Annotated in this window: 414 protein-coding genes, 4 tRNA genes, 2 other RNA genes, 11 pseudogenes and 4 riboswitches (1 of these 435 cut by a window edge); of the genes and pseudogenes, 332 read left to right on the top strand and 99 right to left on the bottom strand. The window is 41.7% G+C overall.

What is annotated here, in order from left to right; genetic code table 11:
* The 4 genes in view from MP387_RS07975 to MP387_RS07960 are tightly spaced (at most 32 nt apart) and all read left to right on the top strand, a layout consistent with a single transcriptional unit that may run on beyond the window.
* Window positions 1-200: the 3' end of a transporter substrate-binding domain-containing protein gene (locus tag MP387_RS07975; protein WP_000037009.1), read on the top strand. Its footprint begins 679 nt before the window's first position; the window shows 200 of its 879 coding nt (coding positions 680-879); the start codon falls outside the window, past its left edge; the stop codon is at window positions 198-200.
* A gap of 32 nt (window positions 201-232) precedes the next feature.
* The gene (locus MP387_RS07970; RefSeq protein ID WP_242746177.1) at window positions 233-925 is read left to right on the top strand and encodes an amino acid ABC transporter permease; all 693 of its coding nucleotides are present in this window, start codon (window positions 233-235) and stop codon (window positions 923-925) included.
* Between the two features lie 3 nt (window positions 926-928).
* Window positions 929-1,651, top strand: a complete 723-nt coding sequence (locus MP387_RS07965) for an amino acid ABC transporter permease (protein ID WP_000350563.1) — start codon at window positions 929-931, stop codon at window positions 1,649-1,651.
* A gap of 9 nt (window positions 1,652-1,660) precedes the next feature.
* Window positions 1,661-2,425 (top strand): amino acid ABC transporter ATP-binding protein, encoded by a 765-nt coding sequence (locus MP387_RS07960; protein ID WP_000942251.1) that lies wholly within the window; start codon window positions 1,661-1,663, stop codon window positions 2,423-2,425.
* 202 nt (window positions 2,426-2,627) lie between these two features.
* Here the strand turns inward: MP387_RS07960 and MP387_RS07955 are convergent, their stop codons facing one another.
* Entirely contained in the window at window positions 2,628-6,344 is a 3,717-nt protein-coding gene (locus MP387_RS07955; protein ID WP_242746174.1) for a pullulanase, read from the bottom strand.
* Window positions 6,345-6,787: 443 nt separating this feature from the next.
* On the opposite strand from MP387_RS07955, the gene rpoB reads away from it, so the two are divergent.
* The 10 genes from rpoB to MP387_RS07905 all read left to right on the top strand — a co-directional run bounded on the left by rpoB (window position 6,788) and on the right by MP387_RS07905 (window position 20,366).
* Window positions 6,788-10,399 (top strand): DNA-directed RNA polymerase subunit beta, encoded by a 3,612-nt coding sequence (gene rpoB, locus MP387_RS07950; protein WP_242746171.1) that lies wholly within the window; start codon window positions 6,788-6,790, stop codon window positions 10,397-10,399.
* A 32-nt stretch (window positions 10,400-10,431) separates the two neighbouring features.
* Complete coding sequence (rpoC, locus tag MP387_RS07945; RefSeq protein ID WP_242746168.1) at window positions 10,432-14,097, top strand: DNA-directed RNA polymerase subunit beta'; 3,666 nt, start codon at window positions 10,432-10,434, stop codon at window positions 14,095-14,097.
* A gap of 109 nt (window positions 14,098-14,206) precedes the next feature.
* A complete protein-coding gene (ndk, locus tag MP387_RS07940; RefSeq protein ID WP_049489472.1) occupies window positions 14,207-14,626 on the top strand; it encodes a nucleoside-diphosphate kinase in 420 nt (139 codons plus the stop codon).
* A 134-nt stretch (window positions 14,627-14,760) separates the two neighbouring features.
* Complete coding sequence (locus tag MP387_RS07935; RefSeq protein ID WP_242746148.1) at window positions 14,761-15,384, top strand: hypothetical protein; 624 nt, start codon at window positions 14,761-14,763, stop codon at window positions 15,382-15,384.
* Between the two features lie 83 nt (window positions 15,385-15,467).
* The gene (gene tsaE, locus MP387_RS07930) at window positions 15,468-15,911 is read left to right on the top strand and encodes a tRNA (adenosine(37)-N6)-threonylcarbamoyltransferase complex ATPase subunit type 1 TsaE (protein ID WP_061428323.1); all 444 of its coding nucleotides are present in this window, start codon (window positions 15,468-15,470) and stop codon (window positions 15,909-15,911) included.
* Window positions 15,901-16,422, top strand: coding sequence for a GNAT family N-acetyltransferase (locus MP387_RS07925; protein ID WP_242746146.1), 522 nt, complete (start codon window positions 15,901-15,903; stop codon window positions 16,420-16,422). Before tsaE ends, MP387_RS07925 begins: the two co-directional genes overlap by 11 nt.
* Before the next feature lie 4 nt (window positions 16,423-16,426).
* A complete protein-coding gene (lytR, locus tag MP387_RS07920; RefSeq protein ID WP_242746144.1) occupies window positions 16,427-17,467 on the top strand; it encodes a glycopolymer--peptidoglycan transferase LytR in 1,041 nt (346 codons plus the stop codon).
* 72 nt (window positions 17,468-17,539) lie between these two features.
* Window positions 17,540-18,796 (top strand): competence/damage-inducible protein A, encoded by a 1,257-nt coding sequence (locus MP387_RS07915; protein WP_242746142.1) that lies wholly within the window; start codon window positions 17,540-17,542, stop codon window positions 18,794-18,796.
* Between the two features lie 54 nt (window positions 18,797-18,850).
* Window positions 18,851-20,002, top strand: a complete 1,152-nt coding sequence (recA, locus tag MP387_RS07910) for a recombinase RecA (protein WP_001085517.1) — start codon at window positions 18,851-18,853, stop codon at window positions 20,000-20,002.
* A 169-nt stretch (window positions 20,003-20,171) separates the two neighbouring features.
* A complete protein-coding gene (locus MP387_RS07905) occupies window positions 20,172-20,366 on the top strand; it encodes a PspC domain-containing protein (protein WP_000415531.1) in 195 nt (64 codons plus the stop codon).
* Between the two features lie 131 nt (window positions 20,367-20,497).
* Here MP387_RS07905 and MP387_RS07900 read toward each other — a convergent pair whose 3' ends face one another.
* Window positions 20,498-21,052, bottom strand: coding sequence for a GNAT family N-acetyltransferase (locus tag MP387_RS07900; protein ID WP_242746140.1), 555 nt, complete (start codon window positions 21,050-21,052; stop codon window positions 20,498-20,500).
* 109 nt (window positions 21,053-21,161) lie between these two features.
* Here MP387_RS07900 and MP387_RS07895 point away from each other — a divergent pair, with 109 nt between their 5' ends.
* Both MP387_RS07895 and MP387_RS07890 read left to right on the top strand, forming a co-directional pair.
* Window positions 21,162-22,532 (top strand): MATE family efflux transporter, encoded by a 1,371-nt coding sequence (locus MP387_RS07895; protein ID WP_242746137.1) that lies wholly within the window; start codon window positions 21,162-21,164, stop codon window positions 22,530-22,532.
* Window positions 22,533-22,628: 96 nt separating this feature from the next.
* Window positions 22,629-23,345, top strand: a complete 717-nt coding sequence (locus MP387_RS07890; protein WP_000532894.1) for a YebC/PmpR family DNA-binding transcriptional regulator — start codon at window positions 22,629-22,631, stop codon at window positions 23,343-23,345.
* 49 nt (window positions 23,346-23,394) lie between these two features.
* On the opposite strand, the gene MP387_RS07885 is transcribed toward MP387_RS07890, so the two are convergent.
* Entirely contained in the window at window positions 23,395-24,078 is a 684-nt protein-coding gene (locus tag MP387_RS07885; protein WP_242746135.1) for a CD20-like domain-containing protein, read from the bottom strand.
* Between the two features lie 214 nt (window positions 24,079-24,292).
* Here MP387_RS07885 and MP387_RS07880 point away from each other — a divergent pair, with 214 nt between their 5' ends.
* From MP387_RS07880 to MP387_RS07765, 24 genes are all read left to right on the top strand, one after another.
* The gene (locus MP387_RS07880; protein WP_242746133.1) at window positions 24,293-24,754 is read left to right on the top strand and encodes a MarR family winged helix-turn-helix transcriptional regulator; all 462 of its coding nucleotides are present in this window, start codon (window positions 24,293-24,295) and stop codon (window positions 24,752-24,754) included.
* Window positions 24,738-26,507, top strand: a complete 1,770-nt coding sequence (locus MP387_RS07875; protein ID WP_242746131.1) for an ABC transporter ATP-binding protein — start codon at window positions 24,738-24,740, stop codon at window positions 26,505-26,507. The genes MP387_RS07880 and MP387_RS07875 overlap by 17 nt, the downstream gene beginning before the upstream one ends.
* A complete protein-coding gene (locus MP387_RS07870; protein ID WP_242746128.1) occupies window positions 26,497-28,257 on the top strand; it encodes an ABC transporter ATP-binding protein in 1,761 nt (586 codons plus the stop codon). The genes MP387_RS07875 and MP387_RS07870 overlap by 11 nt, the downstream gene beginning before the upstream one ends.
* A gap of 96 nt (window positions 28,258-28,353) precedes the next feature.
* On the top strand, window positions 28,354-28,857 hold the full coding sequence (locus MP387_RS07865; RefSeq protein ID WP_242746126.1) for a phosphatase PAP2 family protein: 504 nt from the start codon (window positions 28,354-28,356) through the stop codon (window positions 28,855-28,857).
* A gap of 113 nt (window positions 28,858-28,970) precedes the next feature.
* Window positions 28,971-29,417, top strand: coding sequence for a LytTR family DNA-binding domain-containing protein (locus tag MP387_RS07860; protein WP_000776592.1), 447 nt, complete (start codon window positions 28,971-28,973; stop codon window positions 29,415-29,417).
* A 4-nt stretch (window positions 29,418-29,421) separates the two neighbouring features.
* On the top strand, window positions 29,422-30,096 hold the full coding sequence (locus MP387_RS07855; RefSeq protein WP_242746123.1) for a LiaF transmembrane domain-containing protein: 675 nt from the start codon (window positions 29,422-29,424) through the stop codon (window positions 30,094-30,096).
* Window positions 30,097-30,200: 104 nt separating this feature from the next.
* Complete coding sequence (gene rpmB / locus MP387_RS07850) at window positions 30,201-30,389, top strand: 50S ribosomal protein L28 (RefSeq protein WP_001140948.1); 189 nt, start codon at window positions 30,201-30,203, stop codon at window positions 30,387-30,389.
* A gap of 152 nt (window positions 30,390-30,541) precedes the next feature.
* Complete coding sequence (locus tag MP387_RS07845; RefSeq protein ID WP_000216434.1) at window positions 30,542-30,907, top strand: Asp23/Gls24 family envelope stress response protein; 366 nt, start codon at window positions 30,542-30,544, stop codon at window positions 30,905-30,907.
* A 2-nt stretch (window positions 30,908-30,909) separates the two neighbouring features.
* Window positions 30,910-32,577: a DAK2 domain-containing protein gene (locus MP387_RS07840; RefSeq protein ID WP_242746121.1), complete on the top strand. Its 1,668-nt coding sequence runs from the start codon at window positions 30,910-30,912 to the stop codon at window positions 32,575-32,577.
* A gap of 123 nt (window positions 32,578-32,700) precedes the next feature.
* Window positions 32,701-32,907: a hypothetical protein gene (locus MP387_RS07835; RefSeq protein ID WP_242746118.1), complete on the top strand. Its 207-nt coding sequence runs from the start codon at window positions 32,701-32,703 to the stop codon at window positions 32,905-32,907.
* Window positions 32,904-33,098, top strand: a complete 195-nt coding sequence (locus MP387_RS07830; RefSeq protein ID WP_000709170.1) for a hypothetical protein — start codon at window positions 32,904-32,906, stop codon at window positions 33,096-33,098. Before MP387_RS07835 ends, MP387_RS07830 begins: the two co-directional genes overlap by 4 nt.
* Window positions 33,085-33,960 carry an ABC transporter ATP-binding protein gene (locus tag MP387_RS07825; protein WP_242746115.1) on the top strand — a complete coding sequence of 292 codons (876 nt, stop codon included), beginning with the start codon at window positions 33,085-33,087 and terminating at the stop codon, window positions 33,958-33,960. Before MP387_RS07830 ends, MP387_RS07825 begins: the two co-directional genes overlap by 14 nt.
* 12 nt (window positions 33,961-33,972) lie before the next feature.
* Complete coding sequence (locus tag MP387_RS07820) at window positions 33,973-34,707, top strand: ABC transporter permease (protein WP_242746113.1); 735 nt, start codon at window positions 33,973-33,975, stop codon at window positions 34,705-34,707.
* Between the two features lie 4 nt (window positions 34,708-34,711).
* Window positions 34,712-35,809 carry a sensor histidine kinase gene (locus MP387_RS07815; RefSeq protein WP_242746110.1) on the top strand — a complete coding sequence of 366 codons (1,098 nt, stop codon included), beginning with the start codon at window positions 34,712-34,714 and terminating at the stop codon, window positions 35,807-35,809.
* A 1-nt stretch (window position 35,810) separates the two neighbouring features.
* Complete coding sequence (locus MP387_RS07810; RefSeq protein ID WP_242746108.1) at window positions 35,811-36,410, top strand: response regulator transcription factor; 600 nt, start codon at window positions 35,811-35,813, stop codon at window positions 36,408-36,410.
* A 318-nt stretch (window positions 36,411-36,728) separates the two neighbouring features.
* Window positions 36,729-37,142, top strand: coding sequence for a 30S ribosomal protein S12 (gene rpsL / locus MP387_RS07805; RefSeq protein ID WP_001142332.1), 414 nt, complete (start codon window positions 36,729-36,731; stop codon window positions 37,140-37,142).
* Between the two features lie 19 nt (window positions 37,143-37,161).
* Window positions 37,162-37,632, top strand: a complete 471-nt coding sequence (gene rpsG / locus MP387_RS07800) for a 30S ribosomal protein S7 (protein WP_000087873.1) — start codon at window positions 37,162-37,164, stop codon at window positions 37,630-37,632.
* Window positions 37,633-37,911: 279 nt separating this feature from the next.
* A complete protein-coding gene (gene fusA, locus MP387_RS07795) occupies window positions 37,912-39,993 on the top strand; it encodes an elongation factor G (RefSeq protein ID WP_000090339.1) in 2,082 nt (693 codons plus the stop codon).
* A gap of 323 nt (window positions 39,994-40,316) precedes the next feature.
* Window positions 40,317-42,017 carry an acetolactate synthase large subunit gene (locus MP387_RS07790; protein ID WP_242746105.1) on the top strand — a complete coding sequence of 567 codons (1,701 nt, stop codon included), beginning with the start codon at window positions 40,317-40,319 and terminating at the stop codon, window positions 42,015-42,017.
* A complete protein-coding gene (gene ilvN / locus MP387_RS07785; RefSeq protein WP_001253813.1) occupies window positions 42,010-42,486 on the top strand; it encodes an acetolactate synthase small subunit in 477 nt (158 codons plus the stop codon). The genes MP387_RS07790 and ilvN overlap by 8 nt, the downstream gene beginning before the upstream one ends.
* Window positions 42,487-42,575: 89 nt before the next feature.
* Window positions 42,576-43,598: a ketol-acid reductoisomerase gene (gene ilvC, locus MP387_RS07780; RefSeq protein ID WP_242746103.1), complete on the top strand. Its 1,023-nt coding sequence runs from the start codon at window positions 42,576-42,578 to the stop codon at window positions 43,596-43,598.
* A 79-nt stretch (window positions 43,599-43,677) separates the two neighbouring features.
* Window positions 43,678-44,928, top strand: a complete 1,251-nt coding sequence (gene ilvA, locus MP387_RS07775; protein ID WP_242746101.1) for a threonine ammonia-lyase IlvA — start codon at window positions 43,678-43,680, stop codon at window positions 44,926-44,928.
* 82 nt (window positions 44,929-45,010) lie between these two features.
* Complete coding sequence (locus MP387_RS07770; RefSeq protein ID WP_000244062.1) at window positions 45,011-45,907, top strand: SPFH domain-containing protein; 897 nt, start codon at window positions 45,011-45,013, stop codon at window positions 45,905-45,907.
* Between the two features lie 106 nt (window positions 45,908-46,013).
* Window positions 46,014-46,229, top strand: a complete 216-nt coding sequence (locus tag MP387_RS07765) for a capsule biosynthesis transcriptional regulator (RefSeq protein ID WP_001130031.1) — start codon at window positions 46,014-46,016, stop codon at window positions 46,227-46,229.
* A gap of 92 nt (window positions 46,230-46,321) precedes the next feature.
* Here the strand turns inward: MP387_RS07765 and MP387_RS07760 are convergent, their stop codons facing one another.
* Together MP387_RS07760 and MP387_RS07755 are read right to left on the bottom strand one after the other, a co-directional pair.
* Entirely contained in the window at window positions 46,322-47,062 is a 741-nt protein-coding gene (locus MP387_RS07760; protein WP_000189490.1) for an amino acid ABC transporter ATP-binding protein, read from the bottom strand.
* Window positions 47,062-48,624, bottom strand: coding sequence for an ABC transporter substrate-binding protein/permease (locus MP387_RS07755; RefSeq protein WP_242746099.1), 1,563 nt, complete (start codon window positions 48,622-48,624; stop codon window positions 47,062-47,064). Before MP387_RS07755 ends, MP387_RS07760 begins: the two co-directional genes overlap by 1 nt.
* Window positions 48,625-48,754: 130 nt before the next feature.
* Here MP387_RS07755 and MP387_RS07750 point away from each other — a divergent pair, with 130 nt between their 5' ends.
* Both MP387_RS07750 and MP387_RS07745 read left to right on the top strand, forming a co-directional pair.
* Window positions 48,755-50,650, top strand: a complete 1,896-nt coding sequence (locus MP387_RS07750) for a DUF2207 domain-containing protein (protein ID WP_242746097.1) — start codon at window positions 48,755-48,757, stop codon at window positions 50,648-50,650.
* Window positions 50,651-50,709: 59 nt separating this feature from the next.
* Window positions 50,710-51,555 carry an undecaprenyl-diphosphate phosphatase gene (locus MP387_RS07745; protein WP_242746095.1) on the top strand — a complete coding sequence of 282 codons (846 nt, stop codon included), beginning with the start codon at window positions 50,710-50,712 and terminating at the stop codon, window positions 51,553-51,555.
* 34 nt (window positions 51,556-51,589) lie between these two features.
* Here the strand turns inward: MP387_RS07745 and dinB are convergent, their stop codons facing one another.
* Window positions 51,590-52,651: a DNA polymerase IV gene (gene dinB, locus MP387_RS07740; protein ID WP_242746092.1), complete on the bottom strand. Its 1,062-nt coding sequence runs from the start codon at window positions 52,649-52,651 to the stop codon at window positions 51,590-51,592.
* 232 nt (window positions 52,652-52,883) lie between these two features.
* On the opposite strand from dinB, the gene pflB reads away from it, so the two are divergent.
* Window positions 52,884-55,199: a formate C-acetyltransferase gene (pflB, locus tag MP387_RS07735; RefSeq protein WP_242746084.1), complete on the top strand. Its 2,316-nt coding sequence runs from the start codon at window positions 52,884-52,886 to the stop codon at window positions 55,197-55,199.
* A gap of 418 nt (window positions 55,200-55,617) precedes the next feature.
* Window positions 55,618-57,723, top strand: a complete 2,106-nt coding sequence (locus MP387_RS07730; protein WP_242746082.1) for an ATP-dependent Clp protease ATP-binding subunit — start codon at window positions 55,618-55,620, stop codon at window positions 57,721-57,723.
* Window positions 57,724-57,783: 60 nt separating this feature from the next.
* Here the strand turns inward: MP387_RS07730 and MP387_RS07725 are convergent, their stop codons facing one another.
* Together MP387_RS07725 and MP387_RS07720 are read right to left on the bottom strand one after the other, a co-directional pair.
* Window positions 57,784-58,266 (bottom strand): S-ribosylhomocysteine lyase, encoded by a 483-nt coding sequence (locus tag MP387_RS07725; RefSeq protein WP_000032556.1) that lies wholly within the window; start codon window positions 58,264-58,266, stop codon window positions 57,784-57,786.
* Between the two features lie 91 nt (window positions 58,267-58,357).
* Complete coding sequence (locus MP387_RS07720) at window positions 58,358-59,842, bottom strand: DUF1846 domain-containing protein (RefSeq protein ID WP_242746080.1); 1,485 nt, start codon at window positions 59,840-59,842, stop codon at window positions 58,358-58,360.
* A 152-nt stretch (window positions 59,843-59,994) separates the two neighbouring features.
* On the opposite strand from MP387_RS07720, the gene MP387_RS07715 reads away from it, so the two are divergent.
* The 19 genes from MP387_RS07715 (at window position 59,995) to rfbB (ending at window position 82,774) form a co-directional block, all read left to right on the top strand.
* Entirely contained in the window at window positions 59,995-61,605 is a 1,611-nt protein-coding gene (locus tag MP387_RS07715) for a glycoside hydrolase family 13 protein (RefSeq protein ID WP_242746078.1), read from the top strand.
* 169 nt (window positions 61,606-61,774) lie between these two features.
* Entirely contained in the window at window positions 61,775-63,742 is a 1,968-nt protein-coding gene (locus MP387_RS07710; RefSeq protein WP_242746076.1) for a peptide ABC transporter substrate-binding protein, read from the top strand.
* Between the two features lie 148 nt (window positions 63,743-63,890).
* Window positions 63,891-65,852, top strand: coding sequence for a peptide ABC transporter substrate-binding protein (locus MP387_RS07705; protein ID WP_242746062.1), 1,962 nt, complete (start codon window positions 63,891-63,893; stop codon window positions 65,850-65,852).
* 184 nt (window positions 65,853-66,036) lie between these two features.
* Entirely contained in the window at window positions 66,037-67,482 is a 1,446-nt protein-coding gene (cpsA, locus tag MP387_RS07700) for an LCP family glycopolymer transferase CpsA (protein WP_000091218.1), read from the top strand.
* 1 nt (window position 67,483) lies between these two features.
* Window positions 67,484-68,215, top strand: coding sequence for a capsular polysaccharide biosynthesis protein Cps4B (cps4B, locus tag MP387_RS07695; protein WP_096753697.1), 732 nt, complete (start codon window positions 67,484-67,486; stop codon window positions 68,213-68,215).
* A gap of 8 nt (window positions 68,216-68,223) precedes the next feature.
* Window positions 68,224-68,916, top strand: coding sequence for a capsular polysaccharide biosynthesis protein CpsC (gene cpsC, locus MP387_RS07690; RefSeq protein ID WP_242746059.1), 693 nt, complete (start codon window positions 68,224-68,226; stop codon window positions 68,914-68,916).
* A 9-nt stretch (window positions 68,917-68,925) separates the two neighbouring features.
* The gene (locus tag MP387_RS07685) at window positions 68,926-69,618 is read left to right on the top strand and encodes a tyrosine-protein kinase (RefSeq protein ID WP_084917687.1); all 693 of its coding nucleotides are present in this window, start codon (window positions 68,926-68,928) and stop codon (window positions 69,616-69,618) included.
* Between the two features lie 22 nt (window positions 69,619-69,640).
* Window positions 69,641-71,008, top strand: coding sequence for a sugar transferase (locus tag MP387_RS07680; protein ID WP_242746055.1), 1,368 nt, complete (start codon window positions 69,641-69,643; stop codon window positions 71,006-71,008).
* A 30-nt stretch (window positions 71,009-71,038) separates the two neighbouring features.
* A complete protein-coding gene (gene cps2T, locus MP387_RS07675; protein ID WP_242746052.1) occupies window positions 71,039-72,211 on the top strand; it encodes a beta 1-4 rhamnosyltransferase Cps2T in 1,173 nt (390 codons plus the stop codon).
* 3 nt (window positions 72,212-72,214) lie between these two features.
* On the top strand, window positions 72,215-73,372 hold the full coding sequence (locus tag MP387_RS07670) for a glycosyltransferase family 4 protein (RefSeq protein ID WP_242746049.1): 1,158 nt from the start codon (window positions 72,215-72,217) through the stop codon (window positions 73,370-73,372).
* Window positions 73,373-73,374: 2 nt separating this feature from the next.
* The gene (locus tag MP387_RS07665) at window positions 73,375-74,373 is read left to right on the top strand and encodes a Stealth CR1 domain-containing protein (protein ID WP_049500998.1); all 999 of its coding nucleotides are present in this window, start codon (window positions 73,375-73,377) and stop codon (window positions 74,371-74,373) included.
* 34 nt (window positions 74,374-74,407) lie between these two features.
* A complete protein-coding gene (locus tag MP387_RS07660; RefSeq protein WP_242746047.1) occupies window positions 74,408-75,373 on the top strand; it encodes a glycosyltransferase family 2 protein in 966 nt (321 codons plus the stop codon).
* Between the two features lie 38 nt (window positions 75,374-75,411).
* Window positions 75,412-76,572 carry a polysaccharide polymerase gene (locus MP387_RS07655; protein ID WP_242746044.1) on the top strand — a complete coding sequence of 387 codons (1,161 nt, stop codon included), beginning with the start codon at window positions 75,412-75,414 and terminating at the stop codon, window positions 76,570-76,572.
* Complete coding sequence (locus MP387_RS07650; protein ID WP_242746041.1) at window positions 76,569-77,981, top strand: flippase; 1,413 nt, start codon at window positions 76,569-76,571, stop codon at window positions 77,979-77,981. Before MP387_RS07655 ends, MP387_RS07650 begins: the two co-directional genes overlap by 4 nt.
* 9 nt (window positions 77,982-77,990) lie before the next feature.
* A complete protein-coding gene (gene glf, locus MP387_RS07645) occupies window positions 77,991-79,094 on the top strand; it encodes a UDP-galactopyranose mutase (RefSeq protein WP_242746037.1) in 1,104 nt (367 codons plus the stop codon).
* Window positions 79,095-79,121: 27 nt separating this feature from the next.
* A complete protein-coding gene (locus MP387_RS07640; RefSeq protein WP_242746034.1) occupies window positions 79,122-80,174 on the top strand; it encodes a glycosyltransferase in 1,053 nt (350 codons plus the stop codon).
* A 71-nt stretch (window positions 80,175-80,245) separates the two neighbouring features.
* Complete coding sequence (rfbA, locus tag MP387_RS07635) at window positions 80,246-81,115, top strand: glucose-1-phosphate thymidylyltransferase RfbA (RefSeq protein ID WP_049519434.1); 870 nt, start codon at window positions 80,246-80,248, stop codon at window positions 81,113-81,115.
* Complete coding sequence (locus MP387_RS07630) at window positions 81,116-81,709, top strand: dTDP-4-dehydrorhamnose 3,5-epimerase family protein (protein ID WP_242746031.1); 594 nt, start codon at window positions 81,116-81,118, stop codon at window positions 81,707-81,709.
* 18 nt (window positions 81,710-81,727) lie between these two features.
* On the top strand, window positions 81,728-82,774 hold the full coding sequence (rfbB, locus tag MP387_RS07625; RefSeq protein ID WP_242746028.1) for a dTDP-glucose 4,6-dehydratase: 1,047 nt from the start codon (window positions 81,728-81,730) through the stop codon (window positions 82,772-82,774).
* Window positions 82,775-82,834: 60 nt separating this feature from the next.
* Here rfbB and rfbD read toward each other — a convergent pair whose 3' ends face one another.
* Window positions 82,835-83,689 (bottom strand): dTDP-4-dehydrorhamnose reductase, encoded by an 855-nt coding sequence (gene rfbD, locus MP387_RS07620; RefSeq protein WP_242746025.1) that lies wholly within the window; start codon window positions 83,687-83,689, stop codon window positions 82,835-82,837.
* 378 nt (window positions 83,690-84,067) lie between these two features.
* On the opposite strand from rfbD, the gene MP387_RS07615 reads away from it, so the two are divergent.
* Together MP387_RS07615 and MP387_RS07610 are read left to right on the top strand one after the other, a co-directional pair.
* Window positions 84,068-90,487: a SpGH101 family endo-alpha-N-acetylgalactosaminidase gene (locus tag MP387_RS07615; protein ID WP_242746023.1), complete on the top strand. Its 6,420-nt coding sequence runs from the start codon at window positions 84,068-84,070 to the stop codon at window positions 90,485-90,487.
* A gap of 140 nt (window positions 90,488-90,627) precedes the next feature.
* Window positions 90,628-98,877 (top strand): SIALI-17 repeat-containing surface protein, encoded by an 8,250-nt coding sequence (locus MP387_RS07610; RefSeq protein ID WP_242746021.1) that lies wholly within the window; start codon window positions 90,628-90,630, stop codon window positions 98,875-98,877.
* Window positions 98,878-99,045: 168 nt separating this feature from the next.
* Here the strand turns inward: MP387_RS07610 and pbp1a are convergent, their stop codons facing one another.
* Together pbp1a and recU are read right to left on the bottom strand one after the other, a co-directional pair.
* A complete protein-coding gene (gene pbp1a, locus MP387_RS07605) occupies window positions 99,046-101,220 on the bottom strand; it encodes a penicillin-binding protein PBP1A (protein WP_242746019.1) in 2,175 nt (724 codons plus the stop codon).
* Window positions 101,217-101,813 carry a Holliday junction resolvase RecU gene (gene recU / locus MP387_RS07600; RefSeq protein ID WP_000248755.1) on the bottom strand — a complete coding sequence of 199 codons (597 nt, stop codon included), beginning with the start codon at window positions 101,811-101,813 and terminating at the stop codon, window positions 101,217-101,219. The genes pbp1a and recU overlap by 4 nt, the downstream gene beginning before the upstream one ends.
* 66 nt (window positions 101,814-101,879) lie before the next feature.
* On the opposite strand from recU, the gene MP387_RS07595 reads away from it, so the two are divergent.
* The 17 genes from MP387_RS07595 (at window position 101,880) to tig (ending at window position 117,655) form a co-directional block, all read left to right on the top strand.
* Complete coding sequence (locus MP387_RS07595) at window positions 101,880-102,407, top strand: SLOG family protein (protein WP_000199583.1); 528 nt, start codon at window positions 101,880-101,882, stop codon at window positions 102,405-102,407.
* A gap of 69 nt (window positions 102,408-102,476) precedes the next feature.
* Window positions 102,477-102,806, top strand: coding sequence for a cell division regulator GpsB (gene gpsB / locus MP387_RS07590; protein ID WP_000146523.1), 330 nt, complete (start codon window positions 102,477-102,479; stop codon window positions 102,804-102,806).
* Between the two features lie 20 nt (window positions 102,807-102,826).
* Window positions 102,827-103,208, top strand: an RNA gene (gene rnpB, locus MP387_RS07585) — RNase P RNA component class B.
* Window positions 103,209-103,291: 83 nt separating this feature from the next.
* A complete protein-coding gene (locus MP387_RS07580) occupies window positions 103,292-104,449 on the top strand; it encodes a THUMP domain-containing class I SAM-dependent RNA methyltransferase (protein WP_242746017.1) in 1,158 nt (385 codons plus the stop codon).
* 12 nt (window positions 104,450-104,461) lie between these two features.
* Window positions 104,462-105,907 (top strand): cell division site-positioning protein MapZ, encoded by a 1,446-nt coding sequence (gene mapZ, locus MP387_RS07575; protein ID WP_242746015.1) that lies wholly within the window; start codon window positions 104,462-104,464, stop codon window positions 105,905-105,907.
* Between the two features lie 75 nt (window positions 105,908-105,982).
* Entirely contained in the window at window positions 105,983-107,407 is a 1,425-nt protein-coding gene (gene gndA / locus MP387_RS07570; RefSeq protein WP_000158778.1) for an NADP-dependent phosphogluconate dehydrogenase, read from the top strand.
* A gap of 11 nt (window positions 107,408-107,418) precedes the next feature.
* Entirely contained in the window at window positions 107,419-108,108 is a 690-nt protein-coding gene (locus tag MP387_RS07565; protein WP_242746013.1) for a response regulator transcription factor, read from the top strand.
* 99 nt (window positions 108,109-108,207) lie between these two features.
* Entirely contained in the window at window positions 108,208-109,212 is a 1,005-nt protein-coding gene (gene cbpJ, locus MP387_RS07560; protein WP_242746009.1) for an N-acetylmuramoyl-L-alanine amidase family protein, read from the top strand.
* Window positions 109,213-109,329: 117 nt separating this feature from the next.
* Window positions 109,330-110,208, top strand: coding sequence for a mevalonate kinase (mvk, locus tag MP387_RS07555; RefSeq protein ID WP_242746001.1), 879 nt, complete (start codon window positions 109,330-109,332; stop codon window positions 110,206-110,208).
* Window positions 110,190-111,143, top strand: a complete 954-nt coding sequence (gene mvaD, locus MP387_RS07550) for a diphosphomevalonate decarboxylase (protein ID WP_242745999.1) — start codon at window positions 110,190-110,192, stop codon at window positions 111,141-111,143. The genes mvk and mvaD overlap by 19 nt, the downstream gene beginning before the upstream one ends.
* A complete protein-coding gene (locus MP387_RS07545; protein WP_242745997.1) occupies window positions 111,130-112,137 on the top strand; it encodes a phosphomevalonate kinase in 1,008 nt (335 codons plus the stop codon). Before mvaD ends, MP387_RS07545 begins: the two co-directional genes overlap by 14 nt.
* A complete protein-coding gene (gene fni, locus MP387_RS07540; RefSeq protein ID WP_242745994.1) occupies window positions 112,121-113,122 on the top strand; it encodes a type 2 isopentenyl-diphosphate Delta-isomerase in 1,002 nt (333 codons plus the stop codon). Before MP387_RS07545 ends, fni begins: the two co-directional genes overlap by 17 nt.
* A 166-nt stretch (window positions 113,123-113,288) precedes the next feature.
* A complete protein-coding gene (gene liaF / locus MP387_RS07535; RefSeq protein WP_242745991.1) occupies window positions 113,289-113,987 on the top strand; it encodes a cell wall-active antibiotics response protein LiaF in 699 nt (232 codons plus the stop codon).
* Window positions 113,984-114,982: an envelope stress sensor histidine kinase LiaS gene (locus MP387_RS07530; protein WP_242745975.1), complete on the top strand. Its 999-nt coding sequence runs from the start codon at window positions 113,984-113,986 to the stop codon at window positions 114,980-114,982. The genes liaF and MP387_RS07530 overlap by 4 nt, the downstream gene beginning before the upstream one ends.
* Window positions 114,983-114,991: 9 nt before the next feature.
* The gene (locus MP387_RS07525) at window positions 114,992-115,624 is read left to right on the top strand and encodes a response regulator transcription factor (protein ID WP_042902850.1); all 633 of its coding nucleotides are present in this window, start codon (window positions 114,992-114,994) and stop codon (window positions 115,622-115,624) included.
* Complete coding sequence (locus MP387_RS07520; RefSeq protein ID WP_242745970.1) at window positions 115,625-116,281, top strand: DNA alkylation repair protein; 657 nt, start codon at window positions 115,625-115,627, stop codon at window positions 116,279-116,281. It begins immediately after the preceding gene.
* Window positions 116,282-116,371: 90 nt separating this feature from the next.
* Window positions 116,372-117,655 carry a trigger factor gene (gene tig / locus MP387_RS07515; protein ID WP_000116506.1) on the top strand — a complete coding sequence of 428 codons (1,284 nt, stop codon included), beginning with the start codon at window positions 116,372-116,374 and terminating at the stop codon, window positions 117,653-117,655.
* A gap of 47 nt (window positions 117,656-117,702) precedes the next feature.
* Here the strand turns inward: tig and recD2 are convergent, their stop codons facing one another.
* From recD2 to rnhC, 3 genes are all read right to left on the bottom strand, one after another.
* Complete coding sequence (gene recD2 / locus MP387_RS07510; protein ID WP_242745968.1) at window positions 117,703-120,072, bottom strand: SF1B family DNA helicase RecD2; 2,370 nt, start codon at window positions 120,070-120,072, stop codon at window positions 117,703-117,705.
* Window positions 120,073-120,199: 127 nt separating this feature from the next.
* Window positions 120,200-120,814, bottom strand: a complete 615-nt coding sequence (gene lepB / locus MP387_RS07505) for a signal peptidase I (RefSeq protein ID WP_001083995.1) — start codon at window positions 120,812-120,814, stop codon at window positions 120,200-120,202.
* Window positions 120,815-120,817: 3 nt separating this feature from the next.
* The gene (rnhC, locus tag MP387_RS07500) at window positions 120,818-121,699 is read right to left on the bottom strand and encodes a ribonuclease HIII (RefSeq protein ID WP_242745966.1); all 882 of its coding nucleotides are present in this window, start codon (window positions 121,697-121,699) and stop codon (window positions 120,818-120,820) included.
* An 86-nt stretch (window positions 121,700-121,785) separates the two neighbouring features.
* Here rnhC and zapA point away from each other — a divergent pair, with 86 nt between their 5' ends.
* The 7 genes from zapA to MP387_RS07465 all read left to right on the top strand — a co-directional run bounded on the left by zapA (window position 121,786) and on the right by MP387_RS07465 (window position 129,519).
* Window positions 121,786-122,088, top strand: a complete 303-nt coding sequence (zapA, locus tag MP387_RS07495; protein WP_000002028.1) for a cell division protein ZapA — start codon at window positions 121,786-121,788, stop codon at window positions 122,086-122,088.
* Window positions 122,085-122,633, top strand: a complete 549-nt coding sequence (locus MP387_RS07490) for a CvpA family protein (protein WP_242745963.1) — start codon at window positions 122,085-122,087, stop codon at window positions 122,631-122,633. The genes zapA and MP387_RS07490 overlap by 4 nt, the downstream gene beginning before the upstream one ends.
* A 113-nt stretch (window positions 122,634-122,746) precedes the next feature.
* The gene (locus MP387_RS07485; protein WP_242745962.1) at window positions 122,747-125,083 is read left to right on the top strand and encodes an endonuclease MutS2; all 2,337 of its coding nucleotides are present in this window, start codon (window positions 122,747-122,749) and stop codon (window positions 125,081-125,083) included.
* Between the two features lie 168 nt (window positions 125,084-125,251).
* Window positions 125,252-125,340: riboswitch (glycine riboswitch) on the top strand.
* 90 nt (window positions 125,341-125,430) lie between these two features.
* Complete coding sequence (locus tag MP387_RS07480) at window positions 125,431-126,753, top strand: alanine/glycine:cation symporter family protein (protein WP_242745960.1); 1,323 nt, start codon at window positions 125,431-125,433, stop codon at window positions 126,751-126,753.
* Window positions 126,754-126,884: 131 nt separating this feature from the next.
* Window positions 126,885-127,433, top strand: a complete 549-nt coding sequence (locus MP387_RS07475; protein WP_025171447.1) for a carboxymuconolactone decarboxylase family protein — start codon at window positions 126,885-126,887, stop codon at window positions 127,431-127,433.
* A gap of 14 nt (window positions 127,434-127,447) precedes the next feature.
* Complete coding sequence (locus tag MP387_RS07470; RefSeq protein WP_242745958.1) at window positions 127,448-128,512, top strand: acyl-CoA dehydrogenase family protein; 1,065 nt, start codon at window positions 127,448-127,450, stop codon at window positions 128,510-128,512.
* Between the two features lie 107 nt (window positions 128,513-128,619).
* Window positions 128,620-129,519 (top strand): TDT family transporter, encoded by a 900-nt coding sequence (locus MP387_RS07465; RefSeq protein ID WP_242745956.1) that lies wholly within the window; start codon window positions 128,620-128,622, stop codon window positions 129,517-129,519.
* A 25-nt stretch (window positions 129,520-129,544) separates the two neighbouring features.
* Here MP387_RS07465 and serS read toward each other — a convergent pair whose 3' ends face one another.
* The 3 genes from serS to MP387_RS07450 form a co-directional block, all read right to left on the bottom strand.
* Entirely contained in the window at window positions 129,545-130,819 is a 1,275-nt protein-coding gene (gene serS / locus MP387_RS07460; RefSeq protein WP_125840349.1) for a serine--tRNA ligase, read from the bottom strand.
* Between the two features lie 213 nt (window positions 130,820-131,032).
* Window positions 131,033-131,404, bottom strand: a complete 372-nt coding sequence (locus tag MP387_RS07455; RefSeq protein WP_242745954.1) for a DUF956 family protein — start codon at window positions 131,402-131,404, stop codon at window positions 131,033-131,035.
* Window positions 131,405-131,406: 2 nt separating this feature from the next.
* Window positions 131,407-132,771, bottom strand: coding sequence for an aspartate kinase (locus tag MP387_RS07450; protein ID WP_242745952.1), 1,365 nt, complete (start codon window positions 132,769-132,771; stop codon window positions 131,407-131,409).
* A 282-nt stretch (window positions 132,772-133,053) separates the two neighbouring features.
* Between MP387_RS07450 and MP387_RS07445 the strand changes: the two genes are divergently transcribed.
* The 16 genes from MP387_RS07445 to MP387_RS07370 all read left to right on the top strand — a co-directional run bounded on the left by MP387_RS07445 (window position 133,054) and on the right by MP387_RS07370 (window position 145,611).
* Entirely contained in the window at window positions 133,054-133,839 is a 786-nt protein-coding gene (locus MP387_RS07445) for an enoyl-CoA hydratase (protein ID WP_242745950.1), read from the top strand.
* 88 nt (window positions 133,840-133,927) lie between these two features.
* Window positions 133,928-134,362 (top strand): fatty acid biosynthesis transcriptional regulator FabT, encoded by a 435-nt coding sequence (gene fabT, locus MP387_RS07440; protein ID WP_000386338.1) that lies wholly within the window; start codon window positions 133,928-133,930, stop codon window positions 134,360-134,362.
* A complete protein-coding gene (locus MP387_RS07435) occupies window positions 134,362-135,336 on the top strand; it encodes a beta-ketoacyl-ACP synthase III (RefSeq protein WP_242745948.1) in 975 nt (324 codons plus the stop codon). The genes fabT and MP387_RS07435 overlap by 1 nt, the downstream gene beginning before the upstream one ends.
* 57 nt (window positions 135,337-135,393) lie before the next feature.
* On the top strand, window positions 135,394-135,618 hold the full coding sequence (locus MP387_RS07430) for an acyl carrier protein (protein ID WP_000257840.1): 225 nt from the start codon (window positions 135,394-135,396) through the stop codon (window positions 135,616-135,618).
* 117 nt (window positions 135,619-135,735) lie between these two features.
* A complete protein-coding gene (gene fabK, locus MP387_RS07425) occupies window positions 135,736-136,710 on the top strand; it encodes an enoyl-[acyl-carrier-protein] reductase FabK (protein WP_000857452.1) in 975 nt (324 codons plus the stop codon).
* Complete coding sequence (gene fabD / locus MP387_RS07420; RefSeq protein ID WP_242745947.1) at window positions 136,703-137,623, top strand: ACP S-malonyltransferase; 921 nt, start codon at window positions 136,703-136,705, stop codon at window positions 137,621-137,623. Before fabK ends, fabD begins: the two co-directional genes overlap by 8 nt.
* Before the next feature lie 45 nt (window positions 137,624-137,668).
* Entirely contained in the window at window positions 137,669-138,400 is a 732-nt protein-coding gene (fabG, locus tag MP387_RS07415; protein ID WP_033583751.1) for a 3-oxoacyl-[acyl-carrier-protein] reductase, read from the top strand.
* Between the two features lie 29 nt (window positions 138,401-138,429).
* Window positions 138,430-139,665 carry a beta-ketoacyl-ACP synthase II gene (gene fabF / locus MP387_RS07410; RefSeq protein ID WP_242745946.1) on the top strand — a complete coding sequence of 412 codons (1,236 nt, stop codon included), beginning with the start codon at window positions 138,430-138,432 and terminating at the stop codon, window positions 139,663-139,665.
* Window positions 139,666-139,667: 2 nt separating this feature from the next.
* The gene (gene accB, locus MP387_RS07405; RefSeq protein ID WP_242745945.1) at window positions 139,668-140,150 is read left to right on the top strand and encodes an acetyl-CoA carboxylase biotin carboxyl carrier protein; all 483 of its coding nucleotides are present in this window, start codon (window positions 139,668-139,670) and stop codon (window positions 140,148-140,150) included.
* Complete coding sequence (gene fabZ, locus MP387_RS07400; RefSeq protein WP_000565515.1) at window positions 140,147-140,569, top strand: 3-hydroxyacyl-ACP dehydratase FabZ; 423 nt, start codon at window positions 140,147-140,149, stop codon at window positions 140,567-140,569. Before accB ends, fabZ begins: the two co-directional genes overlap by 4 nt.
* Before the next feature lie 11 nt (window positions 140,570-140,580).
* On the top strand, window positions 140,581-141,948 hold the full coding sequence (gene accC / locus MP387_RS07395) for an acetyl-CoA carboxylase biotin carboxylase subunit (protein WP_242745944.1): 1,368 nt from the start codon (window positions 140,581-140,583) through the stop codon (window positions 141,946-141,948).
* 35 nt (window positions 141,949-141,983) lie between these two features.
* Complete coding sequence (accD, locus tag MP387_RS07390) at window positions 141,984-142,850, top strand: acetyl-CoA carboxylase, carboxyltransferase subunit beta (protein WP_001173379.1); 867 nt, start codon at window positions 141,984-141,986, stop codon at window positions 142,848-142,850.
* Window positions 142,847-143,614 (top strand): acetyl-CoA carboxylase carboxyl transferase subunit alpha, encoded by a 768-nt coding sequence (locus MP387_RS07385; RefSeq protein ID WP_061417512.1) that lies wholly within the window; start codon window positions 142,847-142,849, stop codon window positions 143,612-143,614. Before accD ends, MP387_RS07385 begins: the two co-directional genes overlap by 4 nt.
* Window positions 143,615-143,763: 149 nt before the next feature.
* Window positions 143,764-144,465 carry a CPBP family intramembrane glutamic endopeptidase gene (locus MP387_RS07380; protein WP_242745943.1) on the top strand — a complete coding sequence of 234 codons (702 nt, stop codon included), beginning with the start codon at window positions 143,764-143,766 and terminating at the stop codon, window positions 144,463-144,465.
* A gap of 126 nt (window positions 144,466-144,591) precedes the next feature.
* A complete protein-coding gene (locus MP387_RS07375) occupies window positions 144,592-144,867 on the top strand; it encodes a hypothetical protein (protein ID WP_242745942.1) in 276 nt (91 codons plus the stop codon).
* A gap of 18 nt (window positions 144,868-144,885) precedes the next feature.
* Window positions 144,886-145,611, top strand: a complete 726-nt coding sequence (locus MP387_RS07370) for a CPBP family intramembrane glutamic endopeptidase (protein WP_242745941.1) — start codon at window positions 144,886-144,888, stop codon at window positions 145,609-145,611.
* A 49-nt stretch (window positions 145,612-145,660) separates the two neighbouring features.
* On the opposite strand, the gene nusB is transcribed toward MP387_RS07370, so the two are convergent.
* The 8 genes from nusB to gatC form a co-directional block, all read right to left on the bottom strand.
* Window positions 145,661-146,083: a transcription antitermination factor NusB gene (gene nusB / locus MP387_RS07365; protein ID WP_000203659.1), complete on the bottom strand. Its 423-nt coding sequence runs from the start codon at window positions 146,081-146,083 to the stop codon at window positions 145,661-145,663.
* Window positions 146,076-146,465 (bottom strand): Asp23/Gls24 family envelope stress response protein, encoded by a 390-nt coding sequence (locus tag MP387_RS07360; protein WP_000510584.1) that lies wholly within the window; start codon window positions 146,463-146,465, stop codon window positions 146,076-146,078. The genes nusB and MP387_RS07360 overlap by 8 nt, the downstream gene beginning before the upstream one ends.
* Window positions 146,466-146,486: 21 nt before the next feature.
* Window positions 146,487-147,047, bottom strand: coding sequence for an elongation factor P (efp, locus tag MP387_RS07355; RefSeq protein WP_198460085.1), 561 nt, complete (start codon window positions 147,045-147,047; stop codon window positions 146,487-146,489).
* 80 nt (window positions 147,048-147,127) lie between these two features.
* Window positions 147,128-148,255: an SPFH domain-containing protein gene (locus tag MP387_RS07350; RefSeq protein WP_070837915.1), complete on the bottom strand. Its 1,128-nt coding sequence runs from the start codon at window positions 148,253-148,255 to the stop codon at window positions 147,128-147,130.
* 8 nt (window positions 148,256-148,263) lie between these two features.
* Window positions 148,264-149,220, bottom strand: coding sequence for a zinc-ribbon domain-containing transport protein (locus tag MP387_RS07345; RefSeq protein ID WP_198460083.1), 957 nt, complete (start codon window positions 149,218-149,220; stop codon window positions 148,264-148,266).
* A gap of 62 nt (window positions 149,221-149,282) precedes the next feature.
* Window positions 149,283-150,728: an Asp-tRNA(Asn)/Glu-tRNA(Gln) amidotransferase subunit GatB gene (gene gatB / locus MP387_RS07340; RefSeq protein WP_242745940.1), complete on the bottom strand. Its 1,446-nt coding sequence runs from the start codon at window positions 150,726-150,728 to the stop codon at window positions 149,283-149,285.
* Window positions 150,728-152,194, bottom strand: a complete 1,467-nt coding sequence (gene gatA, locus MP387_RS07335) for an Asp-tRNA(Asn)/Glu-tRNA(Gln) amidotransferase subunit GatA (protein ID WP_242745939.1) — start codon at window positions 152,192-152,194, stop codon at window positions 150,728-150,730. The genes gatB and gatA overlap by 1 nt, the downstream gene beginning before the upstream one ends.
* Window positions 152,194-152,496: an Asp-tRNA(Asn)/Glu-tRNA(Gln) amidotransferase subunit GatC gene (gene gatC / locus MP387_RS07330; protein WP_198460081.1), complete on the bottom strand. Its 303-nt coding sequence runs from the start codon at window positions 152,494-152,496 to the stop codon at window positions 152,194-152,196. The genes gatA and gatC overlap by 1 nt, the downstream gene beginning before the upstream one ends.
* Before the next feature lie 164 nt (window positions 152,497-152,660).
* Between gatC and MP387_RS07325 the strand changes: the two genes are divergently transcribed.
* The 11 genes and pseudogenes from MP387_RS07325 (at window position 152,661) to MP387_RS07275 (ending at window position 161,372) form a co-directional block, all read left to right on the top strand.
* Complete coding sequence (locus tag MP387_RS07325) at window positions 152,661-153,353, top strand: YwaF family protein (RefSeq protein WP_198460080.1); 693 nt, start codon at window positions 152,661-152,663, stop codon at window positions 153,351-153,353.
* Between the two features lie 145 nt (window positions 153,354-153,498).
* Window positions 153,499-155,043 carry a peptide chain release factor 3 gene (locus MP387_RS07320; RefSeq protein ID WP_198460079.1) on the top strand — a complete coding sequence of 515 codons (1,545 nt, stop codon included), beginning with the start codon at window positions 153,499-153,501 and terminating at the stop codon, window positions 155,041-155,043.
* 525 nt (window positions 155,044-155,568) lie between these two features.
* On the top strand, window positions 155,569-156,054 hold the full coding sequence (locus tag MP387_RS07315) for an immunity protein YezG family protein (RefSeq protein ID WP_242745938.1): 486 nt from the start codon (window positions 155,569-155,571) through the stop codon (window positions 156,052-156,054).
* Between the two features lie 45 nt (window positions 156,055-156,099).
* A complete protein-coding gene (locus MP387_RS07310; RefSeq protein WP_242745937.1) occupies window positions 156,100-156,759 on the top strand; it encodes a hypothetical protein in 660 nt (219 codons plus the stop codon).
* Window positions 156,760-156,813: 54 nt separating this feature from the next.
* On the top strand, window positions 156,814-157,299 hold the full coding sequence (locus MP387_RS07305; RefSeq protein WP_000414812.1) for an immunity protein YezG family protein: 486 nt from the start codon (window positions 156,814-156,816) through the stop codon (window positions 157,297-157,299).
* A 146-nt stretch (window positions 157,300-157,445) separates the two neighbouring features.
* Complete coding sequence (gene imm47, locus MP387_RS07300) at window positions 157,446-158,255, top strand: Imm47 family immunity protein (RefSeq protein ID WP_242745936.1); 810 nt, start codon at window positions 157,446-157,448, stop codon at window positions 158,253-158,255.
* A 233-nt stretch (window positions 158,256-158,488) separates the two neighbouring features.
* A complete protein-coding gene (locus tag MP387_RS07295; RefSeq protein ID WP_049519358.1) occupies window positions 158,489-159,061 on the top strand; it encodes a suppressor of fused domain protein in 573 nt (190 codons plus the stop codon).
* 308 nt (window positions 159,062-159,369) lie between these two features.
* Window positions 159,370-159,579 (top strand): annotated as a pseudogene (locus MP387_RS07290) (beta-carotene 15,15'-monooxygenase); the annotation flags it as partial.
* A 64-nt stretch (window positions 159,580-159,643) separates the two neighbouring features.
* Window positions 159,644-160,123 carry a DUF6985 domain-containing protein gene (locus tag MP387_RS07285; protein WP_242745935.1) on the top strand — a complete coding sequence of 160 codons (480 nt, stop codon included), beginning with the start codon at window positions 159,644-159,646 and terminating at the stop codon, window positions 160,121-160,123.
* Window positions 160,124-160,277: 154 nt separating this feature from the next.
* Complete coding sequence (locus MP387_RS07280; RefSeq protein WP_242745934.1) at window positions 160,278-160,763, top strand: immunity protein YezG family protein; 486 nt, start codon at window positions 160,278-160,280, stop codon at window positions 160,761-160,763.
* 69 nt (window positions 160,764-160,832) lie between these two features.
* Window positions 160,833-161,372: a T6SS immunity protein Tdi1 domain-containing protein gene (locus tag MP387_RS07275; RefSeq protein ID WP_242745933.1), complete on the top strand. Its 540-nt coding sequence runs from the start codon at window positions 160,833-160,835 to the stop codon at window positions 161,370-161,372.
* Window positions 161,373-161,474: 102 nt separating this feature from the next.
* Here MP387_RS07275 and MP387_RS07270 read toward each other — a convergent pair whose 3' ends face one another.
* Both MP387_RS07270 and sstT read right to left on the bottom strand, forming a co-directional pair.
* On the bottom strand, window positions 161,475-162,428 hold the full coding sequence (locus MP387_RS07270; RefSeq protein ID WP_242745932.1) for an aromatic acid exporter family protein: 954 nt from the start codon (window positions 162,426-162,428) through the stop codon (window positions 161,475-161,477).
* Window positions 162,429-162,477: 49 nt separating this feature from the next.
* Window positions 162,478-163,689: a serine/threonine transporter SstT gene (sstT, locus tag MP387_RS07265; RefSeq protein WP_242745931.1), complete on the bottom strand. Its 1,212-nt coding sequence runs from the start codon at window positions 163,687-163,689 to the stop codon at window positions 162,478-162,480.
* Between the two features lie 149 nt (window positions 163,690-163,838).
* Here sstT and MP387_RS07260 point away from each other — a divergent pair, with 149 nt between their 5' ends.
* From MP387_RS07260 to MP387_RS07150, 23 genes are all read left to right on the top strand, one after another.
* Complete coding sequence (locus tag MP387_RS07260; RefSeq protein ID WP_242745930.1) at window positions 163,839-164,399, top strand: mechanosensitive ion channel family protein; 561 nt, start codon at window positions 163,839-163,841, stop codon at window positions 164,397-164,399.
* A gap of 57 nt (window positions 164,400-164,456) precedes the next feature.
* On the top strand, window positions 164,457-165,365 hold the full coding sequence (locus MP387_RS07255; RefSeq protein ID WP_049550257.1) for a magnesium transporter CorA family protein: 909 nt from the start codon (window positions 164,457-164,459) through the stop codon (window positions 165,363-165,365).
* A 17-nt stretch (window positions 165,366-165,382) separates the two neighbouring features.
* Complete coding sequence (locus tag MP387_RS07250) at window positions 165,383-165,910, top strand: YqeG family HAD IIIA-type phosphatase (protein WP_000963744.1); 528 nt, start codon at window positions 165,383-165,385, stop codon at window positions 165,908-165,910.
* A gap of 2 nt (window positions 165,911-165,912) precedes the next feature.
* Window positions 165,913-167,019 (top strand): ribosome biogenesis GTPase YqeH, encoded by a 1,107-nt coding sequence (gene yqeH / locus MP387_RS07245; RefSeq protein WP_242745929.1) that lies wholly within the window; start codon window positions 165,913-165,915, stop codon window positions 167,017-167,019.
* A 211-nt stretch (window positions 167,020-167,230) separates the two neighbouring features.
* On the top strand, window positions 167,231-167,542 hold the full coding sequence (gene yhbY, locus MP387_RS07240) for a ribosome assembly RNA-binding protein YhbY (RefSeq protein ID WP_000060171.1): 312 nt from the start codon (window positions 167,231-167,233) through the stop codon (window positions 167,540-167,542).
* Window positions 167,543-167,592: 50 nt separating this feature from the next.
* Window positions 167,593-168,222, top strand: a complete 630-nt coding sequence (locus tag MP387_RS07235; RefSeq protein ID WP_242745928.1) for a nicotinate-nucleotide adenylyltransferase — start codon at window positions 167,593-167,595, stop codon at window positions 168,220-168,222.
* Window positions 168,222-168,815 (top strand): bis(5'-nucleosyl)-tetraphosphatase (symmetrical) YqeK, encoded by a 594-nt coding sequence (yqeK, locus tag MP387_RS07230; protein ID WP_242745927.1) that lies wholly within the window; start codon window positions 168,222-168,224, stop codon window positions 168,813-168,815. The genes MP387_RS07235 and yqeK overlap by 1 nt, the downstream gene beginning before the upstream one ends.
* Window positions 168,816-169,169 (top strand): ribosome silencing factor, encoded by a 354-nt coding sequence (gene rsfS / locus MP387_RS07225; protein ID WP_242745926.1) that lies wholly within the window; start codon window positions 168,816-168,818, stop codon window positions 169,167-169,169. It abuts the gene before it with no gap.
* Window positions 169,170-169,595: 426 nt separating this feature from the next.
* The gene (locus tag MP387_RS07220) at window positions 169,596-170,336 is read left to right on the top strand and encodes a class I SAM-dependent DNA methyltransferase (protein WP_242745925.1); all 741 of its coding nucleotides are present in this window, start codon (window positions 169,596-169,598) and stop codon (window positions 170,334-170,336) included.
* Window positions 170,337-170,345: 9 nt separating this feature from the next.
* Window positions 170,346-170,738 (top strand): hypothetical protein, encoded by a 393-nt coding sequence (locus MP387_RS07215; RefSeq protein WP_000252453.1) that lies wholly within the window; start codon window positions 170,346-170,348, stop codon window positions 170,736-170,738.
* A 14-nt stretch (window positions 170,739-170,752) separates the two neighbouring features.
* Window positions 170,753-171,850, top strand: coding sequence for a nucleotidyltransferase (locus tag MP387_RS07210; protein WP_242745924.1), 1,098 nt, complete (start codon window positions 170,753-170,755; stop codon window positions 171,848-171,850).
* A 203-nt stretch (window positions 171,851-172,053) separates the two neighbouring features.
* Window positions 172,054-173,667: a ribonuclease Y gene (locus tag MP387_RS07205; protein ID WP_242745923.1), complete on the top strand. Its 1,614-nt coding sequence runs from the start codon at window positions 172,054-172,056 to the stop codon at window positions 173,665-173,667.
* A gap of 134 nt (window positions 173,668-173,801) precedes the next feature.
* Window positions 173,802-174,428 (top strand): guanylate kinase, encoded by a 627-nt coding sequence (gmk, locus tag MP387_RS07200; protein WP_000775041.1) that lies wholly within the window; start codon window positions 173,802-173,804, stop codon window positions 174,426-174,428.
* A 32-nt stretch (window positions 174,429-174,460) separates the two neighbouring features.
* Complete coding sequence (gene rpoZ, locus MP387_RS07195) at window positions 174,461-174,775, top strand: DNA-directed RNA polymerase subunit omega (RefSeq protein ID WP_002875802.1); 315 nt, start codon at window positions 174,461-174,463, stop codon at window positions 174,773-174,775.
* A 65-nt stretch (window positions 174,776-174,840) separates the two neighbouring features.
* The gene (locus MP387_RS07190) at window positions 174,841-177,237 is read left to right on the top strand and encodes a primosomal protein N' (RefSeq protein WP_242745922.1); all 2,397 of its coding nucleotides are present in this window, start codon (window positions 174,841-174,843) and stop codon (window positions 177,235-177,237) included.
* A gap of 12 nt (window positions 177,238-177,249) precedes the next feature.
* Window positions 177,250-178,185 (top strand): methionyl-tRNA formyltransferase, encoded by a 936-nt coding sequence (fmt, locus tag MP387_RS07185; protein ID WP_242745921.1) that lies wholly within the window; start codon window positions 177,250-177,252, stop codon window positions 178,183-178,185.
* Complete coding sequence (gene rsmB / locus MP387_RS07180) at window positions 178,178-179,491, top strand: 16S rRNA (cytosine(967)-C(5))-methyltransferase RsmB (protein ID WP_242745920.1); 1,314 nt, start codon at window positions 178,178-178,180, stop codon at window positions 179,489-179,491. Before fmt ends, rsmB begins: the two co-directional genes overlap by 8 nt.
* A gap of 15 nt (window positions 179,492-179,506) precedes the next feature.
* Entirely contained in the window at window positions 179,507-180,247 is a 741-nt protein-coding gene (locus MP387_RS07175; RefSeq protein WP_000401527.1) for a Stp1/IreP family PP2C-type Ser/Thr phosphatase, read from the top strand.
* Entirely contained in the window at window positions 180,244-182,157 is a 1,914-nt protein-coding gene (gene pknB / locus MP387_RS07170; RefSeq protein ID WP_242745919.1) for a Stk1 family PASTA domain-containing Ser/Thr kinase, read from the top strand. The genes MP387_RS07175 and pknB overlap by 4 nt, the downstream gene beginning before the upstream one ends.
* Before the next feature lie 87 nt (window positions 182,158-182,244).
* Window positions 182,245-183,003, top strand: a complete 759-nt coding sequence (locus MP387_RS07165) for a threonine/serine exporter family protein (RefSeq protein WP_000344542.1) — start codon at window positions 182,245-182,247, stop codon at window positions 183,001-183,003.
* A gap of 1 nt (window position 183,004) precedes the next feature.
* Window positions 183,005-183,460 carry a threonine/serine exporter family protein gene (locus MP387_RS07160; RefSeq protein WP_000176902.1) on the top strand — a complete coding sequence of 152 codons (456 nt, stop codon included), beginning with the start codon at window positions 183,005-183,007 and terminating at the stop codon, window positions 183,458-183,460.
* A 118-nt stretch (window positions 183,461-183,578) separates the two neighbouring features.
* Window positions 183,579-184,751, top strand: coding sequence for a hydroxymethylglutaryl-CoA synthase (locus tag MP387_RS07155; protein WP_242745918.1), 1,173 nt, complete (start codon window positions 183,579-183,581; stop codon window positions 184,749-184,751).
* The gene (locus MP387_RS07150) at window positions 184,751-186,025 is read left to right on the top strand and encodes a hydroxymethylglutaryl-CoA reductase, degradative (protein ID WP_242745917.1); all 1,275 of its coding nucleotides are present in this window, start codon (window positions 184,751-184,753) and stop codon (window positions 186,023-186,025) included. Before MP387_RS07155 ends, MP387_RS07150 begins: the two co-directional genes overlap by 1 nt.
* A 35-nt stretch (window positions 186,026-186,060) precedes the next feature.
* Here the strand turns inward: MP387_RS07150 and MP387_RS07145 are convergent, their stop codons facing one another.
* Window positions 186,061-187,026 (bottom strand): LacI family DNA-binding transcriptional regulator, encoded by a 966-nt coding sequence (locus MP387_RS07145; RefSeq protein ID WP_242745916.1) that lies wholly within the window; start codon window positions 187,024-187,026, stop codon window positions 186,061-186,063.
* Complete coding sequence (locus tag MP387_RS07140; protein ID WP_242745915.1) at window positions 187,007-188,461, bottom strand: sucrose-6-phosphate hydrolase; 1,455 nt, start codon at window positions 188,459-188,461, stop codon at window positions 187,007-187,009. The genes MP387_RS07145 and MP387_RS07140 overlap by 20 nt, the downstream gene beginning before the upstream one ends.
* Window positions 188,462-188,838: 377 nt before the next feature.
* Between MP387_RS07140 and MP387_RS07135 the strand changes: the two genes are divergently transcribed.
* Together MP387_RS07135 and scrK are read left to right on the top strand one after the other, a co-directional pair.
* Window positions 188,839-190,725: a sucrose-specific PTS transporter subunit IIBC gene (locus MP387_RS07135; protein ID WP_242745914.1), complete on the top strand. Its 1,887-nt coding sequence runs from the start codon at window positions 188,839-188,841 to the stop codon at window positions 190,723-190,725.
* Between the two features lie 158 nt (window positions 190,726-190,883).
* Window positions 190,884-191,771, top strand: a complete 888-nt coding sequence (gene scrK / locus MP387_RS07130) for a fructokinase ScrK (protein ID WP_242745913.1) — start codon at window positions 190,884-190,886, stop codon at window positions 191,769-191,771.
* Between the two features lie 46 nt (window positions 191,772-191,817).
* On the opposite strand, the gene MP387_RS07125 is transcribed toward scrK, so the two are convergent.
* Window positions 191,818-192,435, bottom strand: a complete 618-nt coding sequence (locus MP387_RS07125; RefSeq protein ID WP_000076176.1) for a TVP38/TMEM64 family protein — start codon at window positions 192,433-192,435, stop codon at window positions 191,818-191,820.
* A gap of 132 nt (window positions 192,436-192,567) precedes the next feature.
* Between MP387_RS07125 and MP387_RS07120 the strand changes: the two genes are divergently transcribed.
* The 17 genes from MP387_RS07120 to dtd all read left to right on the top strand — a co-directional run bounded on the left by MP387_RS07120 (window position 192,568) and on the right by dtd (window position 212,420).
* On the top strand, window positions 192,568-195,201 hold the full coding sequence (locus MP387_RS07120) for a DEAD/DEAH box helicase family protein (RefSeq protein ID WP_242745912.1): 2,634 nt from the start codon (window positions 192,568-192,570) through the stop codon (window positions 195,199-195,201).
* A gap of 50 nt (window positions 195,202-195,251) precedes the next feature.
* On the top strand, window positions 195,252-196,424 hold the full coding sequence (locus tag MP387_RS07115; RefSeq protein WP_242745911.1) for an AbiH family protein: 1,173 nt from the start codon (window positions 195,252-195,254) through the stop codon (window positions 196,422-196,424).
* 201 nt (window positions 196,425-196,625) lie between these two features.
* A complete protein-coding gene (locus tag MP387_RS07110; protein ID WP_242745910.1) occupies window positions 196,626-197,030 on the top strand; it encodes a YbgA family protein in 405 nt (134 codons plus the stop codon).
* Window positions 197,014-197,376: a TIGR02328 family protein gene (locus tag MP387_RS07105; RefSeq protein WP_242745909.1), complete on the top strand. Its 363-nt coding sequence runs from the start codon at window positions 197,014-197,016 to the stop codon at window positions 197,374-197,376. Before MP387_RS07110 ends, MP387_RS07105 begins: the two co-directional genes overlap by 17 nt.
* 244 nt (window positions 197,377-197,620) lie before the next feature.
* The gene (gene metE / locus MP387_RS07100; protein WP_084880494.1) at window positions 197,621-199,870 is read left to right on the top strand and encodes a 5-methyltetrahydropteroyltriglutamate--homocysteine S-methyltransferase; all 2,250 of its coding nucleotides are present in this window, start codon (window positions 197,621-197,623) and stop codon (window positions 199,868-199,870) included.
* A gap of 94 nt (window positions 199,871-199,964) precedes the next feature.
* Window positions 199,965-200,831 (top strand): methylenetetrahydrofolate reductase [NAD(P)H], encoded by an 867-nt coding sequence (gene metF / locus MP387_RS07095; RefSeq protein ID WP_242745908.1) that lies wholly within the window; start codon window positions 199,965-199,967, stop codon window positions 200,829-200,831.
* A gap of 495 nt (window positions 200,832-201,326) precedes the next feature.
* Window positions 201,327-203,540 (top strand): polyribonucleotide nucleotidyltransferase, encoded by a 2,214-nt coding sequence (gene pnp / locus MP387_RS07090; RefSeq protein WP_242745907.1) that lies wholly within the window; start codon window positions 201,327-201,329, stop codon window positions 203,538-203,540.
* A gap of 15 nt (window positions 203,541-203,555) precedes the next feature.
* Complete coding sequence (cysE, locus tag MP387_RS07085; RefSeq protein WP_070657773.1) at window positions 203,556-204,173, top strand: serine O-acetyltransferase; 618 nt, start codon at window positions 203,556-203,558, stop codon at window positions 204,171-204,173.
* A 49-nt stretch (window positions 204,174-204,222) separates the two neighbouring features.
* A complete protein-coding gene (locus MP387_RS07080; protein WP_008808365.1) occupies window positions 204,223-204,423 on the top strand; it encodes a YdeI/OmpD-associated family protein in 201 nt (66 codons plus the stop codon).
* A gap of 13 nt (window positions 204,424-204,436) precedes the next feature.
* A complete protein-coding gene (locus MP387_RS07075; protein ID WP_242745906.1) occupies window positions 204,437-205,201 on the top strand; it encodes a nucleoside phosphorylase in 765 nt (254 codons plus the stop codon).
* Between the two features lie 8 nt (window positions 205,202-205,209).
* Window positions 205,210-205,731, top strand: a complete 522-nt coding sequence (locus MP387_RS07070; RefSeq protein ID WP_242745905.1) for a dihydrofolate reductase family protein — start codon at window positions 205,210-205,212, stop codon at window positions 205,729-205,731.
* A gap of 17 nt (window positions 205,732-205,748) precedes the next feature.
* A complete protein-coding gene (gene cysS, locus MP387_RS07065; RefSeq protein WP_242745904.1) occupies window positions 205,749-207,092 on the top strand; it encodes a cysteine--tRNA ligase in 1,344 nt (447 codons plus the stop codon).
* Complete coding sequence (locus MP387_RS07060) at window positions 207,085-207,471, top strand: Mini-ribonuclease 3 (RefSeq protein WP_000567909.1); 387 nt, start codon at window positions 207,085-207,087, stop codon at window positions 207,469-207,471. Before cysS ends, MP387_RS07060 begins: the two co-directional genes overlap by 8 nt.
* 3 nt (window positions 207,472-207,474) lie before the next feature.
* Window positions 207,475-208,344, top strand: a complete 870-nt coding sequence (locus MP387_RS07055) for a helix-turn-helix domain-containing protein (protein WP_242745903.1) — start codon at window positions 207,475-207,477, stop codon at window positions 208,342-208,344.
* A 113-nt stretch (window positions 208,345-208,457) separates the two neighbouring features.
* A complete protein-coding gene (locus tag MP387_RS07050; RefSeq protein ID WP_000229944.1) occupies window positions 208,458-209,588 on the top strand; it encodes an ABC transporter ATP-binding protein in 1,131 nt (376 codons plus the stop codon).
* Window positions 209,589-209,730: 142 nt separating this feature from the next.
* Window positions 209,731-211,947 (top strand): RelA/SpoT family protein, encoded by a 2,217-nt coding sequence (locus tag MP387_RS07045; RefSeq protein WP_242745902.1) that lies wholly within the window; start codon window positions 209,731-209,733, stop codon window positions 211,945-211,947.
* Between the two features lie 29 nt (window positions 211,948-211,976).
* Entirely contained in the window at window positions 211,977-212,420 is a 444-nt protein-coding gene (dtd, locus tag MP387_RS07040; RefSeq protein ID WP_242745901.1) for a D-aminoacyl-tRNA deacylase, read from the top strand.
* Window positions 212,421-212,450: 30 nt separating this feature from the next.
* Here the strand turns inward: dtd and MP387_RS07035 are convergent, their stop codons facing one another.
* The 6 genes from MP387_RS07035 to MP387_RS07010 form a co-directional block, all read right to left on the bottom strand.
* Window positions 212,451-212,864, bottom strand: coding sequence for a hypothetical protein (locus MP387_RS07035; RefSeq protein WP_242745900.1), 414 nt, complete (start codon window positions 212,862-212,864; stop codon window positions 212,451-212,453).
* Window positions 212,865-212,972: 108 nt separating this feature from the next.
* Window positions 212,973-213,623: a metal-dependent transcriptional regulator gene (locus MP387_RS07030; RefSeq protein WP_242745899.1), complete on the bottom strand. Its 651-nt coding sequence runs from the start codon at window positions 213,621-213,623 to the stop codon at window positions 212,973-212,975.
* Between the two features lie 83 nt (window positions 213,624-213,706).
* Complete coding sequence (gene tpx, locus MP387_RS07025; RefSeq protein WP_000206539.1) at window positions 213,707-214,201, bottom strand: thiol peroxidase; 495 nt, start codon at window positions 214,199-214,201, stop codon at window positions 213,707-213,709.
* 121 nt (window positions 214,202-214,322) lie between these two features.
* Window positions 214,323-215,255, bottom strand: coding sequence for a metal ABC transporter substrate-binding protein (locus MP387_RS07020; RefSeq protein ID WP_206285526.1), 933 nt, complete (start codon window positions 215,253-215,255; stop codon window positions 214,323-214,325).
* Between the two features lie 25 nt (window positions 215,256-215,280).
* Entirely contained in the window at window positions 215,281-216,129 is an 849-nt protein-coding gene (locus MP387_RS07015) for a metal ABC transporter permease (RefSeq protein WP_000559774.1), read from the bottom strand.
* Entirely contained in the window at window positions 216,126-216,848 is a 723-nt protein-coding gene (locus tag MP387_RS07010; protein WP_242745898.1) for a metal ABC transporter ATP-binding protein, read from the bottom strand. The genes MP387_RS07015 and MP387_RS07010 overlap by 4 nt, the downstream gene beginning before the upstream one ends.
* A gap of 179 nt (window positions 216,849-217,027) precedes the next feature.
* Here MP387_RS07010 and MP387_RS07005 point away from each other — a divergent pair, with 179 nt between their 5' ends.
* Both MP387_RS07005 and MP387_RS07000 read left to right on the top strand, forming a co-directional pair.
* Window positions 217,028-218,920 carry a M13 family metallopeptidase gene (locus MP387_RS07005; RefSeq protein WP_242745897.1) on the top strand — a complete coding sequence of 631 codons (1,893 nt, stop codon included), beginning with the start codon at window positions 217,028-217,030 and terminating at the stop codon, window positions 218,918-218,920.
* An 88-nt stretch (window positions 218,921-219,008) separates the two neighbouring features.
* A complete protein-coding gene (locus tag MP387_RS07000; protein ID WP_242745896.1) occupies window positions 219,009-219,773 on the top strand; it encodes a hypothetical protein in 765 nt (254 codons plus the stop codon).
* A gap of 104 nt (window positions 219,774-219,877) precedes the next feature.
* Here MP387_RS07000 and MP387_RS06995 read toward each other — a convergent pair whose 3' ends face one another.
* The gene (locus tag MP387_RS06995; RefSeq protein ID WP_242745895.1) at window positions 219,878-220,507 is read right to left on the bottom strand and encodes an MBL fold metallo-hydrolase; all 630 of its coding nucleotides are present in this window, start codon (window positions 220,505-220,507) and stop codon (window positions 219,878-219,880) included.
* 101 nt (window positions 220,508-220,608) lie between these two features.
* On the bottom strand, window positions 220,609-221,802 hold the full coding sequence (locus tag MP387_RS06990; RefSeq protein ID WP_242745894.1) for a ferredoxin reductase family protein: 1,194 nt from the start codon (window positions 221,800-221,802) through the stop codon (window positions 220,609-220,611).
* 552 nt (window positions 221,803-222,354) lie between these two features.
* On the opposite strand from MP387_RS06990, the gene MP387_RS06985 reads away from it, so the two are divergent.
* A complete protein-coding gene (locus MP387_RS06985) occupies window positions 222,355-228,762 on the top strand; it encodes a YSIRK-type signal peptide-containing protein (protein ID WP_242745893.1) in 6,408 nt (2,135 codons plus the stop codon).
* A gap of 78 nt (window positions 228,763-228,840) precedes the next feature.
* Here MP387_RS06985 and MP387_RS06980 read toward each other — a convergent pair whose 3' ends face one another.
* The 3 genes from MP387_RS06980 to MP387_RS06970 form a co-directional block, all read right to left on the bottom strand.
* Window positions 228,841-229,917, bottom strand: coding sequence for a DUF2974 domain-containing protein (locus MP387_RS06980; RefSeq protein ID WP_242745892.1), 1,077 nt, complete (start codon window positions 229,915-229,917; stop codon window positions 228,841-228,843).
* Window positions 229,918-230,028: 111 nt separating this feature from the next.
* Entirely contained in the window at window positions 230,029-230,805 is a 777-nt protein-coding gene (locus MP387_RS06975) for a ferredoxin reductase domain-containing protein (protein ID WP_242745891.1), read from the bottom strand.
* Between the two features lie 86 nt (window positions 230,806-230,891).
* Window positions 230,892-231,461: a TetR/AcrR family transcriptional regulator gene (locus MP387_RS06970; RefSeq protein WP_242748058.1), complete on the bottom strand. Its 570-nt coding sequence runs from the start codon at window positions 231,459-231,461 to the stop codon at window positions 230,892-230,894.
* A 410-nt stretch (window positions 231,462-231,871) separates the two neighbouring features.
* Here MP387_RS06970 and MP387_RS06965 point away from each other — a divergent pair, with 410 nt between their 5' ends.
* Both MP387_RS06965 and MP387_RS06960 read left to right on the top strand, forming a co-directional pair.
* On the top strand, window positions 231,872-232,549 hold the full coding sequence (locus tag MP387_RS06965; protein ID WP_242745890.1) for a response regulator transcription factor: 678 nt from the start codon (window positions 231,872-231,874) through the stop codon (window positions 232,547-232,549).
* The gene (locus MP387_RS06960) at window positions 232,542-233,516 is read left to right on the top strand and encodes a sensor histidine kinase (protein ID WP_242745889.1); all 975 of its coding nucleotides are present in this window, start codon (window positions 232,542-232,544) and stop codon (window positions 233,514-233,516) included. Before MP387_RS06965 ends, MP387_RS06960 begins: the two co-directional genes overlap by 8 nt.
* Window positions 233,517-233,563: 47 nt before the next feature.
* On the opposite strand, the gene thrS is transcribed toward MP387_RS06960, so the two are convergent.
* The 5 genes and pseudogenes from thrS to MP387_RS06925 all read right to left on the bottom strand — a co-directional run bounded on the left by thrS (window position 233,564) and on the right by MP387_RS06925 (window position 237,695).
* Window positions 233,564-235,507 (bottom strand): threonine--tRNA ligase, encoded by a 1,944-nt coding sequence (gene thrS / locus MP387_RS06955; protein WP_242745888.1) that lies wholly within the window; start codon window positions 235,505-235,507, stop codon window positions 233,564-233,566.
* 10 nt (window positions 235,508-235,517) lie between these two features.
* Window positions 235,518-236,144: pseudogene (locus MP387_RS06950) on the bottom strand (AAA family ATPase).
* Between the two features lie 267 nt (window positions 236,145-236,411).
* A pseudogene (locus MP387_RS06940) lies at window positions 236,412-236,621 on the bottom strand (hypothetical protein); the annotation flags it as partial.
* Between the two features lie 18 nt (window positions 236,622-236,639).
* Complete coding sequence (locus tag MP387_RS06935; protein WP_242745887.1) at window positions 236,640-237,017, bottom strand: hypothetical protein; 378 nt, start codon at window positions 237,015-237,017, stop codon at window positions 236,640-236,642.
* A gap of 312 nt (window positions 237,018-237,329) precedes the next feature.
* Window positions 237,330-237,695 (bottom strand): hypothetical protein, encoded by a 366-nt coding sequence (locus tag MP387_RS06925; RefSeq protein ID WP_242745886.1) that lies wholly within the window; start codon window positions 237,693-237,695, stop codon window positions 237,330-237,332.
* 193 nt (window positions 237,696-237,888) lie between these two features.
* On the opposite strand from MP387_RS06925, the gene MP387_RS06920 reads away from it, so the two are divergent.
* The 3 genes from MP387_RS06920 (at window position 237,889) to MP387_RS06910 (ending at window position 240,435) form a co-directional block, all read left to right on the top strand.
* The gene (locus MP387_RS06920) at window positions 237,889-238,740 is read left to right on the top strand and encodes a metallophosphoesterase family protein (RefSeq protein ID WP_242745885.1); all 852 of its coding nucleotides are present in this window, start codon (window positions 237,889-237,891) and stop codon (window positions 238,738-238,740) included.
* 151 nt (window positions 238,741-238,891) lie between these two features.
* The gene (locus MP387_RS06915) at window positions 238,892-239,833 is read left to right on the top strand and encodes a hypothetical protein (protein ID WP_242745884.1); all 942 of its coding nucleotides are present in this window, start codon (window positions 238,892-238,894) and stop codon (window positions 239,831-239,833) included.
* A gap of 164 nt (window positions 239,834-239,997) precedes the next feature.
* Window positions 239,998-240,435: an Rrf2 family transcriptional regulator gene (locus tag MP387_RS06910; protein ID WP_242745883.1), complete on the top strand. Its 438-nt coding sequence runs from the start codon at window positions 239,998-240,000 to the stop codon at window positions 240,433-240,435.
* 141 nt (window positions 240,436-240,576) lie between these two features.
* Here MP387_RS06910 and MP387_RS06905 read toward each other — a convergent pair whose 3' ends face one another.
* The 5 genes from MP387_RS06905 to MP387_RS06885 all read right to left on the bottom strand — a co-directional run bounded on the left by MP387_RS06905 (window position 240,577) and on the right by MP387_RS06885 (window position 244,411).
* Window positions 240,577-241,359 (bottom strand): DUF4037 domain-containing protein, encoded by a 783-nt coding sequence (locus MP387_RS06905; protein ID WP_242745882.1) that lies wholly within the window; start codon window positions 241,357-241,359, stop codon window positions 240,577-240,579.
* Window positions 241,360-241,488: 129 nt separating this feature from the next.
* Entirely contained in the window at window positions 241,489-242,148 is a 660-nt protein-coding gene (locus MP387_RS06900; protein WP_000443890.1) for an amino acid ABC transporter permease, read from the bottom strand.
* Between the two features lie 9 nt (window positions 242,149-242,157).
* Window positions 242,158-242,835, bottom strand: coding sequence for an amino acid ABC transporter permease (locus MP387_RS06895; RefSeq protein WP_242745881.1), 678 nt, complete (start codon window positions 242,833-242,835; stop codon window positions 242,158-242,160).
* Between the two features lie 12 nt (window positions 242,836-242,847).
* A complete protein-coding gene (locus MP387_RS06890) occupies window positions 242,848-243,642 on the bottom strand; it encodes a transporter substrate-binding domain-containing protein (protein ID WP_242745880.1) in 795 nt (264 codons plus the stop codon).
* A gap of 10 nt (window positions 243,643-243,652) precedes the next feature.
* Complete coding sequence (locus MP387_RS06885; protein WP_242745879.1) at window positions 243,653-244,411, bottom strand: amino acid ABC transporter ATP-binding protein; 759 nt, start codon at window positions 244,409-244,411, stop codon at window positions 243,653-243,655.
* Window positions 244,412-244,588: 177 nt separating this feature from the next.
* On the opposite strand from MP387_RS06885, the gene recJ reads away from it, so the two are divergent.
* The 8 genes from recJ to MP387_RS06845 all read left to right on the top strand — a co-directional run bounded on the left by recJ (window position 244,589) and on the right by MP387_RS06845 (window position 255,203).
* Window positions 244,589-246,808: a single-stranded-DNA-specific exonuclease RecJ gene (gene recJ / locus MP387_RS06880; RefSeq protein WP_242748056.1), complete on the top strand. Its 2,220-nt coding sequence runs from the start codon at window positions 244,589-244,591 to the stop codon at window positions 246,806-246,808.
* A 282-nt stretch (window positions 246,809-247,090) separates the two neighbouring features.
* Window positions 247,091-247,738, top strand: coding sequence for a COG3942 and LysM peptidoglycan-binding domain-containing protein (locus MP387_RS06875; protein WP_242745878.1), 648 nt, complete (start codon window positions 247,091-247,093; stop codon window positions 247,736-247,738).
* Between the two features lie 501 nt (window positions 247,739-248,239).
* Window positions 248,240-249,901, top strand: a complete 1,662-nt coding sequence (locus MP387_RS06870; protein ID WP_242745877.1) for a ribonuclease J — start codon at window positions 248,240-248,242, stop codon at window positions 249,899-249,901.
* A 68-nt stretch (window positions 249,902-249,969) separates the two neighbouring features.
* Window positions 249,970-250,749 carry an alpha/beta hydrolase gene (locus tag MP387_RS06865; RefSeq protein ID WP_242745876.1) on the top strand — a complete coding sequence of 260 codons (780 nt, stop codon included), beginning with the start codon at window positions 249,970-249,972 and terminating at the stop codon, window positions 250,747-250,749.
* 104 nt (window positions 250,750-250,853) lie between these two features.
* The gene (locus MP387_RS06860; protein ID WP_242745875.1) at window positions 250,854-251,555 is read left to right on the top strand and encodes a M57 family metalloprotease; all 702 of its coding nucleotides are present in this window, start codon (window positions 250,854-250,856) and stop codon (window positions 251,553-251,555) included.
* A 101-nt stretch (window positions 251,556-251,656) separates the two neighbouring features.
* The gene (gene uvrC, locus MP387_RS06855; protein ID WP_242745874.1) at window positions 251,657-253,504 is read left to right on the top strand and encodes an excinuclease ABC subunit UvrC; all 1,848 of its coding nucleotides are present in this window, start codon (window positions 251,657-251,659) and stop codon (window positions 253,502-253,504) included.
* Window positions 253,494-254,327 carry a metallophosphoesterase family protein gene (locus MP387_RS06850; protein ID WP_242745873.1) on the top strand — a complete coding sequence of 278 codons (834 nt, stop codon included), beginning with the start codon at window positions 253,494-253,496 and terminating at the stop codon, window positions 254,325-254,327. The genes uvrC and MP387_RS06850 overlap by 11 nt, the downstream gene beginning before the upstream one ends.
* A gap of 327 nt (window positions 254,328-254,654) precedes the next feature.
* Window positions 254,655-255,203, top strand: coding sequence for a hypothetical protein (locus MP387_RS06845; protein WP_139689391.1), 549 nt, complete (start codon window positions 254,655-254,657; stop codon window positions 255,201-255,203).
* A 179-nt stretch (window positions 255,204-255,382) separates the two neighbouring features.
* Here the strand turns inward: MP387_RS06845 and MP387_RS06840 are convergent, their stop codons facing one another.
* Window positions 255,383-256,183, bottom strand: a complete 801-nt coding sequence (locus MP387_RS06840) for an amino acid ABC transporter substrate-binding protein (protein ID WP_242745872.1) — start codon at window positions 256,181-256,183, stop codon at window positions 255,383-255,385.
* Window positions 256,184-256,353: 170 nt separating this feature from the next.
* Here MP387_RS06840 and MP387_RS06835 point away from each other — a divergent pair.
* The 5 genes and pseudogenes from MP387_RS06835 (at window position 256,354) to brnQ (ending at window position 260,809) form a co-directional block, all read left to right on the top strand.
* Window positions 256,354-256,958, top strand: a pseudogene (locus MP387_RS06835) (nitroreductase family protein).
* Window positions 256,959-256,970: 12 nt separating this feature from the next.
* A complete protein-coding gene (gene pepV, locus MP387_RS06830; RefSeq protein ID WP_242745871.1) occupies window positions 256,971-258,371 on the top strand; it encodes a dipeptidase PepV in 1,401 nt (466 codons plus the stop codon).
* A gap of 53 nt (window positions 258,372-258,424) precedes the next feature.
* Complete coding sequence (locus MP387_RS06825; protein WP_242745870.1) at window positions 258,425-259,015, top strand: uracil-DNA glycosylase family protein; 591 nt, start codon at window positions 258,425-258,427, stop codon at window positions 259,013-259,015.
* The gene (locus MP387_RS06820; protein WP_242745869.1) at window positions 259,012-259,299 is read left to right on the top strand and encodes a rhodanese-like domain-containing protein; all 288 of its coding nucleotides are present in this window, start codon (window positions 259,012-259,014) and stop codon (window positions 259,297-259,299) included. Before MP387_RS06825 ends, MP387_RS06820 begins: the two co-directional genes overlap by 4 nt.
* Before the next feature lie 184 nt (window positions 259,300-259,483).
* Window positions 259,484-260,809, top strand: a complete 1,326-nt coding sequence (gene brnQ, locus MP387_RS06815; protein WP_242745868.1) for a branched-chain amino acid transport system II carrier protein — start codon at window positions 259,484-259,486, stop codon at window positions 260,807-260,809.
* 50 nt (window positions 260,810-260,859) lie between these two features.
* Here brnQ and MP387_RS06810 read toward each other — a convergent pair whose 3' ends face one another.
* Window positions 260,860-261,411, bottom strand: a complete 552-nt coding sequence (locus MP387_RS06810; RefSeq protein WP_242745867.1) for a DUF1307 domain-containing protein — start codon at window positions 261,409-261,411, stop codon at window positions 260,860-260,862.
* Between the two features lie 318 nt (window positions 261,412-261,729).
* The gene (locus MP387_RS06805; protein WP_242745866.1) at window positions 261,730-262,281 is read right to left on the bottom strand and encodes a DUF1307 domain-containing protein; all 552 of its coding nucleotides are present in this window, start codon (window positions 262,279-262,281) and stop codon (window positions 261,730-261,732) included.
* Window positions 262,282-262,420: 139 nt separating this feature from the next.
* On the opposite strand from MP387_RS06805, the gene MP387_RS06800 reads away from it, so the two are divergent.
* The 16 genes from MP387_RS06800 to MP387_RS06725 all read left to right on the top strand — a co-directional run bounded on the left by MP387_RS06800 (window position 262,421) and on the right by MP387_RS06725 (window position 274,552).
* Window positions 262,421-263,458 carry a M42 family metallopeptidase gene (locus MP387_RS06800; RefSeq protein WP_242745865.1) on the top strand — a complete coding sequence of 346 codons (1,038 nt, stop codon included), beginning with the start codon at window positions 262,421-262,423 and terminating at the stop codon, window positions 263,456-263,458.
* Between the two features lies 1 nt (window position 263,459).
* Window positions 263,460-263,921, top strand: a complete 462-nt coding sequence (locus MP387_RS06795) for an HIT family protein (protein WP_242745864.1) — start codon at window positions 263,460-263,462, stop codon at window positions 263,919-263,921.
* Window positions 263,922-263,946: 25 nt separating this feature from the next.
* Window positions 263,947-264,663, top strand: coding sequence for an LD-carboxypeptidase LdcB/DacB (gene ldcB / locus MP387_RS06790; RefSeq protein ID WP_242745863.1), 717 nt, complete (start codon window positions 263,947-263,949; stop codon window positions 264,661-264,663).
* 122 nt (window positions 264,664-264,785) lie between these two features.
* Window positions 264,786-265,211, top strand: a complete 426-nt coding sequence (rplK, locus tag MP387_RS06785) for a 50S ribosomal protein L11 (RefSeq protein WP_001085808.1) — start codon at window positions 264,786-264,788, stop codon at window positions 265,209-265,211.
* Window positions 265,212-265,308: 97 nt separating this feature from the next.
* Window positions 265,309-265,998: a 50S ribosomal protein L1 gene (gene rplA / locus MP387_RS06780; RefSeq protein WP_001085675.1), complete on the top strand. Its 690-nt coding sequence runs from the start codon at window positions 265,309-265,311 to the stop codon at window positions 265,996-265,998.
* A 175-nt stretch (window positions 265,999-266,173) separates the two neighbouring features.
* On the top strand, window positions 266,174-266,686 hold the full coding sequence (locus MP387_RS06775; protein ID WP_001049316.1) for an adenine phosphoribosyltransferase: 513 nt from the start codon (window positions 266,174-266,176) through the stop codon (window positions 266,684-266,686).
* Window positions 266,687-266,872: 186 nt separating this feature from the next.
* On the top strand, window positions 266,873-267,817 hold the full coding sequence (gene metA / locus MP387_RS06770; protein WP_242745862.1) for a homoserine O-acetyltransferase MetA: 945 nt from the start codon (window positions 266,873-266,875) through the stop codon (window positions 267,815-267,817).
* Window positions 267,818-267,825: 8 nt separating this feature from the next.
* Entirely contained in the window at window positions 267,826-268,503 is a 678-nt protein-coding gene (locus tag MP387_RS06765; protein ID WP_242745861.1) for a DnaD domain-containing protein, read from the top strand.
* A 96-nt stretch (window positions 268,504-268,599) separates the two neighbouring features.
* Window positions 268,600-269,358, top strand: a complete 759-nt coding sequence (tpiA, locus tag MP387_RS06760) for a triose-phosphate isomerase (RefSeq protein WP_242745860.1) — start codon at window positions 268,600-268,602, stop codon at window positions 269,356-269,358.
* Window positions 269,359-269,546: 188 nt separating this feature from the next.
* The gene (locus MP387_RS06755; RefSeq protein WP_000229893.1) at window positions 269,547-270,065 is read left to right on the top strand and encodes a Dps family protein; all 519 of its coding nucleotides are present in this window, start codon (window positions 269,547-269,549) and stop codon (window positions 270,063-270,065) included.
* Between the two features lie 209 nt (window positions 270,066-270,274).
* Entirely contained in the window at window positions 270,275-270,613 is a 339-nt protein-coding gene (locus MP387_RS06750) for a zinc ribbon domain-containing protein YjdM (protein ID WP_242745859.1), read from the top strand.
* A 2-nt stretch (window positions 270,614-270,615) separates the two neighbouring features.
* Entirely contained in the window at window positions 270,616-271,239 is a 624-nt protein-coding gene (locus tag MP387_RS06745; protein ID WP_242745858.1) for a Pr6Pr family membrane protein, read from the top strand.
* A 112-nt stretch (window positions 271,240-271,351) separates the two neighbouring features.
* On the top strand, window positions 271,352-272,503 hold the full coding sequence (locus tag MP387_RS06740; protein WP_242745857.1) for an MFS transporter: 1,152 nt from the start codon (window positions 271,352-271,354) through the stop codon (window positions 272,501-272,503).
* 97 nt (window positions 272,504-272,600) lie between these two features.
* Window positions 272,601-273,350: a tRNA pseudouridine(38-40) synthase TruA gene (gene truA / locus MP387_RS06735; protein ID WP_049479582.1), complete on the top strand. Its 750-nt coding sequence runs from the start codon at window positions 272,601-272,603 to the stop codon at window positions 273,348-273,350.
* On the top strand, window positions 273,340-274,113 hold the full coding sequence (locus MP387_RS06730; RefSeq protein WP_242745856.1) for a bifunctional hydroxymethylpyrimidine kinase/phosphomethylpyrimidine kinase: 774 nt from the start codon (window positions 273,340-273,342) through the stop codon (window positions 274,111-274,113). Before truA ends, MP387_RS06730 begins: the two co-directional genes overlap by 11 nt.
* Window positions 274,091-274,552, top strand: a complete 462-nt coding sequence (locus MP387_RS06725; protein WP_084937417.1) for an ECF transporter S component — start codon at window positions 274,091-274,093, stop codon at window positions 274,550-274,552. The genes MP387_RS06730 and MP387_RS06725 overlap by 23 nt, the downstream gene beginning before the upstream one ends.
* A gap of 40 nt (window positions 274,553-274,592) precedes the next feature.
* Here MP387_RS06725 and MP387_RS06720 read toward each other — a convergent pair whose 3' ends face one another.
* The 5 genes from MP387_RS06720 to MP387_RS06700 form a co-directional block, all read right to left on the bottom strand.
* Window positions 274,593-275,675, bottom strand: coding sequence for a M24 family metallopeptidase (locus MP387_RS06720; RefSeq protein WP_242745855.1), 1,083 nt, complete (start codon window positions 275,673-275,675; stop codon window positions 274,593-274,595).
* Window positions 275,676-275,802: 127 nt separating this feature from the next.
* Window positions 275,803-276,585 (bottom strand): lipid II isoglutaminyl synthase subunit GatD, encoded by a 783-nt coding sequence (gene gatD / locus MP387_RS06715; protein WP_000263163.1) that lies wholly within the window; start codon window positions 276,583-276,585, stop codon window positions 275,803-275,805.
* Window positions 276,585-277,928 carry a lipid II isoglutaminyl synthase subunit MurT gene (murT, locus tag MP387_RS06710; RefSeq protein ID WP_242745854.1) on the bottom strand — a complete coding sequence of 448 codons (1,344 nt, stop codon included), beginning with the start codon at window positions 277,926-277,928 and terminating at the stop codon, window positions 276,585-276,587. Before murT ends, gatD begins: the two co-directional genes overlap by 1 nt.
* A 188-nt stretch (window positions 277,929-278,116) precedes the next feature.
* Window positions 278,117-278,644, bottom strand: coding sequence for a hypothetical protein (locus tag MP387_RS06705; protein ID WP_242745853.1), 528 nt, complete (start codon window positions 278,642-278,644; stop codon window positions 278,117-278,119).
* Window positions 278,645-278,737: 93 nt separating this feature from the next.
* Window positions 278,738-280,054 carry an FAD-containing oxidoreductase gene (locus MP387_RS06700; protein WP_242745852.1) on the bottom strand — a complete coding sequence of 439 codons (1,317 nt, stop codon included), beginning with the start codon at window positions 280,052-280,054 and terminating at the stop codon, window positions 278,738-278,740.
* Window positions 280,055-280,403: 349 nt separating this feature from the next.
* Here MP387_RS06700 and cshA point away from each other — a divergent pair, with 349 nt between their 5' ends.
* The 18 genes and pseudogenes from cshA to MP387_RS06610 all read left to right on the top strand — a co-directional run bounded on the left by cshA (window position 280,404) and on the right by MP387_RS06610 (window position 299,118).
* Window positions 280,404-281,981 (top strand): degradosome RNA helicase CshA, encoded by a 1,578-nt coding sequence (gene cshA, locus MP387_RS06695; protein WP_242745851.1) that lies wholly within the window; start codon window positions 280,404-280,406, stop codon window positions 281,979-281,981.
* Between the two features lie 282 nt (window positions 281,982-282,263).
* Complete coding sequence (codY, locus tag MP387_RS06690) at window positions 282,264-283,052, top strand: GTP-sensing pleiotropic transcriptional regulator CodY (RefSeq protein ID WP_000940725.1); 789 nt, start codon at window positions 282,264-282,266, stop codon at window positions 283,050-283,052.
* Complete coding sequence (locus MP387_RS06685; RefSeq protein WP_007520431.1) at window positions 283,052-283,627, top strand: cysteine hydrolase family protein; 576 nt, start codon at window positions 283,052-283,054, stop codon at window positions 283,625-283,627. Before codY ends, MP387_RS06685 begins: the two co-directional genes overlap by 1 nt.
* 80 nt (window positions 283,628-283,707) lie before the next feature.
* A tRNA-Leu gene (locus MP387_RS06680) sits at window positions 283,708-283,793 on the top strand.
* Between the two features lie 392 nt (window positions 283,794-284,185).
* Window positions 284,186-285,463 (top strand): ABC transporter permease, encoded by a 1,278-nt coding sequence (locus MP387_RS06675; RefSeq protein WP_242745850.1) that lies wholly within the window; start codon window positions 284,186-284,188, stop codon window positions 285,461-285,463.
* Between the two features lie 12 nt (window positions 285,464-285,475).
* Window positions 285,476-286,123, top strand: a complete 648-nt coding sequence (gene vex2, locus MP387_RS06670; RefSeq protein ID WP_000173735.1) for an ABC transporter ATP-binding subunit Vex2 — start codon at window positions 285,476-285,478, stop codon at window positions 286,121-286,123.
* 50 nt (window positions 286,124-286,173) lie between these two features.
* Window positions 286,174-287,553 (top strand): ABC transporter permease subunit Vex3, encoded by a 1,380-nt coding sequence (gene vex3 / locus MP387_RS06665; RefSeq protein WP_000903009.1) that lies wholly within the window; start codon window positions 286,174-286,176, stop codon window positions 287,551-287,553.
* Window positions 287,554-287,693: 140 nt separating this feature from the next.
* A complete protein-coding gene (gene vncR, locus MP387_RS06660; RefSeq protein WP_000697942.1) occupies window positions 287,694-288,350 on the top strand; it encodes a response regulator transcription factor VncR in 657 nt (218 codons plus the stop codon).
* Window positions 288,347-289,675: a sensor histidine kinase VncS gene (gene vncS, locus MP387_RS06655; protein ID WP_242745849.1), complete on the top strand. Its 1,329-nt coding sequence runs from the start codon at window positions 288,347-288,349 to the stop codon at window positions 289,673-289,675. The genes vncR and vncS overlap by 4 nt, the downstream gene beginning before the upstream one ends.
* 139 nt (window positions 289,676-289,814) lie before the next feature.
* The gene (locus tag MP387_RS06650; protein ID WP_001018995.1) at window positions 289,815-290,696 is read left to right on the top strand and encodes a class II fructose-bisphosphate aldolase; all 882 of its coding nucleotides are present in this window, start codon (window positions 289,815-289,817) and stop codon (window positions 290,694-290,696) included.
* Window positions 290,697-290,944: 248 nt separating this feature from the next.
* Window positions 290,945-291,431 (top strand): annotated as a pseudogene (locus MP387_RS06645) (IS630 family transposase); the annotation flags it as partial.
* A 367-nt stretch (window positions 291,432-291,798) separates the two neighbouring features.
* Window positions 291,799-293,799: a hypothetical protein gene (locus tag MP387_RS06640; RefSeq protein WP_241500626.1), complete on the top strand. Its 2,001-nt coding sequence runs from the start codon at window positions 291,799-291,801 to the stop codon at window positions 293,797-293,799.
* Window positions 293,800-294,593: 794 nt separating this feature from the next.
* Window positions 294,594-295,586, top strand: a complete 993-nt coding sequence (locus MP387_RS06635; protein ID WP_242745848.1) for an ABC transporter ATP-binding protein — start codon at window positions 294,594-294,596, stop codon at window positions 295,584-295,586.
* 1 nt (window position 295,587) lies between these two features.
* Window positions 295,588-296,406 (top strand): ABC transporter permease, encoded by an 819-nt coding sequence (locus MP387_RS06630; protein WP_242745847.1) that lies wholly within the window; start codon window positions 295,588-295,590, stop codon window positions 296,404-296,406.
* A gap of 1 nt (window position 296,407) precedes the next feature.
* Window positions 296,408-297,193, top strand: coding sequence for an ABC transporter permease (locus MP387_RS06625; protein WP_242745846.1), 786 nt, complete (start codon window positions 296,408-296,410; stop codon window positions 297,191-297,193).
* 99 nt (window positions 297,194-297,292) lie between these two features.
* A tRNA-Thr gene (locus MP387_RS06620) sits at window positions 297,293-297,365 on the top strand.
* A gap of 294 nt (window positions 297,366-297,659) precedes the next feature.
* On the top strand, window positions 297,660-298,574 hold the full coding sequence (locus MP387_RS06615; RefSeq protein WP_242745845.1) for a DUF6287 domain-containing protein: 915 nt from the start codon (window positions 297,660-297,662) through the stop codon (window positions 298,572-298,574).
* Between the two features lie 226 nt (window positions 298,575-298,800).
* On the top strand, window positions 298,801-299,118 hold the full coding sequence (locus MP387_RS06610) for a hypothetical protein (RefSeq protein ID WP_242745844.1): 318 nt from the start codon (window positions 298,801-298,803) through the stop codon (window positions 299,116-299,118).
* A gap of 27 nt (window positions 299,119-299,145) precedes the next feature.
* On the opposite strand, the gene MP387_RS06605 is transcribed toward MP387_RS06610, so the two are convergent.
* Both MP387_RS06605 and MP387_RS06600 read right to left on the bottom strand, forming a co-directional pair.
* Window positions 299,146-300,945: an N-acetylmuramoyl-L-alanine amidase gene (locus MP387_RS06605; RefSeq protein ID WP_242745843.1), complete on the bottom strand. Its 1,800-nt coding sequence runs from the start codon at window positions 300,943-300,945 to the stop codon at window positions 299,146-299,148.
* A 45-nt stretch (window positions 300,946-300,990) separates the two neighbouring features.
* Entirely contained in the window at window positions 300,991-301,899 is a 909-nt protein-coding gene (locus tag MP387_RS06600) for a LysR family transcriptional regulator (RefSeq protein WP_001222578.1), read from the bottom strand.
* A gap of 102 nt (window positions 301,900-302,001) precedes the next feature.
* Here MP387_RS06600 and MP387_RS06595 point away from each other — a divergent pair, with 102 nt between their 5' ends.
* Complete coding sequence (locus MP387_RS06595) at window positions 302,002-302,235, top strand: YqgQ family protein (RefSeq protein WP_044135604.1); 234 nt, start codon at window positions 302,002-302,004, stop codon at window positions 302,233-302,235.
* A complete protein-coding gene (locus MP387_RS06590; protein WP_242745842.1) occupies window positions 302,232-302,615 on the top strand; it encodes a rhodanese-like domain-containing protein in 384 nt (127 codons plus the stop codon). The genes MP387_RS06595 and MP387_RS06590 overlap by 4 nt, the downstream gene beginning before the upstream one ends.
* 33 nt (window positions 302,616-302,648) lie before the next feature.
* On the opposite strand, the gene MP387_RS06585 is transcribed toward MP387_RS06590, so the two are convergent.
* Window positions 302,649-303,374 carry a 16S rRNA pseudouridine(516) synthase gene (locus tag MP387_RS06585; protein ID WP_242745841.1) on the bottom strand — a complete coding sequence of 242 codons (726 nt, stop codon included), beginning with the start codon at window positions 303,372-303,374 and terminating at the stop codon, window positions 302,649-302,651.
* 158 nt (window positions 303,375-303,532) lie between these two features.
* Between MP387_RS06585 and typA the strand changes: the two genes are divergently transcribed.
* From typA to pyrE, 7 genes are all read left to right on the top strand, one after another.
* Window positions 303,533-305,374 carry a translational GTPase TypA gene (gene typA, locus MP387_RS06580; RefSeq protein ID WP_000164111.1) on the top strand — a complete coding sequence of 614 codons (1,842 nt, stop codon included), beginning with the start codon at window positions 303,533-303,535 and terminating at the stop codon, window positions 305,372-305,374.
* 19 nt (window positions 305,375-305,393) lie between these two features.
* Window positions 305,394-305,648 carry a DUF3165 family protein gene (locus MP387_RS06575; protein ID WP_000262665.1) on the top strand — a complete coding sequence of 85 codons (255 nt, stop codon included), beginning with the start codon at window positions 305,394-305,396 and terminating at the stop codon, window positions 305,646-305,648.
* A 117-nt stretch (window positions 305,649-305,765) separates the two neighbouring features.
* Entirely contained in the window at window positions 305,766-307,118 is a 1,353-nt protein-coding gene (gene murD / locus MP387_RS06570) for a UDP-N-acetylmuramoyl-L-alanine--D-glutamate ligase (protein WP_242745840.1), read from the top strand.
* 1 nt (window position 307,119) lies between these two features.
* A complete protein-coding gene (locus MP387_RS06565; RefSeq protein ID WP_242745839.1) occupies window positions 307,120-308,178 on the top strand; it encodes a UDP-N-acetylglucosamine--N-acetylmuramyl-(pentapeptide) pyrophosphoryl-undecaprenol N-acetylglucosamine transferase in 1,059 nt (352 codons plus the stop codon).
* A gap of 9 nt (window positions 308,179-308,187) precedes the next feature.
* Window positions 308,188-309,351, top strand: a complete 1,164-nt coding sequence (locus MP387_RS06560) for a cell division protein FtsQ/DivIB (RefSeq protein ID WP_242745838.1) — start codon at window positions 308,188-308,190, stop codon at window positions 309,349-309,351.
* Window positions 309,352-309,579: 228 nt separating this feature from the next.
* Window positions 309,580-310,275, top strand: coding sequence for an orotidine-5'-phosphate decarboxylase (gene pyrF, locus MP387_RS06555; RefSeq protein WP_242745837.1), 696 nt, complete (start codon window positions 309,580-309,582; stop codon window positions 310,273-310,275).
* 39 nt (window positions 310,276-310,314) lie between these two features.
* The gene (pyrE, locus tag MP387_RS06550; protein ID WP_000170888.1) at window positions 310,315-310,947 is read left to right on the top strand and encodes an orotate phosphoribosyltransferase; all 633 of its coding nucleotides are present in this window, start codon (window positions 310,315-310,317) and stop codon (window positions 310,945-310,947) included.
* Window positions 310,948-311,009: 62 nt separating this feature from the next.
* Here the strand turns inward: pyrE and MP387_RS06545 are convergent, their stop codons facing one another.
* The 4 genes from MP387_RS06545 to MP387_RS06530 are packed head-to-tail and all read right to left on the bottom strand — an operon-like array spanning window position 311,010 to window position 313,964.
* Window positions 311,010-311,876: a cysteine ABC transporter substrate-binding protein gene (locus MP387_RS06545; protein ID WP_242745836.1), complete on the bottom strand. Its 867-nt coding sequence runs from the start codon at window positions 311,874-311,876 to the stop codon at window positions 311,010-311,012.
* An 11-nt stretch (window positions 311,877-311,887) separates the two neighbouring features.
* Window positions 311,888-312,646 carry an amino acid ABC transporter ATP-binding protein gene (locus MP387_RS06540; RefSeq protein ID WP_242745835.1) on the bottom strand — a complete coding sequence of 253 codons (759 nt, stop codon included), beginning with the start codon at window positions 312,644-312,646 and terminating at the stop codon, window positions 311,888-311,890.
* Window positions 312,647-313,324: an amino acid ABC transporter permease gene (locus MP387_RS06535; protein WP_242745834.1), complete on the bottom strand. Its 678-nt coding sequence runs from the start codon at window positions 313,322-313,324 to the stop codon at window positions 312,647-312,649.
* Entirely contained in the window at window positions 313,284-313,964 is a 681-nt protein-coding gene (locus tag MP387_RS06530; protein ID WP_000384102.1) for an amino acid ABC transporter permease, read from the bottom strand. The genes MP387_RS06535 and MP387_RS06530 overlap by 41 nt, the downstream gene beginning before the upstream one ends.
* Before the next feature lie 209 nt (window positions 313,965-314,173).
* On the opposite strand from MP387_RS06530, the gene lctO reads away from it, so the two are divergent.
* From lctO to thiE, 9 genes are all read left to right on the top strand, one after another.
* Window positions 314,174-315,310, top strand: coding sequence for an L-lactate oxidase (gene lctO, locus MP387_RS06525; protein WP_084877879.1), 1,137 nt, complete (start codon window positions 314,174-314,176; stop codon window positions 315,308-315,310).
* A gap of 148 nt (window positions 315,311-315,458) precedes the next feature.
* A riboswitch (TPP riboswitch) is annotated at window positions 315,459-315,547 on the top strand.
* A 218-nt stretch (window positions 315,548-315,765) separates the two neighbouring features.
* Window positions 315,766-316,434: a TenA family protein gene (locus MP387_RS06520; protein WP_242745833.1), complete on the top strand. Its 669-nt coding sequence runs from the start codon at window positions 315,766-315,768 to the stop codon at window positions 316,432-316,434.
* A gap of 123 nt (window positions 316,435-316,557) precedes the next feature.
* A riboswitch (TPP riboswitch) is annotated at window positions 316,558-316,646 on the top strand.
* A 153-nt stretch (window positions 316,647-316,799) separates the two neighbouring features.
* The gene (locus tag MP387_RS06515) at window positions 316,800-317,360 is read left to right on the top strand and encodes an ECF transporter S component (RefSeq protein ID WP_038805710.1); all 561 of its coding nucleotides are present in this window, start codon (window positions 316,800-316,802) and stop codon (window positions 317,358-317,360) included.
* Window positions 317,361-318,746, top strand: coding sequence for an ATP-binding cassette domain-containing protein (locus MP387_RS06510; RefSeq protein ID WP_242745832.1), 1,386 nt, complete (start codon window positions 317,361-317,363; stop codon window positions 318,744-318,746).
* A 1-nt stretch (window position 318,747) separates the two neighbouring features.
* Window positions 318,748-319,398 (top strand): energy-coupling factor transporter transmembrane component T, encoded by a 651-nt coding sequence (locus MP387_RS06505; protein ID WP_242745831.1) that lies wholly within the window; start codon window positions 318,748-318,750, stop codon window positions 319,396-319,398.
* A 10-nt stretch (window positions 319,399-319,408) separates the two neighbouring features.
* On the top strand, window positions 319,409-320,101 hold the full coding sequence (gene tenA / locus MP387_RS06500) for a thiaminase II (protein WP_242745830.1): 693 nt from the start codon (window positions 319,409-319,411) through the stop codon (window positions 320,099-320,101).
* A 3-nt stretch (window positions 320,102-320,104) separates the two neighbouring features.
* Window positions 320,105-320,629 (top strand): energy coupling factor transporter S component ThiW, encoded by a 525-nt coding sequence (thiW, locus tag MP387_RS06495; RefSeq protein WP_242745829.1) that lies wholly within the window; start codon window positions 320,105-320,107, stop codon window positions 320,627-320,629.
* On the top strand, window positions 320,629-321,432 hold the full coding sequence (thiM, locus tag MP387_RS06490; RefSeq protein ID WP_242745828.1) for a hydroxyethylthiazole kinase: 804 nt from the start codon (window positions 320,629-320,631) through the stop codon (window positions 321,430-321,432). Before thiW ends, thiM begins: the two co-directional genes overlap by 1 nt.
* On the top strand, window positions 321,425-322,057 hold the full coding sequence (gene thiE, locus MP387_RS06485; protein ID WP_242745827.1) for a thiamine phosphate synthase: 633 nt from the start codon (window positions 321,425-321,427) through the stop codon (window positions 322,055-322,057). The genes thiM and thiE overlap by 8 nt, the downstream gene beginning before the upstream one ends.
* Before the next feature lie 47 nt (window positions 322,058-322,104).
* Here the strand turns inward: thiE and thiD are convergent, their stop codons facing one another.
* Entirely contained in the window at window positions 322,105-322,896 is a 792-nt protein-coding gene (gene thiD, locus MP387_RS06480; protein WP_242745826.1) for a bifunctional hydroxymethylpyrimidine kinase/phosphomethylpyrimidine kinase, read from the bottom strand.
* A gap of 83 nt (window positions 322,897-322,979) precedes the next feature.
* A riboswitch (TPP riboswitch) is annotated at window positions 322,980-323,078 on the bottom strand.
* A 183-nt stretch (window positions 323,079-323,261) separates the two neighbouring features.
* Here thiD and MP387_RS06475 point away from each other — a divergent pair.
* From MP387_RS06475 to manA, 8 genes are all read left to right on the top strand, one after another.
* Entirely contained in the window at window positions 323,262-323,657 is a 396-nt protein-coding gene (locus MP387_RS06475; protein WP_242745825.1) for a CopY/TcrY family copper transport repressor, read from the top strand.
* Window positions 323,658-323,667: 10 nt separating this feature from the next.
* The gene (locus MP387_RS06470) at window positions 323,668-324,039 is read left to right on the top strand and encodes a cupredoxin domain-containing protein (RefSeq protein ID WP_242745824.1); all 372 of its coding nucleotides are present in this window, start codon (window positions 323,668-323,670) and stop codon (window positions 324,037-324,039) included.
* A gap of 9 nt (window positions 324,040-324,048) precedes the next feature.
* Window positions 324,049-326,271 (top strand): heavy metal translocating P-type ATPase, encoded by a 2,223-nt coding sequence (locus MP387_RS06465; protein ID WP_242745823.1) that lies wholly within the window; start codon window positions 324,049-324,051, stop codon window positions 326,269-326,271.
* Between the two features lie 327 nt (window positions 326,272-326,598).
* The gene (spxB, locus tag MP387_RS06460; RefSeq protein WP_007520383.1) at window positions 326,599-328,374 is read left to right on the top strand and encodes a pyruvate oxidase; all 1,776 of its coding nucleotides are present in this window, start codon (window positions 326,599-326,601) and stop codon (window positions 328,372-328,374) included.
* A 109-nt stretch (window positions 328,375-328,483) separates the two neighbouring features.
* Complete coding sequence (locus MP387_RS06455) at window positions 328,484-328,831, top strand: VOC family protein (RefSeq protein ID WP_242745822.1); 348 nt, start codon at window positions 328,484-328,486, stop codon at window positions 328,829-328,831.
* A 197-nt stretch (window positions 328,832-329,028) separates the two neighbouring features.
* A complete protein-coding gene (locus tag MP387_RS06450) occupies window positions 329,029-329,289 on the top strand; it encodes a SemiSWEET family transporter (protein WP_045772775.1) in 261 nt (86 codons plus the stop codon).
* Window positions 329,290-329,420: 131 nt separating this feature from the next.
* Entirely contained in the window at window positions 329,421-330,860 is a 1,440-nt protein-coding gene (locus MP387_RS06445; RefSeq protein WP_242745821.1) for a 6-phospho-beta-glucosidase, read from the top strand.
* 119 nt (window positions 330,861-330,979) lie between these two features.
* Window positions 330,980-331,924, top strand: coding sequence for a mannose-6-phosphate isomerase, class I (manA, locus tag MP387_RS06440; RefSeq protein WP_242745820.1), 945 nt, complete (start codon window positions 330,980-330,982; stop codon window positions 331,922-331,924).
* Between the two features lie 40 nt (window positions 331,925-331,964).
* Here the strand turns inward: manA and MP387_RS06435 are convergent, their stop codons facing one another.
* Window positions 331,965-333,305: a sodium-dependent transporter gene (locus MP387_RS06435; protein ID WP_242745819.1), complete on the bottom strand. Its 1,341-nt coding sequence runs from the start codon at window positions 333,303-333,305 to the stop codon at window positions 331,965-331,967.
* 253 nt (window positions 333,306-333,558) lie between these two features.
* Here MP387_RS06435 and MP387_RS06430 point away from each other — a divergent pair, with 253 nt between their 5' ends.
* Window positions 333,559-334,299: a MerR family transcriptional regulator gene (locus tag MP387_RS06430; protein WP_242745818.1), complete on the top strand. Its 741-nt coding sequence runs from the start codon at window positions 333,559-333,561 to the stop codon at window positions 334,297-334,299.
* Between the two features lie 44 nt (window positions 334,300-334,343).
* On the opposite strand, the gene MP387_RS06425 is transcribed toward MP387_RS06430, so the two are convergent.
* The 3 genes from MP387_RS06425 to MP387_RS06415 are packed head-to-tail and all read right to left on the bottom strand — an operon-like array spanning window position 334,344 to window position 336,989.
* A complete protein-coding gene (locus MP387_RS06425; protein WP_242745817.1) occupies window positions 334,344-334,865 on the bottom strand; it encodes a DUF1697 domain-containing protein in 522 nt (173 codons plus the stop codon).
* Window positions 334,866-334,913: 48 nt separating this feature from the next.
* Window positions 334,914-336,086 (bottom strand): aminoacetone oxidase, encoded by a 1,173-nt coding sequence (gene aao / locus MP387_RS06420; protein WP_242745816.1) that lies wholly within the window; start codon window positions 336,084-336,086, stop codon window positions 334,914-334,916.
* 57 nt (window positions 336,087-336,143) lie between these two features.
* Window positions 336,144-336,989 carry a DegV family protein gene (locus tag MP387_RS06415; RefSeq protein ID WP_242745815.1) on the bottom strand — a complete coding sequence of 282 codons (846 nt, stop codon included), beginning with the start codon at window positions 336,987-336,989 and terminating at the stop codon, window positions 336,144-336,146.
* A gap of 124 nt (window positions 336,990-337,113) precedes the next feature.
* Between MP387_RS06415 and MP387_RS06410 the strand changes: the two genes are divergently transcribed.
* The 22 genes from MP387_RS06410 to metK all read left to right on the top strand — a co-directional run bounded on the left by MP387_RS06410 (window position 337,114) and on the right by metK (window position 359,932).
* The gene (locus MP387_RS06410; protein ID WP_000003897.1) at window positions 337,114-337,671 is read left to right on the top strand and encodes a TetR/AcrR family transcriptional regulator; all 558 of its coding nucleotides are present in this window, start codon (window positions 337,114-337,116) and stop codon (window positions 337,669-337,671) included.
* Between the two features lie 18 nt (window positions 337,672-337,689).
* Window positions 337,690-338,157, top strand: coding sequence for a deoxycytidylate deaminase (locus MP387_RS06405; protein ID WP_000136994.1), 468 nt, complete (start codon window positions 337,690-337,692; stop codon window positions 338,155-338,157).
* Window positions 338,158-338,245: 88 nt separating this feature from the next.
* On the top strand, window positions 338,246-338,875 hold the full coding sequence (upp, locus tag MP387_RS06400; protein WP_000515974.1) for a uracil phosphoribosyltransferase: 630 nt from the start codon (window positions 338,246-338,248) through the stop codon (window positions 338,873-338,875).
* A 172-nt stretch (window positions 338,876-339,047) separates the two neighbouring features.
* Window positions 339,048-339,638, top strand: coding sequence for an ATP-dependent Clp protease proteolytic subunit ClpP (gene clpP / locus MP387_RS06395; protein WP_000613467.1), 591 nt, complete (start codon window positions 339,048-339,050; stop codon window positions 339,636-339,638).
* 78 nt (window positions 339,639-339,716) lie between these two features.
* Window positions 339,717-339,986, top strand: a complete 270-nt coding sequence (locus tag MP387_RS06390; protein ID WP_049490317.1) for a YlbG family protein — start codon at window positions 339,717-339,719, stop codon at window positions 339,984-339,986.
* 88 nt (window positions 339,987-340,074) lie between these two features.
* Entirely contained in the window at window positions 340,075-341,235 is a 1,161-nt protein-coding gene (locus MP387_RS06385) for an ABC transporter substrate-binding protein (RefSeq protein ID WP_084877904.1), read from the top strand.
* A gap of 119 nt (window positions 341,236-341,354) precedes the next feature.
* Window positions 341,355-342,224, top strand: a complete 870-nt coding sequence (locus MP387_RS06380; RefSeq protein WP_000941413.1) for a branched-chain amino acid ABC transporter permease — start codon at window positions 341,355-341,357, stop codon at window positions 342,222-342,224.
* A gap of 3 nt (window positions 342,225-342,227) precedes the next feature.
* The gene (locus MP387_RS06375) at window positions 342,228-343,184 is read left to right on the top strand and encodes a branched-chain amino acid ABC transporter permease (protein WP_000856262.1); all 957 of its coding nucleotides are present in this window, start codon (window positions 342,228-342,230) and stop codon (window positions 343,182-343,184) included.
* Window positions 343,184-343,948: an ABC transporter ATP-binding protein gene (locus tag MP387_RS06370; RefSeq protein ID WP_242745814.1), complete on the top strand. Its 765-nt coding sequence runs from the start codon at window positions 343,184-343,186 to the stop codon at window positions 343,946-343,948. Before MP387_RS06375 ends, MP387_RS06370 begins: the two co-directional genes overlap by 1 nt.
* The gene (locus MP387_RS06365) at window positions 343,948-344,658 is read left to right on the top strand and encodes an ABC transporter ATP-binding protein (protein WP_242745813.1); all 711 of its coding nucleotides are present in this window, start codon (window positions 343,948-343,950) and stop codon (window positions 344,656-344,658) included. The genes MP387_RS06370 and MP387_RS06365 overlap by 1 nt, the downstream gene beginning before the upstream one ends.
* Window positions 344,659-345,012: 354 nt before the next feature.
* Window positions 345,013-346,791, top strand: a complete 1,779-nt coding sequence (locus MP387_RS06360; protein ID WP_242745812.1) for a phosphotransferase — start codon at window positions 345,013-345,015, stop codon at window positions 346,789-346,791.
* Window position 346,792: 1 nt separating this feature from the next.
* Window positions 346,793-346,978, top strand: a complete 186-nt coding sequence (locus MP387_RS06355; RefSeq protein ID WP_000859100.1) for a hypothetical protein — start codon at window positions 346,793-346,795, stop codon at window positions 346,976-346,978.
* 1 nt (window position 346,979) lies between these two features.
* A complete protein-coding gene (locus MP387_RS06350) occupies window positions 346,980-348,407 on the top strand; it encodes a cytosine permease (protein ID WP_242745811.1) in 1,428 nt (475 codons plus the stop codon).
* Window positions 348,408-348,559: 152 nt separating this feature from the next.
* Window positions 348,560-349,216, top strand: coding sequence for a CBS domain-containing protein (locus MP387_RS06345; RefSeq protein WP_044021082.1), 657 nt, complete (start codon window positions 348,560-348,562; stop codon window positions 349,214-349,216).
* Between the two features lie 110 nt (window positions 349,217-349,326).
* A protein-coding gene (gene prfB / locus MP387_RS06340; protein WP_096753628.1) for a peptide chain release factor 2 occupies window positions 349,327-350,422 on the top strand; the annotation gives its coding sequence in 2 pieces (ribosomal slippage) (window positions 349,327-349,398 and window positions 349,400-350,422; 1,095 coding nt in all).
* 17 nt (window positions 350,423-350,439) lie between these two features.
* Entirely contained in the window at window positions 350,440-351,132 is a 693-nt protein-coding gene (gene ftsE / locus MP387_RS06335; RefSeq protein ID WP_000022275.1) for a cell division ATP-binding protein FtsE, read from the top strand.
* On the top strand, window positions 351,125-352,051 hold the full coding sequence (gene ftsX / locus MP387_RS06330; protein WP_070569217.1) for a permease-like cell division protein FtsX: 927 nt from the start codon (window positions 351,125-351,127) through the stop codon (window positions 352,049-352,051). Before ftsE ends, ftsX begins: the two co-directional genes overlap by 8 nt.
* A 225-nt stretch (window positions 352,052-352,276) precedes the next feature.
* The gene (locus MP387_RS06325; protein WP_242745810.1) at window positions 352,277-354,463 is read left to right on the top strand and encodes a PTS transporter subunit IIBC; all 2,187 of its coding nucleotides are present in this window, start codon (window positions 352,277-352,279) and stop codon (window positions 354,461-354,463) included.
* 51 nt (window positions 354,464-354,514) lie between these two features.
* Window positions 354,515-355,330 carry an endonuclease/exonuclease/phosphatase family protein gene (locus MP387_RS06320; protein ID WP_084849431.1) on the top strand — a complete coding sequence of 272 codons (816 nt, stop codon included), beginning with the start codon at window positions 354,515-354,517 and terminating at the stop codon, window positions 355,328-355,330.
* A gap of 131 nt (window positions 355,331-355,461) precedes the next feature.
* Entirely contained in the window at window positions 355,462-356,805 is a 1,344-nt protein-coding gene (locus MP387_RS06315; protein ID WP_242745809.1) for a DEAD/DEAH box helicase, read from the top strand.
* A gap of 242 nt (window positions 356,806-357,047) precedes the next feature.
* Window positions 357,048-358,427 (top strand): VWA domain-containing protein, encoded by a 1,380-nt coding sequence (locus MP387_RS06310; protein WP_242745808.1) that lies wholly within the window; start codon window positions 357,048-357,050, stop codon window positions 358,425-358,427.
* Between the two features lie 314 nt (window positions 358,428-358,741).
* Complete coding sequence (gene metK, locus MP387_RS06305) at window positions 358,742-359,932, top strand: methionine adenosyltransferase (RefSeq protein WP_049478314.1); 1,191 nt, start codon at window positions 358,742-358,744, stop codon at window positions 359,930-359,932.
* Between the two features lie 70 nt (window positions 359,933-360,002).
* Here metK and MP387_RS06300 read toward each other — a convergent pair whose 3' ends face one another.
* Window positions 360,003-360,302: a DUF1827 family protein gene (locus MP387_RS06300; protein ID WP_000767206.1), complete on the bottom strand. Its 300-nt coding sequence runs from the start codon at window positions 360,300-360,302 to the stop codon at window positions 360,003-360,005.
* A 58-nt stretch (window positions 360,303-360,360) separates the two neighbouring features.
* A complete protein-coding gene (locus MP387_RS06295) occupies window positions 360,361-360,813 on the bottom strand; it encodes an NUDIX hydrolase (RefSeq protein WP_242745807.1) in 453 nt (150 codons plus the stop codon).
* Between the two features lie 176 nt (window positions 360,814-360,989).
* On the opposite strand from MP387_RS06295, the gene MP387_RS06290 reads away from it, so the two are divergent.
* A complete protein-coding gene (locus MP387_RS06290) occupies window positions 360,990-361,892 on the top strand; it encodes a helix-turn-helix transcriptional regulator (RefSeq protein ID WP_242745806.1) in 903 nt (300 codons plus the stop codon).
* Window positions 361,893-361,946: 54 nt separating this feature from the next.
* Window positions 361,947-362,561: a GyrI-like domain-containing protein gene (locus tag MP387_RS06285; protein ID WP_242745805.1), complete on the top strand. Its 615-nt coding sequence runs from the start codon at window positions 361,947-361,949 to the stop codon at window positions 362,559-362,561.
* A 42-nt stretch (window positions 362,562-362,603) separates the two neighbouring features.
* Here MP387_RS06285 and MP387_RS06280 read toward each other — a convergent pair whose 3' ends face one another.
* Together MP387_RS06280 and MP387_RS06275 are read right to left on the bottom strand one after the other, a co-directional pair.
* Complete coding sequence (locus MP387_RS06280; RefSeq protein WP_242745804.1) at window positions 362,604-364,862, bottom strand: ATP-dependent Clp protease ATP-binding subunit; 2,259 nt, start codon at window positions 364,860-364,862, stop codon at window positions 362,604-362,606.
* 237 nt (window positions 364,863-365,099) lie between these two features.
* Window positions 365,100-365,330, bottom strand: coding sequence for a DUF1797 family protein (locus tag MP387_RS06275; RefSeq protein ID WP_000443577.1), 231 nt, complete (start codon window positions 365,328-365,330; stop codon window positions 365,100-365,102).
* A gap of 191 nt (window positions 365,331-365,521) precedes the next feature.
* Between MP387_RS06275 and MP387_RS06270 the strand changes: the two genes are divergently transcribed.
* The 25 genes and pseudogenes from MP387_RS06270 (at window position 365,522) to MP387_RS06150 (ending at window position 399,887) form a co-directional block, all read left to right on the top strand.
* Window positions 365,522-366,205, top strand: a complete 684-nt coding sequence (locus tag MP387_RS06270; protein WP_001011622.1) for an amino acid ABC transporter permease — start codon at window positions 365,522-365,524, stop codon at window positions 366,203-366,205.
* On the top strand, window positions 366,205-366,939 hold the full coding sequence (locus tag MP387_RS06265; RefSeq protein WP_000140925.1) for an amino acid ABC transporter ATP-binding protein: 735 nt from the start codon (window positions 366,205-366,207) through the stop codon (window positions 366,937-366,939). The genes MP387_RS06270 and MP387_RS06265 overlap by 1 nt, the downstream gene beginning before the upstream one ends.
* Before the next feature lie 33 nt (window positions 366,940-366,972).
* Window positions 366,973-367,293, top strand: coding sequence for a TfoX/Sxy family protein (locus MP387_RS06260; protein ID WP_242745803.1), 321 nt, complete (start codon window positions 366,973-366,975; stop codon window positions 367,291-367,293).
* A gap of 148 nt (window positions 367,294-367,441) precedes the next feature.
* Window positions 367,442-368,299, top strand: a complete 858-nt coding sequence (locus tag MP387_RS06255; protein WP_242745802.1) for a bifunctional methylenetetrahydrofolate dehydrogenase/methenyltetrahydrofolate cyclohydrolase — start codon at window positions 367,442-367,444, stop codon at window positions 368,297-368,299.
* A gap of 4 nt (window positions 368,300-368,303) precedes the next feature.
* Window positions 368,304-369,077 carry an HAD hydrolase family protein gene (locus MP387_RS06250; RefSeq protein WP_242745801.1) on the top strand — a complete coding sequence of 258 codons (774 nt, stop codon included), beginning with the start codon at window positions 368,304-368,306 and terminating at the stop codon, window positions 369,075-369,077.
* Between the two features lie 55 nt (window positions 369,078-369,132).
* Window positions 369,133-369,984 carry an NAD(P)H-hydrate dehydratase gene (locus MP387_RS06245; RefSeq protein ID WP_242745800.1) on the top strand — a complete coding sequence of 284 codons (852 nt, stop codon included), beginning with the start codon at window positions 369,133-369,135 and terminating at the stop codon, window positions 369,982-369,984.
* 199 nt (window positions 369,985-370,183) lie between these two features.
* Window positions 370,184-372,673 carry a bifunctional DnaQ family exonuclease/ATP-dependent helicase gene (locus MP387_RS06240; protein WP_423218899.1) on the top strand — a complete coding sequence of 830 codons (2,490 nt, stop codon included), beginning with the start codon at window positions 370,184-370,186 and terminating at the stop codon, window positions 372,671-372,673.
* Window positions 372,674-372,678: 5 nt separating this feature from the next.
* Window positions 372,679-373,902: an FtsW/RodA/SpoVE family cell cycle protein gene (locus tag MP387_RS06235; RefSeq protein WP_242745798.1), complete on the top strand. Its 1,224-nt coding sequence runs from the start codon at window positions 372,679-372,681 to the stop codon at window positions 373,900-373,902.
* Between the two features lie 10 nt (window positions 373,903-373,912).
* Window positions 373,913-374,467: a DJ-1 family glyoxalase III gene (locus tag MP387_RS06230; RefSeq protein WP_242745797.1), complete on the top strand. Its 555-nt coding sequence runs from the start codon at window positions 373,913-373,915 to the stop codon at window positions 374,465-374,467.
* Window positions 374,468-374,839: 372 nt separating this feature from the next.
* Window positions 374,840-375,703, top strand: a complete 864-nt coding sequence (locus MP387_RS06225) for a helix-turn-helix domain-containing protein (RefSeq protein ID WP_242745796.1) — start codon at window positions 374,840-374,842, stop codon at window positions 375,701-375,703.
* 86 nt (window positions 375,704-375,789) lie between these two features.
* A complete protein-coding gene (locus tag MP387_RS06220) occupies window positions 375,790-380,517 on the top strand; it encodes a glycoside hydrolase family 70 protein (protein WP_242745795.1) in 4,728 nt (1,575 codons plus the stop codon).
* Between the two features lie 460 nt (window positions 380,518-380,977).
* Window positions 380,978-381,541 (top strand): HAD-IA family hydrolase, encoded by a 564-nt coding sequence (locus tag MP387_RS06215; RefSeq protein ID WP_061428039.1) that lies wholly within the window; start codon window positions 380,978-380,980, stop codon window positions 381,539-381,541.
* 13 nt (window positions 381,542-381,554) lie between these two features.
* Window positions 381,555-383,501 carry a DNA topoisomerase (ATP-hydrolyzing) subunit B gene (gyrB, locus tag MP387_RS06210; RefSeq protein WP_242745794.1) on the top strand — a complete coding sequence of 649 codons (1,947 nt, stop codon included), beginning with the start codon at window positions 381,555-381,557 and terminating at the stop codon, window positions 383,499-383,501.
* 80 nt (window positions 383,502-383,581) lie between these two features.
* The gene (gene ezrA, locus MP387_RS06205; protein WP_242745793.1) at window positions 383,582-385,309 is read left to right on the top strand and encodes a septation ring formation regulator EzrA; all 1,728 of its coding nucleotides are present in this window, start codon (window positions 383,582-383,584) and stop codon (window positions 385,307-385,309) included.
* Between the two features lie 103 nt (window positions 385,310-385,412).
* Window positions 385,413-386,804 (top strand): peptidoglycan-N-acetylglucosamine deacetylase PgdA, encoded by a 1,392-nt coding sequence (pgdA, locus tag MP387_RS06200; RefSeq protein ID WP_242745792.1) that lies wholly within the window; start codon window positions 385,413-385,415, stop codon window positions 386,802-386,804.
* A gap of 81 nt (window positions 386,805-386,885) precedes the next feature.
* Complete coding sequence (locus MP387_RS06195; protein WP_242745791.1) at window positions 386,886-387,728, top strand: aldo/keto reductase; 843 nt, start codon at window positions 386,886-386,888, stop codon at window positions 387,726-387,728.
* 289 nt (window positions 387,729-388,017) lie between these two features.
* Entirely contained in the window at window positions 388,018-392,529 is a 4,512-nt protein-coding gene (locus MP387_RS06190; RefSeq protein WP_242745790.1) for a S8 family serine peptidase, read from the top strand.
* A 316-nt stretch (window positions 392,530-392,845) separates the two neighbouring features.
* Window positions 392,846-393,217 (top strand): GFA family protein, encoded by a 372-nt coding sequence (locus MP387_RS06185; RefSeq protein WP_215804515.1) that lies wholly within the window; start codon window positions 392,846-392,848, stop codon window positions 393,215-393,217.
* A 208-nt stretch (window positions 393,218-393,425) separates the two neighbouring features.
* Window positions 393,426-394,343 carry a glycine--tRNA ligase subunit alpha gene (gene glyQ / locus MP387_RS06180; protein ID WP_000038733.1) on the top strand — a complete coding sequence of 306 codons (918 nt, stop codon included), beginning with the start codon at window positions 393,426-393,428 and terminating at the stop codon, window positions 394,341-394,343.
* A gap of 263 nt (window positions 394,344-394,606) precedes the next feature.
* Window positions 394,607-396,643 carry a glycine--tRNA ligase subunit beta gene (gene glyS / locus MP387_RS06175; RefSeq protein WP_242745789.1) on the top strand — a complete coding sequence of 679 codons (2,037 nt, stop codon included), beginning with the start codon at window positions 394,607-394,609 and terminating at the stop codon, window positions 396,641-396,643.
* Window positions 396,644-396,684: 41 nt separating this feature from the next.
* Complete coding sequence (locus tag MP387_RS06170; protein ID WP_000371291.1) at window positions 396,685-396,942, top strand: DUF896 family protein; 258 nt, start codon at window positions 396,685-396,687, stop codon at window positions 396,940-396,942.
* A 282-nt stretch (window positions 396,943-397,224) separates the two neighbouring features.
* Window positions 397,225-397,335 (top strand): annotated as a pseudogene (locus MP387_RS06165) (SAM-dependent methyltransferase); the annotation flags it as partial.
* 239 nt (window positions 397,336-397,574) lie between these two features.
* Window positions 397,575-398,171, top strand: coding sequence for a TetR/AcrR family transcriptional regulator (locus MP387_RS06160; protein ID WP_423218895.1), 597 nt, complete (start codon window positions 397,575-397,577; stop codon window positions 398,169-398,171).
* Window positions 398,171-399,124, top strand: coding sequence for an ABC transporter ATP-binding protein (locus tag MP387_RS06155; protein WP_242745788.1), 954 nt, complete (start codon window positions 398,171-398,173; stop codon window positions 399,122-399,124). Before MP387_RS06160 ends, MP387_RS06155 begins: the two co-directional genes overlap by 1 nt.
* The gene (locus MP387_RS06150) at window positions 399,111-399,887 is read left to right on the top strand and encodes an ABC transporter permease (protein WP_242745787.1); all 777 of its coding nucleotides are present in this window, start codon (window positions 399,111-399,113) and stop codon (window positions 399,885-399,887) included. The genes MP387_RS06155 and MP387_RS06150 overlap by 14 nt, the downstream gene beginning before the upstream one ends.
* A gap of 290 nt (window positions 399,888-400,177) precedes the next feature.
* Here MP387_RS06150 and MP387_RS06145 read toward each other — a convergent pair.
* Window positions 400,178-400,381, bottom strand: a pseudogene (locus tag MP387_RS06145) (beta-carotene 15,15'-monooxygenase); the annotation flags it as partial.
* A 50-nt stretch (window positions 400,382-400,431) separates the two neighbouring features.
* Entirely contained in the window at window positions 400,432-401,226 is a 795-nt protein-coding gene (locus MP387_RS06140; protein WP_084849407.1) for an ABC transporter ATP-binding protein, read from the bottom strand.
* A 140-nt stretch (window positions 401,227-401,366) separates the two neighbouring features.
* Between MP387_RS06140 and MP387_RS06135 the strand changes: the two are divergent.
* Window positions 401,367-401,552, top strand: a pseudogene (locus MP387_RS06135) (AI-2E family transporter); the annotation flags it as partial.
* On the opposite strand, the pseudogene MP387_RS06130 reads toward MP387_RS06135, so the two are convergent.
* From MP387_RS06130 to MP387_RS06115, 4 genes and pseudogenes are all read right to left on the bottom strand, one after another.
* A pseudogene (locus tag MP387_RS06130) lies at window positions 401,504-403,043 on the bottom strand (IS1182 family transposase). The pseudogenes MP387_RS06135 and MP387_RS06130 overlap by 49 nt on opposite strands.
* 125 nt (window positions 403,044-403,168) lie before the next feature.
* A complete protein-coding gene (locus MP387_RS06125) occupies window positions 403,169-404,413 on the bottom strand; it encodes an NAD(P)H-dependent oxidoreductase (RefSeq protein WP_000673672.1) in 1,245 nt (414 codons plus the stop codon).
* A 17-nt stretch (window positions 404,414-404,430) separates the two neighbouring features.
* Window positions 404,431-405,036, bottom strand: a complete 606-nt coding sequence (locus MP387_RS06120; RefSeq protein ID WP_000915935.1) for an NADPH-dependent FMN reductase — start codon at window positions 405,034-405,036, stop codon at window positions 404,431-404,433.
* Window positions 405,037-405,054: 18 nt separating this feature from the next.
* Window positions 405,055-405,984: an FAD:protein FMN transferase gene (locus tag MP387_RS06115; RefSeq protein WP_061852974.1), complete on the bottom strand. Its 930-nt coding sequence runs from the start codon at window positions 405,982-405,984 to the stop codon at window positions 405,055-405,057.
* A 307-nt stretch (window positions 405,985-406,291) separates the two neighbouring features.
* Between MP387_RS06115 and nox the strand changes: the two genes are divergently transcribed.
* From nox to pdxT, 3 genes are all read left to right on the top strand, one after another.
* Entirely contained in the window at window positions 406,292-407,671 is a 1,380-nt protein-coding gene (gene nox / locus MP387_RS06110) for a H2O-forming NADH oxidase (RefSeq protein WP_084849405.1), read from the top strand.
* Window positions 407,672-407,824: 153 nt separating this feature from the next.
* Window positions 407,825-408,700 carry a pyridoxal 5'-phosphate synthase lyase subunit PdxS gene (gene pdxS, locus MP387_RS06105; protein ID WP_215804518.1) on the top strand — a complete coding sequence of 292 codons (876 nt, stop codon included), beginning with the start codon at window positions 407,825-407,827 and terminating at the stop codon, window positions 408,698-408,700.
* A complete protein-coding gene (gene pdxT, locus MP387_RS06100; protein WP_242745785.1) occupies window positions 408,701-409,282 on the top strand; it encodes a pyridoxal 5'-phosphate synthase glutaminase subunit PdxT in 582 nt (193 codons plus the stop codon). It begins immediately after the preceding gene.
* A gap of 19 nt (window positions 409,283-409,301) precedes the next feature.
* On the opposite strand, the gene trhA is transcribed toward pdxT, so the two are convergent.
* Together trhA and MP387_RS06090 are read right to left on the bottom strand one after the other, a co-directional pair.
* Entirely contained in the window at window positions 409,302-409,949 is a 648-nt protein-coding gene (trhA, locus tag MP387_RS06095; RefSeq protein ID WP_125413553.1) for a PAQR family membrane homeostasis protein TrhA, read from the bottom strand.
* Window positions 409,946-410,392, bottom strand: coding sequence for a DUF1836 domain-containing protein (locus MP387_RS06090; RefSeq protein WP_242745784.1), 447 nt, complete (start codon window positions 410,390-410,392; stop codon window positions 409,946-409,948). The genes trhA and MP387_RS06090 overlap by 4 nt, the downstream gene beginning before the upstream one ends.
* A 134-nt stretch (window positions 410,393-410,526) precedes the next feature.
* Here MP387_RS06090 and MP387_RS06085 point away from each other — a divergent pair, with 134 nt between their 5' ends.
* From MP387_RS06085 to trxB, 7 genes are all read left to right on the top strand, one after another.
* The gene (locus MP387_RS06085) at window positions 410,527-411,021 is read left to right on the top strand and encodes a GNAT family N-acetyltransferase (RefSeq protein WP_242745783.1); all 495 of its coding nucleotides are present in this window, start codon (window positions 410,527-410,529) and stop codon (window positions 411,019-411,021) included.
* Window positions 411,018-411,533 carry a methylated-DNA--[protein]-cysteine S-methyltransferase gene (locus MP387_RS06080; protein WP_242745782.1) on the top strand — a complete coding sequence of 172 codons (516 nt, stop codon included), beginning with the start codon at window positions 411,018-411,020 and terminating at the stop codon, window positions 411,531-411,533. Before MP387_RS06085 ends, MP387_RS06080 begins: the two co-directional genes overlap by 4 nt.
* Window positions 411,534-411,545: 12 nt before the next feature.
* Complete coding sequence (locus tag MP387_RS06075) at window positions 411,546-411,902, top strand: arsenate reductase family protein (protein WP_007521452.1); 357 nt, start codon at window positions 411,546-411,548, stop codon at window positions 411,900-411,902.
* 156 nt (window positions 411,903-412,058) lie between these two features.
* Window positions 412,059-412,859: an amino acid ABC transporter permease gene (locus tag MP387_RS06070; RefSeq protein WP_000219165.1), complete on the top strand. Its 801-nt coding sequence runs from the start codon at window positions 412,059-412,061 to the stop codon at window positions 412,857-412,859.
* Window positions 412,859-413,602, top strand: a complete 744-nt coding sequence (locus tag MP387_RS06065; RefSeq protein ID WP_242745781.1) for an amino acid ABC transporter ATP-binding protein — start codon at window positions 412,859-412,861, stop codon at window positions 413,600-413,602. The genes MP387_RS06070 and MP387_RS06065 overlap by 1 nt, the downstream gene beginning before the upstream one ends.
* Before the next feature lie 77 nt (window positions 413,603-413,679).
* Window positions 413,680-413,904 carry a DUF4059 family protein gene (locus MP387_RS06060; RefSeq protein WP_000926603.1) on the top strand — a complete coding sequence of 75 codons (225 nt, stop codon included), beginning with the start codon at window positions 413,680-413,682 and terminating at the stop codon, window positions 413,902-413,904.
* Window positions 413,905-413,969: 65 nt separating this feature from the next.
* Window positions 413,970-414,881, top strand: coding sequence for a thioredoxin-disulfide reductase (gene trxB / locus MP387_RS06055; protein ID WP_242745780.1), 912 nt, complete (start codon window positions 413,970-413,972; stop codon window positions 414,879-414,881).
* A gap of 35 nt (window positions 414,882-414,916) precedes the next feature.
* Here trxB and rlmB read toward each other — a convergent pair whose 3' ends face one another.
* On the bottom strand, window positions 414,917-415,645 hold the full coding sequence (gene rlmB, locus MP387_RS06050; protein ID WP_242745779.1) for a 23S rRNA (guanosine(2251)-2'-O)-methyltransferase RlmB: 729 nt from the start codon (window positions 415,643-415,645) through the stop codon (window positions 414,917-414,919).
* 44 nt (window positions 415,646-415,689) lie between these two features.
* Window positions 415,690-416,301, bottom strand: coding sequence for a peptide deformylase (gene def / locus MP387_RS06045; protein WP_042767740.1), 612 nt, complete (start codon window positions 416,299-416,301; stop codon window positions 415,690-415,692).
* A gap of 156 nt (window positions 416,302-416,457) precedes the next feature.
* On the opposite strand from def, the gene MP387_RS06040 reads away from it, so the two are divergent.
* The 6 genes from MP387_RS06040 to MP387_RS06015 all read left to right on the top strand — a co-directional run bounded on the left by MP387_RS06040 (window position 416,458) and on the right by MP387_RS06015 (window position 420,869).
* The gene (locus MP387_RS06040) at window positions 416,458-417,777 is read left to right on the top strand and encodes a CapA family protein (protein WP_242745778.1); all 1,320 of its coding nucleotides are present in this window, start codon (window positions 416,458-416,460) and stop codon (window positions 417,775-417,777) included.
* A gap of 23 nt (window positions 417,778-417,800) precedes the next feature.
* Window positions 417,801-418,628 (top strand): HAD family hydrolase, encoded by an 828-nt coding sequence (locus MP387_RS06035; RefSeq protein ID WP_242745777.1) that lies wholly within the window; start codon window positions 417,801-417,803, stop codon window positions 418,626-418,628.
* A gap of 1 nt (window position 418,629) precedes the next feature.
* A complete protein-coding gene (locus MP387_RS06030) occupies window positions 418,630-419,265 on the top strand; it encodes an SGNH/GDSL hydrolase family protein (protein ID WP_242745776.1) in 636 nt (211 codons plus the stop codon).
* 58 nt (window positions 419,266-419,323) lie between these two features.
* Window positions 419,324-419,671: a transfer-messenger RNA gene (gene ssrA, locus MP387_RS06025) on the top strand.
* A 71-nt stretch (window positions 419,672-419,742) separates the two neighbouring features.
* Window positions 419,743-419,830, top strand: a tRNA-Ser gene (locus MP387_RS06020).
* A 79-nt stretch (window positions 419,831-419,909) separates the two neighbouring features.
* Window positions 419,910-420,869, top strand: coding sequence for a hypothetical protein (locus tag MP387_RS06015; RefSeq protein ID WP_242745775.1), 960 nt, complete (start codon window positions 419,910-419,912; stop codon window positions 420,867-420,869).
* A 169-nt stretch (window positions 420,870-421,038) separates the two neighbouring features.
* Here the strand turns inward: MP387_RS06015 and MP387_RS06010 are convergent.
* A tRNA-Ser gene (locus MP387_RS06010) sits at window positions 421,039-421,126 on the bottom strand.
* 161 nt (window positions 421,127-421,287) lie between these two features.
* On the opposite strand from MP387_RS06010, the gene MP387_RS06005 reads away from it, so the two are divergent.
* From MP387_RS06005 to MP387_RS05990, 4 genes are all read left to right on the top strand, one after another.
* The gene (locus MP387_RS06005) at window positions 421,288-422,028 is read left to right on the top strand and encodes a DeoR/GlpR family DNA-binding transcription regulator (RefSeq protein ID WP_242745774.1); all 741 of its coding nucleotides are present in this window, start codon (window positions 421,288-421,290) and stop codon (window positions 422,026-422,028) included.
* Window positions 422,025-422,936, top strand: a complete 912-nt coding sequence (gene pfkB / locus MP387_RS06000; protein ID WP_242745773.1) for a 1-phosphofructokinase — start codon at window positions 422,025-422,027, stop codon at window positions 422,934-422,936. The genes MP387_RS06005 and pfkB overlap by 4 nt, the downstream gene beginning before the upstream one ends.
* A complete protein-coding gene (locus tag MP387_RS05995; RefSeq protein WP_242745772.1) occupies window positions 422,933-424,885 on the top strand; it encodes a PTS fructose transporter subunit IIABC in 1,953 nt (650 codons plus the stop codon). The genes pfkB and MP387_RS05995 overlap by 4 nt, the downstream gene beginning before the upstream one ends.
* Before the next feature lie 86 nt (window positions 424,886-424,971).
* A complete protein-coding gene (locus MP387_RS05990) occupies window positions 424,972-427,278 on the top strand; it encodes a DNA translocase FtsK (RefSeq protein ID WP_278191885.1) in 2,307 nt (768 codons plus the stop codon).
* 44 nt (window positions 427,279-427,322) lie between these two features.
* On the opposite strand, the gene MP387_RS05985 is transcribed toward MP387_RS05990, so the two are convergent.
* Window positions 427,323-427,748 carry a DUF6556 family protein gene (locus MP387_RS05985; RefSeq protein ID WP_242745770.1) on the bottom strand — a complete coding sequence of 142 codons (426 nt, stop codon included), beginning with the start codon at window positions 427,746-427,748 and terminating at the stop codon, window positions 427,323-427,325.
* A 137-nt stretch (window positions 427,749-427,885) separates the two neighbouring features.
* Here MP387_RS05985 and MP387_RS05980 point away from each other — a divergent pair, with 137 nt between their 5' ends.
* The 9 genes from MP387_RS05980 (at window position 427,886) to MP387_RS05940 (ending at window position 436,897) form a co-directional block, all read left to right on the top strand.
* Window positions 427,886-429,028, top strand: coding sequence for a cysteine desulfurase family protein (locus MP387_RS05980; RefSeq protein WP_242745769.1), 1,143 nt, complete (start codon window positions 427,886-427,888; stop codon window positions 429,026-429,028).
* Between the two features lie 8 nt (window positions 429,029-429,036).
* Entirely contained in the window at window positions 429,037-430,251 is a 1,215-nt protein-coding gene (gene thiI / locus MP387_RS05975) for a tRNA uracil 4-sulfurtransferase ThiI (protein ID WP_198459797.1), read from the top strand.
* Window positions 430,252-430,387: 136 nt separating this feature from the next.
* Window positions 430,388-431,212, top strand: a complete 825-nt coding sequence (locus tag MP387_RS05970; protein WP_001016816.1) for an alpha/beta hydrolase — start codon at window positions 430,388-430,390, stop codon at window positions 431,210-431,212.
* 20 nt (window positions 431,213-431,232) lie between these two features.
* Window positions 431,233-431,973 carry an esterase family protein gene (locus MP387_RS05965; protein WP_000546816.1) on the top strand — a complete coding sequence of 247 codons (741 nt, stop codon included), beginning with the start codon at window positions 431,233-431,235 and terminating at the stop codon, window positions 431,971-431,973.
* Window positions 431,974-431,985: 12 nt separating this feature from the next.
* The gene (locus MP387_RS05960; RefSeq protein WP_242745768.1) at window positions 431,986-433,152 is read left to right on the top strand and encodes an ATP-grasp domain-containing protein; all 1,167 of its coding nucleotides are present in this window, start codon (window positions 431,986-431,988) and stop codon (window positions 433,150-433,152) included.
* A 157-nt stretch (window positions 433,153-433,309) separates the two neighbouring features.
* Window positions 433,310-434,215: an aquaglyceroporin Gla gene (gene gla, locus MP387_RS05955; RefSeq protein WP_000348114.1), complete on the top strand. Its 906-nt coding sequence runs from the start codon at window positions 433,310-433,312 to the stop codon at window positions 434,213-434,215.
* A gap of 110 nt (window positions 434,216-434,325) precedes the next feature.
* Window positions 434,326-435,051, top strand: a complete 726-nt coding sequence (locus MP387_RS05950; protein WP_242745767.1) for a CppA family protein — start codon at window positions 434,326-434,328, stop codon at window positions 435,049-435,051.
* On the top strand, window positions 435,048-435,983 hold the full coding sequence (locus MP387_RS05945) for a serine hydrolase domain-containing protein (RefSeq protein WP_242745766.1): 936 nt from the start codon (window positions 435,048-435,050) through the stop codon (window positions 435,981-435,983). Before MP387_RS05950 ends, MP387_RS05945 begins: the two co-directional genes overlap by 4 nt.
* Window positions 435,984-435,991: 8 nt before the next feature.
* Window positions 435,992-436,897 carry a DMT family transporter gene (locus tag MP387_RS05940; RefSeq protein ID WP_242745765.1) on the top strand — a complete coding sequence of 302 codons (906 nt, stop codon included), beginning with the start codon at window positions 435,992-435,994 and terminating at the stop codon, window positions 436,895-436,897.
* 44 nt (window positions 436,898-436,941) lie between these two features.
* Here the strand turns inward: MP387_RS05940 and MP387_RS05935 are convergent, their stop codons facing one another.
* Both MP387_RS05935 and rsmG read right to left on the bottom strand, forming a co-directional pair.
* Complete coding sequence (locus MP387_RS05935; RefSeq protein ID WP_242745764.1) at window positions 436,942-438,225, bottom strand: uracil-xanthine permease family protein; 1,284 nt, start codon at window positions 438,223-438,225, stop codon at window positions 436,942-436,944.
* Window positions 438,226-438,692: 467 nt separating this feature from the next.
* Window positions 438,693-439,406: a 16S rRNA (guanine(527)-N(7))-methyltransferase RsmG gene (gene rsmG, locus MP387_RS05930; protein ID WP_242745763.1), complete on the bottom strand. Its 714-nt coding sequence runs from the start codon at window positions 439,404-439,406 to the stop codon at window positions 438,693-438,695.
* Between the two features lie 93 nt (window positions 439,407-439,499).
* Here rsmG and MP387_RS05925 point away from each other — a divergent pair, with 93 nt between their 5' ends.
* The 4 genes and pseudogenes from MP387_RS05925 to MP387_RS05910 form a co-directional block, all read left to right on the top strand.
* The gene (locus MP387_RS05925) at window positions 439,500-440,060 is read left to right on the top strand and encodes a LemA family protein (RefSeq protein WP_000219838.1); all 561 of its coding nucleotides are present in this window, start codon (window positions 439,500-439,502) and stop codon (window positions 440,058-440,060) included.
* Window position 440,061: 1 nt separating this feature from the next.
* Window positions 440,062-440,961 carry a zinc metalloprotease HtpX gene (gene htpX / locus MP387_RS05920; protein ID WP_242745762.1) on the top strand — a complete coding sequence of 300 codons (900 nt, stop codon included), beginning with the start codon at window positions 440,062-440,064 and terminating at the stop codon, window positions 440,959-440,961.
* A gap of 107 nt (window positions 440,962-441,068) precedes the next feature.
* Window positions 441,069-441,668 carry a CPBP family intramembrane glutamic endopeptidase gene (locus MP387_RS05915; protein ID WP_242745760.1) on the top strand — a complete coding sequence of 200 codons (600 nt, stop codon included), beginning with the start codon at window positions 441,069-441,071 and terminating at the stop codon, window positions 441,666-441,668.
* An 11-nt stretch (window positions 441,669-441,679) separates the two neighbouring features.
* Window positions 441,680-441,802: pseudogene (locus MP387_RS05910) on the top strand (zinc metalloprotease HtpX); the annotation flags it as partial.
* A 45-nt stretch (window positions 441,803-441,847) separates the two neighbouring features.
* Here MP387_RS05910 and MP387_RS05905 read toward each other — a convergent pair.
* The gene (locus MP387_RS05905; protein WP_242745758.1) at window positions 441,848-443,407 is read right to left on the bottom strand and encodes an ATP-binding cassette domain-containing protein; all 1,560 of its coding nucleotides are present in this window, start codon (window positions 443,405-443,407) and stop codon (window positions 441,848-441,850) included.
* A gap of 331 nt (window positions 443,408-443,738) precedes the next feature.
* On the bottom strand, window positions 443,739-444,068 hold the full coding sequence (locus MP387_RS05900; RefSeq protein WP_242745756.1) for a helicase BlpT: 330 nt from the start codon (window positions 444,066-444,068) through the stop codon (window positions 443,739-443,741).
* A gap of 167 nt (window positions 444,069-444,235) precedes the next feature.
* Here MP387_RS05900 and MP387_RS05895 point away from each other — a divergent pair, with 167 nt between their 5' ends.
* The 7 genes and pseudogenes from MP387_RS05895 to MP387_RS05865 all read left to right on the top strand — a co-directional run bounded on the left by MP387_RS05895 (window position 444,236) and on the right by MP387_RS05865 (window position 453,383).
* Window positions 444,236-444,778 carry a YceD family protein gene (locus MP387_RS05895; RefSeq protein ID WP_000773201.1) on the top strand — a complete coding sequence of 181 codons (543 nt, stop codon included), beginning with the start codon at window positions 444,236-444,238 and terminating at the stop codon, window positions 444,776-444,778.
* Entirely contained in the window at window positions 444,779-445,408 is a 630-nt protein-coding gene (gene nth, locus MP387_RS05890) for an endonuclease III (protein ID WP_242745754.1), read from the top strand.
* A gap of 210 nt (window positions 445,409-445,618) precedes the next feature.
* A complete protein-coding gene (gene pyrR, locus MP387_RS05885) occupies window positions 445,619-446,140 on the top strand; it encodes a bifunctional pyr operon transcriptional regulator/uracil phosphoribosyltransferase PyrR (RefSeq protein ID WP_000850018.1) in 522 nt (173 codons plus the stop codon).
* Window positions 446,141-446,158: 18 nt separating this feature from the next.
* Entirely contained in the window at window positions 446,159-447,082 is a 924-nt protein-coding gene (locus MP387_RS05880) for an aspartate carbamoyltransferase catalytic subunit (protein WP_242745752.1), read from the top strand.
* Window positions 447,083-447,131: 49 nt separating this feature from the next.
* Complete coding sequence (locus MP387_RS05875; protein WP_061852684.1) at window positions 447,132-448,211, top strand: carbamoyl phosphate synthase small subunit; 1,080 nt, start codon at window positions 447,132-447,134, stop codon at window positions 448,209-448,211.
* A gap of 448 nt (window positions 448,212-448,659) precedes the next feature.
* A complete protein-coding gene (gene carB, locus MP387_RS05870) occupies window positions 448,660-451,836 on the top strand; it encodes a carbamoyl-phosphate synthase large subunit (protein WP_242745750.1) in 3,177 nt (1,058 codons plus the stop codon).
* Between the two features lie 213 nt (window positions 451,837-452,049).
* Window positions 452,050-453,383: pseudogene (locus MP387_RS05865) on the top strand (Nramp family divalent metal transporter).
* A 683-nt stretch (window positions 453,384-454,066) separates the two neighbouring features.
* On the opposite strand, the gene MP387_RS05860 reads toward MP387_RS05865, so the two are convergent.
* The 7 genes from MP387_RS05860 to MP387_RS05830 form a co-directional block, all read right to left on the bottom strand.
* Window positions 454,067-454,525 (bottom strand): hypothetical protein, encoded by a 459-nt coding sequence (locus MP387_RS05860; protein WP_242745748.1) that lies wholly within the window; start codon window positions 454,523-454,525, stop codon window positions 454,067-454,069.
* 164 nt (window positions 454,526-454,689) lie between these two features.
* A complete protein-coding gene (gene mobV / locus MP387_RS05855; RefSeq protein ID WP_242745728.1) occupies window positions 454,690-455,889 on the bottom strand; it encodes a MobV family relaxase in 1,200 nt (399 codons plus the stop codon).
* 317 nt (window positions 455,890-456,206) lie between these two features.
* Window positions 456,207-456,608: a hypothetical protein gene (locus MP387_RS05850; RefSeq protein ID WP_242745720.1), complete on the bottom strand. Its 402-nt coding sequence runs from the start codon at window positions 456,606-456,608 to the stop codon at window positions 456,207-456,209.
* Window positions 456,609-456,643: 35 nt separating this feature from the next.
* Window positions 456,644-457,519, bottom strand: a complete 876-nt coding sequence (locus MP387_RS05845) for a replication initiation protein (protein ID WP_125456963.1) — start codon at window positions 457,517-457,519, stop codon at window positions 456,644-456,646.
* Between the two features lie 292 nt (window positions 457,520-457,811).
* Window positions 457,812-458,453, bottom strand: a complete 642-nt coding sequence (locus MP387_RS05840) for a hypothetical protein (protein ID WP_242745718.1) — start codon at window positions 458,451-458,453, stop codon at window positions 457,812-457,814.
* A 2-nt stretch (window positions 458,454-458,455) separates the two neighbouring features.
* A complete protein-coding gene (locus tag MP387_RS05835; RefSeq protein WP_125456961.1) occupies window positions 458,456-458,788 on the bottom strand; it encodes a replication initiator protein A in 333 nt (110 codons plus the stop codon).
* A gap of 5 nt (window positions 458,789-458,793) precedes the next feature.
* The gene (locus tag MP387_RS05830) at window positions 458,794-459,072 is read right to left on the bottom strand and encodes a DNA-binding protein (RefSeq protein ID WP_125456960.1); all 279 of its coding nucleotides are present in this window, start codon (window positions 459,070-459,072) and stop codon (window positions 458,794-458,796) included.
* A 147-nt stretch (window positions 459,073-459,219) separates the two neighbouring features.
* On the opposite strand from MP387_RS05830, the gene MP387_RS05825 reads away from it, so the two are divergent.
* Window positions 459,220-459,789, top strand: coding sequence for a helix-turn-helix transcriptional regulator (locus tag MP387_RS05825; RefSeq protein ID WP_242748052.1), 570 nt, complete (start codon window positions 459,220-459,222; stop codon window positions 459,787-459,789).
* Between the two features lie 64 nt (window positions 459,790-459,853).
* Entirely contained in the window at window positions 459,854-461,011 is a 1,158-nt protein-coding gene (locus MP387_RS05820; protein ID WP_125456958.1) for a tyrosine-type recombinase/integrase, read from the top strand.
* Window positions 461,012-461,115: 104 nt separating this feature from the next.
* Here the strand turns inward: MP387_RS05820 and MP387_RS05815 are convergent, their stop codons facing one another.
* Window positions 461,116-461,358, bottom strand: coding sequence for a type B 50S ribosomal protein L31 (locus MP387_RS05815; RefSeq protein WP_000710762.1), 243 nt, complete (start codon window positions 461,356-461,358; stop codon window positions 461,116-461,118).
* Window positions 461,359-461,373: the final 15 nt, after the last annotated feature.

Here is a 461,373-nt window from a genome sequence, read left to right as displayed (position 1 = left end):
ACCAATATGCGGATAAACTCAGTTGGTTCCCATACAAGGGCATTCCAACTTATCCCTTGATTCACCGTGATGAAAAGGGTGAGAAATTTGCTAAAGAATACGAAAAAGCAATTAAAGAGTTGAAAGAAGATGGCACGCTTGCTAAGCTATCTCAGCAATACTTTAAAGAAGATGTCTTTAGTTACGTAGACAAAGACTAGACCAGAAATTCCAAGACTAGAAAGGGTTTTGCATGGTTTCTTATGATTTTTCCAAGGTCTTTCAGTTTTTTCCGACCTTATGGCAGGCACTTCCTATGACCTTGTCCATTCTCTTTTTTACCACTCTTCTTGGTTCAATTTTTGGAGGTCTCTTGGCCTGGGCGCAAGTAGGAGAAGACAAGAGTTTTGCAGCGATTTCCAAAGGCTATATCTTTACCCTTCGTTGTACACCACCGATTGTCTTGCTTTTTCTAGTTTTTTATGGCTTGCCAGAATTTCTGAAATGGTGGCTTGGTTTGGATATCAACAATTGGTCTAAAACTATTTTTGTTCTCTTGACGATGATTCTCTTGTTTGCGGCTATTGTTGCCGAGGTTTTCAAGGCGGCCTTTCAAGCTATTCCAAAGGGGCAGACAGAGGCCGGGCTTAGTATTGGTTTGACTCCAAGTCAGACTTTTTGGAGAATCATTTTTCCCCAAGCTTTTCAAGTTGCTCTTCCCAATATAACGACCGCTATACTAAATCTCATGCGGGATGCTGCCTTGGCCTATACGATTGGTTTCGTTGATGTTATGGGGGCGGGGAATCTCTTGATTAGTCGCAATTTAGGGAACTACTCTCTGGAAACCTATACGGCAGTTGCGCTTCTTTACTGGGGGATTGCCCTGGTTATTTCTAGCTTGAGTCGTTTGCTTGAGAAGTCTTTGGAAACAAAAGGGAGGTAAGAAATGGATATAGACTATATTGTAAAGACCTTTCTGGAGACCTTGAAGGGTGTGCCAATCACCTTGATTATCATGATTGTGGCTATGGTCTTAAGCTTTTTACCGGCTCTATTTTTAGCCTTGGGGCAGATTTACAAGGTTCGAGGTGTGAGGAGTTTTTCTCTGGTCTATCTGGCATTTATCCGAGCGACTCCTCCGATTTTATTGATTCTCTTCTTTTATAGTTTGTTTCCAAGTTTGCTGAATCAATTTCTCAAAAGCATAGGAAGTGACTTTGATATTTTTAAGCTTGATCCTCTCTACTATGCTTTTATCATTTATAGTTTGATGACAGTCGGGAGTTTGTCGGAGATTTTGCGTTCAGCTATCTTGACGGTGGACAAGGGACAACTAGAGGCGGCGCATGCGATTGGGCTGACTACGACCCAGGCCTATCTAAGGATTGTTTTTCCTCAAGCCTTGCGCTCAGCCTTGCCTAACTTGGCCAATCTGGTGATCAATATCGTCAAAGGGACCTCCCTGGTCTTTGTCATGACCATCAAGGACATCACCGCTATTGCTCGTGTAGAAGCATCCTACGGCTACCAGTATTTCGAGTCTTATTTTGTGATCTTTTTGCAGTATATTTTGATCTGTGGTTTGATTCAGTGGGGCTTCTCCCTACTGGAGAAAGGCTATGTGAAAAAAGAAAAGAGTGCAAAAGCATCTAGCGCGCGTTTTGTATAGGAGGACAGGATGTTACAAGTAGAACATATCGCAAAAACATTTGGAGAGAGGCAGGTCTTGGAGGATGTCAATCTCCAGGTCAACCAAGGGGATGTCGTCGTTATTTTAGGACCATCAGGTTCGGGGAAAACGACCTTTCTCCGTTGTCTCAACCACTTAGAAAAAGCTGACAGTGGCCGTTTGACCTTGGCAGGAAAGACCTATGACTTGGCCAAATTAAGCAAGAAAGACATTCTAGAAATTCGCCAAAAAACAGCCTTTGTTTTCCAACACTACAATCTCTTTGCAAACAAAACTGCTCTGGAAAATATTCTAGAAGGCCTAATCGTAGCTCGTAAAGTTCCCAAGGAAGAAGCGCTCAAACGTGCAGAATCTGCCTTAGAAAAAGTTGGTTTACTGGCCTATAAGGACTACTACCCTTCACAACTATCTGGAGGGCAACAACAACGAATAGGAATTGCGCGTGCCATTGCCGTTAAGCCCGAGGTCATTTTGCTAGATGAACCAACATCGGCACTAGACCCTGAGTTGGTTGGAGATGTTTTGGATGTTCTGAAACAGTTGGCGGGAGAAGGTGTGACCATGGTAGTCGTCACGCATGAGATGGGATTTGCTAGGGATGTCGCCAACCACGTTATTTTCATGGATGGAGGCCGTATCGTAGAGGAGAACAATCCCCACGATTTCTTTAGTCGTCCACAAGAAGAACGAACCAAGCAGTTCCTGGCTCGTATCTTATCAGATGCTAGCTATAGTGTAGAATATATGATTTGATAGATAAGTGTATCATAAAAACAACACCCCATGACTAGAAGATTCTTCTGACCATGGGGTGTTTTCTCTATAGGAGGGCTATGTTATATTCTTTGAAAATCTCTTCAAACCAGGTCAGCTTCGCCTTATCTACAACTTCAAAGCTGTGCTTTGAGCAGCCTGTGGCTAGCTTTCTAGTTTACTCTTTGATTTTCATTGAGTATCAGTTCTCTTTCTTGTTTTTTATCAACCATCCAAGTCCGAGAAGGGCAAGGATACTGAATCCAGCAAGGGCAAGAAGTGATTTGCTCTCAGTTCCTGTGTTTGGAAGGAGGTTCTGAGAGTTAGCCTCTGCAGCGGTTTCTTGAGTTTCAGGATTGGCTGCTAGGCTTTGAGCTTGGCCTTGTTCTGGTTCAACTTCCGAGCTAGAAAGATCAAATTCTGGTTTTTCTTTCACAGCTGGAGCGACAATGGCACCACCTTGAGATAAGCGGAGAACGACAGCAGTGAGAGCGTTCAATTTTAAGCCTTTTTCAGTCCATTCGAGACCTTGAGGTTTAGCGATTCCTACTGGTCCGGCTTGATTTTCATCTGCCAGGACTTCAGCTTTTCTCAAGTGAGCAAATGCAGTTCCTAGAGTAAATTCGCGAGCCTTATCATCCGCATTGACAAAGACAGCGTAGACATCACCATTTGGAGCAGTGATTTGGTAGCCGATGGTCACATCTTCTTTTTCAACGCCATTTTGTCCTGGAACAGTAATGAGGTGGACGCGCTCTTTGATGTCTTGCAGACTCTTGAGTCGGAAGGCATCTGTCGATTGACGAAGGGCGATCAATCCTTTCATGTAGTTACGGCTCTTGACATTTTCAGGATAAGCTTTGCCATCTGTAGCTTTGGTCCAATCAAACTTGTTGACAGCATCACTAGAGTCGTAAGAGTCATGGATAAAGTAAGGATAGACAAATGGCTTGCCGTCCTTGTCGCGCAACAAGTGAGACTTGTTTGGAACCTTATCTTCAGGAACAGGAGTCTTATAGGCTGGATCAAGGAATTGTTTGGTACGTCCATATTCCTGACCAGAGTGGATAAAGGGAGTTCCTTGAGCGGTCAAGACCATGAGGTTTCCAAGTCGCAAACGACGATGGATTTCAGCATAGTTCTCAGCCTTGCTTGGATCTTTTTTGATAGACTGGGCAATGATGTCAAAGAGGGTCAAGTTATCATGGGCTGCGATATACTGGATAACATCTCCAGGATTGTCAGCCTCAAAGTTAGTTGGTTGGGCAATCAGATTTTTAAAGATGGTATTGATATCGCGTTTGCCACCTGTGATAAAGGCAGGTTGACCTTCGTTTGGATAGCCAGACTTGAGGTTGTTGCGGATGTCGTCTGAAAAGACAGCGACAGTATCTGTTTTCTTCATCCAATCTTGGTCAGCAGGTTGTACAGGCGTATTTTCATCACCAGTATAGGTTCTCCAGCCTTCACCTAGCATGATAAGATTTGGATTGAGGGCGCGTGCAGCCTTGTAAGCTTCTTCGATTGAAGCCGCATCGTGGTCACCCATCATATCAAAGCGGAAACCATCTACTTTGTAGGTTTCAACCAGATACTTGATGGAGTCTACCAAGACACGTTTAGACATGTAGTGGGTAGTTCCCAAACGGCCGCCTCCGAAGCTAGTACGTGGAGTTCCGTCTGCATCCATAAAGTGATAGTAGTTTGGCTCAATATCTTCAAAAATATCAACATTTGCAGTATGGTTGTAGACCACGTCCAGGATAGCCCCCATGCCACGTTTGTGGATTTCGTTGATGAGATTTTTGAATTCTGCGATACGTTTTTCTGGATCCTTAGGATCGCTTGAGTACATACCAGTCAAGGAGAAGTAGTTTTGAGGGTCATATCCCCAGTTGTAGTTGCTGTTGCTTGAAGCGTAGGCAGACAAACGTTCTTGGTTTTTCAATTCATTGACAAAGTAGTAAGACAAGACTGGAAGGAGCTGGATGTGGGTCACACCCAAGTCTTTGAGATAGTCCAGTTTTTCGATAAAGGCTTCAAAGGTACCAAATGGCTTGGTCAAGTCTTTTGCGATGGCAGGATCCGAAGTGAAGTCACGTACATGAGCTTCATAGATAACGGCATCTTCACGTGATTTGAAGTTACGAATCTTTCCATAGGTCAAGTCTTGCGGACCTAACTTCGCTGGATCGACAAAGGCAGCTTTAGCGACCTTATGAGCGGCATCTGTTTTTGCTAGGTCACTGTTCCAAGCCGCTAATGATTTGGCATAAGGGTCAAGAACGAGGACAGTTTTACCTTGGCGCTCGATTTGGTAGTGGTAGTAGTAGCCAGTGTAGTTGCTGATACCGAGACCAGAGTTTGCATCCAGAGTTTGTTTCCAGGTTCCTTTTTCTCCTTTTTCAAGGGCGACAGTTCCAACTACTTTTTCAGGGTCTTTCTTGTCATAGACAACAACGGAAACCTTATCAGCACTTGGAGACCAGAGGGTGAGATCAACACGCTTGCCATCTTCTTTTAGAGTTGCGCCGAGTGGACCATCGTAACTGTAGGATTCATCCTTGAGGCGCCAGCTTGAACGTGTGGTAAAGCGGTCTGAATTGTAGCTGACAGTGTAAGGGTGTTGAGTGTCAGAGAAGTCGCCGATATAGGTCACTTTTTTACCTGCCTCATCCACTTCCACGTCTGTGATAGTTACTTTATTCCCTTGGTAATCAGTGATGCTGGAGTGTTTGAGGATGTCGTCTTTCTTAGCTCCAACTAGGGTAGAAAAACTGCTTTCGATACGAGATTTAGCCACGTGTTGGGCACCAGTCATGCGGATATCGTGCACATAGTAGGGGTTGGTGTAGATGGTTTCGTCATCATCCTTGAGGAAAATCTGACTGTGATTTTTTAGATCAGTGAATTTATAATCCTCTTTTCTGATTTTCACATCATCGCCTTTCTTGCTTTCGTCTAGTAATAAAAATCCAAATTCTCTTGCAGCTTCATTGAGTGGGATATCAATGTAGCGTCCATATTTTCCAGTTGCGGTAAAGTCAGTACCGTCAGGCCATTCTCCACTGCTTGGGTTTTTGACATCGCCCCAATACCAAAGAGATTTTTTGTCATAGTTGCCATCTGTGCGGTAATAGTTGACACGGACAGTTCCTGCTGGTTGAGGGCGGTAGTTGTGTACCTTGTAGTTTTCATCTAGCCAAGCCTCATTCATTTTTGGAGAGAGGCGTTCTACAGAACGGTCCCCTGTCAGGTTATCCCCCTTGGTATTGTTGATAAGGAAGCTGACTTTCTTGGCTTGCTCATTTTTGAGTTTGACATCTAGATAATAGCCGTAGTCATCTTGCTTGGCATCCTTGAAGGACTTGGCTCCATTTGGCCAGTTTTCAGACTTCTTTTCAACATCGTCCCAAGTCCAAAGGCCTTGAGAATCTTTGTTTTCTTCAGGGAGTTTCTTTACATGGATGCGGAAGTAGTTGTCTGCGATGGGTTCTTCAGAAGATGTGTCTGCTTGTGATTTTTGATCAGAACTTGGCGTTGAAGTCGGAGTATCTACCTTTTCTTCTTTGCTGTTAGGCTGGTTTGTAGTAGTGTCTTCTGTTTTTGGGGGTTCTGGTGCTGCAGTAGTTTCCACAGCTGGGGCTTCCTTTTTAGTTTCAAGGGAAGCGTTTGCATTATTTTGTTCAGAAATGGGCGTTTTCTTTTGAGTTTGACTCGTTTCAGTCTCAGTAGGGGCCTTGGTCACAGCGCTAGTATTTTCCTGAGTTTGAGGAAGGTTTTCGTTAGCTGAAATAGTTGGCATTGCAGCAGAAAGGAAGACAATGCTGGCACCAATAAGGACAGAACCAGTTCCGTTCTTCAAGGAACGGATACCATAAATCATTTTTTTCTCAGTTTGAGATGGGATCTTTTTCATCACAATTCTCCTTGTGTAGTTGTTCCCTAACAGTATAGCACGAGGTAAACATTAGTGCAAGCGTTTTCCTAGTTTTTGAGAGAAAATATAATGCTTCATTCTCTTGAAATTTTTAAATAATATATAGGAAAAGATTGTTTAAAAAGTAGTAAAAAAACCTTGAAAAATCTGGCTAGATAAGGTATAATATGAGTAATCATTTGTCGTAGGTTTTGTCTGAAATATTGTCCAGACAAGGCTCACAGCAGTTAAATCTTCTGAAAAAGTCAGATTTAGCTGCTCTTTTTGTGCTTTTTTTCAGGTTTTTGAGTGCTTGTAACAAAGATTTAAAGATTCTGAAAATTTGTCAAAGGGACACGGTGATAGGGGTTTTTAAAAACCATATGACGATTAGAAAAGCCTGATTGACAAGGCTTGAAATTTATTTACAAAGGAGAATCATCTTGGCAGGACATGACGTTCAATACGGGAAACATCGTACCCGTCGTAGTTTTTCAAGAATCAAAGAAGTTCTTGACTTACCAAATTTGATTGAAATTCAAACTGATTCATTCAAAGATTTCCTAGACCACGGTCTTAAGGAAGTATTTGAAGATGTATTGCCAATTTCAAACTTCACAGAAACTATGGAGTTGGAATTTGTTGGATATGAAATCAAGGAACCAAAATACACGCTCGAAGAAGCACGTATCCACGATGCTAGCTACTCAGCACCAATTTTTGTAACCTTCCGCTTGATCAATAAAGAAACAGGCGAAATCAAGACCCAAGAAGTCTTCTTTGGAGATTTCCCAATCATGACCGAAATGGGTACTTTCATCATCAACGGTGGTGAACGTATTATCGTTTCTCAGTTGGTCCGCTCACCAGGTGTTTACTTTAATGATAAAGTAGACAAGAACGGTAAAGTAGGCTACGGCTCAACTGTTATCCCTAACCGTGGAGCTTGGTTAGAACTTGAAAGCGACTCAAAAGACATCGCTTATACTCGTATCGACCGTACTCGTAAGATTCCATTTACGACCTTGGTTCGTGCACTTGGTTTCTCAGGTGATGATGAAATCTTTGATATCTTCGGTGACAGCGAATTGGTTCGCAATACTGTTGAAAAAGATATCCACAAGAATCCAATGGACTCTCGTACAGACGAAGCTTTGAAAGAAATTTATGAACGCCTTCGTCCAGGTGAGCCTAAGACTGCTGAAAGCTCACGTAGCTTGCTTGTGGCACGTTTCTTCGACCCACGCCGCTACGATTTGGCAGCAGTTGGTCGTTACAAGATCAATAAAAAACTCAACGTTAAAACACGCTTGCTCAACCAAACCATTGCGGAGCCATTGGTAGACCCTGAAACTGGTGAAATCTTGGTAGAAGCTGGTACCGTTATGACTCGTAGCGTGATTGAAAGTATCGAGAGTCACTTGGATGGCGACTTGAACAAGATCGTTTATATTCCAAACGATGCAGCTGTTTTGACAGAACCAGTTGTCCTTCAAAAATTCAAGGTTGTTGCTCCAACGGACCCAGACCGTGTTGTAACCATCATCGGAAATGCCAATCCAGACGACAAGGTTCGTGTTGTAACTCCTGCGGATATCCTTGCAGAGATGAGCTACTTCCTCAACTTGGCGGAAGGTATCGGACGTGTGGATGATATCGACCACCTTGGGAACCGTCGTATCCGTGCAGTTGGTGAATTGCTTGCCAACCAAGTACGTCTTGGACTTTCTCGTATGGAACGTAACGTCCGTGAACGTATGTCTGTTCAAGACAATGAAGTTTTAACACCACAACAAATCATCAATATCCGTCCTGTAACAGCTGCGGTTAAAGAATTCTTTGGTTCATCACAGTTGTCACTGTTCATGGACCAACACAACCCGCTTTCTGAGTTGTCTCACAAACGCCGTTTGTCAGCCTTGGGACCTGGTGGTTTGACTCGTGACCGTGCTGGATATGAAGTTCGTGACGTGCACTACACTCACTATGGTCGTATGTGTCCAATCGAGACACCTGAAGGACCTAACATCGGTTTGATCAATAACTTGTCATCTTACGGGCACTTGAACAAGTATGGATTTGTTCAAACACCATACCGTAAGGTTGATCGTGAAACAGGTGTAGTCACAAACGAAATTGTTTGGTTGACAGCCGATGAAGAAGATGAATTTACTGTAGCGCAGGCTAACTCTCGCCTCAACGAAGACGGTACTTTTGCTGAGAAGGTTGTCATGGGACGTCACCAAGGGGTCAACCAAGAGTATCCAGCAGAAGTGGTTGACTACATGGACGTGTCACCAAAACAGGTAGTTGCCGTTGCGACAGCATGTATTCCTTTCTTGGAAAACGATGACTCCAACCGAGCCCTCATGGGTGCCAACATGCAACGTCAGGCTGTGCCATTGATTGATCCAAAAGCACCTTACGTTGGTACTGGTATGGAATACCAAGCAGCTCATGATTCTGGAGCGGCTGTTATTGCTCAGTATGGAGGTAAAGTTACTTACGCAGATGCTGACAAGGTAGAAGTTCGTCGTGAAGATGGTTCACTAGATGTTTACCACATCCAAAAATTCCGTCGTTCAAACTCAGGTACTGCCTACAACCAACGCACTCTCGTTAAAGTTGGTGATGTCGTTGAAAAAGGAGACTTCATCGCTGATGGACCTTCTATGGAAAAAGGGGAAATGGCGCTTGGACAAAACCCAATCGTTGCCTACATGACATGGGAAGGTTACAACTTCGAGGATGCTGTTATCATGAGCGAACGCTTGGTCAAAGACGATGTCTATACATCTGTCCACCTCGAGGAATACGAATCAGAAACCCGCGATACAAAGCTTGGGCCTGAAGAAATTACTCGTGAAATTCCAAACGTTGGTGAAGATGCTCTTAAAGACCTTGACGAAATGGGGATTATCCGTATCGGTGCTGAGGTTAAAGAAGGGGACATCCTTGTAGGTAAAGTCACACCTAAGGGAGAGAAAGACCTTTCAGCTGAAGAGCGTCTCTTGCACGCTATCTTCGGAGACAAGTCTCGTGAAGTGCGTGACACTTCTCTCCGTGTACCTCACGGTGCCGATGGTGTCGTTCGTGATGTTAAGATTTTTACACGTGCAAATGGAGATGAGTTGCAATCAGGCGTTAACATGCTGGTTCGCGTCTACATTGCTCAAAAACGTAAGATCAAGGTCGGAGATAAGATGGCCGGACGTCACGGAAACAAAGGGGTTGTCTCTCGTATCGTTCCTGTAGAAGACATGCCTTACCTTCCAGACGGAACTCCCGTTGATATCATGTTGAACCCGCTTGGGGTACCATCACGTATGAATATCGGTCAGGTTATGGAGCTTCACCTTGGTATGGCAGCACGTACTCTTGGTATCCATATCGCAACACCAGTCTTTGACGGAGCAAGTTCTGAAGATCTTTGGGACACTGTTAAAGAAGCAGGTATGGATAGCGATGCAAAGACAATCCTTTACGATGGACGTACTGGTGAGCCGTTTGACAACCGTGTATCAGTTGGTGTCATGTACATGATCAAACTCCACCACATGGTTGATGATAAATTGCACGCTCGTTCAGTCGGACCATACTCAACCGTTACCCAACAACCACTCGGAGGTAAAGCTCAGTTTGGTGGACAACGTTTCGGTGAGATGGAAGTTTGGGCTCTTGAAGCCTACGGTGCGTCAAATGTCCTTCAAGAAATCTTGACTTACAAGTCTGACGATATCAACGGACGTTTGAAAGCTTATGAAGCCATTACAAAAGGAAAACCAATTCCAAAACCAGGTGTTCCAGAATCCTTCCGAGTTCTTGTTAAAGAATTGCAATCTCTTGGTCTTGACATGCGTGTTCTTGACGAAGATGACCAAGAAGTGGAACTTCGCGACTTGGATGAAGGAATGGACGAAGATGTCATCCACGTAGATGATCTTGAAAAAGCCCGCGAAAAAGCAGCCCAAGAGGCTAAAGCAGCCTTTGAAGCTGAAGAAGCAGAGAAAGCAACAAAAGCGGAAGCAACAGAAGAAGCTGCTGAACAAGAATAAGCAGTTCACTTAGAATAGAAAGGGAAGAAATAGTGGTTGATGTAAATCGTTTTAAAAGTATGCAAATCACCCTAGCTTCTCCAAGCAAAGTCCGTTCATGGTCTTATGGAGAAGTCAAAAAACCTGAAACAATCAATTACCGTACCTTGAAACCAGAACGTGAAGGACTCTTTGACGAAGTCATCTTTGGTCCTACAAAGGACTGGGAATGTGCTTGTGGGAAGTACAAACGCATTCGCTACAGAGGAATTGTTTGTGACCGCTGTGGGGTTGAAGTAACGCGTACAAAAGTTCGTCGTGAGCGTATGGGGCACATCGAGTTGAAAGCTCCTGTATCTCACATCTGGTATTTCAAGGGGATTCCAAGCCGTATGGGCTTGACCCTTGATATGAGCCCTCGTGCCCTCGAGGAAGTGATCTACTTTGCGGCTTACGTGGTGATTGATCCTAAGGATACACCGCTTGAGCACAAGTCTATCATGACAGAGCGCGAATACCGTGAGCGCTTGCGTGAGTATGGCTATGGATCATTCATTGCCAAGATGGGTGCCGAAGCCATCCAAGACCTCTTGAAACAAGTAGATCTTGAAAAAGAAATTACTGAACTCAAAGAAGAGTTGAAAACAGCTACTGGACAAAAACGTGTCAAAGCCATCCGTCGTTTGGATGTTTTGGATGCCTTTTACAAGTCTGGAAACAAGCCTGAATGGATGATTCTCAACATCCTTCCAGTTATTCCACCAGACCTTCGTCCAATGTTGCAGTTGGATGGTGGCCGTTTTGCCTCATCTGACTTGAACGACCTTTACCGCCGTGTTATCAACCGTAACAACCGCTTGGCTCGTTTGCTTGAGTTGAATGCACCAGGTATCATCGTTCAAAATGAGAAGCGTATGCTTCAAGAAGCGGTTGACGCTTTGATTGATAATGGCCGTCGTGGTCGTCCGATTACAGGACCAGGTAGCCGTCCACTGAAATCATTGAGCCACATGCTTAAAGGGAAACAAGGACGCTTCCGTCAAAACTTGCTCGGTAAACGTGTTGACTTCTCAGGACGTTCCGTTATCGCCGTTGGTCCAACTCTTAAGATGTACCAATGTGGTGTGCCACGTGAAATGGCGATTGAGCTCTTTAAACCATTCGTCATGCGTGAAATCGTTGCCCGTGACATCGTGCAAAACGTTAAGGCAGCTAAACGCTTGGTGGAACGTGGAGACGAACGCATCTGGGATATCCTTGAAGAAGTAATCAAAGAACACCCAGTTCTTTTGAACCGCGCACCGACCCTTCACCGTTTGGGTATCCAAGCCTTCGAGCCAGTCTTGATTGATGGTAAGGCCCTTCGCTTGCACCCGCTTGTCTGTGAAGCCTACAATGCCGACTTTGACGGGGACCAAATGGCCATCCACGTACCGCTTTCAGAAGAAGCTCAAGCAGAAGCTCGTATCTTGATGTTGGCTGCTGAGCATATCTTGAATCCGAAAGATGGTAAACCAGTTGTTACTCCTTCTCAGGACATGGTTTTGGGTAACTACTACTTGACCATGGAAGAAGCTGGTCGTGAGGGTGAAGGAATGGTCTTCAAAGACCGTGACGAAGCGGTTATGGCTTACCGTAATGGTTATGTTCACCTCCACTCACGTGTTGGTATCGCGACAGACAGCCTCAACAAACCTTGGACTGAAGAGCAAAAACACAAGGTCTTGCTTACAACAGTTGGTAAAATCCTCTTCAACGACATCATGCCAGAGGGTCTGCCTTACTTGCAAGAACCAACAAATGCCAACTTAACAGAAGGTGTTCCAGCTAAATACTTCTTGCCACTAGGTGGAGATATCAAGGAAGCTATTCGCAATCTTGAACTCAACCCTCCATTCAAGAAGAAAAATCTTGGGAATATCATCGCTGAAATCTTCAAACGTTTCCGTACGACAGAAACTTCTGCCCTACTTGACCGCATGAAGAATCTCGGATACCACCACTCAACTCTTGCAGGTTTGACAGTGGGTATTGCCGATATCCCAGTTGTTGAAGACAAGGCTGAAATCATCGAAGAATCACACAAACGTGTAGAACAAATCACCAAACAATTCCGTCGTGGTATGATCACAGACGACGAGCGCTACAACGCTGTTACAGCTGAATGGCGTGCAGCCCGTGAAAAATTGGAGAAACGTTTGGTTGCCAACCAAGATCCTAAGAACCCAATCGTTATGATGATGGACTCTGGGGCCCGTGGTAACATCTCAAACTTCTCACAGCTTGCCGGTATGCGTGGTCTGATGGCCGCTCCGAATGGACGTATCATGGAATTGCCAATCCTTTCAAACTTCCGCGAAGGTTTGTCAGTACTCGAAATGTTCTTCTCAACTCACGGTGCCCGTAAAGGTATGACCGATACGGCCCTTAAGACAGCCGACTCAGGTTATTTGACTCGTCGTTTGGTTGACGTTGCCCAAGACGTTATCATCCGTGAGGACGACTGTGGAACAGACCGTGGTCTCTTGATCCGTTCTATCGCAGAAGGAAAAGAGATGATCGAGTCTCTCGAAGAACGCCTCAACGGTCGTTACACTAAGAAAACTGTTAAACATCCAGAAACTGGTGCAGTGATCATCGGTCCAAATGAGTTGATTACAGAAGACAAGGCGCGTGAAATTGTCAATGCTGGTGTGGAAGAAGTGACTATCCGCTCTGTATTTACATGTAACACCCGTCATGGTGTCTGCCGTCACTGTTACGGTATCAACTTGGCGACTGGTGATGCGGTTGAAGTTGGTGAAGCAGTTGGTACAATCGCTGCCCAATCTATCGGGGAACCTGGTACACAGCTTACAATGCGTACCTTCCACACGGGTGGGGTTGCCTCAAATACCGATATCACTCAGGGTCTTCCTCGTGTCCAAGAAATCTTTGAAGCCCGCAATCCTAAAGGGGAAGCGGTCATCACAGAGGTCAAAGGACAAGTTACTGCTATCGAAGAAGACGCGTCAACTCGTACCAAGAAAGTCTTCGTTAAGGGTGAAACTGGAGAAGGCGAATACGTGGTACCATTTACAGCCCGTATGCGTGTCGAAGTTGGAGACCGAGTCTCTCGCGGTGCGGCATTGACAGAAGGTTCTATCCAACCAAAACGTCTCCTTGCTGTTCGTGATGTCTTGTCAGTTGAAACTTATCTTCTCGGTGAAGTACAAAAAGTTTACCGTAGCCAAGGGGTAGAAATCGGTGACAAACACATCGAGGTAATGGTTCGTCAAATGATCCGTAAAGTTCGTGTCATGGATCCAGGTGACACAGACCTTCTTATGGGTACTCTCATGGACATCAACGACTTTACAGATGCCAACAAGGATGTTCTTATCGCAGGTGGAGTTCCAGCGACTGGTCGCCCAGTTCTTATGGGAATCACCAAAGCCTCACTTGAAACCAACAGTTTCTTGTCAGCGGCTTCCTTCCAGGAAACAACTCGTGTCCTTACAGATGCAGCCATCCGTGGTAAGAAAGATCATCTCCTTGGACTCAAGGAAAATGTTATCATCGGTAAGATTATCCCAGCAGGTACTGGTATGGCTCGCTACCGTAACCTTGAACCACAAGCCGTCAATGAAGCAGAATATCTGGCTCCAGAACAAGAAGAGGCAGAACTTGCTCCTGTAGAGGAAGTTGTGGAAATCCAAGTTGAAGAAACAGTAGAATAAAGCAAACAAGAGAACCTTTGGGTTCTCTTTGTTTTATTTCAGAAAATTTTCCAAATTTTTCATAAAGTATGGTAGAATAGAAGAACTAAAATGCCAGGGAGGTGTCCATATGGAACAAACATTCTTTATCATTAAGCCAGATGGTGTGAAAAGAGGGCTGGTTGGTCAGGTTCTGAAAAGAATTGAGGAGCGTGGTTTCAAAATCGAAAAATTAGAGTTGCGTTCAGCAGTTTCAGAAGATTTGATTGACCAGCACTATCAAGACTTGGTTGAAAAAAGTTTTTATCCTCCTATCCGTCAGTTTATGACCTCAGGACCAGTAGTGGTGGGCATTCTATCAGGTCCGAAAGTGATTGAAACTTGGCGGACCATGATGGGTGCTACTCGTCCAGAAGAAGCTCTGCCAGGAACTATCCGAGGAGATTTTGCCAAGGCTGCAGGAGACAATCAAGCCATTCAAAATGTAGTTCACGGCTCCGATTCGGAAGCTTCTGCAAAACGTGAAATTGCTCTCTGGTTTAAGGATTAGACTGGTAAAAAAACAGTTCTGTGTACAACAGAACTGTTTTTTGGTCAGTTGAGCACAAAAAATGGACACTTGAGGCGGAAACAATCATTTCAAACTCCTCACAAGGTATAATCCCATATAGGGAGGGAGAAGAAATGGTAAAATCAATTCGCCTATTGTTGTTGATTGCAGTCATCCAGATTAGTTTTTCTAGTTGCCTATTATGGAAAGAATCCTTTTTATCTTTAAAACAGACCAATGCTTATTTTTTGATTTTGATAGTAGGAATTTCTGTTTTGTGCGCTGGGATAAATTATTTCCATACAGCAGACCAGTCTAGACATAGTATTTTGCATGTTCAAAAGAAAGTGAGTCTTGTTTATTGCCTCCTTTTAGTAGTCAATCTTCTGGCAACCTGTCTGGTTCTCTCAGAAAGCATCCAAACCACTAGCAAATTGCAGCAGGAATTGGTTGACCTCTTTTTGCCCTCCTTTTTTTTCTTGCTAGGAGTAGATCTATTGATTTTCTTACCTTTTGATAAAATTTTTCGCGATATAGAAAATCACCTAAATAAAAAGAAAACAGTCGTCATTTCCGTTCTAGCTACGATGGTTTTCTTGAGGAATCCCTTAGTGATTTCCTCGATTCTCATTTATATCAGTGTTGGTTTTCTATGCGCACGTTTCCTTTTTCCCAAATGTATCCAAAGGGAAATCTCCTTTTATGGACACCTGATTCGGGATATCCTGTTTGTTTTTTCAGTAGTTGTATTCTTTTAAGTGGAGGAGAATCTTTCAAAATTGTTATAGTAAGTCCATAAAGAAAATTCACACAAAAGAAAACTTTTTGGTATAATAGTAGCATGCACACAAAAAATGAAGAAGAGCTTCTAGCTCTCGGAGAAAGATTAGGCCATTTGCTTCAAAAAGACGATGTTCTGATCTTGACTGGAGAGTTGGGTGCGGGTAAAACAACCTTTACAAAGGGCCTTGCTAAGGGCTTGGATATCCATCAGATGATTAAAAGTCCAACCTATACCATTGTCAGAGAGTACGAAGGGCGTTTGCCACTTTACCACTTGGATGTCTACCGTATCGAAGGTGATGCTGATTCTATTGACTTGGATGAGTTTCTCTTTGGAGGTGGTGTGACTGTTATTGAGTGGGGGCATCTTTTGGGTGAAGATTTACCAGATTCTTACTTGGAGTTGGAAATTTTGAAAGAAGCTGAGGGTCGTTGTCTTCATTTTACGGCTCATGGCTCTCGGGCTGAACAACTCATCAAGGAGCTTCAAGATGGAGTATGAGTTGTGTATTCGTGAGGCAGAGATTTTAGATGCTACAGCCTTAATTGCATTTTTAGATTGTGTTGGTCAAGAGACAGATTTTACCAGCTTGGATGAAAATGGTATCATGATGACAGCTTCTGAAATGGCTCTTTTTATCGAAAAACAAGCTACATCAGAGAATCAAATTACTCTCCTCGCCTTACTGAATGCTGAGATTGCAGGAGTCTTAAATATCACAGCAGACCAACATTTAAGAGTTCGACATATCGGTGATGTTTTTCTAGCAGTTCGCAAGAAATTCTGGAACCAAGGCTTGGCGACTATACTTCTAGAAGAAGGCATCGAGTGGGCTAAATCCAGTGGTGTCTTGCGCCGTTTGCAACTCAGTGTACAAAAACGAAACGAGGCCGCTATCCACCTCTACTCAAAAATGGGATTTATCACAGAAGGCTTACAAGAAAGAGGAGCCTATTTAGCAGAAGGGATATTTTTAGATGTTTGTCTTATGGGCAAGCTGATAAATGAATAACGAGATGATTAAAAAATTAATTGGAATGGTGCTAGGTTTCCTAGCAGTAACAGTTTTAGGTGTAGCGGTTTATGGCTATACCATCTACCAACAGGGAACAGAAACCCTAAGTAAAAAGACTTACAAAAAAATCGGGGAAGAAACCAACGTTATCGAAGCGACTGAGCCTCTGACTATCCTCTTGATGGGGGTAGATACGGGAAATGTGGAACGTACAGACCCGTGGGCGGGGAATAGTGATTCCATGATTCTCCTGACGGTTAATCCCAAAACAAAGAAAACCACAATGATGAGTTTGGAACGGGATATTTTGACCAAGATTGAGACTGGAAACGGTCAAGTTCAGGAAGCTAAACTCAATGCCGCCTATGCTAATGGTGGTGCGGAACTTGCAATTTCTACTATTCAAAAGATGATGAATATCCACATTGACCGCTATGTGATGGTTAACATGCAGGGACTTCAACAATTGGTGGATGCAGTTGGTGGGATCACCGTCAACAATACACTCGGTTTCCCAATTTCGATTGCTGACCAAGAAGAGTTTAATAAGATTTCTATCGGTGTTGGAGAACAAACCTTGAATGGTGAGGAAGCTCTGGTGTATTCACGAATGCGTTACCAAGACCCAGAAGGAGACTATGGTCGTCAAAAACGTCAGCGTGAAGTCATTCAAAAGATCGTTGAGAAGGTTTTGAGCCTAAACAGTGTGAGTCATTATCAAGGCATCCTCAAAGCTTTGAGTGATAACATGCAGACCAATGTGGACTTATCAGCTAAGAGCATTCCACAATTGCTCGGCTATCAAGATTCTTTCAAGAATATCGAAACGCATCAATTGCGTGGGGAAGATGCTGAGCTACAGGGAATTTCTTATCAGATTGTCACTTCAGAACATATGCTCGAGATGCAAAATCTCTTGCGTCGTTCACTAGGTAAAGAGCCAGTGACAGAATTGGAAACCAATGCGGTACTGTACGAAACAGCCTTTGGTCGGACAGCACCTTCAACCAGTACTAACACTTCAAACGAAGAAGCAGAATAAGAAAAGAATCAAATCGTGGGAAATTTCCTGCGATTTTTTCAAAAAAATTCGAATAGATAAGTAGGAGGAAACATGAAAGCAGAAATTATTGCTGTCGGAACAGAAATTTTAACGGGGCAGATTGTCAATACCAATGCTCAGTTTTTATCAGAGAAACTAGCCGAAATCGGGGTAGATGTCTACTTCCAAACAGCTGTTGGAGATAATGAAGCTCGTCTTTTGTCCTTGCTTGAGATTGCGAGTCAACGTAGTAATCTTGTGATTTTGACAGGGGGCTTGGGACCAACTGAGGATGATTTGACCAAACAAACTCTGGCAAAATTTTTAGGAAAAGATCTGGTGTTTGACCCTCAAGCACAAGAGAAACTGGATATTTTCTTTGATCATAGACCTGACTATGCTCGGACACCGAATAATGAGCGTCAAGCCCAAATTGTAGAAGGGGCGACTCCACTGCCAAATGAGACAGGTTTAGCAGTAGGAGGGGTTTCGGAAGTGGATGGCGTGACCTACGTGGTCCTTCCAGGACCACCTAGTGAATTGAAACCTATGGTCTTAAATCAACTCTTGCCCAAGCTGATGACAGGCACCAAGTTATACTCACGAGTGCTCCGTTTCTTTGGAATTGGGGAGAGTCAGTTGGTGACCATTTTGGCGGATTTGATTGACCATCAAACCGATCCGACTTTGGCGCCGTATGCCAAGACGGGAGAAGTGACCTTGCGCTTGTCTACAAAAGCAGTCAGTCAAGAAAAGGCTGATCAAGCACTGGATATCTTAGAAAATCAAATCTTGAGTCGCCAAACTTTCGAGGGAATTTCTCTACGAGACATCTGTTATGGATATGGGGAAGAAACCAGTCTCGCAAGTGTCGTTGTAGAAGAGCTAAAGAAGAGACAGAAAAGCATTACTGCGGCAGAAAGCTTGACGGCAGGTCTTTTTCAAGCGACATTAGCAGACTTTTCGGGCGTTTCAGCAATCTTTAATGGCGGTTTTGTCACTTACAGCCTAGAAGAAAAGTCCAAGATGTTGGATATTTCCGAGCAAGAGCTAAAAGAGCACGGGGTCGTTTCTGAGTTTACGGCTCGAAAAATGGCAGAGCAGGCTCGACTCAAGACTCTGTCTGACTACGGAGTTAGTTTGACGGGTGTGGCAGGACCAGATAGCTTAGAGGGGCATCCAGCTGGTACAGTTTTTATTGGACTGGCACATGCAAAAGGGACAGAGGTGATCAAGGCTAATATCGCAGGACGGAGTCGAGCAGATGTTCGACAGATTGCGGTCATGCATGCCTTTAACCTAGTTCGCAAGGCTTTATTAAGTGACTAAATTTTGGTATAATGAAAGATAGGTCTAAGGACCAGTAGAATATAGGAGAACAAAATGGCGAAAAAACCAACAAAAAAATTAGATGAAATTGGGAAAAAATTTGGAGCAGACCGTGAAAAGGCATTGAACGATGCTCTTAAATTGATTGAGAAAGACTTTGGTAAAGGCTCAATCATGCGCTTGGGTGAGCGCGCGGAGCAAAAAGTTCAAGTGATGAGCTCAGGCTCATTGGCTCTTGACATTGCCCTTGGTTCAGGTGGTTATCCTAAAGGACGTATCATCGAAATCTATGGACCAGAATCATCTGGTAAGACAACGGTTGCCCTTCACGCTGTTGCGCAAGCACAGAAAGAAGGTGGTATTGCAGCCTTTATCGATGCGGAACATGCTCTTGACCCAGCCTATGCTGCAGCCCTTGGTGTGAACATTGACGAATTGCTCTTGTCACAACCAGACTCAGGTGAACAAGGTCTTGAAATTGCTGGAAAATTGATTGACTCAGGTGCAGTTGACCTTGTCGTTATCGACTCGGTTGCGGCCCTTGTACCTCGTGCAGAAATTGATGGGGATATTGGTGACAGCCACGTTGGTTTGCAAGCTCGTATGATGAGCCAGGCCATGCGTAAACTCGGAGCTTCTATCAATAAAACCAAAACAATTGCCATCTTTATCAACCAATTGCGTGAAAAAGTTGGAGTAATGTTTGGAAATCCAGAAACAACACCTGGTGGACGTGCTCTGAAATTCTACGCTTCAGTCCGATTGGATGTTCGTGGAAGCACGCAAATCAAGGGAACTGGTGACCAAAAAGATACCAATGTCGGTAAGGAAACCAAGATCAAGGTCGTGAAAAACAAGGTGGCTCCACCATTTAAGGAAGCCTTTGTTGAAATCATGTACGGAGAAGGAATTTCTAAGACTGGTGAGCTCTTGAAGATTGCAAGTGATCTCGATATCATCCAAAAAGCGGGAGCATGGTACTCTTACAAGGGTGAAAAAATCGGACAAGGATCTGAAAATGCTAAGAAATACTTGGCGGATCACCCAGAAATCTTTGATGCCATTGACCACCAAGTCCGTGTTCAATATGGCTTGATTGAAGATGAAGAAGGGACAACTCCTACCTCTGTCGCAGAAGATCTAGCACCTAACCAAGAAGTAACACTTGACCTAGGCGACGGACTTGAAATCGAAATTGAAGATTAAAAATAAAAGCGGAGAAGTCCTTCTCTGCTTTTTATGTTAAATTATTAAGTCTCCATAAGCTTCAAAAGCGTAAAAAAAGAGTATTTAATCAAAAAAATTAAAAAAACTATTGCAATTTTTTTAATTTGATGATAAAATTAAATCATTCTATAAAAAGGAGACTACTATAATGGAAAAACGCCTTGTTCGTAACGTACAAGACAAAAAGATTGCTGGTGTTTGTGCTGGTGTCGCTGACTACTTTAACATGGACCACACACTTGTTCGTGCACTTTGGATCATCTTCACCCTACTTGGTGGTTCTGGAATCTTGGCTTATGCTGTTCTCTACTTCCTTCTTCCAGAAGGCAATGCAGAAGCTTAAGCCATAGAGAGAATAAAAGTTTATTCTGATCAGTTGAAAATAAAAAATGCATGTAATCGTAGATTGCATGCATTTTTATATGTAGCTTCTATCGAAAAAGAGAGGTTTTTCACCAGAAGAATAAGTCTTGTTTAATGGTCGCTAAAACGACGATACTCTATATGAAAGTCAAAATAATGTTCATTCTGTAACTTTTGGAAGATGTCGCGATAGGCTTCTTCGTCAAAATAGTCGCCACGGTAGAGAATTTCAAAACTCAAACCATCGTACTCTAGAAAAGCGTTGGCTGTTTTGAAACCATTTTGGTGATAGAAATCCATGCGGGCCTTTCTCTGCTCCAAGTTATCGCATTCTTCGTCCAATCGCTCGACTTCCAATAACATGGTTCGCTGGTAAAAATCAGTCAACTTTTCGATGATTTCTTTTCCATATCCGTGGCTTCTCAAGTGGGGCATGATGGCAAAAAAACTGATATAGAAGGCCTTTGGATTGGAGATGGCAAAAGCAAAGCCGACAAACTCTTCTTGGTTATAAAAAGCAAAAAAGTGGGCGTCTTCTCGGTCTTGATAGCGTAAAAACTCAGACAGAGGAACTCGTTCTTCCTCGGGGAATGCTTCCTTGTTTAGCTTTTTAACCTTATCCAGATCGGGAAATACATCGGTAATTAATTGACTGGTCAAACTCATAAATGACCTCCTTTTCTTGATTATAGCAAATTGTCTCTCTGTAAGCAATTGATTGCAAACTTAGTGATAGAGCCTTGTCGCTCCTTTAGAAAGCTGATATAATAGCTTTATGAATAAGAAACGATCCGTGGACTTGATACATGGTCCTATTCTTCCTGCGCTGTTAAGCTTTGCCTTTCCAATCTTGCTGTCAAATATTTTCCAACAGCTTTATAATACAGCTGACGTCTTGATTGTTGGACGATTTCTTGGTCAAGATTCCTTGGCAGCAGTAGGGGCGACAACTGCCATTTTTGACTTGATTATAGGCTTTACGCTTGGTGTTGGCAATGGGATGGGGATTGTCATTGCCCGCTATTATGGGGCTCGTAATTTCACTAAAATTAAAGAAGCAGTAGCAGCCACTTGGATTTTAGGTGCTCTTTTGAGCATTGTGGTTATGCTGATGGGCTTTGTCGGTTTGTATCCACTCTTGCAATATTTAGATACCCCTGCAGAAATCCTTCCTCAGTCCTATCAATATATTTCTATGATTGTGACCTGTGTCGGTGTCAGCTTTGCCTATAATCTTTTTGCGGGTTTGTTGCGGTCCATTGGAGACAGTCTCGCAGCTCTTGGCTTCCTGATTTTCTCTGCCTTGATCAATGTGGTTCTGGATTTGTATTTCATTACGCAACTGCATCTGGGAGTTCAATCTGCGGGGCTTGCTACCATTATCTCGCAAGGCTTATCAGCGGTTCTCTGCTTTTATTATATCCGCAAGAGTGTTCCAGAACTGCTCCCTCAACTCAAGCATTTTAAATGGGACAAGGCCTTGTACGCGGATCTTTTAGAGCAAGGTTTGGCTATGGGGCTGATGAGTTCGATTGTGTCCATAGGTAGTGTGATTTTACAGTCTTCAGTCAATACCTTTGGAGCTGTGATTATTAGTGCTCAAACAGCAGCTAGACGCATTATGGCCTTTGCCCTCCTTCCGATGACGGCTATTTCTTCTGCTATGACGACCTTTGCCTCTCAAAATCTCGGGACCAAGCGACCAGACCGCATTGTTCAAGGTCTTGGTATTGGGAGTCGCCTGAGCATGTCCTGGGCAGGTTTTATTTGTATCGCCCTCTTTTTTGCCAGTCCGAGCTTGGTTTCCTTCTTGGCCAGTTCAACAGATACTTACTTGGTAGAAAACGGTAGTCTCTACCTGCAAATCAGTTCAGTCTTTTATCCGATTTTGAGCCTTTTGCTGATTTATCGGAATTGCTTGCAGGGATTGGGGCAGAAAGTCCTTCCTCTAGTTTCCAGCTTTATAGAACTAATCGGGAAAATCGTTTTTGTGGTTTTGATTATCCCTTGGGCAGGCTATAGGGGAGTCATCCTTTGCGAACCCCTTATCTGGGTTGCCATGACTACCCAACTGTACTTTTCACTTTTCCGCCATCCCCTGATAAAAGAAGGCAAGGCAATCTTGGCTGCTAAAGGACACTCCTAGCTGGATTTGCTGAATAAAATCCATTTCCTCTAGTGAAAATCGAAAAAACTTGTGTTATAATAAGAAAGATTAAAATGTGAAAAAAGGAGATTCCTAATGGGACGTAAATGGGCCAATATCGTAGCCAAGAAAACGGCTAAAGATGGAGCTAACTCTAAAGTATATGCAAAATTTGGTGTAGAAATCTATGTAGCAGCTAAAAAAGGGGATCCAGACCCAGAATCAAACACTGCTTTGAAATTCGTTATCGACCGTGCTAAACAAGCCCAAGTGCCAAAACACGTTATCGATAAAGCGATTGATAAAGCAAAAGGAAACACAGACGAAACCTTTACAGAAGGACGTTACGAAGGTTTTGGACCAAATGGTTCTATGTTGATTGTGGATACCTTGACTTCAAACGTCAACCGTACCGCAGCTAATGTCCGTGCTGCCTTTGGTAAAAACGGCGGAAACATGGGTGCTTCAGGTTCGGTTTCATACCTCTTTGACAACAAGGGTGTGATTGTATTTGCAGGTGAGGACGCTGATGCAGTCTTTGAGCAATTGCTAGAAGCAGATGTGGATGTGGACGATGTAGAAGCAGAAGAAGGAACAATCACGGTTTACACAGCTCCAACAGATCTCCACAAGGCTATCGTTGCCCTTCGTGAGTCTGGCATCGAAGAATTCCAAGTGACTGAATTGGAAATGATTCCTCAGTCTGAAGTGGAATTGTCAGGCGAAGACCTTGAAACCTTTGAAAAACTTTACAGCGTTCTTGAGGACGATGAAGACGTACAAAAGATCTACACAAACGTAGATGGATTTTAATAGAAAAACGAACAGTTTTACTAGCTGTTCGTTTTTTTGATATTTGAACTTAGACTCTTGTTTCAGAATCGTTTTGTTTCTTGCTTTTTTCAAGACCTAGACCGACTGCATGTTTTTGAACGAGCAAGAGCTGTCCATTGTCCTGTTTTGCAAAAGTTAAGGTAACGGTCTTGATCTTGTCTCCAATGGAGATATAGGTGATTTTTCTCGTATCGTACCCTCCGATAGTGGAGTCAAATTCGGAGTCTGGTAGTCCGTGTTTTTTGATAATATCCTTGTAGTTGGTACCACCTTTTCCTTTGTTGTCAAGGTCACCTTCGATTAAGGCGTCGAACTGTTCTTGGGTCCAGGTGAAGGTATCGTTTTCTTCCTCCTCTGGGATGGAATAGGCGCTATCATCTGTCAAGTCGCTTTCTTCTTCGCGCTCCATTGAGGCACTTGCCTCGCTGTAGGAACGGTTAAACTCCCTGATAAACTCTTTGTAGACATTAGCGTACAGTACTTGGGTCGTAAAGAAAAGTACAACAGAAGCAACTGCGAGGGATGTTCCGATAATGGCCATGGTTTTCCGTTTTTTGAGATTGACGATAAGGCCGATAATCCCCAAGATAAATGCGACAATGGCGATGAAAAATGATAGATAGTTAATAAATGGAATCCAGGACCCTAAAAGTGCGATGGCTCCAAAAATGGTTGCCAAAATCCCTAAAACTTTCTGTTCCTCTGGTTTCATTTGAAAGCTCTCTCCTTTCCTTTTGTGAATGGCTATCAATCCACAGTAGTTAGTGTTTATTATAGAGAAAATAGCTGCTAATGTCAATTCAGAGCAAGATAGTTCCCAAGTAAACTTTTTTCTTGACATCTCCTCCGAAAGTGATAAAATAGTTCTCATGGAAACTGAATTAGTTCTCCAGAGAACTAAATGTGATGGTTAGAAAGGAGCAATCATGGACAAGCCGATGTTGGTTTTTAAGCGTTTTGGTCATCAGGTACATCTGATGGTACAAAAGGAAGCCAAGCGTAGTGGTATTGAATTTATGGGTGGACCTCAAGGTCAGGTTGTACGTTTTTTGAATAGTCGTGAGGAAAATCAAGATTTGGTCTTGATTAAGGATATCGAACAGGAACTCAATATTACCAAATCTGTTGCGAGTAATCTAGTCAAGCGCATGGTACAAAATGGTTTGGTCGAGTTAGAGGCGAGCCCGAGCGATAAGCGGGCAAAATTTGTTCGCCTGACGGAGAAATCGCGTTCGCAGATGCAAAAAGTTAAAGCTTTTTTTGATCGGATTGATCAGAGTCTGCTAGAGGGGGTTTCAAAGTCAGACTTAGCAATCTTTGAAAAGGTATTCGGGCAGTTGCAAGAAAATGTTGAGAAGATAGGAGGAGAGAATGAAGAAACTCGCTAAACGTATTACAGGAAAAGAGTGGGGAATGATCGTCCTTACGATTCTGTTCACTTGTTTCTCGGTCTATCTCGAGTTAGAGGTGCCGACTTATATTTCGCAAATTACAGAATTACTAGGAACGTCTGGAACGCAGTTGGGTGAACTCTGGTCACCAGCTACGAAGATGATTGGTTTGTCTTTATTGGCTTTCTTTTCATCTGTTATGGTTGGTTTCTTTGCCGCTCGCGTTGCAGCATCCTATACAACTCATCTACGCACTGACGTATTTCATCGTGTTTTAGATTTTTCGCAGACAGAGATCAAGCGCTTTTCAATCCCAAGTCTTTTGACTCGGACGACCAATGATATTACCCAGGTACAGATGCTCTTTACCATGGGCTTACAAGTGGTTACTCGTGGGCCGATTATGGCTATCTGGGCCATTGGAAAAATCCTTGGAAAATCAGAATACTGGCTCTGGGCGGTCGTTGTGGCTGTTATTGTCAATGTCTTGATGACCACCGTTCTCATGACTCTGGCCTTTCCAAAACAATCGGTCATCCAAAAATTGACAGATAAGCTCAATAGCATCACTCGTGAAAGTTTGACAGGGATTCGGGTTGTTCGTGCTTATAATGCTGAGAATTACCAAGATGAAAAATTTGAAGCAGCCAACGATGAGGTGACACGTCTCAACCTTTTTGTCAACCGTTTGATGGCGATTATGAATCCTATTATGATGGCGATTTCCAGCGGTTTGACCTTAGCTATTTATTGGATTGGAGCCTATCTGATCAACGATGCTAGTTTGACCGACCGTTTGCCACTCTTTAGTGATATGGTGGTCTTTATGTCCTATGCCATGCAGGTCGTGATGGGATTCCTACTCATGGGGGCACTCTTTATCGTTCTTCCTCGTACCTTGGTTTCTGCAGGACGTATCAACCAAGTTTTGGATTTGCATCCTTCTATTGAGAATCCGAGTCATGCACAGACAGCGGATCCTTCAGTTCAAGGACAAGTTGAATTCCGTGACGTAACCTTCCGCTACTCTCAAAACTCAGAAGCAGTTGTGGAACATGTTACTTTTAAAGCCGAAGCAGGTCAAACAGTTGCTTTTATCGGATCAACTGGATCTGGGAAATCTACTCTAGTCAACCTAATACCTCGTTTTTATGATGTCTCATCTGGTCAAATCCTAGTAGATGGTGTCGATGTGCAAGATTACAACTTGGAAGAGCTGCGTAATAAGGTCGGCTATATTCCACAAAAAGCTGTGCTCTTTTCTGGAGATGTTAAGGGAAACTTAGACTTTGGTAAGAGTCAAGAAAGTCCTCTCAGTGAACCTGCTATGTGGCAAGCTCTTGAATTGGCCCAGTCTAGAAGCTTCATCGAGGACAAGGAAGCAGGTCTTGCATCAGAAGTGGCTCAAGGTGGAACCAACTTCTCAGGAGGTCAAAGACAACGCTTGGCTATTGCCCGGGCCTTGGCTCGTAAGCCAGAGATTCTCATCTTTGATGACTCTTTCTCAGCCTTGGACTACAAGACAGACCGGATCTTGCGCCAAGAACTTGCTCAAAAAACACAATCCATGACCAAACTCATCGTAGCGCAACGGATTTCTACCATCATGGATGCCGACCTGATCTTGGTTTTGGATCAAGGAAAAGTCGTGGGACAAGGCACCCACAAGGAACTTCTAGCTACCAACGAAGTCTACCAAGAAATTGCCTACTCACAACTATCGAAGGAGGAATTGGAACATGGAAAATAAAAAAGTTTCGGTCTGGAAACAGTGCAAACCTTATATGGCAGGCCTCCAACTTCCCCTACTCGTAGCGGTTATCGCAGCTGTATGTTCTAGTATCATTACGGTTTATGGGCCGACCAAGAGTAAGGAAATTACCAACTTGATTTCAGATGGTTTGATGACGGGAATTGATCTAGAGGCTGTTTCAAGTATTGCTAGCTTTTTAGTGATTCTCTACGTACTTGGGGCTATCCTTAACTATACACAGGCCTATATCTTTTCAACAAGTATCCAACATTTTTCAAAACGCTTGCGGACAGCAATCGCTGAAAAGATCAATCGTTTGCCCCTTGGCTATTTTGACTGTCATTCGCAAGGGGACACTCTATCTCGTGTGACCAATGATGTGGATACAGCAGCGCAATCTCTCAACCAAAGTCTAGGGACAGTTCTTTCAGCTAGTTTCTTGTTGATTGCTGTCTTGGTGACCATGTTTGGGATGAACTGGATTTTGGCATTGGTAACAGTTGTATCAACCCTTGTTGGTTTTGCGGCGGTTTCCGTAATCATGGCTAAGTCACAGGGTTATTTTAAAGCCCAACAAAGTAATCTAGCAGCCGTCAATGGTTATGTAGAAGAAATGTATTCGGGACACAATGTTGTAACGAGCTACAACGCAGTAGACACCTCTAAAGCGAAATTTGCAGGTTTGAATCAGAACTTGCACGACAGCATCTGGAAATCTCAGTTTATCTCTGGTATCATGATGCCAGCCATGTTCTTTGTTGGGAATTTTAGCTATGTTTTGGTCATCATCGTTGGGGCCGCGCTTGCTCTAGAAGGGCATATCACGATAGGGATTATTGTAGCCTTTATGGTTTACGTACGGACCTTCTCCCAACCTCTGTCACAGATTGCCCAAGGGATTACGAGCCTGCAACAAGCGAGTGCAGCCATGACTCGTGTATTAGAATTTTTGGCTGAAGCAGAGATGCAAGATGAATCTCATAAGGACAGACAATTGAACAACATGAAAGGGGAAGTGGTTTTTGATCACGTGTCCTTTGGCTATACACCAGAGCGCACCATCATCCATGACTTTTCTGCGACAGCTCATGCAGGTCAGAAGGTCGCGATTGTTGGACCGACTGGGGCTGGTAAGACAACCATTGTCAATCTTTTGATGAAGTTCTATGAGATAGATAAGGGAAGTATCCGCATCGATGGTGTGGATACCAAGGATATGAAGCGTTCGGAAGTACACGATGCCTTTTCAATGGTCTTGCAGGATACCTGGCTCTTTGAAGGAACGATTCGAGAGAATTTGATCTATAATCAGACAGGTATCAGCGATGAGCGAATGATGGAAGCTAGTAAGGCTGTGGGAATCCATCATTTTATCATGACCTTACCAGACGGCTACGATACCGTCTTGGACGATACAGTTACCCTGTCTGTCGGACAAAAACAACTCTTAACCATTGCTCGTGCTCTGCTGAAGGATGCACCGCTCTTGATTTTGGATGAAGCGACATCCTCAGTTGACACACGTACAGAGGAGTTGATTCAAAAAGCCATGGACCGTTTGATGGAGGGTAGAACCTCCTTTGTCATCGCCCACCGCTTGTCAACTATTCGTAATGCCGACTTGATTCTTGTCATGAAAGATGGCAATATCATCGAACAAGGCAATCATGAGGAATTGATGAACCAAGCTGGCTTCTATGCAGATCTCTACAATAGTCAATTTACAGAAGACCAAGCAGAAGAATAAATCAAAAGAAGGCTTGACGGCCTTCTTTTTCTGCACTATACTAGAAGACAAACGTCTCACCTGTAGACGAAAACAAGGTAATGAATGAGAAATTTAATGAAAAATTATCAAGAATGGTATCGAAATATCAGTTCCAGGCTCACCAGCCATCCCACCCTTCTATTTCTGTTACGCAGTTTTAATCGCTTGATGACAGTCGCCATGCCCTTGGTCTATCTGATCTTGCTAGTCACCACTTACCTGCAACTAGGATTGGGTCAGCAGGTTGGGGTTTATGTGCTTATTCCTGCATCAGGTTTTGTGATTTTGTCCCTGTTTCGTAAGAAAATCAACCACCCGCGGCCTTATGAAACTTGGGATATCTGTCCCCTGCTTGAAAAGGATAGTTCGGGACAGTCGATGCCCAGTCGCCATGTTTTTTCGGCAACTATGATCTCCATGGCCTGTCTGCATGCTAGTCTACCTGTTGGCTTAGTATGTTTGCTCTTCTCAGCTTTGCTGGGCTTGGTGAGGGTTTTAGGGGGTGTACATTATCCCAAGGATGTCATCGCTGGCTATGCTTGTGGTCTGGTGTGGGGATTCCTTTTCTTCCTATTCTGATATGTAAGTTAAGCTAGTCCTACAACCACTTACTGCTTCATATTGACCACTTGCTTTTTTGCCCTTGTATTCCTAACTTAGCTTTGATATAGTAGAGTCAGAAAGGAGATGTGATGAAGTTACGAATTGAGATTGACGGCAATTTAGAGGAAACTGAAATTGTCATCAAGACCCCCACTTTGACAGATGAAATTGCAGATTTGCAACGACTCTTGCAAGAGTCAAAGGCTCCGAGGTTGACTTTTTACAAGGGGACAGGTGAATATTATCTAGACCTATCGGAAATCCTCTTCTTTGAGACAGAAGGGAGCAAGATTTACGCTCATACCCAGAAGGAAGCCTATGAAGTTCGCCTCAAGCTCTATGAGTTGGAGTCCATCTTACCCCGCTATTTTAGTCGAGTTTCCAAGTCAACAATCGCAAACATCCGTCAGATTTACTCAGTGGACAAGTCCTTTTCAGGAACGGGCACCATTTCCTTTTATCAGACGCACAAGGAGGTTCATGTCTCACGGCATTACCAATCCCTCCTAAAAGAAAATCTAAGAAATATGAGGTAAGAACATGAAAAAGAAAGCATTTGGTATTGTTTTATTGGTTTTAGCAGCCTGGATCTTGCTGCAAGGGAATTTTGGAATTCCTTCTTTGGATGGCAAGATATGGCCTTTACTAGGTATTGTTTTTTTTGCTTATAAGTCCATTGAGTCCATCCTTAGACGCCATCTCACTTCGGCAGTTTTTACAGGGTTACTAGCGCTCATCATTGCAAATTACGCTTATGACTTGTTACCAGTTACCAATCATTCTCTCATCTGGGCTAGCATCTTAGCAGTGCTAGGTGTTGGTTATCTGACGCACTCAAGTAAGTTCTGGAATGAAAAAAAATGGTGGTACGATGGGAAAAAAACAGTCGTCACGGATAAGGAAGTCGCTTTTGGTAGCGGAACCTTTTATAAACAAGATCAAGATCTTGTAGATGACCAAGTGGAAGTCGCTTTTGGGGATGCTAAAATCTACTATGATAATGCAGAGATGTTAGGTGATTTTGCAACTTTAAATATTGAAGTGGCCTTCGGGAATGCAACTGTCTATGTTCCACAACACTGGCGTGTCGATTTGAAAGTAGAAACCTCCTTTGGTGCAGCTAAGGCAGATGCTCCTGTAGCGCCAACAAACAAAACCTTGGTTATCCGTGGGGAAGTTGCTTTTGGTAAACTTGGAGTTGTTTACGTTAAATAAAAAAATAGTTTAGACCCTTGATAAATTCAAGAAAGTGTGATAACATAGTACGGTATGTGGTGCTAGCACATCCGCTATATTAGATCTAATAGGAGGAAAACACAATGGCTAAAGTATGTTACTTTACAGGTCGTAAGACTGTATCAGGAAACAACCGTTCACACGCGATGAACCAAACAAAACGTGCCGTAAAACCAAACCTTCAAAAAGTTACTGTTCTTATCGATGGTAAACCTAAAAAAGTTTGGGCTTCAGCTCGTGCTTTGAAATCAGGTAAAGTTGAACGCGTTTAATAAAAATGAAAAGACCGCTTAGGTCTTTTTCTTTTGCTCTAAGGATAAAACCATTTGAAAAATAGAGTAAATATCCGCCGATACAGCATTCTGCTTTTACACTTGGGCTGAAATATGATAAAATAGAGTATCAACTAGTTGAGGTAAAAAAAATGACTGTAAAGATTAATACAAAAGATGGTCAAATCGAACTGACTGATGAAGTGATTGCAACCGTAGTAGGTGGTGCCGCAACTGAGATTTTTGGTGTGGTTGGTATGGCTAGTAAAAATGCCCTCAAAGACAATTTCCAAGCCCTTCTTGGTAAGGAAAATTATTCTAAGGGTGTTGTTATAAAAGCAGCCGAAGATGGTAGCATTGCAGTTGATGTTTATACCGTATTGAGCTACGGAGTAAAGATAAGCGAAGTGTCAAAAAACATTCAAGAGCGTGTTCGTTTTAGTTTAGAAAATCAACTAGGAATTACTGCTCAGACTGTGAATGTCTACATTCAAAATATCAAAGTTGTAGGAGAATAATCGTGTCAAAAATTACTACCAGTTTATTCCAAGAGATGGTGCAAGCTGCATCAACTCGTTTGAATAAGCAAGCAGAATATGTCAATTCATTGAACGTCTTTCCAGTTCCAGATGGAGATACTGGGACAAACATGGGAATGACCATTGAAAATGGTGCCAAAGAAGTAGCAGACAAGCCTGCTTCTACAGTTGGAGAAGTAGCGAGCATTCTTGCTAAAGGTCTTTTGATGGGCGCGCGTGGGAACTCAGGGGTTATCACTTCTCAGCTCTTCCGTGGCTTCTCTCAGGCTATCAAGGAAAAAGATGAATTAACTGGTCAAGACTTGGCTCTTGCCTTCCAATCCGGTGTCGAAGTAGCTTATAAAGCGGTTATGAAACCAGTTGAAGGAACTATTTTGACTGTTTCTCGTGGAGCGGCTATTGGGGCTAAGAAAAAAGCGGAGCAAACAGATGATGCTGTTGAGGTCATGCGTGCAGCCTTGGAAGGAGCGAAAGCAGCTTTGGCTAAGACACCAGAAATGCTTCCAGTCCTTAAGGAAGTTGGTGTGGTAGACTCAGGTGGTCAAGGTTTGGTCTTCATCTATGAAGGATTCCTCTCAGCCCTTACTGGTGAATACAGTGCTTCTGAAGACTTTGTAGCGACTCCTGCCAACATGAGCGAAATGATCAATGCAGAGCACCACAAGTCTGTAGCAGGGCATGTGGCAACTGAAGACATTACCTTCGGTTACTGTACAGAGATCATGGTAGCCCTTAAACAAGGTCCAACTTATTCTAAGGACTTTGACTACGATGAATTCCGTAACTACTTGAATGACTTAGGCGACTCACTCCTTGTTGTCAATGATGATGAAATCGTCAAAGTTCACGTCCATACAGAAGATCCAGGTCTTGTTATGCAAGAAGGTCTCAAATATGGTAGCTTGATCAAGGTAAAAGTGGACAACATGCGTAACCAACACGAGGCGCAAGTTGAAAAAGAAGCAACTCAAGGCAACAAGCCTGCTGAAATAAAAGAGTATGCCCTTATCGCAGTAGTAGCTGGTCAAGGTTTAGCAGATATCTTCCGTGCCCAAGGTGTGGATTATGTCATCGAAGGTGGTCAGACAATGAACCCTTCAACAGAAGACTTTATCAAGGCTGTTGAACAGGTCAATGCTCGCAACATTATCTTCTTGCCAAACAACAAAAATATCTTTATGGCAGCTCAGTCTGCGGCTGAAGTGCTTGAACAACCTGCTGTTGTGGTAGAAGCACGTACAATTCCTCAAGGTTTGACCAGCCTTCTTGCCTTTGATCCAAGCAAATCAATCGAAGAAAACAAAGAGCGCATGACTGCGGCCCTTGGTGATGTCATCAGCGGTAGTGTAACAACAGCCGTTCGTGATACAACTATCGATGGATTAGCAATTCATGAAAATGATAATCTTGGTATGGTCGATGGAAAAATCCTCGTGTCAAATCCTGACATGCACCAAACCTTGACTGAAACTTTGAAACATATGTTGGATGAAGATAGTGAAATCGTGACTTTCTATGTCGGTGAAGACGGAAGCGAAGAACTTGCCAATGAAATTGCCCAAGAAATCGCAGAAGAATTTGAAGATGTTGAAGTAGAGATTCACCAAGGTCAACAACCTGTATATCCATATCTTTTCAGTGTGGAATAAAATTTAACCGATTAAAAAGAAAGTTGATTTTACAGCTTTCTTTTTTTATGACATTTGTCATATTTCCTAGTGACAGAAGCATCTAGCTCCGCTAACTTCAAAGGACTATAATTGAAGTATGAAATGGAGGAAGAAGTAATGAAAAATAAAATGATTGTCGCAGTGAGTTTAGTAGCAGCAGGAGTTATGACCTATCTCATGTTTTCAGGATTGGACGAGGGTTTCTACCATTTTCCTTGGGAGCTCTTTGCTGGCTTTGGAATGATGTCTTGGCTTGTCAGAGAAGGTTTGAAATTGGTCAGAGATGTGAAAAAGGAGTTTGAGGAATGAAAAAAGCAATCATCTATTTCTTTATCAGCCTATCACTCTTGGTATGGTTAGTGGAAATGTTTACTGGTTGGTTTGACCAAACCGTGCTTCGCCAATTTATTCGTGGTGCTTGGGGTTTTGGGTTTATGATTTTCGTCGTTTTCCCTATGGGAATGAAGTGGTTGAAAGGAGAATCTCATGACTGTGATTAAAGTTGAGAAATTGAGTAAGAAAATAAAAGACAAGGAGATCTTGCGGAACATCTCCTTTGAAATCAACGATGGTGAATGTGTCGCCTTGATCGGTCCTAACGGAGCAGGTAAGACGACCTTGATTGATTGCCTCTTGGGCGACAAGTTCGTGAGCTCAGGTCAGATAGCTATTCAAGGCTTTGCACCAACAGATCCTCGATTAAAGCAGCTTATTTCTATCTTACCTCAAGAAAATACGGTGGTTCAAGACTTGAAAGTGAAAGAACTCTTATCCTTCTTTCAATCAATCTATCCAAACAGTCTCTCCAATCAAGAAATTGATGACTTGCTGAGATTTTCGGACAAACAGAAAAATCAGCTAGCGGGCAAGTTGTCTGGTGGGCAAAAACGTTTGTTCTCTTTCGTGTTGGCACTAATAGGTCGTCCGAAAATTCTATTTTTGGACGAACCAACTGCTGCCATGGATACCTCGACACGTCAGCATTTTTGGGAAATTGTCAATCAGTTAAAGAAAAATGGTGTCACCATTGTCTACTCTTCTCACTATATCGAAGAGGTAGAACATACGGCTGACCGCATTTTGGTCCTCCACAAGGGAGAATTGATTCGCGATACGACGCCTTATGCTATGCGTGGTGAAGAACAAGAAAAACATTTTACGGTACCACTAACTTATCAGGAAGTTATCAGCACTTTGGACCAGATTCAAGAGCTTGAAATCAAGCAAAATGCTCTTTCCTTCACCACCAAAGAAGCCAGCCAGGTATGGAAAGTCTTGCAAGAGCAGGGCTGCACGATCGAAGAAATTGAAGTTCGCAATCGAACTCTCTTAGACAGTATCTTCGAAACGACTCAAGACTAAAGGAGATTGACGATGAAAAATATGACAAGTCTCATGAAAGTAGAAATCATTCTGATGAAACGGCAAGCAGTCTACTACTTGCTATCCATCGGACTTCCAAGTGTATTTTACCTTATTTTCTCTGGTATGATGTCAGGATCAGACATTCCAGAAATCGCTCTTCAAGCCTATCTCTTTGCCATGACGCTCTTTAGTATCATGTCAAGCGCCTTTTTCAGTATCCCTAGCACACTCGAGTCTGATAAGACAAACAACTGGCAAAAATTGATTCAACATTCTCCTGTATCTATGGTAGAATATTATGTATCAAAACTGTTCAGCACCCTACTGACTTTCTTGTTATCAATTGTAGTTGTCTTTTCGGTTGGTCATTTTGTCCGTGGAGTGACTCTGCCTTGGCTTGATTGGTTGGTAATCGGAGTTATGTTACTGGTCGGAAGCGTGGTCTTTATCAGTATGGGTGTCTTGGTGAGCTTGCTACCCAGTGCTCAACTGATGACGGTTGTTGGAAATATTGCCTATATTGCTTTGGCTGTCCTAGGTGGACTCTGGTTCCCCTTGGATTCCTTCCCAGAATGGCTTCAATCTATTGGAAAGCTGACTCCAACCTATCAACTGATGCAGGTCGTCTCTACTTATTTGGAACACCATGAATTTAATATTCTTTCTGCCTTGGTTGTGCTAGGCTATACAGTTTTCTTTGGTGTACTGGTAATCCAGCTGAAAAAAAGGATTGAGGTAAAATAAATCTATGTTGGAAAAATTTAAAAACATTCATTATATGTTTCATATTTCAATTGTGTTTATCATCTTTCCTATAGCGGGTGTCATCGTTGGAGATTACCCGCTTTTAACCTTGCTATGGACCCTACTATTTGTACTTGCCTTCTATTCGGTTTTAATCAGTCAGAATCGCACCGTGCAGTGGCTAGCATGGTGGTCCATGCTTGTCTACATTTTTTATACATCTGTTTGGCTAAGTTCAGGTTTCACATGGTTTATCTTTTATTTATCCAATCTCCTTATTTATGAGCTGGATGAGATTTCTTTTCACTCTTGGCGTTTTGTCAGTTTTATTGTCTTGCAACCCTTGATTTTGACAGGGATTTATATGGTTGATCAAGTTAGTCCTTGGCAACTGCTCTTTTTCTTGGTGACTTTTGTCTTTTCTGATGCCTTGACTTTTGGTCTCTATCGAATTCGGATAACAGAAGAGCTAAAAGAAGAAAAGATGAAACAAAATGCCAAGCTCAATCTTTTCTTGGCTGAAAACGAACGCAGTCGTATCGGTCAGGATCTTCATGACAGCCTAGGTCATACCTTTGCCATGTTGAGTGTGAAGACGGACCTTGCCCTCCAGCTTCTTCAAATGCAGGCCTATCCTCAAGTGGAAAAAGAATTAAAAGAAATTCATCAAATCAGTAAAGAATCCATGAATGAAGTCCGTACAATTATCGAAAATCTTAAAACAAGAACCCTTGCTTCCGAGTTTGCGACTGTTAAAAAAATGCTGGAAATTGCAGGAATTGAAACGGAAATCAATCACCAACTAGATACAGCTAGCCTAACTCAGGAATTAGAATCAACGGCCTCCATGATTTTGCTTGAGTTAGTGACCAACATCATCAAGCATGCTAAAGCATCGAAAGCTTACTTGAAATTAGAACGAACTGAGAAAGAACTCATCCTAACAGTGAGAGATGATGGCTGTGGCTTTGCTTCTTTAAAAGGAGATGAGCTCCATACCGTTCGAGACCGTGTCCTTCCTTTTTCAGGAGAAGTAAAGGTGATCAGTCAGAAACATCCGACTGAAGTGCAGGTTCGACTACCTTATAAGGAGAGAAACTAAGATGAAACTACTTGTTGCAGAAGATCAAAGTATGTTGCGAGATGCGATGTGCCAGTTGCTTACCTTTCAACCAGATGTAGAGTCTGTCCTACAAGCCAAGGATGGCCAAGAAGCAATCCAACTTTTAGAAAAAGAGTCTGTGGATATCGCCATTCTTGACGTAGAAATGCCTGTTAAGACAGGCCTCGAAGTCTTGGAATGGATACGAGCAGAAAAGCCAGAAACAAAGGTGGTTGTGGTGACGACCTTTAAGCGCCCCGGATATTTTGAACGTGCGGTCAAGGCTGGAGTGGATGCTTATGTCTTAAAAGAAAGAAGCATCGCAGACCTCATGCAGACCTTGCACACTGTTCTCGAAGGGCGCAAGGAATATTCGCCTGAATTGATGGAAGTGGTGATGACGCACCCCAATCCGTTAACAGAGCAAGAAATCGCTGTTTTAAAGGGAATTGCTCAGGGCTTGTCTAACCAAGAAATCGCAGACCAACTCTATCTATCAAATGGGACCGTCCGAAACTATGTCACCAATATTCTTTCGAAACTAGATGCTGGTAATCGAACAGAGGCAGCCAACATTGCAAAAGAATCTGGTTGGCTTTGATAAGAAGGGTTAAAAAATTCCGAAATGACAACTTGAATCAAAGGGAAACCATACTAGAAAGGAGGAGGCAAATTGCCTCCTTTTCTGGTTTAGAAAAGCGGTGAAAGCTAGTGTCAAAGAGTGAAAAGATCAGAATAAAAATGAAAAATATCTTGACAATGAAGGAAAAATTGTGTTACAATAATAGACGGTACTTTTTACTTTTGGTCTCTCAAAAGTGTACAGGGACGTGCTGACAAATGTTGCAAAAGTACACACAGATGGTAGCTGTCACCAAGTGTATCATCACCAAAAATAAAAAAACACAGGAGAATGTAGATGCCTACAATTAACCAATTGGTTCGCAAACCGCGTAAATCAAAAGTAGAAAAATCTAAATCACCAGCTTTGAACGTTGGTTACAACAGTCATAAAAAAGTTCAAACAAACGTTTCTTCACCACAAAAACGTGGTGTTGCAACTCGTGTGGGAACAATGACGCCTAAAAAACCTAACTCTGCCCTTCGTAAATTCGCTCGTGTACGTTTGAGCAACCTTATCGAAGTTACTGCCTACATCCCAGGTATCGGACACAACTTGCAAGAGCACAGCGTGGTGCTTCTTCGTGGTGGACGTGTAAAAGACCTTCCAGGGGTACGTTACCATATCGTCCGTGGTGCACTTGATACTGCAGGTGTTAACGATCGTAAACAAGGCCGTTCTAAATACGGTACTAAACGTCCAAAAGCATAAGGAAAGGGGATAAAGAGAAATGAGTCGTAAAAATAGAGCTCCAAAACGTGACGTATTGCCAGATCCGCTTTACAATTCACAACTAGTTACTCGTCTTATCAACCGCGTTATGCTTGATGGTAAACGTGGTACAGCTGCTTCAATCGTTTACGGTGCTTTTGAGCAAATCAAAGAAGCTACTGGTAACGATGCACTTGAAGTATTTGAAACAGCTATGGAAAACATCATGCCTGTACTTGAAGTACGTGCACGTCGTGTTGGTGGTTCTAACTACCAAGTCCCAGTTGAAGTTCGTCCAGAACGCCGTACAACACTTGGACTTCGTTGGTTGGTAACCATCGCTCGCCTTCGTGGTGAACACACAATGCAAGACCGTCTTGCAAAAGAAATCTTGGATGCTGCGAACAACACTGGTGCAGCAGTTAAGAAACGTGAAGACACTCACCGTATGGCTGAAGCTAACCGTGCCTTCGCACACTTCCGTTGGTAATAAAATGATACTAAGAGCGGCAAAGGCCCAAGGCAAAAATAGGAAACTGATGCAGTGTTCCGTGAACACAAAGCAGTTTATCTTTTTTGCACCGGGCCTCGCTCGAGTTCAACTCAGCTAACTTGAGCTTTTAGCCCTAGTTCAATTCAACTTGTCTACAAGTTGAAACCAACAAAAACAAGATAAACATTGAGAACGGGTAGGTCCTGCCTATCCGTTTTTATTAAAATCGTGTTATAATAGAATAGAAATTAAAAATAAATAGGAGAAACAAACCTCATGGCACGCGAATTTTCACTTGAAAAAACTCGTAATATCGGTATCATGGCTCACGTCGATGCCGGTAAAACAACAACTACTGAGCGTATCCTTTACTACACTGGTAAAATCCACAAAATCGGTGAAACTCACGAAGGTGCGTCACAAATGGACTGGATGGAGCAAGAGCAAGAACGTGGTATCACTATCACATCTGCTGCGACAACAGCTCAATGGAATAACCACCGCGTAAACATCATCGACACACCAGGACACGTGGACTTCACAATCGAAGTACAACGTTCTCTTCGTGTATTGGACGGTGCTGTTACTGTTCTTGACTCACAATCAGGTGTTGAGCCTCAAACTGAAACAGTTTGGCGTCAAGCAACTGAGTACGGAGTTCCACGTATCGTATTTGCCAACAAAATGGACAAAATCGGTGCTGACTTCCTTTACTCAGTAAGCACACTTCACGACCGTCTTCAAGCAAACGCACACCCAATCCAATTGCCAATCGGTGCTGAAGATGACTTCCGCGGTATCATCGACTTGATCAAGATGAAAGCTGAAATCTATACTAACGACCTTGGTACAGATATCCTTGAAGAAGATATTCCAGCTGAATACCTTGACCAAGCTCAAGAATACCGTGAAAAATTGGTGGAAGCAGTCGCTGAAACTGATGAAGACTTGATGATGAAATACCTCGAAGGTGAAGAAATCACTAACGAAGAATTGAAAGCTGCTATCCGTAAAGCAACTATCAACGTTGAATTCTTCCCAGTATTGTGTGGTTCTGCCTTCAAGAACAAGGGTGTTCAATTGATGCTTGATGCGGTTATCGACTACCTTCCAAGCCCACTTGATATCCCAGCAATCAAAGGTATCAACCCAGATACAGATGAAGAAGAAACTCGTCCAGCATCTGACGAAGAGCCATTCGCAGCTCTTGCCTTCAAGATCATGACGGACCCATTCGTAGGTCGTTTGACATTCTTCCGTGTATACTCAGGTGTTCTTCAATCAGGTTCTTACGTATTGAACACTTCTAAAGGTAAACGTGAACGTATCGGACGTATCCTTCAAATGCACGCTAACAGCCGTCAAGAAATTGACACTGTTTACTCAGGTGATATCGCTGCTGCCGTTGGTTTGAAAGATACTACAACTGGTGACTCATTGACAGATGAAAAAGCTAAAATCATCCTTGAGTCAATCAACGTTCCAGAACCAGTTATCCAATTGATGGTTGAGCCAAAATCTAAAGCGGACCAAGACAAGATGGGTATCGCCCTTCAAAAATTGGCTGAAGAAGATCCAACATTCCGCGTTGAAACAAACGTTGAAACTGGTGAAACAGTTATCTCAGGTATGGGTGAGCTTCACCTTGACGTCCTTGTTGACCGTATGCGTCGTGAGTTCAAAGTGGAAGCGAACGTAGGTGCTCCTCAAGTATCTTACCGTGAAACATTCCGCGCTTCTACTCAAGCACGTGGATTCTTCAAACGTCAGTCTGGTGGTAAAGGTCAATTCGGTGATGTATGGATTGAATTTACTCCAAACGAAGAAGGTAAAGGATTCGAATTCGAAAACGCAATTGTCGGTGGTGTGGTTCCTCGTGAATTTATCCCAGCGGTTGAAAAAGGTTTGGTAGAATCTATGGCTAACGGTGTTCTTGCAGGTTACCCAATGGTTGACGTTAAAGCTAAGCTTTACGATGGTTCATACCACGATGTCGACTCATCTGAAACTGCCTTCAAGATCGCGGCTTCACTTGCCCTTAAAGAAGCTGCTAAATCAGCACAACCAGCTATCCTTGAGCCAATGATGCTTGTAACCATCACTGTTCCAGAAGAAAACCTTGGTGATGTTATGGGTCACGTAACTGCTCGTCGTGGACGTGTAGATGGTATGGAAGCTCACGGTAACAGCCAAATCGTTCGTGCTTACGTTCCACTTGCTGAAATGTTCGGTTACGCAACAGTTCTTCGTTCTGCATCTCAAGGACGTGGTACATTCATGATGGTATTTGACCACTACGAAGATGTACCTAAGTCAGTACAAGAAGAAATCATTAAGAAAAATAAAGGTGAAGACTAATCAGTCCTCACTCTAGAAGGAAGTCACTTAGTGGCTTCCTTTTTTTGTCTTTAACTATTCATTTTTGCTGAATATAGTATACAGATTTGGTCGCTAAGTGAGAAAAATACTAATTCTATCCAGAAAGAAAATATTCTAATTTGCTAAATTAAAGTAAATAAAGGTTCCTAATTCCGTAGAAAAGTTAATAAAAATGAGGAAAAGATTCATAAATACACTTTTAGATAGAAAATTCAGAAAATTGACTCTTTTGCCTTGAAAATTTTTGAAAAAATGGTATGATAGTAACAAGCTATTTTTTTAAGAGAAGAGAAAGGGGAATAATGGAGAAAATCAGTTTAGAATCTCCTAAGACAGGGTCGGACCTAGTTTTGGAAACACTTCGGGACTTAGGGATTGATACCATTTTTGGTTATCCTGGTGGAGCGGTCTTACCTTTGTATGATGCGATATACAATTTTAAAGGCATTCGCCACATCTTGGGACGCCATGAACAAGGTTGTTTGCACGAAGCTGAAGGATATGCCAAATCAACTGGAAAGTTGGGCGTTGCCGTTGTCACGAGTGGGCCGGGAGCAACAAATGCCATTACAGGGATTGCAGATGCCATGAGCGATAGCGTTCCCCTTTTGGTCTTTACAGGTCAGGTTGCGCGAGCTGGAATTGGGAAAGATGCTTTTCAGGAGGCGGACATCGTGGGTATTACCATGCCCATTACTAAGTACAATTACCAAGTCCGTGAAACGGCAGATATTCCCCGTATCATTACGGAAGCTGTCCATATCGCAACGACCGGTCGTCCAGGTCCTGTTGTGATTGACTTGCCAAAGGATGTATCAGCTCTAGAGACAGATTTCATCTATTCACCAGAAGTTAATTTACCAAGTTACCAACCGACACTTAATCCAAATGACATGCAAATCAAGAAAATCTTGAAGCAATTGTCAAAAGCCAAGAAACCTGTTTTGTTAGCAGGCGGTGGTATCAGCTATGCGGAAGCTTCTAAGGAGCTCAATGAATTTGCTGAACGTTACCAAATTCCAGTAGTAACTAGTCTTTTGGGGCAAGGAACCATTGCAACGAGTCATCCGCTCTTCCTTGGGATGGGGGGAATGCACGGGTCTTTTGCAGCCAACATTGCAATGACGGAAGCGGACTTTATGATTAGTATTGGTTGCCGTTTCGATGACCGCTTGACTGGGAACCCTAAGACCTTCGCGAAGAATGCTAAGGTTGCCCATATCGACGTTGACCCAGCTGAGATTGGTAAGATTATCAGTGCAGATATTCCTGTAGTGGGGGATGCTAAGAAAGCCTTGCAGATGCTACTGGCAGAACCAACTGTTCATAACAATACTGAAAAGTGGATTGAAAAAGTCACCAAGGACAAGAATCGAGTTCGTTCTTATGATAAGAAAGAACGTGTGGTTCAACCTCAGGCCGTTATTGAACGCATCGGTGAGTTGACGAATGGAGATGCCATTGTTGTCACAGACGTAGGGCAACACCAAATGTGGACAGCTCAGTATTATCCTTACCAAAATGAGCGTCAGTTAGTCACTTCAGGTGGTTTGGGTACCATGGGATTCGGAGTTCCTGCAGCTATCGGAGCCAAGATTGCCAATCCAGAAAAAGAAGTCATCCTTTTTGTCGGTGATGGTGGCTTCCAAATGACCAACCAAGAGCTAGCGATCCTAAACATCTACAAGGTGCCGATTAAGGTTGTCATGTTGAATAACCACTCACTAGGAATGGTTCGTCAGTGGCAGGAATCCTTCTATGAGGGTAGAACTTCCGAGTCAGTCTTTGATACCCTTCCTGACTTCCAGTTGATGGCACAGGCTTATGGCATCAAAAACTATAAATTTGATAATCCAGAGACGATAGAGAAGGATCTAGAAGTCATTCTGGAGGATGTGCCCATGTTTATCGAGGTGGATATTTCTCGTAAGGAACAGGTCTTACCGATGGTACCAGCTGGTAAGAGCAATCATGAGATGTTGGGGGTGAAGTTCCATGCGTAGAATGTTAACAGCTAGATTGCAAAACCGTTCAGGAGTTTTGAATCGTTTTACAGGTGTCCTTTCTCGTCGTCAAGTCAATATTGAGAGTATCTCAGTTGGTGCGACAGAGAATCCCAATGTATCTCGCATCACCATCATTATTGATGTAGCATCTCATGATGAAGTAGAGCAAATCATTAAACAGCTCAATCGTCAGATTGATGTGATTCGCATTCGAGATATCACAGATAAACCACACTTGGAAAGAGAAGTTATCTTGGTAAAAGTATCTGCTCCTGCTGAGAAGCGTGCAGAAATCTTGGCCATTATCCAACCTTTCCGAGCAACGGTAGTAGATGTGGCTCCAAGCTCAATTACCATCCAGATGACGGGAAATGCTGAAAAGAGTGAAGCTTTATTACGAGTGATTCGACCATATGGTATTAAAAATATCGCTCGTACGGGTGCAACTGGATTTACCCGCGACTAATACTCTTTGATTTTCAATGAGTATAAAATCCAGCATAAATTTGTTTAACCAGCCTATAAGGCAATAAAAATAGAAAAGAGAGAAAAACTATGGCAGTTCAAATGGAATACGAAAAAGATGTTAAAGTAGCAGCGCTTGACGGTAAAAAAATCGCTGTAATCGGTTATGGTTCACAAGGACATGCGCATGCGCAAAACTTGCGTGATTCAGGTCGTGATGTCATCATCGGTGTGCGTCCAGGTAAATCTTTTGACAAAGCAAAAGAAGATGGTTTTGACACTTACACAGTAGCAGAAGCAACTAAATTGGCTGACGTTATTATGATTTTGGCACCAGACGAAATCCAACAAGAATTGTACGAAGAAGAAATCGCTCCAAACTTGGAAGCTGGAAATGCAGTTGGATTTGCTCATGGTTTCAATATCCACTTTGAATTTATCAAAGTTCCTGCAGATGTAGATGTTTTCATGTGTGCTCCTAAAGGACCAGGACACTTGGTACGTCGTACTTACGAAGAAGGATTTGGTGTGCCAGCTCTTTATGCAGTCTACCAAGACGCTACAGGAAATGCTAAAAACATTGCTATGGACTGGTGTAAAGGTGTTGGTTCAGCTCGTGTTGGTTTGCTTGAAACAACTTACAAAGAAGAAACTGAAGAAGATTTGTTTGGTGAACAAGCCGTACTTTGTGGTGGTTTGACTGCCCTTATCGAAGCAGGTTTTGAAGTCTTGACAGAAGCAGGCTATGCCCCAGAATTGGCTTACTTTGAAGTTCTTCATGAAATGAAGTTGATCGTTGACTTGATCTATGAAGGTGGATTCAAGAAAATGCGTCAATCTATTTCAAACACTGCTGAATACGGTGACTATGTATCAGGTCCACGTGTGATTACTGAGCAAGTTAAAGAAAACATGAAAGCTGTTTTGGCAGATATCCAAAATGGTAAGTTTGCAAATGACTTTGTAAATGACTACAAGGCTGGTCGTCCAAAATTAACTGCTTACCGTGAACAAGCAGCTAACCTTGAAATTGAAAAAGTTGGTGCAGAATTGCGTAAAGCAATGCCTTTCGTTGGTAAAAACGACGACGACGCATTCAAAATCTACAATTAATTCTTGTAAAGAGAGACAGAAGGCGAGTTGGGGGTACCTAACTCGTTTTTTATCTTGAAAAGTATTTGAGGAGGAGACAATGCTAAGTGCAAAAGATGTGGTGAAAGCCCACAAAGTTTTAAGTGGTGTAGTAGTTGATACACCACTAGAATATGATCATTATTTATCAGAAAAATACCAAGCAAAGATTTATCTCAAAAAGGAGAATGCGCAACGAGTTCGCTCTTTTAAAATTCGTGGAGCCTATTATGCCATTTCTCAACTATCAAAAGAAGAACGTGAGCGTGGTGTAGTCTGTGCCTCTGCGGGAAATCACGCTCAAGGTGTCGCCTATACTTGCAATGAGATGAAGATTCCTGCAACGATTTTTATGCCTATTACAACACCACAACAAAAGATTGGGCAGGTTCGCTTTTTCGGTGGAGAGTTCGTGACAATCAAGTTGGTAGGGGATACCTTTGATGCTTCTGCTAAGGCAGCACAAAAATTTACACTGACAGAAAACCGCACCTTCATTGATCCTTTTGATGATGCGCATGTTCAGGCTGGTCAAGGGACTGTAGCCTATGAAATTCTTGAAGAAGCCCGTAAAGAGTCTATTGATTTTGATACAGTACTTGTACCAGTAGGTGGTGGCGGATTGATTGCCGGTGTTTCTACTTATATTAAGGAAACCAATCCGACTATTGAAGTGATTGGGGTAGAAGCCAATGGAGCCCGCTCTATGAAAGCTGCCTTTGAGGCTGGGGGACCAGTTAAACTCAAAGAAATTGATAAGTTTGCTGATGGGATAGCTGTACAGAAAGTTGGACAGTTGACCTACGAAGCGACCCGTAAGAATGTTGAAACGCTGATTGGGGTAGACGAGGGATTGATTTCTGAAACCTTGATTGATCTTTATTCCAAGCAAGGAATTGTAGCGGAACCAGCAGGGGCTGCTAGTGTTGCAGCCTTGGAAGTTTTATCAGACTATATCAAAGGCAAGACGATTTGTTGTATTATTTCTGGAGGAAATAACGATATCAACCGCATGCCAGAGATGGAAGAACGTGCCTTGATTTACGATGGAATCAAGCATTACTTTGTAGTGAATTTCCCACAACGTCCAGGAGCTCTACGAGAGTTTGTAAATGACATTTTGGGACCAAATGATGACATCACTCGTTTTGAATATATCAAACGAGCAAGCAAGGGGACAGGCCCTGTCTTGATTGGGGTAGCTCTTGCCAATAAGCATGACTATGCTGGATTGATTCATCGAATGGAAAAGTTTGACCCATCTTATATTAATTTGAATGGGAACGAAACGTTGTATAATATGCTAGTTTAAGCTAAAATAAAATTATTATCATATTATTTGCGTAATAATGATGATGGTGCTATAATGATGGTGACGAAAGGGGGAGATTCCCATGGTTTTACAAATTTTACTTGTTTTATTGTTTTTAGTGGTGATTGCATCAGTGATTATGGTTAGTTCTGTGTATGTGGTTCGACAACAATCTGTCGCTATCATAGAACGCTTTGGTAAATACCAAAAGTTGAGTAATAGTGGTATTCATTTACGAGCTCCTTTTGGGATTGATAGGATTGCTGCAAGAGTTCAACTACGCTTGTTGCAAAGTGAGATTGTTGTAGAGACAAAGACGCAAGATAATGTATTTGTAACGATGAATGTGGCAACTCAGTATCGAGTAAATGAAAACAATGTCACAGATGCTTATTATAAATTGATGCGTCCAGAAGCCCAAATTAAATCCTATATTGAAGATGCTTTGCGTTCATCTGTACCAAAGCTAACCCTAGATGAGTTGTTTGAGAAGAAGGATGAAATCGCCTTAGAAGTTCAAAAACAAGTGGCGGAAGAAATGTCTACGTATGGGTATATCATTGTCAAAACGCTGATTACTAAGGTTGAACCTGATGCTGAAGTAAAACAATCAATGAATGAAATTAACGCGGCTCAACGTAAGAGAGTTGCGGCGCAAGAGCTTGCTGAAGCAGATAAGATTAAAATCGTGACCGCAGCAGAAGCAGAAGCAGAAAAAGATCGCCTACATGGTGTAGGGATTGCAGAGCAGCGTAAAGCAATTGTTGACGGACTAGCTGATTCTATCCAAGAGTTAAAAGGAGCCAATGTTGAGCTAACTGAAGAACAAATCATGTCTATCCTATTAACGAACCAGTATTTAGATACATTGAATAATTTTGCAGATAAAGAGGGTAATAATACAATCTTCCTACCAGCAAATCCTAATGGAGTTGAGGATATAAGAACTCATATATTATCGGCTTTAAAAGCCAAATAAAAATATGCAGAATAATATAGTTGCGACGAATATATGTTTTTTTATTGACAAACGAAATAAAAACGTATACAATTAAGTATTGTAAAGAATAATTTAGGAGAAGAACATGGCTAAGTCGAACTTTGAAAAAGTGGAAGCAGTTGTTGGCTGGGTTCGTGATAAGAAAATCACAGGCTACCGTATCTCTAAAGAAACGAATGCGCGTGAAATGTCTATCATTGCTCTAGCACAAGGACGCGCAAAAGTTAAAAATATTTCATTTGAAACAGCTCTTGGTTTAATCGATTTCTATGAAAAAAATCATGAAAAATTTGAAGATTAAACTGTGGTCACAGGCAGATTCCTGAGTCGAGTCTGCCTTTTCTTTACAATTACAAATTAAAAAGACTGCATTCTTTATGCAGTCTTTGTTTATTAGCTGAGATAACGTTGAAGAAACTCTTTTGTCCGTTCTTCTTTAGGGTTCGTGAAGAGTTCTTCTGGTTTGCCTTCTTCAGCAATGACGCCCTTATCCATAAAGATGACACGGTGAGAGACATCGCGGGCGAATTCCATTTCGTGGGTTACGACGATCATGGTCAAGCCTTCTTGAGCCAAATCCTGCATAATTTTGAGGACTTCTCCAACCATTTCAGGGTCAAGAGCAGATGTTGGTTCGTCGAAGAGAATGGCATCAGGATTCATGGAGAGAGCGCGGGCGATAGCCACGCGTTGTTTTTGTCCCCCTGAGAGTTGTTTCGGCTTGGCTTGCCAGTAACGTTCTCCCATGCCAACTTTTTCGAGATTCTCTTTGGCAATTTTTTCAGCTTCAGAGTGGTCGCGTTTGAGTACAGTCGTTTGGGCAACGATCGTATTTTCAAGGACATTCAGATTTTCAAAGAGATTGAAAGATTGGAAAACCATACCGAGTTTTTCACGATAATGGGTGAGGTTATAGCCTTTTTCTAAGACATTTTCTCCTCGATAGAGAATCTCTCCCTCTGTAGGTGTTTCTAGTAAATTAATCGAACGAAGGAAGGTTGATTTTCCGCTTCCTGAGCTCCCGATGATGGAAATAACCTCTCCTTTATGGACGGTGAGAGAAATGTCTTTTAGCACTTCGTTTTGCCCATAGGATTTTTTGAGGTGTTTGATTTCAAGGATTGCTTGTGTCATTATTTCAAATCCTCCGTTTGCATTTGGTTAGCACCTGTAGTGTAAGTATCCATGTCCATACGACGTTCGATGAAGCGTAGGATACGGGTCACGGTAAAGGTGAGGACAAAGTAGATCACGGCGATGATGGTAAAGGTCTGGAAGTATTGATAGGTTTGTGTTGCTACAGTATTTCCTGAGAAATAAAGCTCAACAACTGAAATAACGTTCAATACAGAGGTATCTTTGATATTGATGACAAACTCATTACCAGTAGCGGGTAGAATATTACGGATAACCTGAGGTAGGACAATCTTACGCATGGTTTGATTGTGGGTCATACCAAGAGCAGTTGCGGCTTCAAACTGTCCTTTGTCAACTGCTAGGATACCACCACGAACGATCTCTGTCATGTAGGCACCCGTATTGATTGAGACGATGAAGATAGCGGCTAGTGTGCGGTCAAGGTTGATACCGAAAGCTTGGGCAGTTCCATAGTAGATAACCATAGATTGAACAATCATCGGTGTACCACGGAAGATCTCAATATAGACATTGAGAATCCAACCGACTAGTTTCTGTAAGGCATACATTGCCTTGTTCTCAGATAGTGGAGCGGTACGGAAGACCCCGATTGCAAGTCCGATAAGGAGACCTGTGATGGTTCCGATAATGGAGATTAAGAGTGTGATACCAGCACCACGCAAGAGTTGTTGCCAGTTTTCAGAAAGTATCTTAGCGACTTGACTAAAGAAACTACTTTCTTCCTCTGTTGTTGTAGACTCCACAGGTTGCTCTTTGATCATACGATCCATGAGGGCTACTTGTTCATCCTTAGAGATGGTTTCGATGCTCGCATTGATTTGGCTGATGCGGCTGTCATCTTTACGAAGTCCAATGGCAATAGCTGTATCTTCTTCGCCAGTTTTGAAACCTGGTTGAGGTTGGATCATTTTGAACTTAGCGTTAGCAGACTCAGCGGTCATTGCTTCAGGTCGTTCAGAAACATAGGCATCAATAACACCGGCCTCCAAAGCTTGACGCATCTGAGCGAAGTCACCCATAGCAGTTTCTTTTTTGGCACCTGGAATTTGGGAAATCAAATCATAGAGGTAAACACCTTGTTGAGAAGTGATTTTTGCTCCGCTAAAGTCCTCCAAAGATTTGGCATTGGCATAGGCAGAGTCCTTTTTGACCAATAGAACAGGTTCACTAGTATAGTAACTGCTTGAAAAGGCAATTTCTTGTTTGCGTTCAGCTGTTGGGCTCATACCTGCAATGATCATATCGATCTTGCCAGAAGTAAGGGCTGGAACAAGTCCTTCCCACTTGGTTTTAACGACCAAAGGTTCCTTGCCTAGGTCTTTAGCAATCTTTTTAGCGATTTGGACATCGTAGCCATTGGCATATTGGTTGGTACCGTCAATTTTGACAGCGCCGTTACTATCATCGTCTTGGGTCCAGTTGAAGGGGGCGTACGCTGCCTCCATCCCAATGCGTAAATATTCGTCGGCTTGGACCTGGCTAACTAGTCCCAGTGTAAGGGCTAGGCTAGCAAGGATAGATAAGCATAATTTTTTCATGTTTTCTCCTATTTCTAGTCTAAAAATGACTTCTCTCTATTGTATCTAAAAATAGTGAGATTTTCAATACAAGTAAGCCTTTACTTATAAAAAATGATATAATGGTAAAAAGATTGAAAGGGAACCGATCATGAAAAAAAGATGGCTGTTGGCTTTGGTATTTACTTATTTATTATTTATACCGAGCCTGGTTTTTGCAGTAGACTTTGATATCTTATCCTATCAGGGTGATTTGAATATTCATGCAGATAATACTGCAATTTTTAAGGAAACAATTACCTACCGCTTTGGAGACGATTATAATGGTCAGTTGGTTGGACTAGGGAAAGCTGGGAAAATGCCGGAAGGATTTGACATTGATCCCGACCCGACCGTTCAGGTCTCTAAAAATGGAAGAATTGTTCAAAATGTTTCCTTCTATACTATGGAGGAAGAGGACGGCTACAAGGTGAAAATTTACAATGCTGGATATGCCGGAGATACTGTTCGGGTAACGGTTACCTGGAAACTAACAAACCCTCTCTTCTTATATAAGGACATCGCAGAGCTAAATTGGCAACCCTTGACCGATAGTACTGGGGACATCAAAGAGATTGAGTTTAAGGTCAGCTCAGATACTCCAGCAGAGAAACTCTATTTTCATGCAGGCCAACTCCTAAGGGACTCTAGTGTTGAAAAAGCAAATAATCTCTATCATGTCAAGATGAAAGATCTTCCTAGAAAGCGACAGATCGAATTACATGCCTACTGGCCTAGAAGTGCTTTTGCAGGAGCTCCAGATCAAGGATTAGAGGAAGAACGTTTAACCGATTTTAACCGGATTGAAACCAATATAGCGACAGAAAAAGCGCAAAGTGAGATTTTGATGAAATGGATGTTTCCCGTCATTTTTATGAGTCTCTTACTTTTAGTTCCTCTCTTCTATAGGATGTTTCGTCAGAGTACAAGCATTAAAAAGGTCTTTCCAAAAGATCATCGACTCTACGAACCACCGATGGATTTGCCTCCAATGGTTTTAGCAGAAGCAGTGTATTCAACTTCCTTAGAGGAAGTCAATCCCCTAAACAAGTCAGGGTTTGGTAAATTTACTTTTGAACGATTGATTCAGGCAACCTTGTTGGATCTAGTAGATCGAGGCCATTTATCTATTTTCCAAGGGGATGAGGAACCTTATGTGCGCATTATCAGTGAAAAGGGTTTGTCCAATTTTGAGAAGGAATGTCTGCGCATGACTTTGTCAAATAAGAAAGAATTGGCTATTTCAGAGCTCTTCCCTGATTACCAAGTTTCATCTTCCCTTTACCGTGGTGCCAAAGAGTCAGATGAAAAACATATCCGAGAAACAGGCTCGCGTCTCAAACGCTCCTTTGAAGGAAGACTTCAACGCATTCAGTCCTGTGTTACGGATAAGGTCCATGTACTTCGTATTCCAAGCTATTATCGTCCCTTGACAAGTGAGGAACGCCGTCTTGCTCTTGGGATGCGGGTCTGTTCAGCTATAACGGCTCTAGGTGGTCTGCTTTTCTTTTACTATAGTTGGCAGACTCACGGTTTCTTCTCAATTCCTTTCCTTCTCTTGGGGTTGACAGGGCTGGCAGCAAGTTTCTGGGTTCATTTTGAAATGCGAGGAGCCTATCGTGATGGAGTTCTAACAGAGGAAGGGGCGGAGATTTTCTATCTTTGGACTAGTTTTGAAAATATGCTTCGTGATATTGCTCATCTGGATCAGGCCGAGCTAGAGAGCATCGTCCTTTGGAACCGTCTACTGGTCTATGCGACTCTCTTTGGTTATGCCAAGAAGGTGAGCAAGTTAATGAAAGTTCGCCATATTCAGCTTGAAAATCCAGATTTGAATCTTTATGTAGCCTATGGTTGGCACTCACAGTTCTACACCTCAACTGCACAAATCAAGCAATATACTGCTGTCGCAAATACAGCTAGCAATTACTCTGTATCTTCTGGAAGTGGTTCTTCAGGTGGAGGATTCTCAGGAGGCGGAGGCGGTGGTAGTATCGGCGCCTTCTAAAAAATCTATCGCAACATCCGAAATTATGCTATAATAGAGGACAGAAAAAGGAGTAATGTATGTATTTTATTGAAATTTTGAAGTCAATCTTTTTTGGGATTGTTGAAGGAATTACAGAATGGTTGCCCATTTCAAGTACTGGCCACTTGATCTTGGTTGAAGAATTTGTCCAATACAAGGACCAAAATGAAGCCTTCATGTCCATGTTTAATGTTGTCATTCAGCTCGGCGCTATCTTAGCGGTTATGGTCATTTACTTTAACAAGCTTAATCCTTTCAAACCTGGTAAAAATAAGGTAGAAGTCCGTCGAACTTGGCAATTGTGGTCAAAAGTCTTGGTTGCAACCTTGCCTTTGCTCTTGGTTTTTAAACTAGATGATTGGTTTGATGCCAACTTCCATAACATGGTTTCAGTTGCAATCATGCTGATTATCTATGGTGTTGCCTTTATCTACCTTGAAAAACGAAATAAGGCGCAAGCCATTGAACCAACAGTAACAGAGCTTGACAAGCTGCCTTATAAAACAGCCCTTTACATTGGGCTCTTCCAAGTCCTCGCCCTCTTCCCGGGAACGAGCCGTTCAGGTGCGACGATTGTTGGTGGTTTGTTAAATGGAACGAGCCGCTCTGTCGTAACAGAGTTTACCTTCTATCTCGGAATTCCTGTTATGTTCGGAGCCAGCGCTTTAAAGATTTTCAAATTTATTAAAGCAGGTCAACTCTTGAGTTTTGGACAACTGTTCTTGCTCTTGGTTGCTATGGGTGTTGCCTTTGCAGTCAGCATGGTTGCTATTCGTTTCTTGACCAGCTATGTGAAGAAACACGACTTTACACTCTTTGGTAAATACCGTATTGTACTCGGTAGTGTCTTGTTGCTCTATAGTTTTGTGCGTTTGTTTGTATAAGAAAAAAGCTTGAGGGAATTTTCCTTCAAGCTTTTTAAAATCCTGTCACCGTAATTCCTAGTAAACGGATACCTTTTTCTTTTTCAGCTAGTTCTTCGTAGAGTTGAAGGGCAGTTTGAGAAATCTGACTAGCATCCTGTGTTGCTTTCGGAAGGCTTTTTCGTCTAGTTAGAGTAGAGAAGTCAGCATATCGTATTTTTAGGATAATGATTTTTCCAGCTTTTTCCTGCTTGCTGAGATTGAGAGCTACTTTTTCAGAGAGGAGAGTCAGCTCTTTTTTAATGTCTTCTTCTACTTGTAGGATCTTTCCATAGGTTTTTTCCTTGCCAATGGACTTGCGAATGCGATTGGACTTGACCGGTGAGTTATGAATGCCCCTGGCCTTTCGATAAAGGTCAAAACCGAGTCTGCCGAACCGATCGATTAAAGTGACTTCTGAGACCTCCAATAAGTCCGCACCAGTATAAATGCCCATTTCATGAAGACGTTCAACTGTTTTTTTGCCCACACCATGAAATTTAGCAATGTCCATTTGTTTGAGAAAGTCTTGGGCCTGATCTGGGAGGATAACTGTCAAACCATGTGGTTTTTGATAGTCACTAGCCATCTTAGCCAAGAATTTGTTATAAGAGACGCCTGCAGAAGCAGTCAGATGTAGTTCCTGCCAGATATCCTCTTGGATGAGACGAGCTATTTTGACGGCAGACTTGATACCGAGTTTATTTTCTGTCACATCTAAGTATGCCTCGTCAATACTCATAGGTTCAATCAAATCAGTGTAGCGTTTAAAAATAGCACGAATCTCAAGTCCCACAGTCTTGTATTTTTCATAATTTCCAGAGATAAAGATAGCTTGGGGACAGCGCTCATAAGCTTCTTTAGAGCTCATGGCCGAATGAACACCAAAAGCCCGCGCCTCATAGCTACAGGTAGAAACGACACCACGCCCACCTGTTTGTCTGGGATCGCTTCCGATAATGACAGGTTTGCCCTTTAACTTGGGATTATCTCTGATTTCCACCGCAGCAAAAAAGGCATCCATGTCAATATGGATGATTTTTCTGGACAGATCATTTATCAATGGAAATATGAGCATTCCAATCCCTTTCTAGTGTCATTTTCTATTTATTATACCCTTTTTTCTGAAAAAATGGGAAAGTTCAACCTGACTTTCAAAAATATAATACAGATAAGAGCAAAAAAGAGACTGTATTATAAAAGAAAGCGTCTAAAATGCCGATTTTCTCTTGTTGAAATCGGTTACTGTATGGTATACTTGACTCAAGAATGTAACAGATGACTGTTACTAGAAAAAAGAGGACATTAACATGGTTGTTAGGACAGTTGTTGAAGCACAAGATATTTTTGATAAAGCTTGGGAAGGCTTCAAAGGCGTAGATTGGAAAGAAAAAGCAAGTATTTCTCGCTTTGTTCAAGCTAACTACACACCTTATGATGGAGATGAAAGTTTCCTTGCTGGACCAACAGAACGTTCACTTCACATCAAAAAAATCGTAGAAGAAACAAAAGCACACTACGAAGAAACTCGTTTCCCAATGGACACTCGCCCAACATCTATTGCTGATATTCCAGCAGGATTTATCGATAAAGAAAACGAATTGATCTTCGGTATTCAAAATGATGAACTCTTCAAATTGAACTTCATGCCAAAAGGTGGTATCCGTATGGCTGAAACTACTTTGAAAGAAAATGGATACGAACCAGATCCAGCTGTTCACGAAATCTTCACTAAATACGTAACAACAGTTAACGACGGTATCTTCCGTGCCTATACTTCAAATATCCGTCGCGCTCGTCATGCTCACACTGTAACTGGTCTTCCAGATGCCTACTCACGTGGACGTATCATCGGTGTTTACGCACGTCTTGCTCTTTACGGTGCAGACTACTTGATGCAAGAAAAAGTAAACGACTGGAATGCGATCAAAGAAATTGATGAAGAAACAATCCGTCTTCGTGAAGAAGTAAACCTTCAATACCAAGCATTGCAACAAGTTGTTCGCTTGGGTGACCTTTACGGAGTTGATGTCCGCAAACCAGCGATGAACACGAAAGAAGCTATCCAATGGGTTAACATCGCCTTCATGGCTGTCTGCCGTGTTATCAATGGTGCTGCTACATCTCTAGGACGTGTGCCAATCGTATTGGATATCTTTGCAGAACGTGACCTTGCTCGTGGTACATTTACTGAATCAGAAATCCAAGAGTTCGTTGATGATTTCGTTATGAAACTTCGTACAGTTAAATTTGCTCGTACAAAAGCTTATGACCAATTGTACTCAGGTGACCCAACATTCATCACAACTTCTATGGCTGGTATGGGTAACGACGGTCGTCACCGTGTTACTAAGATGGACTACCGTTTCTTGAACACTCTTGACAACATCGGTAACTCTCCAGAGCCAAACTTGACAGTTCTTTGGACTGACAAATTGCCATACAACTTCCGTCGCTACTGTATGCACATGAGCCACAAACACTCTTCTATCCAATACGAAGGTGTAACAACAATGGCTAAAGACGGATACGGAGAAATGAGCTGTATCTCATGCTGTGTGTCACCACTTGACCCAGAAAACGAAGATCAACGCCACAACATCCAGTACTTCGGTGCTCGTGTAAACGTTTTGAAAGCCCTTCTTACTGGTTTGAATGGTGGTTACGACGATGTTCACAAAGACTACAAAGTATTTGACATCGATCCTATCCGTGACGAAGTTCTTGAATTCGAATCAGTTAAAGCCAACTTTGAAAAATCTCTTGACTGGTTGACTGACACTTACGTAGATGCTTTGAACATCATCCACTACATGACTGACAAGTACAACTACGAAGCTGTTCAAATGGCCTTCTTGCCAACTAAACAACGTGCTAACATGGGATTCGGTATCTGTGGATTCGCTAACACTGTTGATACATTGTCAGCTATCAAGTACGCTACAGTTAAACCAATCCGTGATGAAAATGGCTACATCTACGATTATGAAACAATCGGTGAATACCCACGTTGGGGTGAAGATGACCCTCGTTCAAACGAATTGGCTGAATGGTTGATCGAAGCTTACACAACCCGTCTACGTAGCCACAAACTTTACAAAGACGCTGAAGCTACGGTATCACTCTTGACTATCACATCTAACGTTGCTTACTCTAAACAAACTGGTAACTCACCAGTCCACAAAGGTGTATACCTCAACGAAGATGGTTCTGTGAACTTGTCTAAACTTGAATTCTTCTCACCAGGTGCGAACCCATCTAACAAAGCTAAAGGTGGATGGTTGCAAAACTTGAACTCACTTGCTAGCCTTGACTTTGGTTACGCAGCTGACGGTATTTCATTGACAACTCAAGTTTCACCTCGTGCTCTTGGTAAGACTCGTGACGAACAAGTGGATAACTTGGTAACAATCCTTGATGGTTACTTCGAAAACGGTGGACAACACGTTAACTTGAACGTTATGGACTTGAACGATGTTTACGAAAAGATCATGTCAGGTGAAGACGTTATCGTACGTATCTCTGGATACTGTGTAAACACTAAATACCTCACTCCAGAACAAAAAACTGAATTGACACAACGTGTCTTCCACGAAGTTCTTTCAATGGATGACGCATTGAGCTAAGATTCAATTAGAATGGAAAGAAAGCTAGTCTATAGGACTGGCTTTTTTGTGTACTTACATTATCTATTCAAGACTTCAAAAAATTTTTAAAAAAATAGTCAAATTTGGTCAAAAAACTATTGACTTTTACTGACCAATGTGATATAGTAGAAACATAAGGAAAATGAATTCCTTAGAAAACTTCATTTTCAATGATTCTATTTATTGAAAATGTATGATAGATACCCTAGAAAGGGGTGAGGCTTGTGTTAAATCTAACAGATTTTGAAAAGAAGATGATAAAAGGCTTATTTAAGAAAGAAAAACCAGAAATTATACGTAGGGTAGCTAGTTAGCTAGTCTAAAATTTTTAAAACAAAGGTCAAAGATAGTCAATATCAGAGATCGCATATAATTAAGAATAAACGAGGTAAAGAATATGAACAACAACTTTAATAACTTTAACAACATGGATGATTTATTTAACCAATTGATGGGTGGTATGCGAGGATACAGTTCTGAAAACCGTTGCTACTTGATTAATGGACGTGAAGTGACACCTGAGGAATTTGCTCACTATCGTGCAACTGGTCAATTGCCAGGAAATGCAGAATCTGATATGCAAATGCAACAACACGCTTCAGGTATGAAACAAGACGGTGTCCTTGCTAAACTAGGTCGTAACTTGACCGCAGAAGCTCGTGAGGGCAAGTTGGATCCTGTTATCGGACGAAACAAGGAAATTCAAGAAACATCTGAAATCCTCTCACGTCGTACGAAAAATAATCCTGTTCTGGTCGGAGATGCAGGTGTTGGTAAGACCGCAGTTGTCGAAGGCCTAGCACAAGCAATTGTGAACGGAGATGTTCCAGCTGCTATTAAGAACAAGGAAATCATTTCCATTGATATTTCAGGTCTTGAGGCTGGTACTCAATACCGTGGTAGCTTTGAAGAAAACGTTCAAAACCTAGTCAATGAAGTGAAAGAAGCAGGGAATATTATCCTCTTCTTTGATGAAATTCACCAAATCCTTGGCGCTGGCTCAATCGGAGGAGACAGTGGTTCTAAAGGGCTTGCGGACATTCTCAAGCCAGCTCTCTCTCGTGGTGAATTGACCGTTATTGGAGCGACAACTCAAGACGAATACCGTAACACCATCTTGAAAAATGCAGCTCTTGCTCGTCGTTTCAACGAAGTGAAGGTCAATGCTCCTTCAGCAGAGGATACCTTTGAAATCCTTCAAGGGATTCGTGACCTCTATCAACAACACCACAATGTTATCTTGCCAGATGAAGTCTTGAAAGCAGCAGTGGATTATTCTATCCAATACATTCCACAACGCAGCTTGCCAGATAAGGCTATTGACCTTGTAGACGTAACGGCTGCTCACTTGGCAGCTCAACATCCTGTAACAGATGTGCATGCTGTTGAACGGGAAATTGAGGCAGAAAAAGACAAGCAAGAAAAAGCAGTTGAGGCAGAAGATTTTGAAGCAGCTCTCAATGCCAAAACACGTATTGCAGAATTAGAGAAAAAAGTCGAAAACCACACAGAAGACATGAAAGTGACTGCAAGCATCAACGATGTGGCTGAATCTGTGGAACGAATGACAGGTATCCCAGTTTCACAAATGGGAGCATCAGATATCGAACGTTTGAAAGATATGGCTCATCGCTTGGAACACAAGGTTATCGGCCAAGACAAGGCGGTTGAAGCTGTAGCTCGTGCTATCCGTCGTAACCGTGCTGGTTTTGATGAAGGCAATCGCCCAATCGGTAGCTTCCTCTTTGTAGGTCCAACTGGGGTTGGTAAGACAGAACTTGCTAAGCAATTAGCGCTCGATATGTTTGGTACTAAAGATGCGATCATCCGCTTGGATATGTCTGAATACAGTGACCGCACAGCCGTATCTAAATTAATCGGTACAACAGCAGGTTATGTTGGGTATGATGACAATAGCAATACCTTGACAGAACGTGTTCGCCGCAATCCTTATTCTATCATTCTCTTGGACGAAATTGAAAAGGCTGATCCTCAAGTAATCACCCTTCTCCTCCAAGTATTGGATGACGGTCGTTTGACTGATGGTCAAGGAAATACAGTGAACTTCAAGAACACGGTCATTATCGCGACATCAAATGCTGGATTTGGTTATGAAGCCAACTTGACAGAAGATGCGGACAAACCAGAGTTGATGGATCGTTTGAAACCATTCTTCCGTCCAGAATTCCTCAACCGCTTTAACGCAGTTATCGAGTTTTCACACTTGAACAAGGAAGATCTTTCTAAGATTGTGGACTTGATGTTGGCGGAAGTCAACCAAACTTTGGCTAAGAAAGACATTGATTTGGAAGTCAGCCAAGCAGCTAAGGACTTTATCACAGAAGAAGGCTATGACGAAGTCATGGGTGTTCGTCCTCTCCGTCGCGTGGTTGAACAACAAATTCGTGATAAGGTGACAGACTTCCACTTGGATCATCTAGATGCTAAACATTTGGAAGCAGATATGGAAGATGGCGTTTTGGTTATTCGTGAAAAAGCCTAACTCAAGATTTTGAGAATAAAAAAAGAAGGAACTAGCTAAAAAGCTGGTTCCTTTTTGTGTTTAGATGATATGGCGCTCAAAGGCATCATCTGAGATTCCTTGTTCCAGGATGAGTTTTGCCCATTCTTTAGCAGAAAAGAGGCTGTGGTCCTTGTAGTTTCCGCAAGATTCGATGGTTGTTCCAGGGACATCTTCCCAAGTAGTAGTCTCAGCGATTTCCTTGAGCGAATCTTTGATAACAGCTGCAATTTCGGCGCTAGTATGGCGTCCCCACATAATCATGTGAAAACCTGTACGGCAGCCAAACGGAGAACAGTCAATCATACCGTCAATGCGGGTACGGATGAGTTTGGCTAAGAGGTGCTCAATGGTGTGAAGGCCAGCGGTAGGGATAGAGTCCTCATTTGGCTGTACCAAGCGAATATCAAAGTTGGAGATGACATCTCCCTTTGGTCCGGTTTCTTCCCCAATCAAGCGAACATAAGGTGCTTTGACAATGGTGTGGTCAAGTTCAAAACTTTCAACAATAACTTCTTTTGACATGGTAAATCCTTTCAGTTTTCTTCTTTCATTATATCATAAAGGGTGCTGTTGAGATAGAGAGAAAACCTCTCCGATGAAGGAGAGGTTTGAATTATTTCCGATACAAGCGATCGTATTGGTAGAATGGGTCAAAGGTTACGTTGATGCCTAGTTTGCGAAGGACATTCTTGTCTTCATCGGTCAAGATGATGGTTGAGTGGGCTTCGCTACCTTTTAGATTACCCAGTTCCTTCATTGCACGCGCAGCATCAGGATTTTCCATAGCTGTGATTGCAAGTGCAATCAGGATTTCATTTGAGTGGAGGCGAGGATTGCGGCTACCGAGATGATTGATTTTAAGGCCTTGAATTGGTTTGACGACTTCAGGTTCGATTAATTTTACTTCCTTAGCGATGTTAGCTGATTTTTTGATGGCATTGATCAAGGCTGCAGCTGTAGGACCAAAGAGTTCAGAGTTCTTGCCAGTGACGATTTCCCCATTTGGCAATTCGAGAGCAAGGGCAGGCCCACCAGTTTCTTCTGCTTTTTGGCGTGCAGCGACAGCAACCTTACGGTCTGCAGGTGTGATGCCGAGGTCGTTCATGAGAAGTTCAATCTTCTTGACAGCAGTTTCTCCGACTTTTTCAGCTTTAAAATCAAGAACAGTCTGATAGTAGCGACGGATGATTTCTTGTTTTGAAGCTTCGATAGCAGCCTCATTATCTGTAATAGCGAAGCCAACCATATTGACACCCATGTCTGTTGGTGAAGCGTATGGAGATTCACCGAGAATGCGTTCCAACATACGTTTGAGCACTGGGAAGATTTCGATATCACGGTTGTAGTTGACAGTGGTTTCTCCGTAGGTTTGGAGATGGAAGGGGTCAATCATATTGACATCATCAAGGTCCGCGGTTGCAGCCTCGTAGGCCAAATTGACTGGATGATGAAGGGGCAGGTTCCAAACTGGGAAGGTTTCAAACTTAGCGTAACCAGACTTGATGCCATTAAGTTGGTCGTGGTACATATTGGACATACAAGTTGCCAATTTTCCAGAACCAGGTCCAGGAGCTGTTACGACGATCAAGTTGCGACTGGTTTTGATGTAGTCGTTTTTCCCCATGCCTTCGGGAGAAATGATGTGATCCATATCCGTCGGGTATCCTTTGATTGGATAATGAAGATAGGAATCAATCCCGTTTTTATCTAACTGGTTGCGGAAGGCATCTGCAGCAGGTTGTCCAGCGTACTGTGTGATGACAACTGAGCCAACAAAAATTCCCAGCTCATTGAATTTGTCAATCAAACGAAGAACTTCTTGGTCATAAGAAATGCCTAGGTCGCCACGCGCTTTAGAATGTTCGATGTTGCTAGCGTTAATGGCAATCACAACCTCAACCTGCTCTTTCAATTCTTGCAAGAGCTTGATTTTATTGTCAGGCTCATAACCAGGCAGTACACGAGCAGCGTGGAAATCTTCTAACATTTTGCCACCAAACTCCAGGTAAAGCTTGCCGTCAAATTGGTTAATGCGCTCCAAGATATGGTCGCGTTGTAGATTTAAATATTGTTCAGAACTAAAAGCTTGTTTTTTCATTTTTTTACCTCTGACCTCTATTATATAAAAAAATTGGGAGTTAGGAAACTACGGAGTCAAAAAAGAAATTAAAAAGATTAGGCAAACGCTTGCACTAAGTTTTAAAAAGCGCTATCATAGACTGTAGAATATTAAAATAATGAGGTAAACAGATGCAAGAAAAATGGTGGCACAATGCCGTAGTCTATCAAGTCTATCCAAAGAGTTTTATGGATAGCAACGGAGATGGGATTGGTGATTTGCCAGGAATTACGAGTAAGTTGGACTATCTAGCTAAGTTAGGAATCACAGCGATTTGGCTTTCTCCTGTTTATGACAGTCCGATGGATGATAATGGCTATGATATTGCTGATTATCAAGCGATTGCAGCTATTTTTGGAACCATGGAGGACATGGAGCAACTCATCGCAGAAGCTAAGAAGCGTGATATTCGAATTATCATGGACTTGGTAGTCAATCATACCTCGGATGAACACGCCTGGTTTGTTGAGGCTTGTGAAAATCCTGATAGCCCTGAGCGAGACTACTATATCTGGCGGGATGAGCCCAATGATTTGGAGTCTATCTTTAGTGGATCCGCCTGGGAATACGATGAAAAGTCGGGTCAATACTATCTCCACTTTTTCAGTAAGAAACAGCCTGATCTCAACTGGGAAAATGAAAAACTGCGCCAGAAAATCTATGAGATGATGAACTTCTGGATTGATAAGGGCATTGGCGGTTTCCGTATGGATGTTATTGACATGATTGGGAAAATTCCTGATGAGAAGGTAGTCAATAACGGTCCTATGCTCCATCCCTATCTCAAGGAGATGAACCAAGCCACCTTTGGTGACAAAGATCTCTTGACGGTAGGAGAGACCTGGGGTGCAACGCCAGAGATTGCTAAGCTCTACTCGGATCCAAAGGGACAAGAATTGTCTATGGTCTTCCAGTTTGAACACATCTGTCTTCAGTATCAGGAAGGGCAACCTAAGTGGCACTACCAAAAAGAGTTAAATGTAGGGAAGTTAAAAGAGATTTTCAACAAATGGCAGACAGAGCTGGGAGTTGAGGACGGCTGGAATTCCCTCTTCTGGAACAACCATGACCTTCCTCGCATCGTCTCTATCTGGGGAAATGACCAAGAATACCGTGAGAAATCTGCCAAAGCCTTTGCAATCTTGCTTCATCTCATGAGAGGGACTCCCTATATCTACCAAGGTGAGGAGATTGGGATGACCAACTATCCGTTTGAAACACTGGAGCAAGTAGAAGATATTGAATCCCTCAACTATGCGCGTGAAGCTCTTGAAAAAGGCGTTCCGATAGAAGAAATCATGGACAGCATCCGTGTCATCGGTCGTGACAATGCCCGTACTCCGATGCAATGGGATGAGAGTAAAAACGCTGGCTTCTCAACAGGTCAACCTTGGTTGGCAGTTAATTCAAACTACGAAAAAATCAACGTTCAAGAAGCTCTGGCAAATCCAGATTCTATTTTCTATACTTATCAAAAACTCGTTCAAATCCGTAAGGAGAACAGCTGGCTGATTCGAGCTGACTTTGAATTGCTTGATACGGCTGACAAGATCTTTGCTTATATCCGTAAGGACGGTGAGCACCGCTTCTTAGTTGTAGCTAACTTGTCCAATGAAAAACAAAACTTTTCAGTAGAAGGAAGAGTTAAGTCAATCTTGATTGAAAACACTACTGCTAAAGAAGCAGTTGAAAAACAAACCTTGGCACCATGGGATGCTTTCTGTGTGGAACTAACGGATTAAAATAAGTGAACCTCAAGCCTTTGATGCTTGGGGTTCTTTTGTTGAAAAATATATAGAAAAGCCTTTAAAAAATATTTGTTAGAATTTTCTAAAAAATCTGGCGAAAGTCCTTGCTTTTATGAAAAAATAGGGTATAATGGTGAAAACACTATCTTTAAGGAGATTACTTATGAAATCGAAAAAGTGGCTCTTAGGAGCAGGTGCTGTTTTGAGTGCAGCCCTACTGTTAACTGCTTGTGGGCAAAGTGAAAAGAAAGCGGATGCTCCCAAAACATTCTCTTATGTCTACGCTATGGATCCATCTTCTTTGGACTATAGTGTGACGAGCAAGAGCTCAACCTCTGACGTTATAGCAAACGTTGTTGATGGTCTTTTGGAAAATGATAAGTATGGGAACTTAATTCCATCACTTGCAGAAGACTGGTCTGTTTCAAAGGATGGTTTGACTTACACCTACAAACTTCGTAAGGGTGTAAAATGGTATACTTCTGATGGAGAAGAATACGCTGAAGTTAAAGCTAAAGACTTTGTTACTGGGCTTAAACATGCTGCTGACGGAAAATCAGATGGTCTTTCTTTGATTCAAGATTCTATCAAAGGTTTGGCAGAGTATGTTAGTGGTGAGAGCAATGATTTCTCTGCCGTAGGAGTTAAGGCTGTTGATGATTACACGGTAGAATACACGCTCAACAAACCAGAAAGTTTCTGGAACTCTAAGGTCACAACTGCAACCATGCTCCCAGTTAATGAAGAATTTTTGAATTCTAAAGGGAGCGACTACGGTGCACCAACCCCATCAGGTATCCTATATAATGGTCCTTATTTCTTGAAATCATTGACTTCAAAATCAGTCATTGAATATGAAAAGAATCCAAACTACTGGGATAAGGACAATGTCAAGATTGACAATATTAAACTAACTTTCTACGATGGATCAGACCAAGAATCTTTGATTCGTAGCTTTACACAAGGAGCTTATACAACAGCCCGTCTCTTCCCAACAAGCTCAAACTTTGAGTCAACTAAACAAGAGTACGGCGATAAGATTGTCTACAGTCCACAAGAAGCGACTAGCTACTACCTCACTGTTAATGTAAACCGCCAATCTTACAATAAAACAGCCAAAACAGACGAAGCTCAAAAAACATCAACGAAAGAAGCTCTTCTCAACAAGAACTTCCGTCAGGCGCTGAACTTTGCCCTTGACCGTCATTCTTATACTGCTCAGTTGAATGGTGAAGAAGGTGCGAACAAGATTATCCGTAACAGCCTAGTGCCACATGACTACGTTCAAGTTGGTGAAAAAACCTTTGGAGAGTTGGCGCAGGCAGAGCTTGTTTCATATGGAGACCAGTGGAAAGATGTAGCCCTTACAGATGGAAAGGATACGATTTACAGTCCTGAAAAAGCTAAGGCTGCCTTTGCTAAAGCCAAGGAAGAATTGCAGGGCAAGGGAGTTACCTTCCCAATCCATTTGGATATCCCGGTTGAACAAACAGATGTAATCGCAGTTCAACAAACCAACTCACTCAAGCAGTCAATCGAATCATCGCTTGGTACTGAAAATGTCATTGTCGATGTCCTTCAAATGACAGATAATGAAAAAATTAGCATTACGTCTCAAGCCAAGGTGCCATCTCAAAAAGACTATGACTTGAACGGAACTGGTTGGGGACCAGACTATCAAGACCCAGCTACCTACTTAAACATTCTTGATGCTAAGAAGGGTTCTGCCCTTAAACACTTGGGTATCACTCGTGGAAAAGATCCAGAAGTGATGGCTCAAGTCGGTCTAGACGAATACAAGAAACTCTTGGATGATGCCGCAGCTGAAACAAGCGACCTCAATAAGCGTTACGAAAAATATGCCAAAGCTCAAGCTTGGGTGTCAGACAGCTCGCTCTTAATCCCAGTTGCTTCTTCAGGTGGTTCTCCAACTGTTAGCCGTACTGTACCATTCACAAAAGCATACTCTCAAGTCGGAATCAAGGGCGACCCATTTGTGTTCAAAGGTTTGGAGTTGCAAAATGATGTTGTGACTGCAAAAGAATACGAAGAAGCCTTCAAGAAATGGCAACAAGAAAAAATCGAGACAAATGCCAAATACCAAAAAGAACTTGAAAAACACGTCAAGTAATCTATAAATAGAAAAGGAAGTTGCAGGAAACTGTGCTTCCTTTTTTTGTTTTGAGACACCAGTTGTCATAAAAGTAGTAACTTTACATTTTTGAATAAATTTGATAAAATATGGTTATGTTATAAAAAGTGACATAAAGGAGTGAATGATGATCAAAATGAAAAAAAGACTGATTGGGACAGGTCTTGTCTTAGCGACAGGGATTTTGCTCTCTGCATGTGGACAGTCCAATACAGATACTAGCACTTATTCATCAACATTTAGTGCGAATCCAACAACTTTTAACTATCTCCTAGATTATTATGCAGATAACACTGCCGTTATTACCAATCTTGTAGATGGTTTGCTAGAAAATGACAGCTACGGGAACCTCGTGCCTGCTCTTGCAGAGGATTGGTCAGTTTCAGCAGATGGTTTGACCTATACCTACAAGCTTAGAAAAGATGCCAAGTGGTATACAGCTGATGGTGAGGAATATGCTTCAGTCAAAGCTCAGGATTTTGTCACTGGGATCAAATATGCTGCGGACAACAAGGGGCAAGCCATGGATCTGATTCAAAATTCAATCAAGGGATTGAATGACTATGTGACGGGTGTGACCAATGACTTTTCAACTGTTGGTGTCAAAGCCTTGGATGACTATACGGTTGAGTACACTTTGACACGACCAGAACCTTATTGGAACTCTAAGACAACCAATAGTATTCTTTTCCCAGTCAACGAAGAGTTTTTGAAATCAAAAGATAAAGACTTTGGTACCTTGACACCAGACAGCATCCTTTATAACGGTCCATATCTGTTAAAAGATTTCACATCAAAATCTTCGATCGAATATGTGAAGAATCCACACTATTATGACCATGATAAAGTAACCATTGAAAAAGTTAAGTTAGCCTACTTTGATGGGTCAGATCAGGAGATGACCATTCGAAACTTTGAAAGTGGTGCTTACTCGATTGCAGGAGTCTATCCAAATAGTTCGAATTATGCTAAGACAAAAGAAAAATACCAAGACAATATCGTCTATAGCTTACAAGACAAGACATCTTGGTACTTTAACTTTAACGTCAACCGCAAAACCTATAATCATACCGCTAAAACAACGGACGAACAAAAGAAATCAGCTCAAACAGCTATCTTAAATAAAAATTTCCGTCAGGCTATCAACTTTGGAATTGATCGAACAGCCTACTCTGCTCAATCTAACGGTGAAGAAGCAGCTAGCAAAACCCTTCGTAATACTCTGGTTCCCCCAACATTTGTCCAGGTGGGAGATAAGACCTTTGGAGAAGTAACAGCTTCTAAGCTTGTGAACTACGGAACTGAGTGGTCAGGTATCAATTTGGCAGACGCTCAAGATGCATACTTCAACAGGGAAAAGGCCCAAGCAAAATTTGCGGAAGCTAAAAAGGAATTGGAAGCCCAAGGCGTGACTTTCCCAATCCATTTGGATGTCCCTGTTGATCAGACAAATAAAAATGCGGTCTCTGGTATGAATTCGGTTAAACAAACCCTTGAAACAGTACTAGGTTCTGACAATATCGTCATTGATGTTCAACAGCTTTCTACAGATGACTTTGGAAATGTTGCCTTCCTAGCACCAAATCCAGCAGCTCGTGACTACGACCTAAACTTTGATGGTTGGGTTGGTGATTACCAGGATCCATCAACTTACCTAGATCCCTTCAATGCTGAAACTGGCTTCTATCTCAAGATTTTTGGTCTTGATGCCAAGGAAGACCAAGAGCTCATTAAGAGTTTGGGGCTCGATACCTATACACAACTCCTGAAAGAAGCAGATGCTGAGAACAAAGATGTTGCTAAGCGTTATGAAAAATACGCTGAAGCTCAAGCTTGGATGATTGACAATTCTCTAGTCATGTCTGCTATGTCAAATGGTGGTACAGCCTCTGTAACCAAAGTAACTCCGTTTACACGTGCCTACTCCCTAGTAGGTATCAAGGGTGACGGAAATAATTATAAGTACATGAAATTACAAAAAGACCCTGTTACCAAGAAACAATTTGACGAAGCCAAGGCTAAGTGGGAAGCAGAAAGTAAAAAAGCTATCGAAAAGAGCCAAAAAGAGTTTGAAAACCACGTAAAATAAGATGAGAACAAGGTTTCCTATTCAGGAGCCTTGTTTTTGTATCCGTTAAACTAAAAACGAGTAAAAGACCTAAATTTTTTTGGAAAAAAGGTATAAATAAAAACGCTTAACTATAATGAATGAATGGCATTTATTGTTGGTTTATGATATAATGGTTTTAATTATGAAGGTTTAGGAGATTATTATGAGTAGACGCTCAAAGAGAGCTCGTTTAGGGAATGCGAAGCGAAATATTAATATATTCTTATTAGCCATTTATTTTTTATTGAGTGGTTTTTTGTTGTTCTTGATTTTTAAACATAATATCCTGGCCTTTAGATATCTCAATATTCTGGCTACGATTTTAATTCTAATTTCTATTGTAATTGCAACCCTACTGATAGTTTATAAAAAAGCCGAGAAATTCACGGTTTTCTTTTTGACGCTTGCTGTACTAGTCAGTTCTGTCTCACTATTTGCACTTCATCAGTTTGTAGGGTTGACCAATCACATCAATGCGACATCAAACTATTCAGAGTATTCGATGAGTGTGGTCGTTTTAAAAGATAGTGAAATCAATAATGTGACCCAGTTGGATAGTGTAACAGGTCCGACTGAAACAGATAATGATAATATCCAAAAGTTGGTGGCGGATATTAAGACGACACAGAGTAAAGACTTGACAGTTGAACAGAGTACTTCTTATCTAGCAGCTTATAAGAGTCTGCTTTCTGGCGAAACGAAAGCAATTGTCTTAAATAGTGTTTTTGAAAACATCATCGAAGCAGAGTATCCAGATTATGCTTCGAAAATTAAGAAAATCTATACAAAAAAACTAACCAAGGATGTTGCGGCACCAAAGGTATCTAAAAATCAGACGTTTAATATTTATGTCAGTGGAATTGATACCTACGGACCGATTAGTTCAGTATCTCGTTCTGATGTGAATATTCTAATGACTGTGAATCGAGATACCAAGAAAATTCTTCTGACTACAACGCCTCGAGATTCCTATGTTCCGATTGCGGATGGAGGAAACAATCAAAAGGATAAATTGACCCACGCTGGAATCTATGGAGTGGACTCGTCAATTCATACTTTGGAAAACCTATACGGGGTTGATATCAATTACTATGTTCGTTTGAACTTCACTTCTTTCTTGAAATTGATTGACCTTTTAGGTGGCGTTGATGTCTATAATGATCAGGATTTCACTTCTTTGCATGGTAAGTACCATTTTCCTGTAGGAAATGTTCATCTAGATTCGGAACAAGCCCTTGGCTTTGTCCGCGAACGCTACTCTTTAGCAGATGGAGACCGTGACCGTGGTCGGAACCAGCAAAAGGTCATTGTTGCTATTATTCAGAAGTTGACGTCAACTGAGGCTTTAAAAAACTACGATAACATCATCAAAGGATTACAAGACTCTTTGCAAACCAATATGCCACTAGAAACCATGATGGATTTGGTCAATACCCAGCTGGATAGTGGTGGTAAGTATAAGGTTAATTCTCAAGACTTGAAAGGAACTGGTAGAACAGATCTTCCATCCTATGCTATGCCAGATAGTAACCTCTACATGATGGAAATTGACGATAGCAGTTTAGCTGCTGCTAAAGCTGCTATCAATGATGTGATGGAGGGCAAGTAGCATGATAGATATCCATTCGCACATCGTTTTTGATGTGGATGATGGTCCAAAGTCAATAGAGGAGAGTAAAAAACTACTTAGAGAGGCGTATAGTCAAGGAGTGAGAACAATTGTTTCCACTTCGCATAGACGAAAAGGGATGTTCGAAACTCCTGAAGAAAAAATCGCAACCAACTTTCTGAAGGTGCGAGAAATGGCTAAGGAAGTTGCGGATGACTTAATCATTGCCTATGGGGCAGAAATTTACTATACGCCGGATGTTGTTGAGAAGTTAGAAAAGAAATTAATCCCAACCCTTAACGATAGTCGCTATGCTTTAATTGAATTTAGTATGAATACAGCCTATCGAGATATGCATAAGGGATTGAGTGATATTCTAATGTTAGGCATTACACCCGTCATTGCCCACATTGAACGTTACGATGCTTTAGAAAACAATGAAAAGCGCGTGCGAGAACTGATTGATATGGGATGTTATACTCAGGTTAATAGTTCTCATGTTTTGAAGCCTAAACTCTTCGGAGAAACCTATAAATTCATGAAAAAGAGAGCCCAGTATTTCTTGGAACGAGATCTGGTTCACGTGATAGCAAGTGATATGCACAACTTGGATCACAGACCTCCTCATATGGAGGAAGCCTATGATATCATTGCCAAAAAATACAGTGAAGATAAGGCTAAGGAACTTTTTAAGGATAATCCCCGAAAAATAATAATGGATCAATTGATTTAGGAGAAAAAATGAAAGAACAAAATATGATGGAAATCGACGTATTTCACTTGCTTAAAATCCTTTGGAAACGAAAATTTTTAATTGCTTTGGTGGCATTCGTGACAGGGACAGTAGCATTTGCCTACAGTAGTTTTATTGTGAAGCCGGAGTTTACGAGTACGACCCGAATTTATGTGGTCAATCGTAATCAGGGAGATAAGCCTGGCTTGACTAACCAAGACTTGCAAGCAGGATCTTACTTGGTAAAAGACTATCGTGAAATCATTCTCTCGCAAGACGTTTTAGAGAAGGTTGCGACTGATTTGAAACTAGAACTCCCTCCAAAAGGTCTTGCTAGTAAAATTAAAGTGACAGTTCCTATTGATACACGTATTGTCTCTATCTCTGTTACTGATCGCGTACCGGAAGAAGCAAGTCGGATTGCCAACTCTTTGAGAGAGGTTGCTGCTCAAAAGATTATCAGCGTCACTCGCGTTTCGGATGTGACAACGCTGGAAGAAGCACGCCCTGCAACATCGCCATCTTCACCAAATATTCGTCGCAATACCCTGGTTGGATTCCTTGCGGGAGCGGTTGTAATGGTTGTCACAGTTCTCCTAGTTGAGCTCTTGGATACACGAGTTAAACGCCCAGAAGATATTGAGGACGTGATGCAAATTGCACTATTGGGAGTAGTTCCAAACTTGGATAAATTGAAATAGGAGAGAAACATGCCAACGTTAGAGATTGCACATAAAAAACTGGATCAGGCAAGAAAAGCAGAAGAGTACTACAATGCCCTTCGCACCAATATTCAATTGAGTGGGAATAACTTGAAAGTGATTTCCATTACCTCTGTCAAACCAGGAGAAGGAAAATCAACAACTTCTACCAATATTGCTTGGGCTTTCGCGCGTGCGGGATATAAGACACTGTTAATCGATGCGGATATTCGTAATTCTGTCATGTCGGGTGTTTTTAAATCACGTGAAAAGATTACAGGGTTAACAGAATATTTATCAGGGACAACAGACTTATCGCAAGGTTTATGCGAAACAAATGTTGAAAATTTATTTGTTATCCAGGCAGGTTCTGTATCCCCAAACCCTACAGCTCTGCTACAAAGTGAAAATTTTGCAACTATGATTGATACTCTGCATAAATATTTTGATTATATCATTGTTGATACCGCACCAATAGGAGTTGTTATTGATGCTGCAATCATCACTCAGAAATGTGATGCTTCTGTTTTGGTGACTGCGGCTGGTGAAACAAATCGTCGCGATGTCCAAAAAGCTAAAGAACAACTCGAACAAACAAGCAAACCATTTCTAGGAGTAGTTCTAAATAAATTTAATACTTCAGTCGAGAAATATGGCTCCTATGGAGCATATGGAAACTATGGGAATTATGGCAAAAAATAATAAATAGCCTAGGGAAGATATTATGGAAGAAAAGGGATTGAAGATTTCTTTGGCAGTATTCCAGAGTTTTCTTGTCATTATTTTAGCTTATTTACTCAGTTTTGTTAAAGAAACAGAGATTGTATACACTTCAATGGTTATCCTATACATTCTCCATTATCTTGTCTTTTATATTAGTGATTATGGACAAGATTTTTTCAAAAGAGGGTACTTGGCTGAGTTTATCAAAATAGCGAAGTATATTATTTTCTTTGCATTGGCAATAAGTATTTCTAATTTTTTCTTGAAGGAACGCTTTAGTATTTCAAGACGAGGAATGATCTACTTTTTAACAATGCATTCCGTGTTACTATATCTATTGAATCTATGTATTAAACGCTATTGGAAACTTCTATTACCAAATTTTAAAGGGAGAAAAAAAGTTTTCTTGATTACGGCTACGTCTAGAGTAGAGAGGGTAATAGACAAACTGTTAGAATCAAGTGATTTTTTATGGGAATTAGAAGCTGTTAGTGTTCTAGATCAGCCTAATTTTCAACATGAGCACTTAAAAGTAGTACCAGTTGAAGATGTTTTAAATTTTGCAACTCATGAAGTTGTTGATGAGGTTTTTATCAATCTGCCTAGTGAGGAGTATAATATTGAAGATTATATCTCTCTTTTTGAAACAATGGGAATAGATGTGACAGTTAACCTAAATGCTTTTAACGACTATTTGGGTAGTGATAAAAAAATTCGTGAAATGGCAGGTTTGAATGTTGTAACCTTTTCAACAAAATTTTACAAGCCTAGTCATGTAGTTGCCAAACGAATTGTAGATATTTGCGGAGCTATTGTTGGACTTATTCTGTTTGCTGTAGTTGGTTTAGTATTGGTACCACTGATTCGAAGAGATGGTGGGTCGGCCATTTTTTCTCAAACGCGTATTGGAAAAAATGGTCGTCGCTTTACTTTTTATAAGTTTCGTTCTATGCGTGTAGATGCGGAAGAGATTAAACAACAGCTGATGAATCAGAATACGATGCAGGGCGGGATGTTCAAAATGGATAATGACCCACGTGTTACACCAATTGGACGGTTCATTCGTAAGACAAGTTTGGATGAGTTGCCACAGTTTTGGAATGTACTAATTGGGGATATGAGTTTAGTAGGGACTCGTCCTCCAACTATTGATGAGTATGAAAAGTATACGCCAGAACAGAAACGTCGTCTCAGTTTTAAGCCTGGGATTACAGGTTTATGGCAGGTTAGTGGACGAAGTGAAATCAAAAATTTCGATGAAGTTGTCAAATTAGATGTAGCTTACATTGATGACTGGACAATCTGGAAAGATATTGAAATATTGTTAAAGACCGTTAAAGTGGTCTTTATGAGGGAAGGGGCGAAGTAATTTCTGCCCTTCAGTCTTGTTAGGAGAGAAATGAAACAGTCAGTTTATATTATTGGTTCAAAGGGGATTCCTGCTAAGTATGGAGGATTTGAAACCTTTGTTGAAAAATTAACCGAATATCAAAAAGACAGCAACATACAATACTATGTTGCTTGTATGCGTGAAAATTCAGCCAAGTCTGGTATTACGGAAGATCAGTTTGAGCACAATGGAGCCATTTGCTTCAACATCGATGTACCCAATATCGGACCAGCTCGTGCTATTGCTTACGATATCGCAGCGATCAACAAGGCTATTGAATTGGCTAAGAAAAACAAGGACGAGGCTCCCATTTTTTATATTCTAGCTTGTCGCATCGGTCCTTTTATTTCTGGACTTAAGAAAAAAATTCGTGCCATTGGTGGCTCTTTGCTAGTAAATCCAGATGGCCATGAATGGCTGCGAGCAAAGTGGAGCCTGCCAGTTCGTAAGTATTGGAAATTTTCAGAGCAGCTCATGGTCAAACATGCAGATTTACTGGTCTGTGACAGCAAAAATATCGAACAATATATCCAAGAGGATTATAAGCAGTACCAACCAAAGACCACTTATATTGCCTATGGGACAGATACAGCTCCTTCAATCCTGAAAGCAGAAGATGCCAAAGTTCGGAATTGGTATCAGGAAAAAGGAGTTAGCGAAAATGGCTATTATCTAGTAGTGGGACGATTTGTTCCTGAAAATAACTACGAAGCCATGATTCGTGAATTTATCAAGTCCAAGTCCAAAAAGGACTTTGTTCTCATCACAAATGTGGAGCAGAATAAATTTTACGATCAGTTGTTACAAGATACTGGTTTTGATAAAGATCCTAGGGTCAAATTTGTCGGGACTGTCTATGACCAAGAGTTGCTCAAGTACATTCGCGAAAATGCCTTTGCCTATTTCCATGGGCATGAGGTTGGAGGGACCAACCCTTCTCTACTGGAAGCCCTAGCATCCACAAAACTAAATTTGTTGCTAGATGTTGGCTTTAACCGTGAGGTTGGTGAAGACGGGGCCATTTATTGGAAAAAAGATGAGTTGACTCGTGTCATTGAGGAAGTAGAAGGATTTGATCAGGCAGCAATAACTGACTTGGATTTCAAGTCAAGTCAAAGAATCCTCTCAGCTTTCACATGGGAAAAGATTGTGTCAGATTATGAAGAAGTGTTTAAAGGATAGGGAATGAAACGGATTTTATACTTGCATGCTGGTGCAGAAATGTATGGAGCAGATAAGGTCTTATTGGAATTGATCAAAGGATTGGATTCCAAAGAATTTGAAGCTCATGTCATCCTGCCAAATGATGGTGTTTTAGTCGAGGCCTTGCGTCAAGTTGGGGCTCAGGTCAGTGTGTTGGATTATCCGATTTTACGTAGAAAATACTTTAATCCTAAAGGCATTGCCGACTATATTCGCTCTTATAATTTCTATGCTAAGCAAATCGCCCTCTATGCTCGACAACACAATATAGATATGGTTCACAATAATACAGCGGCTGTTTTGGAGGGCATCTATTTGAAACGCAAGCTCAAGCTGCCTTTGATTTGGCATGTTCATGAGATTATCGTCAAACCCAAAGCTATTTCTGACTTTATCAATATGCTCATGGGACGATATGCAGACAAGATTGTGACGGTGTCCCAAGCGGTCGCTAATCATATCAAGCAGTCTCCTTTTATCAAAGATAGCCAAGTGGAAGTGATTTATAACGGTGTCGACAATACTGTCTATTATCCAATGGATGCGTCTTCTATTCGTGAAAAATTTGACATTGCGCAAGATGCACTTGTGATTGGCATGATTGGTCGGGTCAATGCTATCAAAGGACAAAATGATTTCATAGAAGCAGTCGAGCCACTTTTGGAAAAGAATGAGCAAGCGGTGGCTTTCCTAGCTGGAGGTGTTTTTCCTGGTGAAGAATGGCGCTTAGAAGAACTAGATAAGAGAATAGCTTCTTCATCTGTTGTGTCACAAATTCATCGTATTGATTACTACGATAAGACTTCTGAACTTTATAATATGTTTGATATCTTTGTCTTACCAAGTATAAAACCTGATTCCCTACCTACAGTAGTCCTAGAAGCCATGGCTTGTTCAAAACCAGTTGTTGGTTATAACAATGGGGGAATAGCTGAAATGGTAGTAGATGACAAAAGTGGTTGCTTAGTCAAACCAAACCGTCCTCAAGAACTTTCTAATGCCATTTCTCTCTTACTAGATAGTTCTGAAAAAAGAGAAAAATTTGGGCAAGTAGGATATCAGAGACAAAAAGAGCTGTTTTCTTTGGAGAGTTACATCAAGAACTTTTCGGAGTTGTATAAAACAGATAGAAAAGATTAGTTATGAATAAAATAGATTTTGTTGTTACTTGGGTTGATGGGAATGATCCTGTGTGGCAAGAAAAAAAATCAAGCTATGATGGATCGGTTAATACTTCTAAACAGAGTATGAATTCAGTCAAGGCTTACCGAGAATGGGGGACCTTTAAATATTGGTTTAGAGGAGTTGAAAAATTTGCTCCTTGGGTTAATAAGGTCTACCTCGTGACCGACCAGCAAAAGCCAAGCTGGTTAGAGTTAAACAGTGATAAATTGGTGTTGGTAGATCATACAGAGATTATCTGTAATGACTACCTACCAGTTTTTTCTGCCAATCCTATCGAAAGTAACATCCATCGAATCCCTGGTCTCTCAGAGCATTTTGTTTTTTTTAATGACGATATGTATTTGACAGCTCCAGTCGAGCCGACAGATTTTTTCTCAGAGGATGGTTTACCCAAATATAATACGGCTCTTTCACCGATTATTCCTGAGCGATATGGAACGGGGAATTTTCAGATAAATGACATGGAGATTGTCACTAGCTATTTCAGTCGAAATGAAATTTTGAAGAATGGCCAATTCTTTGATCCAAAGCAGGGATTAAAAAGTATCGTTAAGTCGCTACTATACAGAAATAGTCAGTTTATCTGTGGTTTCTGGGAGAGTCATCTGCCCTATCCTCTACTAAGATCAACGATGAACTTGGTATGGGAAAAGGAAAAAGCTGTCTTGGAAAGAACCTCGGCTAGTCGCTTTAGAAATCCTTCTGATACCAATGTTTGGCTCTTTAAGTATTGGCAGATTGCCAGTGGTCAATACGCTGTCGGAAATCCTAAGTTGGGGGGACTCTTTTCTTTGGATAATGCCGGACCAGATTTTTGGAAGATACTAAATTCTGGCAAATACCAAATTATGTGTATCAATGATGGATTTAACATTCAAGACGAGGAGCAGGTGATGACAGACTTTATCAAGGCTATGGATCAACTGCTTCCAGATAGAAGCTCATTTGAGATTTAAACTGTAAAACTAAGTAAGAGAAAGAAAAGAAAATATGATTTCGGTAATTGTGCCTGTTTATAATGTGGAGGACTACCTTCATTATGCCATGGAGAGTTTGGAACATCAGACTTACAAGGATATGGAAGTCCTCTTGATTGATGACGGCTCGAGTGATGGCTCAGGACACTTGTGTGACCAGTATGCCCAGCAATATGATTGGGTGACTAGCTACCATAAGGTCAACGGTGGTTTGTCTGATGCTCGGAACTATGGGGTCTTGAAAGCCAAGGGCGACTGGATTACTTTCCTAGATCCAGACGACTATCTGGAACCCTGCGCCTTGGAACTGCTAGCAGAGCTACAAAGTCGTACCCAAGCAGATATGGTAAGTGGCAAAGTAGAGCCAACAGCTCACTATCATCGTTTTCAAAATTTTCACTTGGGTCAGCTTGATTTAGACCAAGTTAAGGTCTATGACAAGGCAAAGGCTCTGACTGAGATGCTTTATGGAGACCTTGTAACGGTCTCTGCTTGTGGGAAACTCTATCGGAAAGAACTTCTTGAGAAAGCTCCCTTTCCCAAGGGACGCATCTACGAAGACCTCTATGTCATCAGTGAGCATCTCAACCATGCCCAATCCGTGGCCTTGTTTCATCTTCCGATTTACCATTATTACCACAGACCTGGTAGCATTACTGCTTCGGCTTTCACACCTAAACAATACGAGTTTTATGAAGCGATCGATCATTTAAAAGAGGTTGTCAATGCAACCTATCCTGAGAGTTCAGAACTCCAAGAAGCCATCATTTCACGCTTCTTTACAGGAAGTCTTCTTATTTTTACCATGATTCAGGATGGAAATCCAGCAGAATTCAAGAGACTTCAGGAGAAAACCAGGCCTTATTTGCCACTTGTTTTGAAGAATTCTAGAGTTAGCAAGAAACGTAGGATCCTCTATGTTTTAATTACTAAGTATCCGCGGCTCTATTATCAATTTAAAAAGTTAAAAAAATCCTAAGTAAGAGTTAGGGATGAAAGAAGAAAAGGAAAAAGAAAATGTTAAAGTTAGAACGTGATAAATTGCTAATTGCAGCAGTTTTAATAGTGGTTGTCTCCATAGATATGATCAATACGTCTATGATAGCTCCTGTTTTACCTAATATTCCTAATGTAGTTCCTTTTTTTGCGGTCCTGTTACTTGCTATGCGATTTGCTTATATTTATCACTACTCTATAAGCTATCTCATCTTTGCACCAATTCTTCTTTTTGCTGGGGGCATGGTTTACTATAAGACTGGGAACCTTAATGCATTGATGTATATGTTTCTGCTTGTCTTTCTTTACAAGGCTGAGATGGAAAGTGTACTTAAAATATACTCTGTTGTAGCCTTGTTTTTTATTGTATTGATAGTGCTCTTGGCCGTGATTGGTGCTATTCCAAACTTGCAATTTGTCCAATCACGATCTGCGGGAGTCGTTGTTCGAAATTCATTTGGCTTTATTTATCCAACTGATTTTGCTTCTCACTGTTTTTATCTATATACAGCTATATCGTATATCTTTAGAAAGAAATTCATTATTTTACGGACTGCCTTAGGATTTGGTCTGGCTTATTTCATTATTCGATATTGCGATGCGAGGCTTAATGCCGCTTCTATTACTGTAATGGCGCTCATTTTTCTGTACTTTTATTTCCGAAATGATAAAAAGCGACGGCTTTTTGCTTTACTTCCTTTATCGGCTGGTATAGCGTCTTCAGTAATGATTTATCTCTCTTCTAAATTTACCTGGTCTCATCCAATGTATGTGGCTCTAAACAATTTTTTTAGTATGAGATTACACCTAGGACATGAGGCACTAAAAAAATATGCAGTGCAGTGGTTTGGGACTCGGGGCATATCATTTGTCGGTTATGGGGGGCGTACAGAATCCGTTTTGAGCTACGACTATGTAGACTCTTCCTACGTTCAGATGCTCTTTACCTATGGGATGATTCCAGTTCTCTTATTGGTCGTGTTATACATAGTTAGGTCTTGGTCACTTTATCGCAAAAAGAATTATTTGCTATTGACGGCCTTATCCTTAATAGCAGTCAACTGTATGTTTGAGGCCTTCTGGGTTCGCCCGTCTTATAATATTTTTATGTTTACTCTATTTGCAACCTTGCCAGTTATTGAATTTGAATCGAAGAAATCTACAACGAGGAACTCCTTGTGAAAGTATTAAAAAATTATTTATATAATCTTTCTTATCAGCTGTTAGTAATCGTTTTACCAGTCATTACTACACCCTATATTACTCGGGTTTTCTCATCCAATGACTTAGGTTCCTATGGGTACTACAACTCAATAGTAACTTACTTTATACTCTTAGCGACACTTGGGGTGGCCAATTATGGGACAAAGGAAATTTCCGGCCATCGTAAGGAAATCGAAAAGACCTTCTGGGGTATTTACAGTTTACAAGTCCTTTCAACCTGTTTAGCGGTTACGCTTTATATAGTTGTCTGCTTGCTTGTGCCGTTGATGAACAATCCAATTGCCTATATACTTGGCTTTAGTTTGCTGTCTCGTGGTTTTGATATTTCTTGGCTTTTTCAAGGGTTAGAAGATTTCAAAAAAATCACAGCTCGTAACACAATGGTCAAACTTCTAGGGGTTGTTTCGATTTTCCTATTTGTTAAGAAACCATCCGACTTGTACTTGTATATCATCCTCTTGGTTGCCTATGATCTACTAGGTCAGTTGAGTATGTGGCTTCCTGCTCGGGAGCACATTCGCAAGCCGCATTTGGATATAGCCTATGCCAAAGAGCATATCAAACCAGTCATTCTCTTGTTTCTGCCACAGATTGCCATTTCACTCTACATCACGCTAGATCGCACCATGTTGGGTGCCTTGTCTTCGACCAAGGATGTCGGGATCTATGATCAAGCCTTGAAATTATTGAATATTTTATTGACCTTGGTAACGTCGCTTGGTAGTGTCATGTTGCCTCGGGTCTCCAACCTCCTATCATCAGGCAATCAAAAGGCGGTTAACAAGCTACATGAAATGTCATTTCTGGTTTATAACTTGGTTATCTTCCCGATGATTGCGGGGATTTTAATTGTTAACAAAGATTTTGTCAATTTTTTCCTGGGGCAAGACTTCCAAGATGCTCGCTATGCGATTGCCATCATGGTCTTTAGAATGTTCTTTATTGGCTGGACCAATATCATGGGAATTCAAATCTTGATTCCTCACAATAAGAATCGTGAATTTATGCTGTCAACAACTATTCCAGCTATTTTCAGTGTAGGCTTGAATCTCCTCTTAATCCCGCCTCTGGGCTATATTGGGGCGTCGATCGTATCTGTTGCGACAGAAGGTTTGGTCTGGCTGATCCAACTCTACTTTACACGTTCGTATCTAAAAGAGGTCAAGATTCTACAGTCTATGCTAAAAATACTTCTAGCGTCACTCCTGATGTACGGCGCCTTGTATTCTGTACAAGCTTTCATCCACTTCTCATCTGTTGTGAATGTCTTGATCTATTCTCTGCTTGGCTTCCTAGTCTACGGTGGCTTGGTTTTGGTCTTACGTGTCTTGGATTTTCAAGAACTAAAAAGTGTTTTAAAGAAATAAGGAGATTTTATGTACGATTATTTGATTGTCGGTGCTGGCTTGTCAGGTGCAATCTTTGCCTACGAAGCTAACAAACGTGGCAAGAAGGTGAAGGTGATTGATAAACGAGAACATATTGGTGGGAATATCTATTGCCAATCTGTTGAAGGAATCAATGTCCACAAGTATGGGGCTCATATCTTCCATACATCTAATAAAAAGGTATGGGAATATGTCAATCAGTTTGCGGAGTTTAACAATTATATCAATTCTCCTATTGCCAACTATCAAGGACATCTTTACAATCTGCCTTTCAATATGAACACTTTCTATGCTTTGTGGGGGACAAAGACACCCCAAGAAGTCAAGGACAAGATTGCTGAGCAGACGACACACATGCAAGATGTTGAGCCTAAAAACTTAGAGGAACAAGCCATTAAGTTGATTGGTATGGATGTCTATGAAAAGCTAATCAAGGGCTACACCGAAAAGCAATGGGGGCGTTCTGCTACTGAACTACCACCCTTTATCATCAAGCGTTTACCTGTTCGATTGACCTATGATAACAATTATTTCAATGACCGTTACCAAGGAATTCCGATTGGTGGTTACAATGTCATCATCGAAAAGTTGTTGGAAGGAATCGAAGTAGAGCTTAATACAGATTTCTTTGCTGATCGGGAGAACTTGGAGGCTTCAGCAACTAAGATTGTCTTCACAGGGATGATTGATCAGTTCTTTGACTACAAGTTTGGTGAACTAGAGTATCGTAGTCTCCGTTTTGAGCATGAGATTTTGGATCAAGAAAATTATCAAGGAAATGCTGTAGTCAACTATACTGAACGTGATATTCCCTATACGCGAATCATCGAACACAAACATTTTGAGTTTGGGACTCAAGCCAAGACCGTTATTACTCGTGAATATCCAGCAGATTGGAAAAGAGGAGATGAACCTTACTATCCAATCAATGATGCCAAAAACAATGCTATTTATGAGCAGTATCTAGCAGAAGCTGAGAAAAATGGGCGCGTTATTTTCTGTGGGCGCTTGGCAGATTATAAATACTATGATATGCACGTGACTGTTGAACGTGCATTGGATGTGGTAGAAGAAGAACTAGGGAGTATCTAAGAACATCACGGATAAAGGGGAGAAAAGGTGAAATATTATCTGAAAGATTCATTTCTGCATAATGCACACGAAAAGAATGCAGGGAGTAAGGCACGAAATGACGTGGAAGCTATTCTAATCTCAGAGGGTTATGAGGGCTTGGAGCTCAAGGTTGAGAATTGGTATAAGATGAATTTCTTTAAAGCTCAACAACACAAATATCGTGCGACCAAGTCTGTGTTTGATCAGTTGGGAGTTGGAGATGAATTGGTGATTCAGTTCCCTATTATCCACCATACATTTTTTATCTCACAACTCATCAAGCAGGCGCAAAAAAGAGGAGCAAAATTCTATCTTTTGATCCATGATATTGAAACCTTGCGTCATGCAGCAGGTTCGGAAGTGAAATTCCGTCATAAAGTGCGCAATTACTTCCAGGAAAAGAAAGCTTTGATGTCAGTGGATGGCATTATCGTTCATAACGATATCATGAAGAAAGTTCTGGTAGGTCAAGGAGTGCCAGCAGATAAAATGGTTAGCTTGGAAATTTTTGACTACCTGATTCCAAACTTTGCTGAAAAACCAAATCTCCAAAAAGACCAGCCTATTATCGTAGCTGGAAATTTGAACCCTGCAAAGTCAGGCTATCTTTATAACTTGCCAGACCAGCCAGCCTATAACTTGTATGGAGTGGGCTATGATGAAAGTCGTGCATTGAAAAACACCACCTACTTTGGTTCCTTTATGCCGGATGACCTCCCAGCTGCTCTTGAAGGTAGTTTTGGTTTGGTCTGGGACGGAGACAGCTCAGAAACCTGCCAAGGTTCTTACGGAAACTATCTACGCTTTAACAATTCGCACAAGGCCTCTCTTTATTTGGCTTCGGGCTTTCCTCTAGTGGTTTGGAGAGAGTCTGCCCTTGCGCATTTTGTTCTGGATAAAGAGTGTGGTCTAGCAGTTGACTCTCTACACGACCTCCAAAGAGTACTAGATGATTTGACACTTCAAGATTACAAGGAACTTTCAGAACAGGCTAGGAAAGTTGGAGCTGCTCTTCGAGATGGAGCCTACTTAAAAGCTGCCTTATCCAAATTGAAGTAAATTCCTTAGGGAATTTGGGACAAAATGAAATATAATATAGGATAGGTAATTAGCCAGAAAGGAAACCTATTATGAAAGGTATTATTCTTGCGGGTGGTTCGGGAACGCGCCTGTACCCACTTACTCGAGCTGCGTCAAAACAGCTGATGCCGGTTTATGATAAACCCATGATTTACTATCCTTTGTCAACCTTGATGTTGGCTGGGATTAAGGACATTTTGATCATCTCAACACCACAGGATTTACCCCGTTTTAAGGACCTGCTCTTGGATGGCTCCGAATTTGGGATCAAGCTTTCCTATGCGGAACAGCCTAGTCCCGATGGACTTGCTCAGGCTTTTCTTATCGGTGAAGAATTTATCGGTGACGATAGTGTTGCATTGATCTTGGGGGATAATATCTATCATGGACCTGGTTTGAGCAGAATGCTTCAAAAGGCAGCTAAGAAAGAGAAGGGTGCGACTGTTTTTGGCTACCAAGTGAAGGATCCAGAGCGTTTTGGTGTGGTCGAGTTTGATACAGACATGAATGCTATTTCCATAGAAGAAAAACCGGAGAATCCTCGCTCTAACTATGCAGTGACAGGTCTTTATTTCTATGACAATGATGTTGTGGAGATTGCCAAACAGATAAAACCGAGTGCTCGTGGAGAGTTGGAAATCACAGATGTTAACAATGCTTATTTGAAGCGTGGGGATTTGTCAGTTGAAGTTATGGGACGTGGTTTTGCCTGGTTGGATACTGGGACACATGAGAGTCTGTTAGAAGCATCCCAATATATCGAAACGGTTCAAAGGATGCAAAATGTTCAGGTTGCCAACCTAGAAGAAATTGCCTACCGAATGGGTTATATCAGCCGCGAAGATGTGCTGAAGTTGGCGCAACCTCTCAAGAAGAATGAATACGGGCAATACTTGCTCCGTTTGATTGGAGAAATCTAGATGACAGATAATTTTTTCGGCAAAACACTTGCAGTGCACAAGATTGATGCCATTCCAGGTTTGTTAGAGTTCGATATTCCGGTTCATGGTGACAATCGTGGCTGGTTTAAGGAAAATTTTCAGAAAGAAAAGATGCTACCGCTTGGTTTCCCTGAAAGCTTCTTTGCTGAAGGAAAACTGCAAAACAATGTCAGCTTTTCTCGCAAAAATGTTCTTCGAGGTCTCCATGCTGAACCTTGGGACAAGTATATCTCAGTAGCAGATGGTGGCAAGGTTCTGGGTTCTTGGGTTGACCTACGTGAAGGTGAGACTTTTGGAAATGTTTATCAGACCGAGATTGATGCAAGTAAGGGAATCTTTGTCCCTCGTGGCGTAGCCAATGGTTTCCAAGTCCTCTCGGATACAGTTTCTTATAGCTATCTGGTCAATGACTACTGGTCACTTGAACTCAAGCCTAAATATGCTTTTGTCAACTATGCAGACCCAGCTTTGGGCATCCAGTGGGAAAACCTAGCAGAAGCAGAAGTTTCGGAAGCAGATAAACATCATCCACTGCTTAAGGATGTCAAACCACTAAGAAAAGAAGATTTGTAAAAAAATTAGGGAATAAAAATGACTGAATACAGAAATATCATCGTGACAGGTGGGGCTGGTTTTATCGGTTCTAACTTTGTTCATTATGTCTATAACAACTTCCCAGATGTCCATGTGACAGTGCTGGACAAGCTGACTTATGCGGGTAATCGTGCCAATATTGAAGCAATTTTAGGTGATCGTGTTGAGTTGGTTGTTGGAGATATTGCAGATGCAACCTTGGTCGATAAGCTAGCTGCTCAAGCAGATGCCATTGTTCACTATGCGGCAGAAAGCCATAATGACAACTCGCTCAATGATCCGAGTCCATTTATCCACACCAACTTCATTGGGACTTACACTCTTTTGGAAGCAGCTCGTAAATACGACCTTCGTTTCCACCATGTGTCAACTGACGAAGTCTATGGTGACCTACCTCTGCGTGAAGATTTGCCAGGTCATGGAGAAGGTCCAGGTGAGAAATTTACGGCTGAAACCAAGTACAATCCCAGCTCGCCTTACTCATCAACTAAAGCAGCTTCAGATCTGATTGTCAAAGCTTGGGTGCGCTCATTTGGTGTCAAAGCGACTATTTCGAACTGTTCAAACAACTATGGTCCTTACCAACATATCGAGAAGTTTATTCCGCGCCAGATCACCAATATCTTGAGTGGTATCAAGCCAAAACTCTATGGTGAAGGTAAGAATGTCCGTGACTGGATTCACACCAATGACCATTCATCAGGTGTTTGGACGATTCTAACCAAAGGTCAAATCGGAGAAACCTACTTGATTGGTGCGGATGGTGAGAAGAACAATAAGGAAGTCCTGGAACTCATTCTCAAGGAAATGGGGCAACCAGCTGATGCTTATGACCATGTGACGGACCGAGCTGGTCATGACCTTCGTTATGCTATCGACGCTAGCAAGCTTCGTGATGAACTAGGGTGGAAGCCAGAGTTTACCAACTTTAAAGCAGGCCTCAAAGAGACCATCAAATGGTATACAGACAACCAAGACTGGTGGAAATCTGAAAAAGAAGCGGTAGAGGCTAACTATGCTAAAACGCAACAAGTGATTAAATAATCAGATACTAAAAAGCAAGAGACCCCATGGGCTCTTGCTTTTTATGTATGTCTTAATCTTTTATTTTCTTACTTCTTGTTTATAAAATTCTTTAAGGGCATCTTGCCAGATTGGAATGACGAAACCTGTCGCCTTTGCTTTTGTCAAGCTCATAGTTGAGTTGAGAGGTCGTTTGGCCTTGGCAGGAAACTTGCTGGAGTCTACTGGTACTACTTCGACATCACTGTCTTTAAGAATCTCAACAGCAAAGTCATACCAAGTGGTGTCTTCAGCTGCGTCATTTGATAAGTGGTAGTAGCCAAACTCTTTTTGATTATCAGTCAAGTAGGTCATAAACTCAGCCAAGGTACGTGTCCAAGTTGGACGGCCGTGTTGGTCGTTGACTACTGTGAGCGTTTTATGGGTTTTGGCTAGATTTTGCATGGTAAAGACAAAGTTTTTTCCATAATTTCCAAAGACCCAAGCAGTGCGGATGATATAATGCTGTGACGTAAGGTTTTCAACAAGTTCCTCACCCATTCGCTTGGTACGCCCGTACTCTGTTTGCGGATCAGGTAGGTCATCGACTTCCCACTCTTGTCCGACGGGTTTCTTTCCATCAAAGACATAGTCTGTCGAGATATAGACCAGAGTAGATCCGTATTTCTCAGAGGCTTTGGCTACATTTTCAGTTCCAGTTACGTTTATGGCAAAATCCAGTTCTTTCCCCTCGTCTTCTGCAGCATCAACAGCAGTGTAGGCTGCACAATGATAGACCAGAGTTGGTTTAACCTCAGCAAATACCTTCTCAACCATTTCAGAATTAGTGATATCCATTTCGGCCACATCCACTGCAACATAGTCCACATTTCGTTCATCTAGTAAATAACGTAGTTCAGTACCGAGTTGACCATTCGCACCTGTAATTAATATCATTGTCTTCTCCTTAACTTTTCTTCTATCTAATCATAGCAAAAAATTGATAAAAAATCTGATTTTCGGTCCTTATTTTGATGGTTTCTATCCGATAAGAATCTGTTTTTGAAATGAAACTGTTTATTAGATTCTTTGAGATAGAATTTTTTTATAGCTGTAAAGCTATTCTTAAAATTCTAAGCGTTAGCACTGTTCAGAAAAGAGAAAATTTTAGTGAATTTTACCTGTTTCCTATTGCTTTCTTGTCTTTTATTTGTTATATTAAAAGTACAATTATTTTTTATTTATAGCAGTTAAGCAGAGCACTTTCAGAGAAAGGAGTATTTTTTAAAAAAGAAATGTAAACGCTTACTGGAAAATGAAAGGATTTAGGAGTTCATGGATAAACGATTTTTTGAAAAACGCTGTAAGTTCAGTATTCGTAAGTTTACGCTTGGAGTAGCTTCGGTGATGATTGGAGCGACTTTCTTCGCAGCTAGCCCAGTATTAGCTGATCAAGCAAGAGTTGGTTCAACAGATAATTTGCCGAGTGAACTAGCTGATTTGGATAAAAAGGCTAGTGATGAGGGGCACGATTTTGACAAGGAAGCTGCCGCTCAGAATCCTGGTTCAGCTGAAACTACTGAAGGCCCTCAAACAGAAGAAGAGTTGTTGGCTCAAGAAAAAGAAAAGTCTGAAAAGCCAAGCAATTTGCCAAAAGAATTAGAAGGTAAGTTGGAGAAAGCTGAAGATAATGGGCGTGAAGTTGACAAGGATCAATTGGCTCAAGATACTGGGAAGCTCGTCCCAGAAGATGTGGCTAAGACTACCAATGGGGAATTAAACTACGGCGCGACTGTTAAGATTAAGACGCCATCAGGAGAAGGCAGCGGTATTGTCGTTGCTAAAGACCTTGTCTTGACGGTTTCTCATAACTTTATCAAGGACAGCCAAGACGGCAATATCCGTAAGGTTGTGGATAATGACCAAGGGGATGGAGATATCTATAGCATCTCATATCCAGGATTGCCAGATGTCAAGTTTAGTAAGAAAGATATTATTCATTGGGATCGTGAAGGCTACCTGAAGGGCTTCAAAAATGATTTGGCTCTTGTGAGATTGCGTACAGTTCTCGAAAATACGCCTGTTGAAGTAACCAAAAAGCCAGTAGTTAAGAAAATCGGAGATAAACTCCATGTCTTTGGTTATCCAGAAGGGAAATTGAATCCGATTGTCAATACTACAGTTGATTTTGCGGAACCATACGGAGAAGGTGTCCAAGGGATTGGTTACCAAGGAGGAAAACCGGGTGCTAGTGGTGGCGGTATCTTTGATACAGAAGGCAAACTAGTCGGAGTTCACCAAAATGGTGTAGTTGGAAAACGGAGCGGTGGCATTCTCTTTTCACCAGCTCAACTAAAATGGATTCAAGACCACATACAGGGAATTTCAAGTGTGAAACCAGCAGACTTGGAAGAGAAAGAAAAACCGGCTGAAGAAAAACCAAAAGAGGATAAACCTGCAGCTGCTAAACCTGAAACACCTAAGACAGTGACTCCTGAATGGCAAACGGTAGCGAATAAAGAGCAACAAGGAACAGTCACTATTCGTGAAGAAAAGGGTGTTCGCTACAATCAATTGTCTTCAACGGCCCAGAATGACAATGATGGCAAACCAGCCTTGTTTGAAAAACAAGGATTGACAGTTGACGCTAATGGAAATGCGACGGTTGATTTAACCTTCAAAGATGATTCTGAAAAGGGAAAATCACGCTTTGGTGTCTTCTTGAAATTTAAAGATACCAAGAACAATGTTTTTGTTGGATATGACCAAGGTGGCTGGTTCTGGGAATACAAAACTCCAGGTAACAGCACATGGTATAAAGGCAACCGTGTAGCAGCACCAGAACCGGGTTCTGTAAACCGTCTTTCAATCACTCTCAAGTCAGATGGACAACTCAATGCCAGCAACAATGATGTAAATCTCTTTGACACAGTGACCCTACCTGGGGCGGTCAATGAGAATCTTAAAAATGAGAAGAAAATCCTTCTCAAGGCAGGAACTTATAGCAATGACCGAACGGTTGTTAGCGTTAAAACAGACAATCAAGAAGGTGTAAAAGCGGATGATACTCCTGCCCAGAAAGAAACAGGTCCTGCCGTTGACGATAGCAAGGTGACTTATGATACGATCCAGTCTAAGGTTCTCAAGGCAGTGATTGACCAAGCCTTTCCTCGTGTCAAAGAATACACTTTGAATGGCCATACTTTACCAGGACAGGTGCAACAGTTCAACCAAGTCTTTATCAATAACCATCGAATAACCCCTGAAGTCACTTATAAGAAAATCAATGAAACAACAGCAGAGTACGTGATGAAGCTTCGTGATGATGCTCACTTAATCAATGCGGAAATGACAGTACGCTTGCAAGTTGTGGATAATCAATTGCACTTTGATGTGACCAAGATTGTCAACCACAATCAAGTCACTCCAGGTCAAAAGATTGATGATGAAAGAAAATTGCTTTCTACGATTAGTTTCCTAGGTAATGCTTTAGTCTCTGTTTCGAGTGACCAAGCTGGTGCTAAGTTTGATGGGGCAACCATGTCAAACAATACCCATGTCAGCGGGGATGATCATATCGATGTAACCAATCCAATGAAGGATTTGGCTAAGGGTTACATGTATGGATTTGTTTCTACAGATAAGCTTGCTGCAGGTGTTTGGAGCAATTCTCAAAACAGCTACGGTGGTGGTTCGAATGACTGGACTCGTTTGACAGCCTATAAAGAAACAGTTGGGAATGCCAACTATGTCGGAATTCATAGCTCTGAATGGCAATGGGAAAAAGCTTATAAGGGCATTGTTTTCCCAGAGTACACCAAAGAACTTCCAAGTGCCAAGGTTGTTATCACAGAAGATGCCAATGCTGACAACAAAGTCGACTGGCAAGATGGTGCCATTGCTTATCGTAGCATTATGAACAACCCTCAAGGTTGGGAAAAAGTTAAGGATATCACAGCTTATCGTATCGCGATGAACTTTGGTTCTCAAGCGCAAAACCCATTCCTTATGACCTTGGATGGTATCAAGAAAATCAATCTCCACACAGATGGTCTTGGGCAAGGTGTTCTCCTTAAAGGATATGGTAGTGAAGGTCACGACTCTGGTCACTTGAACTATGCTGATATTGGTAAACGTATTGGTGGTGTTGAAGACTTCAAGACCTTGATTGAAAAAGCGAAGAAATATGGAGCTCATCTTGGTATCCACGTGAACGCTTCTGAGACTTATCCTGAGTCTAAATACTTTAATGAAAATATTCTTCGTAAGAATCCAGATGGAAGCTACAGCTATGGTTGGAACTGGCTAGACCAAGGTATCAACATTGATGCTGCTTATGACTTGGCGCATGGACGTTTGGCTCGCTGGGAAGACTTGAAGAAAAAACTTGGTGATGGTCTCGACTTTATCTATGTGGACGTTTGGGGCAATGGCCAATCAGGTGATAACGGTGCCTGGGCTACCCACGTTCTTGCCAAAGAAATCAACAAACAAGGCTGGCGTTTTGCGATTGAGTGGGGGCATGGTGGTGAATACGACTCTACCTTCCAACACTGGGCAGCTGACTTGACCTATGGTGGCTACACTAATAAAGGTATCAACAGTGCCATCACACGCTTTATCCGCAACCACCAAAAAGATTCTTGGGTTGGGGACTACAGAAGTTACGGTGGTGCAGCCAACTACCCACTTCTAGGTGGATACAGCATGAAAGACTTTGAAGGCTGGCAAGGACGAAGCGACTACAATGGCTACGTGACTAACCTCTTTGCCCATGATGTCATGACCAAGTACTTCCAACACTTCACTGTAAGTAAATGGGAAAATGGTACACCAGTTACCATGACCGATAATGGTAGCACCTATAAATGGACTCCAGAAATGAAAGTTGAGCTAGTCGATGCAGCAGGTAACAAGGTTGTTGTGACGCGTAAGTCAAATGATGTCAATAGCCCACAATACCGTGAACGTACAGTAACGCTTAACGGACGTGTCATCCAAGATGGTTCAGCTTACTTGACTCCTTGGAACTGGGATGCGAATGGAAAGAAACTTCCTACTGATAAGGAAAAAATGTACTACTTCAATACGCAAGCTGGTGCAACAACTTGGACACTTCCAAGCGATTGGGCAAATAGCAAGGTTTACCTTTACAAGCTAACTGACCAAGGTAAGACAGAAGAGCAGGAACTAACTGTAAAAGATGGCAAGATTACCCTAGACCTTCTAGCAAATCAACCATACGTTCTTTACCGTTCAAAACAAACCAATCCTGAAATGTCATGGAGCGAAGGCATGCACATCTATGACCAAGGATTTAACAGTGGAACCTTGAAACATTGGACCATTTCTGGTGATGCTTCTAAGGCAGAAATTGTCAAATCACAGGGTGCAAATGAAATGCTTCGTATCCAAGGTAATAAGAGCAAGGTCAGCCTTACTCAGAAACTGACTGGCTTGAAACCAAATACCAAGTATGCGGTTTATGTTGGTGTCGATAACCGTAGTAATGCTAAGGCAAGTATCACAGTGAATACTGGCGAAAAAGAAGTGACTACTTACACCAATAAGTCACTCGCTCTCAACTATATCAAAGCTTATGCTCATAACAATCGCCGTGAAAATGCTACAGTTGATGATACAAGTTACTTCCAAAATATGTACGCCTTCTTTACAACTGGATCTGATGTATCAAATGTCACTCTGACATTGAGTCGTGAAGCTGGTGATGAAGCAACTTACTTTGATGAAATTCGTACCTTTGAAAACAATTCAAGCATGTACGGAGACAAGCATGATACAGGTCAAGGAACCTTCAAACAAGACTTTGAAAATGTTGCTCAAGGAATCTTCCCATTTGTAGTAGGTGGTGTCGAAGGTGTCGAAGACAACCGCACTCACCTGTCTGAAAAACACGATCCATATACACAGCGTGGTTGGAACGGTAAGAAAGTCGATGATGTTATTGATGGAAATTGGTCATTGAAGACAAATGGACTAGTGAGCCGTCGTAACTTGGTTTACCAAACTATTCCGCAAAACTTCCGCTTTGAAGCTGGTAAGACTTACCGTGTAACCTTTGAATACGAAGCAGGATCAGACAATACCTATGCCTTTGTAGTTGGTAAGGGAGAATTCCAGTCAGGTCGTCGTGGTACTCAAGCAAGCAACTTGGAAATGCATGAATTGCCAAATACTTGGACAGATTCTAAGAAAGCTAAGAAGGCAACCTTCCTCGTGACAGGTGCAGAAACAGGCGATACTTGGGTAGGTATCTACTCAACTGGAAACGCAAGCAATACTCGTGGTGATTCTGGTGGAAATGCCAACTTCCGTGGTTACAACGACTTCATGATGGACAATCTTCACATCGAAGAAATTACCCTAACAGGTAAGATGTTGACAGAAAATGCTCTGAAGAACTACTTGCCAACGGTTGCCATGACCAACTATACGAAAGAGTCTATGGATGCTTTGAAAGAGGCGGTCTTTAACCTCAGTCAGGCAGATGATGATATTAGCGTGGAAGAGGCGCGTGCAGAGATTGCCAAGATTGAAGCTTTGAAGAATGCTTTGGTTCAGAAGAAGACAGCTTTGGTAGCAGAAGACTTTGAAAGTTTAGATGCGCCTGCCCAACCAGGTGAAGGTCTAGAGAATGCCTTTGATGGAAATGTGTCTAGTCTATGGCATACATCTTGGAATGGTGGAGATGTAGGCAAGCCTGCAACCATGGTCTTGAAAGAACCAACTGAAATCACTGGACTTCGTTATGTTCCACGTGCCTCTGATTCAAATGGAAACTTGCGAGATGTGAAACTGGTTGTCACAGATGAGTCTGGTAAAGAACATACCTTCACAGTGACAGATTGGCCAAATAACAACAAGCCAAAAGACATTGACTTTGGCAAGACAATCAAGGCTAAGAAAATTGTCCTTACTGGTACCAAGACTTACGGAGATGGTGGCGATAAATACCAATCTGCAGCGGAACTCATCTTTACCCGTCCACAGGTAGCAGAAACACCACTTGACATGTCTGGTTATGAAGCAGCTTTGGCTAAGGCGCAGAAATTAACAGACAAAGACAATCAAGAGGAAGTAGCTGGAGTTCAGGCGAGCATGAATTATGCGACGGATAACCATCTCTTGACGGAAAGAATGGTTGCCTACTTCGCAGACTATCTCAACCAATTAAAAGATTCTGCTACGAAACCAGACGCTCCAACAAGTAGCAAGGGTGAAGAACAACCACCAGTTTTTGATGTACCTGAGTTCAAAGGCGGCGTCAATGCAGCAGAAGCAGCTGTACATGAAGTCCCTGAGTTCAAAGGTGGCGTCAATGCAACAGAAGCAGCTGTACATGAAGTCCCTGAGTTCAAGGGCGGCGTTAATGCGGTCCAAGCCTTGGTTCACGAATTACCAGAATACAAAGGTGGAGCCAATGCGGTCCTAGCGGCTGCAAATGAAGTTCCAGAGTATAGAGGTGGAGTCAATGCAGTTGAGGCCTTGGTAAATGAAAAGCCAGCCTACACAGGCGTATTGGCTACAGCTGGAGATCAAGCAGCTCCAACAGTTGAAAAACCTGAGTACCCGCTCACTCCAAGTCCAGTAGCTGAGACCAAAACTCTGGGAGCGAAAGATGAAGAAAAACTACCTGCTACAGGGGAGCACAGCTCAGAAGTAGCCCTCTTCTTAGCAAGTGTGAGTATCGCTTTATCTGCTGCTGTTCTTACGACAAAACGAAAAGAAGACTAAACAGATTTGGTTTTAGAAATCCAAAAGATCTCGAATCAAATAGGATCAAACAGCCGGAGAGGACCTCTTGGTTCTCTCCTTTTTCAAAGGAGAAATAATACCGCTTACTCATGTATGCGGATGAAAGGAATAGGAGAAAGATGGATAGACATTTTTTTGAGAAACGCTGTCACTATAGTATAAGAAAATTTGCAATCGGTGTAGCCTCCGTTATGATTGGTGCTAGTATCTTTGGCGCCAATATGGTTCAGGCGGCAGAAACAGCAACACCTTCAGAGACAGAGGGAAGTATCACTCATGTTCAAGCCTTGGATAAGTTACCAGATGATTTAGCCGCTGCGCTTGAAAAGGCAGATGCAGAAGCTGCAACAGAAGCAAGTCATGAAGAAACTCCAGCGACTGATGAGGGAACCAATCCTGCAGCAAGTGAAGAGACAAAACCAGAGACAAGTCCTGCAAGTCCCAAGCCAGTTGAAACGCCGAAACCGGTTGAAACACCAAAGGCAGAAAATCGACCTGCGGAAACTACTACACCAGCAGTAAAACCAGCTGAAAAGACAATCGAAGATAGAGAGGATATCAATCATCTCGAAGGTGCTACTGCCCAAGCAAACAACCATGAGACTGGTACCAACTTTACTGCGGATAAGGCTATCGACGGAGATGACAATACTCGTTGGGCTACAGATAGAGATGCAGTAAAACCAACTTTTGAATTAACTCTTCCAAAAACTACCCTCATCAAACATGTGGAAATAGACTGGGATCGTCGTCTTCGTAATGGGCAAAATGATCCAAATATCAAATCTTGGAGTCTCTATTACGCAGGCCAAGAAGATGTGGGGGCTAATGGAGAAAAACAATGGAAACTAGCTCATACCAAAACTGGAGAACCTGTTTTAGATGAGAAAGTTGACCTAGCTGAAAGTATTCAAGCTAAATATCTTAAGTTAGAAATTAACGACTATCAAGCGGGCACAATGGGTTGGAGAAACGTTGGCATCCAAGAAATTCGAGCTTATTCAAACGTTCCGGACCATAGTAGGGTAACGGATATCCGCCAAGTAACCGAACTAACAGTAGCAGAAGACGGACAGTCTCTTGTCTTACCAACTTTGCCAGGGAAAGTTAGCCTTATCGGAAGCAACAAGCAAGGTGTGATTGACCTTCAAAATCACATCTATAAGCCTTTGACAGACCAACGCGTCAAGGTCATGGTGCAACAAATCAGAGACAGTCATACCTTTACAAAAGAGTTTGAAGTAGTCATCAAGGGGCTACATCAGGACGAAGGTGTGGGTATGAAGCCAAAAGTAGCACCAGCTGTTCAACAATGGTATGGGAAAGAAGGCCAATCTGCTATCACTTCAGATACAGTTCTTGCGACGGGTGATTCTGGCTTTGATCAGGCTGCAACCTTCTATCAGTCAGACCTTGCCAGCCGTGGATTGGAACTAGCAACAGGTGACAAGCAGGCTCAAAAACGAATCGAATTTAAAAAGGTTGAAAACAAGGGTTATGGTAAAGAAGGGTATGGCATCACTATCCAAAATGATGTGATTACCATCGAAGCTGCCACAAACACAGGAGCCTTCTACGCCACTCGTACTCTTCTTCAAATGGGAGAAACAGACCTACAAAATGGTGAAATTCGTGATTTCCCAAGTTTCAGCCATCGTGGCTTTATGCTAGATACAGGTCGTAAATTTATCCCTTATGACACTCTTGTAGACATCATGCTCAACATGGCTTACTACAAGATGAACGACTTGCAGTTGCACCTTAATGATAACTATATCTTCCTTAAGGAACACTTGGCAGGTAAGAATTTAAGTCCAGAAGAACAACTCAAGTATGTACTTGAACACGCTAAGACTGGTTTCCGTGTGGAGACAGATATTGTTGGTAAGAATGGTCAAAAATTGACATCAGATGAGCATTATACCAAGGAAGAAATGCAAAATCTGATCAAACTTGCCAAGGCCTTGCATATCAATCTAGTGCCAGAAATTGACACACCAGGTCATGCTCTATCATTTGTCAAAGTTCGCCCAGACCTTATGTATCAAGGTAGTTTGAGAGATTATGCAGGCAAGCACAATGTTGAACGAGTTGCCATGCTGGACTTGGATACTAAGTATGAAGAAACTCTTAAATTTGTTAAATCCGTTTATGACAAACTCCTCGATGGTCCAGATGCACCACTTCATGGGGTATCAACTGTTCATATCGGAACGGATGAATACTATGGCAGCAGAGAAAGCTATCGTCGCTATGTCAATGACCTTATCAAATACATTAAAGGAAAAGGCTATACCCCTCGTATCTGGGGCTCGCTCAGTGCGAAACGTGGGAACACTCCTGTTGATTGGAACGGAGTAGAGGTTGATATCTGGAGTATCGGATGGCAACGACCAAATGAGGCCATTGCTCAGGGAGCTAAGATTATCAATATCACGGATGTACCGACCTATAGTGTGCCAAGTGGAAGCAATAGTCAAGCAGCCTACGGGGACTATGCTAACTACGAACGTCAGTACAATAGCTGGACACCGAATGATTTTAGAACAGGTGGAGGTCCACTTCTACCAGCTTCTCATCCAAGTATCCTTGGTGGTGGTCACGCAGTTTGGAATGACAATATCGACCTTCATGAGACCGGTTTGACCTCTTATGATATCTTTAAACGCTTCTTCAAGAGCATGCAAACCACTGCAGAGCGCACTTGGGGATCTGACCGTGCAGCTGCGACCTTTGCAGAACGCACCCTACCAACGAGTCCTTATGCGCCACAGTCAAATCCTGATAAAGAGATTGATCAAAGCGACTTGTTTACCATCAATCCTGAAACAGTCAAGAACTATGCAAGCAAGAAAGTGAAGACAAGCGAGCAGGGATTGGCTTTTGAGAAAGACAGCAGTATCGAAGGCTTGGCAGGTGATGTTGGTCCAAGTCATGTCTTGAAGTTTGATGTGACTGTCACTGGAGACGGGGAACAAACCTTCTCAACAAGTGGGGACAACCGTATCTATCTAGCTGATAAAGACGGCTATCTTGCTTATCAATTTGAACAGTTCCATATCCAATTCAAGAAAAAACTTGAAAAGAACAAACGTTATCAAATCTCTATTGTGACCAAACCACAATCTACAGAAGTCTATGTAGATGGTGAAAAGATTGAGCGTATTGCAAATCCAGCCCACCCTCGTTTTGCCCACAATAGCTTGGTTCTACCGCTTGAAAGCATTGGTGGTTTCAAAGGAATCTTGCATAGTGCTGAGTTGTCGGATAAACCATTTGTAAATCCTCGTTTGATTTCAAATGATAAGATTACAGCAACCGCAAGCAGTCAGCAACTTCCAGGAAACGCGACTGAAGGCGCTGTTGAAAAGGCCTTTGACAATGATCCAAATACCTTCTGGCATACTAAGTGGACTGGTGACACTGCGCCATACACCCTTACTATGACCTTGAAAGAAGCAGAAAAAGTCAATGGCTTGACGTATCTCCCACGTCCAGGTGGTGGAAATGGTGTCGTGACGCGCTACGAAATCTACGCACAAAAAGATGGCCAAATGGTCAAGGTTTCAGAAGGAAGCTGGGACAACAACGCCCAAGAAAAAACAGTCAACTTTGCGGCGGTAGATACCAACAAGATTGAGTTGAAAGTATTGGAAGGCGTTGGTGGTTTTGCAAGTGCAGCTGAAGTTCATCTATTAAAACCTGTCAAAGAAGAGCAAGAAATGCCTGCACCAAGTCAACCAGAAAAACCAACTACACCTGAAAAGCCAAAAGTAGACCAAACCGGTGATGGAACAGTTGAATTGGCAGATCAATTCACTGCAAGTAAACCAGCTAGCGAAGATAGTATTGTAGCTGCCAGCAAGAGCGCAGACTATCTCAAGAAAGAGTACAAGGTTTTCCCAACTCCACAAAAAGTGACTTATGGAGAAGGTGTCACAGCTCTTCGCAAGCAAGTCAATCTGGTCATGGGCGATCAACTCGATATCTATACTCGCAATCGCTTGAAGAGTGTTTTGCAGGACAATCAAGTATCTTATACAACTGGTAAGGCGGCAATCGCTGGCGCAACCAATATCTATCTTGGAGTGCATGGACAAGGTTCACAAGCAGAGCAAAACTTGTCCAAGGTTTCAGCAGGTCTCTTTGACAAGATTGACGCCTATGTCTTGAGCATCAAGGATAATTCGATTTCCATCGTCGGAAAAGACACTGATGCAGTTTTCTATGGTTTGACAACCTTGAAACACATGCTCAAGGAAAGCCAAGTGCCAGTCCTTCGCAATGTGACAGTAGAAGATTACGCAGAGCTCAAGAACCGTGGTTTCATCGAAGGTTACTATGGAAATCCATGGTCGAATGCCGATCGTGCAGAGCTCATGCGTTATGGTGGCGATTTGAAATTGAACCAATACTTCTTTGCACCAAAAGATGATCCATACCACAACAAGAAATGGCGTGAACTCTATCCGGAAGAAAAACTAGCTGAAATCCGTGAACTTGCTCGTGTCGGAAATCAAAGTAAAACACGCTATGTCTGGACTATCCATCCATTCATGAACAACCGTATCCGCTTTGGCAATGAAGCGCATTACCAAGAAGATTTGGCAACCATCAAGGCCAAATTTACCCAGTTGATGAAAGTGGGTGTCCGCGAATTTGGTATCCTTGCAGATGATGCTCCAAGCCCAGTCGGAGGCTACAATAGCTACAACCGCTTGATGCAAGATATGACCAAGTGGTTGACTGAAATGCAGGGAACTTACAGCGGTCTTCGTAAAGAAATGATCTTTGTTCCTGGCCAGTATTGGGGTAATGGACGTGAGGATGAGTTGAAATCCCTCAATGAAAATCTCCCAAGTTCAACATCCATGACCTTGACGGGTGGTAAGATTTGGGGTGAAGTCTCTGAAAGCTTCCTTTCAACTCTCAAAAACAATCTATCCGCAGGTGGCAAGACCTATCGCCCAGTTTCACTTTGGATTAACTGGCCTGTAACAGATAACTCTAAACAGCACTTGATTCTAGGTGGTGGTGAGAAATTCCTTCATCCAAATGTGGATCCAAGCTTGCTATCTGGTATCATGTTGAACCCAATGCAACAGTCTGAACCATCTAAGATTGCCCTCTTTTCAGGAGCTCAATACTCATGGAAACAGTGGAAATCAGAAGAAGAAGCTAAGAAAATCAATGATATTGCCTTCAACTTTGTAGAAAATGGTCATTTTGAAGATAGCAAGGTATCAGCAGCCTTCCGTGAACTTGGTAAGCACATGATCAACCAAAACATGGATACTCGTGTCGTTAAACTAGAAGAATCTGTAGACTTGGCTCCAAAATTGACAGACTTCATGACTAAGCTCAAAGCAGGTCAGGATGTGACTGCTGAACGTACAGCCTTGCGTGCAGAATTTGCCAAGATTAAAGAAGCAGCCGAACTCTATAAAGCATCAGGCGATAAAAAGATGGTTGCCCAAATCCACTATTGGTTGGATAATGCAATCGACCAAATGAATGCCCTCGATGCCTTCCTTACAGGAACAGAAGCTATGGCTACAAACGATGCTGCTAAGCTTTGGGACAGCTATTATAAAGGCTTGAAGTTCTACGAACAGTCTCAAACTCATACCTTCCATTATGTAGACCATATGGAAAAGGCTGAATTGGGTGTTCAACACATTCGTCCATTTATCCTATCCTTGAAAGAAGTTCTAGCGTCTGAAGTTCAAAAAGTCTTGCATCCAGACCAAATCATCAGCACCTTTATCACCAATCGAACAGGTGTAGAAGGTGGTTTGGCAGAAGTAACGGATGGCGATTTGGCAACTCATGCGATTATTAAATCACCAAACAGCATCAAGACAGGTGATTATATCGGTATGAAATTCAACAAGCCGGTAGCGATCCAAACCTTGACCTTTGCTATGGGAACGCAGGCTAATCCACGTGATACCTTTAGTAAGGCAGAAGTGCAATATCAAGATGAAAATGACAACTGGGTAACCTTGAAAGAGCCAAGTTATGTCGGAAATGAATCCCTGCTTAAGTTTGAGAATCTCAATATCAAGGCCAAGGCAGTTCGCATGATTGCGACAGCAGATCGCGAGAACACTTGGTTTGCAGTTCAGGAAATTGCAGTCAACCGTCCAGTTGAAAAAGCTCGTAGCCAACAAGCAACGACAGTTAGTCTAAGCTCAAACTTAGTTTACAAACTAAATACTTCAGCCCGTCAAATCACTGATGGCAAGGACAATACAGAAGCCATGATGGCAAATGCTGACGGTAGCAATACAACACCAGTAGATGCTTGGGCACAACTGGACCTCGGTGAAGTCAAGTCAGTTACTAAAGTTCGCCTTCGCCAAGGAACGGGTGATAAGCTTGCCGCAGGTGTACTTGAGTACTCTACAGATGGAACTGCATGGCAAGAGTTGGATCGCCTATCAGGAGAACAAACCAAGGAAGTGACCAGAGCTATAAATGCTCGCTACATCCGAGTCCGCAATACTAAGGCACTCGACCTCTGGTGGCGTATCCAAGACTTCTCTGTTGAGACACGCTCTGGAAACAGTGAGTTAACGGACACCAACGTCGATGCCTTGAAGGAAACGCCGGTAGTGGATAGCTTGGGACATTATGAACTTCAAATTCCAGCTGGAACTAAACTTCCTGCAAATAGCTATCTAGGTATGAAACTTGACCGTATCCATCAGGTCAATAGTATCCAGCTCCAAGGCCAAGCCAACCCAGCTCTTAGCCTTGAGTACTCTGCAAATGCGCAAGAATGGATGCCAGCTAGCCAGTTGACTGATAGATCTGCAGCAAGCCACTTAGTACGTTATGTGCGTCTGGTCAACAAAACAGATCAGGAGCAAGCTGTGACAGCCACTTCTCTCCTTGTGACGACTAAAGAAGTGCAACCAACAAAATTGGAATCAACTTCAATGGGAATTCATCCAACATACGGAAGCAATGATGTTCGTAAACTGAACAACCTAGATCAACTGTTTGATGGTGTTTACAACAACTTTGTTGAGTTTTCAGACTATGCCCGTAAAGATGGTCATGTGACCTTGAAACTTGGTAGCGAACGCACTATCAAGAAGATCAGAGCCTACATCCAAGACGGAACTCAAAACTACCTTCGTGATGGTAAGATTCAAGTCAGCCAAGACGGTAAAACTTGGACTGATGTCGTGACAGTAGGAGATGGTGTGGCCAATAGCACACACGATGATTCATTGACAGATGGTTGGACACACGATTCTAAGATGCCAGGAAATCGCTATATCGAGGGTGAATTGACGACACCAGTCAAAGCTAACTATCTCCGTGTCCTCTATACAGCGGATTATGATGCCCGTTTTGTAGGCTTTACAGAATTAGTTATCAACGATGGTGAATTTGTCAAACCAATCAATGATCCAACAGTAGAAGGAAGTAGTGGAGAAAGCCAAGGCAACCTTTATAATAATCTTGTAGACGGCAAAGTCTTGACCAGCTACAAGTCTGAAAAAGAGAAGGGCGAGTTGGTTTATCACTTGTCTGAGCCAACCAATGCCAACCACCTTCGTCTCGTTTCCAGTCTTCCTGAAGGAGCTAAGGCACGTGTTCTTGCTAGAACACTTAAGGATGGTCAAGACAGTTGGACAGACCTCGGTGCCATTACATCTAGTCTCCAAACCCTCGCTATCCGAAATGGCGGCTCTCTTCTAGACGTCAAATTAGTCTGGGAAGGCGGCAAGGCTGAGTTTTATGAATTGGCGAGCTTCTATCAAGAATTAACAGAAGAACCGATCCAATCAAGCAAGGGTGAAGAACCAGCACCCGTTCTTGAGGTTCCTGAATTCACAGGTGGTGTCAATGCAGTTGAAGCCCTAGTACATGAACTTCCAGAGTACACAGGCCCAGTAGCGACAGTAGGTGACCAAGCTGCTCCAACAGTAGAGAAACCTGAGTTCAAGGGTGGTGTCAATGCAGTTGAAGCCCTAGTACATGAACTTCCAGAGTACACAGGCCCAGTAGCAACAGTAGGCGACCAAGATGTTCCGACAGTTGAAAAACCTGAGTTCAAGGGCGGTGTCAATGCAGTGATGGCTCTAGTGCATGAATTGCCAGAATACACAGGCCCAGTAGCAACAGTAGGTGACCAAGCTGCTCCGACAGTTGAAAAACCTAAGTTTAAACTTAGCTCTCTAGCTTCCAATCAAGGTAAAACTCCAGATTATAAACAAGAAAGTGCTAGACCAGAAACAGCTGAACAAAGCTTGCCAGCAACAGGTGAGAGTCAATCTGACACAGCCCTCTTCCTAGCAGGTGTTAGCCTAGCCCTATCTGCTCTCTTTGTAGCAAAAACAAAGAAAGACTAGTATTTAGTAAAACCTCTTAACAAGATTACGAAATTCGTTTCCTATCTTTCCCAATGAGGTTTATAGTACAGAAAAAGCCTGAGAAGACATCTTCTCAGGCTTCTGTTAAGCACATAAATGCAATAGTGCTATGAAAAAAATCACCCAGAAAAATCCGGGTGATAAATGTTATGGTTGTGCTGGTTGAGGATTCTGGTTCTGGTTTTGGTTTTGGTTTTGTTGACCAGGGGTTGTATTTGGTTGCTGGTTATTGGTATTGTTGTTTGCACTATTATTCGTGCTTGGAGTAGTTGAGCTTGACTGTGAAGTTGAACTTTCTGATGTCGAGCTCGAACTTTCAGGTGTTGGTGCCTGTTGCGGAGCAGGGGCAATCCAAGCAGAACGAGCACCGTTTTTAAAGACGAACTCACCACTTCGATAGAGGCCTTCTGGCATTGTCCAGTCGCCAGGGTTGTTATCCTCAGACAGATAAGTCATCATTGAACGGTAGACCTTAGCTGCAACATAGAAGCCATCGCCAACGATAGGAGTAAGGCGGTTTGAGTAACCTGTCCATACAGCCATTGAATATTTGCGAGTATAACCAACAAACATTTCATCTGGAGCTACATAACCAGTATTTTTGATGTAGTTTTCAATTTCTTCGTCTGTATAGTTTGATGTACCAGTCTTACCAGCTTGAGGTAGCCAAGGAAGATAAGCGCCACGACCAGTTCCGTATGCCAAGACAGTCTTCATCATTTCTGTCATCATATAGGCAGTCGTCTCTTTCATGGCACGAGTACCAGAATCAGCGTATTCTTTTGAGCTACCATCACTAAATACAATCTTGTTGATATACATTGGTTTATGGTAGATACCACCGTTAGCAAAAGCAGCGTAAGCAGCAGCCATTTTCTCACTACTTGCTCCGTACTTTTTGTTTGACTCAGTCGTGTTACTTGAAATCGCGTTGGCATAGTGCATATCCGGATAGTCAATACCGATTCCATTTAGGAAGGTCTTGGCTCTATCCAAACCGACTTTATTCAAGGTTTCTACAGCAGTAACGTTCCGTGATTGTTGGAGCGCATATTGGATGGTGATATTTCCAAAATAATTTCTATCCCAGTTGTAAACAGGGGTATCTGTTCCAGGATAGTTGTATGGAACATCATGTACAATCGAAGCAGTTGAATCGTAGATATCGTACTCCAAGGCGGGAGCATAGTCTGTGATTGGCTTCATGGTAGAACCCCAGTCACGATTGGTTTCAACAGCTTGGTTGATTCCGAAGGAAACATTGCTTGATTGGTGACGAGAACCTAACTGAGCAATGACTTTCCCATTTGACACATCCACGATGGTTGAAGCCACTTGCAATTCATCGTCTGGGTAGTCGACATACTCATCAGTATTGTAGATATCCCAGAGATGTTGTTGAACTTTAGGATCAACGTTTGTGTAGACGTCCATACCAGTTGTTAAGAGATTGTAGCCTGTTTCTTGTTCGACTTGATCGATTACCTCTTTGAGATAGTTGTCCATGTATGGAGGATAACTATTAGCCGATTTTAGACTTTGAAGTCCGTCTGTAATCGGAGTATTAATCGCTTTTTCGTATTGCTCATCTGTAATGTAACCTTGCCCCTTCATCTCAGAGAGGACGAGATTACGACGCTCTTGAGCGGCTTCTGGATGCGAGTATGGATCATACTGGTTTGGAGCCTGAGGCATACCAGCAAGGAGAGCCAGTTGAGGAATACTTAAATCTTTGAGATCCTTGCCATAGTAATTCTGGGCAGCTGTCTGCATTCCATAGTTACCGTTTGACATGTAAACCTTGTTGATGTAGTAGGTCAAGATCTCTTGTTTAGTCGCTTTTTGTTCTAGCTGGACGGCTAACCAAGCTTCCTGAGCCTTACGAGAAAGAGTTTGATCAGAAGTTGACGTAGAGAAGTAAGTTAATTTAATCAACTGCTGCGTCAAGGTTGAAGCTCCTTGCAGACCTCTACCACCACGAAGGTTTCGTAGGGTAGCACCTAGGATACGGATAGTGTCGATTCCTCGGTGATTAAAAAAGCGATGGTCCTCAATCGAAACAATAGCGTTGACCAAATCTGTCGGTATTTCGTTTGCTTGGGCATTGACCCGACGTTCCGATCCAAGATCAGCGATAAGTTCATCATTGCTATCATAGATCTTACTTGACGTTGTAGCGACTAGTTTACTTTCAGAAAGTTCCGGAGCCTTGCTAACATAGTAGAGGAAGAGACCTCCGCCAAGCATTACAGCTGCGATAAATACAGTTAAGAGACTGATACTGACATACTTAGCTATTCGCAGAAAAGTTTGTTTGTTCATCTTGTTTTACCACCTAGTAAATGTTCTTTGATAATGTCGAGGTAGGGAATTTGAGGAAAGGCACCAGGCTCAATCCTATATCCATTTTCTCGAATATATCCAAGTGGCATTGACTTCTGTCCCTTATCCTGATGATAGAAACGGATGAGGTCAATAGCCGGCAATAAGTAGGTTTCTTGCTGAGAAGAAAAGTGAAGGAGTACAAAGCAGATTCCTTGCTGGGCAAGGACTTGTTCCATATGCTGGATTTGATGGAGATGAAAATTCTTCATCGGTATCGCATGTTTTTGCCTGGTTTCCTTTGCTTCAAAGTCGATGTAGTATCCATCATAAACCCCTGAATAGTCAGTAGTTGAGGCTTGTCTAAAGTAGGCTTCAACGATCTTGGCTCGACTTCGTTGGGGATAGTCGACACGTACGATTTGGATGGGAGTCGGTTTCTTGTGAATAACAGCTAACCCATGCGACAAATAGTAGTCGTTCGTAGCATTGATCATCTTTTCAAAAGACATTCCCCGATTTGCGAAATTTTTAGTTTGTGACAGGAGTGCTTGCCTCTTTTGAGATGAAATTTTATGTGGATAGTTGACCATAATTCTCCTTATTGGTACAATAACATCACTCTATTATATCATAAATTTACAAAGAAAGGGTTAAAAATGACATCAGCCTTGATTTTAGGCTATTCAGCCTTGGACCTTGGTCTCTTTAATGACAAGGATATTCGCGTTGATATTATAAAAACAGCCATTCGGAGAGACCTGGAACGTCTAGCAGAGGATGGGGTGACCTGGCTTGTCTTTACAGGGACTTTGGGCTTTGAGTACTGGGCGCTTCAGGTAGCGAAAGACATGAAAGCAGACTATGGATTTCAGCTGGCGACCATTTTTGATTTTGAAACCCATGGCAGTAATTGGAATGAAGCAAATCAAGCGAAATTGAGTGAGTTCAAGCAGGTTGATTTTGTCAAATACGCCTATCCACAATATGAGCACAAGGGACAATTACGCGATTATCAAAAATTTCTGCTGGAAAATACAGATACTTGTTATCTTTTTTACGACGAAGAAAACGAAACCAAGTTACGATATTTTTACCAAATGATGAAAAATCAAGCGGACTATGTTACAAGAAGATTAACATTTGAGGACTTGAATGAAATAGTAGAAAATTTTTCTGAAAAGTAAGCCTTTGACCTTGATTTTTACTTGTCTTTTTTTATATAATAATACTAGTAACCCAGAATGGAGAGAGACATGGCAAGTATTATATTTTCAGCGAAAGATATTTTTGAACAAGAATTTGGACGTGAAGTACGTGGATACAGCAAAGCAGAGGTAGATGAATTCCTAGACGATGTGATTAAGGATTATGAAACCTACGCAGCTTTGGTCAAATCCCTTCGTCAAGAGATTGCTGATTTGAAGGAAGAATTATCTCATAAACCACAGGTGGCTCCAACTCAACCAGACTCTATTGAAGTAACAGCTTCTACTTCAATGACAAACTTTGATATTTTGAAACGCTTAAATCGTCTCGAAAAAGAAGTATTTGGTAAGCAAATCTTAGACAACCAAGATTTATAATTGACTAAGGAATGAGTGCAATTTTTGGATAATCGCGTGAAGAGGTTCTCTTTTCATGAGGAAAGTCCATGCTAGCACAGGCTGTGATGCCTGTAGTGTTTGTGCTAGGCGAATCCATAAGCCTAGGGACGAGAAATCGTTACGGCAGTCGAAATGGCTAAGTCTTCGGATAGGTCAGAATAGGCTTGAAAGTGCCACAGTGACGGAGTCTTTCTGGAAACAGAGAGAGTGGAACGCGGTAAACCCCTCAAGCTAGCAACCCAAATTTTGGTCGGGGCATGGAGTGCACGGAAACGAACGTAGTACTCTGACTGCTAGCAGATTTATGCTGTTAGCGGTAGACAGATGATTATCGAAGGAAGTGGTCCTAGTCACTTCTGGAACAAAACATGGCTTATAGAAAATTGCATATAGGTTGGGGCTGAGAAATCTTTCTCAACCTCATTTTTTAAAGTGAATAAGAGAAAGGTCTTGCAAGACTAGAAATGAAAGAACAATTTAATTTAATCGCAACTGCTGCGGCGGGTCTTGAGGCTGTCGTTGGACGTGAGGTGCGAGACCTTGGTTATGATTGCCAGGTTGAAAATGGGCGTGTCCGCTTCCAAGGAGATGTGAAGGCAATCATCGAGACCAATCTTTGGCTTCGCGCAGCGGATCGTATCAAGATTGTAGTCGGAAATTTTCCAGCTAAGACCTTTGAAGAGCTTTTTCAAGGTGTTTTTGCTCTAGATTGGGAAAACTATCTGTCGTTAGGAGCACGCTTCCCGATATCAAAGGCAAAATGTGTTAAGTCTAAACTTCACAACGATCCCAGTGTTCAGGCTATTTCTAAGAAGGCTGTTGTGAAGAAATTACAAAAACACTATGCCCGTCCAGAAGGAGTTCCCTTGATGGAGACTGGTCCCGAGTTTAAGATTGAGGTATCTATCCTGAAAGATGTGGCAACGGTCATGATTGACACGACAGGTTCTAGCCTTTTTAAACGAGGATATCGTACGGAAAAGGGTGGGGCGCCGATCAAGGAAAATATGGCAGCGGCCATTTTACAACTATCTAACTGGTATCCAGACAAGCCCTTAATTGATCCGACGTGTGGTTCAGGAACTTTCTGTATCGAGGCGGCTATGATTGCTAGAAAGATGGCTCCAGGACTTCGCCGTTCCTTTGCTTTTGAGGAATGGAACTGGGTCAGCGATCGGTTAATCCAAGAAGTTCGCACAGAGGCGGCTAAGAAAATTGATCGTGAACTTGAGCTGGACATTATGGGCTGTGATATAGATGCTCGCATGGTGGAAATTGCCAAGGCAAATGCTCAAGCAGCAGGTGTCGCAGGTGATATCACCTTTAAGCAAATGCGGGTACAGGACTTGCGTACAGACAAGATTAATGGCGTTATCATTTCCAATCCACCATATGGGGAACGCTTGTCTGATGATGCAGGAGTTACCAAGCTCTATGCTGAGATGGGACAAGTCTTTGCACCACTGAAAACGTGGAGTAAGTTTATCCTGACGAGTGACGAAGCATTTGAAAGCAAGTACGGAAGTCCAGCTGATAAAAAGCGAAAACTGTATAATGGGACCTTAAAAGTGGATTTGTATCAATACTTTGGTCAGCGTGTCAAACGCCAAGAGGTAAAATAGAAAGGTGAACTCATGAGTAAGAAAAGACGTGATCGTCATAAAAAAGGACATCAAGAACCACAATTCGACTTTGACGAAGCAAAAGACTTGACTGTTGGTCAAGTCATTCGTAAGAATGAAGAGGTTGAAGCAGGAGTATTGCCTGAGGACAGTATCTTAGACAAATACATCAAACAGCACCGTGAAGAAATCGAAGCCGACAAGTTTGAAACTCGTCAGTTTAAAAAAGAAGAGCTAGCTTCTACTCAAAACCTAGAGGAAATGATCCAAGAAGTTCGTGAATCAAGTGAATCCTCTGATCAGGTAGACGATTCAGACCTGGTTGCTGAGGAATCTATTGAAGAGATAGATAATGATGAGACTACTCAGTTTGTTCCACCACTTCAAGATGAAGAAAGTGCTGAAATAGAGCCTCTCGTTTTAACAGAAACAGAGCCCAAGGAAATAAATGAGGAACAAGAAGAGGAGACCTATACACCTCTATCACGTTCGGCTCAAACAGAACCTGAAACAGGCTCTAAGAAGAAAGGTGTCATCATCATTACTTCTGTAGTAGCTGCAATCCTTGTGCTTGCTGGAACATATTATGTCTACCGTCAAGTATCTCGTTCAAACCAAGAGATCCAGTCTTCTCAAGCAGCCTCTTCGGATGATCAAGGGACACAAACAGCTTTGAAAGACTTCAATGATTTCTATGATACTTTCTATACAGATGCTAATAAGACAGCTCTGAAAAACAGCCAGTTTGATAAATTGAGCCAACTGAAAACCTTGCTAGATAAGTTAGAAGGTAGCCGTGATTATACACTAGCTAAGTCAAGATATGATAGTCTAGCAACTCAAATCAAGGCTATTCAAGATGTTAATGCCCTCTTTGAAAGTCCAGCTGTTACGGACGGTGTCTTGGATACTAATGCTAAGGCCAAAGCAGACGCTAAATTTACAGAAATTAAGACAGGGAACACAGAACTAGACAAACTCTTGGATAAGGCCATTAGTCTTGGTAAGAGTCAACAAACCAGTGCTTCCAGCTCAAGTTCAAGCTCTAGCACGAGTCAAGAAAGCTCAAGTTCAGCTACAGAAAGCAATGCAAGCAGTACGACACCTTCTACAAGCACTACGGCACCAGCTAGAGACACAAATGGTGGTTTGTCTGGCGATGGGGTTAATCTTCAAAGAAGTGCTAGTCGTGTACCGTACAACCAATCAGCTGTAGACGATAGCAACAACCCTGCTTGGACCTTTGCGGATGGTGTATTGGAACAAGTCCTAGCAACATCACGTGCTCGTGGCTATATCACTGGAAATCAATATATCCTAGAACGTGTCAATATCGTAAACGGAAATGGTTATTACAACCTCTATAAACCAGATGGAACCTATCTCTTCACCCTCAACTGTAAGACGGGTTACTTTGTAGGGAATGGTTCTGGTCATGCAGATGACTTGGACTACTAGGACTCCGTTACAAAATTCTTTCCTTTCATAGGTAAAAATGATAAAATAAAACATATTAAACAAGAGGAGTGTCACATGACAAAAGCTAACTTTGGTGTCGTTGGTATGGCCGTAATGGGTCGTAACCTTGCCCTAAATATCGAATCTCGTGGTTATACAGTTGCCATTTACAACCGTAGTAAAGAAAAAACAGAAGACGTAATTGCTTGCCATCCTGAAAAGAACTTTGTGCCAAGCTATGACGTGGAAAGCTTTGTAAACTCAATCGAAAAACCTCGTCGTATCATGCTGATGGTTCAAGCTGGACCTGGTACAGACGCAACTATCCAAGCTCTTCTTCCCCACCTTGACAAGGGTGATATCTTGATCGATGGAGGAAACACTTTCTACAAAGATACTATCCGTCGTAATGAAGAACTAGCAAACTCAGGTATCAACTTTATCGGTACTGGAGTTTCTGGTGGTGAAAAAGGTGCCCTTGAAGGTCCTTCTATCATGCCTGGTGGACAAAAAGAAGCCTACGAATTGGTTGCTGATGTTCTTGAAGAAATCTCAGCTAAAGCACCAGAAGATGGCAAACCATGTGTGACTTACATCGGTCCTGATGGAGCTGGTCACTATGTGAAAATGGTCCACAACGGTATCGAGTATGGTGACATGCAATTGATCGCAGAAAGCTATGACTTGATGCAACACTTGCTTGGCCTTTCTGCAGAAGACATGGCTGAAATCTTTACTGAGTGGAACAAGGGTGAGTTGGACAGCTATTTGATCGAAATCACAGCTGATATCTTGAGCCGTAAAGACGATGAAGGTCAAGATGGACCAATCGTAGACTATATCCTGGATGCTGCAGGAAACAAAGGAACTGGTAAATGGACTAGCCAATCATCTCTTGACCTTGGTGTGCCATTGTCGCTTATCACTGAGTCAGTATTTGCTCGCTACATCTCTACATACAAAGAAGAGCGTGTGCATGCTAGCAAGGTCCTTCCAAAACCAGCTGCCTTCAAATTTGAAGGTGACAAGGCTGAGTTGATTGAAAAGATCCGTCAAGCTCTTTACTTCTCAAAAATCATCTCATACGCACAAGGTTTTGCTCAATTGCGTGTGGCTTCTAAAGAAAATAACTGGAACTTGCCATTTGCGGACATCGCATCTATCTGGCGTGATGGCTGTATCATCCGTTCTCGTTTCTTGCAAAAGATCACAGATGCCTACAACCGCGATGCTGATCTTGCCAACCTTCTCTTGGATGAATACTTCTTGGATGTTACTGCCAAGTACCAACAAGCAGTGCGTGATATCGTAGCTCTTGCTGTTCAAGCTGGTGTACCAGTGCCAACTTTCTCAGCAGCTATTACTTACTTTGATAGCTACCGTTCAGCTGACCTTCCAGCTAACTTGATTCAAGCGCAACGTGACTACTTTGGTGCCCACACTTACCAACGTAAAGACAAAGAAGGAACATTCCACTACTCTTGGTATGACGAAAAATAAGTAGGTCTGCCATGGTGAAACGGATTTTATTACTTGAGAAAGAACGAAATCTCGCTCATTTTCTCAGTCTGGAACTCCAAAAAGAGCAATACCGTGTTGATCTGGTCGAGGAGGGGCAAAAAGCCCTCTCCATGGCTCTCCAGACAGATTATGACTTGATTTTACTGAATGCTCGTCTGGGGGATATGACGGCCCAGGATTTTGCAGAGAGGCTGAGTCGGACAAAACCAGCCTCAGTGATCATGGTCTTGGACCATCGCGAAGAATTGCAAGACCAGATTGAGACAATCCAGCGCTTCGCCGTTTCTTACATCTATAAGCCAGTGATTATTGATAATCTAGTAGCTCGTATTTCAGCGATTTTCCGAGGTCGGGACTTCATTGACCAACACTGTAGTCAAATGAAGGTTCCAACGTCTTACCGCAACCTACGTATGGATGTAGAACATCATACCGTTTATCGTGGCGAGGAGATGATTGCTCTGACGCGTCGTGAGTATGACCTTTTGGCCACTCTCATGGGAAGCAAGAAGGTCTTGACTCGTGAGCAGTTGTTGGAAAGTGTTTGGAAGTACGAAAGTGCGACAGAAACCAATATCGTGGATGTTTATATCCGTTATCTACGTAGCAAGCTTGATGTAAAAGGTCAAAAAAGCTACATTAAAACCGTGCGTGGTGTTGGTTACACCATGCAAGAATAGAAAAGCAGTTGCAGCTTTGTAACTGCTTTTTTTGAGAAGTTTCTATATATTGACATACAATAAAGTCTTTGCTACAATCAGTTATGGAGGAAAGATCTAATGAAAAGATTTAAAATAATGATGCAAGTTGGACTAGCCGTCTTTTTCTTTGCTTTGCTAGCGACAAGCACCGTCTTTGCGGATGATGCTGATTCAGAAGGCTGGCAATTTGTCCAAGAAAATGGTAGAACCTACTACAAGAAGGGTGATATCAAAGAAACGGCCTGGAGAGTGATTGATGGCAAGACCTATTATTTTGATCATGTATCAGGCGAGATGGTTGTTGGATGGCAGTATATTCCCATGCCAGATAAAGGTAGTACAATTGGTCCTTACCCAAATGGCATCAGATTAGAATATATGCCCATGTCAAGATGGTACTACTTTAATCAAGATGGCGTACTACAAGAGTTTGTTGGTAAGCAAGTTTTAGAAGCGAAAACTGCTACAAATATCGATAAATATCATGGTGAACAATATGATAGCCCAGCAGAGAAACGAGTCTATTATTTTGAAGACCAACGAAGTTATCACACCTTAAAAACTGGTTGGGTATATGACGACGGGCAATGGTATTATTTACAAAAGAATGGCGGATTCGAATCTCGTATCAACAGTTTAAAGGTCGGAGAACTAACGCGTGGCTGGATAAACGATGATTCGACTTGGTACTATCTAGATCCAACAACCGCTGCAATGCAAAGGGGTTGGCAATATCTTGGTAATAAATGGTACTACCTCCGTTCATCAGGAGCTATGGCGACTAGCTGGTATCAAGAAGGTTCAACTTGGTATTATCTTGATACACAAAATGGTGATATGAAGACAGGGTGGACTTATGTTGGTAACAAGTGGTACTATCTCCGTTCATCAGGAGCAATGGCGACTGGCTGGTATCAGGAAGGTTCGACTTGGTATTATCTACATACAAGTAATGGCGATATGAAGACAGGCTGGTTCCAGGTTAATGGTAAATGGTACTATGCTTACAGCTCCGGTGCTTTGGCAGTGAATACGACCGTAGAAGGCTATTCGGTCAACTATAATGGCGAATGGGTCCAATAATGAAAGAGGCGATTGTGAAGGAAACAATCGCTTTTTTTGTGAAAATATAATAAAATAGATAGGAGAAAATACTACTGTATGAAATGAGACGGTCTTTCCGTCTGGTTAAAGGAAAACATGACAAAAAAAGTTGGTGTCGGTCAGGCACATAGTAAGATTATTTTAATAGGAGAGCATGCTGTTGTATACGGCTATCCTGCTATTTCTCTGCCTCTCATAGAGGTGGAAGTGACTTGTAAGGTGGTCCCTGCTGAAAGTCCATGGCGTCTTTATGAGGAGGATACCTTGTCTATGGCAGTGTACGCTTCGCTTGAGCATCTAAATATCAAGGATGCTTGCATTCGTTGTCAGATTGACTCAGCTATTCCTGAAAAACGGGGGATGGGTTCGTCAGCAGCTATCAGCATAGCGGCCATTCGTGCGGTTTTTGACTATTATCAGGCAGAACTTCCTCATCATGTACTAGAGATCTTGGTCAATCGAGCTGAGATGATTGCCCATATGAATCCGAGTGGTTTGGATGCCAAGACCTGTCTCAGTGATCAACCTATTCGCTTTATTAAAAACGTTGGATTTACAGAGCTTAAGATGGAACTATCTGCTTATTTGGTCATTGCAGATACGGGCGTGTATGGTCACACTCGTGAAGCCATCCAAGTGGTTCAAAACAAGGGGAAGGATGCCCTACCGTTTTTGCATGCCTTGGGAGAATTGACCCAGCAAGCAGAAGAGGCAATTAGACAAAAAGATGCTGAAAAACTAGGACAAATATTCAGTCAGGCACATTTACATCTAAAAGAAATTGGTGTCAGTAGCCCTGAGGCAGATTCCCTCGTTGAAACGGCTCTGAGCGACGGTGCTCTGGGAGCCAAGATGAGTGGTGGTGGGTTAGGAGGCTGTATCATAGCCTTGGTAGCCAATCTGGACCAAGCAGAAGAACTAGCAAAACGATTAGAAGAGAAAGGAGCTGTTCAGACATGGATCGAAAGCCTGTAACAGTACGTTCCTACGCAAATATTGCCATTATCAAATACTGGGGAAAGAAAAAAGAAAAAGAGATGGTTCCTGCTACTAGCAGCATCTCTCTGACTTTGGAAAACATGTACACAGAGACGACCTTGTCGCCTCTACCAGCCCATGCGACGCCTGATGCATTTTACATCAATGGTCAACTCCAAAATGAGGCGGAGCATGCCAAAATGAGCAAAATCATTGACCGCTACCGTCCAGAAGGTGAGGGATTTGTCCGTATTGATACCCAAAACAATATGCCAACGGCAGCGGGCCTGTCCTCAAGTTCTAGTGGTTTGTCCGCCTTGGTCAAGGCTTGCAATGCTTATTTTCAGCTTGGTTTGAATCGGAGTCAGTTGGCGCAGGAGGCTAAGTTTGCCTCAGGTTCTTCCTCTCGCAGTTTTTATGGACCACTAGGTGCCTGGGATAAGGATAGTGGGGAAATTTACCCTGTAGCGACAGACTTGAAACTAGCTATGATTATGTTGGTGCTAGAAGACAAGAAAAAACCGATTTCTAGCCGAGATGGGATGAAACTCTGTGTGGAAACCTCGACGACCTTTGATGACTGGGTGCGTCAGTCTGAAAAAGATTATCAGGAGATGCTGGTTTATCTAAAAGAAAATGACTTTACCAAAGTTGGGGAATTGACTGAGAAAAATGCCCTTGCTATGCACGCTACGACAAAAACAGCATCACCAGCCTTTTCTTATCTGACGGATGCAAGCTATGAAGCCATGGACTTTGTTCGCCAGCTTCGTGAGCAAGGGGAGGCCTGCTACTTTACCATGGATGCTGGTCCCAATGTCAAGGTCCTCTGTCAGGAGAAAGACTTGGAGCATTTATCAGAAATCTTTGGTCAACGTTATCGCTTGATTGTGTCAAAAACAAAGGATTTGAGTCAAGATGATTGCTGTTAAAACTTGCGGAAAACTCTATTGGGCGGGTGAATATGCTATTTTAGAGCCAGGACAGCTGGCCTTGATAAAGGCGATACCTATCTATATGAGGGGAGAGATTGCCTTTTCTGATAGCTACCGTATCTATTCAGATCTGTTTGATTTCGCAGTGGACTTGACGCCAAATCCTGCCTACAGTTTGATTCAAGAAACGATAGCTTTAGTGGAAGATTTCCTCGCTGATCGTGGTCAGACCTTGCGACCTATTTCTTTGGAAATCCGAGGAAAAATGGAACGGGAAGGCAAAAAGTTTGGTCTAGGCTCTAGTGGCAGCGTCGTTGTCTTGGTTGTCAAGGCTCTGCTGGCTCTGTATAATCTTTCGATTGATCAGGATCTCTTGTTCAAGCTGGCTAGCGCGGTCTTGCTCAAGCGAGGAGACAATGGCTCTATGGGAGACCTTGCCTGTATTGTGGCAGAGGATTTGGTTCTTTACCAGTCATTTGATCGAAAGAAGATAGCTGCTTGGTTGGAAAAAGAAAACGTGGCGACAGTTTTGGAGCGTGATTGGGGCTTTTCTATCTCACAAGTGCAACCAGCCCTAGAATGTGATTTCCTAGTGGGATGGACCAAGGAAGTGGCTGTATCAAGTCAAATGGTCAAGCAAATCAAGCAAAACATAGACCAGCTCTTTTTAACTTCCTCAAAAGCAACGGTAGCTGCTTTGGTAGAAGCCTTGGAGCAGGGGAATACAGAAAAAATTATCGAGCAGGTGGAAACAGCTAGTCGACTTTTAGAAGGTTTGAGCACAGATATTTACACTCCTTCGCTTAGAGAGTTAAAAATGGCCAGCCAAGATTTGCAGGCTGTTGCCAAGAGCAGTGGAGCTGGTGGCGGTGATTGTGGCATTGCCTTGAGTTTTGATGAGCAATCAACTGAAACCCTAAAAAACCGTTGGGCCAATCTGGGGATTGAGCTCTTATACCAAGAAAGGATAGGACATGACGACAAATCGTAAGGATGAGCATATCCGCTATGCCCTTGAGCAGAAAAGTTTTTATAATAGCTTTGATGAGGTCGAGTTAATCCACTCTTCGCTACCACTCTATGACCTAGATGAGATTGATTTGTCTACAGAATTTGCAGGACGTAAGTGGGACTTTCCTTTTTATATCAATGCTATGACGGGTGGAAGCGATAAGGGAAGAGAAATCAATCAAAAGCTGGCCCAGGTGGCAGAAGCCTGTGGGATTTTGTTTGTGACGGGCTCTTATAGTGCAGCCCTCAAGGATCCAAGAGATGACTCTTTTTCTGTCAAGTCCAGCCATCCAAATCTCCTACTTGGAACCAATATTGGATTGGACAAATCTGTTGACCTAGGACTTCAGACTGTGCAAGCGATGAATCCTTTGCTTTTGCAAGTGCATGTCAATGTTATGCAAGAATTACTCATGCCTGAGGGAGAAAGGAAGTTTAGAAGCTGGCAATCGCATCTAGCAGATTACAGTAAGCACATCCCTGTTCCTCTTGTTTTAAAAGAAGTCGGTTTTGGCATGGATGCTAAGACCATCGAGAGAGCCTATGAACTGGGTGTTCGAACGGTTGACCTGTCAGGTCGTGGTGGAACCAGCTTTGCCTATATCGAAAACCGTCGTAGTGGTCAGCGTGATTACCTCAATCAATGGGGGCAGTCTACTATGCAAGCCCTTCTCAATGCCAAAGACTGGAAAGATAAGGTCGAACTCTTGGCCAGTGGAGGTGTTCGGAACCCACTTGATATGATTAAGTGCTTGGTTTTTGGAGCTAAGGCTGTGGGATTGTCACGAACCGTTCTGGAATTGGTTGAAACCTACTCGATCGAGGAAGTGATTAGCATCATCCAAGGCTGGAAAGAAGATTTGCGCTTGATTATGTGTGCCCTTAATTGTGCTACCATAGCTGATCTGCAAAAAGTAGACTATATTCTTTATGGTAAACTAAAAGAAGCAAAAGATCAGATGTAGAGAGGTCGGGACAAGAATCCCGCCCTTTTTTGTAGCCTTTTGTCAACTGTGGTGGGCTGAAAGAACCTAGTTTGTAGGAGCGATTTCTGTCCTATCTCCTTTTTCCATCCTTAGACCGAGGTGACTTTTTTGAATTGTGATAAAATAGAAGGGAGAGGATGCATCTATGAAAAAATTTCAAATCTTTTTATTTATCGAAGCCTGTTTATTGACGGGAGCTCTGATTTTGATGGTATCAGAGAATTTTTCGCGTTTTTTGCTGATTCTATTCCTCTTTTTGCTTTTGATCCGCTATTATACAGGTAAAGAGGGCAACAACGTTTTCCTCCTTGTGGCGACCATTCTTTTCTTTTTCATCGTCATGCTCAATCCCTTTGTGATTTTAGCTATCTTTGTGGCAGTTATCTACAGTCTCTTTCTTCTTTATCCAATGATGAATCAAGAAAGAGAGGAGACCGACTTGGTCTTTGAAGAGGTGGTGACGGTAAAAAATGAACGCAATCCTTGGTTTGGCAATCTCCATCATTTCTCTAGTCACCAGACATGTCAATTTGACGATATCAACCTCTTTCGCCTCATGGGCAAGGACACCATTCATCTAGAAAGAGTTATCCTAACCAATCATGACAATGTCATTATCCTTAGAAAGATGGTCGGAACGACTAGGATTATCGTGCCCGTAGATGTGGAAATCAGTCTCAGTGTCAACTGCCTCTATGGAGATCTAACTTTCCTCCATCAACCCAAGCGAGCCCTTCGTAATGAACATTATCATCAGGAAACCAGGGACTATCTAAAGAGTAACAAGAGCGTCAAGATTTTCTTGACCAGTATGGTTGGCGATGTGGAGGTGGTCAGAGGATGAAAAAGCAATCCTATCTGATAATCGGCCTGACTTCTTTCCTCTTTATCCTTTTTTTGACTAATAGTTTACTTGATATTTTTGAGCTAGACTGGTCCTATTTGCTACAAGATATCGAGAAAACAGAGAAACTCATCTTCTTGATCTTGGTCTTTAGCCTTTCCATGACCTTCTTTTTTGCCCTCTTTTGGCGCGTGATAGAAGAAGTCTCTCGCAGAAAAATGCAAGTCAATCTCAAGCGACTGCTAGCAGGAAAAGAGGTGGTTGCCTTTGAAGATCCAGACTTGAATGCCAGTTTCCAATCCTTGTCTGGCAAGCTCAACCTCTTGACAGAAGCTGTTCAAAAGGCTGAAAATCAAAGCCTGGTCAAGGAAGAAGCAATCATCGAGAAAGAACGGAAGCGGATAGCACGTGATCTGCACGATACAGTTAGTCAGGAGTTGTTTGCGGCCCATATGATTTTATCAGGTGTCAGCCAGCAGGCTTTGAAACTGGATAGAGAAAAGATGCAGACCCAGTTGCAAAGCGTTGCAGCCATCCTAGAAACAGCCCAGAAAGATCTGCGGGTCTTGCTCCTACATTTGCGACCAGTTGAGTTGGAAGAGAAGAGTTTGATTGAGGGAATTCAAATCCTCTTAAAAGAGCTTGAGGACAAGAGTGATCTCAAGGTTAGTCTCAAGCAGAATGTGTCTAAATTGCCCAAGAAGATTGAAGAACATATCTTCCGTATTTTGCAGGAGTTGATCAGCAATACCCTCCGCCATGCCCAGGCATCTTGCCTAGATGTCTATCTCTATCAGACAGATGTTGAATTGCAGCTGAAGGTAGTGGACAATGGGATTGGTTTCCAGTTAGGGAGTTTAGATGACTTGAGTTATGGATTGCGAAACATCAAGGAGCGGGTCGAAGATATGGCAGGAACGGTTCAACTCTTGACAGCTCCCAAGCAAGGACTGGCGGTTGATATCCGTATTCCCCTGTTAGATAAGGAATTATAAGGAGTAGAGATGAAAATTTTACTTGTAGATGACCATGAAATGGTTCGATTGGGCTTGAAAAGCTATTTTGATCTCCAAGACGATGTGGAAGTTGTGGGCGAGGCTGCCAATGGGGCTCAAGGTATTGAGTTGGCCTTGAAACTGCGTCCAGATGTCATTGTCATGGATATCGTCATGCCTGAGATGAATGGGATTGACGCGACCTTAGCCATCCTCAAAGAATGGCCTGAAGCCAAGATTTTGATTGTAACTTCTTACTTGGACAATGAAAAAATCATGCCAGTCTTGAATGCGGGTGCCAAAGGTTATATGCTCAAGACTTCTAGTGCAGACGAACTGCTCCATGCCGTTCGTAAGGTGGCTGCTGGAGAGCTGGCTATTGAACAAGAGGTCAGCAAGAAGGTTGAATACCACCGTAATCATATGGAGCTTCATGAGGAGCTGACTGCGCGTGAGCGAGACGTGCTCCAACTCATCGCTAAGGGCTACGAAAATCAACGCATTGCAGATGAACTCTTCATCTCTCTCAAGACGGTCAAGACCCACGTGTCCAACATCCTAGCCAAGCTTGAGGTCAGTGATCGCACCCAGGCTGCGGTCTATGCCTTTCAGCACCACTTGGTCGGGCAGGAGGACTTTTAGATGAGTCTTGAAGATTTACTTGTGGAGCTAGAAGCAGCAAAAGATCCGAAAAAGGCAGGCCCCATGGAAGCCTATATGCGTCATCAATTTCCCTTTTTAGGTATTGCTGGTCCTGAAAGAAATGCCCTCTACAGAAAATACTTTCCAAGTGCGAAAAAAACAAAGCTGATCGATTGGAATTTTGTAGACACTTGCTGGGAAAAGGATGCTAGAGAATACCAGTATGTGGCTGCTAACTATTTGAAAGCCATGCAGTCTTATCTAACGAAGGACGATTTGCCTGAGCTTGAGCGTCTGGTCGTGACCAAGTCTTGGTGGGACACGGTAGATATCCTAGATCGAGTAGTAGGAAGTTTGGTGGCTAACCATCCGGAACTTGAAAAAGTGCTTTTAAAATGGAGCCTATCAGACAATATCTGGCTGAGACGAGTCGCTATTGACCACCAGTTGTTAAGGAAAGAGAAAACAAATGTCCAACTGATGGAAAAGATCCTGGTCAACAATCTGGACCAGACAGAATTTTTCATCAACAAAGCCATCGGCTGGGCTCTAAGAGACTACTCTAAAACCAATCCCGAATGGGTAGCACGTTATATTGAGAAAAATAAGAAACGAATGGCTGAACTTAGTATCAAGGAAGCGAGCAAGTACCTCTAGCACTATTGAAAAGCGCATTCATTACTTGAAAAAAGTCGCTATTATATGGTATAATGGACTGTATTAAAAATTTTAAGGAGAAATGACAGAATGTCTGTATCATTTGAAAACAAAGAAACAAACCGTGGTGTCTTGACTTTCACAATCTCTCAAGACCAAATCAAACCAGAATTGGACCGTGTATTTAACTCAGTAAAGAAAACTCTTAACGTTCCTGGATTCCGTAAAGGTCACCTTCCACGCCCTATCTTCGACCAAAAATTTGGTGAAGAAGCTCTTTATCAAGATGCAATGAACGCACTTTTGCCAAACGCTTATGAAGCAGCAGTAAAAGAAGCTGGTCTTGAAGTCGTTGCGCAACCAAAAATTGACGTGACTTCAATGGAAAAAGGTCAAGACTGGGTTATCACAGCTGAAGTCGTGACAAAACCTGAAGTAAAATTGGGTGACTACAAAAACCTTGAAGTATCAGTTGATGTAGAAAAAGAAGTGACAGACGCTGATGTTGAAGAACGTATCGAACGCGAACGCAACAACTTGGCTGAATTGGTTATCAAAGAAGGCGCTGCTGAAAATGGCGACACTGTTGTGATTGACTTCGTTGGTTCTATCGACGGTGTTGAATTTGACGGTGGAAAAGGTGAAAACTTCTCACTTGGACTTGGATCAGGTCAATTCATCCCTGGTTTCGAAGACCAATTGGTTGGACACTCAGCTGGCGAAACTGTTGATGTTGTTGTAACATTCCCAGAAGACTACCAAGCAGAAGACCTTGCAGGTAAAGAAGCTAAATTCGTAACAACTATCCACGAAGTAAAAGCAAAAGAAGTTCCAGCTCTTGATGATGAACTTGCAAAAGACATCGACGAAGAAGTGGAAACTCTTGACGAATTGAAAGAAAAATACCGCAAAGAATTGACTGCTGCGAAAGAAGAAGCATACAAAGATGCCGTTGAAGGTGCAGCAATCGATAAAGCTGTAGAAAACGCTGAAATCGTAGAACTTCCAGAAGAAATGATCCACGAAGAAGTTCACCGCTCAGTAAATGAATTCCTTGGAAACTTGCAACGTCAAGGTATCAACCCTGACATGTACTTCCAAATCACTGGAACTACTCAAGAAGACCTTCACAAACAATACGAAGCAGAAGCTGAGTCACGTACGAAGACTAACCTTGTTATCGAAGCAGTTGCCAAAGCTGAAGGATTTGACGCTTCAGAAGAAGAAATCCAAAAAGAAATCGAGCAATTGGCTGCAGACTACAACATGGAAGTTGCACAAGTACAAAACTTGCTTTCAGCTGACATGTTGAAACACGATATCACTATCAAAAAAGCTGTTGAATTGATCACAAGCACTGCAACAGTTAAATAATCTTAAAAGAGAAAAAGCCCACCTGACTAGGTGGGTTTTCTGTTGCACTATTTTCCAAAAATCTCTTTGAGGTCTGCATCTGTAATCCCGATCATGGCTGGGATGCTAGACCAGTTTTCCTCGGTGATGATGTAGGATTGTTCAGAGTCACTTGGTGTGGCAGTTTCAGAGAAGGCTTGTTTGCTTTCTTCAATATTAGTTTCAATTAAATCACTGAAACGCTCAATCAGATAGGTCTTGCGGGCAGTCCCGATATGCTTGACTGCATAGTCAAAGGCCTGTAATTCGCCAAGAAGGATGAGCTTGCTCTTGGCCCGTGTGATAGCTGTGTAGATGAGATTCCGCTCCAGCATGCGCTTGCTAGCACTGGTGATGGGCAGGATGACAACAGGAAACTCACTTCCCTGAGACTTGTGGATACTCATGGCATAGGCCAGACGGATCTTGTACCATTCGTTACGTGGGTAGATGACCTCATTGCCATCAAAATCAATGACAATCTCGTCTTGTTTGGACTCGGTGTATTTTCCAGGAATCAAATCTGTAATGTAGCCTAGGTCTCCGTTAAAGACATTGACTTCGGCGTCGTTGACTAGGTGAATGACCTTGTCCCCTGTTCGATAGTGACACTGAGTTGCTTCAAAGTTCACTTGCCCCTTTTGCTGAGGATTGAGCAGGTCTTGCATGAGTTGGTTGATGGCGTCAATACCAGCAGTACCTCGATACATAGGCGCTAGCACTTGAATATCTCGAGCCGGAATGCCACTTCTGAGGGCAGCACCGAGAATTTTCTCAATGGTAGCTGGGATATGGCCACTAGCGATTTCAAAGTAGGAACGGTCTGCCTTTTTCTGGGTAAAGTCAGCTGGCAAGATGCCTTGTCGAATCTGACTCGCCAATGTAACGATAGTTGATTCTTCGCTCTGACGGTAAATCCGTTCCAAGCGGGTCTGCGGAATCAGGGATATCTGGAGCAGGTCAGCAAGGACTTGTCCGGGACTAACAGAAGGCAACTGGTCACTGTCTCCCACGATAAGGATTTTACTGTTAGAGGAGATATTGGAGAAGAGTTGGTTAGCTAGCCAAGTATCCACCATAGAAAACTCATCCACGATGATGAAGTCGGCATCTAGATAATCTTCTAGATGACTGGTATCATCGTCTCCCGTCATCCCCAAATGGCGATGTATGGTCGCGCTAGGCAAACCTGTCAATTCATTCATGCGTCGAGCTGCACGACCAGTTGGCGCAGCGAGAAGGATAGGTAAGTTGCTTTTTTTACTGAGATCAAGCCCTTCTAAGAGGGCATAAACAGCGATAATCCCATTGATAACAGTCGTCTTACCTGTACCAGGCCCACCTGTCAGGATAAAGACCTTGTTCTGGATAGCGTCGCAGATAGCCTGCTTTTGAATGTCATCGTACTTAATCCCCAGTTCTTGCTCGACAGTAGAGATATGCTTGTGAATGGTTTCCAAATCCTGATTTTTCTGCTTTTCTTTTTCAAGGATACGAACCAAGTGACTGCGAATGCCTTCCTCAGCAAAAAAGAGGCTGTTATCAAAGATTTTGGTATCAATCTGCTGGACCTTATCTTCTTCGATCAGATGAGATAATTCCTGAGCAACTTGGCTGGGATCGAGTTCCACGGGACGGGAAGACTCTAGGAGAGTCAGGGTTTGTTCCAGCAAATCTCGGGCATCCATATAGGTATCGCCCGTATCCATACAGCCTTGAAAGAGACTGTGGACAAGGCCAGCGCGGAAGCGCTCAGGAGCTTGACTTTCGATACCTAGTTCGGCAGCTAATTGGTCAGCAATGGTAAAACCCAAGCCCTTGATATCCTCAACCAGTTGATAGGGATAATTTTCAACAATATCCAGCGTTTCTTCCTTGTAAAAATCTTGAATCTGAAAGGCTAGTTTATTGGGAATGCCGTAGTTGGCCAGTTTTGCCAAGACCATTTCTGTCCCATAGTTGAGACGGAGGGTGGAGACAAAAGCCTCACGGTTTTTGGCAGAGAGTCCTGAGATGCCTTCTAGCTTTTCAGGATGTTCCAGAATTTCATCAATAGTATTGTCACCATAGCTATCGACGATTTTCTGAGCAGTTTTGAGACCAATCCCCTTGAAATGACTGCTAGAAAAGTACTTGACAAGGCCCTTGCTAGTGGGGTTTGCCCGCTCGTAACGACTGATCTGTAGCTGTTCCCCATACTTGGAGTGCTGAACGATTTGCCCCCAAAAAGTGTAGTCTTCCCCTTCAATCACGTCCGCCATGGTTCCTGTAACGATGATTTCAAAATCGTCAAAGTCCTCTGCGTCCGTATCTTCAATATCTAGGAGGAGAATGCGATAAAAATTACTAGGATTTTCAAAAATAATACGTTCAATGGTGCCTGAAAAATAAACTTCCATAGGTTTCCTTTACATGAGTTCATGAGAGTTGGACCCTTAGCCACTTTGAAAAGCTAGATTACTTTAAGGTTTTCTCTCGCAATAGAAAAAGAGACTGAGACTTAGCATTCTCGGCCTCTTCCTTATCTTAAAAAGTTCCGATACGGTTAAGTGGCCAGAAACGGAATTTTGCTTCGCCTTTGATATCGCTGGCCTTGAAGGTACCAACGTGGCGGCTGTCGCTAGAGACTAGACGATCATCACCAAGGAGAAGGTATTCGCCTTGAGGGACAGTAAAGCTAAAGCTGGTGTTGGAATTGACATCGACTGTAAAGGCCTGTGCCTTTTGAGCAAGTTCTCTAAAGTAAACTCCCTTATTGCCTTCAAATCCTTTTCCAGTATAGGTGTTTTGCAACTTTTCTGTTTTGAACAAGTTGAGGTACTCAGCTAGGTAAGGTTCATTCGTTTCTTCACCGTTGATAAAGAGTTTGTCATTTTCGTAGCGGATGGTATCTCCAGGCATGCCGATAACCCTTTTGACAATGTCTTTATTTCCTTCTTCCTCATGCGCAACCACAATGTCGAAGCGGTCAATTGGGAGATGTTTAACAACGAAGAGAACTTCTCCGTCGGCTAGGGTAGGGTCCATAGAGTGTCCTTCTACACGGACATTGCTCCAAAGAAAGATACGGCTAAGACCGACCAGTGCGATAATCAGGAAGAAAACTCCCCATTCTTTTAGAAATGTTTTAAACGAATTCATAATTTACCTTTCTAGAAGTGTTTTGGCTTTTTCAGTGTTTTTAAAATGCAGTTTGGCGCAGAAATGAAGTCCCTTCATACCATAGGCTTGAAGGATTTTGCTAGCAACCTTATCAGATGCAGCTCCAGCGCCACTTGGCAGTTGATAGCCTAGTTCTCGTCCAAGATTCTCCAAGTTTTCGAGGAAGAGTTCACGCGCGATGATGGAGCTAACCGCAACAGACAGGTATTTGCCCTCGGCTTTTTCTTCTAAGCTAATTTTGTTTGGAAAACGGTTGGCTTCTTGCGCCAAGTACTTGCCATAGTTTTTAGGACTTGTAAAAGCATCAATCACGATTTTTTCTGGCTGGACTCCTTTTTGGAGCAGGAGAAAGATAGCCTGATTGTGAAGGGCAACTTTTACAGAAACAGCATTGTAACGCTCTCCGATAACTTCATTATACTTGCTAGGTGAAAGGAGGAGCGCTTGGTGCTGGATTTTTTCCTTGAGGATAGGGGCAATCTGACGAATCTTTTTGTCTGTCAGAGTCTTAGAATCCTCCACACCGAGTTTTCGCAAGAAGTCGTGCTGGTCAGGTGTCACAAAGGAAGCCACAACAACTAGCCCCCCAAAGTAGGAACCATTTCCCACCTCATCAGTCCCAATCATAGGAAAATCTTGTCCACTGTTTTCTTGTCGAACTTGATAACCAAAGAAACTAGCGTATTGCTCAGCAGCTTCGCCCTGCAGGAGGACTTTTCCAGAAGTATAGATGGAAACCGTTGCCTGAGGCAGTCGCAAAAAATAGCGAATATAAGGATTTTTACTAGGACTGAGAGCCTTCTGATACTGACTTAAAAAGCTCTGAATTTCCTGTTCACTTGGTGTGAGTGTGATACTTGCCATAGTCTCTATTGTACCACAAAAGCAGGAGAATTGGTAAAAACTGACAAAGTTAGCGAAATTTGGTATAATATCGTGAGGTGAATTTTATGGCAAATCTAAATCGATATAAGTTTACATTCGGGAAAAAGACATTAACCTTGACAACCGAGCATGACAACCTCTTTATGGAGGAAATTGCCAAGGTTGCGACTGAAAAATACCAAGCAATTAAAGAACAAATGCCTGGGGCGGATGATGAAACCATTGCGCTTCTTTTGGCGGTCAATTGTCTGTCTACACAGCTCAATCGTGAAATTGAATTTGATGACAAGGAGCAAGAGTTGTTAGAACTCCGCCACAAGTTGATTGCTGTTAAACAAGAACAGAGCAAGATTGAGGACTCCCTATGATTTCAATCCTACTCTTATTGGTTCTGGCTTGGGGCTTTTACATCGGCTACCGTAGAGGTTTGGTCCTGCAAGTTTATTATTTCCTCGTGGCAGTGATTTCAGCTTTTGTTGCGGGACAGTTTTATAAATCACTGGGAGAACACTTCCACTTACTTGTCCCTTATGCCAATCCTCAGGAAGGACAGGGCACCTTTTTCTTCTCTTCAGACCAGCTTTTTCACCTAGACAAGGTCTTTTATGCGGGTCTCGCCTACCTTCTAGTTTTCGGGATTTGTTATAGTATCGGACGTTTTATCGGTTTGTTCCTACACTTGATTCCAACTAAAAAGCTCGATGTCAAATGGTTCCGTATCGGAGCAGGCCTTTTATCTCTATTGGTAACCTTATTTGTCTTGCAAATGGCTCTGACTATTCTTGCAACGGTGCCTCTGGCAGTCATTCAAAATTCACTCGAAAAAAGTATAGTAGCCAAAAACATCATCCAAAGTGTCCCTTTTACGACAAACCTTATCAAACAACTTTGGGTGACAAATTTAATCGGATAAAAAGGGCGGGATTTTTCCTAGCCCTTTGTTTACAGATTGGACGACTAGGGTCAGGTGAAGTCCAAAAACCTCTAGCTACTACAATCTTGTAAACAAGTATACAAGGAAAGAATATGAATACAAAAATACTAGAAACCTTAGAATTTAATAAAATCAAAGCCTTGTTTGAACCTCATCTCTTGACAGAACAAGGACTAGAGGAGTTAAAAGGCTTGGCTCCAACTGCCAAGGTGGATAAGATCAAGCAAGCCTATACAGAGATGGAGGAAATGCAAGCCCTTTTTGTGGAGCAACCCCACTTTACCATCCTAGCGACACGTGAGATTTCAGCTGTCTGCAAGCGTCTGGAGATGGGGGCGGACCTCAATATTGAGGAGTTCCTGCTCCTCAAACGAGTCTTGTTTGCTAGCAGAGAGTTGCAAAGTTTTTATGCCAATCTTGAAAATGTACGCTTGGAGCAGTTGGCGAGATGGTTTGAAAAACTACATGATTTTCCACACTTGCAAGGGAGTCTTCAATCTCTAAATGATGCAGGATTTATCGAAAATTTTGCCAGTGAAGAGCTAGCACGCATTCGCCGGAAAATCCATGATAGCGAGAGTCAAGTTCGAGATGTCTTGCAAGACTTACTCAAGCAAAAAGCGCAGATGTTGACGGAAGGTATAATCGCTAGCAGAAATGGCCGTCAAGTCTTACCAGTCAAGAACACCTATCGCAATAAGATTGCGGGTGTTGTCCATGACATCTCTGCCAGTGGTAATACGGTCTACATCGAGCCACGTGAGGTGGTCAAGCTGAGCGAAGAAATCGCTAGTCTGCGAGCTGATGAACGCTATGAGATGATTCGTATCCTGCAGGAGCTCTCAGAACGGATCCGCCCTCATGCTGCTGAGATTGCTAATGACGCTTGGATCATCGGCCATTTAGACTTAATTCGTGCCAAGGTACGTTTCATCCAAGAAATGCAAGCAGTTGTTCCTCAACTTTCAGAGAATCAAGAGATTCAACTCCTTCATGTTCGCCATCCTTTGGTCAAGAATGCTGTCGCAAATGATGTACACTTTGGTAAGGAATTAACGGCCATTGTCATTACAGGTCCCAATACAGGTGGGAAGACCATCATGCTCAAAACCTTGGGCTTGACTCAACTCATGGCCCAGTCAGGCTTGCCCATTTTAGCTGATAAGGGAAGCCGTGTCGGTATTTTTGAAGAAATCTTTGCCGATATTGGAGACGAGCAGTCTATCGAGCAAAGCTTGTCTACCTTCTCCAGCCACATGACCAATATCGTAGATATTCTTGGCAAGGTCAACCAACATTCGCTCTTATTGCTAGATGAGCTTGGCGCAGGTACCGATCCGCAGGAAGGTGCTGCCCTTGCTATGGCTATTTTAGAGGATCTTCGTCTACGTCAGGTCAAAACCATGGCGACAACCCACTATCCAGAGCTTAAGGCTTATGGTATTGAAACAGCCTTTGTGCAAAATGCCAGCATGGAGTTTGATACAGCCAGCCTGCGTCCGACCTATCGCTTTATGCAGGGAGTTCCTGGACGAAGCAATGCTTTTGAAATTGCCAAACGCCTAGGACTGTCAGATGTCATCGTCGGGGATGCCAGTCAGCAGGTCGACCAAGATAATGACGTCAACCGTATCATTGAGCAATTGGAAGAGCAAACGCTTGAAAGCCGTAAACGCTTGGACAATATCCGTGAGGTGGAGCAAGAAAACCTCAAGATGAACCGAGCACTCAAAAAACTTTACAACGAGCTTAATCGTGAAAAGGAAACAGAGCTCAACAAGGCGCGTGAACAGGCTGCTGAGATTGTGGAACTCGCTCTAAATGAGAGTGACCAGATTCTCAAGAATCTTCACAGCAAGTCTCAACTCAAACCCCACGAAATCATTGAAGCCAAGGCTGAGCTGAAAAAACTGGCTCCTGAAAAAGTCGACTTGTCTAAAAACAAGGTCCTTCAAAAAGCCAAGAAAAACCGAGCTCCAAAGGTTGGAGACGATATCGTGGTTCTCAGTTATGGCCAGCGTGGAACCTTGACCAATCATCTTAAGGACGGCCGTTGGGAAGCCCAAGTTGGTTTGATCAAGATGACCTTGGAAGAGAAAGAATTTGACCTTGTTCAGAGCCAACAAGAAGCCTCAGTCAAGAAAAAACAAGTCAATGTCGTCAAACGTGCTTCTGGCCGTGGTCCGCAAGCGAGACTGGATCTCCGAGGCAAACGGTACGAAGAGGCTATGAATGAGCTGGACGCCTTTATCGACCAAGCCCTGCTCAATAACATGGCGCAAGTCGACATCATCCACGGTATCGGTACGGGAGTCATCCGTGAGGGCGTCACCAAATACCTGCAAAGAAACAAGCATGTCAAGAGTTTTGGCTATGCTCCACAAAATGCTGGAGGCAGTGGCGCAACCATTGTGACCTTTAAAGGATAGAGAGAAGAAGGATTCACTCTTTCAGAAAAAAGAAGTGAAAAGTCAAAAAGTTTCATAGAATATATTGACAAAGGCTAACTTTTCTTGTAGAATAATAAAAAATAAAATACCAACACCGAATGAAGTTTAATAGAAGTGGAGAAAGGTTTGTTTTCCATGACTGTAAATGGACGGAACTCTGGAGAGACCGTAAAGGCACCGAAGGGGCAAGGCAGGCAACTGCTCAAACTCTCAGGTAAAAGGACAGAGCTAGGATAGACCGCTTTTAGGCATTTATCTAAGCATTCCAGAGTACATGTATCTTGCATGTGCTCTTTCTTTTGGGGTTGAAAAGATAGGAGAAGGATATGTTAGAAATGCTTAAAGCCCTTGATGCTTTCGTTTGGGGGCCTCCCCTCTTGATCTTATTGGTCGGAACGGGTATCTATTTGACCATCCGACTAGGCCTTTTGCAGGTAGCTCGTCTCCCTAAGGCCTTTCAGTTGATCTTTATCAAGGATAAGGGGCATGGCGATGTGTCGAGCTTTGCTGCTCTCTGTACGGCTCTAGCAGCCACCGTTGGTACGGGAAATATCATCGGGGTCGCAACAGCCATTAAGGTTGGGGGACCAGGGGCCCTCTTTTGGATGTGGATGGCGGCCTTCTTTGGGATGGCGACCAAGTATGCCGAAGGCTTGCTGGCCATCAAATATCGCACAAAGGATGCAAATGGAGCTGTAGCTGGAGGACCCATGCATTACATCCTTTTGGGGATGGGAGAAAAGTGGCGTCCACTTGCTATCTTCTTTGCCCTAGCGGGTGTATTGGTAGCCCTTCTAGGGATTGGTACCTTTACCCAAGTCAATTCGATTACAGAATCCATTCAAAATACAGCCCAAGTTGATCCAGCTATCACAGCTCTGATTTTATCCATCTTGGTGGGTATTGCCGTCTTTGGTGGACTCAAATCCATATCAAAAGTTTCGACAGCAGTTGTTCCTTTTATGGCTATTGTCTATATTTTAGGGACTCTTACAGTTATTCTCTTTAATATCGAGAAAATCCCAGCCACACTTGCTCTCATCTTTACTTCAGCCTTTAGTCCAGCTGCTGCGGTAGGTGGTTTTGCAGGTGCCAGTATTCGGATGGCTATCCAAAATGGTGTGGCGCGGGGAGTCTTCTCTAACGAATCTGGTCTTGGTTCTGCTCCCATTGCAGCGGCTGCAGCTAAGACAAATGAGCCTGTCGAGCAAGGCTTGATTTCCATGACAGGAACCTTTATTGATACCCTTATTATCTGTACTCTGACAGGTCTAACAATCTTGGTAACTGGGGTTTGGAGTGGTGATTTGAATGGGGTTGCCTTGACCCAGTCAGCCTTTTCAACAGTTTTTTCACATTTTGGACCTTCCCTCTTGACCATTTTCCTTGTACTCTTTGCCTTTACGACGATTCTCGGATGGAACTATTACGGAGAACGCTGTTTTGAGTTTCTCTTTGGTGTTCGTTTTATCTGGCTTTACCGTGTAGTCTTTGTAGTCATGGTCTTGTTGGGAGGATTTATCGAGTTGGATATGGTCTGGATTATTGCAGATATCGTCAATGCCTTGATGGCTTTACCAAACTTGATTGCCCTCTTAGTCTTGTCGCCAGTCGTCATTGCTGAGACTAAAAAGTATTTTAAACACTAACCCAATCACACTTTTAGTGTGATTTTTTTCATTTCATAGACATTTCCTATCAAGGCGATTGAAAATATATATTATCCAAGGGGGAAATTCTATGATAGACTAAATGACAATAAAATGAAAAGAGGTTTCTTATGACAACATTTACCATCCACACAGTAGAATCAGCACCAGCAGAAGTAAAAGAAGTTCTTGAAACAGTACAAAAAGACAACAACGGCTATATTCCCAACCTAATCGGTCTCTTGGCCAATGCCCCAACCGCGCTTGAAGCCTACCGAACTGTCGGAGCTATCAACCGCCGCAATAGCCTGACACCAGTGGAACGCGAAGTAGTACAAATCACAGCTGCCGTAACCAATGGTTGTGCTTTCTGCGTCGCAGGTCACACAGCCTTTTCAATCAAACAAATCCAGATGAATGATGATCTTCTACAAGCTCTCCGCAACCGCACTCCGATTGAAACAGATCCTAAATTGGACACCCTAGCTAAGTTTACCTTGGCGGTCATCAATACCAAAGGGCGTGTAGGAGATGAAGCCCTTAGTGAATTTTTGGAAGCTGGCTACACGCAACAAAATGCCTTGGATGTGGTTCTCGGTGTTAGTCTTGCTAGCCTTTGCAACTATGCTAACAACCTAGCCAATACGCCAATTAATCCAGAATTGCAACCTTATGCATAAAAGGAGGAAAGAGTATGGGATTTTTTTCCGAAGAGTTTTTGAGCTGGTTGGACCAGCATGCTGATGAAATTGATAAACAGTCTTGTGAGGCTGGAGAGCAACTGATTGAAAGGATTGCAGCAGAAGGAGCTTTTCGTGTAGGTGTTCCAGAATCTCTCGGCGGTTCAGACGGAAGCGATCAAGATGTCATTGATATCCTTGCAGAACTTGCACAACATTCCTTGACGGCCTCCTTTATTTCTTGGGGACAACGCACCCTAATTGACAATATTCTCCATTCAGAGAATTCCTATTTGAAAGAAAACTATCTGGAAAAACTCTTGTCTGGTGAATATGCAGGCGCAACTGCCTTGTCTAATGCGGTCAAGTATTTATCTGATTTAGAAGAGCTGAATGTTTATATCATCGAAGAAAATGGACAATTTTATCTAAAAGGGCGACTGCCATGGGTAACCAATGCCCGTAGAAATCGTTTCTTAACCATTTTTGTAGCAGGTTTTGCTGATGATCCAAGTAAAAGTTATGTGGTGGCTGTGCCATCAGATGCAGAGAATTTTAGTCGTTCGGAAGACTTAGAATTCGTTTCTCTTCAGGGAGGAAACACGGCTGCTTTGACCTTTAATCGGGTTCCTTTAAAAGAAGAGTGGATTCTATCCAAGAACGCTAAAGAATTTTTAACTCAAAATCGTCCCGCATTTTTAGGTTACCAATTTGGTTTGGCTTTTGGTTTAGCTGAACGCTCTCTATCAGAAGTAGAAAAAGAATTGGGGAAACGAAGTGTATTAACAGATGAATGGCAATATCAGGTAGAGCAGTTAGATGCTATTCGACAAGCTCTTTATCAGGGATTGTCTGACCGGTCTTATTTCGTTACCAATCCGCGTGAACTCTTTCAGTTAAGAATAGACATTGTGGACATAGTTGCTCAAAGTCTGCTATTAGAGTTACAAGCTGGTGGAGGTAGAGGCTACTTTAGCAAATCAACATCTGGTTTTATCCGTCGTTGGAATGAAGGAGCCTTTCTTCCGATTGTTTCTCCAAGCGCTGTTCAGTTGCGCCATATCTTAGCAACGAGTTAAAAAATAGTAGAATAAAAACGAAGTTTGAATTTCCAACTTCGTTTTTTAAGTCCTCATTTAAGCGCTTTTATGCTATACTGAAATTAACATGATTATTGGAGGTTAGGATGAAAAAACTCCCCTTAGTATTTTCAGGTTGTTTGCTAGGTTTGGCAGGAGCTGGGAATCTCGTTTTAGATATGTTGCCGATTCTGTCCTATATATTGAGTCTGACAGGTTTGATTTTGTGGGTTTACTTTTTAATTTTGCATCTGTTTAATTGGAAAGAAACCAAGCAAGAATTGACCAAGCCCCCTCTTTTGTCAGGAATGGCAACCTTTCCCATGGCTGGGATGATTTTATCGACCTATGTCTTTCGCGTATTCCCTGCTCTTTCTTTGCTAGCACAAGGAATCTGGTGGTTTTCCTTTCTCTTGGATTTGACTTTGATTGCTACTTTTACCATCAAATTTGCCTGTCCGGGTCGGAGGGTCAATGCGACTCCAAGTTGGACGGTACTCTATGTGGGAATAGCAGTAGCAGCCTTGACCTATCCTCTTGTCGGAATCATTGAAATTGCCTATGCAACCTTGATTTTTGGTTTTGTCTTGACCTTCTATCTCTATCCGCTTATTTATAGCGATTTAAAGAAAGATCCACTCCCAGTGGCCTTGCTTGGACAGGAAGGAATCTACTGTGCTCCCTTTTCCCTACTCTTAGCTTCTCTAGTTCGAGTTGGAGGAGCAGGCCTACCGACTTGGCTCTTGATTGTCATGATTTTGGCATCTCAGTCCTTCTTTTTCTTTGTTTTAACTCGCCTACCTAATATTTTAAAACAAGGCTTTCAACCAGCCTTCTCAGCCCTCACCTTCCCAACCATTATCACAGCTACTTCGCTCAAGATGGCTCAGGGAATTTTGAAACTTCCATTTCTGGATTATCTGGTATTGGCTGAAACCGTTATTTGCCTCACTATTTTATTCTTTGTCTTGGGTGCTTATCTGATTTGGTTACGAAAAAAGGTCTAGCTATTTTCTAGCTAGGCCTTATTTTTTATGGTTTGATAACTTCAGCTCCACCCATATATGGACGAAGTGCTTCTGGAATGGTTACAGAACCATCTTCATTTTGGTAGTTTTCAAGAATGGCAGCCACTGTACGTCCAACTGCAAGTCCAGAACCATTCAAGGTGTGGAGAAGTTTCACCTTGCCATCTGCTTCATCACGGTAACGGATTTGGGCACGACGGGCTTGGAAATCTTCTGTATTTGAACAGCTTGAGATTTCACGATAGGTATTTTGGGCTGGAATCCAAACTTCCAAGTCGTAAGTCTTAGCAGCTGAGAAGCCCATGTCCCCAGTAGAGAGGGCAACGACACGGTACGGAAGATTGAGTTTTTGAAGGATGTTTTCGGCGTTTGCTGTCATTTTTTCCAATTCTTCGTAAGATTCTTCTGGTTTGGCAAATTTGACCATTTCAACCTTGTGGAATTGGTGCAGACGAATCAAGCCACGTGTATCACGACCAGCTGAACCAGCCTCAGAACGGAAAGATGGACTCATAGCGGTAAAGTAGATTGGTAGGTCTTTACCGTCAAGGATTTCATCGCGATAGTAGTTTGTCAAAGGCACTTCTGCGGTAGGAATAAGGACATAATTAGTGTCTTTCAATTCAAAAGTGTCTTCCTTAAATTTTGGATATTGACCAGTACCAAACATTGAGTCATGGTTAACAATGTAAGGTGTGATAACTTCCGTATAGCCTTCTTTACCATGCTCATCCAACATGAAGTTGTAGATAGCACGTTCCAAACGAGCCCCAAGTCCTTTATAGAAGAGGAAACGAGCGCCCGTTACTTTACCGCCACGTTCCCAGTCAAGGATACCAAGGTCTTCACCAAGATCCCAGTGAGCTTTTGGCTCGAAGTCAAACTCACGTGGAGTCCCCCAACGACGGACTTCCACATTGTCATCTTCATCAGCTCCAACAGGAACACTGTCAGCAGGGATGTTTGGAAGAGTAGTGGTAAATTCTGTCAATTTAGCATCGATGTCTGCCAATTCAGCATCCAAGGCTTTGACTTCAGCAGATAGGGTTTGCATCGCAGCAATCTTATCATCGGCATTTTCCTTGTTGCGCTTGGCTTGGGCAATCTCAGCAGAAACTGTGTTACGTTCTGCTTTGAGCGTTTCAACCTTGACCAAGATGTCACGACGTTTAGCATCGATTTCTTTCATCTCATTTAAGATAGCAGCATCTACACCACGTGTAGCTAATTTTTCAGCGACAGCATCAAAATCTGTGCGAATACGTTTAATATCTAACATAAGAACTCCTTTATGAAAAAAGCACACCTGACAAAGTGTTGGAGTGGCAGGGCCACGGTTCCATCCAACTTCACAGGTGTGCACTTGATTCTGTATTTAATTGTGAACAACGGTAGAATTTCACCTATCCCTCCTATCTGCTCGCAGCACCCGCAGACTTTCTGAAAGAAGGAAATAACTTACTTATCCGTTGCTATGATTATACTAAAGTTTCTACTTTTTTGCAAATAGATTTTTAAGTTTTTGTCCAATGGTCTGGAGTAGAGTCGGAAGTTTCACAACCTTGTCGTTTCCTAATTTTTTCCGAGCGATTTTGAGGATAGCTCCAGAGTCTTTTGAAGCAAAAAGGAATTTTCCTTGATCAGTGAAGACTTCAAAGTGACGGCTGATCTTGCGACCACTTACATTAGCTCCTATTTGCTGAATGCTGGACCAAGGGATTTGTATATATTGTTCGACATTGACATCAGGATAAAACTCTAAGGCTTGATCCCCGATTAAAAATTTTCCAACTTTTCCAGAGATAGAGAGGTAAGATGTCCCAGTGGTTTGGAGGTTAATGACTTGATTGAGTGATTGGGCCATGATTAGTCTTCCTTACTTTCACCAAAAAAGGCATGATAGAGAGCCTTGATAGCTGCTTTTTCTTGCTCTTTATTGACAACAAACATTATGGAAACTTCACTTGAACCTTGGGACATCATCTGGATGTTGATTTTATCCTCAGACAAAGCACGTGTTGCAGTAGCAGTTACCCCGATATGGCTCTTCATCTTTTCTCCAACAATCATAATGATGGAAAGGTCATGTTCGATTTCAGCATGGTCCACTTCAGCTTTTTGAACGAGTTGACGTAGAATTTCTTCTTCTTTGATAGGAGTTAATTCACGGGAGCGGAGGATGATTGAAAGATCGTCGATACCTGTAGGCATGTGTTCCCAACCGATGTTGAGGTCCTCAAGGATTTGCAGAACCTTGCGACCAAATCCGACTTCGCGGTTCATGAGGTATTTAGACATGTTTATGCTGACGAATCCTGAGTCACCTGCAATCCCTACTACTGGGAATTTATCACTACTGTGTTCTAAAACAATGCGTGTTCCTGGGTGGTCAGGGTTGTTGGTATTCTTGATGACAAGAGGAATTTTTCCTCGGTAGGCAGGAAGAAGGGCTTCGTCATGAAGAACTGAAAATCCAGCGTAAGCCAACTCACGCATTTCACGGTAGGTTAATTCAGGAATGGAGTGCGGTTGGTGGATAATACCAGGATGGGCAGCAAAGATACCATCTACGTCTGTAAAGTTCTCATAGAGATCAGCCTTAACACCTGCTGCAATGATAGAACCTGTAATATCTGAACCACCACGTGAAAAAGTACAGATTTGATTTTCCTTAGTCACACCAAAGAAACCAGGGATAACAAGGACTTCGGTGCTATCAGCCAAGCCTTCAATCTTGTCATAACTAGATGGAATGATACGTGCGTTTCCTGGTTCACTTGTGACAACAATTCCAGCTTCTCTTGGGTGAACATAGCGTGCATCAATGCCGTTTTGGTTAAAGTAGGCTGCAATCAATTTGGCATTGTTATTTTCTCCAGCCGCTAGGAAGGTATCATAGAGAAATTCATTGTCCTCTATAGGAAGAGTTGCCAAGGCTCGAATACTTTTAGAGATTTTTTCTAAAACAGCAGGTTTTAACCCTAGTTCACTAACCATAGCGGCATAACGATCAATGATCCAGCTTTGGCTAGCACTGATGTCATTTCCAGCCACATAGTCACGATAGTATTTGATCAAGGCATCGGTCACCTTGCTATCTTCAGCATTGCGTTTGCCGGGTGCAGAAACGACTACAAAACGGCGTTCTTTATCACTTTTAACGATGTTTAAAACTTTTTCTAACTGACCAGCAGAGGCAAGCGAGCTTCCGCCAAATTTTACAACCTTCATAAGGACTCCTCAAGTAAGTATTTTATACGATTATAGCAGAAAGAGGGGCATTTTTCAATGAAGAAAATAACTTCCTATTATAATAGAAGAAAACACTAACTTATTCTGAAAAGTAATAACCGTTTAAAAGTAAGGGCGTCAAATTTTACTCACACTCATAAATGATGGGTGAATAATCAGCTGAGACACTTTCCTTTAGTTTTTCCTTGCCTCTTTATCCAAAAAAAGGTATACTTTGATGATGAAACAATTTCATTGTCTTATAAAAGAAAAGGAGAAGCTATGAATCATATCTTATATCAGATCGTAGATGATCTGGCTATCATTACTTTGAATCGTCCCGAAGTGGCAAATGGTTTTCATATCCCAATGTGTGAGGAAATTTTAGAAGCTTTGACTCTAGCGGAGCAGGACCAAGCTGTGCAGTTCATCTTGATTAATGCGAATGGGAAGGTCTTTTCAGTTGGAGGAGACTTGGTTGAGATGAAACGAGCAGTAGACGAAGATGATATTCCTTCACTGACAAAAATTGCTGAGTTAGTTAATACAATTTCCTATAAGATCAAGCAAATACCCAAGCCAATTTTGATGGAAGTAGATGGAGCCGTTGCAGGAGCTGCAGCCAATATGGCTGTAGCGGTTGATTTTTGTATAGCAACAGACAAAGCCAAGTTCATTCAAGCCTTTGTAGGGGTTGGCTTGGCTCCTGATGCAGGAGGTATTCATCTCTTGAGTCGTAGCATCGGGGTAACACGGGCTGCACAACTTGCCATGACAGGTGAAGCCTTGACTGCTGAAAAAGCGCTAGAATGGGGCGTGGTATACCGTGTTTGTGAAGTTGACAAATTAGAAAAAACAAGAGAACAAGTTCTGAAAAAATTAAGAAGAGGTTCAGCAAACTCATACGCAGCGATTAAAAAGTTAGTTTGGGAAAGTCAATTTAAGGATTGGCAGAATTATGCCGAATTAGAATTGGAATTACAAGAATCGTTATCTCTAACTGAAGATTTTAAAGAAGGAGTTCGAGCACATTCTGAAAGAAGAAGACCAAAATTTACAGGAATGTAAAAAATACTTGCACAATTTTTTGAAGTTTGATATACTTCTTTTATCAAATGCTTTGATTGTGAAAGTTTTTTAGAAGGAGGGAAACGATTTGGACTACCAACAAGTAAATGATTATCTAACATCTATTTTCAACAATGTCCTTGTGATCGAGGAGGTTAGCTTACGAGGTAGTCGATTCAAAGACATCTCCATCAAAGAAATGCACACGATCGATGTGATTGGGAAGTTCCCGGAGGCAACGCCAAGTAAGGTTTCAAAAGAACTGATGGTAACTCTTGGGACAGTGACGACGAGTTTGAATAACCTGGAGAGAAAAGGTTATATTGAGCGTATTCGTTCTGACCAAGACCGTCGAGTGGTCTATCTGCATTTGACAAAGCAAGGTCGTTTGGTTCACCGTCTTCATAAACGGTTCCACAAGGCTATGGTCGAAAAAATCATCGATGGCATGAGCCCTGAGGAAAAAGAAGTCATGGGCAGAGGCTTAACGAACCTTTATCAATTTTTGGAGGATTTGAAATAATGGCTTTTGCAAAAATAAGCCAGGTTGCTCATTATGTTCCAGAGCAAGTGGTCACTAATCATGACTTAGCCCAAATCATGGACACAAGCGATGAGTGGATTTCAAGTCGGACAGGAATTAAACAGAGACATATCTCAAAATCAGAGTCTACAAGTGACTTGGCAACAGAAGTTGCTAAGAGCTTGCTGGCTAAAGGGAGCTTAACAGCGGATCAGATTGATTTTATCATTGTAGCGACGATTACCCCAGACTCGATGATGCCTTCCACAGCAGCTCGAGTTCAGGCAAATATCAGAGCGCATAGAGCTTTCGCCTTTGATTTGACAGCAGCTTGCAGTGGCTTTGTATTCGCTCTCTCGACTGCAGAAAAGTTTTTAAGTTCTGGACAGTTCAAAAAAGGGATTGTTATCGGGGCTGAGACCTTATCTAAGGCAGTTGATTGGTTAGATCGTTCGACAGCTGTTCTCTTTGGGGATGGTGCTGGTGGGGTTCTCTTGGAAGCGAGCGAAATACGTCACTTCCTTGTGGAAAGTCTCTATACAGATGGATCTCGGAGCGAGTGTTTGACCTATGGTCAAACGGCTTTGGCTTCTCCTTTCTCAGATCAAGAAGCAGTTCCTGCTTTTTTGAAGATGGATGGACGAGCAGTTTTTGATTTTGCAAATCGTGATGTTGCTAGATCAATCAAAGAAACCATTGAAAATGGTCCAATCGCAGCATCGGAATTGGATTATCTCTTGCTTCATCAGGCAAATATCCGCATTTTGGATAAGATGGCTAAGAAGATTGGCGTAGACCGAGACAAACTTCCTGCCAATATGATGGAGTATGGAAATACCAGTGCAGCAAGTATCCCGATTTTGCTCTCAGAGTGTGTGGAGAATGGCATGATTCGTTTAGATGGTAGCCAGACGATTCTCCTATCAGGCTTCGGTGGAGGTTTGACATGGGGCACACTCATTCTTACAATCTAGGTAATCATGTGGTAAACACATAGTTATAAATTTTTTATATTTTAAAGGAGTCCTATCATGGCAGTATTTGAAAAAGTACAAGAAATTATCGTTGAAGAACTTGGGAAAGACGCATCAGAAGTAACACTTGAATCTACTTTTGATGATTTGGATGCAGATTCATTGGACTTGTTCCAAGTAATCTCTGAAATCGAAGATGCTTTCGATATCCAAATCGAAGCAGAAGATAACTTGAAAACAGTTGGTGACTTGGTTGCCTACGTTGAAGAGCAAACAAAATAATTAACATATTACTAGAAGGAGTAGGGGAAACCCACTCCCTCTTGTTTAGGTAATAGTTTGAAACTCAAATGATAAACTCATCGAACTATTACGTAAGCAAGGAATGATGGAGGCACTATGAAAACACGTATTACAGAATTATTGAACATTGATTATCCTATTTTTCAAGGAGGAATGGCCTGGGTTGCAGATGGTGACTTGGCTGGTGCAGTATCAAAAGCTGGTGGTCTAGGGATTATCGGTGGTGGGAATGCACCTAAAGAGGTCGTAAAGGCTAATATCGATAAAATCAAATCACTTACGGACAAACCTTTTGGTGTCAACATCATGCTCTTGTCACCTTTTGTAGAAGACATCGTTGATCTCGTGATTGAAGAAGGGGTCAAGGTTGTTACAACTGGTGCAGGAAATCCAAGTAAATACATGACTCGTTTCCATGATGCAGGAATTACAGTTATTCCCGTTGTTCCAAGTGTTGCTTTGGCAAAACGCATGGAAAAAATTGGTGCAGATGCGGTTATTGCAGAGGGAATGGAAGCCGGTGGGCATATTGGTAAATTGACGACGATGACCTTGGTTCGCCAAGTTGCTGCAGCTGTTTCAATTCCAGTTATCGCAGCTGGAGGAATTGCGGACGGTGAAGGTGTCGCTGCAGGCTTTATGCTTGGTGCTGAGGCCGTTCAAGTTGGTACGCGTTTCGTAGTAGCTAAGGAATCTAACGCCCATCCAAAATACAAGGAAAAAATCTTAAAAGCGCGTGATATTGATACGACTATTTCAGCTCAACACTTTGGACATGCTGTTCGTGCCATTAAAAACCAATTGACACGTGACTTTGAGCAGGCTGAAAAAGATGCCTTTAAACAAGAAAATCCAGATTTAGAAATCTTTGAACAAATGGGGGCTGGTGCTCTTGCTAAAGCCGTTGTTCATGGAGATGTAGAAGGTGGATCTGTCATGGCAGGTCAGATCGCTGGTTTGGTTTCTAAAGAGGAAACTGTCGAAGAAATCCTAAAAGATCTATACTATGGCGCAGCCAAAAAAATTCAAGAAGAAGCCTCTCGTTGGGCAGGAGTTGTAAGAAATGACTAAAACAGCCTTTCTATTTGCAGGTCAAGGTGCTCAGTATCTAGGAATGGGGCGTGATCTCTATGATCGCTATCCTATCGTCAAGGAAACAATTGACCAAGCCAGTCAGGTTTTGGGTTATGACCTTCGTGACTTGATTGATAAGGAAGAAACCAAGTTAAACCAGACTCGCTATACGCAACCAGCAATTTTAGCGACTTCGGTTGCTATTTACCGACTATTGAAAGAAAAGGGTTATCAGCCAGATATGGTAGCAGGATTGTCTCTTGGGGAATATTCTGCTCTTGTAGCAAGTGGTGCCTTGGACTTTGAGGATGCAGTTGCCTTGGTTGCTAAGCGTGGTGCTTATATGGAAGAATCTGCACCTGCAGGCTCTGGAAAGATGGTTGCGGTCCTTAATACTCCAGTTGAAGTAATTGAGGAAGCTTGTGAAACAGCCTCTAAAATTGGAGTAGTGACTCCAGCTAACTACAACACCCCAAGCCAAATCGTTATCGGTGGTGAGGTGGCTGCGGTTGACCACGCAGTTGAACTCTTGCAGGAAGCAGGAGCAAAACGATTGATTCCTTTAAATGTATCTGGTCCTTTCCATACAGCCCTTCTTGAGCCAGCCAGTCAGCAACTAGCTGGAGCTCTTGAGGGAGTGAGTTTCTCTGACTTTACTTGCCCACTAGTCGGCAATACGGAAGCTGCTGTTATGGAAAAAGATCGAATCCAAGAGCTTTTAACGCGTCAGGTCAAAGAACCTGTTCGTTTTTATGAAAGTATTGCTGTGATGCAGGATGCTGGGGTAACCAACTTTATTGAAATTGGTCCTGGTAAGGTCCTATCAGGCTTTGTCAAAAAAATCGATAAAACAGCTAAGCTAGCTAACGTTGAAGACCAAGCAAGCTTGGATGCTTTGTTAGGAAACTAATGATCCCTTCTCCCACAAAATACAACAGGAAACAGGAGAGATAGAATGCAACTTACAAATAAAAATGTCTTTGTAACAGGTTCAAGTCGTGGTATCGGACTTGCCATTGCTCACAAATTTGCCCAACTAGGCGCTAATGTAGTTTTGAATAGTCGAGGAGCAATCTCAGAAGAATTGCTGGCTGAGTTTTCAAACTATGGTGTCAAAGTAGTACCGATTTCAGGTGATGTTTCAGACTTTGCAGATGCCAAGCGTATGGTAGATCAAGCGATTACAGAACTCGGTTCTGTTGATGTCTTGGTCAACAATGCTGGAATCACTCAAGATACGCTTATGCTCAAGATGACCGAAGAAGACTTTGAAAAAGTGATTAAGATTAACTTGACAGGTGCCTTCAACATGACGCAAGCAGTCTTGAAACAGATGATCAAGGCACGTGAAGGTGCGATCATCAATATGTCGAGTGTGGTCGGTTTGATGGGAAATATCGGACAAGCCAACTATGCGGCTTCCAAAGCTGGTTTGATTGGTTTTACCAAATCAGTAGCGCGTGAGGTTGCCAATCGCAATGTGCGTGTAAATGCTCTTGCACCAGGGATGATTGAGTCAGATATGACTGCTGTTTTGTCTGATAAGGTCAAGGAAGCGACATTGGCCCAAATCCCAATGAAACATTTTGGACAAGCAGAACATATCGCAGATGCTACAGTGTTCCTGGCTGGACAGGATTATTTGACTGGACAAGTTCTCGCTGTTGATGGCGGACTTAGCATGTAAAAAAATAAGGAAAGATATAGGTAAGACAGATGAAACTAAATCGAGTTGTAGTAACAGGTTACGGATTGACCTCTCCTATCGGAAATACTCCAGAAGAATTTTGGAACAATTTGCAAACTGGGAAGATTGGAATTGGAGAAATCACTAAGTTTGACCACAGCGAATTTGCTGTGCACAATGCGGCAGAAGTTCAAGATTTCCCATTTGATAAATACTTTGTCAAAAAAGATACCAACCGTTTTGACAACTATTCTTTGTATGCCTTGTATGCGGCTCAAGAAGCGGTGACAAATGCAAATCTTGATGTAGAAGCAATTGATAAAGATCGCTTTGGTGTCATCGTGGCTTCTGGTATTGGAGGAATTAAAGAAATCGAAGATCAGGTTATCCGTCTTCATGAAAAAGGTCCAAAGCGCGTTAAACCAATGACACTTCCAAAAGCCTTGCCAAATATGGCTTCAGGAAATGTTGCCATGCGTTTCGGAGCAAACGGTATCTGTAAATCAATCAATACAGCCTGTGCCTCATCAAACGATGCCATTGGGGATGCCTTCCGCTCTATCAAGTTTGGTTTCCAAGATGTCATGTTAGTTGGTGGATCAGAATCATCTATCACTCCTTTTGCCATCGCTGGTTTCCAAGCATTGACTGCCCTATCAACTACGGAGGATCCAACTCGTGCTTCTATCCCATTTGACAAAGACCGTAATGGTTTTGTGATGGGAGAAGGTTCAGGGATGTTGGTTCTTGAAAGCCTTGAACATGCTGAAAAACGTGGTGCAACTATCTTGGCTGAAGTAGTTGGTTATGGAAATACCTGTGATGCTTACCATATGACTTCACCTCATCCAGAGGGTCAAGGTGCAATTAAGGCTATGAAGTTGGCTTTGGAAGAAGCAGAAATTTCTCCAGAGCAAGTGGCTTACGTCAATGCCCACGGAACTTCAACTCCTGCTAATGAAAAAGGAGAAAGTGGTGCGATCGTAGCTGTCCTTGGTAAAGAAGTACCTGTATCTTCAACCAAGTCCTTTACAGGACACTTACTTGGTGCTGCAGGAGCAGTAGAAGCCATCGCTACCATCGAAGCCATGCGTCATAACTATGTACCAATGACAGCTGGAACAAGTGAGTTGTCAGACTATATCGAAGCGAATGTCGTTTATGGACAAGGCTTGGAGCAAGAAATCCCTTATGCAATTTCAAACACTTTTGGTTTTGGTGGACACAATGCGGTTCTTGCTTTCAAACGTTGGGAGAATAAATAATTATGAATTTAAATGAAATCAAGGACTTGATGGCTCAGTTTGACCAATCAAGTTTGAGAGAATTTTCTTATAAAAACGGAACGGACGAATTGCAGTTCAGTAAGAATGAAGCAAGAATGGTTTCTGAAGCACCAGCTCAAGTTGCTCCAGTGCCAACTGCAGTAGTTGCAAGTCCGGTGGTTTCTGCCCCTTCAACTCCAGTTGAGAGTGCAGTGGAAGAAGCACCAGCACCAGCTCAAGTTGCTCCAGAGGGTGATGTCGTTGAGAGTCCACTTGTAGGGGTGGCTTACTTGGCTGCTGGACCAGATAAACCTGCCTTTGTCACAGTTGGAGACAGTGTTAAAAAAGGTCAGACTTTGGTGATCATCGAAGCCATGAAGGTCATGAATGAAATTCCTGCACCTAAGGATGGTGTGGTGACAGAAATTCTCGTTTCAAATGAAGAAATGGTTGAGTTCGGTAAAGGATTGGTACGTATCAAATGATCGATATTCAAGGAATCAAAGAAGCTCTACCCCATCGCTACCCCATGCTCCTAGTGGATCGTGTCTTGGAAGTGAGCGAGGATACCATTGTTGCCATTAAAAATGTGACCATCAACGAACCTTTCTTCAATGGTCATTTTCCTCAATACCCAGTTATGCCTGGTGTTCTGATTATGGAAGCCTTGGCACAGACTGCGGGTGTCTTGGAATTGTCTAAGCCTGAAAACAAAGGGAAGCTGGTCTTTTACGCTGGCATGGACAAGGTTAAGTTCAAGAAGCAAGTTGTACCAGGTGATCAATTGGTCATGACGGCTACTTTTGTTAAACGTCGTGGTACGATTGCTGTGGTTGAAGCAAAGGCTGAAGTAGATGGTAAGCTTGCAGCGAGTGGTACTCTTACCTTTGCAATTGGAAACTAAGGAGGTTCTCCATGTTTCGTAAAATTTTGATTGCCAACCGTGGTGAGATTGCGGTTCGCATTATTCGAGCTGCGCGTGAATTGGGCATTGCGACCGTAGCAGTCTATTCAACTGCTGATAAGGAAGCTCTTCACACACTCCTAGCAGATGAAGCTATCTGTATCGGACCTGGTAAGGCGACAGAATCTTATCTCAATATCAACGCTATTTTATCTGCTGCAGTATTGACAGAAGTAGAAGCCATCCACCCAGGTTTTGGTTTTCTTAGCGAAAACTCCAAGTTTGCCACGATGTGTGATGAAGTGGGAATTAAGTTCATCGGTCCTTCTGGTGCTGTGATGGACACCATGGGAGATAAGATCAATGCACGTGAGCAAATGATCAAGGCTGGAGTTCCAGTTATCCCAGGATCTGATGGTGAAGTTCACACGGCTGAAGAGGCGCTTGCAGTTGCAGAAAAAATTGGCTATCCAGTCATGCTTAAGGCATCCGCTGGTGGTGGTGGAAAAGGGATTCGTAAGGTTGAAAAGGCAGAAGACTTGGTGGCAGCCTTTGAGACAGCATCCAGTGAAGCCAAGGCCAATTTTGGAAATGGCGCTATGTATCTTGAGCGTGTGATTTATCCAGCTCGTCATATCGAAGTTCAGATTCTTGCGGATCAAGAGGGTCATGTTGTCCATCTTGGTGAACGGGACTGTTCACTCCAACGGAATAACCAAAAGGTCTTAGAAGAAAGCCCATCCATTGCAATTGGCAAAACCCTTCGTCATGAAATTGGTGCTGCAGCCGTTCGTGCAGCAGAGTCTGTAGGTTATGAAAATGCAGGGACGATTGAATTTCTTCTCGATGAAGCGAGTGGCAATTTCTACTTCATGGAAATGAATACTCGTGTGCAAGTTGAACACCCAGTCACAGAGTTTGTTTCAGGTGTTGATATCGTGAAGGAACAGATTCGCATTGCAGCCGGGCAACCTTTACCTTTCAAACAAGAAGATATTGTCCTACAAGGTCATGCTATCGAGTGCCGGATCAATGCAGAAAATCCAGCATTTAACTTTGCCCCAAGCCCAGGTAAAATTACCAATCTCTATCTACCAAGTGGTGGAGTTGGCTTGCGCGTGGACTCAGCAGTTTATCCAGGTTATACCATTCCCCCTTACTATGATAGTATGATTGCCAAAATCATTGTTCATGGGGAGAATCGTTTTGATGCTCTTATGAAGATGCAACGGGCACTTTATGAACTTGATATTGAAGGAGTGCAAACCAATGCAGACTTCCAGTTGGATCTGATTTCAGACCGCAGAGTTATCGCTGGTGACTACGATACTTCCTTCTTGATGGAAACTTTCTTGCCAAAATACCAAGAAAAAGAATAGACTTTCAAACAGTATGAGAACTAAAAGGGGGAGTTATGGCTCTATTTAGTAAAAAGGATAAGTATATTCGGATTAATCCTAACCGTTCCGTAAGGCAGAAACCACAAGCCAAGCCTGAGGTTCCGGATGAACTCTTCTCCCAGTGTCCTGGTTGTAAACACACCATTTACCAAAAGGATCTTGGGAGCGAACGAATTTGTCCCCATTGTAGCTATACTTTCCGTATTTCAGCTCAGGAACGCTTGGATTTGACGATTGATTCTGGTAGCTTTGTGGAGATGTTTACAGGTATTGAAACTCAAGATCCATTAAACTTTCCTGGCTACCAGAAAAAACTTGCAACAATGCGTGAAAAGACAGGTTTGGATGAAGCAGTACTAACTGGTACAGCTAGCATCAAGGGACAAAAAGTTGCCCTTGGGATCATGGATTCTAACTTTATCATGGCTTCTATGGGAACAGTTGTGGGTGAAAAAATCACGCGCTTGTTTGAGTATGCAACGGTAGAAAACTTGCCAGTCGTTCTCTTCACAGCTTCTGGTGGAGCCCGTATGCAAGAAGGAATCATGAGCTTGATGCAGATGGCTAAGATTTCTGCGGCAGTTCAACGTCATTCTAAGGCAGGACTTTTTTACCTAACTATTTTAACGGATCCGACAACAGGTGGGGTGACCGCTTCTTTTGCTATGGAAGGTGATATTATCCTAGCGGAACCCCAAAGTTTGGTTGGTTTTGCTGGGCGTCGTGTTATCGAAAATACAGTTCGTGAGACCTTGCCGGATGACTTCCAAAAGGCAGAATTTCTGCTTGAACATGGATTTGTTGATGCAATTGTCAAACGGAGAGAATTGCCTGAAACAATTGCTAAATTAGTGAGATTGCATGGAGGAAGTCGCGGATGAATATTGCAAAAATAGTCAGAGAGGCACGCGAGCAGAGTCGCTTGACTGCACTTGATTTTGCCAATGGAATCTTTGACGAGTTTATCGAATTGCATGGAGATCGCTCTTTCCGTGATGATGGTGCGGTCATCGGTGGAATTGGTTGGTTAGGTGAACAGGCAGTAACTGTCGTTGGTATCCAAAAGGGAAAAAGTCTTCATGACAACCTCAAACGAAATTTTGGGCAACCACATCCAGAAGGCTATCGTAAGGCCTTGCGCCTGATGAAACAGGCAGAAAAGTTTGGCCGTCCAGTTGTGACTTTTATCAATACGGCGGGTGCTTACCCAGGTGTTGGTGCCGAGGAACGTGGACAAGGTGAAGCAATTGCCCGAAACCTGATGGAAATGAGTGACCTCAAGGTTCCAATCATTGCAATTATTATCGGTGAAGGAGGATCTGGTGGGGCCCTAGCTCTAGCCGTAGCTAACCGTGTCTGGATGTTAGAAAACTCAATCTACGCAGTACTTAGCCCGGAAGGATTTGCCTCTATCCTTTGGAAGGATGGAAGTCGTGCTATGGAAGCGGCGGAGTTGATGAAAATCACTTCACATGAACTCCTAGAAATGGGAATCGTAGACAAGGTAATCTCAGAAGCAGGGCTGTCAAGTAAAGAACTGCTAGGTTGCGTTAAAAATGAATTGCGTGCAGAACTAGATAGGTTGAAAGAACTACCACTCGACCAACTTATCGAAGAACGTTACCAACGTTTTAGAAAATACTAAGAAAATTTAAAAGCTAGAACATTTTGTTCTAGCTATTTTGATAATAGATCATGGATAAACATGAATACTCTAGATAAATAAGAAAAACAATCAATAGTCTATCCTCTATATAGCCATAATAGAGAGTTTACCATTAGGAGAGAGAAAGAATGAGAAAGACAATACATTTAGGAATCTGTATGATTTTAATGTTCCTGTACATTTATTTAACTCCATTAGGGGCTATAACTCTAGCTAGAATCTTTGGTTTAGGAATGGACAGCTATATAATCTTTCTAGTTGGAGAAGTGTTGCTTATTTTCTTTTTATTCGTTTTGTGGTTGAAAAAGAAGAAGATGCTCTTTATCTTCGAGAAAAAGGATTGGCGCTGGTCTTATCTCGCTTTCTTAGTGGCTTGCTTTCTTATCTATTCTTTTCTAAATGGATTTAGAATGCAGAATATTCGATTGATTGACCATAGCTTTATTTTCCAAGATCTTCTTTCAGAACTTTACTCAAACGGAAGAGAAACGACTCTATCAAGTCTTATATTTTTAATCTTTAACATTTCGATTGTACCTGTTGTTGAGGAGACAATCTATAGAGGTTATTTTATGAATACCTTCTTTCCGAAGTCGGAATTTTATTTGGATGTGATCTTGTCTTCTTTCATCTTTGGGCTCAGTCACTTGGTTCTATCCCATCGTGACCCCATCAGTCTCATAATTTATAGTATTCTCGGTCTTCTATTTGCAGTTGCTTATCGAGTTACGGGTAGTCTTCGATTTACTATTGTTTGTCATAGTTTCTATAATGCGATTCCCTATGCTCCGTCGCTCTTATTTTATATCTATTATTTGATTTTTAGATAGTGGAGACAAAGAAAAAAGTGTTTGATAATTGTCAAACACTTTTTCTAATTTAATGGGAAGATAGAGAAATCTCTTTTATCAATTTCTTATTTCTCAATGAGTAAAGCTACCATTTAGGATGAAAAATTGACAGTTGAGGAGATGGACTATAAAATAGATAAAAAAGATATATACTGTAGATGTAAGCTGACAAAAATTTATTTTAAGGAGCTACTTGATAGGACAGGTACAGAAATATTTACAGTTCTTTCATCTGAGGACTTAGAGCAAGTTTCAGGTGGTGGTATGATTTGGTTAGTTGACGATAGACATTGGGATTCGCCATATGCATATAGTTTAGCGACAGAATGGAGTACAATACTGAATCATGCGACTAGACGTGCTTATGGTATTGGCTATTGATAAATTAAAGGGGTAAGTATGAAAAAACTAGGGTATTTGGGAGTCTATACATCACTGGTATTTCTATCGGTTTATCTACCAGAGTTAGGGATTATGCATCTAACTAAGTTTTTAGGATTGGGGATAGATGGCTATTCTATCTTTTTAACAGTTGAAGTAATGGCTCTTTTGCTATTATTTATCTACTGGCTCAAAAAGAAAGAGATGCTCTATATTTTTGAAAAAAAGGGTTCAAAGAAGTCAAGATTCTTTTACCTTGTAGTTGCTCTAGTGGCTACTTATTTTGATCGTCAATTGGTGGATGCTTTTCAGTTACAGTTTCATCACCTAATTGATAACAAGTATATCTTTCAAGACCTTCTTTCGATTCTATTCTCCAATGGGCAACCAACTTTTCTATCAACTGTTCTCAGTTTTAGTTTAACAGTAGTCTTCGCACCTATATTAGAGGAACTGATTCATAGAGGGTACTTTATGAATACCTTCTTTCCCCAGTCCAAGTACTATCTGGATGTTATCCTATCTGCTCTTATCTTTGGACTTAGTCATTTGATCCTAACTCACCGAGATCCTATCAGTTTGATTATTTATAGTTTAGGCGGTCTTTTCTATGCCCTTGTCTACCGTTGGACAAAGAACTTAAAAATTACCATCCTGTGCCATAGTTTTTTCAACTTTCTCATTTATGCAAAACCCATCTGGATTTTTGTTTATAATTATGTCTATTACCATTTTTTTAGATAGTGGTAGGCAAAGAAAAAAGTGTTTGATAATTGTCAAACACTTTTTCTATTTACTGTTCTTCTGTTACAAACTGGCTGAGCAGTCCGTTGATAAAACGGGCAGATTTTTGATCTGAGAAGTCCTTTGCAAGCTCAATAGCTTCATTAACCGCCACCAACTGTGGGGTGTCAAATGAAGTGATTTCAAAGACTCCCAAGCGAAGGAGGTTTCTCTCCACGAGTGTTAAACGCTCGATGGTCCAACCTGCTTTTAAATGCTGTGTGATTTGCTTGTCTAGTTCTTCCTTTTTAGCCTGAACACCAGAAACTAGCTCTGTCAAAAAGGCTGGAAGTTGCACATCCGTATCTTCACGATCATGAGTATAGGCGAAACGACAAGCAGTTTCGACATCCGTACCGAATTCAAGACTCATGAGAGCTTGAAAAGCGCATTTACGGAGTTGGCGTCTAGATTCTAATAGTGGACTAGTCATTGAGGAAGTCCTCGTCAAATAGATCTTTCAATTCTGGTTTTGGTGTTTTATCTGGAACGATACCTGCAACGTGAATATTGATAGCAGCAAGTTCTACATCAGCCATATTGCGGACTGCATCTTTAACAGCTTTCTGGATAGCAACCGCTACCTTAGGAACTTTTACTCCGTACTCAAGGTAGAGATAGATATCTGCTGTGAGCTCTTCGTCCACGTTTTTAAGATAAACACCACGGCCAAGAGAAAGTTTTGAAAGGGTGTCAGATACTGATTTGTTTGAAAAAGAGTGAACACCCTCTACTTTTGCAGTAGCAATAGCAATGATTTTTTCAAGTACACGTGGGGCGATAACGATTTCGCCAAGTTGTTCTTCAATTCCCATAGAATGACCTCTTTCTAGAGATTAGGCACGAGAAACGTAAGTTCCTTCAGCAGTGTTGATAACGAGTTTTTGTCCTGCTTCGATGAAGTCTGGAACGTTTACGACAAGTCCAGTTTCCATCGTTGCTGGTTTACCAGAACCTGTAACAGTAGCACCTTTGATAGATGGTTGAGTTTCTGTAACTGTCAATTCAACAGTAGTAGGAACGGTGACACCAATCACTTCAGTTCCGTAGAATTGGATCTTCACATCAGAGTTTTCAAGGATGTAAAGCAACTCGTTTTCAACGTTGACTACAGGAATTTCGTATTGGTCGTAAGTTTCTGTGTTCATGAAGTAGGCTGTGTCATCCATTTTGTACAAGTATTGAGCTGGGACAGTCTCGATGATAGCTTGTTCAAATTTTTCCTCTGGACGATAGCTTGTGTCAAATGTAGAACCAGTACGGACATCGCGCAATTTCATACGCATGATTGTGTTTCCTTTACCTGGTTTGTGGTGGCTAGCTTCCAAAACGCGGATCAATTTTCCGTCAGCTGTTTCAAAGGTCATACCAGCCTTTAATTTACTTGCTTCAATCATGTTTTTACCTCTTTAATAAATAATTTACTCTTTATTGTACCATAAAAGACAACATTACTCAAATATCAGAAGGAGCTTAATTAGTTGACTGGTACGATATTTCCATCTTCGTCTTTGGTAACGAGAACGTATTTTCCATCGACTTCGATATAAAAATTCTTGCTAGTAGCTTGCCCAGCATTTTGAGCAGGTGCTTGATTTTGGACTTGTTGGCTTAGTTGACCACCGAGAGTTTGGCCAAGATTCATGCCCATAAACATGTTCATCCCATTGCCATTCCCTTCGTTGGCAGCTGCAGCAATAAGCGCTTCGTTGCGAGCACGGCGTTCTTCGATTTCAATCGTGTTGTACTTCATTGCCACGAGCTCACTATCAAGCTTGCGAACGATATCAAGACTTTCTTGGTCGTAGCTGAGGTCTTCAAGCAAGATATTAGTTGCTTCAATACCGTAGAGGCCTGTCCAAACCTTGTTGACCTCTTGTTTAGCGAGTTCGTTAAAGGTGTCTTGGTTGGCATTGAGGCTATAGATATCAACCTTGTTTTCGTTGGTATACTTGGCAATGGCAATCGCGATTTTTGGTGCGATATTTTGACGGAGCGTTCCTTGAGCTACATCTTGGAGAGTAAATGGCTGTCCGTCAGTAATTTGACGGCTAACAGAACTCACGTAGAAGAGGACTGGGTCTGCTATTTTTACATCAAACAAGCCATAGAAACGGATATTAAGCAGCTGTTGGTAACGTTCGCTGAAGTATTCGACCGCATTTTGTGTGCCGAACTTATTACCTGCAATAGGTTGCATGCGGATAAAGATAATTTCTTGTTGAGTGATGACTTGTCCACCGAAAGAGAAACGGTTTTTAAAGTTTTCCCAAGTGCCTTTTAAACCACCTTTTTCAAGGAGCCAGGCGTTATCACCAGCTTGCCATTCGTGGCTACCAGCTTCGAGGACTTCACCAAGGAAGGTACCGTTGTTTACCAAAACAGCGGTATAACCTTGAGGAACGATAACCACACTGCCATCTGACAAAAGTCCAGTATTTTGATTGCTGTGACGAGAACGTCCATCTGGATCTTTAGTGAGCAATTGTCCCTTGACGGCCAAGGCGTCGCCAGAGACATTATCTGGAAGGACAATGGCTTCCTTGAATTTACTATCATTAAAACTATTTAAGCCTGCTGATAAGGCTGCACGTATAAATCCCATAATTCCTCCTAATTATAAAGCTCGTCTTCATCCACAACATCATAGGTATCGAGTACCCATTGGTTTGGACTGCGAGAGAGATTGGCACCACAGTAGTCGCACTCGCTAACTGCAGAGATTTTCAAAGGGGCGCCACAGTTTGGACAGTGGTCGCTCACAACTTCGTCTGGATTGACTGCTTGCGTTTGGCTACCGTGTTGACGGATAAAGTTCAATTGATACACGGTGAAGAGATCTTTTTTAGGGTCTCCTTCAAGGACACGGCGAGTCTCATCATCAATGACATAGTCACGCAAGGTAGATGACAGGATCACCACTAAGGTGTCGTTTCCATCAGGATTTTCAATAAATTCCTTGATGCGAACATTTTCGATACAAACTTTCTCTAAAACATTGGTTGTTTTAGCTCGAATATGGTCTTCGAGTTGGGTGCTATGTTGAGAGTAGAGACTGGTGCTTTCCAAAGCGCGGACAGAGTTCCAATTTTTTTCAGTCCAGGCAACCTGCAATTTAAGGTAGACTTCCTTAACCCAAGATGTGAAGGCTTCCGCGTCAAAGTTTGGATCCCCGTATGTCACACGACTAATGGCCAGTGTGTTGTGCTCAACTCGATGGTGGAGCGTTTGATAATCATTACTAGTATAGGTTGAACTCGAATCTCCAGATTTATTCTGCAAGGATTTGACGATAACAACTAGTATGATTCCTCCGACTAATATGAACATAAATCCTAGGTAGGGAGAGCTAGCAGAACTGTCAGAGGATGATCCATATCCAGAGCGGTAGTAGTGGTAGGATGAGCCACCAGAACGACTTCCACCTCCACTTGAGCGGCTGCTACTTCTGGAGCTACTGCGGCTACTCCCTCCACTTCTGGAATGTCCGACACCCGCATCAACGAGTTGAGGCACGGATAGAAAAACAAGTAATAAACAGGTCATTAAAAGAGCATAAAACTTCTTCATGTGTCTCCTAACTATATGATTGGAAAGGTAGTTGGCTAGACTACTGGGTGGCTACTAGCGAATTACTCACTTTCTTTCAACTTCGCCAATTCTTGTGCAAGGAGTTTAAGGGCAACTTGTGGGTTGGCTTGGCCTTTGGTTGCCTTCATAAGGAATCCTGTGAAGGCCTTGTCTGCGTTGCGTTTGCCTGACTTGAAGTCGGCAACGGCAGCTTCGTTATCCGCAAAGACTTGGTGGATGATTGGAATCAGAACATCTGGATCTGAGATTTGCACCAAGCCTGCTTTTTCCACGTATTCACGCGCGCCACCGCCATTTTTAGCTAGGTGGACAAAGACTTTCTTGGCAATCTTAGAAGAGATCGTGCCGTCTTCGATGATGGCAATCATTTCTACCAAGTTTTCTGGTGTCAATTCGATTTGTTCTAGTGTTTTACCTTCGGCGTTCAAGAACTGAGCAACTTCACCTTGGAGCCAGTTAGAAACTTGTTTGGCATCGCCACCGAGTGCAACAGCTTTTTCAAAGAAGTCAGAAGTGACCTTATTTGCAGTCAACTGACTAGCATCGTAGTCTGACAAGCCAAGGTCAGCAACGTAGCGTGCACGGCGTTCCTTTGGAAACTCTGGCAATTCAGTGCGCATTTCCTCAATCCACTCATCTGAGATTTCAAAGAGGGGTAGGTCTGGTTCTGGGAAGTAGCGGTAGTCAGCAGCGCCTTCCTTGACACGCATGAGGATGGTTGCCTTGTTAGCTTCATCGTAACGGCGTGTTTCTTGGCGGATTTGACCACCTGAGCGAAGAATTTCAGCCTGACGTTGGACTTCGTACTCAAGACCCTTGCGAACGTTCGAGAAGGAGTTGAGGTTTTTCAACTCAGTTTTGGTACCGAATTCTTCTTGACCATAAGGACGAAGCGAGATGTTAGCATCCACACGCATAGAACCTTCTTCCATCTTAACGTCTGAAATGCCAGCGTACTGGATGACTTCCTTGAGGGCAGTTAGATAAGCATAGGCTTCTTCAGGAGAACGCATGTCGGCTTCAGACACGATCTCAATCAAAGGCACCCCTTGGCGGTTGAGGTCTACATAAGAGTAGCCATCTGTACCGTGGGTATTTTTACCAGCATCTTCTTCTAGGTGAGCGCGTTCGATACCGATTTTCTTAGTCGTGCCGTCTTCTAGCTCCACTTCAATCCAGCCGTTGTAGCCGATTGGTTCATCAAACTGAGAAATTTGGTAGGCTTTTGGATTATCAGGATAGAAGTAGTTCTTGCGGTCAAAGTGCATCTTCTTGTGGATGTCCATATTGAGGGCAAGAGCTGCCTTGATACCAGCATCGACAACACCTTTATTGAGAACTGGCAGAACTCCTGGGAAGGACCAGTCAATCACGTTAGTGTTGGCATTTTGGTCATTTCCAAAGTGGGCAGAAGTAGGTGAGAAGATTTTTGAATTGGTGTTGAGCTCTACGTGGACTTCAAGTCCAATGACTGTTTCAAAGTTCATTAGTTGTCACCTCCAAAAATCACGGGTTGTTGTTTGTGGTAGTCTGTTGTTGCTTCAAAGGCAGCAGCAGCTTGGTAAATGGTTTCCTCAGAGTATTTAGGACCGATCAATTGGAGACCGACTGGGAGACCTTGAGCAAATCCAGCAGGAATCGAAATTCCTGGAAGACCTGCCAAGTTGACGGGGATGGTCAAAAGATCAGCCAAGTACATGGCAACTGGGTCGTGGTTGAGAGAATCCAAGTCGTAGGCAACGCTTGGTGCAGTTGGTCCCAAAATTAAGTCGTAATCCGCAAAGACGTTTTCGAAATCTTGGATAATGAGGGTACGGACCTGACCAGCTTTCTTGTAGTAGGCATCATAGTAACCTGATGAAAGGCTAAATGTTCCAAGCATGATACGGCGTTTCACTTCTTCACCGAAACCTTGGCTACGGCTGTTTACATAGATTTCATCAAGGTTGCTTGCATCTTCTGCGCGGTAGCCATAACGGATACCGTCAAAGCGTTGCAAGTTTGATGAGGCTTCTGATGAAGCGATGATGTAGTAAACGGCAACACCGTATTTAGAGTGAGGAAGGCTGACTTCTTCGACGATGGCACCAAGTTTTTCAAAGTGTTTGGCTGCATTCAGAATGGTTTCCTTAACCTCTGGGTCAATCCCTTCACCAAGGTATTCCTTAGGCAAAGCAATTTTCATTCCCTTGATGTCTTGACCAATTTTTGAAGTAAAGTCGGCAATGCGGACAGGAGCAGAAGTAGAGTCTTTAGCATCTTCGCTGGCAATCGCATTGAGCAAGAGGGCATTTTCTTTAACAGTTGGAGCGAAAGGGCCAATCTGGTCTAATGAGCTACCGAAGGCAATGAGACCGAAACGAGAAACCGTTCCGTAGGTTGGTTTGAGACCAACAATCCCGTTGAAGGCGGCAGGTTGGCGGATGGAACCACCCGTATCAGAACCAAGTGACAAGCGGACTTGCCCTGAAGCTACAGCTGCGGCTGAACCACTTGATGAACCACCAGGAACCTTGCTGTGGTCCCAAGCATTTTTAGTGGTACCATAGTGGGAAGTCTCACCTGAACCACCCATGGCAAACTCGTCCATGTTGGTTTTCCCAACAACAATCATACATTTGGCTTTGGCATTGGCAACGGCTGTCGCATCAAAGATAGGCTCGTAGTTGTAGAGCATTTTTGAGGCAGCAGTTGTGAGGATACCGTCGGTAGAGATATTATCCTTAACAGCCAGTGGAATTCCTGAAAGAACATTGTCCGCGTCAATTCCAGCTTCATCAATAGCCTTAGCTTGCGCAAGGGCTTGTTCTTCAGCGATAGTGACAAATGAATTGAGGGCTTCCTCACGAGACTTGATATCTTCAAGCGTTGCTTGGATCAATTCAGTTGCTGAAATTTCCTTAGAGACAAGGAGGTTGTGCAAGTCTTCAATAGTTTTGTTATTAAAAGTCATTAGGCATCTCCTCCATCGTCTAGGATAGCTGGTACCTTGATATAGTAGTTTTCTTTTTCAGGTACGTTTTTAAACAAGCGATCGCGGTCTGTTCCTTCTTCAGCCACATCAGGGCGGAGTACAGTCTTGCGGTCAGCCATGGTCGTAGTAGGTGCGACACCAGTTGTGTTCACTTCGCCTAGCAATTCAACCATGTCAACAATTTTAGACAAGGTTGTCGCAAAGGCAGCAGTTTCTTCTTCAGAGAATTTTAATTTTGAAAGATTGGCAACGTGTGTTACCTCTTCTTGCGTAATTTTCATCTTGCATCCTTTCGTGAAATGATGATTTTTAGTCTGTTCTATTTTACCATATTTTCCTATAAATAAGGGAGCCAAACTGAAAAGAAATAGAAATTGAAAAATCGCTTTTAATTCGCTATAATGGTTAAACTAGAGAATAGAAAAAATAAGAGTTAGGATAGAATATGTTCCATCAATTTATCACCAGATCTCAAACGGTTCCTCCTCCCATTTCACTCTTTTGGTATGGGATTATGATGCTTACTTTAGTGCTTTGTATTTATGGAGCACTTGCTTATCACAATAATCCGAAATTTGTCCGCTTGTTTAAGGGGATTCAGATCCTCCAGTTACTAGCCCTTTATAGTTGGTATGTTGGTTTTGGAATTCCCTTTTCTAATAGCCTTCCTTTTTATCATTGCCGTTTGGCTATGTTTGCGGTGGTTTTCTTGCCAGATAAATGGCGGAGCAAGCAATATTTCGCCCTCTTAGGAGCAAGTGGAGCGGTCTTTGCGCTGGTTTACCCCGTTTTTGACCCCTATGATTTTCCCCATATCACCAGCTTTTCATTTTTGATTGGGCACTATGCCCTTCTAGTGAATTCCTTGATTTACTTGATGAATCACTATGACAAGACCTTGCTCAAGAAATATATGATTGTAGCCTATACCTTTATTCTCAACCTCTTTCTAGTTGGGGTTAATCAGGTGACGGGTGGAAATTATGGTTTGTTAAACAAGACACCTTTTATTCCGGATGCCCCCTTGTGGTTAAAATATCTTCTTGTGTCCGTCATCCTTTCGCTGGCTCTGGTTCTCTTTGATATCTTGTTCAAGAAACGGTGGCAAAAGAGAAATCAGGTAAAATCAGTACTCTAGCTTACCTTTTCATCAGATGAGCAATTGAAAAACTCCCTGAAATTCGCTATAATAGGTAAGTTGAAAGGATTGGAATATTCCGATGTAAAAATATAAAATAAAATATAGCATTCACTATTATCCTAAAAGAAAAGAAAGAGAAGATATGACTATTCAAGAAGAAATTAAGAAACGCCGTACCTTTGCCATCATCTCCCACCCGGACGCGGGGAAAACAACCATCACTGAGCAGTTGCTCTACTTTGGGGGCGAGATTCGTGAGGCTGGTACTGTAAAAGGGAAGAAAACAGGGACTTTTGCTAAGTCTGACTGGATGGATATCGAGAAACAACGTGGGATTTCGGTCACTTCATCTGTGATGCAATTTGACTACGACGGCAAACGCGTCAACATCCTAGACACTCCAGGGCACGAGGATTTCTCAGAGGATACCTATCGTACCTTAATGGCGGTGGATGCTGCGGTCATGGTCGTCGATTCTGCCAAGGGTATCGAGGCCCAAACCAAGAAATTGTTTGAGGTTGTCAAGCACCGTGGCATTCCAGTCTTTACCTTTATGAACAAGCTGGACCGTGATGGTCGTGAGCCACTGGATCTCTTGCAGGAGTTGGAAGAAGTCCTAGGTATTGCCAGCTATCCGATGAACTGGCCCATCGGGATGGGGAAAGCCTTTGAAGGCTTGTATGACCTCTATAACCAACGCTTGGAACTCTATAAAGGGGATGAGCGTTTTGCCAGTCTAGAAGATGGGGACAAGCTCTTTGGCAACAATCCATTCTACGAGCAAGTCAAAGAGGATATTGAACTTTTGAATGAAGCTGGAAATGAATTCTCGGAGGAAGCTATTCTTGCAGGTGATTTGACTCCGGTATTTTTTGGATCAGCCTTGACTAACTTTGGTGTGCAGACCTTCCTTGAGACTTTCCTTAAGTTTGCTCCAGAGCCACATGGACACAAGAAAACAGACGGCGAAATTGTCGATCCTTATGACAAGGATTTTTCTGGATTTGTCTTTAAAATCCAAGCCAACATGGACCCTCGTCACCGTGACCGCATTGCCTTTGTCCGTATCGTATCAGGTGAGTTTGAGCGAGGGATGAGTGTCAATCTGCCTCGTACTGGTAAGACTGCCAAGCTTTCTAATGTTACCCAGTTTATGGCGGAAAGTCGTGAGAATGTGACAAACGCTGTTGCAGGAGATATCATCGGGGTTTACGATACAGGTACTTATCAGGTTGGGGACACCTTGACGGTTGGAAAAAACAAGTTTGAATTTGAACCACTGCCAACCTTTACCCCTGAGATTTTCATGAAAGTTTCTGCTAAGAACGTCATGAAGCAAAAATCCTTCCACAAGGGTATCGAACAATTGGTGCAGGAAGGAGCTATTCAGCTTTATAAGAATTACCAAACAGGCGAGTACATGCTGGGTGCTGTCGGACAACTTCAGTTTGAAGTCTTTAAGCACCGCATGGAAGGCGAGTACAATGCAGAAGTAGTCATGAGCCCGATGGGTAAAAAGACCGTTCGTTGGATCAAGCCTGAGGACTTGGATGAACGGATGTCCTCAAGCCGCAATATCTTGGCCAAAGACCGTTTTGACCAACCAGTCTTCCTCTTTGAAAATGACTTTGCCCTTCGCTGGTTTGCGGATAAGTATCCAGACGTAGAGTTGGAGGAGAAGATGTAACTCAGCACCAACAATTGGAACTAAAGTTCCTAATTGTTGGACGCTAGTCGCTATTTGGCGAACTAGCTAACTGCCTTACTAACTACGTTTGGCAAATAGAACCGATTTGCCAAACTCCGTGTCGTAGTGTAAAATCGGCTTACCTAAACGCTTCACTAGGAAAAATCCACGAATATTATCGATTCGTGGATTTTTCCGTTGTAACGGGTAGTGAGAGGGCTAGCAACCTGCCTCACTAATTCATCGGCGAAAAATAATCGTTTTCGCCTCTTTGTGTCTACTAATCAGTATGGCATTTTACTTTAATGCTTCGTAAAAAATCCCACGAATGGTTTCGATTCGTGGATTTTTTTGTTGGAAAGGATAGAAAGTTGCTGTACCTCGCGATATGATTGGTCTATTTTACTGTTTTATTGAGGTGATGTTGCCCTATTTGAGCAAATTTTATAAGAGTAAGTTGGTTTCTGTTCTTTATGGTATACTAGAGATACAGATAAAATTTGAATACACCAACCGGAGGAAAATATGGAACAACAAATGAATGAAAAAATTATCGAAATCGTGCATCAAGCCAATGATATGATTCCAGTTGAGTGGGATGATTTGTATATTGTAATCGAGATGGATAAGACATATAGTGGAAGTGCATATTTTTATTTTAAGTATGAAGGTGAATATCATTATAATTTATACCTTCCCAGAGATTTTGGGTTATCGCAGGATGAAGTATTTAACCAAAGTGATATATTATTTGATAAATCAGAAGATCTGAAAAGAGTGTTTATTGAAAATGACTTGGCAGATTGGTATATTTGTATCATCCATTTGGATGAAAATAACAAGCTTTCAGTCGACTATGACTATGCTCCATGGTTGAAAAGTAATTTTGGACCAACTGCTCGAATGAACTTTTTCAGATATCAATTTCTAGGATTTGAACCAAGAAACGAAAAAGAACTAGAGCAGTTCAAGGCCATGGAAGCCTTCCAGCAGGAACATAATGTAAAATAGTTTGCTTGGATAAGAAGAATAAAATCAGATTAGTGAGGTAATTCAATGGTGAAATTTTCAAAAATAGATAAACAACTAAAAAAAGAATTGAAAAAAGTTCAGCGCAATGCAGCAAAAAAATTACAATTAAAGTCTCGAGATTGGGCCTATTTCAACAAAGTAGGAGACTATTTGGTTTCGTACAGGATTAATATTAATTTCCCAGATAATGAGTTTCGTGTTATCGTTAGTCCTTACATCAAACCCTATATCATTGATGATATTTTTTGGGAAGTTTTTGATATGGCGAGTAATTCGCAGGAACCAATGAGTCTTCGGGCAGTTGGAGCTTTTACAGTCGATAAATTTTCTCTACCGGATAAGATAGCTACTGAAGACTGGACGATGGAGGACCTTGACTTAGAAAAGGTTGAAACCAAGGTTTTCGAAGTGCTCTCAGAGACCCATGAAGAAGTCTTAAAGCTTATAGATGGTTTCCTAACTTTTGAAGATTTTTACGCTTATGCAGTCGAAAATTCACCAAATCCTGCCTGCCATGACTTGATGGGAATACTGTTAATGATCCACCGTGAACAATACCAAGAAGCACTTCAAATGGCAGAAGATTTGATCGCAAAGCATAAACTTGGAAAATTCCAAAATAAGAGTAAATGGATAAATGAATACATCGTTGATTACTGTAAAGAAAAACTCAAGGCGGATTAGGAAGTCTAGGTCCCATGCTTGTCCTGAAATGTATAAACCAAACCGGAGGAACATATGGAAAAACAGATTAATGAGAAAGTGATGGAAATTGCTCAGAGTGTCCATAAGACTATACCTGTAGCTTGGGAAAATCTTTTTATTAATATTACCCTGACTTTTGATGGTGGAGAAGTCTACTATTTCTTCAACGAAGAAGGAAAAAGTGACTATATTTATAATCTTTTTATTCCCAAGAAGTATAAGTTGCCTAATTCAGAATTTAGAGAAAATGAAAGACGCACCTTCAAATTAGCTTGGGAATTGAGGGAAATCTTTAAAAATGAAGAGCAGGCTTTATGGACAACATGTGTTATAAAGATTATTGGTACAAAATTGACTGCTACATTTGACTACGCACCTTGGTTCGAGAGTGGGTTTACCTCAGGCCAACAAATGGATTTTTTTGAATACAAATACCTTGGCAAGCAGCCGGCTAATGAAAAAGAACTAGAACAGTTCAAAGCTATGGAAGCCTTCCAGCAGGAACATAATGTAAAATAGTTTGAACTGATAAACGGCCCCCCTCGAGGTGGTCTTTTATGGTATACTGGGAGTGTAGAGTCAGTAAATTTGGTGATAACTTAGCATCGGTCAAAAAGCAAGCAAGAAATTTCCAAAAAAAGTATTGAGATAAAAGGAGAATGGGTATGGGAAACAAACTGTTAATGACAGGAATGTCGTTCGGTCACGTTAGTTCAGTAGCGCTGGAAGATTTAAAAAGGGGCTTACTTTCAGTAAATGATGAGAGAGAATGTGTATTGCTGATTGCTGAAATCTTAAAAAAGGGAGATTTTACAGTAAAAAACTTGCTGATTGACTTGATGAACCAGACAAAAGATGAAGCAGTGCTCAATCTTTGTATTCGATTGTTTTGTTCAGTTTGTACACATAATGATTTAAAAAAGGTTGAAAATTTTCATTTTTTAAGTTCGGCTTCAGAATTTGCGGTATTTACTTTTGTCGCTGGCGCTGTGGAAACAATGTCCTATGAAGTCGTTCCTTACCTTCTTACTCTGTGGGAGGAGTGGGAAGATACAGAAACCGAAGTGGAGTACGCTATTCAAGATGCTTTGGATAGCTTTCTCAACTATCGTTCAATTATAGAGGAAAATGCAAGATTAGAAGAAGTTGGAAGTTTATATTTTGATGTAATAAAGAACAAGAACTTAGATTGCTATTATTACAAAACTCTTCAGGTTTTTCCTGGTTTGTTTACACAAGAAATTATGACTGCTCTATACATCGCTGCTCAAAAGGAACAGAAATACCATCTTTATCTTCAGGCTTCCCTTCTTTCTATTTATACAGGCAAGCAGGTCCCAGTAGACACCAATACTCTTATTTCAAAAAATGAAATTGATTTGATGGTTGGTTATATTGATGACTTATCAGACAAAGACTGGACGGAAGGTATGAAATATTTTTACGGCCATCCAGTTGAAGAACTTGTAAAATAATGAAATGGGCGATTGATAACAAAGGACTACCCTCGAGGTGGTCTTTTATTGTTTTCCAAACGCTAGTCCATAGGGTTTATGGTATACTGGGATTGTAGAGTCAGTTAATTTGGTGATAATCTGGCAGAGGTATCATCAAACTCTAACGCCTTTTGTGAGAATTTCCATAAGAGTGTAGTGAAACTGAAAGATAACATAGCTCATGCTGGACCAAACATTAAGAGGAGAATCAAATGAAATACGATAAAATTAAAATTGCACAGGAAATAGCCAGAGCTGTAGGGGGAGTTCCTCAAGCCTATACATTTAGAAATCACGATAACAAATTAGATATATTTATTGGAGAGAACCGTCCGGACGATTATTTAACAACTGCAGCAACAATCGGTTTATCAGAATATACCATTTATCGTCGAATAAATGATAAGCCTTTAAGAGTTGAAATCATTGGGGCAGCTGATGCAGAGCTGGAATACTTTCCAAATATTATAGCAGACTGTGGTTTTAATATCGTGAGAGGAGAATATAGTATCTCTCCTGGTGCAGTCTATCCAAATATAATTAGAAATTACTACCCAAATGCGAAAGTAAATCATATATTTTTCACTCAGCCTTTCTTGTGGGAACTGGAGTCTTTCGATTTTGATGAAGAGTATGTTACGTGGCTACAAGCTATCCCTATTACAGAAGCTGAGCTTCAATTTATAGAAAAGCATGGAGCTGAAGTAGGAGCGCAGAAGTTAGAAGCATTGTTTGAAGAGCATCAGATAGATGTTTATGATTTTATGAGACCTTCTGTAGTGTAATAAATTTTTTATCTTCTGTTCTATATACTCTTTTTGGTGTACAACCAAAACAATCCCGTTCGTTTTGTGAAGATTATGAAGCTATACAGCCAAGGGAAAATCTTGTTTAAGAAAGAACCGGAGAGCGAAACGTGTAACTAGGTGTTAGGGAACAGTCAAATCCCAGAAAGTGAGTGCTGTATCTTTAAGGAAGCGAGGTGTAGCTACTACGATAGTGCTATGTGGTGTCCTCCTCAAATAGAAAATTCTCAAGGATATACGACGTTCTGCTAGATGAAATTTGGAGATGAAAAATGAAAGACATCCGTATTTTAGACTTGTTTTTGCCGGTTTGGTTTGTCATTGGAGCTCATTTTATCTCTTTTATGATCAATGTCCATATCTTTCAAGCCTACTATATCCACAAATACCCAGAAGAGTATAAGGCTTATTTAAAGATATCGGATCGAGAATGGTACAGTAAACGATACTATAAAAAGCTGGTTAAAAGTGGACAGCTGCAGGAAGAGAGAACGTGAGGAAATCGGAGTTCTAAACAGAGCAGTAAAATATATTAGGATTCTAGAGAGGCAGTTGTAAATAATGGAATTGAATCATCATATTTTTGGTAAACTAACATTTAATTATGGTTGGACTCAAGATATGACCCTTACTATTTTTGGTAAGGAGTATGTTTTAGAAATGATTATTGATGCAGATGACGATGGAGAATTTGAAGTCAATCAAGAAAGAGCCTATGTCTTTTTTAAGGAGCATCAAGATGAAATGATAAAAGAAGCGAATGCTGCTGTTGTGTCTTACTATCATAATGAAATCTCAGAGATTGTTTCTGGTTATACCGATAGCAAAGAAAAACAATATTTTTTAGATAAAATTGGAAATGAAGAAGAAATTTTTTCTCTGTTGAAACCCAAACAAATTGTGTTTCCTTTAACTTTTGATGAAACTGTTGAAGAAGTTGGTTTTTTATGTGATTGTGATTGGGACAAGGATAACGGACTAGGGATAAAATTTACCAATGGCCTATTGTCTGAGATTGGTCCTCAAGATATACTTTTATAGATAGTTTCTTTCTTGATAACGGACTGATTCAGGAGAAAACTGATTGTGACTTAACCACTCCAAGGGTGGTTTTTAGCTAGGAAAACGTGGAAAGCATTCTTTGTGGTATACTAGGATTGTAGCGGAACAATGATAGAATGAATTGGAGGGAAATATGGAACAACAGATTAATGAAAAAATTATCGAAATCGTGCATCAAGTCAACGATATGATTCCAGTTGAGTGGGATGATTTGTATATTGTAATCGAGATGGACAAGACCTACAGTGGAGGGGCTTATTTCTTTTTTAAAAGCTTGAATGAGTATCAATATTTTTTAGATATTCCAAGTTTATACTCACTATCAAGTGAAGTGTTTGATAAAGAATACGACATTTTATTTGAAAAAGCACAAGAACTGAAAAAAATATTTTTAGAGAATGACCAAGCAGATTGGTATTTTTGTATCATCCATTTAGATGAAAGCAATAAACTTTCGGTCGACTTTGACTATGCTCCATGGTTGGAAAGTGGTTATGGTCCAAGTTCTCGAATGGACTTATTTGAATACAAATACCTCGGCAAGCAACCAGCTAACGAAAAAGAACTAGAGAAGTTCAAGGCTATGGAAGCCTTTCAAAGAGAGCATAATCAAAAGTAGAGTAAGCTTGATTACATTTTGAAGAATGCGATTTTTGAGTATTGCTGTTATCGTGAAATGGAGGATAAAATGTTAGAAAAATTTGTCAAAGTGGCAGATATGCCCAAAGATGTTATTGAAAAATATAAAAATCAAGTTCCAGCTGAGTTGGTTCAAATTTGGCAGGAAGATGGTCTAGGAACTTTTCTTGATGGTTATCTAAAAGTTATCAATCCAGATGATTATCTAGAGCTTCTCCAAGATAGCTATTTCAGAGGAGACATTGCTTTTCCAATCTTTGTGACGGCATTTGGAGATATTATTACTTGGGAAGAGAATGCCTATGTGGGAATTGTCCAATACAATATTCAGGATCTGGATATTATTTGTAAGGGTCTGGATTTATTCATTCGATTTTTAGATAACGAATATATTACAAAGAAGTTTGAACTTGATTTATATAGACAAGCTGTTGCCAAACATGGTCAACTAGCCTACGATGAGTGTTTCGGTTTCGTTCCACTTCTAGCATTAGGTGGCTTTAAAGATGTAGACCACATGGATAAGGTAAAAGTCTTGGAGCACATTTACCTCATGTACCAGCTGACAGGCGGTGTGATGGACGATTAGGAGTTGCTATTTCTTTTTTGAGAACAGTGTGAGGGAATAAAATTCTCTTCCAAATGCAAAACACAAGAACCTCAGAGGAAGTCCTCTGAGGTTCTTTGCGTTCTAGTTTCCATATTTCTGGTAAAAATCGACCTTAACCTGGATAAAGGTTTCGGCTTCGCGTAGTAGTTGCAAGAGGGTAGCACGGGTTTCAAACTCCTCACGTGTTTTGGGGAGACTCCGATTGCGGAAGACTTGCAGATAGCGTTCGATGTCATCAAGTAGGTCATGAGCAGGATTGGTCTGACTTAGCTGAGCAGCAATCTTTGAAAAGAGCTGGGCCAAGATCAAACTCTCACTTGCGGCCAGGTGACAGGTATTGATCTGCTGGGCCATATTTCGTAGGATACGACTTTGTCGCTGTCTCATCTCAAAGTAATGGATGTGGTAGTCCGTCTGGTGAAAGAGGTGATCCGAGTGATCCAGGTAGACCAGTTTGAGAGCTTCATCGAGGAGCTTGTCTAATTGATCAACGAGTTGGGCTTGATTGCGTCCGTCTCCTCTTGACAGATAGTATTTAAAGCGAAGCAGGATGTCTTTTAACTTTTCTTCGACCTGAAGGTGGTAGCTTTGAATGGCTTTCTCACGAGAGGGCATATAAAGGTTGACCAATAGAGCAAAGCTTGTCCCGATGAGAAAGAGGAGCACTTCATTAAGCAAGAGCTCTGGAGAGGTAGACTCCTGTACCAAGAGATGACTGACCAAGACACTGCTAGGGGTGATGCCGATTTCCCAGCCCATTTTGTAAGCAAGAGGGACATAGAGAGCCAGATAGAGGCCCAGACTCCAGATGTGAAAGCCCGTCAGCTGAAAGGCTAGAACACCGATAGCGAGCGCTAGGAGCATGGAAAAGAGGCGGTTACGTGCTAATTTCAGCGTGCTTCTGCGCGTGTCGGAGAGGCTTAAGAGAGCGATGATTCCAGCTGAAACTGCTGATGATAAATCTAAAAAATAAGCGAGTAAACAAGCGAGACAGGTCGCTAAGATCAGTTTGGTCGTACGTTGAGTGAGAGACATGAAAATTTCCTAAACTAATAGAATCAAGTGTTTAACGAGGAATCAGAGACTAGGGACGAAGTTTTCGGTTTGTAGCATACTCGGCAACTGCTGTAAAGAGGACATCTGTTGAAGAGTTCAGGGCTGTTTCGCAGGAGTCTTGCACGACTCCGATCACAAAACCGACTCCGACAACCTGCATAGCTAAGTCGTTGGAAATCCCAAAGAGGCTACAAGCGACAGGAATGAGGAGAAGGGATCCCCCAGCGATTCCAGATGCCCCGCAGGCAGAAATGGCAGCCACTACACTGAGCACAAATGCTGTCCCAAAGTCTACCGAGATTCCGAGTGTATTGACAGCAGCTAGGGTCAGGATGTTAATGGTAACGGCAGCGCCAGCCATGTTGATGGTCGAACCAAGCGGGATGGAGACAGAGTAGGTGTCAGGATTCAGTCCCAAATCTTGGCAGAGTTTCATATTGACAGGGATATTGGCGGCAGAGCTACGAGTGAAGAAGGCTGTAATACCACTGACACGTAGGCATTTCAAAACAAGTGGATAGGGATTTTTTCTCATAAAGAGAAAGGCGATGAGTGGGTTGATGACGAGAGCAACAAAGGCCATGGTAGCAATCAAAAGTCCTAGGAGGACACCGTAGTTGGCCAGACTGGCAATACCCTTGTCTGAGATGGTCTTGAAAACCAAGCCTAAAATCCCAAAGGGTGCTAGATTGATAATCCATTCCACGATTTTAGAGGTGACATCCGCCATGGTTTTCAGTAATTCCTTGCTGTGTTTACTTGCCTCTCTCATAGCCAAGCCAAAGATAACTGCCCAAGAGAGAATCCCGATATAGTTGGCTTCAACAATGGCATTCAAGGGATTGTCCACCAGTTTGAGTAGTAGATTGCTGAGGACTTGACCAATACCGTCAGGAGCAGCAACTTCTGTATTTGCACTGGTCAGGGTGATTTGCACAGGCAGTAAGAAACTAGCTAGAACGGCTACCAATGCAGCAGCAAAGGTTCCGAGCAAGTATAAGAAAATAACCGTCTTCATATTGGTGTTTTGTCCCTTTTGGTGTTGGGAAAGGGCATTGGCAACAAGGGCAAAAACCAAAATAGGAGCGATGGCTTTCAGTCCGCCTACAAAGAGGTCTCCAAGCAGACCAATTCCTGTAAAGTTTGGAAAGAGCATCCCCAATGTAGCTCCAAAAATCATTCCAATGAGGATTCGTTTGATGAGGCTTGCCTTGGTCCAGGCTCTAATGATTCGTTTCATAGCAGTCTCCTTCAAATGTATTGTTTATAATTATAGTATAAATATGCTATAGAGGCAAGTGAAATTTTGAAAATAGAGCCGATAATTGAATAATTATGAAAGAAAAGAGAAGGACGATTTTATGGTATAATAGGAAAAAGGAGTTTTATATGCAAGATTTTTTTCAACGCTATTTTGATAAACTTGATTTAACAACCATGTTAGAGAATCTCTTGAGCAAGGTGATTTCTCTTTTGATTTTGTTTTTACTATTTTATATAGCTAAAAAGATGCTTCATGCGACTGTACGAAAGATTGTCAAACCCTCACTTAAATTTTCCAATCGGGATGCAGGAAGACAAAAGACCATCTCTCGTTTGCTGGAGAATGTCTTTAACTACATTCTTTATTTCTTTTTGCTCTACTGTATCCTGTCTATTTTAGGTTTGCCAGTTTCTAGTCTCCTTGCTGGTGCGGGGATTGCTGGGGTGGCCATTGGTATGGGGGCGCAAGGCTTTCTATCCGATGTCATTAATGGCTTCTTCATCCTTTTTGAGCGCCAGCTTGATGTTGGTGATGAAGTGGTTCTCACAAATGGACCTATTACCGTTTCTGGAAAGGTCGTTAGCGTAGGAATCCGTACAACGCAACTGCGAGGTGACGATCAAGCCCTTCACTTTGTTCCCAATCGCAATATCACCGTCGTCAGCAATCTATCTCGTACTGAATAGGCCGGCTATTTTAGCAGATTTGTGGTACAATAGAAGGAGTTTGGTAAAGGAGAGAGTATGCTATTTGTAGAGAAAAAATTAGGTCACGATTGTACCTGGATAGACCTTGATGTAGACAAAATTAAAAACATGGAAGACCTTTCGGATGTCTATGGATTGGACAAGGAAACCATCGAGTATGCTCTGGATAGAAATGAGCGTGCCCACATGGACTATCACCGTGAAACGGGAACGGTAACCTTCATTTATAATGTTCTTGACTTAGAAAAAGATAAAGAATATTATGAAGCAATTCCGATGACCTTTATCGTTGAAAAACAACGGCTAATCACAATTAGCAATCATAAGAATAGTTATGTGATTAAACGTATGGCAACCTACCTTGAAAGCCATGAAGTTGTTTCAATCTACAAATTTCTTTTTGCCAGTTTAGAGATTATTAGTAATGCTTATTATCCAGTGATTGAAGAGATGGATAAAAGTAAGGATGAAATCAGTGCACTTCTTCGTCAAAAAACAACTAAAAAAAATCTCTTTGCCCTCTCTGACTTGGAAACTGGTATGGTTTACCTGACAGCAGCTGCCAAACAAAATCGTCTCCTCTTGGAACACATCCAAGGGCATGCTCTTTATCGCAATTTTAATGAGGTAGAAAGAGAGCAGTTTGACGATGCCATGATTGAAGCGCACCAGTTGGTTTCGATGACAGACTTGATTTCTCAAGTTTTGCAACAACTCTCAGCCTCTTACAACAACATCCTAAATAATAATCTAAATGATAATTTGACAACTTTGACAATTATCTCAGTCTTACTAGCTATCCTTGCGGTTATTACAGGATTCTTCGGAATGAATGTTCCCTTACCGTTTGCAGATGAACCAAATGCTTGGATTTATATTTTGATAGCTAGTCTCATTTTATGGGTAGTCTTAGCCCAATGTTTAAAGAATATTGCTAGAAATTAAAAAGAAAAGGAGCCAGAATGGCGATTGAAAATTACATGCCAGACTTTGCTGTGGAAGCAGTTTATGATCTGACAGTCCCAAGCCTGCAAGCGCAGGGAATCAAGGCTGTTTTGGTTGATTTGGACAATACCCTCATTGCTTGGAACAACCCTGATGGGACACCAGAGATGAAGCAATGGCTACATGACCTTAGAGACGCGGGCATTCGCATTATCGTGGTCTCAAATAATACCAAAAAACGTGTTCAACGCGCAGTTGAGAAGTTTGGGATTGATTACGTTTATTGGGCCTTGAAGCCTTTCACCTTTGGGATTGACCGTGCAATGAAGGAATTCCACTACGAGAAAAATGAAGTGGTCATGGTCGGTGACCAACTCATGACGGATATACGAGCAGCTCACCGTGCAGGCATTCGCTCGATCTTGGTCAAGCCCTTGGTACAACACGACTCGATCAAAACGCAAATCAACCGAGCTCGCGAGCGCCGTGTCATGCGCAAAATCACTGAAAAATACGGACCGATTACATATAAAAAAGGAATTTAACTATGGAAGAAATTCTCTGTATTGGTTGTGGAGCAACCATTCAGACGACAGACAAGGCTGGTCTTGGTTTTACTCCCCAGTCGGCACTTGAAAAAGGTTTGGAGACTGGAGAAGTTTATTGTCAACGCTGTTTCCGTCTCCGCCACTACAATGAAATCACAGATGTCCAGTTGACGGACGATGATTTCCTCAAACTCTTGCACGAAGTGGGAGATAGTGATGCCTTGGTAGTCAATGTCATAGATATTTTTGACTTTAATGGCTCTGTCATCCCAGGCTTACCACGTTTTGTATCGGGCAATGATGTTCTCTTGGTCGGAAATAAGAAAGATATCCTACCCAAGTCAGTTAAACCGGGCAAGATTAGCCAGTGGCTCATGGAGCGTGCCCATGAAGAAGGACTTCGTCCTGTGGATGTCGTCCTGACTTCGGCCCAGAATAAGCATGCTATTAAGGAAGTCATTGACAAGATTGAACACTACCGTAAAGGCCGTGATGTCTACGTGGTCGGTGTGACCAACGTTGGAAAATCAACCCTTATCAATGCTATTATCCAAGAAATCACGGGTGACCAGAATGTCATCACGACTTCGCGTTTCCCAGGAACAACCTTGGACAAGATTGAGATTCCGCTTGACGACGGATCTTATATCTACGATACACCAGGGATTATCCACCACCACCAGATGGCCCACTACTTGACGGCTAAAAACCTCAAGTATGTCAGCCCTAAAAAGGAAATCAAGCCCAAAACCTATCAGCTTAACCCTGAGCAAACCCTGTTTTTAGGTGGTCTTGGACGCTTTGACTTTATAGCAGGTGAAAAGCAAGGTTTCACAGCCTTCTTTGACAATGAACTCAAACTCCACCGTACCAAGCTAGAAGGCGCTAGTGCCTTTTATGACAAGCATCTGGGAACCCTTCTGACACCGCCAAATAGCAAGGAAAAAGAAGATTTTCCAAGACTAGTCCAACATGTCTTTACCATTAAGGACAAGACAGACCTAGTCATCTCAGGCCTAGGCTGGATCCGCGTAACAGGCACCGCCAAAGTCGCCGTCTGGGCACCAGAAGGCGTCGCCGTCGTCACACGAAAAGCAATCATTTAAAATAAAATAGCTGAGCGAACAAAGTGAGCTCATATAGCGATAGTTATTGCCGTGGTGTGATTGCCAATCGATAGATTGGCAAGGGGCACAATTGAGACCTAGGCTCAATTGTGAGGTCAGGAAATCCATTTTTCAAAGATGATATCTTTGGAAAATTAGTTCCGACCGTCCCTCACCACCTAAAATAACTATCAAAAAAGGAAGAAAGAATATGTCATTAACATCAAAACAACGTGCCTTCCTCAACAGCCAGGCACACACCCTCAAACCCATCATCCAAATCGGGAAAAATGGACTCAACGACCAAATCAAAACCAGCGTCCGTCAAGCTCTTGACGCCCGCGAATTGATTAAAGTTACGCTCTTGCAAAACACAGATGAAAACATCCACGAAGTAGCTGAAATCTTGGAAGAAGAAATCGGTGTGGATACAGTCCAAAAAATCGGACGCATCTTGATTTTGTATAAACAATCCAGCAAGAAAGAAAATCGCAAGATTTCCAAGAAAGTCAAAGAAATCTAAAACCTACTCCAAACAACTGTTTTTACAGAAAATTAAAGGAAGACGAGCCTATGGCAATCGAATTATTGACTCCCTTTACCAAGGTAGAGTTGGAGCCAGAAATCAAGGAGAAAAAACGCAAACAAGTCGGGATTTTAGGGGGAAATTTTAACCCTGTTCACAATGCCCATCTTGTTGTGGCGGACCAAGTACGACAACAGTTGGGACTGGACCAGGTCCTGCTTATGCCCGAATACCAACCACCTCATATAGATAAAAAGGAAACTATCCCCGAGCACCATCGGCTCAAGATGCTTGAGTTGGCGATTGAGGGGATTGAAGGTCTGGACATTGAAACCATTGAGTTAGAGCGCAAGGGCATTTCCTACACCTACGACACTATGAAGATTTTGACCGAGCAACATCCAGATACGGATTATTACTTCATTATCGGAGCTGATATGGTGGATTATCTGCCTAAGTGGTACCGAATTGATGAGCTGGTCGACATGGTTCAGTTTGTTGGAGTTCAGCGCCCGCGCTACAAGGCAGGGACTTCCTATCCAGTTATCTGGGTGGATGTGCCTCTCATGGACATCTCGTCCAGCATGGTGCGTGACTTCATTGCCCAAGGTCGGAAACCTAACTTTCTCCTACCTCAGCCAGTGCTAGACTACATCGAGAAGGAGGGGCTTTACTGATGGCATACCAAGACTATATCAACTGTTCCCGAGAGGCTTTGTTGGAAAGAATGGCAGAGCTTCTGCCTGAAAAACGTTTAACCCATTGTTTGGGTGTAGAGCGTGCAGCCATAGAGCTTGCCCAGCGATTTGGAGTCGATGTTGAGAAAGCTGGTCTAGCAGGCCTTCTTCATGATTATGCTAAAAAGCTGTCAGATCAGGAATTTCTAGACTTGATTGACCGTCATCAGCTAGACACTGATCTCAAAAACTGGGGCAATAATGTCTGGCATGGTATGGTTGGCATCTACAAGATTCAGGAAGATTTGGATTTGCATGATCGAGAAATCCTGCGAGCTATTGAAATCCATACAGTCGGTGCTGGTCAGATGACCGATCTAGATAAAGTCATCTACGTCGCAGATTATATCGAGCACAATCGTGCCTTTCCTGGAGTGGACGTGGCGCGTGAAATTGCTGAGCTATCGCTCAATAAGGCAGTGGCCTACGAAACAACTCGTACCGTGGAGCATCTAGCTCACCAAGGATTTCCCATCTATCCCCAAACCCTTGAAACCTATAACGCCTTTGTGCACTATTTGAAAGAGGACTAAATGAACGAAAAAGAATTACTAGAACTAGTCGTGAAAGCGGCTGATGAGAAACGTGCGGAGGATATCCTTGCACTTGATGTACAAGATTTGACCAGCGTGACGGACTATTTTGTCATCACTAGCTCAATGAATAGCCGTCAGTTGGACGCAATCGCTGACAATATCCGTGAAAAAGTAGCGGAAGCAGGCTTTAAAGGTAGCCATGTTGAAGGCGATGCAGCGGGAGGCTGGGTCCTGCTGGACCTAGGTGCTGTCGTTGTGCATGTCTTTTCAGAAGAAATGCGTGCCCACTATAACCTTGAAAAACTTTGGCATGAGGCGCATTCTGTAGATATTTCAGAAGCTTTAGCATAGGAGATGAACTCAGTTGCAGTCAACTGAGTTTCTTTGCTTATCTTAGAAAGGATTTGAACCCGTCCTGTAATTCTCGGAAAGTAGACAGCCTTCCTTGGAGCTCTACTCCATCGTCAGGCTCCTCATTTTCTATCGAATTACGGGCGGACTGATTATAGAAATAGAAAGGTAAGAGTGTGGTGTTTTGTTCATTTCAGAACTGAACACGAGCTAAAGGCTGCGAGTAAAAGAGTAACTTCCTTTGTATCTGACGATACAGCAGAAAGTTTCCTATTTTCTCCTTGCTTTTAACGCTCTTTGTATCTTAGAAAGGATTTGAACCCGTCCTGTAATTCTCGGAAAATAGACAGCCTTCCTTGGAGCTCGGCTCCATTGTCAGGTTCCTAATTTTCTATCGAATTACAGGCGGACTTGGTATCATGATTTATGGCGACTTATGAAACCTTTGCGGCTGTTTACGATGCTGTGATGGACGATAGTTTATACGATAAATGGACGGATTTTTCCCTCCGTCATTTGCCTAAGACCAAGGAGAGAAAGAAACTCTTGGAATTGGCTTGTGGAACAGGAATTCAATCAGTGCGCTTCTCTCAGGCTGGTTTTGATGTGACTGGACTGGACTTGAGTGCGGATATGTTGAAGATTGCGGAGAAGAGGGCTGCTTCAGCCAAGCAAAAGATTGACTTTATGGAAGGCAATATGCTGGATTTGTCTAAGGCAGGTCAATATGATTTTGTCACGTGTTACTCTGACTCAATCTGCTACATGCAGGATGAGGTAGAAGTCGGGGACGTTTTTAAAGAAGTCTATAATGCTCTCAATGAAGATGGTGTTTTTATCTTTGATGTGCATTCGACTTACCAGACGGATGAGGTTTTTCCAGGTTATTCCTATCATGAAAATGCGGAAGATTTTGCCATGCTTTGGGATACCTACGAGGACGAAGCTCCTCACTCCATCGTGCATGAGTTGACTTTCTTTATTAAGGAAACGGATGGTTCCTTTAGTCGCCACGATGAAGTGCATGAGGAGCGGACTTATGAGGTCCTGACCTATGATATTTTGCTGGAACAGGCCGGATTCAAATCCTTTAAACTCTTTGCGGACTTTGAAGACAAAGAGCCAACAGAAACAAGCACTCGTTGGTTTTTTGTGGCTCAGAAGTAGGAGATGGATATGGTTCGATCAAAATATTCTTGGGAAGAAGTTTCGCAGTTTAATCGTATTCGTCAAAATGGAACGCTTTGGGAGAAAGATGGACAATACTTCTATGTTCAGGAAGAAGGAACCGTATTTTCAGAGTTAGTCGTTTACGATATGTCTAAGAAACTTTTTGATATGTTAGTAAATGAAATAAAATCGGAGGATGATATCCGACATATGCTGATGTATGGAACATGGCCAATGACAGTTGCTGGATGCCATAGACCAACTATGTTGATAGCTTATCCTGAGTTACAAAAAAATTATAGTAATGAACAACTGGCAGAAATCCTTCCAGTAGGAGAAAAACAATGGCTTAACTGGAGAGGAAGATTGCCTGAGCGGTATCGTAGATTTCGTCATTAGAATGGGAGAACATTATGACCATCACAGGTATTATCGCGGAATTCAATCCTTTTCATAATGGCCACAAATACCTGCTTGAGCAGGCGGAGGGACTGAAAATCGTTGTCATGTCTGGGAATTTCATGCAGCGTGGAGAGCCTGCTATCGTGGACAAGTGGACACGGGCTCAGATGGCACTGGAAAATGGAGCGGATCTGGTAGTGGAATTGCCCTTTTTAGTCAGTGTTCAGGCGGCAGATTTCTTTGGTCAAGGAGCTGTGGATATCTTGGCTCACTTGGGTATTGATACTCTAGCCTTTGGGACGGAGGAAGTTCTAGATTATCAGAAAATTGCTGACTTATACGCAGAGTGTGGTCAAGAGATGGAGAATTTTGTGGACAATCTACCTGATTCACTCTCCTACCCTCAGAAAACCCAAGCCATGTGGAAGGAATTTACAGGTCTTGATTTTTCAGGCAATACCCCCAATCATGTTCTAGCTTTGGCCTATGCCAAGGCGGTTGCAGGACGCAACATCAAGCTTGAGCCGATTCAGCGTCAGGGAGCGGGTTATCATTCTGTGGACAAGGAGGTGGATTTTGCCTCTGCAACAGCCCTCCGTCAGCACCAGAGGGACAAAGATTTCTTAGAACGCTTTATGCCTTCTGTTGCTCTCTTTGAGTTGGCGAGCAAGGTAAGCTGGGATGACTATTTTCCCTTGCTCCGCTATCAAATCTTGTCAAATCCAGACCTAACTACCATCTATCAGGTCAATCAAGAAATGGCTGTGCGCATCAAGGATGCTATCAAAACAGCCCAGTCTGTTGACGAATTGGTCGAGGCGGTTACCACCAAGCGTTACACCAAGGCGCGTGTCAGACGTCTCTTGACCTATATCTTGGTGCAGGCTAGAGAAAGTGACTTGCCAGAAGCCATCCATGTCCTTGGCTTTACCGAAAAAGGCAGACAACATCTTAAGTCTCTGAAAGGGCAGATCCATCTAGTCAGCCGAATTGGTAAAAAACCTTGGGATGTTATGACTCAAAAGGCAGACCAGATTTACCAACTAGGACACCCAAGCATCACAGAGCAGAGTTTCGGCAGAGTGCCGATTAGAATAGAAACAAACTAAGTCTACTGAAAGGTAGGCTTTTTTGCTTCGTTTTTCGTGGAAATTTAAATTTTTAAAGATTCTTAATTTTACTTGAAAATCTAAGGGATTTCTTCAAAAATTCATACAAAACTCTTCAATTTGGGTTTGTGAAAATTGTTTTTTTATGATAGAATATTAAGGAATGTATGTCATTCGATAAACAAATTTAATGAGGTAAAAACATGGAAATCATGACACTTGCGATTGCTGTTTTTGCCGTCATCATTGGTTTAGTCATTGGATATGTCAGCATCTCAGCTAAGATGAAATCATCTCAAGAGGCTGCAGAGTTGATGCTTCTAAATGCTGAACAAGAAGCAACTAATTTACGAGGACAAGCTGAGCGCGAAGCGGATTTATTGCTAAATGAAGCCAAGAGCGAAAGCAAGTCTCTTAAAAAAGAAGCACTATTGGAGGCCAAAGAGGAAGCCAGAAAATACCGTGAAGAAGTGGACGCTGAATTTAAGTCAGAACGTCAGGAGCTCAAGCAAATTGAAAGTCGTTTGACGGAGAGAGCTGCGAGCCTTGACCGCAAAGACGACAATTTGACGAACAAAGAACAAACACTTGAACAAAAAGAACAAAGTATTTCTGATAGAGCAAAAAACCTTGATGCACGTGAAGAGCAATTAGAGGAAGTCGAAAGACAAAAAGAAGCTGAACTTGAACGTATCGGTTCCCTTTCCCAAACTGAGGCTCGAGATATTATCTTGGCTCAGACAGAGGAAAACTTGACTAAGGAAATTGCTAGCCGCATTCGTGAGGCTGAGCAAGAAGTCAAGGAACGTTCAGACAAGATTGCGAAAGATATCTTGGTTCAGGCTATGCAGCGTATCGCTGGTGACTATGTAGCAGAGTCAACAAACTCGACAGTTCACCTACCAGATGATACCATGAAGGGACGCATTATCGGACGCGAAGGTCGAAACATTCGTACCTTTGAAAGTTTGACAGGGGTCGATGTGATCATCGATGACACGCCAGAAGTGGTAACCTTGTCAGGATTTGATCCGATTCGTCGTGAAATTGCTCGTATGACCATGGAAATGTTGCTCAAGGATGGCCGTATCCACCCAGCTCGTATCGAGGAGTTGGTGGAGAAAAACCGTCAAGAGATTGACAATAAGATCCGCGAATACGGTGAGGCTGCTGCCTATGAGATTGGTGCGCCAAACCTCCATCCAGACTTGATGAAGATCATGGGACGCTTGCAGTTCCGTACTTCATATGGACAAAATGTCTTGCGTCATTCGATTGAGGTTGCTAAGTTATCTGGTATCATCGCCAGTGAACTTGGTGAAAATGCAGCTCTTGCCCGTCGTGCTGGATTCCTTCACGACATCGGGAAAGCTATTGACCGCGAGGTTGAAGGTAGCCACGTTGAGATTGGTACGGAATTGGCTCGTAAGTACAAGGAACACCCAGTTGTGGTGAATACTATTGCTAGCCACCACGGCGATGTCGAAGCCGAAAGCGTCATTGCAGTGATCGTTGCTGCAGCAGATGCCTTGAGTGCAGCGCGTCCAGGTGCTCGTAGTGAATCTCTTGAAAGCTACATCAAGCGTCTCCATGATTTGGAAGAAATTGCCAATGGCTTTGAAGGAGTGCAAAATAGCTTTGCCCTTCAAGCAGGACGTGAAATCCGTATCATGGTAAATCCAGGACAAATCAAAGACGACAAAGTCACAATCTTGGCTCACAAAGTTCGTGAGAAAATTGAAAACAATCTCGATTACCCAGGAAATATCAAGGTAACCGTGATCCGCGAACTTCGTGCAGTAGATTATGCTAAATAAATAAGAAAGAGCAGTTGAAATATTACTGCTTTTTTGTTACACTAGATAGAAAGACTGTAGAAGGATAACTGACGCTATCATCACTATCCGAGAGAAATTTTACTTTATTTCACAGACTAACTAAAGGAGACATAATGGCAGACCGAGGCTTGCTAATCGTTTTTTCTGGTCCTTCAGGAGTTGGGAAAGGAACGGTTAGAAGAGAGATTTTTGAGAGTTCTGAGAATCAATTTCAATACTCTGTATCGATGACGACGCGTGCGCAACGTCCTGGTGAAGTGGATGGAGTGGACTATTTCTTCCGTACTCGTGAAGAGTTCGAAGAGCTGATCCGTCAAGGTCAGATGTTGGAATATGCAGAATATGTCGGTAACTACTATGGAACTCCTCTGACCTATGTCAATGAAACTCTGGACAAGGGAATCGATGTCTTTCTTGAGATTGAAGTCCAAGGAGCCCTTCAGGTTAAGAAAAAGGTTCCAGATGCTGTCTTTATCTTTCTAACACCACCAGATTTGGATGAATTGCAAGATCGTTTGGTAGGTCGTGGAACAGATAGCGCTGAAGTGATTGCCCAACGAATTGAAAAAGCCAAGGAAGAAATTGCCCTCATGCGTGAGTATGATTATGCCATTGTCAACGATCAGGTGCCCCTCGCTGCTGAACGTGTCAAGCGTGTGATCGAAGCAGAACACTTCCGTGTGGATCGTGTCATTGGTCACTACCAGGAGATGTTGCCAAAATCTCCAACTACTCGATAAACTGATAAACTATAGGAAACAGGTACAAGCAAATGATGTTAAAACCCTCTATTGATACCTTGCTAGACAAGGTACCATCAAAATATTCACTCGTAATCTTAGAAGCAAAACGTGCCCACGAACTAGAGGCAGGTGCGCCAGCTACTCAAGAGTTTAAGTCTGAAAAATCAACTCTTCGCGCTTTAGAAGAAATCGAGTCTGGAAATGTAACCATTCACCCAGATCCAGAAGGAAAACGTGAAGCGGTTCGTCTCCGTATCGAAGAAGAAAAACGCCGCAGAGAAGAAGAAGAAAAGAAAATCAAAGAGCAAATTGCTAAAGAAAAAGAAGATGGTGAAAAAATTTAAGGTTGGGGGGACTCAATCTTATTTTTTCTATTGCAAGAATTTACTGACAAGGAGGAGGTGAGAAGATGGCTATCGCAAAGATTATCGTGAATGTTCCCCTGATGCAAACGGACCAGCCTTATAGTTATAAGGTTCCAGAGGAATTTATAGACATGCTGGAAGTCGGTATGCGGGTCCATGTGCCTTTTGGCAAAGGCAATCGCTTGATACAAGGAATTGTGCTGGGTTTGGAGTCCCAGTCGGATGAAGAGGTGGCTGATCAGAACTTGAAGGAGATTGCAGAAGTGCTAGATTTTTCCCCTGTTCTCACGCAAGAGCAACTCTGGCTGGCTGAGGAGTTACGCAAGTCTGTCTTTTCTTACAAAATCTCCATCCTAAAAGCCATGCTTCCAGGATTTTTAAACTCTAGCTATGATAAGATTCTCTATCCTCTAGAAGGTCTCAGCCAGGCAGACCGAGAGCGTCTGTTTGGTTCAGAAGATTCGCTAGCCTTTTCTTCTCTAGACCTTGCCAAACAGGCAGAAATGATGCGCTTGACCAGAAAAGGGCTGCTCCGTTTAGAATACCAGGCAGTCGATCAAAAAAAGGTCAAGACCCAGTCTTGGTATGAGGTTGATGCTACTCAGCTAGAGAAGATTGAGATTTCTGCGCGTGCTAAGAAAAAAGCAGAGCTCAGAGACTATTTGCTGTCTCATCCTAAGAGTGCTCCTCTGGCTAGTTTGCTAGAGTCCTATTCGCGGGAGCAAGTCAACTTCTTTGTGGAACAAGGTGCTGTGTCCATAGTCCAAAAGGAAGTGCAACGCTCAGCTGCTTATTTTGAAGGCATTGAAGCCAGCCAACCTTTGGAGTTGAATCCAGAACAAAGAAAGGCGCGTGATGCCGTTGTCAGTGCTATTGGCAGTCAACAGCCTCCTTTCCTCCTTCAAGGAATTACAGGAAGTGGGAAAACGGAGGTTTACTTGCAGATTATCCAAGGAGCCTTGGATAAGGGTAAGACGGCTATTTTGTTGGTTCCTGAGATTTCTCTGACGCCACAAATGACGGAGCGTTTTGTTGCTCGATTTGGTGAGAAAGTAGCCATTCTCCACTCAGGCCTATCCAATGGTGAGAAGTACGACGAATGGCGCAAGGTTGAGCGCGGCGATGCCCAAGTTGTCGTTGGCGCTCGATCAGCTATCTTTGCTCCTCTGAAAAATCTGGGTGTTATGATTATCGATGAAGAGCATGAAGCCAGCTACAAACAAGACAGCAATCCCCGTTATCATGCCAGAGAGGTCGCCATTCTACGGGCCCAGTATAATCAAGCAGCCCTGGTCCTTGGTTCGGCGACACCGAGCTTAGAGAGCCGTGCGCGGGCTGGAAAAGGCGTCTATCAACACTTACGTCTGACCCAACGGGCTAATCCTTTAGCCACTATTCCTGAGGTTCAAGTGATTGACTTTCGGGACTATATCGGGCAGAATGAGACATCAAACTTTACGCCTCCTTTGCTAGAGGCCATCCAAGACCGTTTGGATAAAAAAGAGCAGGTAGTCCTCATGCTCAACCGTCGGGGTTATTCTAGCTTTGTTATGTGTCGGGAGTGTGGGACGGTAGATAGCTGCCCCAACTGTGACATTTCTCTGACTCTCCATATGGATACCAAGACCATGAACTGCCATTACTGTGGCTTTTCGAAGGGAATTCCTCATGTCTGTCCCAACTGTCAGAGTCGCAGCATTCGCTACTACGGGACGGGGACTCAGAAAGCCTATGATGAGCTAGTAGAGCTCTTTCCTCAGGCTCGCATTCTGCGGATGGATGTGGATACGACTCGCAAGAAAGGTAGTCACCAAGCTCTTCTTGAGCAGTTTGGTCGAGGGGAAGCAGATATCTTGTTGGGAACTCAGATGATTGCCAAGGGCTTGGATTTTCCAAATGTGACCCTAGTCGGAGTCCTCAATGCGGATACAGCCCTAAACTTGCCTGATTTCCGTTCTTCTGAGAGAACCTTCCAACTCTTAACTCAGGTGGCAGGCCGTGCAGGTCGTGCAGAAAAGACTGGGCAGGTCTTGATCCAGTCATACAATCCTGAGCACTATGCCATTCGATTTGCCAAAGACCAAGACTACGAAGGCTTTTACGCTTATGAAATGAGTATCAGGCGCCAACTCGGCTATCCGCCTTATTATTTTACGATTGGGATTACCCTCTCTCACAAGAAAGAAGAAGAGGTTGTCAAACGTGCCTATGAAGTCATGGGAATTTTGCGCTCAGGTTTATCGGAAACTAGTAAAATCCTTGGACCAACACCTAAACCCATCGCACGTACCCACAACCTTTATCATTACCAGATTTTGATTAAATACCGTTTAGAAGATGAGCTGGGACCAACTCTCAATCGAGTTTTGGCCTTGACTCAAGAACGGGAAAATAGCGAGCTTCGTCTCAGTATTGACCATGAGCCGCAGCAATTTTTATAAGAAGGAGAAGAAATGACAAAACTAATCTTTATGGGGACTCCCGATTTTTCAGCGACAGTTTTGAAGGGGTTGTTATCAGACGACCGTTATGAAATTCTAGCAGTTGTGACTCAGCCTGATCGTGCTGTCGGCCGTAAAAAAGTGATCCAAGAAACCCCAGTCAAGCAGGCTGCCAAAGAAGCAGGCCTTCCCATCTACCAACCTGAAAAATTATCTGGAAGTCCAGAGATGGAAGCCATTATGAAGCTAGGGGCGGATGGGATTGTGACCGCTGCTTTTGGGCAGTTCCTCCCAAGTAAACTTCTTGATAGCATGAACTTTGCGGTCAACGTTCACGCTTCCCTTCTTCCAAAACACCGTGGTGGTGCCCCCATTCATTATGCCTTGATTCAAGGGGATAAGGAAGCTGGTGTGACCATTATGGAGATGGTCAAGGAAATGGATGCAGGGGATATGATTTCTCGTCGCAGTATTCCTATCACAGATGAGGACAATGTCGGCACCTTGTTTGAAAAATTAGCGATTGTTGGTCGTGACTTGCTTTTGGATACGCTACCTGGCTACCTAGCAGGAGAAATCCAACCTGAACCACAAGATCCTAGTCAAGTCACTTTCTCGCCAAATATCAAACCAGAGGAAGAAAAGTTGGACTGGAATAAGACTAACCGTCAACTCTTTAACCAAATCAGAGGGATGAATCCATGGCCTGTTGCCCACACTTTTCTCAAGGGAGACCGCTTTAAGATTTATGAAGCTCTACCAGTAGAAGGTCAGGGAGCTCCAGGTGAGATTCTCTCTATTGGAAAGAAGGAATTGATCGTCGCTACGGCAGAAGGAGCTTTGTCTCTCAAACAAGTGCAGCCAGCTGGTAAGCCTAAGATGGATATTTCTTCCTTCCTCAACGGTGTTGGACGCACATTGACAGTAGGAGAACGATTTGGTGACTAAAGTAGAAACGGCTAGAAGTCTAGCTTTGGCAGTGCTAGAGGATGTTTTGATGAACCAAGCATATTCCAATATTGCTTTAAACAAACACCTCAAGGGGAGTCAACTCTCAGTAGCAGATAAGGGTTTGGTGACAGAGATTGTCTACGGAACGGTAGCCCGAAAACTCACTCTGGAATGGTACCTGTCCCACTTTATCGAAGACAGAGATAAGCTAGATAACTGGCTCTATGTTCTGCTCCTCCTGAGCGCTTACCAACTTCGGTATCTAGATAAGATTCCTAATCACGCTGTTGTTAATGAAGCAGTGGAACTAGCCAAAGCCCGTAAAAAAGGCAGTGAAAAATTGGTCAACGCCGTCCTTCGTCGTATCTTGCGAGAAGGTTGGCCAGATATTGACAGCATCAAACGAAAAAATAAGCGTGATTCCATTGCCTATTCTCTCCCAGTTTGGCTCGTGTCTAAACTCAAGGAAGAATACGGGGAAGAGCGAGCCCAAGCCATTTTTGAAAGCCTTTTGGTGCGCAACAAAGCCAGTATTCGGGTGACTGACTTGAGTCGAAAAGAGGAAATCAAAGCTTTGTTAGAGGCAACTGATTCCCCTTTGGTAGCTACTGGTCTGGTCAAGGAGCACGGCCACTTTGCAGGACATGATTTGTTTGCAGATGGAGCCATCACCATCCAAGACGAGTCTAGTCAACTGGTTGCTCCGACGCTTGATTTACAAGGTGATGAGCGAGTGCTTGATGCCTGTGCGGCTCCGGGTGGAAAAACAGCCCACATAGCCTCTTATCTCACGACAGGTCAGGTTACTGCTCTGGACTTGTATGACCACAAGTTGGACTTGATCCAAGAAAATGCGGAGCGTTTAGGAGTAGCAGATCGAGTGCAAACGCAAAAATTAGATGCCAGAAAAGTGCATGAGTTTTTCGGTCGGGACTCTTTTGATAAGATTTTGGTAGATGCTCCTTGTTCTGGGATTGGACTCTTGCGTCGCAAACCAGACATCAAATACAATAAAGAAACAGCAGATTTCACGTCCTTACAGGAAATTCAGCTGGAAATATTAGGTAGTGTTTGTCAAACGCTACGAAAAGGTGGTATAATAACTTATAGTACCTGTACTATTGTCTCTGAGGAGAACTTTCAAGTCGTTGAGGCGTTTTTAGAAAGTCATCCCGAGTTCGAGCAGGTTAAACTAGAACACGAATGTAAAGATATCCTGAAAGATGGCTGCATCCTGATCACTCCTGAATTGTATGGAAGTGATGGATTCTTTATTAGCCAATTTCGCAAGATATCAGAATAGGAAGGAACTGACACAATGGAAATAGCATTATTAACAGATGTTGGTCAGAAACGGACAAATAATCAGGACTATGTCAATCACTTTGTCAACCGAGCAGGACGCACTATGATCATCTTGGCTGACGGGATGGGAGGACACCGTGCAGGAAATATCGCTAGTGAGATGGCGGTAACAGACCTTGGTGTGGCTTGGGTGGATACCCAAATTGACTCAGTCAATGAAGTTCGTGAGTGGTTTGCCCACTACCTGGAGATTGAAAATCAAAAAATTCATCAACTAGGTCAGGACGAAGCCTACAGAGGCATGGGAACAACGCTAGAAGCTGTTGCGTTTATTGACAACCAAGCCATCTATGCTCATATTGGAGATTCTCGTATCGGTTTGATTCGTGGAGAAGAATACCACCAGTTGACGAGTGACCATTCCTTGGTCAACGAATTGCTCAAGGCTGGTCAATTGACTCCAGAAGAAGCAGAAACTCACCCTCAAAAGAATATCATCACCCAGTCCATCGGACAAAAAGATGAGATCCAGCCAGATTTTGGGATGATTACACTGGAGTCAGGAGATTATCTTTTGCTCAATAGTGATGGTTTGACCAATATGATTTCGGCAAGTGAGATTTATGATATTGTAACTAGCGATATTTCCCTAGCAGACAAGGCGGCAACCCTCATTCGTTTCGCTAACAATGCAGGAGGTTTAGACAACATTACGGTTGCCCTTGTTTACATGAACGAGGAGGCAGCAGAATGATCCAAATCGGCAAGATTTTTGCCGGGCGGTATCGGATTGTCAAGCAGATTGGTCGAGGAGGCATGGCAGATGTTTACTTGGCCAAGGATTTGATCCTAGACGGGGAAGAAGTGGCAGTGAAGGTCCTGAGGACCAACTACCAGACGGACCCGATTGCTGTGGCACGTTTCCAGCGTGAAGCGAGGGCCATGGCGGATCTGGACCATCCTCATATCGTTCGGATAACAGATATTGGTGAGGAAGACGGTCAACAGTACCTAGCTATGGAATACGTAGCAGGTCTTGACCTCAAGCGTTATATTAAAGAACACTATCCTCTTTCAAACGAAGAAGCGGTTCGGATTATGGGGCAAATCCTCTTGGCCATGCGCTTAGCCCATACTCGAGGAATCGTTCACCGGGATTTGAAACCTCAAAATATCCTCTTGACACCTGACGGCACAGCTAAGGTTACGGACTTTGGGATTGCCGTAGCCTTTGCGGAGACCAGTCTGACCCAGACAAACTCAATGTTAGGCTCTGTTCATTATTTGTCACCTGAGCAAGCGCGTGGTTCAAAAGCGACCTTCCAGAGTGATATCTATGCAATGGGGATTATCTTCTATGAAATGCTTACGGGACATATCCCTTATGATGGGGATAGTGCGGTTACGATTGCCCTCCAGCATTTCCAGAAGCCACTTCCGTCCGTCATAGCTGAAAACCCATCTGTCCCTCAGGCTTTAGAAAATGTTGTCATCAAGGCAACTGCTAAGAAGCTGTCAGACCGTTATCAGTCTGTTTCAGAAATGTATGTGGACTTGTCAACTAGCTTGTCTTATAATCGTCGGAATGAACCGAAACTGGTCTTTGACGATGCGAGTAAGGCAGACACTAAGACTTTACCTAAAGTTCCACAAAGTACACTGACATCGATTCCTAAAGCTCCGGCGCAAGAAGAACGCCCTCAGCCAAAGAAACCAACTCAACCAGTGGCAGAGCCGGCTCCAGCGCCAAAGCCAGCCAAGAAACGGAAGTTTAAGGCTCGCTATATGATTCTTTTGGCTAGTCTTCTATTGGTTGCAGCCTCTTTGGTCTGGATTTTGTCAAGAACACCAGCAACGATTGCTATTCCTGACGTAGCTGGACAAACCGTTGCAGAGGCTAAGGAAGCTCTTAAAAAATCCAAGTTTGAAGCCGGTGAAGAAAAGTCAGAGGCCAGCGATACCGTAGCAGAAGGACGTGTTATTCGAACGGATCCAGAAGCTGGTAGCGGCCGAAAAGAAGGAACCAAGGTCAATTTGATCGTTTCTTCTGGTAAGCAATCCTTCCAATTGAGCAATTATGTCGGACGTAAGTATACGGAAGTTGTAGCTGAACTCAAGGAGAAGAAGGTTCCTGAAAATCTAATCAAGATGGAAGAGGAAGAATCCAATGAAAGCGAACCTGGAATCGTCCTCAGACAGACCCCTGCTTCGGGTTCGACCTATGATCTCTCAAAAGCCACTACGATTACCTTAACAGTGGCTAAGAAGGTGACTAGTGTCAGCATGCCGAACTACATCGGTTCAAGTCTCGAGTTTACAAAGAATAACTTGACTCAGATTGTCGGTGTGAAGGAAGCAAATATTGAGGTTGTAGAAGTCTCGACTGCTCCTGAAGGAACGGCAGAAGGAACTGTTGTAAGTCAAACGCCAAGAGCAGGAGAACTGGTTGATCTTGCAAGTACCCGTATCAAACTTTCCATCTACAAACCAAAAACACCACCATCAACTTCATCCTCTAATCCTGCCCAACATGGGAACCAGGGTTCTCCTACAAGTCCAAACCAGGGGAACCAACAAGGAAATCAACAAGGGAATCAACAAGGGAACACTCCTTCTAGCAGTTCATCCAATAGTGAAGGATCTCACGAAAGTTCTCGAGATTAAACGAATCTTTGTCATGAATTCATGACAAAGATTTTTTTTCACAAGATTTTGTGATAAAATATAGGAAGTAGAAAAAAGGAGGAGAAAATGGACGAATCGAGAGAGTTGAATGCCGTCATTGATGTGATTATGCTAGCAGGAACCATCCTCCTGAAAAGTGGCTCAGAGATTCATCGGGTTGAGGATACTATGATCCGTATTGCCCATTCGCAGGGAATAATGGATTGCAATGTTCTTGCCATGCCCGCAGCTATTTTCTTTTCTATCGAAAACACCAATATTTCTCGGATGAAACGGGTAACCTCATCTTCTTATAACATTGAAAAAGTCTGTGATGTCAACCAAGTATCACGGGAGCTTGTCGGAGGGCAGATTGACCTCTCGACAGCCTTTAAAAAGCTGAAAGAAATCGGCAATCAAGCCCTTCCTTATACCAAGTTCCAAGTGACCGTAGCAGCGACCCTCAGTGCCCCTTTCTTCTCAATTATGTTTGGGGGCAATGTTTATGACGCTTTTGGTGCGGCTATTGCAACCTTATTTGGATTTGCCTTCTCTCTCTACGTAGAGAAGTTTGTCCGCATTCCTTTTGTAACGGCCTTTGCGGGTGCCTTTGTTTTCGGATTGATCGCCCAGTTTTGGGCCCGCTATACAGGATTTCCTTCGACGGCAGACCTGATTATAGCAGGTGCTGTCATGCCCTTTGTTCCAGGGATTGCTCTGACAAATGCGGTACGGGATATCATGACCAACCATATCAACTCTGGTATGAGCAAGATGTTTGAATCTTTGCTCATTACCCTCGCTTTAGGGGCCGGCACCTCTGTCGCCCTGGTTTTGATGACATAAGATGACTCTAACAAGTATTTTGCTCCAAGCAGTGGCGAGTTTACTCGCCATTATCACCTTTCTAATCGTACTGAATGTTCAACGCTCCATGCTCCTACCTGGTGGTATTTTGGGAATGGGCGTTTGGCTCCTCTATCTCGTGCTCAAAGAACCAACCAATGTTATTATTGCGACCTTTATCGCAGCAGTAATTGGCTCTTGCATCAGCCAGATTTTAAGTATTGTCTATAAGACACCAGCGGTGGTCTTTGTCTTGGCCATTCTTGCCCCCTTGGTGCCGGGTTATTTATCCTATCGAACGACAGCTTTCTTTGTGACAGGAGATTACAGCCATGCTATTGCCAGCGCGACTTTGGTGGTTATGTTAGCTCTTGTTATTTCTATTGGAATGGCAAGTGGAACGGTGATTTTAAAGCTTTATTACTATATCCGAAAACAACGAGGAATCTCCTCCTAATGCAGTGAAAGCAAAGACTTGATTTGTTGAATCAAGTCTTTTTTCTCTCTTTTGTCCCTATTTGTGATAAAATAGAATGAAACGATTTTTTACAATGAATGAAAAAACAGAGGTAAATATGACAATCGGTATTGATAAGATTGGTTTTGCGACCAGTCAATTTGTCTTGAAATTACAAGACTTAGCAGAAGCGAGGGGAGTTGACCCCGAAAAATTTAGCAAGGGACTCTTGTTAAATGAAATTAGTATTGCGCCACTGACTGAGGACATTGTTACCTTGGCAGCTAGTGCAAGCAACTCTATTTTAACAGACAAAGAAAAAGAAGAAATCGATATGGTCATCGTGGCGACCGAGTCAGGGATTGACCAAAGTAAGGCAGCGGCAGTCTTTGTTCATGGCCTATTAGGCATTCAGCCTTTCGCCCGTAGCTTTGAAATCAAAGAAGCCTGCTATGGAGCGACAGCTGCCCTTCATTATGCTAAATTGCATGTGGAAAATTCTCCAGAGTCCAAGGTTTTGGTCATTGCCAGTGATATTGCCAAGTATGGTGTGGCAACTCCGGGTGAGCCAACTCAGGGAGCTGGAAGCGTGGCGATGCTGATCACCCAAAATCCTCGCATCATGGCCTTTAACAATGATAACGTTGCTCAAACGCGCGACATCATGGATTTCTGGCGTCCGAACTATTCAAGCACTCCTTATGTAAACGGCATGTACTCGACCCAACAGTATCTTGATTGCCTGACAACGACTTGGGATGAATACAAGAAACGCTACGATTGGACTATGGATGACTTTGCGGCTATCTGCTTCCACTTGCCTTATCCTAAGTTGGCCCTAAAAGGCTTGCGCAAGATGATGGACAAAACTTTGTCTAAAGAAAAACAGGATAGTTTGCAAGAAAACTTTGATAAGTCCATTCTCTACAGTCAGATGATTGGGAATATCTACACGGGTTCCCTCTTCCTCGGCCTTCTCTCCCTTTTGGAAAATGCAGAGACTTTGAAGGCTGGAGATAAAATTGCCCTCTACAGTTACGGAAGTGGAGCGGTTTCAGAGTTCTTTAGTGGAGAGCTGGTCGAAGGCTATGAGACTTACCTTGATAAGGATCGCTTGAGCAAACTCAAGCAACGTACAGCATTGTCAGTTGTGGACTATGAAAAAGTCTTCTTCGAAGACTTGCAGTTGGATGAGTCTGGCTCAGCTCAATTTGCAGGTTATGAACATCAAGACTATGCCTTGGTTGAAATTGTCGACCACCAACGCCGTTATAGCAAGGTTGAAAAATAATGAAGATAAGTTGGAATGGATTTTCTAAAAAATCATACTATGAGCGCCTAGAGTTGTTGAAAGCTCAGGCGCTCCTTAGTCCTGAAAAGCAAACGAGTCTCGAGCAGGATGAACAAGTCAGCTTGGCAGTTGCAGACCAGCTGAGTGAGAATGTGGTAGGAACTTTTTCTCTTCCTTATTCGATCATTCCAGAGCTTGTGGTGAATGGTCAGGACTACACAGTTCCCTATGTGACAGAAGAACCGTCTGTGGTTGCTGCGGCCAGCTATGCTAGTAAAATCATCAAGCGAGCAGGTGGTTTTACTGCTCGGGTTCATCAGCGCCAGATGATCGGCCAGGTAGCCCTTTATCAAGTTGCTGATCCTGAACAAGCGCAAGAGAAGATTGCCAGCAAGAAAGCGGAGCTCTTGGAACTTGCCAATCAAGCCTATCCTTCTATCGTCAAACGTGGTGGCGGGGCGCGTGATTTGCATGTAGAACAGATCAAAGGTGAAACGAATTTTCTCGTTGTTTATCTTCATGCCGATACCCAGGAAGCCATGGGAGCCAATATGCTCAACACCATGCTGGAAGCTTTGAAACCAGTCTTAGAAGAACTCAGTCAGGGACAGAGTCTCATGGGAATCCTGTCCAACTACGCGACCGATTCTCTGGTGACTGCAAGCTGTCGTATCGCCTTTCGCTACTTGAGCCGACAAAAGGATGAAGCCAGAGAAATAGCAGAGAAAATAGCTTTGGCTAGCCAGTTTGCGCAGGCTGATCCTTACCGAGCATCTACTCACAATAAAGGGATTTTTAATGGTATCGATGCCATTTTAATCGCCACGGGTAATGACTGGCGTGCCATCGAAGCTGGAGCCCATGCCTTTGCCAGTCGAGATGGACGCTATCAAGGCCTCAGCCGATGGAGTCTAGATAGGGACTCAGAAGAATTGGTCGGTGAGATGACCCTACTCATGCCGGTAGCGACCAAGGGCGGCTCTATCGGTCTCAACCCTCGTGTAGCCCTCAGTCATGAACTACTGGGGAATCCTTCAGCCAAGGAATTAGCTCAGATTATCGTGTCCATCGGTCTTGCCCAAAACTTTGCGGCTCTCAAAGCCTTGGTCAGTACGGGCATCCAGCAAGGCCACATGAAATTGCAGGCCAAATCCCTAGCTCTCCTAGCAGGTGCTAATGAGTCCGAGGTTGCTCCACTGGTCGAGCACTTGATCGCAGATAAAACCTTTAACTTAGAGACAGCCCAGCGCTATTTAGAAAATTTACGATCATAAAAAAACTCAGACGAATTCGTCTGAGTTTTTTGTACTTAAATACTTTTTCCTGGTAATAGGGTGACGGGTAAGAAGTAACCAGTTGTCGCAACTTCCTTGCCTTCAATCTTCTGTAAGAGAAGATCGACAGTGAGTTGGGCAATCTCTTTCATAGGTTGCTTAATAGTTGTCAAATGAGGATAGTAGTTCTCGATAAAGTAGGTCCCATCATAGCCGATGACCTTGAGCTTTTCAGGAACAGAAATTCCCAGCTCTTGAGCAATTTTGATAACCAGGATAGCTGTCAAATCATCCGAAGCAAAAATCGCATCTGGTTTCTGATGGGTCAAGATATTTTTGATTTCCATTTCTTTTCGGACGGGAGAAAAGTCACTGGAAACATTGATAATAGGAGCTTTCGGGAGAACAGAAGCAAAGCCAGCGTGGCGCAGTCCAGTCGGTGAGTTGGAATTGTCATTTCCTGTAATCATGATGATAGACTGGGCTCCAGTCTTGACCAGAGTTTGGGCGGCGAGGACTCCGCCACCGTAGTTATCGGAGGAGACAACAGGAATGTCTGGAGACAAGTTTCGGTCAAAGGAAATGATCGGTGCAGTCACGCGATTGTAGTCTTCGATTCCCAAGTTGTGACTTCCAGAAATGATACCATCGACCTGATTGGCCTCCAGCATTTCAATGTACTCTCGTTCTTTTTCAGAGTCATGTTCGCTGTTACAGATGATGGTCTTGTAGCCATTCTTGAAGAGCTGGTGTTCCAACTTGTCAATCAACTCCGCATAAAAGACATGACTGATGTTTGGAAAAATAAGTCCAATCAACTTGGCAGATTTTCCTTGGAGGCTTCGAGCCAGATTATTGGGCTTGTAGCCTAGCTCTCGCATGGCTTCATTTACCTTTTGAATGGTTTTCTCAGATAGATAACCCTTTTTATTGATGACCCGTGAGACGGTAGTGGGGCTGACGCCTGCAAGTTTTGCGACATCAGTTAGTTTTGCGACCATAATCTAATTCATAGTAAGTTCCAGTTGGGTTCCCAGATTTGATGAGGATACCATTTTGGTCTGCATGTGGGAAAACACGACCAGAAAATACTTTTTCTCCTTTATTGATGAAAATTTCAAAGACTGACTTGTCGATGAAGATAGTGGCAGTAGTAGCTTGGTTATTGATAGGGCAAGAACGAGTTGTACCAAATTCTTGGGCGTACTGTTCACCAGCCTGACTACGATCCACTGTCACCTGTCCATTGACAAGATCAAAGTTGATTGAAAGCCCCTTGCCTTCTTTATCAGCGAGCAAGACAATCTCGCTTTGGCTATTGGCCTCCAAGTTGAGCTCCAGTTCATAGGTGTTATTGGTTTGAGTACGATTTGAGAAGACCTCTTCAGAAGAACGAAGTTCTTTGACGGCTGAGACAGGATATTGGTAGAGTTTGCCATCTTTGATAGTGAGTTCTTTGACCAATGAGAAGGTTCCTTGGTGGTCAAAACAGTCAGATGGGTAAGAAACATCTGGTAACCCAAGCCAACTTACCGCTAGTGCACGTCCATCTGGAGCGTTGAAGGCTTGCGTTGCATAGGCTTCAAAACCATAGTCTAGATTTTGCAATGGAGAGACATCTACCATTTCGGCATTTTCAGGATCAAAGGAAGCCCCGATTTTGTACATGTTTGGATAGATATTGTCATAGTCTAGAACAGCCTTATCCAATCCTTGTGGGCAGTAGAGAAGGACAGGTTGCTCCCCTGCAAAGACTAGATTTGGACATTCCATCATGTAGGCAGTGCGGTCGTTAGCAAAGTTAAGGTCGCCAACTGCTTGCCAGTTTGTATAATCATTGTCCACAGCCTTGTAGAGACGGACGAAGCCTTTTTTCTCCAAGTCCTGTCCACCGACGATGGCATAATATTGCCCCTTAAAGTTAAAAATTTGTGGGTCGCGGAAGTGGTCAGTAGAGTCTGCTGGCTGGTCAATCAAGATCTTGTCAATCTTTGTAATTTTGCCATCTTTATCCATCAAAGCACCAATCTGGTAAGGGTGACGGATCCAATTATCATCACGGACATTTCCAGTATAAAATAGGAACAACTGATCGCCGAACTGCATGGCAGAACCAGAGTAGGCACCGTGGCTATCTAATGGAGTATCTGGCAAAACTTTGACTCCAGTTTCTGTAAAGTGCACTAAATCATCACTTTCAAGCTGCACCCAAGACTTCAACCCATGGGCTGCACCAAAGGGGAAGTTTTGGTAAAAGAGAATCCATTTGCCATCAAAATAAGAAAAACCATTTGGATCATTGAGAAGGCCCATTTTAGGCTCGACATGGTAACGAGTATGCCAAGGAGATTGAGCCATCTTTTCCTTGATTTGTTTGATTTCATCATTAGACCAGTCTTCATAGCGTCTATAACGGCGCTCAGTTGTCCATTCCATTTTATCTTTCCTCCATAAGTTCTATTCTATTATTAATAGTAAACGTTTTCGGCAAAAAAAGCAAGTCTTTTATGTTAAAAAAAAGAAAAATATGTCAAACGATTGCCATAAATCAAGTAAAGGAAATCTAGCAAATTTTCACGAAAAAATGAAAGAAAATGTAAATAAAAGCCTTGATTCCTCAAGTATAAAGATATTTTTTTGAGGAAAAAGAGAATATCCCTCAAAAACGAGCAAAAATAATCAGAGAAAAAGAAAGAGAACAAAAAATTCTGCAAAACGCTTGACATATTTTAGAAACGTGATAAAATAATAGTCGTAGGGCGAATAAAATCGCTTTCAAACAAGAACAAAATTTTATAAGGAGATTTTTGCAAATGAACAATCAGGATATTGCAAAAAAAGTCATCGAAGCCCTTGGCGGACGTGAAAATGTCAACAGTGTAGCCCACTGTGCGACTCGTCTACGTGTCATGGTCAAAGATGAAGGGAAAATCAATAAGGAAGTGATTGAGAACTTGGATAAAGTTCAAGGAGCTTTCTTTAACTCAGGCCAATACCAAATCATCTTTGGGACTGGTACAGTAAACAAGATGTACGACGAAGTGGTTGCACTTGGTTTGCCAACATCTTCTAAAGAAGATATGAAAGCAGAAGCTGCTAAACAAGGAAACTGGTTCCAACGTGCTATCCGTACTTTCGGTGACGTCTTTGTACCAATCATTCCAGTTATCGTAGCGACAGGTCTTTTCATGGGTCTTCGTGGTCTCTTGAACGCTCTTGGAATCACACTTCCAGAAGATGTTACCATTTACAGCCAAATCCTCACAGATACAGCCTTCATCATCTTACCAGGTTTAGTTGTATGGTCAACCTTCCGCGTATTCGGTGGAAATCCAGCCGTTGGTATCGTCCTTGGTATGATGCTGGTTTCTGGTTCGCTTCCAAACGCTTGGGCAGTAGCATCAGGTGGTGAAGTAACAGCTATGAACTTCTTTGGCTTCATTCCTGTTGTTGGTTTGCAAGGTTCTGTTCTTCCAGCCTTCATCATCGGGGTGGTCGGAGCCAAGTTTGAAAAAGGTCTTCGCAAGGTGGTTCCAGATGTCTTGGATCTCCTGGTGACACCATTCGTGACACTCTTGGTTATGTCTATCCTTGGACTCTTTGTCATCGGACCAGTCTTCCACGTTGTTGAAAACTACATCCTTCTCGGAACAAAAGCCATTCTTGGCTTGCCATTTGGTCTCGGTGGTTTGGTCATCGGTGGGGTTCACCAATTGATTGTCGTATCAGGTGTGCATCACATCTTCAACTTGCTTGAAGTTCAGTTGTTGGCTGCTGACCATGTCAATCCATTTAACGCTATCATCACTGCAGCAATGACAGCTCAAGGGGCTGCGACAGTTGCCGTTGGTGTTAAAACTAAAAATCCTAAACTGAAAACACTTGCTTTCCCAGCTGCTCTTTCTGCCTTCCTCGGTATTACAGAGCCTGCTATCTTCGGGGTAAACTTGCGCTTCCGTAAACCATTCTTCCTTTCATTGATCGCTGGTGCTATCGGTGGTGGATTGGCTTCAATCCTTGGACTTGCTGGTACAGGTAATGGTATCACCATCATCCCTGGTACTATGCTTTACGTTGGGAATGGCCAATTGTTCCAATACCTTCTTATGGTAGCTGTATCATTCGTTCTTGGTTTTGCCCTTACTTACATGTTTGGTTACGAGGACGAAAAAGAAGTTGCTAGTGAAGTTGCGACAGAACGTTTGGTTCAAGAAGAAACAACTGGTAACATTCCAGTAGCTCCTCAAAACGAAACAATCCAAACTCCTATCGTTGGTGACGTAGTTGCTCTTGAGAATGTTGATGATCCAGTCTTTTCAAGTGGTGCAATGGGTCAAGGGATCGCTGTAAAACCAAGCCAAGGTGTGGTTTACGCACCAGCTGATGCAGAAGTATCGATCGCCTTTGCCACAGGACATGCTTATGGTTTGAAGACAGCAAATGGAGCTGAGATCTTGATTCACGTTGGTATCGATACGGTAACTATGAACGGTGAAGGTTTTGAACAAAAAGTTGCTCAAGGCGACAAGGTCAAAGCTGGTGATGTTCTTGGAACCTTTGACTCAAATAAAATCGCTGCTGCAGGTCTTGACGACACAACAATGGTTATCGTAACCAATACAGCAGACTACGCTTCTGTGACACCAGTCGCAAGCGGTTCTGTTGTCAAGGGCGACGCAATCATCGAAGTGAAAGCCTAATCCTCTTCAAGAATCAAATCTAAAAACAAAACGAACAAATGACATGTTTGTTCGTTTTTGCTTGAATGGTAAGATTTACAGAGGAAAATCTAAAATATTGAGAAATCTAGCCCTTTAAAATGTGCTATAATAGAGAAAACAAAGATAAGAGGTTTATCATGACAAAATTATATGGAAGCTTAGAAGCGGGCGGTACAAAGTTTGTCTGTGCTGTCGGAGATGAAAATTTTAACATTGTAGAAAAAACACAGTTTCCTACAACAACTCCTATCGAAACGATCGATAAAACCATCGAATTCTTTTCAAAATTCGATAACCTTGCTGGGCTTGCTGTCGGATCATTTGGTCCAATCGATATCGACAAAAACTCCAAAACCTATGGCTTTATCACAACGACTCCAAAACCTCACTGGGCAAATGTCGACTTGCTTGGTGCCCTTCGTCGTGCTCTTAATGTACCCATGTATTTCACCACAGACGTAAACAGCTCTGCCTACGGTGAAGTAGTTGCCCGTAACAATGCTGGCGGCCGTATCGAGAACTTGGTCTACTACACAATCGGTACAGGAATTGGTGCAGGTGTTATCCAACGTGGTGAGTTTATCGGTGGTGTAGGTCACCCTGAAATGGGGCATTACTATGTAGCTAAACATCCAATGGATATTGAAAAAGAATTCAACGGCGTTTGTCCTTTCCATAAGGGTTGTTTGGAAGGCTTTGCGGCTGGACCAAGTCTAGAAGCTCGTACAGGTGTTCGTGGCGAAAACATCGAACTCAACAGCTCTGTCTGGGATGTTCAAGCCTACTATATCGCTCAGGCTGCGGTCAATGCTACCGTGACGTTCCGTCCAGACGTCATCGTCTTTGGTGGTGGGGTTATGGCCCAACAACACATGCTGGACCGTGTGCGTGAGAAATTTACAGCTCTTCTCAATGGATACCTACCAGTACCAGATGTGCGTGACTACATCGTGACTCCAGCAGTTGCTGGAAATGGTTCTGCCACACTTGGGAACTTTGTCCTTGCTAAGAGTGTCGCAAAATAAAACAAACAAAACATCCGCTTGGGAAACCAAACGGATTTTTCTATTCTCAAAACATCTGCCAGAAGAAATCAATAATATAGGTCAAACCATAAGTATAAACCACTAGGGTAAAGGGCTTGGTCAGAATGATGATAATCATATAGCGTTTGAAGGTCATCTTGGTAAGGGCAGCCAGCATGCAGAGAAAGTCAGCTGGGCTAACAGGCCAGATCATCATAAAGATAAAGAACCGCTCGAAACGATTGCCCTTATCTAGCCAACCGATGTACTTGTCATAGGTGCGCTTGCTGACGACGGACTGGACAAAGGCAGCTCCATAGAGGCGCACCAGGTAAAAGATAATGGCACAGCCAATCACGATGCCGATATAGTTATAGATAGTCCCGATGATGTGGCCGTAAATAAAGACCCCAGCCACTGAGGTCAAAGCTCCCGGAATGATCGGAACGACGGTTTGTAGGATCTGTAAAAAGATAAAGAGTGGTGGCCCCCAAACCCCAGCTTGCTGGATAAAGGCCGATAGTGTTTCCTTGGACTGTAATACTCCAGCCTGATAGGCCCAAATACAGAAAATCAAGGTGCCGACTCCCCCGACGATAGATGAGATATTGATGACTTGCTGTAGAAGGGGAGAAACAGCTTTCATTTGCTTATCCTGTGACATGTAAACTCCTGATAGATAGTATGATTCTACTATACCATATTTTATAGAGAAAAACTATCTGGATTATCTGACTGGAGAAATAAGTGTGGTAAAATGAGAATAAGAAAAAGACGGTATAGAATGAGGGGTATCATGTTAGGTTTAAACTTTAAAGGAAGCTGGCGCCAATATCAAAAACAGGTCTTGGATCGTTTTCAGGACTATCAAGCAGACGGTCATGTTCATCTAGTGGCGGCTCCAGGGTCTGGAAAGACCACCATTGGTATCGAGCTAATCGCTCGTTTTGGCAACCCAGCCCTCATCTTAGTTCCGACTGTCACCATTCGTGAACAATGGGTAGATAGGATCCAAACTGCTTTTCTAGAGGAAGGTCAGAGGCTTTCAGACCTCGTTTCCCAAAACTTAAAGGAGATGAAGGCATTAACGATTGTGACCTATCAGGCTTTTCATAGTGCCATGAACCAACTGCAATCACAAGAAGATGGTGAAGCAGAGGATTTTGTGGGGTTTGATTTGCTTGCAAGCCTAAGAGCTCAGAAAGTTGCGACTCTTTGCTTGGACGAATGCCACCACCTGCGTAATGAATGGTGGAAAAGTCTGGAAGCCTTTCGCAAGCAGTATGAACCGCTGCAAGTCATCTCCCTGACAGCGACACCGCCATATGACAGCGAGCCAGAACTCTGGGAACGCTATATCCGAATGTGCGGGGAGATCGATCAAGAAATCACGGTACCTGAACTAGTAAAGGAAGACACTCTTTGCCCTCATCAGGATTTTGTCTATATGTGTTCACCAACATCTGAAGAGGCGGAACGTCTCAAACGGTTTGAGGAGACTAAGTGGGACTATATTCATCACCTTATAGTCGATCCTGATTTTCAAACATTTGTAGCAGGGTCTAAGGTCCTCAAAGGGGATATTTCATCTGATTTGCTCTTAGAAGATCCCAAGTACTTGTCTGCTATGTTGATTTATATGCATTCTCAGGGGTTAACGATTCCTCCCTCTTTGCAAAATTTACTGGGAACCCAGAAGCTTCCAGCATTGACCTCCTACTGGTTGGAGACGCTGTTGCAGAGCATACTCTATCAGACACCAGATTGGTATGAGGATCCAGATGGATATAGGAAAAAGTTAGAGGTTGACTTGAAGGCGCGTGGGTTGGTGGAAAAACGTCAGGTTTATCTGGTTAAGTCTAAGGCTTCTGACCAGCTTTTAACCCAATCTCTGGGGAAGTTGTCTGCCATTGCCGATATCTTCTTGATAGAGTATGAGAGTCTAGGTCAGGAACTGAGACAGTTAGTACTAGCTGACTATATTCGCAAGGATTTTGCCACCTATCTGGGAGATGATCAAGCAACCATTTCTCAGTTGGGGGTTCTCCCTTATTTTGAAAGCATTCGTCGAAAAGCTCAGGAGCAAGAGATACCTGTGTCTTTGGCTGTCTTGTCAGGTAGTGTCGTTATTTTGCCTACCGATGTGGCAGTAGAGTTGAAGGAGCTCTTGCCTCAGATTCCTCTTAGTTTCTCATCTATTGGTCACTTGGATCCAAAAGATTATGTGCAGGTTGGTTTTCCGAGCTCAGCTAAGGGAATCGTAGCGGCAGTGACGGAGTTTTTTCAACGAGGGCGGATTCAAGTCCTAGTCGGAACCAAATCTCTCCTCGGAGAGGGTTGGGATGCTCCTTGTGTTAATTCCCTAATCCTCGGAAGCTTTGTGGGGAGCTTTATGTTGAGTAACCAGATGCGCGGGCGTGCCATTCGTATCTGGCCGGGACATCCAGAAAAGACCAGCAACATCTGGCATCTGGTAGCCGTTCAAGCGCAAGCGCTTATCACTTTTCCTGGTGAGGAGCCTAGACCAGAGAGCAATCAAGATCTGCAGACCTTGTCGCGACGGATGGAGCATTTTCTTGGATTGGCCTATAATCAGGAGAGTATTGAGACCGGTTTGGATCGTTTGGATTTTCCAAAGCCCCCTTTTAAGAAAAAGCAAATTAGTGAGTACAATGAGCGAGTTAAGAGTCTCTCCAAGGATCGAGCAGGCTTGAGACTAAAATGGCAGGAAGCTCTTGTCGTAGCGGATCAGTTCGAGATAGTTACAGAAGTCGCAACTCAAAAACAGAAGATCCCAGTCATTCTCTTGCTTGATGCATTAAAATGGGTTCGCATGTCATTGCTCTTGTTGGCAGTGGATTTGTTGGTTTTGCTATTTAGACTAAGACTGATCGGTGTTTGGTGGCTTACGGTAGCCTGTCTCCTTTTTTTGGTCTTTGCATCTTGGCGCTACCTCCGCTATAATAGTCCCTATAAATGTTTGCAATCTCTGGGTGAGCAGATCCGAAAGGCTCTGCTAGATTCGGGGCATCTAACGGATGATCAATCCCGTGTTCAGGTAGAGGAGGACAAGGAAAACTACATGGTTTTCGCCTATCTCAAGGGAGGAAACATGAGGGACAAGGAGCTGTTTGCGCAGACTGTGGGAGAGTTCTTTGCTCCAGTGGATAACCAGCGCTATCTCTTGAAGGCAGAGAAAGTCCGACAAGGTCAGTCACCTTACTATGTCGTGCCTAGTCTTTTTGACAAGCGCAAGGAAGAAGCACAGAAATTCCTCGACTTTCTGAGGCCAACTATCGGACGCTATCACCTCGTATATACACGAACAGAGGCCGGACGGAAAACCCTTCTCGAAGCTCGTATCAAAGCTCTCTCCAATCAAAACGACCGTACCTTGACTAAGAAGAAGGTTAAAAACCGGTTGGAGTAGGGGAGGTAAAATATACCCCGCTAGAAAATAAAAAAGCAAAGGGAGAAAATATGGCAGATACAATTTTAATTTTAGGTAATGGATTTGATATTGCAATGGGGCGAAAAACGAAGTATGAAGAATTTCTTGAATTTACTAATGATTTAAATTCAAGAAAGAAATACATAGTAAACTTTAGAAGATTTATTAAACAGTATAAAAAAATTAAGTTGTCCAATTATAAGGATAATTTGTATTTGAAATTTATTAATGAAAACAAAGATACTCTGGGAGAAAACTGGTCTAACCTTGAAATCATGATTTCTCGACTTGCGGATGGAATGATGTATTTCAAAGAAAATAGTAAAGTGTTCTTTGAGTGTTATGGCCTTGCTGATAAACCTGAATTTGATAATCACTTACTAGATATTAGTAATTACAATGCAAAACATTACATAGTTAAAATAGCTGAAGAAAAAAACGATACGCTAGCATTCGACAACAACGAAAAAGAGCTGCTAATAGAGGCACTTAACAATATCTTCATCAAGGAACTTGATTTATTAATTGAACTATTAGAAATCTATCTGTCATATTTGGATTATTTAGACTTTGAAGTTCGAAAAATTGAAGTAAGACCAACAGCCCTAGATGCAATATCGGATTTGTCAAATTCTTCTGTCCTAAACTTTAATTATACCAACACATCGAGCCATCTCTTTGGAACTTTTGAGGAGAAAACTCATTTTATACATGGGCGAATTGATTTAGATAGACAACCTAATAGGATCAATACCATGGTCTTTGGAATTGAGGATAAGGAAAATGATGTCAACAGTGATTTGATACCTTATCAGAAATATTATCAACGAGTTGTCAAAGAAACAGGAAATAAATTTGAAGAATTTTTTATTAAGAGAAATTATACTGTAAAAAATACTTCTGTTTTAGGGCGTGCTGTTCCGACTAGAGTTCCAGTTTCGAAAAACATTGTTATTTTTGGTCACTCAGTAGACCCTTTGGATAAAGAAATATTTCAAAAATGTTTTGAATTAGCAAAGAAAGGTGAGTATCCTTATCGATTTATTTTTACTTATTACGATGATGTAGCTAAACGTTCAATTATTAAGAATCTCGCAATCATCCTTGGTAAAGAAAAACTAGTAGAATTAACAGGGAAACGAAATGTTGTATTTGTAAAAAGTGATGACAAGATTGGCATGGAAAAAGTGCTACTACCTTAATATAGTCACAAAGTAATTGAAGTTATAGAATACTATTATAAAATCTTATTTAAAAATAATTCTACCCCACTCGATCTATTCAGGTCGAGTGATTTTTATAGAATTATGATAAAATAGAAATAATAATACATTTTTTGAAAGAGGTTTAGACAAAACTTTGTTTCCATATTTCCTGGAAACTGATAGAAAGTAAGGAGAAACATGGAACAAACTAATCAAAAATCCCAGTGCCAACAACTATGGGCTAGAAACAAATATCTCGTTTTGAGCCATTCCAGTAATATTTACAATGAGATTCGCCAATACTTGAAGAATGAAGAGGTGGAGCTGAGTCAGGTTCAAGAGATGATTGATCGTGCCTGTCAAATCCCAGAACACAGGGGTCAGGTTTGCAATGCCTTTCAGCATGTTTGGGGCTATTTCAAAAAGAAAGCGACAGATGCTGAGCGCAAAGACTATATGCTCTTACTGGATCGCTACCGCTTTGGTCAGGCTTCCAAGGAAGACTTGATCGCTAAAACTCTAGACTTGCTTGATCGCTATCCAAATAGTTACTTGCAACATTCGACTTTACTGAAAGGAGACTCCCATGAGACTTTGGCATGAGGATTTGATTTCACAACTTCCCCGTCCGCAACTTTTGGGGCAGCATCGAGAGTGTTGCGCATTGCGTGGCAATGGCTGGGGGAGAAAGCATGCGACGGTGGACTATGTCTTTACTCACTCGCCCTATCAACTCTATGCTTATCATCGCTTGATCATGGAGGAGATGGCAATCCGTGGCTACAATGTCAGTCCAGAGTGGCTGGACAAGAACTACCGTGGTAAGACCTGTCCTCCGTATCAAGACTTACTCGAGGAGAAGCTAGGCAAGCCCATCTATAGTGAACATGATGCAGAATACTATGAGGAGTGTCTGGCTAATCTCCGTGAGAAGGGGATCAACCTATAGTCTTTTCTAATAACAAGCCATAGTCACTGATGAGAATCATCAATGGCTCGTTTGAGCTTTCCAACTAAAATACAGCAATAAAACGAGCAATACAAAGGATTTGAGACACTGGTCTCAAGTCTTTTTCTTTTGTCCAAAAGAGTGATATAGTTTCAAACTATATCAAAGCCTAATTTTTTACAATTATACAGACCCTTTCTTTTCTGTTAAGATAGTTTCAACAACAAATTTTGGAGGACACATCATGTCAACTACGATCATCGGTTTCCCTCGTTTGGGCGAATTCCGCGAATTAAAATTTACAACTGAAAAATACTTTAGAAAAGAAATCTCAGAAGAAGAACTCTTGGCTGCGGCTAAAGAATTGCGTGCAAAACACTGGAACATTGTCAAAGAAAAAGGCATCACTGAAATCCCATCAAATGACTTTTCTCACTATGACAACTTCCTAGATGCAGCTTTCCTTTTCAACGTGGTACCTGCTTCAGTTCAAAACTTGGACTTGTCTGACCTTGAGCGTTACTTTGCTTTGGGTCGTGGTTACCAGGGAGAAAAAGGTGATGTTCGTGCCCTTCCGATGAAGAAATGGTTTAACACCAACTACCACTACATCGTGCCTAAATTTGAAAAAGACACTCAAGTTAAACTTGCAGGTCACAAGATTTTCGATGAGTTCCAAGAAGCTAAAGAACTTGGTCTCAACACTCGTCCTGTTCTTGTAGGTCCATTCACTTTCCTTCAATTGTCAGACTTTGAAGAAGGCGTGAAAGCTGAAGACTTCGTAGATAGCTTAGTAGCTGCATACCAAGAAGTTTTTGCTAAATTAGCTGAACTTGGTGCAACTCGCATCCAACTCGACGAAGCTGCTCTTGTAAAAGATTTGACAGCTGAAGAAAAAGCTCTCTTCTTGAACCTCTACAACAAACTTTTGGCTGATAAAAAAGGTCTTGAAGTCTTGCTTCAAACTTACTTCGGTGACGTTCGTGACGTCTACTCTGATCTTGTGAACTTGCCAGTTGATGCCATCGGTTTGGACTTCGTTGAAGGTAAGAAAACTCTTGAACTCGTTAAAGGTGGTTTTCCAGCTGACAAGACTCTCTATGCAGGTATTGTCAATGGTAAAAACATCTGGCGTAACAACTATGAAAAGAGCTTGGCTGTTCTTGAGCAAATCCCAGCTGAAAACATCGTTTTGACTAGCTCATGCTCACTTCTTCATGTGCCATTTACAACAGCTAACGAAGAATTTGAACCAGCTATCTTGAACCACTTTGCCTTTGCAGTTGAAAAATTGGATGAGATTCGTGACTTGGATGCTATCCGCAATGGTCAAGGTGCAGAAGCACTTGCAGCTAACAAAGAACTCTTTGCGACTGAACGTGTGGGTGAAAACGCAGAACTTCGTGCGCGCATCGCTGGATTGACAGACGCAGACTACACTCGTTTGCCAGCCTTTGCAGAACGTGAAGCCATCCAAGAAGAAGCCTTTAAACTTCCAGCCCTTCCAACAACAACCATCGGTTCATTCCCTCAAACTAAGGAAGTCCGTGCCAAACGTTTGGCCTTCCGTAAGGGTGAATTGTCACAAGAAGAATATGATGCCTTTCTTGCTGAAACCATCGACGAATGGATCAAATGGCAAGAAGAAGTTGGATTTGACGTGCTTGTTCACGGTGAATTCGAGCGTAACGACATGGTTGAGTATTTCGGTCAAAACTTGTCAGGTTACCTCTTCTCTAAGAATGGTTGGGTACAATCATACGGTATGCGTGGGGTGAAACCACCAATCATCTGGGGTGATGTGACTCGTCTTAACCCTATCACTGTCAAATGGTCTAGCTACGCACAAAGCCGTACTGACAAACCTGTTAAAGGTATGTTGACAGGACCTGTTACCATCCTTAACTGGTCATTCCCACGTGAAGACATCTCTATCAAGGATTCTACTCTCCAAATCGCTCTTGCTATCAAGGATGAAGTTCTTGACCTTGAAGCTGCAGGTGTGAAAATCATCCAAATCGACGAGGCTGCTCTTCGTGAGAAATTGCCACTCCGTCGTAGCGACTGGTACGAAGACTACCTTGACTGGGCTATTCCAGCCTTCCGCTTGGTACACTCAACAGTAGCGCCAGACACTCAAATCCACACTCACATGTGTTACTCAGAATTTACAGATATCATCCCAGCTATTGACAACATGGATGCGGACGTTATTTCCTTTGAAGCAAGCCGTTCAAACCTTGAAATCTTAGACGAACTCAAAGCGAAAAACTTCCAAACAGAAGTGGGACCTGGGGTTTACGATATCCACTCACCTCGTGTGCCAAATGAAGGCGAAATTGACCACACAATCGATGCTATTCTTGCCAAAGTTCCAAGCAAGAAAGTTTGGATCAACCCTGACTGTGGTTTGAAAACACGTGGTATTCCAGAAACAAAAGAAAGCTTGATCCGCCTTGTCGAAGCAGCAAAAGCTGCGCGTGAGAAATTATAAGATAAGATTTCTCTCGTGACACTGACTGATCAAGGAACTGCTTGGCCCAAGCCGGCTTAGCAATCATGAAATCAAAAAGAAAAGGATAATGACTATGTCACGCCAAACTCCGTCACTTTCATTTGAAGTGTTCCCTCCAAACCCAGCTGTAGGTAATGATAAAATTATTTCAGCCTTGCAGGATATGCGGGAGCTGACACCGCACTTTATCAGTGTGACTGCCAGCAATAATAAATTTAATATCAAGGAAACAACGGTTCGTTTGGCTGACTTTATCCAGAATGACTTGGCGATTCCAACCATTGCCCACTTGCCAGCTATCTATCTGACCAAGGAAAAGGTTGCTGAAACCATTACAGACTTGGATAAGGTTGGGGTACAGAAAATCTTGGCCTTGCGTGGGGATATTATCCCTGATGTGGAACCGCAAAAGGATTTCCGCTACGCAACAGATTTGATCGAGTTCATCAAGGAACAAGCTCCTCACTTTGATATTATTGGCGCTTGCTACCCAGAGGGGCATCCTGACTCGCCAAACCAAATCTCAGATATTCAAAATCTCAAGAAGAAAGTGGATGCAGGCTGTTCCAGCCTCGTAACGCAACTTTTCTTTGACAATGAGCGTTTCTACGATTTCCAAGACAAGTGTACCTTGGCAGGGATTGATGTTCCTATTCATGCGGGGATCATGCCCATTCTTAACCGTAATCAAGCGCTTCGTCTCTTGAAGACTTGTGAGAATATCCATCTTCCACGTAAATTTAAGGCCATCTTAGACAAGTATGAGCATGACCCTGAGTCGCTCAGAGCAGCAGGACTTGCCTATGCCGTGGATCAGATCGTGGACTTGGTAACTCAGGATGTCGCAGGTGTGCATCTCTACACTATGAACAATGCTGAAACAGCAAAATACATCCACCAAGCAACCCATGCCTTGTTTAACCATCAGTCTTTAGGATAATAAAAAGCAAACCATTCTTCTCAGGTGAGGGGAATGGTTCCTTTTTAATAGAAAAGCCCGCACTTTTTAAGAAAAATATGATAAAATAGACTCTGTACGTACTTGATACAAAGATGAGGGTATAAAAGTGTTAAAGGCTTTGTCGATTCTCAATTTTATGATAGAAATTTTTTCATAATTTGTTCTTTTCAGTATTTAGTTTGAGCGACACGAACGAGTCAAATCGATGTTATTTGACGAGAGAGTTAGTAAAGCATTTAGCTAATCGCCTAATAGCGATTAGCGTGAAAGGATTAGATGCTTTAGCATCAAACCTTTCTAATGATTTGTATCTTGAAAATTGAACTCGGCCGAAAAGCTGTGAAAAAAAGATAAACTGTCTTGTCTTCATCGAAGACTTCGCCAGTTTCCTATTTTTACTTTGCTTTTTGCGACCTTAGTATCTTGATCTTTGTAGGCAAGGCGTATAATTTCATCAATCCAAAGGGGATTAAAATGACAAAACAAGTGTTTCAAACGACTTTTGCGGGTCGTGAGTTAATCGTAGAGACTGGTCAGGTTGCTAAGCAAGCAAATGGCTCGGTTGTTGTGCGTTACGGTGAGTCAACTGTCTTGACTGCGGCCGTTATGTCTAAGAAGATGGCAACTGGGGATTTCTTCCCTCTTCAAGTCAACTACGAAGAAAAAATGTATGCGGCTGGGAAGTTTCCTGGTGGCTTTATGAAACGTGAAGGACGTCCTTCAACAGATGCGACTTTGACAGCGCGTTTGATTGACCGTCCAATCCGTCCTATGTTTGCGGAGGGGTTCCGTAATGAAGTCCAAGTCATCAACACAGTTCTTTCTTACGATGAAAATGCATCTGCACCAATGGCAGCTATGTTTGGTTCATCCTTGGCACTTTCTATTTCAGACATCCCGTTTGACGGACCAATCGCTGGGGTACAAGTGGGTTATGTAGATGGTCAAATCATTATCAACCCTACTCAAGAACAGGCAGAGCAATCGCTTCTTGAATTGACAGTAGCTGGGACCAAACACGCTATCAACATGGTTGAGTCTGGTGCCAAAGAATTGTCAGAAGAAATCATGTTGGAAGCCCTTCTCAAAGGGCATGAAGCAGTCAAAGAATTGATTGCCTTCCAAGAAGAAATCGTTGCTGCGGTCGGTAAGGAAAAAGCAGAAGTGGAATTGCTTCATGTAGACGCTGAATTACAGGCTGAAATCATCGCAGCCTACAACAGTGACCTTCAAAAAGCGGTTCAAGTAGAAGAAAAATTAGCTCGTGAAGCTGCGACTCAAGCAGTTAAAGACCAAGTGACTGCGGTGTATGAAGAAAAATATGCAGACCACGAAGAATTTGACCGTATTATGCGTGATGTGGCTGAAATCTTGGAACAAATGGAACACGCTGAAGTGCGCCGTTTGATTACAGAAGACAAGGTGCGTCCTGACGGTCGTAAGGTTGATGAAATCCGTCCTTTGGATGCGGTTGTTGACTTTCTTCCTCGTGTGCACGGTTCAGGTCTCTTTACTCGTGGCCAAACTCAAGCCCTTTCAGTCTTGACCTTGGCTCCGATGGGAGAAACTCAAATCATCGATGGTTTGGATCCAGAGTACAAGAAACGCTTTATGCACCACTATAACTTCCCTCAATACTCTGTAGGGGAAACAGGTCGTTACGGTGCGCCTGGTCGTCGTGAAATTGGTCATGGGGCTCTCGGTGAACGTGCTCTTGCTCAAGTCTTGCCAAGCTTGGAAGAATTCCCATACGCTATCCGCTTGGTAGCTGAGGTCTTGGAATCAAATGGTTCTTCTTCTCAAGCTTCTATCTGTGCGGGAACGCTTGCCCTTATGGCTGGTGGTGTGCCAATCAAGGCGCCAGTAGCTGGTATTGCCATGGGTCTCATCTCAGATGGTAATAACTACACAGTATTGACCGATATCCAAGGATTGGAAGACCACTTTGGAGATATGGACTTCAAGGTTGCTGGTACTCGTGACGGGATTACAGCTCTTCAAATGGATATCAAGATTCAAGGAATTACTGCAGAAATCTTGACTGAGGCCCTTGCTCAAGCCAAGAAAGCTCGTTTTGAAATCCTTGATGTGATTGAAGCAACCATTCCAGAAGTTCGTCCAGAATTGGCTCCAACTGCACCGAAAATTGATACCATCAAGATTGATGTGGACAAGATTAAGATTGTCATCGGTAAGGGTGGGGAAACTATTGACAAGATTATCGCTGAAACAGGCGTTAAGATTGATATCGATGAAGAAGGTAATGTATCTATCTATTCTAGTGACCAAGATGCCATTAACCGTACCAAAGAAATCATCGCTGGTTTGGTTCGTGAAGCCAAAGTGGATGAAGTTTACCATGCTAAGGTTGTTCGTATCGAGAAATTTGGTGCCTTTGTCAACCTCTTTGATAAGACAGATGCACTTGTGCACATTTCTGAAATGGCTTGGACTCGTACCAACCGTGTTGAGGACTTGGTAGCTATCGGTGATGAAGTCGATGTTAAGGTTATCAAGATTGATGAAAAAGGTCGTATCGATGCCTCTATGAAGGCTCTTCTTCCTCGTCCGCCAAAACCTGAGCATGAAGAAAAAGGTGAAAAGTCTGAGCGACCTCACCGTCCACGTTATCATAAGGACCACAAACCTAAGAAAGAAGTTACAGAAACACCAAAAGATTCAGAATAAGAAAAGGAGAAATGTATGGGATGGTGGCGCGAAACCATTGATATTGTAAAAGAAAATGATCCAGCGGCACGCAACAGTTTGGAAGTTTTGCTGACTTATCCAGGTGTAAAGGCCTTAGCGGCTCACCGTCTCTCGCATTTTCTCTGGAAGCACGGCTTCAAACTCCTGGCTCGGATGCACAGTCAGTTTTGGCGCTTTTGGACCCAGATTGAGATTCATCCGGGTGCCCAGATAGAATCAGGTGTTTTTATCGACCATGGTTCAGGTCTGGTGATTGGAGAGACGGCGATTGTTGAAAAAGGCGTTCTTCTCTATCACGGAGTGACTCTTGGTGGAACAGGGAAGGATGTTGGCAAACGCCATCCGACTGTTCGAAAAGGGGCGCTGATTTCGGCCCACGCTCAGGTGATTGGCCCTATTGAAATTGGAGAGAAAGCCAAAGTTGGGGCGGGTGCAGTGGTTGTGGCAGATGTTCCGAGCGATGTGACAGTTGTCGGAATCCCAGCTAAGATCGTCCGAGTTCATGGACAGAAAGATGAGCCGACGATCCACGAAGTTGAAGAAAAACGAGAATACTATCTAGACAAGCTAGAGCATGCCCGTGAAGCCAGTCACCATTCATCAAGTCTGTAGGATAGGGTAGCAAAGTTAGCGAGGTGAAGTATGACAGGAGGTAAGAACTATGTCAGATTTATCAGATGCAATTTTGAACCAGGCAGTTCTTGAGTTGCAAGAACACTTGGATGGTCTTGCTAAGGAGCGCTTTATAAAATTGCCACCTAGCCACCAGCGTGAATGGGCTCATTATATCAGTGAAGCCAAAAAAGATGAGACCAAACTGCGCCGTCTAAATAAAATGAAGGCGGATTTGCTGGAGCCTTAAAGAAAGAGAAGTTATGCTATTAGAGGAATTTGAAGATGTAGCAGCAGTTATTGAGCCAACTGAAAAGCCAGTCCATGACAAGGGTGAGGTATGCGAAACCATCATCCTGTCCTTTAATGGCGAAATTCTGAAACGATTGATTGAGTCAGAAGAAGTCTATCAAGGAGGCTATTTGAAAAGCATCAACGGACAGCATCCATGGTATATTTACCGCCAAGGACCTAGCAAGCTAGCAGTTATGTTGGCTCCAATTGGGGCTCCCATGATAGTCGGCCAGCTGGAGGAGTTGGCGACCAGAGGCTTCAAAAATTTCATCATTCTAGGTTCCTGTGGCGTTTTGGACCGCTCAATTGAGGCTGACAAGATTATCTTGCCTGCAGCTGCTTTGCGAGATGAAGGGACTAGCTATCACTATGCCCCACCGGGTGACGAAGTCGCTTATGACGAGTCTTTGTTAGTTAAGCTAGAAGCCATCTTTGATAAGCACGATATAGAGCATATCCGCACCAAGACCTGGACGACTGATGCTTTTTATCGGGAAACGCCTGATAAGGTCAAGCGTCGCTTGGTTGCTGGTGCTCAAGTAGTAGACATGGAAGCTTCAGCTATCATAGCTTGGAGCCAATTTCGCAAGACCAAGGTCTATCAGTTCTTCTACACAGCTGACTATGTGGATCATCATAACCGAACCTGGGATGCTCGGCATGAAGAGCGGACAGCTGATGTCATGACCTTTTTTACTATCGCTTTGACAATAGCAAAGGAACTAGAAAGGTAACTACAAGAATGGCAGTATATTTTTACGGCTGTATTACCATGGATGGCTACTTGGCAGACAGCCAGCACAGGATAGACTGGCTGTATCAGCTTGGTTCTGTAGAGGATACAGGCTATGATGACTTTTACAGACAAATGGATATTACCATCATGGGCAAGCGGACCTTTGAGGAAATCCAAGATTTGCAAGATGTAGAAAGTTTTTATCAAGCTACGGAAAACTATGTCTTTACGCATGATAGGCACCTGCCTGTCAGCAATTACCAGCCAGTAGCTGGGGATGTGGTGGACTTTGTTCAGCAGATTGACAAAGGCAAAAATGTCTTTGTGATTGGTGGTAATTCCTTGGTAGGACCGCTCTTGGATGCGGATCTTTTCGACCACCTCATTATTCAGATAGCGCCCCTTATCCTAGGAAAGGGGGTTCCCCTCTTTACCCAAGAGGAAGGGCAGCGCTTTTACCAACTGGATAGCCTCAGACAATTTGGCCCTTTTGCAGAGCTGGTTTTCAGCCGAAAAAGTCAGAAATAGAGAAGGGAGTGGACCGCATGATTAAAATTTATGACACCATGTCTCGTGATTTGCGAGAATTTGTACCTATTGAGGACGGCAAGGTTAAGATGTATGTCTGTGGGCCTACGGTCTACAACTATATCCACGTGGGCAATGCCCGTTCGACGGTGGCTTTTGATACCATTCGTCGTTATTTTGAATACCGTGGCTACGAAGTTGCCTATATTTCCAATTTTACGGATGTGGATGATAAGATTATCAACCGTGCCAAGGAAGAAGGCATCACGCCTCAGGAGGTTGCGGACAAGTACATCGCTGCCTTTCGTGAGGATGTGACAGCTTTGGGCGTGAAACCTGCGACTCGCCATCCGCGTGTAGTGGAGTTTATGGCGGACATCATTCGTTTTGTCGCTGACTTGATTGAAAAAGGCTTTGCCTACGAGAGTCAAGGGGATGTCTATTTCCGTGTAGAAAAATCACATAACTATGCTAAGTTGGCCAATAAAACCTTGGAAGATTTGGAGCTGGGTGCTTCAGGTCGTACCGATGAAGAAACGGCTCGCAAGGAAAATCCTGTAGACTTTGCTCTTTGGAAAGCTGCAAAACCAGGCGAGATTTCTTGGGACAGTCCTTGGGGACCTGGTCGTCCGGGTTGGCATATTGAATGTTCAGTCATGTCGACAGAGATTTTGGGAGATACCATTGATATCCACGGTGGTGGAGCTGATTTGGAGTTTCCTCACCATACCAACGAAATTGCCCAGTCAGAAGCAAAAACAGGCAAAACTTTTGCCAACTACTGGATGCACAATGGCTTTGTCAACATTGATGACGTCAAGATGTCCAAGTCTCTAGGTAATTTCATCACCGTTCATGATGCCCTCAAGACCATTGATGGTCAGGTGCTGCGTTTCTTCTTTGCTACCCAGCATTATCGTAAGCCGATTAATTTCACGGAAAAAGCTGTCCGCGATGCAGCGACCAATCTCAAGTATTTGAAGAATACCTATGAGCAACCTTTTACTGGTCAGGCAGATTCGGCTCAGCTTCAGGCCTTTCTAGACAAGTTCACCGCTGCTATGGACGAAGATTTCAATGCGGCCAACGGTATCACGGTTGTCTTCGAGCTGGCCAAGTGGATAAACTCCGGCAACTATGATGCAAGTGTTAAGGAAGCTCTTGCGGCTATGTTGGAAGTCTTTGGGATTGTCTTTGTTGAGGAAGTTTTGGATGCAGACATTGAAGCCTTAATCCAAAAACGTCAAGAAGCGCGTGCCAATCGTGACTTTGCGACAGCGGACCAAATCCGTGACCAATTGGCTGCTCAAGGAATTAAGCTCCTTGACACCAAGGATGGAGTGAGGTGGACTCGTGATTGATGTCAATCTCATTAACGGGATTGCGCTAGCTTTTGAGGGAGATGCGGTTTATTCCATGTATATCCGTCGCCATCTCATTCTCAAAGGCATGACCAAACCCAATAAACTTCACCAAGAGGCGACCAAGTATGTCTCGGCCAAGGCTCAGGCTCGCCTGATTGCCCTCATGTTGGAGGAGCAAGTCCTGACGGAAAAAGAAGAAGAAATCTACAAACGTGGCCGCAATACCAATAGTCACACAAAGGCTAAAAATGCAGATGTCGTGACTTATCGTATGTCCACGGGATTTGAGGCGGTCATGGGCTATCTCCATCTGACTGAAAATCTGGAGCGTCTAGAGACCATAATTTCTTGGTGCATCCAAAAAGTGGAGGGCTAGAATATGATTGCAAAAGAACTACAGGACTGGTTTCCTGAAGCTCAGATTTCAGATCAGCCAGTAGAGAAACCAGGCTATCTTACTCTCCCTTTAGCTTCTCAGCAGTGGATTTTACTGGAGGAAGCTGGGCTCAGCGAACGTGAAAAGCAGTTAATTGCCCTTTTAACCCAGCAGGAGCAGGCTCGTTCGCTCAATCCTTGGTATTCCTATCTGATTGAGGGGAAGGGGCGGGCACCGCAAACTTTCAAAAAGCTTCAGCTGGTTTATTGCCATCTATCTTATTACCAACAGGAAAATCTATCCTCTTGGCTAGACATGATGCGGACTCTTTTTCCCAACTGCCAGACAGTATTGCAGGTTGGGGCTCAGGATTATGTATTTGTGCTTCAACAAGATAAGTACAGCTCTGTTCGCTCGATCTTATCTGATACGATTGAAGCGGTTGAGTATGACTTTGGCCTTCGTCTGTCTATCATGTTAGGCCAGGTTTGGTCTCAGACAGGCCCTCAAGCCCTATCAGACTTGATCAAAGCGGAGCGGGACTTGTTTAAGGCTTGGTGGCGTCAAGGTCATCAAGGTGTTCATACTTTTTCACAGCTCTATCTCTGGAGTCTTGGGGAAGGACTGGTTGACCATAGAATTATCAAAGACTGCCTTCGTCAGTTGATTCTGGACCAAGATCAGATTCAGGAGATTATTCTTTCTCTCTGGGAAAACAGTGCTGTTCTGACTAAGACAGCTCAGCAACTCTATCTGCACCGCAACTCTCTCCAATACAAGATTGATAGATGGGAAGAATTGACAGGGCTTCAGTTGAAGGAGTTAACGGATCTTACCTTGTGTTATCAGTTGATTTTACCAGATATTCTTTAAAGTTTTGTGCAAGTTGCACAGAACTTTTTTATTTTTTTGGTCACCTTGCCATAGAAAAGTAAAGCGTTTTCATCTATAATAAAACTATCAAAATACAAAAGGAGTTCACCTCGATGGTAGAATTAAATCTTAAAAACATTTACAAAAAATATCCAAACAGCGAACACTATTCAGTTGAAGACTTCAACTTGGACATCAAAGACAAGGAATTTATCGTTTTCGTAGGTCCTTCAGGATGTGGTAAATCAACAACTCTTCGTATGATTGCTGGTCTTGAAGACATTACTGAAGGTACTGCATCTATCGATGGTGTGGTTGTCAACGACGTAGCTCCAAAAGACCGTGACATCGCCATGGTATTCCAAAACTACGCTCTTTACCCACACATGACTGTATATGACAACATGGCTTTCGGTTTGAAATTACGTAAATACAGCAAAGAAGACATCGACAAACGTGTACAAGAAGCTGCAGCAATCCTTGGTTTGAAAGAATTCTTGGATCGTAAACCAGCTGACCTTTCAGGTGGTCAACGTCAACGTGTTGCCATGGGTCGTGCGATTGTCCGTGATGCAAAAGTGTTCTTGATGGACGAACCTTTGTCAAACTTGGATGCTAAACTTCGTGTATCAATGCGTGCTGAAATTGCGAAGATTCACCGTCGTATCGGAGCTACAACTATCTACGTAACCCACGACCAAACAGAAGCAATGACGCTTGCAGACCGTATTGTTATCATGTCAGCTACTAAGAACCCTGCTGGTACAGGTACTATCGGACGTGTTGAACAAATCGGTACCCCTCAAGAAGTTTACAAAAACCCAGTTAACAAATTTGTAGCAGGATTTATCGGAAGCCCAGCTATGAACTTCATCAATGTGAAATTGGTTGGTAGCGAAATTGTTTCTGACGGTTTCCGCTTGAAAGTGCCAGAAGGTGCTTTGAAAGTTCTTCGTGACAAAGGCTACGAAGGAAAAGAATTGATCTTCGGTATCCGTCCAGAAGATGTGAATGCAGAACCTGCTTTCCTTGAAACATTCCCAGAATCAGTTGTTAAAGCAACTATCTCTGTATCAGAATTGCTTGGTTCAGAATCTCACCTTTACTGCCAAGTTGGTAAAGACGAATTTGTTGCAAAAGTGGATGCTCGTGACTACTTGCAAACAGGTGCAACAGTTGAACTTGGATTTGACTTGAACAAAGCACACTTCTTCGACGTAGAAACTGAAAAAACAGTCTACTAAGCAAATGAAATGTCAAAACACTGCTAGAGAAATCTGGCAGTGTTTTTCTTTTAAATGCTTGTTATTGGTATAAAAACAGGCTTTTCTAGTTTTCATATCCTTAAAAAAGTGATAAAATGGTAGGAAGAATTGGAGAGTATAGATGCCGAAAGAAGTGAATTTGACGGGCGATCAGGTAGTCGCTTTAACGAAAGAATATTTAACAAAGGAAGACGTTGCTTTTGTACAAAAAGCATTGATTTACGCAGTTGATTGTCATAGTGGGCAGTTTCGGAAATCAGGTGAGCCCTATATTATCCATCCCATTCAGGTAGCAGGCATTCTGGCTAAGCTCAAGCTGGATGCCGTAACCGTTGCCTGTGGTTTTTTGCATGACGTGGTTGAAGACACAGATGCGACACTGGATGATTTGGAGAGAGAGTTCGGTCATGATGTTCGGATTATCGTTGATGGGGTGACCAAGCTTGGTAAGGTTGAGTACAAATCACTCGAGGAACAATTGGCTGAAAATCACCGCAAGATGCTTATGGCCATGTCAGAGGATATCCGTGTTATCTTGGTTAAATTATCGGACCGTTTGCACAATATGCGGACTCTCAAACACCTTCGAAAGGACAAGCAAGAGCGTATCTCCAGAGAAACCATGGAAATTTATGCACCACTTGCTCATCGTCTAGGGATTTCCAGTGTCAAGTGGGAGTTGGAAGACCTATCTTTCCGTTATCTCAATCCAACTGAGTTTTACAAGATCACCCACATGATGAAGGAAAAGCGCAGAGAACGTGAGGCTCTGGTCGACGAAGTCGTAACCAAGTTGGAGGACTATGCTACCGAACGCAATCTCAAAGGGAAAATCTATGGTCGTCCTAAGCATATCTATTCGATCTACCGCAAGATGCAGGATAAGAAGAAACGCTTTGAGGAAATTTATGACCTGATTGCCATTCGCTGTATCTTAGATACCCAGAGTGATGTCTATGCTATGCTGGGTTATGTGCATGAACTTTGGAAACCCATGCCAGGCCGCTTCAAAGACTATATCGCCAATCGTAAGGCCAATGGTTACCAGTCTATCCATACAACTGTTTATGGGCCAAAAGGGCCGATTGAATTCCAGATTCGGACTAAGGAAATGCACGAAGTGGCTGAGTATGGGGTTGCGGCTCACTGGGCTTATAAGAAAGGCATTAAAGGGCAGGTCAACAGCAAGGAATCTGCTATTGGAATGAACTGGATCAAGGAGATGATGGAGCTCCAAGACCAGGCTGATGATGCCAAGGAATTTGTGGACTCTGTTAAGGAAAACTATCTGGCGGAGGAGATTTACGTCTTTACTCCTGATGGTGCGGTTCGCTCCCTACCAAAAGATTCAGGACCGATTGACTTTGCCTATGAAATCCATACCAAAGTCGGTGAAAAAGCGACTGGTGCCAAGGTCAATGGCCGTATGGTTCCGCTGACAACCAAGCTCAAGACAGGGGATCAGGTTGAAATTATCACCAACCCCAACTCCTTTGGTCCGAGTCGTGACTGGCTCAACATGGTCAAGACCAGCAAGGCGCGCAACAAGATTCGTCAGTTCTTTAAAAATCAAGACAAGGAATTATCCGTTAACAAGGGCCGTGAGATGTTGATGGCCCAGTTCCAAGAAAACGGCTATGTAGCCAATAAATTCATGGACAAGCGCCATATGGATGAGGTTCTTCAAAAGACCAGCTACAAGACAGAGGAGGCTCTCTACGCAGCCATTGGTTTTGGAGAAATTGGCGCTATTACCGTCTTTAACCGCTTGACCGAAAAGGAACGTCGTGAGGAAGAACGCGCTAAGGCCAAGGCGGAGGCAGAAGAGCTTGTCAAAGGTGGCGAAGTTAAGGTTGAGAACAAAGAAACCCTCAAGGTTAAGCATGAGGGTGGCGTGGTCATTGAAGGTGCTTCAGGTCTCCTAGTTCGGATTGCCAAGTGTTGCAATCCAGTGCCGGGTGACGACATTGTCGGCTACATTACTAAGGGACGCGGTGTGGCTATTCACCGTGTGGACTGTATGAATCTCCGTGCCCAAGAAAACTACGAGCAACGTCTCCTTGATGTGGAGTGGGAAGATCAATTCTCAAGCAAGGAATACACTGCCCACATCGATATCTATGGTCTCAACCGTACAGGGCTCTTAAATGATGTTTTACAAGTTCTCTCAAACACAACTAAGAATATCTCAACCGTTAATGCTCAACCAACCAAGGATATGAAATTTGCTAATATCCATGTCTCCTTTGGTATTTCCAACCTCTCTACACTGACCACAGTCGTGGACAAGATTAAGAGTGTGCCAGAGGTTTACGCTGTTAAACGGACTAATGGCTAATTATCCTAGCTCTTACTAGAAAGGCTATTATGAAAATCATTATCCAACGGGTTAAAAAAGCCCAAGTCAGTATCGAAGGTCAGGTTCATGGAAAAATTAATCAAGGACTCTTATTGTTGGTCGGTGTTGGCCCAGAGGACCAGGAGGAAGATCTGGACTATGCTGTGAGAAAGCTTGTTAACATGCGGATTTTTTCAGACGAAGAAGGCAAGATGAACCTATCTGTCAAGGATATCAAGGGGGAAATCCTTTCTATTTCCCAGTTTACCCTCTTTGCGGATACCAAGAAAGGCAATCGTCCCGCCTTTACAGGTGCAGCCAAGCCAGATATGGCATCAGATTTCTATGATGCTCTCAATCAAAAGCTAGCACAGGAAGTACCTGTTCAGACAGGTATCTTTGGAGCGGATATGCAGGTGGAGCTGGTCAATGACGGACCAGTCACCATTATCCTTGATACTAAAAATAGATAAGAAAACCAAGCCAGCTGGCTTGGTTTTTGTTTATAGACACTCCCATAAAGAGGTATGTTTGTTGTAAAAGTCGGGATAGTTTTCTCCTAGGTAGCTAGCCGTCATATAATATAAAGTAGAATGACAGGAAGTAAAGACTGGAGTAAGAGAGTAGAAATATTGAGGGCCAGTGATTGCTAAAAAGACAAATAATAGAAAATCGCTGATGAGCACTCCTAAATAGTAGAAGCGAATTTTTTTGTTCATCTGAGGATAAATCTCAGAGAAATGTTTTTTGAGTCGGAAGAGTAAGCGAGACAGCAGTAGTCCCTGAGCAAGGATGAAAATGAAGCAAAAGATCAGACCTCTCTCCAAAGAAAGTTCGTATCGGGGTCTGAAAGTTACCAACAGTAGCAAATCGATGACTACAATGGCTGCAAAATGGATTCTAAAGAGCTTTTTCATAGGAAGACCTCCCCTCTTTTATCTAGCTTCATTCTACACCAAACGAATGGAACTTACAACTAAAATAATAAAAAATCCCTGAAAGGAATTTCTTTCAGGAATAAGGGCTTAGTTGATTTTTTCGACATAGAGTTGTTTGGCGATATCGATGCTAACTTGGAGGTCTTCACCTTTGTTGACCAGTGTAAAGGTATTGGAAAAATTATCAAATTGCTTGACTTGGACTTGGTCACCGATATGAATCTCATGCTTTTCTAAGTATTTGAGCAGATCAAAGCTATCGTGAACCCGAGTCAGGAGATAGGTACCGGCTTCTTTGGTATCTGCTAGAGGTAGGTTGTTGATTTCGACCAGGAGCTCTCCCTTGGCTGGGATGGTTCCTCCGTGGGGGCAGGTTTTAGGGAAGCCCAGGAGTTTATCCAGTCTCTCTACGAAGAGGTCAGATACAGTGTGCTCTAGGACCTCAGCTTCTTCGTGGATCTGATCACTGGTATAGTCGAGATGGTGAACTAGAAAGACCTCAATCAACCGGTGTTTGCGATAGAGCTCGGAGACTAGTTTGAGCCCAATATCTGTCAATAGATAGCCATTCTCCTTATCCTTGAGGATGAGATTTTCACTTTTCATGCGTTTGATCATCTCTGTTACGGCAGGTGGAGAGACTTGCATACGGGTAGCAATTTCCTTATTGGTGATTTTCTGCATCTCCGTACCGATTTCATAAATACATTTTAGGTAGTCTTCTTTATTTGGCGTCATTCGTTTCCTCTTGTCTTTTCTCTCCATCTAGTATATCAAAAAAAGCTAGATTTCTCTAGCCTTCTGCCCTAATGGCTTTGATTTTAGTCCAGTTCTTTCACTGCAGCAATAGCAGCTTCAAAGTCTGGTTCCGTGTTGATGTTGTCAACGTATTCTACGTAACGGATGACATTGTCAGTATCGAGAACAAAGACAGCACGTGCAAGGAGATGCCATTCGTTGATCAAGAGGGCATAATCGCGCCCGAAAGAATGGTCAAAATAGTCTGAAAGCATGATGGCATTGTCAAGGCCTTCAGCCCCGCACCAGCGTCCTTGGGCAAATGGTAGGTCCATAGAAACAGTAAGAACGACGGTATTGTCAAGGTTAGCTAGTTCTTGGTTGAATCGACGTGTTTGCGTTGAGCAGATACCAGTATCGATAGAAGGGACAACACTCAAGACTTTTTTCTTCCCATCAAAGTCAGCTAGCGTTTTTTTAGAGAGATCGGTTGTCGTAAGAGAAAAGTCAAGTGCCTTGTCTCCGACTTGCAGTTGTTTACCTGTAAAAGTTACAGGATTTCCGAGAAAAGTGGTCATGAAACTACTCCATTCTTTTTTTCTTTTATTTTACCGAGAATTGTCAGATTTTTCCAATGATTTGACTGGAAATTAAGAGATAAAAAACGCCTGTTCATGTGAGAACGACGTTTTTAATGGATTACTTAGACAAACCTTCAGCGATCTTGTCAAGGTTGTATTTCATCATGCTGTAGTAGCTGTCGCCTTCTTTCCCTTCTTCAGCAATTGAGTCAGTAAAGATTTGTGCGTAGATTGGGATGTTTGTGTCTTGTGAAACAGTCTTCATTGGACGGTCATCGACACTTGATTCAACAAAGAGTGATGGAACTTTTGTTTGGCGAAGTTTTTCAACCAAGGTCTTAATTTGTTCAGGTGTTCCTTCTTCTTCTGTGTTGATTTCCCAGATGTAGGCACTTGGAACTCCGTAGGCTTTAGAGAAGTATTTGAAGCATCCTTCGCTGGTTACGATGAGTTTCTTCTCAGCAGGGATATTGTTAAATTTCTCTTTGGCTTCCTTGTCTAGTTTGTCTAGTTTTTCAGTATAGTCTTTGAGATTTTTTTCGTAGAATTCCTTGTTGCTAGGGTCTTTTGCAATCAACTGTTTAGCGATATTTTTAGCATAAATTATCCCATTTTCAAGGTTTAGCCAAGCGTGTGGGTCTTCTTTGCCTTTCTCGTTTTGACCTTCAAGGTAGATGATATCTACGCCGTCACTAACTGAAAAGTAATCCTTGTTTTCAGTTTTCTTGGCATTTTCGACCAATTTGGTAAACCAAGCATTGCCACCAGTTTCAAGATTGATCCCGTTATAGAAAATCACATCAGCTTGAGAAGTTTTCTTTACGTCTTCAGGAAGTGGTTCGTACTCGTGTGGGTCTTGACCAACAGGAACGATACTGTGAAGATCAATCTTGTCACCAGCGATATTCTTTGTAATATCAGCGATGATAGAGTTAGTTGCTACAACCTTTAGTTTTTGGTTTGTAGATGCTGTGTCTTTTTTTCCGCTAGCACAGGCAGCTAATCCAATGATAGCAAGAAAAAGAACAAGCAATGTACCTAATTTTTTCATTAGATTCCTCCAGAAGGGTTTCCCCTTATTTATTGATTTTTTTATTTTTTAGTTTCAAGTATCGTTGCTTTGGAGAGATAAAGAAACTGATTAAAAAGAAGCTGGCAGATGTGAGCACGATGCTGGATCCTGCTGCGAGATTGAAGCTATAGCCGATAAAGAGTCCCAAAACAGAAGCGGTTGCCCCTAGGGTTGATGAAAGAAAAATCATGCTCTTTAGGCTATTCGCATAAAGGTAAGCCGTCGCAGCTGGGGTAATCAACATGGCCACGATAAGAATCGTTCCAACACTTTGCATGGCAGTGACTGACACAAGGGTCAAGAGCACCATGAGCAGATAGTGGTAGAAATTGACGGGCATTCCCATGGCTTTAGCCAGGAGTTCGTCAAAGGATGTAATCAATAGTTGTTTAAAGAAAATCCCGATAATCAAGAGAATCAATGCACCCACACCAATGGTGATCCACATGTCCGTATCTTGGACAGCGAGGATATTCCCAAAAAGGATATGGAAGAGGTCTGTCGAACTCTTGGCAACACTAATCAAGATGACACCTAAGGCTAAGAAAGATGAAAAGGTAATACCAATGGCAGTGTCACTCTTGATGATAGAGTTACCCTTGATGTAGGTAATGATGATGGAAGCCATCAAGCCAAAGATGATGGCTCCAATAAAGAAATCAATTCCCAGGATAAAGGAAAGGGCTACGCCGGGCAAAACTGCGTGAGAGATGGCATCTCCCATGAGAGACATACCACGTAGGATGATAAAACATCCCACAGCACCAGCAACCACCCCGATGACAATAGCTGTTATCAAGGCATTTTGTAGGAAATGGAAATGTTGCAATCCATCGATAAATTCTGCTATCATAGGTCACCTCCATTGAAAAAGAGTTTGCTACCGTAGGCCTTCTTAAGATTGGCTTCGGTAAAGGTTTCTTCAGTTGAACCAATAGCTACCAATTCTCGATTGAGAAGCAAAACTTGGTCGAAATAATGGGGGACTTTGCTGAGGTCATGATGGACGATGAGAACTGTTTTACCAGCTTTTTTAAGGTCTCTCAGCGTATTCATGATAATCTCTTCACTGATCGAGTCAATCCCGACAAATGGCTCATCTAGAAAGATGTAGTCAGCTTCCTGCACTAAGCAACGGGCAATCAACACACGTTGAAATTGTCCGCCTGAGAGCTGGCTGATTTGGCGATCAGCATAGTCTGAAAGTCCAACGATTTCAAGTGCATCTGCCACTTTTTTCCAGTGGCTGGCTTTTAAGGTGTGAAAGAGCGGTATGGATGGATAGAGTCCCAGTGAAACACATTCCTTGACCTTGATAGGGAAATTGTAGTCGATATGGATCTTTTGCTCGACATAGGCAACCCGATGTAAAGATTTCTTGACTTCTTTGTCATCGAGAAAGGCCTGACCTTCATGTGGGATAATTCCCAACATACTTTTTAATAAAGTTGATTTTCCAGCACCGTTTGGACCAATAATTCCGGTAATAGTTGGTCCTTGGAGCACTAGTGAAATATCCTTTAGTGCCAACGTTTCTTTGTAGGAGACACTGAGGTTTTCGATACGTATCATACAGTTGTATTCCTCCTGCCTTTTAATATACCTTAAAAAAAAAATTAAGTCAAGTTAATTTTTGAAAAATTTAAAATAATAACTGAAAAATGAAGAAAAAAGAGAAACCATTTTTAATTGCATTCCCAAGTGTTTTTTGCTAAGCTAAGAATAAGTGAAAAAATGAAAGCGAGAACAAGATGACACGTTATCAAGACGATTTTTATGATGCAATCAATGGCGAATGGGAAAAAACAGCTGTCATTCCAGCTGACAAATCTCGAACAGGTGGTTTTATTGACCTTGACGAGGAAATTGAAGAGTTGATGCTGGCGACTACGGACAAGTGGTTGGCAGGTGAGGATGTTCCAGAGGATGCCATCCTCGCAAACTTTGTTAAGTACCATCGTATGGTACGTGATTTTGACAAGAGAGAAGCAGATGGGATCAAGCCTGTTTTGCCAATGCTCAAGGAATACCAAGATTTGGAGAGTTTTGCAGATTTCACCAGCAAACTGGCAGAGTTTGAACTAGCAGGGAAGCCAAACTTCCTTCCATTTGGTGTATCACCAGACTTTATGGATGCCAGAACCAATGTTCTCTGGGCAAGTGCACCAGGGACGATTTTACCAGATACAACTTATTACGCCGAAGACCATCCTCAGCGCGAGGAACTCTTGACTCTTTGGAAGGAAAGTACTACGAATCTACTCAAAGCCTATGATTTTTCAGATGAGGAAATCGCAGACTTACTAGAGAAACGATTGGAATTGGACCGTCGTATCGCAGCTGTGGTGCTTTCTAACGAAGAAAGTTCAGAATATGCCAAACTTTACCATCCATATGCCTATGAAGATTTCAAAAAGTTTGCCCCTGCCCTACCTCTAGATGACTTCTTCCAAGTAGTTCTTGGACAAACTCCAGATAAGGTTATCGTAGACGAGGAACGTTTCTGGCAAGCAGCAGATCAATTTTATAGTGATGAAGCGTGGCCTCTACTCAAAGCAACCTTGATTTTGGGTGTGGTCAATCTCTCAACAAGCTATCTCACAGACGAGATTCGTGTCTTGTCAGGTGCCTACGGACGTGCTCTTTCAGGTGTTCCAGAAGCTCAGGACAAGGTTAAGGCAGCCTATCACTTGGCCCAAGGACCTTTCAAGCAAGCTCTGGGTCTCTGGTACGCGCATGAAAAATTCTCTCCAGAAGCTAAGGCTGACGTAGAGAAAAAAGTAGCTACTATGATTGACGTTTATAAGGAACGCTTGGCTAAGAACGACTGGCTCACGCCTGAAACGCGTGACAAGGCCATTGTCAAACTCAATGTCATCAAACCTTATATCGGTTATCCAGAGGAATTGCCAGAACGCTACAAGGACAAAGTCGTGAACGAAACTGCCATTCTCTTTGAGAATGCTCTAGCCTTTGCGCGTGTGGAAATCAAGCACAGCTGGAGCAAGTGGAACCAGCCTGTTGATTACAAGGAATGGGGCATGCCAGCTCATATGGTCAATGCTTACTACAATCCTCAGAAGAACTTGATTGTCTTCCCAGCTGCTATTTTACAGGCTCCATTCTATGACTTGCATCAGTCGTCTTCTGCTAACTACGGTGGTATTGGTGCTGTTATTGCCCATGAAATCTCTCACGCATTTGACACAAATGGTGCGTCCTTTGATGAAAATGGTAGTCTCAAAGACTGGTGGACAGAAAGCGACTATGCAGCCTTTAAAGAAAAAACGCAGAAGGTCATTGACCAGTTTGACGGGCAAGAGTCTTACGGTGCCACTATCAATGGGAAACTGACCGTATCAGAAAATGTTGCCGACCTAGGAGGAATTGCTGCAGCCCTTGAAGCTGCCAAGAGAGAAGCAGACTTCTCTGCTGAAGAATTCTTCCACAACTTTGCTCGTATCTGGCGGATGAAAGGCCGTCCAGAGTTGATGAAACTCATGGCCAGTGTCGATGTGCACGCGCCAGCTAAGCTCCGTGTCAATGTCCAAGTGCCAAACTTTGATGACTTCTTTACAACCTATGATGTCAAAGAAGGCGATGGTATGTGGCGTTCACCAGAGGACCGTGTGATTATTTGGTAAAGTAAGTCCCTAACCAAGTATCATCTTGAAATTGATGGTTCATTTTTGAAGTTTATCAATCTGAAAATGCAATGCTATCGAGGTTAACATGAAGAAATTTTTAATGATGCTATCAGCTATTTTTTCGATTTCAGTTCTAGCATCTTGTGGTCTCAATAAAAATAGGAACAATACAGAACCTTCATCTGCACTATCATCTGTCTCTGAAGACGATAAGACTAGTGTATCAACAGAAGCAAAGGTTGAAAATACTAGTGACTCGTCAACCAAGGAATCGCAATCGACTGCTGAAAATAAGAAAGAAACTAGACAAGATTTATATAAAGAAGTGATTGAACGCTATAGTCACTTTACAGACCTTTTAAAACAAGGTAATAGAGAAGATTTATACAAGGAAAATAAACAAGATAAGATTACTTCAGAAGAATATGGCCTAGTTTTCTCTCGAATGGGTTATCAAAATGCACCCGATTGGAAATACGCAATTGTTGATTTGAATAAGGATGGTCAAGATGAGTTGCTTATTGGTGATGAAAAATTTGTTTCAGCCATTTATTATTTGGAAAATCAAAAACCTAGCTTACTTCACACAGCATATATAGCTTCTGCAGGTGGTTTTCGCTCAGGATTTGATATTTATGAAAATGGTCAAGTCTCTTATGCAGACTGGCAGTCAACTCGTCCAGAAATGAATCTGGCTCTATATTCGTTTGATAAAAATGGAGTGCAGAAGATTAAAGAAGCAACTATTCAAATCGGTGGCAACGAAAAAGCAGAGCAAGTTTTAGATATTTCTTCTGAAAAGCTTGATTTGTCTAACATTGGTTGGAAAGAATTGAATCCGGCTAATTAGTTTTGAATTACTTTTCTAGTCAATATTGATTCTTCTGAGCAAATATTAACATAAAAATAGAAGCTACAAAAAAACCGAGGAAATTATCCTTGGTTTTTTGCTTGCTAGAAAAAGGGATTAAAGGTCTTTTCGTGAGCGATGGTCGTAGCTGGACCATGCCCAGGATAGACATCGTAGTTAGGAAGAGTGAAGAGTTGCGTCTGAATGCTATGGAGGAGTTGTTCCGTGCTGCCTGTAGGAAGGTCTGTCCGTCCAATGGTCTCACGGAATAGGGCATCTCCGGTCAAGACTAGATGGGAGTCAGGAAAGACTAGGGAAACACCGCCAATAGAGTGGCCTGGGGTTGGTAGAACAGTAAAATGAAATTCCTCAAGCTGGTATTCCTCATGAAAGACAAAGGTGTGTTCTGCTGGTTTACAGACGACATCTGCCATATCATCATGACGAGGGAGACCAGAGAGATTATCGACTGGAGTATAAAGCCAAGATGCTTCACTCTCTGCGACATAAACTGGAGGATTTCCAAAAGTCTTACGCACCAAGTCCAGACTCATAATATGGTCGTAGTGGGTGTGGGTCAGGAGAATCGCACAGACTGGTTTGTTGGTTTTCTCAATAGTCTTGCGAATAGCTTCCCAATGGCTACCTGGGTCAACCACAATCAGGTGTTGGTCTCCTTCCAGATAATAAGTGTTTTCATAAGCAACGGGATTCACGGTTTTATGGATTTTCATACTGGCTCCAATCTCAAAGAATGTACTAAACTAAGTATAGCATAGAAGAGGGAAATAAAGTGAAAAGAAAGTCCCTCTTTTGTGTTAGAGGGACAATGATCTTATTTAAACTTGAAACCTTCGTAAATGAGTTTTGCTTTGGGATTCTTTTTCTTGATTTGCTTGGCAAGGGCCTTCATCATAGGAAGAGGTCCACACATATAGACTGTAGTCTGGTCAGGGATTTCTTCTTGATCCAAAGTCAGGTATCCTTTTTCATTGCTATCGACCAGCTGCAGGTCAAAGTTAGCATTTTGACGGGCGTAGTCACGAAGTAGATCTAGGTAGACAGCATTTTCCTTTCCACGGAAACTATAGTAGAAGCGGACGTTTCTGTCTAGGATAGGGTGTTCTCGGATATAAGAGATGAAAGGAGTCATTCCAATTCCACCTGCGATCCAGATTTGCTGCTTTGGACCATGTTTCATAGTCATATGTCCATAGGCGCGATCAACCGCAACCTTGCTACCAACTTGAAGATTGTCATAGATATTCTTAGTGTGGTCGCCAGAGTTTTTAATCGTAAAATAAAGTGTTCGTCCTTGCCCTCCTGAGATGGTGAAAGGGTGTGGAGCAGACTCAAAACCTTTTTGGAAAATTTTTAGAAAGGCAAATTGTCCATATTCGTAGGTGAAAGGATGACTGAGCTCTATTGCAATTTCAGTCGTATCGTGGTTGAGGCGTTTGATTCCTACGATTTTTCCAAGATAGGTGAAACCGATCTTTTGATAAAGGAAAATAATATAAAAACCTGCAAGCAAGCCTAAAATAGCATAGATTCCAAAGATAAGACCTAGGAAACTAAAGGAGAGGAGGCGATTTCCCATAATCATCAAAACATGAAAGAGACCAAAGATATAGGCTAGATAAACCAATCGATGAATCCATCTCCATGCTTCATACTGGATATATTGTCCCAGATAGGCAACCAGAACAATGCTGATAAAGATATAGATAGCGATATTTCCAAACTGGGCGGCCAAATGCGAACCCCAGAGACCGCCCATGCTAAAGTTGTGTAAGGTTAGTAGGAGAATGGATAGAAAAGCCGTGAATTTATGAGCTAGATACATCTTTTCAAGTCCGTTAAACCAAGCCTCAAGCAGGGGTATACGGCTAGCTAGTATAAAAGTAAGAGAGAGGGTAGTGAGAGCCAAACCAGGGATTAGAAACTGACTAGCACCTGAACTGAGCCAAGCTAGAATGGTCAGAAGCATACTAAGTCCGATAAATAAAATACCTTTTAATGATTTCATGGTAGAAGTCCTTTCATAGATTTATCTTATATTAGATGTAATAAGATTTGTTACATTTTAACAAAAAAAGAATCTGTCGTCAAGGTTTAGGTTCTAGGCCTCTAAGTCAAATCTTCATGATAATCTATAAATAATGGCTAAGAAATATACTGTTAAATTTATGCACTTCTTATAGAAAATTTTTTGTTATAACAATGTAAGGCTTGGGAAAATTTAACTTCTACAAGACTCTAAAAAATAAATTGATACATTAAATTGTATTTTATTTAATTATAAGATAAATTGTTTCGGGAATTTACACGCTGTAAACCTACATATATATTGGTTTTTTAAAGTATTTACCATTAAATTATTTTTGTATTTTTCTAAAATAAAATTATTAAAAATATTGAAAAAGAGAACAGAAAATGTTAGTATGAATATGCATATTGAATATGAGGATATAATCCTTTTGAAATATCAAAATTTAAAAGCCTTTTTTAAGAGAGAAAGAAATTTTGTTTTTCTATATTTCAATATCGATATAATAAAAATAGGGAGGTTGTTTTTCTTATGAAGAGTAAACAACAGGATTTTAGAACGGAGAAATACATTCGATACGGGATTCGAAAGTATAGTTTAGGAGTAGCATCAGTAGCAATTTCAGCAGGTTTGATGTTTTTGGGCAATGGAGCAGTATCAGCGATGGAACTTCAAGGAGCAGATACTACGCTTGTTTCAACATCGACATTGAATACGGAATCTTCTACGGAAACAAAAACACCCGAAAATTCGATAAAAAAAGAAAAAGAAGTTGCCCTTAAGACGGTTGATAAAACGGATTTAGTTAAAAAAATTACAGAACTTGAAGAGAAAGTAAATACTGCAAAGAATATAGATGACGTGGTACTAACATCTGCTAAAGAACTATTAGATTCTGCGAAATCTGTCATCTCAAAAGAGATAGTTGAGCAAGAGGAAGTGGATACTGAACTTGCTAAGATTAAAGATTTAATTACGGTATTTGCTGAGTCTGTCGAAGTTGGGAAAATAACGGAATCTACAGAAAAAGCAGAAGAAACAAAAGAAACAAAAGAAACTGTCAAACCAGTCCAAGAAGCTAAAAAAGTCTTAGAACAAGTCACCTCTGAAGCTGAGGTAACCAATGTTTTAGCAACTGAAGCAATCCGGAAAAATAAGCTTGAGGCTGAAAACAAAGCGGCAATTGAGGCGGCGATAGCTAATAATAAAGAAGTTATTGCAGAAACTAAAAAAGTCCTAGCGAATGATGCCCTTACAGCTAAACAAATCAATGATCAATTGTCACGCTTAAATGATTCCATTCTTGCTGTCTACAATGATCTGAAAAAAGCGGGAGTTGGAAAAGACGGAAACTTCGGAGTAGCTTTGGCTGCTCAAGATTTCTATGCTGAAGAAGGGACAAATGTCTCTCGTGTCTCAGAAATAAATGCTTCAAATCATACAGGTAAGGATACCTATACGATTCCAGTCCAAGAAATTAAATTAATTACGGGTACTGATGCTACAGGGTTAGAGATAGAGGTCTATTCTAATCAGCGAGTTGGCAATGATACAAATGCTGGAAATGGGATGCATACAGAACAAGGTGGAAAAACTGGTCATAACAACAAAGGACGTGTAGACTATCCATTAACCCCTGATGCCGCTAAAAAGTTAGCTGAAGAAGCACCACTTTGGAGAAATAAAATCCGTGCGGATGGGTCAAGAATTTCAAACGCTGCGACTTCAATATACTCTGCTAACGGTGGTTATGAATACCTAGCTACAGAAATTTATGGCTATGGGTATGAACAAGGAGTTGACAGAGTTTATATTAAAGGTCTGAAAGATCGTATTGCAGTTACAGAAAAAGCTAAGCAAGCTGGTTGGAGTCTTACCTCTGTAACACCAACTAACCTTGTACCGGGATTGACATACGATTCAGAAACAGACACAATTCAAGGAAAAGTTATAGCGGATATTGAAAATGGAGTTTATGATTTACGATTTAATATTACTGCGACCAATACAGATGGTCGAACAGTAACTTTCCAAATTCAGAATCTTCGTGCTGGTTGGGTCGGGTGGCAAGATAGCACGCCTCCTAAAATAAAGTCAGACTCTGAGCGTTATGATCGTAAAGTAGGTGATGATGCTAATGTAAACATTCAATTCTATGACGAATCAGGTGCCAGTGCAACACCAGCAAATAGTCGAGGAACTTATAACTACACGACGGTTGAAGGAAAAGTTGTAAGAGTGCCTCAAAGATTTTCTAGAGCAGTGACAGGAGTTTCAGGATATAACACCATTGGTGAACAATTAGATGATTCTAAAGTCCTAATTCCAGGTACTAGCTATAGTGTTGCAAACAGTACTTCTGATGAGCAAGCTGCTGATCAAACGAATATGGGGAGAGGAATCATTTCTGGAAAATTAACTGAAGCAGGAATTTACACAGTCTCTATATTTGCAAAAGATTATGATAAGTTGGCTAATAATAATGTCTGGAACCAATCTGGACAAGAAGCACATGCTACTGTAACAGTAGTGGTGAAACCAAAGGTTGAGGTTCAAAACGTTGAAACTTACTCAACGGTTGTACCAGTTAAAATTTCTAAAGGTGCATCAAGTGCTAAGATAACAATGCCGGATGGTACTGTAACCAATCTAAAAGCAGTTAACGGCAAATGGCTCGTAGACAGTGATTCAACCAACACAGCTGTTTCTGAGAATCAAGAATTAGGTACTGTTGATTCAGATACAGTCTTTAATATTCCTGTGGCATCAGAGGCAACTGCCAAAGTTGGTGTGGACAATATTAAAGTGGAAGCATCTGTTGAAAATGTTAAGGGAACTTTCTTACGTGAACAAGTTGAGTTAAATGGAACGGATGGGCAAAAACATACTGCTACTTTTAATAAGGCTACCGGACACTGGGAGTTACCTGGCGACTATGCTGAAAGTAAAACACTGAATGGTGATGGTACGACAAGATGGACTAAACGTCAAGTGTACACAGAAGCTCAGCAAGACGGTGGTATGAAATTTTATATCTACGAGTACATCCGACAGCTGGATAGTGCTGGGAAAGTGACAAGTGTAGAAACGCCAACTCGTCCAGAAACGATTTATGTTTCTAAGAATACTAATCAGGTAGGAGATGGAATGTCAGTAACTGTCACTTACGATAAACATTCGAATACCTGGGCGTCGTCTGATGGAACAGAAGTGACCGCTACTAAACTAGGAAATGACTCTTGGGAAGTTCATACTAAGTCTGGATTTGGTGGTATTATTAGAGGGACGATTGCCACAAATACGGACGTGGCAACGGTTGTAAATACAAAACCAACAGCAACTTCACAAGATTATACTTCAACAAAAGGTACAGCTGTTGACCTTCGTAATGAAGCAAAAGCTGCAGTAAGCATCTCAGACTCTGAAGATACTAAATATGGAAAAACTACTTATATTACTCGAATCACAGTAACATCGCCTTCAGGAGTTCAAAAAGTATTTGATACTAAACAAGATGCAAATAACTATAATATTGCTAGTGGATATAGCTTAAATGAAGTAGGAGTATATACTGTTAAGATTGATGTCATTGATAGCAATGGAAATTACACTACTGAAGCAACAATCGGTGGAACTGAGTCGGGAGTTGATCATGGGGTTGATTCATCAACCGCTACAACAACCTACCATATTACAGTAACTGATACGATTGAAGGACATAATGTGACTTCGACTGATATTCAAGGTGCTACTCAAAAAGAAACTCCAACCTTTACATCTGTTGGAGATGGATCACCAGTAAAACCAAGTGCTTCTTCGCCTTCTAAGTTAGTAGATCCAAAAACAGGTGGGTTTGTTGATACTCTAACAATTGATGGTCAGGGTACCTACTCAATTGATAATGAAACAGGCGAAGTAACTTTTGTTCCATTGAAGACATTTACTGGTACAGCTACACCTGTAACAGTTTCACTTACTGCAAAATTAGGAAAAGGTGCTAATGATACGGATATTACAGCAACTGCTACAGCAACGTATACTCCAACTGTAATACCTGTTAAACCAACTTCTACAGATGATGAGTCTGAAGGACCTAAAGGACAAACACAAAACGGTACACCAACTTTTACTGGTGGTAAAGTTGAAGTAAACGGTGTAGAGAAGACTGTTGAAATTGATGAAAGTGTTAAACCAACCTTTGATGATGGCACAACTAAGAAAGTTGTTCCGGGAGAAGGAACTTATACCATTGATGAAAATGGTGTGGTAACTTTCACACCAGAAAAAGACTTTGTTGGGAAGGCTTCAGGAGTTACAGTCAAACGAGTTGATAAGAACGGAACAGAAATAACTGCAAAATACACTCCAACTGTACGTCCAATTACTTCATTTGTAGATACTAAGGGGAATACATTAGTTCCAACCGAAGACGGTGAACAACCTAAGAAAGATATCCCAGGTTACCGCTTCGTAGAGACTAAGAAACTTCCAAACGGTGACACAGAACACGTTTATGAGAAGGTTAAGACTAGTCATAAGGATAAGGAAGGGAATGACATTCCAGGTTATCCAAGCGAAGACGGTGAACAACCTAAGAAAGATATTCCAGGCTACCGCTTCGTAGAGACTAAGAAACTTCCAAACGGTGACACAGAACACGTTTATGAGAAGGTTAAGACCAGTCATAAGGATAAGGAAGGGAATGACATTCCAGGTTATCCAACCGAAGACGGCGAACAACCTAAGAAAGATATTCCAGGCTACCGCTTCGTAGAGACTAAGAAACTTCCAAACGGTGACACAGAACACGTTTATGAGAAGGTTAAGACTAGTCATAAGGATAAGGAAGGCAATGACATTCCAGGTTATCCAAGCGAAGACGGCGAACAACCTAAGAAAGATATTCCAGGCTACCGCTTCGTAGAGACTAAGAAACTTCCAAACGGCGACACAGAACACGTTTATGAGAAGGTTAAGACTAGTCATAAGGATAAGGAAGGCAATGACATTCCAGGCCACCCAACCGAAGACGGTGAACAACCTAAGAAGGATATTCCAGGTTACCGCTTCGTAGAGACTAAGAAACTTCCAAACGGCGACACAGAACACGTTTATGAGAAGGTTAAGACTAGTCATAAGGATAAGGAAGGGAATGACATTCCAGGTTATCCAACCGAAGATGGTGAACAACCTAAGAAGGATATTCCAGGTTACCGCTTCGTAGAGACTAAGAAACTTCCAAACGGCGACACAGAACACGTTTATGAGAAGGTTAAGACCAGTCATAAGGATAAGGAAGGGAATGACATTCCAGGTTATCCAACCGAAGATGGTGAACAACCTAAGAAGGATATTCCAGGTTACCGCTTCGTAGAGACTAAGAAACTTCCAAACGGCGACACAGAGCATGTCTACGAAAAAGTGAAGACTAGTCACAAGGATAAGGAAGGGAATGACATTCCAGGCTATCCAAGCGAAGACGGCGAACAACCTAAGAAGGAAATTCCAGGTTACCGTTTCGTAGAGACTAAGAAACTTCCAAACGGCGACACAGAACACGTTTATGAGAAGGTTAAGACTAGTCATAAGGATAAGGAAGGCAATGACATTCCAGGCTATCCAAGCGAAGACGGAGAACAACCTAAGAAGGAAATTCCAGGTTACCGTTTCGTAGAGACTAAGAAACTTCCAAACGGTGACACAGAGCATGTCTACGAAAAAGTGAAGACTAGTCACAAGGATAAGGAAGGGAATGAGATTCCAGGTTATCCAAGCGAAGACGGTGAACAACCTAAGAAGGCTATTCCAGGTTACCGCTTCGTAGAGACTAAGAAACTTCCAAACGGCGACACAGAGCATGTCTACGAAAAAGTGAAGACTAGTCACAAGGATAAGGAAGGGAATGAGATTCCAGGTTATCCAAGCGAAGACGGTGAACAACCTAAGAAAGATATTCCAGGCTACCGCTTCGTAGAGACTAAGAAACTTCCAAACGGCGACACAGAACACGTTTATGAGAAGGTTAAGACTAGTCATAAGGATAAGGAAGGGAATGACATTCCAGGTTATCCAAGCGAAGACGGTGAACAACCTAAGAAAGATATTCCAGGCTACCGCTTCGTAGAGACTAAGAAACTTCCAAACGGCGACACAGAACACGTCTACGAAAAAGTGAAGACAAGTCACAAGGATAAGGAAGGCAACGAGATTCCAGGCTATCCAAGCGAAGACGGCGAACAACCTAAGAAGGAAATTCCAGGTTACCGTTTCGTAGAGACTAAGAAACTTCCAAACGGTGACACAGAACACGTTTATGAGAAGGTTAAGACTAGTCATAAGGATAAGGAAGGCAACGAGATTCCAGGCTATCCAAGCGAAGACGGTGAACAACCTAAGAAAGATATTCCAGGTTACCGCTTCGTAGAGACTAAGAAACTTCCAAACGGTGACACAGAACACGTTTATGAGAAGGTTAAGACTAGTCATAAGGATAAGGAAGGCAACGAGATTCCAGGCTATCCAAGCGAAGACGGTGAACAACCTAAGAAGGCTATTCCAGGTTACCGCTTCGTAGAGACTAAGAAACTTCCAAACGGCGACACAGAGCATGTCTACGAAAAAGTGAAGACTAGTCACAAGGATAAGGAAGGGAATGAGATTCCAGGTTATCCAAGCGAAGACGGTGAACAACCTAAGAAAGATATTCCAGGCTACCGCTTCGTAGAGACCAAGAAACTTCCAAACGGTGACACAGAACACGTTTATGAGAAAGTTGTTACTGCCCCTCAACAAAAACCGACTGAGCAATCTCCAACTACTAAAGCAACCAAAGAATTACCTAATACTGGTATGGAAGATCATGCAGCTTTGGCAGCTCTAGGAGTACTTGGTTTGATGAGCGGATTTGGACTTGTGTCTCGCAAGAAAAAAGAAGACTAATTCTATACTCGAGATTCTAAGTAGTATCCTTTAGTTTCTTAAAAAAACCAACTAATCATTAGATTAGTTGGTTTTTGTCTATTCTCGATTTTTCCAAGCTTGGTAACGGGTATCAATCAAGAGTTGGGTTAGTCGTCCCATGGTTTCTCTTTCTTCAGGAGTGAGGGATTGAGCTTGGACAAAGAGATGGTGAACGTGTTCAATGACCTTGAAGGAAGAAAGATCGTTGATAGAGGAGATGCCTGCATCGAGAATGATTCCAAAAAAGAGGTCAAAGTAGAGCTGCAGTTCAGTATCAGGGACCGTCTCAACCCATTCCTTGAAGGTTGTATCGACTTGCTGGCTGTCACTATTGGTCTCGTCCAGTTGGACAAAGTGTTTGTCTTCAACCTGCCAACTAAAGGTGTCGTGCTGAGCAAGGCCACCTAAAGCTCTGCTTCGAACGATGATCTTTTTATCCGGAATTTCCAGCATCGTCCCGATGATAGAACCTTGTGGGATAAATACTTTCGTTCTTTCCATCATGTTTTGATAGCCAGGTGTTTCGGTTAGTTCCTTGTGAAGCCCAGGGGCATCAAAAGTATAGACAGCGACAATGTTTTTCTGCAAGTTTGGATTAAGTTGACTGGCAGCATAGACAGCTAGATTGCCCCCTTTTGAGTGTCCTGCTAAGATAAGCTTTTGGTTGGGGTGTTGGGCAAAAAAATTCTCTAAATACTGGAGGGCATGTTTTTGAGCAGGGATTTCCTTCATATAGGTCATATGGAAATCTTCTTTCCAACCGATGATACTATCATCCGTCCCACGAAAAACAAGCAAATAGGTATCGAGACTGATACGATAAGTCATAGCCGCAAACTGTTTTTGCAATTCAGGATCGATATCGTTGATAAAGTCTGAGAGCTTGCAATTTTTAAAGCGTTTGTGTTGAGCGAGCTGATCCAACAACTGGAGACGGTTTTTATTGGTCAACATCGTCGTGTCTCTAGGGATTTGAGGTGCAAGATCTATGAGACGCTGGGGTTTTTGGGTAACTACATCATCAAAAGCAAGGTAGGTTAATTCGGTCAAGGCAAGAACATCTAACTCATTCACGGGGAGGTCATAAAAGGAATCAAAGACTACATCGTTGAGATAGTCAAAAATATTGGCCATAAAAGCTCCTTTCTCTATGTTTATCCTATCACATTTACCTAGAATTAGCTAGTGGGCGTGTTCGAATGACCTAGTAGGGTTTGATTGAAATACATAGAAGATAGATTGCTCCTATTTCAAACCTCTAAACGAGCTTACTTGTATGTTTTTGCTATCAATCCCATTTTCCTTTAAAAAATTCTTCATCTCATTTACATCATCAGGCTGACCTGTGATGAGATAGCTGGCTTGATTGCCGTATTCATCAATAGCACGTTTTAAAAATGCTTGACTTTGAGAAAATTCATCGCTAGTTTTATAAGTAAAATTCGATGTGTTTTGAGCTAGTTCCTTCATCTCATTATCGAAAATAGTAACTCCTTTGTCAAAATGGTTGAGAATAATTGGAGCTTTACCAGCCCATTCTTTGATAAGGGGGCGTAGAGCAGAAATACCAACATCAGATGCAAAGCAAACTAGTGGCTGATTCGTATCTTTAACAGTCAAAGAGGAATCCAGCCAACTCATCTCAATCTCACTGCCAGCCGGTAAATGTGTCAAGGTTTCCTTAAAGTGGCTACCACTATTATGCGTTAAAATGAGGATTTCATCTTCATCAGGTGTGGAGGCAATGGTTAGCCATCGACTGGTCTGCTCTCCCTTAGCTTCGTTTTTCCTAGCAGCGGACGACGTATCAGGGAGCTTAAACTGAGCATAAGCCCCAGCTTTCCAGGTTTGATGACTCGGTTTTGTGATGTGAATTAAATACAAATCTCCGCCGGGATTTTCGATGGATTTTATCGATAATGTCTGACTTCGTCCAAGATAGGCGATGGCACCCCAAGTTATAAGGGCTAGTAATCCAAGTGTTGATAGAATGATAATAAACATTTTTTTACCTCTTTTCATTTTTTATGACTCCTAATTTTAATTGCTGAATGAACGCAAAATAAATTCATTCATACATTTCCAAAAAATAAAGAAGTCCATCTTCTTTATTTTAGAACTCCTTTTATGAAGTTGGTTGCAAGTATTTCGACAGTTTTGCCAATATCTGGAAAATCTTTTTCTGTGATATGCATATCCATGTAGTAAAATAGGTTGTAAACTTGTAAAATCTCTTGAATCTTTTCTGGAGAATACCCTTCAGCCTGCATACGATTTGTAAAAGTTTTAACAAGAAACTGATGAAATGGATTTGCGACTTTGCCTTCTTCTGAAGAATAATAGTTGTGCAACTCATCTGCGATGGCAGGATTGTACCATTCTGCAAGGATTTTATTAGAAGAAACGAGAGTTCTGGACTGAGCAAAGAGTTGACTAATGAGGTCGGTCATGTCAATTTCCCAATCCAGTTCTTCGATCATAGATTGGCGAACACGGTTGTTTTCATCAATATAGATGTCTAGAAAAATGGCTTCTTTACTCTCGTAATAGTTATAAAAAGAGCCTACTGCCATACCAGCTTGTCTAGCAATTTCTGAAATCCCTGTCGCCTTGTAACCTTTTTTCGAAAAAACTTCATAGGCCGCTGTTTTTAAAGATTGTTTTTTGTCCAATATGATTTAACCTCCTTTGTTTCATGAATGAATAAATCAATCTGTTCATTCATATTCTAGCAAATCCTATCTGACTTGTCAATAAGAAAGCTAGATCTAGTTGTTTAAAGTGATTACTTTTATCAACAGAGGAGTAACATAAATTTACAAGGCATTTATTTTAATGAGATTACTCATTTTAAATCTATTCCTTAAGTAAAAGAAACGCGGACCAAATGAGCACAAAAAAGGGAAATATAGGATAAGGCTGGAACTATAGTTAAAAATAAGGTATGATATCAATGGGATTATTCTCTATTTAGCATCTGTTTTCTTATCTGGATTTGGGAAATAGGCTTCTAAACAGTATGAGATACTGATCCGTAAATCTGATATGAAGGGTTTTGATACTTTGAAAAATAGCAAAGGAGGAGCGCATGCACAAGATTTTACTAGTGGAAGATGACCAAGTTATTCGGCAACAAGTTGGGAAATTGCTCTCTGAGTGGGGATTTGAAGTCGTTTTGGTAGAAGACTTTATGGAAGTGTTGAGTTTATTTGTCCAGTCGGAACCTCATCTGGTCCTCATGGATATTGGTCTGCCTCTTTTTAATGGTTATCACTGGTGCCAGGAGATTCGCAAGATTTCCAAGGTACCTATCATGTTTCTGTCTTCGAGAGATCAGGCTATGGATATCGTCATGGCGATCAATATGGGGGCGGATGACTTTGTGACCAAACCTTTTGACCAGCAGGTTCTTTTGGCTAAGGTTCAGGGTTTGTTGCGCCGTTCCTATGAGTTTGGACGAGATGAAAGTTTGCTAGAGTATGCAGGTGTGATTCTCAATACCAAGTCTATGGACCTGCACTATCAGGGTAAAATTCTGAGCTTAACCAAGAATGAATTTCAAATTTTACGAGTTTTGTTTGAACATGCGGGCAATATTGTAGCCCGTGATGACCTGATGCGGGAACTCTGGAACAGCGACTTTTTTATCGACGACAATACCCTGTCTGTTAATGTGGCTCGTTTGCGCAAAAAGCTTGAGGAACAAGGATTAGCTGCCTTTATCGAAACCAAGAAAGGGATAGGATACGGACTGAAACATGCTTGATTGGAAACCATTTTTTCTAGCCTATCTGCGTTCTCGCAGTCGCGTTTTTACCTATATTTTTTCATTAGGCTTTCTCGTCTTTCTCTTTCAGTTTTTATTTGCTAGTCTAGGAACTTATTTTCTTTATTTCTTTCTGCTCAGTAGTTTTTTGACCTTCTTATTTTTGGCTTGGGATATATTTGCAGAAGCTCAGGTTTACCGGCAGGAAGTACTCTATGCTGAGAGAGACCCCAAGTCTCCTTTGGAATGTGCGCTAGCAGAGAAACTCGAAGAGCGGGAGTCTGAATTGTATCAAAAGAAGTCGGAAGCTCAGAGTAAGCTGACGGATTTGCTGGATTACTACACCTTATGGGTTCACCAGATCAAGACTCCCATTGCGGCTAGTCGTCTCTTGGTATCAGAAGTTTCTGATCGTGAGGTCAAGCAGCAACTTGAACAGGAAATCTTTAAGATTGACTCCTATACCAACCTGGTGTTGCAGTATCTTCGTTTGGAGAGCTTCCACGATGACTTGGTATTTGAAAAGGTTCAAGTGGAGGATCTGGTGAAGGAAGTGGTTCGTAAGTATGCCCTTTTCTTTATCCAAAAAGGACTGACGCTCAATCTCCATGACCTTGACAAAATCATCGTGACTGATAAGAAATGGCTGTTGGTCGTCGTTGAACAAATCCTCTCAAACAGTCTCAAGTACACCAAGAAAGGTGGGTTAGAGATTTATATGGAAGGTCAGGAGCTCTGTATCAAGGATACGGGAATCGGGATTAAAAACAGCGATGTGCTCCGAGTCTTTGAACGTGGGTTTTCAGGCTATAATGGTCGTCTAACCCAGCAGTCATCTGGACTGGGCCTCTATCTATCTAAGAAAATTTCTGAAGAACTGGGTCACCAGATTCGCATCGAGTCTGAGGTCGGAAAAGGAACAACCGTACGGATCAAATTCGCTGAAATGAAGCTCGTTATTGAGTAAACATAGATGAGAAAAAGCCTCCAATCGGAGGCTTTTGTGCTAATTTTTTATTCCTCAACACGTGATTTGTTGGCGATATCAGCAAGGATAGCTTGGACAAAGTCATCAACTGAGACAGTTTGTGTTTCTTTTTGTCCGTAGCGACGAACGTTGACAGTTCCGTCTTCCATTTCCTTGTCCCCAACGATCAATTGGTAAGGAATCTTGCTGGTTTGTGAAGCACGGATCTTGAACTGCATTTTTTCATTGCGCTCATCCACATCAGCACGGACACCATGGTCACGGAGTTTCTTAGCCACTTCCCATGCGTAGTCCACGTGTTTTTCGTTAGAAACTGGGATGAGGGTTACTTGGTGTGGTGCAAGCCATGTTGGGAAGGCACCCTTGTAGTTCTCAATCAAGATAGCTGTAAAGCGTTCCATAGTTGAGATAACCCCACGGTGGATCATGACTGGACGGTGTTCTTCACCGTCAGCTCCGATATATTTGAGGTCAAAGCGTTCTGGAAGCAAGAAGTCAAGCTGAATAGTCGAAAGGGTTTCTTCTTTTCCGAGAGCTGTCTTAACTTGGATATCCAATTTTGGTCCGTAGAAGGCTGCTTCGCCTTCGGCTTCAAAGTAGTCAACACCCATTTCATCAAGGGCTGCACGAAGCATGGTTTGGGCATTTTCCCACATCTCATCGTTGTCAAAGTACTTGTGAGTATCTTGAGGGTCACGAAGAGAGAGACGGAAGCGGTATTCAGTCAAGTTGAAGTCTTCGTAAACATCGATAATCAACTGAAGGGCACGTTGGAATTCTTCTTGGATTTGTTCTGGAGTAACGAAGAGGTGACCGTCGTTGAGAGACATTTCACGCACACGTTGAAGACCAGTAAGGGCACCAGATTTTTCGTAGCGGTGCATCATACCGATTTCAGCGATACGGATTGGCAATTCACGGTAAGAGTGAACATGGTGTTTAAAGACTTGGATGTGGTGTGGGCAGTTCATTGGACGAAGGACAAACTCTTCACCGTCCCCCATGTCCATAGTTGGGAACATGTCCTCTTGGTAGTGATCCCAGTGACCAGAAGTCTTGTAGAGTTCAACAGAAGCAAGTGGTGGAGTGTAGACGTGTTGGTAGCCAGAAGCTAACTCCTTGTCGACAATGTAGCGTTCCAATTCACGACGGATAGTTGCACCATTTGGCAACCAGAATGGCAAACCTTGTCCGACTTCTTGGGAAATCATGAAGAGGTCAAGCTCTTTACCAAGTTTACGGTGGTCACGTTCTTTAGCTTCTTCACGCATTTGAAGGTAGTTCTTTAAGTCTTTCTTGTCGAACCAAGCTGTACCGTAGATCCGTTGCATCATAGCATTGTCGCTATTTCCACGCCAGTAAGCACCTGCTACATGGAGAAGGTGGAAGATTTGGATACGACCTGTTGATGGAACGTGAGGACCACGGCAGAGGTCAACATACTCACCTTGACGATAGATAGTCAAACCACCCTCGTCTTCAGAGTGTTCTTCAATCAATTCCAACTTGTAAGGGTCGTTCTTGAAGATTTCACGGGCCTCATCTTTAGTAACTTCTTCACGAATAGATGGGAAGTTTTCTTTGACGATTTTTTGCATTTCTTCTTCGATACGAGGAAGGTCTTCGTTGGAGATTTGACCAGCTGTATTGTCAGTATCGTAGTAGAAGCCGTCTTCGATAGCTGGACCAACTCCCAAGTGAATGTCTGGGAAAAGACGACGAGCTGCTTGGGCGAACAAGTGAGCAGCTGAGTGACGCAAGATTGGAAGGGCGTCTTCGTGATCTGGTGTCACGATTTCGATGCTTCCATCTTCAGTGATAGCACGAGTAGTGTCGATGAGTTTGCCGTTGAATTTACCAGCTAAGGCCTTTTTAGCTAGAGAATTGCTGATTGATTGGGCAATTTCAAAAGTTGTAACGCCAGATTCGAATTCACGAACAGCGCCATCTGGGAAAGTAATGTTAATCATGATGTTCTCCTTAAATATTTATTCTATTTTTGTTGGACAATTTTAAGAGCCGAGCAACCTCTTCCGCAGTTTGATTCTCTGATTGACTACCATCTGTTATGAGGCTAGAATAGCCTAATCTCACTGCTTCCTTACGAACCATTTGAGCAAAAAGAATGTCTCGTTGCATCCAGTTTTTAAAAGCTTGTTCAGGGTTGGTTGTACCCTCTAAGACATAAGGAACCCATTCTCTCTGTATATAATGCTTTTTTTGAAAATCAGCTGTCGGAGTCAAGCATAGATAAGAGGATACTGGGCATTCAAGCTCCTTTACCAAGTGAGGCAAAAGTCCTGCCCCCTCCACCAAGAGAGGTCTATCTTAGTTTTTTATCAAGTAAGATTTTACATAAGGAAAAATCTCTTCATAAAAGCGCCATTCTTCAACTGCCATCTCTTCTGGATTTCTCATCCAGATTTGCTCTGGATTTCTATCCTGCCTAAGAAGGCAAATTGGCTGTGAGTCTGCACTTGCTTGATTCATCATCTCTTCTATCAAATCATCCAGTTTGATATGAAGTAGTTGATACCGTCTAGCAAGAAGTGAGGCAATTGTTGATTTTCCACTACAAGGCGATCCGCCAATCATATAAAGCATCATTCTACCTCCTTCTGACAAACAAAAAACGACATCCATAAAAGGACGTCGCAACGTGGTTCCACCTTCATTTATGTTCCTCAAAAAAGAGGGACACCTCTGATTGGCTTTAACGTAGCCACCGTTTTATGTTTGCATAAAAGTCAGTAGAGTAGTATCAGTTTAGGCTTTCTATGCGTTTCCAGCAACCACGCACTCTCTAGTAGAAAGGGACTAAGTGACTTGTCTCTATGCATTATTATAGCATGATTGCGAGATTTTTCAAGGCTTTTATCCTATTTTTTTACTTTTCTGCTTGTTTGTAAGATAGCTAAGACCTCTACCTGAAGCCATACCAAGTAGGGCGAAGATTTCATAGGCTACGAGATAAAGAAGAATGAACTCACCAAAGGTGATGATGGTAAAGCAATAGAGCAGTCCAATTCTCAGCAACCACCAAAGTGAGAAATGGAAACGGTAGCTATAAAGAATGATAACAATTGATTTGCTAAATCAATTTCATTTTAACTTTTTCAGTCTGAAAATAAAGAAAGCCGTAGAAATGAATAGATAGCATACTAAGGAAAGGATTAGAGACAGATATTGTTCATCAGTCATCTCACCTCTCATGTATATCCTTAGTGGATAGTTTCTTATAGCATTAACTAAATAAATACCAGCAGTTAGACTTAGAAAATATCCTGATAGGATGAGTTTCTTTTTCTTAAAAAACATTAAGATGCCAAGAAAAGGAGCAAGAAATGGCAAAAGAGGAACAAATGCAAAAAATGAAAAGACAACAATGTACTCTAACCCCCATAGACTGAGAGTTTTCATTAGCCATACATAGACGACAAGGAAGGCACAGGGAATCACCCAAGACAATGATTTATTCATATCAACCTCCATCTTCTTTTCTTAGCTATGTTTCATTTAATCTGGCAATATCTCTATTCTCCAAACAAAAAACGACATCCTAAAAGGACGTCGCAACGTGGTTCCACCTTCATTCATGTTCCTCAAAAAAGAGGGACACCTCTGATTGGCTTTAACGTGGCCACCGTTTTATGTTTTCATAAAAGTCAGTAGAGTAGTATCAGTTTAGGCTTTCTATGCGTTTCCAGCAACCACGCACTCTCTAGTAGAAAGGGACTAAGTGACTTGTCTCTATGCATTATTATAGCATGATTGCGAGATTTTTCAAGGCTTTTATCCTATTTTTTTACTTTTCTGCTTGTTTGTAAGATGGCTAAGACCTCTACCTGAAGCCATACCAAGAAGGGCGAAGACTTCATAGGCTACGAGATAAAGAAGAATGAACTCACCAAAAGTGATGATGGTAAAGCAATAGAGCAGTCCAATTCCCAGCAACCACCAGAGTGAGAAATGGAAACGGTAGCTATAAAGAAGGGATACGATGAAGGTTACCAAAGGTGAAAAGAGGATGATGTTATAAATGTAAAGTCCTTTTAGCGTATAAGGGTCAGATATCAGCAGTAAAAGCAACTCATAGAAAGGCCAGTAAAAGAAGAGAATGACAAGGTAGTATGGGATATACTTAAGATATTTTTTCATGGCAATATTCCTCCAATCTGCAAAAATGGAGAGATATTTGAGAGATATTGTAGACCACATAATCGGGAAATCTCTACTTATATTATAGCACGAGTTAGGAGCTCTTACAATTTAATCCAGTAATCGGTGATAGTGATCTTTTCGAGTGTTTTCTGTTATAATACTAACAAAAGAAGGAAAATAAGGAGAAAGAATGACTAAAATAGCAGTTCTTTCAGATATACATGGAAATACGACAGCTCTGGAAGCTGTACTGGCTGATGCAAGAATGGCGGAGGTAGACGAGTACTGGCTTTTGGGAGATATTCTCATGCCTGGAACGGGACGTAGAAGGATCTTGGACCTCTTAGCTAGCTTGCCTATTACAGTAAGAGTTCTGGGAAATTGGGAGAATAGTCTCTGGCGAGGTCTGCATCGCAAGTTAGATCCTACAATAGCGAGTCATCGTTATCTCCTGCGTCAAAGTCAGTACATCTTAGAGGAGGTCAGCCCTGAAGAAATCGAAGACCTCAATAATCAACCCATGCAAGTTCATCGTCAGTTTGGTGATTTGATGGTGGGAATCACTCACCATCTCCCTGATAAAAACTGGGGTAGGGAGTTGATTCATACGGGAAAACAAGAAGATTTTGATAGATTGGTGACGAATCCACACGCCTCTATCGCAGTATATGGCCATATTCACCAACAGTTGCTTCGTTATGGAAGTGATGGACAGTTGATTCTTAATCCAGGTTCGATTGGGCAACCCTTCTTTTTAGATGCGTGGTTGCGTAAGGACTTGCGTGCCCAGTATATGATTTTAGAGTTTGATGAAGCAGGTTTGTCTGATGTTGATTTTCGTCGAGTGGATTATGATGTAGAAGCTGAATTGCAGTTGGCTAAGGATTTGAAGCTTCCCTATTTCCAGGTCTACTATGAAAGTTTGGTAAATGGGATTCACCATACTCATAACCACGAATTGTTAGGTCAGATTAGTGAACAAGAAGGTTATGACAGGGATGTTGAGCTTTGGATGGAAAGAGACAAGAAAGATTGGTTTTAAGAGGTAGAAATAAGATAGTCTAGTGACTGCTGTTTTGCGATAAGTCGAACTGGATACGAATTGACGGCTTCTCAAATTTATGTTAGAATAACGGAATATAACTAATTTGAATCTCATACTAATTGATATTCAAAATAAGAGGAGACAGATAATGAAACCAGAAGAGTTACACGCTATTGCCTCGGAGTTGGGCTTGCAATTTGACGAAGATTCGCGTAGTATTTATGGCACGCAGTCAGGCTATTTACTTTTCCTGCAAGAAACTGACGTGAAAAATCAGTTTCGACTTTGTGTCAGTGTGAGTTTGAATGGTAATCCTGCGGATTCAGAAGAAAATGAATTGGTTTGGGATGAGTTTAAGAGTGAATCTCTTCCAAACTTGTCGACCTTGTCTATCAATCAGTACCTTGTTTCTTTTGTCGTAAAAGGTGCCATGCGCAAATCAAAAACAATTGAAAAGTTACAGACGCTCATAACAGACCTCGTTGCATTCCTTGAAACCCATCATTTCGTCCAAGTGTGTGCCTATAGCGGTCAGGAGGGTCCCGTTGGTCTCTATCAATTAGGTGATTCAATTTTCCTTATCAACGAGGAAAGCTATCAATTGCTGAAGAGCAATCTTCAAATCGAGGTGGATTCTTATCAAAATAAAAAGGAAAATGTTATTCTTGGAGCAGTTGGTGCCTTGCTGGGAGCCTTGATTGGTGGAGCAGTTGCTCTATTTATCGCTCGTCTAGGTTATGTAGCTATGGTAGCGGGTATTGTTCTGGGGATTTGTACCATTAAAGGATATGAAATCCTTGGAAGAAAGGTATCTCGAAAGGGGATTGTGATTTCCTCTATTTGGATGGTGATTACTGTCTTTCTAGTGAATCAAATTGATTTGGCGATGGAAGTCGTTGCCAAACTAGGGGTTGAGTTTGCCTTTGCTTTCCGAGTGGTGAATGATTTAATCTTTAGCGGTCATTTTCCAGATAACTATTTTTATAATCTAGCTATGTTAGCTGTGTTTACCTTAGTTGGTGCTGGGGTGTCTATCAGCTCAGTCTGGTCAAGTCATAAAACAAAAGGGATTGTCCGTAAAATTGCATAAAAAATAAGTCTTTGTATGCCCTCTACCGTTCTGGTTGTCAAGAGGGATACAGGACTTTTTGCATGGAGAAGGTAATCATTCGTTAATATTTGACAGGAAAACCAAAAACGGTATAATGTTTATACGGGAAAAGATGAATAAAATATCAATGGAAGGAGAAGAAGATGCAAATTTCAAGCCGATTTACAATTGCGACTCATATGATGATTATTATTGCAATGCAGGATACAGAAAGTAAAGTAACCAGCGATTTTCTTGCGGCTAGTGTCGGAGTCAATCCAGTCATTATCCGAAAGACTTTATCGCAACTCAAAAAAGCAGGATTGATTTCAGTTGCTCGTGGTACGGGAGGAACTGAGATAATAAAAGACCTTCAGGATATCAGTTTGTTGGATGTCTACCAAGCTGTGGAGTGTTTAGGAAAATCCGGTAAGCTCTTTAGTTTTCATGACAATCCAAATCCTAATTGCCCAATTGGTGCGAATATCCATGCAGTTTTGGACCAAAAGTTGTTCGATGTTCAAGCAGCTATGGAAAATCAACTGAGCCAGACAAGTCTGGCTCAGGTTGTAGCCGATGCTCAGAATAAACTGTCTAAGTAAGAGGACTAGGCTCCTCTTTTTCTATTGCCGCTTTTTTATGAGTTGGGCAAGAAGAATTGTGGAAAAGTCTACTAGATGCTTTACGGTAAACTATAAAGAAAAATGTGAGCCTCAGTTTCAGGTTCACATTTCATTTTTTACTTATGGCAAAATGGCCTTTAGTTGGTTCAGGATGGTTTGTAAGGTTACAACCGCTTGTTCTCCTTGTTGCGGTTGGTAGAGTATTTGGAAATACTTGCGAATAGTTTCTTCAAATTGCTTAGGGAGGAGTGTACAATTGGTCTTTGCGTAATCCAACATTCGTTTTTCACCAGGATGGGTTTGCTCATTGAGCGCAAATAACAAGTCAAAGTAGGAAGCAAAAAACTCACTCGTACGATGATTCATGCTGAGAAGATCTTGACGCTTGATAGCTTTTTCAATTTGATGAGAGAAGGCAGGCATGGCCTGGTCTAGCAAAAGGAGTTGCCTTTCGATGATATGTTTTTTGAGTTCCTGTGGATAGGGAATCTGGTAAGTCTTTTGGAGCGAAGCATAGTGACTATTTGGATCGTATAGAATCTTGCTGTGGAGTAGATTATGCCACATGCAAGTTGTATAGGCATTTTGGGCTTGATGCTGAAAAACGGTTGAGTTCAATTCTTGTTCAAACGACTCCAGCGAACGATAAATCAACTCGATTTCGATACCGTTGTTTAGTACGCAGTCATCCTCTAACTCCCAAAACTGGTTTCCAATTTCCATATAGGAGCAATAGTTGCTAAGAATGATTTGACGAGTTTTCTCATCAATAGGTGAGTTAAGATAGACATAGACATCATAGTCAGAATTTTGATCGTAGGCTTGTTCTGCACGAGAACCACCAAGAGCTATAGCTTCTACTTGTTCCAGTTGAGAGAATTCTTTGCAAAGTTCGTGGATCATGATTTTTCTCCTTACTTTATGGTTTTAAAGTCATTTTACCAAAAAGTAAAACGTTTGCATAGCATTGAGTTGCTCTTTTTCATTTATAGCAAAAAATGTGAACCCTTGTTTTGAGTTCACATTTCGTTTTTATTCTGCGGCTTGTTGCCAACGTTTTGCTAGCTTATGAGACAGACTAGAAATGGCAAAGTTAAAGATAAAGTAAATCAAGGCAATCAGGATATAAAGACTGAAGACCTGCTCTGGTTCGAAATAGCGTCCCATAAGAATTTGGCTAGCGCCAAAGAGTTCTTGTAGAGCGATAACAGAGTAGAGAAGACTGGTATCCTTAATCACGGTTACAAACTGAGAAATGATGGCTGGCAGCATTTTACGGATCGCTTGTGGGAGAATGATGTAGTAGAGGATTTGCGCAGAGGTGAATCCTTGCGACATTCCTGCTTCGTACTGGCCCTTGTCCACGGCATTGAGGCCGCCCCGGATAATCTCAGCCAGGGCTGCTGAGGTAAAGAGGGTAAAGGCTGTAATACCAGCTGGTGTGGACTTCATCTTGAACACCAAAAAGATGGTGAAAATCCAGAGGAGGTTGGGAACGTTACGTACAAACTCGATATAAATGCTGGAGATGATCCGTAAGACAGGATTTTTCCCATTTCTCATGACGGCTAGTACTGTTCCGATAAGGGTCGAGAGGACGATAGCAATCAGAGAAATGTAGAGAGTTAAGCCAAATCCTTTAAAGATAAAGACCAGGTTATCTGGGGTCAAAACTTCTAAAATAGATTCCATAGTAACCTCCTAAAGTGAATAGGCTTTTTTGTTGGCTTGCTCCATCTTGCGACCAAACTGGGCAACAGGGAAGCATAGGGCAAAGTAGAGAAGAGCAGCGCCTAAAAAGGCTGGAATATAGTTTCCGTTGAGAGCCGACCAAGATTTGGTCACAAACATCAAGTCTACTCCAGAGATGATGGCAGTGGTAGAGGTGTTCTTGATGAGGTTGACGATTTGGTTGGTCAATGGAGGGAGAATGATACGGAAGGCTTGAGGCAAGATAATCAAGCGCATGGCACTGATATAAGTAAAACCTTGCGACAGGGCGGCCTCCATCTGACCGCTAGGGATAGATTGAATCCCTGAACGAATAACCTCAGCGATATAAGCGCCGTGATAGAGTCCCACGCAGAGAACAGCTGTCCAATAAATCGGAATCATGATGGTGTGGTCACTGATAAGAGGCAAACCATAAAAGACGATGACAAACTGCACCAATAGGGGAGTGTTTTGGTAAAATTCGACAAAGATACGAGCCAAAATCCTTAAAATTTGATGTTTGCTAGTTGATAGGACTCCAAAGATGATTCCTAAGACAATAGCTAGGATAAAGGATCCAATTGCTAGGGCAAGGGTGAAGAGGAAACCATTGAAAAATTGTCCAAAATCCTGAAAATAGGCTGTCCAAGATGATAAATCTGTCATGGGGTGTCCTCCTTAATCTGCGGTATGGCTAGATGGTTTGAGCTTGTAACGGTCATAGAGTTTCTGCAAACTACCATCCTTGCTCCATTTAGTGACCAAGGTATTAAGATAGTCGTTTAGCTCGGTATTTGATTTCTTGGTGACGATACCGTAGTCAGATGGTTTGAAACTATCATCTAGTAGTTCTGTCCGTTTGCTGATGTAGCCAGACAGGATAGAGCGGTCCACGGAAAAGGCATCAATACGGTGAGCGTGAAGGGAAGTAATCAATTCTGGGTAGGAACCAAGTTCGACGAATTTAAAGGTTAGACCTTTCTTTTTACCCAGTTCGGTAATTAAGCGTTGGGTGATAGAGCCTTGGGCAACCCCGATGGTTTTGCCATTTAGGTCTTCAAGGCTTTTGATATTGGCAGATTTATTGACCAAAAAACCAGAAGCGTCCGTATAGTAGGGACTGGTGAAGTTGTAGAGTTTTTTACGTTCTTCCGTGATGGTAAATGTCGCGATATCCAAATCGACCTGTTCATTGTCTAGGAGTGGTCCACGTGTTTGAGCGGTAACAGGAACGTAGCGAATCTTGACCTTGAGTTCGTCTGCAATCATCTTGGCCAGGTCCGTTTCGATACCAGAGTAAGTCCCTGTCTTGGGGTCCTTGTAACCAAAATTGGGAACGTCTTGTTTGACACCGACAACTAGTTCGCCTCTTTTTTGAATGTCTGCGACGCTGGTATCGGCTTGGACTGGTTTGGCAGCAGCAAGGCCGAAAAGGATAATCAATAATGCTGATAAAAAGAATTTCTTTTTCATAGGCGCCTCCTTATTTGACTTTGTCACTTTCGTGGTTGATAATTTTGCTGAGGAATTGTTGGGCACGAGGTTCGCTTGGATTGTCGAAAAAGTCATCGACGTCTGTCGTATCCACCAACACTTCTCCGTCAGCCATAAAGATAATGCGGTCCGCAACTTCACGGGCAAAGCCCATTTCGTGGGTAACGATGATCATGTTCATCCCGTCATGCGCTAGTTTTTGCATAACTGCTAGTACATCACCGATAGTCTCAGGATCAAGAGCAGATGTTGGCTCATCAAAGAGGAGGAGTTCCGGACGCATAGCGAGGCCGCGTGCGATGGCAATCCGTTGTTTTTGTCCACCAGATAGCATGGATGGATAGGAATCTTTCTTGTCCCACATGTTTACAAATTCCAGATATTTTTGGGCTGTTTTTTCAGCTTCTTTTTTATCAATTCCTAGAACTTTTATGGGCGCTAGTGTCACGTTTTCTAACACTGTTTTGTGTGTATAAAGATTAAAATGTTGAAAAACCATGCCGACTTCCTTACGAAGAGGAACTAAATCTTTCTGACTAGCACCTGCTACTTGGTGTCCATTGACTAGGAGACTTCCTTTGTCAACAGCCTCCAAACCATTGATCGTACGGATAAGAGTGGACTTCCCAGAGCCAGAAGGTCCAAGCAGGACAACAACTTGTCCTTTTTCAAAACGGAGATTGATGTCGCGGAGTGCGTGATAGTCTCCGTAATATTTTTCGACGTTTTTAAATTCTACTAAAGCCATGAGAGATCTCCTTTGTGTTAGATTTTATAACATGATTCTACACCAAAAGAATGTTCTTGTCAAATCATATCTGAAAAAAATTCACTAAAATGTTATAAAAAAGCAATCTGAATAGAGAAAATGCCTAAATCATGTTATAATGAAACGATAGAATTCTTAGAAAGAGTGGATGTCTTTTTGATAACTCCTACTTATGAATGGCAGTTTGCCCCGCAGGTTGAAGATGCGGATTTTACAAAGATAGCCAAGAAGGCTGGGCTGGGTCCTGAGGTGGCTCGGTTATTATTTGAAAGAGGGATTCAGGATGAGGAAAGTCTCAAGAAGTTTTTAGAACCTTCTTTGGAGGACTTACATGACCCCTATCTGCTCCATGATATGGATAAGGCAGTGGAGCGGATTCGTCAGGCCATTGAAGAAGGGGAGAATATCCTCGTTTACGGTGACTATGATGCGGATGGCATGACTTCAGCTTCGATTGTGAAGGAAAGTTTGGAACAGCTTGGAGCGGAGTGCCGTGTTTACCTGCCAAATCGTTTTACCGATGGCTATGGTCCCAATGCCAGTGTCTATAAATACTTTATCGAGCAAGAGGGAATTTCCTTGATTGTGACGGTGGATAATGGGGTTGCAGGTCACGAAGCAATTGAACTGGCCCAGTCTATGGGAGTGGATGTCATTGTGACCGACCACCATTCCATGCCGGAAACTCTTCCTGATGCCTTTGCGATTGTTCACCCTGAGCATCCGGATGCGGACTATCCTTTCAAATATCTAGCTGGTTGTGGAGTGGCATTCAAGCTAGCTTGCGCTCTTTTAGAAGAAGTGCAAGTGGAATTGCTTGATTTGGTTGCTATCGGAACTATTGCGGATATGGTGAGTCTGACGGATGAAAACCGTATCTTGGTTCAATATGGTCTGGAAATGTTGGGACATACCCAGCGCATCGGTCTGCAAGAAATGCTAGACATGGCTGGGATTGCTGCTAACGAAGTGACAGAAGAAACGGTTGGCTTTCAGCTTGCCCCTCGTTTAAATGCCTTAGGGCGCTTGGACGATCCTAATCCAGCTATTGATTTGTTGACTGGATTTGACGATGAGGAAGCACATGAGATTGCCCTCATGATTCACCAGAAAAACGAAGAGCGCAAGGAAATTGTTCAGTCAATCTATGAAGAAGCTAAGACCATGGTGGATCCTGAGAAGAAGGTCCAGGTTTTGGCCAAGGAAGGCTGGAATCCTGGCGTTCTGGGTATCGTTGCTGGTCGTTTGTTGGAAGAACTAGGGCAGACAGTCATCGTTCTTAATATAGAAGAAGATCGTGCCAAGGGTAGCGCTCGTAGTGTGGAAGCGGTCGATATTTTTGAAGCCTTAGATCCCCATCGCGACCTCTTTATCGCCTTTGGCGGCCATGCTGGTGCAGCTGGAATGACGCTGGAAGTGGAGAAACTCACAGATTTATCTCAGGTTTTGGAAGATTATATCCGTGAAAAAGGCGCAGATGCTAGTGGTAAGAACAAGTTAAATCTAGATGAAGAGCTAGACTTGGAGACGCTTAGCTTGGAAACAGTTAAAAGCTTTGAACGTTTAGCTCCCTTTGGAATGGACAATCAGAAACCTGTTTTTTATATCAAGGATTTTCATGTCGAAAGTGCTAGAACCATGGGAGCAGGCAATGCCCACCTCAAACTAAAAATTTCCAAGGGTGAGGCGAGTTTTGAAGTGGTGGCCTTCGGACAAGGTAGATGGGCGACAGAGTTTGCTCAAACCAAGAATCTAGAATTGGCAGTCACCCTGTCTGTCAATCAATGGAATGGGCAAACTGCCCTCCAGTTGATGATGGTGGATGCTCGTGTGGAGGGTGTTCAACTCTTTAACATTCGTGGGAAGAACGTAGCCCTGCCAGAAGGGGTTCCAGTCTTGGATTTCTCTGGAGAGGTGCCAGATTTAGCGACTAGTGATGCTGTGGTTGTGAAAACCATTCCCGAGGATATTACCTTGCTGAAGACCATTTTTCAGGAACAGCATTTCTCTGCTGTCTATTTCAAAAATGACATCGATAAAGCCTACTATCTGACAGGTTATGGGACTAGAGAACAGTTTGCTAAATTGTACAAGACTATTTACCAGTTCCCAGAGTTTGATATTCGCTACAAGCTCAAAGATTTGGCGGCTTATCTCAATATCCAACAAATCTTGCTGGTCAAGATGATCCAAGTATTTGAGGAACTGGGCTTTGTAACTATCAAAGATGGTGTCATGACAGTCAATAAAGAAGCGCCGAAAAGGGAAATTGCTGAAAGTCAGATTTACCAAAATCTCAAACAAACTGTAAAAAATCAAGAAATGATGGCGCTGGGTACCGTGCAGGAAATGTATGATTTTTTAATGGAGTTATAGATGGAAAGGGACTGAGATGACCTATCTCGGTCTCTTTTTGTCGGATAAATGCTTGATGTGGGAGTGGTTGATAAGACGGTCTTTTGAGTGGTCTACTGATATAAAGATTGGGGAAATGCTTCGTTTTTTATTCTCTTCTATCACTTTATACGATGTCTACTTTTAAACCTTATGTAGTAAAAGTATAAATTTTTGTAACATGACTAAAATATAACTCTAAACTAACTGACATGTAAATCAAGTATGATTTTCTTATCAAGAAAATATAAGGGGAATCTAGTTATGAAAAAAACAGTTACGAAACTGACTCTTGGTTTAACTTCTACCGCTATTTTGGCTACAGTTGGGGCTCAAACGGTTCATGCGAACTCTTACGTTGTTCAAGATGGTGATTCATTTTATGCCATTGCTACTGCCAATGGTATGGATCCTTATGATTTAGCGGCTTTGAATGGAAAAACCATCTTTGATACCATCCACCCAGGAGATGTTCTCCAAGTGAGTGGTTCCGCTCAGGCTAGCTCTACCTACAGTGCTCCAGCTAGTACTGCGAATGTGGTATCAGATACAGAGGATGTTGTCGAAAAGACTCCGACAAACTATGGAAACTCTTATCCTGTTGGTCAGTGTACATGGGGCGTGAAAGAATTGGCGCCTTGGGCTAGCAACTGGTGGGGAAATGCCAACACGTGGGCAATCTACGCGAGTGCTCAAGGCTATAAGACAGGAAGTGTTCCAGTAGTAGGAGCAATCGCCGTTTGGGACGGTGGTGAATATGGACACGTTGCTTATGTAACAGATGTTCAAAGTGAAAACTCTATCCAGGTATTGGAAGCAAACTACAGACGTCAAAAGCAGATTGCAAATTATCGTGGCTTCTTTAATCCACACGAATTTTTAGGAAACGTCACTTATATCTATCCAAACTAAAGATGATAAAAAGATTTAGAATTTCTAAGTCTTTTTTCTTTTTGAAGAAATTTCCTATCGTTAAGCTCCATCTTGGTGGATAATTGCTGAAAAATTTTTAGATTCTGTAGCGAACAGGAAAATCTCGCTTTTGAATGTAGATAAACCATGTCTTTGTAGGAAATAGTTCTCAAGTCGAGAGGTAAAAGCAAGTTTTTTTGAACTAAAAGAGAAATTTAGGGTTCGAGAAAGGTATCTGAAATTAAATTGATTCAAAAAGCCCATATTTTTGATGGTGCAATCCTTCCATTATCTTAGATGAAGCATCCAAAAGAGAAGTCAAAGTTAAAGGATTCGATTCACAGTAGTGACTAATCTCTAGTTAAAAACCGATCTTCATTTTGAAAATAATCAAAAAAATGGTATAATGGTAGGAAAAGATTCGGCTGAGAGTTTGAGAACTTTTAGAATAAGAGGGTAAATTCACCCTATAATCAAGATAAATGAAGTTTCGGAGGAAAAATGAGTAATATTAGTTTAACAACACTAGGTGGTGTACGAGAAAATGGTAAAAATATGTACATCGCTGAAATCGATGGTTCTATTTTTGTTTTGGATGCGGGGCTTAAATACCCTGAAAATGAACAACTAGGTGTTGATGTCGTCATTCCAAATATGGACTACCTTTTTGAAAATAGCGATCGTATCGCAGGGGTCTTTTTGACCCACGGACATGCGGATGCCATTGGTGCCCTGCCTTATCTTTTGGCAGAGGCTAAGGTGCCTGTGTTTGGTTCTGAGTTGACCATTGAGTTGGCCAAACTCTTTGTCAAAGGAAATGATACGGTTAAGAAATTCAATGACTTCCATGTGATTGATGAAGATACGGAGATCGACTTTGGAGGAACTGTGGTTTCCTTCTTCCGTACAACTCACTCTATCCCAGAAAGTTTGGGAATAGTCCTGAAAACAGCTGAAGGTAGCATTGTTTACACAGGCGACTTCAAGTTTGACCAGACAGCTAGTGAATCCTATGCGACGGATTTTGCTCGTTTGGCAGAGATTGGTCGTGATGGTGTTTTGGCGCTCCTCAGTGATTCAGCCAATGCTGATAGCAATATCCAGGTAGCTAGCGAGAGTGAAGTTGGGGATGAAATTACTCAGACCATTGCAGACTGGGAAGGTCGTATCATCGTTGCAGCAGTTGCCAGCAACCTCTCTCGTATCCAGCAGGTTTTTGATGCTGCAGCAGATACAGGTCGCCGAGTTGTTTTGACTGGATTTGATATTGAAAATATCGTCCGCACTGCGATTCGACTCAAAAAATTATCTCTAGCTAATGAAAGTCTCTTGATTAAACCAAAAGAAATGTCTCGTTTTGAAGACCATGAGTTGATTATCCTTGAGACGGGCCGTATGGGTGAACCTATCAATGGACTTCGTAAGATGTCCATTGGTCGCCACCGCTATGTGGAAATCAAAGATGGGGACTTGGTTTATATCGTAACGACTCCATCTATCGCCAAAGAAGCCGTCATGGCGCGTGTTGAAAACATGATCTACCAAGCTGGTGGTGTGGTGAAACTCATTACCCAAAGCTTGCGAGTATCCGGACACGGGAATGCGCGTGATTTGCAGTTGATGATCAATCTTTTGCAACCAAATTACCTCTTCCCTATCCAAGGGGAATACCGTGAGTTGGATGCGCATGCCAAGGCTGCCATGGCAGTTGGGATGTTGCCAGAGCGTATTTTTATCCCGAAAAAGGGAACAACCATGTCCTACGAACACGGGGACTTTGTCCCTGCTGGTGGAGTTTCTGCAGGTGATGTCTTGATTGACGGAAATGCCATCGGAGATGTTGGAAATGTTGTCCTTCGTGACCGTAAAGTCTTGTCAGAGGACGGGATTTTCATCGTTGCCATTACTGTAAATAGACGTGAGAAAAAAATCATCGCCAAGGCTCGAGTTCACACGCGTGGATTTGTTTATCTCAAGAAGAGTCGTGACATTCTCCGTGAAAGTTCAGAATTGATTAACCAAACGGTAGAAGAGTATCTTCAAGGTGATGACTTTGACTGGGCAGATCTCAAAGGCAAGGTTCGTGACAATCTGACCAAGTACCTCTTTGATCAAACCAAGCGTCGTCCAGCAATCTTGCCAGTCGTGATGGAAGCAAAATAATAAGCAGAATACCTACAGAAAAAGTCGAAATTCGGCTTTTTCTTATAGAATAGTAAAAGGAGACAACCATGGCAGTTATGAATATTGAGTATTACTCAGAAGTTTTGGATATGGAGTGGGGCGTTACGGTACTCTATCCAGATGCTAGTCGGGTGATTGAACCAGATTGCACAGATATTCCTGTTCTTTATCTTTTGCATGGAATGTCAGGAAATCAAAATAGCTGGCTCAAACGTACCAATGTCGAACGCTTGTTGCGTGGAACCAATCTCATTGTTATCATGCCCAATACAAATAATGGCTGGTACACAGATACTCAGTATGGCTATAACTACTATACAGCTCTAGCAGAAGAACTCCCCCAAGTCATGAAACGTTTCTTCCCCAATATGACCAGCAAGCGAGAAAAGACCTTCATAGCAGGCCTCTCCATGGGAGGTTATGGTTCCTTCAAACTCGCTCTCGCAACCAATCGTTTTTCTCATGCGGCTAGTTTTTCTGGTGCGCTTAGTTTTCAGGAATTTTCTCCTGAAAGTCAGGATCTGGGGTCACTTGCCTACTGGAGAGGAGTTTTTGGAGAGATTAAAGACTGGACATCTAGTCCTCATTCGCTTGAAAGCATGGCTGCAAAATCCGATAAAATGACCAAACTATGGGTTTGGTGTGGGGAGCAAGACTATCTCTACTCTGCCAATAACCTCGCAGTGAAAAACCTCAAAAATCTTGGTTTTGAGGTGACCTATAGTCATAGTCCAGGTAAGCACGAGTGGTACTACTGGGAAAAACAATTGGAACGTTTTTTGGCTACTCTACCAATTGACTTTGTCTTGGAAGAACGCTTATCTTAGTTTTAGGTTTCTTTCAGCTTTCTTCAGTAAAATAGAGAATCTATCTTGATCAAGGAGAATGTGATTTCGAGATAGGTTCTTATTTTTATGAAAGGTGGGGCGTCATGTTCTGGATTATTCGATTATTGTTCCGATTTCTTTTGGGAATTTGGCGTTTCTTCTGGCGTCTGGTTTGGACTGTGGTCATTCTACTGCTCATTGCCTTTGGAGTGGTTTGGTATCTGACAGGTGATTTTCATTCTGCGGTCAATCAGGTTGAAAAAATGAGCAAGATTGGTCAAGGTGGCTGGAATCAATGGAGGGAGACGGGAACGCTGGAAGTCTTGTCTCAGACAGACAGTCACCAACATGCAGAAGGCAAGTGGGCTCAAGCCTCAGCTCGCATCTATATTGAGCCTCAAATGGATGAGACCTTCCAAGGCGCCTATGCAGAAGCCATAAAAAACTGGAATCAAACGGGAGCTTTTACCTTTGAGGTGGTTGCGGATCCTAGTCAGGCAGATATTGTGGCAAGTGAGATGAATGATGGCTCGACCGCTGTAGCAGGTCAAGCCGAGAGTCAAACCAATTTGTTAACCAAACAATTTATATCTGTAACGGTTCGCCTGAATCACTATTATCTATCCAATCCAAACTATGGTTATTCTTATGACAGAATCGTGCACACGGCGGAGCACGAGCTGGGGCATGCCATCGGTTTGGATCATACCAACGAGACTTCTGTCATGCAGCCAGCAGGTTCCTATTATGGGATTCAGCCTCAGGATGTGACAGCTGTTCAAGAACTCTATTCCAGTAGCGACTAGATGAAGTCGGTGCAATCTGAAAAGAAATCAAAGCTCCTCCAACAAGTGATTGGTGGGGCTTTTTGTTCGTCCTGTCACGGCCTTTTTGCTATAATGGAACTATGAATAACTTGATCAAATCAAAACTAGAGCTCTTGCCGACCAGCCCTGGTTGTTACATTCACAAAGATAAAAACGGCACTATCATTTATGTAGGAAAGGCTAAAAATCTGCGCAACCGTGTGCGCTCCTATTTCCGTGGCAGTCATGATACCAAGACAGAAGCTCTGGTATCTGAGATTGTGGATTTTGAATTTATCGTCACTGAGTCCAATATTGAGGCGCTTCTCCTAGAAATCAACCTCATCAAGGAAAATAAGCCCAAGTACAATATCATGCTCAAGGATGACAAGTCCTATCCCTTCATCAAAATCACCAATGAGCGTTATCCTCGCTTGATTATCACCCGTCAGGTCAAAAAGGATGGAGGTCTTTATTTTGGACCTTATCCTGATGTGGGGGCAGCCAATGAAATCAAGCGACTACTGGACCGGATTTTTCCTTTTCGGAAATGTACCAACCCGCCTTCAAAGGTTTGTTTTTACTACCATATTGGCCAGTGTATGGCACATACCATCTGTAAAAAAGATGAGTCCTATTTTAAGTCCATGGCTCAGGAGGTTTCTGATTTCCTAAAAGGGCAGGATGATAAAATCATCGATGATCTCAAGGGGAAAATGGCTGCGGCAGCTCAGACCATGGAATTTGAACGTGCGGCGGAATACCGTGACCTGATTCAGGCTATTGGAACACTTCGGACCAAGCAACGGGTTATGGCAAAGGATCTCCAAAATCGGGATGTCTTTGGCTACTATGTGGACAAGGGTTGGATGTGTGTCCAGGTTTTCTTTGTTCGTCAAGGCAAGCTCATTGAGAGGGATGTCAATCTCTTCCCCTACTACAATGATCCGGATGAGGACTTCTTGACCTATGTGGGACAATTCTATCAAGAAAAATCTCACCTGGTTCCCAATGAGGTGCTGATTCCGCAGGATATCGATGAAGAAGCCGTTAAGGCTTTGGTGGATACCAAGATTTTCAAGCCCCAACGTGGAGAGAAAAAACAACTGGTCAATCTAGCCATCAAAAATGCCCGTGTTAGTCTGGAGCAGAAGTTCAATCTGCTAGAAAAATCAGTCGAAAAGACCCAAGGAGCTATTGAAAATCTGGGACGCTTGCTCCAAATCCCGACCCCAGTCCGTATCGAGTCCTTTGATAACTCTAATATCATGGGAACCAGTCCTGTTTCAGCTATGGTGGTCTTTGTCAATGGCAAACCGAGTAAAAAAGACTACCGAAAGTACAAGATAAAAACGGTTGTTGGCCCAGATGACTATGCTAGTATGCGAGAGGTTATTCGCAGACGTTATGGCCGAGTTCAACGTGATGGTTTAACCCCGCCAGATTTGATTGTGATTGATGGGGGACAAGGTCAAGTCAATATCGCAAAGCAAGTCATCCAAGAAGAGCTAGGTTTGGATATCCCAATTGCAGGTCTGCAAAAGAATGACAAGCACCAAACCCATGAACTGCTCTTTGGAGATCCACTGGAAGTGGTGGAGTTGTCTCGCAATTCTCAAGAATTCTTTCTCCTCCAACGCATCCAGGATGAGGTGCACCGCTTTGCTATCACCTTCCACCGCCAACTGCGCTCAAAAAATTCCTTTTCTTCACAACTGGATGGGATTGACGGTCTGGGACCTAAACGCAAACAGAATCTCATGAAGCATTTTAAATCTCTCACTAAAATCAAGGAAGCTAGTGTGGATGAAATTGTCGAAGTGGGTGTGACAAGAGCAGTCGCAGAAGATGTGAAAAGAAAGTTGAACCCTCAGGAAGAAGTGGAATTGGCTCAAGTGGCGGAAGAAAGAGTGGACTACCAAACAAAAGGAGATTATGATGAACCATAAAATCGCAATTTTATCAGATATTCATGGAAATGTGACTGCCTTAGAAGCAGTGATTGCAGATGCTAAAGCACAAGGAGTCAGTGAATACTGGCTCATGGGAGACATTTTCCTCCCTGGTCCAGGTGCAAATGACTTGGTCGCTCTGTTAAAGGAACTTTCTATCACTACAAGTGTTCGAGGCAATTGGGATGATTGTGTCCTTGAGGCTTTAGATGGGCAATATGGCTTGGAAGACCCACAGGAAGTCCAGCTCTTGCGTATGACGCAGTATTTGATGGAGCGAATGGATCCTGCAACGATTGACTGGCTACGAAGCTTACCTATGCTAGAAAAGAGAGAAGTTGACGGACTGCGTTTTTCTCTTTCTCATAATTTGCCAAATAAGAACTATGGTGGTGACTTGCTAGTTGAGAATGATACAGAGAAATTTGACCAACTCCTAGATGATGAAGTTGATGTGGCAGTCTATGGTCATGTTCACAAGCAGTTGCTTCGTTATGGCAGTCAAGGGCAACAAATCATCAATCCAGGGTCGATTGGCATGCCCTATTTTAATTGGGAGGCGTTAAAAAATCACCGTGCTCAGTATGCTGTGATAGAAGTAGAATATGGGGAATTAGTAAACATTCTATTCCGAAAAGTTGCTTATGACTATGAAGCAGAGTTAGAATTGGCCAAGTCCAAGGGGCTTCCTTTTATCGAAATGTATGAAGAACTACGCCGAGATGACAACTATCGGGGGCACAATCTAGAACTCTTAGCTAGTTTAATTGAAAAGCATGGGTATGCAGAAGATGTGAAGGATTATTTTGATTTTTTGTAAAAGTTGATTTAACTAACAAATACTAAATAAAACGATTGGCTTGGCCAATCGTTTTATTAACTTGAGGCTGATAACCTTATCCAAGTTTTGATTTTTTAAACCTCTGTTTGAATGAAATAGGTAATTTCTGCGTTTTTTATTTATTCAAAATATATGAATAATGATTAGTTGGGGTAGCATTCGATTTATAGTTCGAGACAGATATAAACTGTTGATATATGGACCAAAGGACCGGATTTAAGTTTTTGTAATTTCACAGAAAATATTTGACAATGAAATTATTTTATTATAAAATGTAATTAATTATAAAATATTAAGGAGAAAGTCATGAAAAAAATTCTTACTTCTAGCTTATTACTTTTATCAGTTGTAACTTTAGCAGCGTGTTCTGGAAATAATTCTAGTAACTCAGCTACCAAAGAATCAACTGCTAAAGAAACATCCTCTTCAAAAAATGAAACTTCGAAATCTGAGACTTCAAAATCTGAAACTTCAAATAACGAAGCTTCAAAGAAAGATTCTTCAACAACATCTGATTTTACTCTTTTGACTGATGAAGAAATTGACAAAGCTAAAACAATTGGAGATATGAAGACTCTCTATGGTAAGTTGATTGATAGTTACAAGAAATATGTAAAAGAAGTTGAAGATAAAATCCCAGCTGATCAAAAAGAAAGCTATAAGGATCAAGTTGAACCAGCTCTCGAAGCGATGGAATCTTCAAGAACTGCTTTTAACGAAGGACTTTCAAGTGCTGGCTCTGATGACACAGCTATGCCAGAAGAAGCGCGTACTCCATTTCTTCAACAGTTGAAGACTGCACGTGATTCGTTAAAACAAGCTCTCAAAGGAGCTAGCAGTTTTGTTGCTGAATAGTGACAAAAAATAGGCAGACGAAGATTCGTCTGCTTTTTTGAAAGCCGTTATCTCCTCATAGAAGATAGATAAGAAAAATAAAGTGTCAATACTGCATTGTGGCTTCTCCATTTTAATAATCTCCGTGAGGAGTAACCAACAAATACTAAATAAAACGATTGGCTTAGCCAATCGTTTTATTATTTCAATTCAGATTGATCTGGAAGGTAGGAACCACCTAGATAAGTGTTGCTGAGTTTTTCAAGGGTTCCATCTTGATAGAGTTCTTTGAGAACTTTATCGAACTGTTCTTTGAACTCTTTTTGGTCGCTCGAGAAAATAATATAGTTGTTAGGATTGTCAGCAGAAGGTAGATCGACGACAGATAAATCTAAGCCACGATCTTTGATAATTTTTTGAACAGAAACTTTGTCAAAAACAAGGAAATCAAATTCACCGTTAGCAAGGTCAAGGATTCGTTTGCCAATATCCTCTCCAGAAAATTGGATAGTTGCAGGGTTATCCGGGTGTTTCTGATTCCAGTTAGTAATAAATTGGGCATTGGAAGTTCCAGTATCCTCTTGGGTTGTTTTGCCAGCAATTTGGTCAAGAGAAGTCAAAGGATTTTTCTTGGTGCTGACAAGGACGAGGGGGTTGTTTGAAATTGGAAGTGAGTAGAGGTATTTCTCTTCTCTTTCTTTTGTGTAACTCAAGTTATTGGCTGCAGCCTGATAGTGACCAGAATCGAGACCTGGGAAGATGCTTTCCCAGGCAGTTCTTTGAAACTGAATCTCATAATCATTCAGTTTTTCGTCAACTGCTTTCAAAACTTCTATATCTAAGCCTGTCAGATTTCCGTTTTCTTCGTAGTCAAATGGTGGTACATCTCCAGCTGTAGCTACGACGATTGTCTTTGGAGATGTTGTTTCTTTTGTTGTTGCTCGGTTCCCGCAGGCAATCAAAAATGGGATGATGAGTAGTAAAAGGCCAATTTTTTTCATAATGTCTCCTTTCAAATGTAAATTACTTATCAGTCTATCAAAAACTGTTTTATTGAACCAATATATATTTTTTATGTCTACGATAAAAAATCTTAATCATAAAAAATCTCTGCAAGCTCTTTCAAATTATGGTAGAATGGATGCAGTAGAATTAGAAAAGGAAATCGATTATGAAATTTCTTGATTAAATAAAAAACGTCATGCAACTAAGCATTTTATTGATAAACCGGTAGATCCCAAAGATGTGCGTACGGCTATCGAAATCGCAACCTTGGCCCCAAGTGCCCACAACAGCCAGCCATGGAAGTTTGTGGTTGTTCGTGAGAAAAATGCTGAATTGGCAAAATTGGCTTATGGTTCGAACTTTGAGCAGGTATCAGCAGCACCTGTAACCATTGCCCTATTTACAGATACAGACCTGGCTAAACGTGCCCGTAAGATTGCCCGAGTTGGCGGCGCTAATAACTTTTCTGAAGAGCAACTTCAATATTTTATGAAGAATTTGCCTGCTGAGTTTGCGCGTTACAGTGAACAACAGGTCAGCGACTACCTAGCACTCAATGCAGGTTTGGTTGCCATGAACTTGGTTTTGGCTCTTACAGACCAAGGAATCGGTTCTAACATTATCCTTGGATTTGACAAATCAAAAGCCAACGAAGTTTTGGATATCGAAGACCGTTTCCGTCCAGAACTCTTGATTACGGTAGGTTACACAGACGAAAAATTGGAACCAAGCTACCGCTTGCCAGTGGATGAAATTATCGAAAAAAGATAGAAAGAAGAAAAAATGACAGCAATTGATTTTACAGCAGAAGTAGAAAAACGTAAAGAAGACCTCTTGACTGACTTGTTTAGCCTTTTGGAAATCAACTCCGAACGTGACGATAGCAAGGCCGATGCTGAGCATCCATTTGGACCTGGGCCAGTAAAAGCCTTGGAAAAATTCCTTGAAATCGCAGACCGTGATGGCTATCCAACTAAAAATGTCGATAACTATGCTGGACATTTCGAATTTGGTCATGGAGAAGAAGTTCTCGGAATCTTTGCCCATATGGACGTAGTACCAGCTGGTAGCGGTTGGGATACAGACCCTTATACACCAACTATCAAAGACGGTCGTCTCTATGCGCGTGGAGCTTCAGACGACAAGGGGCCTACAACAGCTTGTTACTATGGTTTGAAAATCATCAAAGAATTGGGCCTTCCAACTTCTAAGAAAGTTCGTTTCATCGTCGGAACAGACGAAGAATCAGGCTGGGCAGACATGGACTACTACTTTGAGCACGTAGGACTTGCGAAACCAGACTTTGGTTTCTCTCCAGACGCTGAATTCCCTATCATCAATGGTGAAAAAGGAAATATCACGGAATACCTCCATTTTGTAGGTGAAAATACAGGTGCGGCTCGTCTTCACAGCTTCACAGGTGGATTGCGTGAAAACATGGTACCTGAATCGGCAACAGCAGTCGTTTCAGGTGACTTGGCTGACTTGCAAGCTAAACTAGATGCCTTTGTTGCAGAACACAAACTCAGAGGAGAAATTCAAGAAGAGAACGGTCGGTACAAGGTGACTGTAATTGGTAAATCAGCTCATGGTGCTATGCCTGCATCAGGTGTCAATGGTGCGACCTACCTTGCCCTTTTCCTCAGTCAGTTTGACTTTGCAGGACCTGCAAAAGACTACCTCGACATCGCTGGTAAGATTCTCTTGAACGACCATGAGGGTACAAATCTCAAGGTTGCTCATGTGGATGAAAAGATGGGTGCCCTTTCTATGAATGCCGGTGTCTTCCGCTTTGATGCAACAAGTGCTGACAATACCATTGCTCTTAACTTCCGTTATCCAAAAGGAACAAGCCCAGAGCAAATCAAGTCAGTTCTTGAAAACTTGCCAGTTGCTTCTGTTAGCCTTTCTGAACACGGTCACACCCCTCACTATGTGCCAATGGAAGATCCGCTTGTGCAAACCTTGTTGAATGTCTATGAAAAACAAACTGGTCTCCAAGGTCACGAGCAAGTCATTGGTGGTGGAACCTTTGGTCGCTTGCTGGAACGTGGAGTTGCCTACGGTGCCATGTTCCCGGACTCAATCGATACCATGCACCAAGCCAACGAATTTATCGCCTTGGACGATCTCTTCCGAGCAGCAGCAATCTATGCCGAAGCTATTTATGAATTGATCAAATAAAACGATAGAAGTCTGAGATGTTATGCTTGGACTTCTTTTTGGAGGGAAAACAGATGTCTCAAATCGAAAGAATCGAGCAAGCCATTATGGCAGATCCACAGAATACCAGCTATACAGAACGCGGAATCGAACCTCTCTTTGCGGCGCCAAAAACTGCTCGCATCAATATTGTCGGTCAGGCTCCTGGGCTTAAAACGCAAGAAGCTGGGATTTATTGGAAGGATAAGAGTGGCGATCGCTTGCGTGAGTGGCTAGGTGTGGATGAAGACACCTTTTACCATTCAGGTTATTTTGCAGTTCTGCCCATGGACTTTTATTTCCCAGGACATGGAAAATCGGGCGACCTTCCCCCCCGTAAAGGCTTTGCCGAAAAATGGCACCCACAACTCTTGCAAGAGTTGCCCGATATCCAATTAACTCTCTTGATTGGGCAATATGCCCAAGCTTACTATTTACAGGAGAAAGTCAGTGGCAAGGTGACAGAGCGGGTGCAACACTACAAAGACTATTTACCAGAATTTTTCCCTCTGGTGCACCCGTCACCACGAAATCAAATCTGGATGGCTAAGAATCCTTGGTTTGAGTCAGAAGTGGTGCCAGAGTTGAAAAAAAGAATTAAAACCATTTTAGGAGAAAAAGAATGAAAGAAATAGCCTTCGATGCATTTTACCAGCTTTATCAAAATGAGCAACTTTTTCTAGTGGACGTGAGAGAAGTAGAAGAGTTCGAGACGCTTCATTTAGAAGGTGCTCAGAACCTACCACTTAGTCAATTAGCTGATATCTATGATCAATTGGACAAGGACCAGTTGCATTATGTCATTTGCAAATCTGGGATGAGGTCAGCGCGTGCTTGTCAATTTCTAGCTGAACAGGGTTATGACGTTGTCAATGTCCAAGGTGGAATGACAGCCTTTGAAAATCTTTAAAGCTATATAGCGATAGAACCTAATTTTCCCTTGCTCGGTTCCAACTGAGTGAGGGATTTTGTTTTTAGATAATTCTTATTTTTTAAAATATTGAAAACATTCAATGATTAATTTTGGATACTTTTTTCAGAGTCTTAATCATGGTATACTAGGTCAGTATTTTAGAAATATGAAGGAGATTTTTATGACTAAAAAAGGTGCCCTAACAGGCTTACTCCTGTTTGGAATATTTTTTGGTGCGGGAAACTTGATTTTTCCACCTTCTCTAGGTGCCCTATCTGGAGAACAATTTCTTCCTGCCATCGCAGGTTTTGTCTTTTCAGGTGTCGGTATTGCCGTCTTGACACTTATTATTGGAACGCTAAACCCGAAAGGATACATTCACGAGATTTCTAAGAAAATCTCACCTTGGTTTGCGACGCTTTATCTTGCTGTTCTCTATCTATCGATTGGTCCCTTCTTTGCCATTCCGCGTACAGCCACAACAGCTTATGAAGTTGGGATTAGCCCCCTCTTGTCGGATGCCAATAAAGGTCTTGGCTTGATTGTTTTTACTGTGCTTTACTTTGCAGCGGCTTATTTGATTTCGCTCAATCCATCAAAAATCTTGGATCGAATCGGACGCATCTTAACGCCAGTCTTTGCTTTGTTGATCGTTATCTTGGTTGTACTAGGTGCCTTCAAATATGGTGGAACAAGCCCTCAAGCAGCTTCAGCTGCTTATCAAGCTTCTGCCTTTGGTACAGGATTCCTGGAAGGTTATAACACCTTGGATGCCCTTGCCTCAGTGGCTTTTAGTGTGATTGCTGTTCAAACCTTGAAACAACTTGGATTCTCCAGTAAGAAAGAATACATTTCAACTATTTGGGTGGTTGGTATCGTTGTAGCTCTTGCCTTTAGCGCTCTTTACATTGGTTTAGGATTCCTTGGAAATCACTTCCCAGTACCAGCAGAAGTGATGAAGGGTGGAACACCAGGTGTTTATATCTTGTCGCAAGCAACTCAGGAAATCTTTGGTTCAACAGCTCAACTCTTCCTTGCTGTTATGGTAACTGTAACCTGCTTCACAACGACAGTTGGATTGATTGTGTCGACAGCAGAGTTCTTTAACGGACGTTTCCCACAAATCAGCTACAAGGCCTATGCAACTGCCTTTACCTTGATTGGATTTGCTATTGCAAATCTTGGTCTTGATGCGATCATTAAGTACTCAGTGCCAGTACTGGTAATCTTGTACCCAATCACCATCGCCATTGTGATGATCGTGATTGTGAATAAGTTTGTCGCCCTATCAAAACCGGGCATGCAGTTAACCATTGGGCTTGTTACAGCTATTGCGCTTGCAAGTGTCCTTGGAAGTTCCTTTAAAATTGAGTTTCTAGAACATCTGATTAATTCCCTTCCGTTTGCGTCAGCCTCTCTTCCATGGCTAGTGCCAGCTATTATCGGAATCTTGCTTTCATTGGTTCTACCAAACAAACAAGAGAGTGATGTTTTTGAGATGGAATAAAAAAAAATTCTTGGTCATTGACCAAGAATTTTTTGTATGAACACGACTCATTAGTTGGTTTGTTCGGTATAACCAGCTTCTTTAAGCATTTTTTTCGAAGCAGCAAAGCTTACACGGTTTCCAATACCAGAGTATTCGTTCGGCATTGCTTTTTTCAATTCGTCGAGACTTGCGACAGTCATGTCAACTTCGATGTTTTGGATAACTTTTTCGTCTTGAATTTCAACTTTTTGTGTAACCCCTTTGACCCCTTCATAACCTTTATAAGTATCGTTAACAATTTCCTTAATACCTTGCGCGGTATTATTAAGTTTTTCAGGGTCAAATACATTATGAACAGTTTGTTTTACAACGTCATCTCCCTTTACAGTATACGTCAAGGTAGAATGAATTCCAGGTTTGCTATTGTGGACAAATGTGTGGGTTTCTGTCTCATCTTCCTTTTCAGATGATTGTTGGCTGCTTTGTTTGGTCTCGCTTGACTGAGTTGTTTTATCTTCTTTGGTACTGCTGCTAGAAGGTGTTGATGCTTGTTTGGAGCATCCGAGCAGGAGGACAAGTGAAGCCACTAGGGCTAGTGAAGTTTTAACATAAGTTTTCATAGAATTTCCTTTCATAATCAAAGTATTTTGTATTATAACATGATTCTACTTCAAAATCAACTAGGCTTACCCTTTCATCTGAACTGACATGATAATGAACAGAAACTAGTCTGACGATTAAAGTTTTGTCTCTATCTGTTTCAAATATCTTTTATCGTATGGCTTTATAAGGGTGGGAAGTTTTAAATGCACTTTTTATGGGATTTGGAGGAATCTATTGGACTCATCAGTTAGGAATATAGTAAAATACCCCAAGAGTTAGAGTTGTGTCTAACTTTTGGGGTGGACCTACACTAGTCTATATGAAATTTTGGGAGATTAGTTCGTCTTTTCTGTGAATCCCATTTTTTCCAGTGCTTTTTTAGAGTTTGAGAAACTGACACGATTGCCGATACCAGAATATTCTTCAGGAAGTGCTTTTCTAAGTTCGCTAATGCTTGCAACTGAGAAGTCAACTTCTAGATTTTGAACAACTTTTCCATCTTTGATTTCAATCGTTTGTTTAACACCTTTGAGTCCATTATAACCTTTGTACTTTTCTTCAATAAAACTCTTGACATCTTCTGGAGTTGCACCAAGGATTTCAGGATCAGCAACATTTTGAGCGGTTTGCATGATAACATTGTTCCCCTCTACAGTATAAACCAAGGTAGAAGTGATTCCAGAATTATTTTTGTTTACAAAGGTATGTGTTTTAGTTGTTTCTTTCTTTTCAGATGATTGTTCAGTGCTTTGTTTAGTCTCGCTTGACTGAGTTGTTGTGTCTTCTTTAGAACTGCTGTTTACAGGTGTTGATGCTTGTTTGGAACATCCGAGCAGGAGAACAAGTGAAGCCACAAGGGCTAGTGATGCTTTAAAGTATGATTTCATATTTGTTACTTTCCTTTCATAATCAAAGTATTTGTATTATAACATGGATCTATAGTGAAAGCAACTAAACACAGTTTTTCTCCTTTTGAGAAGGAGTCTGACTAGAAAAATGTTATAATGGTAGGAAAGAGGTGAAGAAATGAATCAGACTATAAACTATATCAAAGAACTAACCGCTATTGCATCTCCAACAGGCTTTACTCGTGAGATCTCAGACTATCTAGTCCATACTTTAGAGAAACTTGGTTACCAGCCGGTTCGTACAGCTAAGGGCGGTGTCAATGTGACCATTAAAGGTCAAAATGATGACCAACACCGCTATGTGACTGCCCATGTGGATACGCTGGGTGCTATTGTTCGTGCAGTCAAACCAGATGGTCGTCTCAAATTAGATCGTATCGGTGGTTTCCCTTGGAACATGATTGAAGGGGAGAACTGTACGGTTCATGTGGCTAGCACAGGTAAAAAGGTATCTGGGAGCATCCTCATCCACCAGACTTCTTGTCATGTCTACAAGGATGCAGGAACTGCAGAACGTACGCAGGACAATATGGAAGTGCGTTTGGACGAAAAAGTGACCAATGAAAAGGAAACGCGCGCCTTGGGTATTGAGGTCGGTGATTTTATCAGCTTTGATCCACGTACTGTCGTGACAGAGACTGGTTTTATCAAGTCCCGTCACTTGGACGACAAAGTCAGCGCAGCAATTTTGCTCAATCTTCTTCGTGTTTATAAGGAAGAGGGAATTGAGTTGCCAGTAACAACTCATTTTGCCTTTTCAGTCTTTGAAGAGGTTGGTCACGGTGCAAACTCCAATATTCCAGCTCAGGTAGTGGAATATCTAGCTGTGGATATGGGAGCTATGGGCGATGACCAGCAGACGAATGAATATACAGTGTCTATCTGTGTCAAGGACGCTTCAGGTCCCTATCACTATGACTTCCGTCAACATTTAGTGGCTTTGGCAAAGGAGCAAGATATTCCATTTAAGCTCGACATTTATCCATTTTACGGTTCGGATGCTTCAGCGGCTATGTCTGCAGGAGCAGAGGTCAAACATGCCCTCCTTGGAGCTGGTATTGAGTCCAGTCACTCTTACGAACGAACACACATTGATTCAGTAGTGGCGACTGAGCGTATGGTCGACGCTTATCTCAAGAGTGCATTGGTAGACTAATATGTGCTTGATTTGTCAAAGAATTGAATGGATCAAGGCAGGGGAAAATCCCTACTTTGTAAAAGAACTAGAAACAGGCTATGTTGTCATTGGAGACCACCAATACTTTAAGGGCTATACCTTATTTTTAGCAAAAGAGCATGTCACAGAACTCCACCATATGGAGACTTCTGAAAAATTGCGTTTTCTAGAGGAAATGAGTTTGGTCCAAGAAGCTGTTGCCAAAACGTTTAAAGCTGAAAAGATGAACATCGAACTTCTAGGAAATGGAGATGCCCATGCTCACTGGCACCTCTTTCCAAGACGGTCAGGTGATATGAAGGGGCATGGGCTTAATGGCCGTGGCCCAGTCTGGTGGGTACCCTGGGAAGAAATGGCGGCAGAAGATTGCCAAGTGAAATCCCATGAGTTGGAACAAATGATTAAAGCCTTATCCGATGAATTAGAGAAGTACATGGTCTAAGAGAGAAAGAAAAGAGGAAGAAAAAATGAAAAAAAGCTACATCGTTTTATCTGGTTTGCTGGCAGTAACCCTAGCAGCATGTTCTCAAGAAAAACCTAAAAATGAAGAAAATACTCAAAAAACGGAACAAACTAGTCAACCTGAAGGAACTGTAGGGAACAAATCCCAAGCCTCTAGTCAGAAGAAGGCAGAAGTTGTCAATAAGGGAGACTATTATAGTATTCAAGGGAAGTACGATGAAATCGTCATAGCTAATAAGCACTATCCTTTGTCAAAAGACTATAATCCAGGAGAAAATCCAACAGCTAAAGCAGAGTTGCTGAAGCTCATTGCAGCAATGCAAGCAGCTGGCTACCCAATCAGTGATCACTACAGTGGTTTTAGAAGTTATGAAACTCAAACCAAACTTTATCAAGACTATGTGAATCAAGACGGTAAGGAAGCAGCAGATCGCTACTCGGCTCGCCCAGGTTATAGTGAACACCAAACAGGTCTTGCTTTTGATTTGATTGGGACTAATGGAGAATTGGTGACAGAGGGGAAGGCGGCTCAGTGGCTCTTGGATCATGCGGCTGACTATGGCTTTGTTGTTCGCTATCTCAAAGGCAAGGAAAAAGAGACTGGCTATATGGCAGAAGAATGGCATCTTCGCTACGTCGGAAAAGAAGCCAAAGAAATTGCTGCTAGCGGTCTCAGTTTGGAAGAGTACTATGGCTTTGAAGGTGGCGATTACGTCGATTAAAAAAGTGATTTTTCTCTTGCATTTTTAGATAAATAGTGTATAATAGAAAGGTATGTGTAAAGCATACTTGTGGGAGGTAAAAATCTCTAATTACCGCCAAAACCACAAAGGAGGATTTAAAAATGGCTAAAAAAGTCGAAAAACTTGTAAAATTGCAAATCCCTGCTGGTAAAGCTACACCAGCTCCACCAGTTGGACCTGCTCTTGGTCAAGCTGGTATCAACATCATGGGATTCACAAAAGAGTTCAACGCTCGTACAGCTGACCAAGCTGGTATGATCATTCCAGTTGTTATCTCAGTATACGAAGACAAATCATTTACTTTCGTTACAAAAACACCACCAGCTGCTGTTCTTTTGAAAAAAGCTGCAGGTGTTGAAAAAGGATCAGGTACACCTAACAAAACTAAAGTTGCTACAGTTACTCGTGCACAAGTACAAGAAATTGCAGAAACTAAGATGCCAGATTTGAACGCAGCAAACATTGAGTCTGCAATGCGTATGATCGAAGGTACTGCTCGTTCTATGGGATTCACTGTTGTTGACTAATCAATAACACCCCCAATATAACCCGCAAGACTTCATCATTTCGAGAAGTGACGTGGGAGATGAAAATCGATTGAACCACTTACAAGGAGAATAGAAAATGGCTAAAAAAAGCAAACAACTTCGTGCTGCTCTTGAGAAAATCGACAGCACAAAAGCATACAGTGTAGAAGAAGCTGTAGCACTTGCAAAAGAAACTAACTTTGCAAAATTTGACGCAACTGTAGAAGTTGCTTACAACTTGAACATCGACGTTAAAAAAGCTGACCAACAAATCCGTGGCGCAATGGTATTGCCAAACGGTACAGGTAAAACTTCACGCGTTCTTGTTTTCGCACGTGGTGCAAAAGCTGAAGAAGCAAAAGCTGCTGGTGCAGACTTTGTTGGTGAAGATGACCTTGTTGCAAAAATCAACGACGGTTGGTTGGACTTCGACGTAGTTATCGCTACACCTGACATGATGGCTCTTGTTGGACGTCTTGGACGTGTCCTTGGACCACGTAACTTGATGCCAAACCCTAAAACTGGTACTGTAACAATGGATGTTGCTAAAGCAGTTGAAGAGTCTAAAGGTGGTAAAATTACTTACCGTGCAGACCGTGCAGGTAACGTTCAAGCAATCATCGGTAAAGTATCATTTGAAGCTGAAAAATTGGTTGAAAACTTCAAAGCTTTCAACGAAACAATCCAAAAAGCAAAACCAGCTACAGCTAAAGGAACTTACGTAACAAACTTGACTATCACAACTACTCAAGGTGTTGGTATCAAGGTTGACGTAAACTCACTTTAATTAACAGATTTTTAAAAACGAGTACGAATGTGCTCGTTTTTTTGATGATAAGTTCACACCAGGGAAAATAACTCCATTAATAGCCTGATGGAGCAATAGAATAGTGCTTTTCCTCTTCTTCTTTCACAAAAAATGTGGTATAATAGAGAGTAAAAACTTTGAAAGAAAGAAAAAGATGAATTTAAAAGATTATATCGCAACGATTGAAAATTATCCTAAGGAAGGTATTACCTTCCGTGATATTAGCCCTTTGATGGCAGATGGAAACGCTTATAGCTACGCTGTTCGTGAAATCGTTCAGTATGCAACAGACAAGAAGATCGACATGATTGTGGGTCCAGAGGCTCGTGGATTTATTGTTGGTTGCCCAGTTGCTTTTGAGTTGGGAATTGGTTTTGCACCTGTTCGTAAGCCAGGAAAATTGCCACGTGAAGTCATTTCTGCTGATTATGAGAAAGAGTACGGTATTGATACCTTGACCATGCATGCTGATGCGATTAAGCCAGGTCAACGTGTTCTCATCGTAGATGATCTCTTGGCAACAGGTGGAACTGTCAAGGCAACGATTGAGATGATTGAAAGACTTGGTGGAGTTGTAGCCGGTTGTGCTTTCTTGATTGAGTTGGATGAGCTTAAAGGCCGTGAAAAAATCGGAGACTACGATTACAAGGTACTTATGCATTATTAATGAAAAACAGTCCTTGGGGCTGTTTTCTCTTCATCTGCTATATAAATTAACTATAGCTAGTTAGAGAAAAACTATAATTGAAAACTATATCTTCATACAGTATAATAAAGGGAAGAAGTATTTGGAGGTTTTTACTTTCAAACAGACAACATCATTCCCGAAATAGAGAACTGTTAGGAGGGTATTATGCCGATTCGAATTGATAAGAAATTACCAGCTGTGGAGATTTTAAGGACAGAAAATATCTTTGTTATGGATGACCAAAGGGCCGCTCATCAGGATATTCGCCCCTTAAAGATTTTGATTTTAAATCTCATGCCTCAAAAGATGGTAACAGAAACGCAACTCTTGCGACATTTGGCTAATACCCCTTTGCAATTAGATATTGATTTCTTATATATGGAAACACATCGTTCCAAGACAACCCGGGCTGAACATATGGAAACCTTCTATAAGACCTTTCCAGAGGTCAAGGATGACTTTTTTGATGGAATGATTATCACAGGAGCACCAGTGGAGCATTTGCCTTTTGAGGAGGTAGATTACTGGGAAGAATTCAAGCAGGTCATCGAATGGTCCAAGACGCATGTTTTTTCAACCCTCCATATCTGTTGGGGAGCACAAGCAGGTCTTTATGTTCGCTATGGCGTTGAAAAGCACCAGATGGATCGGAAACTATCAGGTATTTACCCACAGGACACCTTGAAAGAAGGGCACCTTCTTTTTAGAGGTTTTGATGATCGCTATGTAGCTCCTCATTCTCGTCATACTGAGATTTTAAAAGAAGAAATCTTAAACAAGACCAATCTGGAGATTCTGTCAGAAGGTCCTGAGGTTGGGGTTTCTATCCTAGCTAGTCGAGATTTGCGTGAGATTTATAGTTTTGGTCATTTGGAGTACGATCGTGACACTTTGGCAAGAGAGTATTTTCGTGATTATGAGGCGGGACTCGAACCTCATATCCCAGAGAACTACTTTAAAAATGATGATGTAAATGAGACGCCCTGTCTCTGTTGGTCTTCATCAGCTGCCCTCTTTTTCAGCAATTGGGTGAACTATGCAGTTTATCAAGAAACCCCTTTTGACTGGAGAAAGGTAGAGGATGATGCGGCTGCATTTGGATATCTATAAGAGGAATTATGACATATTTTGACGCTTTTAAATCAGGGAACTTGGTTTTGCCAAGTGCCCTGCTCTTGCATTTTAAGGAACTCTTTCCTTCCAGCGAAGATTTTCTGGTCTGGCAATTTTTCTATTTACAAAATACCACAGCCCTAGGAGATGTTTCGCCTAGTCAGATTGCTGAAATCATTGGGAAAGAGGTGGCAGATGTCAACCAATCTATTTCGAATTTGACTGAAAATGGTTTGCTACAATATCGGACCATTGAACTAAATGGGGAAATTGAGCTGATTTTTGATGCTAGTTTGGCTTTTGAACGCTTGGATAGCTTGCTAGACAACCAAACTCCAGCTACAACTGCCCCAAATCCGCAGAATCAGTTGAAGGATCTGGTTGAAACTTTTCAGCAGGAATTGGGACGCTTATTAACACCATTTGAAATCGAGGATCTTTCTAAGACTGTCAAAGAAGATGGAGTTAAGGCGGATTTGATCAAGGAGGCTCTTCGAGAGGCCGTTCTCAATGGCAAGCCAAACTGGAAATATATTCAGGCAATCCTACGAAACTGGCGTCATGAAGGTATCCAGTCTGTGGCACAGGTAGAGGCCAAACGAGCAGAGCGAGAAGCCAACAATCCCAAACAAGTTCAGGCTTCGGCTGATTTCCTCGATGCCATGAATTTGTGGCAAGATTAGTCGCTTGAAAAATCTTGAAAATTAGAGTAAGGTTTGCAAGCTCCTTATAAATATGATAGAATAATAGTGAATAAAATGAAAAAAGAGGTATGTGAAATGTCACGTAAACCATTTATCGCTGGTAACTGGAAAATGAACAAAAATCCAGAAGAAGCAAAAGCATTCGTTGAAGCCGTTGCATCAAAACTTCCTTCATCAGACCTTGTTGAAGCAGGTATCGCAGCTCCAGCAGTTGATTTGACAGCTGTTCTTGCTGCTGCTAAAGGTTCAAACCTTAAAGTTGCTGCTCAAAACTGCTACTTTGAAAATGCAGGTGCTTTCACTGGTGAAACTAGCCCACAAGTTTTGAAAGAAATCGGTACTGACTACGTTGTTATCGGTCACTCAGAACGTCGTGACTACTTCCATGAAACTAACGAAGATATCAACAAAAAAGCAAAAGCAATCTTTGCAAACGGTATGCTTCCAATCATCTGTTGTGGTGAGTCACTTGAAACTTACGAAGCTGGTAAAGCTGCTGAGTTTGTAGGTGCTCAAGTATCTGCTGCATTGGCTGGATTGACAGCAGAACAAGTTGCTGCATCAGTTATTGCTTATGAGCCAATCTGGGCTATCGGTACTGGTAAATCAGCTTCACAAGACGATGCACAAAAAATGTGTAAAGTCGTTCGTGATGTTGTAGCTGCTGACTTTGGTCAAGAAGTTGCGGACAAAGTTCGTGTTCAATACGGTGGTTCAGTTAAACCTGAGAACGTTGCTTCATACATGGCTTGCCCAGACGTTGACGGTGCCCTTGTTGGTGGTGCGTCACTTGAAGCTGAAAGCTTCTTGGCATTGCTTGACTTTGTAAAATAATCTAATTTATTCCAGACAGTCTTCTAAGACTGTCTTTTTTTATAGAGGTCATATATTTTTCTTAAATTATCAGTCTATTACAACTTTTCTCAGATAGTACACTTTCCTTGCTATCGTTTTCTGGTAGTAGTATACTTATATTGTAACCACTAATAAGGTGGTTATAAAAAAAGAAAGAGGTAAGAAATATGGTTGAATTGAAAAAAGAAGCAGTAAAAGACGTTACAACATTATCTAAAACAGCGCCAGTAGCATTGGCAAAAACAAAGGAAGTATTGAACCAAGCAGTAGCAGACTTGTATGTGGCTCACATTGCCCTTCACCAAGTACACTGGTATATGCGTGGTCGTGGTTTCCTCGTATGGCATCCAAAAATGGATGAATACATGGACAGCCTTGATGGCTATCTTGACGAAATCAGCGAACGTTTGATCACCCTTGGCGGCAAACCTTACTCAACTTTGACAGAGTTCCTTCAACACAGTGAAATCGAAGAAGAAGAAGGAGAATTCCGTAACGTTGAAGAAAGCTTGGAACGTGTTCTAGCGATTTATCGCTACCTCATCACTCTTTTCCAAAAAGCTTTGGATGTGACTGATGAAGAAGGCGATGATGTTACAAACGATATCTTTGTTGGTGCTAAGGCTGAACTTGAGAAAACAGTTTGGATGCTTGCAGCAGAACTTGGACAAGCTCCTGGTTTGTAAAATATAGTTGCTACCCCTTTTATCATGAGGCGCTTGATAAGTGCCTATGATCAATCATCTTTTAAAAGTCATGTAACTGTAAAAAGTTACATGATTTTTTTGTCTGCTGGACTTAGGACACATTGTCAAAAGTAGGATTTTACGGTATAATAGTTGCTGTTCAATAACATATGAATTTTAAAGAATAATTGTTAGTTTAAGGAGGACTTATGAACAACTTACCAAATTGCCCAAAATGTAATTCAGAATATGTCTACGAAGACGGAAGTCTCTTGGTCTGCCCAGAGTGTGCCTATGAATGGAACCCTGCAGAAGTTGCAGAAGTAGAAGAAGGTATTGTTGCTATCGATGCCAATGGAAATAAATTGGCTGACGGCGATACTGTAAGCCTTATCAAAGACTTGAAAGTAAAAGGTGCGCCAAAGGATTTGAAACAAGGAACTCGCGTTAAAAATATCCGTATCGTAGAAGGTGACCACAACATCGACTGTAAGATTGATGGTTTTGGAGCTATGAAACTCAAGTCAGAATTTGTTAAGAAAATCTAGCCATGAAACTGAATTATAAATTTATCTTTTATAGTCGTGTGCTCTTGTTCTTAGCGGCATTTACAGGAGTTTATTTAGAAATTACCAAGCACGGTGGCTTTGGTATGCTCCTTTACTACACAGTGTTGTCCAATCTTTTGGTAACGATTTTCACGGGCTATCTGCTCCGTGTGATGAGCCGTTCAGGTGAAAATTGGCAAAGTCCGACCTTGCTTCGTCTCAAGGGTGGCGTTACCATGAGTATCATGATTACCTGTGTGATTTACCATTTTATGCTTGCTCCGATTGCGACAGACTTTTACCGTGTGGAAAATTTCCTTTGCCACTATATCGTTCCACTCTGGTTTTTAGCCGATACCCTCTTCTTCGATAAACGGAGTCAATACAAGATCTGGGATCCAGTCTTATGGACCATCTTACCCTTGGTTTATATGATTTTTGCCTTGTTTAACGGCTTGGTCTTAAAACTCAATATTCCGAATTCCAAGGACAATCCCTTCCCTTATTTCTTTTTAAATGTGAACAAGGGTTGGGACGTGGTTATCAAATGGTGTTTGATCATTTTTGCGGTGTATATGGTTGCAGGCTTCATCTTCTATCTGATCAAGCAAATCAAGCGAAAATAGTCTTCCTATTAGGAAAGTTAGGACGGAGTCTCTAGTTCAATCGGGCTCCTTCTTTTCTTGCCATCTTCCTTTTAAAAGGATAAACAGTGAGAAATATATAGAAAGAAAATTCATGAAACAATATTTAGAACGGGCTAGTATTTTGGCCCTCTCCCTCGTTTTGATTACCTCCTTCTCCATCTCAAGTGCTCTGCCAGCCATGTTTGACTACTATCAAGGCTACCCAAAAGAACAAATCGAGCTCCTGGTCAGTCTTCCTTCTTTTGGAATCATGATTATGCTGGTTTTAAATGGGTTTTTGGAGCGGTTATTTCCTGAGCGTCTTCAGATTAGTCTAGGGCTTCTCATCCTCTCTATAGGAGGAACAGCCCCCTTCTGGTATCAGGAGTACAACTTTGTCTTTGCGATGCGGATTTTATTTGGCTTGGGTGTTGGGATGATCAATGCCAAGGCCATTTCCATCATCAGCGAACGCTATCATGGAAAGACACGGATCCAGATGTTGGGGCTTCGCGGATCAGCAGAAGTTGTCGGGGCGTCGATTTTGACTCTAGTGGTCGGTCAACTCTTATCCTTGGGATGGACAGTGACCTTCTTGGCCTACAGTGCGGGATTTTTAGTATTGATTCTTTATCTGCTCTTTGTCCCTTATGGGAAAGAAAAGAAAGAAACAAAGAAAAAAGAGACCGAAACGACTCGTTTGACAGGAAAGATGAAAGGATTAATTTTTCTATTGGCTGTCGAAGCAGCAGTTGTTGTCTGCACCAACACAGCTATCACCATTCGTATTCCTAGTCTGATGGTGGAAAGAGGTCTAGGGGATGCCCAGTTATCGAGCTTGGTCTTAAGTATTATGCAGTTGATTGGTATCTTGGCAGGTGTGAGTTTTTCTTTCTTTATCTCTCTATTTAAAGAAAGATTGCTCCTTTGGTCAGGTATCACCTTTGGATTGGGGCAGATTGTGATTGCCTTGTCTCCGTCATTGGGTGTGATGGTAGTTGGAAGTGTTGTGGCAGGTTTTTCCTACAGTGTGGCCTTGACCACTGTCTTTCAGCTTCTTTCTGAAAGAATCCCAGCCAAGCTCCTTAATCAGGCAACATCTTTTGCAGTGCTAGGATGCAGCTTTGGAGCCTTTACGACACCTTTCATTCTTGGGGCGATTGGCTTGGTGACTCAAAACGGTATGTTGGTCTTCAACATTCTAGGATGTTGGTTGATTGTCACTTCTGTCTTTGTTATGTATGCACTTCAAAAGAAAGCTTAGGATTAATTTCCTAAGTTTTTCTTTTTGATATTTGTACCCAGACAATTATCGGTTTTTAAACTTGTTTACACTTTTATTTCCTGATAAAATAGAAGTTATGACAAGATATAAAGCAACTATTTCTTATGATGGTTTTGCCTTTGCCGGTTTTCAGCGCCAGCCTCATGCGCGGAGCGTTCAAGAGGAAATCGAAAAAACCTTAACGAGACTCAATAAGGGGCAAGCCATCACTGTTCACGGTGCTGGTAGGACGGATAGTGGGGTCCATGCTCTGGGACAGGTCATTCATTTTGATCTGCCCTATCAGATGGATGAGGAAAAACTCCGTTTTGCTCTGGATACCCAATCTCCAGAAGATATCGATGTGATTTCGATTGAGATTGTGGCGGATGATTTTCATTGCCGTTATGCCAAGCACAGCAAGACCTATGAGTTTATAGTAGATAGGGGACGTCCTAAAAATCCGATGCGCCGTCACTATGCTACTCACTTTCCCTATCCCCTCGATGTGGAGCGGATGCAGGAGGCTGTCAAGAAATTAGAAGGAACCCATGATTTCACAGGGTTTACAGCATCTGGAACCAGTGTAGAGGACAAGGTTCGGACCATTACAGAAGCCAGTCTTAGTGTTGATGAGACAGGGCAGTTTTTGACCTTTACCTTTTCAGGGAATGGTTTCTTGTATAAGCAGATTCGCAATATGGTGGGGACGCTACTCAAAATCGGAAATAATCGAATGCCAGTTGAGCAGATTGACTTGATTTTGGAGAAGAAGGACAGGCAGCTAGCAGGTCCAACAGCAGCACCGAATGGCTTGTATTTAAAGGAGATTCGTTATGAAGAATAATCGTATTTTAGCCCTTTCTGGGAATGATATTTTTAGTGGTGGTGGTTTGTCAGCTGATTTGGCTACCTATACCTTAAATGGTTTGCATGGTTTTGTAGCAGTGACTTGTTTGACAGCCTTGACAGAGAAGGGGTTTGAAGTCTTTCCAACTGACGATGCCATTTTTCAACATGAATTGGATAGCTTGCGTGATGTCGAGTTTGCAGGGATTAAGATTGGCCTTCTTCCTACTGTCAGTGTGGCTGAGAAGGCCTTGGACTTTATCAAGCAACGTCCAAGAGTGCCTGTGGTATTGGACCCCGTTTTGGTCTGCAAGGAAACGCACGACGTGGCTGTTAGTGAGCTCTGCCAAGAGTTGATTCGTTTTTTCACTCATGTCAGTGTGATTACGCCAAATCTTCCTGAAGCAGAATTATTGGCTGGTCAGGAAATTAAAACATTGGAAGACATGAAAGCTGCAGCTCAGAAATTGCATGATTTAGGAGCGCCAGCAGTTATTATCAAGGGAGGCAATCGCCTCAGTCAGGACAAGGCAGTGGATGTCTTTTATGATGGACAAACTTTCACTGTTCTAGAAAATCCTGTTATCCAAGGTCAAAATGCTGGTGCAGGTTGTACCTTTGCCTCAAGCATTGCCAGCCACTTGGTTAAAGGTGATGAACTTTTACCAGCAGTAGAGAGCTCGAAAGCTTTCGTTTACCGTGCTATTGCACAAGCAGATCAATATGGAGTAAGACAATATGAAGCAAACCAAAACAACTAAAATCGCCCTTGTATCCCTCTTAACCGCCCTTTCTGTGGTTCTAGGTTATTACTTGAAAATTGGAACGGCAACAGGAATATTGACTCTCTTGGATGCGGGTATTTTCTTTACTGCCTTTTACTTTGGCAGTAAAGAAGGGGCCGTCGTTGGAGGACTAGCAGCTTTTCTGCTTGACCTTTTATCAGGCTTTCCACAGTGGATGTTCTTTAGCTTGGTAAACCATGGCTTGCAAGGATATTTTGCAGGTTTTAAAGGGAAATGGCAATGGTTGGGCTTAGTCTTAGCTACTATTGTCATGGTAAGTGGCTACGCTCTAGGCTCAACTCTAATGAATGGCTGGTCAGCAGCCTTACCAGAAATACTTCCAAACTTCCTACAAAACACCTTGGGAATGGTTGTGGGATTTGTAGTCTTTCAGAGCGTCAAGAAGATAAAATAAAAAAGTCAGCTTCAATAGCTGACTTTTTGCTTGTCTATATTTAATCAAAATAAAGCAAATCTTTGCTGGTGCTTGTAAAGAGGTCAAAGCCATCCTTGGTAACAACACCACAGTCTTCTATACGAACGCCGACTTTACCAGGGATATAGATACCAGGTTCAACAGAGAAACACATGCCTTCTTCAATGACCATGTCGTTTCCTTCCATGATAGAAGGGAATTCGTGGACATCCATACCGATACCGTGACCGAGACGGTGGTTGAAGTACTCACCATAACCAGCTTTTTCAATGACTTCACGGGCAGAGCGGTCAACTTCATGTGCAGTCACACCTGGCTTGATGAAGTCAAGGGCAGCTTGTTGGGCTTCAAGTGTCAAGTTGTAAATGTCTTTCTTGAATTGGTCAGGCTTACCGACAGCGACTGTACGAGTCATATCTGAGGCGTAGCCATTAACCATGACACCGAGGTCAAAGAGGAGAAGGGCATCTCTTTCAACTTTGTTTGCACCAGGAATTCCGTGCGGATTTGCAGCGTTATCGCTAGTCAAGACCATGGTATCAAAGCTCATTTCATAGCCTTCACCTTTCATGGCAAAGTCGATTTGGGCAATGATGTCTGTTTCCGTCTTATCAAGAGAAATATTGTCAAAACCAACCTTAACAGCCTTATCAGCGTAGAGCCCTGCAACCATCATTTTTTGCACTTCATCAGCTGATTTGATGAGGCGCATGCGTTGGATGTGAGGAGTGAGGTTTTCAAACTCAGCAGTATCAAAGACTGTTTTCAAACCATGATACTTGGTTAAGATGAGGTTGTCAAACTCAACAGCAACACGTTTGAAGTCGTGCTGAGGCAAAGCATTTTGGATTTTCTTCCATGGGTTTTCAGAGTCCACATAGCCCACAACTTTGAAGGAAACAGTGCTGCTTGCACGCTCTACTTCAAGAGCTGGAACAAAGAGGAGAGGTTCCTGATCTGCTAGAACAAAGAGGAACATTTGGCGTTCATGGGGATCACTGTAAAAGCCAGTGAGGTAATTGATAGTGACGGGGTCAGATACGACAGCGACGTCTAGTTTTTCTGATTCAAGATATGTTACGATTTGTTGTAATTTAGACATATGCTACCTTCTTTCTACCCCTCTATTTTGGCAAAAAATGAGAGAAAATGCAAGGGAGAAGGGTAAAAGAACAGGCAAAAAGAACTCCGACAAGATAGGGGAGTTCTTTTATCTAATTTTCCTTAGTTTAAGAAAAGTCAGCCTTGCTTTTGACGTCGCTGTATTCTTCAGCGATTTCTTGACTGAGGATGTCCTCATAGGCAGGGAGTTGGATATCCTGACCGTATTTCTTCTTAAGGGCAGTAGTGACCAGGCGATAAGCCAGATTGGCATTACGAGAGAGGATAGGTCCGTGGAAGTAGGAACCAAAGACATTCTTATAATGAACCCCTTCGCCGACCTTTTCCTCGTTGTTTCCATTTCCATAGACAACCTGTCCCAGAGGTTTTTGGTCATCTGAGAGGAAGGTTCGACCTTGGTGATTTTCAAAGCCATAGTAGGTTTCATCGAAATCTTCATTGTGAATCTTGATGTCACCGATAAAGCGATTATTGGTTTGGTTGAGGGTGTAGTGGCCCATGACACCGAGCCCTTCGATGCGTTTACCTGAAGCCTCAACATAATATTGGCCCAATAGTTGGAAACCACCACAGATAGCTAGAACCACTCCGTCGTTTTGGATGTAGTTGTCAATGCTTTCTTTTTTAGCAGGTAGGTCGTCTGCGATGATGCTTTGTTCAAAGTCTTGACCGCCACCGAAAAAGGCGATATCATAGTGATTTTCATCAAAGTCATCATGGAGAGAAACGATGTCAACCGTCACATGTGCCCCAAGTTTTTCAGCCACATACTTGAGCATGAGGATGTTTCCATTGTCCCCGTAAGTATTCATGAGGTTTCCATAGAGGTGGGCGATGTTGAGCTGATAAGGGTAGTTGCCAGCTTTTGAGGAAAGTGAAGTATAAACCATTAGTTCATCTCCTTTCTAACAATCTGACGACTAGCCAGCAGTTCACGGAATTCCAGCATGGCAGTATAGGTTGCTAGGATATAGGCATGCTTGCAGTCTTGGTTCTCAATGGTCTTGAGAACTTGCTCCAGATTGCTTGTTTCAGTGATTTTATCAGCTGGGTATCCTGTCACACGAAGACGACGAGCAATTTCAGAATGACGAACACCACCAGCATTGATTTCAGGAATATCCATGTCAGTGATTTGTTCAAAGTCTGCATCCCAGATCCAGCTGGTATCAATCCCATCAGCATAGTTGGCATTGAGGAGGACAGATAGGCTAAATGGATAAGGAGCTAGTTTAATCATCTCGATAGCCTGAGTTGCACCGACTGGATTCTTAATCAAGACGAGGGTACATTCTTTATCACCGATATGGAAGGTTTCCTGACGACCGAAGACAGCGCGACTCTTATCAAATCCTTGCTTGATCCGCTGTGAATCTGCACCGAGGAAGCGGGCAATGGCAACCGCAGCTAGCGCATTGTAGATGTTGTAAAGTCCACCGATTTGGATGCCGTATTCTTGGCCGTCAATGACAAAGCGAGAGCGATTGTTGGTCAACTCAACTAGTTCTGTCAGACGGTAGTCCAAGTCAGGTCGTTTGCAGCCACAATTTTCACAGATATAGGCACCCAAATTGGCATAGGTATTGTGCTCATATTTGAGGATGCCTTGACAGTCAGGGCAGAGAATCCCTTCGGTATTGTAGTGAGCAAGCTTTGCTGGACCTTTTTCCAAGTCAAAACCAAAATACTGTACTGGGTTTGGAATAGCTGGTTTGTAGAAAAGTGGACTGTCACCATTGAGGAGAACAGTAGCCGTAGGCACCTTACGAATGGCATCCAAAATCATGTTATAAGTTGTGTAAATCTCACCGTAACGGTCCATCTGGTCACGGAAAATATTAGTGATGACAAAAAGGCTAGGCTTGATATAGTCACAGATACGAGAAAGACTGGCTTCGTCAATTTCGAGGACAGCAATGTTTTTCCCAGTTTTATAGGATTTGGCAGTCAAGAAGGTTGTCGTAATCCCTGTGATCATATTGGCGCCACTAGGATTGGTCAGAACCTGACCATAAACCTCTTTTAAAATGCCGACAGTGAGAGCAGTTGTCAGGGTTTTCCCGTTGGTTCCAGTGACCACGACAATCTCGTAGTTCTTAGCTAGATTTTGTAAAATATCTTTATCAAATTGAAGGGCGAGTTTTCCTGGGAGCGTACTTCCGCGGCCAAGACGGCTCAAAATGAAGTGAGAAGAACGCCCAGCAAGAAGGCCCAAAGTAGTTTTTAATTTCATGTTTCTATTATATCATAAAAGAGGGAAAAGACAGTTTTGATACTCAATGAAAATCAAAGAGCAAACTAGGAAGCTAGCCGCAGGCTGTACTTGAGTACGGCAAGGTGAAGCTGACGTAGTTTGAATTTGATTTTCGAAGAGTATGAGATTTCGCAGAAGCAAAAACAGCCCCAATAGGGCTGTTGGATTTAGTCTAATTTAAATGCAACGATGGCAGGTTTTGATTTAAAATCAGCAACAGGTTTAATTTCGAGTTCGAAGTCACCATTTCCAATAATTCCAAAATGTTGAACAGCACCTTCTAAAGATCTCCCGCTTGATAGAGTTTCTGCAGTGTTTGTGTTAGCGTAGGAGTCCATTTTTTTACTTCCAACATAAAGATTCATATCCCATCCTACAGCTAAATCTTTCTCTGAAAGATTAGTTACGTTGTATGTTACTTTCAATACTTTATCAGGATTAGTTTTATCAAATTGATTACGTTCATCAGTCCATTCTACATTTGTAATCGTATACTCAGCCACGTTGTCAAACGTTATTTTATCCCCGATAGCAAGTTTTCCTTTCTTTTCGGTCTCTTTTTTACTTGAGGACGTTTCTACTTTGTCATTCTTTGAAGTAGTTTCCTCTTTTTTACTTGCACCACTACAAGCAACTAGAGCGAGGACTGACAAGCAAGAGAGTCCGAGTGCAATTATTCTATTTGTTTTATTCATTCATAAAACCTCCTTTATTATATAGTAATATAATAACATAAATATAAAGAAAATAAAAGCATTTTCAAAAAGAAAATACTTTTATTTTTCTAGTTAAATCGCAAACAAGTCATTCAAGTTCTCAGCCAAGGTTGGGTGAGTGAAGATTTGTTTTGTGAAGTAAGTGTAAGGAATCTTGTTGTCCATGGCAACAGTGATGATGTTGATGATTTCTTGAGAACCTTCTGAGAAGATGCTTGCTCCAAGAATTTCTTTTGTTTCAGTGTTAACAACAGCTTTGAAAGCACCACGAAGGTCCCCATTTACGTGACCGCGAGGCATGGCAGCAACAGGGATTTCCTTCACTGCGTATGGAAGTTTCAAATCAGCTGCTTGGCTTTCCGTCAATCCAACTTGTGAAAGTGCAGGTGTGATGAACATAGTGTTTGGCACATTGAGACGGTCTTCAAGTGTGTAGCTGCCATCTCCAGCAAGGTAGCTGTAGACAACACGGAAGTCATCAAGTGAAATGTAGGTAAATTGAGGTCCACCGTTGACGTCTCCGACTGCAAAGACACCAGGAACGTTTGTTTGACAATGTTTGTCTACCTTGATAGCACCACGTTCCGTTAGTTCAATATCCGTATTCTCAAGTTGAAGTGGTTCTACGTTTGGTTTACGTCCAGTTGCGTAGAGAAGAGCGTCGAAACGGTACGTTTCGTTTTCAGTTACGACAAGGACTTGGTCACCGTCGTTTTTGATTTCAGTAGTACGGATGTTTTGAAGTAATTCAATACCGTCTTCTTCCATGTATTGTTTAGCAAGAGCTGCAATGGAAGGCTCTGCACGAGGTAGGAAAGTATCCAAGGCATCTAGGACTGTAACCTTGCTTCCAAGTTTGTTGTAAAGACCTGCAAATTCAAGACCGATGTTTCCGCCACCAAGAACTCCAAGTTTTTCAGGCAATTTGTCCAAGTTTTGGATACCTGTTGAGTCAAAGACGTTTTTGCTTGTAGCAAGTCCAGGGATTGGCAAGACGTTTGAAACGGCACCGGTATTGATAACGATAGTTTCAGCAGTCAGTTCTTGTTTTTCATCACCAGCTTGGATTTCGATGACTTTGTTTGAAAGGAAGTGAGCTTCCGCATCAAAGATATCCACGCCTGTACCAGCAACAGTCGCATAGTTTTTACCGTTGAGGCGACCAGTGATCGTATTCTTGGTAGCAATGACTTCTTCAAAAGACAAGTCTTTCTCAGCAGCAACTAGTAAGGTTTTAGTCGGGATACAACCGATGTTGATACAAGTTCCGCCGTACATAGCCTTGCTACGTTCAACAAGGGCAACTTTTTTACCAGCTGAAGCCAGTTTTCCAGCTAGTGTTTTACCAGCTTTACCAAATCCGATAACGATTAAATCATAAGTTAACATTTATCTTCCTCCTATTCGCATTTCATTCTAGCACAAGAAAAAAACTTTTGCACAATTCTGCTACGGGAAATGGAGTGAGCTTGAAATACACCCTTCATTTCCTTTGAAAAACAAGTTTCAGGCCACTTTACTGTTAGAAAATCGTTTACATGATTTTCCTAAAGGATTCTACTATCTTTTGCTTCTCTCTTGTGTTATACTAGATAGGTTGCAAAGAAACTAGTACTTTTCTTTCGTGGAAAAGAAGCAACACGGTATCTCTTTTTTGTAGAAGATACGTCATGAAAAGAAAAGTATAAACTAAAGCCCTATAGGGTGGCTTCGCACCACCTTTAGAAAGAAGAAAAACGTGAAATTTAATGAATTTAATTTGTCTGCTGAATTGCTAGCAGAGATTGAAAAAGCTGGATTTGTAGAAGCCAGTCCCATCCAAGAACAGACCATTCCCTTGGCTCTCGAAGGAAAAGACGTTATCGGTCAAGCTCAGACTGGTACAGGGAAAACCGCAGCCTTTGGCTTGCCAACCCTTGAAAAAATCCGTACAGAAGAAGCGACTATCCAAGCCTTGGTCATCGCTCCAACTCGTGAACTCGCTGTCCAAAGTCAAGAGGAACTCTTCCGCTTTGGCCGTAGCAAGGGAGTGAAAGTTCGCTCAGTTTACGGTGGTTCCAGCATTGAAAAACAAATCAAGGCCCTTAAATCTGGTGCCCACATCGTGGTAGGAACACCAGGCCGTCTTTTGGACTTGATTAAACGCAAGGCCTTGAAATTACAAGATATTGAAACGCTCATCCTTGATGAAGCAGATGAAATGCTCAACATGGGCTTCCTAGAAGACATCGAAGCTATTATCTCTCGTGTTCCTGAAAGTCGTCAAACCTTACTCTTTTCAGCAACGATGCCAGATGCTATCAAACGTATCGGCGTTCAGTTTATGAATGACCCTGAGCATGTCAAAATTGCTGCCAAAGAATTGACAACAGAACTGGTGGACCAGTACTATATCCGTGTCAAGGAACAAGAAAAATTCGACACCATGACACGTCTCATGGATGTTGAACAACCAGAGCTTGCTATCGTATTTGGTCGTACCAAACGCCGTGTAGATGAATTGACTCGTGGACTTAAAATTCGTGGCTTCCGTGCAGAAGGAATTCATGGCGACTTAGACCAGAACAAACGTCTTCGTGTTCTTCGTGATTTTAAAAATGGGAATCTTGATGTTCTAGTTGCGACAGACGTGGCAGCACGTGGTTTGGATATCTCAGGTGTGACCCATGTCTACAACTACGATATTCCACAAGATCCTGAAAGTTACGTTCACCGTATCGGCCGTACAGGTCGTGCTGGTAAGTCAGGTCAATCTATTACTTTCGTAGCACCAAATGAAATGGGTTACCTTCAAATCATCGAAAACTTGACTAAGAAACGCATGAAAGGCTTGAAACCAGCGACAGCAGAAGAAGCCTTCCAAGCTAAGAAACAAGTAGCGCTCAAGAAAATCGAACGAGACTTCGCAAACGAAGCCATTCGTGGGAACTTTGAAAAATTTGCTAAAGATGCTCGTAAGTTAGCTGCTGAATTTAGTCCAGAAGAATTGGCTATGTATATCTTGAGCCTGACAGTCCAAGATCCAGACAGCCTTCCTGAAGTGGAGATTGCACGTGAAAAACCACTGCCATTTAAACCATCAGGTAATGGCTTTGGTGGCAAAGGTAAGGGAGGTCGAGGAGGCCGTCGTGGAGACGACCGTCGAGATCGTGATCGCCGTGGCAATGGTCGCCGTGATGATTTCAAGAAAGGCAGTCGTGGGAACGATCGTTTTGATAAAGACAGACGTTACCGTAATAAAGACAATAAAAAACCTCGCAACACTTCAAGCGAAAAGAAAACCGGCTTTGTTATTCGTAACAAAGGAGATAAATAGAAAAAAGCGATTCACAGAGTGAATCGCTTTTATATATAAGGAGACCGATAGTAAAAGAAGATGGTGATAGTAAAGGATAGGTGAAACGGAAAGGGATTTATCATGTCATCTTCTTATGATGTTATAATATCAAAAATAAAATAGGATGTCAATAAAAAAATCGCTTTTTTTCTAAAATATTTTTGCTGTTCAAAATTGCAATTAAATAAGCAATTTTCAGATAATTATTGAAATAAAGACTTTTCTATGTTATAATGGAAGCGATTATATGCGAGGTAAAAAATGGCACATTTATTAGAAAAAACAAGAAAAATCACGTCTATTCTAAAGCGCTCTGAGGAGCAACTTCAAGATGAACTTCCTTACAATGCGATCACACGCCAGTTAGCAGATATTATTGATTGTAACGCTTGTATTGTGAATAACAAGGGACGTCTCTTGGGCTACTTTATGCGTTATAAGACCAATAATGACCGTGTTGAACAGTTCTTCCAAACTAAAACCTTCCCTGAGGTCTATGTACAAGGGGCAAACATGATTTACGACACGGAAGCAAATCTTCCTGTTGAACACGATTTGACCATTTTCCCTGTGGAGAGCCGTGCGGACTTTCCAGATGGTTTGACGACCATCGCTCCGATTCATGTATCAGGGATTCGCCTAGGTTCGTTGATCATTTGGCGCAATGACAAGAAATTTGAAGACGAAGATTTGATCCTTGTCGAGATTGCGAGCACGGTGGTAGGGATTCAACTGTTGAACTTCCAACGTGAAGAAGATGAGAAGAATATTCGCCGTCGTACGGCTGTTACCATGGCGGTCAACACCCTTTCCTATTCAGAACTTCGTGCCGTATCAGCTATTTTAGCTGAATTGGATGGAAATGAAGGGCAGCTGACTGCATCAGTTATTGCAGACCGTATTGGCATTACACGCTCAGTGATTGTCAATGCGCTTCGTAAACTGGAATCTGCGGGAATTATTGAGAGTCGTTCATTAGGAATGAAGGGGACTTATCTCAAAGTTCTAATTGGTGATATTTTTGAGGAAGTGAAAAAGAGGGACTACTAATGGCAAAAGCTTTAATCTCGATTGACTATACAGAGGATTTCGTAGCAGACCATGGAAAGCTAACTGCTGGCGCACCTGCTCAAGCAATATCAAAAGCCATTGATCAGGCAACCAGATTAGCTTTTGATCGTGGAGACTATGTCTTTTTTACCATTGATGCTCATGAAGAGAAGGATACATTCCACCCAGAAAGCAAGCTCTTTCCACCACACAACATCATCGGAACTAGTGGTCGTAACCTTTATGGCCCCCTAGCTGACTTTTATGCTGAGCATGAGGCGGATAGTCGCGTCTTTTGGATGGACAAACGTCACTATTCAGCATTTTCAGGAACGGACTTAGATATCCGTTTGCGGGAACGTCGGGTAGATACGGTCATTTTGACCGGTGTATTGACTGACATTTGCGTCCTTCATACGGCTATTGATGCCTATAATTTAGGTTATCAAATCGAGATTGTCAAGCCTGCGGTTGCTTCTATTTGGCCAGAAAATCATCAGTTTGCTCTTGGGCATTTTAAGAACACATTGGGAGCAAAATTACTGGATGAAAACCTTGCTGAAATTGAACTATAAGACTGTTGGAAAAATGAAAAAAATCTGAAAAAAGTGTTGACAAAGATTTTGAAAGTTGATATACTAGTAAAGTAATCGACGCGGGGATGGCGGAATTGGCAGACGCGCAGGACTAAGGATCCTGTGACCGCTTTAGGTCGTGAGGGTTCAAGTCCCTCTCTCCGCATAGGGTAAGAGTTAGCTTTGGCTAGCTCTTTTTGTTTTTACAAAGAAGACTAGAGGTTACGTTTCGTATATCGAAAAATATTGGTATCAAGAACAGTTCATTGTATCAGAACATTTAAACTGAGTTTTCCATTTCATTCTATCAAGAATATCCTCAAACACTAGTCAGAAAAGAAGAATTAGGAAATGGAAAAAGACTAATCAGAAAGATGTGACTATCATTTTTAAAATGAAGTAGATTTTTGATTGGTACTATTTATCCTTATATATGAAGAAAAGTTAGCGTTTGCTAGCTTTTTTGTTTTTTCAAAAAATGAATCAAAAAAAATTTTTGATTTCATAAACATTTCATATTTGGATTTTATAATAGTCTTACAAATATGGAGGTGACAAATGAATCCAATCCAAAGAGCTTGGGCTTATGTCAGCAGAAAACGACTGAGAAGTTTTATTTTATTTCTGATTTTATTTGTCCTTTTAGCAGGAATTTCAGCCTGTTTGACTCTGATGAAGTCCAACAAAACAGTAGAAAGCAATCTTTACAAATCACTCAACACATCTTTTTCTATCAAAAAGATAGAAAATGGACAGACCTTCAAGTTGTCTGACCTAGCATCCGTGAGCAAGATTAAGGGACTGGAAAATGTCTCTCCTGAACTTGAGACGGTCGCAAAACTGAAAGACAAGGAAGCGGTGAGTGGTGAGCAGAGCGTTGAACGTGATGATTTGTCAGCAGCGGACAAGAACTTGGTTAGCTTAACGGCTCTTGAGGATTCATCCAAGGATGTCACCTTTACCAGTTCGGCTTTCAATCTAAAAGAAGGACGACACCTTCAAAAAGGAGACTCCAAGAAAATCCTGATACACGAGGAGTTGGCTAAGAAGAACGGTCTTTCGCTTCATGACAAGATTCGCTTGGATGCTGGTCAGTCAGAATCTGGAAAAGGGCAAGCAGTTGAGTTTGAAATTGTCGGCATCTTTTCTGGAAAAAAACAAGAAAAATTCACAGGCTTGTCTTCTGACTTCAGTGAAAACCAGGTCTTTATAGACTATGAAAGTAGCCAAACTCTTTTGGGAAATAGTGAACCACAAGTCAGTGCAGCCCGCTTCTATGTAGAAAATCCTAAGGAAATGGACGGACTCATGAAGCAGGTGGAAAACTTGGCCTTGGAAAATCAAGGCTATCAAGTCGAAAAGGAAAACAAGGCCTTTGAACAAATCAAAGATTCAGTAGCAACCTTCCAAACCTTCCTAACCATCTTCCTTTATGGGATGTTGATAGCAGGAGCAGGAGCCTTAATTTTGGTCTTGTCTCTCTGGTTGAGAGAAAGGGTCTACGAAGTGGGAATTTTACTCGCACTTGGAAAAGGCAAGAGTTCAATCTTCCTACAATTCTGTTTAGAAGTAGTTTTGGTATCTCTCGGAGCTTTGCTTCCATCCTTTATCGCTGGAAATGCCATTACATCCTATCTACTCCAAACTGTACTAGCCAGTGGAGATCAGGCAAGCTTACAAGACACGCTGGCCAAAGCAAGCGGTCTATCAACCAGTCTCCTATCCTTTGCAGAATCCTATGTCTTTCTGCTCCTGATTGGTTGCTTATCAGTAGCCCTTTGTTTCGTATTTCTATTTAGAAAATCGCCGAAAGAAATTTTATCATCTATTAGTTAAGAAGGAGAAATCATGACTTTATTACAATTGCAAGATGTTACCTACCGTTATAAGAACACTGCTGAAGCAGTTTTATATCAGATCAAGTATAATTTTGAACCCGGAAAATTTTATAGTATCATTGGTGAGTCAGGAGCAGGAAAATCCACTCTCTTGTCCTTACTGGCTGGTCTAGATAGCCCTGTTGAAGGTTCTATCCTTTTCCAAGGAGAGGACATTCGGAACAAGGGGTATTCTTACCATCGCATGCACCATATTTCCCTGGTCTTTCAAAATTATAACTTGATAGATTATCTTTCTCCGCTGGAAAATATCCGCTTGGTCAACAAAAAAGCAAGCAAGGATACACTTCTTGAGCTTGGTTTGGATGAAAGTCAGATCAAGCGGAACGTTCTCCAGTTATCAGGTGGTCAACAGCAACGTGTGGCCATCGCTCGCAGTTTGGTATCAGAAGCTCCAGTTATTCTAGCTGATGAGCCAACAGGAAATCTGGACCCTAAAACTGCTGGAGATATTATCGAACTGCTCAAATCACTTGCCGAGAAAACAGGTAAATGTGTGATCGTCGTCACTCACAGTAAAGAAGTGGCACAAGCATCAGATATTACACTTGAATTGAAGGATAAGAAACTTACTGAAACTCGCAATACTACAAAATAAGATGAGCTTGTTTTGATAGCATTATGAAATCAAATCTAGAAAGGGAACCTATGTTACACAACGCATTTGCCTATGTTACAAGGAAGTTTTTCAAATCGATTGTTATCTTCCTGATTATTCTCCTCATGACGAGCTTGAGTTTGGTCGGCTTGTCGATCAAGGGAGCTACTGCCAAGGCTTCTCAGGAGACTTTTAAAAATATCACCAATAGCTTCTCCATGCAAATCAATCGTCGCGTCAATCAAGGAACGCCACGTGGTTCTGGGAATATCAAGGGTGAGGATATCAAAAAAATCACCGAAAACAAAGCCATTGAGTCTTATGTTAAGCGTATCAACGCTATCGGAGATTTGACTGGATACGACCTCATCGAAACGCCAGAAACCAAGAAAAATCTCACTGCAGACCGTGCCAAACGGTTTGGAAGCAGTTTGATGATTACAGGTGTCAATGACTCCTCTAAAGAAGACAAGTTTGTCTCTGGCTCATATAAGCTGGTTGAAGGTGAGCACCTAACCAACGACGACAAAGACAAGATCCTCATGCACAAGGACTTGGCAGCTAAACACGGCTGGAAAGTCGGAGATAAGGTCAAACTAGACTCCAATATCTATGATGCAGACAATGAAAAAGGGGCTAAGGAAACAGTTGAAGTGACTATCAAGGGACTCTTTGATGGTCACAATAAGTCAGCAGTAACCTACTCACAAGAACTCTATGAAAATACAGCTATCACAGACATTCACACTGCTGCAAAACTTTATGGATATACAGAAGACACAGCTATTTATGGGGACGCAACTTTCTTTGTAACAGCGGACAAGAACTTGGATGATGTCATGAAAGAGTTGAATGGTATCAGCGGTATCAACTGGAAGAGCTACACACTTGTGAAGAGCTCCTCTAACTACCCAGCTCTAGAGCAATCCATCTCTGGTATGTACAAGATGGCCAACCTCCTCTTCTGGGGTAGCTTGAGCTTCTCAGTTCTTCTCCTTGCACTCTTGCTCAGTCTTTGGATCAACGCCCGTCGCAAGGAAGTGGGAATTCTCCTCTCTATCGGTCTCAAGCAGGCAAGTATCTTGGGGCAATTCATCACTGAATCTATCCTGATTGCTATCCCTGCTCTCGTTTCTGCTTACTTCCTAGCCAACTATACAGCTCGTGCAATCGGAAACACCGTCCTTGCCAATGTTACTTCAGGTGTTGCCAAGCAAGCCAGCAAGGCAGCTCAAGCTTCTAACCTTGGTGGTGGTGCAGAAGTAGATGGCTTTAGCAAGACATTGTCGAGCCTAGACATTTCCATTCAGACATCAGACTTCATCATCGTCTTTGTCCTTGCCTTGGTTCTAGTGGTTCTCGTTATGGCGCTTGCTTCAAGCAATCTCCTCAGAAAACAACCAAAAGAGCTCTTGCTCGATAGTGAATAAAAAACTTGCTACCTATTCTCCCCTAAATGGGGTATAATATAGGTAGCATTTTTATGTATTTCATCTCCCTAAAGCCTTTCCTTTCAGGATGAAACAGGGATGATTTAAAAGAAAATTAAAGAAATGTGAAAGGTTTTTCTATGAAAATTTTAATTGTAGAAGATGAAGAGATGATTCGTGAGGGAATCAGTGACTATTTGACAGATTGTGGTTATGAAACCATTGAGGCAGCAGATGGACAGGAAGCTCTGGAAAAATTTTCCAGCTATGAAGTTGCTCTAGTACTACTGGATATCCAGATGCCCAAGCTTAATGGTTTAGAAGTCCTAGCGGAGATTCGTAAGACCAGTCAGGTTCCTGTCTTAATGCTGACAGCCTTTCAGGATGAAGAATACAAGATGAGTGCTTTTGCTTCTCTAGCAGACGGTTATCTGGAAAAGCCTTTTTCTCTCTCCCTTTTAAAAGTAAGGGTGGACGCGATTTTCAAGCGCTACTACGATACAGGACGAGTCTTCTCCTATAAAGATACCAAGGTGGACTTTGAGAGTTACAGTGCAAGCCTCGCAGGTCAAGAAGTGGCTATCAATGCCAAAGAGTTGGAAATTCTGGACTATCTGGTGAAAAATGAAGGCCGGGCCTTGACCCGTTCTCAGATAATCGATGCGGTCTGGAAGGCGACAGATGAGGTTCCCTTTGATCGTGTCATTGATGTCTATATCAAGGAACTGCGGAAAAAGCTAGACTTGGATTGTATCCTCACTGTGCGCAATGTTGGTTATAAATTGGAGCGAAAATGAAACGAACAGGTTTATTTACAAAGATATTTATCTATACCTTCTCGATTTTTAGTGTTCTGGTTATTTGTCTTCATTTAGCCATTTATTTTCTCTTTCCCTCTACTTATCTGAGCCACCGTCAGGAAACCATTGGCCAGAAAGCGACAGCCATTGCTCAGTCCCTAGATGGAAAGGATAGGCAAAATATCGAGCAAGTGTTGGATTTGTATTCCCAGACCAGTGATATCAAAGGAGCTGTCAAGGGAGAGATGACCGAGGACAAGTTAGAGGTCAAGGACGGCTTTCCTCTAGATATGGACCGTCAAACTACTTCTCTCTTTATCGAGGAGCGCGAGGTGAAAACGCAAGATGGTAGCACTATGACTCTTCAGTTTCTAGCTTCCATGGATTTGCAAAAAGAAGCAGAGCAGATTAGTCTCCAATTTCTCCCCTATACCTTGTTGGCATCCTTTCTGATTTCCCTCTTGGTGGCCTACATCTATGCTCGGACCATTGTTGCCCCGATTTTGGAAATCAAGCGGGTGACCCGTCGGATGATGGAACTGGATGCTCAAGTACGGTTGCGCGTGGATTCTAAGGATGAGATAGGTGATCTCAAGGAACAAATCAATAGCCTTTACCAGCATCTCTTGACTGTCATTGCGGACTTGCATGACAAGAATGAAGCTATTCTCCAGCTGGAGAAGATGAAGGTTGAGTTCCTACGAGGGGCCTCTCATGAACTGAAAACCCCTCTGGCTAGTCTCAAAATCCTAATCGAAAATATGAAAGAAAATATTGGTCGTTACAAGGATAGAGACCACTATCTTGAAGTTGCCTTGGGGATTGTGGACGACCTCAGTCACCACGTTCTCCAGATACTTTCTCTCTCTTCTGTGCAGGAAATTCGAGAGGAGAAAGAAGAGGTTGACCTCCTTCAGATGACGCAAACTCTGGTTAAGGATTATGCCTTGCTAGCCAAGGAGAGAGAACTTCATGTAGACATTAGCCTAACCCATCAGCAGGCTTACATAAACCCATCTGTCATGAAACTAATCCTATCTAATCTCATCAGTAATGCTATCAAGCACTCCACTCCAGGTGGCTTGGTCCGAATTGGTGAAAGAGAAGGGGAACTCTTTATCGAGAATAGCTGTAGTCCTGAAGAACAAGAAAAATTGGCCAAGTCTTTTTCTGAAAATGCTAGTCGCAAGGCCAAGGGTTCGGGGATGGGACTCTTTGTGGTCAAAAGTTTATTAGAACACGAGAAATTACCTTATCATTTTGAGATGCAAGATGATCGTTTGACCTTCTTCATGTCTTATCCTAAAGTCGCTCAAGACTAAGGGAAAGAAAGGGTTTACATTGGTTGAGTTGGAAGAAATTCAATCTAAAGTATGGGAAAAACTAGCTTTTTTTATCAAAAAGTGATAAAATGAACAATGTAAATGGGATGTCCCAAAAAATATATAGGAGGCCTGACAAATGGCAATCGTTTCAGCAGAAAAATTTGTCCAAGCAGCTCGTGACAACGGTTATGCAGTTGGTGGATTTAACACAAACAACCTTGAGTGGACTCAAGCTATCTTGCGTGCAGCAGAAGCTAAAAAAGCTCCAGTTTTGATCCAAACTTCAATGGGTGCTGCTAAATACATGGGTGGTTACAAAGTTGCTCGCAACTTGATCGCTAACCTTGTTGAGTCAATGGGTATCACTGTACCAGTAGCTATCCACCTTGACCACGGTCACTACGAAGATGCACTTGAGTGTATCGAAGTTGGTTACACTTCAATCATGTTTGACGGTTCACACCTTCCAGTTGAAGAAAACCTTAAATTGGCTAAAGACGTTGTTGAAAAAGCACACGCTAAAGGTATCTCAGTAGAAGCTGAAGTTGGTACTATCGGTGGTGAAGAAGACGGTATCATTGGTAAAGGTGAATTGGCTCCAATCGAAGACGCTAAAGCAATGGTTGCAACTGGTATCGACTTCTTGGCAGCTGGTATCGGTAACATCCACGGTCCATACCCAGCAAACTGGGAAGGTCTTGACCTTGACCACTTGAAGAAATTGACAGAAGCTCTTCCAGGCTTCCCAATCGTATTGCACGGTGGTTCAGGTATTCCTGATGACCAAATCCAAGCAGCTATCAAACTTGGTGTTGCGAAAGTTAACGTTAACACTGAATGCCAAATCGCATTCGCTAACGCAACTCGTAAATTTGCTCGTGACTACGAAGCAAACGAAGCAGAATACGACAAGAAGAAACTCTTCGACCCACGTAAATTCTTGGCTGACGGTGTAAAAGCTATCCAAGCATCAGTTGAAGAACGTATCGACGTATTCGGTTCAGAAGGTAAAGCGTAATCTAGCTGAACAATACAGAAAGAACCTGCCCATTGGGTGGGTTTTTGTGTTTTCTTTTATAGAGAATATACTTAAGACTACTATATCCAAAGTTGCTAAATTAATGTAATTATTCTAAGACTACCCTTGGCGAACGAATATAATAACTTTACGCCTGTTTTCAAAGGAAATCACTGTCTTTCCCAAAGTAAATTGGAACATCTAATTTTTTAGGAATGCTGAGTAGCTAAATGAATGATAGAACTTTCAAAAAAATTAATAGTTTAAAGCACTTAGCACCTGTTTATATTGATGAAACGGGATTCGATACTTATTTTTATCGAGAATACGATCGCTTATTAAAAGATCAGTTAATAGGAGGTGAAGTGTATGGAAGAAGGTATCAGAGGATTTCTTTGGTTGTAGGTCTAACAAATAGTGAGTTAATCGCTCCAATGACTTACGAAGAGACGATGACGAGCGACTTTTTTGAAGCTTGGTTTCAGAAGTTTCTCCTACCAATATTAAATACACCATTAGTTATTATTATGGACAATGCAAGATTCCATAGAATGGGTAAGCTAGAGCTCTTATGTGAAGAGTTTGGGCATAAAATTTTACCTCTTCCTCCCTACTCACCTGAGTACAATCCTATTGAGAAAACATGGGCTTATATCGCAAAGCACCTCAAAAAGGTATTACCAAGTTGTAATACCTTTTTTAGAGGCTCTTTTGTCTTGTTCTTGTTTCAATTGACTATAGTATTCACCATCTAAAGAATTACTTGATTGGTTAGAACAGGCAATTAATAAAATTGGAGATAGAGGCACTAAAAATAATGTGGCAAATTCTTACATTTGCTTATTCCATTTCCATTATATCAAAGTAATTTTACAAGTTTAAGACAGGTAATTCTGGCACTTATTTTATTTCTTTCTGAAACCTAAGTATAATAGTTACATTTTTATGAGTTTGTAGATTTAATGCAAAAAACATATGTTTGTTATGATATAATAAAGGTGCTTGTTTCTTAGATTTATAAATAGTAGTTTTCGTTTTTTATGAATGCTCATTTAATATTAGTAGCAAATATAATAGTTCTTTAGGGGGATAGTAAAGTATTATGGATATTTTATTTGATAAATTATTAGTTGTATCATCATTTTGTTTAAGAAAAATTGGCAATTTAGTTGGTTTTATTATTGGAGTTGTAATACATCCAATTAAAAATATTGCGATTTGGATAACATTGTTACTATCATCATTCTTGATAGTAGGAAACGTTTCTATTCAATTAGAAGGTAAAGATATGTTTTTGATGTCAGTTGGTCTAGTTTCAATAATGATATTTATATCAAGTTTTCTAGAGAGACAGACAGTTGATATTGATAATAAAGATAATTTCTATTTAGGGTACAATATAAAGAAAATAAAATTTCATGATAATTTCTGGTTAAGAAGATTTAATGAACTCCCGGTTACCCTTCTATTTTGGCTGATCGCTAGTTTCCCAATCATTGTTATCTGTTCACAGTTGAAATTCAATTTCGAAATATTAAATAATGTATTCAAGAGTGTAAATGAAATTATAGAATATATTAAAGTGATTTGGCTTTCTGCGTTTGTGGTCATTTCAACTTATTGTACGGCGCTTTTGATAGAGTCAGTAGCATTATCAAGTAAAACCTTTTCACAAAGTTATTTATATAAAACTACTAATTTATATGAAGAATTAAAAATAAGAGCAGAAATTGAACAGTCTTTTAAAAACCTATTCAATAACATTTTTAGTTTTAAAACTATAGTAAGACCAATGGTAGGATTAGAGGATGACTTACAATTTAAAATTGAAAGAGTAATTGATTACATTATAAATAGGGGTACAGATGTTAGTTCAAATGAAGAAGAATTACATAAATTCTATAATCTTGCATTTCATTGTGAATCAGAAAAAATAGACGCTTTAATAAAAAGAATAAAGAAGTATTATGAAACTGAAGAAAATAAAAAAATAAGGTATATAGTTCATGCTATTTTACTTAAAAGAAATCTAGACATTATTTACTGGTATTATATACACAAGTGGAGTATCTTAAATCGTTTAAAGGTAATGCCTACAGAAATTGTAAATCTTGCAATAATAGATTTATGGAAATTACATGATATAGAAAATAACTTTTATGATAGTGAAGATTATCAAGATATTTTTTGGCAAATCTGCAATGAAGATATAAATGGTTTTAGATTGCCGTTTGGAATTCATAAATCAAATCAAGATGATCTAAAAAGGAATTATTGTATTTATAGGATATATTTAGTAATGATAGAAAGAGTAAAGGATATTAACTTTTTAAATCAGCTGAAAAATCCTAAAGATATGATGGATTTATTGAATGTTTTGAATGAGATTGATAAAAAAGGAAAAAATAGCACGTATTTTTCAGATATTTTTTCAATTCTTTTTTCATGGACTATTGATAGCAAAGATAAAGATAACAATTTTATTGATTTATTCTCAAAAATGATGAGTGATGAGCACATGCCAGTATATCTCATGAACAAACGGGTTAATCATAGTAAAAATATTTTATTGAATGGAGGATATAGCCAAGATTTGTTTGATGATAATGCTATAGACTATCTTTTGATGTTTATGAAATTAGAGGATATTATTTTTGTATTGATTTTCTGTCTAGCTCATTCAGAACGGTCTCATAAAGAAGTAATGAAGATTGAAGAATTTAAAATATGGAAAAAATCTATTCATAGACAATATATGAAAGAAAACATCGAAGATTTAAGAGAATCAGAATTTTTATGTAAGTTATGTGAAAATCTAATGGTGTCTCAATTTATTTCTAAAAAATTTATTAAATGGATGTGGGAGTCAATATTTAAACCATTTGATGAAAATTTGTATGAAGAATTTATGAAGCTTGGTGAAGATGGGACTAGAAGTAATTTTAGCTTAGATAGATATTTTGTTGTCAGATTGCTATTATGTAGTTATGATAATAGATCGGCCTCGCTTTATGATTTTAAAGAAGATAATAAACATAAAATTGAAAAAGAATTAAGCAGTATTAAAGTAATATTGGAAAATGAAAATATCTATTTATTCTAAGGTAATAATGAAGTAAAGTAAACTGATAGAGGAATAGATAGTAAAAAGAAGTTTTTGTTGTCTGAAAACTGATCATGTACTATAGGAAACATATTTTCTTTCTCCATCAATTATAGAAAAATTTTTTCATATTATTCTAGTATTGTAGTACTACAAAAATTAATATAATGATCGTGGTGTATTGTATATATTAGGATAACTCTCTACCATATTAGCTCATATGTTTTGTGGCAAATTCAACTTAAGATTTTGCCCCTATTTTGCCAAACTTTTTTAAGAACTAAAGGGAATAATGAAGCATATTTCTAATACAGTGTGGGTAGAAGAATACCTGAATATAGCTCTTTTTATTGTATGAGGAAGTATAGTAAATAAATGATTTATGTTCAGAAGGTAAAGCATAATCTAGCTGAACAATACATACGTAACCTGCCCATCAGGCAGGTTTTTTTGGTGTTTTAAGGAGACTATTAAGCCAGAATTTTGGACTAATACTCTTCGAAAATTAAATTCAAACTACGTCAGCTTCACCTTGCCTTACTCAAGTACAGCCTGCGGTTAGCTTCCTAGTTTGCTCTTTGATTCTCATTGAGTATAAAAATATCACTTTAAGAGAAAAATTTTCAATTCCATAAACTTTGGGCAAACGCTTGCATTCCATTTTTTATTGGACTATAATAGGTTGGTATAAAGCCTTCTGTAATAATAAAATGTAGAGGGTTTAGAAAGTAAGGATTTAGAATTTTTGTAGTCAAAAATACAATGTTGCTATTCCTTGCGATAGGGAGATAGATATGGCAATGATAGAAGTGGAACATCTTCAGAAAAATTTTGTGAAGACAGTAAAGGAGCCGGGGTTAAAAGGGGCTTTGCGCTCCTTTATTCATCCTGAAAAGCAGACCTTTGAAGCGGTCAAGGATTTGACCTTTGAAGTTCCAAAAGGCCAAATTTTGGGCTTTATCGGGGCCAATGGAGCTGGGAAGTCAACAACCATCAAAATGCTGACAGGGATTTTAAAACCGACATCTGGTTTTTGTCGGATTAACGGCAAGATTCCGCAGGACAATCGTCAGGATTATGTTAAGGATATTGGTGTGGTCTTTGGACAACGCACCCAGCTATGGTGGGATTTGGCTCTGCAAGAGACCTACACGGTCTTAAAAGAAATTTACGATGTGCCGGACTCGCTCTTTCACAAGCGCATGGACTTTTTGAATGAAGTCTTGGATTTGAAGGAATTTATCAAAGACCCCGTGCGGACTCTTTCACTTGGCCAACGGATGCGGGCGGACATTGCGGCTTCATTGCTCCACAATCCTAAGGTTCTCTTTTTAGATGAGCCGACCATTGGTTTGGACGTTTCGGTCAAGGATAATATTCGTCGGGCCATTACCCAGATCAATCAGGAGGAAGAAACAACCATTCTCTTGACCACTCACGACCTGAGTGATATTGAGCAACTCTGTGATCGGATTTTCATGATTGACAAGGGGCAAGAGATTTTTGATGGAACGGTGAACCAGCTCAAGGAAACCTTTGGCAAGATGAAGACTCTTTCCTTTGAACTGGTGCCAGGTCAAAGTCATCTCGTCTCTCACTATGAAGGCCTACCTGATATGACCATTGATAGACAAGGAAATAGCCTCAATATTGAATTTGATAGTTCCCGCTACCAGTCAGCTGATATTATCAAGCAAACTCTGTCTGATTTTGAGATTCGCGATTTGAAAATGGTGGATACGGATATTGAGGATATTATCCGTCGCTTCTACCGAAAGGAGCTCTAAGATGGTCAAATTGTGGAGACGTTATAAACCCTTTATCAATGCAGGGATTCAGGAGTTGATTAGCTATCGAGTCAACTTTATTCTCTATCGGATTGGGGATGTTATGGGAGCTTTTGTGGCTTTTTATCTCTGGAAGGCTGTCTTTGATTCCTCGCAGGAGTCTTTGATTCAGGGCTTTAGTATGGCAGATATCACCCTCTACATCATCATGAGTTTTGTGACTAATCTTTTGACCAGGTCAGATAGCTCTTTTATGATTGGGGAGGAGGTCAAGGATGGTTCCATTATCATGCGCTTGCTGCGACCAGTGCATTTTGCGGCTTCGTACCTCTTTACAGAGCTTGGATCTAAGTGGTTGATTTTTATCAGCGTTGGACTTCCTTTTTTGAGTGTGATTGTCTTGATGAAAATCCTTTCTGGGCAAGGGATTGTAGAAGTGCTGGGGCTAACTACCCTTTATCTATTTAGCTTGACGCTGGCCTATCTGATTAACTTTTTCTTTAATATCTGCTTTGGATTTTCAGCCTTTGTATTTAAAAATCTATGGGGTTCCAATCTACTCAAGACTTCCATAGTGGCCTTTATGTCTGGAAGTCTGATTCCCTTGGCTTTCTTTCCAAAGCTTGTTTCAGATGTTTTGTCCTTCTTGCCTTTTTCATCCTTGATTTACACTCCAGTCATGATCATTGTTGGGAAATACGATGCCAATCAGATTCTTCAAGCTATCTTGCTACAGGTTTTCTGGCTCTTAGTGATGGTGGGCTTGTCTCAGTTGATTTGGAAACGAGTCCAGTCATTTATCACCATTCAAGGAGGTTAGGATGAAAAAATATCAACGCATGCATCTGATTTTTATCAGACAATACATCAAGCAAATCATGGAATACAAGGTCGATTTTGTGGTTGGTGTGTTAGGAGTCTTTCTGACTCAAGGCTTGAATCTCTTGTTTCTCAATGTACTCTTTCAACACATCCCATCTCTAGAAGGCTGGACTTTTCAAGAGATTGCATTTATTTATGGTTTTTCCTTGATTCCCAAGGGATTGGACCATCTCTTTTTTGACAATCTCTGGGCACTGGGGCAACGCTTGGTGCGAAAAGGAGAATTTGATAAGTATCTGACGCGTCCTATCAATCCTCTCTTTCACATCCTAGTTGAGACCTTTCAGATTGATGCCTTGGGCGAACTTTTGGTCGGAGGCATTCTGCTAGCGACTACGGTGACTAGCATTGCTTGGACTCTTCCAAAATTCCTGATTTTCCTAGTCTGTATTCCTTTTGCGACCTTGATTTATACTTCCCTGAAAATCGCGACTGCCAGTATCGCTTTTTGGACCAAGCAGTCAGGAGCCATGATTTACATTTTTTATATGTTTAATGACTTTGCAAAGTATCCGATTTCCATTTACAATTCGCTCCTTCGTTGGTTGATTAGCTTTATCGTGCCTTTCGCCTTTACGGCCTACTATCCAGCTAGCTATTTCTTGCAGGACAAGGATAGGCTCTTTAACATTGGTGGTTTGATTCTGATTTCCCTTGTCTTCTTTGCAATTTCTTTGAAACTCTGGGACAGGGGCTTGGATGCCTACGAAAGTGCCGGTTCGTAAAAGGAAGAAACTCAAAGCCTCGTCTCAGGACAGGCTTTTTTAATCGTGATGAAAATTTCTTGACATCTATTCTCAGAGTGCTATACTAAGAGGGTAATCGCCGATTTAGCTCAGTTGGTAGAGCAACGCACTCGTAACGCGTAGGTCACAGGTTCGATCCCTGCAATCGGCAGAATCAAGAAGCTCAAACGGGCTTCTTTTTTTGTAACTATAGGAAAGGTGGAACGTTTGAGATAGGTTCTATTTAACGTCTGAAACTCCTGCTTATAAATAAAAACTAAAATTTATATTTTGTGGTATAATATATATTAATAAGCACTTGTTTTCGTTCCGTTTTAGAGGACTATAGGCTGTTAATCATTCTAGAATTTTTTGCATAGGTTTTCTAAAAATTATAAAAATCCATGGATAATAACGAATGAAGTCTCGCAAGCTTGGCTGAATATAAATCAAAAAGGAGAAAATTATGAATAAGAAAGAATGGGTAAAACAATTTGAGGAGGCGAATGGCCGCAAGCCGACTGCATCAGAATTAGCAGAGGCGCAGTCAACTAAAAAGTTTGCGAGAGGAACTAGAAACATTAAAATCTATATTGGGTTAGTCCTCGGTATTTTGGTTGCTCTAATTCTAGTAAGTGTTTTCTCGCATTCTTTGATTGGAAAGAAAGAGTCAAATCAAGCATCGTCTGCTGTTTCAACTACAGAGTCAACAAGTCAATCGTCTACAAGTCAAGCGTCAACAAGCCAAGGAAAAACAGATGAGACTGATAAGGATAAACAAGAGGAAATTCAAAAACTCAAGGATCAACTGACTGCTTTAGATACCAAAATTACGGAAGCAGAAGCACTTGTTAGCAAGTTGAAGAAAGAAACTACCGTTCCAAAACTAGATATTGAAGCAATCAAGAACAATGATTTGTCTAGTTTAGAAGGTACTTGGCGTAGTCAATCTGGTAATGAATACATTATTAATGATTCTGGAGAAGTACGTGCGACTTGGTTTACAAATGATCAAAAGTACGAATCTGTAGTTGGATTAAAGGTATCAAAAGGACAAGATAGTCGTAACCCTGAGACAGCGTCTATTAGTGCATGGGTAAAAGATTCTATTGCTGGAGGATTCGTAGTAGTAGCTGTGCCAAGTGGAGTTGTTATGCAACCTGCTGATGACGGAAAGATTACGGATAAAAGCAATCATGCTGAGGAAAGACTACTTTCAGGGCAAGAGTATGGATCGATGTTAATGAAACCGGAAAAGGTTTATTATCGTGTGAAACCAGATACCAGTAAACTTGAGGAAGCAGAAAAGAACTTAGCTCAACTACAAGCAGACCGTGAATCAATCAAATCTTCTCTAGAGTCAAAGGAAAAGAAAAACTAGGTTGTATTCGTTCAAAAATACTGTTACAATCAGCAGAATCAAGAAGCCCATTAGGGATTCTTTTTCTTTTGTTACAAATACTCAACCACTTAGACAGAGATATTGACCAGATAGGCAAAAGGGCTTGTTCTTGAAAAATTCCTCTGCTATAATGGTTCATGTAAGGGGCGTGAGGGGTCAGTATCAGACAACTCAAGAACCAAAAAAAGAAAATGGAGACAAAAAAATGAAAAAATTATTGGGACTTGTATTTTTAGTAGCAGCAGCGCTAGTATTGTATTTCGGCTCTGTTGGATGGCCAAGTTTGGATATCAACCTCTGGTCACTCATTCCGGTAGGATTGTTCCTTTATTTCACGCTAGAAAACTTTTTGAAAAAAGACTACAAGTCTAGTCTGATGTGCTTGATCATCGCCTTTATCATTGCAAATGCTATTTTTGATCTCTTACCCATTTCAAGTGGTTTGGTGATTGGTGCCGGTGTGCTAGCTTGTGTAGGACTTGGCTATCTCTTTCCTGATAAAGATAAAAAAGAAGGCAAATAAAAAGTCTCGAGAAATCTCGAGACTTTTTTACTGACCAGCGTAATATTTTTGAATCCCCTTTACGATGCCTGCGACCAGTTTATCTTGGTAGTGGCTATCTTTGATTTGTTGGTTTTCGGAGAAATTATCCATATAACCAAGTTCTAGGAGAACGGCTGGTTTGGCTGTTTCGCGTAGTACAGCATAGCTGCTTTCCAATAAGCCAGCGTCCTTGGCCCCTGTTTCTGCTAGAAGAGAGGAGTGGATGGCAGCGGCGAGGCGTTTGCTTTCACTCATACGATCTGGGTGATTGTGCCAGTATTTATTAATCTTACTTGGATAATCAGGTTCATCGCTATAGGAGTAGGTTTGAATACCGCTCGCTTTTGAGTAGGTATTACCAGTAGCGTTGAAGTGAATACTGATAAAAATATCAGAGTTGGTCTTATTAACCATACGAGAACGTTCGGTAACAAAATCAACGTCAATATCACTATCACGAGAAGTGAGGACCTTGTAGCCTAGTTCTTTTAACTTAGTACGAAGCTTACGGTAAATCTGCATGTTGAGATCTTTTTCAGCTACATTGTAGTAAAAGGCACCTGAATCTCGACCACCATGCCCAGGATCTAGGAAAATGGTATTGCTGTATTGGCCTTTTGTAAATCCGCCTTCAGTTGAAACTTCAGAAATCCATTGTCCGTATTTTTGGAACAGGTGTTCCTTGCCGTCTATCTTGTAAGTTCCTGAAACATAATGTCCATTATCATCTAGGTAGTAGCGAGCTTTGTCAGAGTTATCGTAAATCCATTCGCTCTTTGCCATGTAACCACCTGACTTGAGGTAGTATGCTCCAATCCACTCCTGATTTGCATAACGGCCATCCGCTTTTAGATAGAACCAGCTCTTGTAGGCTTTATCAAAGATCCACTCATTCTCCGCCATGACTCCACTGTTTTTGAGGTAGTAGCTTCCGTTCCATTTGTCTGCTAGCATTCCACCATTCTGGTCAAATGAGTACCAGGAACCCTGAATCTTTTGCCAGTTTTCTTGGATATATCTCCCTGAACCGTTCGCATAGAACCAAGTATCCTTGATTTTGACCCAGTTGTTTTCAGCCATAGCTCCGCTCTGGTTGAAGAGGTAACCCTTGAAGGTTGTCGCACTCAGCATTCCACCGTCTTTGTCAAAGTAGTACCAAGAACCGTTGATTTTCTCCCATTTATCCTGTGAGATTTTTCCAGAAGGAGCTACATAATACCAAATTTGGTCTAATTTAGTCCAGCCCTTTTCTGCCATAGCTCCGCTTTTTGTGAGAAGATAGCCGTCAACGGCAGTGTTGCTTAGCATACTTCCAGTTTGATCAAAATAGTACCAAGAACCATTGATTTTTTTCCAAGTGTTCTGAGCTAGTCGTCCAGAAGAGTCAGCATAATACCATTGATTGTCCAGTTTGGTCCAACTATTTTCTATCATGACTCCATCTTGGTCAAAGGCATAGCCTTTGTAGATAGTAGAATGAAGACGATTACCATCTTGATCGAAGTAGTACCATTTGCCTTGGATTTGTTTCCAGTTCAAAGCAGGTTTATCATCTTGGTAAAAACGCCAGTGGTGATTTTCTTGGTGCCATCCTTCTTTTTTGGGCTTGTCTTCTTGCACATCTACTTTCGGAAGAACTTCTGATTTAGAGTTTTCCTCAACACTTGACTCTTTCTTTTCTTCTTTGGCAATTGCTTCCTTGACAGCAGATGTGGATTGAGTTGTGTTTTCTTCTCCTAAGACGGATGCGGGTGCTAATCCTGCGATTGAAAGGATTAAAGCACTGGTCAGTAGTATCTTTTTCACTTTCTATTTCCTAACTTTTTCTTTTTCCCTTTTTCATTTTTCCTATTAATTATCGAATTGAACTTCTTCTAGTAAGTATTCGATAAAGCGTTCGCCCATCTTAGACAGGCTGGTTTTTTCATGCTGGATATAGACCAGTTCAATCGGGTCGTCAATGTCCAGCGGAATGGAAACGATATTGTCTCCGTTGAGGTTGCTGTTCAAAATCCCTGTTGCAATGGTGTAACCATCCAAACCAATCAAAAGATTAAAGAGGGTGGCACGGTCACTGACTACGATGGATTTTTTGTGGTGCTCTTGGGAAAGAATCTCCTCTGAAAAGTAGAAGGAGTTGTGCGTCCCCTGGTCATAACTCAGATAAGGGAAGTCTTCCAAATCAGCCAATTTGACCTTGTCTTTTTTAGCTAGAGGGTTGGTCTTGCTGACAAAGATATGGGGTTGGGCTGTGAAGAGGTGGTGGGCTAGCAGGTGATTGTCATCCAGCATTTTTGTTAAAACATCACGATTGTAGCTGTTTAAAAAGAGGACACCGACCTCGCTACGGAAGTTCTTGACGTCATCGATAATCTCCCAAGTCCGAGTTTCACGAAGGAAGAGCTCGTATTTCTCCATATCACTTTTCTTGAGCAGAGAGACAAAGGCATTGACTACAAAGGCATAGTGCTGAGAGGAAACGCTGAAAAGTTCGCGGTGGGCGATAGGATTTTTATAACGTTCCTCCAGAAGCTGAGTTTGCTCGACAACTTGACGGGCATAGGAGAGAAACTCCATCCCATCACGGGTTAAGGTAATGCCCTTGGGATTGCGGATAAAGATTTCAATGCCCATTTCATTTTCCAAGTCTCGAACGGCATTAGAGAGACTGGGTTGGGTGATAAAGAGTTGCTTGGCTGCCTCATTCATAGAGCCAGTTTCGACGATTTTGATAATATAGTGTAGTTGTTGAATTCTCATGTTTTTATTGTACCATACTTGCGGAAGAATGGGCAATGAAGACGAAGAAAATAGGGGGAAAGAGCTGGTCCTGTATTGAAAAAAAGTCTGGAATCTGCTAAAATGGAAGCTATGAAAACATTCTATGATGTGCAGCAATTTCTCAAACAGTTTGGCATTATTGTTTACATGGGGAAGCGCTTGTATGATATTGAACTGATGAAGCTCGAACTCTCTCGGATTTATGATGCAGGTCTGATGGACAAGCTAGACTATCTAGAGGCGGAAGCTGTTCTTCGTAGAGAGCACAAGATAGAATTAGACTACATAGAGAAAAATGGAGATAAGAACTTATGACAATTTGGATTGTTTGGGGAATCGTATTGGCGATGGCGGCATGGATGGGGTATAACTACCTTCGTATTCGTCGTGCGGCTAAGATTGTGGACAATGCAGAATTTGAAGCCTTGATTCGGAAAGGGCAATTGATTGATGTCCGTGAACCAGCAGAATTTCACAGAAAACATATCCTCGGAGCTCGCAATATTCCTTCAAATCAGTTGAAGTCAAGCCTTGCAGCCCTTCGCAAGGATAAACCTGTCCTTCTCTACGAAAATCAACGTGGACAACGAGTGACCAATGCAGCACTTTATTTGAAAAAACAAGGTTTCTCTGAGATTTATATCCTTTCTTATGGGTTGGATTCTTGGAACGGGAAGGTCAAAGTTGAGAAATAAGAAAACGAGCTTAGATGTTTCTGAGCTCATTTTTTAACCACTTTTTCTGAGAAAGTCACGAATGCTTGCCAACTCTTCTGAGTTTAGGGGACGATAGTCTCCTTCTTGAAGATTATTATCCAAGTTCCAAGGTCCAAAATGGGTGCGTTTGAGAGAGGTCACCTTGACACCAACTGAGAGAAACATCTTCTTAACCTGATGAAACTTGCCCTCAGAGATAGTGATGGAGGCCCGGCTCTCTGTTGGGCTTGAGGACAGAATTTCGAGCTGAGCAGGTTTACAAGTAGTCCCATCTAAAAAGACAATCCCATCTTTGAATTTTTGGATATGGTCTGACGTGAGCAGTCCGTTTACTACCACTTGATAGGATTTATCGACATGGTACTGGGGATGGAGGAGTTGAAAACCAAGAGGTCCATTGTCTGTCAAAAGCAGCAGTCCCGTCGTATCGCGGTCTAGTCTGCCGATAGCATAGAGCTGGTCAGACTGGATGTCAGGTGGAAGGAGGTCCATGACGGTTGGAAGTTTCTTATCCTTGCTCGCTGTAACGACTCCGTTTGGCTTATGAAGCAGGAGGTAGGTGTGCTCGTAGCTTTGGATTTGTCGTCCTTGAAAGACTAATTTCTGCAACCCAGTGTCGACATTTTGAGCGAGTGAGCGAGCTGGACAATTGTCCACTAGGATTTCTTTTCTTAATAGAGCCTGTTTCATAGCCTTGCGACTGACCTTTTCTTGGGCTAATAATCTATCTAAACGCATACCAGCTTATCTTATCATAAGTCTCTGACTTTGAAAAGAGTTGCCTTGACTAGAAAAGCAGAGTGAAAACATTTACACTTAGCTGAACTGTGATTTTTGAATGAGACTGTGGTATAATTGTTCAGTTAGAAATAAAAATTTAAATATTAGAGGAAATCATGACAAAATTAAGAGAAGATATCCGTAACATTGCGATTATCGCCCACGTTGACCACGGAAAAACAACCCTCGTTGACGAATTATTGAAACAATCAGAAACGCTTGATGCACGTACTGAATTGGCAGAGCGCGCTATGGACTCAAACGATATCGAAAAAGAGCGTGGAATCACTATCCTTGCGAAAAATACAGCCGTTGCATACAACGGAACTCGTATCAATATTATGGACACACCAGGACACGCGGACTTCGGTGGAGAAGTTGAGCGTATCATGAAAATGGTTGATGGTGTTGTCTTGGTCGTAGATGCCTACGAAGGAACAATGCCACAAACTCGTTTCGTATTGAAAAAAGCCTTGGAACAAGATCTTGTCCCAATCGTGGTTGTTAACAAAATCGACAAACCATCAGCTCGTCCAGCAGAAGTAGTAGACGAAGTATTGGAGCTCTTCATTGAGCTTGGTGCAGATGACGACCAGCTTGACTTCCCAGTGGTGTATGCTTCAGCTATCAACGGAACATCTTCATTGTCAGATGATCCAGCTGACCAAGAAGCTACGATGGCGCCAATCTTTGACACGATTATCGACCATATCCCAGCTCCAGTAGATAACTCAGATGAGCCTTTGCAGTTCCAAGTGTCACTTTTGGACTACAATGACTTCGTTGGTCGTATCGGTATCGGTCGTGTCTTCCGTGGTACTGTTAAGGTTGGGGACCAAGTTACCCTTTCTAAACTAGATGGTACAACGAAGAACTTCCGTGTCACAAAACTCTTCGGTTTCTTTGGTTTGGAACGTCGTGAAATCCAAGAAGCTAAAGCGGGTGACTTGATTGCCGTATCAGGTATGGAAGATATCTTTGTCGGTGAAACCATCACTCCGACAGACGCAGTTGAAGCACTTCCAATCCTACACATCGATGAGCCAACTCTTCAAATGACTTTCTTGGTCAACAACTCACCATTTGCTGGTAAAGAAGGTAAATGGGTGACTTCTCGTAAGGTAGAAGAACGCTTGCAAGCAGAATTGCAAACAGACGTTTCCCTTCGTGTTGACCCAACTGATTCCCCAGATAAATGGACCGTTTCAGGACGTGGAGAATTGCACTTGTCAATCCTGATTGAAACCATGCGCCGTGAGGGTTATGAACTTCAAGTATCTCGTCCAGAGGTTATTGTAAAAGAAATCGATGGCGTTAAATGTGAGCCATTTGAACGTGTGCAAATCGATACTCCAGAAGAATACCAAGGTTCTGTTATCCAAAGTCTTTCTGAACGTAAGGGTGAAATGTTGGATATGATTTCAACTGGTAATGGTCAAACTCGTTTGGTCTTCCTTGTTCCAGCGCGTGGTTTGATTGGATACTCAACTGAGTTCTTGTCAATGACACGTGGTTACGGTATCATGAACCATACCTTTGACCAATACTTGCCATTGATTCCAGGTGAAATTGGGGGACGTCACCGTGGTGCCCTTGTTTCCATCGATGCTGGTAAGGCAACAACATACTCAATCATGTCTATCGAAGAACGTGGAACCATCTTTGTCAACCCAGGTACTGAGGTTTACGAAGGAATGATCATCGGTGAAAACTCTCGTGAAAACGACTTGACAGTTAACATCACTAAGGCCAAACAAATGACCAACGTTCGTTCTGCAACCAAGGACCAAACAGCGGTTATCAAGACACCTCGTATCTTGACACTTGAAGAGTCACTCGAGTTCTTGAATGACGATGAGTACATGGAAGTAACACCTGAGTCAATCCGTTTGCGTAAGCAAATCCTCAACAAGGCAGAGCGCGAGAAAGCCAACAAAAAGAAAAAATCAGCTGAATAAGAGCTAGAAAGAGATAAAGATGGTCTATTTAATCATAGGGATACTCTTATTACTACTCTATGTATTTGCGACACCCCAAAGTATCAAAGGAACAGTCAACATCGTTATCTTGGTCTTTGTAGTTGTTGCTCTCTTGATTTTGCTGATGTTGTCCATCTTGCAAATCTTCCAATTACCGACAGAATTCTTTGTCACAATCGCCATGCTGGCTCTAGCCTACTTTAGCTTGAGAGACATTACGCTCATGTCTGTAAAAAAGAGCAAAAGAAGATAAATAGAAAGAGAGCTATGGCTCTCTTTTTCTATGCTAGAATGAAGGCTAGAGCATTTTCGTTTAGTATTATTTCCATAAAAATGGTAAAATAGTAGGAGTAGAAATGGAGTTTGAGACATGAAAGTAATCGATCAATTTAAAAATAAGAAAGTCCTTGTTTTAGGTTTGGCTAAATCTGGTGAGTCTGCGGCTCGTTTGCTGGACAAGCTGGGTGCTATTGTGACAGTAAATGACGGCAAGCCTTTTGAGGACAATCCAGCTGCGCAAAGTTTGCTAGAAGAGGGAATCAAGGTTGTCACTGGTGGGCATCCTTTGGAGCTCTTGGATGAAGACTTTGCTCTGATGGTGAAAAATCCAGGTATCCCGTATAGCAATCCCATGATTGAAAAAGCATTAGCAAAGGGGATTCCAGTCTTGACTGAGGTGGAATTGGCCTACTTGATCTCAGAAGCACCGATTATTGGTATTACTGGCTCAAATGGAAAAACGACCACAACGACGATGATTGGGGAAGTTTTGACTGCTGCTGGTCAACGTGGTCTCTTGTCAGGGAACATCGGCTTTCCTGCTAGTCAAGTGGCTCAAACTGCGACAGACAAGGACACGCTTGTCATGGAACTTTCTTCTTTCCAACTGATGGGTGTTCAAGAATTCCATCCTGAGATTGCGGTTATTACCAACCTCATGCCAACTCATATCGACTATCATGGTTCTTTTGAGGAGTATGTGGCAGCTAAGTGGAATGTTCAGAACAAAATGACAGCAGCTGATTTTCTTGTTTTGAACTTTAACCAAGACTTGGCAAAAGAATTGGCTACCAAAACACAAGCCACTGTTGTTCCATTTTCAACACTTGAGAAGGTTGATGGAGCTTATCTGGAAGATGGTCAACTCTACTTCCGTGGGGAAGTGGTCATGGCAGCGAGTGAAATCGGTGTTCCAGGTAGCCACAATGTAGAAAATGCCCTTGCGACCATTGCAGTAGCCAAGCTACGTGGTGTGGATAACCAAATCATCAAGGAAACTCTTTCAGCCTTTGGTGGTGTGAAACACCGTCTCCAATTTGTGGATGAGATTAAGGGTGTCAAATTTTATAACGACAGTAAATCAACTAATATTTTGGCAACTCAAAAAGCCTTATCAGGATTTGACAACAGCAAGGTCATCTTAATTGCAGGTGGTTTGGACCGTGGGAATGAGTTTGACGAATTGGTTCCAGATATTACTGGGCTCAAGAAGATGGTCATCCTCGGTCAGTCTGCAGAACGTGTCAAACGGGCAGCAGAGAAGGCTGGTGTGACTTATGTAGATGCGACAGATATTGCTGATGCGACCCGCAAGGCTTATGAGCTAGCGACTCAAGGAGATGTGGTTCTCCTCAGTCCTGCCAATGCTAGCTGGGATATGTATGCTAACTTTGAAGTACGTGGCGACCTCTTTATCGACACAGTAGCGGAGTTAAAGGAATAATATGAAAAAAATTGTCTTTACAGGTGGGGGGACGGTTGGACATGTCACCCTCAACCTTTTGTTAATGCCCAAGTTCATCGAAGACGGCTGGGAAGTTCACTATATTGGTGATAAACACGGAATCGAACACCAAGAAATCCTCAAGTCAGGTTTGGATGTTACTTTCCATTCTATTGCGACTGGGAAGTTGCGTCGCTATTTTTCTTGGCAAAATATGCTGGATGTCTTCAAAGTTGGTTGGGGAATTGTCCAATCCCTCTTTATCATGTTACGACTGCGTCCACAGGCTCTTTTTTCTAAGGGGGGATTTGTCTCTGTCCCGCCGGTTATCGCAGCACGTGTGTCAGGAGTGCCTGTCTTTATTCACGAATCGGATCTGTCTATGGGCTTAGCCAATAAAATTGCCTATAAATTTGCGACCAAGATGTATTCAACATTTGAGCAGCCTGCTGGTCTTGCAAAAGTCGAGCATGTGGGGGCAGTGACCAAGGTAACAGACCAAAAAACTTCAGAGCCAGATGAATTGGTGGATATCCAAACCCACTTTGATCCTAAATTGCCAACCGTATTATTTGTCGGAGGTTCTGCAGGAGCTCGTGTATTTAACCAATTGGTGACAGATCATAAGCAAGAACTGACCGAACGCTACAATATTATCAACCTCACTGGAGATTCCAGCCTCAATGAGTTGAGTCAAAATCTCTTTCGTGTTGATTATGTGACAGATCTCTATCAACCCATGATTGAGATGGCAGATGTGGTAGTGACGCGTGGCGGTGCCAATACGATTTTCGAGCTCTTGGCCATGGCGAAACTCCATCTCATCGTACCATTGGGTCGTGAAGCAAGTCGAGGAGACCAGATTGAAAATGCTGCCTACTTTGTTAAGAAAGGCTATGCAGAAGAACTTCAAGAAAGTGACTTGACCTTGGAAAGCTTGGAGGCGAAACTCAGTCACTTGCTTAGTCACAAGGACCAATACCAAGCTAGCATGAAAGCTTCGACTGAATTGAAATCTCTTGCAGATTTTTACGATCTACTAAGAAAAGACCTAGCATAAGGAATATCAATGTCAAAGGATAAGAAAAAAGAATCAAACCAGAAGCAAGAATTGTCTGAATGGCAGAAACGAAACCAGGAATACCTGAAGAAGAAGGCTGAGGAAGAAGTTGCTCTAGCTGAAGAGAAGGAAAAGGAAAAACAAGCTCGTAAGGAAGCCAACTCGAAACTATTGGAGGAATCCAAGAAATCATCGAGTGAGTCAGACGAGGAAGTCTCAAGTATAAGCAAGAAACCATCCGAAAAAGAAGAAAAATCTCAAAAGGATGCCCCTAAAGTCAAAGAGGAAAAAGAGAAGAAGAAAAAAGAAAAACCAGAGAAAGCAGAGAAACCTGCCAAGCCGAAAATTGCTCCTGTTCATATATGGAGAGCTGTGAGTATCTTGGTACCCAGTTTCCTTATCCTCCTTCTTTCAGTCTATCTGTTGACTCCGCTTTCGACCATCAAAAATATCGAGGTTAAGGGAAATAGTAATACGCAGGCTGATGACATCAAACAGGCTTCTGGGATTCAAGATAGTGACTATACTTTAGCCCTATTGTTGGATAAGGAAACATACGCTGAGCGAATCAGGTCCAATCATTGGATAGAATCAGCGAAGATTAATTATCAATTTCCGACTAACTTTACGATTGAGGTCAAGGAATTCGATATTGTCGGTTATTATGTGTCTGGTGAAGAACATTATCCTATTCTGTCTAGTGGTACAGTAGAGTCAACTCCTGTTGATCGCTTAAACTTGCCTGAGACTTATCTGACAGTTACCTTTAACGATGAGCAGCAGGTTAAAGAACTGATAACGGGATTGTCTACTATCAGTGAGGATATCAAGAGTCAAATCCAGAAAATCGAATTAGCGCCAAGCAAGGCAACAGCAGATCTTTTAAAAATTACCATGCTGGATACAGATGAGGTTTTGGTTCCCCTATCAGAATTGAGCAAGAAATTGCCTTATTACAGCAAAATCAAGCCACAATTATCAGAACCGAGTGTAGTCGATATGGAAGCTGGAGTATACAGCTATACTATAGCGGATAAATTGATAGAAGAAGCTGAGGAAAAAGCCAAACAAGAGGCTAAGGAAGCCGAGAAGAAAAAACAGGAAGAAGAAAAGAAAAAACAAGAAGAACAAGGAAATCAAAGCCAAACGAGCCAGCAATCACAGAGTCGTTAGACTAACTTTTCCTCTTGATTTTGAATGGTATAGAAGTCTAGTTTCGAGTTTTTGCTTGACAAGTCCTACTATAAATAATAGAATAGAAAAAAACCTTTAAAGCAGTCCAGAGAGGCAGCTAAGGTTAGACGGTGAAAGGGTGGAGACTACCCATTTTTCGTGGAACCTTGCTGTTGGCAGGTTCCTTTTTTCATGCTCTCTAGCTTACAAAGGTAAAAGGAGAAAGGTATGCGTGAACATCGTCCAGTTATTGCTCTTGATTTTCCTAGTTTTGAGGCGGTCAAGAAATTTTTATCTCTTTTCCCAGCAGAAGAAAGTCTTTATCTAAAAGTAGGGATGGAGCTTTATTATGCGGAAGGTCCGGAAATTGTCCGTTATTTGAAATCACTGGGGCATAGTGTCTTTTTGGATCTCAAGCTACATGACATTCCCAATACAGTTAAATCGGCTATGAAGGTCTTATCTCAGCTTGGTGTAGACATGACAAATGTTCATGCTGCTGGTGGTGTGGAGATGATGAAGGCTGCGCGTGAAGGTCTGGGGACACAAGCCAAATTGATCGCTGTGACCCAGCTGACATCAACGTCGGAAAGCCAGATGCAGGATTTTCAAAATATCCAAAGCAGCCTGCAAGAGTCTGTGATTCACTATGCCAAGAAGACAGCTGAAGCAGGTTTAGACGGTGTGGTTTGTTCAGCTCAGGAAGTGCAACTCATCAAGCAGGCCACTAATCCAGATTTTATCTGTCTGACACCAGGTATTCGTCCAGCGGGAGCTGCGGTTGGAGACCAAAAACGCGTCATGACGCCAGCGGATGCTTATCAAATCGGTAGTGACTATATCGTAGTAGGACGTCCCATTACCCAAGCTGAGGATCCTGTTGCAGCTTATCATGCTATCAAGGATGAATGGAACCAAGACTAAAATTAAAGAAATAGATTATAAAAACAAAAGGAGAATACTATGACACTTGCTAAAGATATCGCTAGCCACCTCTTGAAAATTCAAGCCGTTTACCTCAAACCAGAGGAGCCTTTCACTTGGGCATCTGGTATCAAATCGCCGATTTATACTGACAACCGTGTGACGCTTGCCTATCCAGAAACTCGTAGCTTGATTGAAAATGGTTTTGTGGAAGCTATTAAAGCAGAATTTCCAGAAGTAGAAGTGATTGCAGGAACAGCGACAGCAGGGATTCCACACGGAGCTATCATCGCTGACAAGATGAACTTGCCTTTTGCCTACATCCGCAGCAAACCAAAAGACCACGGAGCTGGTAATCAAATCGAAGGTCGCGTAGCTCAGGGGCAAAAGATGGTTGTTGTTGAAGACCTCATTTCAACGGGTGGGTCTGTTCTTGAAGCCGTAGCAGCTGCTAAACGCGAAGGAGCCGATGTGCTTGGAGTTGTAGCGATTTTCAGTTATCAATTGCCAAAAGCCGATAAGAATTTTGCGGATGCTGGTGTGAAATTGGTGACTCTTTCAAACTACAGTGAACTGATTCACCTAGCCCAAGAAGAAGGTTACATCACACCAGAAGGACTCGACCTCCTAAAACGCTTTAAAGAAGACCAAGAAAATTGGCAAAATGCCTAAAACATAGAAAATCAGGTAGTCACTAGGATTACCTGATTTCTTTTTGTTATGTTTGTTAGATGTTAGTCTACTTTTCCACCTTCAACAACTAGATCATCTGCCTTAGCAGCGTCACCGTAGGTTGGGTGAAGTGTTTTTTCATAAGCTTTGTGGAAGAAGTTTTCTTTACCAAGTTTTTCAATTTCTTGGTTGATGTAGTCGAGTAGTTCTTGGTTACCTTTTTGGACTGCTGGCGCAATAGTATCTGGATCTCCGAGGGAAGAAATTCCGACTTCATATCCTTTGTTTTCAAGTGCCCAAGCTAGGACTTCCGTATTGTCAGTAGAGAAGGCATCTCCACGTCCGTCAAGAAGGGCTTGGTAGGCGTCGCTATATTGGTCGTATTTTTGGAGTTTTACTTCTGGGTGATTTTTCTCAAAATAAGTTTCAGCAGTCGTCCCCTTTGTAACAATCAAGGTTTTGCCTTCTAATTCTTTAACGTCTTTGATGACTTTATCTTTTGGTGACACGACACCGAGGGAAACTTTCATGTAAGGAAGGGCAAAATCAACTTGTTTCTTTCGTTCGTCAGTAACTGTGAAGTTGGCAAGGGTGATATCCACCTTGTTTGAAATCAAGTATTCAGCGCGGTTGGCAGCATCAACAGAGACGTATTTAACCTTTACTCCCAAGTCTTGAGCTAATTGGTTACCCAATTCGATATCGTAGCCTTGGTAGGAACCGTCGTTGTCAACATAACCAAATGGTTTTTTGTCACCAAATACCGCGATTCGAAGCTCACCGCTTTTTTTGATTTCGTCGATAGTGCGGGCCTTGGCGGTTGTTTTTCCTGATGAAGCATCAGAGCTTCCACTTGAGCTACAAGCTGTGACAAAGATAAGCGCAAAGGCTAGGGCAAAAACAGTTAGAATTGGTTTGAGTAGTTTCATAAAAATCTCCTTTATAGATATGAGCCGAACTGGCTAAAGTCAAAGACGTTTAAAAATTCCTGTGCTCGTTTGGTTTGTGGATTAGTGAAGAATTCCTGAGCCGTTCCTTCTTCAGCGATTTTCCCTTGGTCGAGAAAGATTATCCGATCTGCAATAGCTTGGGCAAACTGCATTTCGTGGGTTACCAGAATCATGGTGCGCCCTTCTTGAGCCAAGTCATTGATGAGTTCCAGAACTTCACGCACCATTTCTGGATCCAGTGAAGCCGTCACTTCGTCAAAGAGGATAATTTCTGGATGCATGAGCAGGGCACGGACAATCGCCACTCGTTGTTTCTGTCCACCAGATAATTGACGCGCAAAGCTATGTTTTTTATCTAGCAAACCGACACGCTCCAGCAGTTGCAAAGCTTCTTTAGTTACTTCCTTCTTGTCTCTCCCTTGAGCCTTGATAGGACCTAGGATGAGGTTTTGTAGGACATCCAGATGGGGAAAGAGTTCATAACTTTGAAAGACCATGCCAATCTTTTGGCGAACTAGGTGAAAATCTTTTTTATTTGCAACGATAGACTGACCGTCCAGAAGAATATCTCCACCTTGAATACTTTCTAAGCCATTGAGGCAACGAAGTAGAGTACTTTTCCCACAACCAGAGGGTCCTAGAATGACGACAACTTCCCCTTTTTTGATATCTAGAGAAAGTCCTTGGAGGATGGGATTGTCTCCGAAGGATTTTTTTAGTTCCTTGATTTCTAAGATAGTTTCAGACATTTAGCTCCTCCAATGTTTTTCTAAGTGAGTGGATAGTTTGGAAATAGGGAAGCAGACTGCGAAATACAAGACTAGAATGGTTCCATAAATCCAAAAGGAAGCGGTTGGGATGGTCAGGCGATTGCTATCGATGATTTGTTGTCCAACCTTGGTTACTTCAACAACCCCAATCAAGACAACCAAGGAAGTGGTTTTAATCATCCGAGTGACAAGGTTGATGGCTTGTGGCAGCAATCTTCTCAAAACCTGTGGGATGATAATGTGGTAATAAAGTTGAACATTGGTCAAACCTAGCGCCTGTCCACTTTCAAACTGATGCTTAGGAAGGGAAGTGATAGCTCCACGTACCAAGTCCCCCATTTCAGCTGTTCCCCAGAGAGTGAAAACAATAATAGCTGAAGTCTCACCTGAGATATTGATATTAAAGTTTCGAGCCAAGCCGAAATATACGATGAAAAGTAGTACCAGCTGGGGCATGATACGGATAAATTCCAGATAAAAGCGTGTTAAAAAACGAATAACTCTAGAATGGGAGGTCATGATGATTCCCATGACTGTTCCAAAAACCATTGATAGAAGGACAGAGAGAATGGAAATTCCAATCGTGACACCCAATCCCTGTAGAATTCGCAGGAGATTATTTCCCTGAAAGAGTACTTGCATTCCCGAATCCTGCATGGCGGAGCCTCCTTTCTATCCAGCTAAAGACTAGAGAGATGGGCAGAAGCATAATCAGGTAAGCAACTACCAACATGGCCAGTGCAATATCTGTCTCATAATAGAGTCCAATCAAGTCCTTGGCGACGTACATGAGATCGGCTAAGGCTACTGCAGAGAAGACAGAGGTTTCTTTGATGAGGAAAATGACATTGGCACTAAAGGACGGTAGGGCTACCGCAGTCGCTTGCGGAAGAACCACATAGCGAAAGACCTGTACAGGTGTTAGACCAATGGCTAGACCAATCTCGTGCTGGGTTTGACTGACTGCTTCCAGTCCGCTTCTGAAAGATTCAGCCATGTAGGAGCCACCTAAAAAGATGAGCCCAACTGTTGCACAGACTTCTGAAGAAAGAACAATCCCTATTCGGGGAAGCCCGAAATAGAGGAAGAAGAGCTGAATCAAAAGGGGCGTGTTGCGTGACAATTCGATGTAGGCTGTTGCTAACTGTGAAAAGATAGGAACGCGATAATGCCGAATGACACTAACGATTAGACCAACAAGAAAAGAACCCAAAATTCCCCAAACTGCGATATGTAGGGTCAGAAAAAATGCCTTTTGATAGAGTGGTAAATATTGTTCAACAATGGACCAATCCAAAATAGAACCTCCCATCTAGGAATAATATAGCTATTGTAGCACTAAAGGGCATGTTTGGATAATATGAATTTTTTATCACAATGATAGAAAAAATTTATCATGTCGGTGATTTGAAATTTCCAGACAAAATTTTTGAAAGGATTCTGAAAAAGAGGTAAGATAGTTTATGTAAGACAAAGTAAACGCTTACTTAATAAGGAGGACGCTTTATGTCATATAAAACAAGCAATGCAGAAGGACCTGTAGATTTTATTAACACTTATGATTTGGAGCCAATGGCGCAACAAGTAATTCCTAAAGCTGCCTTTGGTTATATCGCTAGTGGAGCAGAGGATACTTTCACATTACGTGAGAACATCCGTGCCTTTAACCACAAACTCATCGTTCCTCATACGCTTTGTGATGTTGAAAATCCAAGTACAGAGATTGAATTTGCAGGTGAAAAATTATCTTCACCAATTATTATGGCGCCTGTTGCGGCTCATAAATTAGCAAATGAACAAGGTGAAGTGGCTACTGCGCGTGGTGTGCATGAATTTGGTTCTCTCTATACAACTAGTTCCTACTCTACTGTTGACCTTCCAGAAATTACGGAAGCTCTTCAAGGAACACCTCATTGGTTCCAATTTTACTTTAGTAAGGATGACGGCATTAACCGCCATATCATGGACCGTGTTAAGGCTGAAGGCTACAAAGCGATTGTCTTGACGGCAGATGCAACTGTAGGAGGGAATCGTGAGGTTGATAAGCGCAATGGTTTTGTCTTCCCAGTTGGCATGCCGATTGTTGAGGAATACCTGCCAGAAGGTGCTGGAAAATCAATGGACTTTGTTTACAAATCAGCTAAACAACGCTTGTCTCCACGTGATGTCGAATTTATCGCTGAATACTCAGGACTTCCTGTGTATGTCAAGGGACCACAATGCCGTGAGGACGTTGAACGCTCTCTTGCCGCAGGTGCTTCTGGTATCTGGGTAACCAACCACGGTGGCCGCCAAATCGACGGTGGACCAGCTGCCTTTGACTCACTTCAAGAAGTAGCAGAAGCAGTTGATAAACGTGTGCCAATTGTCTTTGACTCTGGTGTTCGTCGCGGTCAACACGTCTTTAAAGCCTTGGCTTCAGGAGCAGACTTGGTAGCTATTGGTCGCCCTGTGATCTATGGTTTGGCTCTCGGTGGTAGTGTTGGTGTGCGTCAAGTCTTTGAGCACTTGAATGCAGAATTGAAGACAGTCATGCAGTTATCTGGAACTCAGACTATTGAGGATGTCAAACACTTCAAACTCCGTCATAACCCATACAATCCAACCTTCCCAGTCGATCCTCGTGATTTGAAATTGTATTGATAAAGTAGAAGGCCTCCACCTTATGTGGAGGTTTTTCTTCGTGTATAGAAAGATTAAATCGTTATTAGAAACTATATAAATATATTTTTCAGTCAAATATCTTGCTAGGGCTTTCAAATTCTGTTATACTGGTCCAGTAATAAAATAATAAAGACATTTGGGGTGCTTTAGGCTGAGATGATACCCATTGAACCTGATACAGTTAATACTGGCGAAGGGAAATGTGAAAAGGTTTTTTTCGTATGTCGAAAAGAACTGTCTAATCTTGTAAGGTAAACTCTAATTCTCGTTTGTAATTGGAGTTTTTTTGTTTATACAAACTGGATAGGCTTGTTTAGGTAGCTCTCTGCAAATGCCCTCGATGTTCTTTAAAAGTATCAAGTGGAATAACGATTTTGCTTGGTATCTCTTGATATTTTATTGATTACTAAGGAGTAAAGAAAGGAAAAATAAATATGGAAACACAAGACTATGCATTTCAGCCAGGTTTGACTGTTGGAGAATTATTAAAAAGCAGTCAGAAGGATTGGCAGGCTGCAATCAATCATCGTTTTGTTAAGGAACTTTTTGCGGGGACAATTGAGAATAAGGTCTTAAAAGACTACCTGATTCAAGATTATCATTTCTTTGATGCCTTCTTATCCATGCTGGGTGCCTGTGTAGCTCACGCAGACCAGCTTGAATCCAAACTTCGTTTTGCCAAGCAACTAGGCTTTCTTGAAGCAGATGAAGATGGTTATTTTCAAAAGGCTTTCAAAGAGTTAAAAGTAGCAGAGAATGACTATCTAGAAGTGCCCTTGCACCCTGTAACAAAAGCCTTTCAGGAGCTAATGTATTCTGCTGTGGCTTCATCAGACTATGCTCATCTTTTGGTCATGCTGGTCATTGCAGAGGGTCTCTATTTAGACTGGGGTTCTAAAGATTTGGCTCTACCTGAAGCCTGTATTCATGTAGAATGGATCAATCTCCACAGAGGTCCTTTCTTTACAGAGTGGGTTCAATTTCTGGTTGACGAACTCAATCGTGTCGGGAAAGATAGAGAAGATTTGACAGAACTTCAGGAACGCTGGAATCAAGCAGTCGCTTTAGAATTAGCCTTTTTTGATATTGGTTATGAATTATAGGACAGATTCAATACTTTTATGTAGATTAAAAGAATGAACAGAAAAACTATATAAATATATTTTCCAGTCAAATATCTTGCTAGGGCTTTCAAATTCTGTTATACTGGTCCAGTAATAAAATAATAAAGACATTTGGGGTGCTTTAGGCTGAGATGATACCCATTGAACCTGATACAGTTAATACTGGCGAAGGGAAATGTGAAAAGGTTTTTTTCGTATGTCGAAAAGAACTGTCTAATCTTGTAAGGTAAACTCTAATTCTCGTTTGTAATTGGAGTTTTTTTGTTTATCAAAAGAGGATAGACGGCAAGCCTTTTGGTAGCTCTCCTTGAATGCCCCACTTTTCTTTAAAAAAGGAGTTTTTTATGTTGAAAAAATGGCAGTTAAAAGATGTTATCTTACTTGCTTTCTTGTCTATCTTTTTTGGTGGCGTTTTTGTGGGTTCGGGCTATCTGTTTGATATTCTCACCCTAATCTTGGCCCCTCTTGGTTTACAGGCCTTTGCCAATGAAATCCTCTTTGGTCTCTGGTGTATGGCTGCGCCCATTGCGGCCATCTTTGTTCCAAGAGTCGGAAGTGCGACGATTGGAGAAGTGCTCGCTGCGCTTGCTGAAGTTCTTTATGGTAGCCAATTCGGCCTAGGCGCCCTATTGTCTGGCTTGGTTCAAGGCTTGGGAAGTGAATTTGGTTTTCTCGTAACCAAGAATCGCTATGAAAGTTGGCTCTCTCTAACTGCCAATAGTATTGGGATTACGCTTGTTAGCTTTGTCTATGAATACATTAAATTAGGTTACTATGCCTTCTCCCTTCCTTTTGTACTTTCCTTGCTGGTGGTGCGTTTTATTTCCGTCTTTTTCTTCTGTACCATCTTGGTTCGTGCCATTGTCAAACTCTACCATCAGTTTGCAGCTGGAGGCAAGGCATAGATGGGGCTGGAACTACGGGGGATTCAGTCACCAATCTTTTCGGAACCGATTGATTTTACTTTTCATGCGCAAGCTTTTACCTTGTTAGTTGGGAGCAGTGGTTCAGGAAAATCCAGCCTTTTTCAAATCATTGCCCAGGTCACTTCCTTACCCTATAGTGGTCAAGTCCTGATAGATGGAAACCAGGTCAGTCAGCTTTCAATCGTCGAACGTGTCCAGACGGTTGGCATTCTCTTTCAAAATCCCAATCATCAATTTACCATGGAGAACTTGTTTGAGGAGCTGATTTTTACTTTGGAGAATATCGGCCATCCCGTTCAGGAGATTGATTCTAAAATAGCCGAGGTGGTCCAGCAATGTCGCTGCGAGGCAATCTTGCACCGTCCCATCCATCACTTATCAGGTGGGGAAAAGCAAAAGGCTGCGCTGGCTGTTCTATTTGCCATGAATCCTAGGGTCTATCTCTTGGATGAGCTCTTTGCTTCTATTGACCGCAAAAGTAGGATAGAGATCCTAGAGATTCTAAAGGAATTGGCCTCTAATGGGAAGACAGTCATCCTGTGTGACCATGATTTATCAGACTATGGAGCCTACATTGACCATATGGTGGAGCTAAGAGACGGGCAACTGAGGGAAGTGTTTCAAATCCCTACCTCTGAGATGACACAGGTTGCTTCAAAGGAAGTTACCTCTAGGCTAGAACTATTCCATATGGATCGTGTGACTTGTGAGCTGGGTAATCGTCCCCTCTTTTCGATTGCTAATTTCACGTTTTACCAAGGAATTTCCTGTATCCTAGGTGACAATGGTGTCGGGAAATCAACCCTCTTTCGCTCCATTCTTCAATTTCAAAAGTATAAAGGGCGCATTACTTGGAAGGAGAAAGTCCTGAAAAAGAAAAAGAGCCTGTATCGTGACTTGACGGGTGTTGTTCAGGAAGCTGAGAAGCAGTTTATCCGAGTCAGTCTGAGAGAGGAACTGCAATTAGATAGCTCAGACTCTGAAAGAAATCAGCGGATTCTCCAAGCATTACGATATTTTGATCTGGAGCAGGCACTCGATAAGAGTCCCTATCAATTAAGTGGTGGTCAGCAAAAGATTCTTCAGCTATTGACCATCTTAACCAGCAAGGCTTCTGTGATTTTGCTAGATGAACCATTTGCTGGTTTGGATGATAGAGCTTGTCATTATTTTTGCCAGTGGATTCTGGAGGAGAGCAATCAAGGAAGAAGTTTTTTGATCATTAGCCATCGTTTAGATCCCTTGATTTCTGTGGTCGATTATTGGATTGAGATGACTAATGAAGGTCTCAGCCACCTTCAAGAAGTGACCATCAGCAAACCTCTCAGTTTTCTGAGTAGGAATACTCAAGGGGAGGTGAGGTAGTATGATCAAAGTAGCAACTCAGACACCGATTATTAGTCTTTTCTTGCTGATTTTATCCTTGGAAACATCTTTCCTTCCTTCGATTGCTCTTAATCTTTCAGTAGTCGCATTTTGCATTCTCTTCATGCTCTACCACCGTCGATTTAAGATGTTGGCTTGGATGCTCGTACTCGCTATCTTACCATCTTTTGCCAACTACTGGGCAGTACAGTTACATGGGGATGCTTCGCAGGCAGTGATACTTGGGACGAGGGCTTTTGTGACGGTTTGTATTGGTCTTGTCTTTGTTTCTAGTATTTCCTTAAAAGAGCTTTTATTGTACTTGGCTCAAAAGGGGTTCTCGCGTTCTTGGGCATATGCCTTAATTGTGGTATTCAATGCCTTTCCCCTCATTCAACAAGAAATCAAGTCCCTCAAGGAAGCTTGCTTATTGCGTGGTCAAAAATTGCATGTTTGGTCGCCCTTGATTTACAGCAAGGTTCTGATGACGGTTTTTAGGTGGCGCCATCTTTACCTGAGAGCTTTGTCTGCACATGGATATGACGAACATGCGCAGTTGGAGAATCGCTATCGGAATTTTTATATTTCTAAAAAAACAAAATTAATCTACCTGCTGTTCTTTTTATTGCTTCAAAGCAGTTTATTTCTATAAAGGAGTTATGATGGAATTTACAGATATTGCGATGGAATTATCCAGGGAAGCTTGGCAGGCTTCCTTTAACCATCCCTTTGTTTTACAGTTACAAGAGGGAAATTTAGAACCTTCTATTTTCCGCTATTACCTGATTCAGGATGCCTACTATCTGAAGTCTTTTTCAGAAGCCTATCACCTCTTGGCTGATAAGACTTCAAACGAGGAGATGAAAAGACTCTTGAAACAAAATGCTCAGAGTCTAGTGGAGGGTGAGTTGTTTATCCGCCAACAATTTTTCAAGGAATTAGGAATCAGCGACCAGGAAATGGAGGAGCAACCAATCGCTCCAACCTGTTATCATTACATTTCTCATATTTATCGGCAATTTTCAGAACCAAACTTGTGCATTGCTTTTGCTAGTTTGCTCCCATGTCCTTGGTTATACCATGATTTGGGCAAGGCGCTTAATCGCAAACCATCACCGAATCCTCTTTATCAACAGTGGATTGAAACCTATACCACCGATGAGTTAGAACAGCAGATTAAAGAGGAAGAAGCGCTGGTCAATCAACTTTATCGAGAAAGCAATGAGACGGACAAGAAAAAAATGTTAGATGCCTTCCACATCAGTGTCCACATGGAAGCCAAGTTTTGGGAGATGGCTTACCAAAACCAAACATGGACGAGTGATTTGCAGTCCTTAGAAAAAGAGAAGAAATAGAAAATGAGAAACCACCAACTTCAAGTTCACAAATTAACCATTTTATCCATGATGATTGCCCTTGACGTAGTTCTTACACCCATTTTTCGAATTGAAGGAATGGCACCAATGTCCAGTGTAGTCAACATTCTTGCAGGAATATTGATGGGGCCTATTTATGCCTTGGTCATGGCTACTGTTACAGCCTTTATCCGTATGTCTACTCAAGGCATTCCGCCCTTGGCCCTCACAGGAGCTACTTTTGGAGCCCTTCTAGCAGGTCTCTTTTATAAGTACGGTCGAAAATTTCACTATTCTGCCCTAGGAGAAATCTTGGGAACGGGCATAATCGGTTCCATTGTTTCCTATCCTGTCATGGTTCTCTTTACAGGATCTGCGGCGAAGCTTAGTTGGTTTATCTATACTCCGAGATTTTTCGGAGCGACCTTGATCGGTACAGCCATAGCTTTTCTTGCCTTTCGATTTTTAATCAAGCAGGAATTCTTTAAAAAAGTGCAGGTATATTTCTTTGGAGAAAGGATAGACTGATGCAGGAATTTACAAATCCCTTTCCTCTAACCTCCAGCTCCTTAATTCACTGCATCACCAATGAGATTTCCTGTGAGATGCTGGCCAATGGCATTTTGGCTCTGGGATCTAAACCTGTCATGGCAGATGATCCCCGTGAGGTTCTTGATTTTACCAAACAAAGCCAAGCTCTCTTTATCAATCTGGGGCATTTGTCAGCTGAGAAGGAAAAAGCAATCCGTATGGCAGCTTCTTATGCAAATCAAGCTTCTCTACCAATGGTAGTAGATGCGGTTGGCCTAGCAGCATCATCCATTCGTAAGAATCTAGTCAGAGAACTTTTAGAATACAAGCCCACAGTCCTTAAAGGAAATATGTCGGAAATACGGAGTCTTGTTGGTTTAAAGCACCACGGAGTTGGGGTCGATGCTAGTGCTAAAGATCAAGAAACTGAGGATTTGCTCCAAGTCTTGAAAGACTGGTGTCAGCTTTATCCTGGTATGTCATTTTTAGTCACTGGACCCAAGGACCTCATTGTTTCGGAGAATCAGGTTGCAATATTGGGAAATGGCTGTGCAGAATTAGACTGGATAACAGGGACAGGAGACTTAGTTGGAGCCTTGACATCCGTTTTTCTCAGCCAAGGAAAGACTGCATTTGAAGCTTCTTGCCTAGCAGTTTCTTATCTCAATATCGCTGCTGAGAGAATACTTGTTCAAGGAATGGGATTGGAAGATTTTCGTTACCAAGTTCTCAACCAACTCTCTCTCCTAAAAAGAGATGAAAATTGGCTAGAAGCCATCAAAGGAGATGTTTATGAATAGAGAAGCACTTAGACTGTATCTAGTAACCAATCGCTACCAAGATTCCTTGGAAAGCTTTCTTGAAAAAGTGGAGACAGCCTGCCGTTCAGGTGTTACCATCATCCAACTACGAGAAAAAAATCTCACAACCAATCAATATTATCAACTGGCAAAACAAGTCAAGGAAATAACAGACGCCTATCAGGTACCCTTGATTATCGATGATCGTTTGGATGTCTGTCTCGCGGTTGATGCTGCAGGTTTGCATATTGGTGACGATGAACTACCAGTTTCGGTAGCCCGCCAAGTATTGGGTCCTGAAAAAATCCTCGGTGTCACTGCTAAAACAGTAAAAAGAGCTCTTGAAGCAGAAACATCGGGTGCAGATTACTTGGGGACAGGAGCTATTTTCCCGACAATTACCAAAGAAAATGCACCTATCACCCTGATTTCAACCTTGAAAACCATTTGCCAAACGGTCGCCATTCCAGTAGTTGCTATCGGAGGATTGACGTCAGAGAATATTGACCAACTTGCTGAAACTGGTATAGCAGGGGTAGCCGTTGTCCGTGATTTGATGCAGGCAGAAGATATAGAAGCAAAAACGCAAGCTTTTTTAACAAAGCTAGATGACATTATTTCCTAATCAAAAACTCTCTAATTCCCTTATAGTGGGAACTAGAGAGTTTTTTCTTAATCTTTAAAGCTTGTATGGTTGACTGGACCAGAACCATGACCGAGTTGAGGGGCGTCTTGGATGGCTTTTGTGATAAAGGCCTTGGCCTTATCAACTGCCTGATAAAGGGTCTTTCCCTTGGCTAGTTCAGCCGTAATCACTGCAGCAAAAGTACATCCAGTACCATGGGTGTGACAGGTTTGAATTCTAGGACTTTCCCAGACAAATTGCTCCTCCTTAGTAAAGAGGAAATCCTTGGCACTGCCTTCGAGATGGCCACCTTTGATTACCACAGACTGAGGACCAAATTCTTTTAAAATCAGGCGACCGGCACGTTGCATGTCTTCTGGATTATGAATTGAGAAACCAACAATTTCTTCTGCCTCAGGAAGATTGGGTGTAATAATAGTCGCAAGGGGAAGCAGGTTTGTTTTTAGGAAGATTCTCGCACTAGTATCTATCAGGGTATCCCCGCTTGTAGCGACCATAACAGGGTCCAGCACATAGGGACAGTCCAGCTTTTTAAGATAGGATTGGATGATCTCCATGATTTCAGTAGTTGCCAACATCCCAGTTTTTACAGCCTGAGGCTTGATATCCGAAAAGACGCTTTCCAATTGAGCTTCCAGCATTTGGTTGGAGACGTGCTCGATTAATTGAACGCCTCTGGTATTTTGAGCGACAAGACTGGTCACAACGGCCATTCCATAGACATCTCTAGCTTGGAATGACTTCAAATCAGCCATAATGCCAGCACCGCCACTAGGGTCAGTCCCTGCAATAGTTAGAGCAACGGGTAAATAAGTCATCTAAAACCTCCCAACCAACTGAAGTTTGCATTCTTAAGAACAAGCTAGTCTGTTTGAGGAAAGCAATAGAAGACAAGTAGTCCTCATTATCATTTCCACTTCCATCAGCTAGCATTACCTAGATTGAGTCAAAGGGATCTAACAGTCGTTAATCTCAGCTTTACGCACCCCTAGTGGTTGTTTTCTTTTTTCTTCAGTATAGCATATTTTTATAGTTTATATAGTAAAATTTGACTGCAAATCTCTCGTTACATGATTAGAATTCTATTTTTCGAAAAAATAATAAAAATTATAGTTGACAAATGTAGATTTTGAGAGTATACTAAGAGTTATAATTGACAAATGTAGATTTAGGAGGTGTGATTATGCAGATTTCAGATGCAGAATGGCAGGTCATGAAGATTATTTGGATGCAAGGAGAGCAGACCAGTACGGATTTGATCAGGGTTCTGGCGGAACGGTTTGACTGGTCCAAGTCGACCATTCAAACTCTTTTGGCTCGTTTGGTTGAGAAAGAGTGTCTGACAAGGAAAAAAGAAGGCAAGTCCTTTGTCTATTCAGCACTTTTAACTCTGGATCAAAGTCGAGACTTGCTTGTCCAAGATATCAAAGACAAGGTTTGTTCTCGTAGGATTAAGAACTTGTTGGCTGAATTGATAGTGGAATGTGATTTTACTCAGGCTGACTTAGAAGACTTAGAAGCTGTGATTTCTAAGAAGAAATCAAGCGCTGTAACAGAAGTAAGATGTAATTGTATGTAAAGGAGACGCTATGTTAAATCTATTTGTATCTATTGTTGTTTTAGGAATGATTGCTTTTATCCTCTTTTGGTTTTTCAAAAAACCGCAAGAAGATGCTAAGAGAGCTCAGCAAAAAAAGGGCTACCAAGAGATTCGAGTGGAAGTCATGGGGGGCTATACTCCTGAGTTGATTATTCTTAAAAAATCAGTGCCAGCACGTATTATCTTTGACCGCAAGGATCCTTCACCTTGCTTGGATCAAATCGTTTTTCCAGACTTTGGAGTGCATGCAGATCTGCCTATGGGAGACCAATATGTGGTTGAAATCACACCTGAAGAAGCAGGTGAGTATGGTTTCTCTTGTGGCATGAATATGATGCACGGTAAGATGATTGTAGAATAGGAGAATATTATGACTGAAATTGTAAAAGCAAGCCTTAAAAATGGTGTTCAAAAAATCCGTATTACGGCAGACAAAGGCTACCATCCAGCCCACATTCAACTGCAAAAAGGGATTCCTGCTGAGATTACCTTTCATCGTGTGACACCATCAAACTGTTATAAAGAAGTTCTCTTCGAAGAAGAAGGGATCCTAGAACCAATCGGCGTAGATGAGGAGAAAGCCATTCGCTTTACTCCTCAAGAATTGGGTGAGCATGAATTTTCATGTGGCATGAAGATGCAAAAGGGGAGTTATACCGTAGTTGAGAAGACTCGAAAATCTCTATCACTTTTACAGCGTTTTTGGATTACTAGTATCTTTACTGTGCCTCTTGTGATTCTCATGATTGGGTTGTCGACAGGAGGAATTAGTCACCAAGTCATGCTTTGGGGAACTTTCTTAGCTACGACCCCCATTATGTTGGTATCTGGAGTTCCTTATATCAGAAGTGCTTGGGCTAGCTTTAAAAAACATAACGCCAACATGGATAGTTTGGTAGCTCTAGGAACCTTGGTAGCTTATGTCTATAGTTTAGTTGCACTCTTCACTGGTTTGCCTGTTTATTTTGAAATTGCAGGATTTCTCCTCTTCTTCATTCTTTTAGGTGCAGTATTTGAAGAACGCATGCGCAAAAACGCTTCGCAAGCAGTCGAAAAATTATTAGACCTACAAGCAAAAACAGCAGAGGTTTTGCGTGATGATGTTTATGTTCAAATACCTCTAGAACAAGTCAAAGTTGGGGATCTCATTCGCGTTCGACCAGGTGAAAAAATTGCCGTTGATGGTATTGTTTTAGAAGGTGAAACTAGTATTGATGAGTCAATGGTGACTGGGGAAAGTATTCCAGTAGATAAGTCTGCCGGTGATACTGTCATTGGTTCAACCATCAATAATAGTGGTACGATCATCTTTAGAGCTGAAAAAGTTGGTTCTGAGACTATGTTGGCTCAGATTGTGGACTTTGTGAAGAAAGCGCAAACGAGTCGTGCTCCTATTCAAGATTTGACCGACAAGATTTCTGGGATTTTTGTACCAGCAGTTGTCATTTTAGGACTTCTTACTTTTTGGGTCTGGTTTGTTTTACTTGGAGATAGCTTTGTGACTTCTCTTCTTTATGGAGTAGCAGTTTTGATAATTGCCTGTCCTTGTGCACTAGGACTCGCGACACCGACAGCACTCATGGTTGGAACAGGACGAAGTGCCAAGATGGGGGTTCTTCTCAAAAATGGTACAGTTCTACAGGAAATCCAAAAAGTCCAAACGGTTGTTTTTGATAAGACAGGAACCTTGACCGAAGGGAAGCCAGTAGTGACAGATGTTGTCGGAGATGAAGGAGAAGTGATCAGCTTGGCTGCTTCACTGGAAGATGTATCTCAACACCCGCTAGCTCAAGCTATTGTTAATCGTGCATCTGAACTAGGAATTAGCCTTTACCCAGTGGAAAACTTCCAAGCCTTGCATGGAAAAGGTGTGACTGGGATTATTAATGGTAAACAAGTCTTGCTGGGGAATGCTAAGCTCTTAGCTGACCTTGCTATTCCACATGATTATCAAGAACGATTTGATTTGCTTGAGAAAGAAGCAAAAACAGTTGTCTTCCTATCCGTGGATGGTCAGTTAAAAGGCTTAATTGCCTTGCAGGATGTCCCTAAGGAAAATGCTCGAGAAGCTATTGCTAAATTGAAAAAACGTGGTCTTAGAACGGTCATGCTTACCGGAGATAATGCTGGAGTAGCGCATGCGATTGCAGAGCAAATTGGAATTGAAGAAGTGATTGCAAATGTCTTGCCAGAGGAAAAGGCACATGAAATTCACAAGCTTCAAAAGAATGGTAAACTTGCCTTTGTTGGAGATGGCATCAATGATGCGCCAGCCCTCAGTGTAGCGGATGTCGGAATTGCCATGGGCTCTGGGACAGATATTGCCATTGAATCCGCAGATCTTGTCCTTACAACCAACAATTTACTAGGATTGGCACGTGCTTTTGATATGAGTAAGAAGACCTTTAATCGTATTCTACTCAATCTTTTCTGGGCTTCTATCTATAACCTCATTGGTATTCCGATTGCAGCAGGAGTCTTTTCAGGAATTGGTCTCGTTCTCAATCCAGAACTGGCTGGTCTAGCCATGGCCTTTAGTTCTGTATCTGTTTTGATTAGTTCACTCATACTCAATGTTACTAAGATAGACTAAAAAGCGGGCTTGCTCGCTTTTTATACTCTTCGAAAATCTATTCAAACCACGTCAACTTTATCTTCAAACTCAAATCTGTGTTTTGAGCAACCTGTGGCTAGCTTCCTAGTTTGCTCTTTGATTTTCATTGAGTATTATTATAAAACAGATATTAAAAACGTTTTCAAACTGTACTGTAATAGAGAATAAAAACTTCTGAGCACATTCTTAGGAGACCCAAAACAAATGTGGTAAAGTAGTAGAGTAAAAATTTGCTGAAACGTTTCCAATTAGTATATGAAAACGGATTTATCAAGTTTTAAAAATATTTGAAGGAGAGTTATCATTATGACTCAAGGGAAAATTACTGCATCTGCAGCAATGCTTAACGTATTGAAAACATGGGGCGTAGACACAATCTACGGTATCCCATCAGGAACACTCAGCTCATTGATGGACGCTTTGGCTGAAGACAAAGATATCCGCTTCTTGCAAGTTCGCCACGAAGAAACAGGTGCTCTTGCAGCGGTTATGCAAGCTAAATTCGGCGGCTCAATCGGGGTTGCAGTTGGTTCAGGTGGTCCAGGTGCGACTCACTTGATTAACGGTGTTTACGATGCAGCTATGGATAACACTCCATTCCTTGCTATCCTTGGATCACGTCCAGTTAACGAACTCAACATGGATGCCTTCCAAGAATTGAACCAAAACCCAATGTACAACGGTATCGCTGTTTACAACAAACGTGTCGCTTACGCTGAGCAATTGCCAAAAGTAATCGACGAAGCTTGCCGTGCTGCAGTTTCTAAAAAAGGTCCAGCTGTTGTTGAAATTCCAGTAAACTTCGGCTTCCAAGAAATCGACGAAAACTCATACTACGGTTCAGGTTCATACGAACGCTCATTCATCGCTCCTGCTTTGAACGAAGTTGAAATCGACAAAGCTGTTGAAATCTTGAACAATGCTGAACGCCCAGTTATCTACGCTGGTTACGGTGGTGTTAAAGCTGGTGAAGTGATTACTGAATTGTCACGTAAAATCAAAGCACCAATCATCACAACTGGTAAAAACTTTGAAGCTTTTGAATGGAACTACGAAGGTTTGACAGGTTCTGCTTACCGTGTTGGTTGGAAACCAGCCAACGAAGTTGTCTTTGAAGCAGACACAGTTCTTTTCCTTGGTTCAAACTTCCCATTTGCTGAAGTTTACGAAGCCTTCAAGAACACTGAAAAATTCATTCAAGTCGATATCGACCCTTACAAACTTGGTAAACGTCATGCCCTTGACGCTTCTATCCTTGGTGATGCAGGTCAAGCAGCGAAAGCAATCCTTGACAAAGTAAACCCAGTAGAATCTACTCCATGGTGGCGTGCAAACGTGAAGAACAACCAAAACTGGCGTGATTACATGAACAAACTCGAAGGTAAAACTGAGGGTGAATTGCAATTGTACCAAGTTTACAATGCAATCAACAAACATGCTGATCAAGACGCTATCTACTCAATCGACGTAGGTGACACTACTCAAACATCTACTCGTCACCTTCACATGACACCTAAGAACATGTGGCGTACATCTCCACTCTTTGCGACAATGGGTATTGCCCTTCCTGGTGGTATCGCTGCTAAGAAAGACAATCCTGATCGCCAAGTATGGAACATCATGGGTGACGGTGCATTTAACATGTGCTACCCAGACGTGATCACAAACGTTCAATACGACCTTCCAGTTATCAACGTTGTCTTCTCAAATGGTAAATATGCCTTCATCAAGGACAAATACGAAGACACAAACAAACACTTGTTTGGTTGTGACTTCCCTAATGCTGACTATGCGAAAATCGCTGAAGCGCAAGGTGCTGTAGGATTTACAGTTGACCGTATCGAAGATATCGATGCAGTTGTTGCAGAAGCTGTTAAATTGAACAAAGAAGGTAAAACTGTTGTGATCGATGCTCGCATCTCTCAACATCGTCCACTTCCAGTAGAAGTACTTGAATTGGATCCAAAACAACACTCAGAAGAAGCAATCAAAGCCTTCAAGGAAAAATACGAAGCAGAAGAACTCGTACCATTCCGCCTCTTCTTGGAAGAAGAAGGATTGCAATCACGCGCAATCAAATAATTCCTCTCGTCGAAAATCAAAAGTAAACTTTGTAGATTTTATTCTTTGATTTTCAAGAGTCGAACTTGAAAAGATCGGAGTAATCCGGTCTTTTTCTGGAGGATAGTAAATGAATTTAAATCAATTAGATATCATCGTTTCAGATGTTCCTCAAGTCTGTGCTGACTTGGAGCGTATTTTTGACAAAAAAGCCGATTATGTTGATGACAGTTTTGCTCAGTTCACGATTGGCAGTCACTGTCTCATGTTGTCACAAAATCATTTGGTTCCTTTGGAAAACTTTCAGTCAGGAATCATTCTTCACATTGAGGTTGAGGATGTAGAGCAGAACTACCAACGGTTAAAAGAGCTTGGTGTCGAGATTTTACAAGGCCCTTGTGAAACCGATTGGGGGACAGAATCCTTGCTTGTAAAAGGCCCTGCTGGTTTAGTGATTGATTTTTATCGTATGAAGTAGGTAATTCTATTATCAAATTTTTTATCTAAAAATTTAAACATTCTTAGAGCGGAACTTAAAAAGATCGGAGCAATCCGGTCTTTTTTTTATCACAAGATTGTGATAGTTTACATCTTCATAACAAAAGCTACAAAGTCTTGATTGTATTGAAAAAAGATTATAAAATATGATTCATAAAAATGAAAGAGGTTTTGAAAATGTCTGAAAAACAAATGAAAATTTTGGGTTGGGTAGCGACCTTCATGTCCGTTATGATGTATGTGTCTTACTTCCCACAAATCATGAACAACCTGGCTGGTCAAAAAGGAAACTTCATCCAACCCTTAGTCGCAGCCATTAACTGTAGTCTATGGGTTTACTACGGTCTTTTCAAGAAAGAAAGAGATATCCCCCTTGCGGCTGCTAATGCGCCAGGTATTGTTTTTGGCCTGATAACGGCTATTACTGCATTGATATAAAAAGAAGACTGGTTTCAGTCTTTTTTTCGTATATATAAAAGTAAGTTTAGTGCTATCATTATCCAGAGAGTTCAAAACTTTTTGCCTCCTTTTTAGTATAATAGAAGTAATAAATCAATCGAGGTAAAGTGATGACAAAAATACTACAATTTCCAGAAGGATTTCTCTGGGGTGGTGCAACGGCGGCTAATCAATGTGAGGGTGCTTATAATCAGGACGGTCGTGGTCTGGCTAATGTGGATGTGGTGCCGATTGGTCCAGACCGTGAGGCCATTATTACAGGTCAGAAAAAGATGTTTTCGTTTGAGGAGGGCTATTTTTACCCAGCAAAGGAAGCCATTGATATGTACCATCATTACAAGGAAGATATCGCTCTTTTTGCAGAAATGGGATTTAAAACCTATCGACTTTCCATTGCTTGGACTAGGATTTTTCCTAAGGGTGACGAGGCAGAGCCAAATGAAGCTGGTCTAGCTTTTTATGAGGATTTATTTAAGGAATGTCACAAGTATGGAATTGAACCACTGGTGACCATCACGCATTTTGATTGCCCCATGCACTTAATTAGGGAGTACGGTGGTTGGCGCAATCGTCGTATGTTGGACTTTTACGCAAATCTCTGTCGTACCCTCTTTACCCGTTATAAGGGCTTGGTCAAGTACTGGCTCACCTTCAACGAAATCAATATGATTCTGCATGCCCCCTTTTTAGGAGCTGGGATCTGTTTTGAAGAGGGGGAAAATCAAGAGCAAGTCAAATACCAAGCAGCTCACCATGAGCTGGTAGCCTCGGCTATGGCGACTAAAATTGCCCACGAAATTGACCCAGAAAACAAGGTGGGATGTATGTTGGCAGCAGGGCAATATTATCCTAACACTGCCCATCCGAGAGACTACTGGGCAGCCATGGAAGAAGACCGTAAGAGTTACTTTTTCATTGATGTTCAAGCGCGTGGGGAATACCCAAACTATGCCAAGAAGCAGTGGGAGCGTGAGGGAATTAAGATTGAAATGTCGACAGAAGATTTGGACTTGTTAAAGAATCACACTGTTGATTTTGTTTCCTTCTCTTATTATGCGAGCCGAGTGGCTTCAGGCGATCCAGAAATGACGGATCTGACAGCTGGAAATGTCTTTGCCTCTATCAAAAATCCTTATCTGAAATCCTCTGAATGGGGTTGGCAGATTGACCCACTGGGGCTTCGTATCACCCTCAATGCCATCTGGGACCGTTATCAAAAACCCATGTTCATCGTAGAAAATGGACTCGGCGCTATGGATACGCCAGATGAAAATGGCTATGTAGCGGATGACTATCGGATTGCTTATCTAGAAGCCCACATCAAGGCTATGCGAGATGCTATTTACCAAGATGGCGTTGAATTGCTTGGTTATACGACTTGGGGTTGTATAGATCTGGTTTCAGCTGGAACAGGCGAAATGAACAAGCGTTATGGTTTTATCTATGTGGATCGTGATAATGCAGGTCAAGGAAGTCTCAAACGGAGCAAGAAGAAATCCTTCTACTGGTACAAGGATGTCATTGTCAGCAATGGTGCAAGTATTAAGTAGAGCGCATTTGTTCACTATTTTTATAAAATCTTCTCCCTACTTTATAAGATGTGAAAAATAGTTCAATTAGATCTAGCTTTTTGCTATAATGAAGTGAGAAAAACAAACAGGAGAATAAGATGTCAGAACCATTATTTTTACAATCAGTTATGCAAGAAAAAATCTGGGGTGGAACCAAGCTACGTGATGAGTTTGGCTACGATATCCCAAGTGAAAAAATCGGAGAATACTGGGCTATCTCAGCCCACCCAAATGGGGTATCTAAGGTAGCCAATGGTCGCTACGAGGGAACAGACCTAGCTACATTGTATGCAGAACACCGTGAATTGTTTGGTAACCGTCCAGAACCTGTGTTTCCACTCTTGACCAAGATTCTCGATGCCAATGACTGGCTCAGCGTCCAAGTTCACCCAGACGATGCCTATGGATTAGAACATGAAGGCGAGCTCGGAAAAACAGAGTGCTGGTACATCATCGCAGCAGACGAAGGTTCAGAGATTATCTATGGCCATAATGCCAAATCAAAAGAAGAACTCCGCCAGCAAATCGAGGACAAAAACTGGGATGCGCTGTTGACAAAAGTGCCAGTTAAAGCAGGAGATTTCTTCTATGTACCAAGTGGAACTATGCACGCTATTGGGGCGGGTATCTTGATTCTTGAAACCCAGCAGTCTAGCAATACCACCTACCGTGTTTATGACTTTGACCGTAAGGATGACAAGGGCAACTTGCGTGAACTTCACCTTGAAAAATCCATCGATGTCTTGAACATTGGTGAACCTGCTAATAGCCGTCCCGTAACTATCAAAGCAGATGATTTACGTTCCACTCTCCTTGTGTCTAATGACTTCTTCGCAGTTTACAAGTGGGAAATCACTGGAAAAGTTGACTTTAAAAAGACAGCAGACTACAGTTTGTTTAGTGTCTTAGCTGGTCAAGGTCAGCTTACTGTTGAAGGGAAAAACTACCCAATCCAAAAAGGTAGCCACTTTATCCTACCAAGTGATGTTGAAGCTTGGACCTTGGAAGGGCAAGGTTTGGAATTGATTGTTAGCCATCCATAAAAAAGAAAGGGCCTGAGTTTACTACTCAAGTCCTTTTTGATTACATAAATTGGGCGATAAAAACCACAATGATGATAATAGGAATGATGAAACGAAGAAGGAAGAGCCAGACTTGGAAAAGTCCCTGTTTCCATGCTCTTTCATCAAGATGGAGTTCCTCCTTAGCATGAGCCTTCTTAAAGATGTAGCCTGTAAAAAGTGACAGGCAGAGGGCTCCAAATGGCATGAGGAGATTGGAAACCAAGAAGTCCATAGCGTCAAAGAAGGTCTTCCCAAAGATGTGGACATCCGCCATAACACCGTAAGAAAGGGCTGAAGGAATACCAAAGATAAAGGTCAAGATCCCTAAAATAGCACTCCATTTAGCACGCTTGCGATTGTCCTGGTTGGTGATATTGCCCACATTGATTTCCAGCATAACGACAGAAGAAGTAACCGTCGCAAAGAGGAAGAGCAAGAGGAAAAGAATGTAGAAAATAGTTCCAAAAGGCATCTTGTCAAAGAGTTGAGGCAAGACGATAAAGAGCAGGCTTGGTCCCCCTTCAGACTGGATATTGAAGGCTGACATGGCTGGGAAAATGGCTAGACCTGCCATGATGGATACCGAGATATTCATGGATACGATGGAAATACCTGACTGGACCAGATTGGTTTTCTTGTCCAAGTAGGATGCATAGGTCAGCATAGCTGTCACCCCTAGTGAGAGGGCAAAGAAAGATTGACCCAGAGCATAGAGGAGACCAGCGCTAGTTAGTTTTGAAAAGTCTGGTTTGAGAAAGTAGAGAACCCCTTCCATGGCATTTGGCAAGCTGAGAGAACGCCCGATGATGACGACAAAGATGATAAAGAGTAGCGGCATCATGACTTTCGAGGCTCTTTCAATCCCTTTTTGAACCCCACGTGATACAATAAAGATATTCAACAAGATAAAGGCAGCTTGTGCGCCAAGGGCAATGGCTGGATTTGAAATGATTGAAGTAAATAACTGAGCATAATCACCCGTTCCACCAAGTTGGAACAATTTTCCAAACTCAATACCTAGATAGACTAAAATCCATCCTCCGATAACACTGTAAAAGGAGAGGAGGATAAAGAGGGCAAAGGCACCAATCCAACCGATAAAGTTGTACTTGCTATTGTTACCAAGTTTTCCAAAGGTTTTGATAGCGGAAACACCAGCACTACGGCCAAGGGCAAACTCAGCCAGCAGGAGCGGGAAACCGATTAAAATAGTGGAAATGAGAAAGACTAGCAAAAAGCCTCCACCTCCATTAGCAGCAGTCATGTAGGGAAACTTCCAAACGGCACCAAGCCCGATGGCTGAGCCAGCAGATGCTAGGATAAAGCCTAGTTTCGAGCCCCATTGCGATTTTTCTGACATAGTTGAAACTCCAATCTCGTTTTTTAAAATAAGAAAAGGCTACTTGAGTGGTCAAATAGCCTTCTCTCAATGGCTCTCTATGAGCCTTCTGTTTGATTGATAGACTTGACTATCCTATCATGTTTTCAAAGGTCTGTCAAGAAAACCATTTTCAAGTTTTCACACCTTTCTCAAAAAGTTAAAAATTTTTCTCAAAAACGCTTGACTCTGACCTAAGGGGAGGGGTTATACTATTTCTTGTAAGGAGGAAATCATGTACCATATCAAAGAAGCTGCGCAGCTTTCAGGTGTCTCTGTCAAGACCCTGCACCACTACGATAAGATAGGACTCTTGGTTCCCTTAAAGTCGGAAAACGGCTATCGAACCTATAGTCAAGAGGATTTGGAACGCCTTCAGGTTATTCTGTATTATAAATATCTAGGTTTTTCTTTAGAAAAAATAGCAGAGCTGTTAAAGGAAGAAAGGACAGATTTATTGCCCCATTTGACTAGGCAGTTGGATTATCTAACTCGAGAAAGGCAACATCTGGATACCTTGATTTCCACCTTGCAAAAAACCATTCAAGAACAAAAAGGAGAAAGAAAAATGACCATTGAGGAAAAATTCACTGGATTTAGCTATCAAGACAATCAAAAATACCACCAAGAAGCGGTAGAGAAGTATGGTCAAGAAGTCATGGGCCAGGCTCTCGAGCGCCAAAGTGGTAGAGAAGATGAGGCTACAGCCGCCTTCAACCAAGTTTTTCAAGCCTTGGCACAAAACCTTCAAGCTGGTCTGCCTGCAACAGCGGCCGAAAACCAAGAGCAAGCAGCCAAACTATTGCAAGCTATTCGTACTTATGGATTTGACTGCTCTATTGAGGTATTCGGTCATATCGGCAAAGGCTACGTCTACAACCCAGAGTTTAAGGAAAACATTGACAAGTTTGGACCTGGTACAGCTCAATACACATCAGATGTCATTGCAACTTACGTTCGGACACAGATAAAATAAAAATCAGCGGAGTTACCTCTGCTGATTTTTTCTGGTTTCAAGTACTATTTGGTTAATAGTTTTTCAACTACGTTTAACTTTCGCATGGTCAGAACCACGCCAAACAATTTTTCAAGATAGTTGGTATTGAGCTTTTTTTGTTTTGCAGTTCTAGGGAGATAGAGGTAGAGACAGTGATTACCGACACAAATTTCTTCTTCGCCGTAATCCATTTTTATTTTTTCTAAAGGGAGACTTTGAATAGGTTCTTGATAAAAAATCACGTGTACACGGTCATAAAGATAGTGTTCTCCAAACGGATTTTCTTGGACAATGTTTTTAAAAATATCCTTATTCTTAATGATTATTTTGAGATCGGCTCCAATCTTCTCCTTTATTAGAGTATGAACCTGTTCTCGTATTTCTTCGAGAGCTAAGTTACTTTCAAGAATAATATTTCCACTTTGAATATAAGTTCGAACTTGTTGAAAACCAGCTTCTGTCAAGATATCTACTAGATAAGACATTTTAGGGATAGCATTTTTTCCATTAGGAGTCACTCCCCTTAGCAAGATAATATGTTCCAAAGTAGTTCCTTTCTTTTGGGGCGGATTGTTCCGTTTAGTAATGTATATTTAGATTGGGTTTGATCCTGCAACCCAGCCGGTGCAGAGGGCAGAAGTAATGTTAAAGCCCCCCGTATGGGCATTGATATCTAGTACCTCGCCAGCAAAGTGGAGTCCACGGACTAGCTTACTTTCCAGAGTTTTGGGATTGATTTCCTTGAGACTGACACCGCCTTTGGTAACAAAGGACTTGGCAAGAGACATTTTGCCAGTCACAGGGATTTTGAGAGCCTTGATGGACTGGAGAAGTTGTTCGCGTTCCTTTTCAGTCAGTTGTTTGACTTTTTCAGGATAGCCTTGCACCAAAAATTCTGCCAAGCGTTCTGGAAGCAAAGTTTTTAAAGCATTTTTCAAGGATTTTTCCCGATTTTCTTCTAGAAATGCAGCCAAGTCCTTCTCAGAAAGTTGAGGCAAAACATCTAGCGAGAGAACCTCCCCACCCTTGACAAAGCTGGACATACGCAGAGCAGCAGGACCGGATAGACCAAAGTGGGTAAAGAGCAAATCGTGGGTGATGACATGCTTGCCGTAGCTTAAGGTCACATCGTCTAGTGAAATACCCTGAAGTGCTTTGTGTGGAAAATCAGTCAACAAAGGACTTTCAGCGGCCTCAAGCTCAGTAATGGTATGTTTAAAATGACGGGCAATCTCATGCCCAAAACCAGTAGAACCAGTCGAAGGATAAGACTTACCACCTGTTGTGACAATGAGTTTATCACAAGTGAAGCTTTGGTCTGCGGACTTGAGGACGAACTGGTCGTCTATCTTTTTAACCGAAACAATTTCTGTTTGAGTAGCAAGTTGACCACCGAGTTCAGTGATTTTCTTTTCTAACGCCTCGATAATGGTCCGAGACTTGTCACTAGCAGGAAAGACGCGACCGTGGTCCTCGACCTTAAGTTTAACACCATTCTCCGTAAAAAAATTGATGATATCGTGGTTATCAAACTGAGAGAAGACACTGTACAGAAAGCGTCCATTTCCAGGAATTCCAGCTAGAAGGTCATCTAAGCTTCCGTTGTTAGTTACATTGCAACGACCACCACCGGTACCAGCTAATTTTTTTCCGAGTTTGCGATTTTTTTCGATGAGAAGGGTTTTCTGACCATAAAAGCTACTAGAAATCGTAGCCATCATACCTGCAGGTCCTCCACCAATGACAATAGTATCAAAATGTTTCATAGCTCTATTGTACCACAAAAAACAAGAGATGCTTTGCATCTCTTGTTGCTCATAATCTTAGTTAATTTCATATCCCATCAACAAACCGCCATCTTCTGCATAGAAACTGCAGAGACCAGACGTCGGGATGATTTTGATATTGGCTTGTGGGAAGGTTTCCAGCAAGCGTTCTGACAATTGCTGACAGAATTTTTCATTGCTGCGATGAGCCATGACGATACGGCCACCAGCATAGCCAGCCTTGATGAGTTCTTCATAGGCTGCTTGAAGGGATTTTTTTGGTCCACGCGCTTTTTGGAGCAGTTCTAAGGTTCCAGTTTCACTTGCTTCCCCAACCATACGGATGTTGAGGAGGCCAACGACTGTACCGATAAGCTTACTCAAACGGCCATTTTTTACCAAGTTATCAACCTTAGCAAGAACAAAGAGCAACTTCGTTTTTTCTTGGTAGGCTGTAATAGCTTCAACAATTTCCTCATAAGAAAGTCCTTGATCAATCAAACTATTGATTTTCTCGACAATCAAGTCAACCTCACCACCTGCAGACAATGTATCAATCACATGAATCTGAGCGTCAGGATGTTCTTCCAGATAGATATTCTTAGCGAGCTGTGCACTATTATGGCTACCTGAAAGAGTACCAGTGATAGTAACGACAAAGATATGCTTAGCACCTTCAAATGCACGCAAGTAATCATCAGGGCTAGGACAAGCTGATTTTGAAGCCTCAGAAGTCGCATACATGGTTTCCATCATGTGGTTAATGTCGAGATTGGCATCATCGATAAAGACCTGATCAGCTACTTGAATGGTTAAAGGAACACTAACAAATTCCGTATCAATAGCAGGAGTTGCCAGTTGACGATAATCACAACCAGAGTCAGCTACAATCTTCCAAGTCATAGAAATTCTCCATCTTTGTCACTTATACATTGACAAAGGTTCTGTCTTTTTTTACAATTATATCATGAAAGCCCTTGAAACAAAAGTACCACCTCTCTGTTGTCACAAGTAGAAAGAAATTGTTATGTCTGAACGTAAAATATCTGAAAAATCTCTTGAAAATCTCAGAAAATCAAATCAAGAATCCAATTTTTTAACCAGAGAAGCAATCGAGACGGCTCTTTTGCAACTTCTAGAGAAAAAAGATTTGGCCAAGATCAGCATTTCGGAGCTGGTCAAACGGGCTGGCGTCTCTCGTGCCGCCTTCTATCGTAACTATGACTCCAAAGAAGAGATTTTGGAAAGCGTCTTTAAACGCAGTGTCCATAACATTATGGAACAGTTGAGCCATTACGATGTCAAAACCGATCTTTATCTAGTCTGGGTACACCTTTTCCGCGCAGCCAAGAAAGAAGCCAAGGTTATTCAACTTGCTCTGGACTACCATTTGGAAAAGATTTTTGTCCAAGCCATGCAGGAATTTCTAGAAAAATATCACGGAAAATCAAAAGGTGTCAGCAGCTACCTTCATTCCTTTTGGAGTTCTGCCATCGTATCGGTTCTGCTCAAATGGATCAAGGATGGCATGAAGGTTCCAGCTGAAAAGATTGCAGATTTACGCTTGCCATTTTTCAAAAAATAGGGGATAAGGAGAAGAATTATGACAGAAAAAAGACTGGCTTGGGATGAGTACTTTGCAGCCCAGGCTTTACTGATTGCCAATCGTTCGACCTGCAAACGTGCCAAAGTGGGAGCTGTCCTCGTTAAGGACAATAAAGTCATTTCAACTGGCTATAATGGTTCCGTATCAGGAACGGAGCACTGTATTGACCACGAATGTCTGGTCATTGAAGGTCACTGTGTTCGAACCCTTCACGCCGAGGTTAATGCTATTCTCCAAGGGGCTGAGCGAGGGGTTCCCAGAGGATTTACAGCCTATGTGACCCATTTCCCTTGTCTGAACTGCACCAAACAACTGCTACAAGTTGGTTGTAAGCGCGTGGTTTATATCAACCAGTACCGAATGGATGACTATGCCCAGTACCTTTATCAAGAAAAAGGCACCGAGTTAACCCATTTACCATTAGAGACTGTTCAGACAGCTCTTCAAGAGGCAGATTTGATTTAAAAATTAATAAAAATAAATGGTTTAGAAAGCTTTTTAAACCGTTTTTTGATATAATAAGAAGAATAAATTGAAAGAAGGAACTCAGAAAATGGGAAAAATTGAAGTCATTAATCATCCACTCATTCAACACAAATTGTCAATCTTGCGACGTACAGATACTTCTACAAAAGCTTTTCGTGAACTAGTAGATGAGATTGCAATGTTGATGGGATATGAAGTACTTCGTGATCTTCCACTTGAAGATGTGGAAATCGAAACACCTATCACAAAGACCGTTCAAAAACAATTGGCTGGTAAAAAATTGGCGATTGTCCCAATCTTGCGTGCAGGTATCGGCATGGTAGATGGCCTCTTGAGCTTGGTTCCAGCAGCTAAAGTTGGTCATATCGGTATGTATCGTGATGAAGAAACCCTTCAACCAGTTGAATACTTGGTGAAATTGCCTGAGGATATTGACCAACGTCAAATCTTTGTCGTTGATCCAATGTTGGCAACAGGTGGCTCAGCAATCTTGGCTGTAGATTCGCTTAAAAAACGTGGCGCTTCAAATATCAAGTTTGTCTGCCTAGTATCTGCTCCGGAAGGAGTGAAAGCTCTTCAAGAAGCACACCCAGATGTAGAGATTTTTACAGCAGCCTTGGATGAACGCTTGAACGAACACGGTTATATCGTTCCAGGTCTTGGAGATGCTGGAGACCGCTTGTTCGGTACTAAATAAAATCCCAAAGTAAATATTGAAACTAGAAGTTCGTTTTTGACTTGAAAGGAGGTTGAGTTTTTGTTTCTGTTTAGAGAATAGAGCAAAAATTTGACCTTTTTTGACCAAAAAGATATAATAGTTCTGTATTGAGTCGTAAGACTAAGAAAATTCAACATAAAAGGAGAAATGAATGATTCCTGTAGTTATTGAACAAACAAGCCGTGGAGAACGTTCCTATGACATATACTCTCGCCTTCTGAAAGACCGCATCATCATGCTAACAGGTCCAGTTGAAGACAACATGGCCAACTCCGTTATCGCCCAATTACTTTTCTTGGATGCCCAAGACAGCACAAAAGATATTTACCTTTATGTCAACACACCTGGAGGATCTGTTTCAGCTGGTTTGGCAATCGTTGATACCATGAACTTTATCAAGGCAGATGTCCAAACAATCGTTATGGGGATGGCTGCATCCATGGGGACTGTCATTGCATCAAGTGGCGCAAAAGGCAAACGTTTCATGCTTCCAAATGCAGAGTACATGATTCACCAACCAATGGGTGGTACAGGTGGTGGTACCCAACAGACAGATATGGCAATCGCTGCAGAGCACTTGCTCAAAACTCGTAAGACTTTGGAGCAAATTCTTGCAGATAACTCTGGTAAATCAGTTGAGCAAATTCATGCAGATGCAGAACGTGATTACTGGATGAGTGCCCAAGAAACACTTGAATATGGCTTTATCGATGAAATCATGGCCAACAATTCTTTAAGCTAAGCAACCTAGAAAGCAAACTCGACGGAGTTTGCTTTTTTTGGTATAATAGGGGAAGATTTCTTAGAAAGAGGATTCCTCATGTTTGAAAAAACAAATCGATCAGGATTAATCATCTATCTCTACTATAATCGAGATGCAAAAAAACTTCAGGAATACGGTGATATCTGTTACCATTCCAAAAAACATCGTTACTTGCAGCTCTATGTTCCAACTGAGGAGCTAGATGACTTAGTTGAGAGATTAAGTAAGGAAAGATATATCAAGAAAATTAGACGTTGCCATATTCAAGAGCTAGAAACTCCCTTCGTTGGGAATCTCTATCGGACTGAAGAAAACGTTATCATTTAAAAAGTTAAACAAATACATTGACAATTTTCTGATAATTCGGTATATTCTTAACATACTATTTTTTGAAACAACTATAAGGAGATTAAAAATGAAGAAAAAATTTGCCCTATCTTTTGTGGCTCTTGCTAGTGTGGCTCTTCTTGCTGCCTGTGGAGAGGTCAAGACAGGAGCGTCAAACACAACTGGAAATCCAGTAGACGAAAAAACAATTAAAATCGGTTTTAACTTTGAAGAGACAGGTGCTGTGGCAGCTTACGGTACAGCTGAACAAAAAGGTGCCCAACTTGCTGTAGACGAAATCAACGCTGCAGGTGGAATTGATGGAAAACAAATCGAAGTTGTAGACAAAGACAACAAGTCTGAAACTGCTGAAGCAGCTTCTGTTACAACAAACCTTGTTACCCAATCAAAAGTAGCAGCTATTGTAGGACCTGCGACATCTGGTGCAACTGCTGCAGCTGTAGCTAACGCTACCAAAGCTGGAGTACCATTGATTTCACCAAGTGCAACTCAAGACGGTTTGACTAAAGGTCAAGATTACCTATTTATCGGAACATTCCAAGATAGCTTCCAAGGGAAGATTATTTCTAACTATGTAACAAATAAATTGAATGCTAAGAAGGTTGTTCTTTATACTGACAATGCTAGTGACTATGCTAAAGGTATTGCTAAATCTTTCCGCGAAGCCTACAAGGGTGAAATTGTAGCAGATGAAACGTTTGTAGCAGGTGATACGGACTTCCAAGCAGCCCTTACTAAAATGAAAGACAAAGAGTTTGACGCTATCGTTGTTCCAGGTTACTACACAGAAGCAGGTAAAATTGTAAACCAAGCTCGTGGTATGGGAATTGATAAACCAATCATTGGTGGTGATGGATTTAACGGTGAAGAATTTGTTCAACAAGCAACTGCTGAAAGAGCATCAAACATTTACTTCATCTCAGGATTCTCAACTACTGTTGATGTTTCTGCAAAAGCTAAAGCTTTCCTTGAAGCATATCGTGCTAAATACAATGAAGAGCCTTCAACATTCTCAGCTTTGGCCTATGACTCAGTTTACCTAGTAGCAAATGCTGCAAAAGGTGCTAAAAACTCAGGTGAAATCAAGGACAACCTTGCTAAAACCAAAGATTTTGATGGTGTAACTGGTCAAACAAGCTTTGATGCTGACCACAATACAGTGAAAACTGCTTACATGATGACCATGAACAATGGTAAAGTTGAAGAAGCAGAAGTTGTAAAACCATAACATTAGAATAGTAATTGAAATGGGGAATGAGCCTTTGACTCACTCCCTGTTTCGGTGTTTATGAACTTGTGAAAATAATGAAATTTTCTAAAAAATAACGATAGAAAAGAGTGAATGCTATGCTCCAACAACTTGTGAATGGTCTAATTCTGGGTAGTGTTTATGCACTTTTGGCTCTGGGTTATACCATGGTTTATGGAATTATCAAACTCATCAACTTCGCCCATGGCGATATTTACATGATGGGTGCCTTTATTGGTTACTTTTTGATTAATTCTTTCCAAATGGATTTCTTTTTAGCTTTAATTATTTCAATGGCAGGGACCGCACTACTTGGTGTTGTGATTGAGTTTCTTGCCTACCGTCCTTTACGACACTCTACACGTATTGCTGTATTGATTACTGCCATCGGAGTGTCTTTCCTACTGGAATACGGAATGGTTTATCTAGTAGGCGCCAATACTCGTGCCTTCCCTCAAGCAATTGAAACAGTTCGCTTTGACTTGGGACCAATTAGCTTGACAAATGTTCAATTGATGATTTTAGCAGTTTCTGTACTCTTGATGGTTTTATTGCAATTGATCGTCCAAAAAACAAAAATGGGGAAAGCCATGCGTGCGGTATCAGTTGATAGTGACGCAGCTCAATTGATGGGAATTAATGTAAATCGTACAATCAGCTTTACCTTTGCTTTGGGTTCAGCCCTTGCTGGTGCAGCAGGTGTCCTCATTGCCCTTTACTATAACTCTCTTGAACCTTTGATGGGTGTGACTCCAGGTCTAAAATCATTCGTTGCGGCCGTACTCGGTGGTATCGGGATTATCCCTGGTGCAGCTCTAGGAGGATTTGTGATTGGCTTGTTGGAAACATTTGCTACTGCCTTCGGTATGTCTGATTTCCGTGATGCTATCGTATATGGGATCTTGCTTTTGATTCTGATTGTTCGACCTGCAGGTATCCTTGGTAAGAATGTGAAAGAGAAGGTGTAAACAATGAAGACAAATCTTAAAGTAAATATTCTCTGGTTATTCCTTCTGTTAGCGGGTTATGGATTGATTAGTGTACTGGTTTCTGCTGGTGTTCTCAATCTATTCCATGTCCAAATTTTAGAACAAATTGGAATTAATATCATCCTTGCAGTAGGTTTGAACTTAATCGTTGGTTTTTCAGGACAATTCTCACTCGGTCATGCGGGTTTTATGGCGATTGGGGCTTATGCAGCAGCGATTATTGGTTCAAAATCACCAACCTATGGTGCCTTCTTTGGAGCGATGGTCTTGGGCGCTTTGATTTCTGGTGCAGTTGCTTTGCTCGTTGGGATTCCAACGCTTCGTTTGAAGGGTGACTACCTGGCTGTTGCGACACTGGGTGTTTCAGAAATCATTCGTATCTTTATCATTAATGGTGGAAGTTTGACCAATGGTGCTGCTGGTATCTTGGGTATTCCAAACTTTACCAACTGGCAAATGGTTTATCTATTTGTGGTGATCACAACTATTGCAACTCTCAACTTCCTACGTAGTCCAATTGGACGCTCTACTCTATCTGTTCGTGAGGATGAGATTGCTGCAGAATCCGTTGGGGTAAACACTACAAAGATCAAGATTATCGCTTTTGTCTTTGGAGCTATTACAGCTAGTATTGCTGGTTCACTTCAGGCCGGTTTTATCGGTTCTGTCGTCCCAAAAGATTACACTTTTATTAATTCCATCAACGTGTTGATTATCGTTGTATTTGGTGGACTTGGATCGATTACTGGTACCATCGTTTCAGCGATTGTTTTAGGAATTTTAAATATGCTCCTTCAAGATGTAGCTAGCGTACGTATGATCATCTACGCCTTGGCTCTTGTATTGGTTATGATTTTCAGACCAGGTGGACTTCTTGGGACATGGGAATTGAGTCTATCACGTTTCTTTAAAAAATCTAAGAAGGAGGGACAAAACTAATGGCATTACTTGAAGTTAAACAGTTAACCAAACATTTTGGCGGTCTAACAGCTGTTGGAGATGTCACTCTTGAATTGAACGAGGGAGAATTGGTTGGTCTGATTGGACCAAACGGAGCTGGTAAAACAACCCTTTTCAATCTCTTGACCGGTGTTTATGAACCAAGCGAAGGTACTGTGACACTAGATGGTCACCTCCTAAATGGGAAAACTCCCTATAAGATTGCTTCACTTGGACTCAGTCGTACTTTCCAAAATATTCGTCTGTTTAAGGACTTAACAGTTTTGGAAAATGTTTTGATTGCGTTTAGCAATCATCATAAACAACATGTCCTCGCTAGCTTTCTACGCTTACCTGTTTTCTATAAGAATGAGGAAGAATTAAAAAATAAAGCTTTGGACTTGCTGAAGATTTTTGATTTGGAAGGTGACGCAGATACTCTTGCGAAGAATCTAGCCTATGGCCAACAACGTCGATTGGAAATCGTTCGTGCTCTGGCAACAGAACCTAAAATCCTCTTTTTGGATGAACCTGCAGCTGGGATGAATCCTCAAGAAACAGCTGAATTGACAGAATTGATCCGTCGTATCAAAGATGAATTTAAAATTACCATCATGCTCATCGAGCATGACATGAATTTGGTTATGGAAGTCACTGAGCGTATCTATGTTCTTGAATATGGTCGGTTAATCGCTCATGGGACTCCGGATGAGATCAAGAACGACAAACGCGTTATCGAAGCTTATCTAGGAGGTGAAGCCTAATGTCTATGTTAAAAGTTGAAAACCTCTCTGTGCATTACGGTATGATCCAAGCAGTTCGTGATGTAAGTTTCGAGGTTAATGAAGGTGAAGTTGTTTCCTTGATTGGTGCTAATGGTGCTGGTAAAACAACCATTCTTCGTACCCTTTCAGGTTTGGTTCGTCCTAGTGCTGGTAAAATTCAGTTTTTAGGAAAAGAAATTCAAAAGCTACCAGCGCAAAAAATCGTGGCAGCTGGTCTTTCACAAGTTCCTGAGGGACGCCATGTTTTCCCAGGTTTGACTGTTATGGAAAACTTAGAAATGGGAGCCTTTTTAAAGAAAAATCGTGAAGAAAATCAAGCTAACTTGAAAAAAGTTTTCTCACGCTTCCCACGTCTTGAAGAGCGTAAAAACCAAGATGCGGCAACTCTTTCAGGTGGTGAACAGCAGATGCTGGCTATGGGACGCGCTCTCATGTCTACACCTAAGCTCCTTCTCTTGGATGAGCCGTCAATGGGACTTGCCCCAATCTTTATCCAAGAAATTTTCGATATCATTCAAGATATTCAGAAGCAAGGAACAACGGTTCTCCTAATTGAACAGAACGCTAACAAAGCTCTCGCTATCTCTGACCGTGGTTATGTACTTGAAACAGGAAAGATTGTCCTATCAGGAACAGGAAAAGAACTTGCAGCATCAGATGAAGTCAGAAAAGCATATCTAGGTGGCTAAAAAGGTCTGGAGGACCTTTTTAGTCGCCAGATGAGGATTGCGCAAGAAAATCTCCTCAAGTCTGGGAGACTAGTTTAGGTTGTGGATGGAGATTGCGCACGCAATCCCTCTATAGTCTGGGGGACCTTTTTAGTCGTCAGATAAGGATTGCAACCAAGCGACACCTAATACGACTACTTATCAAGAATATAAAATATTTCAGGGCTCCAGAATAAGGAGCTCTTTTATTTATATGTTTTTGAGGAAAGGGAAGAAGGTCTTAATTTTTACTAATTGTTTCCCTATTTGAATTGACAGTTATTCTTGTTCATATTATAATATGAGTAAGAAAAAATTGAACAGGAGGACTGAGAAATGCTAACAGAGAAACAATTTAAACTTTTGCGTTTTATGTTGATACATAAAGAAAAGACCTTTACTCAGAGACAGTTAGCTGAAGAGTTAGACCTATCTTTAGGAACAATTAACACATTATTGAAAAAACTGAAAGAAGAGAAGTGGGTTGATGAGGAGCTTCACTTAACAGAACTGGGCCAAAAAGTTTTAGAACCCTATCGAGTAGAAAATGCCATTATAATGGCTGCTGGCATGAGTAGTCGTTTTGCTCCTTTGTCTTATGAAATTCCTAAAGGATTGCTTCAAGTCAAGGGGGAACGCTTGATAGAGAGGGAAATTAGACAACTGCAAGAAGCAGGAATAGAAGATATAACCGTTATTGTAGGCTATCTTCAAGAAAAAATGTTCTATCTTGCAGAGAAGTCTGGTGTAAAAATTGTAGTGAATAATGATTACTACAAATACAATAACTGTTCATCTCTCATGTTGGTTAAAAATCAACTTTCCAACACTTATATTTGTTCATCGGATAATTATTTTGTGGAAAATCCGTTTGAGCAATATATTTATAGAGGTTATTACTCGACGATATTTGCAGAAGGTCAAACGGACGAATATTGTGCTATAGAGGATTCGAATCACACGATTATTGATATCCAGATTGGTGGAGAAAATACTTGGGCCATGGTGGGGCACGTTTATTTCGACCGCGCATTCAGCGAGAAATTCAAGGAAATTTTAGAAACCGAGTTTAAGCACGAACCTTATCGGGAACAGCTTTGGGAAGATTACTATAGTCGCCACGTCAAGGAACTCCTTTTAGAAGCTCGTCACTATTCAGCGGATATTGTTAAAGAATTTGATTCACTAGATGAACTCCGTCAATTTGATGAACGTTATTTGGTAAATGCAGATTCGGCCATTATTGATAATATCTGTAAGACATTAAAGTGTGTGGCTTCAGATATTGTCAATATCAAACCACTAAAAGATGGATTAACCAACACATCATTTTCATTTGACTGTCTAGGAAAAAGATATGTTTACCGTCATCCGGGCAGGGGAACGGAAAATTATATCGACCGAGCTAGTGAAGCAGCTTCTATGGAAATTGCTGCAAAATTAAAGATTGACCGTACCTTCGTAGCTATGAACAAGGATGAGGGCTGGAAAATTTCAGAATTTATTCCCAATGCTAAGCAACTGGATTATGATAATTGGGATGATGTGGCACAAGCAATGGACCTCTTGAGACGGTTACACCAATCTGGAGAAAAAACGGAACATTCCTTTGACCAATTTGAGGGGATTGATGATTTTAGAGAAAAATTGAAGGCTAGAAATCGATTCGAGTTTGATGGTCTCGAGGAATTGGATGAAACTGTTTCACTTCTCAAAAATTATTTACAGAACGATCCGAAACAGGTTGTTCTTTGTCATGGAGATTCCTATAGTCCTAATTTCTTGTTGAATGAAGCAGGCGAAATGAGCTTGATTGATTGGGAATATTCTGGAATGGGAGAGCCAGCAGGAGATTTGGGCACCTTTATCGCGTGTTCCAATTATACCGTAGAGGATGCTGAAAAAGTACTGGAATTGTATCTACAGGAAGTACCAGATAAGAAAACCAAACGTCACTATTTGGCTTATGTAGCAGTAACCTCATATTATTGGTTCTTGTGGGCGTTGTTCCAGGAGAGTGTCGGAAAACCAGTTGGTGAATTTCTCTACATCTGGTATCGCTATACCAAACAATATGGACAACTGGCCCTTGACTTGTATTTGGAGGAAAACTAAGATGAAAACGACATCCGAAATTGAAGATTTAGTAGCAACTGAAACAAAGAGAAGATTGGAAGAAATGGAGTCACCAAACTACGAGTTTGTTCAACCCTTCCTAAAAAGTGATTTCATTTTAATCATCTCCATAGTCCTAATCAACCTTGTTTTGATTATCTTAGCAATGACGGGAGGAATTCAATAACATGTCTAAAATGAATGACTATATCCAACAAGAAACCATAACAGGAATTGTTCCCATGACTAATAAGGATCGTCAGTACTCTTTCTGGGATCTATTTCTATCGACAAGTGGTTTTGCCATTGCCACTTGGTGTTATACCCAAGGGGCTTATGTAGCTCAATATTTGACCTTTAATCAAATGTTGGTAAATATTTTTAGCTTTAACATTATCTGGGTCTTTATTGAATGTCTCCCTATTTTGTTTGCGGTTAAGTATGGAATTGATTTGTGGATTTGGTTGAGAGCTGTTCTGGGAAAAAGAGGTGTAGCCCTGTTATCAACCATTATTAGCTTGGCTAACTTTGGATGGTATGCTGTTGCAGCTAATCTTTTTGCCAGTTCCATGATTCATTTGGCAAATAATTTTGGTCTTGGTTTGGACAAGGGAATATGGGCACCTATTCTTGGTACCCTCTGTGTTCTTCTTGGGACTCTCATTGCTCTTGGAGGCCCGGAAGTGATTAAATGGACCAATCGCTTCTTGGTTATCGCCTTATTGATTGTCGGTCTCATCATCGTTGGAATCTGCTTTGTCGCCGTTCCTATAACGGATATTATGAACATCCAACCAGCCACCCAAGGAGATTTGACGCCATTAGAACGCTTCATGCTCTCTGGAGAAGGAAATGTTGCCTTTGCTTTCTCTTGGTCTACACAGGCATTGGTTTTACCACGTTTGGCAAAATCAGAACGTAGTGGTTATTGGGCTACAGCCTTATCATACGGAGTTGTGGCTCCATTCTTCGTTGCGACAGGTGGAGTCATGGCTCTAGCCATGTTTGCCAAAACAGGTGTTTATGAAAGTGATCCAACAACCATGCTATCAACTCTAAGCACCCCAGCCTTTGCTCTCTTAAGTCTCCTACTAGTAGCCTTTGCCAATATTGGAACCCAGGGGACAGGATCATATGTGAACTGTATGATTGTCAAAAGTGGGATGCCCAAAGTAAGCTATAAACTAATGGTTTGGATTGCCATGGTTTATGTGAGTCTACTCACTATCTGGGGAGGAGTAGAAGAGTATTTCGGATCCTTCATCTCCCTAGCCGCCTATATTCAGGGACCAATTATTGGTATGATTGTTGTTGACTATTTTATCTTAAGAAAACGAAAACTCGACTTGCGTTCAGCCTATTTCCTTGAAGGGCATGACGCCTACGAATTTACTAAAGGATTTAACTTAGTTGGCTTGTCTTGTGTATTTATCTCCTTATTGGTAGCGGTACTTTTTGTCTACAACCCTGTAACTGCACAGATTCAAAGTCCAATCTTTTTAATCACAACTGGTAGCGGATTTACTGCGCTATTCGGTGGTTTACTATACTGGCTAGCTAGTCTCAGCCCGTTAAAACATTATATGATAAAAGATCGAGACACTATTACGATTTAAGAAGAAAGGGGACTTCGGTTCCCTTTTAACTTACACTGGCATTTTATGCAAACTTCTCAGATTATTCAAAATCTTGAAAAAGAGATGAAAGCGTTTGATAGATTTTCTAAGAAAGTGTATAATAAAAGTAGCAATATAGAAGGAGAAGTCTCATGGCAGTTAAAGATTTCATGACCCGTAAGGTAGTTTATATCAGTCCAGATACGACTGTAGCACACGCAGCAGATTTGATGCGCGAGCAAGGATTGCACCGTTTACCTGTTATCGAAAACGATCAATTAGTTGGATTGGTAACAGAAGGAACCATTGCGGAAGCCAGCCCATCTAAAGCAACCAGTCTCTCTATCTATGAGATGAATTATCTTCTGAATAAAACCAAAGTAAAAGATGTAATGATTCGAGATGTCGTGACTGTTTCTGGCTATGCTAGTTTAGAAGATGCGACCTACCTGATGCTGAAAAATAAGATTGGGATATTACCAGTCGTAGACAATCATCAGGTCTACGGCGTCATTACAGATCGCGATGTTTTTCAGGCTTTCTTGGAAATCGCTGGGTACGGAGAAGAGGGGATTCGTGTTCGTTTCATTACAGAAAATGAAGTCGGAGTACTGGGAAAAATTGTAGCTCTAATCGTTGAAGAGGATTTAAATATTTCCCATACTGTTAACATTCCACGTAAGGATGGTAAGGTCGTCATCGAAGTTCAAATTGATGGAAAAATCGATTTGACTTCATTAAAGGAAAAGTTTGAAAAAGAAGGAATTCAAGTGGAGGAGATCACTCATACCTCTGCTAAAGTCCTTTAAACAAGAGGCTTTAGAGCCTCTTTTCTTCTGTTATCAAAAGCGGTGAAAAGCAAAATATGGAAAGAAATGAGAGATTATGGTATAATAAAACGATATGAAAAGGAGTATCTATGGACATTTCAGAAATTCGTCAAAAAATTGACGCAAATCGTGAAAAATTAGCTTCTTTTAGGGGGTCTCTTTGACCTCGAAGGTTTAGAGGAAGAGATTGCCATCTTGGAAAACAAGATGACAGAACCTGATTTTTGGAACGATAATATCGCGGCCCAAAAAACGTCGCAAGAATTAAATGAATTAAAAAACACCTACAACACCTTCCGTAAAATGGAAGAGTTGCAGGATGAAGTTGAGATTTTATTGGACTTTTTAGCAGAAGATGAGTCAGTCCATGATGAACTTGTTGAACAGTTGACAGAACTGGATAAGATGATGACCAGCTACGAGATGACCCTTCTCTTGTCGGAACCTTATGACCATAATAATGCTATCTTGGAAATTCATCCAGGATCTGGTGGTACTGAGGCTCAGGACTGGGGGGATATGTTGCTTCGTATGTATACTCGTTATGGAAATGCCAAAGGCTTTAAAGTAGAAGTCTTGGATTACCAGGCTGGGGATGAAGCAGGTATCAAGTCTGTGACCTTGTCTTTTGAAGGACCCAATGCTTATGGTCTCCTCAAGTCGGAAATGGGTGTTCACCGTTTGGTCCGTATTTCGCCATTTGATTCTGCCAAACGTCGCCATACATCATTTACATCCGTAGAGGTTATGCCTGAGTTGGATGATACCATCGAAGTGGAGATTCGTGAAGATGATATCAAAATGGATACCTTCCGTTCAGGTGGTGCTGGAGGACAAAACGTCAATAAGGTGTCAACAGGTGTGCGTTTGACACACATTCCTACGGGAACTGTCGTCCAATCAACGGTCGATCGTACCCAGTATGGAAATAGAGATCGTGCCATGAAGATGTTGCAGGCTAAGCTCTATCAAATGGAGCAAGAAAAGAAAGCTGCGGAAGTTGATTCCCTTAAAGGTGAGAAAAAAGAAATCACATGGGGAAGCCAAATCCGTTCATATGTTTTCACGCCTTATACTATGGTAAAAGATCACCGTACAAGCTTTGAAGTTGCTCAGGTAGATAAGGTGATGGATGGAGACCTTGATGGTTTTATCGATGCCTACCTCAAATGGCGAATCAGCTAAGATAGAAAGGAACTCATATGTCAATCATTGAAATGAGAGATGTTGTCAAAAAGTATGACAATGGAACGACTGCCCTCCGTGGAGTATCTGTTACCATTGAACCAGGAGAGTTTGCCTATATTGTAGGACCTTCTGGGGCAGGTAAGTCAACCTTTATTCGAGCTTTATACCGAGAAGTAAAGATTGAAAAAGGAAGCCTAACAGTTGCAGGCTTTAATTTAGTTAAAATTAAGAAGAAAGATGTCCCGCTTTTACGTCGTAGTGTCGGGGTAGTCTTTCAGGATTACAAACTTTTGCCTAAGAAGACCGTTTATGAGAATATTGCCTATGCAATGGAAGTAATCGGTGAGAGCCGTCGCAACATCAAAAAACGTGTTATGGAAGTATTGGACCTGGTTGGTTTAAAACATAAGGTTCGCTCTTTCCCTAATGAACTCTCAGGTGGAGAGCAGCAACGGATTGCGATTGCTCGTGCGATTGTCAACAATCCTAAAGTATTGATTGCCGATGAGCCAACAGGAAACTTGGACCCAGATAATTCCTGGGAAATTATGAATCTGTTGGAACGCATCAATCTCCAAGGTACTACTGTCTTGATGGCGACTCACAATAGCCAGATTGTAAATACCTTGCGCCACCGTGTCATTGCCATTGAAAATGGCCGTGTCGTTCGTGACGAAGCTAAAGGAGAATATGGATACGATGATTAGTAGATTTTTTCGCCATTTATTTGAATCATTAAAAAGTTTAAAGCGAAATGGCTGGATGACAGTAGCAGCAGTGAGTTCGGTTATGATTACCTTGACCCTCGTTGCCCTGTTTGCATCCGTAATTTTTAACACAGCTAAACTGGCTACCGATATTGAAAACAACGTTCGGGTCATGGTATACATTCGTAAGGATGTAGCTGATAACAGTGAGACGATTGTAAAAGAAGGTCAGACAGTTACCAATAATGACTACCACAAGGTCTATGATGCTTTGAAAGCTATACCTGCTGTTAAGAGTGTTACCTTCTCAAGTAAAGAAGAACAGTACGAAAAACTAACGGAAACAATGGGTGACGATTGGAAGGTCTTTGAAGGGGATGCAAACCCTCTCTATGATGCTTATATCGTTGATACAAATTCTCCAAGTGATGTTAAAACTGTAGCTGAAGAAGCTAAGAAAATTGAGGGAGTATCAGAAGTTCAAGATGGTGGAGCCAACACTCAACGACTTTTTGAACTGGCTTCCTTTATTCGTGTTTGGGGATTGGTTATTGCAGGGCTCTTGATTTTTATCGCAGTCTTCCTCATTTCCAACACTATTCGTATCACCATTATTTCACGTAGTCGTGAGATTCAGATTATGCGTCTGGTAGGAGCAAGAAATGGCTATATTCGTGGTCCATTCTTGCTAGAAGGTGCTTTTATTGGCTTGCTTGGTGCAGCGATTCCTTCTGTCCTTGTATTCTTTGTGTACAATATGGTCTATCAATCGGTCAATAAATCCTTGGTAGGTCAAAACTTGTCAATGATTACGCCAGATGTGTTTATTCCTCTGATGACAGTCCTATTATTTATAATCGGAATTTTCATTGGTTCAATTGGTTCGGGGATTTCGATGCGTCGATTCTTGAAGATCTAGTTGGATTTAAATGCAAATTGCAGTACAAATCAGAAAAATAATACATATTTAAAAGAGAAGTTTTCGTAAACTTTTCTTTTTCTTTTTCTTTTTTAAAAATTAAAAAAAATAGACAATTTTTTTATAAAAGCCTTTACAAAAAAAATAAAAGTGGTATAATTAATACATAACCAAATGCAAACGTTTTCGTAAAACGTTTGCCTAAATAAAATAAAGGAGATTTGAATGATGAAAGCTACATTCAAAAATGTCTTGTCTTTCGAGTTTTGGCAAAAATTCGGTAAGGCTTTGATGGTGGTTATCGCTGTTATGCCAGCGGCTGGATTGATGATCTCAATCGGTAAATCAATCGTGATGATTGACCCAAACCTTGCTCCTCTAGTGATTACAGGTGGAATCCTTGAGCAAATTGGTTGGGGGGTTATCGGTAACCTTCATATCTTGTTTGCCCTTGCTATTGGGGGAAGCTGGGCAAAAGAACGTGCAGGTGGTGCATTTGCAGCTGGACTTGCCTTTATCTTGATTAACCGTATCACAGGTGCTATCTTCGGTGTGACAGGTGATATGTTGAAAAACCCTGAAGCAATGGTTACTACCTTCTTTGGTGGTTCAATCAAGGTTGCTGACTACTTTATCAGCGTTCTTGAGGCACCAGCTCTTAACATGGGGGTTTTCGTAGGGATTATCTCTGGTTTTGTTGGGGCAACAGCTTATAACAAATACTACAACTTCCGTAAACTTCCTGATGCCCTTTCATTCTTCAATGGTAAACGTTTCGTACCATTCGTCGTTATTCTTCGTTCAGCTATTGCTGCAATTCTACTTGCTGCCTTTTGGCCAGTAGTTCAAACAGGTATCAACAACTTCGGTATTTGGATTGCCAACTCACAAGAAACTGCTCCAGTCCTTGCACCATTCTTGTATGGTACTTTGGAACGTTTGCTCTTGCCATTTGGTCTTCACCACATGTTGACAATCCCAATGAACTATACAGCTCTTGGTGGAACATACGAAGTGTTAACTGGTGCAGCAAAAGGAACACAAGTATTTGGTCAAGATCCACTTTGGCTTGCATGGGTAACTGACCTTGTTAACCTTAAAGGTTCAAATGCTGACCAATACCAACACCTTCTTACAACAGTCACTCCAGCTCGTTTCAAAGTTGGACAAATGATCGGTTCATTTGGTATCTTGATGGGTGTCATCGTTGCTATCTACCGCAATGTTGATGCTGACAAGAAACACCAATACAAGGGTATGATGATTGCGACAGCCCTTGCAACATTCTTGACAGGGGTTACTGAACCTATCGAGTATATGTTTATGTTCATCGCAACACCGCTTTACCTTGTTTATTCAGTAGTTCAAGGTGCTGCCTTTGCTATGGCAGATATTGTTCACCTTCGTGTCCACTCATTCGGTTCAATTGAATTCTTGACTCGTACACCATTGGCAATTAATGCTGGTATTGGTATGGATATCGTTAACTTTATCTGGGTAACTGTTCTCTTTGCGGTTATCATGTACTTCATTGCCAACTTCATGATCAAAAAATTCAATTACGCAACTCCAGGACGTAACGGAAACTACGAAACAGCTGAAGGAGCATCAGAAGAAGCAACTCCTGGAACTCCAAAAGTTGCTGCAGCTTCTCAAGCCGTAAATATCATTAACCTTCTTGGCGGTCGTGCAAATATCGTAGATGTGGATGCATGTATGACTCGTCTTCGTGTAACTGTTAAAGATGCAGATCGTGTTGGTACTGAGGAACAATGGAAAGCAGAAGGAGCTATGGGTCTTGTCATGAAAGGACAAGGTGTCCAAGCTATCTACGGACCAAAAGCTGACGTATTGAAATCTGATATCCAAGATATCCTTGATTCAGGTGAAATTATTCCTGAAACTCTTCCAAGCCAAATGACAGAAACTCAACAAAATACTGTACACTACAAAGGTGTAACTGAGGAAGTTTACTCAGTAGCTGACGGTCAAGTTGTTGCTTTGGAACAAGTGGAAGATCCAGTTTTTGCTCAAAAAATGATGGGTGATGGATTTGCAGTAGAACCAGCAAATGGTAACATTGTTTCTCCAGTTACTGGTACTGTAACAAGTATCTTCCCAACAAAACACGCTCTTGGTCTTGTCACTGACTCAGGTCTTGAAGTGCTTGTTCATATTGGTTTGGATACAGTAAGTCTTGAAGGAAAACCATTTACTGTTCATGTTTCTGAAGGACAAAAAGTGGCTGCTGGTGATCTTCTTGTTACAGCTGACTTGGATGCTATTCGAGAAGCAGGACGCAAAACATCAACAGTGGTTGTCTTCACAAATGGTGATGTCCTCAAATCAGTTAAATTAGAACAAACAGGTTCTCTTGCAGCTAAAACAGCAGTTGCTAAAGTAGAATTGTAATATACTTGGGGTTGGAAGCTGTTTTCCAACCTCTTGTTTTAGGAGAAAAGCATGAAATTTCTAACACTCAATACCCACAGTTGGATGGAGAAGGAAGCAGAGGAAAAATTCCAAATCTTACTCCAAGATATTCTCGATAAGGACTATGATTTGATTTGTTTCCAAGAAATTAATCAAGAAATGACTTCGCCTGAGGGAGAGGTTAACACTCACTATCAAGCTTTACCATCAGCAGAACCCATTCATCAGGATCACTATGTCCGACTCCTGGTCGAAAAATTGGCTGAGAAAGGGAAAAACTACTACTGGACTTGGGCTTACAATCATATTGGCTATGATCGCTACCATGAAGGCGTAGCCATCTTATCTAAAACACCTATTAAGGCGCGTGAGATTTTAGTATCAGATGTAGATGATCCAACGGATTACCATACTCGCCGTGTTGCCTTGGCTGAGACAGAGGTTGAAGGCAAGGAACTTGCTCTTGCAAGCGTTCATCTCTCTTGGTGGGATAAAGGTTTCCAAGAAGAATGGGCACGATTTGAGGCTGTACTAAAAGAGTTGAACAAACCTCTGATTTTAGCAGGTGATTTTAATAATCCAGCTGGTCAGGAAGGCTATCAAGCGATTTTAGCTAGCCCATTAGGATTACAAGACGCGTTTGAAGTTGCGAAAGAAAGAAGTGGTAGCTATACCGTTCCACCAGAAATTGATGGCTGGAAAGGCAATACTGAGCCACTACGAATCGACTACGTCTTTACGACCAAAGAGTTAGAAGTAGAGAGTTTACAAGTAGTTTTCGATGGCCAAAATAGTCCACAAGTCAGTGATCACTATGGTTTGAATGCTGTATTGACCTGGAAATAATGAAAGAGGTTGGAATCAGAGGTTCCAACCTTTTAATCTATTCGAATCTTTACTACAGGACTGAGACTCAAATGGGACTACTGCAATGGGACAAAATATGGTATAATTGAAAGGATAGAATCGAGGATAGTATGTCATTTAAGAAATTTCAATTTAAAAATTATATAGTAGAAGCCTTGGAGGAGTTGAAGTTTACGACTCCTACCGAAGTTCAGGAAAAGTTGATTCCTATTGTCTTGGCGGGTCGTGACTTGGTGGGCGAGTCAAAAACAGGTTCAGGAAAGACTCATACTTTCTTATTACCCATTTTCCAGCAATTAGATGAAACTAGCGATAGTGTGCAAGCAGTCATTACTGCACCAAGTCGTGAGTTGGCTACTCAAATTTACCAAGCAGCTCGTCAGATTGCAGCTCACTCAGATGTTGAAGTTCGTGTGGTTAATTATGTAGGTGGTACGGATAAGGCTCGTCAGATTGAAAAACTTGCCAGCAACCAACCACATATCGTTATCGGAACGCCGGGTCGTATCTATGACTTGGTCAAATCTGGTGATTTGGCTATTCACAAGGCCAAGACCTTTGTAGTTGATGAAGCCGATATGACCTTGGATATGGGATTCTTGGAAACCGTTGATAAGATTGCAGGGAGCCTTCCAAAAGACTTGCAATTCATGGTCTTTTCAGCGACGATTCCTCAAAAATTGCAACCATTCTTGAAAAAATACTTGTCAAATCCTGTCATGGAAAAAATCAAGACTAAGACAGTTATCTCAGATACGATCGATAATTGGTTGATTTCGACCAAGGGCCGCGACAAGAATGCTCAAATTTACCAGCTGACTCAGTTGATGCAGCCTTATTTGGCAATGATTTTTGTTAACACAAAAACGCGTGCTGATGAGTTACATGCCTACTTGACTGCTCAAGGCTTGAAGGTGGCAAAGATTCATGGAGATATTGCCCCTCGTGAACGCAAACGGATCATGAATCAGGTGAAAAATCTGGATTTTGAGTACATTGTTGCAACAGACTTGGCAGCGCGTGGGATTGACATTGAAGGTGTCAGTCATGTTATCAATGATGCCATTCCGCAAGACTTGTCCTTCTTTGTTCACCGTGTTGGACGTACTGGACGCAATGGTCTTCCTGGTACAGCGATTACCCTTTACCAGCCAAGTGATGACTCGGATATCCGTGAGTTAGAAAAATTAGGGATCAAGTTTACTCCTAAGATGGTCAAAGACGGAGAGTTTCAAAATACCTATGACCGTGATCGTCGTGCCAATCGTGAAAAGAAGCAGGATAAGCTTGATATTGAAATGATTGGCTTGGTCAAAAAGAAAAAGAAAAAGGTCAAACCAGGCTATAAGAAGAAGATTCAATGGGCGGTGGATGAAAAACGCCGCAAAACCAAGCGTGCTGAAAATCGCTCACGTGGCCGTGCCGAGCGAAAAGCCAAACGCCAAACATTTTAAAAACTCAGTAGAATCACCTGATTCTACTGAGTTTTTATTTTCTGAACTATTCAAAGAAAATAATAATTATATATTTTAAATAATTTGATTTATAAAACAGTAATTGCTTTAAAACTTTTTTTTAGACCAATATTTTATTGAAATCGTAAGGAAAAAAATTGAAAACTATACAAATTTGTGTTATTATACTATAAAACAATCGGATTATATCATTTGATCCGTGAAAAGAAAAGGGGGCTTCTATGGATAAATCATTTATGAAACAACAACGTTTTTCATTCCGTAAAATGAAAGTTGGGTTGGCTTCTGTAGCAATTTTGTTTGCTTTTGCTCAGGTTGGACAAGTTTCTGCAGATGAAACAACAAAACCGGCATCTACTTCAACTGAAACAGTAAAGAAAACTGAAGCAAGTAAGTCAGCAGTCGAAGCTGCTGTTGCAGAAATTAAAGCTGACGAGGCGAAACCAGTCGTTAACCAATCAGATGCAAAACCTGGAGAACTTGTTGATGTTTCTAAGAAGGTTTCACCTATTGACGTGAAAGAACGCCAAGAAGGTGATCAAAAGATTCATGAAGAAACTGCAACAGTTGAAGTCACAAAGACAGAAGTGGCACCTGTAAAAAGTGAAGAACTTCCTGCTCCAAAGACTGAAACAACTGAGAGTACAGTGAGTGGGAAAGATGAAGATGGAAATTCTTATACCCAATATGAACGTGTTAATAAAACAACTACAGTCGAAATCAAGAAAGCGACAAGAACGATTTCAAAATCTAACTCTGCCGATATCGTTTTTGTTGTTGACCGTTCAGCATCTATGTCTCGAACTATTGACACTGTCCGTAACAATATCAATGAGTTTGCAAGAAATCTTGCTAAAGATGGAGTAGCAGCACGTTTTGGATTAGCTACCTTTAGTGATGAAGTATATGGACGTATAGGTGGATTAGCAGATGAGGGTACAATTTTAACAAAATTTAATGAATCTTATTTTACCTCTGACCCAGCTGAGCTTGAAAAAGCCTTAGCAGGCATTAAGCTTGCACATGGTGGAGACTTCCCTGAAACATCTACACCTACTCTTACACAAATTGTTTCAACCTACGACTGGTCTAAGTCACCTAAAAATAAAAAGTTTGTCGTATTGTTGACAGATGCTCCAATGAAGGAGGATCCTTCAATTCCAACGATGGCGAATACTCTTGCGTCTTTGAAAGCCGCAAAAATCGAAAGAATTGTTGCAACTTCGACAGGGACCGATATTAGCTATAAAGATTTTGTATCTGAAGGTCGATTAATGAATATTAATCGTAACTTGGCTGATTCTTTAACTAAGGATGCAACTACATGGATTGTTGAAACTGTGACTGAAGGACACAATTACAAGGTAACGAAAGATAATTACCAATTTTACCTAGAACGTCGTACAACACTACCTGTTGCTCAGACAGGAAGTGCGACTCCAACTACCACAGTTCCAGTAGCTACAGCTTATAAAAAAGAAGTGGCGAAACTCCCTGATACAGGAAGTAATGATACAGCGAACTATGGTATTGTAGGACTTGGCCTCCTAATGGCTGGACTTGGCTTAACTGTAAGCAATAGAAAGTCTAAGGAACAGTAAGCCTAACTGGAAGATTGTTTGTTAAAACATTGTGAGGAAAAATCAGCCGAAAAAATAGGTAGTTTGTAAACGAAGTATGCAGATAAACATAGGTATGATCTTCTGTATTATGGAGTACAAGCCAAATTATTATGCCGAGAAAAGAGCCGTAAGGTTCTTTTTTTGATTTAGAGAAAATACTGCAAAAAAAAGTAAAAAGTGGTATAATGATAAGGTTATATAGTCCCGATAAGATGGTAGGTATTCATTACTAGTAGTTTTCCTATCAGTACTTTGTAACTCTATAACAATATTTTTTAAGGGGGGACATTTTTATGTCAGAACGTAAATTATTCACGTCTGAATCTGTATCTGAGGGGCATCCGGATAAGATTGCAGACCAAATTTCAGATGCGATTTTGGATGCTATTTTAGCTAAAGATCCAGATGCGCACGTTGCTGCTGAGACAGCTGTCTACACTGGTTCCGTCCATGTTTTTGGTGAAATTTCTACAAATGCTTATGTGGATATTAACCGTGTGGTTCGTGATACCATTGCAGAGATTGGTTATACCAATACAGAATATGGTTTTTCTGCGGAGACGGTGGGAGTTCATCCGTCACTTGTTGAGCAGTCACCAGATATCGCCCAAGGTGTTAACGAAGCCTTGGAGGTTCGTGGGAATGCAGATCAAGATCCACTGGACTTGATTGGTGCTGGGGACCAAGGTCTTATGTTTGGATTTGCGGTGGATGAGACAGAAGAACTCATGCCATTACCAATCTCACTTAGCCACAAGTTGGTTCGTCGTTTGGCAGAACTTCGTAAGTCTGGTGAAATCAGCTATCTCCGTCCAGATGCTAAATCACAAGTTACGGTTGAGTATGATGAAAATGATCGTCCAGTACGTGTGGATACAGTCGTTATTTCAACTCAGCACGACCCAGAAGTTAGCAATGAACAAATTCACAATGATGTGATTAGCAAGGTTATCAAGGAAGTTATTCCAGCATCTTACTTGGATGAGCAAACCAAATTCTTCATCAATCCAACTGGTCGTTTTGTAATCGGTGGACCTCAAGGAGACTCAGGTTTGACTGGTCGTAAGATTATCGTGGATACCTATGGTGGCTACTCTCGCCATGGTGGTGGTGCCTTCTCTGGTAAGGATGCGACTAAGGTGGACCGTTCAGCCTCTTATGCAGCTCGCTACATTGCCAAGAACATCGTTGCAGCAGGCCTTGCTAAGAAGGCAGAAGTGCAATTGGCCTATGCTATCGGGGTGGCGCAACCTGTTTCTGTTCGTATCGATACTTTTGGTACAGGAACAGTAGCTGAAAGCAAGCTTGAAAAAGCAGCGCGTCAAATCTTTGACCTTCGCCCTGCAGGAATTATTCAAATGCTGGATCTCAAACGCCCAATTTACCGTCAAACAGCGGCTTATGGACACATGGGACGTACAGATATTGACCTTCCATGGGAACGATTAGACAAGGTAGATGCTTTAAAAGAAGCGGTGAAATAGAATTAAAAGATTGGTAGCTGTGCACTACCAATCTTTTTTGCAAAAGAAAACCAGCTTTTGGCTGGTCTTCTTATTTCATAGGGATTGAAATCTCAATCAATTTATCTGAATAAAGCGTCTTGATATTGGCTTCATCAATGCTTCCTTTATCGATTTTACGTTTCAAGAAGAAGTCTTGGATGGTTTCGATTTCAGGTTCACGAATAGCACGGTGTTTGTTGGAAATGAGGATTTCATAGTGAAGCGGGGCTTGTGTGAAAACTACATCTGTGTTTCCAGCAGAATAGACCTCGACAAGAGTTGCGTCTGTGCTTTCTAATTGGCTTTTAACAAGTTGCGAGTGTGAGTTTGTCGTATTGATAAGCTTCATAACAGTTCCTCCGATTTTCTAACTCTATTATAGCACTTTTTGGATAAAATCGTGTATTTTAGCCAATTCCATGCTGGATTTTCCAAGCTTCAATTCCCCATTTATGGCTACCACGTTTGAGCTTTTCAATAGCCTCGTCAATAGGGAACCAAGCAATATGATTAAAATCTTCCAATGGTTTTTGTGCTTCTTTGAAAGAAATAGCTTCATAGAGATACGCTGGATTGTAGTAGTAGGTATCACGGTGGCGAGAGTAGAAATACTCATCAGCTTGCCCATAGTAGGTTCCAATCTCAGCGGTAAAGCCAAGTTCTTCGATTAGTTCTCTCTTTAGTGCTTCTTGATGATCTTCGCCTGCTTCAATTTCTCCACCTGGCAAGAACCAAGCACCATTGGGGGCTTGAACTAGGACAATTTGTTTTTTCTCCGCATCCGGAATAACTGCGTACACACCATAGCGGGGCTGGTAGGTCACATTCTCTTTTTTATCACCATAAGTTGGGTTTGGCATTGCTTTTTCCTCATTCTCTAGTGTCTTTATTATTATCATAATGGACGAGGGGCAAGCTGTCAAGAATAAACCAACGAACTGGTGCAGAAAAAGCTACTTTGTCTTGGTCAATCCTTGTCTCGTTAAACTTTCCAGACCTAGCACTATAACTGGTATAATAAAAGAGAGGTGATTTTATGGCAGAATCAAGACTATTTCGTATCCTATATCTACTTTTAGAAAAAGGCAGTACAACGGCTCCTGAATTAGCCCGATTATTTGAAGTATCTGTACGAACGATTTATCGCGATGTTGAACGATTGAGTATGGCGGGGATTCCTCTATATTCGATACCTGGAAAGGCGGGCGGAATCTTTTTAATGAAGGACTTTGTTCTGGATCGTACTCTCGTATCGGAGGATGAAAAATTAGAACTTCTATCAGCTTTGCAAGGAATTCAAGCCCTGACAAATGACAGGCAAGATCTGTTACTTGAAAAGTTGGAATCTATTTTTCAAGTTTCTACCAGCCCTTGGATAGAAGTAGACTTGACTGACTGGAGAAAGCGAGAAGGTCAAAAAGAATTATTTGATAACATCAAACATGCTATTCTAGAGAAAAGGCAACTGGTGATTACTTATCTAGGTGGGTGTGGTCAGAAAACGATTCGTACAGTCGAGCCCTTTAGACTCGTATTTAAAAAGAGAGATTGGTACCTTCATGCCTACTGTTGTTTGAAGGAAGAGTGGCGTTTTTTCAAATTGTCTAGAATTAGGAATTATCACCTAACAACTGAAACTGTGAAGCAGAAAAATGTGGAGGATTGGGTTGATGGCTCAGATCAAGTGGCACATCAAATCGAAGTTTCCTTGAAGTTTAGTCCCAAGCTTGCTTTCCGGGTTTATGAAGATTTTTCAGAAGATGAGATTAGCTTGGGGAAAGATGGGTGTTATTATGTCAAGACAGTCCTACCAGAGCATGAAAGTCTGTATACTTACCTCCTGTCTTATCTAGATGGGGTGGAAATACTCGCCCCCAATCATCTGAAGAAGGAATTGCTTTCTAGAGTAGAAAAAATCCAAAAACTTTACAAACCTTGACAAAAGATGTCAGGGTTTTGGTGCTATACTAGAGATAGAAAGGAGAAGAACCAAATGAAATACGAATGGAGAAAAGAAGCAAAAGATCTTTATCAAGTGAAAGCTAGGCCCAGCATCCTGCAGGTATCAGGTCAATCCTATATCGTGATTGATGGTAAAGGTGATCCAAATCAAGAAGATTTTTCAGAACGCGTAGGGGCCTTATATGCCTTAGCCTATGCGATAAAGATGAAGTATAAAAAAGCTCCTCTGGATGATGTTTACACTGATTTTACTGTCTTTCCTTTAGAAGGTGTATGGAAAAAGGAGAAGGAGGGAGAACTGGTAAAAAGTGAGCTTTCTTATAGCATTATGATTGGGCAACCCGATTTTATTACGAGAGAACTATTTGAAAAAGCTTTGGAAGAGGTCATAATCAAGAAGCCAAATATTCTCTATGAGGCTATTCGTTTTGAAATGATAGAAGAGGGCCAAAGTCTTGCTATGCTTCATGTAGGACCTTTTGATACTGAAAATGAGACTTTTGCAGAGATGGAGCATTTTTGTCAACTTCATAAACTCAAAAGAACTTCGGAAGTCCACCGAGAAATTTATCTCAATAACCTTCATCGAACGGAGCCAAGCAAATTAAAAACAATTCTTCGCTATCAAGTTCAAGAAGAGAATTAAAAAAAGAACAGGAAATCTTGTTTCCTGTTCTTTTTATGAGATTTATTCTTCTATTTCAGAAGCAATCTCTTCTGTTTTCTCAGGTTTTTTGGCAGATTTGATTTGAATATTGCCATTGCTTGTCATGACTGCCTTGAGGGCTTTCTCACTTGGATTTTCAAGGTAGAAATCAGTGATGGCATCCTCGATATGGTCTTGAATAGTACGGCGGAGTGGGCGTGCTCCCATTTTTGGATCATAACCTAAGTCAACCAACTTTTCCTTGACCTTGTCTGTCACATCGAGGTGGATATTGTTGCTAGAGAGGCGTTTGTTGACATCCGCTAGCATGAGTTCGATGATTTGGAGAAGGTTGTCCTTGCTGAGAGGTTTAAATTCGATGATGCCGTCAAAACGGTTCATAAACTCCGGACTAAAGAAGTTGCCGAGTTCACCGAGAACAGAGTTGGTACGTCCTTCGCGAGCCGCCCCAAAACCAACACTGGCTTCGGCCTTTCCAGTACCCGCATTTGAGGTCATGATAATGATAGCATCCTTAAAGCTAACTGTACGTCCTTGCCCATCAGTCAAACGACCATCGTCCAAGACTTGAAGGAACATGTGCATCACATCTGGATGGGCTTTCTCGACCTCATCGAGAAGGATGAGAGAATATGGGTTGCGACGAACCTTTTCAGTCAGCTGCCCAGCTTCATCATAACCAACATAACCTGGAGGGGCTCCGACCAATTTAGCTACACTGTGTTTTTCCATGTATTCACTCATATCAAAGCGAATCATGCTGTCAGCAGAACCAAAGAGCTCAATGGCTAGTTGTTTGGAAAGTTCTGTTTTACCGACACCAGTTGGTCCGACAAAGAGGAAGCTTCCGATTGGCCGGTTAGGAGTTCCAAGTCCAACACGATTACGACGGATTGCCTTGGCAATCTTATCGACAGCTTCATCTTGACCAATGACATGAGCTTTGAGGTCGTCTGCTAGATGGATAAGCTGAGATTGTTCTTTTTCTTTGAGTTCTCCAACAGGGATATTGGTTTTTTGCTCAATGATATGTTCGATGGTTTTCTCGCTGATGATTGGAGTATCCTGATCAGTCACCTTGTTTTTCTGCATTTCCTTGTACTTGGCAATCTGATCGCGGAAATAAGCAGCCTTTTCAAAATCTTCCTCTCGTGTAGCTTGAGCCTTGAGATTTTCAGCCTCAATCAAGCGCTGATCAATCACTTTAGGATCAACAAAGTTCAGCGTCAGATTCATCTTTGAACCAGCTTCGTCCAACAGGTCAATAGCCTTGTCTGGCAAGAAGCGGTCTTGGATATAGCGGTTGGAAAGATTTGCAGCAGCTTCGATGGCAGCATCAGTATACTTGACGTGATGGTAGTCTTCGTATTTCTTTTGAACTCCTTTAAGGATGATAATGGTTTCTTCGACAGTTGGTTCATCTACCTTGACAGGCTGCATACGGCGCTCCAAAGCAGCATCTTTTTCAATGATGCGGTATTCATTGAGAGTAGTGGCTCCGACCATTTGCAATTCACCACGGGCAAGGGCTGGTTTGAGGATATTTCCTGCATCCATATTGCCATCGCCAGCAGATCCAGCACCAACAATTTCATGGATTTCATCGATAAAGAGGATGATGTCCTCGCGTTTGCGAATTTCTTCCATGAGCTTTTGCATACGTTCTTCAAATTGGCCTCGAATCCCTGTTCCTTGGACTAGACTGACCACATCCAGACGGATGACCTGCTTGCCTTGGAGTTTATGGGGAACATCGCCATCGACAATCTTCTGAGCTAGACCTTCCACAACGGCTGTTTTACCAACACCTGGTTCTCCGATAAGGACAGGGTTGTTCTTGGTTCGACGGTTGAGGATTTCGATAACGCGGATAATCTCCTCATCTCGACCAATAACGGGGTCAATATCTCCCCGACGAGCAATCTCAGTAATGTTGATACCGTATTCCTCTAGGAGTCCTCTTTCTTGGCTAGGGGGTGTTTGAAGTGGGCCGCGGTTTTGAGGTCCATAACCACCGTTTCCTCCATATCCCCCACCAGATTGAGTTGGAGGGACGTTATTAGAAGAAGGTTTGAAATTGTTCAAATCATTGAAAAAGTCGCCGAATGGATCAAAGTCATGATTGTTTAAGTCAGTCATTCCTTTAAAGAGGGTATTATTTGGATCTGTTTTGATAATTTTATAGCAATTTTGACAGAGATCAATTTGCTTTTGCTGCCCATTGATATTGGTATACAGATGAATTGTTGAGTCGTTTATTTTACAGTTTTGACAGAGCATACATCTACCTCATTTCATTCTTATTCTTGGTCTAAGAAAAAGGTCAAGAATAGTCAAAGTTTTATACTCTCATTATAGCATGATTAAGGTGTAAAGCAAGTAAAAAGATTGGGAAGTGGTCGTTTTTAAAAGAAGGATTTATGGAGAATCAAGCGACATTGAAGGTAAGAAAAAATCCCATTTGTGGTGACAAAAAGGATTCTCATTCATCGGACCTTACTGCCCGTTGTTTTTATATTAGTAAAGGAGTTCGTAGATCTCCATTGCAATCAAATCAATGCTATCAAAGGTATAAGTTTCACGAGCTTCTACATCACGAAGGGTGAAGAGTGATCCGTTTTCTTCGTCGTGGCTGTATGCAACTTCTGCGACAACAACACCTTCACGTTCAAAATTACGTTTTAGATTTCCACCATCTTTTGTCATCGCTTCTAGGCGGTTAATGATTCTAACCAAATGTGATTCCATTTTGATTCTCCTCCATTTCTTATCGTTTCTATTTTACCATAAACAAGAGGTAGTTGACTAGAAAAAAACTGTGATTTCTCTCTATTTCTCTATTCTATCAAGTTAATTGTTAAAATTAGGGAAAAAGGATTGCATTTTAATTCAATTCATGTTATAATCATACAATCCAATACATAGAAAGTTGATTGAATATGAATTTTTCTTTTTTACCAAAGTATTTACCATATTTTAACTATGGTGCTCTGATTACCGTATTGATTTCTATCCTTGTTGTCTGCTTAGGGACCATTATAGGTGTGTTACTGGCCTTTGCCCAACGTTCACGCTTTAAACCGCTCGTTTGGTTTGCAAATGTGTATGTTTGGATCTTCCGTGGTACTCCAATGATGGTTCAGATTATGATTGCCTTTGCTCTTATGCATATCAATGCTCCGACTATTCAAGTGGGAATTTTAGGAGTTGATCTTTCTCGTTTGATTCCTGGTATTCTGATTATTTCTATGAATAGTGGAGCTTACGTTTCAGAAACTGTTCGTGCGGGGATCAATGCGGTTCCTAAAGGGCAGTTAGAGGCTGCATATTCTCTAGGTATTCGTCCCAAAAATGCCATGCGTTATGTTATTTTGCCACAAGCTATCAAGAATATTCTTCCAGCGCTGGGAAATGAATTTATTACCATTATCAAGGATAGTTCCCTCTTGTCGGCAATTGGGGTGATGGAGTTGTGGAATGGTGCAACGACAGTAGCAACAACAACGTATTTACCGTTGACTCCCCTTTTATTTGCAGCCTTTTACTATTTGATTATGACCTCTGTTTTGACAGTGGCGTTGAAAGCATTTGAAAAACATATTGGACAAGGAGACAAGAAATAATGACAGAAACCTTGATTAAAATTGAAGAACTACATAAGTCTTTTGGGAAAAATGAAGTTTTAAAAGGCATCAACCTTGAGATTAAACGAGGAGAAGTTGTGGTCATTATCGGTCCGTCAGGGAGCGGGAAATCAACCCTCCTTCGTTCGATGAATCTACTTGAAGAAGCAAGTAAAGGTAAGGTTATCTTTGAAGGAGTTGATATCACAGATAAGAAAAATGACCTTTTTGCCATGCGTGAAAAGATGGGTATGGTATTCCAACAATTCAACCTCTTTCCCAATATGACAGTGATGGAAAATATCACTTTGTCACCAATTAAAACCAAAGGTGAAAGCAAGGAAGTTGCGGAGAAAAGAGCACAGGAACTGTTAGAAAAAGTTGGCTTGCCAGACAAGGCGACGGCTTATCCACAGAGTTTGTCAGGTGGTCAGCAACAACGGATTGCTATTGCACGTGGACTTGCTATGGAACCAGATGTTTTGCTCTTTGATGAGCCGACTTCAGCCCTAGACCCTGAGATGGTTGGAGAAGTTCTAGCTGTTATGCAAGACCTCGCTAAATCAGGGATGACCATGGTGATTGTGACTCATGAAATGGGCTTTGCGCGTGAGGTAGCAGACCGTGTTATCTTTATGGCGGATGGAGTTGTTGTCGAAGATGGAACACCAGAGGAGATTTTCGATCAAACAAAAGAACAACGGACCAAGGAATTTTTGAGTAAGGTTTTGTAAGACCTCATTTTTAGAAGAAATGGAGTAGGCATCATGGCATCCAGTAAAGAGTATTTAGATTTTATTCTCGAACAGCTATCAGAGTTAGAGGAGATGAGTTATCGTCCAATGATGGGAGAGTATATTCTTTATTATCGTGGAAAGATTATTGGAGGAATCTACGATAATCGTCTGTTACTGAAGCCTGTGAAGCTGGTCTTGGATCAACTGGGACAGACTAGGCTTGAACGTCCTTATGAAGGAGCTAAGGAGATGATTTTGATAGAAGACATTGAAGATAAATCATTTCTAATGAGATTAATCAAGGAGATGTATGAAGTCTTACCGGCTCCAAAAGTCAAAAAGAAAGCATGACAGATTTACCTAGTATAAATAGGCATAAAAGCTCGACAAGGGCTTTTTCTTATAGTTTCAGACTATAAGGTCCATTAGGCAAGAAGTGTTAGGATGGCAAGTTATTTTTTGATATAATAGAGGATATTGGATAGAAAAGAGAAGAGATATGGCACAGATTATCGATGGGAAGGCTCTTGCGGCTAAGTTACAAGGACAGTTGGCTGAGAAGACGGCTAAACTAAAAGAAGAAACAGGTCTAGTTCCAGGATTGGTAGTGATTTTGGTGGGGGACAATCCTGCCAGCCAAATCTACGTTCGCAACAAGGAACGGTCAGCTCTCGCTGCTGGCTTCCGTAGTGAAGTAAAGCGAGTTCCAGAGACTATTACCCAAGCGGAATTGTTAGACTTGATTGCCAAATACAATCAAGATCCAGCTTGGCATGGGATTTTGGTTCAATTACCTTTGCCAAAACATATTGACGAAGAGGCAGTTTTATTAGCCATTGACCCCGAAAAAGACGTGGATGGTTTCCATCCCCTAAACATGGGTCGCCTCTGGTCTGGTCATCCAGTTATGATTCCTTCGACACCTGCAGGAATTATGGAAATGTTTCATGAATATGGGATTGATCTAGAAGGTAAAAATGCGGTTGTTATCGGTCGTTCAAATATTGTTGGAAAACCGATGGCTCAGCTTCTTTTGGCTAAAAATGCAACAGTGACTTTGACTCACTCACGTACCCATCATCTTGCCAAGGTGGCTGCTAAGGCGGATATTCTTGTGGTTGCTATCGGTCGTGCTAAGTTTGTGACTGCTGACTTTGTCAAACCAGGAGCGGTTGTCATTGACGTTGGGATGAACCGAGATGAAAATGGAAAGCTTTGTGGAGATGTTGACTATGATGCTGTTGCACCACTTGCTAGTCACATCACACCTGTACCTGGTGGAGTTGGACCTATGACTATTACCATGCTAATGGAGCAAACCTATCAGGCAGCGCTTCGAACACTAAACAAGGACTAGGAAGATGAAATTCGTATTTGACCTGGATGGAACGCTATCTTTTGACTACATGACCATTGATGAGGAGATTAAGCAGGTTCTTTTAAAGGCTGAAGATTATGGACATGAGCTTGTGTTTGCCTCAGCCCGCTCTTATCGGGATTGCTTGGGTTTATTAGGTCCTAAACTCAGTCAGCGCTTGGTCATAGGATTGAATGGTGGCGTAGCCTATCATCTGGGGCAGGCTATCTTTGAAAGGAATCTCGATGCTAGAGTTTATCATGCGCTAGTGGATTATTGCCAGACTTATAATCTCCCTTTCTTTGTAGATGACTGCTTTGACTATAGTGGTCAGATTGTGGAGAAGATTCCATTTATCTCCAGTGTAGATCCCCTAAAGGTAGCTCGTCATCAGAAACTCGAGGACTTGGGTACTCCGATTAAGGTAGTCGTTTATATGGGTGACCATGAGGAGTTGCTTGATGATCTGCTTGGTCAGTTAGAAAGACTGGGGCTAGCTCATCTCTCCTATCATGCGCATGAAAAGTGCCTTTATGTTAATCCCTTGGATACTCATAAGGCGACAACTGTTGAAAAGTTATGCGGGGAGAACTTCATCGCTTTTGGAAATGACCAAAACGATATTGAACTGTTTAAGACGTCGCTCTATTCTGTCCAGATTGGAGATTTTGCTGGTCTTAGTCCATATGCAGATGACACGTTAGATCTAAAAGGAGCTCCTTCTCCAGCAGTAGCAGCTAAAATCTTACAGACTTTTGCGGAATTTAAGGGAAAATAGATAGAAGGAGGTTTGCCCCTCCTTTTGTAGTATAATGGAGTGAGAGGAAAAATCGATGAAAGTGATTGATCAAACTTTATTAGAAAAAGTCATTATTGAACGTTCTCGTCACAGCCATAAGGGAGATTACGGTCGTCTGCTCTTGCTGGGAGGGACCTATCCTTATGGGGGAGCTATCATCATGTCAGCTATTGCAGCTGTCAAAAGTGGGGCTGGTTTGGTGACTGTTGGCACGGATAAGGAGAATATTCCGGCTCTGCACAGTCATTTACCTGAGGCCATGGCATTTTCTCTTCAAGACCAGCAATTGTTAAAAGAACAGTTAGTAAAGGCAGAAGTTGTCTTGTTAGGTCCGGGTTTGCGAGAGGATGCATTTGGAGAAGAACTCGTAAAACGGGTCTTTGACAGTCTCAGAAAAGACCAGATTTTGATTGTAGATGGTGGTGCTTTGGGCATCTTAGCAAAAGGCCAGTTACCATTTCCTTCCAGTCAGCTCATCCTAACTCCCCACCAAAAGGAATGGGAAAGACTATCTGGTATAGTTCTTGATCATCAAAATAAAGAGACGACTGCTAGTGCTCTTTCAGCTTTTCCTCAAGGGACGATTTTAGTTGAGAAAGGTCCAGCGACTCGTATCTGGCAAGCTGGTCAGTCTGAATATTATCAATTAGAAGTCGGAGGCCCCTATCAAGCAACTGGTGGGATGGGAGATACTCTGGCTGGGATGATTGCAGGTTTTGCAGGTCAGTTTCACCAAGTCAACCTCTATGAGAAAGTGGTGGTAGCGACTCATCTTCATTCAGCTATCGCGCAAGAACTAGCTCAAGAACACTATCTTGTCTTGCCAACAGAAATTAGCAAGACACTTCCGAAAACAATGAAACAAATATCTCAAAAAAGCAACTAATTCCTTGGTTGTCTTTTTGTATTGATGTAACTATGCTGATAAGATTTTCAAATACTCCAGAACTGGAAAGTAACTGCTGAACTTGCGAGAAATTCTCACTTTTAAGGTCTTGATTTTTAATCGAACTCGAAAGTGAAGCAAGATTGTTATCAAAGTTGAGGGGTGTCAAATCATGCTTTTTTTGATATAATTTTTAATGATGAATGCGAGAAATGATCGGTATGTGGTCGTTGATTTAGAGGCGACCAGCACCGGAAGTAAGGCAAAAATTATTCAAGTAGGCATTGTGGTGATTGAGAATGGCGAAATCGTCGATCAGTATGCGACTGATGTCAATCCCCATGAACCCTTGGATTCTCATATCAAAGAATTAACAGGTCTGACCGATCAGCGTTTGGCTGCGGCTCCAGAGTTTTCTCAGGTGGCTGGAAAAATTTTTGAATTGGTTAAGGACGGTATTTTTGTTGCGCACAATGTACAATTTGATGCCAACCTCCTTGCAGAATTCCTCTTTTTTGAAGGATATGAATTGCGCACCCCGCGGGTGGATACTGTTGAGTTAGCCCAAGTTCTATATCCTCAGTTTGAAAAGTACAATTTGGGCATCCTTTGTCAAGAGTTGGGAATTGAGCTGGAACATGCCCATACTGCCCTGTCTGATGCTCAGGCAACAGCAGAACTCTTGCTTTACATGCGTCAAAAACTCTTCGAGTTACCTAAAGGGCTCTTAGAAAGCTTGTTAGACCTTGCAGATAACCTTCTCTATGAAAGTTATCTGGTTATTGAGGAGGTCTATCAGCAACAATCTCTCCTGTCCTCTCTGGAATTGATAGAACTCCATGGGCTTTTCCTGAGAAAGGAAAGCAAAGCCTTAGTCCCACGAAAGTTATCCAAAGATTTTGCTAAAAACATTTCTTTATTGGGGCTGGAGGAGCGTCCGCAACAGTTGGAATTTGCGGAGAAGGTTGAGGACTTATTGGAAGAACACCAGACTTCTTTTATCCAAGCTCAAACGGGACTGGGCAAGACTTATGGTTATCTCCTCCCAGCTTTGAACTCGGAGAGTCAAGCAGGGATTCTAGTGAGTGTTCCGACCAAAATTCTTCAAAATCAAATCATGCAAGAAGAAGGTCAGCGCTTAAAAGAGGTCTTCCATCTGGAAATTCATAGTCTCAAGGGGCCTCAAAATTATTTAAAACTGGATGCCTTTCACAGAGTTCTCCGTCGATCTGAGTCCAATCGTCTATTTACTCGCTTTAAAATGCAACTGCTCATCTGGCTAACGGAGACAGATACTGGTGATTTGGACGAAATCGGGCAGCTTTATCGCTACCAGCATTTTCTGCCGGAACTAGTCCACGATGGCAAGCTTTCAAAGAAAAGTTTATTTGCTACAGAGGATTTTTGGAAACGAGGGCAGGAAAAGGCCGAGACCAGTCGTGTTCTTCTGACCAATCATGCCTATCTGGTCACTCGTTTGGAAGACAATCCCGAGTTTGTCGACAATCGTTTGGTGATTTTGGATGAAGCACAAAAAATGCTGCTAGCTCTCGAAAATCTAGCCCAGCAGGCTTATCGCCTAGAGGATCTTGTAACTCAAATTGAAAAGTCCTTAGAGTCAGAGGAAGATTTGGTTCAGAAACGCTTGCTTGAGAGTATAGGTTTTGAATGTCGATACTTGATAGAGCACTATCAGTCAGGCCTTAAGAATGGAAAGTGGTTGGATTCTCTCGAAGAGTTGCGCCAGCATTTTTCGGAGTTAGCTCTCCCAGAGTATAGAGAGATTGCAAACTTTTTCACCTCGGACCGTGAATTTTGGCTTGCTACAGCAGAGAAATCGAGCAGGGATGTCTTGATTTGTTCAAGTAAAAAAGGCCGCTTTATACTAGCAGACTTATTGCCAGAAGATTGTAGGCTCCTAGGAGTATCTGCCACTCTTGAAATCAGCAATCGGGTTTCCCTAGCAGATTTATTGGGATTTCCGGATGCTCCACTTGTTAGGCTTGATGTAGCAAAACAGGAGCAACAAGAAGTCTTTCTAGTCAATGATTTTCCTCTTGTGACAGAAGTTTCGCCTGTTGACTATGCTAGTGAAGTGGCTTCTGTCATTCGAAGCTTACAAGCCTTTCAAGAACCCTTATTGGTTTTGTTTACCTCAAAAGAGATGTTGCTGGCAGTTTCGGACCTGCTAGACCAACCGCATCTAGCTCAGTATAAAAATGGGGAACCAAGCCAACTGAAAAAACGTTTTGAAAAAGGTGAACGTCAGATCTTGCTTGGAACAGGTAGTTTCTGGGAAGGGGTTGATTTTTCAACCCATCCTTGCGTGATCCAAGTGATTCCGAGATTGCCTTTCCAAAATCCCCAAGAACCTTTAACCAAAAAATTAAACCAGGAACTGCGTCAAGAAGGGAAAAATCCTTTCTATGATTATCAGTTACCGATGGCGATCATTCGGCTAAAACAAGCTCTGGGCCGCACTGTTAGAAGATCTGACCAAGGTTCGGTTGCTGTTATCTTAGACAGTCGTGTCGTCAGCAAGCGTTACGGCAAACAAATCGCTCAGGCCTTGTCAAAAGAAAGGGCTATTCAGGTCCTTGCTAGAGAACAGCTAGAGCCTGCTGTAGCTGATTTTCTACAATCTCGTCGCAATAGAATGAAAGAAAAATCCCAGAAAGAGAAAAGGTAAAAAATATGAAACGTTCCTTCGACTCTCGAGTCGATTATAGCCTCCTCCTACCAGTGTTTTGTTTACTGGTGATTGGAGTAGTGGCCATTTATATAGCAGTTAGTCATGACTATCCAAATAATGTATTACCAATTCTAGGTCAGCAAATCGCTTGGATTTCCTTGGGGCTTGTCATTGGATTTGTGGTCATGTTCTTTAATACCGAGTTTTTATGGAAGGTGACTCCCTATCTTTATGGTCTAGGGTTGGCTTTGATGGTCCTCCCCCTTGTTTTCTACAATCCAAATCTTGTAGCGTCAACAGGTGCCAAGAACTGGGTATCGATTGGTGGAACGACACTTTTCCAGCCATCGGAGTTCATGAAGATTTCCTATATCTTGATGTTGGCTCGAGCCATTGTAAGATTCACTCAAAAACACAAGGAATGGCGACGAACTATTCCCTTGGATTTTCTATTGATTGGTTGGATGATTGCCTTTACTACACCAGTCTTGATCCTCTTAGCCCTACAAAGTGACTTGGGGACGGCCTTGGTCTTTGTAGCTATTTTTTCCGGTATGGTCCTCCTTTCAGGTGTTTCGTGGAAGATCATCATTCCGGTTTTTGCGACAGGGGTGACTGCAGTTGTAGGATTTATGGCCATCTTTATAAGCAAGGATGGACGTGCCTTCTTGCATCAGATTGGGATGCCAACTTACCAGATTAACCGTATCTTGGCTTGGCTCAATCCCTTTGACTTTGCGCAAACAACGACATACCAACAGGCGCAGGGACAAATTGCGATTGGAAGTGGTGGCTTGTTTGGACAAGGTTTCAATGTGTCCAATCTCCTCATTCCAGTACGTGAGAGTGATATGATTTTTACGGTGATTGCTGAAGATTTTGGCTTTATTGGTTCAGTCTTTTTGGTTGCCCTGTACTTGCTTCTTATTTATCGGATGTTGAAGATTACACTTAAGTCAAACAACCAGTTCTACACCTATATCTCGACTGGTTTTATCATGATGTTGCTCTTCCATATCTTTGAAAATATCGGTGCCGTGACAGGCTTACTTCCTTTAACAGGGATTCCTCTACCATTTATTTCTCAAGGGGGCTCCGCTATTATTAGTAACCTCATTGGTGTCGGTCTCCTCTTATCTATGAGTTACCAGACCAACCTAGCGGAGGAGAAAAGTGGAAAAGTTCCATTCAAACGAAAGAAAGTCGTCCTAAAACAAATCAAATAAGGAGGCCATTATGGCAAATGTAGCAGTTATCTTAGCCCAGGGTTTTGAAGAAATTGAAGCCTTTACAGTAGTCGATGTCTTGCGTCGAGCAAACATTTCATGTGATATGGTAGGATTTGAAGAGCAGGTGACAGGATCGCATGGCATTCAGGTAAAAGCTGATCGTGTTTTTGATGGCAATTTGTCCGACTATGACTTGGTCGTTCTTCCGGGTGGTATGCCAGGCTCAGCTCACCTACGGGATAATCAAGCCCTCATTTCACAGATTAAAGCCTTTGACCAAGCAGGAAAGAATATTGCTGCCATCTGTGCAGCCCCAATCGCTCTTCAACAAGCAGGTGTCCTGAAAGACAAGCACTTTACTTGTTATGACGGAGTTAAGGAGCAAATTACTGACGGAATTTATCAAAAGCAAACAGTGGTTGTAGATGGTAATCTAACAACCAGCCGAGGACCGTCAACCGCACTTGCCTTTGCCTATAAGCTCGTAGAGCAATTAGGAGGAGACGCCGAAAGTTTACGAGTCGGCATGCTCTATCGAGATGTCTTTGGAAATCAACTGTAAGACGAGAGTTCGGCTCTCGTTTTTTTATTTACTCCATGTCTAAAAATGTTTCATATGATTGTCTTGCGATTTTATATCAAACTTTTATAAATCAATCAAGCTTTGTCTAGCATAAGAAGGAAATCAATCTCTAAAAATGTTAGTGTTTTCAGGTTGTTAGATAGAATACTTCAGATTGTTACTGAAATCAATAGTTTCATGAAAAAGATATAATATTCAATAAATGCTATATTAAACGGTCTTATCATGCGAATTAATCTGCTTGTATTAATTTGAAATATAAAGTACTTTCTCTGTAATATAATTGAAACGTGTTACTAGTATATTAAAATTAGTAAGAATTTTTTGCATATACGAAACTGGGGGAGTGATATGTTGGAAACTTTCGGAAAAATATTCAAAGTCATTAGAGAATCAAAAAAAATGTCCCTGAAAGAGGTAGCTGCTGGTGATATTTCCGTGGCTCAGCTATCCCGTTTTGAACGGGGAGTCAATGGTATCACACTTGATTCTTTTTATTGCTGTTTAAAAAATATGGCCGTTTCCCTAGAGGAGTTTCAGTATGTTTACCATAATTACATTGATTCAGATGATGTGCTGTTCTCAAAAAAAGTAGCTGATGCATATCAGGAAAACAATGTTGTCAAGCTCCAAAATATTTTGTCAAGCTCAGAAGCTTTGACCGAACAGTTTCCTGAGAAGAAGAACTACAAACTCAATACGATCATTGTCAGAGCCCTTCTGTCTTCCTGTTGCTCAGATTTTCAGATTAGCAAGAAGGATATAGAATTTCTGACGGATCATCTCTTTTCTGTTGAGGAGTGGGGACGTTATGAACTCTGGCTCTTTACAAACAGCGTTGATTTGATGACCTTGGAAACGTTGGAAACCTTCGCTAGTGAGATGATCAATCGTACCCAGTTTTATAACAACCTACCGGAAAATCGCCGCCGTATTATCAAGATGCTACTTAATGTCATTAGCGTCTGTATAGAAGGAAACCATCTGCTAGTTGCTAGGAGGTTTCTCAATTATCTCGATCACTCTAAAATCCCTGAAACCGATCTATATGATCGAACGCTGATTAAGTATCATAGGGCTCTGTATGCCTATAAGGTCGGGAATACCAATGCTCTCAGTGATATCGAGCAATGCCTATCTTTTTTTGAATTTTTAGATTCCTTTGGTGTTGCCCAAAAGCTTAAAGAACAGTTTGAAAGAATTTGCCTTTCATAGTTGTAGATGTGCAACAAAAAATGATCATTTTGAAAAATATACTAGAATAAGGGCATAACTTTATACTAAATTCAGAAGGAGGCTTTATGATGGAGAAAAAGATTCATTATAAGATGCATAAAGTTAAGAAAAACTGGGTAGCCATTGCTTTGACTACCTTGGCACTTATTGTAGCACCAAAGGTACTTGGTCTAGAACCAGGCGTTGTCCATGCGGATGATGTAAAGCAGGTTGTAGTTCAAGAACCTGCTACAGCTCAGACTAGTGGTCCGGGTCAGCAAACTCCAGCCCAAGCTAAAATAGCATCTGAGCAAGAAGCAGAAAAAGCAACCCCTGCGGACAAGGTGATAGGCGATGTTGCTGCTAGTGGAAAACATGCTAAACCAGCAGAAAATACAGAAGCAACAGTTCAAACCAATGCTCAAGAGCCTGCTAAACCAGCAGATACGAAAGAAGCATCTACAGAAAAGGCTGCTGTTGCTGAAGAAGTTAAAGTTGCTAATGCAATCACAGAAACTCCTAAAACAGAAGTAGCAGAGCAGAATAAACAAGCAGGGCCAACAACTGCCCAAGACCAAGAAGGCGACAAACGAGAAAAAACGGCTGTTGCAGACAAGATTGTTGCAAATCCAAAGGTTGCAAAGAAAGATCGCTTGCCCGAACCTGCTCAAAAACAAGGAGCAGTAGCTGAAAGAATGGTAGCAGATCAGGCTCAACCTGCACCTGTAAATGCTGACCATGATGATGATGTCCTATCTCATATCAAGACCATTGATGGTAAAAATTACTATGTTCAGGACGATGGTACAGTTAAAAAGAACTTTGCAGTTGAACTTAATGGCAGAATACTTTATTTTGATGCAGAAACTGGTGCCTTAGTTGATTCAAATGAATATCAGTTCCAACAAGGAACCAGCAGTCTCAATAATGAATTCTCCCAAAAGAATGCTTTCTATGGTACGACTGACAAGGATATTGAAACTGTAGACGGTTATTTGACAGCAGATAGCTGGTATCGTCCAAAGTTCATCTTAAAAGATGGAAAAACATGGACGGCTTCGACAGAAACAGACTTGCGTCCTCTTTTGATGGCTTGGTGGCCTGATAAACGTACTCAAATTAATTACCTCAACTATATGAATCAGCAAGGTCTGGGAGCAGGTGCTTTTGAAAACAAAGTTGAACAAGCTCTCCTGACAGGAGCTTCTCAGCAGGTTCAGCGCAAAATTGAGGAAAAAATTGGTAAAGAAGGCGATACCAAATGGTTGAGAACGCTGATGGGTGCCTTTGTCAAAACCCAGCCAAATTGGAATATCAAGTCAGAGTCTGAAACAACTGGTACTAAAAAGGACCACTTGCAGGGTGGAGCTTTGCTTTATACCAATAATGAGAAGAGCTCTCATGCTAACTCTAAATTCCGTCTGCTTAACCGTACCCCTACTAGTCAAACAGGTAAACCTAAGTACTTCATTGACAAGTCAAACGGTGGTTATGAGTTCTTGCTCGCTAACGACTTTGACAACTCTAATCCAGCTGTTCAGGCCGAACAACTCAACTGGTTGCATTTTATGATGAACTTTGGAAGCATCGTAGCCAATGATCCGACTGCTAATTTTGATGGAGTTCGTGTCGATGCGGTGGACAATGTCAACGCAGACTTGCTCCAAATCGCATCTGACTACTTCAAGTCTCGCTACAAGGTGGGAGAAAGTGAAGAAGAAGCCATCAAGCATTTGTCTATCTTGGAAGCTTGGTCTGATAACGATCCTGACTACAACAAAGATACTAAAGGCGCTCAACTAGCAATTGACAACAAGCTACGCTTGTCCTTGCTTTATTCATTCATGCGTAATCTATCTATCCGTAGCGGAGTAGAACCTACGATTACAAATAGTCTAAATGACCGTTCTTCTGAAAAGAAAAATGGCGAACGAATGGCTAACTATATCTTTGTGCGGGCTCATGACAGTGAAGTACAAACCGTTATTGCTGACATCATCCGAGAAAATATCAATCCAAATACGGATGGTTTGACCTTTACTATGGATGAACTCAAGCAAGCCTTCAAGATCTATAACGAAGATATGCGTAAGGCAGACAAGAAGTATACGCAGTTCAATATCCCAACCGCTCATGCTCTCATGCTCTCCAATAAAGACTCTATCACTCGGGTCTACTATGGTGACCTCTATACCGATGATGGTCAATACATGGAGAAAAAATCTCCTTACCACGATGCTATTGATGCCTTGCTGCGTGCTCGTATTAAGTATGTAGCAGGTGGACAAGACATGAAAGTCACATATATGGGTGTACCTCGTGAGGCTGATAAATGGTCTTACAATGGTATTTTAACGTCTGTTCGCTACGGTACTGGTGCCAATGAAGCAACAGATGAAGGAACAGCAGAAACTCGTACTCAAGGGATGGCAGTTATTGCTTCAAACAACCCTAACCTCAAGTTAAATGTATGGGATAAACTGCAAGTCAATATGGGAGCAGCCCACAAGAATCAATACTATCGCCCTGTACTTTTGACGACCAAAGATGGCATTTCCCGCTATCTAACTGACGAAGAAGTGCCACAATCGCTCTGGAAGAAGACAGATGCTAATGGTATTTTGACCTTTGATATGAATGATATCGCAGGCTACAGCAATGTCCAAGTTTCTGGATATCTGGCTGTTTGGGTACCAGTTGGCGCTAAGGCAGATCAGGATGCTCGTACAACAGCAAGCAAGAAGAAAAACGCTAGTGGTCAAGTTTATGAATCTAGCGCAGCTCTTGATTCTCAGTTGATTTACGAAGGATTTTCTAACTTCCAAGACTTTGCAACCCGCGATGACCAATATACCAATAAAGTCATTGCTAAAAATGTCAACCTCTTCAAGGAATGGGGAGTAACTTCATTTGAGCTACCACCTCAGTATGTATCTAGCCAAGACGGTACTTTCTTGGATTCTATCATTCAGAATGGTTATGCCTTTGAAGACCGCTACGATATGGCGATGAGCAAGAACAATAAATATGGTTCTTTAAAAGATTTGCTCAATGCTCTCCGTGCGCTTCACAGTGTCAATATCCAAGCCATCGCGGACTGGGTACCAGACCAAATCTATAACCTACCAGGTAAGGAAGTGGTAACAGCAACACGTGTCAATAACTATGGAACCTACCGTGAAGGTTCAGAAATCAAGGAAAAACTCTATGTAGCTAATAGTAAGACCAATGGGACTGATTTCCAAGGTAAGTACGGTGGAGCCTACTTGGATGAGCTTAAAGCTAAATATCCAGAAATCTTTGAACGAGTACAGATTTCCAATGGTCAAAAGATGACAACAGATGAGAAGATTACCAAGTGGTCGGCTAAGTACTTCAATGGTACCAATATCTTAGGTCGTGGTGCTTACTATGTTCTTAAAGACTGGGCTAGCAACGACTACCTCACTAACAAAAATGGCGAGATAGTATTGCCTAAGCAATTAGTTAATAAGAATGCTTACACAGGATTTGTTAGTGATGCCAATGGTACTAAGTTCTATTCAACTAGTGGTTATCAAGCTAAAAATTCCTTTATCCAAGATGAAAATGGAAATTGGTATTACTTCGATAAACGAGGTTATCTTGTAACAGGTGCTCATGAAATTGATGGCAAGCACGTTTATTTCTTGAAGAGTGGTATTCAACTTCGTGATTCTATCCGTGAAGATGAAAACGGTAATCAGTACTACTATGATCAAACTGGTGCCCAAGTTCTCAACCGTTACTACACTACTGATGGTGAAAACTGGCGTTACTTTGATGCCAAGGGCGTTATGGCTCGAGGTCTTGTCAAGATAGGAGATGGACAGCAATTCTTTGATGAAAACGGCTATCAGGTTAAGGGCAAGATTGTGAGTGCTAAGGATGGCAAACTTCGTTACTTTGACAAGGATTCAGGAAATGCTGTTATTAATCGTTTTGCTCAGGGTGATAACCCAAGTGATTGGTACTATTTCGGAGCAGATGGAGTTGCTGTGACAGGTCTTCAAAAGATTGGTCAACAAACACTTTACTTTGACCAAGATGGCAAGCAAGTCAAGGGTAAAATCGTGACACTTTCAGATAAGAGTATCCGTTACTTTGATGCCAACTCAGGGGAAATGGCAGTCGGCAAGTTTGCAGAAGGTGCCAAGAGCGAATGGTATTACTTTGACCAAGCTGGTAAAGCAGTGACAGGTCTTCAAAAGATTGGCAAACAAACACTTTACTTTGACCAAGATGGTAAACAAGTCAAGGGTAAAGTAGTAACTTTGGCTGATAAATCCATCCGTTACTTTGATGCCAACTCGGGAGAAATGGCAGTCGGCAAGTTTGCAGAAGGTGCCAAGAACGAATGGTATTACTTTGACCAAACTGGAAAAGCAGTGACAGGCCTTCAAAAGATTGGCAAACAAACACTTTACTTTGACCAAGATGGCAAGCAAGTCAAGGGTAAAATCGTGACACTTTCAGATAAGAGTATCCGTTACTTTGATGCTAACTCAGGAGAGATGGCAACCAACAAGTTTGTCGAAGGTTCCCAAAATGAGTGGTACTATTTTGATCAAGCTGGAAAAGCAGTGACAGGCTTGCAGCAGGTTGGTCAACAGACTCTCTATTTCACGCAAGACGGCAAGCAAGTCAAAGGAAAAGTTGTTGATGTGAATGGAGTGAGTCGATATTTCGATGTCAATTCAGGGGATATGGCTCGAAGCAAATGGATTCAACTTGAAGATGGAAGTTGGATGTATTTTGACCGCGATGGTAGAGGTCAAAACTTCGGAAGAAACTAATCGAATGTAGCTCAACAAAAATCAAACTTTATCTGATGATATACAAAAACGATAACACCTTAAAAGGATGTTATCGTTTTTTGCCTGTTTGGAGAATAAATTACAATTGAAAAGAAAGATGGAATCATTGGAAACTGAAATGAATTAACAAGAGATTCCATATTGGAATAATCTTTTTCTGCTCTCTAATGTGGTATTCAAAGCAATGAGGATTCTATTTTTAAAGTTTGGAAATCCAAAAGCGTTTCGTTTGCGAATAATGACGCGGTTGTCAGTAGTTTCTATTTTTTAATTTGTACATTTGAAATAGGAAAGATTTTGCTTGATTATTCATAGAGGAGCTTTTCTTCACAAAAAGACTCTATAGATGCAATAGTGTTTTACTTTCTATAGAAATTATAGAGCCGAAAAATCTAGGAAATCATCGCTTTTTTCATAAAAAAATGGTATAATGAAGGGTATGAAATATCACGACTATATATGGGATTTAGGTGGTACCCTATTGGATAATTATGAGACTTCTACAGCAGCCTTTGTAGAAACCTTAGCCCAATATGGAATAGAGCAAGAACACGACTGTGTCTACGAAGCCTTGAAGGTTTCGACAGCTTTTGCTATCGAAAAGTTTGCACCAGATATCGAGGGGTTTTTAGAGAACTACAAAGAAAATGAAGCACGTGAGCTAGAGCATCCAGTTTTGTTTGAGGGAATTCCAGAATTACTCAAAGACATTTCGGACAAGGGTGGTCGCCATTTCTTGGTTTCTCATCGAAATGACCAAGTGCTAGAACTTCTTGCTAAGACCCAGATAGCCAACTACTTCACCGAGGTGGTGACTGCCAGTTCTGGCTTTAAACGGAAACCAGATCCTGAGTCCATGATTTATTTACGTGATAAATATCATATTACATCTGGTTTGGTCATTGGTGACAGAAATATTGATGTAGAAGCAGGTAAAGCTGCTGGCTTAGATGCCTATCTTTTTAATAACGTTGCGACATTGAGACAAGCAATAGACATGTAAGAAAAGGGAAAAAATGACAGAAGAAATCAAAAATCAACAGGCACAGGATTATGATGCCAGTCAAATTCAAGTTTTGGAGGGACTTGAAGCTGTTCGTATGCGTCCAGGTATGTATATTGGATCAACTTCAAAAGAAGGTCTTCACCATCTAGTATGGGAAATCGTTGATAACTCAATTGACGAAGCCCTAGCTGGATTTGCCAGTCAGATCCAAGTCTTTATAGAGCCTGATAATTCCATCACCGTTGTGGATGATGGGCGTGGAATTCCTGTTGATATTCAGGAAAAAACAGGACGTCCCGCTGTTGAGACCGTCTTTACAGTTCTTCACGCTGGAGGAAAATTCGGCGGTGGCGGATACAAGGTTTCAGGTGGATTGCACGGTGTAGGTTCATCAGTAGTAAACGCTCTTTCAACTCAACTAGATGTTCATGTCCATAAAAACGGTAAGATTCATTACCAAGAATACCGTCGTGGTCATGTTGTTGCTGATCTTGAGGTGGTTGGAGATACGGATAAAACGGGAACAGCAGTTCACTTCACACCAGATCCAGAGATTTTTACAGAAACAACAACTTTTGACTTTGAAAAATTAAACAAACGTATTCAAGAACTAGCCTTTTTGAACCGAGGTCTTCAAATCTCCATCACAGATAAGCGTGAAGGTCTCGAACAGACTAAACATTACCACTATGAGGGTGGGATTGCTAGCTACGTTGAATATATCAACGAGAACAAGGATGTTATCTTTGATACACCAATCTACACAGACGGTGAGATGGATGATATCACAGTTGAAGTAGCCATGCAGTACACAACCGGTTACCACGAAAACGTCATGAGTTTCGCCAATAACATTCACACCCATGAAGGTGGTACGCATGAGCAAGGTTTCCGTACAGCGCTGACACGTGTTATCAATGATTATGCTCGCAAGAATAAACTGCTAAAAGACAATGAAGACAACCTAACAGGGGAAGATGTCCGTGAAGGCTTGACTGCAGTTATTTCTGTTAAACATCCAAATCCGCAGTTTGAAGGACAAACCAAGACCAAACTGGGGAATAGTGAAGTAGTCAAGATTACCAATCGCCTCTTCAGCGATGCCTTCTCTGATTTCCTCATGGAAAATCCACAGATCGCCAAGCGTATCGTGGAAAAAGGGATTTTGGCTGCCAAGGCTCGTGTAGCTGCCAAGCGTGCGCGTGAGGTCACACGCAAGAAATCTGGCTTGGAAATTTCCAATTTGCCAGGAAAACTAGCAGACTGTTCTTCTAACAACCCTGCTGAAACCGAACTCTTCATCGTCGAAGGAGACTCAGCTGGTGGATCAGCCAAATCTGGTCGTAACCGTGAGTTCCAGGCTATCCTTCCAATTCGTGGTAAGATCTTGAACGTTGAAAAAGCTAGTATGGATAAAATCCTTGCCAACGAAGAAATTAGAAGTCTTTTCACAGCCATGGGAACAGGATTTGGTGCAGAATTTGATGTCACTAAGGCTCGTTACCAAAAACTCGTTTTGATGACCGATGCCGATGTTGATGGAGCCCACATTCGAACTCTCTTGCTAACCTTGATTTACCGCTACATGAAGCCAATCTTAGAGGCAGGTTATGTCTACATTGCCCAACCACCGATTTATGGGGTTAAAGTTGGAAGTGAGATCAAAGAATACATTCAACCAGGTGCAGATCAAGAAATTAAACTCCAAGAAGCCTTAGCACGTCATAGTGAAGGGCGTTCAAAACCAACCATCCAACGTTATAAAGGTTTGGGAGAAATGGATGACCACCAATTGTGGGAAACAACCATGGATCCTGAACATCGCTTGATGGCGCGTGTTTCGGTAGATGATGCTGCCGAAGCAGATAAAATCTTTGATATGTTGATGGGAGATCGAGTAGAACCTCGTCGCGAATTTATTGAAGAAAACGCTGTTTACAGTACACTTGACGTCTAAAAAATGTGGGAAATAGTTCCCTTGGTTTAAAAAATATGATATAATCATTACGATTGTTTCTAGTATAAAAGGAGTTTGATATGTCTAATGGACAACTAATTTATCTAATGGTTGCGATTGCAGTCATTCTGATCTTAGCTTATGTAACAGCCATCTTTTTACGTAAGCGTAATGTAAGCAGATTAACGGCCCTTGAAGAAAGAAAAGAAGAACTCTACAACCTTCCTGTAAATGATGAGGTTGAAGCCGTTAAAAACATGCACTTGATTGGTCAAAGTCAGGTGACCTTCCGTGAATGGAACCAAAAATGGGTTGATTTATCTCTGAACTCATTTGCTGATATCGAAAATCACCTCTTTGAAGCTGAAAGCTACAACAATTCTTTCCGTTTCTTTAAGGCAACACACAAACTTGATCAAATTGAGAGCCAAATCGGCTTGATTGAAGAAGATATTGCAGCTATTCGCAATGCCCTTTCTGAACTTGAAAAACAAGAATCTAAGAATAGTGGTCGTGTCCTTCATGCCTTGGACTTGTTTGAATCCCTTCAACATACCGTTGCAGAAAACTCAGAGAAATATGGTAAGGCCCTTCCTGAGATTGAGAAACAATTGGAAAACATCCAATCTGAATTCTCTCAATTTGTTACCCTAAATTCATCAGGTGACCCAGTTGAAGCGGCAGCAATTCTTGATTCAACCGAAAATCATATTCTTGCTTTGACACACATCGTTGAGCGAATTCCAGCTCTTGTTGAGGCCTTGACAAAAGAACTGCCAGACCAATTAGGAGATTTGGAAGAAGGATATCGCAAGCTGTTGGATGCTAACTATCACTTTACAGAAACAGATATTGAGTCTCGTTTCCAACTTTTGCACGAATCTCTGAAAAATAATCAAGAAAATATTCGTCAGTTGGAATTGGACAATGCAGAGTATGAAAATAATCGCATTCAAGAAGAAATCAATGCACTTTACAATATCTTCACTCGTGAAATTGCAGCTCGAAAAGTAGTTGAAAGTCTTCTTGCTACATTACCAACTTATCTCAACCACTTGAAAGAAAATAATCAGATGCTTGTTCAAGACCTTGAGCGCTTGACTAAAACCTACCTTCTTCCTGAAAGTGATGGAAATCATGTTCGTCGTCTTCAAGCAGAATTGGCTGCACTTGATACGGCAATCATGGAAGTGACGGAGGATCAAGGTGAGTCAACGCAAGCCTACTCTGCTCTTGAAGAACAGTTGGAAATGCTTCAAAGCAACCTCAAGGATATTGAGGATGAGCAAATCTCTGTTAGCGAACGACTTGCCCAAATTGAAAAAGACGACCTCAATGCTCGCCAAAAAGCAAATGTCTATGTGAACCGTTTGCATACCATCAAACGTTACATGGAGAAGAGAAACTTGCCAGGTATTCCTCAAAGTTTCTTGAAACTTTTCTTTACTGCAAGTCATAACACAGAAGATCTGATGGCAGAGTTAGAACAACCGCAAGTGAATATTGAATCGGTTAAACGCGTTCTTGAAATTGCAACAAATGATATGGAAGCACTTGAAACAGAAACCTATGATATCGTTCAATATGCAACCTTGACGGAGCAACTACTCCAATACTCAAACCGTTACCGTTCATTTGATGAGCGTATCCAAGAGGCTTTCAACGAAGCGCTTGAAATTTTTGAAAAAGAGTTTGCCTACAAGGCATCATTTGAAAAAATTTCACAAGCCTTGGAAGTTGCTGAACCAGGGGTTACAAACCGTTTTGTAACTTCATATGAGAAAACACGTGAAGCGATTCGTTTTTAAAAATAGAAGCTTAGAGGATTTCTAAGCTTTTTTCTTTTTCTAAAAAAAGACAGAATCCCTGTTAATCATTGAAATAATAGCCTCGATTTGATATGATGGAAATATGAAAAAAAATAGAGCGAAACGTGTTTCTCACGATAAAACGAGAAGGCTATTGCTTTCCCTTGTTGGAATCTTAGGAGTTGCTACGATTCTATTAGGGAGTGCTATTGGTTATAAGCTACTACAAAAGCAATCTTACGAACAAAAAATTGAAGCGCTAAAAAGCGAAAAGGACCAGCAATTCAACTCAGGTAGTCAGAAGGACCATTTCCGAAAAGGTCAAGCTGAGGTGATTGCCTACTACCCTCTGCAAGGAGAGGAAGTCATTGCGTCTGTTAGAGAAAAAATCAACCAGGATATCAAAGAAAAGTTGGAAGATAAAGAGGATTTGGTTTTTTATTATAGTGAGCAGTTGGACCCAGTCTTAAAGGGAGTTGTTGCTCGTAGTATCAGTAAGCAAGTCTACGATTTGTCTGCATCAAAGGTTGAAGAAAAAGAAAAGACTTCTTTAGGGAAAATTTTCTTGACTGAAGATGGGAAAGATTTTGACCTCAGCAAACTCTTCAAAGATGCAAGTAAGGCTAAGGAACTCTTACTGAGTCAAATCAAATCAACTCTAGAAGATAAGAAACTTGACCAGGCAAAAATTGATCAAGTTATAAAGAGCTTCACAGACCAAGAATTGACATCTTGGAGCTTTGATTATAAGGATAGTCAAATCATCCTTTATCCTGCTAATCCAGGGGAGACTTTGGAGGAAATTGCCTTACCAATATCCAGTTTCTTTGATGTATTGGAGTCCTCTTATCTATTAGAAAAGGATGCTGAACTTTACCAAGCATACTTTGCTAAGAAAAATAAAAAAGTTGTAGCCTTGACCTTTGACGATGGTCCAAATCCTACTACAACCACGCAAGCTTTGGATACTTTAGCTAAATATGGTGTAAAAGCAACCTTCTTTGTACTTGGTAAAAACATTGCAGGTAATGAAAATCTTCTAAAACGAATGAAATCAGAAGGTCATGTTGTAGGAAACCACAGCTGGAGTCATCCCGTTCTTTCACAACTTTCGCTCGAAGATGCTAAAAAGCAAATCACTGATACAGAAGATTTGTTAACTCAAGTTTTAGGATCAAGCTCTAAACTGATGCGTCCACCTTATGGTGCCATCACTGATGATATTCGAAACGGCCTTGATTTAAGCTTCATCATGTGGGACGTGGATAGTTTGGACTGGAAGAGTAAAAATGAGACAGCCATTTTGACAGAGATTCAACGTCAGGTTCGCAATGGTTCTATCATTCTCATGCATGATATCCATGGTCCTTCTGTTAATTCTCTACCAAGTGTCATTGAGTATCTAAAGGGTGAAGGGTATACATTTGTGACCGTTCCTGAATTGCTCAATTCTCGCTTAAAAGCTCACGAGATCTATTACGATCGTGATCAATAATTGTTAAAATCTAAAGGGGCAAGTGTTCTGATAATCAGGATTTTGTTTCTTTAGATTTTCTTCACATAGAAAGGAGAAACGATGAAATCTTACAACCTTAATAATGGAGTTTCAATTCCTGTACTAGGATTTGGAACATGGAAAGCTGAAAATGGAGAGGTGGCCTACCAAGCCGTTTTAGAAGCCTTAAAGGCCGGCTATCGTCATATCGATACTGCAGCTATCTATAAAAATGAGGAGAGCGTTGGACGTGCTATTCGAGATAGCGGTATTCCAAGACAAGAAATCTTTGTAACGACCAAACTCTGGAATACCAATCACAGCTATGATGAAGCTCGCCAAGCATTTGAAGAATCAATGGAAAAACTGGGATTGGATTATCTAGATTTGTACCTTATCCATTGGCCAAATCCTAAACCTTTAAGAGAAAATGGCGAATGGAAAACTCGCAATGCTGAAGTCTGGAGAGCGATGGAGGATCTTTACCAAGAAGGCAAAATCCGTGCCATCGGCGTTAGTAACTTCCTCCCCCATCATTTGGATGCCTTGCTTGAAACAGCAAGAATCATTCCAGCGGTCAATCAGGTGCGCTTGGCACCAGGAGTTTATCAAGAGGAAGTGGTTGACTACTGTAGAGAGAAAGGAATTCTCTTAGAGGCTTGGGGACCTTTTGGCCAAGGAGAGTTGTTTGAACAGAAAGAAGTCCAAGAAATTGCTGCTAAGCATGGGAAATCAGTGGCTCAAATCGCCTTGGCTTGGAGTTTGGCAGAAGGATTTTTACCCCTACCTAAGTCAGTGACAGCCTCTCGCATCCAGAGCAATCTTGACTGTTTTGGAATTGAACTCAGTAAAGACGAGCGAGAAGTCTTAAAGACAATTTCAGTGACTTCGGGCGCACCTCGTGTTGATGAGATGGATTTTTAGTTTGTGAAATCTGTTTATACCGAAATAAAAAAGACTAGGAATTTTAAATCCTAGTCTTTTTGTGTATAAAAAATCTAGATTGTTTGTATAATGAAATAATTTCATGGATTGAAATATAGGAACGAATTTAGAAAATATTGGTTTGATGGAGAAAATAACACGAATGATAAAATTAAATAAGTAAGATATATACGTAAATATTACATTTTTGTGACAATTCAGATTTTTGTAAAAATTTATACCTATTTGCGCTATAATAGGTATACTTTAAAGAAAAAGGAGATTATGTATGAATAGACGACAACGTTTTTCATTACGGAAATACAAATTTGGTCTTGCTTCAGTTTTATTGGGAACTGCTTTGGTTTTTGGAGCAAGTCAAGTCAGTGCCAATGAGCAGAGTACAGGTGAAAATCAAGCTCAAACTCAGGAAATTAAGACAGAGCTAAAAGACGATAAACACTCAAACTCTGCGACTGACCAAACCAATAATAATGTGATAGCTCCAGTAGTTGGAGAGAAACAAGAAGCTGAAACTTCTAAAGAGGATGCTAGTAAACAAGATGCTAAGGTAGAAGCTTCGGTTGATAAAACTGCTGAAGCCCAAGAATCAGGAAAAGATAGCGCAGTTGCAAAAGAAGTAGACCAAGGTGTCGTTCAAAAAGAAACAACAGTCGCTACCAGTCCAGCGCCTGCTACTGAGAAGGCTTCTAACATAGAGAACAAAGAGGCTCAAGCAACGACAGCTCCTAAAACTACTAGAGAAACAGCAACTACTGAAAAAGAACAAGAAAAAGCTGAGTCTGCAAAACCCAATAGTCTTTCAAGTAATGATATCATCACAGTACCGAAAACTTGGAAGGCTGGTTACAAGGGAACAGGGACCGTTGTTGCCATTATTGACTCTGGACTTGATTTGAATCATGAGGTACTTCGAATTTCGGATCCGTCAAAAGCAAAATTTAAAAACAAGGAAGCCATTGAAGCAGCTAAAAAGGCTGCTGGAATCGACTACGGTAAATGGTATAGTGATAAGGTTGTCTATGCCTATGACTACTTTGACGGAACAGATAAGATCAAAGAAGCAGAAAGAACTTCTCATGGGATGCACGTAACAGGGATTGCAGCTGGAAACCCTGATAAAGAAGCACCAAATGGTGAAAAGGTCTATGGTGTGGCGCCAGAAGCCCAAGTCATGTTTATGCGTGTCTTTTCAGATCGCCAAAAAACGACCAGTTCTGCCCTTTATGTAAAGGCGATTGATGATGCAGTTGCCTTGGGAGCAGATGCTATTAATATGAGTTTGGGATCTAGCACTGGTTCTATGGTCGATGCTGGTTCTGATATTGTGGATGCCATCAAACGGGCTCGTGCCAAGGGAGTTTCTGTTCTTATCTCAGCAGGAAATAGCAATACATTCGGAAATGGTTATTCAAAACCATTAGCTGAAAACCCAGACTATGGCTTGGTTGGAAATCCATCCACTGTTGAGGATTCGATTTCAGTTGCTTCTGTTAACAATAAAACATTGACGACAGCGGTTTTTGAAGTCAAAGGTCTAGAGGGAAATGCCGGTCTTCATAACGGAAAATTTGATTATAATCAACCTGAAGCAGATAAGGACTTTGAAAAAGGAAAAGAGTATGAATACGTCGAAGCAGGGTTAGGTCGTGAAGAAGACTTTGCGAAGTTGGATTTAACTGGGAAACTTGCCCTCATTCAGCGTGGATCCATGAACTTTTCAGAGAAGATCAAAAATGCACGAAAACACGGTGCAGTTGGTGCTTTAATCTACAATAATGTAGAAGGTGCAAACATAAATATGTCTATTGATGATGAAGCAAAGAAAATTCCTTCTGTATTTATTTCTAAACAGTATGGTGAAGCCTTAAAATCAGGAAACTACAAGATTGTTTTTAATGGTAAGATGGATAATCGTCCTTCTGATGTAGCCAATCAGCTATCTGACTTTTCGAGTTGGGGAGTGACTACCGATGGACAATTGAAACCGGACGTGACAGCTCCTGGCGGCAATATCTACTCATCCTTTAATGACAATACCTATGGTAGTATCAGCGGAACCAGTATGGCGGCTCCTCACGTTACGGGTGTTGCAGTTCTGGTTAAGGAATACCTTCAAAAACACCATCCAGAATTGACTCCTGAGCAAGTATCAGAGACTGTCAAGGCCTTGATCATGTCAACTGCAAAACCACATGTTAATAAGGACACAGGCACTTATACCTCTCCTCGTCAGCAAGGTTCTGGTATTGTGGACACAGCTGCTGCAGTGTCAACTGACCTCTATGTAACGGGTGAAAATGGTTATCCGAGTGTGACTTTAGGAAATGTTGGAGACCAATTTACTTTCAAGGTCACTGTACACAATATTTCAGATACTGACCGCACTCTCAAGATGGTGGTGAATACCAATACAGACGAAGTCCAAGATGGAAAATTCACCCTTCGACCTCGAAAACTAACGGAGACAGTCTGGCCTGAAGTGACGGTCAAAGCCCACAGCAGTCAAACAGTCACTGTTAAAGTAGATGCTCGAAAATTTGCTGCTGAACTCAGCAAACAAATGCCAAATGGCTATTTCCTTGAAGGTTTTGTTCGATTTGTAGATCCAGCAGATGATGGGGATGTTGTGAGTCTTGCATTTATGGGCTTCCGAGGAGAATTCCAAAATCTCCCTGCTGTCGAAAAACCAATTTACAATCTTGTCCGAGAAGGGAAAAATGGATTTTACACGGAAGTAGATAAGGAAAATCCTGCCGTTAACTACTCTAATGATGCTACCTATCTAGCTACCTTGCAAAATGACCTTCTAGTGTCTAAAGGTCAACGCCAAGGACGCCGAATTACTGTTCTTGGGATTGAACAAAATGCTGAAGGTAAGCATGTTCTTCAGTTGGACGAAAAAGGGAATGTCCGTATTGCCATTTCTCCAAATGATGATGGAAACAAAGACCTAGTTGAATACAAAACGGTTGCTTTGAGAAATCTTGTAAATCTTCGGGCTACAGTTTATTCTGCTACAGATACCAAGCATGAACATCCTATTTGGGAGGGCGATGCAAAGGATCTTCGTAAAAATTACTTTGATGGAGACAGTAGAAATCTGAAGAGTTATATTCTAGATAATACCGCTTGGAGAGGTCAGGATTTTGATGGGAATACCGTTGCAGATGGTTTATATGACTATGTTATTAGTTACACACCAGACGTTCCAGGAGCTAAAGAACAATACACGACCTTTAAAATTCAAATTGATACTCAAAAACCTGTCATCACAAGTGGTTATATTCGCTTTAAAGATGGAAACCAAGAATTCGTAGCTCGTAAACCAAAAGATGTGGGTCAAGGCGGTATCCTTTCAGAAAAAGTCTTCTACCTCACACCATTTGACCAGAAAGGGACCATGGTTCTATCTGAGAAAGACCAGTCTGGAACTCGTGCGCTTGAGAACACCCATCTGATTAAGGTCAATGCTGACGGTAGTTATACACTTCCAAAGGATGTTGACAAGGCTAATATTTACTATCTTGTAGAGGACTATGCAGGAAATGTAGACTATATCTCACTTGCTGAACTTGTACGCGATCAAAATAGTGGTCGAGTGAAAATTGCCTTGAAGGATGCGAAAACAAACCAAGATATTGATACCCTCTATGTCTATCGAATCAAAAATAGCGAGGGGCAATATGTTGATGTTGACAAGACAAAAGCGATTCATTTCTTACAGTTTGGTCATTATACAGCAGAAATTTTCAGTTATGACCGAACAGAATTGAAGTTTATCAGTGCCTTATCCCAAGAGTTTGACTTGACGGAAGAAAATAGTTTCCAAACCATTACCTTCCTAGCAAATCTCCTAGAATATGCACCAGTGTCTGTTTCCTTCAATCAAGCAGTTCCAAAGACGACTACTGTGATTCTGAAAGGAGAAGATGGGACAAGGATCACTCTTCCTGCTGAAAAATACGGTCAATACGCCTTTGGTAAGAAAGTTGCTACAGGTCGTTATACTGTACAAGTCACCTTGCCAACTGGATATGAACTCCTTGAAGATCTCGTTTCCTTGCTCGTTCAGCCAGGTCGAAATAATGCTTTGCGTCTATCTGTTGTGTCTAAGTTGGCCTTGATTGCTGCGGTAAATCAACAAAAAGAACTGGTAGAAACGTCTCGTTACTTTAATAGTAGTGCAGATAAGAGAAAAGCTTATGATCAAGCTTTCCAAGTGGCACAGTCAGCCTTGTCAAGCAAATTAAAGCAAGAATTGATTGATAGAGTTCTCGCTAGTCTTGAAGCTGCTGGTAAAGCTTTGGATGGAAAAGATTCGAACGTTACAGCCTTGAAAGAAGCTATGAAAGCTTACTATGCAACGACTAAAACTGGACGATATGCTAATGCCAAAGAAAAAGTACGTCGAGCTTATGATCGTGCCTTCCAAGAAATCGCCTTACTAGCTGTGGATCCTAGAGTCAAACAGGATCAAATTGACCAATCTCTCATTGCCCTGGCAACAGCTAAAAGCAAACTAAATGGCAAAGCTACAGACTTCTCTAGTCTGAAGAAACTGGTCAAGGATGAACGCCTTTTCCAAGAAAAAAACGCGAGATTTATCTATGCTGACAAGAAAGAAAAAGCAGCTTATCTTTTAACTTTTAAAGAGGCACAGGAACTCCTTAAAGATCCAGGAGCGAGCCAAGAAGATGTCAAAGATGCCATTACAGCATTGAAACAAGCCAAGAGAAATTTACATGGCAAAAAACCAAAAGCGAAAAGACATCCTTAAACAGGACTTTCTGAAGCTTTATTATTAAATGAGTCTGGAACTTTGTTTTCAGACTCATTTTTGGTTTACACTGGCTAGAAAATCTGCTATAATACTAGCTAGGAAAGAAAGTCTTATGGCGTTCTTCAGCGAGCTTGGGGTAGTGGGAGCCAAGTAGAACAAGGTAAGAAACTGGCGCTTTCTGTCGTATTTTTAAAAACAATGAAGTAATAAATTAGGGTGGAACCGCGTTTCAGACGCCCCTAGTCGCAAGGCTTGGGTGTTGAAATTCGGTTCTTTTTGAATTTCCTCTAATGCCTAAGTAGAAAGGAGCATAATGCTTAAAGGATCTTGTTTATGCAAAGCAGTGACCTACACTTTAGATGAGGAATTGTCGGAATTAGTTTTTTGCCACTGCTCATTCTGTCGGAAAGCAACTGCGTCTGCCTATACAGTGAATGCCAAAGTTAGCAGTAAAAATCTAGTGTTGCATGGAAAAGAACAGTTGGTTACCTATAGTTCATCTCCAGGAAAACAACGCTATTACTGTCAGAACTGTCATAGTCAAATTTTCACTGCTCAAGAAAATATACCAGAAGTCTGTGCTTTAAAATTAGGTACAATAGATGAATGCGATCAGAATTTACAAACTGTTCCCAAACGTCATATTTTTCAGAACCCAGCTTTTTCTTGGTTGCTTGATGAATAAAGCTAAAAAGATAATATAAATTAAAGGAGTAAACAATGTCTAAGAAATTAACATTTCACTGCGTCAGTGGCAGAGACCTCCTTACAGTCGGATTGCCCCACGCTCAGCACTAGAGTGCTGAGCTAGACGCAGTACTAACTTGTCTTGCCTCGTATAATCGACGAGGCAGACTCGTGTCGCAAGTATTTTATAGAAAAAGGAGTAAATAATGTCTAAAAAATTGACTTTCCAGGAAATCATCCTTACTTTACAACAATTTTGGAATGACCAAGGTTGTATGCTCATGCAGGCTTATGATAATGAAAAAGGTGCGGGGACAATGAGTCCTTACACTTTCCTTCGTGCTATCGGACCTGAGCCATGGAATGCGGCTTATGTAGAGCCATCACGTCGTCCTGCTGACGGTCGTTACGGGGAAAATCCTAACCGTCTCTACCAACACCACCAATTCCAAGTGGTTATGAAGCCATCTCCATCAAATATCCAGGAACTTTACCTTGAGTCTTTGGAAAAATTGGGTATCAATCCATTGGAACACGATATCCGCTTCGTTGAAGATAACTGGGAAAATCCATCGACTGGTTCAGCTGGTCTTGGTTGGGAAGTTTGGCTTGATGGGATGGAAATCACTCAGTTCACTTATTTCCAACAAGTTGGTGGATTGGCAACTGGACCTGTGACTGCGGAAGTTACCTATGGTTTGGAACGTTTGGCTTCTTACATTCAAGAAGTTGACTCTGTCTATGATATCGAGTGGGCTGATGGCGTAAAATACGGAGAAATCTTTATCCAGCCTGAGTATGAGCATTCAAAATATTCATTTGAAATTTCGGACCAAGAAATGTTGCTGGAAAACTTTGATAAGTTTGAAAAGGAAGCTGGTCGTGCATTAGAAGAAGGCTTGGTTCACCCTGCCTATGACTATGTTCTTAAATGTTCACACACCTTTAATCTGCTTGATGCGCGTGGTGCCGTTTCCGTAACGGAGCGTGCAGGCTATATCGCCCGTATCCGTAACTTGGCCCGTGTAGTAGCCAAAACCTTTGTTGCAGAACGCAAACGCCTAGGCTACCCACTTTTGGATGAAGCAACACGAGCTAAACTCCTAGCAGAAGACGCAGAATAGTAAGTAATACTGTGCTCTAAAATCGTTAAAGACAAGTCGAAGACTTGCTAGAGGGATATGCACCGCCGTACTGTTATGTGGGGATTTTTGAAACCTTGGGTTCAAAAATCAGTCAGCTAAATCCACTTTGATGAGACTGTTGGAAATCTTAGTTTATTTGGTATAAGATTTCCTTACAGACTCACAAAAGTTAGTTAGCGACGTCCCCAGTACCTAAGTTGCATATCAAAAGAAAAGATTGAAGAAGATGTAAAGGAAAAAACATGACAAAAAACTTATTAGTAGAACTCGGTCTTGAAGAGTTACCAGCCTACGTAGTAACTCCAAGCGAAAAACAACTAGGTGAAAAAATGGCAGCCTTCCTCAAAGAAAATCGTCTTTCCTTTGAAGCCATTCAAACCTTCTCAACACCACGCCGTTTGGCTGTTCGTGTGACTGGTCTTGCAGACAAACAGTCTGATTTGACAGAAGATTTCAAGGGTCCAGCAAAGAAAATCGCCTTGGATAGTGATGGAAACTTCACCAAAGCAGCTCAAGGATTTGTCCGTGGAAAAGGGTTGACAGTTGAAGATATTGAATTCCGTGAAATCAAAGGTGAAGAATATGTCTATGTTACCAAGGAAGAAGTGGGGCAACCAGTTGAAGCCATTGTTCCAGGTGTAGTAGACGTCTTGAAGTCACTAACTTTCCCTGTCAGCATGCACTGGGCTAACAACACTTTTGAATATATCCGCCCTGTACACACTTTGACAGTTCTCTTGGACGAGCAAGAATTTGATCTGGATTTCCTTGATATCAAGGGCGATCGTGTGAGTCGCGGTCATCGTTTCTTGGGACAAGAAACCAAGATTCAGTCAGCATTGAGCTACGAAGAAGATCTTCGTAAGCAGTTTGTAATCGCGGATCCTCGTGAACGTGAGCAAATGATTGTTGACCAAATAAAAGCAATCGAAGCTGAGCATGGTGTACGTATCGAAATTGATGCTGATTTGCTCAATGAAGTCTTGAACTTGGTTGAATACCCAACTGCCTTTATGGGAAGTTTTGATGCCAAATACCTTGAAGTTCCAGAAGAAGTTTTGGTGACTTCGATGAAGGAACACCAACGCTACTTCGTTGTCCGAGATCAAGATGGAAAACTCTTACCAAACTTTATTTCTGTTCGTAACGGAAACGCAGAGCATTTGGAAAATGTCATCAAAGGAAATGAAAAAGTTTTGGTAGCTCGTTTGGAAGACGGTGAATTCTTCTGGCGTGAAGACCAAAAATTGGTCATTTCTGACCTAGTCGAAAAATTGAACCATGTGACCTTCCACGAAAAGATTGGTTCTCTTCGTGAACACATGATTCGTACGGGGCAGATTGCCATTCTCTTGGCAGAAAAAGCTGGTTTGTCAGTGGATGAAACAGTTGACCTAGCTCGTGCAGCAGCTATTTACAAGTTTGACTTGTTGACGGGTATGGTTGGTGAGTTTGATGAGCTCCAAGGTATTATGGGTGAAAAATATGCCCTTCTTGCTGGTGAAACTCCAGCGGTGGCAGCTGCTATTCGTGAACACTACATGCCGACAGCTGCTGAAGGAGAACTTCCAGAGAGCAAGGTTGGAGCCATTCTAGCCATTGCAGACAAATTGGATACGATTTTGAGTTTCTTCTCAGTAGGCTTGATTCCATCAGGTTCTAACGACCCTTATGCCCTTCGTCGTGCGACCCAAGGTGTGGTTCGTATCTTGGATGCTTTTGGTTGGCACATTGCTATGGATGAGTTGATTGATAGCCTTTATGCTTTGAAATTCGACAGCTTGACTTATGAAAATAAAGCAGAGGTTATGGACTTTATCAAGGCTCGTGTTGATAAGATGATGGGTTCTACTCCAAAAGACATTAAGGAAGCAGTCCTTGCAAGTTCAAACTTTGTTGTGGCAGATATGTTAGAAGCAGCAAGTGCTCTTGTCGAAGCAAGCAAGAAAGAAGATTTCAAATCGTCTGTCGAATCCCTCTCACGTGCCTTTAACTTGGCTGAAAAAGCCGAAGGAACTGATACTGTTGATCCTGCTCTCTTTGAGAATGAAGAAGAGAAAGCCTTGGCAGAAGCCGTAGAATCACTCGTCTTGTCAGGAACTGCAAGTCAGCAATTAGAACAACTCTTTGCGCTTAGCCCAGTTATTGATGCTTTCTTTGAAAATACCATGGTGATGGCTGAAGATCAGACTGTCCGACAAAATCGCTTGGCTATCTTGTCGCAATTAACCAAAAAAGCAGCTAAACTTGCACGTTTCAACCAAATTAATACTAAATAAACTCAGTCAAACGGACTGTATCTTATCACAAAGGAGAAGAAATGGATCCGAAAAAAATCGCTCGTATCAACGAGCTTGCCAAAAAGAAAAAAACAGAAGGCTTAACTTCTGCTGAAAAAGTGGAACAAGCTAAACTTCGTGAGGAGTATATCGAAGGTTATCGTCGTTCTGTTCGTCACCACATTGAAGGAATTAAAATTGTGGACGAGGAAGGAAATGATGTCACACCAGAAAAACTACGCCAAGTACAACGTGAAAAAGGTTTGCATGGTCGTAGTTTAGATGATCCTAACTCATAAAATGAAAGGGGGTTGTAGATGATTTACTAGCCCCTTTTCTGTTGTAATAAAAAAGAGTCTGGGACAAAAGTCTAATCTTCAATATAAAAAGCGAACAAAACGAGTTATCTGACACTCAGAATTCTGTCTTGTTCGCTTTTTTGCTCTAATCTATCGATTTTAAAAATTTATAATAAGGAATTCCTAAAATCAAAATCTTTTTGTCTCAGACTCTTTGTTTTAAATGAAGTAGTAAACCGCCAGCGGTTTGGCAGAAGCTTGCTTGAACAATGCTCAGCTAATCTTAGTTACCTGCCTCAGCGGGACTTCACTGTTGCCCTCTACAAGACCATCAATCAGATTAACAATCCATCTTTCTTGGTCACGATTGAGAAATTGAGAGAAGGAACTTGAGATACAATAAGGTTACAGAGAGAAAAGCCAGATAATAGGAGCTTTCAGTACTGTATCCTTATTTTTTAAATCGTGAAAATCGAATAATTAGGTCTAAATGAAGAGAATTGAGGTGTGTGTAAATTTAAAATCTTATATTTTCTTACATAGAAGATATAAGACTTTTGACATTTTTCAATTTATATGATATTCTATGACTGTAAAATCAAAAAACGTCACAGAGTTTTTAGGAGGAAGTTATGGCTACTGCTTTTACTACTGAAGAAAAAGAAGTAATTAGAAAGAAATTACATAAAGTTGCAAAGGAATGCCTTCAAAGATATGGGGTTAAGAAAACCACAGTTGATCAGATGGCGGCAATGGTAGATATTTCCAAAGGTTCTTTTTATAATTTTTATTCCTCAAAAGAAATGTTATTTTTTGCGGTCTTAGAAGAATATCAAATAGATGTTATGAATCGCTTGACAGAACAATTAGATATGGAAGCCAAGATAGATACAAATCGTCTGGTACAGTTACTTTATGATTTTTATCAAGATTTTCGATACTCATTTATGTATACCATATTTAAAAATAATGAAATGGAATTACTCATAAGAAAATTGCCGAAAGAGGCGATAACAAATCATCATCTGATAGACGATAGGATGGTTAAAAAAATTGTGTCTCGAATCAACATTAAAGAAAATGTATCGGTAGAAATCGTCTCTGCTTTATTTAGAACGATTGCTATGACTATATTACACATCGAGGAAATCGGCGAAAAACAATTTGATACTACATTGAAGTTAGTCATACAAGGAGTTGTGGAACAAATTACTAAGGAGGACAGGTAATGGTGAAAGAAGCAATTAGAACCGCAAAGCTTTCTAAAAGATATGGAACAAAAAATGTTGTCGACAACTTGAATCTTTCAATAAAACCTGGTGAAATAGTAGGTTTTTTAGGACTAAATGGTGCAGGGAAAACAACGACGATGAGAATGATGCTAGGATTGATAAAATCTACATCAGGAGAATGTTATATCCAAGGAAGAAAGTTAGATCTAAGTAATTTAGAACTTCGAAACGAAATAGGTTATATTATTGAGACGCCTTATTCTTATCCAGACTTAACTGTGAGAGAAAATTTAGAAATAGTTAGTAAATTAAGAGGGGTTAATAAAGATAATATTGACTGGGTAATTGAGAAATTAAAACTAAAGAAATATGAACATAAACAGGAGAAGCATCTTTCTTTAGGAAATGTTGCGCGTTTAGGAATTGCAAAAGCGATTATTCATAAACCTAAAATTCTAATTCTTGATGAGCCAACAAATGGATTAGATCCTTTTGGAGTTATTGAAGTGAGAGAACTATTAAAGGAATTGGCGAATAATCTAGGCACAACTGTTCTTATTTCAAGTCATAATCTGGAAGAAATATCTAAAATTGCTACTAGGATAGTTATTGTACATGAGGGCAGACTTATAAGAGAAGTTGAAAGCAATGAATTAGAGCAGTACTTAGAAAAGAAGTTACTAGTAAGAGGCTCTAATAATAAGGCTATGAAAGAAGTATTATCTAACCAGGGCTATCATGTAAACATTCAATCAGACACAGAAAATAATATCGATTTCTTAGAATTAACTGATACAAAAGCTGTGGAATATCCGGAAAAAATTGCTACATTGCTAGTTAATGCAGGTTATCCACCTAAATCACTGACTGTTGAGAAAGAAGATTTAGAGCATTATTTCTTAAGAATACTGAATGACCATAATGGAGGTGTTTCGAATGAAAAAGCTTAGTTCCTGTATTTTAATTGAATGGAAAAAGTTAATAAAATCAAAGCTTTCCATCGTAACTGCTTGTTCTATCTGTTTAGTTCCTTTTATTGTTGGGTTGTTTGCAACTATGATGAAATATCCAGAGAATTTCAAAAATCTTGGATTGATTTCTGCAAAAATGGAAATGATGAGGATAACAGACTGGTCGTCGTACTTAATGACCGTATCACAAGTCATTTCTGTTGGGGGATTGCTCATTTTTGGATTTACAGCATCTTGGATTTTTGGTAGAGAATATTCTGATAAAACGATGATAGACTTATTAGCACTCCCGATAAGAAGAGATACAATCGTATTATCCAAGTTTATCGTTATCGCTCTATGGAGCTATATTCTATCAATTTTTGCTCTTTTATTAGGATTATTAGCTGGCAATCTGATTGGACTTGAGGGTGGGAGCTTAATGGTGATTTTCAAAGGTATACTTACTTTTGTTTTTTGTACCACTCTTACGATTGTACTCTCTACTCCAGTGGCTTTTTTTGCTTGTTTAGGCCGGGGATATTTGTCTCCATTGGCATTTATCATTTTTACAATTATTTTTTCTCAACTTGGTTCTGCTCTTAACTTTGGGAAATACATCCCATGGGCGATTCCTGCACTCGCAAGTGGTATTGCAGGAAAAGCACTATTGAATTTTGGAAGCATTGTCAGTTTATTTGGGGTAAGTATTCTAGGTCTTATCGCAACAATAGCTTGGTGGAGGTATGCTGATTACGATTAAAATGAAGTGATGAAAATGCTAATAACACAAAACTAAGTCTTATTCATTTCCATTCAAAACACCCCCTCCTGTTCAGATTGAAAAAAAAGAGGGGGTACATTATGACAATCGAAAGTTTTGGACGAGAGGGTATCATATAAGTCCCGTTGGCCTAAATGAAAAGATAGTTTCTAAATATATAGGCGATTGGGAAAAAATGACCTTGTCTTTGATAAGTTAAGTGTTAAACCGTTCTCAGATGGTAGTTTTAGAACAAGGTAAAATCTCGTTACGGGCATCAGTCAAGTGAAGGACAAAATCCAAAAAAGATGCTTGGTCTGAACTTTTTCTAGCAGGGGCCGGATTAAAAAGAGGCTGAGGAGAAAGAGCGGGAGGATAGGATAGAAATACCAAGGATTACTGACGAATTGGACCCCTTCAGCAATCCTCAAAGGGATGTAAGTGTGGGATAGCAGACTCTGTCCAGATAGGAAAGGCAAGACAATCGCAGTCATGGTCAGAATTAGAAACTAGCCCAGGTTGAAGATAGTGTTAGAAAATTGCTTCATGAGGACCTGTTCTCCATCTTGATGAAATAACGGTCTTCTCCCAGCTCAATCAGCTCGACTGGCTGAGGATAGAAGCGATCCATGACCTCTTTTTGAAGTATGTCTCCTTTAGGACCTTGGGCAATAATTTCAGCTTCTTTTAGGAGTAGGACATGATCCATAGCAGCAGTGATTTCCTCAACATGGTGGGTGACATAGAGGATAGTTGGAGCGTTCTCCATCTGTGTAATCTTACCAATCTGATCCAGCAGGCGCTCGCGAGCAAAGAGATCCAGACCGCTGGTCGCTTCATCTAAGATAAGCAGTTCTGGCTTTTCCATGAGACTGCGCGCAATCAGCAAGAGCTGCTTTTCCCCTTGAGAGAGACTGATGTAGCTCCGGCCAATCAAATCTTGTCCGCCAAGGGAGACCAGCATTTCCCTAGCTTGATCCAGCTCTGCTTGCCCGTAAGGAGCATAGAGAATACTGCTTTTATACTTACCTGTCAGGACGATTTCTTCGGCAATGAGATGGCTAGGCAGGCGTTCAGCAATGAAGGAGCCAACTACTCCAATCTTAGTTCGCAGCTGAGGAATATCGCCAGCGCCAAATTCCGTACCCAGAACCGTCACCTTGCCCTTGGTCTTCCAATGTTCAGCCATAAGCAGGCGCAGGAGAGTAGTCTTTCCAGAACCGTTGAGACCGAGAATGGCCCAATGCTCCCCCTTTTTCACCTGCCAGTTGAGATCCTTTAAGATGGTTCGGCCTTGTTTAGCCAAGCTTACATTTTCTAGTTTGATAATCTTTTCCATTTTTACTCTCTTTCGTTAAATCTCCTTTATTATAACAAAATTTAGGAAAAAATAACCGATAAGAGGAGGCAGATGTTTTATAAAAGTAAGCTGATGTAGGTCCTTTTGCTAATGATTATCTTCTTTATCTGGTGTTAGATGAGGTCCATCCTATTACCATCAGGGTGCTCTTGCTCTTATCCAGCAATATCCATGGCATGCTGGGGATGATTGTGGCAATCCCGACTCATTTTATCCTCAAAGAAATCGCCAAGTTCTTGGTAGATCGCTATGATAATCACAAGGAAACCAAGCAGAAGAAGAAGGAAGAGCTTGGAATCGATTGATTCCAGAGTCTTGATACCAGAAATAAGACGGAAGAAGGGTCTTCCGTCTTAGATTGAAGACAAACATTCCAAATGGTGTTTGTCTTTTTCTGTTTGTCAGGCTAAAATTCCATCTTTTGATAGAATAATGGTCATTTGAACAAAATAAAAAGGCTTGTCCACCCTCATTTTTACTAGTTTTTTGAGATTCAAACACGCTAAAGTAAGCCCAATCTTATCTTCCATCTTGGACTTGCCTTTCTCTCTTGTATAACGAAGGTTGTGGTATTCTTTGGCAAGTCCCAAAGAGTCGCTCAATTGTTTCTTTGCGCTTCTTATAAAGCTCCTTCATCCCTCTTTGGTGTCGAATCTCTTCACAATATTCAAGTTCGTCTTTCCATACATGTCTTGTGATGACTTTCTGCTGATTCTGGCTCTGCGTACAAACGGATAATAGGGGACAGGCGATACATACTTTTGGATCACTCTTATACTCACGATAGCCTGCTCGGGTCGTCGTGCGATAGGCTAATACTTGGTTCTCTGGACAGAGGTAACAGTCATAGAAGGCATCATAAACAAAATCACCGGGTCTTAAGTTCCCCCTTACTCCCTTGGGGCGGGTATAGGGGAAGACAGGGATAATGTTTCGCTGTAATAAATAATGGGCAATAGCTGGGGTCTTATAGCCTGATTCCGCAATAATGTAGCGTGGGGAGAAAGCTTCTAACTTTGAAAAAAGGGCAGGGAAAGCCTGACTGTCGTGTACATTTCCTGCTTCAACACTATAAGCCAAGGCCCAACCATGCTTATCACACGCTACTTGGGCAGAATAGGCAAATACTTCCTTGTGTTCCCCCTTGTGGAACCAACCACTCTCAGGATCTGTCCTTGAGATTTTCTTTTCCTTAGCCTCGCTTTCTTTTGCGGGCTTTAAGGACTTTTTTCGTGTTTTCTCCTATCTACATCAATCTCAACTTCCAATTGCTCACTCATAAATTTAGCTTGTTGGGCAACCATTTCCTTATGATACTTGTGACTGTTAGCTGCAGCTTTGATATGGGTACCATCCACAAATATTTCCGAAGGATCCATTAAACCAGCAAATAAAGCTTGATGGAGTACTTGTAAAAATATCTCGGTAATCAGTTCTTTATCTTGAAAGCGACGACTGTAATTCTTTCCATATGTGGTAAAATGAGGCACCTTGTCATCCAAGCTTAGTCCAAGAAACCAACGATAGGCTACGTTTACTTCAATGTCTTTAATGGTTTGGCGCATGGAGCGAATGCCATAAAAGCATTGAATCAAAGGAATTTTGACTAACATGACGGGATCGAGACTAGGACGACCATTATCTGGACTATAGGTATCTTCAACTAAGTCATAGATAAAGTCAAAATCAACCTCTGATTCCACTTGGCGAAGAAAGTGATCTCTTGGGACCAATTCGTCTATCGTATAGAAGCCATATTGGCAGCGATGATAATCTGGTTTTTCTTTGTGAAACATAGTTAGCACCTCACAACTTTTCTTACCTCTATGATACAACTTTACAAAAAGAAAAGCCCTTAGAAAAGTGTCTTCTAAGGACTTTGTATTCGATCTGAAAGGAGCAAATGGCTCCTTTTGGTTTCTTAGTTGCTTGCGCCAGATGTAGCGTCTGCGTCACCACCGTGGCCTCCAGCATCACCTGAATCAGAAGCGCCAGAAGTAGCATCGGCGTCTCCATGACCTCCAGCTGCAGGAGCAAATGGTCCGCTACCACCCACCAAACGTTGACCAGTCTCTTTTAGGTACCAGTCAAGCCATGGTTGGAAGTTAAAGACGATTTCATTGATACCAGCGTATGATCCATCAGGATAGTACATTGCTTGGTAGTTGTGGGTGTTGATGACACCTGCAGGAGAACCTGGAACGATCGTACGAACGTATTCTTGGTTTCCGTTGCGAAGTGTTCCGATAACCCACTCTACGTTCTTCATACGTGCTGGTGGGAGAGAACCATGAACAGTCGACATACGGCTACCTGATTGAGGTGGTACACGTTTAGCAAACATGGTGTCTGGATCTTGGTGAGCGTTGTTGTAGTATAGGAATTGGTTGTTATCGTCAGCGTATGTCAATTCAAACGGCATAGCTTTCAAAAACATATCAATTTGGTTAACTGTCAAGATACCGTGGTCCAATTTGACATAGGTATCACCAGAAACAGCTCCAGTGATTGCTGCAACTTTTTCTACCCATTCTGGATCGTCAGGATCAACTTCTGTAATGGTTGTAGCAATTGGTTTTCCACAATCCAAGTCTTCTGGTTCGATTGGTTTTGGTTTTTTCAATTTCGAAACGACTCCTACGTATTTTACAAAGTTATCTAAGCAAGTTTCAAGGAATTTAACAGTTCCTTCGTTGGTGATGTTTCCATTGTTATCAAAAGCTTCTTTGGCTTTACCAAGAAGGAATTCGTTACCTGGAAGCGTGTAGGCATTAACACCTGGAGCATCAAGGATTTTACGAAGGTGAACTTGGGCACGTGATGTTCCTTGGTCATAGTATGATGCACCCACAATCATAACAGGCTTGTTTTCAAATGGATGAACTTCGTATGAAAGCCATTCGAGTACAGATTTGAGTGAAGCTGAGATAGTGTGGTTGTGCTCAGGAGTAGCGATAATAACACCATCAGCACGTGTAATCTTGTTATACAAGAAACGCAATTGGAAGCTTTCGTCCCATTTTTCGTCTTGGTTAAACATTGGAACTTCGTCGATTTCAAGGACTTCTAATTCAAATTTGAATTTGAAATTGCGACGAATAAATTCCAAGAGTTTGCGGTTATATGATTGATCGTAGTTTGATCCAACAAGTCCAACAAATTTCATTCTTTCGGTCTCCTATCTTACAAATTTTCCCAGTCAAATTCTTCTGCATCTTTGCGAAGTAATTCTTGTGCATTGCGCAATTTCTCAGTAATCTTCACAAAGATACGGAAGTCATCAAAGATGGCATCCAATTTCTTGATGACATCAAGGTCAACCAAGTCGCCACTTGGGTTAAATGCTTGAAGAGAGTGAGAAAGCAAGAATTCATCTGGTAGAACATTTGCCTTAATTTCAGGAGCGTTCAAGATTTGACGAAGCTGCAATTGGGCACGAGAGGAACCAAGTGTACCATAGGAAGCACCAGTGATCATGATTGGTTTGTTCAAAAGTGGGTAGATACCGTAAGATAGCCAAGCAAGAGCGCTCATCAAAACCGCAGGGATAGAGTGGTCGTACTCAGGAGTACCGATAATCACACCATCAGCCTCTTCAATTTTAGCTGCAATCTCAAGAATTTCAGCTGGAAGTTGCTTATCTGCTGGTTTGTTGAAAACAGGGATATCCTTGATTTCAACGAGTTCAATTTCAGCTTTATCCGCAAAGTGTTTTTGCATGTATTGGAGCAATTGGCGGTTTGTAGAACGTTTAGAGTTCGTTCCAACAATGGCAATAAGTTTTAGCATGAGATTTCCTTTCTCTTTTTACATAATACAATTTTGAAGGCCTGAAGAACATGCAAGGCGTCCCTCTTTGTCGATGAGGATGGCTTCAATCCCATCTATACTTTCGACTTGCCAGAGGATAGAAGCGCTTCGTTCTCCGAAAAGGCGTGTTGTCCATATCTCACCATCAACGGATTTATCAGAGATAATCGTCAGGCTAGCAAGATCGGTTTCGACAGGAAATCCTGTCTCACTATCAAAGATATGGTGATAGTCTTTTCCATCTACTGTCAGGTGGCGTTCATAGATACCTGAAGTGACAACGGATTTGTTAGAAGCAGGAATGGTTAGGAGATGATTGCCACGAGGATTTCTCGGATCTTGAATCCCAATCTGCCAGGCTTTCCCTTCTTTGGCTTGATTGTTTCCGATGGTGAGGATATTTCCTCCGAGATTGATCAGGGCAGAGGTGACACCGTGTGCTTTTAAATACTGGGCAACCTTATCTGCACTATAGCCCTTGGCTAAGCAACCTAAATCAAGCTTCATTCCTTTCTTCTCTAAATAGACAGTAGAGCTAGTCGGATCTAACTTGATAAAATGCGGGTCAACTAGTGGCAAGACAGCTTCGATTTCGTCTAACTCTGGAAGCCGTGCATCTGCAAATCCGATTCGCCAGGTTTGAATCAAGGGACCAATACTGATATTTAGATGGCTAGACGGAGCTAGGCTATGCTCCAGTCCAAGAGCAATCAGTTCAAACAGGTCAGGATGAACCTTAACAGGTGCGATTCCAGCCTGGTAGTTGATTTCCATCAGTTCGGATTCTTGACTATTGGCGTTGAAGCGGTATTCGAGCTCCTTGAGCAAATCAAAGGCTCCTTGAAGTAGGCAATCAGCCTGTTCATCTACTAATGAAATCGTGATAGTTGTTCCCATTAGCCGTTCAGAACGTGAATGAAGAGGCAAGCTACCAGCTCCTTTCTCTTTATAGGAAATCATTCAATATAAGGTCGTTAAAGAAAAATTAAACCCCTTACATTTTCTTTCCATGTATCTAGCATATCATAAAGTCAGCGTTTTCACAAATGAATTTTGACAAAAAGTCAAGAAATATGCTCAAAACTAATATGAAAGCGATAGAAAAATTAGATTTATCAATGTTAAGTGTATTTTTTTCTGAAAAAAAGAGAATTCTGAGCAAATGCCTTGTAAACGCTAACAGTAAATGATATACTAGAAAGGTAAATCAAAAATTAAAGGTAGGAATTTTTCTATGAGTAAAATCGTTGTAGTTGGTGCTAACCACGCTGGTACAGCTTGTATTAATACCATGTTGGACAACTTCGGACATGAGAACGAAATCGTAGTATTTGACCAAAACTCAAATATTTCATTCCTTGGTTGTGGAATGGCGCTTTGGATCGGGGAACAAATTGATGGCCCAGAAGGTCTCTTCTACTCTGATAAAGAAAAATTGGAAGCAAAAGGTGCTAAAGTTTACATGAACTCACCAGTTCTTTCAATTGACTACGATAACAAAGTTGTGACTGCAGAAGTTGAAGGAAAAGAGCACAAAGAGTCTTATGATAAATTGATCTTTGCAACTGGTTCAACTCCAATCTTGCCTCCAATCGAAGGTGTTGAAATCGTTAAGGGCAACCGCGAATTCAAAGCAACTCTTGAAAATGTACAATTTGTTAAATTGTACCAAAATGCTGAAGAAGTTATTGAAAAACTTGAAGATAAGAGCAAGCACCTTGAGCGCATTGCCGTTGTTGGTGGTGGTTACATCGGTGTAGAACTTGCCGAAGCTTTCGAGCGTCTTGGAAAAGAAGTAGTGCTTGTAGATATTGTAGACACTGTCTTGAACGGCTACTATGACAAAGACTTTACTCAAATGATGGCGAAGAACTTGGAAGACCACAACATCCGCTTGGCTCTTGGTCAAACAGTTAAAGCCATCCAAGGTGATGGAAAAGTTGAACGCTTGGTAACAGACAAAGAAACATTTGATGTAGATATGGTAGTTCTTGCTGTTGGTTTCCGTCCAAACACAGCTCTTGCTGACGGAAAGATTGAACTCTTCCGTAACGGTGCCTTCCTTGTAGATAAGAAACAAGAAACATCTATCCCAGGTGTATACGCTGTTGGTGACTGTGCAACTGTTTATGACAATGCTCGTAAAGATACAAGTTACATCGCTCTTGCATCTAATGCTGTTCGTACTGGTATCGTTGGTGCTTATAACGCTTGTGGTCATGAATTGGAAGGAATCGGAGTTCAAGGATCAAACGGTATCTCTATCTACGGTCTTCACATGGTTTCGACTGGTTTGACTCTTGAAAAAGCCAAAGCTGCAGGCTATAATGCAACTGAAACTGGCTTTAACGATCTTCAAAAACCAGAATTTATCAAACATGACAATCACGAAGTTGCCATCAAGATTGTCTTTGACAAAGACAGCCGTGAAATCCTTGGTGCACAAATGGTTTCACATGATATTTCAATCAGTATGGGAATCCACATGTTCTCACTTGCTATCCAAGAGCATGTAACCATTGATAAATTGGCTTTGACAGACCTATTCTTCTTGCCACATTTCAACAAACCATACAACTACATTACAATGGCTGCACTTACAGCTGAAAAATAGAAATGAATGAACTATCTGGCCTTAAGTTAAGGTCAGATAGTTTTTTTCAATCCATTTGTACCCATACAATTATTGATTTTTTATCTTGTACTTCATTCTAATCTGGCTTAAAATGAAATGGTAGCTACCAATACAAATGATGAGGATTAAGAAATGACTGAAAATCGTTATGAACTAAATAAAAACTTGGCACAGATGCTCAAAGGTGGGGTTATCATGGACGTTCAGAACCCTGAGCAGGCTCGTATCGCAGAGGCAGCTGGTGCGGCAGCTGTTATGGCCTTGGAGCGGATTCCAGCTGATATTCGTGCAGCTGGTGGGGTTTCCCGTATGAGTGATCCAAAGATGATTAAGGAAATCCAAGAAGCGGTCAGTATTCCAGTGATGGCCAAGGTTAGAATCGGGCATTTTGTTGAAGCTCAGATTTTAGAGGCTATTGAGATTGACTATATCGATGAGAGTGAAGTGCTGTCTCCAGCAGACGACCGTTTCCATGTGGATAAGAAGGAATTCCAAGTTCCTTTTGTCTGTGGAGCTAAGGACTTGGGTGAAGCCTTGCGTCGTATCGCTGAGGGAGCTTCCATGATTCGGACAAAAGGAGAACCGGGGACAGGTGACATCGTTCAAGCCGTTCGCCATATGCGCATGATGAATCAAGAAATACGCCGTATTCAAAATCTTCGCGAAGATGAACTTTATGTGGCTGCCAAGGACTTGCAAGTCCCTGTAGAATTGGTCCAATACGTTCATGAACATGGAAAATTGCCAGTTGTAAACTTCGCAGCTGGAGGTGTTGCAACACCAGCAGATGCTGCGCTGATGATGCAATTGGGGGCAGAGGGCGTCTTTGTCGGTTCAGGTATTTTCAAGTCAGGCGACCCAGTTAAACGAGCAAGTGCTATTGTTAAGGCCGTAACCAACTATCATAATCCTCAAATTCTGGCTCAAATCTCTGAAGACCTAGGTGAAGCCATGGTTGGTATCAATGAGAATGAAATCCAAATTCTCATGGCTGAGCGAGGAAAATAGATGAAAATCGGAATATTAGCCTTGCAGGGAGCCTTTGCAGAACATGCAAAAGTGCTAGATAAATTAGGAGTCGAGAGTGTTGAAATCAGAAATTTGGATGATTTTCAACAACATCAGAGTGACTTGGTGGGTTTGATATTACCTGGCGGTGAGTCTACAACCATGGGCAAGCTCTTGTGCGACCAGAACATGCTGCTTCCCATCCGAGAAGCCATTCTCTCTGGATTACCAGTCTTTGGAACCTGTGCGGGCTTGATTTTGCTGGCTAAGGAAATCACTTCTCAGGAAGAAAGTCATCTTGGAATCATGGATATAGTGGTTGAGCGCAACGCCTATGGGCGTCAACTAGGAAGCTTCTATACAGAGGCAGAATGTAAGGGAGTCGGTCAGATTCCCATGACTTTTATCCGTGGACCGATTATCAGCAGAGTTGGAGAGGGTGTAGAAATTCTAGCAGCAGTTGATGATCAAATCGTTGCTGCGCAAGAAAAAAATATGCTGGTAACTTCTTTTCATCCAGAGTTAACAGATGATGTTGGCTTGCACCAGTATTTTATCAATATGTGTAAAGAAAAAAGTTGAGAAAAAATTCTCAACTTTTTTACATGTAATAAACAATGGCGATGTACTGAAGTGCAGATGCCGCTAGGATAAAAAGATGCCAAATCATGTGGAAATAAGGTTTTTTCTTAGCGTAAAATCCAGCTCCAACTGTATAACAGAGTCCGCCAGTTACCATGAGACTCCAGAAAATTGGTGTTGTTTGACTGATAATGGCAGGAATGATAGCCAGAACCAACCAGCCCATGATCAGGTAAAGGGCAAGGCTGAATTTCTCATTGACCTTTTTAGCAAAGATTTTATAAAGGATGCCAAAGATGGTCGTTCCCCACTGAATGGCAATGATCAGATAGCCAAACCAATTATTCATCAAAGTCAATACGACCGGCGTATAAGAGCCTGCGATAGCCACATAAATCATAGAATGGTCGATGATTCGCAAGACGTATTTGTGGGTCGAACCATAGGCCATAGAGTGGTAAATGGTTGACGAGAGGAACATGAGAAAGAGACTGATAACAAAGATAGAAACGCCAAAAGATGATAAAAATCCGTGTGCTTCATAACTATAGGTGGATGAAATAGGGAGTAGGATGAGCATGATAATGGCACCCACAGCATGGGTCACGCTATTAGCAATTTCCTCTCCAAAACTGAGCTTTTTACTGAGTTTTAGACTGGTATTCATTGGATTTCCTCCTCTTCTTTGACAAGGATTAAGTCTAGAGTTTGATGATAGAGTTTAACCGTTTGACAGCTGGTTTGGATAATAGGATTATCTGGATCAATCCCATGGTTCATGTAGTCCACAAAAGCATCGTAGAGCTGGTCTGAACTGGCTTGACTTTGTAGGGTATTCAGTGTCTGAGCGATTTCTTGGATTGAAAAGACAGACTTGAGAGTGGTGATGGCAATCAAACGTGCAATCTGTTTGCGTTGGTATTTTTTCTTGTCTGGCTTTGTCAGGTAACCATGTTTGACATAGTTATTGACCATGGATGCTGTTAGTCCCTTGTCCTTATCTGGAGAGATAGGGGCACAGACTTGATTGACATAAAGTAAAACTTGGTCCAGATAGAGGTCAATGTTTGGAATGTCTTCCCATTTTGGGTAGGAAAAGTTAGAATTCATTTCCAACTCCTTTTTATCTAGTTTTTATAACTAGATTATAAAATAATAAAAAACAAAAGTCAAGTTTCAACTGCTTGTAGAAAGCTTTAAATTATGCTATGATGAGAGAAAATAGTTAGAAATGAGGGGAAAAGATGGAGATTCGTTTAGCTTTTCCAAACGAAGTAGATGCGATTATGCAGGTGATGGAGGATGCTAAAAAGTGCTTAGCTGAGTCTGGTAGTGACCAGTGGCAAAATGGCTATCCAAATGCCGACATCATTATTGATGATATCATCTCTGGTCAAGCTTATGTGGCATTGGAAGAGGGAGAACTGTTAGCCTATGCTGCTGTGACCAAGAGCCCAGAGAAAGCCTATGAAGCCATTTATGAAGGAAGTTGGCAGGGGGGAGAATCAGAATATCTGATCTTTCACCGTATCGCTGTGGCAGCAGATGTCCAAGGGCAGGGAGTTGCTCAGACTTTCCTAGAAGGCTTGATTGAAGGTTTTGATTATCTAGATTTTCGTTCAGATACGCATGCACAAAACAAGACCATGCAGCATATTTTTGAAAAGCTAGGCTTCCAACGGGTCGGTAAGGTTCCAGTTGATGGGGAACGTTTGGCCTATCAGAAATTAAAAAAATGAAGCAGAATAAGTACGCAAAAATGCTCTATCCGTCGCCAATTGGAACCTTATCCTTAGTTGCTGACAAGCAATATCTGTATGGAATTTGGGTACAGGACCAAACTCATTTTGAGAGGGGACTAGGGGATGAAACGATAGAAGAAGTTGCTAGCCATCCTGTATTAGAGCAAGTAATTTCCTATTTAGATACCTATTTCGAAGGCAGTGTTCAGGATCTATCTGACTTACCTTTGGCTCCTATTGGAACAGATTTTGAAAAGCGAGTCTGGACTTACTTACAGGCCATTCCTTATGGTCAAACAGTGACTTATGGACAAATAGCGAAAGACTTGCAAGTAGCTTCTGCCCAAGCGATTGGCGGAGCAGTGGGACGTAATCCTTGGTCCATCCTCGTACCCTGTCATCGTGTGCTGGGGTCAGGCAATCGTTTGACAGGCTATGCATCTGGAGTCGAAAAGAAAGCCTGGCTCTTGCAACATGAAGGTGTAGCATTTCAAGAAAATAAAAAATAGAAAGAAAAGAAGATGTTAGAATTTATCGAATACCCAAAGTGTTCAACTTGTAAGAAGGCAAAAAATGAATTAGATCAACTTGGACTGGAATACCAAGATGTCCACATCGTAGAAGAAACACCAAGTGAAGACGTGATTTTAAACTGGTTGGAAACTTCCGGTTTTGAAGTGAAACAATTTTTCAATACCAGCGGGATCAAATATCGTGAACTGGGCTTGAAAGATAAGGTGGGAAGTTTGTCAAAACAAGAAGCAGCCAAGCTTCTAGCGAGTGATGGTATGTTATTGAAACGTCCAATTTTGGTGGAGAATGGTGCTGTTAAACAAATCGGCTATAGAAAAACCTATGAGGACTTAGGTTTGAGATAGTTTTTATTTATCTCCTTGATAGGTAAAATATATAGCCTCCCTGTTTTAAAGTGTGATAAACTAGAAGATAGACAAAGTCTGAGCAGCCCGTAGCAAATAATTTGCTTGCGAGCAGAAGTATGATAGAATGAATCATTATCAGGAGAGGATGTTTTTATGACTGTTACAACATTTTTAGCATCAGATTGGTACCAAAGTTTGATGCAACTCATTCCGGATGGTAAGCTCTTTAGTTTGCGTTCGGTCTTTGATGGAATTCCAAGGATTGTCCAACAATTGCCTACAACCTTGATGTTGACGCTTGGAGGTGCACTCTTTGGTTTGCTGCTTGCCCTGATTTTTGCCATTGTTAAGATCAATCGTGTTAAGATTTTATATCCTTTGCAGGCCTTTTTCGTCAGCTTCTTAAAAGGTACCCCAATCCTAGTCCAACTTATGTTGACCTACTACGGAATTCCTTTGGCACTGAAAGCTATCAACCAACAATGGGGAACTGGTCTCAATATCAATGCGATTCCAGCAGCGCTTTTTGCGATTGTGGCCTTTGCTTTTAATGAGGCGGCTTATGCAAGTGAAACGATTCGTGCGGCCATCCTTTCTGTTAATCCAGGTGAAATTGAGGCGGCACGCAGTTTGGGTATGACGCGAGCGCAAGTTTATCGTCGCGTGATTATTCCAAATGCGGCGGTAGTTGCGACACCGACTTTGATTAACTCCCTTATCGGTTTGACCAAGGGAACTTCTCTAGCCTTTAGCGCAGGTGTTGTGGAGGTCTTTGCCCAAGCTCAGATTTTAGGTGGAGCTGATTATCGCTATTTTGAACGTTTCATCTCTGTAGCCCTTGTTTATTGGGTAGTCAATATCGGAATTGAAAGCCTCGGCCGTTTCATCGAGAGAAAAATGGCTATTTCAGCGCCGGATACAGTACAAACAGATGTGAAAGGAGACCTTCGTTAATGATTAAGATTTCGAATTTAAGCAAATCCTTTTCAGGACAGACAGTCTTGAATCATCTGAACTTGGATATCCAAAAAGGTGAGGTAGTGGCTTTGATTGGTTCATCTGGAGCTGGGAAATCAACCTTTCTTCGTAGTTTGAATTACCTTGAAACTCCAGATAGTGGAACGATTCAGATTGACAATTTTAAAGTTGATTTTTCTCAGATTAGCCAAGAAGAGATCCTAACCCTTCGTCGCAAGTTATCTATGGTTTTCCAACAGTTTAATTTGTTTGAACGCCGAACAGCTCTTGACAATGTCAAGGAAGGTTTGGTTGTTGTTAAAAAATTATCCGACGATGAAGCAACAAAAATCGCCAAGGAGGAGTTGGCCAAGGTTGGTCTTTCTGACCGTGAAAACCATTATCCTCGCCACTTATCAGGTGGACAAAAGCAACGGGTTGCCCTCGCGCGTGCGCTTGCTATGAAACCAGATGTCTTGCTCTTGGACGAACCAACATCAGCTCTTGACCCAGAATTGGTCGGTGAAGTGGAAAAGTCTATTGCAGATGCCGCTAAGTCTGGTCAGACCATGATCTTGGTTAGTCACGATATGTCTTTTGTAGCCCAAGTGGCAGATAAGATTTTGTTCCTAGATAAAGGGAAAATCATCGAGTCCGGCACACCGGATGAAATCATCAATCATCCGAAAGAAGAACGGACAAAAGAATTCTTTGCTAGTTACAAACGGACTTATATTTGATATAATAGAAAAAGGAAAACTCAGTTAGTTGGACTAGCTGAGTTTACTCTTTAAAAAAGATAGAAACGAGAGAGATCATGCTGCTGCAACTGTTTTCTTTATATTTCGAGAGTTTGATCTTAACGACCATCCTTGTCGTGATTTTTCTGGGGATTTGGATTGGATTGAGAGCCATGTCTGGTGTGGACAAGACAGCCAAAGCTCGCCAAGCTCATCTCTATGATATGATTATGATTGGAGTTTTGGTCGTTCCGGTGTTATCCTTTGCCGTCATGAGTTTGCTCTTGGTTTTCAAGGCATAATTCTTGCGTGACTAGCAAGAATGAGTTAGAATAAAGATAGTTACAACAAGAAAGAAGGAATCAAAATGTACGATACGATTATTATCGGTGCTGGACCTGCGGGAATGACCGCTGCCTTATATGCTGCTCGAAGCAATCTGAAAGTGGCTTTGATAGAAGGTGGTCTGCCAGGCGGGCAAATGAATAACACATCTGATATTGAAAACTATCCAGGTTATGCCAACATTAGTGGACCTGAATTGGCTGAAAAGATGTTTGAACCACTTGAAAAACTTGGAGTGGAGCATCTTTATGGCTATGTTGAAAATATTGAAGACAAGGGTGACTATAAAAAGGTAATCACTGATGATCAAGTTTACGAAACCCGTACTGTCATTGTAGCAACTGGGTCAAAACACCGTCTTTTGGGAGTTCCCGGAGAAGAAGAACTGAACAGTCGAGGTGTTTCTTACTGTGCGGTCTGTGATGGAGCTTTCTTCCGTGATCAAGACTTGCTCGTAGTTGGTGGTGGAGATTCAGCGGTAGAAGAAGCTCTCTTCTTGACTCGCTTTGCCAAGTCCGTCACTATTGTTCACCGTCGAGATGAACTTCGTGCCCAAAAGGTTTTGCAAGACCGTGCTTTTGCAAATGAGAAAGTAAACTTTATCTGGGATTCTGTTGTCAAGGAAATCAAAGGTGAAAACCGAGTAGAATCTGTCGTATTGGAAAATGTAAAAACGGGTCAAGTGACAGAGCAAGCCTTCGGTGGTGTTTTTATCTATGTCGGTTTGGATCCTGTTAGCGATTTTGTTAAAGAATTGAATATTCAAGACCAGGCAGGCTGGATTGTGACAGATAATCACATGAAAACTGCCGTTGACGGTATCTTTGCAGTTGGAGATGTTCGCCAGAAAGACCTTCGCCAAGTGACAACAGCAGTTGGAGATGGGGCTATCGCTGGTCAAGAAGCTTACAAATTTATTACAGAACATAGTTAAGAAAAAAGTTTCCAATCACTTGATTGGAAACTTTTTTATAGTCGGTTTCGGAAAACTTCGTACATTAGAATGGCTGCAGCAACACTGGCATTGAGACTTTGAACATGCCCATTCATGGGAATAGTAATCATCTCATCGACCTGTTTTTTGATGTTGCTGGAGATACCTTTTCCTTCATTTCCGATGATGAGGGCGATTTTCCCTTTTGTATTCCACTTGTGGCAAGGGGTACCGTTCATATCCGTTCCAAAGGTCCAGAAGCCTTCATCCTTGAGTTTGTCTAGGGTTTGACTGAGGTTGGTCACTCGGGCAATCGGTACATGCTCAATAGCACCAGTAGCCGTTTTGGCAACGACTGGAGTTACACCGACAGCTCGGTGCTTGGGAATGATGACACCTGAAACATTGGTCGCGTCAGCGGTTCTTAAGATAGAACCTAGATTATGAGGATCAGTTAACCCGTCCAGAATCAATAGCAAAGGGTTTTCTTCTTGACGCGTTTTGGCAAGAATGTGATCTAGCTCACTATAGGCAAATTCGGAAACTCGAAGGACAAATCCTTGATGGACAGCGCCTTCGGTCATTTCGGAGAGGGATTTTTTTGAAGTCCAAGAAATGGATACCCTCTTTTCTGTAGCTAGTTCCTTGACTTTCTCAACATTCTTACCCCTTAGATCTTCTTGGAGGTAGAGTTTATTTCCAGTGTTTGCAAGGAGGGCTTCTGTGACGGCGTGGACGCCATAGATAATATCATTTGTTTTCATGCCTCTATTATAACACAAAACCCCGTCTTGCAACGGGATTTTCTTTATTCCAGAATCAGTAAACCATCTTTAACAGCAAATGGATCTTTCTCATTGATACGATCGTAAAACATGATTCCGTTTAGGTGATCAATTTCATGTTGGACAACGATAGAGTTGTATCCTTTGAGCTTGATACGGTGTTTTTCGCCATCTTTGTCAAAGTAGTCAACAGTAACTCGAGCATGGCGGACTACATAGCCAGGTACGTTTCGGTCAACAGACAGGCAACCTTCTCCTTCGCCAAGAGCAGCGTCCTGAACAGAGTGGGAGACGATTTTTGGATTGTACATAATAGCTTGCAAGTCGTAGGCTTCCTGTGGAGTTTCACCTTCTTCCACAATATTTGGGACCAAGACGGCAATAATGCGTTTTGAAATATCGAGTTGGGGAGCAGCCAGCCCAACACCACCGCGGAGCCCCATTTTCTCAGCCATAACAGGATCTTGGGAATGTTTGAGGAATTGCATCATCTTTTCGCCAAGGATGATTTCCTGGTCAGACAGTGGGAAAGTGACTTCCTCAGCAACTGCGCGAAGAGTTGGATTCCCCTCGCGGATAATATCGTTCATATCAATTAAGTGAGCAGCTTTTGTAATACGTTCTATTGCAGACATTTTCTCTCCTTTCATTACCTCTACATGATAACACAAAATAGGTCAGAAAGAAAGTCGCAGAAGTTGCTAAAAAATAATATAACAAACTGTAATACCCTTTTGTCTGTGGTATAATAAAAGAAAAGACTTGCACCAAAAAGCAAGGGGGGAATAAAGATGGAAAAGCGACAAGATAGACGGTCTCATGGACCTATTGATGGATTGTTAGAGAGAAGTATTGGTTTCTTTCGGAATTATAAATCCTGGACCAATGCCCAGTTTATTATTGTGTTATTGCTTGCAGTTGCCTTATCCATGGGGGGAAACTTATTAGTTCGAGCAGTACAAGGTAGTAAGGGAACAAGCCCTGGTAGCCAAAGTCTTGATTCTGCTAGTACATCTGGTCAATCCAAGGAAGATCAGTCTGGTGAAACAACGGCACGTATCATGGCAAATGGTGACCTTCTTTATCATATCCCTATCTACCGAACAGCTCTTAAAGAAGATGGGACCTATGATTTCCATGAAAATTTTGAGTATGTAAAACCCTGGCTCAAACAAGCGGATTTGGTGATTGGTGACTTTGAAGGAACGGTGAACAAGGACCACTACTTGGCAGGTTATCCTCTCTTTAATGCACCAGGGGAAGTCATGGATGCGATCAAGGATGCAGGCTACCAAGTTCTAGACTTGGCTCATAATCACATCTTGGATTCACAGATAGAGGGAGTTGTTTCAACGGCTCAAGCTATTGAAAAGGCTGGAATGACACCCATCGGAGTCTACACACATGAATCCCGAGACCAAGCACCTATAGTCATCAAGGAAGTCAATGGTATCAAGGTAGCTCTCCTGGCCTATTCTTACGGTTTTAATGGCATTGAGCAGTATATCTCTCAAGAGGACTATAATCGCTATCTTTCTGATTTGAATGAAGATAAGATGAAGGCAGAAATCGAGTGTGCAGAGAAGGAGGCGGATATTACTGTCATCATGCCTCAGATGGGAATTGAGTACCAGCTAGAACCAACGGAAGAACAGAAAACACTGTACCACAAGATGATTGACTGGGGAGCCGATATTATCTTTGGAGGGCACCCTCACGTCGTTGAACCTGCTGAAACAGTTGAAAAAGATGGGGACAAAAAACTGATCATCTACTCCATGGGGAATTTCCTCTCAAATCAACGCATTGAAACCATGCAAGATGAGGAAAATGCCAAGTGGACGGAGCGCGGTGTTCTCATGGATGTGACCATTAAGAAAAAAGATGGAAAGACAAGGATTGAAGCTGCCAAAGCGCATCCTACTTGGGTCAATCGAACACCCAAAGGGACTTACTCTCCAGAAGGCTATCCGCTTTTCCTCTATCAGACCTATATCCTAGAGGACTTCATCGAGGGAGGCAGTCACCGTGACAAGTTGGACGAGGCGACTAAGGAACGAATTGACACGGCCTATAAAGAAATGAATGAACATGTAGGGTTGAAGTGGTAGGTACTCGCCCTAAAGGAGATGAGATGACGATTAAATTGATTGCAACGGATATGGATGGAACTTTGCTGGATCCAAGAGGGCAACTGGACTTGCCACGTTTAGAAAAGATTTTAGACCAATTAGATGAACGAGGTATCCGTTTTGTCATTGCGACAGGGAATGAAGTTCACCGTATGAGGCAATTACTGGAGCACTTGGCGAGTAGAGTAGTTCTAGTAGTTGCCAATGGGGCGCGTATTTTTGAAAACAATGAACTGATTCAAGCGCAGATTTGGGATGATGCTACGGTTGACAAGGCTCTCCTTCATTTTAAAGGGAGAGAGTGCCGAGATCAGTTTGTTGTAACAGGTATGAAGGGTGGTTTTGTCAAGAAAGGGACTGTGTTTACAGACCTAGAAAAATTTATGACACCAGAGATGATTGAAAAATTCTATCAACGAATGAATTTTGTGGAAGACTTGCAAGCTGACCTCTTCGGTGGAGTGTTAAAGATGAGCATGGTTGTTGGTGAAGAACGTTCTAGTTCAGTTTTGCAGGAAATCAATAATCTCTTTGATGGTCATGTAAGGGCTGTTTCTAGCGGTTATGGCTGTATTGATATCCTGCAAGCTGGTGTTCACAAGGCTTGGGGATTGGAAGAATTACTCAAGCGCTGGAATTTGAAATCTGAACAAATCATGGCTTTTGGTGATAGTGAAAATGATGTCGAAATGTTAGAGCTGGCTGGAATTGCCTATGCTATGGAAAATGCAGATGATAATGTCAAGGCAGTTGCGACTGCCCTGGCACCAGCAAACAGCCAGGCGGGTGTGTATCAAGTTCTAGAGAATTGGTTAGAGAAAGAGGGATAGGGTGGCAGTACAGTTATTAGAGAATTGGCTCTTAAAGGAGCAGGAAAAAATTCAAACCAAGTATCGTGAATTGAATCAAGTATCTGTTCTAGAGCCAGATATCATCTTTATTGGTGATTCGATAGTGGAATATTACCCTCTTCAAGAGTTGTTTGGGGTTGCCAAGACGATTGTTAATCGTGGCATACGAGGCTATCAGACGAGATTGTTATTAGAGAATTTGGATGCCCATCTTTATGGTGATGCTGTCGATCAAATTGTTCTCTTAATTGGGACAAATGATATTGGAAAAAATATTCCCATGAATGAAGCCTTGGATAATCTTGAGCGTGTGATCCAATCAATTGCCCGAGAATATCCGCTGTCACAAATAAAGCTCCTTTCCATTTTGCCAGTCAATGAAGGCGAAGAGCACAAGCAGACAGTTTATATCCGAACCAATGAAAAGATCAGAGAATGGAATCAAGCCTATGAGGCTCTAGCATCTGCCTATATGCAGGTAGATTTTGTGCCGATTTATGATAGTTTGACAGATACAGAAGGGCAACTTCAATCAGCCTATACAACGGATGGCCTCCATCTAAGTGTATCCGGTTATCAAGCCTTATCAGAAGCCTTAAAAGGGTGTCTTTTCTAAAGAAACGGCTTGATTTTGCATTTTTTTTGAAGATAGGTTATAATAGTTCTAACATCCTGGGGTCGTTACGGATTCGACAGGCATTATGAGGCATATTTTGCAACCCGTGTGGCGACGTAAACGCTCAGTTAAATATAACTGCAAAAAATAACACTTCTTACGCTCTAGCTGCTTAAAAACCAGCAGGCGTGACCTAATTTGGATTACTCGTGTTCAATGACAGGTCTTATGATTAGCGAGATACGATCAAGCCTTGTCTAGTGGTTTGATAAGAGATTAATAGACTCGCAATTCCTAGACTTGAGTTATGTGTCGAGGGACTGTTAAAACAATACATAACCTATGGTTGTAGACAAATATGTTGGCAGGTGTTTGGACGTGGGTTCGACTCCCACCGGCTCCATTATGAACAGGTATACAGTAGATTTTTTCCAAATTGTATCCTTCGTTGTATCCTATTTATTCTAGTATGTTAGTGGAGAATTACTCAAGAGGCTGAAGAGGACGGTTTGCTAAATCGTTAGGTCGGGTAACTGGCGCGGGGGTTCGAATCCCCCATTCTCCGTTAGATAAACCCAGTGTTTTTCTAAACCAATCAACTTGGAGGTGGTCTCCAAGAGTAAATTTTCATAAAGAGGTGAAACATGAAAAAGATCAAGTTACTAAGTATCTTAGCACTTTCAACAGTTGTCTTGGGTGCATGTTCTGTATTTTCTAATCAGTCATCTGAAGCTTCTTCTGATAACAAGGAGAATACGGAACAAGTTGAGAAGAAAGATGAAGCAGCAGAAGTTAAAGAAAAAGTTACAAAAGATGCTGAAATTCTCTTAGACTCAGTTCTTACTAGCGACTCTAGTCGATTTAAGAAAATTTATGGCGACACTTATGAAAAATGGACTGAAGCCATATTTGCAGTTCAAACAAGTGAAAAAATCAAAGAAGAAGGTCTTTCACCTGCGTCTACCTACTCAGTACAATGGCATAAAGATTTTCCTGTAGAAACACCAGAAGAAACCATTTCAGGTTTCTTGAAGATGAAACGCAAGTTAATCCAAGATATCGGTTCTTACACTGTTAAGGATGTGAAGGTTGATGAATCTGGCAATACTGCAACTGTAACTTTTAACTCTAAAAAATTGCATTCTAAAGGGTTGACTTCATCAGTCAGAGAAGTTCTAACGATTCTCATTGGGGGTATCGATAACCTAGGTAAATACAATCAAGCTGGATCAAATGTTGATATTAAGCGTTACCAAACTTTGGTGACATATTGGATTTACGAACACCTCTTCAGAAAAGATTTTGCTACTTACAGTGATGTAGATGCTGAAGCTGCTCTTACACCTCTTACTACTGGAGATTTTGATACAGAAATCAAACTAACCAAGGATAAGGATGGAAATTGGCTTATTTCTCAAGAAGATTATCGTACTTTATCAACTGAGTTAATGGATACTACTGAGGGATATGATAAGATTGATCGTAAGAACTCTACAAAGTCTAAGAGCAAATCTACAGACAAGTCTTCTGATAAATCTTCAGACAAATCCACTGATAAATCAACAGACAAATCTTCAGATAAAAAAGATAAAAGTAATATCTAATCACAAGATTTAGAAGAAAAACAAGTAGTCTTAATAAACTACTTGTTTTTTTATGAATTAGGATACAAAAATGTGGTGTGATAGTTAGAGTAACTCAGCTTTTCATTTCTAGATATTGTTCTTAGAACGATAAAAAAACTGCATTAAGGTGCAGTTTTTCTTTATTCTACGGAAGACATGGGATTCGAACCCACGCACGCTGTTACACGCCTACCGCGTTTCCAACACGGCCTCTTAAGCCTCTTGAGTAATCTTCCAATACTTACTCAAATAGTCTACCATAAAGCTACTTATCTTGCAATAAAAATTTTGGAAATAAGAAAAATGATAGAATTTGACAGAAAATGACAAAATTTGCTTGACTTTGATAGAAAATGTGTTAGAATGAATAGTGTAAACGATAACAGGAGGTGATTTGGTGTTAAAAACTGAGCGGAAGCAACTGATTTTAGAGGAGTTAAATAAACATCATGTAGTTTCCCTAGAAAAATTGGTTAGTCTATTAGAAACATCAGAATCAACGGTACGAAGAGATTTGGATGAGTTGGAGGCAGAAAACAAGCTTCGCCGTGTGCATGGTGGAGCAGAATTACCCCACTCCTTGCAGGAAGAAGAAACCATCCAAGAAAAATCTGTCAAAAACCTTCAAGAGAAGAAGCTACTGGCTCAAAAAGCAGCCTCTCTTATTAAGGAACAAGATGTTATCTTTATTGATGCTGGAACGACAACTGCTTTTTTAATCAAGGAATTGGTTAATAAGAATATCACAGTTGTTACCAACTCCATTCACCATGCGGTTCAGTTGGTTGAAAAACAAATTCCAACTGTCATGGTTGGAGGAAGTGTCAAGATGGCAACAGATGCATGTATCGGGGGCGTTGCTCTTAACCAAATCAATCAATTGCACTTTGACCGTGCCTTTATCGGGATGAATGGTATCGACGATGGTTATTATACGACTCCAGATATGGAGGAGGGAGCCGTTAAGCGTGCTATTTTAGAGAATGCCAAACAAACCTATGTCTTGGTTGATTCGTCAAAGATTGGTCAAACTTGCTTTGCCAAGGTAGCACCACTTAAACGCGCTATTGTCATCACAAGTCAAGGGCATGAGCTCTTGCAGGCTATTAAGAAGAAAACGGAGGTAATAGAAGTATGATTTATACAGTCACACTTAATCCATCCATAGACTATATCGTGCGCTTGGACCAAGTTCAAGTCGGCAGTGTCAATCGTATGGACAGTGATGATAAGTTTGCTGGTGGGAAAGGAATCAATGTCAGTCGAGTTTTGAAACGCTTGGGTATTCCAAATACAGCGACTGGATTTATCGGAGGTTTTACTGGTAAATTTATCACAGATACTTTGGCAGAAGAGGAAATCGAAACGCGTTTTGTCCAAGTAGCTGAAGATACTCGTATCAATGTCAAGATTAAAGCAGACCAAGAAACAGAAATCAATGGAACGGGTCCAAATGTGGAACCGGCTCAGCTAGAAGAATTGAAAGCTATTTTGTCTAGTTTGACAGCAGAAGATACGGTGGTGTTTGCGGGTTCGAGTGCTAAGAACCTAGGCAATGTTATCTATAAGGATTTGATTGCATTAACACGTCAGACTGGTGCGCAAGTCGTTTGTGATTTTGAAGGACAGACCTTGATTGATAGTTTAGACTACCAGCCACTTTTGATTAAACCAAACAATCACGAACTTGGAGCTATCTTTGGAGTGAAACTCGAAAATTTAGATGAAATCGAGAACTATGCTCGTCAGTTACTAGCTAAAGGTGCACAAAACGTCATCATCTCTATGGCTGGAGACGGTGCCCTTCTTGTCGCATCTGAGGGAGCTTACTTCGCTAAACCAATCAAGGGAACAGTGAAAAATTCAGTGGGAGCTGGTGACTCTATGGTTGCTGGATTTACAGGTGAATTTGTCAAATCTAAAGATGCAGTAGAAGCCTTCAAATGGGGAGTAGCTTGTGGAACAGCAACTACCTTCTCGGATGACTTGGCAACAGCGGAATTTATTAAAGAAACATATGAAAAAGTTGAGGTAGAAAAACGATGAAAATTCAAGACCTATTGAGAAAAGATGTCATGTTGCTGGATTTACAGGCAACAGAAAAGACAGCTGTCATCGAAGAGATGATTAAAAGTTTGGTAGATCACGGTTATGTGACGGATTTTGAAACCTTTAAAGAAGGAATCTTAGCGCGTGAAGCTCTAACTTCCACTGGTTTGGGTGACGGAATTGCTATGCCTCACAGCAAGAACTCTGCTGTCAAAGAAGCAACGGTTCTCTTTGCTAAGTCAAACAAGGGTGTTGACTACGAAAGCTTGGATGGGCAACCAACAGACCTCTTCTTCATGATTGCAGCTCCAGAAGGTGCCAATGATACTCACTTGGCAGCCTTGGCAGAATTATCTCAATACTTGATGAAAGACGGTTTTGCTGACAAACTTCGTCAAGTAACATCAGCTGATCAAGTTATCGAACTCTTTGACCAAGCTTCAGAAAAAGTTGAGGAGCCTGTTCAAGTACCTGCTAATGACTCTGGAGACTTTATCGTAGCTGTTACAGCTTGTACGACAGGTATTGCCCACACTTACATGGCCCAAGAAGCCCTTCAAAAAGTGGCTGCTGAAATGGGTGTTGGGATCAAGGTTGAAACAAACGGAGCTAGCGGTGTTGGGAACCAATTGACTGCAGAGGATATCCGTAAGGCTAAAGCTGTTATCATCGCAGCGGATAAGGCAGTAGAAATGGATCGTTTTGATGGTAAACCTTTGGTTAACCGTCCAGTTGCAGACGGTATCCGTAAGACAGAAGAATTGATTAACTTAGCTCTTTCAGGAGATGCTGAAGTTTATCGTGCTGCTAATGGAGCAAAAGCTGCAACAGCATCTAATGAAAAACAAAGTATCGGTGGTGCTTTCTACAAACACTTGATGAGTGGTGTATCTCAAATGTTGCCATTCGTTATCGGTGGTGGTATCATGATTGCCCTCGCCTTCTTAATCGACGGAGCTTTTGGTGTGCCACAAGATAGTCTTGGCAATCTCGGATCCTACCATGAACTAGCTTCTATGTTCATGAAAATTGGTGGAGCAGCCTTTGGCTTGATGCTTCCAGTTTTTGCAGGATACGTAGCCTACTCTATCGCTGAAAAACCTGGTTTGGTAGCTGGTTTTGTGGCTGGTGCTATTGCCAAAGAAGGTTTTGCCTTTGGTAAAATTCCTTATGCTGCAGGTGGTGAAGCAACTTCAACTCTTGCAGGTGTTTCATCTGGTTTCCTAGGTGCCCTTGTTGGTGGATTTATCGCAGGAGCCTTGGTTCTTGCTATCAAGAAATACGTTAAAGTTCCTCGTTCACTTGAAGGTGCTAAATCAATCCTTCTCTTGCCACTTTTTGGAACAATCTTGACTGGATTTGTTATGCTAGCTGTTAACATCCCAATGGCAGCAATCAACACTGCTATGAATGACTTCCTTGGCGGTCTTGGAGGAGGTTCAGCTGTCCTTCTCGGTATCGTTCTTGGTGGTATGATGGCTGTCGACATGGGTGGACCTGTCAATAAAGCAGCTTATGTCTTTGGAACAGGTACGCTTGCAGCGACTGTTTCCTCAGGTGGTTCTGTAGCAATGGCAGCAGTTATGGCTGGCGGAATGGTTCCACCACTTGCTATCTTTGTCGCAACCCTTCTTTTCAAAAATAAATTTACCAAAGAAGAACGCAACTCTGGTTTGACAAACATCATCATGGGCTTGTCATTTATCACTGAGGGAGCGATTCCATTTGGTGCCGCTGACCCAGCTCGTGCGATTCCAAGCTTCATCCTTGGTTCAGCAGTAGCGGGCGGACTCGTTGGTCTTGCAGGAATCAAACTCATGGCGCCACACGGAGGAATCTTCGTCATCGCTCTTACTTCAAATGCCCTTCTCTACCTTGCCTTTGTCTTGGTTGGTGCAATCGTAAGTGGTGTGGTTTATGGTTACCTACGCAAGCCACAAGCATAAAATGGATTAGAATAGAAAGATTGTTACCATTTGGTGCAATCTTTTTCTCTATTCGAAATGGCTGTGAAATATGGTATAATAAAAGAATGGCAAACAAGAATACTACAAAAACAAGACGGAGACCGTCTAAAGCAGAACTTGAAAGAAAACAGGCTATTCAGAGGATGTTGATTTCCTTAGGAATTGCCTTATTGTTGATTATTGCAGCCCTTAAACTCGGTGCAGCAGGTGTCACGCTTTACAATCTCATTCGACTGGTGGTCGGAAGTTTGGCCTATGTGGCCATAGGCGGCCTCCTCATCTATCTTTTTCTTTTTAAATGGATCCGCAAGCAGGAAGGGCTTCTGTCAGGATTTCTCTGTATCTTTGCTGGCTTACTCTTGATTTTTGAGGCCTACTTGGTATGGAAATTTGGCTTGGAGCAGTCAGTTCTAAAAGGGACCTTGTCTCAAGTTATGACGGACCTGACTGGTATGCGGGTGACTAGCTTTGCTGGTGGAGGCCTGCTTGGTGTTGGACTCTATATCCCCATATCCTTTCTTTTCTCCAATATCGGATCGTACTTTATTGGAGTTCTCTTGATTCTAGTTGGGGCACTCTTGGTTAGTCCTTGGTCTATTTATGATGTCGCAGCCTTTATTGGAGCTCAGTTCAGATCCTTCATGGAAAAACAGGAACAGAGAAAACAGGAACGCTTTATCAAGAGAGAAGAAGAGAAGGCTCGTCAAGAAGCTGAAGAAGCCGAAAGAATTCAGAGAGAACTAGAAGAGCAGGATGCGCTGCCGCTTCCTCCTGTAGATCCTGAAACAGGAGAAATCTTATCAGAGGTACCAGACTACGATTTCCACCCAATTCCTGAGGAAGAATGGATCGAACCGGAGATTATCCTCCCTCAAACTGATTTTGACGTTCCAGATGTGGAAGAAGACTTTGAGGATGAAGAGGTGCAGGTTGATTTTTCTACCAAAGAAGCTCTCGAATACAAACTGCCAAGCTTGCAACTCTTTGCGCCAGATAAACCCAAAGACCAATCCAAGGAAAAGAAGATTGTTCGGGAAAATATCAAAATCCTAGAAGAAACCTTTGCCAGCTTTGGAATCAAGGTGACGGTAGAACGGGCTGAAATTGGACCATCAGTTACCAAGTATGAAGTCAAGCCAGCCGTTGGGGTACGGGTTAACCGCATTTCCAATCTAGCAGACGACTTAGCGCTAGCTCTAGCAGCTAAGGATGTTCGGATAGAGGCTCCAATCCCTGGTAAATCCTTAGTCGGAATTGAGGTTCCTAACTCTGAGATTGCGACTGTTTCCTTCCGTGAACTCTGGGAACAGTCTCAGACTAAACCAGAAAATCTCCTCGAAATTCCTCTAGGGAAGGCGGTCAATGGAACGGCTCGCACCTTTGACCTTTCCAAGATGCCCCACCTACTGGTTGCAGGTTCGACGGGATCAGGGAAGTCAGTCGCAGTTAACGGTATTATCGCGAGCATTCTGATGAAAGCAAGCCCCGACCAGGTCAAGTTTATGATGGTCGATCCAAAGATGGTTGAGTTATCTGTTTACAATGACATTCCTCACCTTTTGATTCCAGTTGTGACAAATCCACGCAAGGCCAGCAAGGCCCTGCAAAAGGTTGTGGATGAGATGGAAAACCGTTATGAACTCTTCGCTAAGGTTGGTGTGCGAAATATCGCTGGTTACAATGCCAAGGTCGAGGAATATAATAGCCAATCTGAGTACAAACAAGTACCCCTGCCTTTGATTGTTGTCATTGTAGATGAGTTGGCAGACCTCATGATGGTGGCTAGCAAGGAAGTGGAAGATGCCATCATTCGTCTTGGACAGAAGGCGCGTGCCGCAGGGATTCACATGATTCTCGCAACACAGCGCCCATCGGTTGATGTCATCTCTGGTCTTATCAAGGCCAATGTCCCATCTCGTGTGGCTTTTGCAGTTTCATCGGGAACAGATTCACGCACCATCTTGGATGAAAATGGAGCTGAAAAACTGCTCGGTCGAGGAGATATGCTCTTTAAACCAATTGATGAAAATCACCCAGTCCGTCTACAAGGATCCTTTATCTCAGATGATGATGTTGAACGCATCGTAAACTTCATCAAGGCTCAGGCAGATGCGGACTACGATGACAGCTTTGACCCAGGAGATGTTCCTGAAAATGAAGGAGATTTTTCTGATGGTGAAGCTGGTGGCGATCCGCTTTTTGAAGAAGCTAAGGCTTTGGTTATCGAAACCCAGAAAGCTAGCGCTTCGATGATTCAGCGTCGTTTGTCGGTTGGATTTAACCGTGCGACCCGCCTGATGGAAGAACTCGAAATGGCAGGTGTTATCGGTCCAGCTGAAGGAACCAAACCACGAAAAGTATTGCAACAATAAAAAAATAGCTTCTTTCCAAGTTTGGAAAGAAGTTATTTTTTTGATTACTGGTTCGTTTTAGTTTCAGAACTCGTCGTATTTGACTGTGTTCCATTATCGCTTGTTTCTTTATTTGTAGCTGGTGTAGAAGAGTCCTGAGTTGTTGTTTTCTGATCTTCTTTTTTCTCCTCTTTTTTATTGGATTGAGAAGTTTCTTCTTGCGTGGTATTTTCTTTAGTAGAAGTGTTGTCCCTATTAGGAGTAGTATTTTCCTGAGGGGCTTCTTTTTGAATTTCCTTGACAACAGTTGTTTGAGTTGTCGTCGGTTCTTTCTTGTTGTTTTTGTTATTATCCATAGCGTTCATGATGGTAATAGTAGCGGTGATGAGGCCAAGGATACTACCGATTGTAGCAATCGTTTTTTGAAAGACAGTAAATCCCTTTTTGATGTGTTCTGTTTTTGGTTTTGAAGTTCTACGATAGTTAGACATGATACTCTCCTTTAATTATGATTTATTATACCTCATTTCTTTAAAAAAATCTTAAAAAAAGAGAAACCTCCCTTTCTTGTCGCAGGTCTCTTTTCGTGATACAATAGAAGGAGTGATTTTAGAAAGCGTGAGAAAACATGATCTACTTTGATAATTCGGCGACAACCAAGCCTTATCCTGAAGCACTTGAAACTTATATGCAGGTCGCTTCAAAAATTGTAGGAAATCCATCCAGTCTCCATCGTTTGGGAGATCAGGCAACACGAATTTTAGATGCTTCCCGGCAGCAAATTGCAGATTTGATTGGGAAGAAAAGTGATGAAATCTTCTTTACTTCTGGTGGTACAGAAGGAGATAACTGGGTCATCAAGGGTGTGGCATTTGAAAAAGCCCAGTTTGGCAAGCACATCATTGTATCAGCCATTGAACATCCAGCAGTCAAAGAGTCAGCCCTCTGGCTGAAAAGTCAAGGTTTTGAGATAGATTTTGCTCCAGTTGATGAGAAAGGGTTTGTGGATGTTGAGGCGTTAGCAGGTTTGATACGTCCTGATACGACCCTCGTCTCCGTCATGGCTGTGAACAATGAAATTGGCTCTATTCAACCTATTCAAGCTATTTCGGAACTGTTAGCAGACAAGCCGACCATTTCCTTCCACGTTGATGCGGTTCAGGCGCTTGCCAAGATTCCGACCGAAAAGTATCTGACAGAACGAGTGGATTTCGCGACCTTCTCTAGTCACAAGTTCCACGGAGTTCGTGGTGTTGGTTTTGTCTATATCAAGTCTGGCAAGAAGATTACGCCTCTTTTAACAGGTGGTGCCCAAGAACGTGATTATCGTTCGACAACTGAAAATGTGGCAGGGATTGCAGCGACAGCCAAAGCTCTCCGTTTATCTATGGAAAAGTTAGCTATCTTTGCTAGTAAGACAGGGCAAATGAAGGCAGTCATTCGTCAAGCACTTCTGGATTATCCAGATATTTTTGTCTTTTCAGATGAGGCAGACTTTGCCCCTCATATCCTGACTTTTGGGATTAAAGGTGTTCGTGGTGAAGTCATTGTTCACGCTTTTGAAGACTATGACATTTTCATTTCGACAACCTCTGCTTGTTCGTCCAAGGCAGGAAAACCCGCAGGGACCTTGATTGCCATGGGAGTGGACAAGGATAAGACCCAGTCAGCTGTTCGCCTAAGCCTAGACTTGGAAAATGATATGAGTCAAGTCGAGCAGTTTTTGACCAAGCTAAAATTAATTTACAATCAAACTAGAAAAGTAAGATAGGAGCATTTATGCAGTATTCAGAAATTATGATTCGTTACGGAGAATTGTCAACCAAGCACAAAAATCGTATGCGTTTCATCAATAAACTTCGTAATAATATTTCAGACGTTTTGTCTATCTATCCTCAAGTTAAGGTAACCGCCGATCGCGACCGTGCCCACGCTTACCTCAATGGAGCAGATTACACAGCAGTTGCAGAATCGCTCAAACAAGTCTTTGGAATTCAAAATTTTTCTCCTGTGTATAAGGTTGAAAAGTCAGTGGACGTTCTGAAGTCTGCTGTCCAAGAGATTATGAAAGCTATTTACAAGGAGGGCATGACCTTTAAAATCACTAGTAAGCGAAGTGACCACAACTTTGAATTGGATAGTCGTGAACTGAATCAAACTCTTGGTGGAGCTGTTTTCGAGGCCATTCCAAACGTGCAAGCTCAGATGAAAAATCCAGATATTAATCTTCAGGTTGAGATTCGTGAAGAGGCTGCCTATCTTTCCTATGAAACCTTTCGTGGAGCAGGAGGATTACCTGTGGGAAGTTCTGGTAAAGGTATGCTCATGTTGTCAGGAGGGATTGACTCACCTGTAGCAGGTTATCTAGCTCTTAAACGTGGGGTAGATATTGAGGCGGTTCACTTTGCCAGCCCGCCATATACTAGTCCTGGTGCCCTCAAGAAAGCACACGATTTGACTCGAAAATTGACCAAGTTTGGTGGGAATATCCAGTTTATCGAGGTGCCTTTCACAGAGATTCAAGAAGAAATCAAGGCTAAAGCGCCAGAAGCCTACCTCATGACCTTGACCCGCCGTTTTATGATGCGGATTACCGACCGTATCCGTGAGGTACGAAATGGTTTAGTTATCATTAATGGGGAAAGTCTTGGTCAAGTAGCGAGCCAGACCTTGGAAAGCATGCAGACTATTAACGCTGTGACTAGCACTCCAGTCATTCGTCCCGTGGTTACGATGGACAAGTTGGAAATCATTGACATCGCGCAGGAAATCGATACCTTTGACATTTCTATCCAGCCGTTTGAAGACTGCTGTACTATTTTTGCGCCTGACCGTCCTAAGACCAATCCTAAGATAGAGAATGCAGAGCAGTATGAAAAACGCATGGATGTTGAAGGCTTGGTTGAGCGAGCAGTGGCTGGGATTATGATTACTGAAATCACTCCCCAGGTTGAAAAAGATACTGTCGATGAGTTAATTGACAATCTCCTCTAATCAGAAAATCCAGAAGAATTCAGAAAAACAAATGAAAAAAGTTAGTTATTTATCCTTAAAATGGACATTAACTGACTTTTTTTCTATTTTTATGGTATAATAAGATAAAATTTTGAATATAGAGAGTTTTCTGACAATGAATCATTCCTACTTTTATTTAAAAATGAAAGAACACAAACTCAAGGTTCCTTATACGGGGAAAGAGCGTCGTGTGCGTGTTCTTCTGCCTAAGGACTACGAGAAAGACACAGACCGTTTTTATCCAGTTGTATACTTTCATGATGGGCAAAATGTCTTTTACAGCAAGGAGTCTTATATCGGACACTCTTGGAAGATTATTCCAGCCATTAAGCGGAATCCTGATATCAGTCGCATGATTGTCGTTGCCATAGATAATGATGGTATGGGGAGGATGAATGAGTATGCGGCTTGGAAGTTTCAAGAATCTCCTATCCCAGGCCAGCAGTTTGGCGGTAAGGGTGTGGAGTATGCCGAGTTTGTCATGGAGGTGGTCAAGCCTTTTATCGATGAAACCTATCGTACCAAAGCTGATCGCCAGCATACGGCTATGATTGGTTCGTCACTAGGAGGCAATATTACCCAGTTTATCGGACTAGAGTACCAAGACCGAATTGGTTGTCTAGGTGTCTTCTCATCTGCCAACTGGCTTCACCAAGAAGCCTTTAACCGCTATATCGAGCGTAAGAAATTGTCGCCTGAACAGCGCATTTTCATCTATGTAGGAACAGAAGAAGCAGACGATACGGACAAGACCCTAATGGCTGGCAATATCAAGCAAGCCTATATCGATTCGTCGCTTCGCTATTACCGTGATTTGATTGCAGGTGGAGTAGGCTTGGATAATCTGGTCTTGAAAGTTCAGTCTGGAGCCATCCATAGTGAGATTCCATGGTCGGAAAATTTACCAGACTGTCTTCGATTTTTTGCAGAGAAATGGTAAGTTAGGAAAGGAGAAAGCCAATGCATATTGAAAACCTCAGCCACTGGAGTGGCAATCTCAACCGTGAAATGTACCTCAATCGTTATGGACATGCTGGGATTCCAGTTGTTGTTTTTGCTTCATCTGGTGGCAGTCACAATGAATACTATGATTTTGGCATGATTGATGCCTGTGCTTCCTTTATCGAGGAGGGCCGCGTCCAGTTCTTTACGCTATCCAGTGTGGACAGTGAGAGTTGGTTGGCCACTTGGAAAAATGGTCATGATCAGGCGGAGATGCATCGTGCCTACGAACGCTATGTGATTGAGGAGGCCATTCCTTTTATCAAGCATAAAACAGGTTGGTTTGATGGCATGATGACGACAGGTTGCTCGATGGGGGCCTATCATGCACTTAATTTCTTTCTTCAGCATCCAGATGTCTTTACCAAGGTGATTGCCCTCAGTGGTGTTTATGACGCACGTTTCTTTGTTGGCGATTACTACAATGACGATGCTATTTACCAAAACTCGCCTGTAGATTATATCTGGAATCAAAACGATGGCTGGTTTATTGATCGTTACCGTCAGGCGGAGATTGTCGTTTGTACGGGCCTTGGTGCCTGGGAACAAGACGGTCTGCCATCCTTCTACAAGCTCAAAGAAGCCTTTGACCAGAAACAAATTCCAGCCTGGTTTGCTGAATGGGGACACGATGTCGCCCACGACTGGGAATGGTGGCGCAAACAAATGCCCTATTTTCTTGGACACCTGTATCTATAAAAGGAGTTGCCTATGAATTACCTTGTTATTTCTCCCTACTATCCGCAAAACTTCCAACAGTTTACCATCGAGTTAGCCAATAAAGGCATCACCGTTTTGGGGATTGGTCAAGAACCTTACGAACAACTAGATGAACCTTTGCGCAATAGCCTGACCGAGTATTTCCGTGTGGACAATCTTGAGAACATAGACGAAGTCAAACGTGCAGTAGCTTTTCTTTTCTACAAGCATGGCCCAATCGACCGCATCGAGTCCCACAATGAATACTGGCTTGAGCTGGACGCAACACTCAGAGAGCAATTCAATGTCTTTGGAGCCAAACTAGAGGATCTCAAAAAGACCAAGTTTAAGTCTGAGATGAAGAAACTTTTCAAAAAAGCAGGCGTCCCTGTGGTTCCTGGTGCTGTTATCCAGACGGAAGCAGATGTGGATAAAGTAGTGAAAGAAATCGGTCTACCAATGATTGCCAAACCTGATAATGGAGTGGGAGCGGCAGCAACCTTTAAGCTTGAGACAGAAGACGATATCCATCACTTCAAGCAAGAATGGGACCATTCAACCGTTTATTTCTTTGAAAAATTTGTCACTTCTAGCGAAATTTGTACCTTTGACGGACTTGTGGACAAGGATGGCAACATCGTCTTTTCAACGACTTTCGATTATGCCCATACACCACTTGATCTCATGATTTATAAGATGGACAATTCCTACTATGTGCTTAAGGATATGGATCCCAAACTGCGCAAGTATGGTGAGGCCATAGTCAAGGAATTTGGTATGAAAGAGCGCTTTTTCCATATCGAGTTTTTCCGTGACGGGGACGACTACATTGCCATTGAGTACAATAACCGTCCTGCAGGTGGCTTTACCATTGATGTTTATAACTTTGCCCATTCCTTGGACCTCTACCGAGGCTATGCGGCGATTGTCGCAGGAGAAGAGTTCCCAGAATCAGAATTTGAACCTCAATACTGTCTAGCTACATCGCGTCGTGCAAATGCCAACTATGTCTATTCAGAAGAAGACCTTCTTGCTAAATACAGTCAGCAATTCAAGATCAAAAAAATCATGCCAGCAGCCTTTGCAGAGCTACAAGGGGATTACCTTTATATGTTGACCACTCCAAGTCGCCAAGAGATGGAGCAGATGATTGTAGACTTTGGTCAACGTCAAGAATAACGATTAGGATGAAAGGAGTTTGACTCCTTTTGTCCTTTTCTTAAAGATAAGTTAAATAAAGCGTTTTCCATAGATTCTTTTAGAAAAGATATTGCTAAAAGGTTTAAAAATTGATAGAATAAGGATTGTCTAAAAAAATTTAAGGAGAATCTATCAAATGGATTTTACATGGGCTATTAAATATGCCACAGAATTCTTGGGAACTGCTATTTTGATCATTCTTGGTAATGGTGCAGTTGCTAACGTTGAACTTAAAGGTACGAAAGGTCACCAAAGTGGCTGGCTCGTTATCGCGGTTGGTTATGGTATGGGGGTTATGATCCCAGCTTTGATGTTTGGTAATGTATCTGGTAACCACATCAACCCAGCTTTCACTCTTGGACTTGCTGTTAGTGGACTTTTCTCTTGGGAGCAAGTACCATATTACATCCTAGCACAAGTTTTGGGAGCAATCTTTGGTCAAGCTTTGGTTGTAGCGACTCACCGTCCTTACTACTTGAAGACAGAAAATCCAAACAATATCTTGGGTACCTTCTCAACGATTTCAAGCATCGACCACGGTACAAAAGAATCACGTTTTGCAGCTACTGTTAACGGTTTCCTCAATGAGTTTGTAGGTTCATTTGTTCTTTTCTTTGCAGCACTTGGTTTGACTAAAAACTTCTTTGGTGCTGAATTAGTAGCGAAAGCTCAGGCGACAATTAATGACCAAGTAGCTCAAGCAGCAGCGCAAGGAACAACCATCCCTCAAGAACAAGTAACAGCAGCGCTTGAGCAAGCAAAAAACCAAGCCGCTCCATTTTTGGCACCAGGTCTTGGAATTGCGCACTTGGCACTTGGTTTCCTAGTGATGGCCTTGGTAACTTCACTTGGTGGACCTACTGGACCTGGTTTGAACCCAGCTCGTGACTTTGGACCACGTCTTCTTCACGAACTCCTTCCAAAATCAGTTCTTGGTCAACACAAGGGTGATTCAAAATGGTGGTATGCATGGGTTCCGGTTGTAGCTCCAATTGCAGCGGGTATTGCGGCAGTAGCACTATTCAAACTACTTTACCTATAAGAAATGAAACTGGGGAATCCCAGTTTTTTTGTTATAAAATTTCTAAATAAAATAGATATGGCTTGTAAAATATTCGAAAATCCTTTAAAATAAAAGAGTTGGAGGAATTTATGAATGTGAATGAGATTGTTCGGATCGTTCCGACTTTGAAAGTTAATAATCGAAAATTAAATGAAAGATTTTACATTGAAACCTTGGGGATGAAACCTTTGCTGGAAGAGTCTGCCTTTATTTCTCTAGGTGATCAGACAGCTACGGAGAGATTGATTTTAGAAGAGGCTCCGAGCATGCGAACACGCAGAGTTGAAGGACTTAAGAAGTTAGCTAGACTCAATGTAAAAGTTGAGAATCCTTCGGAAATTGAGAGCCTTCTTTCTCAGATGAAGTCTCTTCCTCGCTTATTTAAAGGTAACCGTGGCTATGCTTTTGAGATTGTTTCACCTGAAGAGGATGTGATTCTTGTTCATGCGGAAAATGATGTAAGAGATCTGGTTCCACTGGAAACTGTTCCTGAATTTTATTCAAATACAAGTATAAAATACTTGAGCCAATTTGAGGTTTCTATGGAGTTACGTTTACCTGAAGGGGCAGAGAGTTTACTTGATCCTGAAGGAGTAGCGCCAGCAATTATCTTTACTAAAGGTCAAGGAGCAGATTTGGCTGTTGAAAACAATGTCACTTGGGACCTGACGATGTTAAAATTTTTAGTCAAGAATTTTGATCTAACCAGTCTTCGTCAGAAATTTGAAAAGACAGGCTACTTTGTCCCTAAGTCTGAAAAATTCTTCCTTGGTAAAGATACCAATAACATTGAATTGTGGTTTGAAGAAGCATGAAGTGGGAAAAAATTCTAAGAAAAATAGAAAATCAAATCGAGGCAGGGGTCTATCCCGGGGCCTCTTTTGCGTATTATAAGGATGGAGAATGGAAAGAGTCTTATCTGGGATTGAGTGATCCAGAACTGGGCTTAAAGACGGATAGCGGTTTGGTTTATGATCTGGCTAGTGTGAGTAAGGTCGTTGGAGTGGGGACGGTTCTTATCTTCTTGTGGCAGCAGGGCAAATTAGATATTGATCGACCGGTGACGGATTTTTTACCGGAGTGTGATTATCTTGATATCACTATACGGCAACTTTTGACCCATGCTACAGATTTAGACCCCTTTATTCTCAATCGGGACCTCTTGACTGCCCCTGAATTAAAAGAAGCTATGTTTCACCTCAATAGACGAAATCAGCCGGCCTTCCTATACTCGGACGTTCACTTTTTACTCTTGGGCTTTCTTTTGGAAAAAATCTTTAACCAAGACTTGGATCAGATTATAAAAAAACAAGTTTTGGAAGCATGGGGGATGAAGGAAACCAAGTTTGGCCCCGTTGAGCAAGCTGTCCCAACAGTGAGAGGAATGGAGGCTGGAAACATTCACGATCCCAAAGCCCGTCTATTAGGGAAACACGCAGGAAGTGCTGGTTTGTTTTCGACTGTTAAGGATCTGCAGATCTTCCTGGAACATTACTTGAAAGATGATTTTGCTGCAGAATTGAGCCGAAATTTTTCTCCCTTAGATGATAAGGAGCGGTCTCTATCATGGAACCTGGAGGGAGCTTGGCTCGACCATACGGGTTATACAGGTACCTTCATTATGTGGAATCGGGAGAAGCAAGAAGCTGCTATCTTTTTATCCAATAGAACGTATGAAAAGGATGAGCGTGCCCAGTGGATAGTTGACCGAAACCAAGTCATGGAAATGATTCGTCAAGAAGAGTAGGGGGAAGCATGTCAAAAACTGTAAAAGGAACTCTGTATACAGTAGTGGCAGGGATTGCTTGGGGCTTGTCTGGAACCAGTGGTCAATACCTGATGGCACACGGGATTTCTGCTTTAGTCTTGATCAATTTACGACTTATCATTGCAGGTCTGGCACTGGTAGTCTTATCCTATGCGACTTCAAAGGATAAACTCCTTTCTTTTTTAAAGGACAGAAAAAGCCTTTTATCTCTGCTGTTATTTGCCTTGTTCGGGCTTTTCTTAAACCAGTTTGCCTATCTTTCTGCCATTCAGGAAACCAATGCTGGAACGGCGACAGTTCTCCAGTATGTATGCCCCGTTGGGATTTTAGTTTATACTTGTATGAAGGACAAGGTGGCGCCTACTCTGGCTGAGATTTTTTCGATTGGATTGGCTATAGGAGGCACCTTTCTGATTGCGACGCACGGTAAAGTTGACCAGTTGTCTGTCACACCCCTAGGTCTGTTCTGGGGCCTCTTTTCGGCCTTGACCTATGCCCTCTATATCATCCTTCCTATTACTTTGATTAAGAAGTGGGGCAGTATTTTGGTGATTGGTGTCGGTATGGTTATTTCTGGTGTAGTGGCTATTCCCTTCACAGGAGTTTTGCAAGTCAGCATACCAACCAGCTTAGATTTTCTCTTTGCATTTGCTGGGATTATCATCATCGGAACGGTTTTTGCCTATACAGCTTTCCTAAAAGGAGCCAGTCTGATAGGCCCTGTTAAGTCTAGTTTATTAGCTTCCATAGAACCAATTTCTGCCGTTTTCTTTGCCTTTCTGATTATGAAGGAACAGTTTTATGCGATTGATTTTGTCGGTATGGCCATGATTTTACTAGCCGTGACCATTATTTCATTGAAAGATTTACTGTTGGAAATAAAGAGTAAGTAATTAAAAAATCCACTCAATCGAGTGGATTTTTTGTGTATAGATGATTAGTCTTTATTTTCGTGTGGCAAAATCAAGTTCAAGATGATTCCTGTCAAGGCTGATAGAGCAGTACCTGAAAGTGTAACTGGCCCAAGTTTGAGGATGGCTCCACCAAGTCCAAGTACTAACATGGCACTAGCAATAATGAGGTTACGCATTTGACTGAAGTCAACGCGCTCTTTAATCAAAACTTTTAGACCGTTGCTGGCGATAACTCCGTAGAGAAGGATGGACATTCCACCAAGCACAGCATTTGGAATGGTTGAAATCAAGGCAGTGAACTTGCCTAGGAAGCTAAGAGCAATCGCGATGAAGGCCGCGTTACGGATAACAGAGACAGAAGCGATACGAGTCATCCCGATAACTCCTGTATTTTCGCCGTAAGTCGTATTAGCTGGTCCACCGAGGAAGGCAGATACAGATGTCGCGATACCGTCACCGAGAAGCGTACGGTGAAGTCCTGGTTCTTTTAGGAATTGACGGCCACAGATTTGGCTTAAAACTGTGTGGTCACCGATGTGTTCTGAAATGGTTACAATAGCGATTGGCAAGATGGCGATTGTTTCAGGACCGAAGTACAAGTTGTACTCTTTAAAGGCTCCACCTGTACTAAATGGCAAGTAGAAACCAGGAATTTCAAACCAATTGGCTTGAAGGACTGGGGTAAAGTCAACCAAACCAAGCATCATAGCGAAGATGTACCCACCGATGATGGCAAAGAGGAAAGGAATGATACGAAGGAAACCTTTTCCTTTTGTATTGATAAAGGCGGCAATCAAGAATGTAACAACGGCTACAAGGGCGCTTTTCCAGTTTCCGTCTGCTACGAGTCCAGCATTCGTTACAGCAGAACCAGCAAGACCAAGACCGATAACGATAATCATAGGTCCGATAATGATTGGAGGCAAGAGTTTGTCAATCCATTTCGTACCTGCAAAACGAACACTTGCTGCTACAAGGACATAGACCAAACCAGTCAAGATAACTCCAGTTTGAGCAGCAGAAACATCGCCCCCCATTTCTTTCATGGCTAGAGACATAGCCGTGATAAAGGCGAATGAAGAACCTAGATAAACTGGAACCTTAAAACCAGTAGAAATCATGTAGATAAGTGTTCCAATACCGGAAGCGAAGAGAGCAACCGATACGGGCATTCCCAAAATTAAGGGAACGAGAATGGTTGCACCAAACATAGCAAACACGTGCTGGAAGCTTAGAAGAATGCCTTTACCAGCAGAAGGACGTTGATCAACGTCTAGTAACAAGTCAACAGTTGATTCCTGTTTCATAAAAACCTCACTTTTGGGCACCAAAAAAGAGCCCATTATTTTGCAGCAATAGGCCCTCAGAGTAAGACTTTTTAAAAAATAGCTATCTTTTAAAAATTTATATAAATCTGCGCCTTCGTCACCTCACAGGATGACATTAAAAACCTTTGCTTGTGATAGTATAGCAGAAAAAATTCGTTTTGTAAACGAATTTTTCCCGAGCCGAGAAACAAAAAAGCGAGGTTGATTTTGTAAATCATTTTTTCCCGAGCCCGGAAATGCGAGAGCGAGGTTCGTTTTGTAAACGAATTTTTCCCGAGCCCAGAAATACGAGAGCGAGGTTGATTTTGTAAATCATTTTTTCCCGAGCCCGGAAATGCGAGAGCGAGGTTCGTTTTGTAAACGAATTTTTCCCGATCCTAGAAATAATAAAGCGAGGCTGATTTTGTAAATTGTTTTCTGAACTTTAAACAAGGGTGCACTATTGTTTAAAGTGGGCGTTTGTTGGGCATGCCAGCCTTTCTTGGGTACTTGTTAGGTGTTTCCTTTTTCTTTTCGACTACAGTGATGTAGCGCGGATCTCCATTTGGCAGGGCATAGCTGAGGTTTTCCTCTACTTTGCTAAAGAGGAGGTTGAGAGCGTTCTTGGCTTCTAGCAATTCCTCAGGAGCATTGCTGGCCTTGAGTGCTAATAGTTTGCCACCAACTTTAAGGTAAGGGATAGTCAATTCAGATAAGACCTGCATGCGGGCAACCGCACGAGCAGTTACAACATCAAACTGGGCACGGAAGTTCTTGTCTTGAGCAAAGTCTTCTGCCCGTCCATGGTAGAAGTGAACACTATCCAGCTCCAGCTCCTGAGCCAATAGTTGGAGGAAGTTGATGCGCTTATTGAGCGAATCAATGATGGTCACATCCAGCTGTGGATAGAGAATTTTCATAGGCAGACTAGGAAATCCTGCCCCAGCCCCGATATCAAGAAGTTTGATAGTTTCATTTGAAATCAAGCCTTGCAGGATGGGGGCAATCGAATCATAAAAATGTTTGAGATAAACTTCTTCTTTATCTGTAATAGCGGTCAGGTTAATCTTTTCATTCCACTCGACTAAGAGTTCAAAATACCGTTCAAATTGGTTCTTTTGCTGGTCAGAAAGTGGAATATTTTGCTCAGCTAGTAGGCTGTAAAATGTTTCTGGTTTCATAGTAGTTTCCTTCTCTAGTATCATCTTATTTTACCATATTCGTTAAAATTTTGATATACTGGTAGTAATCTAAAAGCAGAAAGGAATAAGATTATGACTTGGATTATTCTTGGAGTTTTGGCTCTGATTGTTATTTTTGTGATTGTTAGCTATAACGGTTTGGTTAAAAATCGTATGCAGACCAAGGAGGCTTGGAGCCAGATCGATGTTCAGTTGAAGCGTCGTAATGATCTCCTCCCAAACTTGATTGAAACAGTCAAAGGCTATGCGAAATATGAAGGTTCTACCTTGGAAAAAGTAACAGAACTTCGTAGACAAGTAGCCGCAGCAACTTCACCGGCAGAAGCTATGAAGGCCAGTGATGCCCTTACCCGCCAGATTTCTGGTATCTTTGCAGTAGCAGAGAATTACCCAGACTTGAAAGCTAGTGCTAACTTTATCAAATTGCAAGAAGAGTTGACCAATACAGAAAATAAAATTTCTTACTCACGCCAACTCTACAACAGTGTTGTCAGCAACTACAATGTAAAACTTGAAAGTTTCCCAAGCAACATCATCGCAGGACTATTTGGCTTTAAAGCTGCAGACTTCCTTCAAACACCTGAAGAGGAAAAGGCAGTTCCTAAAGTTGACTTTAGCGGTTTAGGTGACTAAGATGTTGTTTGATCAAATTGCGAGCAATAAACGAAAAACCTGGATTTTGTTGCTGGTTTTCTTCCTACTCTTGGCCTTGGTTGGTTATGCGGTTGGCTATCTCTTCATGCGCTCAGGTCTTGGTGGCATGATTATTGCCTTGATTATTGGTCTTATCTACGCTCTGACCATGATCTTTCAATCGACAGAGATTGTCATGTCTATGAATGGGGCGCGTGAGGTTGATGAGCAAACAGCACCAGACCTCTACCATGTTGTGGAAGATATGGCTATGGTCGCTCAGATCCCCATGCCACGTGTTTTCATCATTGAGGATTCTTCTTTAAATGCCTTTGCAACAGGTTCAAACCCGCAGAATGCAGCTGTCGCAGCCACTTCGGGCCTTCTGGCTATCATGAATCGCGAGGAACTGGAAGCTGTTATGGGGCATGAGGTCAGTCATATCCGAAACTACGATATCCGTATTTCGACCATTGCTGTTGCCCTTGCCAGTGCCATTACCCTTCTGTCTAGTATGGCAGGACGGATGATGTGGTGGGGTGGCGCAGGTCGCAGACGGAGTGATAATGATCGCGATGGAAATGGTTTGGAGATTATCATGCTTGTTATCTCTCTCTTAGCCATTGTTCTAGCACCTCTCGCAGCAACCTTGGTGCAACTAGCCATTTCCCGTCAGAGGGAATTTTTGGCGGATGCATCCAGTGTGGAGCTGACTCGCAATCCTCAAGGGATGATCAATGCCTTGCGTAAGTTGGAGAATAGCGAGCCGATGCATCACCATGTTGACGATGCCAGCAGCGCTCTTTATATCAATAATCCTAAGAAAGGTGGCGGGCTTCAAAAACTCTTTTATACCCACCCACCTATCTCAGAACGAATCGAACGCTTGAAACACATGTAAAAAAATCCAGAGGTCGTCTCTGGATTTTTGCTTTTAGTATCTCGCTTTTAACTTGTTATCTCTCCAAAAAATAGTATAATATATGTAATTCTATATAATTGAGGTGAATGATGTATAAGCGCTGGATGACGTTTTTCTTGATTTTGATTTTTATGCCAATTCATTTGAGTATAGCAGAGAAAATCATGCGAATAAATTCATTAACGCTATCAATCCTTTTTACACTTGTTGAACTTGCATTATTTTTATATGTAGGAAAAAAGTATGACTTGTTTCACATTCGGAAAATCTGCCTAAAAGATATTTTAAAATGTTTTCTTTCATACGCCTTGCTTTTCCTATTTTATATTTTGGTCAATTTTTTAGGCCCTACCCAATCAGACACAACTCAAGCTGTGCAAAGTTTATCACTTTCATGGTCTGTACTTTTTGTGGATCTCTGTGTTTTGGCACCTGTCACGGAAGAAATTTTTATGCGAGGTATGTTACAGGGGATAGTATTTAAGAATACATATTTTGGCTTGTTTTCCACATCGCTTCTTTTTGCTTATCTGCATGGTCCCTATACTATTCCTAGCTTTATCACCTATTTAGGTATGGGATTTGCATTTGGGATAAGGTATAAGACTTCTGATAACCTATGGAATTCCATTCTTTTGCATGTCCTCAATAATCTGGTTGCGTTTTGCTTTTTGTATATGAGATAATACTGCATTAGAATGTTGACGATGCTAGCAGCCCACTTTATATCAATGATCCCAAGAAAGGTGGCGGACTCCAAAAACTATTTTACACCCACCCACCTATCTCAGAACGAATTGAGCGTTTGAAACAGATGTAAACAAAATCCAGAGAAACTTCTCTGGATTTTTGCTGTGTTCAACATTTATAAATCTTGTAAATCAAAAACTTCCAAACCATTTTCTGTCAAACGATAGATACTCGTACAGACCTCTTTTAAGAAGCGTCTGTCATGCGAAACAGTGATCAGACCGCCGGGATAAGAGGCAAAGAGTTTTCTGATTTCGGGTTGAGAAGTGGGAGAAAAGTTTCGTGTCGGCTCATCGAGAATGAGAAAGTTTGGTTTGCGCAACACTAAATCCAACAGAAGCAGTTTGCCTTGTTGACCACCAGATAAAGAATGAATTTGGTGGTGCATCTCTGGATAACTGAAATTGAGACTGGCTAAGTGAGATTGGACTTTCTGTAATTCCTCTTTTTGCCCTGTTTGGCTGAGATAGGCTACTGGAGATAAATTCAATTGCAGTTTTTTGTGGTAATCTTGTGGCATAAAACCAAGCGAAATCTCTCTTTTGTTGCTTAGGAGTTGTTGTAACTTGCATAACAGAGTCGATTTTCCAACACCATTAGGCCCGATAATACCAATTTTATCTTGACCACGGACCGTTAGTTGTAATTTCTGAGCTAAAATGCGTTCGCCAATGGATAAATTTTCCTTTTCCAGTTGGATTAAGACTTTAGAAGCCGGTAATGGTTGGATATCTGAAAAGAAAAGTTGGATTTGTTCCTCGTCAAGTGGCTTTTGGGTCATGGACTGGGCTTCCTTTTCAAAGCGTTTTTCTTGAGAGAGTACATTTTTCATCTTTTTAGCCAATAGGCGCCCGGCAACATCATTTTTAGTATTTCGCAAAGCATTTTCTACATTCTGCTTAACTCGGCGATGTTTTTCCATGGTTTTATCATAGGCTCTCTGGTCGTTAGCAGCTTGCTGACTTTGTCTGGCAAAATTAGCCTTTCTCTGCTCACTATAGCCATCATAGTCTAAATGCTCGACTAGCGTTTCCGCTTCTTTTCGGTGCTTGACCAGTCTCAAGTGGACAATAGTATCAGCCGTTTGAGAAAGAAAGTCTTCATCATGGGAAATGAAAATAACAGTTTGCCTAATCTTTCGAATCTGCCTTTTTAGCCAATCAACCGTCTCAAGGTCTAGGTCATTTGAAGGTTCATCTAAAAATAGAATCTCAAAAGGTTTGGCTAACTCGTGAATGAGCTGAATTTTCAAAGCTTCGCCCCCTGATAGACTGCCAATTTCTTGGTCGCTAGCAAAACGGTCGCTATCAAAGTGCAATTCCTCCGCCAAACGATAAAGAATGCTGTAGTCTAAATCAGCAGAATCCAAAAAGAAGTAATCGTGTAGAGTCCTATTTTTTAGCTCCTCAGGTAACTTTTGAGGAATGTAGGCCAGTGATTGAAGATCAGACTGGATGTCGCCCTTGATACTAAAATCAGGTAATGCTTCCCCCATTAAAGCTCGCAGCAAAGTTGATTTGCCATTTCCTTCTTCACCAATAATTGCAACCTTTTCCCCGTCTTGGATAGTCATGCTTAAATCAGATACAAAATCTCGTAGATCTTTGTTTTGTGTGATGGTCAGATGGTTGATTTTTATCATATTGTTGCCCTTTCTAGAATGTCCATAGTGCATAACAAAAAGCTCTACTTTATCTAGTAGAGCCCAAAGTCACTGTCAAAACTCTATTATCCTCGTTGAAAAGGTCGTCAAACTAGCTTGGAGCTTCCTAACCCAAGAGGGGCAGATGATTAGCTTTCCAGTTTTTTGATTTTCAATGAGGACAAGATACTAGAAAATCTAGTACAAAAAGAGCATGCAAAAAGAGACAAAAACAAGATCTACTAAATAAAGTTCTTTATTTGATAGATTTAGTTGTTCATGTCTCCCTTACCTCCGAGTATTAGTACCTCTATCCTATACCTTTCAGGAAATTTTGTCAATAGAAAATCCAAAATTCTAAACTCTAAAATCCAAAAACAGGTCCATAGAGAGTCAGTACGTGTTTGACATGTTCGTAGTGGAACTTGTCATAGTTGCGCCAAGCAGCACGAGCTTGATCATTCAGTTTTAGGCTACCCAGTCCAATCAGAAGACTGGTACGTTGGTAAAATTTCTCGAGGTCGATTAAGATACTGTTGTCAATCTTTTCCGCTTTTTTAAGTTCCTTGAGAGTGGTGTTCAGTAGTTCTTGTAGACGGAAATCATCGGCTGTTCCTTGGTTGCAGCTTTGGTAGCTTTTATTTAACTCGGAAAGGAGTTGGTAAGCTTCAGTGATGAGTGCTTTGTCTTCCATATGAGCATCCTCCTTGCTCTGATGTATTCTTTCCTATAGTATAGCACTAATAGGAAAGTTTGTCATAGTAAATATGTTAAAAATGAGATTTTAATATCAAAGTTTGGAAAGCTGACTTATAACCTTTTCATGGTATAATCAAGTGAATACATCTTTATGGAGGAAATATGAAGTTAAATATTCAAGAAATTCGTAAGCAGCCTGAAGGCCTACACTTTGAACAAACTTTAGACCTTGTCGCAGACTTGCGTAAACGGAATCAAGAAATTTTAGATGTCAAAGATATCCTAGCAGTGGGAAAGGCCCAGTACGAAGACCGTCTGTATTTCTTAGACTATCAGTTGTCATATACTATTGTCCTTGCTTCCAGCCGCAGTATGGAGCCAGTTGAGTTGGCTGAGTCTTATCCAGTCACAGAAGTCTTCATGGAAGGAGCGACCAATCAACTAGACCAGGAAGTTCTAGACGATGACTTAGTCTTGCCTATCGAAAATGGGGAAATCGACCTTGCTGAGAGCGTAGCAGATAATATCCTGCTCAATATCCCAATCAAGGTCTTGACGGCAGAAGAAGAGGCGGGCCAAGGTTTTGTGTCAGGAAATGACTGGCAAATCATGACTGAAGATGAATACCAAGCCCAACAAGCAGTCAAGAAAGAAGAAAACAGTCCATTTGCTGGCTTGCAAGGACTGTTTGATGGAGACGAGTAGATGGTTTTATCTAAGAAACGTGCCCGTCATGTCATAGAGGAAATTATTGCCCTCTTTCCAGATGCTAAGCCTAGTCTTGATTTTACCAATCATTTTGAACTACTGGTTGCGGTGATGTTGTCAGCTCAGACCACAGATGCAGCGGTAAATAAGGCCACACCAGGGCTCTTTGCTGCCTTTCCGACACCACAAGCCATGTCTGTAGCGACTGAAAGTGAAATTGCTTCACACATTTCTCGCCTGGGACTGTATCGAAATAAGGCTAAATTTCTTAAAAAATGTGCTCAACAGTTACTAGATGATTTTGATGGTCAAGTCCCTCAGACACGTAAAGAATTAGAAAGTCTAGCAGGTGTTGGTCGTAAGACAGCCAATGTTGTCATGAGTGTGGGCTTTGGAATCCCAGCCTTCGCAGTCGATACTCATGTGGAGCGGATCTGCAAGCATCACAATATCGTTAAAAAATCGGCTACGCCACTTGAAGTAGAAAAACGTGTTATGGATGTTCTGCCACCAGAAGAGTGGTTAGCAGCTCACCAGGCCATGATTTACTTTGGACGAGCTATCTGCCATCCCAAAAATCCAGAATGTGACCACTATCCCCAATTATATGATTTTAGCAATGTTTAAGGGGACTCTGAAAAAGTTTTTGCTTGATTTTAAGGGTGCTTTGTGCTATAGTAAATGGTAACTAAATAGTCCTTTAAACCTGTCCCGTGAGGCAGGCAAGGAGCGCGATAAAGTAGAAGGGTGAAGCCTATACTGTATACAGTAGGGCTCGCTTAGCTATACATTTCAAGTCTCCTTGTAGAAGGAGACTTTTCTTTTTGGAGGTTTGTCATGAAGACAAAAGAAGTTGTAGACGAATTGACTGTCAAACGAGCGATTACGCGAATTACTTATGAGATTATTGAGCGCAATAAAGATTTGAATAAAATTATCCTAGCAGGGATAAAAACGCGAGGTGTTTTCATCGCTCATCGTATCAAAGAACGCTTGGAGCAGTTGGAAAACATCACTGTTCCTGTTGTGGAATTGGACACCAAACCTTTCCGTGATGATGTTAAAAGCGGAGAAGATACTTCTTTGATTTCTGTTGATGTGACAGACCGTGAAGTTATCTTGGTGGATGATGTACTCTATACAGGCCGCACCATCCGCGCCGCTATTGATAACATTGTCGGCCATGGTCGTCCTGCGCGCGTGAGTCTTGCGGTGCTAGTTGACCGTGGACATAGAGAATTGCCTATCCGTCCAGATTACGTTGGGAAAAATATCCCAACCAGTCGTTCTGAAGAAATCATCGTAGAGATGACAGAACTTGATGGCCAAGACAGAGTTCTGATTACTGAAGAAGCTTAGAAAGCTGAAGGAGTAGCCATGTCAGAAAATCAACAAGCATTGAACCATGTGGTTTCCATGGAAGACCTCACAGTTGATCAAGTGATGAAATTGATCAAACGAGGAATCGAGTTTAAAAACGGAGCCCAACTTCCCTACGAGAACAAACCTATCGTGTCGAATCTCTTCTTTGAAGATTCTACACGGACACATAAGTCCTTTGAAGTGGCAGAGATTAATCTGGGGCTGGAACGACTTGACTTTGATGTGAAGACTAGTTCGGTCAATAAGGGTGAGACATTGTATGATACCATCTTGACTCTATCTGCTCTAGGAGTGGATGTCTGTGTGATTCGCCACCCAGAGGTCGACTATTACAGAGAGTTGATTGCGAGTCCATCAATTACGACTTCCATCATCAATGGTGGAGATGGTTCGGGACAACATCCTAGTCAGAGCTTGCTTGATTTGATGACTATTTATGAAGAATTTGGTCACTTTGAGGGGCTCAAGGTCGCTATTGCAGGCGACTTGGACCACTCACGTGTTGCCAAATCCAATATGCAGATTTTGAAACGCTTGGGAGCTGAACTGTTCTTTGCAGGACCTGAGGAATGGAGAAGTCAAGAGTTTGCGGACTATGGACAGTTTGTAACTATTGATGAGATTGTTGATCAGGTGGATGTTTTGATGTTACTCCGAGTTCAACATGAACGCCATGAAAGTGGAGCCGTTTTTTCAAAAGAAGACTACCATGTTCAACACGGCTTGAACCAAGAACGCTATAATCGCTTAAAAGAAACAGCAATCATTATGCATCCTGCTCCAGTGAATCGAGATGTGGAAATTGCTGACCACTTGGTTGAAGCACCAAAATCACGCATTGTCCAACAAATGACCAACGGTGTCTTTGTTCGAATGGCAATTTTAGAATCCGTATTGGCGAGTAGAAACGCCAACTAAAACACAAGACGTTAAAAGACGCCAGTGAGCGTCCACGAGAGGTGAAAATATGACAAAAAGACTTCTAGTATTAGAAGATGGCACAGTTTTTGAAGGAAAGGCCTTCGGAGCAGACATTGATGTAACAGGTGAGATCGTCTTTAACACAGGGATGACCGGCTACCAAGAATCCATTACAGACCAGTCTTATAATGGACAAATCTTGACTTTCACTTATCCTTTGGTGGGAAATTATGGAATAAATCGTGATGATTATGAATCCATCATTCCAACTTGTAAGGGAGTTGTCGTTTTCGAAGAGGCACGTAGAGCTAGCAACTGGCGGAATCAAATGACCTTGGATGAATTTTTGAAAGCTAAGAAAATTCCAGGTATCTCAGGGATTGATACGCGTGCCCTTACTAAGATTATCCGTAAGCATGGTACTATGCGTGCAACTTTGACCCATGTTGGAGACAGTATGGACCATGTGACGGACCAGCTCCAAGCAACAGTCTTGCCTACAGATAATATCAAGCAGGTTTCTACTAAAACTTCCTATCCAGCTCCTGGAGTTGGTTTGAGTGTGGTCTTAGTAGACTTTGGTCTCAAGCACTCAATCTTACGTGAACTTTCTAAGCGTAACTGTAACGTTACGGTTGTTCCTTATTCAACAACAGCAGAAGAGATTCTCCACCTTAATCCTGACGGAGTTATGTTGTCAAATGGACCAGGTAACCCAGAAGACGTTCCAGAAGCACTGGAGATGATTCGTGGTGTGCAAGGAAAAATTCCAATCTTCGGAATTTGTATGGGACACCAACTCTTTGCTATGGCAAACGGTGCTAAGACATACAAGATGAAATTTGGTCACCGAGGATTTAATCACGCGGTACGTGAGATTGCAACAGGACGTGTAGACTTTACTAGCCAGAACCATGGTTATGCAGTTAGCCGTGAGGATTTACCAGAGCACTTGATTATCACCCACGAAGAAATCAATGACAAATCAGTTGAAGGAGTTCGCCACAGATACCAACCAGGTTTTTCTGTACAATTCCACCCAGACGCAGCTCCCGGTCCACACGACGCTAGCTACCTATTTGACGAGTTTATCGAGATGATGGAAGCTTTTAAACAAGTAAACTAAGAACGAGTAAAAGCTCGTCGGAGAATTTATGTAACTGAACACGGACGGAAAGCTCGGAATTTAGAGAAACCAACTTGGATTGTCAATCCTTCCTTGGTTTCCTAAAATTCAATCGCTTTCTATTCGTCCTTTGTATCTTATTTAATGGCAACCCGAGAGTTGCCGAATAGAAAGGCAGGTCGTTTCTTTTAGTCGCTATCAGGCGAACTAAAAACTCCCTGCACTAGATTTTTTATCGAATAATATCGTTTCTCTAAAAAATCGTCGGAGAATTTATTTAATGTCGCTCTGTGAGGCGACGAATAGAAAGGAGAAGGGTGGTCCGTATTTGCTGAACTGAATACGGGCTACGGACAAAGCTAAAAAGATAGTTATTCCTAGAACTGACAGTTCTTCGTCATAACTCCTATTTTAGCTTTGTCCGCTTGACGCCCTTAATATCTTATAAATGCCTAAACGTACTGATATTCAAAAAATTATGGTGATTGGTTCTGGTCCGATTATTATTGGTCAGGCTGCTGAGTTTGACTACGCTGGGACCCAGGCCTGCTTGTCTTTGAAAGAGGAAGGTTATGAGGTTGTCTTGGTGAACTCAAATCCTGCCACCATCATGACGGACAAGGAGATTGCAGACAAGGTCTACATCGAACCGATTACACTTGAGTTTGTGACACGTATTCTCCGTAAGGAACGTCCAGATGCTTTGCTTCCAACTCTTGGAGGTCAGACAGGGCTCAATATGGCCATGGAATTGTCTAAAAATGGTATCCTAGATGAGCTTGGTGTCGAACTTCTAGGTACTAAATTGTCTGCCATCGACCAAGCGGAGGACCGTGACCTCTTTAAACAATTGATGGAAGAGCTTGAGCAGCCAATCCCTGAATCTGAAATTGTCAACACAGTTGAAGAAGCAGTGGCCTTTGCAGCAACAATCGGATACCCAGTCATCGTTCGTCCAGCCTTTACCCTTGGTGGTACTGGTGGTGGTATGTGTGCCAAAGAGGAAGAATTGCGTGAAATCGCTGAAAATGGGTTGAAACTGTCACCTGTTACCCAATGTTTGATTGAACGTTCAATCGCAGGTTTCAAGGAAATTGAGTACGAAGTGATGCGCGATTCAGCTGACAATGCCCTCGTTGTTTGTAACATGGAAAACTTTGACCCAGTTGGGATTCATACAGGGGATTCTATCGTATTTGCTCCTGCGCAAACCATGTCAGACTATGAAAACCAAATGCTCCGTGACGCGAGCTTGAGCATTATTCGTGCCCTCAAGATTGAAGGTGGGTGTAACGTTCAGCTAGCCCTTGATCCACATAGCTTCAAGTACTATGTTATCGAAGTAAACCCTCGTGTATCGCGTTCGTCAGCGCTTGCTTCTAAGGCAACTGGTTATCCGATTGCCAAATTGGCTGCCAAGATTGCAGTTGGTTTAACCCTGGATGAGGTCATCAACCCAGTTACAGGTTCAACCTATGCCATGTTTGAACCAGCCCTTGACTACGTCGTTGCTAAGATTCCACGTTTCCCATTTGACAAGTTTGAAAAGGGTGAGCGTCGTCTTGGTACTCAGATGAAGGCAACTGGAGAAGTCATGGCTATCGGTCGTAACATCGAGGAGTCACTTCTTAAAGCTTGTCGTTCACTTGAAATTGGGGTTCACCACAATGAAATGCCTGAACTAGCATCTGTTTCGGATGATGCCTTGATTGAAAAGGTTGTGAAAGCCCAAGATGACCGTCTCTTCTATGTATCAGAGGCTATTCGCCGTGGTTACACTCCAGAAGAAATTGCTGAATTGACTAAGATTGATATCTTCTATCTGGATAAACTTTTGCACATCTTTGAAATTGAGCAAGAATTGGGTGCCCATCCACAAGATCTAGAAGTCTTGAAAACTGCTAAACTTAATGGTTTCTCAGACCGCAAGATTGCGGAGCTTTGGGAAACGACAGCTGACCAAGTTCGCCAACTTCGTTTGGAAAACAAGATTGTCCCAGTTTACAAGATGGTCGATACCTGTGCGGCAGAATTCGACTCTGAAACACCATATTTCTATTCAACCTATGGTTGGGAAAACGAGTCTATCAAGTCTGACAAGGAATCTGTACTTGTCCTAGGTTCAGGTCCAATCCGTATCGGGCAAGGAGTTGAGTTTGACTACGCAACTGTTCACTCTGTTAAGGCTATTCAGGCTGCTGGCTACGAAGCCATCATCATGAACTCAAACCCAGAGACCGTTTCAACAGACTTCTCGGTATCTGACAAGCTCTACTTTGAACCATTGACATTCGAAGATGTCATGAATGTCATTGACTTGGAGCAACCAAAAGGTGTTATTGTTCAGTTTGGTGGTCAAACAGCCATTAACCTTGCGGAACCTCTGGCAAAAGCAGGCGTGACCATCCTTGGTACCCAAGTAGCTGACTTGGACCGTGCCGAAGACCGCGACCTCTTCGAGCAAGCCCTTAAAGACTTGGATATTCCACAGCCACCAGGACAAACAGCAACCAATGAAGAAGAAGCAGTGCTAGCTGCTCGTAAGATTGGTTTCCCAGTTCTCGTTCGTCCATCTTATGTCTTGGGTGGACGTGCTATGGAAATCGTAGAAAACGAAGAAGACCTTCGTTCTTACATGCGTACCGCTGTTAAGGCTAGTCCAGACCATCCAGTCCTTGTCGATTCATACATCGTTGGGCAAGAGTGCGAAGTTGATGCCATTTCAGATGGAGAAAATGTTCTCATACCTGGTATCATGGAGCATATCGAACGTGCCGGTGTCCACTCAGGTGACTCAATGGCCGTTTATCCTCCACAAACCTTTTCGCAAAAGGTTCAGGAGACCATCGCAGACTATACCAAACGACTAGCCATCGGCCTTAACTGTCTTGGGATGATGAACATCCAGTTTGTCATCAAGGATGAGAAAGTCTATGTTATTGAGGTAAATCCACGTGCCAGCCGTACGGTTCCATTCCTTTCTAAGGTAACCAATATTCCTATGGCTCAGGTAGCGACCAAGCTCATTCTTGGTCAAAGTCTCAAAGAACTTGGTTACCAGGATGGACTTTACCCAGAAAGCACTCGCGTTCATATCAAGGCTCCAGTCTTCTCCTTTACGAAACTAGCTAAGGTAGACAGCTTGCTCGGGCCTGAAATGAAGTCAACAGGGGAAGTTATGGGTTCTGATACTACTTTGGAAAAAGCTCTCTACAAGGCCTTTGAAGCTTCCTACCTACACTTGCCAACCTTTGGAAATGTTGTATTTACCATCGCTGATGATGCCAAAGAAGAAGCCTTGGACTTGGCTCGTCGTTTCCAAAATATCGGCTACGGTATTCTCGCGACAGAAGGGACAGCAGCCTTCTTTGCTAGTCATGGACTTCAAGCCCAACCTGTTGGTAAGATTGGTGATGATGAACAGGATATCCCAAGCTTTGTTCGAAAAGGGAAAATCCAAGCGATTATCAATACTGTCGGAACCAAACGAACTGCTGACGAAGATGGTGAGCAAATCCGTCGTTCAGCCATTGAACACGGTGTGCCACTCTTTACAGCCCTAGATACAGCTAATGCCATGCTCAAGGTGCTAGAAAGCCGTAGTTTTGTCACAGAAGCGATCTAGTTGATAAAGAATTTTCACAGTTTAAAAGCCAGCGTTAGAAAACGCTGGCTTTTACAATACTGATATTGTTTATTTCAACCATCATTCTTTCCTTAAGAATCATTCCAAAATGTGATATAATAAGGGAGAATTGGAAATGGGAAACTATTTTCATGATATTTTCAAAAAATCCATTAAAAAAAGTAAAGACAGATTAGAAAGTGTAAAATTCCGATGTCTTCTTACAAAAAAGTCTCTCTTTCTGAGATCAATCAATCTATTGAAACTCCGAATAACAATCATTTTTGGCAAAATCTAAAAGCTTTTTTAGGACCTGGAGCTCTTGTAGCAGTTGGTTATATGGATCCTGGGAACTGGATTACAAGTGTAGTTGGTGGCGCTTCTTACAAATATAGTCTCTTATTTGTTATTTTGATTTCATCCATCATTGCCATGCAACTACAACAGATGGCTGGAAAGCTCGGTATCGTAACTAAGATGGATCTAGCACAGGCAACTGCACATCATGCTCCCAAATGGCTTCGCTATAGTCTTTGGGTGATTTTAGAGTTAGCTTTAATGGCGACAGACTTAGCCGAGGTTTTAGGCTCAGCGATTGCCTTAAATCTTTTATTTAAAATACCGATTATGGTCGCTATCCTCTTAACCGTTTTAGATGTATTTCTTTTGTTGTTGTTGATGAAATTTGGCTTCAAAAAAATTGAAGCCATTGTGACGACCCTTATTTTAACCATATTAGCCATCTTTACCTATCTGGTGGCCTTATCCAATCCAAGTATTCAGGGTATCTTTGGTGGTTATTTACCGACTCCTACATTATTTGAAACACCATTGCCTGGTCATGAAAGCCAATTGACCCTGGCTCTAGGAATTGTGGGAGCGACAGTCATGCCCCATAATCTCTATCTTCATTCCTCTCTATCCCAGACAAGGAAAATCAATCACAAAGATAAGAAGGATGTTCGAAAAGCCGTTCGTTTTATGACCTGGGATTCAAATCTTCAGTTGTCCCTAGCCTTTATTGTCAATTCCTTGCTTCTTATTTTAGGAGCATCTCTCTTTTTTGGTCATGCATCTGAAATTTCAGCATTCTCCCAAATGTACAATGCTTTACAGAATTCGACAATAGCAGGAGCAATAGCTAGCTCAACTCTGTCAACTTTATTTGCCCTAGCCCTTTTAGCAAGTGGTCAAAATTCGACCATTAAGGTACTTTAACAGGACAGATTGTCATGGAAGGTTTCTTGCATCTGAAATTGCCTCAGTGGATTATCCGTATCGGTACCCGTATTTTTGCCTTGCTCCCTGTGATTATAGTCGCCGTTTTGTTTGGACATCAAGAAAAAACCTTGGATCAGTTATTGGTCTATTCACAGGTCTTTTTGTCAATCGCTCTTCCGTTTTCAATCTTTCCCTTAATTTATCTGACCTCTAAGAAGTCATTGATGGGAGAATTTACCAATGCCAAGTGGAACACAATCCTAGGTTACGCAGTTTCAATCATCTTGACCATTCTCAATATCAAGCTTCTTTTCGATATTTTTTAATCTCGTTTGACATCAATTATAGTGTCAGCGTGAAGGTTGACAAATAGAAAGTAGTAGTGATTGGTTCATAAAAAGAAGTACAAAAAAAAGAACAGTGGCAACTGTTCTTTTTTATTATTATTTGAGACCGTATTTTACAAAGATATACTCTATAGTGTTTAAATCCTTATTAAATCAACGTTTCTAAAAGGGATATAGCTGTAAAATATTATATATATACCGTATTGTTAAACCAAGACGGTACCAAAAAGGTACCAAAAATTAAGGTTTCGGAGCTTATAAAATAAAGAAAGATGTCTCAGGTGTTTGAGATTTTTTTTTGGCAAGAAAAAACTCTTGAATATAATCCAAGAGTGAAATAAATAGGACCAGTGGTGGCACGGGTTCTTTACAGCCTAAAGCTGAAGGCAGTACCTCACCTGTACTTGAAACAAGTACCTTTGAGCAAACTGTTACCAGTCACCCGACAAACATCCTATCCTTAGTTATAGTTTAGGATAAATAAGAGAGAATGTCAATAATAATTTTTATTAACTTATATAATTTATCTTAAAAATCGCCGTAGCGCTTTAGTTGACTGACGTACTGAGCGATCAAGAAAGCGTAATGCAGAAAATGCAAGCATCCAACCAAACAGTGTTTTTCTCATAGCGTTACCTCCTCACTAAATAGTCTACCACAGCTTATTTTTTAGCTGCGATTCCCTCGACGGTCTTCTTTTTGAAAAAATCGATTTTTTCAACCGGAGTCATATTGCGATATGTTTTGATAAAATCACGATAAATCAGGTACTTTTTTTCAGGGTCAAGTAAGTCATTAAAGAGTTTAATAACTCCAGTTTTAAAGCTATCAATATCCTCAATAACAAGAAGAATATAAGGTGATTTTTGTATTAGATGGATGTTATAGTTATCCTTGAGGCGAATTTCTAAAACATTGATAGCCAGGGCATTTGACCAAAACGATTCTCCCTGTTCATCTGAAGTAAAATAAGGCTCAATAATGCTGAGTGGATAGGCTGATGGTATATAGTTCCCAGTGATTTCTTTAAAAACTGACTGTAGGAAACCCAGTAATATTTTTCCGGAAAATGTACCGAGTTGTTTAATTTTGTGTACTAAAGGTTTGTTAATATTGTTCATCTTTTTCTCCTTGTTCATTTATTCCATGGTTCTCTTGACAACAAGTAACCTAGTCTTTTTTTGCCTTTGGCAATCGGTCGTCAGCTTTTCAGCCTGACGACTCGACTGACTTTAGTCTAAAGTCGACTAGCTTGTTATCAAGAGACTTTCACGGCATAAAGTGCTTAAAATATATTTTTTTCAATCATATTTTTAACACTTCGAGCGACTGACATAATGGCTATTCTTGGTGGGCGTATTTGATTTATGACATGTAACATTCTACTGAATTCTTTAGGATGCATGTAATTTCTTGCTGTTTTTCGCCAAAGCGCAAGTTTTTTATTTACGGCATTTAATTGCTCACCTAATCGTTTTATACTTTCATTGAGTTTTTTATTTGCGTGTTCTAGTTTATCGACTTCTGATTTTAGCGTACGATTTTCAGATAATATATGATCACTCTTCATCAGTTCTTTAGCTAAGTTATTCTGTTTAGAAAGTGATTGCTGTAATTGCTGTTCAAGTTTGCTGTTTTCGTGCCTTAGCCTATTATTATCTAGGACATTTTTGGAGGCTGTATGAAAGAGTCTGTCATAGGTTGCTTTATCCATTTTTAGTTTACCGTCAAATGTACGTCTGACTAATTTGTCTTTTTCCATTTCTTCAATCTGTAGTGGTTGAATAGCCTCCAAAACAGCTATATCATCTAGTAAAGCATCTTTCTCTTTTTCTAGTTGTTTTAGTTTTTCGGTTTTATCAACTATCTTTTTATCAGTATCATCTAGTAAGCGTTGCTTTTCTTTAAATTCTGCTGTTTCGAGGTGTTTCTTCTTGCTATCAGACTCACCACGTTGCAAATTATAGCCATGTTCATTCAGGTATTTAGGAAATGCCTCTTGAATCTCTTTCAGTTGGTCACGACTGCCAAATAATGACTTAGAGCTTAACTTGCCATTTTGCATAGGTACAAGTCCTAAGTGCATATGTGGCGTACTCTCGTCAAGATGTACCATAGCATAAGCGATATTACTATTACCGTATCTTTCAGCAAAGAAATTTTTTGCTGTTTCAAAAAAATTCTTAATCTGATCCGAACTCATATTCTCAAAAAATGCCTTGTCTGATGTAATAATCCATTCGTTACACAAAACGGCATCTTTACGTAGAGCACGTTTGGATATTTTATTATCGTTGATGTATTGTTTAATCTGTCTATCGTATGGGATAGAGCGGTCACGGTCGGTTAATTCATAGTTTAGGTGAGTTTTTTCTGGGTCAATATCCTTGTTCGAGTGATTTTCAAAAATTCGTTCATTGTGACGATATGCACCACCAAGATTTCCAGATTTCATTTTTTGCATTCTAGCTACTGCATAACTCATAGTTTGTTCTCCTTTCTCGGCTCAAAGGGTCGCCGAGCTGGTGGCGGAAGATTGCCACCAGGACTAAGTGACCAATAGGGTAGATTTTTTCCTGAAGGATCGGCACGACTTCCATGTAAAGTGTAACGCACTACACTTTACTCCGTAAATGTGCGTTCTCCGAAGGGTCTTGCAGACGGCACATCGCTCCAAATACAGGAGCGACATCGAACCACCTCTCGAGCCACAAGAGGAGTTTCGACTATACTCGCCGAAGCGAGTAGGGCACCCTGTCGGTGCCTCAGGGTCGGACGCTTCGCATTGTCCGACAAATGCCGTCAGAAGACGGCAAAGGCTAAAGCTACAAGGAAAGCTATAGATACAGTAGTGAGTGCAAGCATTAAGTAAAATCGATGCTGTTCTAATCGTTCAGCATAATCTGCCCAAGCTTTTAAGTTTTGTTGATCACTCTTCCTATAGCCTTTCAATAGTTGCAAATCTTGTTCTAGTTGTTTGCCTTGTTCTTTAGCCTCCTCTAATTCTTTCTCAAGTTTAATCAAATCATTTTCAAAATGATAATCTTCAAGTATTCTAATGCCTATTAAATCAAGGTTTTCAACCTTTTGGTTGTCTAGGTATAAATGACCTTTCAACCTCTCTTTATATTTTGGAGATCGTATCCGTTTATAGATGGATTGACTACTAACTCCCAGGCTATCAGCGTAGTCTTTTATTCTCATTTTAGGCCTCGTAACTCCTTGTTAATACTAGATTTTCAACCAAATGGTTGAAAGCTATTTTTTGTTTCTCTTCCCCCATAATAAGCAAGCTGTTTTTCTAATATTGGTCGTTCATGTTTTAATAAATCTTTCATCAATTTCAGATAGTCAATATCAGATGTTTTATAGGTCTGTAAAAGTTTCTTGTATTTTGTACGTGTGTTTTTACTGACTTTGTTCCAGATTCCTTTATCACGAGTAAGGGCAAGTAAGTAAAGTTGAGCCTCTATGCCTAAACCTTCAAAGTTAAACGGTTTAAAGATAACAGAGTCAATGACTTCAAATATTTCTTCAACCGAGCGACTGCGGAGCTGAAATTCTAAGCGCCACCAATGCTGGAACTGCTGGGCAAATTTCTTGTCTTCATCAGAGCCATTTTCTAATTGTTCAACTTTTTTGTTATAGAGTCTGATTTGCTTTTCTGACCTGGAGGCGCCTAGATATTTAGTTTCTAGTTTTCCATTCTGGTCTCTCCATTCTTTGGTAGCAGTAGGGCGGCCTTTCTTTTCAAGAATAAACTCACTACAATCAACTTCAAATATATCAAAAGCTAAATCGACTCGAGAGATTGCAATATCTTCAAGATATGGTATAATTGTATCTAAGATATTAATATCAATCTGTCGGAGTTTATTGGGGTTAAACTCTATCCTGAAAGGGCGAGCATTAAAGGCTTGTCCTTTTAATTTGTCGTAGTCTAGGAGGAGTCTAACGTGACTTCCGTCCCGAGTGATTGCTCTAAACATATCAGTCATTGCAGTCTGGACGATAATGGCTGTATGACTTTCTATCAAACTTTTGAGTTCAAGGAGTTTGATAGGTTTGATATAAGCTGTAATAGTGATGTTGTCCAAGCTAACTTTTAATTCCAAATCAACCTCCTTTCTTGTAGAGGTCGCCTATCGGCGCCTCTTTTTTGTCTGCGCAAAGACCTCCGTAAAATGACATTCTTGGGGGAGCAACCCCAAGCCGACTTCGTCGGACCATTTTCATTTTGCTACGGTCAAACTTGCCAAAAAATGGGTGCAGTAAAATCCCACGAAATGGGAACATAGCGGGCTGTTAGAGGGGCCCGCGTTATAAATTTTGAGAAAGCTCAAAAATTTAGTCTCAAAATACCATTTACAAAATATTTTCATGGTCATTTTCAAAACTGTTTTAGGACTAGAAATTTTGTAGATCTGAAACAGATTTTTGAAAAAGGTCAACTCTTTCAATCAAAAATATTTCAAAGATTTTTTCGATGATATCTTCAGGGGGAATCTGCTTGTTTTTCTTGTACTTAAAGAATCGATCTTTAGCTTTTTTCATTTCTCCTAAATCGTCAGACACATCAGCAAATAGCAACTTGTGCAATTCAAACCAAGGCAATTCAGATTGTTTACGGACAATCTCAAAATTTCTCCAAAAACGTCTACCTTCATCTAGCTTTTCAAATTTCTTAAATAAATTCTCTCGTTCTGCTTTACGGTATTCTTTTGGCAAGAGTGTCCCAACATATTCTGGAGTCATGTTCGAATAGATGGCTTCTTTTGTTACAACAATGGGGAGTTTTAAGGAACTATCAACGTCTTTCAAAATCTTTCTAACAAATTGACTAAGTGTAATTTGTGTATTTAATTTATACTTCAACATCTTAGTACTTAACAGTTCAAATATATCAGTTGACCTAAAAAGCCATTCCATCAACGTTTTAGTATCTATATCTTTACTTGAGAATACTTGATATTCAAGCTGATAGCTATCCAATCGTGACTGGATAGCTTGATTAAGTGCAACGTCTTTTCCAAAGTAAATCTTTATCATATTTACACCTCGTTAATGTAAGTCATGTATGGTAAGTTATGGTTATAATAGCTTGTATTCCATTGCCGTTCACGTTCAATTAAGTTGACAGATTCCAAGCGTTGTAAAACAGCGACCATAGTCGTTCTGGCGCAGGAAAATTTTTTTGCTAGATCCTCAATTCTATATGCTAGGTAAATATTTCCTTCATCATCTACCCAACCTTTCTCTATTGCTTCTTCTTGTTTGTTTCTTAGCACAGAATAGACAATAATATCAAGGGGTACCAAATCCTTATAGAAATCGTCTTGAAATAATACTTTAGGTATTAAGTAATAATCATCACCATAATCCATATTTCTCACCTTTCATATTGTTGTAACCATTGAGCGACTTTGTGTTTATCGTACAGGGTCACTCCATCAATGACCATGTGAGGCATGCCTTCACGTTGCCATTTGACAATGGTAGTAGTGGATACATCAAGCCAACGGCACAAGCCTGACATTCGTAGCATGGGCTTATAAAGCTCCTGGTCTTCAAAAGCTTTTTCAATAGCTTTCTGAAGCATGGTATCGTAACGAGCAAGCAACTTCTTTTCTGTTGCTTTTGGGAGGTGGATAGTAAAATTTTCTGTCATATTCTGACCCCTTTCTTAATTTTATAAACCCCGAAAGTTATTTTATAACTATTATTTTAAGTTAAAAAATAACTTAAGTCAAGAAAAAAGTTATTTTTTAATTATTTGTGTTATAATTTTAAATATAAAATGTCAGAAAGGTATAAAATGAGCAATAGACTAAAAGTTTTAAGAAAAGAAAAAGGATTGACTCAGGCTGACTTAGCAAAAGTTTTGAATACTAACCAGTCTCAATACGGAAAATATGAAAATGGAAAAACAAATCTTAGTATAGAAAATGCTAAAATTCTAGCGGAATATTTTGGCGTGTCTATCCCTTACTTGCTGGGGCTTGATGACAACCCTGTATTAGTCAATCCAGGATCAGCCAAAGAAATTTTTAAAGGCTTCGCCAAAGTGCTTCAGGGAAAAAGTACGATTGAAAATAAAATCACTCAATGGACTCCATTTGGTGATGAACTTGCAATTATACTTAAAGAACTCAATCAGTCAGAGGCCTTGTCTGATTACATTGATTTTCTAGCAAGTAAAAAAGGCTTCAACCCTGTTTTGGTTAAAGCTATTAAGGAATTTATAGCTGATGAGAAACAAGGCCTTATCCCTTTCCTGATTAACAAATCAGGAGCAGAAGACTCCCCTTATCATTATGTCTGGGAGGCATGGGTAGAGAGTCCTGAATACAAGAGACGGCAAGAAGAGAAAAAGCGTAAGAAATAACTGACAATCATGATTTCTTTATTTTATAAGCCCCGAAACCTTAAAAAATAAAGGAGAAATTAGAATGTCTATTATTAAATATAAGGCTAAAAAGTCTAAATCAGGGTATCTTTATAAGGTCAGAATCTACAGGGTGATTGATGGCAAACGTCAGGACTTCTTTAAAAGCGGTTTTAAGAGCCTTAGAGAGGCTAGACAGTATGAAGCTATGATTTACCACAAAAAAGCGTCAGGCGACCTCTCAGGGATTCTGAGAGCCTCTGAGAGACGTTTTGATGAAGTTTTTGAAGAATGGTTCAAAACTTATCAAAACACAGTAGAGAGGACGACAAGCGTCCGTACAGATGATTTGTTTAGAATCCATATCTTGCCAGTTCTTGGAAAGATGAAAATTTCCAAAATTACTCCTTGGCAATGCCAAGACTTTATTACCGAAAAAGGTCAGACTTTTAGAAATATCAAACAGGTAAAATCTTATACTAGCCAAGTGTTTGATTTTGCTTTGAAAATGAAATTGATTACAGACAACCCAATGAAGCAAACGATACTCCCCAAAAGAGAGCGGAAGAAGTCAGAGAACTTCTTTAGCGTTGAGGAGTTGCATGAGTTTTTAGCTATTATTAAGGCAGAAGAGCCATATAAAAACTATGCCTTATTTCGTTTGTTGGCCTATAGTGGCTTAAGGAAAGGGGAGCTGTATTCTTTGAGGTGGTCTGACATCGATTTTGACAATCAATTACTTTCTATCAGCAAAAATCTAGGTAGAATCAAGGGGAAAGCCGTTGAGAAAAGCACCAAAAACAAGTTTTCAATACGGCAAATCCCTTTAGATACTGAGACAGTCTCGATTTTGAAAGAGTGGAAACAAAAGAGCAGAAGAGAAAAGGGGCAACTGTCAGTTACCCCATTGATTGATAGTGATTACATGTTTACGTTTGTTGACCGAGATGGAAAGATAGAGCCTTTATACCAGGACTATATCAATAGTGTACTGAAGCGCATTATCAGGAAACATGGCTTGAAGAAGATAACTCCTCATGGTTTCAGACATACTCATGCTACCTTGATGATTGAAACGGGTGTAGATCCTGTTAATGCAGCCAAAAGGTTAGGTCATGCAAGTAGTCAGATGACCCTGGATACTTATAGCCATTCTACAGTAGCAGGAGAGAAGAAAGCTATCACAAAATTTGTAGATTACCTGGATAGTGCAAAAGGTTAGTTATCCAAGACGGTACCAAAAACGGTACTAAAAATAAAAAAAGCCAATTCCAATTTCTTGGAAAAGGCTTTGTATCAACGTTTTTAAGCAATAAATGCGGTTGATTATTTGAGACCGTATTTTTTGTTGAAACGATCCACGCGTCCATCTGCTTGAGTGAACTTTTGTCGTCCAGTGTAGAATGGGTGTGAGTCTGATGAAATTTCCACACGGATCAATGGGTAAGTTTCGCCTTCGAACTCAACAGTTTCGTTAGAGCGTTTTGTTGAACCGCTAAGGAATTTGTAACCAGTAGTTGTGTCCATGAAGACAACTGGGCGATATTCTGGATGGATATCTTTTTTCATTTTGCAATATTTCCT

Source organism: Streptococcus oralis (assembly GCF_022749195.1).
Classification (GTDB): domain Bacteria; phylum Bacillota; class Bacilli; order Lactobacillales; family Streptococcaceae; genus Streptococcus; species Streptococcus oralis_CI.
Note: the sequence above shows the minus strand (reverse complement) of the source record. Positions and strands in the feature narration are given on the sequence as shown.

Coding starts and splice junctions, on each gene's coding strand:
- MP387_RS07655 (WP_242746044.1), top strand. CDS start 75,412: ATGTTAAAGTTAGAACGTGATAAATTGCTAATTGCAGCAGTTTTAATA.
- gyrB (WP_242745794.1), top strand. CDS start 381,555: ATGACAGAAGAAATCAAAAATCAACAGGCACAGGATTATGATGCCAGT.
- MP387_RS06635 (WP_242745848.1), top strand. CDS start 294,594: ATGGCAATGATAGAAGTGGAACATCTTCAGAAAAATTTTGTGAAGACA.
- MP387_RS07870 (WP_242746128.1), top strand. CDS start 26,497: ATGGAAAATAAAAAAGTTTCGGTCTGGAAACAGTGCAAACCTTATATG.
- ilvA (WP_242746101.1), top strand. CDS start 43,678: ATGCTAAGTGCAAAAGATGTGGTGAAAGCCCACAAAGTTTTAAGTGGT.
- def (WP_042767740.1), bottom strand. CDS start 416,301: ATGTCTGCAATAGAACGTATTACAAAAGCTGCTCACTTAATTGATATG.
- aao (WP_242745816.1), bottom strand. CDS start 336,086: ATGAAACATTTTGATACTATTGTCATTGGTGGAGGACCTGCAGGTATG.
- MP387_RS06350 (WP_242745811.1), top strand. CDS start 346,980: ATGTCTAAAATGAATGACTATATCCAACAAGAAACCATAACAGGAATT.
- MP387_RS06980 (WP_242745892.1), bottom strand. CDS start 229,917: ATGGCCAATATTTTTGACTATCTCAACGATGTAGTCTTTGATTCCTTT.
- MP387_RS06300 (WP_000767206.1), bottom strand. CDS start 360,302: ATGAAGCTTATCAATACGACAAACTCACACTCGCAACTTGTTAAAAGC.
- MP387_RS07105 (WP_242745909.1), top strand. CDS start 197,014: ATGAGACTTTGGCATGAGGATTTGATTTCACAACTTCCCCGTCCGCAA.
- MP387_RS06355 (WP_000859100.1), top strand. CDS start 346,793: ATGAAAACGACATCCGAAATTGAAGATTTAGTAGCAACTGAAACAAAG.
- MP387_RS06825 (WP_242745870.1), top strand. CDS start 258,425: ATGTCTCAAATCGAAAGAATCGAGCAAGCCATTATGGCAGATCCACAG.
- metF (WP_242745908.1), top strand. CDS start 199,965: ATGTCACGCCAAACTCCGTCACTTTCATTTGAAGTGTTCCCTCCAAAC.
- MP387_RS05830 (WP_125456960.1), bottom strand. CDS start 459,072: ATGACAGAAAATTTTACTATCCACCTCCCAAAAGCAACAGAAAAGAAG.
- MP387_RS07525 (WP_042902850.1), top strand. CDS start 114,992: ATGAAAATTTTACTTGTAGATGACCATGAAATGGTTCGATTGGGCTTG.
- pyrR (WP_000850018.1), top strand. CDS start 445,619: ATGAAGACAAAAGAAGTTGTAGACGAATTGACTGTCAAACGAGCGATT.
- MP387_RS07565 (WP_242746013.1), top strand. CDS start 107,419: ATGGTGAAACGGATTTTATTACTTGAGAAAGAACGAAATCTCGCTCAT.
- cpsA (WP_000091218.1), top strand. CDS start 66,037: ATGAGTAGACGCTCAAAGAGAGCTCGTTTAGGGAATGCGAAGCGAAAT.
- MP387_RS07880 (WP_242746133.1), top strand. CDS start 24,293: ATGGACAAGCCGATGTTGGTTTTTAAGCGTTTTGGTCATCAGGTACAT.
- spxB (WP_007520383.1), top strand. CDS start 326,599: ATGACTCAAGGGAAAATTACTGCATCTGCAGCAATGCTTAACGTATTG.
- cps4B (WP_096753697.1), top strand. CDS start 67,484: ATGATAGATATCCATTCGCACATCGTTTTTGATGTGGATGATGGTCCA.
- MP387_RS06975 (WP_242745891.1), bottom strand. CDS start 230,805: ATGAAAAGAGGTAAAAAAATGTTTATTATCATTCTATCAACACTTGGA.
- MP387_RS06120 (WP_000915935.1), bottom strand. CDS start 405,036: ATGCTAAAACTTATTGCCATTGTTGGAACGAACTCTAAACGTTCTACA.
- MP387_RS07305 (WP_000414812.1), top strand. CDS start 156,814: ATGGAAAAACAGATTAATGAGAAAGTGATGGAAATTGCTCAGAGTGTC.
- MP387_RS07455 (WP_242745954.1), bottom strand. CDS start 131,404: ATGGCCCAATCACTCAATCAAGTCATTAACCTCCAAACCACTGGGACA.
- MP387_RS07830 (WP_000709170.1), top strand. CDS start 32,904: ATGAAAAAAGCAATCATCTATTTCTTTATCAGCCTATCACTCTTGGTA.
- MP387_RS05815 (WP_000710762.1), bottom strand. CDS start 461,358: ATGAAAAAAGATATCCATCCAGAATATCGCCCAGTTGTCTTCATGGAC.
- tpx (WP_000206539.1), bottom strand. CDS start 214,201: ATGACCACTTTTCTCGGAAATCCTGTAACTTTTACAGGTAAACAACTG.
- recA (WP_001085517.1), top strand. CDS start 18,851: ATGGCGAAAAAACCAACAAAAAAATTAGATGAAATTGGGAAAAAATTT.
- MP387_RS07615 (WP_242746023.1), top strand. CDS start 84,068: ATGGATAAACGATTTTTTGAAAAACGCTGTAAGTTCAGTATTCGTAAG.
- brnQ (WP_242745868.1), top strand. CDS start 259,484: ATGACTAAAAAAGGTGCCCTAACAGGCTTACTCCTGTTTGGAATATTT.
- MP387_RS07925 (WP_242746146.1), top strand. CDS start 15,901: ATGGAGTATGAGTTGTGTATTCGTGAGGCAGAGATTTTAGATGCTACA.
- glyQ (WP_000038733.1), top strand. CDS start 393,426: ATGTCTAAAAAATTGACTTTCCAGGAAATCATCCTTACTTTACAACAA.
- MP387_RS06925 (WP_242745886.1), bottom strand. CDS start 237,695: ATGAAAAAATATCTTAAGTATATCCCATACTACCTTGTCATTCTCTTC.
- rsmG (WP_242745763.1), bottom strand. CDS start 439,406: ATGAAACCAGAAACATTTTACAGCCTACTAGCTGAGCAAAATATTCCA.
- serS (WP_125840349.1), bottom strand. CDS start 130,819: ATGTTAGATATTAAACGTATTCGCACAGATTTTGATGCTGTCGCTGAA.
- MP387_RS06510 (WP_242745832.1), top strand. CDS start 317,361: ATGGGGCTGGAACTACGGGGGATTCAGTCACCAATCTTTTCGGAACCG.
- MP387_RS06795 (WP_242745864.1), top strand. CDS start 263,460: ATGTGCTTGATTTGTCAAAGAATTGAATGGATCAAGGCAGGGGAAAAT.
- MP387_RS07745 (WP_242746095.1), top strand. CDS start 50,710: ATGTATTTTATTGAAATTTTGAAGTCAATCTTTTTTGGGATTGTTGAA.
- manA (WP_242745820.1), top strand. CDS start 330,980: ATGTCAGAACCATTATTTTTACAATCAGTTATGCAAGAAAAAATCTGG.
- MP387_RS07015 (WP_000559774.1), bottom strand. CDS start 216,129: ATGATAGCAGAATTTATCGATGGATTGCAACATTTCCATTTCCTACAA.
- MP387_RS06850 (WP_242745873.1), top strand. CDS start 253,494: ATGAACCATAAAATCGCAATTTTATCAGATATTCATGGAAATGTGACT.
- MP387_RS06470 (WP_242745824.1), top strand. CDS start 323,668: ATGTTAAATCTATTTGTATCTATTGTTGTTTTAGGAATGATTGCTTTT.
- mapZ (WP_242746015.1), top strand. CDS start 104,462: ATGAGTAAGAAAAGACGTGATCGTCATAAAAAAGGACATCAAGAACCA.
- MP387_RS06080 (WP_242745782.1), top strand. CDS start 411,018: ATGAAGCAGAATAAGTACGCAAAAATGCTCTATCCGTCGCCAATTGGA.
- MP387_RS06090 (WP_242745784.1), bottom strand. CDS start 410,392: ATGAATTCTAACTTTTCCTACCCAAAATGGGAAGACATTCCAAACATT.
- MP387_RS06040 (WP_242745778.1), top strand. CDS start 416,458: ATGGAAAAGCGACAAGATAGACGGTCTCATGGACCTATTGATGGATTG.
- MP387_RS07380 (WP_242745943.1), top strand. CDS start 143,764: ATGAGAAAGACAATACATTTAGGAATCTGTATGATTTTAATGTTCCTG.
- pyrF (WP_242745837.1), top strand. CDS start 309,580: ATGCGTGAACATCGTCCAGTTATTGCTCTTGATTTTCCTAGTTTTGAG.
- MP387_RS07220 (WP_242745925.1), top strand. CDS start 169,596: ATGGCGACTTATGAAACCTTTGCGGCTGTTTACGATGCTGTGATGGAC.
- MP387_RS06630 (WP_242745847.1), top strand. CDS start 295,588: ATGGTCAAATTGTGGAGACGTTATAAACCCTTTATCAATGCAGGGATT.
- gatD (WP_000263163.1), bottom strand. CDS start 276,585: ATGGTTTATACTTCACTTTCCTCAAAAGCTGGCAACTACCCTTATCAG.
- MP387_RS05835 (WP_125456961.1), bottom strand. CDS start 458,788: ATGGATTATGGTGATGATTATTACTTAATACCTAAAGTATTATTTCAA.
- MP387_RS07715 (WP_242746078.1), top strand. CDS start 59,995: ATGCAAGAAAAATGGTGGCACAATGCCGTAGTCTATCAAGTCTATCCA.
- MP387_RS06235 (WP_242745798.1), top strand. CDS start 372,679: ATGAAACGTTCCTTCGACTCTCGAGTCGATTATAGCCTCCTCCTACCA.
- MP387_RS07915 (WP_242746142.1), top strand. CDS start 17,540: ATGAAAGCAGAAATTATTGCTGTCGGAACAGAAATTTTAACGGGGCAG.
- MP387_RS05965 (WP_000546816.1), top strand. CDS start 431,233: ATGCATATTGAAAACCTCAGCCACTGGAGTGGCAATCTCAACCGTGAA.
- MP387_RS07250 (WP_000963744.1), top strand. CDS start 165,383: ATGGCGATTGAAAATTACATGCCAGACTTTGCTGTGGAAGCAGTTTAT.
- MP387_RS06325 (WP_242745810.1), top strand. CDS start 352,277: ATGATGAAAGCTACATTCAAAAATGTCTTGTCTTTCGAGTTTTGGCAA.
- MP387_RS06740 (WP_242745857.1), top strand. CDS start 271,352: ATGAAACAATATTTAGAACGGGCTAGTATTTTGGCCCTCTCCCTCGTT.
- rfbB (WP_242746028.1), top strand. CDS start 81,728: ATGACTGAATACAGAAATATCATCGTGACAGGTGGGGCTGGTTTTATC.
- MP387_RS05950 (WP_242745767.1), top strand. CDS start 434,326: ATGAATGTGAATGAGATTGTTCGGATCGTTCCGACTTTGAAAGTTAAT.
- MP387_RS07215 (WP_000252453.1), top strand. CDS start 170,346: ATGGTTCGATCAAAATATTCTTGGGAAGAAGTTTCGCAGTTTAATCGT.
- MP387_RS06590 (WP_242745842.1), top strand. CDS start 302,232: ATGACAATTTGGATTGTTTGGGGAATCGTATTGGCGATGGCGGCATGG.
- MP387_RS06365 (WP_242745813.1), top strand. CDS start 343,948: ATGTCTATGTTAAAAGTTGAAAACCTCTCTGTGCATTACGGTATGATC.
- MP387_RS07270 (WP_242745932.1), bottom strand. CDS start 162,428: ATGTCTCTCACTCAACGTACGACCAAACTGATCTTAGCGACCTGTCTC.
- rpmB (WP_001140948.1), top strand. CDS start 30,201: ATGGCTAAAGTATGTTACTTTACAGGTCGTAAGACTGTATCAGGAAAC.
- MP387_RS06280 (WP_242745804.1), bottom strand. CDS start 364,862: ATGCTCTGTCAAAACTGTAAAATAAACGACTCAACAATTCATCTGTAT.
- MP387_RS07725 (WP_000032556.1), bottom strand. CDS start 58,266: ATGTCAAAAGAAGTTATTGTTGAAAGTTTTGAACTTGACCACACCATT.
- MP387_RS07960 (WP_000942251.1), top strand. CDS start 1,661: ATGTTACAAGTAGAACATATCGCAAAAACATTTGGAGAGAGGCAGGTC.
- gpsB (WP_000146523.1), top strand. CDS start 102,477: ATGGCAAGTATTATATTTTCAGCGAAAGATATTTTTGAACAAGAATTT.
- MP387_RS06315 (WP_242745809.1), top strand. CDS start 355,462: ATGTCATTTAAGAAATTTCAATTTAAAAATTATATAGTAGAAGCCTTG.
- MP387_RS06450 (WP_045772775.1), top strand. CDS start 329,029: ATGTCTGAAAAACAAATGAAAATTTTGGGTTGGGTAGCGACCTTCATG.
- MP387_RS06285 (WP_242745805.1), top strand. CDS start 361,947: ATGAAATACGAATGGAGAAAAGAAGCAAAAGATCTTTATCAAGTGAAA.
- thrS (WP_242745888.1), bottom strand. CDS start 235,507: ATGATTAACATTACTTTCCCAGATGGCGCTGTTCGTGAATTCGAATCT.
- MP387_RS07630 (WP_242746031.1), top strand. CDS start 81,116: ATGACAGATAATTTTTTCGGCAAAACACTTGCAGTGCACAAGATTGAT.
- MP387_RS07145 (WP_242745916.1), bottom strand. CDS start 187,026: ATGGTCGCAAAACTAACTGATGTCGCAAAACTTGCAGGCGTCAGCCCC.
- MP387_RS06125 (WP_000673672.1), bottom strand. CDS start 404,413: ATGAAATTTGTTGGACTTGTTGGATCAAACTACGATCAATCATATAAC.
- thiW (WP_242745829.1), top strand. CDS start 320,105: ATGAGAAACCACCAACTTCAAGTTCACAAATTAACCATTTTATCCATG.
- MP387_RS07055 (WP_242745903.1), top strand. CDS start 207,475: ATGATTGCAAAAGAACTACAGGACTGGTTTCCTGAAGCTCAGATTTCA.
- MP387_RS07210 (WP_242745924.1), top strand. CDS start 170,753: ATGACCATCACAGGTATTATCGCGGAATTCAATCCTTTTCATAATGGC.
- MP387_RS06140 (WP_084849407.1), bottom strand. CDS start 401,226: ATGGAAAAGATTATCAAACTAGAAAATGTAAGCTTGGCTAAACAAGGC.
- MP387_RS07275 (WP_242745933.1), top strand. CDS start 160,833: ATGTTAGAAAAATTTGTCAAAGTGGCAGATATGCCCAAAGATGTTATT.
- accB (WP_242745945.1), top strand. CDS start 139,668: ATGAATTTAAATGAAATCAAGGACTTGATGGCTCAGTTTGACCAATCA.
- MP387_RS07855 (WP_242746123.1), top strand. CDS start 29,422: ATGAAAAAGAAAGCATTTGGTATTGTTTTATTGGTTTTAGCAGCCTGG.
- MP387_RS06600 (WP_001222578.1), bottom strand. CDS start 301,899: ATGAGAATTCAACAACTACACTATATTATCAAAATCGTCGAAACTGGC.
- MP387_RS05925 (WP_000219838.1), top strand. CDS start 439,500: ATGACTTGGATTATTCTTGGAGTTTTGGCTCTGATTGTTATTTTTGTG.
- MP387_RS06320 (WP_084849431.1), top strand. CDS start 354,515: ATGAAATTTCTAACACTCAATACCCACAGTTGGATGGAGAAGGAAGCA.
- cps2T (WP_242746052.1), top strand. CDS start 71,039: ATGAAACAGTCAGTTTATATTATTGGTTCAAAGGGGATTCCTGCTAAG.
- MP387_RS07760 (WP_000189490.1), bottom strand. CDS start 47,062: ATGACACAAGCAATCCTTGAAATCAAACACCTCAAAAAATCCTATGGG.
- pdxT (WP_242745785.1), top strand. CDS start 408,701: ATGAAAATCGGAATATTAGCCTTGCAGGGAGCCTTTGCAGAACATGCA.
- MP387_RS06035 (WP_242745777.1), top strand. CDS start 417,801: ATGACGATTAAATTGATTGCAACGGATATGGATGGAACTTTGCTGGAT.
- MP387_RS07345 (WP_198460083.1), bottom strand. CDS start 149,220: ATGAAGAAGTTTTATGCTCTTTTAATGACCTGTTTATTACTTGTTTTT.
- rpsG (WP_000087873.1), top strand. CDS start 37,162: ATGAGTCGTAAAAATAGAGCTCCAAAACGTGACGTATTGCCAGATCCG.
- liaF (WP_242745991.1), top strand. CDS start 113,289: ATGAAAAAATTTCAAATCTTTTTATTTATCGAAGCCTGTTTATTGACG.
- MP387_RS07320 (WP_198460079.1), top strand. CDS start 153,499: ATGACTATTCAAGAAGAAATTAAGAAACGCCGTACCTTTGCCATCATC.
- MP387_RS05990 (WP_278191885.1), top strand. CDS start 424,972: ATGGCAAACAAGAATACTACAAAAACAAGACGGAGACCGTCTAAAGCA.
- vncS (WP_242745849.1), top strand. CDS start 288,347: ATGAAACGAACAGGTTTATTTACAAAGATATTTATCTATACCTTCTCG.
- MP387_RS05960 (WP_242745768.1), top strand. CDS start 431,986: ATGAATTACCTTGTTATTTCTCCCTACTATCCGCAAAACTTCCAACAG.
- clpP (WP_000613467.1), top strand. CDS start 339,048: ATGATTCCTGTAGTTATTGAACAAACAAGCCGTGGAGAACGTTCCTAT.
- vex2 (WP_000173735.1), top strand. CDS start 285,476: ATGACTTTATTACAATTGCAAGATGTTACCTACCGTTATAAGAACACT.
- MP387_RS07140 (WP_242745915.1), bottom strand. CDS start 188,461: ATGGAATGGACAACTGAGCGCCGTTATAGACGCTATGAAGACTGGTCT.
- pknB (WP_242745919.1), top strand. CDS start 180,244: ATGATCCAAATCGGCAAGATTTTTGCCGGGCGGTATCGGATTGTCAAG.
- MP387_RS06445 (WP_242745821.1), top strand. CDS start 329,421: ATGACAAAAATACTACAATTTCCAGAAGGATTTCTCTGGGGTGGTGCA.
- gatC (WP_198460081.1), bottom strand. CDS start 152,496: ATGAAAATTACGCAAGAAGAGGTAACACACGTTGCCAATCTTTCAAAA.
- MP387_RS07255 (WP_049550257.1), top strand. CDS start 164,457: ATGCTATTTGTAGAGAAAAAATTAGGTCACGATTGTACCTGGATAGAC.
- MP387_RS05900 (WP_242745756.1), bottom strand. CDS start 444,068: ATGGAAGACAAAGCACTCATCACTGAAGCTTACCAACTCCTTTCCGAG.
- MP387_RS06220 (WP_242745795.1), top strand. CDS start 375,790: ATGATGGAGAAAAAGATTCATTATAAGATGCATAAAGTTAAGAAAAAC.
- thiE (WP_242745827.1), top strand. CDS start 321,425: ATGAATAGAGAAGCACTTAGACTGTATCTAGTAACCAATCGCTACCAA.
- MP387_RS06905 (WP_242745882.1), bottom strand. CDS start 241,359: ATGATCCACGAACTTTGCAAAGAATTCTCTCAACTGGAACAAGTAGAA.
- MP387_RS06870 (WP_242745877.1), top strand. CDS start 248,240: ATGAGTAATATTAGTTTAACAACACTAGGTGGTGTACGAGAAAATGGT.
- MP387_RS06015 (WP_242745775.1), top strand. CDS start 419,910: ATGAAAAAGATCAAGTTACTAAGTATCTTAGCACTTTCAACAGTTGTC.
- MP387_RS06595 (WP_044135604.1), top strand. CDS start 302,002: ATGGAAGCTATGAAAACATTCTATGATGTGCAGCAATTTCTCAAACAG.
- thiM (WP_242745828.1), top strand. CDS start 320,629: ATGCAGGAATTTACAAATCCCTTTCCTCTAACCTCCAGCTCCTTAATT.
- MP387_RS07120 (WP_242745912.1), top strand. CDS start 192,568: ATGTTAGGTTTAAACTTTAAAGGAAGCTGGCGCCAATATCAAAAACAG.
- MP387_RS07260 (WP_242745930.1), top strand. CDS start 163,839: ATGCAAGATTTTTTTCAACGCTATTTTGATAAACTTGATTTAACAACC.
- MP387_RS07470 (WP_242745958.1), top strand. CDS start 127,448: ATGGGATTTTTTTCCGAAGAGTTTTTGAGCTGGTTGGACCAGCATGCT.
- MP387_RS06915 (WP_242745884.1), top strand. CDS start 238,892: ATGAAACCAGAAGAGTTACACGCTATTGCCTCGGAGTTGGGCTTGCAA.
- MP387_RS05940 (WP_242745765.1), top strand. CDS start 435,992: ATGTCAAAAACTGTAAAAGGAACTCTGTATACAGTAGTGGCAGGGATT.
- MP387_RS07205 (WP_242745923.1), top strand. CDS start 172,054: ATGGAAATCATGACACTTGCGATTGCTGTTTTTGCCGTCATCATTGGT.
- rfbA (WP_049519434.1), top strand. CDS start 80,246: ATGAAAGGTATTATTCTTGCGGGTGGTTCGGGAACGCGCCTGTACCCA.
- rplA (WP_001085675.1), top strand. CDS start 265,309: ATGGCTAAAAAAAGCAAACAACTTCGTGCTGCTCTTGAGAAAATCGAC.
- MP387_RS06380 (WP_000941413.1), top strand. CDS start 341,355: ATGCTCCAACAACTTGTGAATGGTCTAATTCTGGGTAGTGTTTATGCA.
- MP387_RS07190 (WP_242745922.1), top strand. CDS start 174,841: ATGGCTATCGCAAAGATTATCGTGAATGTTCCCCTGATGCAAACGGAC.
- MP387_RS06065 (WP_242745781.1), top strand. CDS start 412,859: ATGATTAAGATTTCGAATTTAAGCAAATCCTTTTCAGGACAGACAGTC.
- ftsX (WP_070569217.1), top strand. CDS start 351,125: ATGATTAGTAGATTTTTTCGCCATTTATTTGAATCATTAAAAAGTTTA.
- MP387_RS06540 (WP_242745835.1), bottom strand. CDS start 312,646: ATGTCTGAAACTATCTTAGAAATCAAGGAACTAAAAAAATCCTTCGGA.
- MP387_RS06890 (WP_242745880.1), bottom strand. CDS start 243,642: ATGAAAAAGAAATTCTTTTTATCAGCATTATTGATTATCCTTTTCGGC.
- dinB (WP_242746092.1), bottom strand. CDS start 52,651: ATGCTCATATTTCCATTGATAAATGATCTGTCCAGAAAAATCATCCAT.
- MP387_RS06160 (WP_423218895.1), top strand. CDS start 397,575: ATGGCTACTGCTTTTACTACTGAAGAAAAAGAAGTAATTAGAAAGAAA.
- zapA (WP_000002028.1), top strand. CDS start 121,786: ATGGCAAATCTAAATCGATATAAGTTTACATTCGGGAAAAAGACATTA.
- MP387_RS06565 (WP_242745839.1), top strand. CDS start 307,120: ATGAAAAAAATTGTCTTTACAGGTGGGGGGACGGTTGGACATGTCACC.
- MP387_RS07465 (WP_242745956.1), top strand. CDS start 128,620: ATGAAAAAACTCCCCTTAGTATTTTCAGGTTGTTTGCTAGGTTTGGCA.
- tpiA (WP_242745860.1), top strand. CDS start 268,600: ATGTCACGTAAACCATTTATCGCTGGTAACTGGAAAATGAACAAAAAT.
- fabG (WP_033583751.1), top strand. CDS start 137,669: ATGCAACTTACAAATAAAAATGTCTTTGTAACAGGTTCAAGTCGTGGT.
- fabF (WP_242745946.1), top strand. CDS start 138,430: ATGAAACTAAATCGAGTTGTAGTAACAGGTTACGGATTGACCTCTCCT.
- MP387_RS07155 (WP_242745918.1), top strand. CDS start 183,579: ATGACAATCGGTATTGATAAGATTGGTTTTGCGACCAGTCAATTTGTC.
- rpoZ (WP_002875802.1), top strand. CDS start 174,461: ATGATGTTAAAACCCTCTATTGATACCTTGCTAGACAAGGTACCATCA.
- cpsC (WP_242746059.1), top strand. CDS start 68,224: ATGAAAGAACAAAATATGATGGAAATCGACGTATTTCACTTGCTTAAA.
- ilvN (WP_001253813.1), top strand. CDS start 42,010: ATGCGTAGAATGTTAACAGCTAGATTGCAAAACCGTTCAGGAGTTTTG.
- MP387_RS07030 (WP_242745899.1), bottom strand. CDS start 213,623: ATGACGCCAAATAAAGAAGACTACCTAAAATGTATTTATGAAATCGGT.
- MP387_RS07385 (WP_061417512.1), top strand. CDS start 142,847: ATGAATATTGCAAAAATAGTCAGAGAGGCACGCGAGCAGAGTCGCTTG.
- MP387_RS06685 (WP_007520431.1), top strand. CDS start 283,052: ATGGCAAAAGCTTTAATCTCGATTGACTATACAGAGGATTTCGTAGCA.
- MP387_RS06290 (WP_242745806.1), top strand. CDS start 360,990: ATGGCAGAATCAAGACTATTTCGTATCCTATATCTACTTTTAGAAAAA.
- MP387_RS06860 (WP_242745875.1), top strand. CDS start 250,854: ATGTTCTGGATTATTCGATTATTGTTCCGATTTCTTTTGGGAATTTGG.
- MP387_RS06505 (WP_242745831.1), top strand. CDS start 318,748: ATGATCAAAGTAGCAACTCAGACACCGATTATTAGTCTTTTCTTGCTG.
- MP387_RS07370 (WP_242745941.1), top strand. CDS start 144,886: ATGAAAAAACTAGGGTATTTGGGAGTCTATACATCACTGGTATTTCTA.
- MP387_RS05875 (WP_061852684.1), top strand. CDS start 447,132: ATGACAAAAAGACTTCTAGTATTAGAAGATGGCACAGTTTTTGAAGGA.
- MP387_RS06985 (WP_242745893.1), top strand. CDS start 222,355: ATGAAGAGTAAACAACAGGATTTTAGAACGGAGAAATACATTCGATAC.
- MP387_RS06070 (WP_000219165.1), top strand. CDS start 412,059: ATGACTGTTACAACATTTTTAGCATCAGATTGGTACCAAAGTTTGATG.
- MP387_RS06405 (WP_000136994.1), top strand. CDS start 337,690: ATGACAGAAAAAAGACTGGCTTGGGATGAGTACTTTGCAGCCCAGGCT.
- MP387_RS06410 (WP_000003897.1), top strand. CDS start 337,114: ATGTCTGAACGTAAAATATCTGAAAAATCTCTTGAAAATCTCAGAAAA.
- MP387_RS06895 (WP_242745881.1), bottom strand. CDS start 242,835: ATGACAGATTTATCATCTTGGACAGCCTATTTTCAGGATTTTGGACAA.
- gmk (WP_000775041.1), top strand. CDS start 173,802: ATGGCAGACCGAGGCTTGCTAATCGTTTTTTCTGGTCCTTCAGGAGTT.
- MP387_RS07110 (WP_242745910.1), top strand. CDS start 196,626: ATGGAACAAACTAATCAAAAATCCCAGTGCCAACAACTATGGGCTAGA.
- cbpJ (WP_242746009.1), top strand. CDS start 108,208: ATGAAAAGATTTAAAATAATGATGCAAGTTGGACTAGCCGTCTTTTTC.
- pbp1a (WP_242746019.1), bottom strand. CDS start 101,220: ATGAACAAACAAACTTTTCTGCGAATAGCTAAGTATGTCAGTATCAGT.
- MP387_RS05880 (WP_242745752.1), top strand. CDS start 446,159: ATGTCAGAAAATCAACAAGCATTGAACCATGTGGTTTCCATGGAAGAC.
- tenA (WP_242745830.1), top strand. CDS start 319,409: ATGGAATTTACAGATATTGCGATGGAATTATCCAGGGAAGCTTGGCAG.
- MP387_RS07610 (WP_242746021.1), top strand. CDS start 90,628: ATGGATAGACATTTTTTTGAGAAACGCTGTCACTATAGTATAAGAAAA.
- MP387_RS06875 (WP_242745878.1), top strand. CDS start 247,091: ATGAAAAAAACAGTTACGAAACTGACTCTTGGTTTAACTTCTACCGCT.
- mobV (WP_242745728.1), bottom strand. CDS start 455,889: ATGAGTTATGCAGTAGCTAGAATGCAAAAAATGAAATCTGGAAATCTT.
- mvaD (WP_242745999.1), top strand. CDS start 110,190: ATGGATCGAAAGCCTGTAACAGTACGTTCCTACGCAAATATTGCCATT.
- MP387_RS07580 (WP_242746017.1), top strand. CDS start 103,292: ATGAAAGAACAATTTAATTTAATCGCAACTGCTGCGGCGGGTCTTGAG.
- MP387_RS07160 (WP_000176902.1), top strand. CDS start 183,005: ATGACTCTAACAAGTATTTTGCTCCAAGCAGTGGCGAGTTTACTCGCC.
- MP387_RS07660 (WP_242746047.1), top strand. CDS start 74,408: ATGATTTCGGTAATTGTGCCTGTTTATAATGTGGAGGACTACCTTCAT.
- MP387_RS06625 (WP_242745846.1), top strand. CDS start 296,408: ATGAAAAAATATCAACGCATGCATCTGATTTTTATCAGACAATACATC.
- MP387_RS07450 (WP_242745952.1), bottom strand. CDS start 132,771: ATGAAGGTTGTAAAATTTGGCGGAAGCTCGCTTGCCTCTGCTGGTCAG.
- MP387_RS05905 (WP_242745758.1), bottom strand. CDS start 443,407: ATGCACTATGGACATTCTAGAAAGGGCAACAATATGATAAAAATCAAC.
- MP387_RS07730 (WP_242746082.1), top strand. CDS start 55,618: ATGAACAACAACTTTAATAACTTTAACAACATGGATGATTTATTTAAC.
- MP387_RS06805 (WP_242745866.1), bottom strand. CDS start 262,281: ATGAAATCATACTTTAAAGCATCACTAGCCCTTGTGGCTTCACTTGTT.
- MP387_RS07955 (WP_242746174.1), bottom strand. CDS start 6,344: ATGAAAAAGATCCCATCTCAAACTGAGAAAAAAATGATTTATGGTATC.
- MP387_RS06375 (WP_000856262.1), top strand. CDS start 342,228: ATGAAGACAAATCTTAAAGTAAATATTCTCTGGTTATTCCTTCTGTTA.
- MP387_RS07890 (WP_000532894.1), top strand. CDS start 22,629: ATGGGACGTAAATGGGCCAATATCGTAGCCAAGAAAACGGCTAAAGAT.
- MP387_RS06230 (WP_242745797.1), top strand. CDS start 373,913: ATGGCAAATGTAGCAGTTATCTTAGCCCAGGGTTTTGAAGAAATTGAA.
- MP387_RS07670 (WP_242746049.1), top strand. CDS start 72,215: ATGAAACGGATTTTATACTTGCATGCTGGTGCAGAAATGTATGGAGCA.
- rsfS (WP_242745926.1), top strand. CDS start 168,816: ATGAACGAAAAAGAATTACTAGAACTAGTCGTGAAAGCGGCTGATGAG.
- MP387_RS07810 (WP_242746108.1), top strand. CDS start 35,811: ATGAAACTACTTGTTGCAGAAGATCAAAGTATGTTGCGAGATGCGATG.
- MP387_RS06215 (WP_061428039.1), top strand. CDS start 380,978: ATGAAATATCACGACTATATATGGGATTTAGGTGGTACCCTATTGGAT.
- uvrC (WP_242745874.1), top strand. CDS start 251,657: ATGAATAACTTGATCAAATCAAAACTAGAGCTCTTGCCGACCAGCCCT.
- MP387_RS06390 (WP_049490317.1), top strand. CDS start 339,717: ATGTTTGAAAAAACAAATCGATCAGGATTAATCATCTATCTCTACTAT.
- MP387_RS06345 (WP_044021082.1), top strand. CDS start 348,560: ATGGCAGTTAAAGATTTCATGACCCGTAAGGTAGTTTATATCAGTCCA.
- MP387_RS06640 (WP_241500626.1), top strand. CDS start 291,799: ATGGATATTTTATTTGATAAATTATTAGTTGTATCATCATTTTGTTTA.
- MP387_RS06360 (WP_242745812.1), top strand. CDS start 345,013: ATGCTAACAGAGAAACAATTTAAACTTTTGCGTTTTATGTTGATACAT.
- MP387_RS07875 (WP_242746131.1), top strand. CDS start 24,738: ATGAAGAAACTCGCTAAACGTATTACAGGAAAAGAGTGGGGAATGATC.
- MP387_RS05915 (WP_242745760.1), top strand. CDS start 441,069: ATGATGTATAAGCGCTGGATGACGTTTTTCTTGATTTTGATTTTTATG.
- MP387_RS06990 (WP_242745894.1), bottom strand. CDS start 221,802: ATGAAATCATTAAAAGGTATTTTATTTATCGGACTTAGTATGCTTCTG.
- MP387_RS07125 (WP_000076176.1), bottom strand. CDS start 192,435: ATGTCACAGGATAAGCAAATGAAAGCTGTTTCTCCCCTTCTACAGCAA.
- MP387_RS07965 (WP_000350563.1), top strand. CDS start 929: ATGGATATAGACTATATTGTAAAGACCTTTCTGGAGACCTTGAAGGGT.
- nox (WP_084849405.1), top strand. CDS start 406,292: ATGAGTAAAATCGTTGTAGTTGGTGCTAACCACGCTGGTACAGCTTGT.
- metA (WP_242745862.1), top strand. CDS start 266,873: ATGCCGATTCGAATTGATAAGAAATTACCAGCTGTGGAGATTTTAAGG.
- truA (WP_049479582.1), top strand. CDS start 272,601: ATGACAAGATATAAAGCAACTATTTCTTATGATGGTTTTGCCTTTGCC.
- MP387_RS07665 (WP_049500998.1), top strand. CDS start 73,375: ATGAATAAAATAGATTTTGTTGTTACTTGGGTTGATGGGAATGATCCT.
- MP387_RS06515 (WP_038805710.1), top strand. CDS start 316,800: ATGTTGAAAAAATGGCAGTTAAAAGATGTTATCTTACTTGCTTTCTTG.
- MP387_RS07820 (WP_242746113.1), top strand. CDS start 33,973: ATGAAAAATATGACAAGTCTCATGAAAGTAGAAATCATTCTGATGAAA.
- MP387_RS06650 (WP_001018995.1), top strand. CDS start 289,815: ATGGCAATCGTTTCAGCAGAAAAATTTGTCCAAGCAGCTCGTGACAAC.
- MP387_RS06545 (WP_242745836.1), bottom strand. CDS start 311,876: ATGAAACTACTCAAACCAATTCTAACTGTTTTTGCCCTAGCCTTTGCG.
- imm47 (WP_242745936.1), top strand. CDS start 157,446: ATGGGAAACAAACTGTTAATGACAGGAATGTCGTTCGGTCACGTTAGT.
- MP387_RS07315 (WP_242745938.1), top strand. CDS start 155,569: ATGGAACAACAAATGAATGAAAAAATTATCGAAATCGTGCATCAAGCC.
- MP387_RS06675 (WP_242745850.1), top strand. CDS start 284,186: ATGAATCCAATCCAAAGAGCTTGGGCTTATGTCAGCAGAAAACGACTG.
- MP387_RS07050 (WP_000229944.1), top strand. CDS start 208,458: ATGGTAGAATTAAATCTTAAAAACATTTACAAAAAATATCCAAACAGC.
- MP387_RS06385 (WP_084877904.1), top strand. CDS start 340,075: ATGAAGAAAAAATTTGCCCTATCTTTTGTGGCTCTTGCTAGTGTGGCT.
- MP387_RS06225 (WP_242745796.1), top strand. CDS start 374,840: ATGTTGGAAACTTTCGGAAAAATATTCAAAGTCATTAGAGAATCAAAA.
- MP387_RS05895 (WP_000773201.1), top strand. CDS start 444,236: ATGAAGTTAAATATTCAAGAAATTCGTAAGCAGCCTGAAGGCCTACAC.
- cysS (WP_242745904.1), top strand. CDS start 205,749: ATGATTAAAATTTATGACACCATGTCTCGTGATTTGCGAGAATTTGTA.
- MP387_RS06610 (WP_242745844.1), top strand. CDS start 298,801: ATGAAAAAATTATTGGGACTTGTATTTTTAGTAGCAGCAGCGCTAGTA.
- MP387_RS06150 (WP_242745787.1), top strand. CDS start 399,111: ATGAAAAAGCTTAGTTCCTGTATTTTAATTGAATGGAAAAAGTTAATA.
- MP387_RS07905 (WP_000415531.1), top strand. CDS start 20,172: ATGGAAAAACGCCTTGTTCGTAACGTACAAGACAAAAAGATTGCTGGT.
- lctO (WP_084877879.1), top strand. CDS start 314,174: ATGTCATATAAAACAAGCAATGCAGAAGGACCTGTAGATTTTATTAAC.
- lytR (WP_242746144.1), top strand. CDS start 16,427: ATGATTAAAAAATTAATTGGAATGGTGCTAGGTTTCCTAGCAGTAACA.
- yhbY (WP_000060171.1), top strand. CDS start 167,231: ATGTCATTAACATCAAAACAACGTGCCTTCCTCAACAGCCAGGCACAC.
- metK (WP_049478314.1), top strand. CDS start 358,742: ATGTCAGAACGTAAATTATTCACGTCTGAATCTGTATCTGAGGGGCAT.
- pflB (WP_242746084.1), top strand. CDS start 52,884: ATGGTTGTTAGGACAGTTGTTGAAGCACAAGATATTTTTGATAAAGCT.
- MP387_RS05980 (WP_242745769.1), top strand. CDS start 427,886: ATGATCTACTTTGATAATTCGGCGACAACCAAGCCTTATCCTGAAGCA.
- MP387_RS07070 (WP_242745905.1), top strand. CDS start 205,210: ATGGCAGTATATTTTTACGGCTGTATTACCATGGATGGCTACTTGGCA.
- MP387_RS06960 (WP_242745889.1), top strand. CDS start 232,542: ATGCTTGATTGGAAACCATTTTTTCTAGCCTATCTGCGTTCTCGCAGT.
- MP387_RS07895 (WP_242746137.1), top strand. CDS start 21,162: ATGAATAAGAAACGATCCGTGGACTTGATACATGGTCCTATTCTTCCT.
- MP387_RS06265 (WP_000140925.1), top strand. CDS start 366,205: ATGACAGAAACCTTGATTAAAATTGAAGAACTACATAAGTCTTTTGGG.
- MP387_RS06775 (WP_001049316.1), top strand. CDS start 266,174: ATGAATTTAAAAGATTATATCGCAACGATTGAAAATTATCCTAAGGAA.
- MP387_RS07885 (WP_242746135.1), bottom strand. CDS start 24,078: ATGAAACCAGAGGAACAGAAAGTTTTAGGGATTTTGGCAACCATTTTT.
- MP387_RS07285 (WP_242745935.1), top strand. CDS start 159,644: ATGGAATTGAATCATCATATTTTTGGTAAACTAACATTTAATTATGGT.
- MP387_RS05860 (WP_242745748.1), bottom strand. CDS start 454,525: ATGAACAATATTAACAAACCTTTAGTACACAAAATTAAACAACTCGGT.
- upp (WP_000515974.1), top strand. CDS start 338,246: ATGGGAAAAATTGAAGTCATTAATCATCCACTCATTCAACACAAATTG.
- MP387_RS06800 (WP_242745865.1), top strand. CDS start 262,421: ATGAATCAGACTATAAACTATATCAAAGAACTAACCGCTATTGCATCT.
- MP387_RS06275 (WP_000443577.1), bottom strand. CDS start 365,330: ATGGAATCACATTTGGTTAGAATCATTAACCGCCTAGAAGCGATGACA.
- glf (WP_242746037.1), top strand. CDS start 77,991: ATGTACGATTATTTGATTGTCGGTGCTGGCTTGTCAGGTGCAATCTTT.
- gatA (WP_242745939.1), bottom strand. CDS start 152,194: ATGACTTTTAATAACAAAACTATTGAAGACTTGCACAACCTCCTTGTC.
- MP387_RS06475 (WP_242745825.1), top strand. CDS start 323,262: ATGCAGATTTCAGATGCAGAATGGCAGGTCATGAAGATTATTTGGATG.
- MP387_RS06295 (WP_242745807.1), bottom strand. CDS start 360,813: ATGCCAAACCCAACTTATGGTGATAAAAAAGAGAATGTGACCTACCAG.
- MP387_RS07970 (WP_242746177.1), top strand. CDS start 233: ATGGTTTCTTATGATTTTTCCAAGGTCTTTCAGTTTTTTCCGACCTTA.
- MP387_RS06240 (WP_423218899.1), top strand. CDS start 370,184: ATGAATGCGAGAAATGATCGGTATGTGGTCGTTGATTTAGAGGCGACC.
- MP387_RS06250 (WP_242745801.1), top strand. CDS start 368,304: ATGAAATTCGTATTTGACCTGGATGGAACGCTATCTTTTGACTACATG.
- pepV (WP_242745871.1), top strand. CDS start 256,971: ATGACAGCAATTGATTTTACAGCAGAAGTAGAAAAACGTAAAGAAGAC.
- MP387_RS06185 (WP_215804515.1), top strand. CDS start 392,846: ATGCTTAAAGGATCTTGTTTATGCAAAGCAGTGACCTACACTTTAGAT.
- pnp (WP_242745907.1), top strand. CDS start 201,327: ATGACAAAACAAGTGTTTCAAACGACTTTTGCGGGTCGTGAGTTAATC.
- tsaE (WP_061428323.1), top strand. CDS start 15,468: ATGCACACAAAAAATGAAGAAGAGCTTCTAGCTCTCGGAGAAAGATTA.
- MP387_RS05935 (WP_242745764.1), bottom strand. CDS start 438,225: ATGAAACAGGAATCAACTGTTGACTTGTTACTAGACGTTGATCAACGT.
- MP387_RS06430 (WP_242745818.1), top strand. CDS start 333,559: ATGTACCATATCAAAGAAGCTGCGCAGCTTTCAGGTGTCTCTGTCAAG.
- MP387_RS06415 (WP_242745815.1), bottom strand. CDS start 336,989: ATGACTTGGAAGATTGTAGCTGACTCTGGTTGTGATTATCGTCAACTG.
- MP387_RS06520 (WP_242745833.1), top strand. CDS start 315,766: ATGGAAACACAAGACTATGCATTTCAGCCAGGTTTGACTGTTGGAGAA.
- fmt (WP_242745921.1), top strand. CDS start 177,250: ATGACAAAACTAATCTTTATGGGGACTCCCGATTTTTCAGCGACAGTT.
- MP387_RS07825 (WP_242746115.1), top strand. CDS start 33,085: ATGACTGTGATTAAAGTTGAGAAATTGAGTAAGAAAATAAAAGACAAG.
- MP387_RS07280 (WP_242745934.1), top strand. CDS start 160,278: ATGGAACAACAGATTAATGAAAAAATTATCGAAATCGTGCATCAAGTC.
- MP387_RS06920 (WP_242745885.1), top strand. CDS start 237,889: ATGACTAAAATAGCAGTTCTTTCAGATATACATGGAAATACGACAGCT.
- metE (WP_084880494.1), top strand. CDS start 197,621: ATGTCAACTACGATCATCGGTTTCCCTCGTTTGGGCGAATTCCGCGAA.
- mvk (WP_242746001.1), top strand. CDS start 109,330: ATGACAAAAAAAGTTGGTGTCGGTCAGGCACATAGTAAGATTATTTTA.
- accC (WP_242745944.1), top strand. CDS start 140,581: ATGTTTCGTAAAATTTTGATTGCCAACCGTGGTGAGATTGCGGTTCGC.
- MP387_RS07530 (WP_242745975.1), top strand. CDS start 113,984: ATGAAAAAGCAATCCTATCTGATAATCGGCCTGACTTCTTTCCTCTTT.
- MP387_RS07350 (WP_070837915.1), bottom strand. CDS start 148,255: ATGGGATTTATACGTGCAGCCTTATCAGCAGGCTTAAATAGTTTTAAT.
- MP387_RS07475 (WP_025171447.1), top strand. CDS start 126,885: ATGACAACATTTACCATCCACACAGTAGAATCAGCACCAGCAGAAGTA.
- gatB (WP_242745940.1), bottom strand. CDS start 150,728: ATGAACTTTGAAACAGTCATTGGACTTGAAGTCCACGTAGAGCTCAAC.
- MP387_RS07935 (WP_242746148.1), top strand. CDS start 14,761: ATGGTAAAATCAATTCGCCTATTGTTGTTGATTGCAGTCATCCAGATT.
- MP387_RS06910 (WP_242745883.1), top strand. CDS start 239,998: ATGCAAATTTCAAGCCGATTTACAATTGCGACTCATATGATGATTATT.
- recU (WP_000248755.1), bottom strand. CDS start 101,813: ATGGTCAACTATCCACATAAAATTTCATCTCAAAAGAGGCAAGCACTC.
- MP387_RS07010 (WP_242745898.1), bottom strand. CDS start 216,848: ATGATACGTATCGAAAACCTCAGTGTCTCCTACAAAGAAACGTTGGCA.
- MP387_RS06465 (WP_242745823.1), top strand. CDS start 324,049: ATGACTGAAATTGTAAAAGCAAGCCTTAAAAATGGTGTTCAAAAAATC.
- fabD (WP_242745947.1), top strand. CDS start 136,703: ATGACTAAAACAGCCTTTCTATTTGCAGGTCAAGGTGCTCAGTATCTA.
- htpX (WP_242745762.1), top strand. CDS start 440,062: ATGTTGTTTGATCAAATTGCGAGCAATAAACGAAAAACCTGGATTTTG.
- MP387_RS06170 (WP_000371291.1), top strand. CDS start 396,685: ATGGATCCGAAAAAAATCGCTCGTATCAACGAGCTTGCCAAAAAGAAA.
- MP387_RS07175 (WP_000401527.1), top strand. CDS start 179,507: ATGGAAATAGCATTATTAACAGATGTTGGTCAGAAACGGACAAATAAT.
- MP387_RS07000 (WP_242745896.1), top strand. CDS start 219,009: ATGAAGAAATTTTTAATGATGCTATCAGCTATTTTTTCGATTTCAGTT.
- MP387_RS05945 (WP_242745766.1), top strand. CDS start 435,048: ATGAAGTGGGAAAAAATTCTAAGAAAAATAGAAAATCAAATCGAGGCA.
- rpsL (WP_001142332.1), top strand. CDS start 36,729: ATGCCTACAATTAACCAATTGGTTCGCAAACCGCGTAAATCAAAAGTA.
- MP387_RS07595 (WP_000199583.1), top strand. CDS start 101,880: ATGACATCAGCCTTGATTTTAGGCTATTCAGCCTTGGACCTTGGTCTC.
- MP387_RS07865 (WP_242746126.1), top strand. CDS start 28,354: ATGAAAAATTATCAAGAATGGTATCGAAATATCAGTTCCAGGCTCACC.
- MP387_RS06705 (WP_242745853.1), bottom strand. CDS start 278,644: ATGAATAAAACAAATAGAATAATTGCACTCGGACTCTCTTGCTTGTCA.
- MP387_RS06810 (WP_242745867.1), bottom strand. CDS start 261,411: ATGAAAACTTATGTTAAAACTTCACTAGCCCTAGTGGCTTCACTTGTC.
- MP387_RS07045 (WP_242745902.1), top strand. CDS start 209,731: ATGCCGAAAGAAGTGAATTTGACGGGCGATCAGGTAGTCGCTTTAACG.
- pfkB (WP_242745773.1), top strand. CDS start 422,025: ATGATTTATACAGTCACACTTAATCCATCCATAGACTATATCGTGCGC.
- MP387_RS06840 (WP_242745872.1), bottom strand. CDS start 256,183: ATGAAAAAAATTGGCCTTTTACTACTCATCATCCCATTTTTGATTGCC.
- gndA (WP_000158778.1), top strand. CDS start 105,983: ATGACAAAAGCTAACTTTGGTGTCGTTGGTATGGCCGTAATGGGTCGT.
- MP387_RS06085 (WP_242745783.1), top strand. CDS start 410,527: ATGGAGATTCGTTTAGCTTTTCCAAACGAAGTAGATGCGATTATGCAG.
- accD (WP_001173379.1), top strand. CDS start 141,984: ATGGCTCTATTTAGTAAAAAGGATAAGTATATTCGGATTAATCCTAAC.
- lepB (WP_001083995.1), bottom strand. CDS start 120,814: ATGAATTCGTTTAAAACATTTCTAAAAGAATGGGGAGTTTTCTTCCTG.
- ftsE (WP_000022275.1), top strand. CDS start 350,440: ATGTCAATCATTGAAATGAGAGATGTTGTCAAAAAGTATGACAATGGA.
- cysE (WP_070657773.1), top strand. CDS start 203,556: ATGGGATGGTGGCGCGAAACCATTGATATTGTAAAAGAAAATGATCCA.
- yqeK (WP_242745927.1), top strand. CDS start 168,222: ATGGCATACCAAGACTATATCAACTGTTCCCGAGAGGCTTTGTTGGAA.
- fabZ (WP_000565515.1), top strand. CDS start 140,147: ATGATCGATATTCAAGGAATCAAAGAAGCTCTACCCCATCGCTACCCC.
- MP387_RS06965 (WP_242745890.1), top strand. CDS start 231,872: ATGCACAAGATTTTACTAGTGGAAGATGACCAAGTTATTCGGCAACAA.
- murT (WP_242745854.1), bottom strand. CDS start 277,928: ATGAAATTAAAAACTACTTTGGGCCTTCTTGCTGGGCGTTCTTCTCAC.
- MP387_RS07480 (WP_242745960.1), top strand. CDS start 125,431: ATGTTAGAAATGCTTAAAGCCCTTGATGCTTTCGTTTGGGGGCCTCCC.
- rlmB (WP_242745779.1), bottom strand. CDS start 415,645: ATGAAAACAAATGATATTATCTATGGCGTCCACGCCGTCACAGAAGCC.
- MP387_RS06190 (WP_242745790.1), top strand. CDS start 388,018: ATGAATAGACGACAACGTTTTTCATTACGGAAATACAAATTTGGTCTT.
- MP387_RS07115 (WP_242745911.1), top strand. CDS start 195,252: ATGGCAGATACAATTTTAATTTTAGGTAATGGATTTGATATTGCAATG.
- yqeH (WP_242745929.1), top strand. CDS start 165,913: ATGGAAGAAATTCTCTGTATTGGTTGTGGAGCAACCATTCAGACGACA.
- MP387_RS06845 (WP_139689391.1), top strand. CDS start 254,655: ATGAAAAAAATTCTTACTTCTAGCTTATTACTTTTATCAGTTGTAACT.
- MP387_RS06885 (WP_242745879.1), bottom strand. CDS start 244,411: ATGGCTTTAGTAGAATTTAAAAACGTCGAAAAATATTACGGAGACTAT.
- carB (WP_242745750.1), top strand. CDS start 448,660: ATGCCTAAACGTACTGATATTCAAAAAATTATGGTGATTGGTTCTGGT.
- MP387_RS06730 (WP_242745856.1), top strand. CDS start 273,340: ATGAAGAATAATCGTATTTTAGCCCTTTCTGGGAATGATATTTTTAGT.
- codY (WP_000940725.1), top strand. CDS start 282,264: ATGGCACATTTATTAGAAAAAACAAGAAAAATCACGTCTATTCTAAAG.
- dtd (WP_242745901.1), top strand. CDS start 211,977: ATGAAAATCATTATCCAACGGGTTAAAAAAGCCCAAGTCAGTATCGAA.
- MP387_RS06245 (WP_242745800.1), top strand. CDS start 369,133: ATGAAAGTGATTGATCAAACTTTATTAGAAAAAGTCATTATTGAACGT.
- MP387_RS06900 (WP_000443890.1), bottom strand. CDS start 242,148: ATGGAATCTATTTTAGAAGTTTTGACCCCAGATAACCTGGTCTTTATC.
- MP387_RS07445 (WP_242745950.1), top strand. CDS start 133,054: ATGAATCATATCTTATATCAGATCGTAGATGATCTGGCTATCATTACT.
- MP387_RS07900 (WP_242746140.1), bottom strand. CDS start 21,052: ATGAGTTTGACCAGTCAATTAATTACCGATGTATTTCCCGATCTGGAT.
- MP387_RS05985 (WP_242745770.1), bottom strand. CDS start 427,748: ATGTCTAACTATCGTAGAACTTCAAAACCAAAAACAGAACACATCAAA.
- glyS (WP_242745789.1), top strand. CDS start 394,607: ATGACAAAAAACTTATTAGTAGAACTCGGTCTTGAAGAGTTACCAGCC.
- MP387_RS06060 (WP_000926603.1), top strand. CDS start 413,680: ATGCTGCTGCAACTGTTTTCTTTATATTTCGAGAGTTTGATCTTAACG.
- MP387_RS06725 (WP_084937417.1), top strand. CDS start 274,091: ATGAAGCAAACCAAAACAACTAAAATCGCCCTTGTATCCCTCTTAACC.
- MP387_RS06370 (WP_242745814.1), top strand. CDS start 343,184: ATGGCATTACTTGAAGTTAAACAGTTAACCAAACATTTTGGCGGTCTA.
- MP387_RS07705 (WP_242746062.1), top strand. CDS start 63,891: ATGATCAAAATGAAAAAAAGACTGATTGGGACAGGTCTTGTCTTAGCG.
- MP387_RS06615 (WP_242745845.1), top strand. CDS start 297,660: ATGAATAAGAAAGAATGGGTAAAACAATTTGAGGAGGCGAATGGCCGC.
- MP387_RS07860 (WP_000776592.1), top strand. CDS start 28,971: ATGAAGTTACGAATTGAGATTGACGGCAATTTAGAGGAAACTGAAATT.
- MP387_RS06575 (WP_000262665.1), top strand. CDS start 305,394: ATGGTCTATTTAATCATAGGGATACTCTTATTACTACTCTATGTATTT.
- MP387_RS05970 (WP_001016816.1), top strand. CDS start 430,388: ATGAATCATTCCTACTTTTATTTAAAAATGAAAGAACACAAACTCAAG.
- MP387_RS07545 (WP_242745997.1), top strand. CDS start 111,130: ATGATTGCTGTTAAAACTTGCGGAAAACTCTATTGGGCGGGTGAATAT.
- MP387_RS07325 (WP_198460080.1), top strand. CDS start 152,661: ATGTTCCATCAATTTATCACCAGATCTCAAACGGTTCCTCCTCCCATT.
- MP387_RS06560 (WP_242745838.1), top strand. CDS start 308,188: ATGTCAAAGGATAAGAAAAAAGAATCAAACCAGAAGCAAGAATTGTCT.
- MP387_RS06585 (WP_242745841.1), bottom strand. CDS start 303,374: ATGCGTTTAGATAGATTATTAGCCCAAGAAAAGGTCAGTCGCAAGGCT.
- fni (WP_242745994.1), top strand. CDS start 112,121: ATGACGACAAATCGTAAGGATGAGCATATCCGCTATGCCCTTGAGCAG.
- MP387_RS07165 (WP_000344542.1), top strand. CDS start 182,245: ATGGACGAATCGAGAGAGTTGAATGCCGTCATTGATGTGATTATGCTA.
- trxB (WP_242745780.1), top strand. CDS start 413,970: ATGTACGATACGATTATTATCGGTGCTGGACCTGCGGGAATGACCGCT.
- MP387_RS06195 (WP_242745791.1), top strand. CDS start 386,886: ATGAAATCTTACAACCTTAATAATGGAGTTTCAATTCCTGTACTAGGA.
- MP387_RS07075 (WP_242745906.1), top strand. CDS start 204,437: ATGCTATTAGAGGAATTTGAAGATGTAGCAGCAGTTATTGAGCCAACT.
- MP387_RS07755 (WP_242746099.1), bottom strand. CDS start 48,624: ATGAAAAAATTATGCTTATCTATCCTTGCTAGCCTAGCCCTTACACTG.
- efp (WP_198460085.1), bottom strand. CDS start 147,047: ATGATTGAAGCAAGTAAATTAAAGGCTGGTATGACCTTTGAAACAGCT.
- rplK (WP_001085808.1), top strand. CDS start 264,786: ATGGCTAAAAAAGTCGAAAAACTTGTAAAATTGCAAATCCCTGCTGGT.
- MP387_RS06255 (WP_242745802.1), top strand. CDS start 367,442: ATGGCACAGATTATCGATGGGAAGGCTCTTGCGGCTAAGTTACAAGGA.
- scrK (WP_242745913.1), top strand. CDS start 190,884: ATGACAAAATTATATGGAAGCTTAGAAGCGGGCGGTACAAAGTTTGTC.
- typA (WP_000164111.1), top strand. CDS start 303,533: ATGACAAAATTAAGAGAAGATATCCGTAACATTGCGATTATCGCCCAC.
- vex3 (WP_000903009.1), top strand. CDS start 286,174: ATGTTACACAACGCATTTGCCTATGTTACAAGGAAGTTTTTCAAATCG.
- MP387_RS07235 (WP_242745928.1), top strand. CDS start 167,593: ATGGCAATCGAATTATTGACTCCCTTTACCAAGGTAGAGTTGGAGCCA.
- MP387_RS07295 (WP_049519358.1), top strand. CDS start 158,489: ATGAAATACGATAAAATTAAAATTGCACAGGAAATAGCCAGAGCTGTA.
- MP387_RS06535 (WP_242745834.1), bottom strand. CDS start 313,324: ATGCAGGATTCGGGAATGCAAGTACTCTTTCAGGGAAATAATCTCCTG.
- MP387_RS07720 (WP_242746080.1), bottom strand. CDS start 59,842: ATGAAAAAACAAGCTTTTAGTTCTGAACAATATTTAAATCTACAACGC.
- ldcB (WP_242745863.1), top strand. CDS start 263,947: ATGAAAAAAAGCTACATCGTTTTATCTGGTTTGCTGGCAGTAACCCTA.
- MP387_RS07430 (WP_000257840.1), top strand. CDS start 135,394: ATGGCAGTATTTGAAAAAGTACAAGAAATTATCGTTGAAGAACTTGGG.
- MP387_RS07310 (WP_242745937.1), top strand. CDS start 156,100: ATGGTGAAATTTTCAAAAATAGATAAACAACTAAAAAAAGAATTGAAA.
- rfbD (WP_242746025.1), bottom strand. CDS start 83,689: ATGATATTAATTACAGGTGCGAATGGTCAACTCGGTACTGAACTACGT.
- MP387_RS07680 (WP_242746055.1), top strand. CDS start 69,641: ATGGAAGAAAAGGGATTGAAGATTTCTTTGGCAGTATTCCAGAGTTTT.
- MP387_RS07835 (WP_242746118.1), top strand. CDS start 32,701: ATGGAGGAAGAAGTAATGAAAAATAAAATGATTGTCGCAGTGAGTTTA.
- thiI (WP_198459797.1), top strand. CDS start 429,037: ATGCAGTATTCAGAAATTATGATTCGTTACGGAGAATTGTCAACCAAG.
- MP387_RS07710 (WP_242746076.1), top strand. CDS start 61,775: ATGAAATCGAAAAAGTGGCTCTTAGGAGCAGGTGCTGTTTTGAGTGCA.
- gla (WP_000348114.1), top strand. CDS start 433,310: ATGGATTTTACATGGGCTATTAAATATGCCACAGAATTCTTGGGAACT.
- MP387_RS07685 (WP_084917687.1), top strand. CDS start 68,926: ATGCCAACGTTAGAGATTGCACATAAAAAACTGGATCAGGCAAGAAAA.
- MP387_RS05820 (WP_125456958.1), top strand. CDS start 459,854: ATGTCTATTATTAAATATAAGGCTAAAAAGTCTAAATCAGGGTATCTT.
- MP387_RS06435 (WP_242745819.1), bottom strand. CDS start 333,305: ATGTCAGAAAAATCGCAATGGGGCTCGAAACTAGGCTTTATCCTAGCA.
- murD (WP_242745840.1), top strand. CDS start 305,766: ATGAAAGTAATCGATCAATTTAAAAATAAGAAAGTCCTTGTTTTAGGT.
- MP387_RS06865 (WP_242745876.1), top strand. CDS start 249,970: ATGGCAGTTATGAATATTGAGTATTACTCAGAAGTTTTGGATATGGAG.
- MP387_RS07035 (WP_242745900.1), bottom strand. CDS start 212,864: ATGAAAAAGCTCTTTAGAATCCATTTTGCAGCCATTGTAGTCATCGAT.
- MP387_RS06720 (WP_242745855.1), bottom strand. CDS start 275,675: ATGTCTAAATTACAACAAATCGTAACATATCTTGAATCAGAAAAACTA.
- MP387_RS06820 (WP_242745869.1), top strand. CDS start 259,012: ATGAAAGAAATAGCCTTCGATGCATTTTACCAGCTTTATCAAAATGAG.
- nusB (WP_000203659.1), bottom strand. CDS start 146,083: ATGACTAGTCCACTATTAGAATCTAGACGCCAACTCCGTAAATGCGCT.
- MP387_RS06455 (WP_242745822.1), top strand. CDS start 328,484: ATGAATTTAAATCAATTAGATATCATCGTTTCAGATGTTCCTCAAGTC.
- ndk (WP_049489472.1), top strand. CDS start 14,207: ATGGAACAAACATTCTTTATCATTAAGCCAGATGGTGTGAAAAGAGGG.
- MP387_RS07005 (WP_242745897.1), top strand. CDS start 217,028: ATGACACGTTATCAAGACGATTTTTATGATGCAATCAATGGCGAATGG.
- MP387_RS07135 (WP_242745914.1), top strand. CDS start 188,839: ATGAACAATCAGGATATTGCAAAAAAAGTCATCGAAGCCCTTGGCGGA.
- vncR (WP_000697942.1), top strand. CDS start 287,694: ATGAAAATTTTAATTGTAGAAGATGAAGAGATGATTCGTGAGGGAATC.
- tig (WP_000116506.1), top strand. CDS start 116,372: ATGTCTGTATCATTTGAAAACAAAGAAACAAACCGTGGTGTCTTGACT.
- rnhC (WP_242745966.1), bottom strand. CDS start 121,699: ATGGCAAGTATCACACTCACACCAAGTGAACAGGAAATTCAGAGCTTT.
- MP387_RS06260 (WP_242745803.1), top strand. CDS start 366,973: ATGGCATCCAGTAAAGAGTATTTAGATTTTATTCTCGAACAGCTATCA.
- MP387_RS07150 (WP_242745917.1), top strand. CDS start 184,751: ATGAAGATAAGTTGGAATGGATTTTCTAAAAAATCATACTATGAGCGC.
- pyrE (WP_000170888.1), top strand. CDS start 310,315: ATGACACTTGCTAAAGATATCGCTAGCCACCTCTTGAAAATTCAAGCC.
- MP387_RS07360 (WP_000510584.1), bottom strand. CDS start 146,465: ATGGGAATTGAAGAACAACTTGGCGAAATCGTTATCGCCCCACGTGTA.
- MP387_RS06270 (WP_001011622.1), top strand. CDS start 365,522: ATGAATTTTTCTTTTTTACCAAAGTATTTACCATATTTTAACTATGGT.
- MP387_RS07485 (WP_242745962.1), top strand. CDS start 122,747: ATGAATACAAAAATACTAGAAACCTTAGAATTTAATAAAATCAAAGCC.
- recD2 (WP_242745968.1), bottom strand. CDS start 120,072: ATGGAAGTTTATTTTTCAGGCACCATTGAACGTATTATTTTTGAAAAT.
- MP387_RS07815 (WP_242746110.1), top strand. CDS start 34,712: ATGTTGGAAAAATTTAAAAACATTCATTATATGTTTCATATTTCAATT.
- MP387_RS07790 (WP_242746105.1), top strand. CDS start 40,317: ATGGAGAAAATCAGTTTAGAATCTCCTAAGACAGGGTCGGACCTAGTT.
- MP387_RS06935 (WP_242745887.1), bottom strand. CDS start 237,017: ATGAATAAATCATTGTCTTGGGTGATTCCCTGTGCCTTCCTTGTCGTC.
- ilvC (WP_242746103.1), top strand. CDS start 42,576: ATGGCAGTTCAAATGGAATACGAAAAAGATGTTAAAGTAGCAGCGCTT.
- MP387_RS07020 (WP_206285526.1), bottom strand. CDS start 215,255: ATGAAAAAATTAGGTACATTGCTTGTTCTTTTTCTTGCTATCATTGGA.
- MP387_RS07750 (WP_242746097.1), top strand. CDS start 48,755: ATGAAAAAAAGATGGCTGTTGGCTTTGGTATTTACTTATTTATTATTT.
- pgdA (WP_242745792.1), top strand. CDS start 385,413: ATGAAAAAAAATAGAGCGAAACGTGTTTCTCACGATAAAACGAGAAGG.
- MP387_RS07435 (WP_242745948.1), top strand. CDS start 134,362: ATGGCTTTTGCAAAAATAAGCCAGGTTGCTCATTATGTTCCAGAGCAA.
- MP387_RS06310 (WP_242745808.1), top strand. CDS start 357,048: ATGGATAAATCATTTATGAAACAACAACGTTTTTCATTCCGTAAAATG.
- thiD (WP_242745826.1), bottom strand. CDS start 322,896: ATGACTTATTTACCCGTTGCTCTAACTATTGCAGGGACTGACCCTAGT.
- nth (WP_242745754.1), top strand. CDS start 444,779: ATGGTTTTATCTAAGAAACGTGCCCGTCATGTCATAGAGGAAATTATT.
- MP387_RS07080 (WP_008808365.1), top strand. CDS start 204,223: ATGTCAGATTTATCAGATGCAATTTTGAACCAGGCAGTTCTTGAGTTG.
- MP387_RS06075 (WP_007521452.1), top strand. CDS start 411,546: ATGTTAGAATTTATCGAATACCCAAAGTGTTCAACTTGTAAGAAGGCA.
- MP387_RS06755 (WP_000229893.1), top strand. CDS start 269,547: ATGGTTGAATTGAAAAAAGAAGCAGTAAAAGACGTTACAACATTATCT.
- MP387_RS06700 (WP_242745852.1), bottom strand. CDS start 280,054: ATGTTAACTTATGATTTAATCGTTATCGGATTTGGTAAAGCTGGTAAA.
- MP387_RS05995 (WP_242745772.1), top strand. CDS start 422,933: ATGAAAATTCAAGACCTATTGAGAAAAGATGTCATGTTGCTGGATTTA.
- sstT (WP_242745931.1), bottom strand. CDS start 163,689: ATGAAACGAATCATTAGAGCCTGGACCAAGGCAAGCCTCATCAAACGA.
- MP387_RS06750 (WP_242745859.1), top strand. CDS start 270,275: ATGAACAACTTACCAAATTGCCCAAAATGTAATTCAGAATATGTCTAC.
- MP387_RS06745 (WP_242745858.1), top strand. CDS start 270,616: ATGAAACTGAATTATAAATTTATCTTTTATAGTCGTGTGCTCTTGTTC.
- MP387_RS06155 (WP_242745788.1), top strand. CDS start 398,171: ATGGTGAAAGAAGCAATTAGAACCGCAAAGCTTTCTAAAAGATATGGA.
- MP387_RS05850 (WP_242745720.1), bottom strand. CDS start 456,608: ATGAGAATAAAAGACTACGCTGATAGCCTGGGAGTTAGTAGTCAATCC.
- MP387_RS05825 (WP_242748052.1), top strand. CDS start 459,220: ATGAGCAATAGACTAAAAGTTTTAAGAAAAGAAAAAGGATTGACTCAG.
- MP387_RS07770 (WP_000244062.1), top strand. CDS start 45,011: ATGGTTTTACAAATTTTACTTGTTTTATTGTTTTTAGTGGTGATTGCA.
- MP387_RS06995 (WP_242745895.1), bottom strand. CDS start 220,507: ATGAAAATCCATAAAACCGTGAATCCCGTTGCTTATGAAAACACTTAT.
- MP387_RS07765 (WP_001130031.1), top strand. CDS start 46,014: ATGGCTAAGTCGAACTTTGAAAAAGTGGAAGCAGTTGTTGGCTGGGTT.
- MP387_RS05840 (WP_242745718.1), bottom strand. CDS start 458,453: ATGATAAAGATTTACTTTGGAAAAGACGTTGCACTTAATCAAGCTATC.
- trhA (WP_125413553.1), bottom strand. CDS start 409,949: ATGAATACCAGTCTAAAACTCAGTAAAAAGCTCAGTTTTGGAGAGGAA.
- fusA (WP_000090339.1), top strand. CDS start 37,912: ATGGCACGCGAATTTTCACTTGAAAAAACTCGTAATATCGGTATCATG.
- MP387_RS07520 (WP_242745970.1), top strand. CDS start 115,625: ATGAGTCTTGAAGATTTACTTGTGGAGCTAGAAGCAGCAAAAGATCCG.
- pdxS (WP_215804518.1), top strand. CDS start 407,825: ATGACTGAAAATCGTTATGAACTAAATAAAAACTTGGCACAGATGCTC.
- ezrA (WP_242745793.1), top strand. CDS start 383,582: ATGTCTAATGGACAACTAATTTATCTAATGGTTGCGATTGCAGTCATT.
- fabK (WP_000857452.1), top strand. CDS start 135,736: ATGAAAACACGTATTACAGAATTATTGAACATTGATTATCCTATTTTT.
- MP387_RS07490 (WP_242745963.1), top strand. CDS start 122,085: ATGATTTCAATCCTACTCTTATTGGTTCTGGCTTGGGGCTTTTACATC.
- MP387_RS07845 (WP_000216434.1), top strand. CDS start 30,542: ATGACTGTAAAGATTAATACAAAAGATGGTCAAATCGAACTGACTGAT.
- MP387_RS06765 (WP_242745861.1), top strand. CDS start 267,826: ATGACATATTTTGACGCTTTTAAATCAGGGAACTTGGTTTTGCCAAGT.